At 39.9% G+C, this 461,373-nt stretch carries 386 protein-coding genes, 3 tRNA genes, 1 other RNA gene, 13 pseudogenes and 1 riboswitch (2 of these 404 only partly in view); of the genes and pseudogenes, 313 read left to right on the forward strand and 90 right to left on the reverse strand.

The window, feature by feature from the left end:
• From RRU92_RS04205 to RRU92_RS04225, 5 genes and pseudogenes are all read right to left on the reverse strand, one after another.
• Positions 1–1,025: the 5' portion of an ISL3 family transposase gene (locus RRU92_RS04205; RefSeq protein ID WP_315639098.1), read on the reverse strand. Its footprint begins 232 nt before the window's first position; only the first 1,025 of its 1,257 coding nucleotides appear in the window; it begins with the start codon at positions 1,023–1,025; its stop codon lies beyond the left edge, outside the window.
• A 174-nt stretch (positions 1,026–1,199) separates the two neighbouring features.
• Positions 1,200–2,300: pseudogene (locus RRU92_RS04210) on the reverse strand (IS110 family transposase); the annotation flags it as partial.
• 422 nt (positions 2,301–2,722) lie between these two features.
• Entirely contained in the window at positions 2,723–3,454 is a 732-nt protein-coding gene (locus RRU92_RS04215) for a hypothetical protein (RefSeq protein WP_281335606.1), read from the reverse strand.
• A gap of 15 nt (positions 3,455–3,469) precedes the next feature.
• Positions 3,470–4,165, reverse strand: coding sequence for an ABC transporter ATP-binding protein (locus RRU92_RS04220; RefSeq protein ID WP_060955244.1), 696 nt, complete (start codon positions 4,163–4,165; stop codon positions 3,470–3,472).
• A gap of 3 nt (positions 4,166–4,168) precedes the next feature.
• The gene (locus RRU92_RS04225) at positions 4,169–4,534 is read right to left on the reverse strand and encodes a GntR family transcriptional regulator (RefSeq protein WP_315640717.1); all 366 of its coding nucleotides are present in this window, start codon (positions 4,532–4,534) and stop codon (positions 4,169–4,171) included.
• Positions 4,535–4,673: 139 nt separating this feature from the next.
• Between RRU92_RS04225 and nrdR the strand changes: the two genes are divergently transcribed.
• The 12 genes from nrdR (at position 4,674) to glmS (ending at position 20,894) form a co-directional block, all read left to right on the forward strand.
• Positions 4,674–5,147, forward strand: coding sequence for a transcriptional regulator NrdR (gene nrdR / locus RRU92_RS04230; RefSeq protein ID WP_001203674.1), 474 nt, complete (start codon positions 4,674–4,676; stop codon positions 5,145–5,147).
• Positions 5,148–6,314 (forward strand): DnaD domain protein, encoded by a 1,167-nt coding sequence (locus tag RRU92_RS04235; RefSeq protein WP_315640721.1) that lies wholly within the window; start codon positions 5,148–5,150, stop codon positions 6,312–6,314.
• Positions 6,315–7,211: a primosomal protein DnaI gene (gene dnaI / locus RRU92_RS04240; RefSeq protein WP_315640724.1), complete on the forward strand. Its 897-nt coding sequence runs from the start codon at positions 6,315–6,317 to the stop codon at positions 7,209–7,211. It abuts the gene before it with no gap.
• The gene (locus tag RRU92_RS04245; RefSeq protein WP_153225244.1) at positions 7,208–7,921 is read left to right on the forward strand and encodes an NADPH-dependent oxidoreductase; all 714 of its coding nucleotides are present in this window, start codon (positions 7,208–7,210) and stop codon (positions 7,919–7,921) included. The genes dnaI and RRU92_RS04245 overlap by 4 nt, the downstream gene beginning before the upstream one ends.
• A 13-nt stretch (positions 7,922–7,934) precedes the next feature.
• Positions 7,935–9,245, forward strand: a complete 1,311-nt coding sequence (der, locus tag RRU92_RS04250; RefSeq protein ID WP_315640729.1) for a ribosome biogenesis GTPase Der — start codon at positions 7,935–7,937, stop codon at positions 9,243–9,245.
• Between the two features lie 644 nt (positions 9,246–9,889).
• Positions 9,890–12,403 (forward strand): preprotein translocase subunit SecA, encoded by a 2,514-nt coding sequence (gene secA, locus RRU92_RS04255; RefSeq protein WP_315640731.1) that lies wholly within the window; start codon positions 9,890–9,892, stop codon positions 12,401–12,403.
• 81 nt (positions 12,404–12,484) lie between these two features.
• Positions 12,485–13,516 (forward strand): 3-deoxy-7-phosphoheptulonate synthase, encoded by a 1,032-nt coding sequence (locus tag RRU92_RS04260; protein ID WP_315640733.1) that lies wholly within the window; start codon positions 12,485–12,487, stop codon positions 13,514–13,516.
• A gap of 1 nt (position 13,517) precedes the next feature.
• Positions 13,518–14,549, forward strand: coding sequence for a 3-deoxy-7-phosphoheptulonate synthase (locus tag RRU92_RS04265; protein WP_075228792.1), 1,032 nt, complete (start codon positions 13,518–13,520; stop codon positions 14,547–14,549).
• 45 nt (positions 14,550–14,594) lie between these two features.
• Entirely contained in the window at positions 14,595–14,957 is a 363-nt protein-coding gene (acpS, locus tag RRU92_RS04270; protein ID WP_315640904.1) for a holo-ACP synthase, read from the forward strand.
• The gene (alr, locus tag RRU92_RS04275; RefSeq protein ID WP_315640736.1) at positions 14,947–16,050 is read left to right on the forward strand and encodes an alanine racemase; all 1,104 of its coding nucleotides are present in this window, start codon (positions 14,947–14,949) and stop codon (positions 16,048–16,050) included. Before acpS ends, alr begins: the two co-directional genes overlap by 11 nt.
• Positions 16,051–16,074: 24 nt before the next feature.
• On the forward strand, positions 16,075–18,090 hold the full coding sequence (gene recG / locus RRU92_RS04280; protein WP_315640737.1) for an ATP-dependent DNA helicase RecG: 2,016 nt from the start codon (positions 16,075–16,077) through the stop codon (positions 18,088–18,090).
• A 995-nt stretch (positions 18,091–19,085) separates the two neighbouring features.
• Positions 19,086–20,894: a glutamine--fructose-6-phosphate transaminase (isomerizing) gene (glmS, locus tag RRU92_RS04285; protein ID WP_315640738.1), complete on the forward strand. Its 1,809-nt coding sequence runs from the start codon at positions 19,086–19,088 to the stop codon at positions 20,892–20,894.
• A 216-nt stretch (positions 20,895–21,110) separates the two neighbouring features.
• Here glmS and RRU92_RS04290 read toward each other — a convergent pair whose 3' ends face one another.
• Positions 21,111–21,386: a hypothetical protein gene (locus tag RRU92_RS04290; RefSeq protein ID WP_315640740.1), complete on the reverse strand. Its 276-nt coding sequence runs from the start codon at positions 21,384–21,386 to the stop codon at positions 21,111–21,113.
• Positions 21,387–21,565: 179 nt separating this feature from the next.
• Positions 21,566–23,050, reverse strand: coding sequence for a DUF1846 domain-containing protein (locus RRU92_RS04295; RefSeq protein WP_315640741.1), 1,485 nt, complete (start codon positions 23,048–23,050; stop codon positions 21,566–21,568).
• Between the two features lie 152 nt (positions 23,051–23,202).
• On the opposite strand from RRU92_RS04295, the gene RRU92_RS04300 reads away from it, so the two are divergent.
• The 34 genes and pseudogenes from RRU92_RS04300 (at position 23,203) to RRU92_RS04465 (ending at position 82,886) form a co-directional block, all read left to right on the forward strand.
• Entirely contained in the window at positions 23,203–24,813 is a 1,611-nt protein-coding gene (locus RRU92_RS04300; protein WP_315640742.1) for an alpha-glucosidase, read from the forward strand.
• A gap of 169 nt (positions 24,814–24,982) precedes the next feature.
• The gene (locus RRU92_RS04305; RefSeq protein ID WP_075227262.1) at positions 24,983–26,950 is read left to right on the forward strand and encodes a peptide ABC transporter substrate-binding protein; all 1,968 of its coding nucleotides are present in this window, start codon (positions 24,983–24,985) and stop codon (positions 26,948–26,950) included.
• A gap of 158 nt (positions 26,951–27,108) precedes the next feature.
• Positions 27,109–29,067, forward strand: a complete 1,959-nt coding sequence (locus RRU92_RS04310; protein WP_315640743.1) for a peptide ABC transporter substrate-binding protein — start codon at positions 27,109–27,111, stop codon at positions 29,065–29,067.
• A 490-nt stretch (positions 29,068–29,557) separates the two neighbouring features.
• The gene (locus tag RRU92_RS04315) at positions 29,558–31,003 is read left to right on the forward strand and encodes an LCP family protein (RefSeq protein ID WP_315640745.1); all 1,446 of its coding nucleotides are present in this window, start codon (positions 29,558–29,560) and stop codon (positions 31,001–31,003) included.
• Between the two features lies 1 nt (position 31,004).
• Entirely contained in the window at positions 31,005–31,736 is a 732-nt protein-coding gene (cps4B, locus tag RRU92_RS04320) for a capsular polysaccharide biosynthesis protein Cps4B (protein ID WP_315640746.1), read from the forward strand.
• Positions 31,737–31,744: 8 nt separating this feature from the next.
• Positions 31,745–32,437: a CspC family polysaccharide chain length determinant protein gene (locus RRU92_RS04325; protein ID WP_315640747.1), complete on the forward strand. Its 693-nt coding sequence runs from the start codon at positions 31,745–31,747 to the stop codon at positions 32,435–32,437.
• 10 nt (positions 32,438–32,447) lie between these two features.
• Positions 32,448–33,122: a tyrosine-protein kinase gene (locus tag RRU92_RS04330; RefSeq protein WP_075231280.1), complete on the forward strand. Its 675-nt coding sequence runs from the start codon at positions 32,448–32,450 to the stop codon at positions 33,120–33,122.
• Positions 33,123–33,143: 21 nt separating this feature from the next.
• Positions 33,144–34,514, forward strand: a complete 1,371-nt coding sequence (locus RRU92_RS04335) for a sugar transferase (protein WP_315640748.1) — start codon at positions 33,144–33,146, stop codon at positions 34,512–34,514.
• 3 nt (positions 34,515–34,517) lie between these two features.
• Positions 34,518–34,967 (forward strand): PssD/Cps14F family polysaccharide biosynthesis glycosyltransferase, encoded by a 450-nt coding sequence (pssD, locus tag RRU92_RS04340; protein ID WP_315640750.1) that lies wholly within the window; start codon positions 34,518–34,520, stop codon positions 34,965–34,967.
• Complete coding sequence (locus tag RRU92_RS04345) at positions 34,967–35,440, forward strand: glycosyltransferase (RefSeq protein WP_315640751.1); 474 nt, start codon at positions 34,967–34,969, stop codon at positions 35,438–35,440. Before pssD ends, RRU92_RS04345 begins: the two co-directional genes overlap by 1 nt.
• A complete protein-coding gene (locus RRU92_RS04350) occupies positions 35,440–36,579 on the forward strand; it encodes a CDP-glycerol glycerophosphotransferase family protein (protein WP_315640752.1) in 1,140 nt (379 codons plus the stop codon). Before RRU92_RS04345 ends, RRU92_RS04350 begins: the two co-directional genes overlap by 1 nt.
• A gap of 11 nt (positions 36,580–36,590) precedes the next feature.
• A complete protein-coding gene (locus RRU92_RS04355; RefSeq protein WP_049510368.1) occupies positions 36,591–37,313 on the forward strand; it encodes a 2-C-methyl-D-erythritol 4-phosphate cytidylyltransferase in 723 nt (240 codons plus the stop codon).
• A gap of 3 nt (positions 37,314–37,316) precedes the next feature.
• On the forward strand, positions 37,317–38,384 hold the full coding sequence (locus RRU92_RS04360) for an NAD-dependent epimerase/dehydratase family protein (protein ID WP_053092315.1): 1,068 nt from the start codon (positions 37,317–37,319) through the stop codon (positions 38,382–38,384).
• Positions 38,385–38,435: 51 nt separating this feature from the next.
• Positions 38,436–39,407, forward strand: a complete 972-nt coding sequence (locus tag RRU92_RS04365; protein ID WP_315640754.1) for a glycosyltransferase family 2 protein — start codon at positions 38,436–38,438, stop codon at positions 39,405–39,407.
• A gap of 26 nt (positions 39,408–39,433) precedes the next feature.
• Positions 39,434–40,423: a glycosyltransferase family 2 protein gene (locus tag RRU92_RS04370; protein WP_315640755.1), complete on the forward strand. Its 990-nt coding sequence runs from the start codon at positions 39,434–39,436 to the stop codon at positions 40,421–40,423.
• An 11-nt stretch (positions 40,424–40,434) separates the two neighbouring features.
• The gene (locus RRU92_RS04375) at positions 40,435–41,589 is read left to right on the forward strand and encodes a hypothetical protein (RefSeq protein ID WP_315640756.1); all 1,155 of its coding nucleotides are present in this window, start codon (positions 40,435–40,437) and stop codon (positions 41,587–41,589) included.
• 391 nt (positions 41,590–41,980) lie between these two features.
• On the forward strand, positions 41,981–43,396 hold the full coding sequence (locus tag RRU92_RS04380; RefSeq protein WP_315640757.1) for a flippase: 1,416 nt from the start codon (positions 41,981–41,983) through the stop codon (positions 43,394–43,396).
• Position 43,397: 1 nt separating this feature from the next.
• Positions 43,398–44,396: an acyltransferase gene (locus tag RRU92_RS04385; protein WP_315640758.1), complete on the forward strand. Its 999-nt coding sequence runs from the start codon at positions 43,398–43,400 to the stop codon at positions 44,394–44,396.
• 12 nt (positions 44,397–44,408) lie between these two features.
• Complete coding sequence (glf, locus tag RRU92_RS04390) at positions 44,409–45,509, forward strand: UDP-galactopyranose mutase (RefSeq protein WP_315640759.1); 1,101 nt, start codon at positions 44,409–44,411, stop codon at positions 45,507–45,509.
• Between the two features lie 56 nt (positions 45,510–45,565).
• Positions 45,566–45,691, forward strand: a pseudogene (locus RRU92_RS04395) (sugar phosphate nucleotidyltransferase); the annotation flags it as partial.
• A pseudogene (rfbD, locus tag RRU92_RS04400) lies at positions 45,685–46,455 on the forward strand (dTDP-4-dehydrorhamnose reductase); the annotation flags it as partial. The pseudogenes RRU92_RS04395 and rfbD, both read left to right, overlap by 7 nt.
• A gap of 527 nt (positions 46,456–46,982) precedes the next feature.
• Positions 46,983–48,356 (forward strand): cell division protein FtsA, encoded by a 1,374-nt coding sequence (gene ftsA, locus RRU92_RS04405; protein ID WP_315640761.1) that lies wholly within the window; start codon positions 46,983–46,985, stop codon positions 48,354–48,356.
• A 17-nt stretch (positions 48,357–48,373) separates the two neighbouring features.
• Entirely contained in the window at positions 48,374–49,630 is a 1,257-nt protein-coding gene (gene ftsZ, locus RRU92_RS04410) for a cell division protein FtsZ (protein ID WP_315640762.1), read from the forward strand.
• 5 nt (positions 49,631–49,635) lie between these two features.
• A complete protein-coding gene (locus RRU92_RS04415; protein WP_248035604.1) occupies positions 49,636–50,307 on the forward strand; it encodes a YggS family pyridoxal phosphate-dependent enzyme in 672 nt (223 codons plus the stop codon).
• Between the two features lie 9 nt (positions 50,308–50,316).
• A complete protein-coding gene (locus RRU92_RS04420) occupies positions 50,317–50,868 on the forward strand; it encodes a cell division protein SepF (protein WP_075231297.1) in 552 nt (183 codons plus the stop codon).
• The gene (locus RRU92_RS04425) at positions 50,868–51,131 is read left to right on the forward strand and encodes a YggT family protein (RefSeq protein ID WP_315640763.1); all 264 of its coding nucleotides are present in this window, start codon (positions 50,868–50,870) and stop codon (positions 51,129–51,131) included. Before RRU92_RS04420 ends, RRU92_RS04425 begins: the two co-directional genes overlap by 1 nt.
• The gene (locus RRU92_RS04430) at positions 51,128–51,913 is read left to right on the forward strand and encodes an RNA-binding protein (RefSeq protein ID WP_315640765.1); all 786 of its coding nucleotides are present in this window, start codon (positions 51,128–51,130) and stop codon (positions 51,911–51,913) included. The genes RRU92_RS04425 and RRU92_RS04430 overlap by 4 nt, the downstream gene beginning before the upstream one ends.
• Positions 51,914–51,922: 9 nt before the next feature.
• On the forward strand, positions 51,923–52,681 hold the full coding sequence (locus RRU92_RS04435; protein ID WP_311522915.1) for a DivIVA domain-containing protein: 759 nt from the start codon (positions 51,923–51,925) through the stop codon (positions 52,679–52,681).
• Positions 52,682–52,955: 274 nt separating this feature from the next.
• Positions 52,956–55,748, forward strand: a complete 2,793-nt coding sequence (gene ileS, locus RRU92_RS04440) for an isoleucine--tRNA ligase (RefSeq protein WP_315640766.1) — start codon at positions 52,956–52,958, stop codon at positions 55,746–55,748.
• A 270-nt stretch (positions 55,749–56,018) separates the two neighbouring features.
• Positions 56,019–56,405, forward strand: a pseudogene (gene tnpA / locus RRU92_RS04445) (IS200/IS605 family transposase); the annotation flags it as partial.
• Between the two features lie 884 nt (positions 56,406–57,289).
• Positions 57,290–73,135 (forward strand): Ig-like domain-containing protein, encoded by a 15,846-nt coding sequence (locus RRU92_RS04450; protein WP_315640767.1) that lies wholly within the window; start codon positions 57,290–57,292, stop codon positions 73,133–73,135.
• Between the two features lie 339 nt (positions 73,136–73,474).
• On the forward strand, positions 73,475–81,487 hold the full coding sequence (locus tag RRU92_RS04455) for an SIALI-17 repeat-containing surface protein (RefSeq protein WP_315640768.1): 8,013 nt from the start codon (positions 73,475–73,477) through the stop codon (positions 81,485–81,487).
• Positions 81,488–81,692: 205 nt separating this feature from the next.
• Positions 81,693–82,061, forward strand: a complete 369-nt coding sequence (locus RRU92_RS04460) for a hypothetical protein (RefSeq protein WP_315640769.1) — start codon at positions 81,693–81,695, stop codon at positions 82,059–82,061.
• 132 nt (positions 82,062–82,193) lie between these two features.
• Complete coding sequence (locus tag RRU92_RS04465) at positions 82,194–82,886, forward strand: phosphoglycerate mutase (RefSeq protein WP_070458655.1); 693 nt, start codon at positions 82,194–82,196, stop codon at positions 82,884–82,886.
• 152 nt (positions 82,887–83,038) lie between these two features.
• On the opposite strand, the gene RRU92_RS04470 is transcribed toward RRU92_RS04465, so the two are convergent.
• Entirely contained in the window at positions 83,039–83,188 is a 150-nt protein-coding gene (locus RRU92_RS04470; protein WP_315640770.1) for a hypothetical protein, read from the reverse strand.
• A 691-nt stretch (positions 83,189–83,879) separates the two neighbouring features.
• Between RRU92_RS04470 and RRU92_RS04475 the strand changes: the two genes are divergently transcribed.
• From RRU92_RS04475 to dnaJ, 19 genes are all read left to right on the forward strand, one after another.
• Positions 83,880–85,541 (forward strand): ribonuclease J, encoded by a 1,662-nt coding sequence (locus RRU92_RS04475; RefSeq protein WP_315640771.1) that lies wholly within the window; start codon positions 83,880–83,882, stop codon positions 85,539–85,541.
• Between the two features lie 65 nt (positions 85,542–85,606).
• A complete protein-coding gene (locus tag RRU92_RS04480; RefSeq protein ID WP_075231552.1) occupies positions 85,607–86,386 on the forward strand; it encodes an alpha/beta hydrolase in 780 nt (259 codons plus the stop codon).
• Positions 86,387–86,493: 107 nt separating this feature from the next.
• Entirely contained in the window at positions 86,494–87,195 is a 702-nt protein-coding gene (locus RRU92_RS04485) for a M57 family metalloprotease (protein ID WP_248034730.1), read from the forward strand.
• A 70-nt stretch (positions 87,196–87,265) separates the two neighbouring features.
• Positions 87,266–89,089, forward strand: a complete 1,824-nt coding sequence (uvrC, locus tag RRU92_RS04490; protein ID WP_315640773.1) for an excinuclease ABC subunit UvrC — start codon at positions 87,266–87,268, stop codon at positions 89,087–89,089.
• A 71-nt stretch (positions 89,090–89,160) separates the two neighbouring features.
• Positions 89,161–90,111: a 16S rRNA (cytosine(1402)-N(4))-methyltransferase RsmH gene (gene rsmH / locus RRU92_RS04495; RefSeq protein ID WP_315640775.1), complete on the forward strand. Its 951-nt coding sequence runs from the start codon at positions 89,161–89,163 to the stop codon at positions 90,109–90,111.
• A 9-nt stretch (positions 90,112–90,120) separates the two neighbouring features.
• Positions 90,121–90,438 (forward strand): cell division protein FtsL, encoded by a 318-nt coding sequence (gene ftsL, locus RRU92_RS04500; protein ID WP_075231548.1) that lies wholly within the window; start codon positions 90,121–90,123, stop codon positions 90,436–90,438.
• A 3-nt stretch (positions 90,439–90,441) separates the two neighbouring features.
• Positions 90,442–92,697, forward strand: a complete 2,256-nt coding sequence (pbp2X, locus tag RRU92_RS04505; protein ID WP_315640777.1) for a penicillin-binding protein PBP2X — start codon at positions 90,442–90,444, stop codon at positions 92,695–92,697.
• A 1-nt stretch (position 92,698) separates the two neighbouring features.
• On the forward strand, positions 92,699–93,679 hold the full coding sequence (mraY, locus tag RRU92_RS04510) for a phospho-N-acetylmuramoyl-pentapeptide-transferase (RefSeq protein ID WP_153225694.1): 981 nt from the start codon (positions 92,699–92,701) through the stop codon (positions 93,677–93,679).
• Positions 93,680–93,808: 129 nt separating this feature from the next.
• Positions 93,809–94,336 (forward strand): FUSC family protein, encoded by a 528-nt coding sequence (locus tag RRU92_RS04515; RefSeq protein WP_153225695.1) that lies wholly within the window; start codon positions 93,809–93,811, stop codon positions 94,334–94,336.
• Between the two features lie 75 nt (positions 94,337–94,411).
• Positions 94,412–94,768 (forward strand): transcriptional repressor GlnR, encoded by a 357-nt coding sequence (gene glnR, locus RRU92_RS04520; RefSeq protein ID WP_000659543.1) that lies wholly within the window; start codon positions 94,412–94,414, stop codon positions 94,766–94,768.
• 35 nt (positions 94,769–94,803) lie between these two features.
• Positions 94,804–96,150, forward strand: a complete 1,347-nt coding sequence (gene glnA, locus RRU92_RS04525) for a type I glutamate--ammonia ligase (protein WP_045763630.1) — start codon at positions 94,804–94,806, stop codon at positions 96,148–96,150.
• A 119-nt stretch (positions 96,151–96,269) separates the two neighbouring features.
• Positions 96,270–96,590: a PadR family transcriptional regulator gene (locus RRU92_RS04530; RefSeq protein WP_049508281.1), complete on the forward strand. Its 321-nt coding sequence runs from the start codon at positions 96,270–96,272 to the stop codon at positions 96,588–96,590.
• Positions 96,590–97,165, forward strand: a complete 576-nt coding sequence (locus tag RRU92_RS04535) for a DUF2812 domain-containing protein (RefSeq protein WP_153225696.1) — start codon at positions 96,590–96,592, stop codon at positions 97,163–97,165. The genes RRU92_RS04530 and RRU92_RS04535 overlap by 1 nt, the downstream gene beginning before the upstream one ends.
• A 34-nt stretch (positions 97,166–97,199) precedes the next feature.
• The gene (locus RRU92_RS04540; RefSeq protein ID WP_153225697.1) at positions 97,200–97,712 is read left to right on the forward strand and encodes a DUF2812 domain-containing protein; all 513 of its coding nucleotides are present in this window, start codon (positions 97,200–97,202) and stop codon (positions 97,710–97,712) included.
• A gap of 161 nt (positions 97,713–97,873) precedes the next feature.
• On the forward strand, positions 97,874–98,908 hold the full coding sequence (gene hrcA / locus RRU92_RS04545; RefSeq protein WP_153225698.1) for a heat-inducible transcriptional repressor HrcA: 1,035 nt from the start codon (positions 97,874–97,876) through the stop codon (positions 98,906–98,908).
• Between the two features lie 26 nt (positions 98,909–98,934).
• Complete coding sequence (gene grpE, locus RRU92_RS04550) at positions 98,935–99,450, forward strand: nucleotide exchange factor GrpE (RefSeq protein ID WP_153225699.1); 516 nt, start codon at positions 98,935–98,937, stop codon at positions 99,448–99,450.
• A gap of 369 nt (positions 99,451–99,819) precedes the next feature.
• The gene (gene dnaK, locus RRU92_RS04555) at positions 99,820–101,643 is read left to right on the forward strand and encodes a molecular chaperone DnaK (protein WP_315640781.1); all 1,824 of its coding nucleotides are present in this window, start codon (positions 99,820–99,822) and stop codon (positions 101,641–101,643) included.
• Between the two features lie 198 nt (positions 101,644–101,841).
• Positions 101,842–102,474, forward strand: a complete 633-nt coding sequence (locus RRU92_RS04560) for a DJ-1/PfpI family protein (RefSeq protein ID WP_315640782.1) — start codon at positions 101,842–101,844, stop codon at positions 102,472–102,474.
• Between the two features lie 154 nt (positions 102,475–102,628).
• The gene (gene dnaJ, locus RRU92_RS04565; protein WP_049530135.1) at positions 102,629–103,765 is read left to right on the forward strand and encodes a molecular chaperone DnaJ; all 1,137 of its coding nucleotides are present in this window, start codon (positions 102,629–102,631) and stop codon (positions 103,763–103,765) included.
• Positions 103,766–103,850: 85 nt separating this feature from the next.
• Here the strand turns inward: dnaJ and RRU92_RS04570 are convergent, their stop codons facing one another.
• The 3 genes from RRU92_RS04570 to RRU92_RS04580 form a co-directional block, all read right to left on the reverse strand.
• Entirely contained in the window at positions 103,851–104,504 is a 654-nt protein-coding gene (locus RRU92_RS04570) for a hypothetical protein (RefSeq protein WP_315640785.1), read from the reverse strand.
• Between the two features lie 85 nt (positions 104,505–104,589).
• Complete coding sequence (locus tag RRU92_RS04575; protein WP_315640786.1) at positions 104,590–104,877, reverse strand: hypothetical protein; 288 nt, start codon at positions 104,875–104,877, stop codon at positions 104,590–104,592.
• Between the two features lie 9 nt (positions 104,878–104,886).
• Positions 104,887–105,297: an HIT family protein gene (locus RRU92_RS04580; protein WP_315640788.1), complete on the reverse strand. Its 411-nt coding sequence runs from the start codon at positions 105,295–105,297 to the stop codon at positions 104,887–104,889.
• A gap of 67 nt (positions 105,298–105,364) precedes the next feature.
• Here RRU92_RS04580 and RRU92_RS04585 point away from each other — a divergent pair, with 67 nt between their 5' ends.
• Both RRU92_RS04585 and RRU92_RS04590 read left to right on the forward strand, forming a co-directional pair.
• The gene (locus tag RRU92_RS04585; RefSeq protein ID WP_315640790.1) at positions 105,365–106,096 is read left to right on the forward strand and encodes an ABC transporter ATP-binding protein; all 732 of its coding nucleotides are present in this window, start codon (positions 105,365–105,367) and stop codon (positions 106,094–106,096) included.
• A complete protein-coding gene (locus RRU92_RS04590; RefSeq protein WP_315640792.1) occupies positions 106,093–107,142 on the forward strand; it encodes an ABC transporter permease in 1,050 nt (349 codons plus the stop codon). The genes RRU92_RS04585 and RRU92_RS04590 overlap by 4 nt, the downstream gene beginning before the upstream one ends.
• Before the next feature lie 307 nt (positions 107,143–107,449).
• On the opposite strand, the gene RRU92_RS04595 is transcribed toward RRU92_RS04590, so the two are convergent.
• On the reverse strand, positions 107,450–107,779 hold the full coding sequence (locus RRU92_RS04595) for a helicase BlpT (protein ID WP_315640793.1): 330 nt from the start codon (positions 107,777–107,779) through the stop codon (positions 107,450–107,452).
• 276 nt (positions 107,780–108,055) lie between these two features.
• On the opposite strand from RRU92_RS04595, the gene RRU92_RS04600 reads away from it, so the two are divergent.
• The 3 genes from RRU92_RS04600 to RRU92_RS04610 are packed head-to-tail and all read left to right on the forward strand — an operon-like array spanning position 108,056 to position 110,490.
• Positions 108,056–108,394, forward strand: a complete 339-nt coding sequence (locus RRU92_RS04600) for a LytTR family DNA-binding domain-containing protein (RefSeq protein WP_248034717.1) — start codon at positions 108,056–108,058, stop codon at positions 108,392–108,394.
• A 4-nt stretch (positions 108,395–108,398) separates the two neighbouring features.
• Complete coding sequence (locus tag RRU92_RS04605) at positions 108,399–109,136, forward strand: LytTR family DNA-binding domain-containing protein (protein WP_315640794.1); 738 nt, start codon at positions 108,399–108,401, stop codon at positions 109,134–109,136.
• 13 nt (positions 109,137–109,149) lie between these two features.
• Positions 109,150–110,490, forward strand: a complete 1,341-nt coding sequence (locus tag RRU92_RS04610; protein ID WP_315640795.1) for a sensor histidine kinase — start codon at positions 109,150–109,152, stop codon at positions 110,488–110,490.
• A gap of 279 nt (positions 110,491–110,769) precedes the next feature.
• Here the strand turns inward: RRU92_RS04610 and blpC are convergent, their stop codons facing one another.
• The 3 genes from blpC to blpA are packed head-to-tail and all read right to left on the reverse strand — an operon-like array spanning position 110,770 to position 114,510.
• The gene (blpC, locus tag RRU92_RS04615; protein ID WP_248034714.1) at positions 110,770–110,928 is read right to left on the reverse strand and encodes a quorum-sensing system pheromone BlpC; all 159 of its coding nucleotides are present in this window, start codon (positions 110,926–110,928) and stop codon (positions 110,770–110,772) included.
• Between the two features lie 56 nt (positions 110,929–110,984).
• Complete coding sequence (locus RRU92_RS04620; protein ID WP_315640798.1) at positions 110,985–112,346, reverse strand: bacteriocin secretion accessory protein; 1,362 nt, start codon at positions 112,344–112,346, stop codon at positions 110,985–110,987.
• 10 nt (positions 112,347–112,356) lie between these two features.
• Positions 112,357–114,510, reverse strand: a complete 2,154-nt coding sequence (gene blpA, locus RRU92_RS04625) for a peptide cleavage/export ABC transporter BlpA (protein ID WP_315640800.1) — start codon at positions 114,508–114,510, stop codon at positions 112,357–112,359.
• Between the two features lie 522 nt (positions 114,511–115,032).
• Between blpA and RRU92_RS04630 the strand changes: the two genes are divergently transcribed.
• Both RRU92_RS04630 and RRU92_RS04635 read left to right on the forward strand, forming a co-directional pair.
• The gene (locus RRU92_RS04630) at positions 115,033–115,245 is read left to right on the forward strand and encodes a hypothetical protein (protein ID WP_315640802.1); all 213 of its coding nucleotides are present in this window, start codon (positions 115,033–115,035) and stop codon (positions 115,243–115,245) included.
• A 10-nt stretch (positions 115,246–115,255) separates the two neighbouring features.
• Entirely contained in the window at positions 115,256–115,450 is a 195-nt protein-coding gene (locus tag RRU92_RS04635; protein ID WP_061862669.1) for a hypothetical protein, read from the forward strand.
• A gap of 242 nt (positions 115,451–115,692) precedes the next feature.
• Here the strand turns inward: RRU92_RS04635 and RRU92_RS04640 are convergent, their stop codons facing one another.
• The gene (locus RRU92_RS04640) at positions 115,693–116,949 is read right to left on the reverse strand and encodes an ISL3 family transposase (RefSeq protein ID WP_315640803.1); all 1,257 of its coding nucleotides are present in this window, start codon (positions 116,947–116,949) and stop codon (positions 115,693–115,695) included.
• 229 nt (positions 116,950–117,178) lie between these two features.
• Here RRU92_RS04640 and tnpA (RRU92_RS04645) point away from each other — a divergent pair.
• The 6 genes and pseudogenes from tnpA (RRU92_RS04645) (at position 117,179) to RRU92_RS04670 (ending at position 120,169) form a co-directional block, all read left to right on the forward strand.
• Positions 117,179–117,648, forward strand: a pseudogene (gene tnpA, locus RRU92_RS04645) (IS200/IS605 family transposase).
• A 327-nt stretch (positions 117,649–117,975) separates the two neighbouring features.
• Entirely contained in the window at positions 117,976–118,197 is a 222-nt protein-coding gene (locus tag RRU92_RS04650) for a leucocin A/sakacin P family class II bacteriocin (RefSeq protein ID WP_248034707.1), read from the forward strand.
• Positions 118,197–118,493: a bacteriocin immunity protein gene (locus RRU92_RS04655; protein WP_248034706.1), complete on the forward strand. Its 297-nt coding sequence runs from the start codon at positions 118,197–118,199 to the stop codon at positions 118,491–118,493. Before RRU92_RS04650 ends, RRU92_RS04655 begins: the two co-directional genes overlap by 1 nt.
• Before the next feature lie 685 nt (positions 118,494–119,178).
• Positions 119,179–119,418, forward strand: a complete 240-nt coding sequence (locus RRU92_RS04660) for a ComC/BlpC family peptide pheromone/bacteriocin (protein WP_315640804.1) — start codon at positions 119,179–119,181, stop codon at positions 119,416–119,418.
• Complete coding sequence (locus RRU92_RS04665; protein ID WP_315640806.1) at positions 119,415–119,735, forward strand: role in replication; 321 nt, start codon at positions 119,415–119,417, stop codon at positions 119,733–119,735. Before RRU92_RS04660 ends, RRU92_RS04665 begins: the two co-directional genes overlap by 4 nt.
• Positions 119,736–119,764: 29 nt before the next feature.
• A complete protein-coding gene (locus tag RRU92_RS04670) occupies positions 119,765–120,169 on the forward strand; it encodes an immunity protein (protein WP_315640807.1) in 405 nt (134 codons plus the stop codon).
• Positions 120,170–120,317: 148 nt separating this feature from the next.
• Here RRU92_RS04670 and tnpA (RRU92_RS04675) read toward each other — a convergent pair.
• Positions 120,318–120,832, reverse strand: a pseudogene (tnpA, locus tag RRU92_RS04675) (IS200/IS605 family transposase).
• A 328-nt stretch (positions 120,833–121,160) separates the two neighbouring features.
• Between tnpA (RRU92_RS04675) and RRU92_RS04680 the strand changes: the two are divergent.
• From RRU92_RS04680 to groL, 33 genes and pseudogenes are all read left to right on the forward strand, one after another.
• On the forward strand, positions 121,161–121,397 hold the full coding sequence (locus tag RRU92_RS04680) for a Blp family class II bacteriocin (protein WP_206284146.1): 237 nt from the start codon (positions 121,161–121,163) through the stop codon (positions 121,395–121,397).
• Positions 121,398–121,416: 19 nt separating this feature from the next.
• Positions 121,417–121,821: an immunity protein gene (locus RRU92_RS04685; protein WP_206284145.1), complete on the forward strand. Its 405-nt coding sequence runs from the start codon at positions 121,417–121,419 to the stop codon at positions 121,819–121,821.
• Positions 121,822–121,980: 159 nt separating this feature from the next.
• Positions 121,981–122,949, forward strand: coding sequence for a thioredoxin domain-containing protein (locus tag RRU92_RS04690; RefSeq protein WP_248034702.1), 969 nt, complete (start codon positions 121,981–121,983; stop codon positions 122,947–122,949).
• Between the two features lie 52 nt (positions 122,950–123,001).
• Positions 123,002–123,600, forward strand: a pseudogene (locus tag RRU92_RS04695) (CPBP family intramembrane glutamic endopeptidase).
• A 161-nt stretch (positions 123,601–123,761) separates the two neighbouring features.
• The gene (gene ccrZ / locus RRU92_RS04700; protein WP_060955302.1) at positions 123,762–124,556 is read left to right on the forward strand and encodes a cell cycle regulator CcrZ; all 795 of its coding nucleotides are present in this window, start codon (positions 123,762–123,764) and stop codon (positions 124,554–124,556) included.
• Complete coding sequence (gene trmB / locus RRU92_RS04705) at positions 124,553–125,188, forward strand: tRNA (guanosine(46)-N7)-methyltransferase TrmB (protein ID WP_070460207.1); 636 nt, start codon at positions 124,553–124,555, stop codon at positions 125,186–125,188. The genes ccrZ and trmB overlap by 4 nt, the downstream gene beginning before the upstream one ends.
• Before the next feature lie 126 nt (positions 125,189–125,314).
• Complete coding sequence (rimP, locus tag RRU92_RS04710; protein WP_410530774.1) at positions 125,315–125,794, forward strand: ribosome maturation factor RimP; 480 nt, start codon at positions 125,315–125,317, stop codon at positions 125,792–125,794.
• A gap of 42 nt (positions 125,795–125,836) precedes the next feature.
• Complete coding sequence (gene nusA / locus RRU92_RS04715) at positions 125,837–126,973, forward strand: transcription termination factor NusA (RefSeq protein WP_315640808.1); 1,137 nt, start codon at positions 125,837–125,839, stop codon at positions 126,971–126,973.
• Between the two features lie 22 nt (positions 126,974–126,995).
• Entirely contained in the window at positions 126,996–127,289 is a 294-nt protein-coding gene (rnpM, locus tag RRU92_RS04720; protein WP_315640809.1) for an RNase P modulator RnpM, read from the forward strand.
• Positions 127,282–127,581 (forward strand): YlxQ-related RNA-binding protein, encoded by a 300-nt coding sequence (locus RRU92_RS04725; protein ID WP_049504276.1) that lies wholly within the window; start codon positions 127,282–127,284, stop codon positions 127,579–127,581. The genes rnpM and RRU92_RS04725 overlap by 8 nt, the downstream gene beginning before the upstream one ends.
• A 16-nt stretch (positions 127,582–127,597) precedes the next feature.
• The gene (gene infB / locus RRU92_RS04730) at positions 127,598–130,351 is read left to right on the forward strand and encodes a translation initiation factor IF-2 (protein ID WP_315640810.1); all 2,754 of its coding nucleotides are present in this window, start codon (positions 127,598–127,600) and stop codon (positions 130,349–130,351) included.
• A gap of 251 nt (positions 130,352–130,602) precedes the next feature.
• Positions 130,603–130,953, forward strand: coding sequence for a 30S ribosome-binding factor RbfA (gene rbfA / locus RRU92_RS04735; RefSeq protein ID WP_315640811.1), 351 nt, complete (start codon positions 130,603–130,605; stop codon positions 130,951–130,953).
• Between the two features lie 159 nt (positions 130,954–131,112).
• The gene (locus tag RRU92_RS04740; RefSeq protein ID WP_315640812.1) at positions 131,113–131,892 is read left to right on the forward strand and encodes a hypothetical protein; all 780 of its coding nucleotides are present in this window, start codon (positions 131,113–131,115) and stop codon (positions 131,890–131,892) included.
• Position 131,893: 1 nt separating this feature from the next.
• Complete coding sequence (locus tag RRU92_RS04745; protein ID WP_315640813.1) at positions 131,894–132,076, forward strand: hypothetical protein; 183 nt, start codon at positions 131,894–131,896, stop codon at positions 132,074–132,076.
• 327 nt (positions 132,077–132,403) lie between these two features.
• A complete protein-coding gene (locus RRU92_RS04750; protein WP_000368732.1) occupies positions 132,404–132,637 on the forward strand; it encodes a DUF1858 domain-containing protein in 234 nt (77 codons plus the stop codon).
• Complete coding sequence (locus tag RRU92_RS04755) at positions 132,637–133,971, forward strand: DUF438 domain-containing protein (protein WP_315640814.1); 1,335 nt, start codon at positions 132,637–132,639, stop codon at positions 133,969–133,971. The genes RRU92_RS04750 and RRU92_RS04755 overlap by 1 nt, the downstream gene beginning before the upstream one ends.
• Before the next feature lie 9 nt (positions 133,972–133,980).
• Positions 133,981–134,235, forward strand: a complete 255-nt coding sequence (locus RRU92_RS04760) for a DUF1912 family protein (RefSeq protein ID WP_060955310.1) — start codon at positions 133,981–133,983, stop codon at positions 134,233–134,235.
• A 76-nt stretch (positions 134,236–134,311) separates the two neighbouring features.
• On the forward strand, positions 134,312–134,602 hold the full coding sequence (locus tag RRU92_RS04765) for a DUF4651 domain-containing protein (protein WP_024053819.1): 291 nt from the start codon (positions 134,312–134,314) through the stop codon (positions 134,600–134,602).
• Positions 134,599–134,916 carry a thioredoxin family protein gene (locus RRU92_RS04770; RefSeq protein ID WP_315640815.1) on the forward strand — a complete coding sequence of 106 codons (318 nt, stop codon included), beginning with the start codon at positions 134,599–134,601 and terminating at the stop codon, positions 134,914–134,916. Before RRU92_RS04765 ends, RRU92_RS04770 begins: the two co-directional genes overlap by 4 nt.
• 9 nt (positions 134,917–134,925) lie before the next feature.
• Positions 134,926–135,552 carry a YtpR family tRNA-binding protein gene (ytpR, locus tag RRU92_RS04775; protein WP_315640816.1) on the forward strand — a complete coding sequence of 209 codons (627 nt, stop codon included), beginning with the start codon at positions 134,926–134,928 and terminating at the stop codon, positions 135,550–135,552.
• Between the two features lie 41 nt (positions 135,553–135,593).
• Positions 135,594–136,355: an SDR family NAD(P)-dependent oxidoreductase gene (locus tag RRU92_RS04780; RefSeq protein ID WP_315640817.1), complete on the forward strand. Its 762-nt coding sequence runs from the start codon at positions 135,594–135,596 to the stop codon at positions 136,353–136,355.
• A 74-nt stretch (positions 136,356–136,429) separates the two neighbouring features.
• Positions 136,430–136,825 carry a single-stranded DNA-binding protein gene (locus RRU92_RS04785; RefSeq protein ID WP_000282453.1) on the forward strand — a complete coding sequence of 132 codons (396 nt, stop codon included), beginning with the start codon at positions 136,430–136,432 and terminating at the stop codon, positions 136,823–136,825.
• 188 nt (positions 136,826–137,013) lie between these two features.
• Positions 137,014–137,997 (forward strand): substrate-binding domain-containing protein, encoded by a 984-nt coding sequence (locus RRU92_RS04790; RefSeq protein ID WP_248034687.1) that lies wholly within the window; start codon positions 137,014–137,016, stop codon positions 137,995–137,997.
• The gene (locus RRU92_RS04795; RefSeq protein ID WP_001224944.1) at positions 137,997–139,313 is read left to right on the forward strand and encodes a sensor histidine kinase; all 1,317 of its coding nucleotides are present in this window, start codon (positions 137,997–137,999) and stop codon (positions 139,311–139,313) included. The genes RRU92_RS04790 and RRU92_RS04795 overlap by 1 nt, the downstream gene beginning before the upstream one ends.
• A 6-nt stretch (positions 139,314–139,319) precedes the next feature.
• Positions 139,320–140,003: a response regulator transcription factor gene (locus RRU92_RS04800; protein WP_006147185.1), complete on the forward strand. Its 684-nt coding sequence runs from the start codon at positions 139,320–139,322 to the stop codon at positions 140,001–140,003.
• Positions 140,000–141,298 carry an extracellular solute-binding protein gene (locus tag RRU92_RS04805; RefSeq protein ID WP_248034686.1) on the forward strand — a complete coding sequence of 433 codons (1,299 nt, stop codon included), beginning with the start codon at positions 140,000–140,002 and terminating at the stop codon, positions 141,296–141,298. The genes RRU92_RS04800 and RRU92_RS04805 overlap by 4 nt, the downstream gene beginning before the upstream one ends.
• Positions 141,299–141,438: 140 nt before the next feature.
• Positions 141,439–141,876, forward strand: coding sequence for a PTS sugar transporter subunit IIA (locus RRU92_RS04810; RefSeq protein ID WP_214262372.1), 438 nt, complete (start codon positions 141,439–141,441; stop codon positions 141,874–141,876).
• Between the two features lie 14 nt (positions 141,877–141,890).
• Positions 141,891–142,385, forward strand: a complete 495-nt coding sequence (locus RRU92_RS04815; RefSeq protein WP_070460178.1) for a PTS system mannose/fructose/N-acetylgalactosamine-transporter subunit IIB — start codon at positions 141,891–141,893, stop codon at positions 142,383–142,385.
• 56 nt (positions 142,386–142,441) lie between these two features.
• Positions 142,442–143,284 (forward strand): PTS sugar transporter subunit IIC, encoded by an 843-nt coding sequence (locus RRU92_RS04820; protein ID WP_315640819.1) that lies wholly within the window; start codon positions 142,442–142,444, stop codon positions 143,282–143,284.
• Position 143,285: 1 nt separating this feature from the next.
• Entirely contained in the window at positions 143,286–144,122 is an 837-nt protein-coding gene (locus RRU92_RS04825; protein WP_000775055.1) for a PTS system mannose/fructose/sorbose family transporter subunit IID, read from the forward strand.
• Positions 144,123–144,224: 102 nt separating this feature from the next.
• A complete protein-coding gene (locus RRU92_RS04830; RefSeq protein ID WP_315640821.1) occupies positions 144,225–144,518 on the forward strand; it encodes a DUF202 domain-containing protein in 294 nt (97 codons plus the stop codon).
• A gap of 136 nt (positions 144,519–144,654) precedes the next feature.
• Positions 144,655–144,939: a co-chaperone GroES gene (groES, locus tag RRU92_RS04835; RefSeq protein ID WP_049527054.1), complete on the forward strand. Its 285-nt coding sequence runs from the start codon at positions 144,655–144,657 to the stop codon at positions 144,937–144,939.
• Positions 144,940–144,954: 15 nt separating this feature from the next.
• A complete protein-coding gene (gene groL / locus RRU92_RS04840; RefSeq protein WP_315640824.1) occupies positions 144,955–146,574 on the forward strand; it encodes a chaperonin GroEL in 1,620 nt (539 codons plus the stop codon).
• 98 nt (positions 146,575–146,672) lie between these two features.
• Here the strand turns inward: groL and serS are convergent, their stop codons facing one another.
• From serS to RRU92_RS04855, 3 genes are all read right to left on the reverse strand, one after another.
• Positions 146,673–147,947: a serine--tRNA ligase gene (gene serS / locus RRU92_RS04845; protein ID WP_000884217.1), complete on the reverse strand. Its 1,275-nt coding sequence runs from the start codon at positions 147,945–147,947 to the stop codon at positions 146,673–146,675.
• Positions 147,948–148,160: 213 nt separating this feature from the next.
• Positions 148,161–148,532 carry a DUF956 family protein gene (locus RRU92_RS04850; RefSeq protein ID WP_070460172.1) on the reverse strand — a complete coding sequence of 124 codons (372 nt, stop codon included), beginning with the start codon at positions 148,530–148,532 and terminating at the stop codon, positions 148,161–148,163.
• A 2-nt stretch (positions 148,533–148,534) separates the two neighbouring features.
• Positions 148,535–149,899 carry an aspartate kinase gene (locus RRU92_RS04855; protein ID WP_315640827.1) on the reverse strand — a complete coding sequence of 455 codons (1,365 nt, stop codon included), beginning with the start codon at positions 149,897–149,899 and terminating at the stop codon, positions 148,535–148,537.
• A 158-nt stretch (positions 149,900–150,057) separates the two neighbouring features.
• Here RRU92_RS04855 and RRU92_RS04860 point away from each other — a divergent pair, with 158 nt between their 5' ends.
• The 15 genes and pseudogenes from RRU92_RS04860 to RRU92_RS04930 all read left to right on the forward strand — a co-directional run bounded on the left by RRU92_RS04860 (position 150,058) and on the right by RRU92_RS04930 (position 162,432).
• Complete coding sequence (locus RRU92_RS04860; RefSeq protein WP_315640828.1) at positions 150,058–150,615, forward strand: hypothetical protein; 558 nt, start codon at positions 150,058–150,060, stop codon at positions 150,613–150,615.
• A 110-nt stretch (positions 150,616–150,725) separates the two neighbouring features.
• A complete protein-coding gene (locus tag RRU92_RS04865) occupies positions 150,726–151,511 on the forward strand; it encodes an enoyl-CoA hydratase (RefSeq protein ID WP_315640829.1) in 786 nt (261 codons plus the stop codon).
• 91 nt (positions 151,512–151,602) lie between these two features.
• Positions 151,603–152,037 carry a MarR family transcriptional regulator gene (locus RRU92_RS04870; protein ID WP_315640830.1) on the forward strand — a complete coding sequence of 145 codons (435 nt, stop codon included), beginning with the start codon at positions 151,603–151,605 and terminating at the stop codon, positions 152,035–152,037.
• Positions 152,037–153,011, forward strand: coding sequence for a beta-ketoacyl-ACP synthase III (locus tag RRU92_RS04875; protein WP_315640831.1), 975 nt, complete (start codon positions 152,037–152,039; stop codon positions 153,009–153,011). Before RRU92_RS04870 ends, RRU92_RS04875 begins: the two co-directional genes overlap by 1 nt.
• A 56-nt stretch (positions 153,012–153,067) precedes the next feature.
• Positions 153,068–153,292 (forward strand): acyl carrier protein, encoded by a 225-nt coding sequence (locus RRU92_RS04880; protein WP_000257838.1) that lies wholly within the window; start codon positions 153,068–153,070, stop codon positions 153,290–153,292.
• 221 nt (positions 153,293–153,513) lie between these two features.
• A complete protein-coding gene (gene fabK / locus RRU92_RS04885) occupies positions 153,514–154,488 on the forward strand; it encodes an enoyl-[acyl-carrier-protein] reductase FabK (RefSeq protein WP_315640832.1) in 975 nt (324 codons plus the stop codon).
• A complete protein-coding gene (gene fabD, locus RRU92_RS04890) occupies positions 154,481–155,401 on the forward strand; it encodes an ACP S-malonyltransferase (RefSeq protein WP_315640833.1) in 921 nt (306 codons plus the stop codon). The genes fabK and fabD overlap by 8 nt, the downstream gene beginning before the upstream one ends.
• Positions 155,402–155,433: 32 nt before the next feature.
• Positions 155,434–156,168, forward strand: a complete 735-nt coding sequence (fabG, locus tag RRU92_RS04895; RefSeq protein WP_315640834.1) for a 3-oxoacyl-[acyl-carrier-protein] reductase — start codon at positions 155,434–155,436, stop codon at positions 156,166–156,168.
• 22 nt (positions 156,169–156,190) lie between these two features.
• Positions 156,191–157,426, forward strand: a complete 1,236-nt coding sequence (gene fabF, locus RRU92_RS04900) for a beta-ketoacyl-ACP synthase II (protein ID WP_315640835.1) — start codon at positions 156,191–156,193, stop codon at positions 157,424–157,426.
• Positions 157,427–157,428: 2 nt separating this feature from the next.
• Entirely contained in the window at positions 157,429–157,869 is a 441-nt protein-coding gene (gene accB, locus RRU92_RS04905) for an acetyl-CoA carboxylase biotin carboxyl carrier protein (RefSeq protein ID WP_315640836.1), read from the forward strand.
• Positions 157,866–158,288: a 3-hydroxyacyl-ACP dehydratase FabZ gene (gene fabZ, locus RRU92_RS04910; RefSeq protein ID WP_315640837.1), complete on the forward strand. Its 423-nt coding sequence runs from the start codon at positions 157,866–157,868 to the stop codon at positions 158,286–158,288. Before accB ends, fabZ begins: the two co-directional genes overlap by 4 nt.
• An 11-nt stretch (positions 158,289–158,299) precedes the next feature.
• Positions 158,300–159,667: an acetyl-CoA carboxylase biotin carboxylase subunit gene (accC, locus tag RRU92_RS04915; protein WP_315640838.1), complete on the forward strand. Its 1,368-nt coding sequence runs from the start codon at positions 158,300–158,302 to the stop codon at positions 159,665–159,667.
• Between the two features lie 34 nt (positions 159,668–159,701).
• Positions 159,702–160,565: an acetyl-CoA carboxylase, carboxyltransferase subunit beta gene (accD, locus tag RRU92_RS04920; protein WP_153225078.1), complete on the forward strand. Its 864-nt coding sequence runs from the start codon at positions 159,702–159,704 to the stop codon at positions 160,563–160,565.
• On the forward strand, positions 160,565–161,332 hold the full coding sequence (locus tag RRU92_RS04925) for an acetyl-CoA carboxylase carboxyl transferase subunit alpha (protein ID WP_153225077.1): 768 nt from the start codon (positions 160,565–160,567) through the stop codon (positions 161,330–161,332). Before accD ends, RRU92_RS04925 begins: the two co-directional genes overlap by 1 nt.
• A 384-nt stretch (positions 161,333–161,716) precedes the next feature.
• A pseudogene (locus RRU92_RS04930) lies at positions 161,717–162,432 on the forward strand (CPBP family intramembrane glutamic endopeptidase).
• Between the two features lie 54 nt (positions 162,433–162,486).
• Here RRU92_RS04930 and nusB read toward each other — a convergent pair.
• From nusB to gatC, 6 genes are all read right to left on the reverse strand, one after another.
• Positions 162,487–162,909 (reverse strand): transcription antitermination factor NusB, encoded by a 423-nt coding sequence (gene nusB / locus RRU92_RS04935; RefSeq protein WP_000203647.1) that lies wholly within the window; start codon positions 162,907–162,909, stop codon positions 162,487–162,489.
• On the reverse strand, positions 162,902–163,291 hold the full coding sequence (locus RRU92_RS04940) for an Asp23/Gls24 family envelope stress response protein (protein ID WP_000510582.1): 390 nt from the start codon (positions 163,289–163,291) through the stop codon (positions 162,902–162,904). The genes nusB and RRU92_RS04940 overlap by 8 nt, the downstream gene beginning before the upstream one ends.
• Positions 163,292–163,319: 28 nt before the next feature.
• The gene (efp, locus tag RRU92_RS04945; RefSeq protein ID WP_000568646.1) at positions 163,320–163,880 is read right to left on the reverse strand and encodes an elongation factor P; all 561 of its coding nucleotides are present in this window, start codon (positions 163,878–163,880) and stop codon (positions 163,320–163,322) included.
• Positions 163,881–164,006: 126 nt separating this feature from the next.
• Complete coding sequence (gene gatB / locus RRU92_RS04950) at positions 164,007–165,449, reverse strand: Asp-tRNA(Asn)/Glu-tRNA(Gln) amidotransferase subunit GatB (protein ID WP_248034668.1); 1,443 nt, start codon at positions 165,447–165,449, stop codon at positions 164,007–164,009.
• A complete protein-coding gene (gene gatA, locus RRU92_RS04955; protein ID WP_315640841.1) occupies positions 165,449–166,915 on the reverse strand; it encodes an Asp-tRNA(Asn)/Glu-tRNA(Gln) amidotransferase subunit GatA in 1,467 nt (488 codons plus the stop codon). The genes gatB and gatA overlap by 1 nt, the downstream gene beginning before the upstream one ends.
• Positions 166,915–167,217: an Asp-tRNA(Asn)/Glu-tRNA(Gln) amidotransferase subunit GatC gene (gene gatC / locus RRU92_RS04960; protein WP_049548997.1), complete on the reverse strand. Its 303-nt coding sequence runs from the start codon at positions 167,215–167,217 to the stop codon at positions 166,915–166,917. Before gatC ends, gatA begins: the two co-directional genes overlap by 1 nt.
• A 212-nt stretch (positions 167,218–167,429) precedes the next feature.
• Between gatC and RRU92_RS04965 the strand changes: the two genes are divergently transcribed.
• Positions 167,430–168,974, forward strand: coding sequence for a peptide chain release factor 3 (locus RRU92_RS04965; protein WP_153225074.1), 1,545 nt, complete (start codon positions 167,430–167,432; stop codon positions 168,972–168,974).
• Positions 168,975–170,093: 1,119 nt separating this feature from the next.
• Here the strand turns inward: RRU92_RS04965 and RRU92_RS04970 are convergent.
• From RRU92_RS04970 to trkA, 8 genes are all read right to left on the reverse strand, one after another.
• On the reverse strand, positions 170,094–171,422 hold the full coding sequence (locus RRU92_RS04970) for a dipeptidase (RefSeq protein WP_311522607.1): 1,329 nt from the start codon (positions 171,420–171,422) through the stop codon (positions 170,094–170,096).
• A 17-nt stretch (positions 171,423–171,439) separates the two neighbouring features.
• Complete coding sequence (locus tag RRU92_RS04975; protein ID WP_315640842.1) at positions 171,440–172,948, reverse strand: YfcC family protein; 1,509 nt, start codon at positions 172,946–172,948, stop codon at positions 171,440–171,442.
• A 93-nt stretch (positions 172,949–173,041) separates the two neighbouring features.
• Positions 173,042–173,989 carry a carbamate kinase gene (gene arcC, locus RRU92_RS04980; RefSeq protein WP_315640843.1) on the reverse strand — a complete coding sequence of 316 codons (948 nt, stop codon included), beginning with the start codon at positions 173,987–173,989 and terminating at the stop codon, positions 173,042–173,044.
• A 258-nt stretch (positions 173,990–174,247) separates the two neighbouring features.
• Entirely contained in the window at positions 174,248–175,261 is a 1,014-nt protein-coding gene (gene argF / locus RRU92_RS04985) for an ornithine carbamoyltransferase (protein WP_315640906.1), read from the reverse strand.
• Positions 175,262–175,328: 67 nt separating this feature from the next.
• A complete protein-coding gene (gene arcA / locus RRU92_RS04990; protein WP_315640844.1) occupies positions 175,329–176,558 on the reverse strand; it encodes an arginine deiminase in 1,230 nt (409 codons plus the stop codon).
• Between the two features lie 354 nt (positions 176,559–176,912).
• Positions 176,913–177,605 (reverse strand): CPBP family intramembrane glutamic endopeptidase, encoded by a 693-nt coding sequence (locus tag RRU92_RS04995; RefSeq protein WP_315640846.1) that lies wholly within the window; start codon positions 177,603–177,605, stop codon positions 176,913–176,915.
• 843 nt (positions 177,606–178,448) lie between these two features.
• Positions 178,449–179,888 (reverse strand): TrkH family potassium uptake protein, encoded by a 1,440-nt coding sequence (locus tag RRU92_RS05000; protein WP_315640848.1) that lies wholly within the window; start codon positions 179,886–179,888, stop codon positions 178,449–178,451.
• A gap of 3 nt (positions 179,889–179,891) precedes the next feature.
• Positions 179,892–181,241: a Trk system potassium transporter TrkA gene (gene trkA / locus RRU92_RS05005; RefSeq protein WP_315640849.1), complete on the reverse strand. Its 1,350-nt coding sequence runs from the start codon at positions 181,239–181,241 to the stop codon at positions 179,892–179,894.
• A gap of 393 nt (positions 181,242–181,634) precedes the next feature.
• Here trkA and RRU92_RS05010 point away from each other — a divergent pair, with 393 nt between their 5' ends.
• From RRU92_RS05010 to RRU92_RS05070, 13 genes are all read left to right on the forward strand, one after another.
• Positions 181,635–182,138, forward strand: coding sequence for a tRNA (cytidine(34)-2'-O)-methyltransferase (locus tag RRU92_RS05010; protein ID WP_045763706.1), 504 nt, complete (start codon positions 181,635–181,637; stop codon positions 182,136–182,138).
• Positions 182,139–182,186: 48 nt separating this feature from the next.
• Positions 182,187–182,405: riboswitch (FMN riboswitch) on the forward strand.
• A 158-nt stretch (positions 182,406–182,563) separates the two neighbouring features.
• Positions 182,564–183,127 (forward strand): ECF transporter S component, encoded by a 564-nt coding sequence (locus tag RRU92_RS05015; RefSeq protein ID WP_153225064.1) that lies wholly within the window; start codon positions 182,564–182,566, stop codon positions 183,125–183,127.
• Complete coding sequence (locus RRU92_RS05020) at positions 183,117–183,767, forward strand: phosphatase PAP2 family protein (RefSeq protein WP_311522599.1); 651 nt, start codon at positions 183,117–183,119, stop codon at positions 183,765–183,767. Before RRU92_RS05015 ends, RRU92_RS05020 begins: the two co-directional genes overlap by 11 nt.
• A 27-nt stretch (positions 183,768–183,794) precedes the next feature.
• Positions 183,795–184,214, forward strand: a complete 420-nt coding sequence (locus RRU92_RS05025) for a chromosome partitioning protein ParB (protein ID WP_311522598.1) — start codon at positions 183,795–183,797, stop codon at positions 184,212–184,214.
• Positions 184,189–184,671 carry a GNAT family N-acetyltransferase gene (locus RRU92_RS05030; protein ID WP_315640908.1) on the forward strand — a complete coding sequence of 161 codons (483 nt, stop codon included), beginning with the start codon at positions 184,189–184,191 and terminating at the stop codon, positions 184,669–184,671. Before RRU92_RS05025 ends, RRU92_RS05030 begins: the two co-directional genes overlap by 26 nt.
• A 193-nt stretch (positions 184,672–184,864) precedes the next feature.
• On the forward strand, positions 184,865–185,290 hold the full coding sequence (rplK, locus tag RRU92_RS05035) for a 50S ribosomal protein L11 (protein WP_001085808.1): 426 nt from the start codon (positions 184,865–184,867) through the stop codon (positions 185,288–185,290).
• 96 nt (positions 185,291–185,386) lie between these two features.
• Positions 185,387–186,076, forward strand: coding sequence for a 50S ribosomal protein L1 (gene rplA / locus RRU92_RS05040; protein ID WP_001085672.1), 690 nt, complete (start codon positions 185,387–185,389; stop codon positions 186,074–186,076).
• 212 nt (positions 186,077–186,288) lie between these two features.
• The gene (locus RRU92_RS05045; protein WP_315640852.1) at positions 186,289–187,989 is read left to right on the forward strand and encodes an acetolactate synthase large subunit; all 1,701 of its coding nucleotides are present in this window, start codon (positions 186,289–186,291) and stop codon (positions 187,987–187,989) included.
• Entirely contained in the window at positions 187,982–188,458 is a 477-nt protein-coding gene (ilvN, locus tag RRU92_RS05050) for an acetolactate synthase small subunit (protein ID WP_001253809.1), read from the forward strand. The genes RRU92_RS05045 and ilvN overlap by 8 nt, the downstream gene beginning before the upstream one ends.
• A gap of 65 nt (positions 188,459–188,523) precedes the next feature.
• Positions 188,524–189,546 (forward strand): ketol-acid reductoisomerase, encoded by a 1,023-nt coding sequence (ilvC, locus tag RRU92_RS05055; protein WP_045763621.1) that lies wholly within the window; start codon positions 188,524–188,526, stop codon positions 189,544–189,546.
• Between the two features lie 80 nt (positions 189,547–189,626).
• A complete protein-coding gene (gene ilvA, locus RRU92_RS05060; protein WP_315640854.1) occupies positions 189,627–190,877 on the forward strand; it encodes a threonine ammonia-lyase IlvA in 1,251 nt (416 codons plus the stop codon).
• A gap of 82 nt (positions 190,878–190,959) precedes the next feature.
• Entirely contained in the window at positions 190,960–191,856 is an 897-nt protein-coding gene (locus tag RRU92_RS05065) for an SPFH domain-containing protein (protein ID WP_000243418.1), read from the forward strand.
• Between the two features lie 105 nt (positions 191,857–191,961).
• Positions 191,962–192,177 carry a hypothetical protein gene (locus RRU92_RS05070; RefSeq protein WP_001140700.1) on the forward strand — a complete coding sequence of 72 codons (216 nt, stop codon included), beginning with the start codon at positions 191,962–191,964 and terminating at the stop codon, positions 192,175–192,177.
• Positions 192,178–192,635: 458 nt separating this feature from the next.
• Here the strand turns inward: RRU92_RS05070 and RRU92_RS05075 are convergent, their stop codons facing one another.
• Together RRU92_RS05075 and RRU92_RS05080 are read right to left on the reverse strand one after the other, a co-directional pair.
• Positions 192,636–193,376 (reverse strand): amino acid ABC transporter ATP-binding protein, encoded by a 741-nt coding sequence (locus RRU92_RS05075; protein ID WP_000081949.1) that lies wholly within the window; start codon positions 193,374–193,376, stop codon positions 192,636–192,638.
• Positions 193,376–194,941, reverse strand: coding sequence for an ABC transporter substrate-binding protein/permease (locus tag RRU92_RS05080; RefSeq protein ID WP_315640855.1), 1,566 nt, complete (start codon positions 194,939–194,941; stop codon positions 193,376–193,378). The genes RRU92_RS05075 and RRU92_RS05080 overlap by 1 nt, the downstream gene beginning before the upstream one ends.
• Positions 194,942–195,071: 130 nt before the next feature.
• Here RRU92_RS05080 and RRU92_RS05085 point away from each other — a divergent pair, with 130 nt between their 5' ends.
• Together RRU92_RS05085 and RRU92_RS05090 are read left to right on the forward strand one after the other, a co-directional pair.
• Positions 195,072–196,964, forward strand: a complete 1,893-nt coding sequence (locus RRU92_RS05085) for a DUF2207 domain-containing protein (protein WP_315640856.1) — start codon at positions 195,072–195,074, stop codon at positions 196,962–196,964.
• 61 nt (positions 196,965–197,025) lie between these two features.
• Positions 197,026–197,871: an undecaprenyl-diphosphate phosphatase gene (locus RRU92_RS05090; RefSeq protein ID WP_315640857.1), complete on the forward strand. Its 846-nt coding sequence runs from the start codon at positions 197,026–197,028 to the stop codon at positions 197,869–197,871.
• A 34-nt stretch (positions 197,872–197,905) separates the two neighbouring features.
• Here RRU92_RS05090 and dinB read toward each other — a convergent pair whose 3' ends face one another.
• Positions 197,906–198,967: a DNA polymerase IV gene (dinB, locus tag RRU92_RS05095; RefSeq protein WP_315640858.1), complete on the reverse strand. Its 1,062-nt coding sequence runs from the start codon at positions 198,965–198,967 to the stop codon at positions 197,906–197,908.
• Positions 198,968–199,203: 236 nt separating this feature from the next.
• Between dinB and pflB the strand changes: the two genes are divergently transcribed.
• Positions 199,204–201,519 (forward strand): formate C-acetyltransferase, encoded by a 2,316-nt coding sequence (pflB, locus tag RRU92_RS05100; RefSeq protein WP_315640860.1) that lies wholly within the window; start codon positions 199,204–199,206, stop codon positions 201,517–201,519.
• Between the two features lie 81 nt (positions 201,520–201,600).
• On the opposite strand, the gene RRU92_RS05105 is transcribed toward pflB, so the two are convergent.
• Positions 201,601–202,857 (reverse strand): ISL3 family transposase, encoded by a 1,257-nt coding sequence (locus tag RRU92_RS05105; RefSeq protein WP_315640861.1) that lies wholly within the window; start codon positions 202,855–202,857, stop codon positions 201,601–201,603.
• Positions 202,858–203,342: 485 nt separating this feature from the next.
• On the opposite strand from RRU92_RS05105, the gene RRU92_RS05110 reads away from it, so the two are divergent.
• Entirely contained in the window at positions 203,343–205,445 is a 2,103-nt protein-coding gene (locus tag RRU92_RS05110) for an ATP-dependent Clp protease ATP-binding subunit (protein ID WP_315640862.1), read from the forward strand.
• A 58-nt stretch (positions 205,446–205,503) separates the two neighbouring features.
• Here RRU92_RS05110 and RRU92_RS05115 read toward each other — a convergent pair whose 3' ends face one another.
• Complete coding sequence (locus tag RRU92_RS05115; protein WP_006151868.1) at positions 205,504–205,986, reverse strand: S-ribosylhomocysteine lyase; 483 nt, start codon at positions 205,984–205,986, stop codon at positions 205,504–205,506.
• A gap of 204 nt (positions 205,987–206,190) precedes the next feature.
• On the opposite strand from RRU92_RS05115, the gene RRU92_RS05120 reads away from it, so the two are divergent.
• The gene (locus RRU92_RS05120; RefSeq protein ID WP_311522591.1) at positions 206,191–208,173 is read left to right on the forward strand and encodes a peptide ABC transporter substrate-binding protein; all 1,983 of its coding nucleotides are present in this window, start codon (positions 206,191–206,193) and stop codon (positions 208,171–208,173) included.
• A 354-nt stretch (positions 208,174–208,527) separates the two neighbouring features.
• Here the strand turns inward: RRU92_RS05120 and pbp1a are convergent, their stop codons facing one another.
• Together pbp1a and recU are read right to left on the reverse strand one after the other, a co-directional pair.
• Complete coding sequence (gene pbp1a / locus RRU92_RS05125; protein ID WP_315640865.1) at positions 208,528–210,690, reverse strand: penicillin-binding protein PBP1A; 2,163 nt, start codon at positions 210,688–210,690, stop codon at positions 208,528–208,530.
• Complete coding sequence (recU, locus tag RRU92_RS05130) at positions 210,687–211,283, reverse strand: Holliday junction resolvase RecU (RefSeq protein WP_248034645.1); 597 nt, start codon at positions 211,281–211,283, stop codon at positions 210,687–210,689. The genes pbp1a and recU overlap by 4 nt, the downstream gene beginning before the upstream one ends.
• Positions 211,284–211,350: 67 nt before the next feature.
• Here recU and RRU92_RS05135 point away from each other — a divergent pair, with 67 nt between their 5' ends.
• From RRU92_RS05135 to RRU92_RS05205, 15 genes are all read left to right on the forward strand, one after another.
• On the forward strand, positions 211,351–211,878 hold the full coding sequence (locus RRU92_RS05135; RefSeq protein ID WP_315640867.1) for a DUF1273 domain-containing protein: 528 nt from the start codon (positions 211,351–211,353) through the stop codon (positions 211,876–211,878).
• A 69-nt stretch (positions 211,879–211,947) separates the two neighbouring features.
• Positions 211,948–212,277 carry a cell division regulator GpsB gene (gene gpsB / locus RRU92_RS05140; protein ID WP_315640868.1) on the forward strand — a complete coding sequence of 110 codons (330 nt, stop codon included), beginning with the start codon at positions 211,948–211,950 and terminating at the stop codon, positions 212,275–212,277.
• A gap of 18 nt (positions 212,278–212,295) precedes the next feature.
• Positions 212,296–212,676: RNase P RNA component class B (gene rnpB, locus RRU92_RS05145), an RNA gene on the forward strand.
• An 81-nt stretch (positions 212,677–212,757) separates the two neighbouring features.
• Complete coding sequence (locus RRU92_RS05150; protein ID WP_315640871.1) at positions 212,758–213,915, forward strand: class I SAM-dependent RNA methyltransferase; 1,158 nt, start codon at positions 212,758–212,760, stop codon at positions 213,913–213,915.
• Between the two features lie 12 nt (positions 213,916–213,927).
• Entirely contained in the window at positions 213,928–215,391 is a 1,464-nt protein-coding gene (locus RRU92_RS05155) for a cell division site-positioning protein MapZ family protein (RefSeq protein WP_315640873.1), read from the forward strand.
• Positions 215,392–215,467: 76 nt separating this feature from the next.
• On the forward strand, positions 215,468–216,892 hold the full coding sequence (gene gndA, locus RRU92_RS05160) for an NADP-dependent phosphogluconate dehydrogenase (protein ID WP_315640874.1): 1,425 nt from the start codon (positions 215,468–215,470) through the stop codon (positions 216,890–216,892).
• Between the two features lie 11 nt (positions 216,893–216,903).
• Positions 216,904–217,593 (forward strand): DNA-binding response regulator, encoded by a 690-nt coding sequence (locus RRU92_RS05165; RefSeq protein ID WP_049510160.1) that lies wholly within the window; start codon positions 216,904–216,906, stop codon positions 217,591–217,593.
• Between the two features lie 206 nt (positions 217,594–217,799).
• Complete coding sequence (gene mvk, locus RRU92_RS05170; RefSeq protein WP_315640876.1) at positions 217,800–218,678, forward strand: mevalonate kinase; 879 nt, start codon at positions 217,800–217,802, stop codon at positions 218,676–218,678.
• Positions 218,660–219,613, forward strand: a complete 954-nt coding sequence (mvaD, locus tag RRU92_RS05175) for a diphosphomevalonate decarboxylase (RefSeq protein WP_315640877.1) — start codon at positions 218,660–218,662, stop codon at positions 219,611–219,613. Before mvk ends, mvaD begins: the two co-directional genes overlap by 19 nt.
• Positions 219,600–220,613, forward strand: coding sequence for a phosphomevalonate kinase (locus RRU92_RS05180; protein WP_315640878.1), 1,014 nt, complete (start codon positions 219,600–219,602; stop codon positions 220,611–220,613). Before mvaD ends, RRU92_RS05180 begins: the two co-directional genes overlap by 14 nt.
• Positions 220,591–221,592 carry a type 2 isopentenyl-diphosphate Delta-isomerase gene (fni, locus tag RRU92_RS05185; RefSeq protein WP_315640879.1) on the forward strand — a complete coding sequence of 334 codons (1,002 nt, stop codon included), beginning with the start codon at positions 220,591–220,593 and terminating at the stop codon, positions 221,590–221,592. Before RRU92_RS05180 ends, fni begins: the two co-directional genes overlap by 23 nt.
• Before the next feature lie 94 nt (positions 221,593–221,686).
• Positions 221,687–222,385: a cell wall-active antibiotics response protein LiaF gene (gene liaF / locus RRU92_RS05190; RefSeq protein WP_315640880.1), complete on the forward strand. Its 699-nt coding sequence runs from the start codon at positions 221,687–221,689 to the stop codon at positions 222,383–222,385.
• Entirely contained in the window at positions 222,382–223,371 is a 990-nt protein-coding gene (locus tag RRU92_RS05195) for a sensor histidine kinase (RefSeq protein ID WP_315640881.1), read from the forward strand. Before liaF ends, RRU92_RS05195 begins: the two co-directional genes overlap by 4 nt.
• Before the next feature lie 18 nt (positions 223,372–223,389).
• Positions 223,390–224,022, forward strand: a complete 633-nt coding sequence (locus RRU92_RS05200; protein ID WP_315640882.1) for a response regulator transcription factor — start codon at positions 223,390–223,392, stop codon at positions 224,020–224,022.
• A 290-nt stretch (positions 224,023–224,312) separates the two neighbouring features.
• Positions 224,313–224,543, forward strand: coding sequence for a hypothetical protein (locus RRU92_RS05205; protein WP_315640884.1), 231 nt, complete (start codon positions 224,313–224,315; stop codon positions 224,541–224,543).
• 322 nt (positions 224,544–224,865) lie between these two features.
• On the opposite strand, the gene RRU92_RS05210 is transcribed toward RRU92_RS05205, so the two are convergent.
• Complete coding sequence (locus RRU92_RS05210) at positions 224,866–226,068, reverse strand: IS110 family transposase (protein ID WP_315640891.1); 1,203 nt, start codon at positions 226,066–226,068, stop codon at positions 224,866–224,868.
• A 960-nt stretch (positions 226,069–227,028) separates the two neighbouring features.
• Here RRU92_RS05210 and RRU92_RS05215 point away from each other — a divergent pair.
• The 3 genes from RRU92_RS05215 (at position 227,029) to tig (ending at position 253,112) form a co-directional block, all read left to right on the forward strand.
• Positions 227,029–237,813 carry an Ig-like domain-containing protein gene (locus RRU92_RS05215; protein WP_315640885.1) on the forward strand — a complete coding sequence of 3,595 codons (10,785 nt, stop codon included), beginning with the start codon at positions 227,029–227,031 and terminating at the stop codon, positions 237,811–237,813.
• A gap of 614 nt (positions 237,814–238,427) precedes the next feature.
• Positions 238,428–251,588: a mucin-binding protein gene (locus RRU92_RS05220; RefSeq protein ID WP_315640886.1), complete on the forward strand. Its 13,161-nt coding sequence runs from the start codon at positions 238,428–238,430 to the stop codon at positions 251,586–251,588.
• Positions 251,589–251,828: 240 nt separating this feature from the next.
• Positions 251,829–253,112, forward strand: coding sequence for a trigger factor (tig, locus tag RRU92_RS05225; protein WP_315640887.1), 1,284 nt, complete (start codon positions 251,829–251,831; stop codon positions 253,110–253,112).
• A 46-nt stretch (positions 253,113–253,158) separates the two neighbouring features.
• Here the strand turns inward: tig and RRU92_RS05230 are convergent, their stop codons facing one another.
• The 3 genes from RRU92_RS05230 to rnhC form a co-directional block, all read right to left on the reverse strand.
• Positions 253,159–255,525: an ATP-dependent RecD-like DNA helicase gene (locus RRU92_RS05230; RefSeq protein WP_315640888.1), complete on the reverse strand. Its 2,367-nt coding sequence runs from the start codon at positions 255,523–255,525 to the stop codon at positions 253,159–253,161.
• 100 nt (positions 255,526–255,625) lie between these two features.
• Positions 255,626–256,240, reverse strand: coding sequence for a signal peptidase I (lepB, locus tag RRU92_RS05235; protein ID WP_315638816.1), 615 nt, complete (start codon positions 256,238–256,240; stop codon positions 255,626–255,628).
• Positions 256,241–256,243: 3 nt separating this feature from the next.
• Positions 256,244–257,125 (reverse strand): ribonuclease HIII, encoded by an 882-nt coding sequence (gene rnhC, locus RRU92_RS05240; RefSeq protein ID WP_315638817.1) that lies wholly within the window; start codon positions 257,123–257,125, stop codon positions 256,244–256,246.
• Between the two features lie 87 nt (positions 257,126–257,212).
• Here rnhC and zapA point away from each other — a divergent pair, with 87 nt between their 5' ends.
• The 3 genes from zapA to RRU92_RS05255 all read left to right on the forward strand — a co-directional run bounded on the left by zapA (position 257,213) and on the right by RRU92_RS05255 (position 260,661).
• A complete protein-coding gene (zapA, locus tag RRU92_RS05245) occupies positions 257,213–257,515 on the forward strand; it encodes a cell division protein ZapA (protein WP_315638818.1) in 303 nt (100 codons plus the stop codon).
• Positions 257,512–258,060, forward strand: coding sequence for a CvpA family protein (locus RRU92_RS05250; RefSeq protein ID WP_315638819.1), 549 nt, complete (start codon positions 257,512–257,514; stop codon positions 258,058–258,060). Before zapA ends, RRU92_RS05250 begins: the two co-directional genes overlap by 4 nt.
• 264 nt (positions 258,061–258,324) lie before the next feature.
• Entirely contained in the window at positions 258,325–260,661 is a 2,337-nt protein-coding gene (locus tag RRU92_RS05255; protein ID WP_315638820.1) for an endonuclease MutS2, read from the forward strand.
• Here RRU92_RS05255 and RRU92_RS05260 read toward each other — a convergent pair.
• Complete coding sequence (locus RRU92_RS05260; RefSeq protein ID WP_410530119.1) at positions 260,604–260,939, reverse strand: transposase; 336 nt, start codon at positions 260,937–260,939, stop codon at positions 260,604–260,606. The genes RRU92_RS05255 and RRU92_RS05260 overlap by 58 nt on opposite strands.
• A gap of 103 nt (positions 260,940–261,042) precedes the next feature.
• Positions 261,043–261,149 (reverse strand): annotated as a pseudogene (locus RRU92_RS05265) (IS630 family transposase); the annotation flags it as partial.
• Here RRU92_RS05265 and RRU92_RS05270 point away from each other — a divergent pair.
• Together RRU92_RS05270 and RRU92_RS05275 are read left to right on the forward strand one after the other, a co-directional pair.
• Positions 261,137–261,307, forward strand: a complete 171-nt coding sequence (locus RRU92_RS05270; RefSeq protein WP_193388990.1) for a hypothetical protein — start codon at positions 261,137–261,139, stop codon at positions 261,305–261,307. The pseudogene RRU92_RS05265 and the gene RRU92_RS05270 sit on opposite strands and share 13 nt — an antisense overlap.
• A 376-nt stretch (positions 261,308–261,683) precedes the next feature.
• Positions 261,684–262,478 (forward strand): hypothetical protein, encoded by a 795-nt coding sequence (locus RRU92_RS05275; RefSeq protein ID WP_101782261.1) that lies wholly within the window; start codon positions 261,684–261,686, stop codon positions 262,476–262,478.
• Positions 262,479–262,627: 149 nt separating this feature from the next.
• Here the strand turns inward: RRU92_RS05275 and RRU92_RS05280 are convergent, their stop codons facing one another.
• A complete protein-coding gene (locus RRU92_RS05280) occupies positions 262,628–262,966 on the reverse strand; it encodes a helix-turn-helix domain-containing protein (RefSeq protein ID WP_101782310.1) in 339 nt (112 codons plus the stop codon).
• Between the two features lie 132 nt (positions 262,967–263,098).
• On the opposite strand from RRU92_RS05280, the gene RRU92_RS05285 reads away from it, so the two are divergent.
• Positions 263,099–265,711, forward strand: coding sequence for an SEC10/PgrA surface exclusion domain-containing protein (locus tag RRU92_RS05285; RefSeq protein ID WP_315638822.1), 2,613 nt, complete (start codon positions 263,099–263,101; stop codon positions 265,709–265,711).
• 157 nt (positions 265,712–265,868) lie between these two features.
• Here the strand turns inward: RRU92_RS05285 and RRU92_RS05290 are convergent, their stop codons facing one another.
• Positions 265,869–267,230: a hypothetical protein gene (locus tag RRU92_RS05290; RefSeq protein ID WP_101782259.1), complete on the reverse strand. Its 1,362-nt coding sequence runs from the start codon at positions 267,228–267,230 to the stop codon at positions 265,869–265,871.
• Between the two features lie 307 nt (positions 267,231–267,537).
• Between RRU92_RS05290 and RRU92_RS05295 the strand changes: the two genes are divergently transcribed.
• From RRU92_RS05295 to RRU92_RS05330, 9 genes and pseudogenes are all read left to right on the forward strand, one after another.
• On the forward strand, positions 267,538–267,969 hold the full coding sequence (locus RRU92_RS05295) for a hypothetical protein (RefSeq protein ID WP_101782258.1): 432 nt from the start codon (positions 267,538–267,540) through the stop codon (positions 267,967–267,969).
• 131 nt (positions 267,970–268,100) lie between these two features.
• Positions 268,101–268,415: a hypothetical protein gene (locus RRU92_RS05300; protein WP_101782309.1), complete on the forward strand. Its 315-nt coding sequence runs from the start codon at positions 268,101–268,103 to the stop codon at positions 268,413–268,415.
• Positions 268,415–269,491, forward strand: a complete 1,077-nt coding sequence (locus tag RRU92_RS05305; RefSeq protein WP_315638824.1) for a cell division protein FtsK — start codon at positions 268,415–268,417, stop codon at positions 269,489–269,491. The genes RRU92_RS05300 and RRU92_RS05305 overlap by 1 nt, the downstream gene beginning before the upstream one ends.
• Entirely contained in the window at positions 269,488–270,111 is a 624-nt protein-coding gene (locus tag RRU92_RS05310) for a hypothetical protein (RefSeq protein ID WP_315638825.1), read from the forward strand. Before RRU92_RS05305 ends, RRU92_RS05310 begins: the two co-directional genes overlap by 4 nt.
• A gap of 164 nt (positions 270,112–270,275) precedes the next feature.
• Complete coding sequence (locus RRU92_RS05315) at positions 270,276–270,857, forward strand: replication protein (protein ID WP_101782255.1); 582 nt, start codon at positions 270,276–270,278, stop codon at positions 270,855–270,857.
• Positions 270,854–271,114 (forward strand): helix-turn-helix transcriptional regulator, encoded by a 261-nt coding sequence (locus RRU92_RS05320; RefSeq protein ID WP_101782254.1) that lies wholly within the window; start codon positions 270,854–270,856, stop codon positions 271,112–271,114. The genes RRU92_RS05315 and RRU92_RS05320 overlap by 4 nt, the downstream gene beginning before the upstream one ends.
• A gap of 93 nt (positions 271,115–271,207) precedes the next feature.
• On the forward strand, positions 271,208–272,473 hold the full coding sequence (locus RRU92_RS05325; RefSeq protein WP_315638826.1) for a tyrosine-type recombinase/integrase: 1,266 nt from the start codon (positions 271,208–271,210) through the stop codon (positions 272,471–272,473).
• A 228-nt stretch (positions 272,474–272,701) separates the two neighbouring features.
• Positions 272,702–272,798, forward strand: a pseudogene (locus RRU92_RS10335) (cell wall anchor protein); the annotation flags it as partial.
• 182 nt (positions 272,799–272,980) lie between these two features.
• Positions 272,981–273,286 carry a hypothetical protein gene (locus RRU92_RS05330; RefSeq protein ID WP_315638827.1) on the forward strand — a complete coding sequence of 102 codons (306 nt, stop codon included), beginning with the start codon at positions 272,981–272,983 and terminating at the stop codon, positions 273,284–273,286.
• 45 nt (positions 273,287–273,331) lie between these two features.
• Here RRU92_RS05330 and RRU92_RS05335 read toward each other — a convergent pair whose 3' ends face one another.
• Both RRU92_RS05335 and RRU92_RS05340 read right to left on the reverse strand, forming a co-directional pair.
• A complete protein-coding gene (locus RRU92_RS05335; protein ID WP_315638828.1) occupies positions 273,332–275,170 on the reverse strand; it encodes an N-acetylmuramoyl-L-alanine amidase in 1,839 nt (612 codons plus the stop codon).
• Positions 275,171–275,280: 110 nt separating this feature from the next.
• Positions 275,281–275,634 carry a DUF3397 domain-containing protein gene (locus RRU92_RS05340; protein ID WP_065427051.1) on the reverse strand — a complete coding sequence of 118 codons (354 nt, stop codon included), beginning with the start codon at positions 275,632–275,634 and terminating at the stop codon, positions 275,281–275,283.
• A 251-nt stretch (positions 275,635–275,885) separates the two neighbouring features.
• Between RRU92_RS05340 and RRU92_RS05345 the strand changes: the two genes are divergently transcribed.
• Complete coding sequence (locus RRU92_RS05345; RefSeq protein WP_315638829.1) at positions 275,886–277,136, forward strand: dicarboxylate/amino acid:cation symporter; 1,251 nt, start codon at positions 275,886–275,888, stop codon at positions 277,134–277,136.
• Positions 277,137–277,150: 14 nt separating this feature from the next.
• A complete protein-coding gene (locus tag RRU92_RS05350) occupies positions 277,151–278,092 on the forward strand; it encodes an alpha-L-glutamate ligase (protein WP_315638830.1) in 942 nt (313 codons plus the stop codon).
• Between the two features lie 83 nt (positions 278,093–278,175).
• Here RRU92_RS05350 and RRU92_RS05355 read toward each other — a convergent pair whose 3' ends face one another.
• The 6 genes from RRU92_RS05355 to RRU92_RS05380 are packed head-to-tail and all read right to left on the reverse strand — an operon-like array spanning position 278,176 to position 283,027.
• On the reverse strand, positions 278,176–278,298 hold the full coding sequence (locus RRU92_RS05355) for a hypothetical protein (RefSeq protein ID WP_315640934.1): 123 nt from the start codon (positions 278,296–278,298) through the stop codon (positions 278,176–278,178).
• A gap of 21 nt (positions 278,299–278,319) precedes the next feature.
• Positions 278,320–279,183 (reverse strand): YihY/virulence factor BrkB family protein, encoded by an 864-nt coding sequence (locus RRU92_RS05360; RefSeq protein ID WP_315638832.1) that lies wholly within the window; start codon positions 279,181–279,183, stop codon positions 278,320–278,322.
• Positions 279,184–279,225: 42 nt separating this feature from the next.
• Complete coding sequence (locus RRU92_RS05365; RefSeq protein WP_315638833.1) at positions 279,226–281,280, reverse strand: sodium:proton antiporter; 2,055 nt, start codon at positions 281,278–281,280, stop codon at positions 279,226–279,228.
• 11 nt (positions 281,281–281,291) lie between these two features.
• Positions 281,292–281,546 (reverse strand): hypothetical protein, encoded by a 255-nt coding sequence (locus RRU92_RS05370; RefSeq protein ID WP_075231833.1) that lies wholly within the window; start codon positions 281,544–281,546, stop codon positions 281,292–281,294.
• Entirely contained in the window at positions 281,539–282,096 is a 558-nt protein-coding gene (locus RRU92_RS05375) for a tRNA (mnm(5)s(2)U34)-methyltransferase (RefSeq protein WP_315638835.1), read from the reverse strand. The genes RRU92_RS05370 and RRU92_RS05375 overlap by 8 nt, the downstream gene beginning before the upstream one ends.
• Complete coding sequence (locus RRU92_RS05380; RefSeq protein WP_410530120.1) at positions 282,080–283,027, reverse strand: TIGR01212 family radical SAM protein; 948 nt, start codon at positions 283,025–283,027, stop codon at positions 282,080–282,082. Before RRU92_RS05380 ends, RRU92_RS05375 begins: the two co-directional genes overlap by 17 nt.
• Positions 283,028–283,229: 202 nt before the next feature.
• Here RRU92_RS05380 and RRU92_RS05385 point away from each other — a divergent pair, with 202 nt between their 5' ends.
• The 6 genes and pseudogenes from RRU92_RS05385 to RRU92_RS05410 all read left to right on the forward strand — a co-directional run bounded on the left by RRU92_RS05385 (position 283,230) and on the right by RRU92_RS05410 (position 289,877).
• Positions 283,230–285,416: a PTS transporter subunit IIBC gene (locus tag RRU92_RS05385; RefSeq protein ID WP_315638836.1), complete on the forward strand. Its 2,187-nt coding sequence runs from the start codon at positions 283,230–283,232 to the stop codon at positions 285,414–285,416.
• 51 nt (positions 285,417–285,467) lie between these two features.
• A complete protein-coding gene (locus tag RRU92_RS05390; RefSeq protein WP_315638837.1) occupies positions 285,468–286,277 on the forward strand; it encodes an endonuclease/exonuclease/phosphatase family protein in 810 nt (269 codons plus the stop codon).
• Positions 286,278–286,435: 158 nt separating this feature from the next.
• Positions 286,436–287,161: a CppA N-terminal domain-containing protein gene (locus tag RRU92_RS05395; RefSeq protein WP_315638838.1), complete on the forward strand. Its 726-nt coding sequence runs from the start codon at positions 286,436–286,438 to the stop codon at positions 287,159–287,161.
• Positions 287,158–288,090, forward strand: coding sequence for a serine hydrolase domain-containing protein (locus RRU92_RS05400; protein ID WP_315638839.1), 933 nt, complete (start codon positions 287,158–287,160; stop codon positions 288,088–288,090). Before RRU92_RS05395 ends, RRU92_RS05400 begins: the two co-directional genes overlap by 4 nt.
• Before the next feature lie 9 nt (positions 288,091–288,099).
• Positions 288,100–289,011, forward strand: coding sequence for a DMT family transporter (locus RRU92_RS05405; protein WP_315638840.1), 912 nt, complete (start codon positions 288,100–288,102; stop codon positions 289,009–289,011).
• 167 nt (positions 289,012–289,178) lie between these two features.
• Positions 289,179–289,877: pseudogene (locus tag RRU92_RS05410) on the forward strand (CPBP family intramembrane glutamic endopeptidase).
• 110 nt (positions 289,878–289,987) lie between these two features.
• On the opposite strand, the gene RRU92_RS05415 reads toward RRU92_RS05410, so the two are convergent.
• Positions 289,988–291,271: a uracil-xanthine permease family protein gene (locus RRU92_RS05415; RefSeq protein ID WP_315638841.1), complete on the reverse strand. Its 1,284-nt coding sequence runs from the start codon at positions 291,269–291,271 to the stop codon at positions 289,988–289,990.
• A 309-nt stretch (positions 291,272–291,580) separates the two neighbouring features.
• On the reverse strand, positions 291,581–292,294 hold the full coding sequence (gene rsmG, locus RRU92_RS05420; protein ID WP_315638842.1) for a 16S rRNA (guanine(527)-N(7))-methyltransferase RsmG: 714 nt from the start codon (positions 292,292–292,294) through the stop codon (positions 291,581–291,583).
• Positions 292,295–292,388: 94 nt separating this feature from the next.
• Here rsmG and RRU92_RS05425 point away from each other — a divergent pair, with 94 nt between their 5' ends.
• From RRU92_RS05425 to RRU92_RS05435, 3 genes are all read left to right on the forward strand, one after another.
• On the forward strand, positions 292,389–292,949 hold the full coding sequence (locus RRU92_RS05425) for a LemA family protein (RefSeq protein WP_049549071.1): 561 nt from the start codon (positions 292,389–292,391) through the stop codon (positions 292,947–292,949).
• Between the two features lies 1 nt (position 292,950).
• A complete protein-coding gene (gene htpX / locus RRU92_RS05430) occupies positions 292,951–293,850 on the forward strand; it encodes a zinc metalloprotease HtpX (protein WP_315638843.1) in 900 nt (299 codons plus the stop codon).
• Positions 293,851–293,961: 111 nt separating this feature from the next.
• The gene (locus RRU92_RS05435; RefSeq protein ID WP_315638844.1) at positions 293,962–294,558 is read left to right on the forward strand and encodes a CPBP family intramembrane glutamic endopeptidase; all 597 of its coding nucleotides are present in this window, start codon (positions 293,962–293,964) and stop codon (positions 294,556–294,558) included.
• Positions 294,559–294,779: 221 nt separating this feature from the next.
• On the opposite strand, the gene RRU92_RS05440 is transcribed toward RRU92_RS05435, so the two are convergent.
• Together RRU92_RS05440 and RRU92_RS05445 are read right to left on the reverse strand one after the other, a co-directional pair.
• A complete protein-coding gene (locus RRU92_RS05440) occupies positions 294,780–296,339 on the reverse strand; it encodes an ATP-binding cassette domain-containing protein (RefSeq protein ID WP_315638845.1) in 1,560 nt (519 codons plus the stop codon).
• A gap of 240 nt (positions 296,340–296,579) precedes the next feature.
• Entirely contained in the window at positions 296,580–296,909 is a 330-nt protein-coding gene (locus RRU92_RS05445) for a helicase BlpT (RefSeq protein ID WP_248035385.1), read from the reverse strand.
• A gap of 646 nt (positions 296,910–297,555) precedes the next feature.
• Here RRU92_RS05445 and RRU92_RS05450 point away from each other — a divergent pair.
• The 7 genes from RRU92_RS05450 (at position 297,556) to RRU92_RS05480 (ending at position 306,961) form a co-directional block, all read left to right on the forward strand.
• Positions 297,556–298,098, forward strand: a complete 543-nt coding sequence (locus tag RRU92_RS05450; RefSeq protein WP_315638847.1) for a DUF177 domain-containing protein — start codon at positions 297,556–297,558, stop codon at positions 298,096–298,098.
• Positions 298,099–298,728 carry an endonuclease III gene (gene nth / locus RRU92_RS05455; RefSeq protein ID WP_315638848.1) on the forward strand — a complete coding sequence of 210 codons (630 nt, stop codon included), beginning with the start codon at positions 298,099–298,101 and terminating at the stop codon, positions 298,726–298,728.
• A gap of 208 nt (positions 298,729–298,936) precedes the next feature.
• Positions 298,937–299,458, forward strand: coding sequence for a bifunctional pyr operon transcriptional regulator/uracil phosphoribosyltransferase PyrR (gene pyrR, locus RRU92_RS05460; RefSeq protein ID WP_049549150.1), 522 nt, complete (start codon positions 298,937–298,939; stop codon positions 299,456–299,458).
• A gap of 20 nt (positions 299,459–299,478) precedes the next feature.
• Positions 299,479–300,402: an aspartate carbamoyltransferase catalytic subunit gene (locus tag RRU92_RS05465; protein ID WP_315638849.1), complete on the forward strand. Its 924-nt coding sequence runs from the start codon at positions 299,479–299,481 to the stop codon at positions 300,400–300,402.
• A 49-nt stretch (positions 300,403–300,451) separates the two neighbouring features.
• Positions 300,452–301,531, forward strand: coding sequence for a carbamoyl phosphate synthase small subunit (locus tag RRU92_RS05470; protein ID WP_000166838.1), 1,080 nt, complete (start codon positions 300,452–300,454; stop codon positions 301,529–301,531).
• Positions 301,532–301,979: 448 nt separating this feature from the next.
• The gene (gene carB / locus RRU92_RS05475) at positions 301,980–305,156 is read left to right on the forward strand and encodes a carbamoyl-phosphate synthase large subunit (RefSeq protein ID WP_315638850.1); all 3,177 of its coding nucleotides are present in this window, start codon (positions 301,980–301,982) and stop codon (positions 305,154–305,156) included.
• Positions 305,157–305,626: 470 nt separating this feature from the next.
• Entirely contained in the window at positions 305,627–306,961 is a 1,335-nt protein-coding gene (locus RRU92_RS05480; RefSeq protein WP_004260041.1) for an Nramp family divalent metal transporter, read from the forward strand.
• Positions 306,962–307,120: 159 nt separating this feature from the next.
• Here RRU92_RS05480 and RRU92_RS05485 read toward each other — a convergent pair.
• A tRNA-Ser gene (locus tag RRU92_RS05485) sits at positions 307,121–307,208 on the reverse strand.
• 162 nt (positions 307,209–307,370) lie between these two features.
• On the opposite strand from RRU92_RS05485, the gene RRU92_RS05490 reads away from it, so the two are divergent.
• From RRU92_RS05490 to RRU92_RS05525, 8 genes are all read left to right on the forward strand, one after another.
• Positions 307,371–308,111: a DeoR/GlpR family DNA-binding transcription regulator gene (locus RRU92_RS05490; protein ID WP_315638851.1), complete on the forward strand. Its 741-nt coding sequence runs from the start codon at positions 307,371–307,373 to the stop codon at positions 308,109–308,111.
• Positions 308,108–309,019, forward strand: coding sequence for a 1-phosphofructokinase (gene pfkB, locus RRU92_RS05495; RefSeq protein WP_315638852.1), 912 nt, complete (start codon positions 308,108–308,110; stop codon positions 309,017–309,019). The genes RRU92_RS05490 and pfkB overlap by 4 nt, the downstream gene beginning before the upstream one ends.
• On the forward strand, positions 309,016–310,971 hold the full coding sequence (locus tag RRU92_RS05500) for a fructose-specific PTS transporter subunit EIIC (protein WP_315638854.1): 1,956 nt from the start codon (positions 309,016–309,018) through the stop codon (positions 310,969–310,971). Before pfkB ends, RRU92_RS05500 begins: the two co-directional genes overlap by 4 nt.
• 90 nt (positions 310,972–311,061) lie before the next feature.
• Positions 311,062–313,392, forward strand: coding sequence for a DNA translocase FtsK (locus RRU92_RS05505; RefSeq protein ID WP_315638855.1), 2,331 nt, complete (start codon positions 311,062–311,064; stop codon positions 313,390–313,392).
• Between the two features lie 330 nt (positions 313,393–313,722).
• Positions 313,723–320,679, forward strand: a complete 6,957-nt coding sequence (locus RRU92_RS05510; RefSeq protein WP_315638856.1) for a SpGH101 family endo-alpha-N-acetylgalactosaminidase — start codon at positions 313,723–313,725, stop codon at positions 320,677–320,679.
• 156 nt (positions 320,680–320,835) lie between these two features.
• Entirely contained in the window at positions 320,836–329,511 is an 8,676-nt protein-coding gene (locus RRU92_RS05515; protein WP_315638857.1) for an SIALI-17 repeat-containing surface protein, read from the forward strand.
• A gap of 797 nt (positions 329,512–330,308) precedes the next feature.
• Positions 330,309–330,473: a hypothetical protein gene (locus tag RRU92_RS05520; protein WP_193750817.1), complete on the forward strand. Its 165-nt coding sequence runs from the start codon at positions 330,309–330,311 to the stop codon at positions 330,471–330,473.
• 51 nt (positions 330,474–330,524) lie between these two features.
• A complete protein-coding gene (locus RRU92_RS05525; RefSeq protein ID WP_315638858.1) occupies positions 330,525–331,226 on the forward strand; it encodes a type II CAAX endopeptidase family protein in 702 nt (233 codons plus the stop codon).
• A gap of 281 nt (positions 331,227–331,507) precedes the next feature.
• On the opposite strand, the gene RRU92_RS05530 is transcribed toward RRU92_RS05525, so the two are convergent.
• Positions 331,508–331,918 carry a DUF6556 family protein gene (locus RRU92_RS05530; protein WP_315638859.1) on the reverse strand — a complete coding sequence of 137 codons (411 nt, stop codon included), beginning with the start codon at positions 331,916–331,918 and terminating at the stop codon, positions 331,508–331,510.
• 136 nt (positions 331,919–332,054) lie between these two features.
• Between RRU92_RS05530 and RRU92_RS05535 the strand changes: the two genes are divergently transcribed.
• The 10 genes from RRU92_RS05535 to abc-f all read left to right on the forward strand — a co-directional run bounded on the left by RRU92_RS05535 (position 332,055) and on the right by abc-f (position 342,165).
• Positions 332,055–333,197: a cysteine desulfurase family protein gene (locus tag RRU92_RS05535; protein ID WP_315638860.1), complete on the forward strand. Its 1,143-nt coding sequence runs from the start codon at positions 332,055–332,057 to the stop codon at positions 333,195–333,197.
• 8 nt (positions 333,198–333,205) lie between these two features.
• Entirely contained in the window at positions 333,206–334,420 is a 1,215-nt protein-coding gene (gene thiI / locus RRU92_RS05540; RefSeq protein ID WP_006150037.1) for a tRNA uracil 4-sulfurtransferase ThiI, read from the forward strand.
• A gap of 135 nt (positions 334,421–334,555) precedes the next feature.
• On the forward strand, positions 334,556–335,380 hold the full coding sequence (locus tag RRU92_RS05545; protein ID WP_315638861.1) for an alpha/beta hydrolase: 825 nt from the start codon (positions 334,556–334,558) through the stop codon (positions 335,378–335,380).
• A 21-nt stretch (positions 335,381–335,401) separates the two neighbouring features.
• The gene (locus tag RRU92_RS05550; protein ID WP_049503006.1) at positions 335,402–336,142 is read left to right on the forward strand and encodes an esterase family protein; all 741 of its coding nucleotides are present in this window, start codon (positions 335,402–335,404) and stop codon (positions 336,140–336,142) included.
• Positions 336,143–336,154: 12 nt separating this feature from the next.
• A complete protein-coding gene (locus RRU92_RS05555; RefSeq protein WP_315638863.1) occupies positions 336,155–337,321 on the forward strand; it encodes an acetyl-CoA carboxylase biotin carboxylase subunit family protein in 1,167 nt (388 codons plus the stop codon).
• Between the two features lie 158 nt (positions 337,322–337,479).
• Entirely contained in the window at positions 337,480–338,349 is an 870-nt protein-coding gene (gene gla, locus RRU92_RS05560; protein ID WP_281335100.1) for an aquaglyceroporin Gla, read from the forward strand.
• 162 nt (positions 338,350–338,511) lie between these two features.
• Positions 338,512–339,045 (forward strand): YutD family protein, encoded by a 534-nt coding sequence (locus RRU92_RS05565; protein ID WP_315638864.1) that lies wholly within the window; start codon positions 338,512–338,514, stop codon positions 339,043–339,045.
• Positions 339,046–339,061: 16 nt separating this feature from the next.
• Positions 339,062–340,147, forward strand: coding sequence for a 23S rRNA (adenine(2503)-C(2))-methyltransferase RlmN (gene rlmN / locus RRU92_RS05570; protein ID WP_045763788.1), 1,086 nt, complete (start codon positions 339,062–339,064; stop codon positions 340,145–340,147).
• Between the two features lies 1 nt (position 340,148).
• Complete coding sequence (locus tag RRU92_RS05575) at positions 340,149–340,643, forward strand: VanZ family protein (RefSeq protein WP_315638866.1); 495 nt, start codon at positions 340,149–340,151, stop codon at positions 340,641–340,643.
• The gene (gene abc-f, locus RRU92_RS05580; RefSeq protein WP_315638868.1) at positions 340,624–342,165 is read left to right on the forward strand and encodes a ribosomal protection-like ABC-F family protein; all 1,542 of its coding nucleotides are present in this window, start codon (positions 340,624–340,626) and stop codon (positions 342,163–342,165) included. The genes RRU92_RS05575 and abc-f overlap by 20 nt, the downstream gene beginning before the upstream one ends.
• 53 nt (positions 342,166–342,218) lie before the next feature.
• Here abc-f and RRU92_RS05585 read toward each other — a convergent pair whose 3' ends face one another.
• Together RRU92_RS05585 and RRU92_RS05590 are read right to left on the reverse strand one after the other, a co-directional pair.
• Positions 342,219–343,022 (reverse strand): peptidylprolyl isomerase, encoded by an 804-nt coding sequence (locus RRU92_RS05585; protein ID WP_315638870.1) that lies wholly within the window; start codon positions 343,020–343,022, stop codon positions 342,219–342,221.
• Positions 343,023–343,124: 102 nt separating this feature from the next.
• Entirely contained in the window at positions 343,125–343,658 is a 534-nt protein-coding gene (locus tag RRU92_RS05590) for a hypothetical protein (RefSeq protein WP_315638871.1), read from the reverse strand.
• A 179-nt stretch (positions 343,659–343,837) separates the two neighbouring features.
• Here RRU92_RS05590 and rpsP point away from each other — a divergent pair, with 179 nt between their 5' ends.
• From rpsP to RRU92_RS05620, 6 genes are all read left to right on the forward strand, one after another.
• A complete protein-coding gene (gene rpsP / locus RRU92_RS05595; protein ID WP_000268760.1) occupies positions 343,838–344,110 on the forward strand; it encodes a 30S ribosomal protein S16 in 273 nt (90 codons plus the stop codon).
• A 19-nt stretch (positions 344,111–344,129) separates the two neighbouring features.
• Positions 344,130–344,369, forward strand: a complete 240-nt coding sequence (gene kphA / locus RRU92_RS05600) for an RNA-binding protein KphA (RefSeq protein WP_000379617.1) — start codon at positions 344,130–344,132, stop codon at positions 344,367–344,369.
• A gap of 45 nt (positions 344,370–344,414) precedes the next feature.
• A complete protein-coding gene (locus tag RRU92_RS05605; protein ID WP_049502993.1) occupies positions 344,415–344,750 on the forward strand; it encodes a MazG nucleotide pyrophosphohydrolase domain-containing protein in 336 nt (111 codons plus the stop codon).
• 71 nt (positions 344,751–344,821) lie between these two features.
• A complete protein-coding gene (rimM, locus tag RRU92_RS05610; protein ID WP_315638873.1) occupies positions 344,822–345,340 on the forward strand; it encodes a ribosome maturation factor RimM in 519 nt (172 codons plus the stop codon).
• Positions 345,330–346,049, forward strand: coding sequence for a tRNA (guanosine(37)-N1)-methyltransferase TrmD (trmD, locus tag RRU92_RS05615; RefSeq protein ID WP_315638874.1), 720 nt, complete (start codon positions 345,330–345,332; stop codon positions 346,047–346,049). Before rimM ends, trmD begins: the two co-directional genes overlap by 11 nt.
• 12 nt (positions 346,050–346,061) lie before the next feature.
• Complete coding sequence (locus tag RRU92_RS05620; protein ID WP_001196044.1) at positions 346,062–346,400, forward strand: ATP cone domain-containing protein; 339 nt, start codon at positions 346,062–346,064, stop codon at positions 346,398–346,400.
• A gap of 30 nt (positions 346,401–346,430) precedes the next feature.
• Here RRU92_RS05620 and RRU92_RS05625 read toward each other — a convergent pair whose 3' ends face one another.
• On the reverse strand, positions 346,431–346,751 hold the full coding sequence (locus RRU92_RS05625; RefSeq protein WP_315638875.1) for a hypothetical protein: 321 nt from the start codon (positions 346,749–346,751) through the stop codon (positions 346,431–346,433).
• 95 nt (positions 346,752–346,846) lie between these two features.
• Between RRU92_RS05625 and RRU92_RS05630 the strand changes: the two genes are divergently transcribed.
• The gene (locus RRU92_RS05630) at positions 346,847–347,062 is read left to right on the forward strand and encodes a YdbC family protein (RefSeq protein WP_000807425.1); all 216 of its coding nucleotides are present in this window, start codon (positions 346,847–346,849) and stop codon (positions 347,060–347,062) included.
• 65 nt (positions 347,063–347,127) lie between these two features.
• Here RRU92_RS05630 and RRU92_RS05635 read toward each other — a convergent pair whose 3' ends face one another.
• Positions 347,128–347,667: a biotin transporter BioY gene (locus RRU92_RS05635; protein ID WP_315638876.1), complete on the reverse strand. Its 540-nt coding sequence runs from the start codon at positions 347,665–347,667 to the stop codon at positions 347,128–347,130.
• A gap of 327 nt (positions 347,668–347,994) precedes the next feature.
• Positions 347,995–349,341 (reverse strand): glutathione-disulfide reductase, encoded by a 1,347-nt coding sequence (gene gor, locus RRU92_RS05640; RefSeq protein ID WP_315638877.1) that lies wholly within the window; start codon positions 349,339–349,341, stop codon positions 347,995–347,997.
• 241 nt (positions 349,342–349,582) lie between these two features.
• On the opposite strand from gor, the gene RRU92_RS05645 reads away from it, so the two are divergent.
• From RRU92_RS05645 to RRU92_RS05665, 5 genes are all read left to right on the forward strand, one after another.
• Positions 349,583–350,770, forward strand: a complete 1,188-nt coding sequence (locus RRU92_RS05645) for an efflux RND transporter periplasmic adaptor subunit (RefSeq protein WP_315638878.1) — start codon at positions 349,583–349,585, stop codon at positions 350,768–350,770.
• On the forward strand, positions 350,754–351,455 hold the full coding sequence (locus tag RRU92_RS05650) for an ABC transporter ATP-binding protein (RefSeq protein WP_315638879.1): 702 nt from the start codon (positions 350,754–350,756) through the stop codon (positions 351,453–351,455). Before RRU92_RS05645 ends, RRU92_RS05650 begins: the two co-directional genes overlap by 17 nt.
• Position 351,456: 1 nt before the next feature.
• Entirely contained in the window at positions 351,457–352,716 is a 1,260-nt protein-coding gene (locus RRU92_RS05655; RefSeq protein WP_315638881.1) for an ABC transporter permease, read from the forward strand.
• 134 nt (positions 352,717–352,850) lie between these two features.
• Positions 352,851–354,848 (forward strand): methionine--tRNA ligase, encoded by a 1,998-nt coding sequence (gene metG, locus RRU92_RS05660; protein WP_315638883.1) that lies wholly within the window; start codon positions 352,851–352,853, stop codon positions 354,846–354,848.
• Between the two features lie 102 nt (positions 354,849–354,950).
• Positions 354,951–355,877, forward strand: coding sequence for an aldo/keto reductase family oxidoreductase (locus RRU92_RS05665; protein ID WP_315638884.1), 927 nt, complete (start codon positions 354,951–354,953; stop codon positions 355,875–355,877).
• A gap of 568 nt (positions 355,878–356,445) precedes the next feature.
• Here the strand turns inward: RRU92_RS05665 and RRU92_RS05670 are convergent.
• The 14 genes from RRU92_RS05670 to RRU92_RS05735 form a co-directional block, all read right to left on the reverse strand.
• Positions 356,446–356,655 (reverse strand): BOW99_gp33 family protein, encoded by a 210-nt coding sequence (locus RRU92_RS05670; RefSeq protein ID WP_315638885.1) that lies wholly within the window; start codon positions 356,653–356,655, stop codon positions 356,446–356,448.
• 116 nt (positions 356,656–356,771) lie between these two features.
• On the reverse strand, positions 356,772–357,224 hold the full coding sequence (locus RRU92_RS05675) for a type II toxin-antitoxin system HicB family antitoxin (protein WP_261050117.1): 453 nt from the start codon (positions 357,222–357,224) through the stop codon (positions 356,772–356,774).
• 43 nt (positions 357,225–357,267) lie between these two features.
• Positions 357,268–357,447: a type II toxin-antitoxin system HicA family toxin gene (locus RRU92_RS05680; protein ID WP_001132280.1), complete on the reverse strand. Its 180-nt coding sequence runs from the start codon at positions 357,445–357,447 to the stop codon at positions 357,268–357,270.
• Positions 357,448–357,668: 221 nt separating this feature from the next.
• Positions 357,669–358,088: a DUF1492 domain-containing protein gene (locus tag RRU92_RS05685; RefSeq protein ID WP_315638886.1), complete on the reverse strand. Its 420-nt coding sequence runs from the start codon at positions 358,086–358,088 to the stop codon at positions 357,669–357,671.
• Between the two features lie 366 nt (positions 358,089–358,454).
• Entirely contained in the window at positions 358,455–358,964 is a 510-nt protein-coding gene (locus RRU92_RS05690; protein ID WP_315640912.1) for a hypothetical protein, read from the reverse strand.
• Positions 358,965–359,053: 89 nt separating this feature from the next.
• Positions 359,054–359,578 (reverse strand): hypothetical protein, encoded by a 525-nt coding sequence (locus tag RRU92_RS05695; RefSeq protein ID WP_315638887.1) that lies wholly within the window; start codon positions 359,576–359,578, stop codon positions 359,054–359,056.
• Between the two features lie 364 nt (positions 359,579–359,942).
• The gene (locus RRU92_RS05700) at positions 359,943–361,385 is read right to left on the reverse strand and encodes a phage/plasmid primase, P4 family (RefSeq protein WP_315638889.1); all 1,443 of its coding nucleotides are present in this window, start codon (positions 361,383–361,385) and stop codon (positions 359,943–359,945) included.
• A 79-nt stretch (positions 361,386–361,464) separates the two neighbouring features.
• Complete coding sequence (locus tag RRU92_RS05705) at positions 361,465–362,325, reverse strand: primase alpha helix C-terminal domain-containing protein (protein WP_315638890.1); 861 nt, start codon at positions 362,323–362,325, stop codon at positions 361,465–361,467.
• Positions 362,322–362,594 carry a MerR family transcriptional regulator gene (locus RRU92_RS05710; RefSeq protein WP_315638891.1) on the reverse strand — a complete coding sequence of 91 codons (273 nt, stop codon included), beginning with the start codon at positions 362,592–362,594 and terminating at the stop codon, positions 362,322–362,324. Before RRU92_RS05710 ends, RRU92_RS05705 begins: the two co-directional genes overlap by 4 nt.
• Positions 362,582–362,929: a DNA-binding protein gene (locus RRU92_RS05715; protein ID WP_315638892.1), complete on the reverse strand. Its 348-nt coding sequence runs from the start codon at positions 362,927–362,929 to the stop codon at positions 362,582–362,584. The genes RRU92_RS05710 and RRU92_RS05715 overlap by 13 nt, the downstream gene beginning before the upstream one ends.
• Complete coding sequence (locus RRU92_RS05720; RefSeq protein ID WP_315638893.1) at positions 362,926–363,141, reverse strand: hypothetical protein; 216 nt, start codon at positions 363,139–363,141, stop codon at positions 362,926–362,928. The genes RRU92_RS05715 and RRU92_RS05720 overlap by 4 nt, the downstream gene beginning before the upstream one ends.
• Complete coding sequence (locus RRU92_RS05725; RefSeq protein ID WP_315638894.1) at positions 363,138–363,590, reverse strand: hypothetical protein; 453 nt, start codon at positions 363,588–363,590, stop codon at positions 363,138–363,140. The genes RRU92_RS05720 and RRU92_RS05725 overlap by 4 nt, the downstream gene beginning before the upstream one ends.
• Positions 363,591–363,964: 374 nt before the next feature.
• Positions 363,965–364,591 carry a Rha family transcriptional regulator gene (locus RRU92_RS05730; RefSeq protein ID WP_315638895.1) on the reverse strand — a complete coding sequence of 209 codons (627 nt, stop codon included), beginning with the start codon at positions 364,589–364,591 and terminating at the stop codon, positions 363,965–363,967.
• 15 nt (positions 364,592–364,606) lie between these two features.
• A complete protein-coding gene (locus tag RRU92_RS05735; protein ID WP_000090006.1) occupies positions 364,607–364,837 on the reverse strand; it encodes a helix-turn-helix domain-containing protein in 231 nt (76 codons plus the stop codon).
• A gap of 152 nt (positions 364,838–364,989) precedes the next feature.
• On the opposite strand from RRU92_RS05735, the gene RRU92_RS05740 reads away from it, so the two are divergent.
• The 13 genes and pseudogenes from RRU92_RS05740 to RRU92_RS05800 all read left to right on the forward strand — a co-directional run bounded on the left by RRU92_RS05740 (position 364,990) and on the right by RRU92_RS05800 (position 376,602).
• Positions 364,990–365,703, forward strand: a complete 714-nt coding sequence (locus RRU92_RS05740) for a helix-turn-helix domain-containing protein (protein ID WP_315638896.1) — start codon at positions 364,990–364,992, stop codon at positions 365,701–365,703.
• 652 nt (positions 365,704–366,355) lie between these two features.
• Complete coding sequence (locus tag RRU92_RS05745) at positions 366,356–367,501, forward strand: site-specific integrase (RefSeq protein WP_315638898.1); 1,146 nt, start codon at positions 366,356–366,358, stop codon at positions 367,499–367,501.
• Positions 367,502–367,597: 96 nt separating this feature from the next.
• A complete protein-coding gene (locus tag RRU92_RS05750) occupies positions 367,598–367,834 on the forward strand; it encodes a DUF2829 domain-containing protein (protein ID WP_042768384.1) in 237 nt (78 codons plus the stop codon).
• Positions 367,827–368,525, forward strand: coding sequence for a 3-oxoacyl-ACP reductase (locus tag RRU92_RS05755; RefSeq protein ID WP_315638900.1), 699 nt, complete (start codon positions 367,827–367,829; stop codon positions 368,523–368,525). The genes RRU92_RS05750 and RRU92_RS05755 overlap by 8 nt, the downstream gene beginning before the upstream one ends.
• A 212-nt stretch (positions 368,526–368,737) precedes the next feature.
• On the forward strand, positions 368,738–368,926 hold the full coding sequence (locus tag RRU92_RS10340) for a hypothetical protein (protein WP_410530779.1): 189 nt from the start codon (positions 368,738–368,740) through the stop codon (positions 368,924–368,926).
• Between the two features lie 61 nt (positions 368,927–368,987).
• The gene (locus RRU92_RS05765; protein WP_281335112.1) at positions 368,988–369,359 is read left to right on the forward strand and encodes an Imm51 family immunity protein; all 372 of its coding nucleotides are present in this window, start codon (positions 368,988–368,990) and stop codon (positions 369,357–369,359) included.
• A 48-nt stretch (positions 369,360–369,407) separates the two neighbouring features.
• On the forward strand, positions 369,408–370,013 hold the full coding sequence (locus tag RRU92_RS05770; protein WP_315638901.1) for a DUF6707 family protein: 606 nt from the start codon (positions 369,408–369,410) through the stop codon (positions 370,011–370,013).
• A gap of 39 nt (positions 370,014–370,052) precedes the next feature.
• A pseudogene (locus RRU92_RS05775) lies at positions 370,053–370,562 on the forward strand (NUDIX hydrolase).
• Positions 370,534–371,382, forward strand: coding sequence for a putative PEP-binding protein (locus RRU92_RS05780; RefSeq protein WP_315638902.1), 849 nt, complete (start codon positions 370,534–370,536; stop codon positions 371,380–371,382). The pseudogene RRU92_RS05775 and the gene RRU92_RS05780 overlap by 29 nt, the downstream one beginning before the upstream one ends.
• Positions 371,379–371,819 (forward strand): ASCH domain-containing protein, encoded by a 441-nt coding sequence (locus tag RRU92_RS05785; RefSeq protein WP_315638903.1) that lies wholly within the window; start codon positions 371,379–371,381, stop codon positions 371,817–371,819. Before RRU92_RS05780 ends, RRU92_RS05785 begins: the two co-directional genes overlap by 4 nt.
• Before the next feature lie 122 nt (positions 371,820–371,941).
• Positions 371,942–374,488 carry a M1 family metallopeptidase gene (locus RRU92_RS05790; protein ID WP_315640913.1) on the forward strand — a complete coding sequence of 849 codons (2,547 nt, stop codon included), beginning with the start codon at positions 371,942–371,944 and terminating at the stop codon, positions 374,486–374,488.
• Between the two features lie 115 nt (positions 374,489–374,603).
• Positions 374,604–375,275 carry a response regulator transcription factor gene (locus RRU92_RS05795; protein ID WP_075229131.1) on the forward strand — a complete coding sequence of 224 codons (672 nt, stop codon included), beginning with the start codon at positions 374,604–374,606 and terminating at the stop codon, positions 375,273–375,275.
• Positions 375,268–376,602, forward strand: coding sequence for a HAMP domain-containing sensor histidine kinase (locus RRU92_RS05800; protein ID WP_315638905.1), 1,335 nt, complete (start codon positions 375,268–375,270; stop codon positions 376,600–376,602). Before RRU92_RS05795 ends, RRU92_RS05800 begins: the two co-directional genes overlap by 8 nt.
• Before the next feature lie 107 nt (positions 376,603–376,709).
• On the opposite strand, the gene RRU92_RS05805 is transcribed toward RRU92_RS05800, so the two are convergent.
• Positions 376,710–376,985, reverse strand: coding sequence for a DUF3270 family protein (locus tag RRU92_RS05805; protein ID WP_070460932.1), 276 nt, complete (start codon positions 376,983–376,985; stop codon positions 376,710–376,712).
• Between the two features lie 138 nt (positions 376,986–377,123).
• On the opposite strand from RRU92_RS05805, the gene RRU92_RS05810 reads away from it, so the two are divergent.
• The 9 genes from RRU92_RS05810 to RRU92_RS05850 all read left to right on the forward strand — a co-directional run bounded on the left by RRU92_RS05810 (position 377,124) and on the right by RRU92_RS05850 (position 385,490).
• Positions 377,124–378,053, forward strand: a complete 930-nt coding sequence (locus RRU92_RS05810) for a peptidase U32 family protein (protein ID WP_315638907.1) — start codon at positions 377,124–377,126, stop codon at positions 378,051–378,053.
• A 105-nt stretch (positions 378,054–378,158) separates the two neighbouring features.
• Positions 378,159–378,842, forward strand: coding sequence for a ribose-5-phosphate isomerase RpiA (rpiA, locus tag RRU92_RS05815; RefSeq protein WP_315638909.1), 684 nt, complete (start codon positions 378,159–378,161; stop codon positions 378,840–378,842).
• Positions 378,843–378,870: 28 nt separating this feature from the next.
• Positions 378,871–380,082: a phosphopentomutase gene (locus RRU92_RS05820; RefSeq protein WP_315638911.1), complete on the forward strand. Its 1,212-nt coding sequence runs from the start codon at positions 378,871–378,873 to the stop codon at positions 380,080–380,082.
• A 1-nt stretch (position 380,083) separates the two neighbouring features.
• Positions 380,084–380,644, forward strand: coding sequence for a DUF1697 domain-containing protein (locus tag RRU92_RS05825; RefSeq protein WP_315638913.1), 561 nt, complete (start codon positions 380,084–380,086; stop codon positions 380,642–380,644).
• Positions 380,641–381,450: a purine-nucleoside phosphorylase gene (locus RRU92_RS05830; RefSeq protein ID WP_315638914.1), complete on the forward strand. Its 810-nt coding sequence runs from the start codon at positions 380,641–380,643 to the stop codon at positions 381,448–381,450. The genes RRU92_RS05825 and RRU92_RS05830 overlap by 4 nt, the downstream gene beginning before the upstream one ends.
• 4 nt (positions 381,451–381,454) lie before the next feature.
• Positions 381,455–382,690, forward strand: coding sequence for a chloride channel protein (locus RRU92_RS05835; RefSeq protein ID WP_315638915.1), 1,236 nt, complete (start codon positions 381,455–381,457; stop codon positions 382,688–382,690).
• Positions 382,687–383,397 (forward strand): type 1 glutamine amidotransferase, encoded by a 711-nt coding sequence (locus tag RRU92_RS05840; protein ID WP_315638916.1) that lies wholly within the window; start codon positions 382,687–382,689, stop codon positions 383,395–383,397. Before RRU92_RS05835 ends, RRU92_RS05840 begins: the two co-directional genes overlap by 4 nt.
• A 421-nt stretch (positions 383,398–383,818) precedes the next feature.
• Complete coding sequence (gene deoD / locus RRU92_RS05845) at positions 383,819–384,529, forward strand: purine-nucleoside phosphorylase (RefSeq protein WP_125448263.1); 711 nt, start codon at positions 383,819–383,821, stop codon at positions 384,527–384,529.
• Positions 384,530–384,758: 229 nt separating this feature from the next.
• The gene (locus tag RRU92_RS05850) at positions 384,759–385,490 is read left to right on the forward strand and encodes an NAD-dependent protein deacylase (protein WP_315638917.1); all 732 of its coding nucleotides are present in this window, start codon (positions 384,759–384,761) and stop codon (positions 385,488–385,490) included.
• Positions 385,491–385,861: 371 nt separating this feature from the next.
• On the opposite strand, the gene RRU92_RS05855 is transcribed toward RRU92_RS05850, so the two are convergent.
• From RRU92_RS05855 to coaA, 3 genes are all read right to left on the reverse strand, one after another.
• On the reverse strand, positions 385,862–386,374 hold the full coding sequence (locus RRU92_RS05855) for a DNA topology modulation protein (protein WP_315638918.1): 513 nt from the start codon (positions 386,372–386,374) through the stop codon (positions 385,862–385,864).
• A 64-nt stretch (positions 386,375–386,438) separates the two neighbouring features.
• The gene (gene rpsT / locus RRU92_RS05860) at positions 386,439–386,687 is read right to left on the reverse strand and encodes a 30S ribosomal protein S20 (RefSeq protein ID WP_029689628.1); all 249 of its coding nucleotides are present in this window, start codon (positions 386,685–386,687) and stop codon (positions 386,439–386,441) included.
• A gap of 52 nt (positions 386,688–386,739) precedes the next feature.
• Positions 386,740–387,660: a type I pantothenate kinase gene (gene coaA / locus RRU92_RS05865; protein ID WP_315638919.1), complete on the reverse strand. Its 921-nt coding sequence runs from the start codon at positions 387,658–387,660 to the stop codon at positions 386,740–386,742.
• Between the two features lie 201 nt (positions 387,661–387,861).
• Between coaA and RRU92_RS05870 the strand changes: the two genes are divergently transcribed.
• The 10 genes from RRU92_RS05870 to RRU92_RS05915 all read left to right on the forward strand — a co-directional run bounded on the left by RRU92_RS05870 (position 387,862) and on the right by RRU92_RS05915 (position 396,583).
• Positions 387,862–388,266 (forward strand): hypothetical protein, encoded by a 405-nt coding sequence (locus RRU92_RS05870; RefSeq protein WP_315638920.1) that lies wholly within the window; start codon positions 387,862–387,864, stop codon positions 388,264–388,266.
• Positions 388,267–388,436: 170 nt separating this feature from the next.
• Positions 388,437–388,715, forward strand: a complete 279-nt coding sequence (locus RRU92_RS05875) for a 1,4-dihydroxy-2-naphthoate prenyltransferase (RefSeq protein WP_315638921.1) — start codon at positions 388,437–388,439, stop codon at positions 388,713–388,715.
• 107 nt (positions 388,716–388,822) lie between these two features.
• A complete protein-coding gene (locus RRU92_RS05880; protein WP_315638922.1) occupies positions 388,823–389,413 on the forward strand; it encodes a class I SAM-dependent methyltransferase in 591 nt (196 codons plus the stop codon).
• The gene (locus RRU92_RS05885; protein WP_315638923.1) at positions 389,410–390,693 is read left to right on the forward strand and encodes a pyrimidine-nucleoside phosphorylase; all 1,284 of its coding nucleotides are present in this window, start codon (positions 389,410–389,412) and stop codon (positions 390,691–390,693) included. The genes RRU92_RS05880 and RRU92_RS05885 overlap by 4 nt, the downstream gene beginning before the upstream one ends.
• A gap of 17 nt (positions 390,694–390,710) precedes the next feature.
• Positions 390,711–391,373: a deoxyribose-phosphate aldolase gene (deoC, locus tag RRU92_RS05890; protein WP_315638924.1), complete on the forward strand. Its 663-nt coding sequence runs from the start codon at positions 390,711–390,713 to the stop codon at positions 391,371–391,373.
• Complete coding sequence (locus RRU92_RS05895) at positions 391,360–391,749, forward strand: cytidine deaminase (RefSeq protein WP_315638925.1); 390 nt, start codon at positions 391,360–391,362, stop codon at positions 391,747–391,749. Before deoC ends, RRU92_RS05895 begins: the two co-directional genes overlap by 14 nt.
• Positions 391,750–391,839: 90 nt before the next feature.
• The gene (locus RRU92_RS05900; RefSeq protein WP_315638926.1) at positions 391,840–392,895 is read left to right on the forward strand and encodes a BMP family protein; all 1,056 of its coding nucleotides are present in this window, start codon (positions 391,840–391,842) and stop codon (positions 392,893–392,895) included.
• Between the two features lie 141 nt (positions 392,896–393,036).
• The gene (locus RRU92_RS05905) at positions 393,037–394,566 is read left to right on the forward strand and encodes an ABC transporter ATP-binding protein (protein WP_315638927.1); all 1,530 of its coding nucleotides are present in this window, start codon (positions 393,037–393,039) and stop codon (positions 394,564–394,566) included.
• On the forward strand, positions 394,566–395,624 hold the full coding sequence (locus tag RRU92_RS05910; RefSeq protein WP_315638928.1) for an ABC transporter permease: 1,059 nt from the start codon (positions 394,566–394,568) through the stop codon (positions 395,622–395,624). Before RRU92_RS05905 ends, RRU92_RS05910 begins: the two co-directional genes overlap by 1 nt.
• Before the next feature lie 2 nt (positions 395,625–395,626).
• A complete protein-coding gene (locus tag RRU92_RS05915) occupies positions 395,627–396,583 on the forward strand; it encodes an ABC transporter permease (RefSeq protein WP_315638929.1) in 957 nt (318 codons plus the stop codon).
• A gap of 94 nt (positions 396,584–396,677) precedes the next feature.
• Here RRU92_RS05915 and plsY read toward each other — a convergent pair whose 3' ends face one another.
• A complete protein-coding gene (plsY, locus tag RRU92_RS05920) occupies positions 396,678–397,319 on the reverse strand; it encodes a glycerol-3-phosphate 1-O-acyltransferase PlsY (RefSeq protein WP_315638930.1) in 642 nt (213 codons plus the stop codon).
• A 215-nt stretch (positions 397,320–397,534) separates the two neighbouring features.
• Between plsY and RRU92_RS05925 the strand changes: the two genes are divergently transcribed.
• The 26 genes from RRU92_RS05925 to RRU92_RS06050 all read left to right on the forward strand — a co-directional run bounded on the left by RRU92_RS05925 (position 397,535) and on the right by RRU92_RS06050 (position 425,431).
• Positions 397,535–398,176, forward strand: a complete 642-nt coding sequence (locus RRU92_RS05925; protein WP_315638931.1) for an amino acid ABC transporter permease — start codon at positions 397,535–397,537, stop codon at positions 398,174–398,176.
• A 10-nt stretch (positions 398,177–398,186) separates the two neighbouring features.
• Positions 398,187–398,816: an amino acid ABC transporter ATP-binding protein gene (locus RRU92_RS05930; protein WP_315638932.1), complete on the forward strand. Its 630-nt coding sequence runs from the start codon at positions 398,187–398,189 to the stop codon at positions 398,814–398,816.
• A gap of 9 nt (positions 398,817–398,825) precedes the next feature.
• On the forward strand, positions 398,826–399,668 hold the full coding sequence (locus RRU92_RS05935) for an amino acid ABC transporter substrate-binding protein (protein ID WP_315638933.1): 843 nt from the start codon (positions 398,826–398,828) through the stop codon (positions 399,666–399,668).
• Positions 399,669–399,816: 148 nt separating this feature from the next.
• Complete coding sequence (gene parE / locus RRU92_RS05940; protein WP_315638934.1) at positions 399,817–401,760, forward strand: DNA topoisomerase IV subunit B; 1,944 nt, start codon at positions 399,817–399,819, stop codon at positions 401,758–401,760.
• Positions 401,760–402,551, forward strand: a complete 792-nt coding sequence (locus RRU92_RS05945; protein WP_315638935.1) for a hypothetical protein — start codon at positions 401,760–401,762, stop codon at positions 402,549–402,551. Before parE ends, RRU92_RS05945 begins: the two co-directional genes overlap by 1 nt.
• A gap of 87 nt (positions 402,552–402,638) precedes the next feature.
• Entirely contained in the window at positions 402,639–403,457 is an 819-nt protein-coding gene (locus tag RRU92_RS05950; RefSeq protein ID WP_315638937.1) for an aminoglycoside 6-adenylyltransferase, read from the forward strand.
• Positions 403,458–403,644: 187 nt separating this feature from the next.
• Positions 403,645–406,125: a DNA topoisomerase IV subunit A gene (gene parC, locus RRU92_RS05955; RefSeq protein ID WP_315638939.1), complete on the forward strand. Its 2,481-nt coding sequence runs from the start codon at positions 403,645–403,647 to the stop codon at positions 406,123–406,125.
• Positions 406,126–406,453: 328 nt separating this feature from the next.
• Positions 406,454–408,541: a thiol-activated cytolysin family protein gene (locus RRU92_RS05960; protein ID WP_315638940.1), complete on the forward strand. Its 2,088-nt coding sequence runs from the start codon at positions 406,454–406,456 to the stop codon at positions 408,539–408,541.
• A gap of 142 nt (positions 408,542–408,683) precedes the next feature.
• Positions 408,684–409,706 (forward strand): branched-chain amino acid aminotransferase, encoded by a 1,023-nt coding sequence (locus RRU92_RS05965; RefSeq protein WP_315638941.1) that lies wholly within the window; start codon positions 408,684–408,686, stop codon positions 409,704–409,706.
• A gap of 21 nt (positions 409,707–409,727) precedes the next feature.
• Positions 409,728–411,695, forward strand: a complete 1,968-nt coding sequence (locus RRU92_RS05970; RefSeq protein WP_315638942.1) for a peptide ABC transporter substrate-binding protein — start codon at positions 409,728–409,730, stop codon at positions 411,693–411,695.
• A gap of 34 nt (positions 411,696–411,729) precedes the next feature.
• Positions 411,730–412,419 (forward strand): DUF969 domain-containing protein, encoded by a 690-nt coding sequence (locus RRU92_RS05975; RefSeq protein WP_315638944.1) that lies wholly within the window; start codon positions 411,730–411,732, stop codon positions 412,417–412,419.
• On the forward strand, positions 412,416–413,339 hold the full coding sequence (locus RRU92_RS05980) for a DUF979 domain-containing protein (protein WP_248034923.1): 924 nt from the start codon (positions 412,416–412,418) through the stop codon (positions 413,337–413,339). The genes RRU92_RS05975 and RRU92_RS05980 overlap by 4 nt, the downstream gene beginning before the upstream one ends.
• Before the next feature lie 13 nt (positions 413,340–413,352).
• Positions 413,353–413,997 carry a pyroglutamyl-peptidase I gene (gene pcp / locus RRU92_RS05985; RefSeq protein ID WP_248034921.1) on the forward strand — a complete coding sequence of 215 codons (645 nt, stop codon included), beginning with the start codon at positions 413,353–413,355 and terminating at the stop codon, positions 413,995–413,997.
• A gap of 135 nt (positions 413,998–414,132) precedes the next feature.
• Positions 414,133–414,363: a DUF2969 domain-containing protein gene (locus RRU92_RS05990; protein WP_000037108.1), complete on the forward strand. Its 231-nt coding sequence runs from the start codon at positions 414,133–414,135 to the stop codon at positions 414,361–414,363.
• Between the two features lie 49 nt (positions 414,364–414,412).
• A tRNA-Tyr gene (locus RRU92_RS05995) sits at positions 414,413–414,493 on the forward strand.
• 9 nt (positions 414,494–414,502) lie between these two features.
• Positions 414,503–414,574 (forward strand) — tRNA-Gln (locus RRU92_RS06000).
• Between the two features lie 161 nt (positions 414,575–414,735).
• Positions 414,736–415,938, forward strand: coding sequence for a 30S ribosomal protein S1 (gene rpsA, locus RRU92_RS06005; RefSeq protein WP_001001618.1), 1,203 nt, complete (start codon positions 414,736–414,738; stop codon positions 415,936–415,938).
• An 85-nt stretch (positions 415,939–416,023) separates the two neighbouring features.
• On the forward strand, positions 416,024–416,521 hold the full coding sequence (locus RRU92_RS06010; RefSeq protein ID WP_248034918.1) for a GAF domain-containing protein: 498 nt from the start codon (positions 416,024–416,026) through the stop codon (positions 416,519–416,521).
• Positions 416,521–418,185 (forward strand): DNA polymerase III subunit gamma/tau, encoded by a 1,665-nt coding sequence (gene dnaX, locus RRU92_RS06015; protein ID WP_315638947.1) that lies wholly within the window; start codon positions 416,521–416,523, stop codon positions 418,183–418,185. Before RRU92_RS06010 ends, dnaX begins: the two co-directional genes overlap by 1 nt.
• A 22-nt stretch (positions 418,186–418,207) precedes the next feature.
• Entirely contained in the window at positions 418,208–418,402 is a 195-nt protein-coding gene (locus tag RRU92_RS06020; RefSeq protein ID WP_281335445.1) for a DUF3272 family protein, read from the forward strand.
• Positions 418,403–418,555: 153 nt separating this feature from the next.
• Complete coding sequence (gene sufC / locus RRU92_RS06025; RefSeq protein WP_000114489.1) at positions 418,556–419,326, forward strand: Fe-S cluster assembly ATPase SufC; 771 nt, start codon at positions 418,556–418,558, stop codon at positions 419,324–419,326.
• A 27-nt stretch (positions 419,327–419,353) separates the two neighbouring features.
• Positions 419,354–420,616 carry a Fe-S cluster assembly protein SufD gene (sufD, locus tag RRU92_RS06030; RefSeq protein ID WP_315638948.1) on the forward strand — a complete coding sequence of 421 codons (1,263 nt, stop codon included), beginning with the start codon at positions 419,354–419,356 and terminating at the stop codon, positions 420,614–420,616.
• 10 nt (positions 420,617–420,626) lie between these two features.
• Positions 420,627–421,853, forward strand: coding sequence for a cysteine desulfurase (locus tag RRU92_RS06035; RefSeq protein WP_315638949.1), 1,227 nt, complete (start codon positions 420,627–420,629; stop codon positions 421,851–421,853).
• Complete coding sequence (sufU, locus tag RRU92_RS06040) at positions 421,840–422,280, forward strand: Fe-S cluster assembly sulfur transfer protein SufU (protein ID WP_315638951.1); 441 nt, start codon at positions 421,840–421,842, stop codon at positions 422,278–422,280. Before RRU92_RS06035 ends, sufU begins: the two co-directional genes overlap by 14 nt.
• Positions 422,281–422,337: 57 nt before the next feature.
• A complete protein-coding gene (gene sufB / locus RRU92_RS06045) occupies positions 422,338–423,750 on the forward strand; it encodes a Fe-S cluster assembly protein SufB (protein ID WP_000797051.1) in 1,413 nt (470 codons plus the stop codon).
• Between the two features lie 283 nt (positions 423,751–424,033).
• Positions 424,034–425,431 carry an APC family permease gene (locus RRU92_RS06050; protein WP_315638952.1) on the forward strand — a complete coding sequence of 466 codons (1,398 nt, stop codon included), beginning with the start codon at positions 424,034–424,036 and terminating at the stop codon, positions 425,429–425,431.
• Positions 425,432–425,467: 36 nt separating this feature from the next.
• Here the strand turns inward: RRU92_RS06050 and pbp3 are convergent, their stop codons facing one another.
• Complete coding sequence (gene pbp3 / locus RRU92_RS06055) at positions 425,468–426,709, reverse strand: D-alanyl-D-alanine carboxypeptidase PBP3 (RefSeq protein WP_315638953.1); 1,242 nt, start codon at positions 426,707–426,709, stop codon at positions 425,468–425,470.
• A gap of 105 nt (positions 426,710–426,814) precedes the next feature.
• On the opposite strand from pbp3, the gene RRU92_RS06060 reads away from it, so the two are divergent.
• The 15 genes from RRU92_RS06060 to RRU92_RS06130 all read left to right on the forward strand — a co-directional run bounded on the left by RRU92_RS06060 (position 426,815) and on the right by RRU92_RS06130 (position 440,984).
• Positions 426,815–427,924 carry an AI-2E family transporter gene (locus RRU92_RS06060; RefSeq protein ID WP_315638954.1) on the forward strand — a complete coding sequence of 370 codons (1,110 nt, stop codon included), beginning with the start codon at positions 426,815–426,817 and terminating at the stop codon, positions 427,922–427,924.
• A 412-nt stretch (positions 427,925–428,336) separates the two neighbouring features.
• Positions 428,337–429,533 (forward strand): elongation factor Tu, encoded by a 1,197-nt coding sequence (gene tuf, locus RRU92_RS06065; protein ID WP_001040718.1) that lies wholly within the window; start codon positions 428,337–428,339, stop codon positions 429,531–429,533.
• Between the two features lie 157 nt (positions 429,534–429,690).
• Positions 429,691–430,800 carry a glutamate 5-kinase gene (gene proB, locus RRU92_RS06070; protein WP_315638955.1) on the forward strand — a complete coding sequence of 370 codons (1,110 nt, stop codon included), beginning with the start codon at positions 429,691–429,693 and terminating at the stop codon, positions 430,798–430,800.
• Positions 430,801–430,809: 9 nt separating this feature from the next.
• Positions 430,810–432,072 (forward strand): glutamate-5-semialdehyde dehydrogenase, encoded by a 1,263-nt coding sequence (locus RRU92_RS06075; protein WP_315638957.1) that lies wholly within the window; start codon positions 430,810–430,812, stop codon positions 432,070–432,072.
• A 4-nt stretch (positions 432,073–432,076) separates the two neighbouring features.
• On the forward strand, positions 432,077–432,874 hold the full coding sequence (gene proC, locus RRU92_RS06080) for a pyrroline-5-carboxylate reductase (RefSeq protein ID WP_315638959.1): 798 nt from the start codon (positions 432,077–432,079) through the stop codon (positions 432,872–432,874).
• A gap of 118 nt (positions 432,875–432,992) precedes the next feature.
• On the forward strand, positions 432,993–433,631 hold the full coding sequence (gene tmk / locus RRU92_RS06085; protein ID WP_315638961.1) for a dTMP kinase: 639 nt from the start codon (positions 432,993–432,995) through the stop codon (positions 433,629–433,631).
• Positions 433,628–434,518 (forward strand): DNA polymerase III subunit delta', encoded by an 891-nt coding sequence (locus RRU92_RS06090; protein ID WP_315638962.1) that lies wholly within the window; start codon positions 433,628–433,630, stop codon positions 434,516–434,518. The genes tmk and RRU92_RS06090 overlap by 4 nt, the downstream gene beginning before the upstream one ends.
• Positions 434,519–434,547: 29 nt before the next feature.
• The gene (gene yabA, locus RRU92_RS06095; protein ID WP_001034369.1) at positions 434,548–434,865 is read left to right on the forward strand and encodes a DNA replication initiation control protein YabA; all 318 of its coding nucleotides are present in this window, start codon (positions 434,548–434,550) and stop codon (positions 434,863–434,865) included.
• A 2-nt stretch (positions 434,866–434,867) separates the two neighbouring features.
• Positions 434,868–435,746 (forward strand): 16S rRNA (cytidine(1402)-2'-O)-methyltransferase, encoded by an 879-nt coding sequence (rsmI, locus tag RRU92_RS06100; RefSeq protein WP_315638963.1) that lies wholly within the window; start codon positions 434,868–434,870, stop codon positions 435,744–435,746.
• A 237-nt stretch (positions 435,747–435,983) separates the two neighbouring features.
• The gene (trmFO, locus tag RRU92_RS06105; RefSeq protein WP_315638964.1) at positions 435,984–437,318 is read left to right on the forward strand and encodes a methylenetetrahydrofolate--tRNA-(uracil(54)-C(5))-methyltransferase (FADH(2)-oxidizing) TrmFO; all 1,335 of its coding nucleotides are present in this window, start codon (positions 435,984–435,986) and stop codon (positions 437,316–437,318) included.
• Between the two features lie 83 nt (positions 437,319–437,401).
• Positions 437,402–438,139 (forward strand): UMP kinase, encoded by a 738-nt coding sequence (gene pyrH / locus RRU92_RS06110; RefSeq protein WP_000002996.1) that lies wholly within the window; start codon positions 437,402–437,404, stop codon positions 438,137–438,139.
• An 8-nt stretch (positions 438,140–438,147) separates the two neighbouring features.
• On the forward strand, positions 438,148–438,705 hold the full coding sequence (gene frr / locus RRU92_RS06115; protein WP_315638968.1) for a ribosome recycling factor: 558 nt from the start codon (positions 438,148–438,150) through the stop codon (positions 438,703–438,705).
• A gap of 59 nt (positions 438,706–438,764) precedes the next feature.
• Positions 438,765–439,619 (forward strand): RNA-binding virulence regulatory protein CvfB, encoded by an 855-nt coding sequence (gene cvfB / locus RRU92_RS06120; RefSeq protein ID WP_315638970.1) that lies wholly within the window; start codon positions 438,765–438,767, stop codon positions 439,617–439,619.
• Between the two features lie 8 nt (positions 439,620–439,627).
• Positions 439,628–439,843, forward strand: coding sequence for a YozE family protein (locus tag RRU92_RS06125; RefSeq protein ID WP_315638972.1), 216 nt, complete (start codon positions 439,628–439,630; stop codon positions 439,841–439,843).
• Positions 439,844–439,997: 154 nt separating this feature from the next.
• Positions 439,998–440,984, forward strand: a complete 987-nt coding sequence (locus tag RRU92_RS06130) for a PhoH family protein (protein ID WP_281335434.1) — start codon at positions 439,998–440,000, stop codon at positions 440,982–440,984.
• Here RRU92_RS06130 and RRU92_RS06135 read toward each other — a convergent pair.
• Positions 440,950–441,928, reverse strand: a pseudogene (locus RRU92_RS06135) (transposase). The gene RRU92_RS06130 and the pseudogene RRU92_RS06135 sit on opposite strands and share 35 nt — an antisense overlap.
• A gap of 272 nt (positions 441,929–442,200) precedes the next feature.
• Here RRU92_RS06135 and RRU92_RS06140 point away from each other — a divergent pair.
• Positions 442,201–448,620 carry a S8 family peptidase gene (locus RRU92_RS06140; RefSeq protein WP_315638975.1) on the forward strand — a complete coding sequence of 2,140 codons (6,420 nt, stop codon included), beginning with the start codon at positions 442,201–442,203 and terminating at the stop codon, positions 448,618–448,620.
• Between the two features lie 353 nt (positions 448,621–448,973).
• Here RRU92_RS06140 and ald read toward each other — a convergent pair whose 3' ends face one another.
• On the reverse strand, positions 448,974–450,086 hold the full coding sequence (ald, locus tag RRU92_RS06145) for an alanine dehydrogenase (RefSeq protein WP_315638976.1): 1,113 nt from the start codon (positions 450,084–450,086) through the stop codon (positions 448,974–448,976).
• Between the two features lie 179 nt (positions 450,087–450,265).
• On the opposite strand from ald, the gene RRU92_RS06150 reads away from it, so the two are divergent.
• The 13 genes from RRU92_RS06150 to atpD all read left to right on the forward strand — a co-directional run.
• Positions 450,266–450,880, forward strand: coding sequence for a hypothetical protein (locus tag RRU92_RS06150; protein ID WP_315638977.1), 615 nt, complete (start codon positions 450,266–450,268; stop codon positions 450,878–450,880).
• A gap of 162 nt (positions 450,881–451,042) precedes the next feature.
• A complete protein-coding gene (locus RRU92_RS06155) occupies positions 451,043–451,612 on the forward strand; it encodes a GNAT family N-acetyltransferase (RefSeq protein ID WP_049549323.1) in 570 nt (189 codons plus the stop codon).
• 65 nt (positions 451,613–451,677) lie between these two features.
• Complete coding sequence (locus tag RRU92_RS06160; RefSeq protein ID WP_049549324.1) at positions 451,678–452,319, forward strand: helix-hairpin-helix domain-containing protein; 642 nt, start codon at positions 451,678–451,680, stop codon at positions 452,317–452,319.
• Positions 452,303–454,513: a ComEC/Rec2 family competence protein gene (locus RRU92_RS06165; RefSeq protein ID WP_315638978.1), complete on the forward strand. Its 2,211-nt coding sequence runs from the start codon at positions 452,303–452,305 to the stop codon at positions 454,511–454,513. The genes RRU92_RS06160 and RRU92_RS06165 overlap by 17 nt, the downstream gene beginning before the upstream one ends.
• Before the next feature lie 125 nt (positions 454,514–454,638).
• A complete protein-coding gene (locus tag RRU92_RS06170; protein ID WP_000169115.1) occupies positions 454,639–455,925 on the forward strand; it encodes a peptidase U32 family protein in 1,287 nt (428 codons plus the stop codon).
• 13 nt (positions 455,926–455,938) lie between these two features.
• Positions 455,939–456,250 (forward strand): CHY zinc finger protein, encoded by a 312-nt coding sequence (locus tag RRU92_RS06175; protein ID WP_315638979.1) that lies wholly within the window; start codon positions 455,939–455,941, stop codon positions 456,248–456,250.
• A 228-nt stretch (positions 456,251–456,478) separates the two neighbouring features.
• A complete protein-coding gene (locus RRU92_RS06180; RefSeq protein ID WP_001054552.1) occupies positions 456,479–456,679 on the forward strand; it encodes a F0F1 ATP synthase subunit C in 201 nt (66 codons plus the stop codon).
• Between the two features lie 34 nt (positions 456,680–456,713).
• Positions 456,714–457,427, forward strand: coding sequence for a F0F1 ATP synthase subunit A (gene atpB, locus RRU92_RS06185; protein WP_000392856.1), 714 nt, complete (start codon positions 456,714–456,716; stop codon positions 457,425–457,427).
• 13 nt (positions 457,428–457,440) lie between these two features.
• A complete protein-coding gene (gene atpF / locus RRU92_RS06190; protein ID WP_315638980.1) occupies positions 457,441–457,935 on the forward strand; it encodes a F0F1 ATP synthase subunit B in 495 nt (164 codons plus the stop codon).
• Positions 457,935–458,471 (forward strand): F0F1 ATP synthase subunit delta, encoded by a 537-nt coding sequence (locus RRU92_RS06195; RefSeq protein ID WP_311518313.1) that lies wholly within the window; start codon positions 457,935–457,937, stop codon positions 458,469–458,471. Before atpF ends, RRU92_RS06195 begins: the two co-directional genes overlap by 1 nt.
• Before the next feature lie 14 nt (positions 458,472–458,485).
• Positions 458,486–459,991, forward strand: a complete 1,506-nt coding sequence (atpA, locus tag RRU92_RS06200; RefSeq protein WP_049503616.1) for a F0F1 ATP synthase subunit alpha — start codon at positions 458,486–458,488, stop codon at positions 459,989–459,991.
• Between the two features lie 15 nt (positions 459,992–460,006).
• Entirely contained in the window at positions 460,007–460,885 is an 879-nt protein-coding gene (locus RRU92_RS06205; protein ID WP_045763457.1) for a F0F1 ATP synthase subunit gamma, read from the forward strand.
• An 81-nt stretch (positions 460,886–460,966) separates the two neighbouring features.
• Positions 460,967–461,373: the beginning of a F0F1 ATP synthase subunit beta gene (gene atpD / locus RRU92_RS06210; protein WP_000094353.1), read on the forward strand. The gene runs 1,000 nt beyond the window's last position; only the first 407 of its 1,407 coding nucleotides appear in the window; the start codon lies at positions 460,967–460,969; its stop codon lies beyond the right edge, outside the window.

Consider the following 461,373-nt stretch of genomic DNA (forward strand, 5'->3'; position numbering starts at 1 on the left):
ACCTGTTTAAGATTGTCCTCAATGAGTCCGAAAAATTTGTCTGGCTCCTTGTTCTGAAAGTGAAAAAGCAAGAGCTGATAGAGATTATAGTGGTGTCTCAAGTCTTCTGAATAGCTCAAAAGCTTGTCTAGAATCTCCTTATTTGTTAAGTGCATGCGAAAAGTAGGGCGATAAAAACGTTTATCACTTAGTTTACGACTATCCTGTTGAATGAGCTTCCAGTAGCGCTTGATAGCTTTGTATTCATGGGATTTTCTATCAAATTGATTCATGATTTGAACACGGACACGACTCATAGCACGGCTAAGATGTTGCACAATGTGAAAACGATCTAGAACGATTTTAGCATAAGGAAAAAGCTGTTTAGCCAAGTTATAGTAAGGACTAAACATATCCATAGTAATGATTTTCACCTGACAGCGAACCGCTCTATCGTAGCGAAGAAAGTGATTGCGGATGATAGCTTGTGTTCTGCCTTCAAGAACAGTGATGATGTTGAGATTATCAAAATCTTGTGCAATGAAACTCATTTTTCCCTTAGTGAAGGCATACTCGTCCCAGGACATAATCTCAGGAAGACGAGAAAAATCATGCTTAAAGTGGAAATCATTGAGCTTTCGAATGACAGTTGAAGTTGAAATGGATAGCTGATGGGCAATATCAGTCATAGAAGTCTTTTCAATTAACTTTTGCGCAATTTTTTGGTTGATAATACGAGGAATTTGATGATTCTTCTTGACGATAGAAGTCTCAGCGACCATCATTTTCGAGCAATGATAGCACTTGAATCGACGCTTTCTAAGGAGGATTCTAGTAGGCATACCAGTTGTTTCAAGATAAGGAATTTTCGACGGTTTTTGAAAGTCATATTTTTTCATTTGACTTCCACAATCAGGACAAGATAGAGCATCGTAGTCCAGTTTGGCGATGATTTCCTTGTGTGTATCCATATTGATGATATCTACAATCTTGATGTTTGGGTCTTTAATATCAAGGAGTTTTGTGATAAAATGTAATTGTTCCATATGAATCTTTCTAATGAGTTGTTTTGTCGCTTTTCATTATAGGTCATATGGGACTTTTTTTCTACAACAAAATAGGCTCCATAATATCTATAGGGGATTTACCCACTACAAATATTATAGAGCCTATTTTTACCACTTATTGATCCATAAAAGGGCACGCTAAAAAACACCTCATGTTGAAGCTATTGTCGATTGTCTTTTTCGTTTCTCATAAAAGTCGGCGATATGGCAGGGATTGGTATGACTAGCTGAAGCGATGTTATGAATGCACTTGAACAAGATTTTTCTGGCATAGGGATTACCTCGCTTAGTAATGTGTTCCTTGGCGAGAAAGTTCCCAGATTCATAGTGTCTCAGGTCAATGCCAATAAAAGCGTTGATTTGATTGGTAGACTGAAAGCGACGAATATCTCCCAATTCGCCAATGATAGATGTCGCTGTGGTTTCTGCGATGCCAGGAATTGATCGTAAGATGTCATACTGTGGTAAAGGCTGAGCTAGAGCTACCATGTCGTCTAAGACAACCTGTCTGTACTCAGAAAGACGAAGCAATTCTTGAGCATAGTAACGAACCTCTTCAAGCATTGGGGAGATTTTCTTGACAGCACAAAAAGATTGTTTAGCGAGTTTTATGAGTTTGTCAGTCAGGTAAGCAATACGCTTTTTAGAGATTCGTTTGGAGGTAGATTGACGGAGAATCTTAAACAATTCATTTTGAGATAGGTTTAATACAAACTCTTTGCATGGAAAAGCCATCACTAAATTCCAATATTGCTCTCCAGTTGGTGTGGATAAGACACTTTCCAATTCAGGAAAGGTGACTTGTAAGACCTTGTGTAGACGGTTTTTAGTTCTAACAATGTCTTCTGTAAGATTTTGATAGAAACGGCTTAAATCACGCAGGTGTTGATAAACTTCTTCCTGCGCATAAGTTGGTTTACGATTGAGTATAAACTGAGAATGAGCCAACTTTTCAGCGTCAATTTTGTCTGTTTTACGAACCCGCAGACTGTCCAGTTGCTTCTTAGCTTCCAGAGGATTCAGCTGTGTATAAGCGTAGCCGTATTCCTCAAGAAAGGCTCGAAGACGCCGAGAATAGATACCAGTAGCTTCAAATATAATCTCAGGGTTATGAACAGTTTTCAAGTCATTCAAAAGCCGATTGAAGCCAATGGCATCATTGAGCATAGTGTATCCATGAATCTTTTCATCGTTGACTAAAATTGCCACCTCAGAACTTGCCTTACTCACATCAATCCCAAATACTGTACGCATGATATTACCTCTTTTGTCTTGAATAATTCCGTGTTTTAGTGATTTTATTTTCAATACGCGACGTCTAGCGCCAAAGAGCCCTACGACTTTACAAGACACCTCTACTTTAACATAAAGAAAAAGTAGTGAGTACTCTCTCCCGTCGGAGATTTTCTCACTACTAATCTTAGTATGTTTTCTACACAAAAATAGGCTCCATAACATCCATAGGGGATTTACCCACTACAAATATTATAGAGCCGATAATATGCGTTTTATCATAGACAGATCTATTTCATTTTCTACTATAGTTGATTGAAATAAGATATGAACAAATAGGTTAGAAAAGTCAAATTAATTTTTAAAAATGTTTTAGAATCCATGACGTGCTACTCTAAGTTAAATCCACTATAAAATTAAGTTTTTGACCATCCTCTGAATGATTACTGAAGATTAACCTTGTTTTTCAAGATGTAGTAGGTTCCGAGATAGAAGACTGCGATAAGGATTAGGTCTTTGAAGATTTCATAAGTAAGCATCATATTGTAATGGGTACCAAAGTTTAAGAAGAGATCACTGAATCCAAGGACAACATGAATGACAATATAGGCTAAAACTGCAAGAGCTGTACGGTATTCATTAAAGAGTTGTCCGATTGAGATTGCCAAGTAGATGCATAGTATGCCTGCTACAGTGCTGAGGATGAATGAAATCAGAGATAAGCTGATACTGTCTAGGTACTGTTGGAACAAGTCTTTAAAAGCAAGGAAATCAACAGAATTAGGCTCAATTATCACAAGAATGATATAAATGCTCAGAACCAAGACTGCTGAACTGATCAGAGACCAAATGAAGGCCCCCAAGAGTTTAGCTAAGATAATCTGGTGTTCGGAAACTGGCAAGGTCAAAGTGAGATAACCTTGTCGGTCATAGACACTACCCTTGAAGCGACGGATGATCAAAATCAAGGTTGAAATCCCAAGCGTAATCATCAAGCCACCAAATACGAGTGCTAGAAAAACAAGTAGAATAGGTTGACTTTCTTTGATGGGTAGATTGTTATAGGTCTTTGCTTGAATTCCGATAAGACCAGAAAGTGCTAACACAGCACCATAGAGGGCTAAATACCATTTGTTAACATTTTTAAATTCATAACGAACTAAATTCCAAAACATAATAATCTCCTTTATCTAGGCTTTGAATTCATGACGGAAGAGCTGGTCGATAGACTCTCCAGACTCATAGCGAATATCATCAACATTTCCTTGACGGACGACTTTTCCATCCTTGAGGAAGATAATCTCATCCAAGATTGGTTCGATATCTGAAATCAAGTGAGTTGAAATCAAGACAGTCGAAGTTGGAGAGTAGTTGTTAATGATGGTGTTCAAGATATAGTCACGAGCTGCTGGGTCGACACCACCGATTGGTTCATCAAGAACATATAGACGAGCATCACGACTCATGACAAGGATCAACTGAACCTTTTCTTTGTTCCCTTTTGAGAGTTTCTTGAAACGGCTATTTTCATCAATACCAAGGTCACGAAGAAGACCTTGAGCACGTTCCAGATTGAAATCTTGGTAGAAGGTCTTGAAATAAGTGAGAGCTTCCTTGACCTTCATCTGCTCGTTGAGGTAGGTCGTATCAGGGAGATAAGAAACAATCGCTTTAGTTGCTGGACTTGGCTCCATGCCATTGATGAGGATACGCCCTTCCTCTGGCTGTAGTAAGCCGTTGATTAGTTTAATCAAGGTTGTCTTTCCAGAACCGTTTGGGCCAAGGAGGCCAACGATTTTTCCAGCTGGAATTTCAAGGGAAACATTTGTAAGAGCAGGGCTTGCTCCATAGGATTTTGACACATTTTCTAATGCTAACAAGGTCATAGTTTAAACTCCTTCAATATAATCTCTCACAACAGTCGGTAGTTCTTCTTTTTCATAGCCAAATTCTACCATGCCTGTTACAAACTGTTGTAACTGTTCTTCTGACAGTTGCTTACGGGATTGGAGGATCAAGTCCAAATCCTCTGTGACAAAGCGTCCTGACGTCCGCTTGGTATAAACGAAGCCTTCTCTCTCCAAGTCCGATAGGGCACGCTGGATGGTGTTGGGGTTGACCCCTGCCTCGCTAGCTAATTCTCTAACGGTTGGAAGCTGTTGATTGGGCTCGAGTTTATGGGAAATAATCTGCAATTTGATTTTCTCCATAATCTGCAAATAAATGGGTTTATTGTTATCAAATGTCCAAGACATCACGATCTCCTTTCTAATTACCTTTGTGTTAATTCAATAATACAACAAAACAAAAAACTTGTCAAGCCAAAAGGAGAATTATTTTGGGAATCTCTTAAAAAATGGTATAATGAAAAGAAAACGACAAGGAGGGAAAGGCATGCGTTGTCCAAAATGTGGCGCTACAAAATCAAGTGTGATCGATAGTCGCCAGGCTGAAGAAGGAAATACAATCAGAAGAAGACGTGAGTGTGAAGAGTGCCAGCATCGTTTTACAACCTATGAACGTGTTGAAGAGAGAACACTAGTTGTGGTCAAAAAAGATGGTACACGGGAACAATTTTCAAGAGATAAGATCTTTAACGGGATTATTCGTTCAGCCCAGAAACGTCCAGTGTCCAGTGATGAAATTGGCATGGTGGTCAATCGCATCGAACAAAAACTCCGTAGTCGCAATGAAAATGAAATTCAGAGTGAGGTTATTGGCTCTTTGGTTATGGAAGAGTTGGCAGAGTTAGATGAGATTACTTATGTACGTTTTGCCAGTGTTTACCGTAGCTTTAAGGATGTGAGTGAGCTTGAAAGCCTACTCCAGCAGATCACACAATCCTCTAAAAAGAAAAAGGAAAAATAAATGAAGCCAAATGACCGTTTTTCTTTTGTAAAGAATAATCGGGTGTCGCAAGATACCTCATCAATGGTGCAGTGCTACCTCCCGATTATCGGTCAGGAGGCGCTGAGCCTCTATCTTTATGCTGTGACTTTTTGGGATGGTGGTCAAAAGGAACATATCTTTGCAGCTATGCTCAACCATCTGAATTTTGGGATGGATACCCTTTTAAAGGCTTTTAAAACTCTAACAGCTATGAAATTGGTGACCCTCTATCAGCAGGGGGAGGCCTATAACTTGTTACTCCATTCTCCCTTATCAACTCAAGAATTTTTACAACATACAGTTTATCGGACCTTATTAGAAAAAATGATTGGGGATAGTGCGGTTGCAGCCATGAGACAGGAAAGTGTTGAAGGGGAACCTATCACGGTGGCCTTAAGTCAAATTTTCCCTCAGTTATCCGAGTCTGCGAGTCAAGAAACCTCTAGCAGTCAGCCAGCAGCAGATGATTTTGATTTGGAGCATTTCCGTCAGCTCATGGCCCGTGATGGTCTTCGTTTTCAAGATGAGACTTCGGATGTTTTGACCTTGTTTGCAATAGCAGACGAGCAGAAGTGGACCTGGTTTGAAACTTATCAAGTAGCCAAAGCGACAGCAGTGTCGCAAGTGATTTCTGTCAAACGCATCCGTGAAAAGATAGCGCAAAAGCCTGTGACTTCTGACTTTAGTCCCAAGGAGGCAACCATTATCCGAGAGGCTAAGAAAAAGACAGCCTTGCAGTTCCTTGCTGAAATCAAGCAGACTCGCAAGGGAAGTATTACCCAGACTGAACGAGACCTGCTCCAGCAGATGGCGGCCTTGGGCTTGCTGGATGAAGTAATCAATGTTATCTTGCTCCTGACCTTTAATAAGGTCGATTCGGCCAATATCAATGAAAAATACGCCATGAAGGTGGCTAATGACTACGCCTATCAAAATATCCGTAGTGCAGAGGAGGCAGTTCTCCGTATTCGTGAACGTGGCCAAAAAGCAAAAACGCAAAAGCAGACTCAGACTGCCCCAGCAAAAACCAATGTGCCTAAATGGAGCAATCCTGAATATAAGAATGAAACTAGCGAAGAAACTCGCTTAGAACTAGAACGTAAGAAAAAAGAAATGTTAGCTCGATTAGAAAAAGGAGGAGACTAGATGGAAAGTGTCGGAGACGTACTCAAGCGTCAACCAAGCCGATTTCAGTATCAAGATTTGGTCCAGCAAATTGTGAAGGACCCTGATGTTGCAGCCTTTATCCAGAAAGAATCTCTCAGTCAGGAGGAGTTAAACCGTAGTATTTCCAAGTTTAACCAATACATCACTGAGAGAGATAAGTTCCTCCGAGGAGATACAGACTATATCGCGCGTGGCTACAAGCCTATCCTAGTCATGAACCATGGCTATGCAGATGTTTCCTATGAAGAGACTCCGGAACTAATCGCAGCAGAAAAAGAAGTGGCGATTAAAAACCGTCTCAAGTTAATCAATCTTCCAGCTAGTCTTAAAAAAGCTAGCCTAGCTCAAGTAGACTTGGATGATTTGGGGCGCCTGCCAGTTTTTGAAAAGCTCCTAGCCTTTGTGGAGCAATATCCAGCTATTCGAAAAGGTCTCTACTTATATGGAGACTTTGGTGTGGGTAAAAGTTTCATGGTGGCTGCTCTAGCCCATGATTTGTCTGAAAAACGTGGTGTTTCATCAACGCTCCTCCACTATCCTAGCTTTGTCATCGATGTCAAAAATGCCATTGGTGATGGCAATGTCAAGACCTTGGTGGATGAGATTAAGCTGGCTGAAGTCTTGATTTTAGATGATATTGGTGCCGAGCAATCAACAGCTTGGGTGCGTGACGAGATCTTGCAGGTCATTCTCCAATATCGCATGCAGGAAGATTTACCGACCTTTTTCACCTCCAACTTCAATTTTGAAGATTTGGAGAAGCATTTTGCTAAAGGGAAAAATGGAAATGACGAAACCTGGGAAGCTAGACGCGTCATGGAACGCATTCGTTATTTAGCAGAGGAAACCAGACTTGAAGGAGAAAACCGCCGATGACAGAAACAATCAAATTAATGAAGGCTCATACTTCAGTGCGTAGATTTAAGGAGCAAGAGATTCCCCAAGAAGATTTAAATACCATTTTGTCTGCAGGACAAATGGCTTCTTCTTGGAAAAATTTCCAATCCTATTCTGTGATTGTAGTCAGAAGTCAAGAAAAGAAGGATGCCTTATTTGAGTTAGTTCCTCAAGAAGCGATTCGCCAGTCTGCAGCCTTTCTCCTCTTTGTTGGGGACCTAAATCGTGCAGAAAAAGGGGCCCGTCTTCATACGGATATTTTCCAACCTCAAGGGGTGGAAGGACTCCTCATCACTTCAGTAGATGCAGCTCTAGCTGGACAAAATGCCTTGCTTGCGGCAGAAAGCTTAGGCTATGGTGGAGTGATTATCGGTTTAGTGCGTTACAAGTCTGTTGAGTTAGCAGAATTGTTCAAGCTTCCTGACTATACCTATCCAGTCTTTGGGATTGCACTCGGTGTGCCAAATGAGGAACATGAAGTCAAACCTCGCTTGCCATTGAATCAGGTGGTGTTTGAGGAAGAATACCAAGAACAGTCAACTGAGGCAATTGAAGCCTATGACCGTGTACAGACTGAATATGCAGGTGCGCGTGCGACTACAACTTGGAGTCAACGTTTGGCAGAGCAATTCGGCAATCCAGAACCAAGCTCGACTCGAGAAAATCTTGAGCAGAAGAAGTTATTGTAGAAAGTGAGAAAACATGGCCTTACCAACTGTTGCCATTGTGGGACGTCCCAATGTTGGGAAATCAACCCTATTTAACCGTATCGCGGGAGAACGCATCTCAATCGTAGAAGATGTTGAAGGTGTAACGCGAGATCGTATCTATGCCACAGGTGAGTGGCTCAATCGTTCTTTCAGTATGATTGATACTGGAGGGATCGATGATGTCGATGCGCCTTTCATGGAACAAATCAAGCACCAGGCAGAAATTGCCATGGAAGAAGCAGATGTTATCGTCTTTGTCGTGTCTGGTAAAGAAGGAATTACAGATGCGGACGAATACGTTGCCCGTAAACTTTATAAAACTCATAAACCAGTCATCTTAGCCGTTAACAAGGTTGACAATCCAGAGATGCGAAATGATATCTATGATTTCTATGCTCTTGGATTGGGCGAACCTCTACCAATCTCATCTGTTCACGGTATCGGGACAGGGGATGTGCTGGATGCTATTGTGGAAAACCTCCCACATGAAGTTGAAGAAGAAAATCCAGATGTCATTAAATTCAGCTTGATTGGTCGTCCAAATGTCGGAAAATCTAGCTTGATCAATGCCATTTTGGGAGAAGATCGCGTCATTGCCAGCCCTGTCGCTGGTACCACTCGTGACGCCATTGACACTCATTTTACAGATGCTGACGGTCAAGAGTTTACCATGATTGATACTGCTGGTATGCGTAAATCTGGTAAAGTCTATGAAAATACTGAGAAATACTCTGTCATGCGTGCCATGCGTGCTATTGACCGTTCAGATGTAGTTTTGATGGTCCTCAATGCCGAAGAAGGTATTCGTGAGTATGACAAGCGTATCGCTGGATTTGCCCATGAAGCTGGTAAAGGGATGATTATCGTGGTCAATAAGTGGGATACGCTTGAAAAAGATAACCGCACCATGAAAAACTGGGAGGAAGATATCCGTGAGCAGTTCCAATACCTGCCTTACGCACCGATTATCTTTGTATCAGCTTTGACCAAGCAACGTCTCCACAAGTTGCCTGAGATGATCAAGCAAATCAGCGAGAGTCAAAATACCCGTATCCCATCAGCTGTCTTGAATGATGTGATTATGGATGCTATCGCCATCAATCCAACACCGACAGACAAAGGGAAACGCCTCAAGATTTTCTATGCGACTCAAGTGGCAACCAAACCACCAACCTTTGTTATCTTTGTGAATGAAGAAGAACTCATGCACTTCTCTTACCTACGTTTCTTGGAAAATCAAATCCGCAAGGCCTTTGTCTTTGAAGGAACACCGATTCATCTGATCGCAAGAAAACGGAAATAAAAAAAGCAGAATCTGGAAGGATATTTCCAGATTTTTTGCTATAATAAAATAAGGAACGCGTTGGAGAGGTAAGGAGATGGAAAAACTATTAAAATTCTTGATTTTGGCACCCTACTTCTACTTTTTTCGTTGGCAAGGGAAGGTACAGCCAGGAAGTAAGTACTTTTCTGTCTTTTACTATTTTTATTGGTTTTATATGCCTCTAGCAGCCTTGTTTAGTCTAGTTTTCACTCTTTTTTCGCTAGTCTTATTTAACTTTATTTTACAAGAACCAAGGGATCTTGCTAGATGGATGATATGGCTACTTTTAGTCCTTTTATCCTTAGTCAATGACTGGAAAATCTATGCTTGTCTAAAATTTATGAATAAGCTACGATTGGAAAAGAAAAAATCCAGTCTTCCTTGAAAGAAATAGGCAAACTTGTATCTGATAGAAAATGATGGTCAATTTTTCATGGAAAAACTAGCTAGAAGCATTAATGAAGAAAACTAGCCTCGGAATAGGAATTTTAAGGGAACTAATCACCTTGGTTAGCCCTTTTTTCGTCCTAAGGGAAAACGGAATATTTCTTGAAAAAATTGGGCAAATATGCTACAATAAAAAGAACATTCTAAAATATTCAGAATTTAAAGTAAGGAAAAAAATGGCAAATTTACTAAAAACAATCATCGAAAATGATAAAGGAGAAATTCGTCGTCTGGAGAAGATGGCTGACAAAGTCCTAAAATATGAAGATGAAATGGCTGTGTTAACAGACGAGCAATTGCAAGCAAAAACAGAAGAATTCAAACAACGCTACCAAAATGGTGAGACTCTTGACCAACTTTTGTATGAGGCGTTTGCTGTTGTACGCGAGGGAGCTAAGCGCGTTCTTGGTCTTTTCCCGTATAAGGTTCAGGTTATGGGGGGGATCGTTCTTCACCATGGTGACGTTCCTGAGATGCGTACTGGTGAGGGGAAAACCTTGACAGCGACTATGCCTGTATACCTCAATGCTCTTTCAGGTAAAGGGGTTCACGTAGTTACGGTCAATGAATACCTTTCTGAACGTGATGCGACTGAGATGGGTGAGTTGTACTCATGGCTTGGCTTATCAGTAGGGATTAACTTGGCGGCCAAATCTCCAATGGAGAAAAAAGAAGCCTATGAGTGTGATATCACTTACTCAACCAACTCAGAAATCGGATTTGACTACCTTCGTGATAACATGGTCGTTCGTGCGGAGAATATGGTTCAACGTCCGCTTAACTATGCCTTGGTCGATGAGGTGGACTCTATCTTGATTGACGAAGCTCGTACTCCTTTGATCGTTTCAGGAGCCAATGCAGTTGAAACCAGCCAACTCTACCATATGGCTGACCATTTTGTGAAGTCTTTGGGTAAGGATGACTATATCATTGATATTCAGTCTAAGACTATTGGTCTATCAGATTCAGGGATTGACAAGGCCGAAAGCTATTTCAATCTAAGCAACCTCTACGACATTGAAAATGTTGCTCTGACTCACTTTATCGATAATGCCCTTCGTGCCAACTACATCATGCTTCTCGATATTGACTATGTAGTCAGCGAAGAGCAGGAAATCTTGATTGTCGACCAATTTACCGGTCGTACCATGGAAGGTCGTCGTTATTCTGATGGCTTGCACCAAGCGATTGAAGCTAAAGAAGGTGTGCCAATCCAAGATGAAACCAAGACTTCAGCCTCTATTACCTACCAAAATCTCTTCCGTATGTACAAGAAATTGTCTGGTATGACAGGTACAGGTAAGACTGAGGAAGAAGAATTCCGCGAAATTTACAATATTCGTGTTATTCCTATCCCAACAAACCGTCCGGTTCAACGTATTGACCATCCAGACGTACTTTATGCTAGTCTTGAAGCTAAATTTAAGGCTGTTGTTGAAGATGTAAAAGCTCGCTACCAAAAAGGTCAACCAGTCTTGGTAGGTACTGTTGCAGTTGAAACTAGTGATTATATTTCTAAAAAATTGGTAGCTGCAGGTGTTCCTCACGAAGTCTTGAATGCTAAGAACCACTACAAAGAAGCTCAAATCATCATGAATGCTGGCCAACGTGGTGCAGTTACAATCGCGACCAACATGGCCGGTCGTGGTACTGATATTAAGCTTGGTGAAGGTGTTCGTGAACTTGGTGGACTTTGTGTCATTGGTACAGAACGCCATGAAAGTCGTCGTATCGATAACCAGCTTCGTGGACGTTCAGGACGTCAAGGGGATCCAGGGGAATCTCAATTCTACCTTTCTCTTGAAGATGATTTGATGAAACGTTTCGGTTCAGAGCGCTTGAAGGGTGTCTTTGAACGTCTCAATATGTCAGACGAAGCAATCAAATCTCGTATGTTGACACGTCAGGTTGAGGCAGCACAAAAACGTGTTGAAGGAAATAACTACGATACACGTAAACAAGTCCTTCAATACGATGATGTCATGCGTGAGCAACGTGAGATTATCTACTCACAACGTTACGATGTCATCACTGCTGATCGCGACTTGGCTCCTGAGATTCATGCAATGATTAAACGCACTATTAATCGTGTTGTTGATAATCATGCGCGTGCGAAACAAGATGAAAAACTAGAAGCTATCTTGAATTTTGCAAGATACAACTTGCTTCCAGAAGATTCAATTTCACTTTCAGACCTAGAAGGTTTGTCAGATCAAGCAATCAAAGATGAACTATACCAACGTGCCTTGAAAGTCTACGATAGCCAAGTTGCTAAGCTTCGTGATGAGGAAGCCGTCAAAGAATTCCAAAAAGTCTTGATCCTACGTGTTGTAGATAACAAGTGGACAGACCATATCGATGCTCTTGATCAGCTGCGTAATGCTGTTGGCCTCCGTGGTTATGCACAAAACAACCCTGTCGTTGAGTATCAAGCAGAAGGTTTCCGTATGTTTAATGATATGATTGGTTCCATTGAGTTTGATGTGACTCGTTTGATGATGAAAGCACAAATTCATGAACAAGAGCGTCCACAAGCAGAGCGTCATATCAGTACGACAGCAACTCGTAATATTGCTGCGCAACAGACTGAGCTTCCTGCAGATTTGGATCTTAGTCAAGTTAAGCGTAACGACTTGTGCCCATGTGGTTCTGGTAAGAAATTTAAAAACTGTCACGGTAAACGACATTAAGAATGACTAATTTTCAGGCGGATGCCTAGTGAAAAGTGAATTTTCGCTTGGCGTCCGTTTGCTTTATAAGGAGGATGAACCATGGTATTTACAGCCAAAAGCCCTAAAATTAATATTGAAGAAGTTCGTAGTTTGTCTAAATTAGAAGGACAAGCACTTGCCAATAAACAACAACGCGATCAAGAACTTGAAGCGATTATTCGTGGTGAAGATCAACGCATTTTGTTAGTGATTGGTCCGTGTTCGTCTGACAATGAAGAAGCAGTTCTTGAGTATGCCAAGCGTTTGGCAAAACTGCAAGAAGAAGTAAAAGACCGCGTCTTTATGGTGATGCGTGTCTACACTGCTAAACCACGTACTAATGGTGATGGTTATAAGGGCTTGATTCACCAACCAAATGCCAAAGAAGCACCTAGTCTCATCAATGGGATCAAGGCGGTTCGTCACCTGCATTACCGTGTTATTTCTGAAACAGGAATGACGACTGCGGATGAGATGTTGTACCCAGAAAACCTTCCTTTGGTAGATGACTTGATTTCTTACATGGCAGTTGGAGCTCGTTCGGTTGAAGACCAACAACACCGTTTTGTAGCTAGTGGAGCAGATTTTGCGACAGGTTTTAAAAATCCAACGTCTGGTAATCTCAATGTTATGTTCAACGGTATTTATGCAGCTCAAAACAAACAAAGTTTCCTTTTCCTAGGGAAAGAAGTTGAAACGACTGGAAATCCTCTATCGCATGCCATTCTCCGTGGTGCCCTCAATGAATACGGGAAAAATATTCCTAACTACTACTATGATAATTTGATGGATACCATTGCCCAGTATGAAAAGATGGGCCTTGAAAATCCATTTATCATCATTGATACCAACCATGATAACTCAGGCAAACAGTATATGGATCAGATTCGTATCGTACGTCAGACCTTGATTAACCGCGATTGGAATGAAAAGATTAAAAAATATGTCCGTGGTTTCATGATTGAGTCTTATCTAGAAGACGGTCGTCAAAATGAACCAGAGGTCTTTGGAAAATCTATCACCGATCCATGTCTAGGATGGGAAAATACTGAGACTCTTGTACGCGAAATCTACCAAAGACTAGGAGAATAATATGGCATTTATTGAAAAAGGTCAAGAAATCGATATTGAAGCGATTAAGGCGGAAACGCAATTATCTGCAGAAGCCTTGCAACATAAGGAAAGCCGAGACCAAGAACTGGCTGATATTCTATCTGGTAAGGATGACCGTATTCTTTTGGTCATTGGACCTTGTTCATCTGATAATGAAGAAGCAGTGCTTGAATATGCTCGTCGTTTGGCAGACTTGCAGAAAAAAGTTGCGGATAAGATTTTCATGGTCATGCGTGTTTACACAGCTAAGCCACGTACCAATGGAGATGGCTACAAGGGTTTGGTTCATCAGCCAGATACTTCTAAAGCACCAAGTTTGATTAATGGTTTGCAGGCTGTTCGTCAGCTTCATTATCGTGTTATTACAGAAACTGGACTAACCACAGCAGATGAAATGCTTTATCCATCCAATCTAGTCTTGGTTGACGACTTGGTGAGCTACCATGCAGTGGGTGCGCGTTCAGTAGAAGATCAGGAACACCGTTTTGTAGCTTCAGGGATTGATGCACCAGTGGGTATGAAAAATCCAACCTCTGGAAATCTGTCTGTTATGTTTAATGCCATCTATGCTGCACAAAACAAGCAAACATTTCTTTACCATGGACAAGAAGTTGAGACTTCAGGTAATCCCCTAGCTCACGTTATCCTTCGTGGAGCTATGAATGAATATGGGAAGAATGAACCAAACTTCTACTATGAAACTCTCTTAAATGCTATCGGGCGTTACGAGTCTATGGGGCTTGAAAATCCCTTTATCATGATTGATACCAACCATGATAATTCAGGGAAACAATATATGGAGCAAGTTCGAATTGTTCGCCAAGCACTGCTCAACCGTGACTGGAATGAAAAGATTAAGAAAACAGTTCGAGGTTTCATGATTGAATCCTACTTGGCAGATGGTCGCCAAAATCAACCAGAAATCTTTGGTTGCTCTATTACAGACCCATGTCTAGGATGGGAAAACACAGTTGCCTTGGTAGAAGAAATTTATACTACCTTAACAAAATAAGTGAAAAGGATGGAGTTGGGGGTATCTCAACTCCTTTTGACGAAAATGATAGTTGGACACGGAATTGATATCGAAGAATTAGCTTCCATACAAAATGCAGTTGAAAAAAGAAAATGTTTTGCCCAGCGTGTCTTGACAGACAAGGAAATGGAGCGCTTTTCCAGTCTCAAGGGTCGAAGACAGGTCGAGTATTTGGCTGGTCGTTGGTCAGCTAAAGAAGCCTTTTCAAAGGCTATGGGAACGGGAATTGGGAAATTAGGTTTTCAGGACTTGGAAGTCTTGAACAATGAGAGAGGAGCCCCCTACTTCAGTAAATCCCCGTTTTCAGGAAAAGTGTGGCTATCGATCAGCCATACAGATCAGTTTGTGACAGCTAGTGTTATTTTGGAGGAAGATTATGAAAACTAGTCCACATAGACCAACTAAGGCCCTCATCGATCTGGGTGCTATTCGCTACAATATCCAACAAATGGGTGCGCATATTCCCAAAGATACCCTAAAATGGGCGGTTGTGAAAGCCAATGCATACGGACACGGAGCGGTAGCTGTTGCTACGGCTATCCAGGATGATGTCAATGGTTTTTGCGTTTCTAATATCGATGAAGCCATCGAGCTTCGTCAGGCAGGAATTTCTAAGAAGATTCTCATTTTGGGAGTATCTGAGGTTGAATCTCTTTCATTGGCTAAGCAGTATGCGATTACCTTGACAGTGGCTGGATTGGAATGGATTGAGAATCTCCTTGCTACTGATTCAGATTTATCAGGCTTAACCGTTCACCTTAAAATTGACTCAGGTATGGGACGAATTGGTTTTAGAAGTGCAAGCGAGGCAGCACAAGCTCAAACTTTACTCAAGGGACATGGAGCAAATGTTGAGGGAATCTTTACGCACTTTGCAACTGCTGATGAAGAGTCGGATAGTTACTTTAATCAACAGTTAGAATGCTTTAAGGGAATCCTAGCTGACTTGCAAGAAGTACCAGAACTAGTCCATGCGAGTAACTCCGCAACGACTCTATGGCATGCAGAAACGATTTTCAATGCGGTTCGCATGGGAGATTCCATGTATGGTCTCAATCCAAGCGGACAAGTTTTAGAATTGCCTTATGAACTAAAACCAGCCTTAACTTTGGAAACAGCCATCGTTCATATCAAAACAGTAGAGGCTGGTGCTTGTATGGGTTACGGAGCAACTTATCAGGCAGACGGTGAGCAAGTCATTGCAACGCTACCAATCGGTTATGCTGATGGTTGGACAAGAGACATGCAGAATTTCTCAGTTCTGGTGGATGGACAATTGTGCCCTATCGTAGGGCGGGTATCTATGGACCAGATCACGGTTCGTTTGCATAAGCTGTATCCATTAGGTACCAAGGTAACTTTGATTGGTGCAGACGGTGATCAAGAAATTACTGCAACAGATGTAGCAGTCTACAGAGGAACTATCAATTATGAGGTGGTTTGCCTCCTCAGTGATCGAGTTCCGAGAGAATATCATTAAGAAACAGAAGGAAAGGAGAAGAGCATGAATTTACATCAACCCTTGCATGTCTTGCCTGGTGTGGGACCAAAGTCAGCCGAAAAATATGCCAAACTAGGAATCGAAAACCTGCAAGATCTCTTGCTCTACTTTCCTTTCCGTTATGAAGATTTTAAGACCAAGCAGGTGCTAGAGCTAGAAGACGGTGAAAAGGCTGTCCTATCTGGTCAGGTGGTGATGCCAGCTAGTGTTCAGTATTATGGTTTTAAGCGCAATCGTCTACGCTTTAGTCTCAAGCAGGGAGAGGTTGTGTTTGCAGTTAACTTCTTTAACCAACCCTACCTGGCTGACAAGATTGAGCTAGGAGCGACTCTGGCCGTTTTTGGTAAGTGGGATCGCGCCAAGGCTAGTCTAACAGGGATGAAGGTTTTAGCCCAAGTGGAGGACGATCTTCAACCTGTCTATCGTCTCGCACAAGGAGTTAGTCAAGCAAGCCTTGTTAAGGTCATTAAAACCGCCTTTGATCAGGGGCTAGATCTCTTGATAGAGGAAAATCTCCCTCAGTCCTTGCTAGATAAATACAAACTCATGTCTCGCTGTCAGGCTGTTCGTGCTATGCATTTTCCTAAGGACTTGGCAGAATACAAGCAGGCTCTCCGTCGAATCAAGTTTGAGGAACTTTTCTATTTCCAAATGCAATTACAGACCCTCAAGTCTGAAAATAAGGTTGATGGAAGTGGTCTGGTCCTGAATTGGTCCCAGGAAAAACTAACTGCAGTAAAAGAGAAATTGCCTTTTGCCTTAACCCAAGCCCAAGAAAAAAGCCTGCAAGAAATTCTAACAGATATGAAGTCGGACCATCACATGAATCGACTCTTACAAGGGGATGTTGGTAGTGGGAAGACAGTGGTTGCGGGGCTAGCGATGTACGCGGCTATAACGGCTGGTTATCAGGCAGCTCTAATGGTTCCGACAGAGATCCTTGCAGAGCAGCATTTTGAAAGTTTAGAGAGTCTCTTTCCAGATTTGAAACTAGCCCTCCTAACAGGTTCACTGAAAGCTGCAGAAAAACGCACGGTTTTGGAAACGATTGCTAAGGGCGAGGTTGATGTGATCGTCGGTACCCATGCTCTTATACAGGATGGGGTGGAATACGCTCGACTTGGTTTGATTATCATCGATGAACAACACCGATTTGGTGTGGGACAAAGACGTATTTTACGTGAAAAAGGAGAAAATCCAGATGTCCTCATGATGACGGCGACTCCGATTCCACGAACCTTAGCCATCACCGCCTTTGGAGATATGGATGTTTCCATTATTGACCAGATGCCTGCTGGGCGCAAACCAATCGTAACTCGCTGGATCAAGCATGAGCAATTACAACAGGTCCTGACTTGGTTGGAAGGAGAAATTCAAAAAGGTTCTCAAGCCTATGTTATTTCGCCCTTGATTGAAGAATCTGAAGCCCTAGATCTTAAAAATGCTATTGCTTTATCGGAAGAATTGACGGCTCATTTTGCAGGAAAAGCAAAAGTTGCTCTCTTACACGGTAAGATGAAGAGTGATGAAAAAGACCAGATTATGCAGGAGTTCAAAGATAGAAAGACTGATATTCTGGTCTCTACAACGGTTATCGAGGTTGGGGTAAATGTTCCAAATGCGACCGTCATGATTATCATGGATGCTGACCGTTTCGGACTTAGTCAGCTTCATCAGCTCAGAGGTCGTGTCGGTCGGGGAGACAAGCAGTCCTATGCGGTTCTTGTGGCCAATCCCAAGACTGATTCTGGAAAAGACCGTATGCGCATCATGACGGAGACAACAAATGGCTTTGTTCTTGCAGAGGAAGATTTAAAAATGCGTGGTTCTGGTGAAATCTTTGGAACCAGACAGTCGGGCTTACCAGAATTCCAAGTGGCTGATATTATAGAGGACTTCCCAATACTTGAGGAAGCACGTAAGGTAGCTAGTTATATCAGCTCCCTTCCTAACTGGCAGGAGGACCCAGAGTGGCATATGATTGCTCTAAATCTAGAAAAGAAAGAACATTTAGATTAATACTCTTCAAAAATCAAATTCAAACCACGTCAACGTCGCCTTGCCGTATATGTGTTACTGACTTCGTCAGTTCTATCCACAACCTCAAAACGGTGTTTTGAGCAGCCTGCGGCTAGTTTCCTAGTTTGCTCTTTGATTTTCATTGAGTATAAGCTTTCTCTAAGAAAATCTTAAGTTTGCTTTTAGGGTTATTGCCTATACTAGAGTCATCAAAAAGAAACGAGGACTCTCACATGACAATGACGATTAAAGTAAATTACCAAAAAACGTTTCAACAGGAGCAAGCACCTTCTCCTAAATACTAAGTAAAAGAGCGATAACGCTCTTTTTGTGTGGGGATTCGCAGCTAAGGGATTTAGAAAAATGCTTATGTTATAGTAGATTGAATCTAGAACAGTACACTACAACTGCTAAAAATATTTCTAGAAATTAGTTTGACTTTTCTAATCTTTCTGTTTATTTCAATCCACTATAATTTGATTTACGGAATATATAAACTTAAACATCACTTCAAACAACGTCTTAGTCTATCTGGTAAACTGAATGCAGTGCTTTGAGAAAGCTGTGACTAGCTTTCTAGTTTTCTCTTTCGTTTTCATTGAGTCACAAGTTACTTTTAGTTTTTTCTAAGGAAAATATAAGCTATGTTTTAGGAAGGGATTTTATACTAGGTTCATCAAAAAGAAACGAGGACTCTCACATGAAAATGACGATTAAAGTAAATTATCAAAAAACCTTTCAAGAAGTAGTAGAGGCAGACAAGCTTGCTACAAAATAGTAGTTATTAAGGGCGATAGAGCCCTTTTTAAATACTTGCTTTAGGTGAAATATGATAGACTTTTAGTATAAAGAATCAGTAGAATAACGCTATACCAATTTTTACTCTTGACAAGTAAAAGAAACAAGTATATACTGTTTTTGCTGATTCTATAAAAGAAGAATTAGACTATACCAATTTTAAGGAGAAAGCACAGCTTGCCTGTGTCGTATATACTATGTGTGGAATTGTTGGTGTTGTTGGAAACACAAATGCAACTGATATTTTGATTCAAGGGCTTGAAAAGCTTGAATACCGTGGCTATGATTCTGCGGGAATTTTTGTCCTAGGTGGTGCTGAAAATCACCTGGTTAAGGCGGTCGGTCGTATCGCAGAATTGTCTGCTAAGACAGCTGGTGTGGAGGGAACAACTGGTATCGGACATACTCGTTGGGCGACTCACGGAAAACCAACAGAAGATAACGCTCACCCACATCGCTCTGAGACAGGACGTTTTGTCTTGGTCCACAATGGGGTGATCGAAAACTATCTTGAAATCAAGGAAGAATACCTTGCAGGACACAACTTCAAGGGACAAACAGATACAGAAATCGCCGTTCACTTGATTGGAAAATTTGCGGAAGAAGATGGCTTGTCAGTTCTTGAAGCCTTCAAAAAAGCTCTTCACATCATCCGTGGTTCTTATGCCTTTGCCTTGATCGACTCTGAAAATCCAGATGTTATCTACGTGGCCAAGAACAAATCACCTCTCTTGATCGGTCTTGGAGATGGCTACAATATGGTCTGCTCAGATGCTATGGCTATGATTCGTGAGACCAACCAATACATGGAAATCCATGACCAAGAATTGGTTATCGTGAAAGCTGATAGCGTCCAAGTACAAGACTATGATGACAACAGTCGTGAGCGTGCTAGCTACACTGCGGAGCTTGACTTGTCAGATATCGGTAAGGGGACATATCCTTACTACATGCTCAAGGAAATCGATGAGCAGCCAACGGTGATGCGTAAGTTAATCCAAGCCTACACAGATGAGGCTGGTCAAGTTGTCGTAGATCCAGCTATCATCAAGGCTGTTCAAGACGCAGACCGCATCTATATCCTCGCAGCTGGAACATCTTACCACGCAGGATTTGCTTCTAAGAAGATGCTGGAAGAATTGACAGATACGCCAGTTGAACTTGGTATCTCCTCTGAGTGGGGATATGGTATGCCGCTTCTCAGCAAGAAACCACTCTTCATCTTTATCAGTCAATCTGGTGAAACAGCTGACAGCCGTCAGGTTTTGGTCAAGGCCAATGAAATGGGGATTCCAAGCTTGACAGTGACAAACGTTCCAGGATCAACTCTGTCACGTGAAGCCAACCATACTATGTTGCTTCATGCAGGCCCTGAAATTGCCGTAGCGTCAACTAAGGCCTATACAGCCCAAATCGCAGCCCTTGCCTTCCTTGCAAAAGCAGTCGGTGAAGCAAATGACAACGAAAAAGCCAAAGCCTTTGACCTGGTTCACGAGTTGTCTATCGTGGCTCAGTCTATCGAATCAACTCTTTCAGAGAAAGAAACGATCGACGCAAAAGTTCGTGATCTTCTTGAAACAACACGCAATGCCTTTTACATCGGACGCGGTCAAGATTACTACGTAGCCATGGAAGCCAGTCTCAAACTCAAAGAGATTTCTTACATTCAGTGTGAAGGCTTTGCGGCAGGAGAACTCAAGCACGGAACGATTGCCTTGATTGAAGAAGGAACACCTGTATTGGCCCTCTTGTCTGACCCAGTTCTTGCCAACCACACTCGTGGAAATATCCAAGAAGTGGCAGCTCGTGGTGCTAAGGTCCTTACTATTGCAGAAGAAAATGTTGCTAAAGATACCGATGATATTGTCCTTACGACCGTACACCCTTACCTCTCACCAATCTCAATGGTCGTACCAACACAATTGGTCGCTTACTTTGCAACCCTACACCGTGGACTTGATGTGGACAAGCCACGTAACCTTGCCAAGTCAGTAACGGTAGAATAAACCCAAAGTTTAAATCATAAGAAAAAGTGAACTAAATAGTTTTCTGGAAATCAGAATGCTATCTTGTTCACTTTTTTGTATACTTAATGAAAATCAATGACCAAACTAAGGTGTTTAGGTAGATATCTCACAGAATAGTTTTGAGGTTCTAGATAAGAGTGACGAAGTCAGTCTCATTACACCAATTTGATATTGTAGAGAAAACGGATCAAGACCTCAGTCAAGGTAGTTCAAGTCAAGATTGAAGAGGATTGATTCATACTCTTCGAAAATCTCTTCAAACCGTGTCAACGTCGCCTTGCCGTAGGTATGGTTACTGACTTCGTCAGTTCTATCCACAACTTCAAAACAGTGCTTTGAGCTGACTTCGTCAGTTCTATCCACAACTTCAAAACAGTGTTTTGAGCTGACTTCGTCAGTTTCATCTACAACCTCAAAGCAGTGCTTTGAGCAACCTGCGGCTAGTTTCCTAGTTTGCTCTTTGATTTTCATTGAGTATCACTCCTTTTAAGGATTCATTAGAAATAAATCTAAAATTAAGTGTTATCCCAGTTTCTATTAAAACTAGAATTCTTTTTGAAAGATATGCTTGTGAAAGGCTGGAAAGCTATAAAAAACCTCTAAGAGCTGGACGATAAGGATCCAACTCTTAGAGGAGTGAGTGTCGTATTTTACTTGCGATATAAACGATCGTATTGGTAGTAAGGATCAAAGGTTACATTGATTCCTAGTTTGCGAAGAACATTTTTATCTTCGTCTGTTAGGATAATCGTAGAGTGAGCTTCGCTTCCTTTGAGGTTTCCGAGTTCTTTCATGGCACGATCTGCATCAGGATTCTGCATAGCTGTGATTGCAAGTGCGATAAGGATTTCATTTGAGTGGAGTCGAGGGTTACGGCTACCCAAGTGATTGATTTTCAAACCTTGAATTGGTTTCACCACTTCTGGTTCAATTAATTTTGTTTCAGCATTGATGTTAGCTGATTTCTTGATTGCATTGATCAAAGCAGCGGCTGTTGGACCAAAGAGTTCTGAGTTCTTACCAGTAACGATTTCACCAGAAGGTAATTCAAGAGCTAGAGCAGGTCCGCCTGTTTCTTCTGCTTTTTGACGTGCGGCAACAGCAACCTTTCTATCAGCTGGTGTGATACCTAGGTCATTCATGAGAAGCTCAATCTTCTTCACAGCAGTTTCTCCAACCTTCTCAGCTTTGAAGTCAAGAACTGTCTGGTAATAGCGACGGATAATTTCCTGTTTAGATGCTTCAATGGCAGCGTCGTTATCAATGATTGCAAAACCAACCATATTTACACCCATGTCAGTTGGAGATGCATAAGGAGACTCACCTAAGATACGTTCCAGCATACGCTTAAGAACAGGGAAAATTTCAATGTCGCGGTTGTAGTTGACTGTGGTTTCTCCATAAGTTTGGAGATGGAATGGGTCAATCATGTTGACATCATCTAGGTCTGCTGTAGCAGCTTCATAAGCCAAGTTGACTGGGTGATGAAGTGGGAGATTCCAAACTGGGAAGGTTTCAAATTTGGCATAACCAGACTTGATACCATTGATTTGGTCGTGGTACATGTTAGACATACAAGTTGCCAACTTACCTGAACCAGGCCCAGGAGCAGTCACGACAATCAAGTTACGACTCGTTTTGATATAGTCGTTTTTCCCCATACCTTCAGGAGAAATGATGTGATCCATATCTGTCGGATACCCCTTGATAGGGTAGTGGAGATAAGAGTCGATACCATTTTTCTCTAATTGATTACGGAAAGCATCAGCTGCCGGTTGGCCTGCATATTGAGTAATGACAACTGAACCAACAAAGATACCGAGTTCATTGAATTTATCGATCAAACGAAGCACTTCTTGGTCATAAGAAATGCCCAAGTCTCCACGAGCTTTTGAGTGCTCGATATTGCTAGCGTTAATAGCGATAACAACCTCAACTTGCTCCTTCAATTCTTGTAAGAGTTTGATTTTGTTATCTGGTTCATATCCAGGAAGGACACGAGCAGCGTGGAAATCTTCTAACATTTTGCCACCAAACTCCAAGTAGAGTTTGCCGTCAAATTGGTTGATGCGCTCCAAGATATGGTCGCGTTGTAGATTCAAATATTGTTCAGAACTAAAAGCTTGTTTTTTCATTTTTTTACCTCTGAGCTCTATTATATAAAAAAAATGGAAGATTAGAAACTAGAGAGTCGCAAAAGTGAGAAAAAAAGATAAAGCAAACGCTTGCATAATTTTGATAAAAGGTCTATGATGGAGTAAAGTCAATTTTAAATAGAGGTACAAAGATGCAAGAAAAATGGTGGCACAATGCCGTTGTTTATCAGGTCTATCCAAAAAGTTTTAAGGATAGCAATGGAGATGGGATTGGTGATTTGCCTGGGATTACCAGTAAGCTAGACTATCTAGCTAAGTTAGGGATTACAGCGATCTGGCTTTCTCCAGTCTATGATAGCCCCATGGATGACAATGGTTATGATATTGCCAATTATCAAGATATCGCGGCTATCTTTGGAACCATGGAAGATATGGATGTGCTGATTGCTGAGGCTAAAAAACGAGATATCCGAATCATTATGGATTTGGTGGTCAATCATACATCAGATGAGCACGCTTGGTTTATCGAAGCTTGTGAAAATCCTGATAGTCCTGAGCGAGACTACTATATCTGGCGTGATGAACCTAACGAATTGGAGTCAATTTTCAGTGGATCTGCCTGGCAATATGATGAAAAGTCAGGTCAATATTACCTGCACTTTTTCAGCAAGAAGCAACCAGACCTTAACTGGGAAAATGAAGAACTACGCCAAAAAATCTATGAGATGATGAATTTCTGGATTGATAAAGGGATTGGTGGATTCCGTATGGACGTTATTGACATGATTGGGAAGATTCCTGATCAGAAAATTGTCAACAATGGTCCTATGCTTCATCCCTATCTCAAGGAAATGAATCAGGCTACTTTCGGCGACAAAGAGCTCTTGACAGTAGGGGAAACTTGGGGAGCAACACCAGAGATCGCTAAACTCTATTCAGATCCTAAAGGACAAGAATTGTCTATGGTTTTCCAGTTTGAACATATCTGTCTTCAGTATCAGGAAGGACAACCTAAGTGGCAGTACCAAAAAGAGCTAAATGTAGGGAAATTAAAAGAGATTTTTAACAAATGGCAGACAGAGTTGGGAGTTGAAGATGGCTGGAATTCACTTTTCTGGAACAACCATGACCTCCCTCGTATCGTCTCTATCTGGGGAAATGACCAAGACTACCGCGAAAAATCTGCCAAAGCGTATGCCATCTTGCTTCATCTCATGAGAGGAACTCCCTACATTTACCAAGGAGAAGAAATTGGGATGACCAATTTCCCGTTTGAAACGCTTGATCAAATAGAGGATATCGAATCCCTCAATTATGCGCGTGAAGCTCTTGAAAAAGGCGTTCCGATAGAAGAAATTATGGATAGTATCCGTGTGATTGGGCGTGATAATGCTCGTACCCCGATGCAGTGGGATGAGAGCAAAAATGCTGGTTTCTCAGATGGACAACCTTGGTTGGCTGTTAATCCAAACTACGAAGCAATCAACGTTCAGGAAGCACTGGCAAACCCAGATTCTATTTTCTATACTTATCAAAAATTGGTAAACATTCGTAAGGAAAATAGCTGGTTGGTGAGAGCTGATTTTGAACTCCTTGAAACGGCTGAAAAAGTCTTTGCTTACATCCGTAAAGATGGCGACCGTCGATTCTTAGTGGTAGTTAACCTCTCAAGTCAAGAACAAGAGTTTCACTTGGATGCAGTCCTTAAGTCAGTCTTGATTGCAAATACAGATGTCGAAGCTACCTTAGAACAATTAACATTAGCTCCCTGGGATGCCTTCTGTGTCGAATTAGTTGCTTAAAATTACCATCTCAAGTGTCGCATGGCGCTTGAGATTTTTACTAAAATAAGTGTAGAAATTTCTTTAATAAATATTAGTTTGAATTTTCTAAAAAATTACCTGCAAACCCTTGCTTTTATATAAAAATAGGGTATAATGGTGAAAAATAGTATTTTAAAGGAGAATACCGATGAAATCGAAAAAGTGGCTCGCAGTAGCAGGGATAACGATGAGCGCAGCTCTTCTTTTGGCGGCTTGTGGCAAGACTGAGAAAAAAGCAGATGCTCCAACAACATTTTCGTATGTTTATGCTATTGATCCAACAACTTTGGACTATAGCGTTACTAGTAAAAGTTCAACATCAGATGTCATCGCCAACCTGGTCGACGGACTCTTGGAGAATGACAAATATGGAAACTTGATTCCATCGCTTGCTGAAGACTGGTCTGTTTCACAGGACGGTTTGACTTACACATACAAGCTACGTAAAGGTGTCAAATGGTATACTTCTGAAGGAGAAGAGTATGCTGAAGTCAAGGCCCAAGACTTTGTGACTGGTTTGAAACATGCTGCTGATGGTAAGTCAGATGGTCTAACACTTATCCAAGACTCCATCAAAGGATTGGCAGAGTACGTTAGCGGTGAAACGAATGACTTCTCAACAGTCGGTGTCAAAGCAGTTGATGACTATACGGTTGAGTATACCTTGAACAAACCAGAAAGCTTCTGGAATTCTAAGGTAACAACAGCAACCATGCTCCCAGTTAATGAAGAATTCTTAAATTCTCAAGGGAAAGATTACGGTGCAGCAGCGCCTTCAGGTATTCTCTACAATGGTCCTTATATTTTGAAGAACTTCACTTCGAAATCCGTGATCGAGTACGAAAAGAACCCGAATTACTGGGACAAGGACAATGTTAAGATTGACCACGTCAAGCTTACTTTCTACGACGGCTCTGACCAAGAATCATTGATTCGTAGCTTTGCGTCAGGCTCATATACGACAGCTCGCCTCTTCCCAACTAGCTCAAGCTTTGATTCAACTAAGAAAGAATACGGCGATAAGATCGTTTATAGTCCACAAGAAGCCACTAGCTATTACTTTACTTTCAACGTAAATCGTCAGTCTTACAATAAAACAGCTAAGACAGATGATGCCCAAAAAACATCAACTAAAGAAGCGCTTCTTAATAAAAACTTCCGTCAAGCCATCAACTTCGCTCTTGACCGTCATGCTTACTCTGCACAGATGAATGGCGAAGAAGGTGCAGACAAGATTATCCGTACCAGCCTTGTGCCTTATGACTATGTTCAGGTTGGTGAAAAGACCTTCGGTGAATTGGCTCAAGAACAATTGGTAACATACGGAGACCAGTGGAAGGATGTGGCTTTGACAGATGGTAAAGATACCCTTTACAATCCAACAAAAGCAAAAGCTGCCTTTGAAAAAGCAAAATCAGAATTGCAGGCTAAAGGTGTAACCTTCCCAATCCATTTGGATATTCCAGTTGAGCAGACTGATGTCATTGCTGTACAGCAAACCAACTCTCTCAAACAGTCTGTCGAAGCAGCACTTGGAAGTGAGAATGTTGTCATCGATGTACTTCAAATGACTGACAATGAGAAAATGAGTATCACATCTCAAGCCAAAGTGCCTTCTCAAAAAGACTATGACTTGAACGGAACTGGATGGGGACCAGACTATCAAGACCCAGCAACCTACCTCAATATCTTAGATGCTAAGAAGGGTTCTGCTCTTAAACACTTGGGTATCACAAAAGGTAAAGATCCAGAAGTTATGGCTCAAGTTGGACTTGATGAGTACAAGAAACTCTTGGATGATGCAGCATCAGAAACAAGCGATCTTAACAAACGCTATGAAAAATATGCCAAAGCACAAGCTTGGGTTTCAGATAGTTCACTTCTTATCCCTGTAGCTTCTTCAGGTGGTTCTCCGACAGTTAGTCGTACAGTGCCATTCACAAAAGCTTACTCTCAAGTTGGTATCAAGGGAGATCCATTTGTATTTAAAGGTTTAGAATTACAAAACGATATTGTAACAGCTAAAGAATACGAAGAAGCTCTCAAGAAATGGCAAAAAGAGAAAATTGAAACGAATGCCAAATACCAAAAAGAACTAGCAAATCACGTTAAATAGTCTTTTGTAATGAATAAAGAAATCCTGTTTTGAAGCGGGATTTCTTTGTTTTTTGATTTTCAATGAGAGGTCAAATCAGTATATAACTTTACTTTTTGGACAAAATTTGTTAAAATATAACCATGTTATAAAACCTAACATATAAGGAGAAATAAAACATGAAACTTAAAAAACGTTTGATTGGAGCGGGGTTGACACTTGCTGCTGCGGTCCTATTGACAGCATGCGGCCAGTCAGCATCAGACGGCAAAACATACTCGTCTACCTTTGGTGCAGATCCAACAACCTTCAACTATCTCTTGGACTACGCTGGTGATAACACTGCTATTGTAACCAACTTGGTTGATGGTTTGCTTGAAAATGATAACTACGGAAACCTCATTCCTGCCCTTGCAGAGGATTGGAGTGTTTCTAAGGATGGTTTAACTTATACCTACAAACTTCGCCAAGATGCCAAGTGGTTTACAGCTGACGGTGAAGAATACGCTCCCCTTAAAGCACAAGACTTTGTAACTGGTATCAAGTACGCTGCTGACAACAAGGGACAAGCCTTGGACTTGATTCAGAACTCTATCAAGGGCTTAGATGATTATATAACAGGTGCAAATACTGACTTCTCAAATGTTGGTGTCAAAGCCTTAGATGACTATAATGTCCAATATACCTTGACACGACCAGAACCATTCTGGAACTCAAAAACAACCAACAGTATCTTATTCCCTGTAAACGAAGAATTCCTTGCTTCTAAAGGTAAAGACTTCGGAACCCTGAAACCAGATAGCATTCTTTATAGCGGACCATATTTGTTAAAAGATTTTACATCTAAGTCTTCTATCGAATATGTGAAAAACCCACATTACTATGACCAAGAAAAAGTAACGATTGAAAAGGTAAAATTGGCCTACTTTGATGGTTCAGACCAAGACTTGACAATTCGTAACTTTGAAAGTGGTGCTTACTCATCTGCAGGTGTTTATCCGAATAGCTCAAACTTCGCTAAGACAAAGGAAAAATACAAGGACAATATCGTTTATAGCTTGCAAGATGCAACATCTTGGTACTATAACTTTAACGTCAACCGTGGTGCTTATAACCATACTGCAAAAACAAGTGATGAGCAAAAACAAGCAACTCAAGCTGCAGTTTCGAATAAAAGCTTTCGTCAGGCAATTAACTTCGCCATTGATCGTACAGCATACTCAGCTCAATCAAACGGTGAAGAAGCAGCTAAGAACACTCTTCGTAACTCGCTTGTACCACCAACTTTCGTACAAGTTGGAGACAAGACTTTTGGTGAAACAGTTGCTTCCAAATTGGTCAACTATGGTACACAATGGTCAAATATGAATCTTGAAGATGCTCAAGATGGTTATTTCAACAAAGAAAAAGCGCAAGCTAAGTTTGCTGAAGCTAAAAAAGAATTAGAGGCCCAAGGTGTGAGCTTCCCAATTCATTTGGACTTGCCTGTAGACCAGGTTAACAAGACCTTGCTTTCTGGAACAAACTCAATCAAACAATCAATCGAATCAACGCTCGGTTCTGAAAATGTAGTGGTTGATGTTATCCAATTGTCGACAGATGATTATATAAATGCAACAGTTCAAGCACCAACTCCAGCTGATCATGACTATGATTTGAACTTGGATGGATGGTCAGCTGACTACCAAGATCCTTCAACTTACCTCAATCCTTTCAACGCTGAAGATGGATTCTATCTCAAGATTTTGGGACTTGATCCAAGCAAGGATGCTGATAAGATTACAAGTATAGGATTGGACCAATTTACTCAAAAATTAAAAACAGCAGATGCAGAAAATACAGACGTAGCGAAACGCTATGAAAACTACGCAGATGCACAAGCTTGGTTGATTGATAGTTCCCTTCTAATCCCAGTTGTGTCAAACGGTGGTGGGGCTTCGGTGACACGCGTGACACCATTTACACGTGCTTACTCACTAGTTGGTATCAAAGGAACTGGAAGCAACTACAAATACATGAGATTACAGACAGATGTTGTTACAAGCTCTCAATTTGCTGAAGCGAAGGCTAAATGGGAACAAGAACGTAAAAATTCTGTCGAAAAGAGTCAAAAAGACTTTGAAAGTCACGTGAAATAAGTTTAAGAAGATAGGTTGGGTAAAAACTCAATTTGAAAATGAAATTGAGTGAAGCTTTCAAGTATAAAATGCATAGTATAAAGTTTTTGAACACTTAATACTATGTGTTTTTTTATTTTGAAGACTTTTACCCTGCCTCTTGTTTTTTCTTAACGATAAATCTTTGCTGCGATAGTGGGTTGTTTTTGAGACTCTAAAAGGTTATTTTTGTAAAAATATGAGTTTCTCTAGCTAAAATCTTCCACTTTCTTGGTAATTATTGAAAGTTTTAGGGTGTGAGAGTATGGTATTGAGAACTTGTCAACCGATTTCTATCTCCTGGTATTTTTGTTGGCAGTCTTCTTTCAAAAAAAAGATATGAGGCATTTAATGATTGAAATATAATATTTTTGGTTTTGAGGTGAAATAAAACGGTTGCAATTCAGGTGTTGATAGCATCCGGTGTTAGTTTGTGATATAATAGAAATAAAATAATTAATAGAGGTGTAAGGTGGGGAGACGTTTAAAAGAAAATAAAACGAGCAAGTTTCAGCAAAGTTTCAATATTATTTTGTTGTTTCTATATATAGTGCTTACTTGTTTTTTGCTGTTTTTAATATTCAGATATCATATCTTAGCCGTCAGTTATATCAATCTTCTTCTAGCAGCTATTATGGTGTTCATTGCGCTAGTAGCTTTATTTTTAATATCAAATAGAAAAGCTAAGAAGTTTACTTTAATCATGCTCTTGCTATCTATTGTAGCTAGCTCACTAGCCTTGGTTGGAGTTCATCAGTTCGTTAGTTTGGCCAATCATTTAAATGCAACATCTAACTATTCTAGTTACTCCATCAGTGTTGCAGTTTTGGCGGATAGTGAGATTGGTAATGTGTCCCAACTATCCAGTGTGACAGCTCCGACAAAAACAGATGCGGAGAATATCAAAAAACTGCTCGATGATATTAAGACAAGTCAGAATAAAGACCTAAAGGTTGAGGATAGTTCTTCGTATCTTGCGGCTTATAAGAGTCTCTTAGCTGGCGAGACCAAGGCAATTGTTTTGAATAGTGTCTTTGAAAATCTGATTGAACAAGAGTATCCAGATCATGCCAAAAAGATCAAGAAGATTTATACCAAAGAACTAACCAAAACTGTTGAGGCACCTAAGTCTTCTCAAAACAAGGCTTTTAATATCTATATTAGTGGGATTGACACATACGGACCGATTAGCTCCGTTTCTCGTTCGGATGTCAATATCATCATGACGGTTAATCAAGAAACCAAGAAAATTCTCTTGACAACGACCCCTCGTGATGCTTATGTGCCCATAGCTGATGGAGGCAATAACCAAAATGATAAATTGACCCATGCAGGTATTTATGGTGTGGATGCTTCGATTCATACTTTGGAAAATCTTTATGGAATTGATCTAAATTACTATGCACGACTCAATTTCACTTCCTTCTTGAAATTAATTGATCTCTTAGGTGGTGTCGATGTTAATAATGACCAGGAATTCACCTCACTTCATGGCAATTACCATTTTCCTGTTGGCAATGTTCATCTAGACTCTGAGCGGGCCCTAGGCTTTGTACGCGAGCGTTATTCATTAGCAAACGGCGATGGAGACCGTGGGCGCAATCAACAGAAAGTCATTTCTGCAATTGTCCAGAAACTAACTTCGGCAGAAGCATTGAAAAATTTTGATGATATTATGCAAAGTTTACAGGATTCTGTCCAAACTAATATGCCACCTGAAACAATGGTTAGCTTAGTGAACGCCCAACTAGCAAGTGGAGGGAAATATACTGTCATCACTCGAGATCTAAAGGGAACTGGTCGTATGGATCTTCCTTCCTATGCCATGCCTGACAGCAGTCTTTATATGCTAGAGGTGGACCCAAATAGCTTAGAGACACTCAAAACAGAAATTAAAGATATCATGGAAGGAAAATAAGATGATTGATATCCATTCACACATAGTTTTTGATGTAGATGATGGTCCTAAGGATAAGGCAGAAAGTATAGCGCTTCTGAAGGAGGCCTATGCTCAAGGAATCCGTACCATCGTTTCGACTTCCCATCGTCGAAAGGGAATGTTTGAAACACCAGAAGAGGACATATTAAGAAATTTTAAAGTTGTCAAGGAGTTGGCTAAAGAGGTTGCTCCTGATTTAACCATCTTGTATGGAGCAGAGATTTATTACAGCAGTGATGCTTTAAACAAATTAGAGAATCAGCAGATTCCACAACTAAATGGCACCCGTTATGCCTTGATAGAATTCAGCATGAATACCCCTTATCGTGAAATCCATAGCGCATTGACCAATGTTTTGATGTTGGGAATAACCCCTGTTATTGCCCATATAGAACGTTATGATGCTTTGGAAAATAATGAAAAAAGAGTGCGAGACCTCATCAACATGGGATGTTATACACAGGTCAACAGTTCGAGTATCCTTAAAACAAAATTGTTTGGTGATACTTATAAATTCATGAAAAAACGGGCTCGCTATTTCTTAGAGAGGGATTTGGTTCATATAGTTGCTAGTGATATGCACAATCTAGATGGTCGCCCTCCTTATATGAAGGAAGCCTACGAAATAGTGAGTAAAAAGTATGGCCAAGATAAGGCTCGGGAACTCTTTATATTAAATCCCGAAAAAGTCATTAAAGATCAAATTATTTAGGAGTTATAATGAAAGAACAAGATATTATTGAAATTAACGTTATTCAATTGTTAAAAGGACTGTGGAAAAGAAAGTTATTGATTATATTAGTTGCAATTTTGACAGGAGCTGCAGCTTTTGCTTATAGTACTTTTCTTGTTACGCCTCAGTTTTCTAGTACCACGCGTATCTATGTGGTTAATCGTAAGCAAGATGATAAACCAGGATTGACAAATCAAGATTTACAAGCAGGAGCTTACCTGGTTAAGGACTACCGAGAGATCATCCTTTCTCAAGATGTCTTGGAAAAAACAGTTAAAGATCTTGAACTAACTATCAACTCGAAAGCATTGTCACAGAAGGTTCAGGTGACTGTTCCTGCGGATACGCGTATTGTATCCATTTCAGTTATCGACGATAAACCAGATGAAGCAAGTCGAATTGCGAATGCTCTTCGAGAAGTTGCGGCACAAAAGATTATTGCGGTCACCCGTGTTGCGGATGTGACTACGCTAGAAGATGCTCGCCCTGCCACTTCACCTTCCTCACCAAATATTCGTCGTAATACTATAATGGGAGTTGGAGTAGGTGCAGGATTAATGATTTTAGTGGTCTTGTTGCTTGAACTATTCGATGACCGTGTCAAACGTCCAGAAGATATCGAGGATGTTATGAAAATATCACTCCTTGGAGTCATTCCAGATCTTGATAAATTAAAGTAAGGGAGAACTTATGGCGAAGTTAGAATTAACAAAACAAAAACTTGATTCTGCCAAAAAAGCAGAAGAATATTACAATGCTTTACGTACCAATATACAGTTGAGTGGAGATAATTTAAAGGTTATAACGATTTCCTCTGTTGAACCAAGCGAAGGAAAATCGACAACTTCTACAAATATTGCCTTGGCTTTTGCGCGTGCAGGCTACAAGACACTCCTGATTGATGCTGATATCCGAAATTCAGTCATGTCTGGAGTATTCAAATCAAGAGAACGAATCACAGGTTTAACTGATTATCTTGCTGGAACGCAAGACTTATCTCATGGTCTTTGTGAAACAAACATTGATAACTTATTTATGATCCAATCAGGGTCACCTTCTCCAAATCCAACAGCTCTTCTTCAAAGTGCTAATTTTGAATTGATGATTGAAACACTACGGAAATATTTTGATTATATTATTGTTGATACAGCACCAATCGGAGTTGTAATTGATGCAGCAATTATTGTGCAAAAATGCGATGCATCGATTTTGGTTACAGAAGCTGGTGGAACAAAAAGAAGAGATGTTCAAAAAGCTAAGGTTCAGTTAGAACAAACAGGGATCCCATTTTTGGGTGTTGTTTTAAATAAATTTGATGTTAAACGAGAAAAATACGGATCTTACGGTTCTTATGGGAAAAGGTAAAAATAGGATAGGGAGTTCGATATGGAAGGAAGGGGTTTCTACAATGTAACTCTGGCATTCTTGCAGAGTATACTTGTTAGTTTATTAGCTTATGTACTGATTGCAATTTCAGAAACTGACATTGTTTTAAATACAGTATTTGTTCTGTTTTTTCTTCACTTTGGTGCCTTCTACATCAGTGGATACGGTAAGGATTTTTTTAAACGTGGTCAGTATGTGGAGTTAGTAGAAACAATTAAATATATTATCTTTTATGCTCTGCTGATCAGTTTTTCAAGTTTCTTCCTAAAAGAGAAATTTGTAATTTCTAGACGAGGAATGCTTTATCTGCTTTCCTTGTATGGTGTTTTGAATTATCTACTCAGTTTCTTTGTGAAGCGTTATTGGAAACCCTTTAACCATAATTTGAAGGGTAGTCGTAAGATTTTGTTGATCACAGCAACATCACGTACCGAAAAAGTATTGGATCGATTATTAACAGCTAATGATGTTCAAGGGAAATTGGTTGCAGTAAGCGTTTTAGACATGCCAGAGTTCACTCATGAAAAGGTGATTGTGGTACCAAAGGAGCAATTACTGAGTTATGCGACACATGAAGTGGTGGATGAAGTCTTTGTCAATCTTCCAAGTGAGGACTATGATATTGGAGCTGTTATTTCTCAGTTTGAAACAATGGGAATTGATGTAACAGTTAACTTAAATGCTTTCGATAAAAATTTAGGTCGAGATAAACAAGTCCATGAGATGGCGGGTTTGAACGTAGTGACATTTTCTACAAATTTTTACAAGATAAGCCACATAATTGCCAAACGAATCCTTGATATTTGTGGTGCCATTGTTGGGTTGATCCTTTGTGGAATTGCTAGTCTATTTTTAGTTCCCTTGATTCGTAAAGATGGAGGACCTGCAATCTTTTCTCAAACTCGTATCGGGAAAAATGGCCGTCACTTTACCTTTTATAAATTTCGCTCGATGAGAATCGATGCTGAAGCGATCAAGGAACAGTTGATGGATCAAAATACGATGCAAGGTGGAATGTTTAAGATTGATAACGATCCTCGAGTGACTAAGATCGGACAATTCATCCGAAAAACTAGTTTGGATGAATTGCCACAATTTTGGAATGTGTTGATTGGAGATATGAGTCTGGTCGGCACACGCCCACCAACTGTAGATGAGTACGAAAAGTACACACCTGAGCAAAAACGTCGTCTTAGCTTTAAACCTGGTATTACAGGCTTGTGGCAAATTAGTGGCCGAAGTAAAATAACCGATTTTGACGATGTTGTAAAACTAGATGTGGCTTATATTGATAATTGGACAATCTGGAAAGATATTGAAATTTTGTTAAAAACTGTAAAAGTTGTATTGATGAGAGATGGAGCGAAGTAAGGGATGAAAGTATGTCTAGTTGGATCTAGTGGAGGTCATTTAGCTCATTTGTATTTGTTAAAACCTTTTTGGCAAGATAAAGAAAGATTTTGGGTTACTTTTGATAAGGAGGATGCTAGGAGTGTGCTCTCTGAGGAAGTTTTATATCCTTGTTATTATCCAACCAACCGTAATATCAAAAATTTAATAAAAAATACTTTTCTTGCTTTTAAAATAATAAAAAAAGAGCGACCAGATGTAATTATTTCATCTGGTGCTGCTGTCGCTGTTCCTTTCTTTTATATTGGAAAATTGTTTGGATCAAAGACGGTCTATATAGAAGTATTTGATAGAATTGATGCTCCGACAATGACAGGGAAACTCGTTTATCCGGTAACTGACAGGTTCATTGTCCAATGGGAAGAAATGAAAAAAGTATACCCAAAAGCAATTAACCTAGGAGGGATATTCTAATGATTTTTGTGACTGTAGGTACACATGAACAACAATTTGATCGCTTGATCAAAGAAGTTGATCGTCTAAAAAAAGAAAATCTTATTCAAGATGAAGTATTTATTCAAACAGGATATTCCAATTATATTCCAAAATATTGTGAATGGGAAAAGATAATTTCTTATGAAAAAATGAATCAAATGATTGAGGAATCGGATATTATCATTACACATGGTGGACCAGCAACGTTTATGGGTGTTATTGCTAAAGGTAAAGTTCCTATAGTTGTTCCAAGACAAAAAAAATTTGGAGAACATGTGAATGACCATCAGTTAGAATTCTGTAATAAAGTAAAGCAGTATTATCCAATTATTGTAATTAATGATATAAAAAAACTACTTACAAATTTAAGAAACGATAAATCAGAAGTAACAATAAATAGTAATAATAAGGAGTTTTGTAGGAAATTGGAAGAAAGAATAGGTAGCTTGTGATGAATTTAAAGAAATCATTCCGTTTATTTGCTCAAAAAACAATATTTAAAGTATTTTCTGTTATTAATAAATATATAAAAAAAGAAAAACAAATACTTATATATTCCCCCAAAGAACTCTCTGATAATTCATTATCTCTATTTGAACACTTGATAGACAATGAATATTATACAAAGTATAAGATATACTGTTCTTGTACAGACTATCATAATTTAAATTTGAAATATAAGAATCTAAAAAATGTATATTTTATAAATGGAATTAATGGGATATTAAAATACTTTACAAGTAGCTTCGTATTTTACTCTTTTGGGAAAATTCCTATTATTCCTTTTAATCAACGTGTAGTCCAGATGTGGCATGGTATGTTTTTTAAAGATATTGATAAATACCAGAAAAAAATTGTAAAAAAAGAAAAATACTACACAGACGTAATTGTTACAAGCGAGATGTTTAAAGAACTAGCTACAAAAGTTCATTCTTGTGATATCGAAGTTGTTAAAATCTGTGGTCAAAGTAGAACAGATGTTTTTTTTAATGGAGAAAAAAAAGTTACTTCTAATTACATTGTCTGGTTGCCAACATTTAGGCAATCTGAGAAATTAGGATATAGTGATACAAATTCGGAAGAAATTTTGATAGGAGATTATTCGTTCGAAGAATTAAAAAAAGTGAATAATCTCCTAAAAGAAGACAATCTAAATATGATAGTGAAGCTTCACCCGCTTCAAACCCTTCCTGCTAAAATGCCTAGCTATAGTAATATTCAGATACTATCAGAAGAAAATAGTAGGAAAAAGAACATAAAATTATATGAATTATTAAGAGACAGTAAAGCATTAATAACAGATTATTCTTCAGTTTTTTACGATTATTATTTGTTAGATAAACCAATAGCTTTTTGTATAAGAGACTTTGATGATTACAATAAAAATAGAGGATTTATAGTAGAGAAACCTATGGACTACCTAAAGGGAAATAAAATAAAATCCTTAGATGATATGTGTAATTTCATAAATGAAATTACACATAATGTGGATAAATTTAAAGAAGAACGAAGGGAATTTAATGAAAAAGTAAATAAATATAGAGATGGAAATAATAGTAAAAGATTGTTAGAAAAAATTGGAATTAACTAAGGAGGGTTGTTATGAAAATCGCACTATTGACAGCGTCAGGAATAGGAAGCCGAATAAAACAAGATATACCGAAACAATTTATACATGTTGACAATAGGCCTCTCATTATTCATACGCTAGAAAAATTTCAAAATCATCCAAACATTGATGAAATATGTGTAGTAGTATTAAAAGGCTGGGAAGAAATGTTGAAAACATATGCTAGACAGTTTAATATTACGAAATTAAAGTATATAGTAAATGGTGGAGAAACTGGTCAGTTATCTATCTATAATGGTCTTAATGAAATAAAGAAAAATAATATAGATAGGCAAGTGACTGTTTTAATTCATGATGGTAATCGACCGATGGTAAGCAACGAAATTATTGATGATGCATTTTCAACTTATAGTAGGTATGGAAATGCAGTGGCTGCAATTCCTTGTGTTGAGGTTACTTTTGTATTAGACAACGAGACTGAAAATCATTCTATTAGCTCTTTAAAAAGAGAGTTATTGAGGAGAACGCAGACACCACATATTTATAATTTAGATGATATACTGGAACTTCATAACAGAGCTATAGAAAAAGGAATAACTGAGGTTGCAGCTTCCTGTGAATTAATGAAGATGTTCGGAAAAGAGACGTATTTTTCTATGGGGTCTGAAAAAAATTTAAAAATAACCACGTTAGATGATCTCGAAATTTTTAAAGCCCTTCTCAAATCTAAAAAAGAAAATTGGATTAAGGATTAAACTGTGAACTTATTTGACATAAGTCTATATAAGGATTATGTAGACAAATCTATAAAAAATATAGTTGGTGTTGAGACTTTAAAGGATAAATCAATTCTTATCACGGGATCAACAGGCCTTATTTGTTCGACTATTATTGATCAATTGATTATACTGAATAAGAATCACCAATTCGGAGTTAAAATTTATGCTTGTGCAAGGAATGAAGAAGGACTAAAAAAACGATTTGGAAATTATGTAGATAATGAAAATATTGTTTATGTTCCTTATGATGCTAATAAAGATATTGATTTTAATTTCTCTGTTGATTATATAATTCACGGAGCCAGTAATGCAAGTCCAGATTTATATATCAGTAATCCTGTAGATACAATGCTTAGTAATTTTTTAGGTATGAAAAATTTACTAGATTATGCCTTGAAAAAATCAGTAAAGTCTGTAGTTTATGTTTCATCTAGTGAAGTGTATGGAAAAAAAGAGAATCATACCCCATATCAAGAAGATGAGTATGGATATGTAAATATTTTAGATGTGAGAGCTTCCTATTCAAGTTCAAAACGAGCAACAGAGACATTATGTAAAAGTTATTCTGAACAATATGGCGTAGCTATAAAAATTGTTCGTCCAGGTCATATTTATGGTCCTAGCTTAAAAATAACAGATAAAAGGATTTCATCTGCTTTTATGTATGATGCAATCAGAGGACAAAACTTAGTAATGAAAAGCAAAGGAGAACAACTACGATCATATTGTCATAGTTTGGACTGTGCAAGTGCAATATTGACAGTTCTTTTGCAAGGCCAGTCTGGTGATGCATACAATATTTCAAATAAAAAATCCATTATTTCAATAAGAGAGATGGCATCAATAATAGCTGAAGTAGCTGGAGTAAAGTTGCTATTTGAATTACCAAATGAATTAGAAGAAAAACAAAAAAATCCTATGGATAATTCTAGCTTAGATAGTACAAAATTGGAAAAGTTAGGATGGGTAGGTATGTTTGAAGCTAAGGAAGGATTAGAGAGTACATATAAAATTTTAGATAGAAGTAAAATCAAAAGAACATCATAGAATATATACAATAACCTAATCATCTTAGTAGAAATATTAGCAGGAGGAGTAATGGAAAAAGTTTCAGTAATAGTTCCAGTATATAATGTTGAAAAATATTTAAAATATAGTATAGGGGGTATTCTAAAACAAAGCTATAAAAATTTAGAAATTATTCTAGTAAATGATGGCTCCGAAGATAATTCTCTTGCTATATGTGAAGAATATTCTAAGAAAGATAATAGAATTAAAATAATTTCAGTTGAGAATGGCGGACAAGGAAGAGCTAGGAATATTGGATTAAAACATTCAACTTCTGACTGGATTTTATTTTTAGATGCAGATGATTATTATGATAATAATGCAGTAGAATATCTTGTAGAATTAGCTGAACAATATGATTCAGATTTAGTAGTAACTCCATTAAGAGTTGTAAGAGATCACACTCAGGATAGCAATGTCTGTTCAATCAAGGATGAAAAAATAGTTTTCTTAAATAAAGAGAGATTGATAGAAGAAATGTATTACGGAAGACTCTTGGGGGCTACACCATGTGGAAAATTATATAGAAGGGAAATATTAGAAAAGTGGCCTTTCCCAGATCAACTTTTTGAAGATCTAGCTATAGCTTATAAGCATTTAATGGATGCTAAGAAGGTAGTTGTGTCGAATCAATATTATTATAATTATTATCAACGTATTGGAAGTACAACGAAGAGTAAATATACATCAAAATTAGAAGATTTTTACAGAGCTATAGAAAAAAATTATAGATATTTGGAAGAAGATTTTCCAGATAATAGAGAATTATCTATTGCTTTGAAAACAAGAATGTTTACTGGAGGTTTTCAAGTAGTAAACTCTATGATTGAATCTGCAATGTTTAAAGAAGTAAAAGCTAAATCTTTAGAATATAGAAAAGATTTACTCATGGTAATTTTTAATAGTAAAATCACAAAAAACCATAAAATAAAGCATATATTATTCAGTATCAGTCCTAAATTATATGCCTTTGTTCTAAAAAAATATCTAACCAACAAATAAATAATTAAAAAATAAGGAGGGGAGTAATGATTTTAAGTATTGTTGTTCCAACATATAATATAGAAAAATATATAGAGAGAAATATAGAGTCTTTTCTCAATGTAGAGGATAAGTTGAAGAGTTTGTTTGAAGTATTGATTATTAATGATGGAAGTACAGATAATACTCTACAAGTAGTAACAGAATTAATAGAAAAAATAGATTGTTTAAATATAAGAGTAATAAACAAGAGTAATGGTGGACATGGTTCAGCAGTAAATAAAGGCATAGAGGAAGCTAAAGGAAAGTATTTTAAGATAGTAGATGGAGATGATTGGGTAAAAAAATCAGATTTTGAAGAATACTTAAAAAGATTAGAAAAAACTGATGTAGATATGGTTGTTACGAATTTTAGCAAGCAATTTACTTATGAAAATAGAGTGGAATCAGAAAAGGTAATCAATGTTGAAGATTATTATAAAAATAATAAAATTCCCAAAATTTTTCCAATGCATAGTGTTACATATAAAACATGTATCCTAAAAGAAAATAATATCAAATTGACAGAAAAAATCTTTTATGTAGATATTCAGTATATAGTATTTCCTTTGAAATATATTAACGATTGGGAGTACTGGGATTTAGATGTATATCAGTATTTCTTAGGTAGACCTGATCAAAGTATGACTATAGAAAATAGAATGAAAAATATTGAACATAGTAGAAAAGTTACAGAAAGCATATTGGAATTCTATAGCACATTGGGAGATGTATATTTTAAAGATCTAGTTCACTCTCTTTTAAAAGGTTTACTGAACACGAGATATCTATTGGCGTTCTTGTCAGATGATAGAGAGCGATTATTAAAGGAAACTACAGATTATATTAGAAAATATAAACTAGAATACACCTATGATTCTCGTATGAAGACAAGCTACTTATTATATTTTAATGAAATACATAATAGAAGATATTCATTTATAATATATCCAATAGTTAGTTTTAAATTAAATAGGTTAAGCAAGTACGGGATATAGGAGCATCCAGCATGAGTATAAAAGTAAATATATATCAGTTACTTTTTTACATATCTTTTATTATTATAGTTGGTTCAAAATATCTAGGGCAAACGGCCTTTGTAAATGAATACCCTCTATTTAGTGAATTGATAAAAATTTTAATAATTCTAGCATGTATCTTTTTATTATTAAAATATATTTTAGAACCACATACTAAAAAGTTCATTATCTTTTCGATAGTTATTTCGATGATAGTAGTAGCAGTATCGTATAATTCAGATAGTTTTTTCATTTTAATGCCTATAGTAGCACTAATGTTAAATATGAATAATATAGATATAAATAAGGTTATAAAAATTTGGCTTATAGAGATTATAGCATTAATGATTTTTCTATCAATATGCTATAGACTAAATATAGTAGGGGAAGTTATAAATTCAGGAGTTAGAACAGGTGGGAAAATACGATATGCTCTAGGGTATACATATTCAACATTTAGCTCGAATTACTTTTTCCATGTGACAATTTTCTATTTATATTTAAGAAAACATATTATTAAATATGTAGAACTAATAGCTTTATTTCTCATAAATTTATATCTATATTCTTTAACTGATACGAGAGCAGTATTTTATTACTCTACAGCTGCTATTATTGTTTGTTTGTTTTTAAAGGTATTTAAGATAAAAACATATAGTCTTTTTTTGAATAAGTACAGTATGCTATTTTCAGCAATTATAGCTGGAGTTTTGTCATGGAGTTATAGGTATAGACTACCAATTTTGGAACAGCTAAATTTAATATTAACAGGTAGATTACGACTTGGAAGTGCTGCTTTCAATAACTTTGACATAACGTTTTTTGGACAAAAAATAAGATGGATTTTTGAACAAAATATGTTTTCAGAGTTAACATATAATTATGTAGATTCGTCATATCTAAATATTTTATTTAGATTTGGAACAATAATTTTACTTTTAATATTAGTTGGATATTATATTATTGGATCAAAGAATCTCAGTAGAAATACATATTATACAATGATGATTGTATTTTTGTCACTACATTCTATGTTTGACCCTCAATTAATAGATATAATGTATAATCCAGCGATTTTGTTTTTAGGATATGTTATATATAATGAAGATGAGATAAAAAAAGTCATTTCTATGGATTATAATTGAAAAAAATTATGTATATCAACAGTTTTAAAAACAATATATATTTTTTCTATATTCACTTATAAGGGATCAAAGAATATCTATTCTTGGCAGAGGTTGTATTATTAGATATTATTGAGGATACTTAAGTTGATTTTTCGTTGATTATCGCAAAAATTATAAGAGATTTTCATTTTTAAGTGTACCTGTTTTTGCATCAAGAATTTGGAACATGATGATTTTTCTAAACACCTCAAAATGTAAAAATTTAAAAGCCAAAAAATTCTTTTTTCTTTAGAAAAAAGAATTTTTAGAGACTACTTTAAAATATGTAGTTTGAAATTTCTAATGATCTATTTTTATTTTGTAAAATAGAATATATTTAATAAAAACGAAGTAGGAGTCTCTCTTTGAAATGAAAATCTTAAAAAATTACGCCTACAATCTTTCTTATCAATTGTTGGTGATTATTCTCCCGATTATTACGACTCCCTATGTAACACGGGTTTTTTCATCGGATGATCTAGGGACTTATGGTTATTTTAACTCCATTGTTACTTATTTTATCCTCTTAGCGACTTTAGGGGTTGCCAACTATGGGACCAAGGTCATTTCGGGGAATCGCAAGGAAATTGGAAAAAACTTTTGGGGAATCTATTCTCTGCAATTAGGTGCAACATTTCTTTCTTTATCATTGTATGTTGTTCTTTGTTTGACACTTCCCTTTATGCAAAATCCAGTTGCCTATATTCTAGGATTGAGTTTGGTTTCTAAAGGCTTAGATATTTCTTGGTTGTTTCAAGGTTTAGAGGATTTTCGAAAGATTACAGTTCGAAATATCACTGTTAAACTAGTTGGAGTCACCTCCATCTTCCTGTTTGTCAAGTCTGCAAATGATCTTTATCTCTATGTCTTTTTGCTAACCATTTTTGAACTCTTGGGGCAACTCAGTATGTGGTTACCAGCTCGAGAGTTTATAGGTAGACCTCATTTTGATATAGATTATGCTAGGCATCATTTGAAACCTATCATATTATTATTCCTTCCCCAAGTGGCTATTTCTTTGTACGTGACGCTAGATCGTACTATGCTTGGAGCATTGGCTTCTACAAAAGATGTAGGGATCTATGATCAGGCTTTAAAATTAGTAAATATTCTTCTGACCTTAGTAACATCTCTGGGAAGTGTTATGTTGCCACGTGTTTCGCATCTATTAGCGACAGGTGACAGCAAAGCAGTCAATAAGATGCATGAAATGTCCTTCCTCATTTATAATTTAGTCATTTTTCCAATAATGGCGGGGATGTTAATTGTAAATGATGATTTTGTTCAATTTTTCCTTGGTCAAGATTTTCAAGATGCACGTTATGCCATTGCTATTATGATCTTCCGTATGTTCTTCATCGGTTGGACTAATATAATGGGAATTCAGATACTGATACCTCATAACCAAAATAAAGAATTCATGATTTCAACAACGGCTCCCGCAATAATCAGTGTAGGCTTGAACTTGCTATTCCTTCCTAAACTTGGCTATATCGGAGCAGCTATTGTTTCTGTTTTAACAGAAGCGTTAGTGTGGGCAATTCAATTGTACTTTACCCGCGGACATCTAAAAGAAGTTCCTATTATTGGATCAATGGCAAAAATTGTACTCGCATCGGCTATCATGTATGGCCTTTTGTTAGGTTCAAAAACAGTTATTCATTTTTCACCAACCTTAAATGTTATAATATTTGCAGTTCTTGGTGGAATCATCTATCTTTTTGCAATTTTATCTCTGAAAGTGATAAATGTGAAAGAACTAAAACAACTTATTAGGAAAAACTAGAATGAGAAAAATTCGAAATATCAACCTAGATTTAATAAAAGTACTTGCCTGTGTTGGAGTTGTTTTACTTCATACAACAATGGGCGGATTTAAAGAGACTGGCTCATGGAATCTTTTGGCATATTTATATTATTTAGGTACCTACTCTATTCCCCTATTTTTAATGGTTAATGGTTATTTATTGTTAAGAAAGAGAGAGATAACTTATCCCTACATACTCCAGAAAGTAAAATGGATTCTAATAACAGTGTCATCATGGACATTTATCGTATGGTTTTTTAAGCGGGATTTCACAACTAATCCAATCAAAAAAGTTGTAGGTTCTTTGCTACAAAAAGGTTATTTCTTTCAGTTTTGGTTTTTCGGCGCACTAATACTTATCTATTTATGTTTGCCGATTTTGAAAAAATTTCTAAATTCAAAAAGAAGATATTTATACATTTTATCTTTATTGGTCGCTATTGGATTGATTTTTGAGTTATCAAATATTCTACTTCAAATGCCAATACAAACATATGTTGTACAAACTTTCAGATTATGGACCTGGTTTTTCTATTATATTTTAGGTGGTTTTATAGCGCAATTTAATGTGTGTAGTCTCAAATCAAAGTTTAAGAATTGGATGAAAATAATTAGCCTACTTTTGTTTTTGATTTCACCGATAATATTGTTTTTCCTAGCGAAAACTATTTATCATAATCTTTTTGCTGAATATTTTTATGATATTCTATTTGTAAAGATTGTAACTTTAGGTATCTTCTTGACAGTATTCACACTTGATTTGAATGGAGATAAGAGTAAATGGATTGTTTCTCTTTCTAATCAAACTATGGGGGTTTTCATAGTACACACTTATGTTATGAAGATGTGGGAAAAACTATTTGGTTTTAGTTTTGTAGGGGCATACTTACTATTTTCTATATTTACATTGTGTGTAAGTTTCATTGTTATTAGAATGTTAATGAAAGTTCCTTATCTTAATCGAATCATTAAATTATAAAAAGGAGAAAAAATGTACGATTATCTTATCGTTGGTGCAGGTTTGTCAGGGGCAATCTTTGCACACGAAGCCACAAAACGTGGCAAAAAAGTAAAAGTGATTGACAAGCGTGATCACATTGGTGGAAACATCTATTGTGAAAATGTTGAAGGTATCAACGTTCACAAGTACGGTGCTCACATTTTCCATACTTCAAACAAAAAAGTTTGGGACTATGTCAACCAGTTTGCTGAGTTTAATAACTATATCAACTCACCAGTAGCCAACTACAAGGACAGTCTATACAATCTTCCCTTTAATATGAATACATTCTACGCTATGTGGGGAACCAAGACTCCGCAAGAAGTTAAGGATAAGATTGCCGAGCAAACGGCTGACATGAAAGATGTTGAGCCTAAAAACCTTGAAGAACAAGCTATCAAGTTGATTGGTCCAGATATCTACGAAAAGTTGATCAAGGGATACACTGAAAAACAATGGGGCCGTTCTGCAACAGACCTTCCGCCATTTATCATCAAACGTCTTCCAGTTCGATTGACTTTTGATAATAACTACTTTAATGACCGTTACCAAGGAATTCCAATCGGTGGGTACAACGTCATCATTGAAAACATGCTAGGTGATGTAGAAGTAGAACTTGGTGTTGACTTCTTTGCTAATCGTGAAGAACTTGAAGCTTCAGCTGAAAAAGTTGTCTTTACAGGAATGATTGACCAGTACTTTGATTACAAACATGGTGAGTTGGAGTATCGCAGTCTTCGCTTTGAACATGAAGTCTTGGATGAGGAAAACCATCAAGGAAATGCAGTGGTCAACTACACAGAGCGTGAGATTCCTTTTACTCGTATCATTGAGCATAAGCACTTCGAGTATGGTACACAACCGAAGACAGTCATTACTCGCGAATACCCAGCAGATTGGAAACGTGGGGATGAGCCATACTATCCGATTAATGACGACAAAAATAATGCTATATTTGCTAAGTACCAAGAAGAAGCAGCCAAAAATGATAAGGTTATCTTTTGTGGGCGTCTAGCAGACTATAAATACTACGACATGCATGTGGTTATTGAACGTGCACTTAGTGTAGTAACGGATGAGTTTGGTTACTGAAACTTGCATTTTTAACAATTTAATTATTGTACAACAACAAATAAAGGTACTCTACTATGAAAGGAATTATTCTCGCGGGTGGTTCGGGGACACGTTTATATCCTTTGACTCGAGCTGCATCAAAACAACTGATACCGGTTTATGATAAACCGATGATTTACTATTCACTTTCAACATTGATGTGGCTGAGATGGATATTACCGATGCAGCAATGGTGGAGAAAGTTTTTGAAGAGGTGAAACCGACTTTAGTTTACCATTGTGCAGCCTACACAGCTGTTGATGCAGCTGAGGATGAAGGAAAAGAACTGGACTTTGCCATCAATGTTACGGGGACAGAAAATGTCGCCAAAGCATCCGAAAAGCATGGTGCAACTCTAGTCTACATCTCTACAGATTATGTATTTGACGGTAAGAAACCAGTTGGACAAGAGTGGGAAGTGGATGACAAACCAGATCCTCAAACGGAATATGGTCGTACTAAGCGTATGGGAGAGGAGCTTGTAGAAAAACACGTTTCAAACTTCTATATTATCCGTACTGCCTGGGTTTTTGGAAATTATGGCAAAAACTTCGTTTTTACCATGCAAAATCTTGCGAAAAATCATAAGACTTTAACAGTTGTAAATGACCAGCACGGTCGTCCGACTTGGACTCGTACCTTGGCTGAGTTCATGACCTACCTAGCTGAAAACCGCAAGGAATTTGGTTATTATCATTTGTCAAATGATGCGACGGAAGACACAACTTGGTACGACTTTGCAATTGAAATTTTGAAGGATACAGATGTCGAAGTCAAGCCAGTAGACTCAAGCCAATTCCCTGCCAAAGCTAAACGTCCGCTAAACTCAACAATGAGCCTTTCTAAAGCTAAAGCTACTGGATTTGTCATTCCAACTTGGCAAGATGCCTTGAAAGAATTTTATAAGCAAGACCTTAAAAAATAAATGCTGAAATATTGCTATAAAGTATATTTTGAACTAGAGCTATTTCAGGATTAGTGACTTATTACTCATGCTAAAGGATGAAATGGTTTTATTAGAGAATCCGAACTATGTGTGATAGACACTCGCACTAGGAAATAAATTTATAGAATTTTCTTTTGGACAGTCGCAGGAAATAGGACCAATTTTCCAGTGATTTTATAAAAAGGCGGAGGAGCTAAAAACTCAATTTGAAGATAAAATTGAGTAAATCTTTCCGTTATAAAACGCATAGTATCAAGTTTTTTGAACATCTGATATTATGCGTTTTCTTATTTTAAGGGGGCGTTTGCCCAGCCGTTTTCTTTTTATTTACCCACCGATGAAATCGTCGGATAATTATAAAAATTCAAGAAAAAGCTTGGTTAAATGTTAGAAAATTCGAGCACGAATGTATTTTTTGTGTTATAATATTCTGTGAGTAGTTATGCCTTGGTGTAGCTATTAAAAATAGAAGTGTGAAACTGGTAAGATAGAGAGGACGCAGTGTAATGACTAGGAATGGTTTTTTTACAGGCTTAGATATCGGAACTAGCTCTATTAAAGTGTTGGTTGCAGAGCTTGTAAATGGTGAAGTAAATGTAATTGGCGTAAGTAATGCCAAAAGTAAAGGTGTCAAAGATGGGATTATCGTTGACATCGAAGCAGCAGCGACTGCTATTAAGTCTGCAATTTCTCAAGCAGAAGAAAAAGCAGGAATTTCAATCAAGTCTGTAAACGTTGGTTTGCCAGCTAATTTGCTACAAGTTGAGCCAACTCAGGGCATGATTCCGGTGACATCAGATACAAGAGAAATTACAGATCAAGATGTTGAAAATGTAGTTAAATCAGCTTTGACTAAAAGTATGACTCCAGACCGTGAAGTTATCACCTTTATTCCAGAGGAATTTGTCGTAGATGGATTCCAAGGAATTCGTGATCCTCGCGGAATGATGGGTGTGCGTTTGGAAATGCGCGGTCTCTTGTACACTGGCCCACGTACGATTCTCCATAATCTTCGTAAAACTGTAGAGCGTGTAGGCATTCAAGTTGATAACGTGATTATTTCACCTCTTGCAATGGTTCACTCTGTCTTGAATGAAGGTGAACGTGAGTTTGGTGCGACTGTTATCGACATGGGTGGTGGCCAAACGACGGTTGCCACTATTCGCAATCAAGAACTTCAATATACAAATGTTAACCAAGAGGGTGGCGATTATGTCACAAAAGACATTTCAAAAGTTCTTAAGACTTCTAAGAAAATTGCAGAAGGTCTAAAATTGAACTATGGTGAAGCTTATCCACCGCTAGCAAGCAAAGAAACTTTCCAAGTTGAAGTGATCGGTGAAGTTGAACCAGTTGAAGTGACCGAAGAATACTTGGCTGAGATTATTTCGGCAAGACTTAAGCACATTTTTGAGCAAATTAAGCAAGATTTGGAAAGACGTCACCTATTAGACTTGCCAGGAGGTATTGCTTTGATTGGTGGAAATGCCCTCCTTCCAGGCGTCGTTGAATTGGCCCAAGAAGTATTTGGAGTCCGTGTTAAGTTATTCGTACCAAATCAAGTTGGGATTCGTAATCCTGCTTTTGCCCATGTCATTAGCTTGTCAGAATTCGCTGGAAGCCTTACTGAAGTGAATGTTCTAGCTCAGCGAGCAATTCGAGGGGAAAATGCTTTAAGCCACCAGCCACTTGACTTTAGAAGTTCAGCTCAACCTGTTTCACCTGTTTCTCCACGACCAGTATTTAATACAGTGACAACACCTGAGCCTGAAACAAACCAATCTGTTGAACCAGTAGCTCCTCTTCAATCGGAAGAAAAGAGCAAAGGTAAATTAACAGATCGTTTCCGTAGCTTGATTGGAAGCATGTTTGACGAATAAAATAGAGGAATATAAATATGACATTTTCATTTGATACAGCAGCAGCACAAGGTGCAGTAATTAAAGTAATCGGTGTCGGCGGTGGTGGTGGAAATGCCATCAACCGTATGGTTGACGAAGGCGTTTCTGGCGTTGAATTTATCGCAGCCAACACAGATGTACAAGCTTTGAGCAGTACAAAAGCTGAGACAGTTATCCAGCTCGGCCCTAAATTGACTCGTGGACTTGGTGCAGGAGGTCAACCTGAAGTTGGTCGTAAAGCTGCAGAAGAAAGCGAAGAAGTATTGACAGAAGCGATCAGCGGTGCTGATATGGTCTTCATCACTGCTGGTATGGGTGGTGGTTCTGGTACAGGTGCTGCACCAGTTATCGCTCGTATTGCAAAAAGTCTTGGTGCTTTAACAGTCGGTGTTGTTACTCGCCCATTTGGTTTTGAAGGAAGCAAACGTGGACAATTTGCTATCGAAGGGATTAACGAACTTCGTGAGCATGTTGATACACTCTTGATTATCTCAAACAACAACTTGCTAGAAATCGTTGACAAGAAGACTCCACTTCTTGAAGCATTGAGTGAAGCAGATAACGTTCTTCGTCAAGGTGTGCAAGGGATTACAGATTTGATTACAAATCCTGGCTTGATCAACTTGGACTTTGCAGACGTTAAAACTGTTATGGCCAATAAAGGTAATGCCCTTATGGGGATTGGTATCGGTAGCGGTGAAGAACGTGTTGTAGAAGCTGCTCGTAAAGCAATCTACTCACCACTTCTTGAAACAACTATCGATGGAGCTGAGGATGTTATTGTCAACGTAACTGGTGGTTTGGACTTGACTTTGATTGAAGCTGAAGAAGCATCAGAAATTGTTAACCAAGCAGCTGGTCATGGCGTTAACATCTGGCTTGGAACATCTATTGATGAGACAATGAAAGACGAAATCCGCGTGACGGTTGTTGCGACAGGAGTACGTCAGGATAAAGTTGAGAAAGTTGTAACTCCTCAACCGCGCCAAGCAACACACCGTGAACCTGCTCGAACTAGTCATGCGCAGACTTTTGATCGTAATTTTGATATGGCTGATACAGCAGAAATTCCAACTCCAAGTTATCGCCGTCAAGAAGCTCCAAAGACATCAGCTTTTGGTGACTGGGACTTGAGACGCGATGCCATCGTTCGTCAAGGAGAGCCAGTTGTTTCTCCAGTGGAACGTTTTGAAGTTCCAGCAGCTACGGATGAAGATGAGTTGGAAACACCACCATTCTTTAAAAATCATTAATGAAGATGAATTTAAAAGAAAATACGAACCTTGTTTTTCAACAGATATCGAATGCAGTTCAGGAAGCTGGTCGTGAAAACGACTCGGTTTCTGTGATTGCGGTGACCAAATATGTAGATGTTGAAACAGCCTCAGCTTTGGTTTCGCAAGGGGTGCAACACATTGGTGAGAACCGTGTTGATAAATTTCTTGACAAGTATCATGCTCTAAGTGATAAGAATCTTACCTGGCATTTGATTGGAACCTTACAGAGACGTAAAGTCAAGGAAGTGATTTCTTATGTGGATTATTTTCATGCCTTAGATTCCTTAAAGCTAGCTCAGGAAATTCAAAAACGAGCAGACCACAAGATTAAGTGCTTTTTGCAAGTAAATATTTCTAAGGAAGAGAGCAAGCACGGTTTTTCGAAAGAAGAATTGTTAGCCCTCTTACCAGAACTTTCAGAATTAGACCAGATTGAGTATGTGGGACTGATGACCATGGCTCCATTTGAAGCAACTAGTCAAGAGTTACTAGAGATATTTAAAGAAACGCAAGAATTGCAAAAAAACATTCAAGAAAAACATCTCCCCAATATGCCGATGACAGAACTCAGTATGGGTATGAGTCGAGACTTCAAAGAAGCGATTCAATGTGGTTCAACTTTCGTTCGAATCGGCACAGCATTTTTTAAGTAGGAAATAACCATGTCACTAAAAAATAAATTTGAAAAGTTTATAGATTATTTCACTGAAGATGGAGAAGAAGTGGCACCAAACGTTGCTGAATTAAAGCCTGAAAAAACGCTAACATCAGTTTCTGCCCCCATGGAAGAACTTCCACAAGCTCAACAACTTCCTCAGCCTTCACAAGTGAATTCAAAGGAAAAAAATATTACGCGCCTTCATGCTCGTCAGCAAGAATTAGCGATGAAGAGTCATCGTAGTACAGAAAAGGTAACCATTGATGTTCGTTATCCTCGTCGCTACGAAGATGCAACGGATATCGTTGATTTACTAGCAGGCAATGAAAGTATTTTAATCGATTTCCAATACATGACTGAAGTACAAGCGCGTCGTTGTCTAGACTATTTAGATGGAGCTCGTCATGTACTTGCTGGTGAATTAAGAAAGGTTGCAAATACCATGTACCTTTTGACACCAGTAGGAGTTGTGGTTAACATTGAAGATATTCGTTTACCTGAGGGAACTCATGGTGAAGAGTTTGATTTCGATATGAAGAGAAAACGAGTGAGATAATGATATTTCTAGTTCGCTTTATTCAAAACGCTACAGATATCTATTCTATGATACTTGTAGCGTTTGCTCTCTTATCCTGGTTTCCAACTGCCTATGAGACTAGAGCAGGTCGTTTGTTGACTAATTTAGTCAAACCGATTCTTCAACCCCTGAGACGTTTGCCACTAAGTATTGGTGGTTTAGATTTTTCAGTCTGGGTGGCTGTCATCTTGGTTCATCTTGTTGGAAACTATCTCATTCGTTTTCTTTATATACTAGCATGAGAAAAGATATCTATCAGCATTTTTCAGTCGAGGATATACCTTTTATTGATAAAGGTTTGGAGTGGCTCAGGCAGGTTGAGGAGCACTACGCTCCCATCTTAACTCCCTTTATCAACCCTCATCAGGTCTTTATTTTAAAGACATTGGGCAATCATCAAGGAATTAAAGTTTTTTCTAGCAATGATTTTATAGCTAGCGAGTATAGTCGTGTACTACTTGCACCAGATTATTTCATACCGACTTTGACGGATTTTGAAATGGACTTGCTTGAGATTGTTTATTCTAGCAAGTTTGACCAATTGACTCATTCCAAGATTTTAGGAACTGTTCTGAATCGTCTGGGAATCGATCGCAAGTTATTTGGTGATATATTGGTAACAGAAAATAGAGCTCAAATCATTGTGGACCAAAAATTCACTTCTCTCTTTCAAGATGGGATTCAAAAGATTGCTCGATTACCTGTCAAACTTGAAGTCAAATCCTTTGAAGAATTGGTAGAAGCCGAGAGTGATTATCAGGAAAAGGAAGTTTTAGTTCCGAGTATGCGCTTGGATGCTTTCTTGTCAAATGTTCTGAAATTGTCTCGCTCTCAGACAGCTGAGTTATTAGAAAGAAAATATGTTCAGGTAAATTACCATCTGGTTGAAAAATCTGATTATCAAGTTAAGATTGGTGATTTAGTAAGTGTCAGACGTTTTGGAAGAATTAGTGTTCTGAGAGAAAATGGTCAGACAAAAAGGGATAAGAAGAAATTGACAATACAATTATTATTAAGTAAGTGAGGGGAAAATATGCCAATTACATCGTTAGAGATTAAGGATAAAAGCTTTAGTACTAAGTTTAGAGGTTTTGATCCTGAAGAAGTTGATGAATTTCTCGATATTGTAGTTCGAGACTATGAAACATTGGTTCGAAGTAACCATGATAAAGAGCAACAAATTAGAAATTTAGAAGAGCGTTTGTCTTATTTTGATGAGATGAAAGATTCATTGAGTCAGTCTGTTTTAATTGCTCAAGATACTGCTGAGCGAGTTAAACAAGCAGCTACTGAACGCTCTCATAATATCATTCATCATGCTGAACAGGAATCACAACGTTTGCTTGATGAAGCTAAGTACAAGGCAAATGAAATTTTACGTCAAGCAACTGATAATGCTAAGAAGGTTGCGATTGAGACAGAAGAACTGAAGAATAAGAGTCGCGTCTTCCATCAACGCTTGAAATCTACAATTGAAAGTCAATTGGCCATCGTTGATTCATCTGATTGGGAAGAAATTTTACGTCCAACAGCAACTTATTTACAAACTAGTGATGAAGTCTTTAAAGAGGTGGTTAGAGAGGCTTTGGGGGAAAATATTTCAGCATTTCATGAGGAGGAATCCAATGATTTGACTCGTCAGTTTTCACCTGAAGAGGTTGCTGAGCTCCAAGCACGTATAGAAGCAACTAATCGTGAATTGATGGAAGCACAGGATGAATCAACTTTATCTGACTTATCTTCGTTAGTAAATAATGAAATGAGTTCTGAGTCTAAAGAGGATTCAGAATAACAATTTCTCAACATTTATAATTGTAAAATCTGAGAACAAGATCTAATCAAACATATTTCCAGCGAGTAGGAGATGGTGGAAGTCCTACAATCCCTGTTGATGAGATTATCCTCTCAAGTTATCAAGTCTGAAGTTAGTAGGATTTGACGTTGCCCACGTTACGGGAAAAGAGGGAGAAAGACTAGTTCTTTTTCCGAACAAAGGTGGTACCACGATTTTCGTCCTTTTTAGCGAATCGTGGTTTTTAATTTGTCTATATAAAAAAGGAGATATCATGAAACTCAAAGAAACTTTAAATCTTGGGAAAACTGACTTCCCAATGCGTGCAGGCCTTCCTACAAAAGAGCCAGTATGGCAAAAAGAGTGGGAAGAAGCAAAATTGTATCAACGTCGTCAAGAGTTGAATGAAGGGAAACCTCACTTCACTCTTCATGATGGACCTCCGTACGCTAACGGAAATATCCACGTTGGTCATGCTATGAACAAGATTTCAAAAGATATCATTGTTCGTTCTAAGTCTATGTCAGGATTCTACGCGCCATATATCCCAGGTTGGGATACACATGGTCTGCCAATCGAGCAAGTCTTGGCAAAACAAGGTGTTAAACGCAAAGAAATGGACTTGGTTGAGTACTTGAAACTTTGCCGTGAATACGCTCTTTCTCAAGTAGATAAACAACGCGAAGACTTCAAGCGCTTGGGTGTTTCTGGTGACTGGGAAAATCCATATGTGACTTTGACTCCTGACTATGAAGCGGCCCAAATCCGTGTCTTCGGTGAGATGGCTAACAAAGGTTATATCTATCGTGGTGCAAAACCAGTTTACTGGTCTTGGTCATCTGAGTCGGCTCTTGCTGAAGCGGAGATTGAATACCATGACTTGGTTTCAACTTCTCTTTACTATGCCAATAAGGTAAAAGATGGAAAAGGTGTCCTAGATACAGATACTTATATCGTTGTCTGGACAACTACTCCATTTACTATTACAGCTTCTCGTGGTTTGACTGTCGGAGCGGATATTGATTACGTCTTGGTTCAACCTGCAGGTGAAGCTCGTAAGTTTGTCGTTGCTGCAGAATTATTGACTAGCTTGTCTGAGAAATTTGGTTGGGCTGATGTTCAAGTCTTGGCAACATACCGTGGTTCAGAATTGAACCACATCGTGACAGAGCACCCATGGGATACTGCAGTAGATGAACTCGTTATCCTTGGTGACCACGTTACGACAGACTCTGGTACTGGTATCGTCCATACAGCCCCTGGTTTTGGTGAGGATGACTACAATGTCGGTGTTGCTAATGGCTTGGAAGTCTTTGTCACTGTTGATGAACGTGGACTTATGATGGAAAATGCAGGTCCTGATTTTGCAGGTCAGTTCTATGACAAGGTTGTTCCAACGGTTATCGAAAAACTTGGTGATTTACTTCTTGCTCAAGAAGAAATCTCTCACTCATACCCATTTGACTGGCGTACGAAAAAACCAATCATCTGGCGTGCGGTTCCACAATGGTTTGCTTCAGTATCAAAATTCCGTCAAGATATCTTGGATGAAATCGAAAAAGTGAAATTCCACTCAGAATGGGGTAAAGTCCGTCTTTACAACATGATCCGTGACCGTGGTGACTGGGTCATCTCTCGTCAACGTGCTTGGGGAGTTCCTCTTCCAATCTTCTACGCAGAAGACGGCACACCAATCATGACAGCTGAAACGATTGAACATGTAGCTCAACTTTTTGAAGAGCATGGTTCAATCATCTGGTGGGAACGTGATGCTAAAGACCTCTTGCCAGAAGGATTTACACATCCAGGTTCACCAAATGGCGAGTTCAAGAAAGAAACAGATATCATGGACGTTTGGTTCGACTCAGGTTCATCATGGAATGGGGTCGTGGTTAACCGTCCAGAACTCAAATACCCAGCCGACCTCTACCTTGAAGGTTCTGACCAATACCGTGGTTGGTTCAACTCATCACTCATCACATCTGTAGCTAACCATGGTGTAGCACCATACAAACAAATCTTGTCACAAGGTTTTGCCCTTGACGGTAAAGGTGAGAAGATGTCTAAATCTCTTGGAAATACCATTGCTCCAAGTGACGTTGAGAAACAATTTGGTGCGGAAATTTTGCGTCTCTGGGTAACAAGTGTTGACTCAAGCAATGACGTGCGTATCTCTATGGACATCTTGAGCCAAGTTTCTGAAACTTACCGTAAGATCCGTAACACTCTTCGTTTCTTGATTGCCAATACATCTGACTTTAATCCAGCTGAGGATACAGTTTCTTACGAAGAACTTCGTTCAGTTGATAAGTACATGACCATTCGTTTTAACCAGCTTGTGAAGACAATTCGTGATGCTTATGCTGACTTTGAATTCTTGACAATCTATAAAGCACTAGTGAACTTTATCAACGTTGACTTGTCAGCCTTCTACCTTGACTTTGCCAAAGACGTTGTCTACATCGAAGGTGCCAAATCATTGGAACGCCGTCAAATGCAGACTGTTTTCTATGATATCCTTGTGAAAATCACTAAACTCTTGACACCAATCCTTCCTCACACTGCGGAAGAAATCTGGTCATATCTTGAGTTTGAAGTCGAAGACTTTGTTCAATTGTCAGAATTGCCAGAAGCTCAAACATTTGCTAATCAAGAGGAAATCTTGGACACATGGGCAGCCTTCATGGACTTCCGTGGACAAGCTCAAAAAGCCTTGGAAGAAGCTCGTAATGAAAAAGTCATCGGTAAATCCCTTGAAGCTCACTTGACAGTTTATCCAAACGAAGTCGTGACAACTCTTCTTGGAGCTGTTGATAGCAATGTAGCTCAACTTTTGATCGTCTCAGAATTGACTATCGAAGAAGGTGCAGCTCCAGAAGGTGCAGTAGCCTTTGAAGATGTGGCCTTTACAGTTGAACGCGCTACAGGTGAAGTATGTGATCGTTGCCGTCGTATCGATCCAAGTACAGCAGAACGTAGCTATAACGCAACCATCTGTGACCACTGTGCAAGCATCGTAGAAGAAAACTTTGCGGACGCAGTTGCTGAAGGATTTGAAGTAAAATAAAAGTAAAAAATGGCGAGGGTAGTCCAAAGGTTAATTTGAAAAGAAAGGCTAATAGCACTCTCCAACATTAAACGCATAATATCAAGACTTTTTGCAAGTCTGGTATTATGCGTTTTTTTATTATGTGACTTTCAGTCCGTCTCGCTCCGTTAGGTGCGAGACAAATAAACCACCCGCTATGCGGGTGCGCGTCGAAGGTTATACCCAAAAAACTCCAAACGCGATACAATAAAGGTGTTCAAGCCAATTGTAAAGCGAAAGGAGAAAAATATGGCACAAAAGGCACATAGTTTATCACACACAAAGTGGATGTGTAAATATCACATTGTGTTCACCCCTAAGTATAGACGAAAAATCATTTATAATCAATATCGAAGTAGTTTGGGAGAAATATTCCACCGATTATGTAGTTATAAAGGTGTTGAGATTATCGAAGGACACTTAATGCCTGATCATGTACATATGTTAGTAAGTATTCCACCGAAGATAAGTGTTTCAAGTTTTATGGGATATTTAAAAGGTAAAAGTGCACTCATGATGTTTGACAAACACGCCAACCTCAAGTACAAGTTTGGGAATCGCCATTTCTGGGCGGAAGGTTATTATGTGAGTACAGTAGGGCTTAATGAAGCCACAGTAAGGAAATACATCCAAGATTAAAGAAATTATCCAGTGTATGATTTTTTCACGAGTATAAAAATTTGAGAGCGAGTACAGCATGATATAGCACTAGATAAATTAAGTGTAAAAGAATATGAGGATCCCTTTAAGGATAGTGGTAAGTAATACTAAAGCCTCTTTAAGAGGCAGGTGATGAGTCAGCTTGAACAAGGTAAAAGCCAGCGTCTTTAGGCGCTGGCTGGTAATTTGGGCTTATAGCCCTGGTACAAACCACCCGTTTGACGGGTGGTCATGATTGTAATGCTCTTTTTACCAAGTATCTTTTTTGTATAGTGGATTGAATCCATAATACAGTAGATTGAATCTAAAATCGTACACTACGACTGCTAAAAATATTTCTAGAAATTATTTTGACTTTCCTGACCTCTTTGTTCATATCTTATTTCAATCAAATATAGTATAGTACACTGTTGCTTTTAAAACATGGATAAAAATCACTCTGATTTCCCTAGTCAATTTGTTCAGATTTGATTTCATTACACTATAAAATAAAATTGCCCTTTTTTGTTAGCAGGCTGCTTAAGAAATATCTAAGTCCGTGTATAAATTTGGAATTCTAGCAGCTAATAATCAATGTATTCTAGGAAGCTAAGGAAGAGTTTCTAACAAAACATAAAATATATATGTTTGTGTGGTGAAAATTTCTGCTCTTTTTGATTTTAAAAGAACATCAAGTTTTTAAGAAAAAAATTAACAAAATAGAGAAAAACTATATTTAGATATTATAAAAACCTATATGTATACATTTGGAATATAATAAACTGAAAGAAATCGAAAGAATAAATTTGATTTATCTAAGTAAAAAGATTATAATAAAGTTGTATGTATAATACTACATAAACACAAAAGGAGAAATAAATATGTGTTTTAATCGTAAAAATGCAGAACAAAAGAATTGGCGTATGATCAAAAAAGGAAAACATTTCTTGTTTGGTTGTTCGCTAGTCTTTGCGGTTGGAGCTACACTAGCTACTCCAACGGTTCACGCTGACAGTGTAGAAGCTAAGACAGAAGCTACAAATTCAGCAACACAAAATGAACCTACTGCAGAGGCGACGACCTATGCGGCACCAGCTGCAACTAGCCCAGTTGCGACTGAAGCAGTAGAAGCAAATTCAGCAACAACTGTCGTTTCAGCTGACAAATCTCAACTAGAAGCTGTTTTGACACAAGCTAAAGCTAAAAACTTGGATGCTCAAGAAGCTTCAGTTAAAGCTGAAGTAGCATCTGCAATTGCAGAAGCTGAAGCATTAGTTGCGAACGGATCTGCAAGCCAAGAACAAGTAAACCAAAGTGTTGAACGTTTGACTCAAGCAGTGGCAAGTGTGAAGGAAGTTACTGAAGCAGCAATTGAGAAAACATCGGAAGCAACTACAGAATCTTCAGCAACTCCTAAAGTAAGAAGCAGACGTGCGACTACTGAAGGAACAACTCGTTCAATTGATGAAACTAACCTTGCTCGTGCTATCGTAACCAAGGAAAACTTTGAAAGTTTCTTCCAAGAAGGTGGAACTGCAAGTTATGAAAAATCTTCAGGAACTATTAAGTTGACAGAAGATGTATCAGGACAGGCTGGTAATGCCTACCTACGTTTTAAAATCGATCCTAGCCAAGATTTCTCTTTCACTGGTAAAGTAGATATTGGTAATAAATATGAAGGACACGAAGTGGATGGTCGTGCTGGTGGTGACGGAGTCGGTTTCGTCTTCCATACAGGTAAGCAAAGTCAACTAGGTCTTTCTGGTGCATCAATCGGTATGGGTGGAATTAATGCAGCTTTTGGTTTCAAACTTGACTCATGGTGGAATAAAGGTACTCCAAAACCTGAAATCAAATCAATGGCAGATCCTTCATACAACCGTGGAGATACGAATCATGCGTTCGGTGCGTTTTATTCATCAAACAATCAAGGAAGAGTAAATTCTATTACAGAGATGAAACCTTTAAATCCAGCACCAAATGGACAATGGGTTGATTTCAAGATTAACTATAACTATAATGGAACTAAAAAAGAATTCACGGTAACATACGGTAGCCAAACTTGGACAACAAAACTTGATAAATCTAGCCGTAGTATGACAAATGAAGCCAAGAATGCTTTGACTGCTAGAAATGCTACCTATGCCCTCTCATTTGTCGGAAGTACAGGTTCTGGTACAAACTTGCAACGTGTTCAGATTGAAAAATTTGAGTTTACAGCGCCACAAATCGTCCACATGAAATTTGTTGATGCAAAAGGTAATGAAATCGAAGCAAGTAGTGCGATTCCAGGTGATGAAAATGAGGTTATTAACCTTAGCACCCAAGACAGCAAAATTGCAGCAGTCGAAGCTAAAGGTTATAAATTAAAGAGAATCGATGCAAGCAAAGCACCTTCATATAACGAAGGAAACAATACCGTTACCCTAACTCCAGGTGGGCAGTTGTTGACTTATGTATTTGCACCAGCTGGACCTACTGTCACTCCAACATTACAAGTTGGCGGTGTTATGACAGAGCCAGGTATCAAGTCAACAGACAATACCATCTCAGGAATTGGTAAAAAAGGCGCAACAATCAAAATTGCTGTTGCTGGTAAGACAATTGTTGATAATGTGACTGTTGCTGAGGATGGTTCTTGGTCTGCAACTCTTCCAACTGGTGTAAACAGTAATATCACTGAGCAAGATCAGTTGGTTCCAAGAGATACATTGACAGTTACCCAAACGATCAATGGTGAAGAAAGTGCTGAAACAGAGGTTAAAGTTGGACTTGGTGAATCAGTTGTTCAACCGTCTGAAACTTCTTCTGATAAACAAAGTATTGTTGCAGAAACTACTACAGTTACTTTGAAAGTGCCACATGATGCGGGAATTGCTTACTTTGATTATCCTAAAGCTGGTAACGCTAGAAGTGTAGTAGCTATTAAACGCGATTCAATTCCAGGGGCATGGACTTCAAAAGACGAATCAAAAGCAGTTGTTAAGTCATACTCTACTGATGGTTTCTTTGATACTATTGTCCTTGAAATGAAAGAGCAAATCCAACCAGGTAAGGCTAAGGTAGTTTCAAACATTAAAGAAGATAAATACACAAGTCCTGTTGGTTGGAAAGAAATTAATGTAGAAGCAAAACCAGCAGATACAACACCACCAGCAGCACCAAAAGTAAACCCAGTGACAGCAGCCTCTACAGCAGTAACAGGTACAGCTGAGCCAGGCTCAACCGTAGAAGTAACCCTTCCAAATGGTTCTACAGTATCCGCAAAAGCTGACCAAGATGGAAACTTCAGCGTTCCAGTTAGCGGATTGGAAGAAGGTAAAACAGTATCTGTTACAGCAACAGATGCAGCAGGTAACAAGTCAGGTGCAACATCAGTTACAGTACCAGATACAACAGCGCCAGCAGCTCCAACTGTAAACCCAGTTAAGGCAGGCGCTACTGCCATTACAGGTACAGCAGAAGCAGGCTCAACTGTAGAAGTAACCCTTCCAAATGGACAAAAAGCCTCTGCAAAAGCAGGTGACAATGGTGAGTTTTCAATTCCAGTTCCAGCTTTGAATGCTGATGATAAAATTAGTGTTACAGCAACAGATGTAGCTAAAAACACATCAACTCCAACTAAAGTTACTGTAAAAGAGACAGTTCGTCCTGTAGTAAATATTCCGTATGATGATAAAGCTAACCAAATTATCTATGTATATTCAGGTGAAGAAAATAATATCGAACTAAAAATTACTGATAACTCAGGTAAAATTGCTAAAGCATATCTAGTATTTGCTCAAGATAATCGTACAGGTTTAGGAACAGAAGATGCTGGATATCTAAATGGTAAAACGAAGAGTGCTTTATACTTAAAAGCAAACAGATTTGGTTCAGAAACAACAGCTACTGAAACAAATCCGGCTATCATTAAATTAACAGCAAATATTCCAAATGGATCTTACACAGATGGTACAGGAATAACTCGTTATGTCTATGCTGAAGATTTAGCTGGAAATACAAATTATGATAACGTAGGAGCTGCTGGTGATACAGGTGCACCTGGCCGTATTCGTTTTGTTTGGAAACCACAAACATTCAAGTATACTGCAGTAGCTCCATCAACACCTATCACATCAAACACTGTTCCAGAAGCGAGTGCTATTGAAAAAGCTGTTAAAGATGCTAACCCAACTTTCAGCGATAAAATTGATAGTGTTACGTTAAATGGAACTAATGTAACTGTTACTTATAAAGATGGAAGTACAGATGTCATTCCAGCAAATTCAGTATTTACAATTGAACCAACTGCACCTACAGTTACACCAGTTAAAAATCCATCAAGCCTAACTCAACCAGAAAAAGATGCAGTTAAGAAAGCCGTAGAGACAGCGAACAAAACTGCAACTAAGGTTGAAGTAGGAAATGATGGTACTACAACATTAACCTACTCAAATGGTTCAACAGCGAAATTGACACCAGCACAAACTGTCAGTCAAGCAGATGTTACAGCTCCAGATGCACCAGTTGTGAACCCAGTTAAAGCTGGTGATAAAGCAGTTACAGGTACAGCCGAAGCAGGTTCAACAGTTGAAGTAACACTTCCAGATGGCACTAAAGCAACAGCAACAGCTGACAAAGATGGTAACTTCAGCGTTCCAGTTAGCGGATTGGAAGAAGGTCAAACAGTCTCTGTCACAGCGAAAGACGCTTCAAACAATACATCAACTCCAACTACAGCAACAGTAGCGAAAGCAGATGATAAGACAGCACCAGATGCGCCAGTTGTGAACCCAGTTAAAGCTGGAGATGAAGCCATCACAGGTAAAGCTGAGCCAGGTTCAACAGTCGAAGTCACTCTTCCAGGCGGAGCTAAGAAATCAGCCACAGCAGGTGAAGATGGAACCTTCAGCATTCCAGTATCTGGCTTGAATGAAAACGACGAAGTCTCAGTAACAGCAACAGACGCAGCTAAGAACACATCAACTCCAACTACAGCAACAGTAGCGAAAGCCGATGATAAGACAGCACCAGATGCGCCAGTTGTGAACCCAGTTAAAGCTGGAGATGAAGCCATCACAGGTAAAGCTGAGCCAGGTTCAACAGTCGAAGTCACTCTTCCAGGCGGAGCTAAGAAATCAGCCACAGCAGGTGAAGATGGAACCTTCAGCATTCCAGTATCTGGCTTGAATGAAAACGACGAAGTCTCAGTAACAGCAACAGACGCAGCTAAGAACACATCAACTCCAACTACAGCAACAGTAGCGAAAGCCGATGATAAGACAGCACCAGATGCGCCAGTTGTGAACCCAGTTAAAGCTGGAGATGAAGCCATCACAGGTAAAGCTGAGCCAGGTTCAACAGTCGAAGTCACTCTTCCAGGCGGAGCTAAGAAATCAGCCACAGCAGGTGAAGATGGAACCTTCAGCATTCCAGTATCTGGCTTGAATGAAAACGACGAAGTCTCAGTAACAGCAACAGACGCAGCTAAGAACACATCAACTCCAACTACAGCAACAGTAGCGAAAGCCGATGATAAGACAGCACCAGATGCGCCAGTTGTGAACCCAGTTAAAGCTGGAGATGAAGCCATCACAGGTAAAGCTGAGCCAGGTTCAACAGTCGAAGTCACTCTTCCAGGCGGAGCTAAGAAATCAGCCACAGCAGGTGAAGATGGAACCTTCAGCATTCCAGTATCTGGCTTGAATGAAAACGACGAAGTCTCAGTAACAGCAACAGACGCAGCTAAGAACACATCAACTCCAACTACAGCAACAGTAGCGAAAGCCGATGATAAGACAGCACCAGATGCGCCAGTTGTGAACCCAGTTAAAGCTGGAGATGAAGCCATCACAGGTAAAGCTGAGCCAGGTTCAACAGTCGAAGTCACTCTTCCAGGCGGAGCTAAGAAATCAGCCACAGCAGGTGAAGATGGAACCTTCAGCATTCCAGTATCTGGCTTGAATGAAAACGACGAAGTCTCAGTAACAGCAACAGACGCAGCTAAGAACACATCAACTCCAACTACAGCAACAGTAGCGAAAGCCGATGATAAGACAGCACCAGATGCGCCAGTTGTGAACCCAGTTAAAGCTGGAGATGAAGCCATCACAGGTAAAGCTGAGCCAGGTTCAACAGTCGAAGTCACTCTTCCAGGCGGAGCTAAGAAATCAGCCACAGCAGGTGAAGATGGAACCTTCAGCATTCCAGTATCTGGCTTGAATGAAAACGACGAAGTCTCAGTAACAGCAACAGACGCAGCTAAGAACACATCAACTCCAACTACAGCAACAGTAGCGAAAGCAGATGATAAGACAGCACCAGATGCGCCAGTTGTGAACCCAGTTAAAGCTGGAGATGAAGCCATCACAGGTAAAGCTGAGCCAGGTTCAACAGTCGAAGTTACTCTTCCAGGCGGAGCTAAGAAATCAGCCACAGCAGGTGAAGATGGAACCTTCAGCATTCCAGTATCTGGCTTGAATGAAAACGACGAAGTCTCAGTAACAGCAACAGACGCAGCTAAGAACACATCAACTCCAACTACAGCAACAGTAGCGAAAGCCGATGATAAGACAGCACCAGATGCGCCAGTTGTGAACCCAGTTAAAGCTGGAGATGAAGCCATCACAGGTAAAGCTGAGCCAGGTTCAACAGTCGAAGTCACTCTTCCAGGCGGAGCTAAGAAATCAGCCACAGCAGGTGAAGATGGAACCTTCAGCATTCCAGTATCTGGCTTGAATGAAAACGACGAAGTCTCTGTAACAGCAACAGACGCAGCTAAGAACACATCAACTCCAACTACAGCAACAGTAGCGAAAGCCGATGATAAGACAGCACCAGATGCGCCAGTTGTGAACCCAGTTAAAGCTGGAGATGAAGCCATCACAGGTAAAGCTGAGCCAGGTTCAACAGTCGAAGTCACTCTTCCAGGCGGAGCTAAGAAATCAGCCACAGCAGGTGAAGATGGAACCTTCAGCATTCCAGTATCTGGCTTGAATGAAAACGACGAAGTCTCAGTAACAGCAACAGACGCAGCTAAGAACACATCAACTCCAACTACAGCAACAGTAGCGAAAGCCGATGATAAGACAGCACCAGATGCGCCAGTTGTGAACCCAGTTAAAGCTGGAGATGAAGCCATCACAGGTAAAGCTGAGCCAGGTTCAACAGTCGAAGTCACTCTTCCAGGCGGAGCTAAGAAATCAGCCACAGCAGGTGAAGATGGAACCTTCAGCATTCCAGTATCTGGCTTGAATGAAAACGACGAAGTCTCAGTAACAGCAACAGACGCAGCTAAGAACACATCAACTCCAACTACAGCAACAGTAGCGAAAGCCGATGATAAGACAGCACCAGATGCGCCAGTTGTGAACCCAGTTAAAGCTGGAGATGAAGCCATCACAGGTAAAGCTGAGCCAGGTTCAACAGTCGAAGTCACTCTTCCAGGCGGAGCTAAGAAATCAGCCACAGCAGGTGAAGATGGAACCTTCAGCATTCCAGTATCTGGCTTGAATGAAAACGACGAAGTCTCAGTAACAGCAACAGACGCAGCTAAGAACACATCAACTCCAACTACAGCAACAGTAGCGAAAGCCGATGATAAGACAGCACCAGATGCGCCAGTTGTGAACCCAGTTAAAGCTGGAGATGAAGCCATCACAGGTAAAGCTGAGCCAGGTTCAACAGTCGAAGTCACTCTTCCAGGCGGAGCTAAGAAATCAGCCACAGCAGGTGAAGATGGAACCTTCAGCATTCCAGTATCTGGCTTGAATGAAAACGACGAAGTCTCAGTAACAGCAACAGACGCAGCTAAGAACACATCAACTCCAACTACAGCAACAGTAGCGAAAGCCGATGATAAGACAGCACCAGATGCGCCAGTTGTGAACCCAGTTAAAGCTGGAGATGAAGCCATCACAGGTAAAGCTGAGCCAGGTTCAACAGTCGAAGTCACTCTTCCAGGCGGAGCTAAGAAATCAGCCACAGCAGGTGAAGATGGAACCTTCAGCATTCCAGTATCTGGCTTGAATGAAAACGACGAAGTCTCAGTAACAGCAACAGACGCAGCTAAGAACACATCAACTCCAACTACAGCAACAGTAGCGAAAGCCGATGATAAGACAGCACCAGATGCGCCAGTTGTGAACCCAGTTAAAGCTGGAGATGAAGCCATCACAGGTAAAGCTGAGCCAGGTTCAACAGTCGAAGTCACTCTTCCAGGCGGAGCTAAGAAATCAGCCACAGCAGGTGAAGATGGAACCTTCAGCATTCCAGTATCTGGCTTGAATGAAAACGACGAAGTCTCAGTAACAGCAACAGACGCAGCTAAGAACACATCAACTCCAACTACAGCAACAGTAGCGAAAGCCGATGATAAGACAGCACCAGATGCGCCAGTTGTGAACCCAGTTAAAGCTGGAGATGAAGCCATCACAGGTAAAGCTGAGCCAGGTTCAACAGTCGAAGTCACTCTTCCAGGCGGAGCTAAGAAATCAGCCACAGCAGGTGAAGATGGAACCTTCAGCATTCCAGTATCTGGCTTGAATGAAAACGACGAAGTCTCAGTAACAGCAACAGACGCAGCTAAGAACACATCAACTCCAACTACAGCAACAGTAGCGAAAGCCGATGATAAGACAGCACCAGATGCGCCAGTTGTGAACCCAGTTAAAGCTGGAGATGAAGCCATCACAGGTAAAGCTGAGCCAGGTTCAACAGTCGAAGTCACTCTTCCAGGCGGAGCTAAGAAATCAGCCACAGCAGGTGAAGATGGAACCTTCAGCATTCCAGTATCTGGCTTGAATGAAAACGACGAAGTCTCTGTAACAGCAACAGACGCAGCTAAGAACACATCAACTCCAACTACAGCAACAGTAGCGAAAGCCGATGATAAGACAGCTCCAGATGCCCCAGTTGTGAACCCAGTTAAAGCTGGTGACACAGCAGTAACAGGTACAGCTGAAGCCGGTTCAACAGTCGAAGTAACCCTTCCAGATGGCACTAAAGCAACTGCAACAGCCGACCAAGATGGTAACTTCAGCGTTCCAGTAAGTGGCTTGGAAGAAGGCCAAACAGTCTCTGTTACAGCAACAGACGCAGCTAAGAACACATCAACTCCAACTACAGCAACAGTAGCGAAAGCCGATGATAAGACAGCTCCAGATGCCCCAGTTGTGAACCCAGTTAAAGCTGGTGACACAGCAGTAACAGGTACAGCTGAAGCCGGTTCAACAGTCGAAGTAACCCTTCCAGATGGCACTAAAGCAACTGCAACAGCCGACCAAGATGGTAACTTCAGCGTTCCAGTAAGTGGCTTGGAAGAAGGCCAAACAGTCTCAGTAACAGCAACAGACGCAGCTAAGAACACATCAACTCCAACTACAGCAACAGTAGCGAAAGCAGATGATAAGACAGCACCAGATGCGCCAGTTGTGAACCCAGTTAAAGCTGGAGATGAAGCCATCACAGGTAAAGCTGAGCCAGGTTCAACAGTCGAAGTCACTCTTCCAGGCGGAGCTAAGAAATCAGCCACAGCAGGTGAAGATGGAACCTTCAGCATTCCAGTATCTGGCTTGAATGAAAACGACGAAGTCTCAGTAACAGCAACAGACGCAGCTAAGAACACATCAACTCCAACTACAGCAACAGTAGCGAAAGCCGATGATAAGACAGCACCAGATGCGCCAGTTGTGAACCCAGTTAAAGCTGGAGATGAAGCCATCACAGGTAAAGCTGAGCCAGGTTCAACAGTCGAAGTCACTCTTCCAGGCGGAGCTAAGAAATCAGCCACAGCAGGTGAAGATGGAACCTTCAGCATTCCAGTATCTGGCTTGAATGAAAACGACGAAGTCTCAGTAACAGCAACAGACGCAGCTAAGAACACATCAACTCCAACTACAGCAACAGTAGCGAAAGCAGATGATAAGACAGCACCAGATGCGCCAGTTGTGAACCCAGTTAAAGCTGGAGATGAAGCCATCACAGGTAAAGCTGAGCCAGGTTCAACAGTCGAAGTCACTCTTCCAGGCGGAGCTAAGAAATCAGCCACAGCAGGTGAAGATGGAACCTTCAGCATTCCAGTATCTGGCTTGAATGAAAACGACGAAGTCTCAGTAACAGCAACAGACGCAGCTAAGAACACATCAACTCCAACTACAGCAACAGTAGCGAAAGCCGATGATAAGACAGCACCAGATGCGCCAGTTGTGAACCCAGTTAAAGCTGGAGATGAAGCCATCACAGGTAAAGCTGAGCCAGGTTCAACAGTCGAAGTCACTCTTCCAGGCGGAGCTAAGAAATCAGCCACAGCAGGTGAAGATGGAACCTTCAGCATTCCAGTATCTGGCTTGAATGAAAACGACGAAGTCTCAGTAACAGCAACAGACGCAGCTAAGAACACATCAACTCCAACTACAGCAACAGTAGCGAAAGCCGATGATAAGACAGCACCAGATGCGCCAGTTGTGAACCCAGTTAAAGCTGGAGATGAAGCCATCACAGGTAAAGCTGAGCCAGGTTCAACAGTCGAAGTCACTCTTCCAGGCGGAGCTAAGAAATCAGCCACAGCAGGTGAAGATGGAACCTTCAGCATTCCAGTATCTGGCTTGAATGAAAACGACGAAGTCTCAGTAACAGCAACAGACGCAGCTAAGAACACATCAACTCCAACTACAGCAACAGTAGCGAAAGCCGATGATAAGACAGCACCAGATGCGCCAGTTGTGAACCCAGTTAAAGCTGGAGATGAAGCCATCACAGGTAAAGCTGAGCCAGGTTCAACAGTCGAAGTCACTCTTCCAGGCGGAGCTAAGAAATCAGCCACAGCAGGTGAAGATGGAACCTTCAGCATTCCAGTATCTGGCTTGAATGAAAACGACGAAGTCTCAGTAACAGCAACAGACGCAGCTAAGAACACATCAACTCCAACTACAGCAACAGTAGCGAAAGCCGATGATAAGACAGCACCAGATGCGCCAGTTGTGAACCCAGTTAAAGCTGGAGATGAAGCCATCACAGGTAAAGCTGAGCCAGGTTCAACAGTCGAAGTCACTCTTCCAGGCGGAGCTAAGAAATCAGCCACAGCAGGTGAAGATGGAACCTTCAGCATTCCAGTATCTGGCTTGAATGAAAACGACGAAGTCTCAGTAACAGCAACAGACGCAGCTAAGAACACATCAACTCCAACTACAGCAACAGTAGCGAAAGCCGATGATAAGACAGCACCAGATGCGCCAGTTGTGAACCCAGTTAAAGCTGGAGATGAAGCCATCACAGGTAAAGCTGAGCCAGGTTCAACAGTCGAAGTCACTCTTCCAGGCGGAGCTAAGAAATCAGCCACAGCAGGTGAAGATGGAACCTTCAGCATTCCAGTATCTGGCTTGAATGAAAACGACGAAGTCTCAGTAACAGCAACAGACGCAGCTAAGAACACATCAACTCCAACTACAGCAACAGTAGCGAAAGCCGATGATAAGACAGCACCAGATGCGCCAGTTGTGAACCCAGTTAAAGCTGGAGATGAAGCCATCACAGGTAAAGCTGAGCCAGGTTCAACAGTCGAAGTCACTCTTCCAGGCGGAGCTAAGAAATCAGCCACAGCAGGTGAAGATGGAACCTTCAGCATTCCAGTATCTGGCTTGAATGAAAACGACGAAGTCTCTGTAACAGCAACAGACGCAGCTAAGAACACATCAACTCCAACTACAGCAACAGTAGCGAAAGCCGATGATAAGACAGCTCCAGATGCCCCAGTTGTGAACCCAGTTAAAGCTGGTGACACAGCAGTAACAGGTACAGCTGAAGCCGGTTCAACAGTCGAAGTAACCCTTCCAGATGGCACTAAAGCAACTGCAACAGCCGACCAAGATGGTAACTTCAGCGTTCCAGTAAGTGGCTTGGAAGAAGGCCAAACAGTCTCTGTTACAGCAACAGACGCAGCTAAGAACACATCAACTCCAACTACAGCAACAGTAGCGAAAGCCGATGATAAGACAGCTCCAGATGCCCCAGTTGTGAACCCAGTTAAAGCTGGTGACACAGCAGTAACAGGTACAGCTGAAGCCGGTTCAACAGTCGAAGTAACCCTTCCAGATGGCACTAAAGCAACTGCAACAGCCGACCAAGATGGTAACTTCAGCGTTCCAGTAAGTGGCTTGGAAGAAGGCCAAACAGTCTCAGTAACAGCAACAGACGCAGCTAAGAACACATCAACTCCAACTACAGCAACAGTAGCGAAAGCAGATGATAAGACAGCACCAGATGCGCCAGTTGTGAACCCAGTTAAAGCTGGAGATGAAGCCATCACAGGTAAAGCTGAGCCAGGTTCAACTGTCGAAGTCACTCTTCCAGGCGGAGCTAAGAAATCAGCAACAGCAGGTGAAGATGGAACCTTCAGCATTCCAGTATCTGGCTTGAATGAAAACGACGAAGTCTCAGTAACAGCAACAGACGCAGCTAAGAACACATCAACTCCAACTACAGCAACAGTAGCGAAAGCCGATGATAAGACAGCACCAGATGCGCCAGTTGTGAACCCAGTTAAAGCTGGAGATGAAGCCATCACAGGTAAAGCTGAGCCAGGTTCAACAGTCGAAGTCACTCTTCCAGGCGGAGCTAAGAAATCAGCCACAGCAGGTGAAGATGGAACCTTCAGCATTCCAGTATCTGGCTTGAATGAAAACGACGAAGTCTCAGTAACAGCAACAGACGCAGCTAAGAACACATCAACTCCAACTACAGCAACAGTAGCGAAAGCAGATGATAAGACAGCACCAGATGCGCCAGTTGTGAACCCAGTTAAAGCTGGAGATGAAGCCATCACAGGTAAAGCTGAGCCAGGTTCAACAGTCGAAGTTACTCTTCCAGGCGGAGCTAAGAAATCAGCCACAGCAGGTGAAGATGGAACCTTCAGCATTCCAGTATCTGGCTTGAATGAAAACGACGAAGTCTCAGTAACAGCAACAGACGCAGCTAAGAACACATCAACTCCAACTACAGCAACAGTAGCGAAAGCCGATGATAAGACAGCACCAGATGCGCCAGTTGTGAACCCAGTTAAAGCTGGAGATGAAGCCATCACAGGTAAAGCTGAGCCAGGTTCAACAGTCGAAGTCACTCTTCCAGGCGGAGCTAAGAAATCAGCCACAGCAGGTGAAGATGGAACCTTCAGCATTCCAGTATCTGGCTTGAATGAAAACGACGAAGTCTCTGTAACAGCAACAGACGCAGCTAAGAACACATCAACTCCAACTACAGCAACAGTAGCGAAAGCCGATGATAAGACAGCACCAGATGCGCCAGTTGTGAACCCAGTTAAAGCTGGAGATGAAGCCATCACAGGTAAAGCTGAGCCAGGTTCAACAGTCGAAGTCACTCTTCCAGGCGGAGCTAAGAAATCAGCCACAGCAGGTGAAGATGGAACCTTCAGCATTCCAGTATCTGGCTTGAATGAAAACGACGAAGTCTCAGTAACAGCAACAGACGCAGCTAAGAACACATCAACTCCAACTACAGCAACAGTAGCGAAAGCCGATGATAAGACAGCACCAGATGCGCCAGTTGTGAACCCAGTTAAAGCTGGAGATGAAGCCATCACAGGTAAAGCTGAGCCAGGTTCAACAGTCGAAGTCACTCTTCCAGGCGGAGCTAAGAAATCAGCCACAGCAGGTGAAGATGGAACCTTCAGCATTCCAGTATCTGGCTTGAATGAAAACGACGAAGTCTCAGTAACAGCAACAGACGCAGCTAAGAACACATCAACTCCAACTACAGCAACAGTAGCGAAAGCAGATGATAAGACAGCACCAGATGCGCCAGTTGTGAACCCAGTTAAAGCTGGAGATGAAGCCATCACAGGTAAAGCTGAGCCAGGTTCAACAGTCGAAGTCACTCTTCCAGGCGGAGCTAAGAAATCAGCCACAGCAGGTGAAGATGGAACCTTCAGCATTCCAGTATCTGGCTTGAATGAAAACGACGAAGTCTCAGTAACAGCAACAGACGCAGCTAAGAACACATCAACTCCAACTACAGCAACAGTAGCGAAAGCCGATGATAAGACAGCACCAGATGCGCCAGTTGTGAACCCAGTTAAAGCTGGAGATGAAGCCATCACAGGTAAAGCTGAGCCAGGTTCAACAGTCGAAGTCACTCTTCCAGGCGGAGCTAAGAAATCAGCCACAGCAGGTGAAGATGGAACCTTCAGCATTCCAGTATCTGGCTTGAATGAAAACGACGAAGTCTCAGTAACAGCAACAGACGCAGCTAAGAACACATCAACTCCAACTACAGCAACAGTAGCGAAAGCCGATGATAAGACAGCACCAGATGCGCCAGTTGTGAACCCAGTTAAAGCTGGAGATGAAGCCATCACAGGTAAAGCTGAGCCAGGTTCAACAGTCGAAGTCACTCTTCCAGGCGGAGCTAAGAAATCAGCCACAGCAGGTGAAGATGGAACCTTCAGCATTCCAGTATCTGGCTTGAATGAAAACGACGAAGTCTCAGTAACAGCAACAGACGCAGCTAAGAACACATCAACTCCAACTACAGCAACAGTAGCGAAAGCAGATGATAAGACAGCACCAGATGCGCCAGTTGTGAACCCAGTTAAAGCTGGAGATGAAGCCATCACAGGTAAAGCTGAGCCAGGTTCAACAGTCGAAGTCACTCTTCCAGGCGGAGCTAAGAAATCAGCCACAGCAGGTGAAGATGGAACCTTCAGCATTCCAGTATCTGGCTTGAATGAAAACGACGAAGTCTCAGTAACAGCAACAGACGCAGCTAAGAACACATCAACTCCAACTACAGCAACAGTAGCGAAAGCCGATGATAAGACAGCACCAGATGCGCCAGTTGTGAACCCAGTTAAAGCTGGAGATGAAGCCATCACAGGTAAAGCTGAGCCAGGTTCAACAGTCGAAGTCACTCTTCCAGGCGGAGCTAAGAAATCAGCCACAGCAGGTGAAGATGGAACCTTCAGCATTCCAGTATCTGGCTTGAATGAAAACGACGAAGTCTCAGTAACAGCAACAGACGCAGCTAAGAACACATCAACTCCAACTACAGCAACAGTAGCGAAAGCCGATGATAAGACAGCACCAGATGCGCCAGTTGTGAACCCAGTTAAAGCTGGAGATGAAGCCATCACAGGTAAAGCTGAGCCAGGTTCAACAGTCGAAGTCACTCTTCCAGGCGGAGCTAAGAAATCAGCCACAGCAGGTGAAGATGGAACCTTCAGCATTCCAGTATCTGGCTTGAATGAAAACGACGAAGTCTCTGTAACAGCAACAGACGCAGCTAAGAACACATCAACTCCAACTACAGCAACAGTAGCGAAAGCAGATGATAAGACAGCACCAGATGCGCCAGTTGTGAACCCAGTTAAAGCTGGTGACACAGCAGTAACAGGTACAGCTGAAGCCGGTTCAACAGTCGAAGTAACCCTTCCAGATGGCACTAAAGCAACTGCAACAGCCGACCAAGATGGTAACTTCAGCGTTCCAGTAAGTGGCTTGGAAGAAGGCCAAACAGTCTCTGTTACAGCAACAGACGCAGCTAAGAACACATCAACTCCAACTACAGCAACAGTAGCGAAAGCCGATGATAAGACAGCTCCAGATGCCCCAGTTGTGAACCCAGTTAAAGCTGGTGACACAGCAGTAACAGGTACAGCTGAAGCCGGTTCAACAGTCGAAGTAACCCTTCCAGATGGCACTAAAGCAACTGCAACAGCCGACCAAGATGGTAACTTCAGCGTTCCAGTAAGTGGCTTGGAAGAAGGCCAAACAGTCTCAGTAACAGCAACAGACGCAGCTAAGAACACATCAACTCCAACTACAGCAACAGTAGCGAAAGCCGATGATAAGACAGCTCCAGATGCCCCAGTTGTGAACCCAGTTAAAGCTGGTGACACAGCAGTAACAGGTACAGCTGAAGCCGGTTCAACAGTCGAAGTAACTCTTCCAGATGGCACTAAAGCAACTGCAACAGCCGACCAAGATGGTAACTTCAGTGTTCCAGTAAGTGGCTTGGAAGAAGGCCAAACAGTCTCTGTTACAGCAACAGACGCAGCTAAGAACACATCAACTCCAACTACAGCAACAGTAGCGAAAGCCGATGATAAGACAGCACCAGATGCGCCAGTTGTGAACCCAGTTAAAGCTGGAGATGAAGCCATCACAGGTAAAGCTGAGCCAGGTTCAACTGTCGAAGTCACTCTTCCAGGCGGAGCTAAGAAATCAGCAACAGCAGGTGAAGATGGAACCTTCAGCATTCCAGTATCTGGCTTGAAAGCTGGTGATAAAGTGACTGCCGTAGCAAAAGATGCATCAGGCAATACATCAACTCCAACAGAGAAAACAGTTGGTAAAGGTGATGGTAAGGATGCGGATAATGTTAAAGTACCAGCTCTTACTCCAGTAGTAGATCCTAACAACTTGACAGATGCCGAAAAAGCTAAGGTAGCTGACGAAGTTAAGAAAGCTAACCCAACAGCGACAGATGTTGAGGTTAACAACGATGGAACTGTGGTTGTAACATTTGCAGACGGTTCAGTAGCAGTACTTGCATCTGAAAAAGTCGTTAAAGAAGCAACTAAAGAGTCACCTGCTCAAGAACCATCTAAGAAAGCGGGAGCGAAAGAATTGCCAAACACTGGTACAAAACAATCTAGCGCTTCACTTGCTCTAGCACTTCTTGCAGCAGCGACAGGAGGACTCCTTATCTCTAAAAAACGTAAGGAAGAAGAGTAAACCATTACTCGGATAAAGCAAATCTTAGAATCTTGATTCTATGAGATTGCTAGAAAAGAAGCTGGGTAAAAACTCACTTCTAAATATCAAAACAACGAGCATTTCCATAGTTGGAGATGCTCGTTGTTTCTTATTATTTTCATAAAAACTCTTGTGTATGAAATTGAAAATAATAGGAAGTTGAGAATGCTTGATAAACAGTATCCACTGATAAGAATCTTGTTAACGGTATGTAGCGTAAAATAATTTCAAGAGGCAAACAAAATCCTTGTTTATTGGAGGGAAATTCGATAAAATAGAAAGGATTTAATATTTTATTATAAAGGAAAAAGTTAAGTGATGAAACATCAATTTTACGGAGAAAAGCGCCAGCGTTTTTCTTTTAGAAAGTTATCAGTAGGTCTGATATCAGCGACTATTGGAAGCTTCTTTTTGGGTTCTGTAGTTGGGACTAGTACACAGCCTGTTGAAGCAGCAGAGTTAGCAGCGAATCAAGCTGTTCAGATTCAGTATAAGTATGTTATAGAATCAGAATTGACAGATGCTGAAAATGCGATGGTTGTTAAGGAACTTCCAAAATTTGTAGAGGAAAGTACAGATGCATACTACTTGGTTTATCGTCCTAAAAAAGAAGGAAGATTGATAGGAAACTTACCAAGTACTGGCTACTCCGGTATATGGGAAGCAATCTTTGCAACAGCTGGTATTGTTCTTGCGGTCTTGGTAATTTCTAAGGGGAAAAACGGGAAAAGATATCTATCTTCGATTTTATTGGTGACTGGACTAGGATCCATTCTTCTTTCTCCTTCAATACTTGCAGTTACAAATATTGAGCTAGCTGCTTATAATCAGCTTTTAAATTTGGGACTAGGAGAGCAACTACCTCAGCCCTTGAACATTGAAAATTTTGAATACATTGGTTATCTGAAGAGTCAGGCTATTTTGAAAAATTCTTTGGAGCAAGGTGAAGAATCTAAGCATAAAGCTAATCAGACTGTGAATCAATCAGTGGACGGATCTGAAAATGACAAAGCGGTGGCAGTATCAAAAGCAGATAGTTCAGACAAGTCGACAGATGAAAAACTGGAGCTTGTCAATGGAGCAAACCGAGTGCCATCGGGAAGCTCAATTTCTGATCGCTCTGAGTTACAATTATCTAGTCAAGATGAAAGTCAAACGCAAGTGCTTCCTTATCAAACAGAATATCGCTATTCGGATAATCTTGTTAAGGGGCAAACAAAGACCATTCAGGTGGGTGTATCTGGGGAACGTACAGTGATTACTCGTCGCTACAGTGCTAATCAGAAGGTGATAAAATCTGAGTTGGTGTTTGATCAAGTGACAGTCCAACCTATTTCAGAGATTATTTTGGTGGGCACGGCAGAAAGTAATCAATTGCTTAAAGAATCTCCTGTTCACGACTTGCCAGAGTACCCAGCTCCTGTGGGTACAGCTGGCACAGACCCAGCTCCCGTTCATGAAGTTCCAGAATATACAGATTCAGTAGGGACGGTAGGTATAGAACCCGCCCTCGTTCACGAAGTCCCAGCCTACACAGAATCAGTAGGGACGGTAGGTACAGAACCTGTTCCGGTACATGACGTTCCCGAGTACACAGATTCAGTAGGTACATCTGGTGACGAACCAGCCCCTGTTCACGACGTTCCAGAATATACAGAATCAGTCGGCACAGCAGGCGACGCCCCAGCCCCCGTACATGACTTGCCGGAGTATACAGATCCAGTCGGCACATCTGGTGTAGAGCCTACCCCAGTTCATGAGGTTCCCGAGTACACAGAATTAGTCGGCACAGCAGGTGCAGATCCAGCCCCAGTTTACGAAATTCCCGAGTATACAGAATCAGTAGGAACATCTGGTGTAGAGCCTACCCCAGTTCATGAGGTTCCCGAGTACACAGAATCAGTCGGCACAACTGGCGAAGAACCAGCCCTAGTTCACGACGTTCCCGAGTATACAGAATTAATCGGTACATCTGGTTACGAACCCGCTCCAGTTCACGAAGTCCCTGAATATATAGAATCAGTCGGCACAGTAGGTGCAGATCCCGCCCTGGTTTATGAGGTTCCCGAGTACCCAGATCCAGTCGGCACAGCAGGTGCAGAGCCTACCCCAGTTCATGAATTACCAGAGTATACAGATCAAGTAAATACGGTAGGTTCAGAGCCCGTTCCGGTACATGAAGTTCCAGAGTACATAGATCCAGTAAGTACGGTAGGTTCAGAGTCCGCTCCGGTACATGAAGTCCTAGAGTATACAGATCCAGTCGGCACAGCAGATACAGAATCCGCTCCCGTTCACGAATTGCCGGAGTATACATCCCCTGTCGGCACAGCAGGCGACAATCCCGCCCCGGTTTATGACTTACCAGAGTATACAGAACCAGTCGGCACAACTGGCGAAGAACCCGCCCTAGTTCACGATGTTCCCGAGTATACAGAAACAGTCGGCACATCTGGTGACGCACCCGCCCCAGTTCATGAATTACCAGAGTATACAGAAACAGTCGGCACAGCAGGCGACGCCCCAGCTCCGGTTCATGAGGTTCCCGAGTATACAGATCCAGTCGGCACGGCAGGTACAGAACCCGCCCCCGTTTATGACTTGCCAGAGTACACAGAACCTGTTGGTACAGCAGGCGACGAACCCGCTCCAGTTCATGATATTCCAGAATATACAGATCCTGTAGGCACAGCTGGTGAAGACTCAGCTCTGGTTCACGAACTGCCAGAGTACACAGATTCAGTCGGCACAGCAGGCGACGAACCCGCTCTGGTTCACGAATTGCCAGAGTATACAGATTCGTTGGGCACAGCTGGTGACGATCCATCCCCAGTTCACGAATTCCCAGAATATACAGATCCAGTCGGCACAGCTGGTACAGATCCATCCCCCGTTCATGAATTACCAGAGTACCCAGAATCAGTCGGCACAGTTGGTGACGAACCTGCCCCCGTTCATGAAGTCCCAGAATATACAGACCCAGTCGGCACAGCAGGTGCTGAACCAGCTCTAGTTCACGAAATCCCAGAATATACAGATTCAGTCGGCACAGCAGGCGACGATCCAGCCCTGGTTCATGAATTACCAGAGTATACAGAACCAGTCGGCACAGTGGGTGACGCACCCGCTCCAGTTTACGAAATTCCCGAGTATACAGAACCAGTCGGCACATCTGGTGTAGAGCCTACACCAGTTCATGAGGTTCCCGAGTACACAGACCCAGTCGGCACAGCAGGTGACGAACCTGCTCCGGTTCATGACTTGCCAGAGTATACAGACCCAGTCGGCACAGCAGGTGACGAACCCGCTCCAGTTCACGACGTTCCAGGTTACACAGATTCAGTAGGCACAGCAGGCGACGATCCAGCCCCTGTTCATGAATTACCAGAGTATACAGAATCAGTAGGCACAGCAGGCGACGGTCCAGCCTCAGTTTATGAATTACCAGAGTATACAGACCCAGTCGGCACAGCTGGCACAGAGCCTACACCAAGTTTTGACCTTCCTGAGTTAGAGCTTAGCTATGTAGATGAAACGAGAGTTGAAAAAGTAGCCTTTAAGATTGAGGAGCAGTATACTGATGAGTTGGTCAAGGATTCACGTATTGTAAGTGTTCCTGGAGTGGAAGGTGAGCGTACAATCAAAACTAGGGTCTACTATTCAAATAATCAAGAATTGGATCGTCTAGAATTATCTAATGAAGAAACCTTGCCACCAGTGACTCAGATTGTTAAGATTGGAACAGCAAGTCCGTTTATGATTCCAAATGATGCTCCAAAGGTTGAAGCATTGGATGAATTTGATTTAATTCCTCTCTACAATCTATTGTCGGAAGCAGAGCAAGTTAAATCACAGGCACGTTATTTTAACGATATCTCAACTCGCCAAATTAGTTACGACTCGGCACTCCTTAAAGGTCAAGAATTATTGACGCAATCAGAAGCTAGCCAAGAGCAAGTCAACCAAGCAGTTGCAAGCATTGAGAATGCGAAAGAGCAATTACAGGGCCCAGATGTCACTAAGGTAGCTTTACAAACAGAATACCGAGAAAGTCAAGACATCCAGGATAGCTTCAAATACAAAAATGCTGACTCAGATAAAAAAACAAACTTTACAAGAGAATTTGCAAATGCAGAGACAGTTTTAGCAAATCGACTAGCTAGCCAAGTTCAAGTTGATCAAGCCTTGGCGAACTTGACAGCAGCCAGAACGGCTCTAAATGGAGTTGCAAAAGTTAGACCAAATCTAAGTATCCTCAGTCTTACAGAAAATCCAGAAGATCGTTCTGTTACGGTTCAGTACAACATGACTGATGAAACTCAATCATTACGGACAGCTACAGCAGAATTATATGAAGGTGACCAGCTTGTACGCTCACTTCCGATTACGAATTTTGCAGGCAGTCTCAAGATTGGTGATTTGGATCATTATACAAATTATACTTTGAAGACAAAATTGACCTATGAATTAGATCAAGGCCAGGTTACAGACTTTGAAAAGGACAGTCGTCAATTTGAACTCGAGTATAAGAAAATTTCTATCCGAAATGTAGAATCTGTTGAATTCTACAGCAAGGAAAATGAGCAGTATAAACGTTTGATTTCCATGAACGCAGTTCCAAGTGATTTGTCAAATTACTTTGTCAAAGTTAAGTCTGCCGAGTCGAAAGAAATGCTCCTGCCAGTTCAGAGTATTGCCGAAAGCACTAAAGATGGTAGGGAAGTTTATAAGGTCACTGTATCTCTGCCTGAGCTTGTGCAAGAAAGTGAAACAGGTTATAAACCAGGATATGACTTCTACATCAGCAAGTCTCATTCAAATCAGCAAGGTGTTTATACTAGTTTTGCAAGTCTGTTAGAAGCGATGAAGAGCAACATGGCAGGCAACTATGTGCTAGGAGCTGATTTAGATGCTAGTGAAGTAAGCTTGGCAGCAAGCGATTATGTTTATTTACGAAACAACTTTACAGGTAGCCTTACAGGTAGTCATAATGGTAAACAGTATGCTATTTACAACCTAGCCAAGCCTTTGTTTGAGAATCTCAAGAGTGGTGCAAGGATTACAAATATCGATTTGAAGGATGTCAATATTGTTGGGACTTATGATTCTGCAAGCTTGGCCCGTTCTGCAGAAAACGCTCACATTCAAGATGTCTCTGCTCAAGGACGAGTTGCCGTGGTAGGGAATGCAAGTCAAGTTGCGGGGCTAGTGGTTGTTGCAACTAACACACAAATCACAAATAGTTCCTTTACAGGTACTATTCAGACTAATGATAAGCAAAGCAAGGCCTATAATGTCGGAGGATTAGTCGCAAATCTGAAAGGAAATGCTTCCCTACTGACACAAAGTAGAGCAGATGTTACTATTTTAGCGAGTGCCAAGACTAATGAGCAACGCTTTGGTGGTTTAGTCGGAAGATTAGAAGCCAATGCTCGTATCACTAATTCCTATGCATCAGGGAAAATTCAGAACTCAACCAAGAATGGCCAAATTGGTGGAGTAGTTGGTTCAAATTACTACAATGGTTTGATTGACAACGTCTTGAGTAATGTCAGTGGATCAAGAGTTTATAGTATTTCTGGCGATCAAGGTTATAAAAATGACCGTATCACCAATGCCTATGCAGTCGAAGGAATTGAAACACTAGCAGAAGATCCATTTGCTAGCTCTAAGCTTAGTCTTGAACAAGCCCAAGACAAGCTAGGAGAGTTTGGAATCACGACAAGCCTGGACGACACCAATCTGAACCTCTATGCAGTAGATTATAGTAAGGCGAAGAAAGTAGACAGTAACCGTACTATAGCTTACTTAAATATGGAAAAACTTCTGCCATTCTATAATAAGGAAACAATCGTAGCTTATGCCAACAAGCTAGCGGAGGATCATAAGCTCAACACCAGCTATTTGCTCGATGTAGTTCCGATGAAAGATCAGCAGATCATCACGGATATTCATGGAAATAAGACAGGCATCAATCGTCTCATGCTTCATTACGAAGACAATACCATTCAGTATCTAGAAGTTACCTATAAGGGAGACTTTAAAAATAAGGCTATAGCAGAATATACCATCAAGGACTTGAATCTTCTCTATACTCCGGAAGCCTTCCTATCTGACTATAGCAAGATTCTCACCAAAGTTTTACCAGAGTTGAATAAGGTAGTTTTAGATTCAGCTGCTGTGAGAACGGTTTTAGGTATAAATGCAGAAACTTCTCTGGATGATCTTTATTTGGATAAAGCCTTTGATCAAGTCAAAGCTAACTTATCTGTGGAGTTACGAAAGGTTCTGGCTATGGACAAGTCCATCAATACTGAGGGAACTGTAGTAGCTGATTATATCGCTAAGAAAATCACCGATAATAAAGAAGCCTTCTTAGTTGGTTTAACCTACCTAAATCGTTGGTATAACATCAATTATGACACCATCAATGTCAAAGATTTATCTGCCTATAAGTTTGATTTCTTTGGTAATAACGATGCGTCGACACTAGACACGATCATTGCCTTAGGTCGCTCTGGTTTTGAAAATCTCAAGGCAAAAAATACTTATCAAACCTATGATACTTCCTTGTCTGAGGCAACTGGTAAGCGAGGTTTATTCAATTATCTTGAAAGTTATCGTAATCTCTTTTTGCCGTATAAGACCAATAATGAATGGCTCAAGGATAATACAAAAGCCTATATTATCGAGGCCAAGTCGGACATTGCAGAAGCTAAGGCGCTCCAAGACAATGCGAATGATAAGAGTAAGTACTCTGTCGGAGTTTATGATAAGATTACATCTGATAGTTGGGAACATAAGGGTATGTTGCTACCGCTTTTGACTATGACTGAAAAGGGTGTCTACATCATTTCCAATATGTCTACCATCTCTATGGGAGCTTATGATCGTTACCGAGATATTGTTGATGGGAAGGTCCGTACAGATGCTGAACTTGCTAGCTATGTTGAAGATCGAGTGAGAAAGTCAGCTGAATGGCAGAGAGACCATTACGATTTCTGGTACAAGATTTTAAGTGATGAAAGTAAAGATAAACTCTTCCGTTCGGTCTTGGTTTATGATGGTTTTGCTCTCAAAGATAAGAATGGTCAAAGATATTGGGCCCAACCACATGACAAGCAGTCCACTGCAATGCAGGAATTCTTTGGACCAGCTGGTAAGTGGTATCCAAGCAAGGGCTATAATGCTTACGCAACAGGAAGTATGACCCATTTTGACAATGCTCGTCTGCTAGAAGATTACGGAAACTCTGTTTATACACACGAGATGACACACAACTCTGATGGAGCCATTTATTTTGAAGGCTTTGGTCGTCGTGAAGGTCTAGGGGCAGAACTTTACGCTCGTGGTCTTTTACAATCTACACCAAGTCCAGATGAAGCGACAATCACCCTCAATACTCTATTCAAGGTTGATAAGGATTCTAAGACACGTCTCCATACTTATAACTTTAAAGAGCGCGTTCAGAATGAAGCAGACCTAAAAGGTTACGTTCATGGTATGTTTGATATGATCTATACGCTTGATTACCTAGAAGCAAGCTCTATCTTGAAGCAGACAGATGAAGCCAAGATGAAGTGGTTTAGAAAAATGGAAAACTACTACATTACTGATAAGTATGGCAAACAAACCCATGCTGGTAACCAGACACGGACCTTCACTGCTGAAGAGATTAAGAAACTAAAAACTTTTGAATCCTTGATTGACAATGATGTCATTACTCGTCGTGAAAACAAGGATAGTGGCAAGTATGCACGAAATGGTTATCTCAGTCTCAGTCTATTCTCTCCAATTTATTCAGCGCTTAGCAATCCAACTGGTGCGCCAGGTGATGTCATGTTCCGTCGTACAGCCTATGAGTTGCTGGCAGCTAAGGGCTATCATGAAGGATTTATCCCATATGTATCTGGTAAATTGTCAGAAGAAGCTCTGAAAGAGGGAAGCGCAACTTGGGATGGATGGCTCGGAAGAGATGTTGGTCTAGTGACAGACCAGAAGGTTCTAGAAAATGTATTCAAAGGTGAGTATGACTCTTGGGCAGCCTTTAAGAAGGCCATGTACCAAGAGCGGATTGACAAATTGACAAAATTGAAGCCGATCACCATTGAATATGAACTCAGAAACCCAAATAGTACGAAGCAAGTAACTATTCGATCTTATAAAGATATGCAAAGGCTAATGGATGAGGCGACAGCAGAGGATGTTCGTAATATTGACAATGCTACAAGTCGCGTCGAAGCTAGCTGGGTTAACTTACTGAAGAAAAAGATTTATAATGCTTATCTTCGTACAACGGATGACTTCCGTCAGTCTATCTTTACCAAATAAGCCGCAGTATTATTTTGGTAAGTAGCATTATCCCTAAGTCTAAAAAGGCTTAGGGATTTTTACTCTGGAAATTCATATAAAAAAAGAATATATGAGTAAAGGAAAATAAAGTGTCGCTGATGATATTGTGGTCTACTTGGAAGAGCTTTGAATTTAACCTAAAATATGGTAGAATAACAATTATTACAATTTGAAGGAGACATTTATGAAAACAAAAACACTAGCGCAAATTTCTGGAATTATTGGGACTATTGCAGGCTCGCTCTTGGCAATTTTGCCAGTCGTAATATTAATGGTTGCATCTATTTTTGCGAATGAAGATTTTGCAGGAGTAGTTTTAGCGATTATCTTCATTGTTTTTACCTTAGTAAAAATCGCAACTCTCATTCTTGGAATTCTCTCTCTAATCTACTATAAGGATGATAAGCGCATGTCAATGGCACCATCTGTTTTGTTAATCGTAGGTTCTGTAGTCGGATTGATTCCATTTTTAGGCTGGATTGGTGGCATTGTCATTGTCATCGGTGGTGCCCTATTCCTGACAAGCTTGAAACAATTTCAAGTTCAAGAATAGTTGTTTATTGAGAGAAGGGGAGGTCACCTCTTCTCTTTTAAATCGATTTTGACTAGCTTTTTTGTGAAAAATTGTGTAAAATAGAATAGATAAACGAGGGAAACCTCGGAAAATAAAAGGAGTATCCATCAAATGGTAAAATTGGTTTTTGCTCGCCACGGTGAGTCTGAATGGAACAAAGCTAACCTTTTCACTGGTTGGGCTGATGTTGATTTGTCTGAAAAAGGAACACAACAAGCGATTGACGCTGGTAAATTGATCAAAGAAGCTGGTATCGAATTTGACCAAGCTTACACTTCAGTATTGAAACGTGCGATCAAAACAACTAACTTGGCTCTTGAAGCATCTGACCAATTGTGGGTTCCAGTTGAAAAATCATGGCGCTTGAACGAACGTCACTACGGTGGTTTGACTGGTAAAAACAAAGCTGAAGCAGCTGAACAATTTGGTGATGAGCAAGTTCACATCTGGCGCCGTTCATACGATGTGTTGCCTCCTGCAATGCCTCGTGATGACGAATATTCAGCTCACACAGACCGTCGTTATGCTTCACTTGACGACTCAGTTATCCCAGATGCTGAAAACTTGAAAGTGACTTTGGAACGTGCTCTTCCATTCTGGGAAGATAAAATCGCTCCAGCTCTTAAAGATGGTAAAAACGTATTCGTAGGAGCACACGGTAACTCAATCCGTGCTCTTGTAAAACACATCAAACAATTGTCAGACGACGAAATCATGGATGTAGAAATCCCTAACTTCCCACCATTGGTATTCGAATTCGACGAAAAATTGAACGTAGTTTCTGAATACTACCTTGGAAAATAAAAAATTGTAAGTTTAGGATTGATTTATATCGATTTCAAAAAGTTACACAAATAATTCAAGCGAAGGATTTAGTTCTGTCTTGCACAGGGCTGAGTCCTTTTAGTTTGATTTTATACTCTTCGAAAATCTCTTCAAACCACGTCAGCGTCGCCTTACTGTATATGTAGGATACTGACTACGTCAGTTCCATCTACAACCTCAAAACAGTGTTTTGAGCTAACTTCGTCAGTTCTATCCACAACCTCAAAACGGTGTTTTGAGCAACCTGCGGCTAGCTTCCTAGTTTGCTCTTTGATTTTCATTGAGTATTTAAGTATAGTGGATTGAACCTAGAATAGTAGGCTACGGATTCTAAAACATTTATAGAAATTCATTTGACTTTCCTAATTTCTTTGTTCATATCTTATTTTAATCCACTATAATAATCAATATTGTTTACAATTTCATATCACATTTGGTTCAGGGCCTTAAACATTTTCCCATAGCCTTAGAACGAGATCCCATTTCCAAGCACTAAAGAAGAGAATCATCGTGTCCTTTTTATTTATAAGAATACTTGTTATTAAAAAATTGATGATAAAAATCAGGGTGTTATTCCCGTCCTTGGTAGCTATGAGAGATAGTATACTCGGATTGGTCAATTTTGAAAGCCTCTGCTAACATGCCGTTCACTTGTTTTTGATTTGCTGAAGTAGAAAGGGTATAAGTGCTCATTCATTATTAAAGTCATATAATGCTGACCAGCAGCCAAGAAAAATCTAACATTTAGGGTGCAGGTCATTCCTGTTTTTTACCAGCAAACTCTCCTCCAGTATCTGTAAGAATGATAGGAAAGAGATAGTTGAAGTACGATTATCTGTAAGATTCATTTTGAAAATTAGTAAAAAAATGGTATAATGAATGGAAAAGATTCGGCTGAAAGTGAATTGGACTTTCAGAAAAAGAGAGCTTTTAAAGCTCTACAAACAGTTGAAGTGACTATTCGGAGGAAAAATGAATACTATTAAATTAACAACACTTGGTGGTGTGCGTGAAAATGGTAAAAACATGTACATCGCAGAAATTAACGACTCGATTTTTGTATTAGATGCAGGTTTGAAATACCCTGAAAATGAACAGTTGGGTGTCGATGTCGTTATTCCCAACATGGACTATTTGTTTGAAAATAGTGACCGTATTGCTGGGGTCTTCCTAACACACGGGCATGCGGATGCGATTGGCGCCCTCCCTTATCTCTTGGCAGAAGCTAAGGTTCCTGTATTTGGCTCAGAGTTGACTATCGAACTGGCCAAACTCTTTGTTAAGGGAAATGACAGCGTCAAGAAATTTGATGATTTCCATGTCATTGATGAAAATACAGAGATTGATTTTGGTGGAACGGTAGTATCCTTCTTCCGTACAACCCACTCTATTCCAGAAAGTTTGGGTGTGGTCTTGAAAACATCTGAAGGAAACATCGTCTATACAGGGGATTTCAAGTTTGACCAAACGGCTAGTGAATCTTACGCCACTGACTTTGGGCGTTTGGCAGAGATTGGTCGCGAAGGGGTCTTGGCTTTGCTTAGTGACTCAGCAAATGCAGATAGCAATATCCAAGTAGCTAGTGAAAATGAAGTTGGTGTAGAAATCACGCAAACCATTTCTGACTGGGATAGACGTATCATCGTTGCTGCAGTTGCAAGTAACCTTTCTCGTATCCAGCAAGTTTTTGATGCAGCTGCGGAGACTGGACGCCGTGTTGTCTTGACAGGATTTGACATTGAAAATATCGTCCGTACAGCGATTCGCTTGAAAAAATTGTCTCTAGCAAGTGAAAATCTTTTGATTAAACCAAAAGATATGTCTCGTTTTGAAGATCACGAATTGATCATCCTTGAAACTGGACGTATGGGTGAACCCATTAACGGCCTACGCAAGATGTCTATCGGTCGTCACCGTTATGTTGAAATCAAAGAAGGTGACCTAGTTTATATCGTTACAACGCCATCAATCGCCAAGGAAGCGGTGATGGCACGTGTAGAAAATATGGTTTACCAAGCGGGTGGAGTTGTCAAGCCAATTACTCATAGCTTACGTGTCTCAGGCCATGGGAATGCGCGTGATTTGCAATTGATGATCAATCTCTTGCAACCTAAATATCTCTTCCCGATCCAAGGAGAATACCGTGAGTTGGATGCCCATGCTAAGGCGGCTATGGCAGTTGGTATGTTGCCGGAACGGATTTTCATCCCTAAAAAAGGAACAACCATGTCTTATGAGCATGGGGACTTTGTTCCATCTGGTGCAGTGACAGCAGGCGATGTCTTGATTGATGGGAATGCTATCGGGGATGTTGGGAATGTCGTCCTTCGTGACCGTAAGGTCTTGTCAGAAGATGGTATTTTCATCGTGGCTATCACTGTTAACCGTCGTGAGAAAAAAATCATTGCTAAAGCTCGAGTGCACACGCGTGGATTTGTCTATCTCAAGAAGAGTCGTGATATCTTGCGCGAAAGTACAGAGTTAGTCAATCAAACAGTAGAAGATTACCTCCAAGGTGAAGATTTTGATTGGGCTGAACTCAAAGGTAAGGTACGTGATCATTTGGCTAAGTTCCTCTTTGACCAAACCAAGCGTCGCCCAGCTATCTTACCAGTAGTCATGGAAGCAAAATAGGATCAAATAGCAAGAGAAAGTCGAGTTTCGGCTTTTTCTTATCTTAAACGAATAAGGAGCAAGTTATGGCAGTAATGAAGATTGAGTATTACTCAGAAGTTTTAGATATGGAGTGGGGAGTGAATGTTCTCTACCCAGATGCGTCTCGGGTTGAGGAGCCAGATTCTACAGATATTCCTGTCCTCTATCTCTTACATGGGATGTCAGGGAATCATAATAGCTGGCTCAAACGGACCAATGTAGAGCGCTTGGTGCGAGGGACCAATCTAATTGTTGTCATGCCAAATACAAGTAATGGCTGGTACACAGATACTCAGTATGGCTATAACTACTATACAGCTCTAGCAGAAGAACTGCCTAAAGTGCTCAAACGCTTCTTCCCTAATATGTCTAGCAAGCGTGAAAAGACTTTTATCGCTGGTCTATCAATGGGAGGCTACGGTTCCTTCAAATTGGCCCTATCAACTAACCGTTTCTCACATGCAGCTAGTCTTTCTGGTGCTCTCAGTTTCGAAGAGTTTTCTCCAGAAAGTCAAAATCTTGGGTCGCTTGCTTACTGGCGAGGTGTTTTTGGTAAGCTTGATAACTGGGAAACTAGTCCTTACTCACTTGAAACTCTTGCTAACAAATCAGACAAGAAGACCAAACTCTGGGCTTGGTGTGGTGAACAAGATTTCTTGTATGCTGCCAATAATCTAGCAGTGAAGAATCTCAAGAAACTTGGTTTTGATGTGACCTATAGCCACAGTGCAGGGACCCATGAGTGGTATTATTGGGAAAAACAATTGGAACGGTTTTTGGCTACCTTGCCAATTGATTTTGTTTTGGAAGAACGCTTGTCTTAGTTTTAGTTTTCTTTCAGCTTACTCAAGTAAAATAAGGAATCTATCTTTAGAATGGGAATCCATGGCTTAAAGATGGGTTCTTATTTTTTTTAGAAAGGCGGGAAATCATGTTCTGGATTATTCGTGTTCTATGTCGATTGTTACTAGGGATTTGGCGCATGTTCTGGCGCCTTGTGTGGACTCTTGTAGTCTTAATTCTCATTGCTTTAGGGATTCTCTGGTATGTGACGGGAGATTTATCTGGTATCTTCAATCAAGCGGGGCAACTTGTTCAAGTTGGTCAAGCAGGTTGGCATCAATGGCAAGAAACTGGTAAGTTGCAAGGCTTGTCTCAGACTGATCATCATCAAGATTCAGGAGTAAAATGGCCCCAAGCGCAGGCGACAATTTATATCGATCCCCAAATGGATGCAACCTTCCAAAAGGCCTACGCTGAGGCTATTACCAATTGGAATCAGACCGGTGCTTTTAATTTTGTAGTTGTGACAGAACCTGACCAAGCAACTATTTTTGCGACTGAAATGAATGATGGTTCCACATCTGTTGCCGGTGAGGCGGAGAGTCAGACAAATCTCCTTACTAAACAATTTACTTCGGTAACAGTTCGTTTGAATCATTATTATCTATCTAATCCAAGCTATGGCTATACCTATGATCGTATCTTGCATACAGCAGAGCATGAGTTAGGACATGCCATTGGCTTGGAACATACTAATGAAGTGTCAGTCATGCAGCCAGCAGGTTCTTATTATGGTATTCAGGCTCAAGATGTTCAAGCAGTTCAAGAACTATATGAGTCTGGAGAATAGGTGATTTTCAAACGAAAAATAGAGCTCCCTGATGTAAGCAATGAGGGGAGCTTTTTGCTATAATGGAACTATGAATAACTTGATTAAATCAAAACTGGAGCTCTTGCCGACCAGCCCTGGTTGTTACATTCACAAGGACAAAAACGGCACAATCATCTATGTTGGGAAGGCTAAAAATCTGCGCAATCGTGTGCGATCATATTTCCGTGGGAGCCATGATACCAAAACAGAAGCCTTGGTGTCTGAAATTGTAGATTTTGAGTTTATTGTCACGGAGTCTAATATTGAGGCTCTCCTTCTGGAAATCAACCTGATTAAGGAAAACAAGCCCAAGTACAATATTATGCTCAAGGACGATAAGTCCTATCCTTTCATCAAAATTACCAATGAGCGCTATCCTCGCCTGATTATCACTCGTCAGGTCAAAAAAGACGGAGGTCTTTATTTTGGACCCTATCCTGATGTGGGGGCGGCCAATGAAATCAAGCGACTTCTGGATCGGATTTTTCCTTTTCGTAAGTGTACTAATTCACCGTCTAAGGTCTGTTTTTATTACCATATCGGCCAGTGCGTGGCTCACACCATTTGTAAGAAAGACGAGGCTTTTTTCAAAGCCATGGCGCAAGAAGTCTCTGATTTTCTTAAGGGCCAGGATGACAAAATCATCGATGACCTCAAGGAAAAGATGAATGTGGCAGCTCAGAGTATGGAATTTGAACGCGCGGCGGAATATCGTGATTTGATTCAGGCCATTGGAACCCTTCGGACCAAGCAACGTGTTATGGCTAAGGACCTCCAAAATCGTGATGTCTTCGGCTACTATGTAGATAAGGGTTGGATGTGCGTTCAGGTATTCTTTGTCCGCCAAGGTAAGCTCATTGAGCGCGATGTCAACCTTTTTCCTTACTACAATGATCCAGATGAAGATTTTCTGACCTATGTTGGGCAGTTTTATCAAGAAAAATCTCATCTGGTTCCCAATGAAATTTTGATTCCTCAGGATATTGATGAAGAGGCCGTTAAGGCTTTGGTGGATACCAAAATTCTCAAGCCCCAACGTGGGGAGAAAAAACAACTGGTTAATCTGGCTATAAAGAATGCTCGAGTCAGTCTAGAGCAGAAGTTCAATTTGTTAGAAAAATCTGTCGAAAAGACTCAAGGGGCCATTGAAAACTTGGGACGACTCTTACAAATTCCAACTCCAGTCCGTATCGAGTCTTTTGACAATTCCAATATCATGGGGACTAGTCCTGTTTCTGCCATGGTTGTTTTTGTTAACGGGAAACCGAGCAAGAAGGATTACCGCAAGTATAAGATTAAGACAGTTGTTGGACCAGATGACTATGCAAGTATGCGAGAGGTTATCCGCAGACGCTATTGTCGAGTTCAACGTGATGGCTTGACCCCGCCAGATTTGATTGTCATTGATGGTGGCCAAGGTCAGGTTAATATTGCCAAGCAGGTCATTCAAGAAGAGTTAGGGTTAGATATTCCCATTGCAGGTCTGCAAAAGAATGACAAGCACCAAACCCATGAATTGCTCTTTGGCGATCCGCTTGAGGTGGTAGAGCTGTCTCGTAATTCTCAGGAGTTCTTTCTCCTGCAACGCATTCAGGATGAGGTACACCGTTTTGCCATCACCTTCCACCGTCAGCTTCGTTCTAAAAACTCCTTCTCGTCTCAGCTAGATGGTATTGAAGGATTGGGGCCTAAACGCAAGCAGAATTTAATGAAATATTTTAAATCTCTGACTAAAATCAAGGAAGCCAGCGTGGATGAGATTGTCGCAGTTGGTATACCAAGAGCAGTCGCAGAGGCTGTTCGCCAACACTTGAATCCTCAAGAGCGTATAGAACTAGCTCAGGTAGCAGAGTCGCCTGCTGAATACAAGTGATAAAGTAACAAGGAAAGGTTTTTGCTTTAGCGAGTGCAAGCTAGTCAGAATTGTGGTAAAATAGATAAGATATGACTAAAGAATTTCATCATGTAACGGTCATGCTCCATGAAACCATTGATATGCTTGATGTAAAACCTGATGGTGTTTACGTTGATGCAACCTTGGGTGGAGCAGGCCATAGCGAGTATTTATTAAGTAAATTAAGTGAAAAGGGGCATCTCTATGCCTTTGATCAGGACCAGAATGCCATTGACAATGCCCAAAAACGTCTGGCTCCTTACATCGAAAAAGGAATGGTTACCTTCATCAAGGACAACTTCCGTCATTTGCAAGCACGTTTGCAGGAAGCGGGTGTAGAAGAAATTGATGGCATTTGTTATGACTTGGGAGTTTCGAGCCCGCAATTGGATCAACGTGAGCGAGGTTTTTCTTATAAGAAGGATGCGCCACTGGATATGCGGATGAACCAGGAAGCTAGTCTGACAGCTTATGAGGTTGTCAATCATTATGACTATCATGACCTGGTGCGAATCTTTTTCAAGTATGGAGAAGACAAGTTTTCCAAACAGATCGCTCGGAAGATTGAACAGGCGCGTGAGGTGAAGCCGATTGAGACGACAACGGAATTGGCTGAGATTATCAAGTCTGCTAAGCCTGCCAAGGAACTCAAGAAAAAAGGTCATCCTGCCAAGCAAATTTTCCAAGCCATCCGTATTGAGGTTAATGATGAATTAGGAGCTGCAGATGAGTCCATCCAACAAGCTATGGAATTACTAGCAGTGGACGGAAGAATCTCAGTCATTACCTTTCATTCGCTGGAAGATCGCTTGACCAAGCAATTGTTCAAGGAAGCTTCGACTGTAGAGGTTCCAAAAGGCTTGCCATTCATTCCAGATGATCTTAAGCCTAAGATGGAATTAGTCTCTCGCAAACCGATTCTACCAAGCAAGGAGGAGTTGGAGGCCAATAATCGTTCCCACTCAGCCAAGTTACGAGTAGCTCGAAAAATTCATAAGTAAGGGGATAAAATGGTAGAAAAAAGAGAAACAACGAGCCAATTACTGCAAGCTCGTATCAAGAGATTTTCACGTGTTGAGAAGGCCTTTTACCTTTCGATTGCCATTACAGCCCTTGTCTTAGCCATCAGTGTGGTCTATATGCAAACCAAGCTCCTACAAGTTCAAAGTGATTTGACAACTGTCAACAGACAGATTGAGGAGAAAAAGACGGAGCTGGACGACGCTAAGCAAGAAGTCAATGAATTGATTCGCTCAGAACGTCTGGCGGGTGTCGCGGATTCGCAAGACTTGCAATTAAACAATGGAAATATCCGATCGGCGGAGTAATATATGAAAACATGGAAAGAAAAAATAGTACACTTTGCCATTAAGAATCGCAGAACTCCTCTAGAAAACCGCAGACGAGTTGGAAAAAGCCTTAGTCTCTTGGCTGTCATTCTCTTTGCTGTTTTTTTGGTTAACTTTGCGGTGATTATTGGTACGGGAAAGAAGTTTGGTGTTGACCTGGTCAAAGAAGCTTATAAGGTTCATCAAACAACTCGAACAGTCCCTGCTAAGAGGGGAACCATTTATGATCGTAATGGAACTCCGATTGCAGAAGATGCAACCTCCTACAATGTTTATGCGGTCATTGATAAGGATTATAAGTCTGCGAATGGAGATATTCTATATGTTGAGGAATCTCAGTACAATAAGGTAGCCGAAATTTTCCATAAGTATTTGGATATGGAGGAGACCTACGTCAAAGATCAACTCTCTCAACCCAATCTCAAACAGGTTTCCTTTGGTACTAAAGGAAATGGGATTACCTACGCAAATATGATGTCCATAAAAAAGGATCTAGAAGCTGCCAAGGTTGAGGGAGTGGATTTTACCACAAGCCCCAATCGAAGTTATCCAAATGGGAAATTTGCTTCATCCTTCATTGGTCTAGCCCAGCTTCATGAAAATGAAGATGGTTCAAAGAGCCTTATTGGAACATCTGGTATTGAAAGCTCCTTGAATAGATTGTTAGCAGGGACAGATGGTATTATTACCTATGAAAAGGATCGTTTGGGGAATATCGTTCCAGGTACGGAACAAGTCACTCAACAAACCGTAGATGGAAAAGATGTCTACACGACAATATCTAGTCCTTTGCAATCCTTTATGGAAAGCCAAATGGATGCCTTCCAGGAAAAAGTGAAAGGCAAGTACATGACTGCGACCTTGGTTAGCGCCAAGACAGGAGAAATTCTGGCCACGACTCAAAGGCCGACCTTTGATGCTGATACCAAAGAAGGGATTACAGAGGACTTTGTCTGGCGTGATATCCTTTACCAAAGTAACTATGAACCAGGTTCAACCATGAAGGTCATGACCTTAGCAGCAGCTATAGATAACAATACCTTCCCTGGAGGAGAATATTTCAACAGTAGTGAACTGAAGGTGGCGGATGCTACCATCAAAGACTGGGATGTCAATGAAGGTCTGACTAGTGGTGGAATGATGACCTTCTCGCAAGGTTTTGCTCACTCTAGTAACATCGGTATGACTCTCCTTGAGCAGAAAATGGGTGATGCTACTTGGTTAGACTATCTCAATCGTTTCAAATTTGGAGTTCCGACTCGGTTTGGGATGAGTGAAGAGTATGCTGGTCAACTCCCTGAAGATAATATCGTTAATATTGCCATGAGTTCCTTTGGTCAAGGGATTTCTGTTACGCAAACCCAGATGCTTCGTGCCTTTACGGCTATTGCCAATGATGGGGTTATGTTGGAGCCTAAATTTATCAGTGCCCTTTATGATCCAAATGATCAAACAGTACGTAAGTCACAAAAGGAAGTTGTGGGAAATCCTGTGTCCAAGGAAGCAGCTAGCCTGACTCGAGATCACATGGTGATGGTTGGTACAGATCCTACCTATGGTACAATGTACAATCATAGTACAGGAAAAGGGACAATCAACGTTCCTGGCTATAATGTGGCATTGAAATCAGGGACTGCCCAGATTGCGGATGAACAAAATGGAGGATATCTAAAAGGTTCAACCAACTATATTTTCTCAGTTGTCTCTATGCACCCAGCTGAAAATCCAGATTTCATCCTCTATGTGACCGTTCAACAGCCAGAACATTACTCAGGAATACAGTTAGGAGAATTTGCCAACCCTATTCTGGAAAGAGCTTCAGCAATGAAAGATACACTCAATCTTCAATCAACAGCCAAAAACTTGGATCAGGTAACATCTACAACTAGTTATGCCATGCCAGAAATGAAGGATTATAGCCCTGGAGATCTAGCTGAAGAACTCCGTCGTAACCTTGTACAACCAATTGTTATCGGTTCAGGAACAAAAATCAAAGAAAGCTCTGTAGCAGAAGGAACCAATCTAGACGCCAATCAGCAAATCTTACTCCTTTCAGATAAGGTAGAAGAGATGCCTGACTTATATGGATGGTCTAAGAAAAATGTTGAAACCTTTGCCAAATGGCTGAATATCCAAGTTGAGTTTGAAGGCACAGGAGAAACTGTTAAAAAGCAAAGTGTTCGTGCCAATACAGCTTTAAAAGATTTACAGAAAATAAAAATAACATTAGGAGATTAGAATGCTTATTTCTATCTTTGCTGGAGTGATTGCCTTTATTCTAACAGTCATAGGAATTCCAGCCTTTATCCGTTTTTACCATAAAGCACAGATTACCGGTCAACAGATGCATGAAGATGTCAAACAACACCAAGCAAAAGCCGGGACACCAACAATGGGGGGACTTGTCTTTCTCCTAGCAGGAGTTTTAGTTAGTCTGGTTCTTGCTCTCGTGACTAATCAATTAACCAATAATGTTGGAATGATCCTCTTCATCCTGGTCTTATATGGTTTGGTTGGTTTCTTGGATGATTTCCTCAAGGTTTTCCGCAAAATCAATGAAGGACTTAATCCTAAACAGAAGCTCTTGCTTCAGTTGGTCGGAGGAGTTATCTTCTATTTCTTCTATGAAAGAGGTGGAGATATCTTAAATGTATTTGGTTATCCCTTGCATTTAGGTGTTCTGTATATTCTCTTTGCCCTCTTCTGGTTAGTTGGTTTTTCAAACGCAGTTAACCTGACTGACGGAATCGATGGCTTGGCAAGTATTTCTGTGGTGATTAGCCTATCTGCCTATGGAGTGATTGCCTATGTGCAAAATCAGCTCGATATCTTACTAGTGATTGTAGCAATGATTGGTGGTCTTCTTGGCTTCTTTGTCTTTAACCACAAGCCTGCTAAAGTTTTCATGGGAGATGTAGGTAGCCTAGCCCTTGGAGGTATGTTGGCTGCTATTTCCATGGCACTGCACCAAGAATGGACCTTGCTCTTGATTGGGATTGTATATGTTTTTGAAACAACATCTGTTATGATGCAAGTCACCTACTTTAAGTTGACTGGAGGAAAACGTATCTTCCGTATGACACCAGTTCACCATCATTTTGAGTTGGGGGGCTTTTCTGGAAAAGGCCAATCTTGGAGTGAGTGGAAGGTCGACTTCTTCTTCTGGGGAGTGGGCTTATTCGCTAGTCTCTTGACTTTGGCTTTCATATATTTGTTCTAAAAAGAGAATGTGGAATCATCAGATAGAGAAGGATTAAGTTCCTTCTCTTTTCTATTTCCATCAGTTTATTGCATCCCCTTCTCAAAAATAGGTAAATTTATGGTAAAATGGAAATAGAAAGTTGAAATGATGAGTTATTTTAAAAAGTATAGATTTGACAAATCCAAGTTTAAGTTAGGGATGCGAACTTTCAAGACAGGAATCGCTGTTTTTTTGGTCCTCATGATTTTTGGTTTTTTTGGTTGGAAAGGACTGCAGATTGGGGCCTTGACTGCAGTTTTTAGTTTAAGAGAAGATTTTGATAAGAGTGTCCATTTTGGTACTTCTCGTATTCTCGGAAATAGTATCGGTGGTTTTTATGCCCTGATTTTCTTTCTCTTAAATAATCTTTTTCACGGCGCCTTCTGGGCAACCCTCCTTGTTGTTCCAATTTGCACCATGTTAACCATTATGACAAATGTTGCTATGAACAATAAAGCAGGTGTTATCGGTGGAGTTGCGGCTATGTTGATTATTACCTTATCAATTCCAAGCGGGGAGACAGTTTTGTACGTGTTTGCCCGAGTTTTTGAAACATTTATGGGTGTTTTTGTGGCAATTCTTGTAAATTACGATATTGATCGTTTACGAAGTATTTTAGAGAAAAAAGAAAAATAATGTTACAAGATATAACATTATTGATTGACGATTGAATTTTTTTAGACTATAATAGACAGAAAGAAGGAAGTGTACATGAAGGAAAAAGAATTTCGTCGCAATATGGCAGTTTTCCCTATTGGTAGTGTTATGAAGTTGACCGATCTTTCGGCGCGCCAGATTCGTTACTATGAAGACCAGGAGTTGATTAAGCCTGATCGTAACGAGGGCAATCGTCGTATGTATTCTTTGAATGACATGGATCGATTGCTTGAGATTAAAGATTATATCTCTGAAGGTCTGAATATTGCTGCCATCAAGAAAAAATATGCTGAACGTGAGGCGAAGTCTAAAAAACCAGTGAGTCAAACTGAAGTACGAAGAGCCCTTCGGAATGAAGTTCTCCAACAAAGTCGCTTTGCTTCTCAACAATCACCTTTTGGTCGCGGTTAGGCAACCGCAAGTCGTCATATATAAGGAGAAAAACCATGCCAATCACAGCTGCAGATATTCGTCGTGAAGTTAAGGAAAAAAATGTAACCTTTATCCGTCTCATGTTTTCAGATATTTTGGGAACTATGAAAAACGTCGAAATTCCTGCTACAGATGAACAACTAGACAAGGTCTTGTCAAACAAGGCTATGTTTGATGGATCTTCTATTGAAGGGTTTGTTCGTATCAACGAATCAGATATGTACCTATACCCTGACCTGGACACTTGGACAGTCTTTCCTTGGGGAGATGAGAACGGTAGTGTCGCAGGATTGATCTGTGATGTCTATACAACAGAAGGGGAACCATTTGCAGGAGATCCTCGTGGAAACCTCAAACGTGCTCTTCGTCACATGGAAGAAGTTGGATTCAAATCTTTCAACCTTGGACCAGAGCCAGAATTCTTCCTATTTAAGCTTGATGAAAATGGAGATCCAACTCTTGAGGTAAATGACAAGGGTGGTTACTTTGATTTGGCGCCTACAGACCTTGCTGACAACACTCGTCGTGAGATTGTTAACGTCTTGACCAAAATGGGATTTGAAGTTGAAGCAAGTCACCACGAAGTTGCTGTAGGCCAACATGAGATTGACTTTAAGTACGATGAAGTTCTTCGCGCTTGTGATAAGATTCAAATCTTTAAACTAGTTGTAAAAACAATTGCCCGTAAACATGGTCTCTATGCAACCTTTATGGCTAAACCAAAATTTGGTATCGCTGGTTCAGGTATGCACTGTAATATGTCCTTGTTTGATGCTGAAGGAAACAATGCCTTCTTTGATCCAAATGATCCAAAAGGAATGCAATTGTCAGAAACTGCTTACTACTTCCTTGGTGGTTTGATCAAACATGCCTACAACTATACAGCTATCATGAACCCAACCGTTAACTCATACAAACGTTTGGTTCCAGGCTACGAAGCCCCTGTTTACATCGCTTGGGCTGGCCGTAACCGTTCACCACTTGTCCGCGTACCAGCATCACGCGGAATGGGAACACGTTTGGAGTTGCGTTCAGTGGACCCAATGGCGAACCCATATATTGCTATGGCTGTTCTTTTAGAAGTTGGTTTGAACGGTATCGAAAACAAAATTGAAGCACCAGCACCAATCGAGGAAAACATCTACATCATGACTGCAGAAGAGCGTAAAGAGGCTGGCATTACTGACCTTCCATCAACTCTTCACAACGCTTTGAAGGCTTTGACAGAAGACGAAGTGGTTAAAGCAGCTCTAGGTGAACACATCTACACTAGCTTCCTTGAAGCTAAACGCATCGAGTGGGCGAGCTATGCAACCTTTGTCTCACAATGGGAAATTGATAACTACCTAGATCTATACTAATAATAAATCAGAAAGATTGTCCGTGAGGACGATCTTTTTTTCTTGTATTTTATATCGAGGTGTGATATATTTTATATAACGAAGTGCGATATATCGAACTAAATAGGAGGTCTGATTAAATGGAATTAACAGATAAGATTAGGCGGGTTTACCTTCCCATGACTGAAACGGGATTTTATATTCTGTTTTGTCTGCAAAAGGAGAACCATGGCTATGGTATTACGCAAAAGGTCAAAGAAATGACAGATTCACAGGTTTCGATTAGTCCTGGGACTATGTATGGAACCCTATCGAAGATGGAAAAGGATGGTTTGATTTCCTTTGTCCGAGAAGAGGAAAAACGTAAAATCTATCAGATAACAGACTTAGGAAGAAAAGTTTTAGAGATTGAGTTGAAACGTATTGAACGGCTCTATAGAAACAGTCGGGAGGAGCTTTGATGGAAAAGAAAGTTGTTTATAGGATTTGTACCATTGCGGATTATGATAGAGAGGCACTCTATCTCAGAGAAATGCATGCTCAGGGCTGGAAACTTAAGGAAGTAAGTTATTCTAACTTAGTAGTTGCGGTTAAGTATACATTTGAAAAGTGCCAACCGGAGCAGGTGGTTTATCAGTTGGACTTTTATCCTATGAAAAAATCAGAGAGAGCTTCCTATTTACAACTATTTAAAGATTGTGGGTGGGAGCATATTACAGACTTTAATGGTTTTTCCTATTTTAGAAAACCTTATTATCGAATTGAATCAGATGCCGAGTTTGAAATTTATAATGATGCGGCCGGGAAGTTAGCTATGGTCAAGCGCATTTTAATAATGCGGATGCTTCCTGTCTTGCTTCTCTTTTCAGCGCTACTACCGGTTTTCTCAAAGTTACTCAGTGGAAGAGGTTCTTTCAGTTGGGGAATGTTTTTGATTGTTAGCGTAGACTGTACTTTATTGATAGTTTTTTCGATTCAGATTTCTTATATTTGTTGGAGATTGTTTCAAAAATGGAAAGAATTATCCGATAAATAAAATCAAGCATGTTTTCTAATTTGGAGGTCAGACAATGAATAGCAAAGTACAATTTCGAATGTTTACCATTTTTGATTTGGATAAGGTAGAAGATTATTTGCATGAGATGCATTTGAAAGGTTGGAAATTTAAATCGAATCGTTTTGGCTTTTTCTATTTTGAACAATGCCGACCAGATGATGTAGTTTACCGTGTGTGGAATACTAGCTACCTTAGAAAAAATGAGGTGGATTTACAAAGTATTAAGGATAGAGGATGGGAATTTGTGGAAAATTGTTCTTATTCTGTTTTTCGAAAAGCAACTTGTGATGTAGATTCAAATGATCAATCTTTCATGGACAATCGTCTTCGATGGGCTGATGTGAAATCTAGACTTCGTACATCTACAGTTTCTATCTCTGGTGGTCTTGTTGTTTGTATGAGTCTGTTTCGCGAAAGTCTCTCTCAGTCTTTCTTCCTTATTTTTGCCCTTTATGCCCTCGTGATTTCTTACCTAATCTATAGTTTTTATAGACTTAAAAAGAAATATCTTGAGAATGTAAGATAATTTTCTAGGTCCTCAGACTGATTTTTAGCACTCTTGGTAAAAGAGTGCTAATTTTTTGAGTTTTTGTCTTGACATTCTTTTCTAAGGGTGTATAATAGAATCATAAGTTAGCACTTGGAGGTTACGAGTGCTAAAAAGATCTATCAGAGAGGAGTGACGAGATGGTTACGGAACGTCAGCAGAGTATTTTAAATCTGATTATTGACATCTTTACCAAAACGCACGAACCTGTTGGATCTAAGGCCTTGCAAGAGTCTATCAACTCTAGTAGTGCTACCATTCGAAATGACATGGCAGCTCTAGAAAAGCAAGGTTTGCTTGAAAAGGCACATACTTCCAGTGGTCGGATGCCGAGTGTGGCTGGATTTCAATACTATGTCAAACACTCCTTATCCTTCGACCGTTTAGCTGAAAATCAAGTTTATGAGATTGTAAAAGCATTTGATCAAGAATTCTTCAAGCTTGAGGATATTCTTCAAGAGGCAACGAGAATCTTGACAGACTTGAGTGGTTGTACGGTTGTAGCACTGGATGTAGAACCAAGTAGGCAGAAGCTAACAGCTTTTGACATCGTTGTTCTCGGACAACACACAGCTCTTGCTGTTTTTACGCTTGATGAGTCTAGAACAGTTACCAGTCAGTTTTTGATTCCGAGAAATTTCTTGCAGGAGGATTTGAACCGCCTCAAGACCATGATTCAAGAACGTTTCCTGGATCAGACTGTTTTGGATATTCACTACAAGATTCGGACAGAGATTCCGCAGATTATCCAACGTTACTTTACAACAACGGATAACGTCATGGACCTCGTTGAACATATCTTCAAAGAAATGTTCAATGAAAATATCGTGGTTTCTGGCAAAGTCAATCTTTTGAATTTCGCAAATCTAGCAGCTTATCAGTTTTTTGATCAGCCACAAAAAGTAGCTTTGGAAATTCGAGAGAATCTGATTGGCGACCAGATGCAAAGTGTCCGAGTTGCGGATAGCCAAGAATCTTGTCTTGCTGACCTAGCAGTGATTAGCAGTAAGTTCCTGATTCCCTATCGTGGATTTGGAATTCTTGCGATTATTGGTCCAGTCAATTTGAATTATCAACAATTGGTTAATCAACTCAATGTTGTCAATCGAGTTCTAACTATGAAGTTGACGGATTTTTACCGCTATCTCAGCAGCAATCACTATGAAGTGAATTAAGATTGAAATCATTAAAGGAGGCGAAAATGGCCCAAGATATTAAAAATGAAGAAGTAAAAGAAGAGGAAGTTGTGGAAACAGCTGAAGAAACAACTTCTGAGAAGTCTGAATTGGACTTGGCAAATGAACGTGCCGAAGAATTTGAAAACAAATATCTTCGAGCTCATGCAGAAATGCAAAACATTCAGCGCCGTGCCAATGAAGAACGTCAACTCTTGCAACGCTATCGCAGCCAAGATTTGGCAAAAGCAATCTTGCCATCACTGGATAACCTCGAACGTGCCCTTGCCGTTGAAGGATTGACAGATGATGTGAAGAAGGGCTTGGAAATGGTTCAAGAAAGTTTGGTACATGCTCTGAAAGAAGAAGGAATTGAAGAAATTCCAGCAGATGGTGAATTTGACCATAACTACCACATGGCCATTCAAACAGTCCCAGCGGATGACGAACATCCAGCAGACACCATCGCACAAGTCTTCCAAAAAGGCTACAAACTCCATGACCGTATCTTAAGACCGGCTATGGTAGTGGTTTATAACTAGGCAATTCTGACGGTAGCTAAAGCAACTCGTCAGAAAACGGCAATCGCTATGGCGTTTGCCTAGCCTCCTTACTAACTCGTCGTCGAAATAATATCGATTTCGACTCCTCGTGTCGTAACATTCATAATAAAAACCTTGTCCGAAATGACACTAAACTATGAAAGAAAGATAAAAATGGTTCAGCTTTGCCAATAGTGAGCGAAGCGAACCAAAGGCGATATTCTTCGCCGTGGCGGTATTTTCGCAAACTTTTAGACCTGAGGCTCAAAGTTTAGTCAAAGAGATTGACGAAGTCAAGCTCTGACGGCGTCGCCACTTAAGAAGAGCATCAAAAAGAAAAAAAGAAGATAAATTTAAGGAGAAAAACACATGTCTAAAATTATCGGTATTGACTTAGGTACAACAAACTCAGCAGTAGCAGTTCTTGAAGGAACTGAAAGCAAAATCATCGCAAACCCAGAAGGAAACCGCACAACTCCATCTGTAGTTTCATTCAAAAATGGTGAAATCATCGTTGGTGACGCAGCAAAACGTCAAGCAGTAACAAACCCAGATACAGTCATCTCTATCAAATCTAAGATGGGTACTTCTGAAAAAGTTTCTGCTAACGGTAAAGAATACACTCCACAAGAAATCTCAGCTATGATTCTTCAATACTTGAAAGGTTATGCTGAAGAATACCTTGGTGAAAAAGTAACTAAAGCAGTTATCACAGTTCCAGCTTACTTTAACGATGCTCAACGTCAAGCAACTAAAGACGCTGGTAAAATTGCTGGTCTTGAAGTAGAACGTATCGTCAACGAACCAACTGCAGCAGCCCTTGCATACGGTTTGGACAAGACTGACAAAGAAGAAAAAATCTTGGTATTCGACCTTGGTGGTGGTACATTCGACGTATCTATCCTTGAATTAGGTGATGGTGTCTTTGATGTATTGGCAACTGCAGGGGATAACAAACTCGGTGGTGACGACTTTGACCAAAAAATCATCGACCACTTGGTAGCAGAATTCAAGAAAGAAAACGGCATCGACTTGTCAACAGACAAGATGGCGCTTCAACGTTTGAAAGACGCAGCTGAAAAAGCGAAGAAAGACCTTTCTGGTGTGACTTCAACTCAAATCAGCTTGCCGTTCATCACTGCTGGTGAAGCTGGACCTCTTCACTTGGAAATGACCTTGACTCGTGCCAAATTTGACGATTTGACTCGTGACCTTGTAGAACGTACAAAAGTTCCAGTTCGTCAAGCTCTTTCAGATGCAGGTTTAAGTTTGTCAGAAATCGACGAAGTTATCCTTGTTGGTGGTTCAACTCGTATCCCAGCCGTTGTAGAAGCTGTTAAGGCTGAAACTGGTAAAGAACCAAACAAATCAGTTAACCCTGATGAAGTAGTTGCTATGGGTGCTGCCATCCAAGGTGGTGTCATCACTGGTGATGTCAAAGACGTTGTCCTTCTTGACGTAACACCATTGTCACTTGGTATCGAAACAATGGGTGGAGTATTTACAAAACTCATCGACCGCAACACTACTATTCCAACATCTAAATCACAAGTCTTCTCAACTGCAGCAGACAACCAACCAGCCGTTGATATCCACGTTCTTCAAGGTGAACGCCCAATGGCGGCAGATAACAAGACTCTTGGACGCTTCCAATTGACTGATATCCCAGCTGCACCTCGTGGTATCCCACAAATCGAAGTTACATTTGACATCGATAAGAACGGTATCGTATCTGTTAAGGCCAAAGATCTTGGAACTCAAAAAGAACAAACAATTGTTATCCAATCTAACTCAGGTTTGACAGACGAAGAAATCGACCGCATGATGAAAGATGCAGAAGCTAACGCTGAAGCAGATAAGAAACGTAAAGAAGAAGTTGATCTTCGTAACGAAGTAGACCAAGCTATCTTTGCGACTGAAAAGACAATCAAGGAAACTGAAGGTAAAGGCTTCGACGCAGAACGTGACGCTGCTCAAGCTGCTCTTGATGAGCTTAAGAAAGCTCAAGAAGACAACAACTTGGATGACATGAAAGCAAAACTTGAAGCATTGAACGAAAAAGCTCAAGGACTTGCTGTGAAACTCTACGAACAAGCCGCAGCAGCACAACAAGCTCAAGCAGGAGCAGAAGGCGCACAAGCAACAGGAAACGCAGGCGATGACGTCGTAGACGGAGAGTTTACGGAAAAATAAAATAGTCCAGTGGACTATTTTATCCCGAGCTTGAAAATCGGGGAGCGAGGCGTTAATAATGACTGTTCACTCTAATGATTGTCATTCTACGGCAATCGCTATGGCGCCTTGCCTAAACGCCTAACTAGCAAATGATAGGAAGAAATCCAGAGGTTGCAACCCAGCCTCTGTTTTTCGGTAAAATAGAGGATGTTACGTATGAAAAAAGTACTTTGTATCATTTATCCTAATTTTTCTCTCTATGAGATAACCGCTTTAACAAGTACTTTAGCTCTGTCTTTTGACGTCACGATTGATTATGTCGCTTCAGATCACTCGATGGTGGTCTCTGAGGATGGTTTGCCCTGTCAACCGACCAAAACACTGGATCAAATAAACCTAGAAGATTATTCTTGTATCATTTTGCCAGGAATGGTAAATATAGGTCCTGCTCTACGCGATGAGAAATTGATTTCGTTTTTGAGGGACCTTGGTGAGCAAGATATCCTCATTGCAGCCATTTCTTCAGCGCCCCTTTTATTGGCGAAAGCAGGCTTGTTGAAGGACACGAAATTTACAGGCGGAATTTGGCAAAACTTCTTTGACTATTTTGAATTTCTTCCACGTGAAAATTTCCAGCCAAAAGTTCTTGTGCGAGATAAACAAATCATTACGGCTATAGGCTTTGCGCACCAAGAGTTTGCAAGGAAAGTGATTCTAAGTTTAGGGTTGGCAGAGAATACGGACAACTATTTTAAAGAACAGAACGAATATGCTGAAGAGGATTTGATATTTACTCTATCGGACCAAGAGTTTGATCAAGTGAAGCAGAGTATAGAAAACAGCCTCTAAAGATTTACTTATAAATTATAGAAAGGAACAAAGAGCGTTCGGGGAATTGAACTCGAGCGGAAAGCTTGGAAATTAGATAAACCTCCTAAGAAATCAGGATTTCTTGTCGGTTTCCTAAATTTCAGTCGCTTTCTGTTCGCTCTTAGTATCTTGTATGAACAATACTGAATTTTACGACCGTTTGGGCGTTTCGAAAAATGCGTCTCAAGATGAGATCAAGAAAGCCTATCGGAAATTATCTAAAAAATATCATCCAGATATCAACAAGGATCCTGGAGCTGAGGACAAGTACAAGGAAGTTCAAGAAGCTTATGAAACTTTGAGCGATGAACAGAAACGTGCTGCCTATGACCAATACGGTGCTGCGGGTGCCAATGGTGGTTTTGGTGGTGCTGGCGGTTTCGGTGGCTTCGATGGAGCAGGTGGTTTTGGCGGATTTGAAGATATCTTCTCAAGCTTCTTTGGTGGTGGCGGTGCATCACGTAATCCAAACGCCCCTCGTCAAGGTGACGACCTCCAGTATCGCGTTCATTTGACTTTTGAAGAAGCTATTTTTGGTACAGAAAAGGAAGTCAAATACAATCGTGAAGCAAGCTGTCGTACTTGTAATGGGTCTGGTGCTAAACCTGGAACAAGTCCAGTTACTTGTGGACGCTGTCATGGTTCAGGTGTGATCAATGTGGACACCCAAACACCACTCGGTATGATGCGTCGCCAAGTAACCTGTGATGTCTGTCATGGCCGTGGTCAAGAAATCAAAGATCCATGTACAACCTGTCATGGAACTGGTCATGAAAAACAAGCCCATAGCGTACACGTAAAAATCCCTGCTGGTGTGGAAACAGGTCAACAGATTCGCCTAGCTGGTCAGGGTGAAGCAGGATTTAACGGTGGACCATACGGTGACTTGTACGTGGTGGTTTCAGTTGAAGCTAGTGATAAGTTTGAACGTGAAGGAACTACTATCTTCTACAATTTGAACCTCAATTTTGTTCAAGCAGCACTTGGTGATACAGTAGACATCCCTACAGTTCATGGTGATGTAGAATTAGTCATTCCAGAAGGAACTCAGACTGGTAAACGATTCCGCCTACGTGGTAAAGGTGCGCCTAGCCTTCGTGGAGGTGCCCTTGGTGACCAATACGTTACTGTCAATGTTGTTACCCCAACAGGTTTGAATGACCGCCAAAAAGCAGCCTTGAAAGAATTCGCAGCTGCAGGTGATTTAAAAGTAAATCCAAAGAAAAAAGGCTTCTTTGACCATATTAAGGATGCCTTTGAAGGAGAATAAAGCATAAAGTAAAAAGAGCCTTCGGGCTCTTTTTCGTGCAATCTTTAGTCTTTTAGCATGGGAGAAATAATCTCTGGTTGGTCTGCTATTCAGATCTTTGAGTGAGTAAGCCAGCCTCATCCATGTCCTGGATGAGTTGCCTGAATTCCGCTTCTTTTCCAGGTTTAAGGACGACGGTATCAATGTGATTAATCGCCGAATTATCCTGAATATCCACCAAGGTCAAAGCTTTTTCATAGAATGCGATTCCCTTTTTCATGCTTTCTGGATCCCTCCAAGAGAGAATAAAGTAAGAAGGATTTGATTTCTTTCCGATTTCTTGGAAATACTTCCTGCTTTCCTCCTCTAAAAATTGGAATAAACCATGATTGAATAAGTTGTCTTCTACTGAATAGTAGGAAATCTCTTCTGTGTTTAAGACATAAACTTTGAGTTGGTTTTTAGTGAGGTTTGGACTTTCTTTTAGGACTGGGTGGCTATTGACGACCTCGTCTGAGAAAGTCACATAAAAATCTAAGCCTCCACCCTCGAATTGATAGCTTCCATTTGATTCTACTTTCTCAGGAGGCATGTCAAGAGAAATAAAGATTTGTTTTAAGCTTTCATTCCCCTCTTGGATATCACTCGGTTCGGCCTTGAAAAGATTGGCCAGTATTAGAAATGCCAGAGCTGCAAGAAGGCAGAGGCCACCACAAATAATCAGGATGATCCGCGTCAAAACTTTAAAAAACTGTTTCATTTTCATGCCCTCCCTGGTCTGTTAGGATCTGCTGACCCAAAATGGCTTTAAAGGGGAATAAGGAAAGTTGGAGATTTTCTTTACATTAGTTTTCTTCAGTTTCCTGCAATTCTTTTAGTACAGCTAATCTTGTTTGAACGTCTTTTTCCAAGACCTTAAACTTGTAAGTCAGGTCTTCTTGGTATTCCTTGATGAGTTCTTTTTGCTGGTCGATGATTTGTAGGCTATTTTGGATAATATCCACATCGTCCTTGATAGCTTGAACGCGGTCAGTTGTATTCAAGACTTCATCTGTGATGGTTTGGCGATTTTTTGTGACCAGATAACTTCCGGCTGCAGCTCCTGCAAATAGCAGTAGATTGGATAATTTCATAGCAACTCCTTAGGCATTTTTGATGGTTTCAGCGATTTGAGCGAGTTTGTCAAAGTCTGGTTCGTGGGCGATAAAATCAATCTTGAGGTCATCGTCCGAACTGTAGCGAGGTACGAGGTGGACGTGGGTATGAAAGACGGTTTGCCCTGCGATTTCTTCACAGTTAGCAATGATATTCATACCAGTAGCCTTGGTAGCTTTCATGACTTTTTGAGCTACTGTTGGCACTTGGGCAAAGAGTTGGCTGGCGCTAGTAGCGTCCATTTCCAAAAGATTGCGATAGTGTTCTTTGGGTACGACCAAGGTATGTCCTGGTGTCACTTGAGAGATATCAAGAAAGGCAAGAACCTGCTCATCTTCATATACTTTTGAAGCAGGAATTTCCCCTGCGATGATTTTACAAAAAATGCAATCTGACATAAAATCTACCTCTACTGTATTGAATTTTGATATAATATAGCTACATTATACCAGATTTGGAGAAAATATGTTAGAAATTAAAAATCTGACAGGGGGCTATGTTCATGTCCCTGTCTTGAAAGATGTGTCCTTTACAGTCGAGAGTGGACAGTTGGTCGGTTTGATCGGTCTCAATGGTGCTGGAAAATCAACGACTATCAATGAAATTATTGGACTTTTGACACCTTATAGTGGAGAAATAAACATCGACGGGCTAACCTTAGGTGCCAATCCGCGAGAATATCGTCAGCAGATTGGTTACATTCCTGAAACTCCTAGTTTGTACGAAGAATTAACTCTCAGAGAACATATCGAGACGGTTGCTATGGCCTATGGTATTGAGCAAAATCTAGCTTTTGAACGTGTAGAACCTCTTTTAAAAATGTTTCGTTTGGATCAGAAATTAGACTGGTTCCCAGTTCATTTTTCAAAAGGGATGAAACAGAAGGTTATGATTATCTGTGCCTTTGTCGTGGATCCGAGTCTCTTTATCGTCGATGAACCCTTCCTTGGTCTTGATCCCTTGGCCATTTCAGACTTGATCCAGCTTTTGGACCTTGAAAAGAAAAAAGGCAAGTCTATCCTCATGAGTACCCACGTTCTTGACTCTGCTGAAAAAATGTGTGATTCTTTTGTTATTCTTCACAAAGGGCAAGTGAGAGCTAAAGGGGATCTTGAAGAACTGAGAGAAGCTTTTGCTATGCCTCAAGCAAGTCTAAACGATATTTACCTGGCTTTGACCAAAGAGGAGGACCGATGAAAGACTTGTTTCTAAAGCGAAAGCAGGCTTTTCGTAAAGAATGTGTCGGTTATCTGCGCTATGTGTTCAATGACCACTTTGTCCTGTTTTTACTGGTCTTGGTAGGTTTTCTAGCCTATCAGTATAGTCAACTGCTCCAGCATTTTCCTGAGAATCACTTACCAATCCTATGTTTAATTGGAATTGTCTCTGTTTTACTCTTGCTTTGGGGAGGGATAGCGACTTATGTGGAAGCTCCTGATAAGCTCTTTCTCTTAGTAGCTGAAGAAGAAGTGAGAGAACATATCCAAAAGCAAAACCTAGTTTCCTTCATCTTTTGGGTTAGTGTACAGACTCTCTTCTTGCTTCTTTTTGCCCCTCTATTTTTAGCCATGGGCTTGGGCTTAGTGGTTTTTGGTGTTTATGTTCTTCTTTTGGGAGTCGTGAAATATTTCCTATTTCAGAAAAAAGCTGGCAAGTTTTTTAGTGCAAATCATCTGGACTGGGACTATGTGATTGCCCAAGAAAGTAAACGAAAGCAGTTCTTGCTTCGCTTCTTTGCCCTCTTTACCCAAGTTAAGGGAATTTCAAACAGCGTCAAGCGACGAGCTTATCTAGATGTTATCCTAAAAGCAGTTCAGAAGGTACCGAGCAAGATTTGGCAGAACCTTTATCTTCGTTCTTATCTGCGAAATGGAGACCTCTTTGCCCTCAGTCTTCGTCTCCTCTTCCTATCTTTGCTGGCGTTGATCTTTATCGAGCAAGCTTGGATAGCGACAGCAGTAGTAGTTTTATTTAACTATCTCTTGCTCTTTCAGTTATTGGCCCTCTATCATGCTTTTGACTACCAATATTTGACCCAACTTTTCCCGCTAGACAAGGGGCAAAAGGAAAAAGGGTTACAGGCGGTTGTCCGAGGATTGACTGGTTTTGTTTTATTGGTTCAACTGGTAGTTGGGTTGATTACCCTCCAAGAAAAACTAGCCCTTCTAGCCCTCCTTGGAGCTGGACTGGTCTTGCAAATCTTGTATCTCCCATATCAGGTGAAACGTCAGATGCAGGATTAAATCTTATAAGATTAGAAAAGAAGTGAGGTTGGGACAAAAGATCCCGACCTCACTTTTTATTAGCAATCAAACTTTGACGAGGTAGCTGATTGAACTTTTTGTTCGTCTTTTAGACTCCAAAAAGCTCCTAATCATCCTCGCGGGGCTGGGATTACGAAATCGAGACTTTGTCTATCGATTTCTGTCCCACCGCCATTTTTATTTACGTAACCTCAATGAATACCAAGAAGCAAACCAGAAGATAGTCGCAGGTTACTCAAAACCTAGTTTTAAGGCTAACATGGTTTGAAAAGATTTTTTAAGACTATTACAAGATAAGGGTTGGCCCGTAGAGACTCAACTTGGTTTTGACTTGGTCAAAGTGGAAGCGGTCATAGGCTCTCCAAGCGGCACGGGTAGGGGCATCTGGATTGAGAGCACTGAGGCCCATGAGAAGACTGGAAGTTTGGTAAAATTTTTCCAGCTCAATCAAGAATCGATTATCCACTGTCTCAGCTTTAGAGAGAAAGCGGAGGATATTGTCCAGCTGCTCCTGGAAACGGACATCGTCAGTTGTTGCCTGTTTGCAGACTTGGTAGGCTTTGTTTAACTCAGTTATCAGTGTCTGAGCTCTTTTGATTGGGTCTGTTTCTGTCATGAGAATTCCTCCTTTGTGATGGTTTTAAAGTTGTTTTAAGCCTTTGTCTTTCTAATCATAGCCTATCACTTTTTACTCTTTTTTTATCTACAAATCTTTAATTGTCATTGAAATTTCCTGAATGGTAATAGCGGGATTTTATGATAAAATAGTTGTAAGGTTATCATGGTTATTTAGTAAAAAATTCAACACTTTAGGAATTTTTGAGGACCGTTTAGGATTTGGTGAAAATTAGTTGCTAGACTTATGATATCCTCTCTACAGGAGGTTTTATCCATGAACTATATCATCATCCAAAAAGAGAAAGAAATTTTTAAATTAAACATAAAGGATATCTACTATATCCAAACGCATCCAAGTAAAGCCCATACCGTGCAGATTTTTACTAAAGAAGCTAGCTTTGATCTGTTTCAAAATTTAAGCAAGCTTGAGAAACAATATGGGGAAACCTTAACGAGATGTCATCGAAATTGTCTGGTCAACCTTGAACGAGTAAAATCCATGGAACTCCAATCAAAGACTCTTTTTCTTGGAGAAGAAGGTCGATATGCTGTTCAGTATTCCAGACGTCGTTATAGAGAAATTCGCCAAAAATGGTTGAAAGAAGGAGAGTAAGAAGATGAGAATTTTTGTTTTAGAAGATGATTTTTCCCAACAAGCCAGAATTGAAAAGACGATTGAAAAACTTTTGAAAAAACAGAGTATCATTCCCAGTTCTTTTGAAGTTTTCGGGAAAACAGACCAACTGCTGGCAGAGGTGCATGAGAAGGGTGCGCATCAGCTTTTCTTTTTGGACATTGAGATTCGAAACGAAGAGATGAAGGGGCTAGAAGTGGCTAGAAAGATTCGAGATCGAGATCCTTATGCCCTAATCGTCTTTGTGACGACTCACTCAGAGTTTATGCCCCTGTCTTTTCGCTACCAAGTTTCAGCTTTGGACTACATTGATAAGGCCTTGTCGGCAGAGGAGTTTGAATCTCGCATCGAGACAGCCCTCCTCTATGCCAATAGTCAAGATAGTAAAAGTCTGGCGGACGATTGCTTTTACTTTAAATCAAAATTTGCTCAATTCCAGTATCCTTTTAAAGAGGTTTACTATCTCGAAACATCCCCAAGACCCCATCGTGTTATCCTCTATACCAAGACAGACAGGTTGGAATTTACGGCGAGTTTAGAGGAGGTTCTCAAGCAGGAGCCACGTCTCTTGCAGTGCCATCGCTCCTTCCTCATCAATCCAACCAATGTAGTTCGTTTGGATAAGAAAGAAAAACTCCTTTTCTTTCCCAATGGTGGAAGCTGTCTGATCGCGCGTTATAAGGTCAGGGAAGTGTCTGAGGTTATCAATAACTTACACTGAGTGAGGTGATGGAATGGAATTAGTTTGGAAGATAGTATATGCGTTTTTGATACCTGGATTGGAATTGTTTATATTTTTTAAGGTGGATGGAATTGTTCTAACTCTGGAGAGAGTTTTTAAGGCCTTTCTTTTTAAGATACTTTTGGCAGTTGTTTTTGTAATGATTAGCTATATAGTAGGAAATACTTACCTATCTTATTTTGTGGAACCCTTGTACGGCATCGGTTTATCTTTCTTGTTTTTAAGAGGGCTTCCTAAAAAACTCCTTCTCTTTTATGGTCTCTTTCCAATGATATTGGTGAATCTCTTTTATAGAGGAGTCTCCTATTTTGTGCTTCCATTTTTGGAGCAAGGGCAGGTGTATGATGACCACTCTTTTATTTGGTTATTTATAAAAATTTTTATTTGCTTTATTTCTCTAGCTTTTTTGAAATGGTTAGACTATGATTTCACTAGCTTGAGAAGGGAGATTCTAGATAAAGATTTTCAAAAGTCCCTGACTAAGATTAACTGGATAATGGGAGCTTACTATTTGGTGATGCAAAGTCTGTCTTATTTTGAATATGTACAAGGTGTTCAATCAACGACTATTCGCCATCTGATTCTGGTGTTTTACTTGCTCTTTTTTATGGGGGTTGTCAAGAGATTGGACACCTACTTGAAGGAAAAACTTCAGGGAAAACTGAACCAAGAGCAGGACTTGCGCTACAAAGATATGGAGCGGTATAGTCTGCATATAGAGGAGCTTTACAAGGAAATACGGAGCTTTCGTCATGATTATACCAATCTCTTGACTAGCTTACGTCTGGGCATTGAAGAGGAGGATATGGGACAGGTAAAAGAGGTCTACGACTCGGTCTTAAAGGACTCCGTTCAGAAATTGCGGGACAATAAATATGACCTGGGCAGATTGGTGAATATTCGTGACCGTGCCCTCAAAAGTCTTCTAGCTGGAAAATTTATAAAAGCAAGAGAAAGGGATATTGTCTTTAATGTCGAAGTTCCTGAGGAGATTCAAGTTGAGGGGATGAGCCTGCTTGATTTTTTAACCATCGTATCTATCCTTTGTGACAATGCCATTGAAGCCAGTGCAGAGGCTAGTCATCCTCAAGTTTCAATTGCCTTTTTTAAAAATGGAGCACAGGAGACCTTTATCATTGAAAACTCCATCAAAGAAGAGGGTATCGATATTTCTGAGATTTTCTCCTTTGGAGCAAGTTCTAAAGGGGAGGAGAGAGGAGTTGGTCTCTATACCGTCATGAAAATTGTGGAAAGCCATCCTAATACTAGTCTAAATACCACCTGCAAAAATCAAGTCTTTCGTCAGGTTTTGACAATGTTATCAATTGAATGATAACAAATAATAGAATGACTAAATAATAGAATAAATATAACAAAATTCTATAATATAAGTGTTTTGAAAGATTAATTATGAATTTTTATAATTTTTAAGTTTTTTCTACCATTTGTTAAGTCAATAAGGGAATTATGAAGAAACGAGACTAGACAGTAGCTATCCTGAGGTTACTGTCTTATTTTTTTACAACAAAATAGGCTTCATAATATCTATAGGAGATTTACCCACTACAAATATTATAGAGCCAAGTTTTTTATCCAATACCACCTTGTATGATTACATTTGTTGATGATTTCCATACCTATTGGCTTGGTTTGATGAATCAGATGTTAATATACTTAATATTGAATCGAACCACCATCCTCCACCTGTAATTTGGTTGAGTTCAGTAGTTGTTAGTTCTTGGAATGAAGTTAGGTTTTGATTCTTATCCATGTTATGATTCTCCTGTTTTATAAGATAATAAATAGTTATAGAGTGTTATCTGAAAATTAATCAGAATGTGTTAGAATTTTATCTTTGAAATAATCAAAATATGTTTTCTTTGCAGTTACACTAGTGACTCGACCTTGTAGGCCGTATTGGATGAGTTTACTGTCCTCATTAGATAGTTTTGCAAGAGCGGTTAATTTAAAGAGATTGCCTTGCTCTGTTCTGGTAGGAGTTTGATCAATGCTCTGAAGTTGGCCGATGATGGTAATGCCGTGATTTCCAATCTTCTCCAGTTTTAATCTTACAGTTTGTCCTTTATCTAGTAGAGGTAGATAGTTAGAAGATACGTAGTAAGTGATTAGTACTTCTCTTGTATCTGTGATGACAGGGAATATTTGAGCAATTTCTGTACCAGTTGGAATTCTATTTTTACCTTCAAATTCGCTGTTCAGATGAACGATACCTTTACTTGGAGCGGTTAAGGTATTATTTTCCAAGCGCTGTGTCGCTTGATCTAGTTGTACTTTTAATTCTGTTAATTGATTTTCCACGGTTAGTTGTTGCTGAGAAGCTGTTTGTAAAAACTGAGTGCGGAGTACTTCAATTTTGGTTGCTAAACTATTATCATAAGTTGCTACACTTCCGATACCAGCTTGCTGAATTTTGAGGCTTGCGATAGATGATTCAAGACCTGCAATACTTTGATTAATTTGAGATAAAAATGGCTCATCTGCCGTTCCTTGTGTTTGTCCTTGAGAGGCTACAAGATAACGATTCAAAATTGACTGATGTGGATTGCCAGTTGGTAAGCGAGCCCTTTTATTTACGATAGCATCTCTCAGCTCCTGGTATTCTCCAATTTGTTGTTGAACTTTTGTGATTTCTTGTTCAATAGCTGATGAACTGCTATTGGCAAGATTAGCTTGATTTGAGACTTCGGTGTTAGTCTTTGAGATACCTAGCTCAATATCATGAGCTTGTTTAGTAAAATTCATAAAGGTATTATGGTAGCCAAATTCATCCTCGCCAGAAAAAAGATCAGTCGCTTTTTCTAAGCTTTGTTTCAAAATTCCAAGTCCTTCTTTTTGCTTCTCAAGTCTTTGTAATTGAGTTTCTAAGGCAGTTTTCTGACTTTCTTCCATTGTTTCAGAGTATTTGATGAGTAAGTCACCTTTTTCAACTACTTGATTTGCCACTAAATGATTAGCTAAGATAGTATTATCACTGGTTGACTGAATGGATGCAATGACACTTGTAGGAGTGACTTCTCCTTGCGACGTAACAGTAATCTCTTTTGTAGCAACAAGGGAGAAAATCACGATGAAAGTAAACAGTAATGAAAGTGGTATGATTAATACTGTCGCATAATTATGGTAACGTCTCTGATAAAACTCGACGCTTCTAAATAGATTAGGATTCATGACATTCTCCTTATTTATTGAATAGATGATGGTAGAAACCTTGCGCCTGCATTAACTCTTGGTGACTACCAACTTCAATGATTTTCCCCTGGTCAAGAACAATGACACGGTTGGTTCGTTCGGCTATACTGAGACGATGGGCTACAAAGAGAATGGTTTTATCAGTTAGGGACATAAGATTATCTATAACTTTTTTCTCAGTCAAGACATCAAGACCGCTAGTAGCTTCATCTAGTATTAAAACAGGAGATTTAGTTAAAAGAGCACGAGCGAGGGCTATTCGTTGCTTTTGTCCTCCTGATAGACCAGCTCCATCAGAGAGCTGAGTTTGATAGCCCATAGGCATTCTTTCAATGTCTTGACGGATTTCAGCTAATTCACAAGCTTTTAGAATATCTTCTTGGCTAATCATATGATTACCACCCAAGGTTAAATTTTCCAAGATAGAGCCATTAAAGATATAGGCTTGTTGGGGTAGGTAATTAATATGACGGCGCAAGACTTTTTTATCAATGTTTTTAATATCCTGATGATTGATGGAAATATGTCCTTTGTAGGGTTCAAAGAAATTGACAATCATTTTAGCTAAAGTTGTTTTACCAGAACCACTAACTCCAACTAGGCTAACCTTATCTCCTTGTTTAATCGTGAGATTAATATCTGTTAAGGTATCTCGTCCAAAACCATACTTATAAGAAAGGTCATCAAATTCAATATCGCCCATCAAAAAATGTGAATGAACAGGGTTTTCTTGAACTTGAAATTCAGATTCGACTAAATAGACCTCGTTCAAGCGGTTATTAGCGACCTTCGCAGATTGGAGTTTGGTTTGGAGGTTGATAATATTTTCCATAGGAGTTGTAAAGTAAGAAAGAAGTGTGTTAAAGGTAATCAGCTGACCGATAGAAATTTTACTCGACATGACTAATTGAGCGCCAAACCATAGGATAAGGATATTCAGAACTAATTTTGTTCCCTGCTTTAAACTCGTTTGTAAAATAGAATATTTGCTGAGTTTAAAGGACTTTTCCAAATAATCTACAAATTCGCTGTCTATATTTTGGTAGCGATTTTCTTCACTTGTGAGTGACTTGATGGTTTCAATCCCGTTAATATCTTCGATGATGGCAGAACTAACCATAGAATTACTTTGCATGACATCGTGGTTCATTTTTTCAAAAGGCTTCATAAAAGAAAAGATGATGAACATGTATATAGGAATGGAAATAAGAGAAAGAAGGAAGAGACTAGGGTTTTGTGCAAGTAAGACGCCCCCTACAAGAATCAGAATGGAAACATCAAGAAAAAGAGAGAGAATGGTAGAAGCCAAGGCATCTATGATAGAGTTGGCATCTGTGAACCGTGAAATGATTTCCCCTGTACGACGTGTCGCAAAGAAAGACATAGGAAGTTCAAAAATATGGCGAATATAGGATAAAATCACATCAATACTTAATCTTTGACTCAGAACGGTTAGGAGATAATCTCTGGAGAAGCTCATGACTTGTTGGAGGATATAGGTTATAACCAGACCAACTGAGATGATTCCTAAAGTTGATTTCATCTGATTTGGAATGTATTCATCCAAGATTCCTTGAAGATAATAAGAACCACCGATATTGATAATCGTGACCAATAAGCTTGAGAGAACGATGTAAGCAATGAGAGATTTTTGCTTGAAAATCAGAGGAAGGAAGCTTAGTAGACCATTCTTTTTATCTTTATGGGGTTGATAGCTGGGTTTGGGAGCTAGAAAAATAGCTACTCCAGTCCATTCAGAGAAAAAGCGTTCTTTTGACATTTTGGTGATTTTTACAGAAGGGTCAGGATCACCAATAATCAGATAGTCTTTCTTTGTTTGATAGACAACATAGTAATGTTGGAGTTTTCCTTCTTTGTTAACGTGAACGATAAATGGATAGGGGACATCACTCATGTCAAAGAGAGTTTTATCTGCTTGAACAGGTCTTGTTTCAAAGCCCATTTCATCAGCGGCTTTTACAATGCCAAGAGCAGTCGTTCCTTCTTTATTGGTCTTTGCAAGTTCTCTCAAGTGAGCTAGAGAAAAATCTGAACCATAGAATTTAGCAATCGAGGCTAAGGCAGCAACACCGCAGTCTCTAGCATCTATTTGAGGAACAAATGTACGTTTATAAGAAGTCATTGGCAATTCCTTTCATATAGTAGATAGGTATATTATGCCATAATAATAAGTTCATATTTTATAAAATCTTGAATAGTCATTGAAACTTCCTGAATGGTAAAAAAGTGATTAGAAATTATCTTTTAAAAAAATTTTAGAGGTGGTTTTAAATAAAAAAGCTAATTTAAGACGTTTCGATGACAATTCAAGATTTGGATGAAAAAATTTAATAAACAGCGATATACTAAACTTGTCAAAGTTGCAACAAGACAAAAAAGAAATGTATCAATCTTACAGGTTTTACTCATAGTAAATACTTATAAAGTATATTGTATGAACCAGATTAGAGTGTATATCAATTTTGTAAAATGGGGGGCTTGATGAAATTTCAAAACTGTAGTTCACAATTTGGCCTATGTTTATTTGGTCTGTACTTAATTGTAGAACATCAGGATTTATTAAACTTTATTATTGGAGGTACGTTAATTATTACTTCCATTATATCGTATCATGTTAATTATAAGAAATACAAAAGGAGAAAAAATGATTGATTTAGCTATTAATGACTTAGAAAATGTTGTTGGCGGAGGGAATGCGTTGTCTTGTGCGACCGGAATTGGCATGAGTGGTGCCATTTTAGCAGCCGCTTCAGGTCCGATTGGCTGGGGAACTTTTGCACTGCTGGCGGTTGGAGCAGCGGCTACTGGATTTGGCACAGGATATTCTTGTGGTGCATGGTATTACACTGGTGATTAAGGAGATAATTATGAAAAATATTGATCAAACTACTCTAGAAGAAATTTCTGGAGGTGGGAACATTGCTGATTGTGCGTATGGTATTGGTGCCAGTGCGTTAGCAATTGCGGCAGGACCTGCTGGTTTGGCAGGTTTGCTTGTGGCAGGTGCAGCTGGTTTTAGATTAGGCTATGCATGTACTAGTTTATATCTTCACGGGGATTAATTTATTATTTTCATTGTTTAATTACTCTTAAACATTTTAAATATACAATATTGTGACTCAACTTGTGGTTTTGATACAGTTTTAATAGAGCCTGAGATAACACTCTCTCTGACTCATGCAAAAAGCAACGGCTTTAAAACCGTTGCTTTTTGCCTTGTTATGTGACTATTAGTCCGTCTCGCTCCGTGAGGTGCGAGACAAATAAACGGCTCTCTGTCAACTGTAGTGGGTTGAATAAAAAGCTAACATCTGGAGAGGACAATCGTTGTCCTCTCCATTTTTATATTCAGAGCGATGAAAATTCGTTTCTTAAAGTTGTCAAAGTTCCTAAAACCAAAAGCATTTCGTTTGATAAGTTTGATGAGATTATTGGTTGCTTCCAATTTGGCGTTGGAATAAGGTAATTGAAGGGCGTTGACAATTTTCTCTTTGTCCTTGAGAAATGTCTTAAAGACAGTCTGAAAAAGAGGATGAACCTTTTTTAGATTGTCTTCAATAAGTCCAAAAAATTTCTCGGGCTCTTTATTCTGAAAGTGAAAAAGCAAGAGCTGATAGAGATTATAGTGGTGTTTCAACTCTTCTGAATAGCTCAAAAGCTTGCCTAGAATTTCTTTATTCGTTAAGTGCATGCGAAAAGTAGGGCGATAAAATCGCTTATCGCTGAGTTTACGACTATCCTGTTGGATGAGTTTCCAGTAGCGCTTGATAGCCTTGTATTCATGGGATTTTCTATCGAATTGGTTCATAATTTGAACACGAACTCGACTTATAGCACGGCTTAAGTGCTGAACAATGTGGAAACGATCAAGTACAATTATTGCATTAGGAAAAAGCTGTTTAGCTAAGGTATAGTAAGGGCTAAACATATCCATAGTAATGATTTTCACCTGACAACGAACGGCTCGATTGTAGCGCAGAAAGTGATTTCGGATGATAGCTTGTGTTCTTCCCTCAAGAACAGTAATGATATTGAGCTGATCAAAATCTTGTGCGATAAAACTCATCTTTCCCTTGGTAAAGGCATACTCGTCCCAAGACATAATATCTGGAAGACGAGAAAAATCATGCTTAAAGTGGAAGTTGTTGAGCTTTCGAATGACAGTTGAAGTTGAAATGAAAAGCTGATGAGCAATATCAGTCATAGAAGTTTTTTCAACCAACTTTTGAGCAATTTTTTGGTTGATAATACGGGGAATTTGATGATTCTTCTTTACTAGAGGAGTCTCAGCGACCGCCATTTTCGAGCAATGATAGCATTTGAAACGGCGTTTTTTAAGAAGAATTCTGGTAGGCATACCAGTCGTCTCAAGGTAAGGAATTTTAGAAGGTTTTTGAAAATCATATTTCTTCATTTGACTTCCGCAATTGGGACAATGTGGAGCCCCATAGTCCAGTTTAGCGATGATTTCTTTGTGGGTATTCCTATTGATGACATCCATAAATTGGATATTAGGGTCTTTAATGTCTAGTAGTTTTGTGATAAAATGTAATTGTTCCATAGGATTCTTTCTAATGATGGTTTGGTCGCTTTTCATTATAGATCTTATGGGACTTTTTTTCTACACAAAATAGGCTCCATAATATCTATAGGGGATTTACCCACTACAAATATTATAGAGCCAAATAAACCACCCGCTATGCGGGTGCGCGTCGAAGGTTATACCAAAAAACTCCAAACGCGATACAATAAAGGTGTTCAAGCCAATTGTAAAGCGAAAGGAGAAAAATATGGCACAAAAGTCTTATAGTTTATCACACACAAAGTGGCACTGTAAGTATCACATTGTGTTCACCCCTAAGTATAGACGAAAAGTCATCTATAATCAATATCGGAGTAGTTTGGGAGAAATATTTCATCGCTTGTGTAGTTATGAAGGTATTGAGATTATCGAAGGTCATTTAATGCCTGATCATGTACATATGTTGGTAAGTATTCCACCGAGGATGAGTATTTCAAGTTTCATGGGGTATTTAAAAGGTAAAAGTGCACTCATGATGTTTGACAAACACGCCAACCTCAAGTATAAGTTTGGAAATCGGTATTTCTGGGCGGAAGGTTATTATGTGAGTACAGTAGGCTTAATGAAGCCACAATTAAGAAATATATTCAAGATTAAAGAAATTATCCAGTGGATGATTTCTTCACGAGTATGAAAATTTGAGAGCGAGTAAAGCATGATATAGCACTAGATAAATGAAGTGTGAAAGAATATGAGGATCCCTTTAGGGATAGTGGTAAGTAATACTCACGCCTCTTTAAGAGGCAAGTGACGAGTCAGCTTGAACAAGGTAAAAGCCAGCGTCTTTAGGCGCTGGCTGGTAATTGAGCTTATAACCCTGGTGCAAACCACCCGTTAGACGGGTGGTCATGATTAGTTGATTGGGAAGATGGTGCTCTTTGAGTAATTCAAGACGTTTCGATGACAATTCAAGATTTGGATGAAAAAATTTAATAAACAGTGATATACTAAACTTGTCAAAGTTGCAACAGGACAAAAATTAAAAATAAACAAGGAGTATTTACCATGAATACAAAAACGATGGAACAATTTGAGATTATGGATACTGAGATGCTTGCGAGTAAAGTAGGAGGAAAAACAATATATTACGGTAATGGTTTATATTGTGATAACTCTAAAGGTTGCTGGGTAAACTGGCCTGAAGCTATAAATAAAATTCTTACTAATTCTATTGTTAATGGATTTTCAGGTGGGAATGCAGGTTGGAATTCGGGTGGACCTCTATAATGAGAGGGTTAAAGTGGTTTTCTGGTGGGATTGAAAGACGCCGTGAAGCTATCATCATATTAGAAGAACTTATTCAAAATATAAAATGTGATTCTCAACTCCTCCCTTTGAAAGATATATTGATTTCTTACGAATGTGAATTAAAGAAAGGAAGTATATCGATTCCTTATACCCTTAGTCGAATGAACATTGAAATTTCAAATGTATTAATTGAAAATGCGCTACATTTATCTGAAATTCAGTCTAATCAGATAAAAAAATTAAGAGAATTATCTAATATTAGATATGGATACTAGGATATAGTATAGGTGATATGTTAATTATAGTTTATGTATTTCTAATATTTTTATTGTAACTCTGAATTTGAGTGAGAAAATTAAAACAGTGTTGTACTAAATTTATCATGGTTGCAACAGGAAAAAAATTAAAAATAAACAAGGAGTATTTATCATGAATACAAAAATGATGGAACAATTTGAGATTATGGATACTGAATAACTCGAATTTGTAAGATTATGATTCTTAAATATAGTATTATTATCGCTATTAATTTACTGTCTTATTTGCTTACTTACAAAATATCAAAGCTATCTAAGAATGATGAGAATAAGATAGTTAGCAAAATTTTGATTATATTATCAATAGTTTATATAATTGTTGATGTTTTGCTTAGTTGATGGATTTGTAGGAAATAAAAAAACTTAACTACAAACGATTAATTTACTAATATTTTTTCTGCAAGATAATAAATAATATAGTAAAACTTTTTATTGCAAGGAGAGCAGTGAAAATTAAGATATTTTAGATACTCAGGATTATTGAAATCTTAGACTTAAAAATAAGTACTGCTACTTTTAAGAAGATAGTAGACGTCTATACTTTGTTAAGAAAATCAAAAATATATTATTAAAAATAATTCTATTTGTTTATTGAATTTAAGACTTTGGTAAAAAATTGAAAATAAAAAAAGAAGTATTCATCATGAATACAAAAATGATGTTACAATTAGAGGTCATGGATACTGAAATGCTTGCGAAAGTTGAAGGAGGTTTCGGAGATATGCTTTCTGGTTTATTGGGTGGACTAGCACCGTCTCCAACTTTGGATCAATTAAATGGTAAGTGGCCTATTAGACATCCTTCGAAACCATGTAGTCCTTATGGTATAGGGGGAACTCCAAACTCATGTAATGGTATTTTAAAAAAAGGATTGAAGCTATGAAGGCAAAACATGGGAATCAGATTGTTGATGTTTGGGAAATTGGTCAAGCAACCCCTAAACCAAGTTGGGTAGAGGAAGCTTTTCAAAAAAATTATATGGTTTGGTTGGATAATCATGTGCGCATTCTTATGGCGGCTCTTAATACTTCTCTCACAACTAATATCAAGTTTGGTCTGGTTGGAACAGTTGGAGGAGGATTCGCTGGTTATGGTATGTATGTTCTTGGTTACCCAGGTGATTATCTAGATATCACCAATCATAGAGTTGTTTCTGCTAAAACATTTCACAAAAGTTATCGAATTTTAGAAAATGATTAGATATCATTTAATTATAATGGAGTTTAGGTATGAAAAAAATATTTGCTAAAAAACGCAACGTATTTCTAACGAGATTGTTTCTAGGTCAGTTGCCTTTGCTAATCTCTACTTATCTATTTCTCTCTCGTCAATTTTTAAATTTTTCCTTAGTTTACCAATTTATTTTAGTGGTTATCAACTTGACTTCTATTTTGGCTGTTGTTTATCTCACTAGGGAAATGAGAGTGAAAAAATTTGAAGATGATGATTTGGTAAGTCCTAGAACCAATCAACTAATGTTCGTAGGCTTGACATGTTTTATGACTATTATCTGTTTGTATAGAGGTATCACAGCAGTAGAATCCTATCAACAACTAATCGCCTATATTGGAGCTATTCTCTGCTTGATTATTATGCTTTTACTCATTTGGGGCTTGAAGTATTATAAAAAGTAGAGCTTAATCATAACCACCCGTTAAACGGGTGGTTTGTACCAGGGCTATAAGCCCAAATTACCAGCCAGCGCCTAAAGACGCTGGCTTTCACGTTGTTCAAGCCCTATTGCTCCTGACTCGTCACTTGCCTCTTAAAGAGGCTTAGGTATTACTTACCACTATCCCTAAAGGGATCCTCATATTCTTTTACACTCAATTTATCTAGTGCTATATCATGCTTTACTCGTTCTCAAATTTTCATACTCGTGAAGAAATCATTCACTGGATAATTTCTTTAATCTTGAATATATTTCTTAATTGTGGCTTCATTGAGTCCAACCGTACTCACATAATAACCTTCCGCCCAAAAATGACGATTCCCAAACTTGTACTTGAGATTAGCGTGTTTGTCATACATCATGAGTGCACTTTTATCTTTTAATACCCCATGAAACTTGAAACACTTATACTCGGTGGATTACTGACTAACATATGTACATGGTCTGGCATTAAGTGACCCTCGATAATCTCAACACCTTTATAATTACATAATCTATGGAATATTTCTCCCAAACTACTTCGATATTGATTATAGATCACTTTTCGTCTATACTTAGGGGTGAACACAATGTGATACTTACAGTGCCACTTTGTGTGTGATAAACTATGAGACTTTTGTACCATGGTTTTCTCCTTTCGCTTTACAATTGGCTTGAACACCTTTATTGTATCGCATTTGGAGTTTTTTGGGTATAACCTTCGACGCGCACCTACATAGCGGGTGTTTTTTTGTCTCGCTCCGTGAGGTGCGAGACAGACTGAAAGTCACATAATGAAGTATAAAGGGGTAAGTGTTTTCGAAATACTTACCCTTTTATAATGAAGTTTTTGCAATTCAAGATGTTTCGATGACAATTCAAGATTCGGGTGAAAAATTAAAAAAAACAATGTTATACTAAACTTGTCAAAGTTGCAACAAGACAAAAATTAAAAATAAAAAGGAGTATTTGTCATGAATACAAAAATGATGTCACAATTTGAGATTATGGATGCTGATATGCTTGCTTGCGTTGAAGGTGGAGATATTGATTGGGGAAGAACAATTAGCTGTGCAGCGGGGGTTGCATACGGTGCGATGGAAGGCTACGCTACAACTTATGGCTCAACATTTCTACTTGGGCCATACGCTATAGGAACAGGTGCAATTGGTGCTGTACTAGGTGGAATTGGCGGTGCGCTTACCTGTTAGCATGGGAAAGGAGATAGTAATGAAAAAAATATTTGCAACAAAACGCAATGTTTTCTTAGTGAGGTTGTTGTTCGGACAGATACCTTTGGTTGTTTCTACTTATCTATTTCTATCTCGTCAGTTTTTAAATTTTTCCGTAGTTTTCCAATTTCTTTTAGTAGTTATTAACTTGGCTTCTATTTTGGCTACTGTTTACCTCACTAGGGAAATGAGGATAAGAGAGTTTGAAGATGATGATTTGGTTAGTCCTAGAACCAATCAACTCATGTTCATCGGCTTGACAGGCTTTATGTCTATTATTTGTCTGTATAGAGGTATCACAGCAGCAGAAGCCTACCAACAAATAATCGCCTATATTGGTGTGGTTCTATGCTTGATTATCATGCTTTTGCTCATTTGGGGGTTGAAGTATTATAAAAAGTAGAGGTTAATAAAGTATAAAAGGGTAAGTGTTTTCAAAATGCTTACCTTTTTTAATGAAGTTTTTGCAATTCAAGATGTTTTGATGACCATTTAAGATTTAGATGAATTTGTAATCTTAAATAAGGTAAGATAAATATATCAAATGTAAAGGAGTATTCTTATGAAGAAACAAAAGATAAAATCACTATTACTTGTACCACTTGTATTTGCATCTATTACTACAGGTGTTGCATATGCAGAAGAACAGACTACTTCTTCCTCTATCCAGCCTAATGATAGTTCTGTTGTGGCACCAGATCTGCAATCGGGTACGGAAAATGTTGAGCATAAACCTTCCGTTGTAACTCCCGAAGAGTATGAGCAGAATGTTGCGGAATTTAAAAAGATAGATATTGAAGCCGTTCGTCAATCTTTTACAGAGGATCAATTGGAACATACTATATATTTTGGTAGAAAAACTTGTTCTCATTGTCGTCAATTTTCTCCTGAATTGAAAGAATTTAATAACTTAATTGAAAAGAAGTTAGAATATTATGATTTGGATGGTAAAGATTTTGACGGGGAAGCGAGAGAGTTTCTATTTAAAAAAGTCGGTATTCCAGGAACACCAACAATTTTGTATTTAAGAAACGGACGTCCGATATCTGGATGGGTTGGTGGCGGAGCAACTGCACAACAGGTTTATGATTATATGTACTCGAGAAACTCACCTAAGCAAACGGAAACAGTAGCATCTTCTGAGGATACAGTAACAGAAAGTGTCCGTGATGATAAAACAGGAGAGGTGGAGAATTCAAAGGAAAATTTAACTAATAATAGTGATAGTAGAGAACCATTGAAGAATAATATTCCTCCTTCTAACACTATAACTGTTCAGCCTGAAGATTTGGTAATGACAGATAAGAATAAGCGAGGAGATACATCTAAGACAATCTCTGAAAATACTGATAAGTTACAAACTTCTTTATCCGAAGTTAAGGGGAATGATTCTGCCTCCCAAACCATTCATTTGAGCAAACAATTACTGCCTAATACAGGAGAGGAAGAAAGTTACAATCTATTGCGTATAGCTGTTGCACTCTTAATTACTTCAGGTATGATCAAGTGGAAACAAAGAGTTCATAAATAAAAATTTTTGCCTCCTTATTTTGATCGACTTTTAAAGGAGAGAGGTTGTGCTTATGACTATTTTTAATAAATTTCATGCCTTTTGTTTTGGATTTTTAGTACTAATAATCGTAATTACAGTTCCTTATACGATTAACCATGGGGATTTTTTTCAAAATGAATCTGCATTGATTATTGTAAGTCTTCTTGTAACCGCGCTGAGTGTTTCTTATGCTAGAAAGTTTGAAATGATTTCTTTTGGGATGTTAAGCAAGAAACAACTTTTACTTTTCATTGCAATCTTTCTTCTAAGTGTGCTTGAGACGCTAGTTTATATTCATTTCTTCGCTGTTTCTTCTGGAGCAGGAGCTCAACACTTGGAGGAAGTCAGCAGAGGAATTTCTATGTCTTTGATTTTGACTACCTCAGTTTTTGGACCCATCCAGGAGGAACTCATTTTCAGGGGACTATATTTGAAAATTCTTGGTTAGGGCTTGTGCTAACTTCCTCTCTCTTTTCTTTCATGCATGGACCTTCTAATGTCCCTTCGTTTATTTTTTATCTACTTGGGGGCTTGTTACTGGGCTTTGCTTATAAAAAGAGCCAAAATCTATGGGTTTCTACTCTAGTCCATATGTTTTACAACAGTTGGCCACTCTTATTTTATTTATAAAAATCATGAAAGGTAAGTAGGAGATTGTGCTTACCTTTTTCTTTCTATAATGATAATCCAAACCACCCCAGAGGCTTTTATTTGAGAATCAGGTCGGGACTGGTTGACGAATAGCCTAAAAACTAGTAGAATAGTAAGGAAACTTTATACGGAGGAAAGAAATGGACTTGGGTGATATTGAGCTAACGCTGACCCCTATACCTGGGAAAAGCGGAAAAGCTTATATGGGAAGCTACCCTGATGGGAAGCGCGTCTTTATAAAAATGAACACCTCTCCAATCCTACCTGGTTTAGCCAAGGAACAAATCGCTCCTCAATTATTATGGACTCGCCGTTTATCGGATGGGCGTGATATGTGTGCCCAAGAATGGTTGAATGGTAAAATTTTGACCCCTTATGATATGAATCGCAAGCAGATTATCAATATTTTGAGCCGCTTGCATCGTTCGCGTCCTTTGATGACGCAATTGACTCGTTTGGGCTATTCTTTAGAAACACCTTTTGACTTGCTTCAGGCTTGGTTAAAAGATGCTCCAGAATCCTTGAAAAACAATCAATATCTAAGAATGGTAGTAGAGGATTTGCGAGGAAGCTTGCCAAACTTTAGGGAAGATTATGCAACGATCGTTCATGGAGATGTACGACATAGTAATTGGATTGAGACAGAGAGCGGTCTTATTTATTTAGTGGATTGGGATTCCGTTCGTTTAACGGATCGCATGTTTGATGTAGCGCATATGCTATGTCACTATATTCCAGACTATCAGTGGAAAGAGTGGTTGACTTATTACGGTTACAAATACAACCAGACAGTCATCAACAAACTATTTTGGTATGCTCAGTTATCCTTCTTGAGCCAGATTGCCAAATATTATACAAATGAAGATCTAGAAAATGTCAATCGGGAGATTTATGCCTTGCGTATCTTCCGTGACAAGTATGGAAAGAAGAGATGAGAGTTAGAAATCGTAAAGGGGCAACAGAATTACTAGAGGCTAATCCTCAATATGTTGTCTTAAATCCTTTAGAAGCCAAAGGGAAATGGCGAGATTTATTTGGAAATGACAATCCTATCCATGTTGAGGTTGGTAGTGGTAAGGGTGCTTTTGTGACAGGTATGGCCAAGCAAAACCCTGACATCAACTATATCGGGATTGATATTCAAAAGTCTGTTTTGAGTTATGCCTTGGACAAGGTCTTGGAAGTTGCTGTACCCAATATTAAGTTGTTGTGGGTTGATGGTTCTGATTTGACCGACTACTTTGAAGATGGTGAGATTGATCGCTTGTACCTAAACTTTTCAGATCCGTGGCCTAAAAAGCGCCATGAAAAGCGTCGTCTAACCTATAAGAGTTTCTTGGATACCTTCAAGCGTATCTTGCCTGAACACGGTGAGATTCATTTCAAGACAGATAACCGTGGCTTGTTTGAATATAGCCTAGTGAGTTTTTCTCAATATGGCATGAAGCTCAATGGAGTTTGGTTGGACTTGCATGCCAGCGACTTTGAAGGCAATGTCATGACAGAATATGAGCAAAAATTCTCAAGTAAGGGTCAAGTTATCTACCGAGTTGAGGCAGAATTTTAAGAAAAAGCTTAAAATCAAGCCTTCTGAGTGCTTATGCTTTACATAAGTAGTCAAAAGTGCTATACTGTAAGTAAGAATATGAGAAAGTGAGGCGGGGAAATATCTTCGCCTCTTGCTTATGAGGAGGTGGACGCAATCGCAACTATCGTAGAATTAGTCAGAGAAGTCGTAGAACCTGTCATTGAAGCTCCCTTTGAACTCGTGGATATCGAGTACGGAAAGATTGGCAGTGACATGATTCTTAGTATTTTTGTAGATAAACCAGAGGGAATTACCTTGAACGACACAGCGGACTTGACAGAAATCATCAGTCCTGTCCTAGATACTATCAAGCCAGATCCCTTCCCAGAACAATATTTCCTAGAAATCACCAGTCCAGGCTTGGAGCGTCCTTTGAAAACCAAGGAAGTAGTCGCTGGAGCAGTTGGGAAATACATCCATGTTGGACTTTACCAAGCCATCGATAAGCAAAAGGTCTTTGAAGGAACCTTGCTGGCCTTTGAAGAGGATGAGTTGACTATGGAATATATGGACAAGACACGTAAGAAAACAGTCCAAATCCCATACAGTTTGGTATCGAAAGCACGATTAGCAGTAAAATTATAGTAAAAGAAAGGAAGCTTTTGAAGATTCAAAAGTGAATAGAAGATGAGTAAAGAAATGCTAGAGGCCTTCCGCATTTTGGAAGAAGACAAGGGAATCAAAAAAGAAGACATCATTGATGCAGTGGTGGAATCACTTCGTTCAGCCTATCGCAGACGCTATGGGCAGTCTGACAGTGTAGCCATTGATTTCAACGAAAAGACAGGTGACTTTACAGTTTATACTGTTCGTGAAGTTGTTGATGAAGTATTTGATAGCCGTTTGGAAATCAGCTTGAAAGATGCTCTTGCCATTAACTCAGCTTACGAGCTTGGGGACAAGATTAAATTTGAAGAAGCACCAGGTGAGTTTGGTCGTGTAGCAGCCCAGTCTGCAAAACAAACCATCATGGAAAAAATGCGCAAGCAAACACGTGCTATCACCTACAACACCTATAAAGAGCATGAGCAAGAAATCATGTCAGGTACAGTGGAGCGCTTCGACAATCGCTTTATCTATGTCAACCTTGGCAGCATCGAAGCTCAATTGTCAAAACAAGACCAAATCCCTGGTGAAGTCTTTGCTTCTCACGATCGTATCGAAGTTTATGTCTACAAGGTTGAAGACAATCCTCGTGGAGTAAACGTCTTTGTGAGCCGTAGCCACCCTGAAATGATCAAACGCTTGATGGAACAAGAAATTCCTGAAGTTTATGACGGAACTGTTGAGATCATGAGCGTAGCTCGTGAAGCAGGTGACCGTACAAAGGTTGCTGTTCGTAGCCACAATCCAAACGTGGATGCGATCGGGACAATCGTCGGACGTGGTGGTGCTAACATCAAGAAAATTACTAGCAAATTCCACCCAGCTCGCTACGATGCCAAGAGCGACCGTATGGTTCCAATCGAAGAAAACATCGACGTTATCGAATGGGTAGCAGATCCAGCTGAATTTATCTACAACGCTATCGCTCCTGCAGAAGTTGACCAAGTTATCTTTGATGAAAACGACAGCAAACGTGCCTTGGTCGTTGTGCCAGATAACAAGCTTTCTCTTGCGATCGGTCGTCGTGGACAAAACGTTCGTTTGGCAGCTCACTTGACTGGCTACCGTATCGATATCAAGTCTGCAAGTGAGTTTGAAGCCATGGAAGCAGTAGAACAAGCTGACCAGATAGAAACAGACGAATTGGTCGAAGAATAAAAGCTGATCAGAGGAGGGAAGGATGAAAACTAGAAAAATCCCTTTGCGCAAGTCTGTTGTTTCCAACGAAGTGATTGATAAGCGAGATTTACTCCGTATTGTCAAGAACAAAGAAGGACAGGTCTTTATCGACCCGACAGGCAAGGCTAATGGTCGTGGCGCTTATATCAAGCTAGACAATGCAGAAGCCTTAGAGGCTAAAAAGAAAAAACTCTTTAACCGTAGCTTTAGTATGGAAGTTGAAGAAAGCTTTTATGACGAGTTGATTGCCTATGTCGATCATAAAGTGAAAAGAAGAGAGTTAGGACTTGAATAAGCAAAAAATTGCCAATCTCTTGGGACTTGCTCAACGAGCAGGGAAAATCATCTCGGGTGAAGAGATGGTCGTTAAGGCCATCCAAGACCAGAAAGTAAAGCTGGTATTTCTCGCTCATGATGCCGCCCCCAACCTGACCAAGAAGATTCAGGATAAAAGTCATTATTATCAAGTAGAAGTTATTACCGTGTTTTCAACACTGGAATTAAGCATAGCAGTCGGAAAATCAAGAAAAGTTTTGGCTGTGACAGATGCTGGATTTACAAAGAAAATGAGGTCTCTTATGGAATAGAAGAGGAGGACATGATTTGTCTAAGAAAAGATTGTACGAAATCGCAAAAGAACTTGGAAAAGAAAGTAAAGAAGTTGTAGCGCGTGCAAAAGAGTTGGGCTTGGATGTAAAAAGCCACTCATCAAGTGTGGAGGAAGCAGCTGCTTCAAAAATCGTAGCAAGTTTTAAAACTGCTCCTGCTCCAAAGGTAGAATCGAAACCTGTGGCTCCAAAGCCAGTTGTCACTAAGGAAGAGGCAAAACCAGCAGCAGCTGTTGCTCCTAAAGAAGAAAAAGTGGCACCAGCAAAACCGCAGAGTCGAAACTTTAAGGCTGAGCGTGAAGCACGTGCAAAAGAGCAGGCTGAACGACGCAAGCAAAATAAGGGTAATAACCGTGACCATCAACAAAATGGAAATCGTCAAAAAAATGATAACCGTAATGGTGGTAAACAAGGTCAAGGCAATCGTGACAACCGTCGATTCAATGATCAAGGTAAAAAACAACAAGGTCAGCAAAATCGTGGGAATGATCGTCGTCAGCAAGAGGACAAACGTCCAAATCAGGCTGGACCACGCATTGACTTTAAAGCCCGTGCAGCTGCTCTAAAAGCAGAGCAAAATGCAGAATATGCTCGTTCAAGTGAGGAACGCTTCAAGCAGTCTCAAGCTGCCAAAGAAGCCTTGGCTCAAGCAAACAAACGCAAGGAACCTGAGGAAATCTTTGAAGAAGCTGCTAAGTTAGCTGAACAAGCGCAGCCAGTTCAACCAGTGGTTGAAGTAGCTCCTGCAGCTAAAGAACCTGTAGTGGATACACGTCGTAAGAAACAAGCCCGACCAGACAAAGATCGTGATGATTACGATCACGAAGAAGATGGTCCTAGAAAACAACAAAAGAATCGAAGTAGTCAAAATCAAGTGAGAAATCAAAGAAATAGTAACTGGAACAATAACAAAAAGAATAAAAAAGGCAATAACAAAAATAACCGTAATCAGGCACCAAAACCTGTTACAGAGCGTAAGTTCCATGAATTGCCAACAGAATTTGAATATACAGATGGTATGACCGTTGCGGAAATCGCAAAACGTATCAAACGCGAACCAGCTGAGATTGTTAAGAAACTCTTCATGATGGGTGTGATGGCGACACAAAACCAGTCCTTGGACGGTGAAACAATCGAACTCCTCATGGTAGATTACGGTATTGAAGCTAAACAAAAGGTTGAAGTGGACAATGCTGATATCGAACGTTTCTTTGCTGAAGAGGGTTATCTCAATGAAGATGAACTCGTAGAGCGTCCACCAGTTGTAACGATCATGGGACACGTTGACCATGGTAAAACAACCCTTTTGGATACCCTTCGTAATTCTCGTGTTGCTACGGGAGAAGCTGGTGGTATCACTCAGCATATCGGTGCTTATCAGATCGAAGAAAATGGTAAGAAGATTACCTTCCTTGATACACCAGGACACGCGGCCTTTACTTCTATGCGTGCGCGTGGTGCTTCTGTTACCGATATTACCATCTTGGTCGTAGCGGCAGATGACGGGGTAATGCCTCAGACTATCGAAGCCATTAACCACTCAAAAGCGGCTAATGTTCCAATCATCGTGGCTATCAACAAAATCGATAAACCAGGTGCCAACCCAGAACGTGTGATCGGTGAATTGGCTGAACATGGTGTTATGTCAACAGCTTGGGGTGGAGATTCTGAGTTCGTAGAAATCTCAGCCAAGTTCAACCAAAATATCGATGAACTCTTGGAAACTGTTCTACTTGTGGCTGAAATTCAAGAGCTCAAAGCTGATCCAACAGTTCGTGCCATCGGTACTGTTATCGAAGCTCGTTTGGATAAAGGAAAAGGTGCAGTTGCAACCCTTCTTGTTCAACAAGGTACTTTGAATGTCCAAGATCCAATCGTTGTCGGAAATACTTTCGGACGTGTCCGTGCTATGACTAACGACCTTGGACGTCGTGTGAAGGTTGCAGGCCCATCAACACCAGTATCGATCACAGGTTTGAACGAAGCGCCAATGGCAGGTGACCACTTTGCCGTTTACGAAGATGAAAAATCTGCCCGTGCAGCTGGTGAAGAACGTGCTAAACGTGCTCTTATGAAGCAACGTCAAGCTACTCAACGTGTCAGCCTTGAAAACCTCTTTGATACCCTTAAAGCAGGAGAACTCAAGTCAGTTAACGTCATCATCAAGGCAGACGTACAAGGTTCTGTTGAAGCTCTCTCTGCATCACTTCAAAAGATTGATGTGGAAGGCGTTAAAGTAACTATTGTTCACTCAGCAGTAGGTGCTATCAATGAATCTGACGTGACTCTTGCCGAAGCTTCAAATGCCTTTATCGTTGGTTTCAACGTACGTCCTACACCACAAGCTCGTCAACAAGCAGAAGCTGACGATGTAGAAATCCGTCTCCACAGTATCATTTACAAGGTTATCGAAGAGATGGAAGAAGCCATGAAAGGGATGCTTGACCCAGAATTTAAAGAAAAAGTTATCGGTGAAGCGATCATTCGCGAAACCTTCAAGGTATCTAAAGTGGGAACAATCGGTGGATTTATGGTTACCAGCGGTAAAGTTACCCGTGACTCTAAAGTCCGTGTCATCCGTGACGGTGTCGTTATTTACGATGGTGCCCTAGCTAGCTTGAAACACTATAAAGATGACGTCAAAGAAGTTACAAACGGCCGTGAAGGTGGTCTCATGATTGACGGCTACAATGATATCAAGATGGATGATGTGATTGAGGCTTATATCATGGAAGAAATCAAGAGATAAGATTTTTGCTCCTTTCTTAGGTGGTGAGGGACGCAAGCAAACCGATGGTTTCATTGCTTATTTTTGAGCCTAGAGTCTCAAAAATCCCCAGTGATTGAACTGAATTATCAGTCCAATCACTTTCACCACGGCGAAAGAAGCAGATAAGTTCAAATTGAACTTCGTTTCAATTTGAATTGAAAATCAATAAGTTTAAAAATAGCTAGGTCTGCTGGCCTAGCTTTTGGTTCAATTGAGAGAAAGGAAAAAGCATGGCAAATCATTTCCGTACGGACCGTGTGGGCATGGAAATCAAGCGCGAAGTCAATGAGATTTTGCAAAAGAAAGTCCGTGATCCGCGTGTCCAAGGTGTGACTATCACTGATGTTCAGATGCTAGGTGACTTGTCTGTTGCTAAGGTCTACTACACTATTTTGAGTAACCTTGTTTCAGATAATCAAAAAGCTCAAGTCGGGCTTGAAAAAGCAACTGGCACCATCAAACGTGAACTTGGTCGCAATTTGAAATTGTACAAAATTCCAGACTTAACTTTCGTCAAAGATGAATCCATCGAATATGGAAACAAGATTGACGAAATGCTACGCAATCTGGATAAACATTAAGCAGAAAGAGGGGAAACCCTCTTTTTTGTGTGTCTATAAGTAGGTCATTGTCTAGTCAGATTAGATGAGTAGAAATCAAGAAAATAAATCTTGAAAATATCATTTATTCCATAAATATGATAAGATAAAGCTTGATACGAATGAAAAACGGAGATAGAGATGGCTAAAGAAGATGTGGCGATGCAAGTGTTGCAACAGGTAGTAAAACTTCCTGTCGTCAAAGTGAACCGGTCAAAATTTTTAATGGATAAATTCTCTAAGAAAGTGGCTTCAAAGGATATTCCTAGATTATTGGAAGAAGGGCCGACAGCTTTATTACCTCAGGAAACCTTAGATCAAGTGGCCAATGCCTGTATTAAAGATAATGTTTTACTGGCAAGTGGGACATCTGTTTTGGCAGGTTTTCCTGGAGGTATTGCCATGGCGGTTACAATTCCGACAGATGTAGCCCAGTTTTACGCATTTTCATTAAAACTAGCCCAGGAGCTAGGCTATATTTACGGCTATGATGATCTCTGGGCTTCGCGAAATGAGCTGAGCGAAGAAGCTAAAAATACCCTTTTGCTCTATCTGGGAGTGATGTTGGGAGTAAATAGTGCTGGAGCTCTCCTTCGATCTGGTGGAGTTTCAGTTGCTAAACACGTCATGAAGACAGTTCCCCAGAAGGCTTTAGCTAAGACTTTGTGGTATCCCATTTTAGAAAAAGTTTTGAAAATTTTTGGGGTAAATCTGACAAAGGGAGGTTTTGCTAAAGGGATGGGGAAAGCTATTCCTATCTTAGGTGGAGTCCTATCAGGTGGCTTAACCTTTGCGACCATGAAACCCATGGGAGAAAGATTGCAAAAAGAATTGTCCAAATTGATTAACTACGATGAAGCACAATATCAAAGAGATGTTGCCACTATCCAAAAAGAGGTTGAAATCATCGAAGGAGAATGACATGGGGATCATAACAATACTGGCCAAAACCTACGGTAATTATCTTCTTACAAGGCAAGCTTTAAAAGTTGCAGAAACCATAAAAAAAGATGAAAACACAGTCGTTAGTTTGGCGAAATTAGTTCTCGTAGATAAGCTTATGGATACAGCTACTTGGTTGATGAAGCCGGAGGATAAAGAATGAAATCTTTTTGGAAGCTCTTCACTCTTCTTTTTATAACACCAATTGTCGGTCTGATAAAAATTCTCTGGTTTTTAATCTCTTTCGCCTTCCAATTACTGTTCTATAAGATTCTTTTCAAGATCATAGACTGGTTTTTCAAACTTCTTTAATGATAATACTAAAGATACATTAAGACTTTGGGATATTTACTAGGAAGAGTCTATATAATTAGAAATAATGAAGTGATACGAAATAAACTAGCAAGTCTTCTACTGCTAGTTTTTTAATCTTTGCCCTTGTGGTATAATAAAAAAGAAAAAACTGTTAGAGAATATGATGGAGGTTATGATGGACAATATCATTGATGTATCTATTCCTGTTGCGGAAGTGGTGGACAAGCATCCAGAAGTTTTAGATATCCTAGTAGAACTCGGTTTTAAACCTCTTGCAAATCCCTTGATGCGAAATACAGTCGGACGAAAAGTATCGCTTAAACAGGGGTCTAAGCTGGAGGGAACTCCTATGGACAAGATTGTACGCACACTTGAAGCAAATGGTTACGAAGTGATTGGATTAGACTAATGACAGATGAACGAATTCATGTCCTACGGGATATTTTATTAGAATTGCATCATGGAGCCTCCCCTGAATCCGTTCAGGAACGCTTTGATGCAACCTTTACAGGTGTATCAGCTATCGAGATTTCCCTCATGGAGCACGAGTTGATGAACTCGGACTCAGGTGTGACCTTTGAAGACGTCATGGAGCTCTGTGATGTCCATGCCAATCTCTTTAAAAATGCTGTTAAGGGTGTCGAAGTTGAAGATACAGAGCATTCAGGTCATCCCGTGCGTGTCTTTAAGGATGAAAATCTAGCCCTTCGAGCTGCCTTGATTCGTGTTCGTAGATTGTTAGATACATATGAGTCTATGGAAGACGAGGAAATGCTTGCGGAGATGCGTAAGGGTTTGGTTCGGCAGATGGGACTTGTAGGTCAATTTGACCGTCACTACCAGCGGAAGGAAGAGCTCTTCTTTCCTATTATGGAGCGTTACGGACATGATTCGCCACCAAAAGTTATGTGGGGAGTGGATGACCAGATCAGGGAACTCTTTCAAACAGCTTTAGCGTCAACTAAGTCGCTCCCAGAAGTGCCAATTTCCGCCGTAAAGGAAGCTTTTGAAGCTTTTGCGACTGAATTTGAGAGTATGATTTTCAAGGAAGAGTCCATCCTCCTCATGATTCTGCTCGAATCCTTCACCCAGGATGACTGGATTCAGATTGCAGAGGAAAGTGATGCTTATGGCTATGCGATCATCCGTCCGTCTGAGAAATGGGTTCCTGAACGTCAAAGTTTTGTTGAGGAAAAAAGTGTAGAAGAACCAACTCAGCCAGAAACTGTAGATGGACAGGTTCAACAAGTGATTGATACGCCAGAGGGTCAGTTTACTATCACCTTTACACCTAAGGAAAAGGAAGCAGTGATGGACCGAAATAGTCAGCAGGCTTTTGGAAATGGCTATCTTTCAGTTGAACAAGCTAATCTTATCCTTAATCATTTGCCTATGGAGATTACCTTTGTTAATAAGGATGATATCTTCCAGTATTACAATGACAATACGCCAGCAGATGAGATGATTTTCAAGCGGACACCGTCTCAAGTCGGGCGCAATGTCGAACTATGTCATCCGCCCAAGTATTTGGATAAGGTAAAAACCATTATGCAAGGTCTTCGTGAAGGGAAAAAAGACAAGTACGAGATGTGGTTCAAGTCAGAATCACGGGGCAAGTTTGTTCATATCACTTATGCTGCTGTACACGATGAAAATGGAGAATTTCAAGGTGTATTGGAGTATGTTCAGGATATCCAGCCTTACCGTGAGATTGATACAGATTATTATCGAGGAATAGAATAAGGAGAAACAATGAGTTACGAACAAGAATTTATGAAGGAATTTGAAGCCTGGGTTAATACCCAAATCATGATTAATGATATGGCGCTCAAGGAAAGCCAAAAGGTCTATGAAGAAGATCAAGATGAGCGGGCTAAAGATGCCATGATTCGCTATGAAAGCCGCTTAGATGCCTACCAGTTCTTGCTAGGCAAGTTTGAAAATTTCAAGACAGGCAAGGGATTCCATGATTTACCAGAAGATTTATTTGGAGAGAGAAACTATTAAGTTTTCAATATTGGTAAAGGGGAGTGGGACTCCCTTTTTCATTGTTCCTTGAGCCTTTTTGTGTTACAATGTTAGCATGAAAACGAAAAATATTATTAAAACAGGTTTGGTTGTGGCAGGACTTGGAGCTCTTGCCTTTGGAGCTAAGAAAGTAGCTGATGATCACAAACTCATGAAGACGCAGGAAGAGTTGACTGCTATTGTGCGTGACTACTTTTCAGAAATGGGTGAGATTGGAACTCTCTATGTTCAAGTGTATGAAAGTAGTTTAGAACGTCTTGTTGGTGGTGTTATTTTTGAAGATGGTCGTCACTATACCTTTGTCTACGAAGATGAAGATCTCATCTATGAGGAGGAAGTTTTATGATTTCTCCGAACAGTTTAGAAGAATTAGCGAATTTAGTAGAACAGGATGGCAAGAAGGTCTTCCTTTTTGTTGCGGATTGGTGTGGTGATTGCCGCTATATCTACCCTGCCTTGCCAGAGATTGAAGAGAGCAATCCAGAGTTTACTTTTATACGGGTCGACCGAGATGAGTACATGGAACTTGCCAAACTTTGGGATGTATATGGGATTCCAAGTCTGGTTGTTTTAGACAAGGACAAGGAGATTGGGCGTTTTGTCAATCGTGACCGTAAAACCAAGGGGCAAATCAATGACTTTTTAGCAAGTTTGAAATAGGAGAAAAGAATGATTTTTACATATAATAAAGAACATGTCGGCGATGTCCTTATGGTCATCGTGAAAAACAGTGGAGATGCCAAACTAGATGTTGAGCGTAAAGGTAATGTAGCGCGTGTTTTCCTAAAAGAAACTGGTGAGACTGTCGCTTGGAACATTTTTGAAGTTTCTAGCATGTTTGAAATCTCTGAGCGCGGGCAAGTCTTTTTAACTGACGACCAAGTAGCTCGTTTGAACCAAGAATTGCAAGAAGAAGGGTTTGCTGAAGAAATCATCAATGACAAGGAACCAAAATTTGTTGTCGGTGAGATTGTAGAGATGGTTGCGCATCCAGATAGTGACCACCTCAATATCTGTCAGGTTGCTGTTGGGAAGGACAAAACAGTACAAATTGTTGCAGGTGCTCCCAATGCGCGTGTCGGTTTGAAAACCATTGTAGCTCTTCCTGGCGCTATGATGCCAAAAGGGAATCTCATTTTTCCAGGCGAACTTCGTGGGGAACAGAGTTTTGGCATGATGTGCAGCCCTCGTGAACTTGCCTTGCCAAATGCTCCCCAAAAACGTGGTGTCATTGAATTGTCAGACGACCAAGTTGTAGGAACACCCTTTGACCCAGCTAAGCACTGGACTGCTTAATTCATGAACCTTATCTATAATCATTGTTAGAGGGGAATAAGATGGCAAAAAATGTGGTCATTACAGGTGCAACATCAGGTATTGGTGAAGCAATTGCGCGTGCTTATCTAAAAGAAGGTGAGAATATCGTTCTTACAGGGCGTCGAACAGAAAGACTCGAAGTCCTAAAAAATGAGTTTTTAGAAGCCTTTCCAAATCAAAAAGTCTGGACCTTTCCGTTAGATGTTACAGATATGAGCATGGTAAAGACTGTTTGCTCAGAAATTTTAGCAATTGTAGGTCAGGTTGATATCCTGGTCAATAACGCCGGACTTGCTTTAGGCTTAGCTCCTTACCAGGGCTATGAAGAGTTGGATATGTTAACTATGCTGGATACCAATGTCAAGGGATTGATGGCAGTTACACGCTGTCTCTTGCCTTCCATGGTAGCAGCTAATCAAGGACATATCATCAATATGGGGTCTACTGCAGGTATATACGCATATGCTGGGGCAGCGGTCTATTCAGCAACCAAGGCTGCAGTCAAGACCTTTTCAGATGGGCTTCGAATTGACACCATTGCGACAGATATCAAGGTAACCACTATTCAACCAGGTATTGTTGAAACAGATTTTTCAAAAGTTCGTTTCCATGGAGATGAGGCACGGGCTGCGACGGTCTATCAGGGACTCGAAGCCTTGCAGGCACAAGATATCGCAGATGCTGTTGTCTATGTAACCAGTCAACCACGACGTGTACAAATCACAGATATGACCATCATGGCCAATCAACAAGCAACTGGATTTATGATTCACAGAGATTAACATTATTTAAAAAAGTTACAAATTTTGTAACTTTTTTCTTTTACCTTCGAATAGATAAGTAGGAGGATGAAAAAATGTATAATAAAGTTATTATGATCGGACGTTTGACGTCTACACCAGAGTTGCACAAAACCAACAATGATAAGTCTGTTGCACGAGCAACTATCGCAGTGAATCGCCGTTATAAAGATCAAAATGGGGAACGTGAAGCAGACTTCATCAATATTGTGGTCTGGGGAAAATTGGCTGAAACCTTGGCTAGTTATGGAAGCAAGGGTAGTCTCATTTCTGTGGATGGGGAACTTCGTACCCGTAAGTTTGAGAAGAATGGCCAGACCAACTATGTAACAGAAGTTCTCTGTACAGGTTTCCAACTCTTAGAAAGCCGTGCCCAACGTGCTATGCGTGAAAATAATGCAGGACAAGACTTAGCAGATTTGGTCTTGGAAGAAGAGGAACTTCCATTTTAATATCAATCAAATAGAAGAGCTGGTTCGCCTATAGACCAGCTTTTTCTATTGTTTTTGTGCTATTGTTCGGAAATTAATTCTTAAATAGGTCAAATAAATGCACTTGTACAATAAAATCAAGCACTTTTTTTGAAAAAGTAGTAGAATAAAGTAATATATATTCAAAATTTTCAGAAAAGGAATGAAATTTGACGAAAAATAAAGAGAAAATAGAATTGTTGAAATGGCTGATAAAGCGTCTATTACTGCTGATTCCAGTGGTCTGTGTTCTCTTATGGGTTTTCGGCCGTTGTCAAACAAGTGGCATCAAGGATCAGACTAAAATTGGTGTCACCTATATGACCATGAACAATGGGTTCTATAAAAGTATTCATTCGGAAATTAGTCGAATTGCCGATGAAAGAGGAGCTCTTGTTTATGTCCGAGATCCAGAATTGGACGAAGAAAGACAGAGCCAACAGATTGATGATTTTTGTGCTCAAAAAGTTGATATGATAGTGATCAATCCGGTCAAGGGGGATAGCCAGTCAATTTTAACTGCTCTTGAAAAAGCTAGAAAACAAGGAATTAAAATCATTGCGGTCGATACCCAACTGAAGAATTTTAAGCCGGATGCAAGTATTGTATCCGATAATTACCAAGCGGGAGTATTGATTGCTAAAGAGTTGATGAAACGTTCTTCTAGTGCTCGGGTCCTCCTTTTGGAACATAAGGGGACTGTTTCAGCAGATACGAGGATTCAGGGCTTTAAAGACACTATAGAGGGGCACAGTTCTTATCAGATTGTCTCGGAACTAGAAACCAAGGGGCAAACGGAAATCGCCATGCCGGCCGTCCAGAATTTTTTACAATCAGGGGTTGAAATTGATACCTTGGTTGCCTTAAATGACCGCTCAGCTATAGGAGCTCTGGCTGCAATTAAGGAGCAAGGAATAACTTACCCCATTGCGATTTATGGAATCGATGGTTCACCAGATATGAAATCTTTGTTGCACTCGACGGATGATGTTGTGGGAACCGTTGCTCAGTCTCCTTTGAAGATGGGAGATCGCGTGATGGAGATCATTCAAGATATTGCTGAAGGGAAGAGCTATACCAAAGAGGTGAGCATTCCAGTTGAAATGATGACAAAGGAAAACATTGATCAGTTTGATGTGAATGGGTGGCAGTAATGAGAAAGTTTAGAGGTGTCCGATACAGTTTGGCCATTCTTATGGTCGTCAATTTTATCGCTGTTATGCTAAACAGTATCATCTATCTTCAAGCAACCAACTATATCATTGCTCAACGCCAAGCTTCTCTATTATTAGAGCGCCTAGAGCGTATTCCCTTTGCTCCATCTACGACTTTTTGGTTGTCTGCAGTTTTGTTTGCTGGGATTGCTTTGATATCGATGAGTCGATATCTGCCTCAAACGAGTCGATGGTCTATTTTTGATAAGAGGAATATTCTGGAGATTCTCCTGATGCTGCTTCTGATGTGGGTTCAAAATGTAGCTTATAACGGGCTCATTCTCTTGGTTTTTGCGGATATCTTCTATGGTTCCAAAGAGTTGAATACCAAGAGAGATCGGAAGTATTGGTTTGCCTTTATCCTAGTGAGCTTTTTGATGCTCCTTGTGACAAATTCAGATGTCTTTTCACTTTTCTTCCCGATTCCGTCCTTAGATGTCTATATTCATTTTTATCCTGAATCTATCCGCATTTTGGCCTTTTTCTTAAAGAATTCCCTTTATGCCTCGAATATGGTACTCTTCATTATTTCACTTTTGTTTTATATTATGAACGTCCTTGCGGAAAACCACGAAGTAGAGGAAGAATTGGCTATGGTGTCCAAGGTTAATACGGAGTTGAACAATTATATGGCCTTGTCTGAGAAGATTGCAGAGGATCGGGAGCGTAAGCGGATTGCTCGTGAGATTCATGATACTCTGGGGCACGCACTAACAGGCATCTCAGCAGGTTTAGATGCTGTTGGGGTCTTGATCGATATCGATCCAAATCGGGCAAAAGAGCAGGTGAAAAACGTATCAGAAGTGGTCCGTGAAGGAATCCAAGATGTGAGAGGTTCTCTTAATCGTCTTCGTCCGGGAGCACTTGAGGGACGAACTCTCAAAGATGCTTTAGAAAAGACCATCCGCGAGTATCAAATTCTTTCCAACTTACAAGTTGATCTAAACTATGAATGGGTAGATGTCGATATGGATGTCATGATTGAAGATACGATCTTTCGTGTGATTCAAGAGTCTATGACCAATGCGGTTCGCCACGGTCACGCCAGCCAACTAAAACTCCATTTTTTTGAGGATAAAGAGAATTATTTGATCGCTTTGCAAGATAATGGAGTTGGGTTTGAAACCTTAACTTATGGTTATGGACTCAAACAGATGATGGAGCGTATTTCAATTCTAGGAGGCCAGCTTCAATTTGAAAGTCGCGATGGATTTTTCACACGTGTCAGTTTACCAAAATATAAAGAAGGGAGATAAGATATGGTGATAAAAGTAATGGTGGCAGATGACCAAGCCTTGATTCGAGAATCTTTGAAAATTATTTTGTCGGCTCACTCCGACATCGAAGTGGTAGCTACAGTGGAAGATGGGAATCATGTCTTGTCCAGCATTCCACAGACGCATCCGGATCTGATCCTGATGGATATTCGGATGCCAGGCATGGATGGGGTTTTGGCTACAAAAGAAGTAAAAGAACACTATCCGGATATCAAAATTATTATTTTAACAACTTTTGACGATGATGAATTTATCTATAGTGCACTCAAGTATGGTGCTTCAGGATATCTCTTAAAGGGAGCCTCGACAGAAGAGCTCTATGAGGCTATTAAGGTGGTGCATCAGGGTGGAGCTATGATCAATCCCAATATCGCAAGCAAGGTCTTTCAGATCTTCTCTCAAATGGCCAAATCGAATTTCTCTATTGCTGTGGATGAGGACAACGTCAAGGATTTGAGCACGACAGAATGGCGAATTATTCAAGAAGTCGGCTATGGCGAGTCAAACAAAGAAATTGCTGCCAAACTTTTCTTGTCAGAAGGAACTGTGCGCAATTACCTATCAACGATTTTGGCGAAATTAAACCTAAGAGATCGAACGCAATTAGCAATTTGGTCAGTTCAAACAGGAGTGACTAGACGCGATTTTTCAAAAGGAAATACGGAATGAAATTAAACCGAAAGCATCTTTGTTGGGGAATCGTTCTCCTTTTTGTGCTCTCTTTGAGTACTGGTTTTTATTGGTGGAAACAACAACCAATCGTGCTCCATATAGGCGTTTATGCAGGATCTAGTTGGGATGTACCGACCAGTCAACGCTCCCATGCTTTGGATCTTGCGATTCAAAAATTTGAAAAGTCCCATCCTAATGTCCGTGTGGAATATGAAAATGGGATTCCACAGTCGGATTATTCAGACTGGCTCTCAGAAAAAATTGTTTCAGGAAAGACGCCGGATGTGTTCATGGTCTCTGAGCAAGATCTGTCCTTATTGGCGGCACGTGGCGTTCTAGAAAAGTTAAATGGCTATATGAATCAAGAAGACCAAGCTGCTTTTTATCCTGTTGCATTTGAATCAGGTGTCTATCAGGGGCAATCCTATGCCTTACCTTATGAAAGTAATCCTATTTTGATGTGTGTCAATAAAGATTTGCTGGACAAAGAAGGCATTGAGGTTCCCAAGGAAGGTTGGAGTTTGGAAGAGTTCCATACAATTTGTAAAAAACTAACCAAAGATACCAATGGAGATGGTCAATTGGATCAGTTTGGGAGTACAGAATATACCTGGAAAGAAGCTTTGGCAGCAAATGGGGGTAGTCTCTTTCAAGGAGGGATGCTCAAACTTACGGCTCCAGAAGTCAAAGAGTCTTTGACTTTTTTACAAAAATTGGAAGAGTTGAATAAGAACTATAAGGTGAGTTCCAAAGATTTTGACCAGGGGAAAGTCGCTTTTTATCCCATGACTTTGGCTCAATATAGAACCTATAAACCTTATCCTTACCATGTTTCAAAATATTCAAACTTCACCTGGACCTGTATCCCTATGCCTGCTAAGTCAAAAACTACCAAGGCGACTTTGGTTACGACGACTTCTTTTGCCATGTCTGCTCGGACCCCTCATTCCAAGTTAGCTTGGGAATTGATGCAAGTGTTGACAGAAGATCCAGAAATTCAACAACTCCTCTTTGATCAATCTCAAGGGATTTCCGTTATGCCACAGGTGGTCCAAAGTCAGTCTAGTAAAGATCTTTTACAGGTAGATGATTTTGGCACGGATTCCTTGACCAATCAGACCTTGAATCGTATCATGGAACAAGCTGTTGAAAGTAGTCCCAAGAATGTCTCTAAAGAAATGTTGGAAAAGCTGGACTACTTGATTGGCAATGCTTTGCGCGATCAAGATGTCGAGAACCGCTTGCCTCAAATTCAGAGGGAAATTGAAAGTAGTCTTCAGGTAGGAGTTTAAAGAAAAATAAGATGACATTGTGTCAAGTGACAGATGTCATTTTTTTGTTACTAAATGTCATGTTTATCATGTGACATTTGACAATGTAAAAGCGCTTCCAAATGTTCTACAATAGAGTCAAATAAAGGAGGTGTAGAAAAATGAAATATCTCATTTTAGTCAGTCATGGTGGATTAGCAGAAGGACTAAAAACATCGCTAGCTATGTTTGCTGGTGACAAGATGAATCAGGTCATCGCAGTTGGACTTAAGGAAGGAAAATCGGTCGATGACTTTGCAGTTGATTTTAGAGAGAGCATTTCAGAATTGACAGCAGATGATTCTGTGCTGGTCTTGGCAGACATTGTAGGTGGTAGTCCATTAACCACGGCAGCTACTGTCCTAGAAGAAGCTGGAAAGCTAGATGGAGCTTTGATCCTTGGTGGGATGAACCTGACCATGGCCCTGACAGCAGTTGTGATGAAGGATGTGTTGGATGGAGACGATTTGTCAGCAACTATCTTATCAGAAGCACAATCTGCACTACAACCTTTTGAAGTTTCAGCCACTAGTGCTGAAGAAGATGATGACGATATTTAATAGGGAGGTACCTTATGGTAGTAACATTTGTACGGATTGATGACCGCATGATTCACGGTCAAACAGTCACACGCTGGGCAAAAGAAAAACCATGTGATGGTTTGATTGCCGTAAACGATGCAGCAGCATCAAACAAGGTTTTGATCCAAGCTTACAAAGGCGCATCAGACAAGAAAACCTTTGTATGGACAAAAGAAGCCTTTAAAGAAAAGTCAGCAAAAGTAACGGAATCTGACAGTCGGTACTTCTTGATTACCAAAAACCCAATCGATATGAAGGAAATTTTGGTGGATCAAGGTTTTGTCCCAGGTGATGTCAGAGAAATCATCGTTGGCCCTGCAAATGATAGACCTGGTGCAGTGAAATTGGGCAATAACCAATCCATCACCCAGGAAGAAGCAGAAGCCTTTCAGGCTATTCAAGCAGCAGGATATAAGGTGAAATTCCAGTTATTGCCTGATGTTTCGATTGGTTACTGGGATGATTTCAAATCTAAATTTGGTTTTTAAACCTAACAGTTTTATTAGTTAGATAAATAAATTTACAAACAAAAGGAGCGTTTGTTATGACAATTTCATGGATTCAAGCAATCTTGCTTGCTGTTTTCGCCAGCTTGTCTTCAATGCCTGGTATGGGAGGTTCCAGTATCGGGAACTATACACTCGGTCGTCCCTTGATCGGTGGGTTGATTTCAGGTTTAATTCTTGGAGATGTGACAACCGGTATTATGGTCGGGGTTGCCCTTCAAGTAGTTTATATCGCCTTGGTAACACCTGGTGGAACCGTATCTGCCGATGTTCGTGCCATCTCTTATATCGGTGTTCCCCTTGCTATCTTGTTTGTGCATGCAAATCACATCACAGACGAAGCTGGAATTGCCGCAGCTGCAGCCCCAATCGGTGCGGCCGTTGGGACAATCGGTACTGTTCTTTTCTACGGTACAGCTACAATGAACTTGCTTTGGCAACACATTGGTTGGAAAGCTGTTGAAGAAGGAAACTTCAAAAAACTCTACGCAGTTGACTGGGTTTATCCTTGGATTTCTCACTTCCTCTTCTCTTTCCTTCCAACTATGATTATCACCAAATATGGTGAAAATATGGTTGATTTGATGAAACTTTACCTGCCTATGGATGGTTTCTGGATGAAAGCCCTCTTTACAGTTGGAGCCCTTCTCCCATGTGTCGGTATTGCTATCTTGTTGAAACAAATTGTTACAAAAGCAACTGACTTCATTCCATTCTTTGTTGGATTTACCTTGGCTAAATCTCTCGGCTTGAACTTGGTAGCTAGTGCGGTTGTTTCATTGATCTTTGCAGTAATCTACTATGAACTTGAAGTGATTAAATCTATGAAAGCAGCTCCGGCTGGAGTGGTGTACGTAGATGATGAGGAGGAGGATATTTAAAATGGCTGATAGAAAGAAAATTTCAAAGAAAACATTAGCAAAAGCATTTCATCATTGGTATTATGGCCATTTGACTTGTTTCTCTCAAGAACACATGCAAACCTTCGGGTACTTGACTTCTATGCTTCCAATCGTAGAAGAAATGTATGATACAAAAGAAGAACAAAAAGATGCCATGCAAACCTATACTGCCTTCTTCAATACTGAACCACAACTTGGCTCTCTCGTTGTAGGGATTACGGCTGGTTTGGAAGAAGCGCGTGCAAATGGAGATGCAGTGGATGGTGAAACCATCAATGGTATGCGTGCCGGTTTGATGGGGCCAATCGCTGGTATCGGTGACTCTTTGGTCGTTGGGACCTTGATTCCAGTTCTTTTGGGGATTGCCCTCGGTCTCTCTAAAGGTGGTAACATCGCTGGTGCTATCTTCTACATCGTTGTATGGAACCTCTTAGTATACTTTGGTATGCGCTTTGCCTTCTTTAAAGGGTATCAATTAGGGGATAAAGCCGTTGAATTCCTAGTAGGACCAAAAGGACAAGCACTTCGTAAAGCAATCAGCGTTGTCGGCGGTATGGTTATCGGTGCGGTAGCAGCAACTTGGGTATCTGTTACAACAGCTCTTCAATTCGAGAATTCTGAAGGAAAAGTCTTCTTAAATATCCAAGAAAAGATTGATGGTGTTTATCCAGGTCTCTTGACAGCAACTTTCATCACTATTTGCTGGTGGTTAATGTCTAAGAAAAAAGTTTCACCAAACAAAGTAATGTTGCTTCTAGTTGTTGTCGCTTTGGTCGGTGTTGCTCTAGGTATCTTTGACCCACATCTTAATTACTAAGCTCAAGAAAAGCACATATTTACTAGTAGAAAATTTTGAGAATGAAGAAGACTAACCTCCTTCTCTTGCCCTTCATTCTCAATTTTTGTCAGGAGAATCCTCATGGTTACAAAACAAGAACTTGTTAATGGATATGAAACAGAAATTAAGTATCAACGTCATATGATTGAAAATCTTGGCCGTTGGTTTAGCTTACTCTTTATCATTGCCAGTATAGGTATAGTCTTAATTTATCTCTTTCATAAAAGCTTCCTCCCAATCTTAATTTTCGGAATTTTACTTGCCTTAGTTGGAATATTGGGAATGGTGGTTTTTGGATATGGTATCTATCGAGGACGGATCAATCTCCAAAAGGTTATCAATGATTTCAATCAAAAATTGACGATTCTCAATTAATATTAAAGGAACATCTCATTCGTTTTTGAGGTGTTTTTTTCTTGACTATTTCTGACTAAGTGATACAATAGAACTATGGTTTAGCACTCGTTCGTAAAGAGTGCTAACAATATGATTATGTTATGGAGGAAAACAGATGTTGAAACCATTAGGGGACCGTGTGGTCTTGAAAATTGAAGAGAAAGAACAAACAGTCGGAGGCTTTGTCCTCGCAAAATCAGCCCAAGAAGAAACGAAAACAGCTACAGTAGTGGCTACTGGACAAGGTGTTCGCACCTTGAGCGGTGAACTAGTCGCTCCAAGTGTAAAAGTTGGAGATCAAGTTTTAGTCGAAGCTCATGCAGGTATCGAGGTCAAAGATGGTGACGAAAAATATGTCATCGTGGGTGAAGCTAACATCTTAGCAATCGTGGAAGAATAAGAGGAGGAAATAAGTATGTCAAAAGAGATTAAATTTTCATCTGATGCGCGCTCAGCTATGGTCCGTGGTGTTGATATCCTAGCTGATACAGTTAAAGTAACCTTGGGGCCTAAAGGACGTAACGTAGTTCTTGAAAAATCATTCGGTTCACCATTGATTACCAATGATGGTGTAACAATCGCTAAAGAAATCGAACTAGAAGACCATTTTGAAAATATGGGTGCCAAATTGGTGTCAGAAGTGGCTTCTAAAACCAATGATATCGCTGGTGACGGGACAACTACTGCAACAGTTTTGACCCAAGCTATTGTTCGTGAAGGAATCAAAAACGTTACGGCTGGCGCAAACCCAATCGGTATCCGTCGTGGAATTGAAGCAGCGGTTGCTGCAGCAGTAGAAGCCTTGAAGAACAATGCTATTCCAGTTGCTAATAAAGAAGCAATCGCCCAAGTAGCTGCCGTATCCTCTCGCTCTGAAAAAGTTGGTGAATACATCTCTGAAGCCATGGAAAAAGTTGGTAAAGATGGAGTTATCACTATTGAAGAATCACGTGGAATGGAAACAGAGCTTGAAGTTGTAGAAGGAATGCAATTTGACCGTGGTTATCTATCACAGTACATGGTCACTGACAATGAAAAAATGGTTGCAGATCTTGAAAATCCATACATTTTGATTACAGATAAAAAGATTTCAAATATCCAAGAAATCTTGCCACTTCTAGAAAGCATTCTTCAAAGCAGTCGTCCCCTCTTGATCATTGCAGACGATGTTGACGGTGAAGCTCTTCCAACTCTTGTTTTGAACAAGATCCGTGGAACCTTCAACGTAGTTGCTGTTAAGGCACCAGGATTTGGTGACCGACGCAAGGCTATGTTGGAAGACATCGCAATTTTGACAGGCGGAACTGTTATCACAGAAGATCTTGGTCTTGAATTGAAAGATGCTACTATCGAAGCGCTTGGTCAAGCAGCTAAAGTGTCTGTTGATAAAGATAGTACAGTCATTGTAGAAGGTGCAGGTAATCCTGAAGCAATTGCTAACCGTGTCGCTGTCATCAAGTCTCAAATTGAAACAACAACATCAGAATTTGACCGTGAAAAACTCCAAGAACGCTTGGCTAAATTGTCAGGTGGGGTAGCAGTTATCAAGGTTGGTGCAGCAACTGAAACTGAGTTGAAAGAAATGAAACTCCGTATCGAAGATGCCCTCAATGCGACTCGCGCAGCTGTTGAGGAAGGTATCGTTGCAGGTGGTGGTACTGCCCTTGTCAATGTTATCTCTGCTGTTGTGGCCTTGGAGTTAGAAGGTGATGAAGCAACAGGACGCAACATTGTTCTTCGTGCCTTGGAAGAACCTGTACGTCAAATCGCTTACAATGCAGGTTATGAAGGTTCAATTGTTATTGATCGTTTGAAAAATGCAGAGCTTGGAACAGGCTTCAATGCTGCAACAGGTGAATGGGTCAACATGATTGAAGCAGGAATTATCGATCCTGTTAAGGTTAGCCGTTCAGCCCTTCAGAATGCAGCTTCAGTAGCAAGCTTGATTCTAACAACAGAAGCAGTCGTAGCTAACAAACCAGAACCAGCTGCACCAGCGCCAGCTATGGATCCATCAATGATGGGTGGATACTAAGAAATAAATAAAAACAGGTAGAATGAAAGATTTCTACCTGTTTCTTTTGAATTACTCAAAAAGAGGAAGCTCAGCCTCCTCTTTTTACATCTATTTAATTATGGTTTGATAACTTCAGCTCCACCCATGTATGGACGAAGAACTTCTGGAATGGTCACAGAACCATCTTCGTTTTGATAGTTTTCAAGGATAGCAGCGACTGTACGTCCGACAGCAAGTCCAGAACCATTCAAAGTATGAAGAAGTTTAACCTTACCATCGGCTTCATCACGGTAACGGATTTGGGCACGACGAGCTTGGAAATCTTCTGTATTTGAACAGCTTGAGATTTCACGATAAGTATTTTGCGCAGGAATCCATACTTCCAAGTCATAAGTCTTAGCAGCAGAGAAGCCCATATCTCCAGTAGAGAGAGCAACCACACGGTATGGAAGGTTGAGTTTTTGAAGGATGTTTTCAGCGTTGGCTGTCATCTTTTCTAGTTCTTCGTATGACTCTTCAGGTTTGGCAAATTTCACCATTTCAACCTTGTGGAATTGGTGTAAACGAATCAAACCGCGAGTATCGCGACCAGCTGAACCAGCTTCAGAACGGAATGATGGACTCATAGCAGTAAAGTAGATTGGTAAGTCTTTTCCATCAAGAATTTCATCACGGTAGTAGTTGGTCAGAGGAACTTCAGCTGTAGGAATGAGGACATAGTTCGTATCTTTCAATTCAAATGTATCTTCTTTGAATTTTGGATATTGACCAGTACCGAACATAGAATCATGGTTAACCATATAAGGTGTGATGACTTCAGTGTAACCTTCTTTTCCATGCTCATCCAACATGAAGTTGTAGATAGCACGTTCCAAACGAGCTCCAAGTCCTTTATAGAAGAGGAAGCGAGCCCCTGTTACCTTACCGCCGCGTTCCCAGTCAAGAATACCAAGGTCTTCACCTAGATCCCAGTGAGCTTTTGGTTCAAAGTCGAACTCGCGAGGAGTTCCCCAACGGCGAACTTCTACGTTATCATCTTCGTCTGCACCGATAGGCACGCTATCAGCTGGGATGTTTGGAAGAGTTGTGGTAAATTCTGTCAATTTAGCATCAATTTCTGCCAATTCAGCATCAAGAGCTTTGACCTCAGCAGATAGGGTTTGCATAGCTGCAATCTTGTCGTCTGCATTTTCCTTGTTACGTTTAGCTTGGGCAATCTCAGCAGAAACTGTGTTACGTTCAGCCTTGAGGGTTTCAACCTTAACCAAGATGTCACGTCGTTTGGCATCGATTTCTTTCATCTCGTTCAAGATAGCAGCATCTACACCACGTGTAGCTAGTTTTTCTGCGACAGCATCAAAGTCTGTACGAATACGTTTGATATCTAACATATAAACTCCTTTATGAAAAAAGCACACCTGACAAAGCGTTGGAGTGGCAGGGCCACGGTTCCATCCAACTTCACAGGTGTGCACTTGATTCTGTATTTGATTTAAAACAACGGTAGAATTTCAATTAAATCTTCTATCTGCTCGCAGCACCCGCAGACTTTCTGAAAGAAGGAAGTAACCTACTTATCCGTTTCTATGATTATACTAAACTTTCTATTTTTTTGCAAATAGATTTTTAATTTTTCGACCAATGATTTGGACTAAGGTAGGAAGTTTGACTACCTTGTCATTTCCCAATTTTTCACGAGCAATCTTAAGAATTTTTCCAGAGTCTTTTGAGGCGAAAAGGAATTTTCCTTGGTCTGTAAAGACTTCAAAATGCCGACTAACCTTGCGGCCTGAAACATTGGCTCCGATTTGGTTAACGCTGGACCATGGGATTTGAATATAGTCCTCGACATTACGGTCTGCGTAAAATTCTAGCGCATGATCTCCAACCAGAAATTTTCCAACCTTTCCTGTAATGGAGAGATAGGAAGTTCCAGTTGTTTGCAAGTCGACGACCTTGTTGAGGGATTGTGCCATACTTAGTCTTCCTTATTTTCACCGAAAAATGCTTGGTAGAGAGCTTTAAGGGCGGCTTTTTCTTGATCTTTATGGACAACAAACATGATAGAAACTTCACTAGAGCCTTGTGACATCATTTGGATGTTGATGTTGTTCTCAGATAAGGCACGAGTGGCTGTAGCAGTTACCCCGATATGACGCTTCATTTTTTCCCCAACAATCATAATGATAGAGAGGTCGTGTTCGATTTCAGCGTGGTCTACCTCTGCTTTTTGGACTAATTGACGAAGGATTTCTTCTTCCTTAATCGGAGTCAATTCTCGTGAACGTAAGATGATAGACAGGTCATCGATACCAGTTGGCATATGTTCCCAACCAATATTAAGGTCCTCAAGGATCTGAAGAACTTTACGACCAAAACCGATTTCGCGGTTCATCAGATATTTAGACATATTAATGCTGACAAAGCCAGAATCACCAGCGATCCCAACAACTGGGAATTTGTCGCTGCTATGTTGTAGCACAATGCGAGTACCTGGGTGGTCTGGATTGTTGGTATTTTTAATGACAAGAGGAATTTTCCCACGGTAGGCTGGTAGAAGTGCTTCATCGTGTAGTACAGAGAATCCAGCATAGGCTAATTCACGCATTTCACGGTAGGTCAATTCAGGGATAGAGTGTGGTTTATGGATAATACCAGGGTGGGCTGCAAAGATTCCATCTACATCCGTAAAGTTTTCATAGAGGTCAGCTTTGACACCAGCAGCAATGATAGAACCAGTGATATCTGAACCCCCACGTGAGAAGGTACAGATTTGATTTTCCTTGGTAACTCCAAAGAAACCAGGAATGACAAGGACTTCATTTGCATTTGTCAATTCTTCAATCTTGTCATAACTTGATGGAATGATGCGAGCGTTGCCAGGTTCACTTGTTACCACAATCCCAGCTTCTCTAGGGTGAACATAGCGTGCATCGATACCGTTTTGGTTAAAGTAGGCAGCAATCAATTTGGCATTGTTGTTTTCACCGGCTGCTAGGAAAGTATCGTAGAGAAATTCGTTTTCTTCTATAGGAAGAGTTGCAAGAGCACGGATGCTTTTTGAGATTTTTTCTAGAACTGTTGGTTTGAGTTTTAGCTCACTAACCATGGCAGCATAACGATCAATAATCCAGTTTTGACGTTTACTGATATCGTTACCAGCTACATAGTCGCGGTAGTATTTAATTAAGGCATCTGTCACCTTAGTATCCTCGGCGTCACGTTTGCCTGGAGCAGATACAACTACGAAACGACGTTCAGGGTCACTTTTTACAATGTTTAGAACTTTTTCTAACTGACTAGCAGAGGCAAGCGAGCTTCCACCAAATTTAACAACCTTCATAAGAACTCCTAAAGTAAGTATTTTATACGATTATAGCAGAAAGAGGGGCTTTTTTCAATCTGGAAAATGTCCTATATAATTGTTTGAATGTCTCATCAGGAAAGCTTATAATAAAGGTATAGGGGGAAAAACTCTTCTGATGAAAGGAGTTGGGAAAGATGATTAAAAGAGTGTTTTGTTTAATACTATTTCTTACCTTCGTGATGATTCCTACAAGTATCGGAGCAACTTCTCATCCTCTTTCCAGTGGTCGTTTGACTGGAGAAGAATTAGCGATTGAGTATGCTAAGGAAGGTCAGATATCAGTTGAGAGGGCTAAAATTATCTTATCTATCGGCTTGTCAGATAGTAAGTCAAGGACTTATCGAATTCTCTCTGAAAAGCTTATCGTCAATCCTAACTATGGAGCTAGAGTCAAGTTTTATTGTCGAACAGATGAAAGTGGACAATTTAGAGGAATCACGAAACTCTTAGCTGCAAGTCTGGTCAACAAGGACGGGGATAAGGAAGCTCCTTTTACAGGGAATCTTTTTGCCTACCTAGAAGATCCCAATCGTATTTTTTACATGGTTTCAGGAGAATTCTACCATAAAGGATTCAACAAAGAACAGCTCTATCAGAGAGAAGGAGGGCGGATGCTTGAAGTCATTTATGATTTCATGGATGATAGAAGTACTGGTTTTCCTTTATTTTTAGAGACCAAACTAAGTTTTTAAAATCGGCCGAGACATTTTCGGTCGATTTTTCTCTTGTTTAATAAATCAAAAAAAGATATAATTTGAAAATAAAATAATTTAATCTTCGTTGTAAATTTAAAGGAGTGGTTATGGATCATATTCTCTACCAAGTTCAAGACGATTTAGCGATGATAACTCTGAATCATCCCGAGGTGGCAAATGGTTTTCATATTCCTATGTGTCAAGAAATTCTAGAAGCATTGGAATTGGCTGAAAAAGATGCTTCGGTTTCGTTTGTTCTCATTAATGCTGCCGGCAAAGTCTTCTCTATTGGGGGCGATCTAGTAGAAATGAAACGTGCTGTTGAAGAGGATGATATTGCCTCCTTGGCTCAGATTGCAGAATTAGTCAATGCCATTTCTTATAAAATTAAGCAAATTCCTAAGCCTGTCATCATGGAAGTGGATGGAGCAGTTGCTGGGGCGGCGGCTAATATGGCCTTGGCAGTTGATTTCTGTATTGCTTCTGACAGAGCTAAATTCATCCAGGCCTTTGTAGGTGTGGGCTTAGCTCCAGACGCGGGAGGTTTATTCTTGCTGACACGATCACTTGGTGCAACGCGGGCTACGCAATTAGCTATGACGGGTGAAGCTTTCACAGCAGAAAAAGCACTTGAAGCTGGAGCAGTCTATCGTCTTTGTGCTAGTGATCAACTGGAAAAGACAAGAGAACAATTGTTGAAGAAGTTGAGAAGAGGCTCCTCTAACTCCTATGATGCTATTAAGAAGTTAGTCTGGGAGAGCGAGTTTAAGCAGTGGCACGAGTACGCACAGCTAGAATTGGAATTGCAAAAATCTCTATCTTATACGGAGGATTTCAAAGAAGGTGTTCGTGCACATTCTGAAAGAAGACGTCCAAAATTTTTGGGGAAATAATAAAATACTTGCGCAATTCTTTGAAGTTTGATATACTTTTTTTGTCAAATGTTTTGATAGTTAAACTTTTTTGATGAGGGAGGGAAGAAAATTGGACTACCAACGGATCAATGACTATTTAACATCTATTTTTAATAACGTCCTTGTGATTGAGGAAATGAGTTTGAGAGGTAGTCGTTTCAAGGATATCTCCATCAAGGAAATGCACACGATCGATGTGATTGGCAAGTTTCCAGATGTGACTCCAAGTCAAGTGTCCAAAGAGTTGATGGTAACTCTAGGAACCGTGACAACTAGCTTAAACAACTTGGAACGAAAAGGTTATATCGAGCGCTTGCGATCAGATCAGGATCGTCGTGTAGTACATCTGCATTTGACAAAGAAAGGTCGACTTGTACATCGTCTCCATAAACGTTTCCACAAGGCCATGGTCGAAAGAATTATCGAAGGCATGAGCCCAGAGGAAATGGATGTCATGAGTAAAGGTTTGACCAATCTTTATCAATTTTTGGAGGATTTGAAATAATGGCTTTTGCGAAAATAAGCCAGGTTGCTCATTATGTTCCAGAGCAGATTGTCACAAATGAAGATTTGGCTCAGGTTATGGATACGAGTGATGAATGGATTTCAAGTCGAACTGGAATTAAGGAACGTCGCATTTCTAAGACAGAATCAACAGGAGATTTGGCAACGGCAGTTGCAAAACAACTCCTAGAGAAGTCAGGGATTTCTGCTGAAGAGTTGGATTTTATCATCCTAGCTACGATGACACCTGACTCAATGATGCCTTCTACTGCAGCACGTGTACAGGCTCGTATTGGTGCTCGTAAGGCCTTTGCATTTGATCTAACTGCTGCTTGTAGTGGTTTCACCTTTGCCCTTTCAACTGCTGAGAAATTCATATCATCTGGACGATTTGGCAAGGGCTTGGTCATCGGTAGTGAAACTATGTCCAAAACCTTGGACTGGACAGATCGTTCAACAGCTGTCCTATTTGGAGATGGAGCTGGTGGCGTCTTGTTAGAAGCAAGCGATAATCAACATTTCCTAGCGGAGAGTCTCAATAGCGATGGTTCACGTAGTGAGTGCTTGACCTATGGGCAGACAGGCTTGACTTCCCCATTTTCAGTTCAAGAAAAGCCAGATGCTTTCTTGAAAATGGATGGACGAGCAGTTTTTGACTTTGCAATTCGAGATGTTGCTAAGTCTATCAAAGAGACCATAGAGATGAGTCCTGTATCTGCAGAAGAACTAGACTATCTCCTGCTTCATCAGGCCAATAACCGTATCTTGGATAAGATGGCTAGAAAAATCGGTGTAGATCGTGATAAGCTTCCCGCAAATATGACCAAGTATGGAAATACTAGTGCGGCAAGTATTCCGATTTTGCTTTCAGAGTGTGTAGAAGAAGGGCTAATCCATTTGGATGGTAGCCAAAAAATACTCTTATCAGGCTTCGGTGGAGGTTTGACATGGGGCACACTTGTTGTTACAATTTAGGTAATTATGTGGTGAACACATTGTTATAAAAACTATTTATTTTAAAGGAGTCTATCATGGCAGTATTTGAAAAAGTACAAGAAATTATCGTTGAAGAACTTGGAAAAGACGCATCAGAAGTAACGCTTGAATCTACTTTTGATGATTTGGATGCAGATTCATTGGACTTGTTCCAAGTAATCTCTGAAATCGAAGATGCTTTTGATATCCAAATCGAAGCAGAAGATGACTTGAAAACAGTTGGCGACTTGGTTGCTTATGTTGAAGAGCAAACAAAATAATTTATACTCTTCAAAAATCAAATTCAAACCACGTCAGCTTCGCCTTGCCGTACTCGAGTACAGCCTTCGGCTAGCTTCCTAGTTTGCTCTTTGATTTTCATTGAGTATTAAATAAACGGAGAAGGAGTAGGGAAACCCGCTCCCTCTTGTTCAGGTAATAGTTTGACAGTCAAAGTATAATGCGGTCGAACTATTACCTAAGCAAGACTCATGGAGGCACTATGAAAACACGTATTACAGAATTATTGAATATTAAATATCCTATCCTTCAGGGAGGAATGGCCTGGGTTGCTGATGGTGACCTAGCGGGTGCTGTTTCAAAGGCAGGTGGTTTGGGTATCATCGGTGGAGGAAATGCTCCCAAGGAAGTGGTTAAGGCCAATATCGATAAGATTAGATCTTTAACAGACAAGCCTTTTGGTGTCAACATTATGCTTCTGTCTCCATTTGTTGATGATATTGTTGACCTCGTTATTGAAGAAGGGGTTAAAGTAGTCACAACTGGCGCAGGAAACCCAAGTAAATACATGGAGCGATTCCATGAAGCGGGAATCACCGTTATTCCAGTAGTTCCTAGTGTTGCATTGGCGAAACGCATGGAAAAAATCGGTGCGGATGCCGTCATTGCAGAAGGTATGGAAGCAGGTGGACACATTGGTAAACTAACAACTATGACCTTGGTTCGTCAAGTTGCAGCTGCTGTTTCTATTCCTGTTATCGCTGCTGGCGGTATTGCAGACGGTGAGGGAGCTGCTGCTGGCTTTATGCTTGGTGCAGAGGCTGTGCAAGTAGGAACTCGTTTTGTAGTTGCTAAAGAATCAAATGCCCATCCAAACTATAAAGCTAAAATTTTAAAAGCACGTGATATTGATACAACGATTTCGGCACAACATTTTGGACACGCAGTTCGTGCCATTAAAAACAAATTGACTCGTGATTTCGAGCAAGCTGAAAAAGATGCCTTTAAACAAGAAAATCCAGATTTAGAAATTTTTGAGCAGATGGGCGCAGGAGCCTTAGCTAAAGCAGTTGTCCATGGGGATGTGGATGGCGGTTCAGTGATGGCCGGCCAGATTGCAGGTTTGGTATCTAAAGAAGAAACTGTTGAAGAAATCTTAAAAGATATTTACTACGGTGCAGCTGAAAAGATTCAAGCAGAAGCTGCTCGTTGGGCAGGAGTTACAAGAAATGACTAAAACAGCCTTTTTATTTGCAGGTCAGGGAGCCCAGTACCTAGGAATGGGTCGCGAGCTATACGACCAATATGCTATCGTCAAGGAAACAATCGACCAAGCTAGCCAAGTATTAGGCTATGACCTCCGTGACTTGATTGATAATGATGAAATGAACCTAAATCAGACTCGTTACACGCAACCAGCTATTTTGGCTACATCAGTTGCTATTTACCGACTACTAAAGGAGAAAGGTTACCAGCCTGATATGGTGGCAGGTTTGTCTCTTGGAGAATATTCTGCCCTTGTAGCTAGTGGTGCCTTGGATTTTGAAGATGCAGTAGCTCTAGTTGCTAAGCGTGGAGCTTTTATGGAAGAAGCGGCACCTGCGGGATCAGGAAAAATGGTGGCTGTCCTCAATACACCGGTTGAAGTGATCGAAAAAGCTTGTCAAGAAGCTTCTCAACTTGGTGTTGTAACTCCAGCCAACTACAATACGCCGAGTCAAATTGTTATTGGTGGGGAGGTAGCTGTAGTAGATCGTGCAGTTGAACTTTTGCAAGAAGCAGGAGCAAAACGCTTGATTCCGCTCAATGTTTCTGGACCTTTCCATACAGCTTTATTGGAACCCGCTAGTCAAAAATTAGCTCAAGTCCTTACAGAAGTTGAATTTTCTGACTTTGCTTGTCCACTTGTTGGTAATACAGAAGCAAAGGTTATGGAAAAAGAACGAATTGCAGAACTCTTGACTCGTCAAGTTAAGGAGCCTGTCCGTTTTTATGAAAGTATTGCAGTCATGCAAGAAGCTGGTGTGAATCGTTTTATCGAGATTGGTCCTGGGAAGATCTTGTCAGGATTTGTCAAAAAGATTGATAAAACTGCTCAACTGGCTAATGTGGAAGATCAAGCAAGTTTACAAGCACTCTTAGAAAATTAGACCAAAATGGTAGAAGTTTTGAAAGGAGAAACATGAAACTAGAACAGAAAAATGTCTTTATTACAGGCTCAAGTCGAGGAATTGGTCTTGCCATTGCCCATAAATTTGCCAGCTTGGGAGCCAATGTTGTTTTGAATAGTCGTGGTGAAATCTCCGAGGAACTTCTTGCCGAATTTAAACCATACGGGGTGAAGGTCCTTGCTATTTCTGGTGACGTTTCTGATTTTGCAGACGCTAAACGTATGGTTGATCAAGCTATTGCAGAGCTGGGTTCAGTAGATGTGTTGGTTAACAATGCAGGAATTACCCAAGATACCCTTATGCTCAAGATGACAGAAGCGGATTTTGAAAAAGTGCTTAAAGTGAATCTGACTGGTGCCTTTAACATGACACAATCAGTCTTGAAACCGATGATGAAAGCCAGAGAAGGTGCTATCATTAATATGTCTAGTGTTGTTGGTTTGATGGGAAATATTGGTCAAGCTAACTATGCAGCTTCTAAGGCTGGTTTAATTGGTTTTACAAAGTCTGTGGCGCGTGAAGTAGCCAATCGCAATATCAGGGTTAATGCTATTGCACCTGGAATGATTGAGTCCGATATGACAGCTGTTCTATCAGAAAAGGTAAAAGATGCCATGCTGGCGCAAATTCCTATGAGACAGTTTGGACAAGCAGAGCAGGTTGCTGATGTGACAGCTTTTCTCGCTAGCCAAGATTATCTAACAGGACAAGTCATTGCAATTGATGGTGGACTAACCATGCAATAAGAGTTAAAATAGAGGTAGAAGAATGAAACTGAATCGAGTAGTAGTGACAGGTTATGGAGTGACATCTCCAATCGGCAACACACCAGAAGAATTTTGGAACAGCTTAAAAACTGGTAAGATTGGAATTGGTGAAATCACCAAGTTTGATCATAGTGAATTTGCGGTGCATAATGCGGCAGAAATCCAGGATTTTCCTTTTGACAAATATTTTGTAAAAAAAGATACCAACCGTTTTGATGCTTATTCTTTATATGCACTATATGCAGCACAAGAAGCAGTGAACAATGCTAATCTTGATGTAGAGACTCTTGATAGAGACCGCTTTGGTGTCATCGTTGCTTCAGGTATCGGTGGAATCAAGGAAATCGAAGATCAAGTGCTTCGACTTCATGATAAGGGACCAAAACGTGTAAAACCATTGACACTTCCAAAAGCCTTGCCAAACATGGCATCAGGAAATGTTGCTATGCGTTTTGGAGCAAACGGTGTTTGTAAATCTATCAATACTGCTTGTGCTTCTTCAAATGATGCAATTGGGGATGCCTTTCGTTCCATCAAGTTTGGTTACCAAGATGTTATGCTAGTTGGTGGTTCTGAGGCTTCTATCACTCCATTTGCCATTGCAGGTTTCCAAGCCTTGACAGCTCTTTCAACAACAGAGGATCCAAGTCGTGCCTCTATTCCATTTGACAAAGACCGTAATGGATTTGTCATGGGTGAAGGATCAGGTATGTTGGTTCTTGAAAGTTTAGAGCATGCTGAAAAACGCGGTGCAACTATCCTAGCTGAAGTTGTTGGTTACGGAAATACTTGTGACGCCTACCATATGACTTCACCACATCCAGAAGGTCAAGGAGCTATTAAGGCCATCAAATTAGCCTTGGAAGAAGCTGAGATTTCTCCAGACCAAGTAGCCTATGTCAATGCTCATGGAACCTCGACTCCTGCCAATGAAAAAGGAGAAAGTGGTGCCATTGTATCTGTTCTAGGTAAGGATGTTCCAGTTTCTTCAACCAAATCCTTCACAGGTCATTTGCTGGGAGCAGCAGGGGCTGTTGAAGCCATTGCTACTATTGAAGCTATTCGTCATAGCTATGTTCCAATGACAGCCGGAACGAAAGAATTATCAGACTATATCGAAGCGAACGTTATCTATGGACAGGGATTGGAGTGTGGAATTCCATATGCTATCTCAAATACCTTTGGATTTGGTGGGCATAATGCAGTCCTTGTTTTCAAACGTTGGGAGAATAAGTAAAGATGAATTTAAATGAAATCAAAGACTTGATGGCGCAATTTGACCAGTCAAGCTTGAAAGAATTTTCTTATAAAAATGGAACGGACGAGTTGGTCTTCAGTAAGAATGAAGCGAAACTTGTTGCAGAAGCAAGTCCAGCACCTCAAGCTCAAACTACACCAGCTGTAGAAGTAGTTTCAGAATCAAGTGCTAGTGAATCTGTAGCTGAGGGGGACCTTGTAGAAAGTCCACTTGTCGGAGTTGCTTACTTGGCTGCCGGACCAGACAAACCTAATTTTGTTTCAGTCGGTGATACTGTTAAAAAAGGCCAAACCTTGGTCATCATCGAAGCCATGAAGATCATGAATGAAATTCCAGCACCTAAAGATGGTGTTGTAACAGAAATTTTAGTTGAAAATGAAGAAATGGTTGAGTTTGGGAAAGGCTTGGTACGTATCAAATGATTGATATTCAAGGAATTAAAGAAGCTTTGCCACACCGTTATCCCATGCTCTTAGTGGATCGTGTCTTAGAAGTTAGCGAAGATACCATTGTTGCTATTAAAAATGTGACGATTAACGAACCTTTCTTCAATGGACACTTTCCAGCTTACCCTGTGATGCCAGGTGTCTTGATCATGGAAGCTTTGGCACAAACAGCAGGTGTTTTGGAATTATCAAAACCTGAAAACAAAGGGAAGCTTGTCTTATATGCTGGTATGGACAAAGTTAAATTTAAGAAACAAGTTGTTCCTGGTGATCAGCTTGTCATGACAGCAACTTTTGTCAAACGTCGTGGCACAATCGCCGTAGTAGAAGCGAAGGCAGAAGTAGATGGAAAGCTTGCAGCAAGCGGTACTCTGACCTTTGCTATTGGAAACTAGGGAGGTTTTCCATGTTTCGTAAGATTTTAATTGCCAATCGTGGTGAAATCGCTGTTCGTATTATTCGTGCGGCACGAGAATTAGGAATTGCAACAGTCGCTGTCTATTCGACTGCTGACAAGGAAGCTCTCCACACGCTTTTGGCTGATGAGGCTATCTGTATCGGCCCTGGGAAGGCTACAGAATCTTATCTGAACATCAATGCCATCCTATCAGCTGCGGTCTTGACTGAAGCTGAGGCTATTCACCCTGGATTTGGATTTTTAAGTGAAAATTCTAAATTTGCAACCATGTGTGAAGAAGTCGGTATTAAATTTATCGGCCCGTCAGCTCGTGTCATGGATGTCATGGGTGATAAAATTAACGCCCGTGCTCAAATGATTAAGGCCAATGTGCCCGTCATTCCAGGGTCAGATGGAGAAGTCTATAATGCTGAAGAGGCTCTTGCTATTGCTGAAAAGATTGGTTATCCAGTCATGCTTAAGGCATCAGCTGGAGGTGGTGGTAAAGGGATTCGTAAGGTTGAAAAGGCAGAAGATCTTGTATCAGCCTTTGAAACAGCCTCTAGTGAAGCTAAGGCTAACTTTGGCAATGGGGCCATGTATCTTGAACGTGTCATTTATCCTGCCCGCCACATTGAAGTACAGATTCTTGCTGATCAAATGGGACATGTTATTCACCTAGGTGAACGTGACTGTTCGCTGCAGCGAAATAACCAAAAGGTTTTGGAAGAAAGTCCTTCTATTGCTATCGGGAAAACACTTCGGAATGAAATTGGTGCAGCGGCAGTTCGTGCAGCGGAATCTGTTGGTTACGAGAATGCTGGTACCATTGAATTCCTACTAGATGAAGCAAGTGGTAAATTCTACTTTATGGAGATGAATACGCGTGTCCAAGTAGAACATCCAGTCACAGAATTTGTTTCTGGTGTGGATATTGTCAAGGAACAAATCCGTATCGCAGCGGGTCAACCTTTGACCTTGAAACAAGAAGACATTGTTCTAAAAGGGCATGCTATTGAGTGTCGTATCAACGCAGAAAACCCAGCCTTTAATTTTGCACCAAGTCCAGGTAAGATTACCAATCTTTATCTACCAAGTGGTGGTGTGGGCTTGCGTGTGGATTCAGCAGTCTATCCAGGTTATACCATTCCGCCATACTATGATAGTATGATTGCTAAAATTATTGTTCATGGCGAAAATCGTTTTGATGCTCTCATGAAAATGCAACGAGCTCTTTATGAACTCGAAATTGAAGGGGTTGTCACCAATGCTGATTTTCAACTTGATCTAATTTCAGATCGTCGCGTGATAGCAGGGGACTACGATACTTCATTCTTGATGGAAACTTTCTTACCACACTATCAAGAAAAAGAATAATGTAAAAAGACTATGAGACCGAAAAGGGGGATATATGGCTCTATTTAGTAAAAAAGATAAATATATTCGAATCAATCCCAATCGTTCGACTGTAAATCAACCTCAGATCAAGCCAGAGGTTCCAGATGAGCTCTTCTCCCAATGTCCAGGTTGCAAATATACAATTTACCAAAAGGACTTGGGGAGTGAGCGGATATGCCCTCACTGTGGCTATACCTTCCGTATTTCAGCTCAAGAGCGTTTAGCTTTAACCATTGATATGGGGACGTTTTTGGAAATGTTTAAAGGGATTGAGACTCAGGATCCTTTGAATTTTCCAGGCTATCGTAAAAAGTTGACCTTGATGCGTGAAAAGACAGGTCTTGATGAGGCTGTTGTGACAGGAACAGCTTTGATTAAGGGAGAGAAGGTTGCCCTTGGCATCATGGATTCTAACTTTATCATGGCATCCATGGGGACAGTTGTTGGTGAAAAAATTACTCGCTTATTCGAATTTGCCACAGATGAGAAATTGCCAGTCGTCTTGTTTACGGCTTCTGGTGGTGCCCGTATGCAAGAAGGAATCATGAGTTTGATGCAGATGGCTAAAATCTCTGCAGCTGTTAAACGCCATTCCAATGCAGGTCTCTTTTATCTGACAATCCTTACGGATCCAACAACTGGAGGTGTTACAGCTTCCTTTGCTATGGAAGGGGATATCATCTTAGCGGAACCTCAAAGTCTTGTTGGTTTTGCTGGACGCCGTGTGATTGAAAATACGGTAAGGGAAGACTTACCAGAGGATTTCCAGAAGGCAGAGTTTCTTCTAGAGCATGGCTTTGTAGATGCAATTGTAAAACGGCGAGAATTGCCAGATATGATTGCTCGATTAGTAAGGTTGCATAAGGGGAATTGTTGATGAATATAGCGAAAATCGTTAGAGAAGCACGTGAACAAACTCGACTAACAGCCTTAGATTTTGCGACAGGAATATTTGATGACTTTATAGAGCTACATGGTGATCGCTCTTTCAGAGATGATGGTGCTGTGGTTGGTGGTATCGGATGGTTGGGAGACCAAGCAGTAACTGTAGTTGGAATCCAAAAAGGTAAAAGTTTACAAGATAATCTTAACCGCAACTTTGGTCAACCCCATCCAGAAGGTTATCGCAAAGCCCTTCGTTTGATGAAGCAAGCTGAAAAATTTGGCCGGCCAGTTGTAACTTTTATCAACACTGCGGGAGCCTATCCTGGTGTAGGAGCAGAAGAACGGGGTCAAGGTGAAGCTATTGCCCGTAACCTCTTTGAAATGAGTGATTTAAAAGTTCCCATCATTGCGATTATTATCGGTGAAGGTGGATCTGGTGGTGCCCTTGCCCTTGCTGTAGCAGACCGTGTTTGGATGCTTGAAAATTCCATCTATGCCGTACTGAGTCCTGAAGGATTTGCTTCTATCTTATGGAAAGATGGAACTCGTGCCATGGAAGCAGCTGAGTTGATGAAAATCACCTCGTATGAGTTGTTGGATATGCAAGTTGTAGATAAGGTCATTTCTGAAGTTGGTCTTTCAAGCAAAGATTTAATCAAGCAAGTGAAGGAACAACTCCAAGCAGAACTTGATGAACTTGGTAAACTTCCGCTAGATCAACTCATTGAAGAACGTTATCAACGCTTTAGAAAGTATTAAAAAGAAAGCTAGAACTAAAAACGGTTCTAGCTTTTTGGTTTCTCTCAAAAATTCATTTCAGGATTAATAATTGATAGTTGAGGAAATGGAACTGAGGGGCGTTTAAAAAAGATGTATATTTTATAATAAGGAATGATAATCTATAAGTGCTACAGAGAATAGATTAATACTCAATGAAAATCAAAGAGCAAACTAGGAAGCTAGCCGAAGGCTGTACTTGAGTACGGCAAGGTGAAGCTGACGTGGTTTGAATTTGATTTTCGAAGAGTATAAGTTTTTATAGATTTTATGCTGTGCTAGGTCAGTATATAACTGATAAACTGAATAGGGAGTTGTTAATTTTTCCCTCCATCAAGGTAATTTTAATTTTTTTAAGGAATGAGTATGAAAAAACTTTGGCATTTGGGAGTCTATATCTTACTGGTATTTCTATCGGTTTATCTACCAGAGTTAGGGATTATGCATCTAACTAAGTTTTTAGAATGGGGGATAGATGGCTATTATAGCATTTCAGCAGTTGGGGAAGTAACTCTTTTAGTTATGTTTGTTTGCTGGTTGAAAAAGAAAAAGATGCTCTATATTTTCGAAAAAAAGGGTTCAAAGAAGTCAAGATTCTTTTTCCTTGTAGCTGGTCTAGTGGCTACTTATTTTTATCGTCAATTAGTGGATGCTTTTCAATTACAGTTTCATCACTTAATTGATAACAAGTATATCTTTCAAGACCTTCTTTCGACTTTATACTCCAATGGGCAACCAACTTTTCTATCAACTGTTCTCAGTTTTAGTTTAATAGTAGTCGTCGCACCTATATTGGAGGAGATAGTTCTGAGAGGAATACCTTCTTTTCAAATTCCAAGTATTATCTGGATGTTATCTTATCAGCTCTTATCTTTGGGCTCAGTCACTTGGTATTATCGCATCGTGATCCTATCAGTTTGATGTTTTATAGTTTAGGCGGTCTCTTCTATGCCCTGATCTACCGTTGGACAAAGAATCTAAAGCTCACAATCCTTTGCCATAGTTTTTTCAACTTTCTCATTTATGCCAAGCCCATCTGGATATTTGTTTATAATTATGTCTATTACCACTTTTTTAGATAGTGGAAGGCAAAGAAAAAAGTGTTTGATCGGAGTCAAACACTTTTTCTATATTATTTAATCTTCTTCTGTCACAAATTGACTGAGGAGTCCATTGATGAAACGGGCTGACTTTTGATCTGAAAAGCTCTTAGCAAGTTCAATAGCTTCGTTAACAGCCACGAGCTGAGGAGTATCAAATGAAGTGATTTCAAAAACTCCTAGGCGTAGTAAATTCTTTTCTACCAAAGTCAGACGATCGATGGTCCAACCAGTTTTCAAATGTTGAGTGATTTGTTTGTCCAGATCATCCTTCTTAGCTTGGACACCAGAAACGAGCTCTACAAGGAAGTTAGGAAGTTGTACGTCTGTATCTTCGCGATCATGTGTGTAGGCAAAGCGACAAGCAGTTTCTAGATCTGAACCATATTCAAGACTCATCAAGGCTTGGAAAGCACACTTACGTAGTTCACGTCTAGATTCTAATAATGGACTAGTCATTGAGGAAGTCCTCGTCGAATAAGTCTTTCAATTCTGGTTTTGGTGTTTTATCTGGAACGATACCTGAAACGTGAATGTTGACAGCAGAGATTTCAACATCAGCCATGTTACGGACAGCATCCTTAACAGCTTTCTGGATAGCCATAGCAACCTTAGGAACTTTGACACCGTACTCTAGGTAGAGGTAGATATCAGCTGTGAGCTCATCGTTTGCTTCTTTTAGATATACGCCACGACCAAGAGAAAGTTTTGAAAGGGTGTCAGATACTGATTTGTTTGAAAAAGAGTGTACGCCTTCAACTTTCGCAGTTGCAATAGCAATGATTTTTTCTAGTACACGTGGGGCGATGACGATTTCGCCAAGTTGTTCTTCAATTCCCATAGAATGACCTCTTTCTAGTTTCTAGAGATTAGGCGCGAGAAACGTAAGTTCCTTCTGCAGTGTTGATAATCAATTTTTGACCTGCTTCGATGAAATCTGGAACGTTCACGACAAGACCAGTTTCCATTGTTGCTGGTTTACCAGAACCTGTAACAGTAGCACCTTTGATAGATGGTTGTGTTTCAGCAACTGTCAATTCAACAGTAGTTGGTACAGTTACACCGATTACTTCAGTTCCGTAGAATTGGATTTTTACATCTGAGTTTTCAAGGATGTAAAGCAATTCGTTTTCAACATTCACAACAGGAATTTCGTATTGGTCATAAGTTTCTGTGTTCATGAAGTAAGCTGTGTCGTCCATTTTATACAAGTATTGAGCTGGAACTGTTTCGATGATTGCTTGCTCAAATTTTTCTTCTGGGCGGTAGCTTGTTTCAAAAGTTGAACCAGTGCGGACATCACGCAATTTCATACGCATGATAGTGTTTCCTTTACCTGGTTTGTGGTGACTAGCTTCCAAAACGCGGATCAATTTTCCTTCAGCTGTTTCAAAAGTCATACCAGCCTTTAGTTTACTTGCTTCAATCATATTTTTACCTCTTTAATAAATATTATTACTCTTCATTCTACCATAAAATGGTCTGAAAATAAAGTCAAAATGGTTTTGAAAGATACCAGAAGGGTAACATTAACCTTCTGGCTGCTTTCCTTCCGCTTAATCTTCTTTTAACTTAGCCAATTCTTGGGCAAGTAGCTTGAGGGCGACTTGTGGGTTGGCTTGGCCTTTGGTCGCTTTCATGAGGAATCCTGTGAAGGCCTTGTCAGCGTTACGTTTTCCTGACTTGAAGTCGGCAACAGCGGCTTCGTTATCCGCAAAGACTTGATGAATAATTGGAATCAAAACATCAGGATCTGAGATTTGAACTAAACCAGCTTTTTCCACGTATTCACGCGCTCCACCACCATTTTTAGCTAGGTGAACAAAGACTTTCTTGGCAATCTTAGATGAAATCGTACCATCTTCGATGATAGCAATCATTTCAACCAAGTTTTCAGGTGTCAATTCGATTTGTTCCAGTGTCTTACCTTCGGCGTTCAAGAATTGAGCGACTTCACCTTGGAGCCAGTTAGAAACTTGTTTGGCATCACCACCGAGGGCGACAGCTTTTTCAAAGAAATCAGAAGTGACTTTATTTGCAGTTAACTGGCTAGCGTCATAGTCTGACAAGCTGAGGTCAGAGACGTAGCGCGCACGGCGTTCTTTTGGAAACTCTGGTAACTCCGTACGCATTTCTTCAATCCACTCGTCAGAAATTTCAAAGAGAGGTAGGTCTGGTTCTGGGAAGTAACGGTAGTCAGCAGCACCTTCTTTGACACGCATGAGGATGGTTGCCTTGTTAGCTTCATCGTAACGGCGTGTTTCTTGGCGAATTTGACCACCAGAGCGAAGGATTTCAGCTTGACGTTGAACTTCGTATTCGAGACCCTTGCGAACATTTGAGAAGGAGTTGAGGTTCTTCAATTCAGTCTTGGTACCGAATTTTTCTTGACCATAAGGACGAAGGGAGATGTTAGCATCTACACGCATTGAACCTTCTTCCATCTTGACGTCAGAAATACCAGCGTACTGGATGACTTCCTTGAGGGCAGTTAGGTAAGCATAGGCTTCCTCTGGTGAACGCATGTCTGCTTCAGATACGATTTCAATCAAAGGCACCCCTTGGCGGTTGAGGTCAACATAAGAGTAACCATCTGTACCATGGGTGTTTTTACCAGCGTCTTCTTCCAAGTGAGCACGTTCAATACCGATTTTCTTAGTCGTACCATCTTCTAGTTCCACTTCAATCCAACCGTTGTAACCGATTGGTTCATCAAACTGAGAAATTTGGTAGGCTTTAGGATTATCAGGGTAGAAGTAGTTCTTGCGGTCAAAGTGCATCTTCTTATGGATGTCCATGTTAAGAGCGAGTGCAGCCTTGATACCAGCATCGACAACACCCTTATTGAGAACTGGCAGAACTCCTGGGAAGGACCAGTCAATCACGTTAGTGTTGGCATTTTGGTCATTTCCAAAGTGGGCAGAAGTAGGTGAGAAGATTTTTGAATTGGTGTTGAGCTCTACGTGGACTTCAAGTCCAATGACTGTTTCAAAGTTCATTAGTTATCACCTCCAAAAATCACAGGTTGTTGTTTGTGGTAGTCTGTTGTTGCCTCAAAAGCAGCAGCAGCTTGGTAGATAGTTTCTTCAGAGTATTTAGGACCGATCAATTGGAGTCCTACTGGTAGACCTTGAACAAATCCAGCAGGAATAGAAATCCCTGGTAGACCAGCTAAGTTGACAGGAATTGTCAAGAGGTCAGCCAAGTACATAGCAACTGGATCATGGTTGAGCGAATCCAAGTCGTAGGCAACGCTAGGAGCAGTTGGTCCCAAAATCAAGTCATAATCCGCAAAGACTTTTTCGAAATCTTGAATGATAAGGGTACGAACCTGACCAGCCTTCTTGTAGTAAGCATCATAGTAACCTGATGAAAGGCTGAAAGTCCCTAGCATGATACGGCGTTTCACCTCTTCACCGAAACCTTGGCTACGGCTGTTTACATAGATTTCATCAAGATTAGTCGCATCCTCTGCACGATAGCCGTAACGGATACCGTCAAAGCGTTGCAAGTTTGATGAAGCTTCAGATGAAGCGATAATGTAGTAAACGGCAACACCGTATTTAGAGTGAGGAAGGCTGACTTCTTCAACGATGGCACCAAGTTTTTCAAAGTGTTTAGCGGCGTTCAGGATAGTTTCCTTAACTTCTGGGTCAATCCCTTCACCAAGGTATTCCTTAGGCAAAGCAATTTTCATGCCCTTGATGTCTTGACCGATTTTTGAAGTAAAGTCAGCGATGCGGACAGGAGCAGAAGTAGAGTCTTTGGCGTCTTCGCTGGCAATAGCGTTGAGCAAGAGAGCATTTTCCTTAACAGTTGGTGCGAAAGGTCCAATCTGGTCTAATGAGCTACCGAAGGCAATGAGACCGAAACGAGAAACCGTTCCGTAGGTCGGTTTGAGACCAACAATCCCGTTGAAGGCAGCAGGTTGGCGGATAGAACCACCAGTATCAGAACCAAGTGACAAGCGGACTTGTCCTGAAGCTACGGCTGCGGCAGAACCACTGGATGAACCACCAGGAACCTTTGTCTGGTCCCAAGCATTTTTAGTGGCACCATAGTGAGAAGTTTCACCTGATCCACCCATGGCAAATTCGTCCATGTTGGTTTTTCCAACGACAATCATGCCTTTCGCTTTTGCATTAGCAACAGCTGTTGCATCAAAGATAGGCTCATAGTTATAGAGCATTTTTGAGGCAGCAGTTGTCAGGATACCGTCTGTAGAGATATTATCCTTAACAGCAAGCGGAATTCCTGAAAGGACATTGTCAGCGTCAATTCCAGCTTCATCAATAGCTTTGGCTTGAGCAAGAGCTTGCTCTTCAGCGATGGTAACAAAAGCGTTGATAGCCTCTTCGCGCGCCTTGATATCTTCAAGCGTTGCTTGCGTTAGTTCGGTTGCAGAAATTTCCTTAGATACAAGGAGGTTGTGCAACTCTTCAATCGTTTTATTGTTAAAAGTCATTAGGCATCTCCTCCATCATCCAGAATAGCTGGTACCTTGATATAGTAGTTATCTTTTTCAGGTACATTTTTAAATAAGCGATCACGGTCAGTTCCTTCTTCGGCTACGTCTGGGCGAAGAACGGTCTTGCGATCTGCCATGGTAGTCGTTGCTTCAACACCAGTAGTGTCGACTTCGCCCAGCAATTCGACCATATCAACAATTTTTGAGAGTGTTGTCGCAAACTCAGCAGTTTCTTCTTCTGAGAATTTTAATTTTGAAAGATTGGCAACGTGAGTTACCTCTTCTTGCGTAATTTTCATCTGGTATCCTTTCGTGAAATGATGATTATTTATCTGTTCTATTTTACCATATTTTCCTATAAATAAGGGAGGCGGAACTGAAAAGAAATAGAAATTGAAAAAAATGCTAAAATCCGATATAATGGAGTGTTGAAAGGAATGGTAAAATCCAATGTAGAAATCATTCTTAGCCATTGAAACAAGAAAAATAGAGAATCAAAGAAAGAGAACTTATGAATATTCAAGAAGAAATTAAGAAACGTCGTACCTTTGCCATTATCTCTCACCCGGACGCGGGGAAAACAACCATCACTGAGCAATTGCTCTACTTTGGGGGCGAGATTCGTGAGGCTGGTACTGTAAAAGGAAAGAAAACAGGGACTTTTGCCAAGTCTGACTGGATGGATATCGAGAAACAACGTGGGATTTCGGTAACCTCATCTGTCATGCAGTTTGACTATGATGGCAAGCGTGTGAATATCCTAGACACGCCAGGGCACGAGGACTTCTCAGAAGATACCTATCGGACCTTGATGGCGGTGGATGCTGCGGTCATGGTAGTGGACTCTGCCAAGGGTATCGAGGCCCAAACCAAGAAATTATTTGAGGTTGTCAAACACCGCGGGATTCCAGTCTTTACCTTTATGAACAAGCTGGACCGTGACGGTCGTGAACCACTAGATCTCTTGCAAGAATTGGAAGAAGTCTTGGGCATAGCTAGCTACCCGATGAACTGGCCAATCGGGATGGGGAAAGCCTTTGAAGGTTTGTATGACCTTTATAACCAACGTTTAGAGCTCTATAAAGGGGATGAACGCTTTGCTAGTCTGGAAGATGGGGACAAGCTATTTGCTAGCAACCCATTCTACGAGCAAGTCAAGGATGACATCGAGCTCTTGCAAGAAGCTGGAAATGAATTCTCAGAAGAAGCCATCCTTGCGGGTGAATTAACACCAGTATTCTTTGGTTCAGCCCTCACTAACTTTGGGGTGCAGACCTTCCTTGAGACCTTCCTTAAGTTTGCTCCAGAACCACATGGACACAAGAAAACAGATGGCGAAATTGTGGATCCTTATGACAAGGATTTCTCAGGATTTGTCTTTAAAATCCAAGCCAACATGGACCCTCGTCACCGTGACCGTATTGCCTTTGTTCGAATCGTATCGGGTGAATTCGAGCGTGGTATGAGTGTTAATCTCCCTCGTACTGGTAAGGGAGCTAAGCTGTCAAATGTTACTCAGTTTATGGCGGAAAGTCGTGAAAATGTGACCAATGCCGTGGCAGGTGATATTATCGGAGTTTACGATACTGGTACTTATCAGGTGGGAGATACTTTGACAGTTGGGAAAAACAAATTTGAATTTGAACCACTGCCAACCTTTACTCCTGAGATTTTCATGAAAGTTTCTGCTAAGAACGTCATGAAACAAAAATCTTTCCACAAGGGGATTGAGCAATTGGTGCAAGAGGGAGCTATTCAGCTTTATAAGAATTACCAAACAGGCGAGTACATGCTAGGAGCTGTTGGTCAACTCCAGTTTGAAGTCTTTAAGCACCGTATGGAAGGCGAGTACAATGCTGAAGTAGTCATGAGCCCAATGGGTAAAAAGACTGTTCGTTGGATCAAGCCTGAGGACTTGGATGAACGGATGTCATCAAGCCGAAATATCTTGGCCAAAGACCGTTTTGACCAGCCAGTCTTCCTCTTTGAGAATGACTTTGCCCTCCGCTGGTTTGCGGACAAGTATCCAGATGTAGAGTTGGAGGAGAAGATGTAACTCAGTACCAACAATTGGAACTAAAGTTCCTAATTGTTGGACGCTAGTCGCTATTTGGCGAACTAGCTAACTGCCTTACTAACTGAGTTTTACAAATGGAATCGATTTGTAAAACTCAGTGTCGTAATCTAATAATCGGTAACTGCTATTGCTGTTTACCTAAACGCTTCATTAGGAAAAATCCGCGAATGGTTTTGATTCGTGGATTTTCCCGTCGTAAGGGGTAGTAAGTGGTCTAGCTACCTGCCTTACTAACTACGTTTGGCAAATAGAATCGATTTGCCAAACTCCGTGTCGTAATCTAATAAATGGTAACCGCTATGGCAGTTCACCTAAACGCTTCACTAGGCAAAGTCCACGAATGGTATCGATTCGTGGATTTTTCCGTCGTAATGGTAAGGAAGCGGTCTAGCTACCTGCCTTACTAACTGCGTTTGGCAAATGAAATTGATTTGCTAAACTCCGTGTCGTAGTTCAGTAAATTTATGTGGTTGTATAACAATCTAAGTAACTAACGCCAAGTTTCTATAGAACTTGGCTAGGCGCTCCACTAGTAAAGTTTTACGAATATTATCGATTCGTAAAACTTTACATCGTGATGGGTAGAAAGTGGCCTGATTGCCTTACTAACTCATCGACGAAAAATAATCGTTTTCTCCTCTTCGTGTCGTAATCTATCAATTGGTAACCGTTAAGGCGATTTGCCTAAACGCTTCACTAGGCAAAACCCGCGAATGGTTTTGATTCGTGGATTTTTCCGTCGTAATGGCAAGGAAGCAAAGTGTCTGCCTATCTCACTAACTTCGTTTGGCAAATATGATCGATTTGCTAAACTCCGTGTTGTAGTGTAACAATCGGTAACCGCTATGGCAGTTTGCCTAGTAACAGAAAGGAAGCGGTCTAGCTGCCTGCCTTTCTAACTGCGTTTGGCAAATAGAATTGATTTGTAAAACTGTGTGTCCTAATGAAAAAAGAGTGCCTGAGTTGGTAACTTACCTTAAAACTATTGCAAAAAGCCAAGAAAATCCCTTCCTTGGCTTTTGTTGTAGCTTGCTATTCAAAATTTTCCTAATTTTCCTAAAACTCCGTCCCGATTTGGGACGGAGTTTAGGAGGTCTTTTAGGTCGCTAATCGGTAAACAGCTTCAGCATAGATATCCATAGCATGATAGAGATCATCTAAGATAGCATATTCATTTGCTTGGTGTTCTGTTTGCTCTCTTCCTGGGAAGAGGGCACCAAAAGCGACACAGTTTGGCATGGTACGTGCAAAGGTTGCGCCGCCAGATGATAGAGCGGGACTATTGTCACCAGTTTTTTCTTCATAAACCTGCATGAGTGTAGTGACGAGCATACTATCTCTTGCCACGTAAAGTGGCGCTAGGTAGTCAAATTCTTGGTAGCTAAGTTGGTAAGCTTTTGCGCGCTCTTTCAGCTGATGAACAAGGGCATCCTTGTCTGCAAGGACTGGGATTCGGATATCAATTCGAATCTCAGAACTTTCGGGAGTAATGGTTAAGGCGGCCACATTAAAGGATAAATGTCCAGAAGGCTGGTCGCTGATATCACCAAAGATTCCTTTTCCTTGACCATCTTGACCAACTTCTTTGGCAAGAAATGTAAGTGCAGGATGGGATTGAATAGAATCAAGGATGGTGGCTAGACGAATGACTGCATTAATCCCTTGACTGGCATCCTTGGCATGCTTAGATAGTCCTAGAACAGTAAGGGACTGATCATTTTGTTGATAATCATAACAAGCAACTACTAGACCTTCTTGGAGTTGTTCCATAAGTGGTCCTTGATAAGTTGCCTTATCAGGTACGACATTAAAGGCTCCACCTATATCTAAGGAGAGTTGTTCTGACCCAGGTCCATGAAGTTTGACTTGAAGGAGCCCTTTTTCTGCATAGGTTAATGGGAATGATGAGTCAGGAGCAAATCCCATGCTGGCCTGTTCTTCAATGGCATTATATCTTGCCATACAACGCCAAAGGGTTTCTTCATCAGTACCAAATATGAAACGAACCCGTTTTTTGAATTGAATTCCTTGGTCAAGCAAGCTTTTGACTGCGTAAAGGGCTGCAAGAGAAGGTCCTTTATCATCCTGCGCACCCCGACCATAAATCCGTCCATCTCTGATACTAGCTTCAAATGGAGGAGTTTCCCAGTCTGTCAAATCGCCTGCAGGAACGACATCTAGGTGGCAGAGGATAGCAAGGAGATCCCCCTCACCAACTTCTGCATAACCATAATATCCTTGAGGATCCAGATAGGTTTTAAAACCAAGTTCTTGACACAAGTCCAGAGTTTTTTTCAGGACATCTTGAATGGCTTGACCAAAGGGAGTGCCATTTTCGCCTTCATTGAGAACAGAAGGATAAGAGATGATTGTTTTCAAACTTTGAAGAAAATCTTCTTTGATTGATTCTGTAATATAGGATTTCATCCGTATTTCCCTCTTTACTATAAGAATGGCACTAAGGTACCTAAGATGAGAAGTAGAATACTTGCAACGACAATGACGATGACGAGTTTTCCAACAAATTTCCACCAAGTTCCAAGGCTGACACGACCAAGAGCAAGAGCACCCATAACAATACCTGAAGTAGGAGTCACAAGGTTAAGGACACCAGATGCAGATTGGTAGGCAGTGACGATAAGACTTGCTTTAACATTGACGAACTCTCCAAGAGGAGCCATGATACCCATAGTTGCACTAGCAAGACCAGATGAAGAAGGAATAAGGAAGGACATAGGTAGGTAGAAGATATAGGTCAATACGATGAAGACTTGAGGAGAGAGACCTTGAAGGCCAACTTCACCCCAGTGTAGGATGGTTGCAGTAATCATACCATCGTTCATGATAACTTGGATACCACGAGCAACCGCACAAATCAAGGCAACTGAAAGTAAATCTGCAGCACCAGTTAGGAAGGTTGAGACAATCTTGCTTTCTTTGAGACCATAGACAACCCCGATCAAAATCCCCATAACGGCAAAGAGCATAGCGCCTTCTGGGAAGTACCAGCTACCAAATGGTAGAGCAGATGAACCGATAACTCCTCCAATTACAGGAAGGCCGATTAACCAATTCTTGAAGTCTTCAAATACAGTAACATGCAAATCAACCCAAGGGATGAAACTTGCAATCATAATGATAAAGGTTAATACAAATAAAGCGAGGACATGTTTTTGTTTCTTGCTCAAAGTAGATGGTGCATCATCATTTTCTGAAACATTGAAGTGTTTGATATCTTCTTCGCGTTGAGCGTAAACGAGTGATTTAGTCGGATTTTTCTGAATCTTTTCTGCATAACGATAGACAAAGTAAGTGCTGATACCTGTCATTACAAACCAGAAGATAACACGGAGAATAACCCCATCCATAGAAGAGATTCCTGCAGTATCAGAAGCGATAACAGTAGCAAATGGATTCAATGTAGATGCCAAACAACCAACTTGAGAACCTAGTAAGATGATGGCTACGGCAGTGATACTGTCAAAACCAACTGCCATCATTACAGGAATAAGAAGGGGATAGAAGGCCATGGTTTCTTCTCCCATACCATAGGTAGTTCCTCCAAGTGCGAAGAGGGGCATGAGGATGAGAATCAACATTTTTTCGCGGCCCTTGTATTTTTTAACGATGGAGGCAATCCCTACATCGAGTGTACCAGTAGCGTTTACGACACCAAGGAAACCTCCGACCATAAGGATAAAGAAGGCAACATCGATTGCTGCGCTAGTTGGTTCGTGACCGAGCATGGCACGAATTGGTGCCATAAAGACATCGTAAATCCCTTGAGGATTTGAGTCAACAGTTTGATAGGTACCTGCGATGAGGTTACCTGCTTCATTGGTATTATACTTACCTGCAGGAATGACCCAGGTCAAAAATGCCATAATGGCAATGATGATGATCAAAACAGTGTATGATGAGGGCATTTGAAACCTTTTTTTATTTTCACTCATTTGTTTTTCCTCCTAAACTATGTCACACAGTATAAAAACGAATGATGTGGCAAGAGTGCTGACTAAACTTTCTTGAAAGGTATGACTAAACTATTATTCTTTCACGATGATTGTTCCGCTATCAGATTCAATCAAGGCTCCCAAATTGCTGAGGGAAGTGATGACGGCTTTTCCTGCTGGACGATTGGTCACAAAATCAATGGCAGCTTGGATTTTTGGTAGCATACTACCAGGAGCAAATTGCCCCTCTTTGATGTATTCTTGAAGTTGGTTAACAGTTACCTGCTCCAATTTTTCTTGATTTGGTTTGTTATAGTTGATATAGGCATAATCGACGCCAGTTAAAATGATGAAGAGATCTGCTTCGACTAGCTCTGCCAAGCATTGCGATGCAAAATCCTTATCGATGACAGCTTCTACTCCTGAGAAGTAACCGTTTTCATTTTTGGTTACAGGAATACCTCCACCGCCTGCTGCGATGACAATTTGTCCCTTATCTAAGAGTGCGCGTATACTATCGATTTCTTTGATATGAACAGGTTTTGGAGAAGCCACTACCTTACGCCAGCCACGTCCTGCATCTTCTTTAAAGTTAGCCCCAGTTTTTTCGCTTTCTGCTTTAGCCTCTTCTTCTGAGTAGAATGGACCAATGGGTTTACTTGGATTGAGAAAGGCAGGATCATTCTTGTCCACGACAACTTGTGTGACAACAGAAACGACAGTTTTATCAAGATGAATATCCTGTAAAGCATTTTCCAGAGCATTCTGGAGCCAAAAACCGATGCTACCCTCAGTCATAGCAACAAGTGAATCGAGAGGAAAGGCAGGATTTTTTTCGGAATTCGCTGCTAGGTGTTGGAGGAGAAGGTTACCAACTTGCGGTCCATTGCCATGGGTGATAATCAATTCATCACCATTTTGGATGAGTTTCACCAGATGGTGTGCTGTTTCTGCCAGAGCAGCTTCTTGAGCTTGAGCAGATGGATCTGTGGAAAGAATGGCATTTCCTCCAAGAGCGACAACGATTTTACGATGAGACATGAGCGCTCCTTTCTTTTGGATGAACAAAAGCCAATTTTGGTTAAAGGCTTGGATTTGGAAGTTGAGAAGAAAGATTTTGTAGGGACGAGTTGAGTTGGAATTTCGAAATGCGAATAACTGGAAGGCAGTTACTTGTTATGAGGTTTTTGCTTGAATGGTGACTATTGGAGAATTTCAACTCAGAGCTCGTAACTATTACAAAAAGGGACTGGACTAAAACACTAGTCTCAGCCCCTAAGCTGTTTCTTATAGTTTGTATCACACTTTAGGAATGTAGAGATTTCCTAGTGTAGCAGCCATAACGGCTTTGATGGTGTGCATACGATTTTCTGCTTGATCAAACTGACGAGCATATTTGCTATGGAAGACCTCATCAGTTACTTCCATTTCTTTTACACCAAATTTCTCAGCTACTTGTCTGCCGTAGATTGTGTTCGTATCATGAAAGGCTGGTAAGCAGTGGAGGAAGATTAAGTTTTCATTGCCTGCTTTCTTAACAAGATCCATATTGACTTGGTAAGGTTTTAGCAAAGCGACGCGTTCTGCAAACTTATCTTCTTCGCCCATAGATACCCAAACATCAGTGTAAAGGACATCAGCCCCTTTTACAGCTTGATCAGCATCTTCTGTGATGAGGATGTGAGCCCCACTTTCTTTGGCATATCCCTCAGCCAGTGCAACAACTGCCTGATCTGGGAAGAGTTCTTTTGGTGAAAAGACATGAACGTTCACACCAAGGATCGCTCCTGTTACTAGAAGGCTATTGGCAACATTGTTACGACCGTCACCACAGTAAACCAATGTCAAACCTTCAAGATGTCCGAAATTTTCTAGTACTGTCAAGTAGTCTGCAAGCATTTGAGTTGGGTGCCATTTATCCGTCAAGCCATTCCAAACAGGAACACCAGAGAATTTAGCTAATTCTTCAACCATATCTTGACTAAAACCACGGAATTCAATACCATCAAACATACGTCCCAAAACTTTTGCGGTATCTTCCGTAGTTTCTTTTTTACCTAGTTGAATATCGTTTGCCCCCAGGTATTCTGGATGTGCACCAAGATCGATTGCAGCAGTTGTGAATGCTGCGCGTGTACGGGTAGAAGTTTTTTCGAATAAAAGAGCAATATTTTTACCAGCTAGATAGCGGTGTTCGATGTTTCGTTTTTTAAGATCCTTCAAGTGAGCTGAAAGTCCAATCAAATATTCGAGCTCTGCACGGGTAAAATCTTTTTCAGCTAGAAAACTTCTTCCTTGAAATACTGAATGTATCATTCTATATATCCTTTTCTAACAAGCATGATTCTGCTAGCAGATGCTAGGCAGAAATAGGAAGAATTTAAATGTCTTCGCGTTCAAACGGCATTGACATACAACGAGGTCCACCACGACCGCGTACCAACTCCCTGCCGCGAATCTTAATGAGACGAAGTCCATGTTCTTCAAGTTTCTTATTGGTCACAGTGTTGCGTTCATAAACAACTACGACACCTGGTGCGATAGCGAGTGTGTTAGAGCCATCATTCCATTGTTCACGAGCAGCTGCAACGATATTCCCATCACCACAAGGAATGAGTGTAACTTTTTCTAAACCAAGGTTTTGAGCAAGGAGCTCTGCCAAATCTCCTTTTTCTTCAACAATCTTGAGTTCTTCATTTTCGTAAGTGACGGAATAGACGCGAAGATTGCCTTGGATTTCTGGGTGGATTGTAAATTTGTCATAGTCTACCATGGTGAAGACAGTATCCAAGTGCATGAACTTACGGCTGTTTGAAAATTCAAAAGCCAAAACTTTCTTGAAGCCAACATTCTTTTTGAAGATATTAACCAAAAGTTTTTCGATAGAAGCGGCATCAGTCCGTTGAGAGATCCCAACTGCTAGGACATCTTTTGAAAGAACAAGTTCATCTCCACCTTCAATCCGAGTAGTTTCTTCACGGTTATAGATGAGCTCTACCTTACCACCATAGATTGGATGATACTTAAAGATGTACTTACCATAAAGTGTTTCACGATTGCGTGTATCGGCGTACATGTGATTAAGTGATACTGCATTTCCGATAGTCGCAAATGGGTCGCGAGTGAAGTAAAGGTTTGGCATTGGATCGATGGCAAACGGATAGTCAGATTCAACCAAGTCAGTTAATCCTTTGCCTTCTTCAGGGATGTCAGGCAATTCAACTTTTTGAACACCTGCCATTGTTTTCTTGATCAGTTCAAGATTGTCGTCAATATCATGAAGCAGTTTTCGGATGGCATTTTTAGTTTGTCGACCACGAATATTTGCTTCGTTGAGATATTCTTCGATGAACTGGTCGCGTATTTCTGGAGAAGTTAATGATTCAGCAGCCAATTGTTCAAGATAGAGCACTTCGATTCCTTCGTCACGGAGTGCTTGAGCAAAGGCGTCGTGTTCACTTTGGGCATCTGCTAAAAATGGGATGTCATCAAAGAGCAACCTCTCAAGGTGATCAGGCATCAAGTTTTCTAATTCTTGACCCGGACGGTGCAACATAACTTTTTTCAGTTTCCCAATTTCTGAGAAAACATGAATTGGATGTGAAGACATGTGTATCCTCCTTTTTTCTCGTGTGTACCAAATGATATTGGTATCGCTTACAAGCTAATAGTATCACAAATTAATATGCATTACAAGGGATATGATAAGGCCTAAAAGGCTTTAAAATGGCTATTTTAAAGGATTTCTTACATTTTTTTATAAGAATATTCACAAATATACATGTTAAGTTAACTTATTTTTATATTCTATAAAATTTATGCATAAAAATATTTTTAAAATTTTTTTAAAAAACTTTTGAGATAGTAAAAAAAGGTGGATTTTTTGAGGTGAAAAGTTTGTTGAAATAAAAAAATCCCTTAGACTAGGACGATTGATCTAGCCTAAGGGAAGAATAGTTGGGTATTAGATACCGAAATTTTTCATAAAAATTGTAAAGAGTGCCAGTAAGATGAAACTGATACTATTAAGTAGCATATGGACTGAGATAGACATTTCCAAACGTCTAGTACGATAAGCAGTCCAAGTGAGGACGGCTGACATCCAGCCATAAATCAAGAAGGAAGGGAGATTAGAAGGTCTGTGCGCAAGGAGGAAGATCAACCAACCAATAACATAGCCAAACTTTTCGTAGCCTTGGAAGAGTTTGGTAGGAATAATCCCGCGACAGATGATTTCTTCACAAATAGGTGCGATTAAAACGATGAGGAAGAAACTGCTAATCAGAGAGCTTTCGGAAATAAGGTTGTTAATTACTTGCTGATTAGAAGTTGTTGTTTGTTTTATGAGTTGTAACCAGATGCCACCTACAAGATTTCCAACAAAGATTGTCAAATAACTCAAAACAATACGAGGAAGATCATTAATCGTTAAGAGTTTAGGCTTAAATACTAGTAACTTGCTCTTATGGGCTCCGTATAAAAAGATAGCGATCACAAGAATCGAAATGAGGGACACAAGAATTGGTGACCAGATTGGATTAAACTGAATTTTAGTTAGTATAGATAGAGTTAGCATAGGAGTCTGAGATAGAAAGATAGCTACTAACAAAATCCCAAACCACGCGAGTCGTTTACGAAAATCTTTAAAAAAGTTCATTGATATGTCTCCTAAAATTTTTATCTAATTATAACACAATTGCTGAGAGGATTCTATTTGTTACCATAAGAGGAAAGTACAGACGACAAATAGAATATCCCGAATCAAATGACCGTAGAATGATACCTCCTGTCTCAAATTTTTTGGGAATAAAAAACTGAGAAATAGAGCACCAAGGCCAATATAAAAAGCAATCGATAAAATGGTGATTGGGTTACGTAGGAAGATTAAAATGGAAATGATGATGACGGAAAATCTCACTTCCTTGCTACTGGAATTTTTTTGTAACCTTCTCCATTTTTTCAAGGGGAGAAAGGTAACGAGATCAACTCCAAAGAGAAAAAAGAAGGAGGGAAGGATGAGTTCTACAGCTTCTTTTTGAAGTAAGTTAACAGTGACGATACTCTCTGACAGAACCAGTCCAACACCACAGAGGTTGACCACAATCATCATACTATACAATAAAAAGATAAAGCGACTCCTATCAATCAGTCTATCTCTTTTCAGGTTGTGACTAGATAAATAATGCATAAAGGCACAAGACCCAGATAAGCCCAATAAAGCCAGTAGAAAATAAAAACAGGATTGTTTGAGGGCCAGAGACGTTCCAGACCAAAAGATACAACTACAAAGTGCCAGTTGGATTAAGGCAAAGAACAAGAGTAGTCGAATTGATTTTATGACTTTTTCCATAAAGTATCCCCTATATTTTTTTCTTATTATAGCTAAAAGATAGGAGAGAAAAATCCTTAAATTCCCAATTGTCGATTTTTAGGGCTGTCTTGTCTTTTGAAACTAAAAAATCCCCCTTCAAGGGTTCCTTGAAGGGGGGAGATAGGTGTTCTAACGTTTAGACCAGGTGCGCTTCATAAAGAGCAGTATGATTGGATAGATTTCAAGACGTCCTGCAATCATAGCAAAGGATAGTAGAAGTTTTGAAAATGGACTAAAAATTGAGAAACTTGCAGTTGTCCCTAAAATAGGACCGATATTGTTAAAGCAACTGAAAACAGCACTCGTGACAACCATTAAATTATTGGTATCTAAACTGACGATGAAAATCAAACTGAGTAGAATCATGATATAAACCACAAAGTACTTCAGAATCTTGTGCTGGGTATCCTTATCAATAACCGTTTGATTAACCTGAAGGGTTAACACACGGTGAGGTGATATGGTAGACAAGACTTGATTTTTAGCAATTTTAGAGAGGATGACTCCGCGAATAACCTTGAGACCACCTGCAGTGGAGCCAGCAGAACCACCGATTGCCATCAGCATTAGCAAGATGTATTGAGAGAACAAAGGCCAGTTCGTGATATCTCCATATCCAAAACCGGTAGTGGTAATGATGTTAGATACTTGGAAGAAGGCCATCTCAAAGCTTTGTGAAACTCCGCTGTAGAGGTGGAGTGTGTTAAGCGTGATTAAGCCAGTTGATATGGCTACAATCAAGAGATAGGCTCGGAGTTCTTCATCAAAAAAGAATTCCTTGATACGACGGAGCATGAGGTAGTAGTAGAGGTTGAAATTGACACCAAACATCAAAACCCCGATACTTGTCAGATAGGTAATGAGAGAACTGTGATAGTGGGCAATTCCATCATTATAAACAGTAAAGCCACCTGTACCAGCAGTACCCATAGCGATGACAAAACTATCGTAGAGTGGCATCCCAGCAAGGTAATAAATAACCACAAAGAGGGCAAACATAGCCATGTAGAGGATATAAAGGATTTGAGCTGTATTTTTTAGCTTAGATACCACCTTACCAAATACTGGTCCAGGAACCTCTGCCTTCATAACCTCTAAGTGACTATTTTTAGCATTGTCCATAATAGCTAGAGCAAAAACCAGCACCCCCATCCCTCCGATAAGGTGAGTAAAACTCCTCCAAAATAGAAGAGAACGGCTTAAGACAGAAACATCATTTAAAATGGTTGCTCCCGTTGTTGTGAAGCCAGAACTAATCTCAAAGAAGGCGTCTATCATATTGGGAATTTGTCCTGAAAAGACAAAGGGAAGGGCACCAAAGAATGACCAGAGAATCCAACAGAGAGCAACAATTAAGACCCCTTCTTTTGCATAGATTCGCTGTTTTTTAGGCTTACTGATAATTCCCAGAAGACCTAGAACAACAAGGATTCCGATGGTAGAGAAAAGAGCTGTAAAAACTTGACTCGATTCTCGATAATAAAGAGCAATGCTAACTGGAACTAAGAGTAGACCAGCCTCGATCAAGAGTAGCTTTGCAAGAAGAAATCGTACCATACTTCTATTCATAGCTTACCTCTCTAACAGATCATAGATCTTGGTGATATTTGATAGTAGTGTGATGACAACTAACTTATCACCGACTTGAAGACTATCTTCACCAGTTGGGAAGATAGTTTTTCCATTGCGAATAATAGCAGCAATTAAAATATCTTTTTTGAGTTTCAGTTGAGACAAAGGTTTACCAGTCATCTTGTTAGCTTCCTTAATAAGGAATTGAAGAGTCTCAACCTGTCCATTTGCTAGGTGGTGCATCGCTTGAAGGTCTGAATACTGGGCATTGGCACGACCATGGATAAAGTGCATAATCGTATCAACAGCGATGGTTTTTGGTGTGATGATACTAGAAAACTCAGGTGCATGGATAATCTCTAGGAGACTGGTTCGATTGACCTTAGTGATGTTTTTCTGAACACCCACACTATCCAAGAACATAGATGTAATAATGTTTTCTTCGTCAACTCCAGTAAGGGTTGCGACTGCATCGTAGTGTTGGGCATTTTCTTCTAGGAGAATATCTTTTGCAGTTCCGTCCCCCTGTACAATATAGAGTTTCGGATATTTTTGACTGAAAAATGCTGCGCGATCTGGATTGAGTTCAATGACCTTGGTATCAATACGGCTATCTTTCAAAATACCAACAAGGTAGTAGGCGATTTTTCCGGCTCCGATAATGAGTAAACTCTTAACGACACGAGATTTGACATAGTTATGAAAAAGCATCATATCGACACGATGACCTGTTACAAAGATACGGTCTTTATCTTCTAAAATAAGGTCGCCACTAGGGATCATCAGTTTATGATTGCGCTCAATAGCACAGACAATCACATTACCAAACTTTTTCCGGAAGTCTGCGATAGACATCTGACAGATATTGCTATCCTTACGGACAACAAATTCCATCAAACTAACCAAGCCACCTACAAAACGCTCAACAGAAAGAGCATTTGGGAAGTCGATGATGTTAGCAATAGCACGAGCCGCTAGGAGTTCTGGATTGACAATGAGAGAAAATCCGAGAATATTTTTTTCTTTAAAGTAAGGGTTGGAATACTCAGGATTGCGGACACGGACGATGGTTTCTTTAGCCCCCATCTTTTTAGCTAAGACAGCAGAGACCATATTGACCTCGTCATATTGAGTCATAGCAATGAAAATATCGCAGTCTTGAACATTGGCAGCTTCTAGCATGGCAAAGTCAGCCCCATTACCTGCAATTCCAATAATATCAAAACGGCTTGTCATGTAATTAAGAACTGTTTCGTTCTGTTCAATTAAGACAACATCATGATTGTCAGCGACAAGTGAACGACAAAGGGCAGAACCAACTTTCCCCCCTCCGACAAGAATAATCTTCATGTTATATAACCTACTTTTTCAATATGTATCTATCATACTCTTTTTTAGAATAAAATGCACTCGGCAACCGACTCTTTTCATTATTGGGGTGGGAAATTGTCCTATTGATAATCTTACTTATTAAAAATTTAAGATATAAATCAGCTATTTTCGTCTAATTCTAATGAATACAGAAGCATTTTTAACTAATGTAAATATGTTTGTAAAAAAAATGAAAAAATCAAGTCATTTCTATTGACAATCAAGCTGAAAGTGATATACTAAAACAGTAGTTTCGCTGATTTACTTCAAACCTGTTGTGAGGTAAGTTAACGATGCCTTAACCACGCTGTTTGCTGAGCTTGACTCCGGGCAGTGTGGCTATTTTTTTGCACTAGTGAGAGGAAACAAGGCATGGCAAATCACATTGTATTATTTGAACCCCAAATTCCACAAAATACGGGTAATATTGCTCGTACTTGCGCAGCAACGAATGCGCCCCTTCATATTATTAAACCGATGGGCTTTCCTATCGATGACCGTAAGATGAAGCGAGCAGGTCTAGATTATTGGGACAAGCTTGAGATTCATTTTTATGATAGTTTGGCTGATTTTATGGAAAAAATGGATGGTCAGCTCTACTTGATTTCCAAGTTTGCAGAAAAAGTCTATTCAGATGCAGATTTTACGACAGAAGGAGATCATTATTTTCTTTTTGGGAGAGAAGATAAGGGATTGCCTGAGGAATTTATGCGTGAGCATCCAGAAAAAGCTCTCCGCATTCCTATGAATGATGAGCATGTTCGTAGTCTCAATGTTTCAAATACAGTTTGTATGATTGTTTATGAAGCACTTCGTCAACAAAACTTTGCGGGTCTCGAACTGGTTCACACTTACGAAACAGATAAGTTGAAATAAACACTTAGATAAAATGCTTGCGCTTGCAAGCTTTTTTTGTTATCATAAAGGGGTCTTCAGGGCAGGGTGAAATTCCCGACCGGCGGTAAATTTGACTAGCTATTTTAGCTTTCTCGTCGTTGTCTTGTCTCGATATACTTTAAGTATTATCTTCGACTACGACGCCTAGATAAATCTAAAATATCTTAGCCAAATAAGTCCGCGAGCGCAAGCTGATGTGGTGAGATTCCACAACCGACAGTATAGTCTGGATGGGAGAAGACGAAAGAATGGCTTTGTCTATTCTAATTGATTTTTTATAGGTAAATTGCAACCGCTTGCTAAAAAAAGAGTGAGGGGGAACTTTTGGAATATAAAAATAAAGGATAGATAGAGGAATCCTTTCCAACTTCTTCTGATTTTATAGAAAATTGGAGGAACCTGTTATGACAAACACACGTCGACTTTCGACCATTGCAATTCTATCAGCACTTTCATTTGTGTTGATGTACTTTGACTTTCCGCTTTTGCCAGCGGCATCCTTTTTGAGGATTGAGTTCAGTATTTTACCGGTCCTTGTGGGCTTGGTAGTCTTGGATTTACCAGCAGCTTTTGGAGTGCTTTTCCTTCGGTCCTTGTTGAAAATCCTTCTGAACAATCAAGGGGTTAGTACCTATATTGGTTTACCGATGAATATTGTTGCCTTGGGAGTCTTTGTACTTGCTTTTGGTTTGATTTGGGAAAAAGAGCGAACAACCATGCGTTTCGTCCTAGCTTCACTAGCTGGTACGCTTGGTTTAACTCTAGCTATGCTAGTTCTAAACTATGTTTATGCTGTTCCTTTGTACGCTAAGTTTGCTAATTTTAATATTGAGAAAATCTTAGGATTGAGCAACTACCTGATGACTATGGTTTTGCCTTTTAATCTGATTGAAGGTATTATCTTTGCCATCTCTTTCTGGTTGTTGTTTGTCCTTTTGAAACCAACTTTAAAATACTATGAAAGATAAACAAACATTTATGATGAAGGGCTCTTTTGCCCTTTTACTTTTTATGATTATTGGCTATATTGTCAAATTTTATCCAGAAATGCTGGTCGGTTTTGATCAGCCGATTCAGACTGCCATTAGAGGTGATTTACCTGAGACCTTAACGCTTCTTTTTCGGGCAATTACGCACTTAATTGATATCCCAGTCATTATTAGCTGGGTTTTAATTGTAGCTTTTATATTTTATCGTAAGCAATGGAAGATGGAAAGTTATCTCATGCTGGGGAATTTGACTTTAGCTGGAATCTTAATCGTAACTTTTAAAAATATCTACCAAAGACCACGGCCAGAAATTCTACACTTGGTAGAAGAAAAAGGTTTTTCTTTTCCAAGCGGACATTCTCTGGCAGTAACGATTATGGTTGGAACTTTGATTGTGATTTTGAGCCAACGGATTAAGAATACAGTCTGGAGAAAAATCGTTCAAATCTTGCTAAGTTTATACATCTTCAGTGTATTGGTATCAAGAATTTATCTGGGAGTTCACTACCCATCAGATGTGATTGCCAGCCTTTGTGTAGGCCTAGGAGTTTTGTTTATGGAGTTTCCTTTCTATGATAAACTGCGTTTTCAATGGCGCTTCAAAGGAAAGCAGAAGTAGGAATTGCCCCTTCTTGAGGAGATAAAAATGGAAGTCAACATAAAAGATCTTCATCCGACTCAACTATATTTATCAGAAAAGAAGTTACAAAATATCCAGATGCTTTATCAGTCGGTAGAATTAATCAATGTTGATCCAATTAGCGTTCTTGCATTTGGAGATTATTTGTTGATTACAGATGGGCATCACAGGGCTTATCAGGCTTTATTGATAGGCCAGAATACGATTTCTGCTGAGTGGGATAGAGATGGAGGTGATGAACTCTATCAACTCTATGCGCAAGCTTGTGAGAAAAGAAGGATATGCTCTGTTCTGGATTTAAAAAATCATATCTTACCTCAAGATGAGTATGAAGCAAAATGGTATAACTGGTGTGATGGGTTTAATCAAGCAGCGGAGCTAGTATTAGGATTAGAAAATGATGACAAAAATCATTCAGATAGATGATTCCTTGCGTCTAGTTCCCTATTTTTTAGCGGATCATCATGATGCAGCTTTGGCCTGGTATCAAGATGTGGATTTGGTGGAACTTGTAGACGGCATTAGAATACCCTATAGTTCAGAAAAATTAAATGCCATGTATTCTTATTTAGAAAGATACGGGGATTTGTTCTGGATTGAGTTTCGAGAAAAGGGAGAGTGGCTTCCAATTGGGGATGTAACCTTATCTCAGGAGAATCTTCCTATTGTGATTGGCAATCCGACTTATCAACATCAGGGACTTGGACGCAAGGTTTTGAAGGCTTTGATTGATCTAGCTCGTCAAAAGGGTTGGAAACAATTGAACGTTCAAGAAATCTACACTTTCAATCGTACCTCTATAAGATGTTTTGAGTCTCTTGGATTTGTGGAAAGAGGCGCTACTGAAAATGGAGTGAGGTTTGTATTGACTTTGAGCAAATGAATTCACTCCATCGTGGTAGAAGATTCTGAAGATTGATTTCACCAAAAAAGTGTAACAGAAAGAAATATCAAAAATAAAATTTTCTCTTGCATTTTTTTTAAAATAGTGTATAATAGATGGGTATGCGTAAAGCATACTTGTGGGAGGTAAAAATCTTTAAATTACCGCCAAAACCACAAAGGAGGATTTAAAAATGGCTAAAAAAGTCGAAAAACTTGTAAAATTGCAAATCCCTGCTGGTAAAGCTACACCAGCTCCACCGGTTGGACCTGCTCTTGGTCAAGCTGGTATCAACATCATGGGATTCACAAAAGAGTTCAACGCTCGTACTGCTGACCAAGCTGGTATGATCATTCCAGTTGTTATCTCAGTATACGAAGACAAATCATTTACTTTCGTTACAAAAACACCACCAGCTGCTGTTCTTTTGAAAAAAGCTGCAGGTGTTGAAAAAGGATCAGGTACACCTAACAAAACTAAGGTTGCTACAGTTACTCGTGCACAAGTACAAGAAATTGCAGAAACTAAAATGCCAGATTTGAACGCTGCAAACATTGAGTCTGCAATGCGTATGATCGAAGGTACTGCTCGTTCTATGGGATTCACTGTTGTTGACTAATCAATAACATCCCTATATAACCCGCAAGACTTCATCATTTCGAGAAGTGACGTGGGAGATGAAAATCGATTGAACCACTTACAAGGAGAATAGAAAATGGCTAAAAAAAGCAAACAACTTCGTGCTGCTCTTGAGAAGATCGACAGCACAAAAGCATACAGCGTAGAAGAAGCTGTAGCTCTTGCAAAAGAAACTAACTTTGCAAAATTTGATGCAACTGTAGAAGTTGCTTACAACTTGAACATTGACGTTAAAAAAGCTGACCAACAAATCCGTGGAGCAATGGTATTGCCAAACGGTACTGGTAAAACAGCTCGCGTTCTTGTATTTGCACGTGGTGCAAAAGCTGAAGAAGCAAAAGCTGCTGGTGCAGACTTCGTTGGTGAAGATGACCTTGTTGCTAAAATCAACGACGGTTGGTTGGACTTCGACGTAGTTATCGCTACACCTGACATGATGGCCCTTGTTGGACGTCTTGGACGTGTCCTTGGACCTCGTAACTTGATGCCAAACCCTAAAACTGGTACTGTAACAATGGATGTTGCTAAAGCAGTTGAAGAGTCTAAAGGTGGTAAAATCACTTACCGTGCAGACCGTGCAGGTATCGTACAAGCCATCATCGGTAAAGTTTCATTTGAAGCTGACAAGTTGGTTGAAAACTTCAAAGCATTCAACGAAACAATCCAAAAAGCTAAACCAGCTACTGCTAAAGGAACTTACGTAACAAGCTTGACAATCACAACTACTCAAGGTGTTGGTATCAAGGTTGACGTTAACTCACTTTAATTAGTAATGATTTAACATGAAAGGTTGAAGACAAGTTTGTCTCAACCTTTTTTCTATTCAAAAAATAAAAATACGTATAAACTTTCTAATCTATTTGATATTGTAAAGTATCTAGATAGAAAATTCAGAAAATTTGCTCTTTTCTCTTGAAAATTTTTGAAAAAATGGTATGATAGTAACAAGCTATTTTTAAGAGAAGAGAAAGGGGAACGATGGAGAAAATCATTTTAGACTCACCTAAGTCGGGATCGGATCTTGTATTGGAAACACTTCGTGACTTAGGAATCGATACGATTTTTGGTTATCCTGGTGGAGCGGTACTTCCTTTATATGATGCTATTTATAATTTTAAGGGAATCCGCCATATTCTAGGTCGCCATGAGCAGGGCTGTCTTCACGAAGCTGAAGGTTATGCTAAGTCAACAGGAAAACTGGGTGTAGCAGTCGTCACAAGCGGACCAGGAGCTACAAATGCCATTACAGGGATCGCAGATGCTATGAGCGATAGTGTTCCCCTTTTAGTCTTTACTGGCCAAGTAGCACGTGCTGGAATTGGGAAAGATGCTTTTCAAGAAGCTGATATCGTTGGTATCACCATGCCAATCACTAAGTATAATTATCAGGTTCGAGAAACTGCGGATATTCCACGGATTATTACAGAGGCGGTACATATTGCGACCACAGGTCGTCCGGGACCAGTCGTTATTGACCTACCAAAAGATGTTTCTGCGCTCGAGACAGACTTCATTTACTCTCCAGAGATAGATTTACCAAGTTATCAGCCAACACTTGAGCCAAATGATATGCAAATCAAGAAAATCTTGAAGCAATTGTCTAAGGCTAAAAAGCCAGTCTTGTTAGCTGGGGGTGGTATTAGTTACGCTGAGGCTGCAGCAGAGTTAAATGAATTTGCAGAGCGTTATCAAATTCCTGTTGTTACCAGTCTTTTGGGACAGGGAACAATCGCAACTAGCCATCCACTGTTTTTGGGAATGGGTGGAATGCACGGTTCCTTTGCGGCTAATATTGCCATGACAGAAGCAGATTTTATGATTTCTATTGGTTGTCGTTTTGATGACCGTTTGACAGGAAATCCTAAGACCTTTGCTAAGAATGCTAAAGTAGCGCATATAGATATCGATCCTGCAGAAATTGGTAAGATTATCGCAGTTGATATTCCAGTTGTTGGAGATGCGAAAAAAGCTTTGCAACAGTTACTAGCTGAGCCAATCGTTCGTAACAATACTGAAAAGTGGATTGAAAAAGTTACAAAAGATAAGAATCGTGTTCGTTCATATGATAAGAAAGAACGAGTTGTACAACCCCAAGCAGTTATTGAACGTATCGGTGAGTTGACCAATGGTGACGCCATTGTCGTAACAGACGTTGGGCAACACCAAATGTGGACGGCTCAATACTATCCTTACCAGAACGAGCGTCAATTGGTAACATCAGGTGGTCTAGGAACTATGGGATTCGGAGTCCCTGCAGCTATTGGTGCTAAGATTGCCAATCCAGATAAAGAAGTTGTTCTCTTTGTCGGAGATGGTGGTTTCCAGATGACCAATCAGGAACTAGCAATCTTAAACATTTACAAGATTCCAATAAAGGTCATCATGCTAAATAATCATTCACTTGGGATGGTCCGCCAGTGGCAAGAAGCCTTCTATGATGGTCGAACTTCAGAGTCGGTATTTGAAACCTTGCCAGACTTTCAATTGATGGCTCAAGCCTACGGGATTAAAAATTATAAGTTTGATAATCCTGAAACTCTTGAGAAGGATTTGGAAGTCATCATTGAAGATGTACCAATGTTTATTGAAGTAGACATTTCTCGTAAAGAACATGTTTTACCGATGGTACCAGCTGGTAAGAGTAATCATGAGATGTTGGGGGTGAAGTTTAATGCGTAGAATGTTAACAGCCAAACTTCAAAACCGTTCAGGTGTTCTCAATCGCTTCACAGGAGTCTTATCGAGACGTCAAGTCAATATCGAAAGCATTTCTGTTGGCGCAACGGAAAATCCTAATGTATCACGAATTACCATTATCATTGATGTTGCCTCACATGATGAAGTGGAGCAAATCATCAAACAACTTAATCGTCAGATTGATGTGATTCGCATTCGTGATATCACGGATCAACCCCACTTAGAACGAGAAGTGATTCTTATAAAGGTTTCAGCTCCTGCTGAAAAACGTGCAGAAATTTTGGCTATTATCCAACCTTTCCGTGCAACAGTAGTCGATGTAGCTCCAAGTTCCATTACCATTCAGATGACTGGGAATGCAGAAAAGAGTGAAGCCTTAATTCGAGTGATTCGACCATATGGTATTAAGAATATCGCTCGTACGGGTGCAACTGGATTTACCCGCGACTAAAAATCCAACCTCAATTTGTTAAACTAGCCTAATAGGCAATAAAAATAGAAAAGAGAGAAAAAACTATGGCAGTTCAAATGGAATACGAAAAAGATGTAAAAGTAGCAGCACTTGACGGTAAAAAAATCGCCGTTATCGGTTATGGTTCACAAGGTCATGCTCACGCTCAAAACTTGCGTGATTCAGGTCGTGATGTGATCATCGGTGTACGCCCAGGTAAATCTTTTGACAAAGCAAAAGAAGATGGTTTTGATACATATACAGTAGCAGAAGCAACTAAGTTGGCTGATGTTATCATGATCTTGGCTCCAGACGAAATCCAACAAGAATTGTACGAAGCAGAAATTGCACCAAACTTGGAAGCTGGAAATGCAGTTGGTTTTGCACATGGTTTCAACATCCACTTCGAATTCATCAAAGTTCCTGCAGATGTTGATGTCTTCATGTGTGCTCCTAAAGGACCAGGACACTTGGTACGTCGTACTTACGAAGAAGGATTTGGTGTTCCAGCGCTTTACGCTGTCTACCAAGATGCTACAGGAAATGCTAAAGACATCGCTATGGACTGGTGTAAAGGTGTTGGTGCAGCTCGTGTAGGTCTTCTTGAAACAACTTACAAAGAAGAAACTGAAGAAGATTTGTTTGGTGAACAAGCAGTACTTTGTGGTGGTTTGACTGCCCTTATTGAAGCTGGTTTTGAAGTCTTGACAGAAGCTGGTTATGCTCCAGAATTGGCTTACTTTGAAGTTCTTCACGAAATGAAATTGATCGTTGACTTGATCTACGAAGGTGGATTCAAGAAAATGCGTCAATCAATTTCAAACACTGCTGAATATGGTGACTATGTTTCAGGTCCACGTGTAATCACTGAACAAGTCAAAGAAAATATGAAAGCAGTTCTTGCGGACATCCAAAATGGTAAATTCGCCAACGACTTTGTAAACGACTACAAAGCTGGACGTCCAAAATTGACTGCCTACCGTGAACAAGCAGCTAACCTTGAAATTGAAAAAGTTGGTGCAGAATTGCGTAAAGCAATGCCATTTGTCGGTAAAAACGACGATGATGCATTCAAGATCTACAACTAATTTTTAAGAATATAAACAGAAGGCGAGTTGGGGGGAACCTAACTCGTTTTTTATCTTGAAAACTCATCTAGGAGGAGATTATGCTAAGTGCAAAAGATGTGGTGAAAGCCCACAAGATTTTGAGTGGTGTAGTAGCCAATACGCCACTTGACTACGATCATTATTTATCCGAAAAATACGGAGCGAAAATTTATCTTAAAAAGGAAAATGCTCAACGTGTCCGTTCTTTTAAAATTCGTGGGGCTTATTACGCAATTTCCCAATTGACAAAAGAGGAGCGTGAACGTGGTGTAGTGTGTGCTTCAGCGGGCAATCACGCTCAAGGAGTTGCCTACACATGTAATGAGATGAAGATTCCTGCAACAATCTTTATGCCAATTACGACACCTCAACAGAAAATTGGTCAGGTTCGTTTCTTTGGAGGAGATTTTGTTACGATCAAATTAGTAGGGGATACTTTTGATGCTTCAGCCAAGGCTGCTCAAGACTTTACCGTAGCTGAAAATCGTACTTTTATTGATCCCTTTGATGATCCCTATGTTCAAGCTGGTCAGGGTACGGTAGCCTATGAAATTTTAGAAGAAGCTCGTAAAGAATCTATTGAATTTGATACTGTCTTGGTACCTGTTGGAGGCGGAGGTCTCATTTCAGGTGTTTCTACTTATATTAAAGAAACAAATCCTCAGATTGAGGTCATTGGAGTAGAGGCAGAAGGTGCTCGTTCTATGAAGGCTGCCTTTGAAGCTGGAGGACCGGTTAAACTTAAAGAAATTGATAAGTTTGCGGATGGAATTGCTGTGCAAAAGGTAGGACAGTTGACCTATGAAGCAACACGCAAACATGTAGAAACTCTTATCGGTGTAGATGAAGGCTTGATTTCTGAGACCTTAATTGATCTTTATTCTAAACAAGGTATCGTAGCAGAACCTGCGGGTGCTGCTAGTGTTGCAGCTCTAGAAGTATTATCCGATTATATTAAAGGCAAGACTATTTGTTGTATCATTTCTGGAGGGAATAATGACATTAACCGTATGCCAGAGATGGAAGAACGTGCCTTGATTTATGATGGTATCAAGCATTACTTTGTAGTGAATTTCCCACAACGTCCGGGAGCACTTCGAGAGTTTGTAAATGATATCTTAGGACCTCATGATGATATTACTCGTTTTGAATATATCAAACGAGCTAGCAAGGGAACTGGTCCAGTACTAATAGGGATTGCACTTGCTGATAAACATGATTATGCGGGATTGATTCATCGAATGGAAAAATTTGACCCGTCTTATATTAACTTGAATGGGAATGAGACCCTATATAATATGCTTGTTTAATATGCTATGAAATTTTTATCATATTATTTGCCTAACCTATTTACGAGTGCTATAATGTAAGTGAAGAAAGGGGGAGATTCCCATGGTTTTAAAAGTTATACTTGTTCTAATTATTCTAATGCTTATTGTAGGAGCTATATTAATGAGCTCAATCTATGTTGTTCGCCAACAATCAGTAGCTATCATTGAACGATTTGGTAAGTATCAAAAATTGAGCAATAGTGGTATTCACCTAAGAGCACCATTTGGGATTGATAAAATTGCAGCTCGTGTACAACTGCGTCTCTTGCAAAGTGAGATCGTTGTGGAAACCAAGACTCAAGATAACGTATTTGTGACGATGAATGTTGCGACACAGTACCGAGTAAATGAACAAAATGTTACAGATGCTTACTATAAACTAATGAGACCTGAGGCTCAAATCAAATCTTATATTGAAGACGCATTGCGCTCATCAGTTCCTAAGTTAACTTTGGATGAATTGTTTGAGAAAAAGGATGAAATTGCATTAGAAGTTCAAAAACAAGTAGCGGAAGAAATGTCAACGTATGGGTACATTATCGTCAAAACGCTCATTACCAAAGTAGAGCCGGATGCGGAAGTCAAGCAATCAATGAATGAAATCAATGCTGCTCAACGTAAGAGAGTAGCAGCACAAGAATTGGCCGAAGCAGATAAAATTAAGATCGTAACAGCGGCCGAAGCAGAGGCAGAAAAGGATCGCCTACATGGTGTGGGGATCGCAGAGCAACGAAAAGCAATTGTTGATGGACTTGCTGATTCTATTAAAGAGTTAAAAGGAGCCAATGTTGAATTAACTGAAGAGCAAATCATGTCAATCTTGTTAACTAACCAGTATTTAGATACATTGAATAATTTTGCAGAAAAACAAGGTAATAATACAATTTTCTTACCAGCAAATCCTAACGGAGTTGAAGATATACGAACCCATATATTATCGGCTTTAAAAGCCAAGTAAACTAAATCTTAACGTCTTATTTGATTGGATATATGTTTTTTTATTGACAAATGCCATAAAAACGTATACAATTAAATATCGTAAAGAATAAAATAGGAGAAAAACATGGCTAAGACTAACTTTGAAAAAGTAGAATCAGTTGTTAGCTGGGTTCGTGATAAGAAGATCACTGGTTATCGTATTTCTAAAGAAACGAATGCACGTGAAATGTCTATCATTGCTCTAGCTCAAGGACGTGCAAAAGTTAAAAATATTTCCTTTGAAACAGCCCTTGGATTAATTGATTTCTATGAAAAAAATCATGAAAAATTTGAAGATTAATCTTTGGATACAAGCAGACTCTAATTAGGGTCTGCTTTTATTTATGGAACGGCGAAATAGTTATGCTATGACCTGCTCAACAAATCTATTTGTTAGGATGAGCTAGGTTGACAGGGAGCTGAGTGATCTCATACTCTTCGAAAATCAAATTCAAACCACGTCAGCTTCGCCTTGCCGTACTCAAGTACAGCCTGCGGCTCGCTTCCTAGTTTGCTCTTTGATTTTCATTGAGTATCACTCATGAAAATCAAATAAAAGATTAGGAATATAGCTATAAGCAATACTTGCTCAGGAAACAGAAGAAGGGATAAAGCTGATTTTTAAAGTATATAAAAAGAGGTCGGGATAAAAAACTCCGACCTTGATTTTTATGTTTATGAGCCTTTGACTCAATGTTGATTGGGGATTGAAAAGGAATATAACTCTTGGTTTAAGAGGTTTTTCCAACCGCTTTTGTCTTATCCCAAATAGCGTTGTAAAAATTCTCTTGTACGTTCCTCTTTAGGATTTGTAAATAAATCTTCAGGTTTGCCTTCTTCTGCAATAACACCTTTGTCCATAAAGATGACACGGTGTGATACGTCACGAGCAAATTCCATTTCGTGGGTTACAACGATCATTGTCAAGCCTTCTTGAGCTAGTTCTTGCATGATTTTTAGAACTTCACCGACCATTTCAGGGTCAAGGGCTGAAGTAGGCTCGTCAAAGAGAATGGCATCAGGATTCATAGAAAGCGCGCGAGCAATGGCTACACGTTGCTTTTGACCACCAGAAAGTTGTTTTGGTTTAGCTTGCCAGTAGCGCTCTCCCATTCCAACTTTTTCAAGGTTTTCTTTAGCAATTTTCTCTGCTTCTGATCGTTCACGTTTGAGAACGGTTGTCTGTGCAACAATTGTATTTTCAAGAACGTTGAGATTTTCAAAGAGGTTAAAGGATTGGAAAACCATGCCTAGTTTTTCACGATAGTGAGTGAGGTTATACCCTTTTTCAAGTACGTTTTCACCGTGATAAAGGATTTCACCTTCAGTTGGTGTTTCGAGAAGGTTGATAGAACGTAGGAAGGTTGATTTACCACTACCGGAACTACCGATGATAGAAATCACTTCTCCTTTATGAATAGTGAGAGAGATGTCTTTTAGGACCTCGTTTTGCCCGTAGGATTTTTTGAGGTGTTTGATTTCAAGGATTGGTTGACTCATTATTTCAAATCCTCCGTTTGCATTTGGTTAGCACCTGTCGTGTAGGTATCCATATCCATACGTTTTTCGATGAAGCGTAGGATACGCGTTACTGTGAAGGTGAGGATAAAGTAGATAACTGCGATGATGGTAAAGGTTTGGAAGTACTGGTAGGTTTGTGTTGCCACCGTGTTTCCTGAGAAGTAAAGTTCTACAACAGAGATAACGTTCAATACAGAAGTATCCTTGATGTTGATGACGAACTCATTACCAGTCGCTGGTAGAATATTTCGAACAACTTGAGGCAAAACAATCTTACGCATGGTCTGGTTATGAGTCATACCAAGTGCAGTTGCTGCTTCAAATTGTCCCTTATCAACAGCTAGGATACCACCACGGACGATTTCTGTCATGTAGGCACCAGTGTTGATCGAAACGATAAAGATAGCAGCTAGCGTACGGTCTAGATTGATCCCGAAAGCTTGAGCAGTTCCATAATAGATAACCATAGATTGTACAATCATAGGTGTTCCACGGAAAATTTCGATGTAGATATTGAGAATCCAACCGAATAGTTTTTGAATACTAAAGATAAATTGGTTTTCAGATAGAGGTGCTGTACGGAAGACACCGATAGCAAGACCGATAGCGAGACCAACTATGGTACCGATAATTGAAATGAGAAGGGTAATACCAGCACCACGCAAGAGTTGTTGCCAGTTTTCAGTCAGAATTTTAGCGACTTGGCCAAAGAAATTACTGTTGCTTTCTTCTGTCGTTGTTGATTCTGCTGGTTGTTCTTTGATCATACGATCCATGAGCGCAACTTGTTCATCTTTAGAAATGGTTTCAATACTGGCGTTGATTTGGCTAATACGGTCATCATTTTTACGAAGTCCAATAGCGATAGATGTATCTTCTTCACCAGTTTTAAAACCAGGTTCAGGCTGAATCATTTTGAACTTAGCGTTTGCTGATTCGGCAGTTAGGGCTTCAGGACGTTCAGAAACGTAGGCATCAATGACACCAGCTTCAAGAGCTTGACGCATTTGGGCGAAATCTCCCATGGCAGTTTCCTTCTGAGCGCCTGAGATTTGTGAAATCAAATCATAAAGGTAAACACCTTGTTGAGAAGTGATTTTTGCTCCGCTAAAGTCATCTAATGATTTGGCGTTAGCATAGGCAGAATCCTTTTTGACCAAAAGTACTGGTTCGCTAGTATAGTAGCTGCTTGAAAATGCAATTTCTTGTTTGCGTTCAGCAGTTGGGCTCATACCTGCAATGATCATATCAATCTTACCAGAAGTAAGGGCTGGAACAAGTCCTTCCCACTTGGTTTTAACAACCAAAGGCTCTTTGCCTAGGTCCTTAGCAATCTTTTTAGCTATTTGGACGTCGTAACCATTAGCATATTGGTTGGTTCCATCGATTTTGACAGCGCCGTTACTGTCGTCATCTTGAGTCCAGTTAAAGGGTGCGTAGGCTGCCTCCATACCGATGCGTAAATATTCATCGGCTTGGACCTGGCTAACTAGTCCTAAAGTAAGGGCCAGGCTAGCAAGGATAGTTAAGCATAATTTTTTCATGTTTTCTCCTATTTCTAGTCTAAAATTGCTTCTCTCTATTGTATCGAAAATTAGCAAGTTTTTCAATCCTAGTAAACCCTTACTTGGAAAAAAATGATATAATGAGAAAAAGGTCAAAAGAGGCTATATTATGAAAAAAAGATGGTTAATAGTACTTATGTTTACTTGTCTGATAATTGTTCCAAAATTGGTTTTTGCCGTGGATTTCAGCATTCCATCCTATAAAGGAGAACTGTATATTCATGCAGACAATACAGCGGAATTTAGGCAGAAGATAGTTTACCAGTTTGAGGATGATTTTAATGGCCAAATCGTGGGTCTTGGTCGTGCAGGCAAGATGCCTAGCGGATTTGAAATTGATCCTCATCCAAAGGTTGAGGCCTTTAAAAATGGTCATAAAATCGAAAATCTTACTAGCGAAGTGACAGAAGAAACGAATGGTTATACTGTTAAAGTTTATAATCCAGGTCAGGAAGGGGATAGGGTTGAAGTGGAACTTACCTGGCATTTGAAAAACCTTCTTTTCTTGTATAATGATATCGCTGAATTAAATTGGCAACCCTTAACAGATAGTTCAGAATCTATTGAAAAGTTTGAGTTTCATGTAAGGGGAGATAAGGGGACTGAAAAACTCTTTTTCCACACAGGGCAACTCTTTAGAGAGGGAAGGATTGAACAGAGTGGTCCTGACTATACGATTCGCTTAGACAATCTTCCGTCTAAGCGCGGAGTTGAGTTGCATGCCTACTGGCCTCGAACTGATTTTGCTAGCGCTATGGATCAGGGCTTAAAAGGGAATCGTTTAGAAGAGTTTAATAAGATAGAAGACTCGATTGTTAGAGAAAAAGAGCAGAGTAAACAACTCGTTACTTGGGTGTTTCCTTCAATACTTTCCATCTCCTTGTTATTGAGTACTTGCTTCTATTTTATCTATAGAAGAAAAACCACTCCTTCAGTCAAATATGCCAAAAATCATCGTCTCTATGAACCGCCGATGGAATTAGAGCCTATGGTTTTATCTGAAGCTGTTTACTCGACCTCCTTGGAGGAAGTAAGCCCTCTAATCAAAGGAGCAGGCAAATTCACCTTCAACCAGCTTATTCAGGCTACCTTACTAGATGTAATCGACCGTGGTAATGTCTCTATTATTTTAGAAGGAGATGCAGTTACTTTAAGGTTGGTAAAAGAAGATGGCTTGGCAAGCTTTGAGAGGACCTGTCTAAATCTGGTCTTTTCAGGTAAAAAAGACGTTGCTGTTTCCGATTTGTTTGCAGATTATAGGGTCTCTGAGAGCCTTTACCGTGGAGCGAAAGCTACTGATGAAAAACGGATTCAAACAAAAGGCCGTAAGCTCAAATATTCTTTTGAAAGAGCATTGAAAGAGATGCAAGAAGGGGTGAAGGACCGAGTCTCTTTCTTGGGGCTACCAGCTTATTATCGTCCCTTGACTAGCGGGGAAAAGGTCTTGCAAGTGAGTATGGGTGTTTCTACTATTTTCCCACTAATCATCGGATTTGGTTTGTTCTTGTACAGTTTGGACGTTCATGGCTATCTTTACCTCCCCTTGCCAATACTTGGCTCATTGGGTTTAATGTTGGCTGTTTTCTATTATTGGAAGCTTCGACTAGATAATCGTGATGGTGTCCTAAATGAAGCAGGAGCAGAGGTCTATTATCTTTGGACGAGTTTTGAAAATATGTTGCGGGAGATTGCACGATTGGATCAGGCTGAATTGGAAAGTATTGTAGTCTGGAATCGCCTACTGGTGTATGCAACCTTGTTTGGCTGTGCTGACAAGGTGAGCCATTTGATGAAGGTTCACCAGATCCAAGTTGAAAATCCAGATATCAATCTCTATGTAGCTTATGGCTGGCATAACATGTTTTATCATTCAACAGCGCAAATGAGCCATTATGCCAGTGTCGCAAATACGGCAAGTACTTACTCAGTATCTTCTAGTAGTGGAAGTTCTGGTGGTGGATTCTCTGGAGGCGGTGGCGGCGGCAGCATCGGTGCCTTTTAAAGAAAAGTCAACACAGCTTATAAAAGTATGATATAATGGAGGATAGAAAAAGGAGTTATCTATGTATCTTATTGAAATTTTAAAATCTATCTTTTTTGGTATTGTTGAAGGAATTACGGAATGGTTGCCAATTTCAAGTACTGGTCACTTGATTTTGGCAGAAGAATTTATCCAGTATAAAGACCAGAGTGAAGCCTTCATGTCTATGTTTAACGTAGTCATTCAACTGGGAGCTATTTTAGCGGTTATGGTTATCTACTTTAACAAGCTTAATCCCTTCAAACCAGGCAAGGATAAAGTGGAAATCCGTAGAACTTGGCAGTTATGGTCCAAAGTTTTTGTAGCGACTCTTCCTCTTCTTTTAGTCTTTAAGTTTGATGATTGGTTTGATACTCACTTCCATAATATGGTTTCAGTAGCCATTATGTTGATTGTTTATGGGGTTGCCTTTATTTATCTTGAAAAACGCAATAAGGCACAAGCAATTGAGCCAACAGTAACTGAGCTAGATAAGTTGCCTTATAAAACAGCCCTCTATATCGGTCTTTTCCAAGTCTTGGCTCTTTTACCTGGGACTAGCCGTTCAGGTGCGACTATCGTTGGTGGTTTGTTAAATGGAACTAGTCGTTCAGTAGTAACTGAGTTTACCTTCTACCTAGGAATTCCAGTTATGTTTGGAGCCAGTGCTTTGAAGATTTTTAAATTTATTAAAGCAGGAGAAGTATTGAGCTTTGGTCAATTTTTCTTACTTCTAGTTGCTATGGTAGTCGCTTTTGCAGTCAGCATGGTTGCCATTCGTTTCTTGACCAGCTATGTTAAAAAACACGACTTTACAGTCTTCGGTAAATACCGTATTGTCCTTGGTAGTGTCTTGCTACTTTATAGCTTTGTACGATTATTTGTATAAGAAAAAAACCTTGAGGGAAGATTCCTTCAAGGTTTTAAAATCCAGTCACAGTGACACCCAATAAGCGAACGTCTTTATCTTTATCCGTCAGAGATTCGTAAAGTTGGATAGCCATTTGTGAAATAGTTTCAGCATCTTGGATCTTTTGAGATAAGCTTTTCCGCTTAGTTATTGTAGAAAAGTCAGCATAGCGGATTTTTAAAATAACAATCTTTCCAGATTTTTCATGTTTTTGAAGACTTAGGGCAACTCTTTCCGAAAGGAGGGTTAGCTCTTTTTTGATATCCTCTTCTAGATTGAGAATCTTACTATAAGTTTTTTCTTTTCCGATAGACTTACGAATGCGATTGGATTTGACGGGAGAATTATCAATGCCACGAGCCTTGCGATACAGGTCAAAACCGAGTCTACCAAAACGGTCAATGAGACTAATTTCAGAAATTTTTAAAAGATCAGCTCCTGTGAATACGCCCATTTGATGCAATTTTTCAACTGTTTTCTTACCTACGCCGTGGAATTTAGCGATATCCATTTGTTTGAGAAAATCTTCAGCTTCATCAGGAAGAATAACTGTCAGGCCTCGAGGTTTTTGGTAATCGCTAGCGATTTTAGCTAAGAATTTATTATAAGACACACCAGCAGAAGCAGTCAGATGAAGTTCTTGCCAAATATCTTGTTGAATTAGTCGAGCAATTTTAACAGCGGACTTGATGCCGAGTTTGTTTTCAGTCACGTCTAGATAAGCTTCATCGATACTCATAGGCTCGATATTATCCGTATAACGTTTGAAAATAGCTCGAATCTGTTGACCAACAACTATATATTTTTCGTAGTTTCCAGATATGAAAACTGCTTGGGGGCAACGTTCATAGGCTTCTTTAGAACTCATGGCTGAGTGGATGCCAAATGCTCGTGCTTCATAGCTACAGGTAGAAACAACTCCGCGACCACCAGTTTTTCTAGGGTCACTACCAATCACAACTGGCTTCCCTTTAAGTTTGGGATTGTCTCGAATTTCAACAGCAGCAAAAAAGGCATCCATGTCAATATGGATGATTTTACGAGATAAATCATTCATTAGTGGAAAAATCAACATGGAGAAACCTCTCAGTGCTAGTTTGTTTATTTTTATTATACTCTTTTTCTGAAAAAATGAAAATCAAATAATTTCTTTCAAAAATATAATACAGTTTGTGGTATATTTCGAACTGTATTAGAAAAGAAAGTGTTTAAAAAGTGAGTTTTTAGTTGTTGAAATCGTTTACTGTGTGTTATACTGAATACATGAATGTAACAGATGACTGTTACTAGAAAGAAAAAAGAGGAATTAACATGGTTGTTAAGACAGTTGTTGAAGCACAGGACATTTTTGACAAAGCCTGGGAAGGCTTTAAAGGTGTTGACTGGAAAGAAAAAGCAAGTGTATCACGCTTTGTACAAGCTAACTACACACCTTATGATGGAGATGAAAGCTTCCTTGCAGGACCAACAGAGCGTTCACTTCACATCAAAAAAATCGTAGAAGAAACTAAAGCACACTACGAAGAAACTCGTTTCCCAATGGACACTCGTCCAACATCTATTGCTGATATTCCTGCTGGATTTATCGACAAAGAAAACGAATTGATTTATGGTATCCAAAACGATGAACTCTTCAAATTGAACTTCATGCCAAAAGGTGGTATCCGTATGGCTGAAACTACTTTGAAGGAAAATGGATACGAACCAGATCCAGCTGTTCACGAAATTTTCACTAAATACGTAACAACTGTTAACGATGGTATCTTCCGTGCTTACACTTCAAACATTCGTCGTGCTCGTCACGCTCACACTGTAACTGGTCTTCCAGATGCGTACTCACGTGGACGTATCATCGGTGTTTATGCACGTCTTGCTCTTTACGGTGCAGACTACTTGATGCAAGAAAAAGTAAACGACTGGAACGCAATCGAAGAAATCGATGAAGAAACAATCCGTCTTCGTGAAGAAATCAACCTTCAATATCAAGCATTGCAACAAGTTGTACGCTTGGGTGATCTTTACGGAGTTGATGTTCGTAAACCAGCGATGAACGTTAAAGAAGCTATCCAATGGGTAAACATTGCCTTCATGGCTGTCTGCCGTGTTATCAACGGTGCGGCTACATCTCTTGGACGTGTGCCAATCGTATTGGATATCTTTGCAGAACGTGACCTTGCTCGTGGTACATTTACTGAATCAGAAATCCAAGAATTTGTTGATGATTTCGTTATGAAACTTCGTACAGTTAAATTTGCTCGTACAAAAGCTTACGACCAATTGTACTCAGGTGACCCAACCTTCATCACAACTTCAATGGCTGGTATGGGTAACGACGGTCGTCACCGTGTTACTAAGATGGACTACCGTTTCTTGAACACTCTTGACAACATTGGTAACTCACCAGAACCAAACTTGACAGTTCTTTGGACTGACAAATTGCCATACAACTTCCGTCGCTACTGTATGCACATGAGCCACAAACACTCTTCTATCCAATACGAAGGCGTTACAACTATGGCTAAAGACGGATACGGTGAAATGAGCTGTATCTCATGTTGTGTATCTCCACTTGACCCAGAAAACGAAGAACAACGTCACAACATCCAGTACTTCGGTGCTCGCGTTAACGTTCTTAAAGCTCTTCTTACTGGTTTGAACGGTGGTTACGACGATGTTCACAAAGACTACAAAGTATTTGACATTGAACCAATCCGTGATGAAGTTCTTGAATTCGAATCAGTTAAAGCTAACTTTGAAAAATCTCTTGACTGGTTGACTGACACTTACGTAGATGCTTTGAACATCATCCACTACATGACTGACAAGTACAACTACGAAGCTGTTCAAATGGCCTTCTTGCCAACTAAACAACGTGCAAACATGGGATTCGGTATCTGTGGATTCGCTAACACTGTTGATACATTGTCAGCTATCAAATACGCTACAGTTAAACCAATCCGTGATGAAAATGGCTACATCTACGATTACGAAACAATCGGTGAATACCCACGTTGGGGTGAAGATGACCCACGTTCAAACGAATTGGCGGAATGGTTGATTGAAGCTTACACAACTCGTCTACGTAGCCACAAACTTTACAAAGACGCAGAAGCTACAGTATCACTATTGACAATCACATCTAACGTTGCTTACTCTAAACAAACTGGTAACTCACCAGTTCACAAAGGTGTATACCTCAACGAAGATGGTTCAGTGAACTTGTCTAAATTGGAATTCTTCTCACCAGGTGCTAACCCATCTAACAAAGCTAAAGGTGGATGGTTGCAAAACTTGAACTCACTTGCTAGCCTTGACTTTGGTTACGCAGCTGATGGTATCTCATTGACAACTCAAGTATCACCACGTGCTCTTGGTAAAACTCGTGACGAACAAGTTGATAACTTGGTAACAATCCTTGATGGTTACTTCGAAAACGGTGGACAACACGTTAACTTGAACGTTATGGACTTGAACGATGTTTACGAAAAGATCATGTCAGGTGAAGACGTAATCGTACGTATCTCAGGATACTGTGTAAATACTAAGTACCTCACTCCAGAACAAAAAACTGAATTGACACAACGTGTCTTCCACGAAGTTCTTTCAATGGATGACGCATTGAGCTAAGATTCATAAATAGTAAATAAAAACCAGTCATTTTGACTGGTTTTTTTGGCTCTCTGTCAACTGTAGTGGGTTGAATAAAAGCTAACATCTGGAGAGGACAATCGTTGTCCTCTCCATTTTTATATTCAGAGCGATGAAAATTCGTTTCTTAAAGTTATCAAAGTTCCGAAATCCAAAGGCATTTCGTTTGATGAGTTTAATGAGATTATTAGTCGCTTCCAACTTACCGTTGGAATAGGGTAATTGAAGGGCGTTGACAATTTTCTCTTTGTCCTTGAGAAATGTCTTAAAGACAGTCTGAAAAAGAGGATAAACCTTTTTTAGATTGTCCTCAATAAGTCCAAAAAATTTGTCTGACTCCTTATTCTGAAAGTGAAAAAGCAAGAGCTGATAGACATTGTAGTGGTGTTTCAAGTCTTCTGAATAGCTCAAAAGCTTGTCTAGAATCTCTTTATTCGTTAAGTGCATACGAAAAGTAGGACGATAAAATCGTTTATCGCTGAGTTTACGACTATCCTGTTGAATGAGCTTCCAGTAACGTTTGATGGCCTTGTATTCATGAGATTTTCTATCGAATTGGTTCATAATTTGGACACGAACCCGACTCATAGCTCGGCTAAGATGTTGAACAATGTGAAAACGATCCAAAACGATTTTAGCACACGGAAAAAGTTGTCTAGCTAAGTCATAGTAAGGGCTAAACATATCCATAGTAATGATTTTCACTCGACATCGGACTGCTCTATCGTAGCGAAGAAAGTGATTGCGGATGATAGCTTGTGTTCTTCCCTCAAGAACAGTAATGATATTGAGCTGATCAAAATCTTGTGCGATAAAACTCATCTTTCCCTTGGTAAAGGCATACTCGTCCCAAGACATAATCTCTGGAAGACGAGAAAAATCATGCTTAAAGTGAAAGTCATTGAGCTTACGAATGACAGTTGAAGTTGAAATGGATAGCTGATGTGCAATATCAGTCATAGAAGTCTTTTCAATCAACTTTTGAGCAATCTTTTGATTGATGATGCGAGGAATTTGATGATTCTTTTTGACGATAGAAGTCTCAGCGACCATCAATTTAGAGCAATGATAGCACTTAAAACGACGCTTTTTAAGAAGAATTCTGGTAGGCATACCAGTCGTTTCGAGGTAAGGAATTTTCGACGGTTTTTGAAAATCATATTTCTTCATTTGACATCCGCACTCAGGGCAAGACGGGGCGTCATAGTCCAGTTTAGCGACAATTTCCTGGTGTGTATCCCTATTGATGATATCTAGAATCTTGATATTTGTGTCTTTGATATCAAGCAGTTTTGTGATAAAATGTAATTGTTCCATATGAATCTTTCTAATGAGTTGTTTAGTCGCTTTTCATTATAGGTCATATGGGACTTTTTTTCTACACAAAAATAGGCTCCATAATATCCATAGGGGATTTACCCACTACAAATATTATAGAGCCGTTTTTTTGTAAAAAAAAATATTAAAAAATAGTCAAACTTGGTCAAACTTCTTGACTAAAACTGACCAAAGTGATATACTAAGAACATAAGGATAAGGAAAGTCCTTAGAAAACCTTGATTTTAAGATGATTGTATATACTATCTTAAGTTCAAAGTATGGGTAAAACCTAGAAAAGAGGTACAACCTATGGTTAACATTAGTATTTTTAGAAGTCCAATCGAAAAACCTGAATTGGATAAAGAAAAACCTGAAATTATACGTAGAGTAGCAAATAGCTAGTCTAAATTTTTTAAAACAAAGGTCAGAGAAAGTCAAATTATTTTGACTAAGTAAATTTGAAAACAAACGAGGTATGAAATATGAATAACAACTTTAATAACTTTAACAACATGGATGATTTATTTAACCAATTGATGGGTGGTATGCGTGGATACAGTTCAGAAAACCGTCGTTACTTGATTAACGGCCGTGAAGTAACGCCTGAAGAATTCGCTATTTACCGTCAAACTGGTCAACTTCCAAGCGAAGAAAGTGAACAAGCTCAGTACGTTCAAGGTAAAGGTATGAAACAAGATGGGATTCTTGCAAAACTTGGACGTAACTTAACAGCAGAAGCTCGTGAAGGGAAATTGGACCCAGTGATTGGACGTAACAAAGAAATCCAAGAAACTTCTGAAATTCTTTCTCGTCGCACAAAGAATAATCCAGTTCTCGTCGGAGATGCTGGTGTTGGTAAAACTGCAGTAGTAGAAGGATTGGCCCAAGCTATCGTGAACGGTGACGTTCCTGCAGCTATCAAGAATAAAGAGATCATCTCGATTGATATTTCTGGACTTGAAGCTGGTACTCAATACCGTGGTAGCTTTGAAGAAAACATTCAAAACTTGGTAAACGAAGTCAAAGAAGCTGGAAATATTATCCTTTTCTTCGACGAAATTCACCAAATCCTTGGTGCTGGTAGCACAGGTGATGGTCAAGGGTCTAAAGGTCTTGCTGATATCTTGAAACCAGCTCTTTCACGTGGTGAATTGACTGTGATTGGGGCAACAACTCAAGATGAATATCGTAATACTATCTTGAAAAACGCAGCCCTTGCTCGTCGTTTTAATGAAGTAAAAGTTAATGCTCCATCTGCTGAAGATACCTTCAAGATTCTTCAAGGTATTCGAGATCTTTATCAACAACACCACAATGTTATTTTGCCAGATGAAGTCTTGAAAGCTGCCGTTGATTACTCTGTTCAATATATTCCACAACGTAGCTTGCCGGATAAGGCTATTGACCTTGTGGATGTGACAGCTGCTCACTTGGCAGCACAACACCCAGTTACAGATGTACATGCAGTTGAGCACGAAATTCAAGCGGAAAAAACTAAACAAGAAGAAGCTGCGGCTAAAGAAGATTACGAAGCAGCTCTAAATGCAAAAGTCCGTATCGAAGAGCTTGAAAAGCAAATTGCTAATCATACAGAAGATCACAAGGTTACAGCCACTGTAAATGATGTAGCTGAGTCTGTCGAACGGATGACTGGAATCCCAGTATCACAAATGGGTGCAACCGATATTGAACGATTGAAAGATATGGGTCACCGTTTGCAAACGAAAGTTATTGGCCAAGACAAGGCTGTTGAAGCAGTAGCAAAAGCTATCCGTCGTAACCGTGCTGGTTTTGATGAAGGTAACCGTCCAATCGGTAGCTTCCTCTTTGTAGGACCTACTGGTGTTGGTAAAACTGAGTTGGCTAAACAATTGGCTCTTGATATGTTCGGTACTAAAGATGCCATTATCCGTTTGGACATGTCAGAATACAGCGACCGCACAGCCGTTTCTAAATTGATTGGTACAACTGCAGGTTATGTTGGTTACGATGACAACAACAATACCTTGACAGAACGCGTCCGTCGCAATCCATACTCAATCGTACTTTTGGATGAGATTGAAAAGGCTGACCCTCAAGTCATCACCCTTCTCCTCCAAGTTTTGGACGATGGTCGTTTGACAGATGGTCAAGGTAACACTGTCAACTTCAAGAATACGGTGATTATCGCAACTTCAAACGCAGGCTTTGGTTACGAAGCTAACTTGACAGAAGATGCTGATAAACCAGAACTTATGGATCGTTTGAAACCTTACTTCCGTCCAGAATTCCTTAACCGTTTCAATGCTGTCATCGAATTCTCACACTTGAGCAAAGAAGATCTTTCTAAGATTGTAGACCTTATGTTGGTTGAAGTTAACAAGACGCTTTCTAAGAAAGACATTGACTTGGTAGTGAGCGAAGCTGCTAAAGAATACATGACTGAAGAAGGTTACGATGAAGTCATGGGTGTTCGTCCACTCCGTCGTGTGATTGAACAACAAATCCGTGACAAAGTCACAGACTTCCACTTGGATAACCTTGATGCTAAACACCTAGAAGCTGACATGGAAGATGGTGTTTTGGTCATTCGTGAAAAAGCCTAAATCAAGATTTTGAAAATAAAAAAAGGAACCAGTTCAAAAGCTGGTTTCTTTTTTATTATTAGATGACATGGCGTTCAAAGGCATCGTCTGAGATTCCTTGTTGGAGAATCAATTTAGCCCATTCCTTAGCTGAAAATAGGCTGTGATCCTTGTAGTTTCCGCAAGATTCAATAGTTGTTCCTGGGACATCTTCCCAAGTTGTTGTTTCAGCGATTTCCTTCAGTGAATCCTTGATGACAGCAGCGATTTCTGCACTAGTATGACGTCCCCACATAATCATATGGAAACCTGTACGACAACCAAATGGTGAACAATCAATCATCCCGTCGATGCGAGTACGGATGAGCTTAGCCAATAGATGCTCAATAGTATGGAGGCCAGCAGTAGGGATAGAGTCTTCATTTGGTTGAACCAAGCGAATATCAAAGTTAGAAATGATATCTCCCTTAGGACCTGTTTCTTCCCCAATTAAACGGACATAAGGTGCTTTGACAATGGTGTGATCAAGTTCAAAACTTTCAACAATAACTTCTTTTGACATGGTATTTCCTTTCGTTTTTCTTCTTTCATTATATCATAAAGATTGATTTGATAATTGTCAAAAAAAGAACTTTGTATCAGATGTTTGTTGAAAAGTTAGAAATAGAAAAAATATTTTCAATTCAATTTGAAAAATTCTGAAAATTGTATTGACACTTGGCTGAAAAGGGATTATAATGTATAAAAAGTCATAAAGGAGTTTATTATGAAATTTTCAAAAGTAATGGCCCTAGCAGGGGTGACTCTGTTAGCGTCAGGTGTTTTGGCAGCTTGTTCAGGTTCAGGCTCTAGTGCAAAAGGTGAGAAAACTTTTTCTTACGTTTATGAAACAGATCCAGACAGCCTCAACTATCTGACAACAGGTAAGGCTGCGGTTGCGAATATCACAAGTAATGTCGTTGATGGTTTGATGGAGAATGACCGCTACGGTAACTTCGTGCCATCTTTGGCAGAAGATTGGTCAGTGTCTAAAGACGGGTTGACTTACACTTACACAATCCGTAAAGATGCTAAGTGGTACACTTCTGAAGGCGAAGAGTATGCACCAGTTAAAGCGCAAGACTTTGTAACAGGTCTTAAGTATGCGGCTGACAATAAGTCAGAAGCCCTTTATCTTGTTCAAGAATCCATTAAAGGTTTGGATGCTTATGTAAAAGGTGAAGTTAAAGACTTCTCAGAAGTTGGAATCAAGGCTGTAGATGATCAAACAGTTCAATACACTTTGAACAAACCAGAAAGCTTCTGGAACTCTAAGACAACCATGGGAATTCTTGCACCAGTCAATGAAGAATTCCTTACTTCTAAAGGAAGTGACTTTGCTAAAGCAACAGATCCAAGCAGTATCCTTTATAATGGTCCTTTCTTGTTGAAATCATTGGTAGCAAAATCTTCAGTAGAATTTGAAAAGAATCCAAACTACTGGGATAAGGACAATGTTCATATTGATAAAGTAAAACTTTCATTCTGGGATGGTCAAGACAATAACAAACTTGCAGAAACCTTTAAGGATGGCGGCTTCTCAATGGCCCTTCTCTTCCCAACAAGTGGAAGCTACTCTGAACTTGAAAAAGAGTTTAAGGATAACATCGTTTATACAACACAAGATTCTACAACTTTCTTAGTCGGTACGAATATTGACCGTCAGTCTTACAAATATACTTCTAAGACTACAGACGAGCAAAAGACTTCAACTAAGAAAGCTCTTCTTAACAAAGACTTCCGTCAAGCCATCGCCTTTGGTTTTGATAGAACAGCTTATGCTTCTCAAGTTAATGGAGCAAGTGGAGCAAGCAAACTCCTTCGTAACTTGTTCGTACCACCAACATTTGTTCAAGCAGATGGTAAAAACTTTGGTGACTTAGTTAAGGAAAAATTAGTGACCTATGGTGATGAGTGGAAAGATGTTAATCTAGAAGACGCTCAAGACGGTCTTTACAATCCTGAAAAAGCGAAAGCAGAATTTGCTAAAGCCAAGACAGCACTCCAAGCGGAAGGTGTTCAATTCCCAATCCACTTGGATATGCCAGTTGACCAAACTAATACTACAAAAGTTCAACGTGTTCAATCATTGAAACAATCACTTGAAGCAACGTTAGGAACTGACAATGTTGTCATTGACATTCAACAACTTCAAAAAGATGAAGTCCTCAATGTTACTTACTTTGCTGAGACGGCTGCCGGTGAAGATTGGGACCTTTCAGATAACGTTGGTTGGTCTCCAGACTACATCGACCCATCTACATACCTTGATATCATCAAACCATCAGTAGGTGAAAATACTAAGACTTATCTAGGATTTGATTCAGGTACAAATAACGCTGCTGCCAAACAAGTTGGTTTGGAAGATTACGAAAAGATGGTTGTTGAAGCTGGAAATGAAGACACTGACGTTTCAAAACGTTATGATAAATATGCTGCTGCCCAAGCTTGGTTGACAGATAGTGCATTGATTATTCCAACAACTTCTAAAACTGGACGTCCAATGTTGTCTAAGATGGTGCCATTCACACTTCCATTTGCTTACTCAGGTAACAAGGGAACAAGTGAAGCACTCTTGTACAAATACCTTGAACTTCAAGATAAACCAGTAACTGTTGATGAATATCAAAAAGCTCAAGATAAATGGAAGAAAGAAAAAGAAGAATCTAATAAAAAAGCGCAAGAAGATCTTGCAAATCATGTCAAATAAGAAAAAAGAGGCCGGACAAAAAGTCTGGCCTTTTGATATCATTCCTGAGACATCAGTTTGACATTTTGGTTATTAGTTCAAGCACTGCATTGAAGTAGTAGAACAGACATTCTAAGTCACGCTCCAGTATTACATAAAAGTAAGATATCTTTTATCTATAATTTTAAACAGCTTTCCCGACTATTTGATTTGTGTTGGGGATAAGGTTGCGATTGACATAACTTTGACAGTTTTTAATCTGTTAAGTTATTTCGCTTCCTATTTTAAAAAGTTTGGCTTTATAAAAATTAAGATTCCACTATAAAAAATTGCATACAAAAAACTGAGAATAAATCCTCAGTTTTTTAATATATTTTATTGTTGCCCTTGTGTATTTTGTGGGGCTGGATTTTGTTGTTGACTATTTGTAGTTGTGTTTGGTATTGATGCATTTGGATTGGTAGTGCCATTCGTATTATCATTCGAAGAGATTGGACTTTCAGTTGTTGAAGTTGTACTTGAACTTGAGCTCTCTGTTGTCGAACTTGCTTGAGTTGACTGTGGAATCCAGTTGTTACGAGCACCGTTCTTAAAGACGTATTCTCCGCTACGATACAAACCTTCAGGCATTGTCCAATCACCAGGATGATCATCCTCTGACAGATATCCCATCATTGAGCGGTAGATATTTGCAGCGACTCTAAATCCATCTCCTACGATTGGAGTAAGACGGTTTGAGTAACCAGTCCAAACGGCCATTGAATACTTACGAGTATATCCTACGAACATTTCGTCTGGAGCAACATACCCAGTGTTCTTAATGTAGTTCTCAATTTCATCGTCTGTATAGTTTGAAGTACCAGTTTTACCAGCTTGTGGAAGCCATGACATGTAGGCTCCACGACCAGTTCCGTAAGTTAATACGGTTTTCATCATTTCTGTCATCATGTAGGCGGTTGTTTCCTTCATGGCGCGAGTACCTTGGTCTGAAAACTCTTTTGAACTGCCATCACTAAAGACAACTTTATTGATATACATTGGTTTGTGATAGATACCGCCGTTAGCAAAGGCAGCATAGGCAGCAGCCATTTTTTCACTACTTGCTCCGTACTGTTTATGAGATTCAACTGTATTACTTGAGATAGCATTTGCGTATACCATTGATGGGTAATCAATTCCTAAACCATTCAAGAAGGTCTTGGCATGGTCTAATCCAACTTTTTCAAGTGTTTTAACGGCTGGTACGTTACGAGATTGTTGAATTGCGTACTGGAGAGTGATATTTCCAAAGTAGGCTTTATCCCAGTTATAGACAGGAATGTCTGTTCCAGGATAGTTATAAGGGGCATCATTAATCGTTGCTGCAGTAGAATCGAAGATTCCGTACTCAAGTGCAGGAGCGTAGTCTGTGATAGGTTTCATAGTAGAACCCCAGTCACGGTTTGTTTCGACGGCTTGGTTGATACCGAATGAAACATTACTTGATTGGTGTCTAGAACCAAGTTGAGCGATGACTTTACCATTTGTAACATCAACGATAGTAGAAGCAGCTTGAAGTTCATCATCTGGATAGTCAACGTATTCGTCTGTATTGTAAACATCCCAAAGGCGTTTTTGTACCTCTTGGTCGACGTTTGTATAGACTTCCATACCTGTTGTTAATAGATTATAACCTGTCTCTTGCTCTACTTGGTCAATAACTTCTTTAAGATAGTTATCCATGTACGGTGGATAGCTATTAACAGATTTTAGACTTTGAAGTCCATCTGTGATTGGGGTATTGATTGCTGTTTCATATTGCTCGGCTGTAAGGTAGCCTTGTTTTTGCATTTCTGACAAAACGAGGTTTCGTCTTTCAAGGGCTGCTTCAGGATGAGAATAGGGATCGTATTGGTTTGGAGCCTGTGGCATACCTGCTAAGAGTGCAAGTTGTGGGATGGACAAGTCTTTGAGGTCCTTACCATAATAGTTTTCCGCAGCTGTCTGCATACCATAGTTACCATTTGACATGTAGACCTTATTGACGTAATAGGTCAATATTTCTTGCTTAGTTGCAGTTCGCTCTAGCTGGATAGCCAACCAAGCCTCTTGAACTTTACGGGATAGGGTTTGATCAGCTGTTGATGTTGAGAAATAAGTCAGCTTAATCAACTGTTGGGTCAAGGTTGATCCCCCTTGAAGACCACCATTACTACTGAGGTTACGTAGGAAAGCTCCTGCTATTCGAATGCTATCAATTCCTCTGTGGTTAAAGAAGCGATGATCCTCGATAGAGACAATCGCATTGACAAGATCAGTAGGAATATCACTACTTTGAGCATTGACACGACGTTCAGCACCTAAATCTGCAATGAGTTCATTTTTGCTATCATAAATTTTACTTGATGTAGTTGCAACAAGTTTGCTTTCAGAGAGTTCAGGAGCCTTGTTTGCATAGTGAAGAAATACACCACCGCCAAGTAGGAAAGCTACGATAAATAAGCTAATCGTAACAATGCTGAGGTATTTAACGATGCGCAAGATAGTTTGTTTGTTCATATTGTTTTACCACCTAGTAAATGTTGTTTGACTGTATCAAGGTAAGGAATTTGTGGGAAAGCAGACTGCTCAATCACATAACCGAATTCTTTGATATAGTCAAGCGGCATTGACTTTTTCCCCATATCCTGATGATAAAAACGGATGAGGTCAAGTGCCGGCAATAAATACGTTTCTTGATAAGAAGAAAAATGAAGAAGGACAAAGCAAATCCCTTTTTGATCAAGGACTTGTTCCATATGCCGAATCTGATGAGGATGGAAGTTCTTCATCGGAATGGCATGTTTTTGCTTAGTTTCCTTAGCTTCGAAATCGATGTAAAACCCTTCATAAACTCCAGAATAATCGGTAGTCGATGCCTGTCTAAAATAAGCTTCAACAATCTTAGCCCGACTACGCTGCGGATAGTCTACGCGGACAATCTGAACAGGAGTTGGTTTCTTATGGATAACAGCTAAACCGTGTGTCAGATAATAATCGTTTGTAGCATTGATCATCTTTTCAAAGGTCATCCCACGATTTGCGAAATTTTTAGTTTGTGAGGTGACTTCTTGTTTTTTTTTCGATGAAAGTTTATGAGGATAGTTGACCATAATTCTCCTTATTGGTACAATAACATCACTCTATTATACCATAAAGGTGCACAGAAAGGGTGAAAAAATGCATACAGCCTTGGTTTTAGGCTATTCTAGCTTTGATTTAGGATTGTTTAATGAAAAAGATATTCGTTTAAAAATTATTAAAAAAGCCATTCGTAGAGATTTAGAAAAACTAGCAGATGAAGGGTTGAAATGGTTGGTGTTTACGGGAACTCTGGGATTTGAACACTGGGTTTTAGAGATAGCCAGAGATATGAAAGGTGACTTTGGTTTCCAACTTGCCACTATCTTTGATTTCGAAACTCATGGGGCAAACTGGAATGAGGGGAATCAGGTCAAACTGAGTGAATTTAAACAAGTTGATTTTGTTAAGTACGCCTATCCAAACTACGAGCACAAGGGTCAATTACGAGATTATCAACTTTTCTTACTTGAAAATACAGATGGAGCCTATCTTTTTTACGATGAAGAAAATGAAACAAAACTGAAGTATTTTTACGAACTGATGAAAAAGAAAGACAACTATATTACAAAAAGATTAACATTTGAGGAATTAAACGAAGTAGCTGAAAATTTTTCCGAAAATTGAGCCTTTGACCTTGCTTTTTGTTTGCCTTTTTTTATATAATAATACTAGCAACTGAGAATGGAGAGAGACATGGCAAGTATTATTTTTACAGCAAAAGATATTTTTGAACAGGATTTTGGAAGAGAAGTACGTGGATATAGTAAAGCAGAGGTTGATGGATTTTTGGATGATGTCATCAAGGATTATGAAACTTATGCAGTATTAGTGAAGTCACTCCGTTCAGAAATCGCGGAGCTTAAAGAGGAATTGGCTAAAAAACCTCAAGTGACACCAGCAACTTCTGAACCGGCAGATCATGGAAGTACGACTTCTATGACAAACTTTGATATTTTGAAACGTTTGAATCGTCTTGAAAAAGAAGTATTTGGCAAACAAATCTTGGATAATTCTGATTTCTAAGAATACTTCTGTTGTGCAATTTTTGGATAATCGCGTGGAGAGAATTTCTTTTCATGAGGAAAGTCCATGCTAGCACAGGCTGTGATGCCTGTAGTGTTTGTGCTAGGCGAAACCATAAGCCTAGGGACGAGAAATCGTTACGGCAGTTGAAATGGCTAAGTCTTTTGATAGGTCAGAGTAGGCTTGAAAGTGCCACAGTGACGGAGTCTCTCTGGAAACGGAGAGAGTGGAACGCGGTAAACCCCTCAAGCTAGCAACCCAAATTTTGGTCGGGGCATGGAGTGCGCGGAAACGAACGTAGTACTCTGACTGCTAGCAGCTAGAGCTGCTAGTGGTAGACAGATGATTATCGAAGGAAGTGGTCCTAGTCACTTCTGGAACAAAACATGGCTTATAGAAAATTGCATATAGGTTGGGGCTGAGATATATTCTCAACCTCATTTTTTAAAGTGAATAAAGAAAGGTCTATAAAAGACTGAAATGAAAACAACATTTAATTTAATTGCGACTGCTGCGGCGGGTTTGGAAGCTGTAGTTGGGCGTGAAGTAAGAGATTTGGGCTACGATTGTCAGGTTGAAAACGGTCGTGTCCGTTTTCAAGGTGATGTGAAAGCAATCATCCAAACAAACTTGTGGCTAAGAGCTGCGGATAGAATCAAAATCGTCGTGGGAACTTTTCCTGCAAAAACATTTGAAGAACTCTTTCAAGGTGTTTTTGCCTTAGATTGGGAGAACTATCTCCCGCTTGGAGCACGTTTCCCAATTACCAAGGCTAAGTGTGTCAAGTCAAAATTACACAATGAGCCAAGTGTGCAGGCGATTTCTAAGAAGGCAGTTGTTAAGAAATTACAAAAACATTATGCACGACCAGAGGGCGTTCCTCTCATGGAAAATGGTCCAGAGTTCAAGATTGAAGTTTCCATTTTGAAAGATGTAGCCACTCTTATGATTGATACAACTGGGTCAAGTCTCTTTAAACGTGGTTACCGTACTGAAAAAGGTGGAGCTCCGATCAAAGAAAATATGGCAGCTGCGATTTTGCAACTTTCTAACTGGTACCCTGATAAGCCTTTGATTGATCCAACCTGTGGTTCGGGAACTTTTTGTATTGAGGCGGCTATGATTGCGCGCAAGATGGCGCCTGGTTTGCGTCGTTCTTTTGCCTTTGAAGAATGGAACTGGGTTAGTGATCGCTTGATTCAAGAAGTCAGAACTGAAGCTAGTAAGCAGATAGATCGAGAGATTGAACTGGATATTATGGGATGTGATATTGATGGTCGTATGGTAGAAATTGCCAAGGCCAATGCCCAGGCAGCAGGAGTATCTGGAGATATTCTCTTTAAACAGATGCGTGTGCAGGATTTGCGTACGGATAAGATTAACGGAGTTATTATCTCTAACCCACCATATGGGGAACGTCTGTCAGATGATGCAGGAGTAACTAAACTTTATGCCGAAATGGGTGAGGTTTTTGAGCCTCTCAAGACGTGGAGTAAATTTATCCTGACTAGTGATGAAGCCTTTGAAAGCAAATATGGTAGTCAGGCGGACAAAAAACGAAAACTCTACAATGGTACTTTGAAAGTTGATTTATATCAATATTTTGGTCAACGTGTCAAAAGAAATTTGACAGATTAGAAAGGAGTTGCCATGGATCCAAAGGATAAAAAAGAAGAGTTGTTAGAACCTGAGAAAATATCTCAGGAACCTCAGTTTGATTTTGAGGAAGCTAAGGATCTGACAGTTGGACAAGTTATTCGAAAAAATGAAGAAATCGAAGCAGGAGTAACTCCTGATGATACGATTTTGGACAAATACATTAAACAACACCGTGAAGAAATCGAAGCTGATAAATTTACTAACATTCAGGCGAAGAAAGAGGAACTTCGAAGTCTAGATGATTTGCTTCAAGACGCCAAAGAAACAATTGATGAAGAGGTTGAACCAGTAGAAGAAGTCCCTGACTTAGAGATTGCTGCTGAAGAAGAGGGAGTAGCAACGGAAGAATTTCTCCTTCCGCCACTAGAGGAAACCTTGGTTATGGATAAAAACCCAGTGGAACCTGTAACTGAGCCCCTTGTTGCAGAGGATGAAGAAGCTTTGCAAGAGGAACATCAATCTTTATCTCGCTCTGCTCAAGCAGAAGATGAGCCACAAAACAAAAAACTGTGGGTCATCTTGTCAGCTCTTTTAGCGATTATTGTCTTGATTATTGGGGGTAGCTACTACGTTTATCGTCAAATTACGCGTTCTTCTCAAGAAATTCAGTCTCAGTCATCTGATACAGGTTTGGTAAGTAATCAAGCAATTCTCAATCAATTTAACAGTCTCTATGATACTTTTTATACTGATGAGAATAAAACTGCCCTAAAAAATAGTCAGTTTAGTCAGCTGAGTCAGCTCAAAGAACTTTTAGATAAACTTGAGGGAGCTAGTGAGCATACTCTTGCCAAATCAAAATACGATAGTCTTGAAACACAAATCAAAGCGGTACAAGATGTTAATGCTCAATTTGAAACACCAGCTATTACAGATGGTGTTCTAAATACCAATGCTAAAGTAAAGGCAGATGCCAAATTTACCGAAGTTAAGACTGGGAATACTGAGATTGATAAACTGCTAGATAAGGCTATCAGCCTTGGTAAGAGCCAACTTTCAGGTTCTACAAGCTCAAGCAGTAGTCAATCAAGTTCATCAAGCCAAACAGAGTCAAACTCAGCAACTGAAAGCAATGCTAGCAGCTCTGCTAATGCATCAACTTCAGCGGGTGAAACAGCCTCAGCAAATAATATCCTAAATAGTGGACTAGCAAGCAATGGTGTGAATCTACAAAGAAGTGTCAGTCGAGTACCGTACAATCAAGCCGCTGTAAGTGATAGTAGTGATCCTGCTTGGACTTTTGCAGATGGTGTCCTTGAACGCATTCTTGAGACTTCGCGTGCGCGTGGCTACATTACAGGCAACCAATATATTTTGGAACCTGTGAATATTGTTAATGGCAATGGCTACTATAATCTTTATAAACCAGATGGTACCTATCTCTTTACCCTTAACTGTAAGACAGGATACTTTGTAGGGAATGGTTCTGGACATGCGGATGATTTAGACTACTAGTCAAATTGTTACAAAATTCTTTCTTTTCACAGATAAACATGATAAAATAAAACATATTAAACAAGAGGAGTGTCACATGACAAAAGCTAACTTTGGTGTTGTTGGTATGGCCGTAATGGGTCGTAACCTTGCCCTTAATATTGAATCTCGTGGTTATACAGTTGCTATTTATAACCGTAGTAAAGAAAAAACTGAAGATGTGATTGCTTGCCACCCTGATAAAAATTTCGTGCCAAGCTATGACGTTGAAAGTTTTGTAAACTCAATCGAAAAACCACGTCGTATCATGCTGATGGTTCAAGCAGGACCTGGTACAGATGCGACGATTCAAGCCCTTCTTCCACACTTGGATAAAGGTGATATCTTGATTGATGGAGGGAATACTTTCTACAAAGATACCATCCGTCGTAATGAAGAATTGGCGAACTCAGGTATCAACTTTATCGGTACAGGTGTTTCTGGTGGTGAAAAAGGTGCCCTTGAAGGTCCTTCTATCATGCCTGGGGGACAAAAAGAAGCTTATGACTTGGTAGCAGATGTTCTTGAAGAAATCTCTGCAAAAGCTCCAGAAGATGGTAAACCATGTGTAACTTACATCGGTCCTGATGGAGCTGGTCACTATGTAAAAATGGTCCACAATGGGATCGAGTACGGTGATATGCAATTGATCGCAGAAAGCTACGATCTTATGCAACACTTGCTTGGCCTCTCTGCTGAAGACATGGCTGAAATCTTTACTGAGTGGAACAAGGGTGAATTGGACAGCTACTTGATTGAAATCACAGCTGATATTTTGGGCCGTAAAGATGACGAAGGTCAAGACGGACCAATCGTAGACTATATCTTGGATGCTGCAGGAAACAAAGGAACTGGTAAATGGACTAGTCAATCAGCTCTTGACCTTGGTGTGCCATTGTCACTCATTACTGAGTCAGTATTTGCCCGTTATATCTCAACTTACAAAGAAGAACGTGTACACGCTAGCAAGGTGCTTCCAAAACCAGCTGCTTTCAAATTTGAAGGCGACAAGGCTGAATTGATTGAAAAAATCCGTCAAGCCCTTTACTTCTCAAAAATCATCTCATACGCACAAGGTTTTGCGCAATTGCGTGTAGCTTCTAAAGAAAACAACTGGAACTTGCCATTTGCGGACATCGCATCTATCTGGCGTGATGGATGTATCATCCGTTCACGTTTCTTGCAAAAGATCACAGATGCTTACAACCGTGATGCAGATCTTGCTAACCTTCTTTTGGATGAGTATTTCTTGGACGTAACTGCTAAGTACCAACAATCTGTTCGTGATATCGTAGCTCTTGCTGTTCAAGCTGGTGTACCAGTACCAACATTCTCAGCAGCTATCACTTACTTTGACAGCTACCGTTCAGCTGACCTTCCAGCTAACTTGATCCAAGCACAACGTGACTACTTTGGTGCCCACACTTACCAACGTAAGGATAAAGAAGGAACATTCCACTACTCTTGGTATGACGAAAAATAAGTAGGTCAGCCATGGGGAAACGGATTTTATTACTTGAGAAAGAAAGAAATCTAGCTCATTTTTTAAGTCTGGAACTCCAAAAAGAGCAATACCGAGTTGATCAGGTAGAAGAGGGACAAAAAGCCCTCTCCATGGCTCTTCAGACAGACTATGACTTGATTTTACTGAATGCTCATCTAGGGGATATGACAGCCCAGGATTTTGCAGATAAGTTGAGTCGAACCAAGCCAGCTGCGGTGATCATGGTCTTGGACCATCGAGAAGAATTGCAAGACCAACTTGAAACAATCCAGCGTTTCGCTGTTTCATACATCTATAAACCAATCATTATCGATGATTTGGTCAGTCGTATTTCAGCTATCTTCCGAGGTCGAGATTTCATCGACCAACACTGTAGTCAGATGAAAGTTCCGACAGCCTATCGCAATCTGCGTATGGACGTAGAACATCATACCGTCTATCGTGGCGAGGAAATGATTGCCCTGACTCGGCGTGAATATGATCTTTTGGCTACCCTTATGGGAAGTAAGAAGGTTTTAACTCGAGAGCAATTGCTGGAAAGTGTTTGGAAGTATGAAAGTGCGACCGAAACCAATATTGTGGATGTTTATATCCGTTATCTACGTAGCAAACTTGACGTGAAAGGTCAAAAGAGCTACATTAAAACCGTGCGTGGTGTTGGTTATACCATGCAAGAATAGAAAAGCAGTTGCAGTTTTGTAACTGCTTTTTTAATATTTAAACAAGGACAATCATTTTTCTTAATTAAAATCATAAATATATCCCTTGCTTTGTGAAACTGAAAGGAAACAATCGCTTTTTTTGTGAAAATATAATAAAATAGAAAGGAATAAAGTTCTAAAATTTTATCTAGAAACAGACGATTTTCGTCTGATAGTAGGATTAAATGACAAAAGAAGTTGGTGTCGGTCAGGCACATAGTAAAATTATTTTAATAGGAGAGCACGCAGTCGTTTACGGCTATCCAGCCATCTCTTTGCCGCTTTTAGAGGTAGAGGTGACTTGTCGGGTTGTACCGACAGGGACACCATGGCGTCTGTTTGAAGAGGACACCTTGTCTATGGCAGTTTATGCTTCTCTCGAGTATCTGAATATCAGAGAAGCTTGCATTCGTTGTCAAATTGACTCGGCTATTCCGGAAAAGCGAGGGATGGGTTCTTCAGCAGCTATTAGCATTGCAGCCATTCGTGCAGTATTTGATTATTACCAAGCAGAACTTCCACGAGATGTTTTAGAGATTCTGGTTAATAGAGCCGAGATGATCGCCCATATGAATCCTAGCGGATTGGATGCTAAGACCTGTCTGAGTGACCAGCCTATTCGTTTTATCAAGAATGTAGGTTTTGAAGAACTAGCCATGGATTTATCTGCCTATCTGGTTATTGCTGATACGGGAGTCTATGGACATACTCGGGAAGCTATCCAAGTTGTAGAGAGTAAAGGCAAGGAAGCCTTACCTTTCTTGCATGCACTAGGAGAGTTGACCCAGCAAGCAGAAGTAGCTATTCACTCAAAAGATGCCGTGAAGCTGGGAGAGATTCTAACCAAAGCTCATGGAAATCTAAAGGAAATTGGAGTTAGTAGCCCTGAGGCAGATGCCTTGGTGGAAACTGCCCTCGAATATGGAGCCCAAGGAGCCAAGATGAGTGGTGGTGGCCTAGGTGGTTGTATCATTGCCTTAGTTGCTAATGTAAACCAAGCGCAAGAATTAGCAAAAAGATTAGAAGAGAAAGGAGCTGTTCAGACATGGATCGAAAGCCTGTAACAGTACGTTCCTATGCCAATATTGCTATTATCAAATATTGGGGTAAGAAAGCAGAAAAAGAGATGGTTCCTGCAACTAGCAGTATCTCTCTAACCTTAGAAAATATGTATACGGAGACGACACTTTCTCCGTTACCAGTAGATGCAACCGCTGATGTTTTTTACATCAATGGTCAGTTGCAAAATGAAGCTGAGCATGTCAAAATGAGTAAAATCATTGACCGCTACCGTCCTGAAGGAGCAGGGTTTGTTCGTATCGATACTAAGAACAATATGCCAACAGCAGCAGGTCTTTCTTCAAGTTCCAGTGGTTTGTCTGCCCTAGTCAAAGCCTGCAATGCTTACTTCCAATTAGGATTAAATCGTAAAGAATTGGCTTTGGAAGCTAAGTTTGCATCGGGTTCTTCATCTCGTAGTTTTTATGGCCCCTTAGCAGCTTGGGACAAGGATAGTGGAGAAATCTATCCTGTTGAAACTGACTTGAAGCTAGCTATGATTATGCTGGTCTTGGAAGACCAGAAAAAACCAATCTCTAGTCGAGATGGCATGAAACTCTGTGTGGAAACTTCGACGACTTTTGATGGGTGGATTCGTCAATCTGAACAAGACTACAAGGATATGTTAGTCTACCTCAAGGAAAATGACTTTAAGAAAGTTGGAGAATTGACAGAGAAGAATGCTCTAGCTATGCATGCGACGACAAAGACTGCAACTCCATCCTTCTCTTATCTGACAGATGCTAGTTATGAGGCTATGGATTTTGTCCGTCAGCTTAGAGAACAAGGAGAATCTTGCTACTTTACCATGGATGCGGGCCCGAATGTCAAGGTTCTTTGCTTGGAAGAGGACTTGGAACATTTGTCAGAACTTTTAGGTCAACGCTATCGCTTAATCGTTTCAAAAACAAAGGATTTGAGCCAAGATGACAATTGTTAAAACTTGTGGGAAGCTCTATTGGGCTGGAGAGTATGCCATTTTAGAACCAGGACAGTTGGCGCTAATAAAGGCTATTCCCATCTATATGACGGCTGAGATTAAAGCGTCTAATGATTATCGACTCTACTCAGATATGTTTTCCTATAGTGTAGACTTGCGACCGGATTCTTCTTATGCTTTGATTCAGGAAACAGTTGCTTTGGTGGAGAAATACATGACTGATCAAGGAATTGAACTACAGCCTTTTTCCATAGACATTCGTGGGAAAATGGAGCGTGAGGGCAAGAAATTCGGCCTGGGTTCTAGTGGCAGTGTGGTTGTTTTGGTCATCAAGGCCATGCTTGCTTTCTATGAAAGAGCCGCTGAAAGAGAACTCTTGTTTAAACTGGCTAGTGCAGTTCTTCTCAAACGTGGAGATAATGGCTCTATGGGTGACATTGCTTGTATCGTTTCAGAAGATTTAGTACTCTATCAGTCGTTTAATAGAGAAACAGTTGCACAATGGCTAGAAAAGGAAGACTTGAAAACTGTATTGGCACGTGATTGGGGCTTTTCTATTTCTAGTGTTGAACCAGCTTTGAAATTTGATTTTCTGGTTGGTTGGACCAAGGAAGTGGCTGTATCTAGTCACATGGTCAAGCAAATCAAGAATCATATGGATGCTAGCTTTTTGCAGGCTTCAAAAGAAACTGTAGCTAACTTGGTAAAGGCTTTGCAGGTAGGTCAAGAAGAAACCATTATTGACTTGCTGGAACAAGCCAGCCAACTTTTAGAAGGCTTGAGTTCAGATATTTACACACCTTCGCTCAGACAATTAAAAGATGCCAGTCGAGACTTAAAAGCTGTTGCAAAAAGTAGTGGTGCTGGTGGTGGAGATTGTGGAATTGCCCTCGGTTTTGACCAAGATTCGACCACATTACTGAAAAAACGCTGGGCTGATCTAGGAATTGAACTCTTATATCAAGAAAGGATGGGACATGACGAAAAATCGGAAGGATGAACACATCCGCTATGCCCTTGAACAAAAAAGTACTTATAATAGTTTTGATGAAGTTGAACTGATTCATTCTTCACTACCCTTATATGACATAGATGAGATTGATCTTTCGACAGAATTTGCAGGGCGCAAATGGGACTATCCTTTTTATATAAATGCCATGACAGGTGGTAGTGACAAGGGCAGAGAAATCAATCAAAAGTTGGCTCAGGTGGCTGAGGCCTGTGGAATTTTATTTGTGACGGGTTCTTACAGTGCGGCACTTAAGGATCCATCGGATGACTCTTTTTCAGTCAAAACTAGTTACCCTGACCTCCTTCTTGGAACCAACATTGGCTTAGACAAACCAGTTGAATTGGGTCTACAAACAGTAAAAGAGATGAATCCCCTTCTCTTGCAAGTTCATGTTAATGTCATGCAGGAACTACTCATGCCAGAAGGTGAACGTCAATTTAGATTGTGGCAAAGCAATCTGGCAGACTATGCTGAGCAAATTTCCGTGCCACTTGTTTTAAAAGAAGTCGGCTTTGGCATGGATGTGAAAACCATTGCTAAGGCTTATGAGATTGGAATACGAACCGTTGATTTGTCTGGGCGTGGGGGAACCAGCTTTGCCTATATCGAAAACCGTCGCAGTGGTCAACGGGACTACCTCAATGATTGGGGGCAATCGACCATGCAAACCCTTCTAAATGCCCAAGACTGGAAAGATAAGATGGAGCTTCTGGTAAGCGGAGGTGTTCGCAATCCACTAGACATCATCAAATGCTTGGTCTTTGGAGCCAAGGCGGTTGGACTCTCACGCACCATGTTAGAGTTAGTTGAAAACTACCCAGTGGATGTCGTTATTTCTATTGTTGAAGGCTGGAAGGAAGAACTACGTCTGATTATGTGTGCCCTTAATTGTGCAAGGATTAAGGATTTGCAGCAGGTCGACTATCTCCTGTATGGAAAATTAAAAGAAGCAAAAGATCAACTATAAGGAGGTCGGGATTTTGGTCCCGGTCTTTTTATCATTCCTCAGACTGATGTGACTTTTTGGTTTTGTGATACAATAAAATAGAGAGGACGGTTACATGCGAAAATTTCAAATTTTTCTATTTATTGAAGCTTGTTTATTAACAGGAGCTCTGATTATGATGGTATCAGAGCATTTTTCCCGTTTTCTGCTGATATTGCTCTTGTTTTTACTGCTGATTCGATACTATACTGGTAGACAGGGTAATAACCTCATATTAGTGGCAGTGAGCATCCTATTTTTCTTTATCATCATGCTCAATCCCTTTGTCATTATGGCTATCTTTGTGGCCTTGATATACAGCCTGTTCCTGCTTTATCCTATGATGAACCAGGAAAGAGAAGACACCAATCTGTTTTTTGAAGAAGTTGTGACGGTAAAGAGAGAGAAAAATCGCTGGTTTGGGAATCTCCACCACTTTTCAAGCTACCAGACTTGTAGTTTTGATGATATCAATCTTTTTCGTCTTATGGGGAAGGATACCATTCATCTAGAGCACGTGATTTTGAGCAATCATGATAATGTCATCATCTTGAGAAAACTAGTCGGTACGACTAGAATTATTGTACCAGTAGATGTAGAAGTCAGTCTCAGTGTTAATTCTCTGTACGGAGATTTAACCTTTTTTGACCAGCCTAAACGTGCTCTACGCAATGAGCAATTCCATCAAGAAACCAGGGATTATCTCAAAAGTCCAAAGAGTGTTAAGATTCTTTTGACAACTATGGTTGGAGATGTTGAGGTGGTGAGAGGATGAAAAAGCAACCCTATATTTTAATCGGTCTCACCTCATTTCTCTTTGTTGTCTTTCTCTTTCGAAGCATTTTTAAGGTTCTGGATTTAGAGTGGACTTCTCTCTTTCAAGATTTAGAAAAGACAGAAAAAGTCCTATTTTTGGCTTTAATGTTTAGTCTTGCCCTAGCCTTTTTATTAGTCCTATTCTGGACAATTGTTGATGAAATTTCAAAAAGAAGAATCCAAGCAAATCTCAAACGTCTGCTAGCTGGCAAAGAGATTGAAAGTCTGGGAGATGCTGACTTAGACGCAAGTTTTAGAAACTTGTCAGGAAAACTCGGTTTGTTAACAGAAGCTATTCAAAAAGCAGACAATCAGGCCTTGGTCAAAGAAGAAGTGATTATTGAAAAGGAACGCAAACGAATCGCGCGTGACTTGCATGATACAGTCAGTCAAGAAATTTTTGCTGCCCATATGATTTTATCAGGACTCAGTCAACAAGCTTCCAGATTAGACAAAGAGAAGATGCAGACACAACTCCAGAGTGTGACTGCTATTTTAGAAACAGCTCAAAGAGATTTGCGAATTCTGCTTTTGCATTTACGACCAATTGAACTGGAACAAAAAAGCTTGGTGGAGGGGATTCAGCTACTCCTCAAAGAGCTAGAAGAAAAAAGTGAGCTCAAAGTCAGCTTTAAATATCAGGTATACGAACTACCTAAAAAGATTGAGGAGCATGTCTTCCGAATTGTACAAGAATTGATTAGTAATACACTTCGTCATGCACAAGCTTCATGTCTAGATGTTTACCTTTATCAAACGGAAACGGAATTACAGTTGAAGGTCGCTGACAATGGGCGTGGTTTTCAGCTAGATGATGTTGATGAATTAAGCTATGGTTTACTCAATATTAAAGAACGAGTGGAAGATATGGCTGGGACTTTACAATTATTAACAGCTCCCAAGCAAGGTTTGGCAGTGGATATCCGCATTCCCTTGCTTGATTGACTAACAAAAGGAAATAAAATGAAACTATTATTGGTAGATGACCACCAAATGGTGCGTCTTGGTTTGAAAAGTTATTTTGAATTACAAGATGATGTAGAGGTTGTAGGAGAAGCAACCAATGGTGCGGAAGGAATTTCCATGGCCTTGGAGCTTCGTCCAGATGTGATTGTCATGGATATTGTCATGCCTGAAGTCAATGGGATTGACGCAACACTTGCTATTCTCAAAGAATGGCCAGAGGCTAAAATCTTGATTGTGACCTCTTACTTAGATAATGAAAAAATCATGCCGGTCTTGAATGCTGGGGCTAGAGGATATATGCTTAAGACTTCGAGCGCAGATGAATTGCTGCACGCTGTTCGTAAGGTGGCGGCTGGAGAGTTGGCTATTGAACAAGAGGTGAGTAAAAAGGTAGAATACAACCGCAATCATGTTGAACTTCACGAAGAATTAACTGCTCGTGAACGCGACGTCCTTCAACTAATCGCTAAGGGCTATGAAAATCAGCGTATCGCTGATGAATTGTTCATTTCCCTTAAGACTGTAAAAACTCATGTTTCAAACATCCTTGCTAAACTTCAGGTTAGCGACCGCACCCAGGCAGCGGTTTATGCTTTTCAACACCACTTAGTAGGCCATGAAGACTTCTAGATGCATCTTTTGGAGCCAAACTAAGGTTTATTCGGTAAATTGGATACTTTTAGCAAAAAACAGTAATTTAGAATTAACAAGTACCTCAAGCAGTCCTAAAAACTCGGTTCTAACCAGAAAAAACCATAATAGGTAGTAGCTAATAGAAGTTGTTAACAACTAGACAGTAGAGAGTATCATCTCGAGAAAGATGTCTGTCAAATGAGCCTAGCGCTGTTGTTCAGACTGCAAAAAGAGACAAATGATTTAGACCAAGGATTTAGTTCAGTATGCTAGAAGACTAATACTCAATGAAAATCAAAGAGCAAACTAGGAAGCTAGCCGCAGGTTGCTCAAAGCACTGCTTTGAGGTTGCAGATAGAACTGACGAAGTCAGCTCAAAACACTGTTTTGAGGTTGTGGATAGAACTGACGAAGTCAGTAACCATACCTACGGCAAGGTGAAGCTGACGTGGTTTGAAGAGATTTTCGAAGAGTATAAGTCCTTTTCTACCATTTGTCAAGTATATCAAGGTATTTGATGAAAAATAGTTTGATTTCCATAGTCAAACTAAGGAAATTGTCTTTTTCTGAACTAAAGTTTAGTGAAAAAAGTGTACACTAAATCAACACCTTATCTGGTGATTTTTTTGATAAGGCGTTACAATAATATGGCATAAACAATTTTCTACCATTTGTCAAGTATATCAAGGTATTTGATGAAAAATAGTTTGATTTCCATAGTCAAACTAAGGAAATTGTCTTTTTCTGAACTAAAGTTTAGTGAAAAAAGTGTACACTAAATCAACACCTTATCTGGTGATTTTTTTGATAAGGCGTTATAATAATATGGCATAAACAATTTTACCGATTTTGGGTAGAAGTATAATCATAAAGTTTGTTATGCGTTATGAGGTAATACATTGTTCTAATGAGACGATGTATAGAGGCAATCGTGTGTGGTTTAGTTGAAGTCACTTGCGATTGTCTTTTCCGTTTCTCATAGAAGTCTGCGATATGACAAGGATTGGTGTGGCTAGCTGAAGCTATGTTATGAATGCACTTAAAAAGAATCTTTCTGGCATAGGGATTCCCACGTTTAGTGATATGTTCCTTAGCTAGAAAATTTCCAGATTCATAGTGTCTGAGGTCAATGCCTATAAAAGCATTGATTTGATTGGCAGAGTGAAATCGACGAATGTCACCAAGTTCGCCAATAATACTTGTCGCTGTGGTTTCGGCTATTCCAGGAATAGAGAGAAGAATCTCGTATTCTGGCAAAGATTGAGCTAATGTTACCATCTCCTCTAAAACACCTTGTCTGTGTTCCGAAAGCCTAAGTAACTCCCCTGCATAGTATTTGACCTCTTCTATCACTGGAGAGGTTTTCTTAACCGCACAATAAGACTGATTAGCTAGTTTTGTAAGCTTATCTACTAAGTAAGTCACACGTTTTTCAGAGATGCGTTTTGCCGTAGACTGACGGATGATAGCTGTTAATGTGGCGTCATCTGACTCCAGTACAAAACTATTACATGGAAAAGTCATGACCAAGTTCCAATATTGTTCCCCAGTTGGTGCCGACAAGATGTTTTCCAATTCAGGAAAAGTGACCTGTAAAACCTTGTGCAGACGGTTTTTAGCGCAGACGATATCCTCAGTAAGATTCTGATAGAAACGGCTGAGATCGCGTAATTCTTGATAAAGCGCTTCTTGGACATAGCTTGGTTTACGATTGAGGATGAACTGAGACGCAGCTAGTTTTTCAGCGTCAATCTTATCGGTTTTACGTACTCGTAAGCTATCTAGTTGTTTTTTGGATTCTAAGGGATTGAGCCGTGTATAAGCGTAACTATTATCCTCAAAGAAGGCCTGAAGACGACGAGAATAGACACCAGTCGCCTCGAAGATAATCTCTGGCTCGTGAACAGTCTTCAAGTCCCCAAGTAGTCGATTAAATCCGATGGCATCATTGGGAATGGTATAGCCATGTACTTTTTCTCCATTGACCAAGATGGCCACTTCTGAGCTTGCTTTACTCACGTCAATCCCAAAAACTACTCGCATGATATTACCTCTTTGTCTTGAATGATTCCTTGCTTTAGTGATGTCATTTTCAATACTCGACGTTTTTCGTCCCACATACTTTGATAACATTCTTCCTAAAACAGGTGTCTTGTCAGTTTTAGTTACGACGTCTAGCGCCAAAGGACTTATCGACTTAACAAGACACCACTACTTTAACATAACGAAAAAGTAGTGAGTACTTTCTCCCGTCGGAGATTTCCTCACTACTAATCTTAGTATGTTTTATAGTGGATTGAATCTGGAATAGTACACTATGACTGCTAAAAATATTTCTAGAAATTACTTTGACTTTTCTAATCTCTTTGTTCATATCTTATTTCAATCTACTATATTTGACTCTCACAGGTGTAATCGATGGCATCCCTCGGTGCTATCTCATAATTTTTAAAAGAAAACACCATTTTAAGCCTATAAAATCAAAAAAAGCAAAAATTTTTAGTGTGCGATCACCTATAGTATGGGATTCATTAAAAACTCTTTCCTTACCCTCCTAGAACATAAGAAGGTCTATCGATTGTCTTGTTAAAAATATATACTTGGACTAGCATCTTTCTTAAGTGGTCTGTCAATAAAAAGTGTAGGTTGATTTTTCTTGAGTAGTAAAAGATTCAAGAATATTTAGGGTTACTCATGTTCTTTGATAAAAACTCCATTCATATATTTTTTCTTTCATTCTGAAAACTTAATGTAAATTTTCTGTTTTTTTGAAATTTTGTGTCTTAAAAGGTCCAGTGAAGAAAACTGTGTGTGTAGAATCCTGTTTTACTTAATTTTTAGATAACTATATTAAGTGATAAAAGGCAGTGTATATGTAGTTTTGGGTTTATAAAATACTTGAAAGTTCAAAAATTGTTTTAATTGACTATTTTCTAGAAGAGATGTATAATTGAATTGTATGTAAAAGACATGCAGTTATTTTTAAACAAAGGAGATAATGTGATGTATTTTAATCGTAAAAATGCAGAGCAGAAGAACTGGCGTATGATTAAAAAAGGAAAACATTTCCTTTTTGGTTGTTCGCTTGTCTTTGCAGTTGGTGCAGCCTTGGTAGCTCCAACGGTTAAGGCCGACACAGCTGATACTGGGGAGGTAGAGACTAAAACTGCCAACTCAGCTGCTGAAGCAAGCTCTAGTGACGAAGTAGGAACGTATAAAGCACCAGCAGTGGAGGTATCAACAACTTCACCAGTGGTTGCCGAACATCCTACAAGTTCAGAAGCTACCTCAGCAAAAACAGCTAAGGAAGCAGATGGAGTTCAGCTTCCTTCATTGACAGTGGTAGCAGATTCTTCAGCTTTGACAGATGAAGAAAAAGCAAATGTAGTGGCAGCTGTTAAGGGTGTGAATCCTACTGCGACTGATGTTCAAGTCCAAGCAGATGGATCAGTAGTTGTTACTTTTGCAGATGGTTCAACTGCAAACTTGACAGCAAGTCAAACTGTTAAAGTGGCAGCTCCAGCAGAAACTTCAGCCACTCAACCTAAGTCAAGAAGCCGTCGAGCAGCAGGACAAGAACGTGCTCAAGATCGCTCTTCGGAAGAGAAAGACATCAAGTACGTTTATAAAGACAGAACTGCTACAGTAAACGATGGAGATCCAACTCAACGTGCTAAGATCGAGTACAGACAGCTGGGAGACTATGAGGTAGTCGATGGAAAAACAGTGGCTACAGACCCATCTGGTCAAGGTCGTCCAGTCTTGGAGTGGACGGTAACCTTTAACGAGGCTCAGTACGATAAGATGGGAGGATACTACTACTTTACAATCCCTAAAAATGTATCTGATCCTTATAAAGTTGTGACAGAATATAACAACGGCGCTTACGGCCCCCGCGATGGCTGGGTGGATGGAAATGTTACACCAGGTGGTTCGCCGTCTGCAGAAGGTCAGCAGTTTATCGATGCTGGTAATAAACTTGAGTGGCGTGTCAAGAATACCGTTGGGGGAGACTACAACAACGTAAATGGTCTTAGCGGTGTCATGAACAACACTAAAAAGGTTTATGTCCTTAGTTATGGTAACAACACTAAGGCGCGCATGGTTACTATTAAGTACCGTACTGTAGTTGAAGACCCATCACAGACCATTTCTTATATTGCTGGAGTTGAATCTAAAACAGGCTTACCACGAAACAACTGGTATGCTATCTCAGGTAAATATGATAAGCAACTGGTTAGTCAGGTTGCTGCACCAAGTGTGACTCCAAACTTGACCAACACCTCTGTCAACGTTCCTGTTCAAACTGTAGCTTCAACTTCAAGCACTCTTTCAGGAACAGGGGTTCCAGGTGCAACTATTAAGATTTATATCGATGGTCAAGAGCAAAACATCGGCAATGTCACTGTTGACAGTAGCGGTAACTGGACTACAGGTGAGCTTCCAACAGCCTTGAACAACAACCAAGGTGATGGTACAACTATCAAACCACGTCAAACAGTAGAGGTAAGCCAAGTAGTTAACGGTGAAGAAAGTAGCCGTCGTACTGTACCAGTATCTGTTGGTGTAACAACTGTTGAACCTTCAAGCTTGACTACTAACCAAGCTGCAGTTGTAGCAGGACAAAAAGAGGTTACTCTTAAGGTTCCTCATGATGCAGGAATTGCCTACATGCGCTATACAAATACTGCTGGAGAGACTGTTGAGATTCCAGTCAAACGTGATAATGCCTCATCTGCATGGACATCACAAAAATCAGATAAGGCAACTGTCAAATCAGTTGAGCACGGTAAGTTCCAAGATACGATCGTTCTTACCATGGCTGACAAGATTGCAGGTACAGAAGTAGCAGCAATCTCAAACGTGGTAGAGGGTGGCTTCTCAAGTGTGGCTGACTGGCAACCACGCTCAGTAGAAAACCAAGCTCCAACTATTGCATCAGCAGTTGAAGGAAACAAAAAAACTGTTGCTCAAGGTGCTCAACTTGACCTTGCATCTCTTGTGACAGTAGCAGATAAAGAAGATGATGCCCAAGCAACCCTAGGTGATAAGGTCCATGCTGAAGTTGTTTCAGTAAATGGCGACACAGCAACCAAGACAGTTGATACAAATACCCAAGGCACTTACACAGTTAAGTATAAAGCTGTTGATAGCCAAGGTAAAGAGTCAAACGAGATTGAAGTTACTGTAGTTGTAAACCCTGCACGTGACAACGTAGCTCCAACAGTAGAGATTCCATATTCAGATCCAGCTCCAAACAAAAAAGAAGTTTATCTTTATACTGGTGAAGATGCAGACGTTGATATCACATTTAGCGACGATTCTGGAAAAATTAAATCAGCTTCACTTAAAAAAGGTGGAAATATTGCCTTAAATAATATTGATGGTAATCCAGATAAACAAGATAATGAATATGGATATACTGTGACAGCAATTAATTCTGAAACTGCTACACCTGCAAAAATTAAAGTAACAGGTCGAGTTTCAGGTTTAGAAGATAGACTTCCAAAAACAGAAAACGACTCTTTAGAGCTTGTAACACGTTATGCAACAGCAACAGATACAGATGGTGCAGAGATTTCTAATAATGCAACCAAAACTAAGAAAAATGGAGAGGTTGTTGGTTCTTACTTAACTGATCCAGGTGCAGTAACTTTCGTATTAAAAGCACAAACTAAGAAATATGATATCAAAACTCCAGCATCGGCTGATAAAGTAACCGTATCAGATGCTAGCAATGTTACTGATAAAGAGTTTGAAAAAATTAAAGAGAAAGTTAAAGTTGAATATTCTCAAAACAATCCAGATGCACGTTTAGCTGACAAAAAAGGTCAAGAAGTAGAAGATGCTTCAAAAGTTGTTGATAAAGTAGAAAAAGAAGGAAACAATCTTGTTGTAACCTATAAAGATGGTTCTAAAGATACAAAACCATTGACTGATTTTGCACGTACGAATGTTGCACCAACAGTAGAGATTCCATACTCAGATCCAGCTCCAAACAAAAAAGAAGTTTATCTTTATACTGGAGAAGAAGCTGACGTTGATATTACCTTTAATGATGATTCTGGAAAAATTAAATCAGCTTCACTTAAAAAAGGTGGAAATATTGCCCTAAATAATATTGATGGGAATCCAGATAAACAAGATAATGAATATGGATACACTGTAACAGCAATTAATTCTGAAACAGCTACGCCTGCGAAAATTAAAGTAACAGGACAAGTTTCTGGCATATCGGCAGAAAAATTACCGAAAACAGAAAACGATTCTTTAGATCTTGTAACGCGTTTTGCAACTGCAACTGATACAGATGGTGCAGAGATTTCTAATAATGCAACCAAAACTAAAAATAATGGAGAAGTAGTGGGTACCTACCTTACTGACCCAGGTGCAGTAACTTTCGTATTAAAAGCACAAACTAAGAAATATGATATCAAAACTCCATCAGAAGCAGATAAAGTAACCGTATCAGATGCTAACAATGTTACTGATAAAGAGTTTGAAAAAATTAAAGAGAAAGTTAAAGTTGAATATTCTCAAAACAATCCAGATGCACGTTTAGCTGACAAAAAAGGTCAAGAAGTAGAAGATGCTTCAAAAGTTGTTGATAAAGTAGAAAAAGATGGCAACAAAGTTGTTGTAACCTATAAAGATGGTTCTAAAGATACAAAACCATTGTCAGAATTTGTAAACGTAGCTCCAAAAGTAGAAGTTCCATACTCAAATGAAGCTAAGAAAGAAATCTATGTTTATACAGGTGAAAACACTGATTTAACATTCAAAGCATCAGACAACACTGCTGTTAAAGATATGTATGTACGTGGTCCTGGTGGTATTGGAAAAGATAATACGGCAGATTACGGTTTCACAACTGGAAAAATCGAGAATTCAGCAGTCACTCATGGTGATGGTACTGTATCAGGTCCTACAGCTACTATTAAGATGACAGGTGTTACAACACTTAAAGCTCCAAACCATTGGACAAGTTTTGTTGTTGCTAATGACAATGATAATGCACCATCAAATACAGATTTTAATGCATTAGATAAAAATCCGAATGCAACTCAGACTCCAGGATATGTTCACTTTATCGTTAAATCTCAAACAGATAAGTACGATATTGCAACTCCAGCCCCAGCTGATAAAGTTGAAGTAGCAGATCCAACAAAAGTGACAGACGCTGAGTTAGATAAAATCAAAGAAAAACTTAAACTTGAGTACAACAAGAACAATGACGATGCGAATATCGCAAAAAATACTCCAGTTGATAAAGATGGTAAGATTAAATCAGTCACAAACGATGGCAAAGGAAATCTTGTCGTAACATATACAGATGGTTCAACAGATACAAAACCATTGTCAGAATTTGTAACTCAAAAACCATCAACACCAGATACACCAGATACAACAGCGCCAGCGAAACCAGTTATCGATACAGACCTTACAGGTAAAGCCGGAACTAAGACACCAGTTGAAGTGACAGCAGAACCAGGATCTAAGGTTGAGTTGTTCGACAAAGACGGTAAGAAGATTGGTGAAGGCGTAGCGGACGACAAAGGTAAAGCTACAATCACACCAACAACTGAGATTCCAGAAGGTGGCGTAACAGCTAAAGCAACTGATAAAGCAGGTAATGTATCAGAACCAAGTGATGCTGCGAAAGCAACAACACCATCAACACCAGATACACCAGATACAACAGCGCCAGCGAAACCAGTTATCGATACAGACCTTACAGGTAAAGCCGGAACTAAGACACCAGTTGAAGTGACAGCAGAACCAGGATCTAAGGTTGAGTTGTTCGACAAAGACGGTAAGAAGATTGGTGAAGGCGTAGCGGACGACAAAGGTAAAGCTACAATCACACCAACAACTGAGATTCCAGAAGGTGGCGTAACAGCTAAAGCAACTGATAAAGCAGGTAATGTATCAGAACCAAGTGATGCTGCGAAAGCAACAACACCATCAACACCAGATACACCAGATACAACAGCGCCAGCGAAACCAGTTATCGATACAGACCTTACAGGTAAAGCCGGAACTAAGACACCAGTTGAAGTGACAGCAGAACCAGGATCTAAGGTTGAGTTGTTCGACAAAGACGGCAAGAAGATTGGTGAAGGCGTAGCGGACGACAAAGGTAAAGCTACAATCACACCAACAACTGAGATTCCAGAAGGTGGCGTAACAGCTAAAGCAACTGATAAAGCAGGTAATGTATCAGAACCAAGTGAACCAGCTAAAGCAACAACAGCATCAACACCAGATACAACAGATACAACAGCGCCAGCTAAACCAGTTATCGATACAGACCTTACAGGTAAAGCCGGAACTAAGACACCAGTTGAAGTGACAGCAGAACCAGGATCAACAGTTGAGTTGTTCGACAAAGACGGCAAGAAGATTGGTGAAGGCGTAGCGGACGACAAAGGTAAAGCTACAATCACACCAACAACTGAGATTCCAGAAGGTGGCGTAACAGCTAAAGCAACTGATAAAGCAGGTAATGTATCAGAACCAAGTGAACCAGCTAAAGCAACAACAGCATCAACACCAGATACACCAGATACAGAAGCCCCAGCTAAACCAGTTATCGATACAGACCTTACAGGTAAAGCCGGAACTAAGACACCAGTTGAAGTGACAGCAGAACCAGGATCAACAGTTGAGTTGTTCGACAAAGACGGCAAGAAGATTGGTGAAGGCGTAGCGGACGACAAAGGTAAAGCTACAATCACACCAACAACTGAGATTCCAGAAGGTGGCGTAACAGCTAAAGCAACTGATAAAGCAGGTAATGTATCAGAACCAAGTGAACCAGCTAAAGCAACAACAGCATCAACACCAGATACACCAGATACAGAAGCCCCAGCTAAACCAGTTATCGATACAGACCTTACAGGTAAAGCCGGAACTAAGACACCAGTTGAAGTGACAGCAGAACCAGGATCAACAGTTGAGTTGTTCGACAAAGACGGCAAGAAGATTGGTGAAGGCGTAGCGGACGACAAAGGTAAAGCTACAATCACACCAACAACTGAGATTCCAGAAGGTGGCGTAACAGCTAAAGCAACTGATAAAGCAGGTAATGTATCAGAACCAAGTGAACCAGCTAAAGCAACAACAGCATCAACACCAGATACACCAGATACAGAAGCCCCAGCTAAACCAGTTATCGATACAGACCTTACAGGTAAAGCCGGAACTAAGACACCAGTTGAAGTGACAGCAGAACCAGGATCAACAGTTGAGTTGTTCGACAAAGACGGCAAGAAGATTGGTGAAGGCGTAGCGGACGACAAAGGTAAAGCTACAATCACACCAACAACTGAGATTCCAGAAGGTGGCGTAACAGCTAAAGCAACTGATAAAGCAGGTAATGTATCAGAACCAAGTGATGCTGCGAAAGCAACAACACCATCAACACCAGATACACCAGATACAACAGCGCCAGCTAAACCAGTTATCGATACAGACCTTACAGGTAAAGCCGGAACTAAGACACCAGTTGAAGTGACAGCAGAACCAGGATCAACAGTTGAGTTGTTCGACAAAGACGGCAAGAAGATTGGTGAAGGCGTAGCGGACGACAAAGGTAAAGCTACAATCACACCAACAACTGAGATTCCAGAAGGTGGCGTAACAGCTAAAGCAACTGATAAAGCAGGTAATGTATCAGAACCAAGTGATGCTGCGAAAGCAACAACACCATCAACACCAGATACACCAGATACAACAGCGCCAGCTAAACCAGTTATCGATACAGACCTTACAGGTAAAGCCGGAACTAAGACACCAGTTGAAGTGACAGCAGAACCAGGATCAACAGTTGAGTTGTTCGACAAAGACGGCAAGAAGATTGGTGAAGGCGTAGCGGACGACAAAGGTAAAGCTACAATCACACCAACAACTGAGATTCCAGAAGGTGGCGTAACAGCTAAAGCAACTGATAAAGCAGGTAATGTATCAGAACCAAGTGATGTTGCGAAAGCAACAACACCATCTAAGGATGCAGATGGCGTTAAAGATCCAGCTAAGACACCAGTTAAAGATCCAGCTAACTTAACAGATGCAGAAAAAGCTAAAGTAGCAGACGAAGTTAAGAAAGCTAACCCAACAGCGAAAGATGTTGAAGTAGGTAAAGATGGAACAGCAACTGTAACCTTCCCAGATGGATCAACAGCAGAAATCCCAGCAGCTAAGGCAGTTGAGAAAGCTAAAGATGCAACACCTGCTAAGGATGCAGATGGCGTTAAAGATCCAGCTAAGACACCAGTTAAAGATCCAGCTAACTTAACAGATGCAGAAAAAGCTAAAGTAGCAGACGAAGTTAAGAAAGCTAACCCAACAGCGAAAGATGTTGAAGTAGGTAAAGATGGAACAGCAACTGTAACCTTCCCAGATGGATCAACAGCAGAAATCCCAGCAGCTAAGGCAGTTGAGAAATCAGCTGATAAAGCAGTTAAGGATCCATCAGTAACACCAGTTACAGATCCAAGCAACTTGACTGATGCAGAAAAAGCTAAGGTAGCCGATGAAGTTAAGAAATCTAACCCAACAGCGAAAGATGTTGAAGTAGGCAAAGATGGCACAACAACTGTTACATACCCAGATGGTACAACAGCGGTTATCCCAGCAGATAAGACAGTTAAGAAATCAGCTGATAAAGCAGTTAAGGATCCATCAGTAACTCCGGTTACAGATCCAAGCAACTTGACTGATGCAGAAAAAGCTAAGGTAGCCGACGAAGTTAAGAAATCAAACCCAACCGTAACTGATGTTAAAGTTGGCAAAGATGGCACAACAACTGTTACATACCCAGATGGTACAACAGCGGTTATCCCAGCAGATAAGACAGTTAAGAAATCAGCTGATAAAGCAGTTAAGGATCCATCAGTAACTCCGGTTACAGATCCAAGCAACTTGACTGATGCAGAAAAAGCTAAGGTAGCCGACGAAGTTAAGAAATCAAACCCAACCGTAACTGATGTTAAAGTTGGCAAAGATGGCACAACAACTGTTACATACCCAGATGGTACAACAGCGGTTATCCCAGCAGATAAGACAGTTAAGAAATCAGATGATAAAGCAGTTAAGGATCCATCAGTAACACCAGTTACAGATCCAAGCAACTTGACTGATGCAGAAAAAGCTAAGGTAGCCGACGAAGTTAAGAAATCTAACCCAACAGTAACAGATGTTAAAGTTGGCAAAGATGGCACAACAACTGTTACATACCCAGATGGCAGCACAGCCGTTATTCCATCAGGTGATACAGTTAAGAAATCATCAGATAACGCAGTTAAGGATCCATCAGTAACACCAGTTACAGATCCAAGCAACTTGACTGATGCAGAAAAAGCTAAGGTGGCCGACGAAGTTAAGAAATCAAACCCAACCGTAACTGATGTTAAAGTTGGCAAAGATGGCACAACAACTGTTACATACCCAGATGGTACAACAGCGGTTATCCCAGCAGATAAGGCAGTTAAGAAATCAGATGATAAAGCAGTTAAGGATCCATCAGTAACTCCTGTTACAGATCCAAGCAACTTGACTGATGCAGAAAAAGCTAAGGTAGCCGACGAAGTTAAGAAATCTAACCCAACCGTAACTGACGTTAAAGTTGGCAAAGATGGCACAACAACTGTTACATACCCAGATGGTACAACAGCGGTTATCCCAGCAGATAAGGCAGTTAAGAAATCAGATGATAAAGCAGTTAAGGATCCATCAGTAACTCCTGTTACAGATCCAAGCAACTTGACTGATGCAGAAAAAGCTAAGGTAGCCGACGAAGTTAAGAAATCTAACCCAACCGTAACTGACGTTAAAGTTGGCAAAGATGGCACAACAACTGTTACATACCCAGATGGTACAACAGCGGTTATCCCAGCAGATAAGGCAGTTAAGAAATCAGATGATAAAGCAGTTAAGGATCCATCAGTAACTCCGGTTACAGATCCAAGCAACTTGACTGATGCAGAAAAAGCTAAAGTAGCCGACGAAGTTAAGAAATCAAACCCAACCGTAACTGATGTTAAAGTTGGCAAAGATGGCACAACAACTGTTACATACCCAGATGGCACAACAGCGGTTATCCCAGCAGATAAGGCAGTTAAGAAATCATCCGATGAAGGTACGAAGGATCCATCAGTAACACCAGTTACAGATCCAAGCAACTTGACTGATGCAGAAAAAGCTAAGGTAGCCGACGAAGTTAAGAAATCAAACCCAACCGTAACTGATGTTAAAGTTGGCAAAGATGGCACAACAACTGTTACATACCCAGATGGTACAACAGCGGTTATCCCAGCAGATAAGGCAGTTAAGAAATCAGCTGATAAAGCAGTTAAGGATCCATCAGTAACACCAGTTACAGATCCAAGCAACTTGACTGATGCAGAAAAAGCTAAGGTAGCCGATGAAGTTAAGAAATCAAACCCAACCGTAACTGATGTTAAAGTTGGCAAAGATGGCACAACAACTGTAACTTACCCAGATGGTACAACAGCGGTTATCCCAGCAGATAAGACAGCTAAGAAATCAGCTGATAAAGCAGTTAAGGATCCATCAGTAACACCAGTTACAGATCCAAGCAACTTGACTGATGCAGAAAAAGCTAAGGTAGCCGACGAAGTTAAGAAATCTAACCCAACCGTAACTGATGTTAAAGTTGGCAAAGATGGTACAACAACTGTTACATACCCAGATGGTACAACAGCGGTTATCCCAGCAGATAAGGCAGTTAAGAAATCAGCTGATAAAGTCGTTAAGGATCCATCAGTAACACCAGTTACAGATCCAAGCAACTTGACTGATGCAGAAAAAGCTAAGATAGCCGACGAAGTTAAGAAATCAAACCCAACCGTAACTGATGTTAAAGTTGGCAAAGATGGTACAACAACTGTTACATACCCAGATGGTACAACAGCGGTTATCCCAGCAGATAAGACAGTTAAGAAATCAGCTGATAAAGAAGTTAAGGATCCATCAGTAACACCAGTTACAGATCCAAGCAACTTGACTGATGCAGAAAAAGGTAAGGTAGCAGATGAAGTTAAGAAATCTAACCCAACTGCGAAAGATATCAAGGTTAACAAAGACGGATCAGTAATTGTAACCTTTGAAGATGGCACCACAGCCTTTATCCCAGCAGATAAGACAGTTAAGAAATCAGCTGATAAAGTCGTTAAGGATCCATCAGTAACACCAGTTACAGATCCAAGCAACTTGACTGATGCAGAAAAAGCTAAGATAGCCGACGAAGTTAAGAAATCTAACCCAACCGTAACTGATGTTAAAGTTGGCAAAGATGGTACAACAACTGTTACATACCCAGATGGTACAACAGCGGTTATCCCAGCAGATAAGACAGTTAAGAAATCAGCTGATAAAGTCGTTAAGGATCCATCAGTAACACCAGTTACAGATCCAAGCAACTTGACTGATGCAGAAAAAGGTAAGGTAGCAGATGAAGTTAAGAAATCTAACCCAACTGCGAAAGATATCAAGGTTAACAAAGACGGATCAGTAATTGTAACCTTTGAAGATGGCACCACAGCCTTTATCCCAGCAGATAAGACAGTTAAGAAATCAGATGGTTCAGTAGCAGGTAATCCAGCTGCTAACCAAGATTCACCTGCTCAAGCACCAGCTAAGAAAGCAGGAGCGAAAGAATTGCCAAATACTGGTACAGAACAATCTAGCGCTTCACTTGCTTTAGCACTTCTTGCAGCAGCGACAGGCGGACTCCTCTTCGCTAAAAAACGTGAGGAAGAAGAGTAAGAAATTACTCAAATAAAGCAAAACTGAGAATCTCAATTCTATGAATTTGCTAGAAAAACCGTAAGAAGAAATTCTTACGGTTTTTTTGATGGATAATGAGGATCTTTGTCAACTATAGTGTTGAAACAAAGCTATAGTAGAATGAATCTAGAATAGTACACTAAGACTGCTAAAAATATTTCTAGAAATTAGTTTGATTTTCCTAATCGATTTGTTCATACCTTATTTCAATCTACTATAACATCTGGAGAGGACAGTCGTTGTTCTCTCCATTTTTATATCCAGAGATAGAAGGCTTTGTTGAAAAACTAAAAGATAAAACTATAAATCTCAGTAAAAAATATTTACTAAAATTTTTTAATACTGTTAAATAAGTTGTATGAATATAAAAATGGATAAATCTCTCATAGCAGGGCTGAAATACATCACTAGATGGATGTTTGTTCCTTTAATTCTATTTCTTAAAGAATTACTAAGCTTGCGATAAGAGATGTAAAAAAATAATAAATTTAGTTCGTGTAATACGTTTTTTAGTAAAAAGTAACCGCTAACACTTGATTTTTATAAATATAGTGATATACTAAATTTGTGTAAAAAAATTAAAGGAGATAAACATGAAGTTTCATTTTAATGAGCGTCAACGCTTTTCTTTACGTAAGTATAGTTTTGGTTTAGCCTCTGTTCTTTTAGGAACTGCCTTCTTTTTGAGTGGACAAGTTGCTAGTGCTGATGAGGTAAATGTTTCAGAAACATTGCTCACCTCCGTAGTATCTGTTAGTCCAGAAAGTTCAACAAGTACATCGGAATCTTCAGTACCAAGAACTTCTGAATCAAAACCAACAGTAGCAGATAAGTCTGCTCTATCACCAGAAACTGCCGATTCAAAACCAACAGTAGCTGATAAAGCTGTTGTAACACCAGAAACAACTGAAGTTTCTTCAGATTCTGAAAAAGTTGCAACAGAAAGTCCAAAATCTGAGAAATCAGAAGTATCAGCTAAAGAATCAAGTGAAGATACGGCAAAAACAACTGAAGGTAAAGCTGAAGTTGCTGAAAAAGATGATAAGTCTACTGATAAAGCTCCAGCTGAAGCACGCCGTTCAACACGTACACGTCGAGCTACTTCAGAAAATAAACGTGAAGTATCAAATTGGAGTGAGTTTGTTTCAGCCTTAGAGGATGGAAATGTCAGAGAAATCACTGTAAATGGTGATGTCGTAGCTCAAGGTGATAATGGTAATACCGACAATGGACGTTCAGGATCTGTTGACCGTAAGACTACTATTCATGCACAATCTCGCCCAGTTACGATCCAAGGTAAGGATGGCAATGCTCGTCTTGAACTTTTGTCACACACTTTGGAGTTGACAGGAGCTAGCTGGGAACTAAATCTTAAAAACCTTAAAATAGCGACTGCTAATTCTAAAGGTCCAATTGATTTATCAAGAACTAGCGGTTCAAATACTGTTACCTTTGAAAATGTAACTAGTGTTGGTTCATCACTTTATGGTGGTGGTGGTAACACCCATGTTGTTATCAAAGGAACTACAACTTCAACAGTTAGTGACAGTTATCCAGCTGCAAATGGTCAAACTCAACACGTACAACGGAATGTTGGCGCTGCTGGCCATTCAGACCAACGTCGTGAGTCAAATATCCACGATGCCAAATCTGTAACAGTTTCTGAGGGAGCTAGCTTAACGCTTAACCGTTCTTCTCAAGGGGATGCTATTACTCTTGAAAGTGGAGCTAAGGTCAGTGTAAAAGATAAAGGTAGCCTTACTATTAACATGAACACTGACAATCGATCTGAAAATGCTCGCTACCATAATGCTGGTATTTTCATGGCTGATAGTGGGACCGTGGAAACTGGTAAGGATTCTAAGTTAGTCTTGAATACTAGTATCGGACAAGGGATTTCAATTGGTGTAAATCGTCCAGCTGATGGTATCACTGATAAGGATCGTTACGGTGGATATGTTGCAGGTAACCACGGTAGAAAAAATGGACCGAGTCGAGTTCTTATTGGCGATGGTGGAACTTTTGAATTTCATGGCCGTGATGGGATTATGATGGGAAATCACTCAGAACTTGTCACAGGTCAAAATGCCAAAGTTCGCTTTGAAAATAAAGGTCGTGGTGTTGCCCTTGATTTCGGAAATGATTCAAGAGTAGTCTTTGGAAAACATTCAAACAATACCTTCCATTCTGTAGGCAAAGGGCCTAAGAGCGGCGGTGGTCCGTCTGGAAGTTATGACGGATATAACTATATCGGTCTAAATGAGAACGGTAAGATTCTTGTAGATGACTTTGCTACTTTCCGTGTGCAAATGGACAATCGTGGAGATAATGCCTGGGATGATGTGATTTCCCTTGATTCTAGGAATGGTCGCAAGAGTGAACCAGTTTTTCAAGCGAATAAGGGTTCTATTGTAGATATTCGAGATGATAATACTAACTACTATGCTGAGTTGATCTCAGTAGCATTGGGAGCTAGTACAAACACTTATTTCCAGTTTAATAATCCGCTATATGTTTCCTTTATGAGATACACAAAATCAGATGGTACATCAGCAGGTGAAATTACCGGGAAACTACCAATAACTATTCCTCAAGGGAACAATCCACAGGATATTGGCCACGGAAATATTCTTTATATCTCAAATAAATTAGAAGCTTCAGGGAACCGAATCGAATTTAATGGTCCAACAAATAATGCAGGTGTTGGGACCTATACGGTTTATTCCATGAACAAGGATGGTAGGGATGCACAAAGTCATAATAAACAGAGTTCTGTTTGGATGAATATCCAGGGCGGATCTATGTCTATTGCTGGTTTCCAAAATAATAGAGCACACATAGAACCTGCTAATGCCACATCTGTACCAACAGGTTCTTCTACTGGGGGAGTTGTTGCCACAGATAGGACTTATGGTATTGACCCGGTAGGTGATAACCGTCAAAATATTTGGGTATCAAATGGATCAAAAATCAACCCGACTGGTGTTCATAAAAATGTCATCAAATATGTCTACGAAGATGGAACTCCAGTTAAAAAAGATGTTATCCAGTCATCAGAATGGAAGCGTACTTTGGATGTCTCTATTGACCAAGAAGGCTTTAAAAAGATTTTAAAAAATTCAAGTGTCAGCAATGGTGATGAGTTCTTAGCCGCCTATAGTAAGGCTAAGTATCACATTTCTGATATCGATGGAGATAACATCGCTGATACAGGTTGGAAAGTTGATGGAACAAATTCAGGTACCTATAATTATGGAACTATTGCTTCACCAAAAGTCGATGGCTATAAAGCAGAAATCAAGTCAACTAATGTTCCAGGATTAGAAGTTGGGGCTCAAGCTGATTCAGTTTCTGTTTCATATGATTCAAGCAATGCACCAGAAACGCTTATTGATGCTCAAGCAGGTAAACGTACCGTTTCAGAAACTTATTGGCGCAATATTGTAGCCAAATCTGATTTGGGTGTCTATGAAACAGTTGTTGTCTATAAAAAAGTAAAACAAAAAGCTATTGTCAAATACATTGATACAACTGCTAATAATAAGGAATTAGCAAAAGATGAAGTTGAAGGTACATCTGGTGAAGCTATTAACTACTCAACTGCAGCTAAGATTGCTGATTTTGTTAATAAAGGTTACAAACTTGTAGAAGATGGTTTCACAAACTCAACTGCAGATCAAAAGAAATTTGATGATGATGAAAACATTGATCAAGAATTCGTAGTTAGATTAGAACACGGTGAAACTCCAGTTGGACCAAATAACCCACATAAACCAACAGAGCCAATCAATCCAAATGATCCAAACAGTCCAAGATATCCTGCGGAAAATCAATGGAAGAAAGATGTAACATCAACAGTTCATTATGTGGTATCAGACGGTAATGCAACTGCCCCAGCTGATAAGGTTCAAAATGCACAATGGACACGTACCTTAAAACTTGATAAGGTGACAGGTAAAGTTCTTAACTCTGATGAACCATGGACAGCGAATAAGGATAACTATGATGCAGTTCCAACACCAGGATTGACAGGTTACTACGCTGATAAAGCAAGTGTTGCTTCTAAGACAGTCACTCAAGAAAATCTTGAAGAAACTGTTACTTACAACCCACTTGGAAAATTGGTTCCAAAACCAGAGACACCAAACGATCCAAACTTCCCACGAACACCAGAAGTGAAGTATCCAAATGATCCAACAGATCCAACCAAACCAGGTAAGCCAGTTGTTCCAGATGTTCCAGGCTACAAACCATACTTGCCAAATCCAAACAATCCAACGAAACCAGGTAAACCAGTAACTCCAGGAACACCAATCACTCCTGAAAATCCAGGAAAAGATACACCAATTATCTACCGTAAGGCAGATCAAAAAGCTATTATCAAGTATGTAGACCAAAATACTAGTAGAACACTTGAAAGTGATCAAGTTTCTGGTAAATCAGGTGAAGCCATTAACTATTCAACTGCAGCTAAGATTAAGTACTATAAAGATCGTGGTTACGTTCTTGTAAGCGATGGATTCCCAGCAGGAGCTACTTATGACAAGAATGAGTCAGTTGATCAAGAATTCGTAGTTACCTTGAAACATGGTGAAACTCCAGTTGGACCAAATAACCCACATAATCCAAATGAACCAATAAATCCAGATGATCCAAACAGTCCAAAATACCCTGCGGAAGATCAATGGAAGAAAGATGTAACGTCAACTGTTAAGTATGTGGTGTCAGACGGTAATGCAACTGCCCCAGCTGACAATGTTCAAAATGCACAATGGACACGTACCTTGAAACTTGATAAGGTGACAGGTAAAGTTCTTAACCCTGATGAACAATGGGCATCTAATAAGGCTAACTATGATGCAGTTCCAACACCAGGATTGACAGGTTACTACGCTGATAAAGGAAGTGTTGCGTCTAAGACAGTTACTCAAGAAAATCTTGAAGAAACTGTTACTTACAACCCACTTGGAAAATTGATTCCAAAACCAGAGACACCAAACGATCCAAACTTCCCACGAACACCAGAAGTGAAGTATCCAAATGATCCAAACGATCCAACCAAACCAGGTCAACCAGTTGTGCCTAATGTACCAGGCTACAAACCATACTTGCCAGATCCAAACGATCCAACGAAACCAGGTCAACCAGTAGAACCAGGAACACCTGTAACACCGGATAAACCAGGTGAAGATACGCCGATTATCTACCGCAAGGCAGATCAAAAAGCTACTATCAAGTATGTAGACCAAAATACTGGTGCAACACTTGAAAGTGATCAAGTAGGTGGTAAATCAGGTGAAGCTATTGCCTACTCAACTGCAGCTAAGATTCAGAAATACCAAGATCGTGGCTATGTTCTTGTAAGTGATGGATTCCCAGCAGGAGCTACCTATGACAAGGATGAGTCAGTTGATCAAGAATTCGTAGTTACCTTGAAACATGGTGAAACTCCAGTTGGACCAAATAACCCACATAAACCAACAGAGCCAATCAATCCAAATGATCCAAAGAGTCCTAAATACCCTGCGGAAGATCAATGGAAGAAAGATGTAACGTCAACTGTTCATTATGTGGTATCAGACGGTAATGCAACTGCCCCAGCTGATAAGGTTCAAAATGCACAATGGACACGTACCTTAAAACTTGATAAGGTGACAGGTGAAGTTCTCTCATCTACTCCATGGGCATCGAATAAGGCTAACTATGATGCAGTTCCAACACCAGGATTGACAGGTTACTACGCTGATAAAGGAAGTGTTGCTTCTAAGACAGTTACTCAAGAAAATCTTGAAGAAACTGTTACTTACAAGCCACTTGGAAAATTGGTTCCAAAACCAGAGACACCAAAAGATCCAAACTTCCCATCAACACCAGAAGTGAAGTATCCAAATGATCCAAACGATCCAACAAAACCAGGTAAACCAGTTGTGCCTAATGTACCAGGCTACAAACCATACTTGCCAGATCCAAACGATCCAAGTAAACCAGGTCAACCAGTAGAACCAGGAAAACCAATCACCCCTGAAAATCCAGGAAAAGATACGCCGATTATCTATGTACCAAAAACTAATGATGTGACGCAACCAACAAAACAAACTGTTAAGTACACAAGTACAGATGGTAAAGCTCAGGTACCTTCAGATAAGATTCAAAATGACTATACTTTCACAGGTAAGAAGAATCAAGCTGATGGTACAACAACATGGACTGAAAACAGTCATACTTACGGTAGGGAAAGTGTTCCAGTAGTTTCTGGTTACTACGCTGACAAGTCTGAAGCAGGTAGTAAAACAGTCACTCCAACCAATCCTAATGCTGAAGATGTTGTAACTTATAAACCACTTGGTAAGATTATTCAAGTAGATGAATCAGGAAATGTTATTCCAGGTTCAGTATCTAAGACTTATGAAAATAACCCATTGAATCCTAAAGAAGCAGCAGAAACTAAAATTCCAGATGCACCAACAGGATATGTGATTAAGGAGGAACAACCACAAGCATGGGGTTACAATATTGTTGATAAAACTATTGAACCAAATGATGAAAGTGATCCAGATCGAATTTCACAAGATACGAAGATTGTTTATGTTAAGGCAGACCAAAAAGCAGTGATCAAGTACGTTGATCAAACAACTGGTCAAACCCTTGCCAATGATCAAGTCGGTGGTAAATCAGGTGAGGCAATCAACTACTCAACTGCGGACAAGATCAAGTACTATGAAGATCGTGGCTATGTTCTTGTAAGCGATGAATTCCCAGCAGGAGTTCACTTCGATACCGATGCATCAGTAGATCAAACCTGGACAGTAACCTTGAAACACGGTGAAACTCCAGTTGGACCAAACGATCCACATAATCCAACAGATCCAATCAATCCAAATGATCCAAACAGTCCTAAATACCCAGCGACAGATCAATGGAAGAAAGATGTCACATCTACTGTTAAGTATGTGGTATCAGATGGTAAGGTAGCAGCCCCAGCAGATCATGTTGAAAACGCGACATGGACACGTACCCTTACCTTGGATAAAGTCACAGGTAAAGAACTTTCAGCGACACCATGGGCATCAGATAAGACAGCCTACGCTGCAGTTCCAACACCAGGTTTGACAGGATACTACGCTGATAAAGCAAGTGTTGCTTCTAAGGCAGTTACTCAAGAAAACCTTGAAGAAACTGTTACTTACAAACCACTTGGAAACTTGGTTCCAAAACCAGAGAAACCAAACGATCCAAACTTCCCATCAACACCAGGTGTTAAATATCCGAACGATCCAACAGATCCAACGAAACCAGGTCAACCAGTCGTTCCTGATGTACCAGGTTATGAACCACACCTTCCAGATCCAAACGATCCAACGAAACCAGGTCAACCAATCCAACCAGGAACACCTGTAACACCTGATAAACCAGGGGAAGATACGCCAATCATCTATGTACCAAAAACAAATGATGTGACGCAACCAACTAAACAAACGGTAACGTTTGAAGGAGCAGGAACAGCTACTCCAGCTGATAAGGTTCAAGATAACTTCACCTTTACTGGTAAACAAAAAAATGGTACGACAACATGGGATCAACCTAATCACACTTATGGTAAAGAAACAGTTCCAGTAGTTAAAGGTTACTACGCTGATAAGAAGGAAGCTGGATCTAAGACAGTTACTCCAGATCAACCAGAAGTTACGGATAAGGTTACTTATAAACCACTTGGTAAGATCATTCCAGTTGATCCAGAAGGAAACCCAATTCCTAAAGCACCAACTCCACAGTACAACAATGATCCACAAGATCCAACTAAGGGTGGCGAGACTCCAACTCCAGTTATCCCAGGTTATGTGACAGATACACCAAGTGTAACACCTAATGACCCAGGATCTGATACACCTGTTGTCTACCGTAAGGCGGAACAAAAAGCTATTATCAAGTACGTTGACCAAACAACAGGTCAAACCCTTGCCAATGATCAAGTCGGTGGTAAATCAGGTGAGGCAATCAACTACTCAACTGCGGACAAGATCAAGTATTATGAAGATCGTGGCTATGTTCTTGTAAGCGATGAATTCCCAGCAGGAGTTCACTTCGATACCGATGCATCAGTAGATCAAACCTGGACAGTAACCTTGAAACATGGTGAAACTCCAGTTGGACCAAACGATCCACATAATCCAACAGATCCAATCAATCCAAATGATCCAAACAGTCCTAAATACCCAGCGACAGATCAATGGAAGAAAGATGTAATGTCAACTGTTCATTATGTAGGTGCAGGTAGTCAAACACCAGCAGACAATGTTCAAAATGCACAATGGACACGTACCTTAAAACTTGATAAAGTTACAGGTAAAGTTCTTAACCCTGATGAAGCATGGACAACTAATAAGACTAACTATGATGCAGTTCCAACGCCAAGTGTTACTGGATACTATGCGGATAAAGCAAGTGTTGCTTCTAAGACAGTCACTCAAGAAAATCTCGAAGAAACTGTAACTTACAAACCACTTGGAAACTTGGTTCCAAAACCAGAGACACCAAACGATCCAAACTTCCCATCAACACCAGAAGTGAAGTATCCAAATGATCCAACGGATCCAACGAAACCAGGTCAACCAGTTGTTCCTAATGTACCAGGCTACAAACCATACTTGCCAGATCCAAAAGATCCAAGCAAACCAGGTAAACCAGTAGAACCAGGAAAACCAATCACTCCTGAAAACCCAGGTGACGACACACCAATTATCTACGTACCAATCGTAAATGATGTGAAGAAACCAACTAAACAAACAGTTAAGTTTGAAGGAGCAGGCGATAAGACTCCAGCCGACAACGTCCAAGACGACTTCACATTCACTGGTAAAGTAAACAAAGCTGATGGAAGTACAACATGGACTGAGAAGAGCCATACTTACGGTAAGGTATCTGTACCAGTAATTCCAGGTTACTACGCTGATAAGACAGAAGCTGGTGGTAAGACAGTTACTCCAGAAAATCCTGAAGCAACAGATACAGTAACCTACAAACCACTTGGAAACTTGGTTCCAAAACCAGGAACACCAGATGATCCAAACTTCCCATCAACACCAAAAGTGAAGTATCCAAATGATCCAACAGATCCAGGTAAACCAGGTAAACCAGTTGTTCCAGACGTACCAGGCTACAAACCATACTTGCCAGATCCAAAAGATCCAAGCAAACCAGGTAAACCAGTAGAACCAGGAAAACCAATCACTCCTGAAAACCCAGGTGACGACACACCAATTATCTACGTACCAATCGTAAATGATGTGAAGAAACCAACTAAACAAACAGTTAAGTTTGAAGGAGCAGGCGATAAGACTCCAGCCGACAACGTCCAAGACGACTTCACATTCACTGGTAAAGTAAACAAAGCTGATGGAAGTACAACATGGACTGAGAAGAGCCATACTTACGGTAAGGTATCTGTACCAGTAATTCCAGGTTACTACGCTGATAAGACAGAAGCTGGTGGTAAGACAGTTACTCCAGAAAATCCTGAAGCAACAGATACAGTAACCTACAAACCACTTGGAAACTTGGTTCCAAAACCAGGAACACCAGATGATCCAAACTTCCCATCAACACCAAAAGTGAAGTATCCAAATGATCCAACAGATCCAGGTAAACCAGGTAAACCAGTTGTTCCAGACGTACCAGGCTACAAACCATACTTGCCAGATCCAAAAGATCCAAGCAAACCAGGTAAACCAGTAGAACCAGGAAAACCAATCACTCCTGAAAACCCAGGTGACGACACACCAATTATCTACGTACCAATCGTAAATGATGTGAAGAAACCAACTAAACAAACAGTTAAGTTTGAAGGAGCAGGCGATAAGACTCCAGGAGACAATGTCCAAGATGACTTTACATTTACTGGTAAAGAAAACAAAGCTTCTGGAACTACAACATGGACTGAGAAGAGCCATACTTACGGTAAGGTATCTGTACCAGTAATTCCAGGTTACTACGCTGATAAGACAGAAGCTGGTGGTAAGACAGTTACTCCAGAAAATCCTGAAGCAACAGATACAGTAACCTACAAACCACTTGGAAACTTGGTTCCAAAACCAGGAACACCAGATGATCCAAACTTCCCATCAACACCAAAAGTGAAGTATCCAAATGATCCAACAGATCCAGGTAAACCAGGTAAACCAGTTGTTCCAGACGTACCAGGCTACAAACCATACTTGCCAGATCCAAAAGATCCAAGCAAACCAGGTAAACCAGTAGAACCAGGAAAACCAATCACTCCTGAAAACCCAGGTGACGACACACCAATTATCTACGTACCAATCGTAAATGATGTGAAGAAACCAACTAAACAAACAGTTAAGTTTGAAGGAGCAGGCGATAAGACTCCAGGAGACAATGTCCAAGATGACTTTACATTTACTGGTAAAGTAAACAAAGCTTCTGGAACTACAACATGGACTGAGAAGAGCCATACTTACGGTAAGGTATCTGTACCAGTAATTCCAGGTTACTACGCTGATAAGACAGAAGCTGGTGGTAAGACAGTTACTCCAGAAAATCCTGAAGCAACAGATACAGTAACCTACAAACCACTTGGAAACTTGGTTCCAAAACCAGGAACACCAGACGATCCAAACTTCCCATCAACACCAAAAGTGAAGTATCCAAATGATCCAACAGATCCAGGTAAACCAGGAAAACCAGTTGTTCCAGACGTACCAGGCTACAAACCATACTTGCCAGATCCAAAAGATCCAAGCAAACCAGGTAAACCAGTAGAACCAGGAAAACCAATCACTCCTGAAAACCCAGGTGACGACACACCAATTATCTACGTACCAATCGTAAATGATGTGAAGAAACCAACTAAACAAACAGTTAAGTTTGAAGGAGCAGGCGATAAGACTCCAGGAGACAATGTCCAAGATGACTTTACATTTACTGGTAAAGTAAACAAAGCTTCTGGAACTACAACATGGACTGAGAAGAGCCATACTTACGGTAAGGTATCTGTACCAGTAATTCCAGGTTACTACGCTGATAAGACAGAAGCTGGTGGTAAGACAGTTACTCCAGAAAATCCTGAAGCAACAGATACAGTAACCTACAAACCACTTGGAAACTTGGTTCCAAAACCAGGAACACCAGATGATCCAAACTTCCCATCAACACCAAAAGTGAAGTATCCAAATGATCCAACAGATCCAGGTAAACCAGGTAAACCAGTTGTTCCAGACGTACCAGGCTACAAACCATACTTGCCAGATCCAAAAGATCCAAGCAAACCAGGTAAACCAGTAGAACCAGGAAAACCAATCACTCCTGAAAACCCAGGTGACGACACACCAATTATCTACGTACCAATCGTAAATGATGTGAAGAAACCAACTAAACAAACAGTTAAGTTTGAAGGAGCAGGCGATAAGACTCCAGGAGACAATGTCCAAGATGACTTTACATTTACTGGTAAAGTAAACAAAGCTTCTGGAACTACAACATGGACTGAGAAGAGCCATACTTACGGTAAGGTATCTGTACCAGTAATTCCAGGTTACTACGCTGATAAGACAGAAGCTGGTGGTAAGACAGTTACTCCAGAAAATCCTGAAGCAACAGATACAGTAACCTACAAACCACTTGGAAACTTGGTTCCAAAACCAGGAACACCAGATGATCCAAACTTCCCATCAACACCAAAAGTGAAGTATCCAAATGATCCAACAGATCCAGGTAAACCAGGAAAACCAGTTGTTCCAGACGTACCAGGCTACAAACCATACTTGCCAGATCCAAAAGATCCAAGCAAACCAGGTAAACCAGTAGAACCAGGAAAACCAATCACTCCTGAAAACCCAGGTGACGACACACCAATTATCTACGTACCAATCGTAAATGATGTGAAGAAACCAACTAAACAAACAGTTAAGTTTGAAGGAGCAGGCGATAAGACTCCAGGAGACAATGTCCAAGATGACTTTACATTTACTGGTAAAGTAAACAAAGCTTCTGGAACTACAACATGGACTGAGAAGAGCCATACTTACGGTAAGGTATCTGTACCAGTAATTCCAGGTTACTACGCTGATAAGACAGAAGCTGGTGGTAAGACAGTTACTCCAGAAAATCCTGAAGCAACAGATACAGTAACCTACAAACCACTTGGAAACTTGGTTCCAAAACCAGGAACACCAGATGATCCAAACTTCCCATCAACACCAAAAGTGAAGTATCCAAATGATCCAACAGATCCAGGTAAACCAGGTAAACCAGTTGTTCCAGACGTACCAGGCTACAAACCATACTTGCCAGATCCAAAAGATCCAAGCAAACCAGGTAAACCAGTCGAACCAGGAAAACCAATCACTCCTGAAAACCCAGGTGACGACACACCAATTATCTACGTACCAATCGTAAATGATGTGAAGAAACCAACTAAACAAACAGTTAAGTTTGAAGGAGCAGGCGATAAGACTCCAGGAGACAATGTCCAAGATGACTTTACATTTACTGGTAAAGAAAACAAAGCTTCTGGAACTACAACATGGACTGAGAAGAGCCATACTTATGGTAAGGTATCTGTACCAGTAATTCCAGGTTACTACGCTGATAAGACAGAAGCAGGTGGTAAGACAGTTACTCCAGAAAATCCTGAAGCAACAGATACAGTAACCTACAAACCACTTGGAAACTTGGTTCCAAAACCAGAGAAACCAAACGATCCAAACTTCCCATCAACACCAAAAGTGAAGTATCCAAATGATCCAAACGATCCAGGTAAACCAGGTAAGCCAGTGGTTCCAGACGTACCAGGCTACAAACCATACTTGCCAGATCCAAAAGATCCAAGCAAACCAGGTCAACCAGTAGAACCAGGTAAGGAGCTACCAAACCTTCCAACAAACCCAGGTGAAGACACCCCAATCATCTACGTTCCAATCGTAAATGATGTGAAGAAACCAACTAAACAAACAGTTAAGTTTGAAGGAGCAGGCGATAAGACTCCAGCCGACAATGTCCAAGATGACTTTACGTTTACTGGTAAAGAAAACAAAGCTTCTGGAACTACAACATGGAATGAGAAGAGCTATACTTACGGTAAGGTATCTGTTCCAGTAATTCCAGGTTACTACGCGGATAAGACAGAAGCAGGTGGTAAGACAGTTACTCCAGAAAATCCTGAAGTAGTAGAGATTGTTACCTATAAACCACTTGGAAGCTTGGTTCCAAAATCTGATGATCCTAAATTCCCATCAACACCAGATGTGAAATATCCAAATGATCCAACAGATCCAACAAAACCAGGTAAACCAGTTGTTCCAGACGTACCAGGCTACAAACCATACTTGCCAGATCCAAAAGATCCAAGCAAACCAGGTCAACCAGTAGAACCAGGTAAGGAACTTCCAAACCTTCCAACAAACCCAGGTGATGACACACCAATCATCTACGTTCCAATTGTACCAGTAACTCCAGAGAAACCAGTGACTCCAGAGAAACCAGTAACTCCAGAGAAACCAGTAACTCCAGAGAAACCAGTGACTCCAGAGAAACCAGTAACTCCAGAGAAACCAGTAACTCCAGAGAAACCAGTAACTCCAGAGAAACCAGTAGCTCCAGAGAAACCAACCTCTGCTAAAGAAAATACTCCTCAGTTGCCAAATACTGGTACTGAAGATCATACTAGCTTAGCAGCACTTGGACTTCTTGGAGTAATGAGTGGATTTGGACTTGTAGTTCGTAAGAAAAAAGAAGATTAGAATAAATATTTAATCCTATTGAAATTACTTTGGACTAGATGATCGAGTCTATAGCATTAAGAGGGCAAACATTTTAAGAATGTTTGTCTTCTTTTTATATAATGGATTGAACCTAGAATAGTACGCGCCAAATCACCCAAAATGTGTTTTAGCCAGATTTGTCTGCATTAGTCTAGCTTTTATCAATGGAAAATGTTATAATAGACTGTATTTAAAAAAATTTTAAGGAGAAATGACAGAATGTCTGTATCATTTGAAAACAAAGAAACAAACCGTGGTGTCTTGACTTTCACTATCTCTCAAGACCAAATCAAACCAGAATTGGACCGTGTGTTTAACTCAGTAAAGAAATCTCTTAACGTTCCTGGTTTCCGTAAAGGGCATCTTCCACGTCCTATCTTCGACCAAAAATTTGGTGAAGAGTCACTTTACCAAGACGTTATGAACGCTCTTTTGCCAAACGCTTATGAAGCAGCTGTAAAAGAAGCTGGTCTTGAAGTCGTTGCACAACCAAAAATTGACGTAACTTCAATGGAAAAAGGTCAAGATTGGGTTATCACTGCTGAAGTTGTTACAAAACCTGAAGTTAAATTGGGCGACTACAAAAACCTTGAAGTATCAGTTGATGTAGAAAAAGAAGTAACTGACGCTGACGTTGAAGAGCGTATCGAACGTGAACGCAACAACTTGGCTGAATTGGTGATCAAAGATGGTGCTGCTGAAGACGGCGACACTGTTGTTATCGACTTCGTTGGTTCAATCGACGGTGTTGAATTTGATGGCGGAAAAGGTGAAAACTTCTCACTTGGACTTGGTTCAGGTCAATTCATCCCTGGTTTCGAAGACCAATTGGTAGGTCACTCAGCTGGTGAAACTGTTGATGTTATCGTAACATTCCCAGAAGACTACCAAGCTGAAGACCTTGCCGGTAAAGAAGCTAAATTCGTGACAACTATCCACGAAGTAAAAGCTAAAGAAGTTCCAGCTCTTGACGATGAACTTGCAAAAGACATCGACGAAGAAGTTGAAACACTTGCTGAATTGAAAGAAAAATACCGCAAGGAATTGGCTGCTGCTAAAGAAGAAGCTTACAAAGATGCAGTTGAAGGTGCAGCAATTGATAAAGCTGTAGAAAACGCTGAAATCGTAGAACTTCCAGAAGAAATGATCCACGAAGAAGTTCACCGTTCAGTAAACGAATTCCTTGGAAACTTGCAACGTCAAGGTATCAACCCTGACATGTACTTCCAAATCACTGGAACTACTCAAGAAGACCTTCACAAACAATACGAAGCAGAAGCTGAGTCACGTACTAAGACTAACCTTGTTATCGAAGCAGTTGCGAAAGCTGAAGGATTTGACGCTTCAGAAGAAGAAATCCAAAAAGAAATCGAGCAATTGGCTGCAGATTACAACATGGAAGTTGCACAAGTACAAAGCTTGCTTTCAGCTGAAATGTTGAAACACGATATCGCAGTGAAGAAAGCTGTTGAATTGATCACAAGCACTGCAACAGTTAAATAATCTTTATAAGATAAAAGCCCACCGATTCGGTGGGTTTTCTTATACTTTATTTTCCGAAAATCTCCTTCAGGTCTTCTTCAGTAATCCCAATCATAGCTGGGATACTAGACCAGTTATCTTCGGTTAAGATGTAGGATTGTTCAGTGTCTGTAACTGGTGTAGCTTCAGTAGCTGATTTACTAGTTCCATCAGTTGATTCTATTAAGTCAGCGAAACGTTCAATTAGATAGGTCTTACGAGCTGTTCCGATATGTTGAGTTGCATAGTCAAAGGCCTGTAATTCGCCTAGTAGGATGAGCTTGCTTTTGGCACGAGTGATAGCAGTGTAGATGAGATTGCGTTCTAACATCCGCTTACTTGCACTGGTGATTGGTAAAATAACGACGGGAAACTCGCTCCCCTGAGATTTATGGATGCTCATGGCATAGGCTAAGCGAATCTTGTACCATTCATTTCGAGGATAGGAGACCTCATTGCCGTCAAAATCAATCATAATTTCATCCTGCTTGGATTCAGTGTATTTTCCAGGAATCAAGTCTGTGATATAGCCTAAGTCTCCGTTAAAGACATTGACCTCTGCATCGTTGACTAGGTGGATGACCTTATCTCCTGTTCGATAGTGACACTGAGGAGCTTCAAAGCTAAGCTGGTCTTTTTGTGGAGGATTGAGTAGGTCTTGCATGAGTTGGTTGATCGCATCAATACCAGCAGTTCCACGGTACATAGGGGCAAGAACCTGAATATCACGAGCAGGGATGCCACTTCTGATAGCAGCACCTAGGATTTTTTCAATGCTAGCAGGGATATGGTTACTAGCGATTTCAAAGTAGGAGCGATCTGCTTTTTTCTGGGTAAAATCTGCAGGCAATATTCCCTGACGAATCTGACTTGCAAGAGTGACGATGGTTGATTCTTCGCTCTGACGGTAGATTCTTTCCAAACGTGTTTGAGGTATGGTTGGTATCTGGAGTAAATCTGCTAGGACTTGACCAGGACTGACAGAAGGTAACTGATCGCTATCACCAACGATAAGGATTTTACTGGTAGAGGAGATATTGGAGAAGAGCTGGTTGGCTAACCAAGTATCTACCATAGAAAACTCGTCAACAATGATAAAGTCAGCATCCAGATAATCTTCCAGATGGCTGGTATCGTCGTCTCCAGTCATACCCAAGTGGCGGTGAATAGTTGCACTTGGTAGTCCTGTCAGCTCATTCATACGACGGGCTGCGCGACCGGTGGGAGCGGCTAGGAGAATGGGCAGATTGCTCTTTTTCTTGAGATCTAGTCCTTCTAAGAGAGCATAGACAGCGATAATGCCGTTGATAACAGTAGTCTTACCTGTACCAGGTCCACCTGTAAGGATAAAGACCTTGTTCTGGATAGCATCGCAGATAGCCTGTTTTTGAATACTATCATACTCAATCCCCAGTTCTTCCTCAACAGTTGCGATATGTTCTTGAATGGTTTCTAGATCCTGTTTTTTACTCTGCCCTTTTTCGAGGATTCTGATGAGATGACTGCGAATCCCTTCTTCTGCAAAAAAGAGGCTATTATCAAAGATTTTGGTATCAATCTGCTGGACCTTATCTTCTTCAATCAGATAAGCAAGTTCTTGGGCAACTTGACTCGGATCTAGTTCGACTGGACGGGAGGATTCCAGAAGGTAGAGGGTTTGCTCTAACAAGTCTCTAGCTTCCATATAGGTATCTCCCGTCTCCATGCAACCTTGAAAGAGACTATGGACAAGACCCGCACGGAAACGCTCGGGAGCCTGGCTTTCAATTCCCAGTTCTTGGGCCAGTTGGTCAGCAATGGTAAATCCCAAGCCCTTGATATCCTCGACCAGTTGATAGGGATAGTTCTCGACAATCTCTAGTGTTTCTTCCTTGTAAAAGTCTTGGATCTGAAAGGCTAGCTTATTTGGGATGCCGTAATTAGCCAGTTTGGCTAAGACCATCTCTGTTCCGTAATTAAGACGAAGGGTTGAGACAAAGGTTTCACGATTTTTAGCAGAGAGGCCAGAGATAGACTGGAGCTTGTCTGGATTTTCTAAGATTTTGTCAATAGTGTTTTCACCGTAAATATCCACGATTTTCTGAGCTGTTTTGAGTCCAATTCCCTTAAAATGACTGCTGGAGAAATACTTGACCAAGCCCTTACTAGTCGGCTTGGCTCTCTCATAGCGAATCATTTGTAGTTGTTCACCATATTTGGAGTGTTGGACGATTTGTCCCCAAAAGGTGTATTCCTCTCCTTCAATGATATCAGCCATAGTACCTGTGACGATGATTTCATAATCATCAAAGCCCTCAGCATTGGTATCCTCAATATCTAGGAGTAAAATACGGAAAAAATTGCTGACATTTTCAAAAATAATGCGCTCAATGGTGCCTGAAAAATAAACTTCCATAAAATTCCTTACAATAATTTCTGAGAAAATGTATCCCAGATTTAGTCAAAATAGAATGAGAAGAGGCTGAGATGGGAAATTCTCGGCCTCTTCCTAGTTTTTAAAATGTTCCGATACGTTTGAGTGGCCAGAAGCGGAATTTGGCTTCTCCAGTGATATCTTTTGCCTTAAAGGTACCAACATGTCGACTGTCGCTAGATACCAGACGGTCATCACCTAGGAGGAGGTATTCTCCTTCTGGAACAGTGAAGGTAAAGCTAGTATTGTAATTAACATCTAGGGTAAAGGCCTGAGCCTTTTGAGCTAAAGTTCTAAAGTATTCGCCTTTTTTACCAACCCAACCACTTCCAGTATAGGTGCTTTGGAGCTTGTCTTCCTTGAAGCGCTTGAGGTATTCTGCTAAATAGGGTTCATCAGTTTCTTGACCGTTAATATAGAGTTTATCGTTGTCATAATGAATGGTATCTCCTGGCATACCGATAACTCGCTTGATGATATCCTTGTTTCCATCCTCTTCATGGGCAACCACGATATCAAAGCGATCAATAGGAAGATGTTTGACAACGAAGAGAACTTCTCCATCGGCTAGGGTAGGATCCATAGAGTGTCCTTCTACACGGACATTTCTCCAAAGAAACATCCAACTAAGAGCAACAAGAGTAATGAAGAGGATAAAACTCCCCCACTCTTTTAAAAATGATTTAAAATATTTCATAATTTACCTTTCTAGCAGTTTTTTTGCTTTTTCAGTGTTTTTGAAGTGTAGTTTGGCGCAGAAGTTGAGTCCCTGCATACCATAAGCTTGGAGGATTTGGCTAGCTACCTTATCAGAAGTTGCTACAGCTCCGCTTGGAAGTTGGTAACCAAGTTCTCTACCCAGATTTTCGAGATTCTCTAGAAAGAGATCACGCGCAATGATAGAGCTTACTGCGACAGCCAAGTATTTACCTTCAGCTTTTTCCTCCAGACTAACTGGATTGGAAAAATGATTGGCTTCATTTTTCAAGTACTTTTCATAGTTTTGAGCACTAGTAAAAGCATCGATAACAATCTTTTCAGGCTGGACTCCTTTTTGGAGAAGGAGAAAAATTGCTTGATTGTGTAAGGCTACCTTAACAGAAACGGCGTTGTAGCGCTCACCGATGACTTCGTTATACTTACTTGGAGAAAGCAGTAGAGCTTGGTGCTGGATTCTCTCTTTAAGGAGAGGGGCAAGCTGACGAATCTTTTGGTCTGTCAGAGTCTTAGAGTCCCCAACACCTAGTTTTCGCAGAAAGTCATGCTGGTCAGGCGTAACAAAGGATGCTACTACAGCTAGACCACCAAAGTAGGAACCATTTCCTACTTCGTCAGTTCCAATCATCGGAAAGTTTTGTCCACTAGCTACTGGCCTGACCTGATAACCAAAAAAGCTGGCGTAACGTTCAGCAGCTTCTCCTTGCAAGAGCACTTTTCCTGATGTATAGATGGAAACACTTGCCTGCGGAAGTTTCAAAAAGTAGCGAATATAAGGATTTTTACTAGGAGTCAGTGCTTGTTCATATTGCTGAACAAAGGTTTGGATTTCCTTTTCACTCGGGGTTAATGTAATACTTGCCATAGTTCTTATTGTACCATAAAAGCCGTAGAATTGGTAAAAACTGACAAACTTAGTGAAATTTGGTATAATATCGTGAGGTGAATTTTTATGGCAAATTTAAATCGATACAAGTTTACATTCGGAAAAAAAACATTGACCCTTACAACTGAGCATGATAACCTCTTTATGGAGGAAATTGCCAAGGTCGCAACAGAAAAATATGAAGCAATCAAAGAGCAAATGCCTGGAGCGGATGATGAGACAATCGCTATTTTATTAGCAGTCAATAGCTTGTCAACCCAACTCAGCCGTGAGATTGAATTTGAAGATAAGGAACAAAAATTAGACGCCCTCCGTCATCAAGTTGTAGGGACCAAACAAAAGCAGAGCAAGATTGAGGACTCCCTATGATTTCCATCTTTCTTTTATTGGTTCTGGCTTGGAGTTTTTATATCGGTTATCGTAGAGGATTAGTTCTCCAGATTTACTATTTTATAGCAACTGTGATTTCAGCTCTTCTTGCAGGAAATTTTTATCAATCTTTAGGGAAACAATTTGATTTGTTGATCCCATATGCAAGTCCACAGCAAGGGCAGGGTACCTTCTTTTTCCCGTCAAATCAACTTTTCCAACTGGACAAAGTCTTTTATGCAGGTCTTGGTTACCTCTTAGCCTTTACTATATTTTATTGTATTGGTCGTTTGCTGGGTCTCTTTCTTAATCTTCTACCGACTAAAAAGCTAGCGGGTCAATATTTCCGTATAGGTGCAGGAGTTTTATCAGTGGCTGTGACCTTATTTGTCCTCCAGATGATACTGACTATTCTTGCGACTGTTCCTTTACAAATTGTTCAAAATTCACTTGAAAACAGTTTTGTAGCTAAACACATTATCCAGAGTGTTCCAATCACTAGTCATATGATTAAACAACTCTGGGTAACCAAAATAATCGGATAAAAAGGGCGGGAACTATTCCTAGCCTTTTGTTTACAATTTCATACTCTTCGAAAATCAAATTCAAACCACGTCAGCTTCGCCTTGGATTATATATGTGACTGACTTCGTCAGTCTTATCTACAACCTCAAAGCAGTGCTTTGAGCAACCTATGGCTAGCTTCCTAGTTTGCTCTCTGATTTTCATTGAGTATCAATAGTTTAGGAGCCTTTTTGAAAAGAGTGAGAATTTGAAAAATTCGTTCGCTCATTACGAAGGAAAAGAAAATGAATAAAAAAATACTAGAAACATTAGAATTTAATAAGGTCAAGGCTTTATTTGAGCCCCATCTTTTGACTGAGCAAGGACTAGAACAGTTGAAAGAACTTGCTCCGACTGATAAAGGAGACAAGATTAAGCAAGCTTTTGCAGAGATGAAGGAAATGCAAGAACTCTTTGTCGAGCATCCTCATTTCAGCATTTCTGCAACAAAAGATATTGCTGCAACTAGCAAACGTTTGGAGATGGGTGCTGACCTCAACATCGAGGAATTTCTCCTTCTCAAGCGTGTCATCTTTGCCAGTCGTGAATTGCAGAATTTTTATGACAATCTTGAAAATGTACGTTTAGAACACCTAGCTAACTGGTTTGAGAAACTTCATGATTTTCCACATTTACAGGGAAATCTACAAGCTATCAACGAAGCTGGATTTATTGAGAACTTTGCTAGTGAGGATTTGGCACGAATCCGTCGAAAAATCCATGACAGTGAGAGCCAAGTCCGTGATGTCTTGCAAGATCTTCTAAAACAAAAGGCCCAGATGTTGACTGAAGGTATCATCGCAAGTAGAAATGGTCGCCAAGTTCTTCCAGTCAAAAATACTTATCGTAACAAGATTGCTGGTGTAGTACATGATATCTCTGCCAGTGGGAACACTGTCTATATCGAACCGCGTGAAGTAGTCAAGCTGAGTGAGGAGATTGCAAGTCTACGTGCAGATGAACGCTATGAGATGATACGTATCCTCCAAGAACTCTCTGAGCGAGTAAGACCGCACGCGGCAGAAATCGCAAATGATGCCTGGATTATTGGACATTTAGACTTGATTCGGGCTAAGGTTCGCTTTATCCAAGAGACGGAGGCAGTAGTACCTCAAGTATCTGAGGGACAGGAGATTCAACTCCTTCACGTTCGTCATCCCTTGGTGAAGAATGCCATCGCAAATGATGTGCACTTCGGCAAAGAATTAACAGCTATCGTCATCACTGGTCCCAATACTGGTGGTAAGACTATCATGCTGAAGACCTTAGGTTTGACGCAATTGATGGCCCAGTCTGGACTGCCAATTCTAGCCGATAAGGGCAGTCGTGTAGGGATTTTCGAGGAGATTTTCGCAGATATCGGAGACGAACAGTCCATCGAACAAAGTCTCTCAACCTTCTCTAGTCATATGACTAACATCGTCGATATTCTTGGTAAAGTTAACCAAAACTCGCTCTTGTTACTAGATGAGCTTGGTGCTGGTACAGATCCTCAAGAAGGAGCAGCCCTTGCTATGTCTATCTTAGAAGACTTGCGTCTGCGTCAGGTCAAGACTATGGCAACTACGCACTATCCTGAACTAAAGGCCTACGGGATTGAAACGGCCTATGTTCAAAATGCTAGTATGGAGTTTGATACAGCTAGCCTGCGCCCAACTTATCGCTTTATGCAGGGTGTACCTGGTCGAAGTAATGCTTTTGAGATTGCTAAACGTCTAGGATTGTCAGATGTCATCGTAGGCGATGCCAGCAAGCAGATTAACCAAGACAATGATGTCAATCGGATCATTGAGCAATTGGAAGAACAAACACTTGAAAGCCGGAAACGTCTTGAAAATATCCGCCAAGTCGAGCAAGAAAACCTCAAGATGAACCGTGCCCTTAAAAAACTTTATAACGAGCTCAATCGTGAGAAAGAAACTGAACTCAATAAGGCACGTGAGCAAGCTACTGAGATTGTTGACTTGGCTCTAGCTGAGAGCGATGATATTCTTAAAAATCTCCATAGCAAATCACAACTAAAACCACATGAGATAATTGAAGCCAAGGCTAAGCTCAAAAAATTAACCCCTGAAAAAGTAGATCTTTCTAAAAACAAGGTCCTACAAAAGGCCAAGAAAAAACGAGCTCCAAAGGTTGGGGATGATATTATCGTTTTAAGCTATGGTCAACGTGGTACCTTGACCAATCAACTCAAGGATGGCCGTTGGGAAGCACAGGTTGGCTTGATTAAGATGACACTTGAAGAGAAAGAATTTGACTTGGTTCAAGCCCAGAAAGAAGCGCCAGTCAAGAAGAAACAAGTCAACGTCGTCAAACGTGCAGCAGGCAAAGGTCCACAGGCTCGACTAGATCTTCGTGGCAAACGCTACGAGGAAGCTATGGAAGCCTTGGATGCCTTTATTGACCAAGCCCTGCTCAACAATATGGCCCAAGTCGACATCATCCATGGTATCGGTACAGGTGTCATCCGTGAAGGGGTGACTAAGTATCTGCAAAGAAACAAACAAGTCAAGAGCTTTGGCTATGCACCACAAAATGCAGGTGGATCTGGCGCAACCATTGTAACCTTTAAGGGATAAAGTGAAACGAATGAAAATTTGATCCTAGATAAACTACCTCTACCTGCAAGATAATCTGTTACAGTCTTTTCTTTTAACTCTGAACTATATTTCTTCCAGCTATGACGCTCCTTGAGCCCTTCGACACCCTCTGTTTGATACTTACGAATCCAATTTCTGATTGTGTCACCATTTACTCCAAATGCTTTGGTCAAAATAGATATTGACTTCCCTTGTTTAAGGTAAAGATGAACAACTTCTAACTTCTCCTCCACTGATTTCGGACCTCTTTTTGACATACGAAAACTCCCCCTGTAGTTTCTAGTGAAATTTTGTTTTTTCACTGTCCACTATAAGGGGAGTATATCAAACTTTAGTAGTAAGCAAAAGGGGGCAAAAATATTATAGCCAATTGAAACAAGAACAAGACAAGAGAGCCTCAAAAAAGTATTGCAAGTTGGTAATACCTTTTTGAGGTGCTTTTTGATATGAGCCCATGTTTTCTCAATTGACTATAGAAGCAGATTCTAATTTTGAAGTCGAGTATGAAGGTAATTTAGAAGTTTATTTTTATAAAAAAGGTGGTGGAGTGTTTAGTGATAATTCTGAAAATGAATTAGATATTTATTGCAATAATGAACTCTTTGTGACTGTAATTTTAGAATAATAAAGTGAGTATAGCAAGCTATTATTAGTAGACTGTATAAATTTATGAGTAATAGGAAGTTGTGCAAGAACGTTGTTTTTACAGAAGTTAAATAGTGGGTCATTACGTTTCAGTAGAAACGAAAAAGCCTTGATTTAACGCGATTCTTGAATTTTCAAATTTCAATGTATTGCAATAAAAATCAACCGAATGACTACATTTTTGACTACATTTTTTGTGAAATAAATTAGATGTTCGGATATATAGAAAACGCTCTAGTCATATTGTCTAGAGCGTTTTTGTGTTGTTTAAGAAAATTAGATGTTGCTTTTAGAAAACTACACATTTCAGATTTTTTTAAACAAAATTTAATTGTTGATAACTAGAAAGGATTATTATGTTTACAAAAAATAAATTTCAATACTGTATATACGATCATGAGAGACTAGAACTTCATGAGCTACAAAAGGAATATCAAAATGATAAAGCTGGGACAAAACTTAAGTATGAAAACCAATTATTTTGTCCTGGTTGTTGCAAAGTGGATTTAGTGATAAACGAGAAAAAAGGGAAAATCTATTTATCAAGCCATCCTAAATCACCTCATGGTGACGGATGTGAATATGCTTTGGAATCTGCTTCGAAACTGGAACTGAAAGATTACTATGAGAAAATTGATGCAGACTTAGCTGAGCAACTCTTAAATCGTATTTTAGAAGAGAAGACTACTAGAGCAGTCCAGCCAGTTAACGCCAACTCTCCGAAAGATAAGAACGAAATTTCCGATGTAAAATTTGTTTTAGAGAATAAGGTAGGCGTCAGAAAATATTTACCTCGCAGATCCCTTCTCCTAAATGAATTAGAAGTATCTGACCATCTGACTATGTACTATGGAGAGTGTAAGGCATTTTTAGGAAAGACTGATAAAAAGTACTATCTACGAATGTTTCAAAACAATGATCATGCAAAGTACATCTGCAATTTAGTAATTCCTGAAAGAGTGTATAGATATTTGGAAGATGAATTAAGATTTATCCCACAATCAGAAGATTTAAGTTTTAAACATTCAAGAGCCAATGCAGTTCCTGTAAAGTTAGCCTTTGTCTCTACCATGAACAAAAAACAAGAATATTATAATGGATACTTGAGCTTTTCAAAATTACTTAGAGTAAAAGGCATTAAAAAATATTAATTTAACGAGATTGATCCGCACCCTCTAAATCGTATGTAAAAATAAAAGGTAGAACAAAAGTAGAAAATTTTTAATGAATTTTTGAAGAAATTTGTTAAAATAAGAAAGACTGTAAAATAAAACCCAACCAAAATTTATTTTGGCTGGGTTTATTTGATATTCTTTACAATCTCATTAAATGAAGATATAATTTTTCCTTGCTTATCTTTGGGTAATTTTGTTAAGTTTTCAAAAAGTACTTCTGAAGAATCTTCTCGATCTGATTCAAATGATTGTAGGTTGAAGAACTCCTCGACCGTTAGATTTAGGGCTTTGATTACGGATTCAAGAGTTTTTATCTTAAAATCATACTTCATGTTCTCTATATTTTGAATCGCTTTAACACCTAGGCCAGCGATTTCAGATAATTTTTCTTGACTTAATCCCTGTGCTTTTCTACACTCACGTATGCGAAAAGCGATATGCTTTTGTAATTTATTATATTTCATGTTATCTACCATTTTACTATCTGTTTTCTCTAAAAATAAGTATAATAAACTATCCAAAAACGATAAAAGTATGGTAAAATAGTACTATAGTTTAATAAAATGCATAGGGCATTGTACAAAAGGAGTTTATAAATGTCAAAAGCTACGGAAAATAGTCATAGTACTGCTACAAAATTGTATACGGGTACGGTTATTTCTGCCATCGCAGCAACTGCAAGTCTTGTCGGCACAATCGGAACTGCTCACGCAGATACAGTAGAGGTTCCATTGCCTACAACTGCTCAAACCGAACCAGCTTTGGTAGAGAAAGAAGCGCCTAAGAAAACTGAAGTGAAAGTTCCTACTAAGGAAGTCACTAAAGAACAAGTTGACGTGGCTAAGGATAAACTTGATAAATCTACCCAAGCAGTAGAAGATGCACAAGCCAAGAAAAGCCAAGCGCAGACTGAAAAAGACCAAGCGCAGACTGAAGTAGGTAATACTCAATCTGAAGTAGATAATGCTCAACAAGCCAAGGATAAAGCGACTCCAGAAAACATTGAAAAGCAAAATCAAGAAGTTACTGGTGCTGAAAAAGGTAAAACTGACGCAGAAAACCAAGAGAAGAATGCTGAAAAAGACCTTAACAAAGCAAAAGAAGTTGTCGCAGACCAAGAACATGTAGTTCATAAGTCTGAGAAAAAAGTAGCGGATGCTTTAAATGAGGTTAAAGATGCTCAGAATGATGTAGATAATGCCCAAGCTATTTTGGACGGTACAGGTCAAGCGAAAGTTGTCGAAGAAAAGGAAAATGCTGAGGCTTTCCAAAAACAAGCACAGGCACAGTTGACGAATGCAGAGGAGGTCTTGGAACAAGCTAAGTCAGACGACAAGAATCTTGCAGATGCAATTTCAAGCGTCCAAAACGAGTTGACAGAAGCTAGTAAGGTAGTAGTAAGCACAGAATCTAAGTTGACTGATGCTACTAATAAAGCTGACCAGACACAAACTGCTCTTGAAAAAGCACAGGATACCTTTACTGTGGCTGAAGCTAGCTATAAGTCTATTAACACTTTCCAAGTTACTGATGAATATGTTAACGCCTTGAAATCCTATGTAAATAATCCTCATGACATTTTGAATGAACGTGATAAGTGGAAAGAACATAGAGAGAAAGTAGAGTCTATCTTAAAATCGGTCAACCAAGAAAATTTGGATTTGAATAAATTCAAAGGAAATGTCACTGATAAAGCTATCAGTGTTGATGCTAATAACTTGACAACCGAACAAATGACAGAACTTTCTCTATTTGCGAGCGATCTACTTAACCAAATCCGTGAGCGTTTTGGAACACCTAAGACTGTTGTAACAAAAGGTATGGTTCAAGTTGCTGACGAAGTGACTGACGGTTACGTAGCTGATGATTGGGGATTCGGAAAAGGTCACGATAACAAAGCAGTAAACAACGTGGCTCGTAAATATGGATTGCCTACTTATGAGGATGATACTCAACAATACCTTGAAAACTTAAACAGTGTCAATAGTGGTGATGAAATTCATACCATGTATGATGCTAAAAAATGGGTTTATGAAAGTATTTCTGACTTGCTATTTAATGGTTGGGAGTGGATGCACGCTCAAAACCTAACAGGTGTATCTTCTGTTCGAGGTGCTACTAAAGAATATTTTGCTTTAGATATTTCTAAGAGTCTAGGACGTACAAGCGCACACTTCATATCAGTTTTTGATAATCAAGTTACTGGAAACAAGTTGGATAAGACTGAAGTACCTAACAATAATACAGCAGAAAGTATTGTAAAAGCCTATAATGTTGCAAATTCTGCCTTATTAAATGCTCAGACTGTAAACTCTCAGGCACAACGTGAAAAAACAAGTGCTTCGCTTGCGAATATCAAGGCTAAAGGGGAGCAGGAGACAATTCAAAAACGATTGGATTCTCTTAAAGCTACACCTTTGAAAACACCAACTGCTCAAAGCAATCTTGAAAAAGCGCAAGATATCTTTGCTAATGCTAATACGCGCCTTAAAAACGCTAAAAAGGCACTAGATGCTCTAACTGCTGATGTGAAACTGAAACAAGATAATCTTGCTAAAGCTAAGGAAGTCCTTGCTCAAAAAGAGCGTAATCTTACTAATGCTAAGAACAACCTAGCAACTGAACAAGATAAATTGCTTAAACTTAAACAACTAGTACAGATTGCTGAAAACAATCTTGAACTTGCTAAAGAAAAAGTAGCACTAGCTAATAAGACGCTTGAACAAGCCAAGGCTGACCTTGAAAACTTGCTCAATGCAGAACCTAACTTAGCTAAAGCTAAGGAAGTCCTTGCTCAAAAAGAAACTACTCTTAAAGAGAAAGTGACTGCTTTGAAAGAGGCAGAAGCGAACCTTGACAAGTTGTTGAAAGAACAGAAAATCGACCAAGAGGCTTATGATAAACTCTTCGCCTTATATAGCGCGCAGGTAGAAGCTAAGCGTTTAGCTGACCTTGAAGCGCAAAAGAAAGCGATCCTTGAATCAGGTAACACACCTATTGAAGTCTATGATGAAACTGGAAAACTTGTATCTTACCAAGTTAAACCTAAGACTGTTTCTCAATCACCTGCGTCCTATAATGGTGCATTAAATAAGAAACAGGATAAATCATTGCCAAATACAGGTGAAAAATCAAGTGTTCTTGGATTGATTGGAGTTTCAATTATTAGTGTATTAGGTTTATCAGTAAATAAGCGAAAAAATAAATAAAAATAGTAAAGTAGTTCTAATCGTAAAATCGGTAAAACTCAGATATGTCATTTTAGCATTTCGTAAAATTAAAGTGGACGCCTGTCCACTTTTTTTTGCACCCTAAATAATTTCGATAGTCTGTGATGAAAAAATAAATAATAGGTTTGACTTAATATTATTTCTTATTTCTTGCTCGACTTTTTTCAATTTTTTCCCATAATTTCCTTTCTCTTATCGCAGCCCAGCTATTTGGATGCTTTTTTATATACATCTTTTCATTTAGGATTTGAAACTCAGAATTAAATTTAATTCTTTCCTCAATTAGTGACCTTAAACCATCAAGATCTCCATTTTGAAAATAATCAAGTATTTCCTTTCCTTTTTGATATTTTTTAATATATCCAAGAGCATTTCCACCCCAGTGATCATCATTCTCATGTCTACACTGATATACTATTAATTCTTCTAAAAGGTCATCTATCTTATTTATTACTCTAGTTGTATGAAGTAATTCTGTCTGTTCATCATGAAATTCATCTTTTTTATTTTTATCTTCAAGTGTTGACAAAAAATTATCTTCCCACGGGAAAGCTCGAAGCTTCAAATCTTCCAACACTCCACCATCAATCATATTTTTCTGCTCTTCTTGCATTGTTTTTTTTATAAATATAATTGATTCTAAGTTCTGATATTCAAAACTTTTGTGTTCATTTACAAACTGTTTGAATTTTTCTTTTAACACTTTGTTATAAAATTCTGTTAATGCGCATTCTATTTTAATAAGTCGATTCTGTCCTTCAAATTCAACAGGGAAGTTCTCGTTATAAAATTCTATAAAATGCTTGATTTCTAGCGAAAAGGACTTATAATTTTCCCAGTCTATTGCCCAGTCGCCTGTTCCAAAATATAAGCGTTCAGTTGCTCTAAAAATTCCAGTCATTAGAAGTTCCCAATTATCTCTAATGAGGATTTGGTAAATTTTTTTCACATCGTTTATATTCATTTTCATTCTTTCAAATAGTATATTCAATGGTATGTATCCTAAAACTATTCTCCATAAATTTTCATCGTATTCTTCGTAAAGAATATCTAAAATTAAAGCCGTTGGAAAAAATGTTTGCAGAATATTTTGTTCGCTATAATTGCCAAAAAAAATTTCATCATATGATTTATACATCATATTTCTTGCTCGAAATTTAATCGTTTCATCATTATTTAATCCTTCAGCAGAGTCGTAGGGGCTAAATTTACAATTATTGTAAATATCTATAAGTGTAGTAGGAGTAAATAGATGAGGATTTTTTTTATTTATTTTTCCCTTTCGAATTTGTCCTATTAGTGGGGGGTTGCTAGGGCAAATTTCTCTATTAGATAACATATGATATTTTGGTTTTGTCTTAATTTTATTATTGCCATATTTCCAATAATGTTCGTTGTTGCCATATTCTTTGCGTTCGTTGTTAATTGCATGGATTTTACAATCAAGTCTTATCGATGCTAATTCTATTAAAAATTTTTTTGTATTTTTGAATTCCATTTTTTCTCCAAAAAACGTGGTATTTTTCAAGCAAAATCTGTTGCATTTAACCATAATTATACCATGATTTTATATATATAATATTGATTAGAAGTTATTAAACTTCAAAAAACTTACAGTCCTATCTGATGCGCATCAAATAGACGGATTGAAACAAATATGACGATATGATGATAACGATCATATCTTGCATAAAATTGTTTTTACCGTTTGTTTGGTGTGCTTTTTACCATATTTCGATACTCAATTTATGCTCATATATGTTTCTTTCAACCTATTCCATTGGGCTGTTAGAAGAGAGGCATGTATGTCTAAAGTGGAACAACGTCGTAGTCGTAAACTTATTGAAGCTGTTGAAAATAATAACTGGGAAACAGTAACACGCTTATTAGCACAACCATTTAATAACCTCGAACGTAAAGAACGTTATTATGGAGTAATAAGTCTCAATCTAACTATTTCGAATGAGGGAAGAAAAACGGAAATCTTAGATTTATATTCAGATAATACATATAATCCAATTGAACTATTGCTTATCAAAGAACGTAATGAACTTCTTATGAATGCACTATCTAAACTATCAAAAGATGATCTCCATATCTTATTGGAAATGACACTCAATGGGACTTCTGCGTTGCAATTGACAAAAGAAACTTCTTTCAAAAGTCATAAAACAATTAAAAAGCGCTATGAGAATATTTTAAAATTTTTAAAGGAGGAATTAGAAAAATATTTTTAAAAAAATTAGCAGGAATTACCAATTTCCTGTTTTTTTCTCCTTATAGATAAGGAGGTGGTTCCTATGATTGTTTAATGCAAGAAATCGAAGAATACAACTGGAGTACGATAAATAAGAAAGAGGTAAATCACATGAAAACAAAAAATCGTAAGAACGGCTATTCAGCCAATACAGCTAAACAATATGTTGATCAGAAGCAAGCTATTCATTGCTTGAGTACTGAATTCGAAGCGCAAATTAAGTTTGAAGATGGTCAGCCAACTGGTGAGATTATTGGCCACAAAGCTTGGTTCTCTCAAAAAGGTTTGCCACCATTTCAAGTGAAGTTTGAATCTGAAGTTGCTCTACCAGCATATTTAGCGATGGTTGATTTTGATGGATTAGAAGCCTGTGAAGTTGGCTATAATGTCTATTTCCGTGCCAATAACATCAAAGAGGTTAAATAATGACGGATAAAGAGCTTGCTCAATACTTGCTCCAAGCCCTAAATATGGGGCTTGGCAATATTATGCAGGGAGAAACTAGCTACACAAATAGTTTTGATATTAAAATTTTGCAAGATGGTTTTCTATTTATCCCACGATTACCAGCTGGGTACATCATTGATGATAATCTTTATCAGAAGATTTTTCTGATTGCTAATGCAGCTCTCTTTCCAAGGTATACGGTATTGAAACAGAACTCTGCTTACTTTCTTGCTCTTGAAACGGATGATATACATGTGCAACGAGGCTTGTTTTTTCCCTGGAAAGAAGGAATTTCTGAAAGACTTGTAATTTCAGATTTAGATCGATTTGCGTTGGAACGAGAAAAAAATATTATTCCGATCATGAAAAATTTAACTCTGGATTTTAATAAAGTAACTTCTGTAGCTATCGCAGGAAATAGTGGGTCTGGAAAATCTTATGCTTTGACGTACTTTTTAAGCTTGCTGAAGATTTTTTCGGATTTAATTATTGTGGATCCAAAATTTGATACACCTTCCAGGTGGGCACGTGAAAATGGTATTTCAGTTATCCACCCTAAACGTAATCGTTCAAAGTCTGATTTTGTTTCAGAGATAAATGAAAATCTAAGCTCATGTTTGAATCTTATCCAAGTACGTCAAGAAATTCTCTATGACAATCCTAATCAAGAGTTTAAGCATTTAACTATTGTAATAGACGAAGTTCTCGCGCTTTCAGAAGGTGTCAATAAAACGATAAAAGAGTCTTTCTTTTCACTCTTATCACAAGTTGCACTTCTCGGGCGAGCGACCAGAGTGCATCTTTTATTAGTTAGTCAGCGTTTTGATCACAATACAATCCCTATTTCTGTTCGAGAACAACTGAATGTACTTATTCAAATTGGGAACATTAATAAGAAGACAACACAATTTCTGTTCCCAGATTTGGATCCAGAGGGGATAGTCATTCCAATTGGAAAGGGTACAGGCTTGATCCAAATCATTGATAATGAGCATCCTTATCAAGTTCTTCCCTTGTTATGTCCAACTTATTACACTAAGAAAGGTATTTTATGAATGACAAAAAGAATTTCTTTCAGAGAACTTTTAATTTTACAGTAACGTTACTTATATATGGTTTGTTTTTCTTTTGTTTGACAATTGGTCTCAGATTGCTACAGAATTTAATGGCAAATGCTCAAAGTACATACTTATCTCATCTGTTTGAGATGATGAATCAATGGGCTAGTAAAGGTGAATACTATACAAAAACCCTAGCAATTTTATTGCCGTTAATCGCCTTATTTTTAATCATAATTGAGTTGGTTCTACGCGCTATTTATGACAAGCCGGCTAATTATTTTAGATCCGCTTATCAAACGATTCGCCTCATTCAGTTTTTGAGACAAGATGAGAATTCTCAACTAGCATTTTCAATTGATAACTCTTCTACTGTGACAAGATTCAATCCTATTTTAAGGAAATTTAATAGAGCAACATCTAAGTGTGTTGTTGATGTAAGAAATGATTCTGTGACGATTTTGATTAAGTATCCGAAAACCCAGCAGTCTCAGAAATTACTAAGAGAAATGGAAAACTATATCAAAGAAGAAATTTCTAGTCGCAATCCAGAATATTATTTTTCTGCACCAAACCGGCGAGGTAATAAGCTTTGGTTTAAATCTACAAAAAGATAATAAATTGGCAGTGCTTGGTTCACGTAGTGAAGACCAGAAGTACTGCCTTGTCATGAAATCTAATTGGCAGATACACTGGGGCTACTACGACCCCCAGTGTATCAATAATCAATAATCACATGAATTGCAAACAATTTGAAAATGCTAGTTGAAGGGAGGTAGTCATGGCTAAAGATAAACGTTCGAATAAGTGGGCATTCCTGATTTATCAAGAAAGCGCGCCGGAAAACTATCTTGATATTCTAGAGGGGATGCATATTCCATTTGTATTAAGTCCATGGCACGACAAAGATGTTAACAAAGAAACTGGAGAATTTAAAAAAGCGCATAAGCACGGAGTCCTATTTTTCGAATCACTTAAAAGCTATACGCAGGTTTCAGAGTTACTAACTGAAAAACTACATACACCTTCTCATGTAGAGGTAGTCATGTCACCAAAGGGAATGTATGATTATTTCATACACGCAGAGAATCCTGACAAAACACTTTACAATATGGATGAGATTGAATCTGGTTGTGGTTTTGAATTGGAGCAATTTCTAATCACTAACAATAACGATCAATTTCTTTCAACTGTGATTGATATTATCGAAGAACACAACTTTACTGAGTTTAACAATCTTGTTAGATATGCACGAGTTGAGAATCCGTCACTTTTGAATCTCATTATTGATAAGACGTACTTTTTCGCAAAATATCTGGATTCTCGTAGACACTCAAGTCATAGAAAGGAGAGTGAAAAATGACGAATAATGAGCTCATAAAATTGAATCAAATTGAACAGATTTTGAATTGTTTACTTGCTTTGATGCAGAAACAAGAAAATACTCAAAAGCATGTAAGTATACTTACTCAGAAAGAGCTGCTTTCGATACTTAAGATTTCACCAAACACCTTGAAGTCTTGGGAGAATACAGGGCTTAAACGATTGGAACCACCCATCGAGGGAACTCGAACTGTTTACTATAGAATGGAGGATGTGCTGACCTATTTAACTCCTTGATTCTGAAAAATGTGCTAAAATAGTAATATCACATAGAATAATGTGAGGTTGTTATTTTAGCCTTTTATATATATCCGAACGTGAAAGGCTACTATGCAGAAAGAAACTATCATTCACAACAATCGAAAAGTCATTAAAACTACCAAGAGTAACGGGTCTATTAGCTATACGCAACGTGGGGTATATATTGGTGTAGATGTTAAAACTGGTAAAAAAGTTACATCATCTATAACTGCTAAAACTCTAAAAAGTCTTGATAGGAAAATCATTCAAGCTCGACTTGAATTTGAAGCGAAGGGTTCAACTTTAAAAGAGACTTTGTTGATTAATAACTTCGAGGAGTTAGCTGAAGCCTGGTTTGTCAGTTTTGTAACTTGGGTCACTTCTCAGAATACTATCAATCGGGTTCGAAGCTATCTTGATACCTACATTATCCCTAAGTTTGGAGAATATAGGCCTGAAGAAATAAAATCTGCAGATATTCAGATTTGGGTTAATAAATTAGCTCAACAATCTAAAAAGTCTGTTGAATCAGGTGTTAAAAAATCCAAAAAGGGACACGCAAAAGATTTCGGTGCAGTTATCTATAAACTCAGTGATATTTTCGATTATGGGATTACAAATTTCGAACTTTCTCATAATCCAGCTCGGACAGTAAAAATCCCTCCAAAACCAAAGGTGGTAAAGGAGAGAATTATGGTATTGCACGGAGAGGATTTGGGCACTTGGCTGAACTATCTTGATACTCTTCCTGACACACGAGCTAATCGAAGATTTAAAGTTATCTGCGATACGCTGTTAGCTTCTGCGCTTCGAATCAATGAACTTCTTGCTTTATCAATCCATGATCTCGATTTTGATTCCAATGAGATCATCGTTAACAAGACGCTAATGTGGAAAGTTGGAAATAAGAAACTTGGGATCAAGGGTGAGATTGTTTGTAAGAACAGTGCCAAAACTGATTCTGGTAACAGAAGAGTTGCAGTCCCGAGACAAATCTTAGATGACTTGAAAGCTTTTCATGCTGAGATGAGTGATTACTTTGTGAGTCATGATTTACCAACTGTGGATCTAATTTTCCCGACAATTTACGGAAACTATATGTGTGACAGAAATGAACGTGCAACGCTTAAAAAGCGTTTGACTGAGTTGGGACTACCAAACTATGGTTTCCACCTTTTCCGTCATACACATGCTTCTTTGATGCTGAATGCTGGTGCAAACTGGAAAGAGATCCAGATAAGAATGGGTCATAAGTCGATCAAAACGACAATGGACACTTATGCTGAATTGGCACCGAAAAAGAAAGCAGAAGCAGTTGAAATCTACCTCAAAGAAATTGCAAAATTGACGGCTTAGCAAAATGACTATATTTATGACTACATTTTCTAAAGAACAATCTAAAAACGTTGATATGACGACGTTTAAAGGATGCTAAAATAACATTCACAACCTTATTAGAAAATAAAGTAAATCTTTTTAGTAGAGGATAAGAAACTTCCAGATGGAGATGCAGAGCAAGTCTACAAAAAGATTTCAACACCGGTAACTCCAGAGAAAGCAAACTATGCTAAAGAAAATACTCCTCAGTTGCCAAATACTGCTACTGAAGATAGCAGCACTTGGACTTCTTGGAGTAATGTATGGATTTGGTCTTGTAGCTCATAAGAAAAAAGAAGGCTAATATTCTGATTAAAAAAGATTAGCTATTTGTCAACTATAGTGGTGAAGAAAAATTCTGACCACATAGTCTATCATGTCTGCCACATAGACAAAAGCTATTGTTTGCGATTTTTATTTCTGTTATAGTTGTAATTGTTAAAGGGAGATAAAACTTCTTAACAAAATAAAAATTGAGGTCGTATCATGAAAAAAGTATTAGGTATTGGATTTTTAGTTGTTGCAGTAGTAGTCTTGTATTTTGGCTTTGTTGGATGGCCGAGTTTGGATGTTAACATCTGGGCACTATTTCCAGTAGGTTTATTTCTGTTTTTTACTCTTGAAAATCTGGTAAAAAAAGATTATAAGGCCAGTATTATGTGCTTGATTATTGCTTTTATCATCGCTAATGCTATTCTTGATCTCTTGCCACTTTCAAGTGGTGTAGTTATCGGTGCTGGAGTGCTGGCTTGTGTGGGGATTGGTTTTCTCTTTCCTGAAGCCAACAAGTAAGAAGAATAATACAAAAAATCTCGAGATTTTCTCGAGACTTTTTCTTTATTGACCTGCGTAATATTTTTGAATCCCCTTAACGATACCTGCAACCAATCTATTTTGGTAGGCATCACTGCGGACTTGTTGATTCTCATTGAAATTGTCAATATAGCCCAATTCCAATAGAACAGCTGGTTTATCAGTTTCTCGAAGGACAGCAAAACTACTTTGTAGGAGTCCTGCATCCTTAGCACCAGTTTCAGCTAATAGTGAAGAGTGAATATCTGCAGCAAGGCGATTGCTTTCGCTGATTCGATCAGGATGGTTATGCCAGTACGGATTGATCTTAGCACGATAGCCACTGTCTTCTTCGTAAGAGTAAGTTTGAATACCAGATCTCCCTGAAGCAGGATTTCCGCTTGCATTGAAGTGAATACTGATGAACATGTCTGAGTCCGTTTTGTTAACCATTTTTGAACGTTCAGTGACAAAGTCGACATAGACATCACTATCTCTCGAAGAAAGAACGGTATAACCAAGACCCTGGAGTTCCTTACGTAGTTTTTGATAAATTTGCATGGTTAGGTCTTTTTCCTGAGTGTTATAATAAACAGCACCAGGGTCTTTTCCACCGTGACCTGGATCTAAGAAAACAGTTTTTGTGTATTTCCCTTTTTCAAATCCACGACTTTCTGGAATTTCAGCAATCCATTTTCCGTTACTCTGGAATAAATGAGTTTGACCGTTTATTTTCTGAGTTCCAGTAACGTAGACGCCATTTTCTTTCAGGTAATACCAAGCATTATAGTAGTTATCAAATATCCATTCACTTTTTGCCATGTAACCACCTGACTTGAGGTAGTAAGAGCCAATCCATTCACGCGCTGCATAAGCTCCACCAGATTTCAAGTAGAACCAGCTATTATAGTTTTTATCGAAAATCCATTCTTTTTCGGCCATAGCTCCACTATCTTTGAGATAGTAGCTACCAATCCATTGGTTATTGGCCATAATACCATCTTTGTTAAAATAGTACCACGCGCTACCGACTTTTTCCCATTTCTCTTGAGTTGGACGACCAGATGTTTGGGCAAAGTACCATTTTCCTTCTAAATAAACCCAGGACCTTTCAGCCATAGCTCCACTATTAGAGAGAAGGTATCCGTTAAAAATTGTATTACTTAGCATGATACCATCTTTGTCAAAGTAGTACCAAGAGCCGCCAATTTTCTCCCAATTATTTTTGATTAATTTCCCAGAAGCCAGGGCATAGTACCATTGTCCATCTTGTTTTACCCAAGCACTCTCAGCCATGGCTCCACTATTCGTTATCAGATAGCCGTCAAAAATTGTGTTGCTGAGCATGACACCGTCTTTGTCAAAGTAATACCAGACACCACCGATTTTTTCCCATTTTTGTTGAGAAATTTTTCCATAAGCGTTAGCGTAATACCATTTATCTTGGAGTTTACTCCAACCAGAATCGACCATAGCCCCGCTACTAGTCAGGATATATCCATCAAAAATAGTATCGTTCAACATGATTCCATCTTTGTTGAAGTAGTACCATTTCCCGTGGATTTTTTTCCAGTTTAGAACAGGGGCATTATTTTCATAGAAGCGCCAGATATTTTCCTCGAATACCCAACCATCTTTTTGGACTTCAGGAGCCTTGTCTTCTTCTTTCTTAGCTGGATTTGTTGTTTGATTGGCATTTGCCTCAGTTGAAGGTTCAGTTTCCTTGGCTGGGAGACTGTTTTTCTCCACTTTGTCAGTAGAGGTTTCACTGTGTGTTGTTTCTACTGGGGTAGACTGTGCTTGGTTTTCCTCAGCATAGCTAAGGTTGCTTGTTAGACCAAATACTGAAAGCGTAATGGCACTTGCCAAGAGCGTTTTTTTCACTTGATTTATCTCCTATTTTAACTTTTTTATAATTTTATCAGAAAAGTGCCTCAGATGGAACATTTAGTGGCCAAGATCGAGGTGCTGGTGGGCTATATTGTAATAGTTGACTATTTCATCACGAAAATTTGAACAATCATGATGATATAGATGAGCAGTGTTAGTAAAAATCCAGCTCGCCAAAAGAATTTAATAAATTTTGGATAATAAAAGCTACGTCTTTTGTTTAAGAAGAAAAAGACTAACACAATTGCTAGTATTGATAAGGCTATTCCCAATACGGGAAGTTGATTGTGTGTAAACATCTTAGCCGTAATCAAATAATATTCAAATATTAGAAAAGGAAAAGCTAAATCAGCAGCATTGATGCCCCTTTTCTTTAACTTAAAGAGTCTGCTTAAAATAATCGCCAGAGCTAAGGTTAGTACCAAAAGCAAGATGGAAGCAAGTTTCATTAAAATCATACCATTATTGTATCATAAAATTTTGAGAATAGAAAAGTAAATTCCGTGATTTATCACTGTTTTAGCAAAAAATCATTGGTAAGAAACAGGTTTTATAATTCCTGCTTGAACAGAATGAATCATGTGTTTGCTACGATGATAGTTTGAACTCTCAATATAAATCTTTTTTATGGTGACCATAGAAAAGATATATTAGTCAGAAAGAAAGAATAGTAGTAGAATGAGTGGCAAATAAAACAAAGGAGTTTCTTATGAAATTAGTTACGTTATGGTCAAAACTCTCACTTGGTATCCAATTATTGGTGGCTTTGGTCTTGGGTGTGATTGCTGCAGTCATCTGGCCACAATTTGCAGGCTTTTATCAATTTTTAGGTCAAGCCTTTATTAAATTGATCAATATGGTTATCATTCCTTTAATCTTCCCAACTATCGTTGTTGCGGTAGCTGGTGTTATCGGGAAAAAATCTTTTGGGAAAATCTTGACCAAGAGTTTGGTTTACTTTTTCGTAGTAACAACTGCTATTACTCTTTTGTTTGTATTTGCTAGTTACTATTTAGGATTTGGTCAAGGAGTGAATATCGGTCAAACTGGTGGTAACCTTGATGGAATTGCCAATAATGTAAAATTTAGCGAATTTTTGCTTGGTTTTATTCCATCAAATATCGTCAAGTCTCTTTCAGAAGGTGCCCTCTTGCCAATTATCGTGTTTGCCATCTTTCTTGGTTACGGAATTGGTAATCTTAAATCAGAGAAATCTCAGAAAATTATCCAAGGTTTCCAAATCTGGATTGAGGCCATCTACAAGATTGTTACAGTGATCGTCAAACTTTCACCGATTGGAATTTTTGGATTTATCGCCAAAGATGTTGCAACTACTGGCCTTGATAAATTGATTGGGCTTGGTCAATTTGTAATCGGAACTTACTTGGCTTATGCTGTATTGGTTCTCCTAATTTTCCCTTTGATTGCTCTATTCTTTAAAGTACCATATTTGTCAGCCTTTCGTGAAAATTGGAGTCTCTTGACTCTGGCCTTTGTTACTGGTAGTTCTAGTGTTGTCTTGCCATCACTTCTTAAAGATTTGAAAAAACAGGGGCATGACGAGCACACGATTGATTTAGTTGTTCCTTTAGGATATACTTTTAACTTAGAAGGAGCAGCAGTTTATTTCTCAGTAGCGACAATTTTTATTGCTCATGCCTACGGTATTCAATTTTCTTTATCAAGTCTCTTGTTTACTGTTTTATTGTTGACTTTGATTGGAAAAACTGCGGCAACCGTACCATCAGGAGCTATCGTGGTTCTACTAGCTGCAGCACCTCAGTTAGGCTTGCCAGTTGAAGGAGTAGCCTTGATCTTTGCAGTTGATTTCTTTGTCAATGCTGGCCGTACTATGATCAATGTTTTGGGTCAAATCTTAACAGTCAGCGTGATTGAAAAAACTGAAGGATATATTTTAGAAGAAGAAAAGGAAAGCCAACTTTCAGTCAGCTTTTCTTAAGGAGTATATGAGTAATGAGTGAAGCAAAAGTTTATGTAATTCATGAGAATCTTGAATGGACCCAGCATTTGGTCAAATGGTTGGAAGAACTAGAAGTCCCTTATGAACTGTGGGATTTGTCTAGTGGAATTTTGGATCTGCAAAGTCCACCGCCACAGGGTATCTTTTACAATCGTATGTCTGCGTCTTCTCACACCAGAGGACATCGCTATGCGCCAGAATTTACAGAGCAGGTGATTACTTGGTTAGAAGCCCACGGACGCAAGGTTGTGAATGGAACAGGTGCTATCAACCTTGAAATCAGTAAAATCAAACAATATTTGAAGTTAAACGAGTCAGGCATTGAGACTCCTGCGACAGTTGCAGTTCTGGGCCAAGAAAATATCATTGAAGCAGCCAGAAAATTGAACATCTATCCATTGATTACCAAGCACAATCGAGCAGGTAAGGGGTTAGGCGTTCAACTCTTCCAAAATGAAGAAGAACTTGAAGCTTATGTCAATAGTCCTCTCTTTGAACCATCAGTGGACGGGATCACCTTGTTACAAGCCTATATCAAACCAAGTGATGGACGCATCCGTCGTTCAGAGTTTATCAACCAAAAGTTCCTTTATACTGTTTCAATCGATTCTTCAGATGGTTTCCAACTGTGCCCAGCAGATGGTTGCCAAATCGGCAAGAGACCAGAGCAACTGGAAACGTCTGAGAAATTCCAGATTACAGAACCTTTACCAGATTCTCGAAGAGAAGCTTATGAGAACTTCCTTAAGAATGCTCAGATTGAAGTTGCTGCTATTGAATGGGTTCAGTCAGAGAGTGGTGATATTTATGTTTATGATGTAAATACCAACACAAACTACAATCCTACCGCAGAAAAAAATGCCAATATTTTTGCTCACCAACATTTGGCTCACTATCTAAAAACAGAATTGCAAGCCCTAACGAGTGGACAATAAAGTAGGAAATTCAAAAATCCCCCAGTATTAAATGACTGGGGGATTGATTTGTTTATACTCTTCGAAAATCTCTTCAAACCAAGTCAGCTTCCATCTGCAACCTCAAAATAGTATTTTGAGCTGCCTTCGTCAGTTCTATCCACAACCTCAAAACGGTGTTTTGAGCAACCTGTGGCTCGCTTCCTAGTTTGTTCTTTGATTTTCATTGAGTATTAATCGATAAAAAATTATTGCTTTGCTTTAAAGTTTGGGTCTTTTAGGCTTTGGACACTCGCATTGATCACTGCACCGATAATCAATATTTTGGCAATAATAATGAACCAGAACATCATGACAACAACGATGATGGAACTGAAAAATCGAACGTCGACTAGATAGTTGACATAGTTATTGAAATAAGCTGAAAAGATCGTTAATAGAGATATGAGAGTAAGAAGTACGAACAGACTTCCAGGAAGGACATAACGAATACGACCGACTTTCACATTTGGAAGGAAATAATAGAGCATGATCAAAATTGCAAAAAGTAAGGCATAAATCAGCGGTCCTGTAAAATCCTGTAAATATGCAAATAGAGAACTTTCGGATTTCCAGTAGTTTTTTAACAAATCCAATAACATATGACCAAACATACTTAGGAATAGGGCTATAGCAAAGAGAATTTGAAGTCCCAAACTAACTAGGAGACTCATCAGTTGGTGTGAGATAATTCCTCTATTTTTTGCAATTCCATAAGCTTTATTAAAAGATTTTTGGAGGAAATTCATGGATTTTGAAAAGGTCCAAAGAGCTGATATTACCGCAAAACTCAAGAGTCCAGCAGATGGTTGTGTCAGCACTTCACGAGCAATCTTTGCTACTACATCATAGATCGTATCTGGTAAAAATTCCTTTAGTGTGATCAAGAAATCAGAGATCGGAATTTGAAAATAAGGCAAGATATTGACGGCTATCATAAGTAAAGGAAAGATTGAAATCAACCAATAATAAGCCACAGCTACACTGGTTAATTCACTATCTGAGACTTGATAGTAATGCAAAAAAGCTTTTAACAGAGGTTTATCTGTTATTTTTCTCCATAGCTTTATCATTTATCAATCCTCCATTTTTTAATTGTTTATGTTATATAGCCATTAATTTCTGCGAACTAATTCCATCATATCATAAGGTAATGTGTTGGCTGATTCTTTTAGAGAATAGGTTTCTAGGTTGTTTACATTTTGTCGTAGTTTTTTAGCATACTGGGCTGAGATGAGTTTTTGTTTCTCGTACTCAAAGATGCATTTACGTTCTAGATAATAACCTCTCAACATTTCGTCGATATTATTGGGTTTAATACGATTGATAACCCGCTCCACAAAGGCACCACTGGTAATATGACTGGTTTCACGGAGACGCGATTCCTGCATGAAGCTGATCAGAGAACTCTTATAAATCCCTTTGAGGTTTTCCAAACTTTCGATGATGATTTCAGTGTTGGCTAGATAGAGCTCTGCAATCTGGTCATAATCGATGGCAAGAAGTCTTTGATTTTCCTTGTCTCTCCAAGAACGAAAGGTTTTGCCAAATGTGAGCAACTCATGAAGGAGAAAACGCACAATCCGTATAGAAACAAGGAAGTAGTAGGTTAGTCGAGAAGCAAAGTTTCGCTTAATATTTTTCTCCATGCTTTTCAGGTAACGTTGGTAGACACGATATCCTCTTTCGCCGATTTTGCCTTCTTCATAGGCCTGTTCCAAACCATCGTTCTCGATACTGAGAATCAAGAGTTTCAGAGCTTCCCAGTCTTCTTGGATTTCTTTATTTTCTTGGCTTAGAATGAGATTTTCAATCCGTCCATGATAGTTATCAATCGCAGCATAGAGGGGAACCTTGTTTTTAGTATGGTCCAAATCTCTCTCTAACTCCATGGCAACATCGTTTAGGATAGCGATATGCATGAGATGATCCTTAGATGGCTCTTGCTCTTCCGAAAGGTGTGGCAAGACCAGTAATCCAGTAAGAAAACTGACAAGGGTTACACCTGCGACGAGGAAGAGAAGAAGAGGATATTCTTGTTCCAGATTAGTAGGTATCAAGAGGATGGTGGCGATAGACACTGTTCCTTTAACTCCAGAAAATGTCAAGAGAAGCATATCTTTGACATACTTGTGGAGGCTTTTTTGAAGTTTCTTTATTCGAAACGCGTAAAAACCGTAAATCATTACAAAGCGGATAGCAAAGAGTAAGAAAGTTAAAAGGAAGACAGTGATGAGAAGGAGCACATTGTTATAAAAAGCACTCTTAAGAATCGGCTCCGCAATCATTTCCAGTTCCATTCCTAACAGTACGAAGACAGAACCATTGAGCATAAAGGTTACAGTGTGCCAAACGGTCTCGGTCACTGTATCCACTTGAGCTTCTAGAAGATTGATCTTTTTAAAACGACTGGCTTTTAAAATACCAGCGACAACGACTGCGATAATTCCAGAAACGTGAATCTCTTCAGCGATGAAGAAGGTTAGAAGTGGTAAACTGAGATCTAATAGAAGTTCACTGGCTATATCAGTAGCTCGAACACTGAGTAGAAAAGTATGGAGGAAACGATTGATTAAGGCTGTTATGAAGCCGACTGCAAACCCTCCAACGATGGAAATAGCTAGGGAAATTCCTGCTTGAGCGATTGAAAAGGTTCCCGTTGTCCATGCGATGAGAGCTACACGAAAGGCAATTAGCCCAGAAGCGTCATTTAACAAGCCTTCCCCTTTTAAGATATTTGAAATTCGTTTTGGAAAGGTAAATCGTTCAGAAAGGGAAGCAAAAGCAACCAGGTCAGTAGGACCAAGTGCAGCCCCTACGGCTAGGCAGGCTGCTAATGGTAAGCTCGCCCAAAGAACATGGGCAAGTCCTCCCATACTTAGAGTAGATATAAAGATGACAGGGAAAATTAGATAGAGAACGATTCTCCAGTGCTTTAGGATAGAGGTTACATCTGCTTCTTGAGCTTCACGAAAGAGTAGTGGACCAATGACTAAAGCTAGAAACAACTCAGTATCTAAGTGATATTGGTTGTTGGGTAAGCAAAGACCAAGTCCGATTCCCAGAAGAATCTGAATCAGGGGCATGGGTAAAAAGGGAAGCAGCTTATTGGTCGTACTAGAAACAATGAGAACAAGCAAAAATATCAAGAGATAAAAAAGTAAATCCATCTTCTACCTCCTTATTTTTGTTTTCGACAAGCTTCAAAAAGTTCCTTTTGTTCTTGGATTTTTTGATCAATTTTCGAGCAGTCCTTGTGCTCGATTTTCTTCTGACAACGCTCCATTTCAAGTGTTATCATTTTTTTCTTGATTTTCAGCATCTTCTTGCTCATATGAGCTTCATCTAACATACCAACTGCCCGTTCATGTTGGGTTGATTCTACAAAGTTGTGGCGAAGAGCTTCTATTTTATCTCGTAGGTATTGTTTATCCATGTCGATACCTTTCTAATTTTTCAATCATGACTAAAAACGGTGGATTGTTGATTTGGTTGAGGGTACGATAGATTGTAGCAGTGTATTCTTGTTGTGGCAACTGGCTGACAAAATCCATGACTGCATCCCGTTCGATATCTCCGCCTTCATGCCCGTAATAAATCATGATGGCTATTCGTCCACCTTTAACTAGCATTTGGCAAAGTTTATCCAGTGCTTCAATAGTTGTTTGAGGTTGGGTGATAATGCTTTTATCAGCTGAAGGAAGATAACCAAGATTAAAGATGGCAGCTTTCACCTTAGTTACAAACTGATCCACGGTTTCATGACCTTGTAGGATTAATTCTGCATTGGTCAAACCAGCTTCTTGCAGGCGTTGGCTTGTTTTTTCTATAGCTTGTTCCTGTATATCGAAAGCATAGACTTGTTTAGCTAACTTAGCTAGAAAAAGGGTATCATGGCCATTTCCCATGGTCGCATCAACGACAATATCCTCTTGGGTGATGACTTGGGCAAGAAAATCATGCGCCATTTCAAGTGGTCTTTTCATTCATAAACTCCTGTTTTACAGCCTTGCATCCTTGGACGCTACCGCGTCGTCTCATTTCAGCCTCAATGCTATTTAGAACTTCCCATTTATTGAGACTCCACATAGGACCAATCAACATATCCCTAGGCGCATCACCTGTAATCCGATGGATAACGATATGTTTGGGAATAATTTCTAGTTGGTCACAGATAACCTTGACATATTCATCCTGACTCATGAGCTGCAAACGACCTTCATGATAATCCCTTTGCATCCGAGTATTGATCATGAGATGAAGTAGGTGAAGTTTAATCCCTTGGATATCATTGTCCCTTACACAACGCCGAACGTTTTCCACCATCATGTCATGAGTTTCACCTGGCAAACCATTGATCAAATGGGCAACAATCTCAATCTTCGGATACTTTCGAAGTCGTTTGACTGTCTCTACGTAGAGTTCATAGGAATGGGCGCGGTTAATCAATTCTGAAGTTTCTTCATAAGTAGTTTGTAAGCCTAGTTCTACAGTAACATGCATTCGCTCTGATAATTCTGCCAAGTATTTAATTGTTTCATCAGGAAGGCAATCTGGTCGAGTTCCAATATTGATGCCAACTACACCTGGTTCGTTGATAGCTTGTTCATAGCGCTCGCGAATCACTTCCAGCTTTTCATGTGTATTGGTAAAATTTTGGAAGTAAACCAAATACTTTTTAACATCTGGCCACTTACGGTGCATAAAGTCAATTTCCTTATAGAATTGCTCGCGAATAGGAGCATCAGGAGCAACGATTGCATCTCCAGAACCAGAAACCGTACAAAAAGTACAGCCCCCATGTGCTACAGTTCCATCGCGATTGGGACAATCAAAGCCAGCATCAATAGGGACTTTAAAAGTCTTTTCTCCAAATAAATTTCGATAGTAATCATTTAAGGTATTATAGGATTTCATAGCTAATATTATATCAGAAAAGACCCGCAAACTCAAAAAAGGTCAGTAAGAGAGAGCATGCCTAGAAAGTGAAACGAAAGAAAAAGTCAAATTTTTTTTTATAAAAGCCTTTACAAAAAAATAAAAAGTGGTAAAATTAAAACATAAACATGCGCAAACGTTTTCGTAAAACGTTTGCCGAATAAATATAAAGGAGATTTGAATGATGAAAGATACATTCAAAAATGTCTTGTCTTTCGAATTTTGGCAGAAATTCGGTAAGGCTCTAATGGTGGTTATCGCTGTTATGCCGGCGGCTGGATTGATGATTTCAATCGGTAAGTCACTTGCAATGATTGACCCAAACCTTGCTCCCCTAGTTATTACTGGTGGCGTACTAGAGCAAATTGGTTGGGGAGTTATCGGTAACCTTCATATTTTGTTTGCCCTTGCTATTGGAGGAAGCTGGGCTAAGGAACGTGCTGGTGGTGCTTTTGCGGCAGGTCTTGCATTTATCCTTATTAACCGTATCACTGGTACAATCTTCGGTGTATCAGGGGATATGTTGAAAGATCCTAACGCTATGGTTTCAACAATCTTTGGTGGATCTATCAAGGTTGCTGATTACTTCATTAGCGTACTTGAGGCACCAGCTCTTAACATGGGGGTATTTGTAGGGATTATCTCAGGTTTTGTTGGAGCGACTGCTTTTAACAAATACTACAACTTCCGTAAACTTCCTGATGCCCTTTCATTCTTTAACGGGAAACGTTTTGTACCATTTGTAGTTATTCTTCGCTCAGCAATCGCTGCAATTCTTCTTTCAGCTTTCTGGCCACTTATTCAGACAGGTATCAACAACTTCGGTATCTGGATTGCCAATTCACAAGAAACAGCACCAGTTCTTGCACCATTCTTGTATGGTACTTTGGAACGCTTGCTCTTGCCATTTGGTCTTCACCATATGTTGACTATCCCAATGAACTATACAGCTCTTGGTGGTACTTACGATATTTTAACTGGTGCAGCAAAAGGCACTCAAGTATTTGGACAAGATCCACTTTGGCTTGCATGGGTAACAGACCTTGTTAACCTTAAAGGTACTGATGCTAGCCAATACCAAACATTGCTAGATACAGTTCATCCAGCTCGTTTCAAAGTTGGACAAATGATTGGTTCATTCGGTATTTTGATGGGTGTGGCTGCTGCTATTTACCGTAATGTTGAAGCAGACAAGAAACACCAATACAAAGGAATGATGATTGCGACAGCTCTTGCAACATTCTTGACTGGTGTTACTGAACCAATTGAATATATGTTCATGTTCGTTGCAACACCTATGTATCTTGTTTATTCAGTAGTTCAAGGTGCTGCCTTTGCTATGGCTGACGTGGTTAACCTACGTATGCACTCATTCGGTTCTATTGAATTCTTGACTCGTACACCAATGGCGATTAATGCGGGTCTTGGTATGGATATTATTAACTTTATCTGGGTAACAGCGCTATTTGCAGTTATCATGTACTTCATCGCCAACTTCATGATTCAAAAATTCAACTATGCTACTCCAGGACGTAACGGAAACTACGAAACTGCTGAAGGTTCATCAGAATCTGCTGCTTCTGGTGAGTCAAAAGTTGCAGAAGCTTCTCAAGCTGTTAACATCATCAACCTTCTTGGTGGACGTGCTAACATCGTTGACGTTGACGCATGTATGACTCGTCTTCGTGTTACTGTAAAAGACGCTGAAAAAGTCGGAACAGAAGAACAATGGAAAGCTGAAGGAGCTATGGGACTTGTCATGAAAGGGCAAGGTGTCCAAGCTATCTATGGACCTAAAGCTGATGTTTTGAAATCAGATATTCAAGACCTTCTTGACTCAGGTGAAGTGATTCCTGAAACTCTTCCAAGTCAAATGGCATCATCTTCTAAAAATGCTGTTGTATATAAAGGTGTAACTGAAGAAGTTTATTCAGTTGCTGACGGTCAAGTGGTTGCCTTGGAACAAGTAAAAGACCCAGTATTTGCTCAAAAAATGATGGGTGATGGATTTGCGGTGGAACCAGCAAACGGAAACATTGTATCTCCAGTTTCAGGTACTGTATCAAGCATCTTCCCAACTAAACACGCTCTTGGTCTTGTGACTGAAGCAGGTCTTGAAGTGCTTGTTCACATTGGTTTGGACACAGTAAGTCTTGAAGGTAAACCATTTACAGTTCATGTTGCTGAAGGACAAAAAGTTGCGGCAGGTGATCTTCTTGTCACAGCTGACTTGGATGCTATCCGTGCAGCAGGACGTGAAACCACAACTGTGGTTGTCTTCACAAATGGTGATGCGATCAAATCAGTTAAATTAGAAAAAACAGGTTCTCTTGCTGCTAAAACAGCAGTTGCAAAAGTAGAATTGTAATATTTAGGAGGTTGGAAGCTGTTTCCAACCTCTTGTTTATAGGAGAAAAGCATGAAGTTTTTAACACTCAATACCCATAGTTGGATGGAAAAAGATCCTGAACAAAAGTTCCAACTTTTACTTCAAGATATACTTAAAAACAGTTATGATTTGATTTGTTTTCAGGAAATCAACCAGGAAATCACCTCAGCGCAAGTAGAAGCTGGTGCACTTTATCAGCCATTACCATCGGCTGAGCCGATTCATCAAGACCACTATGTGCGACTTTTGGTAGAGAAGTTGGCTGAGCAAGGTCAAAACTATTATTGGACTTGGGCCTACAACCATATCGGTTATGATCGCTATCATGAGGGTGTGGCAATCCTATCTAAAACACCAATTGAAGCTCGTGAAATTTTGGTTTCAGATGTCGATGATCCGACAGATTACCACACTCGTCGAGTTGCTCTAGCAGAAACAGTAGTTGAAGGTAAAGCACTTGCAGTTGCCAGTGTCCATCTTTCTTGGTGGGATAAAGGCTTCCAAGAGGAATGGGCGCGCTTTGAAGCAGTTCTGAAAGAATTGAACAAGCCACTCTTGCTAGCAGGTGATTTTAATAATCCTGCAGGCCAAGAGGGTTACCAAGCTATTTTAGCTAGTCCATTAAACTTACAAGATGCATTTGAAGTTGCAAAAGAAAGAAGTGGTAGTTACACTGTTCCGCCTGAAATTGATGGTTGGAAGGGGAACAGCGAACCTCTTCGAATCGATTATATCTTTACAACAAAGGATGTGCAGGTAGAAAAACTTCACGTGGTCTTTGATGGTAAAAACAGTCCACAGGTGAGCGACCATTATGGTCTCCAAGCAGAATTAGCTTGAAAAGACTAAATAAGGTATTTTAGTAAAAACAAACCAGTCCCCCTTCTACTAGCAGAAGGGGTTGATTTATTTAAGGAGTTAATATAGTTAAAGTTTTTTATTGAATAACTTGTAAAAAAAGATAAAATCCTTTAAAATAAAAAGTGTTGGAGGAATTTATGATTGTAAATCAAATAAAGCGTATGATCCCGACGCTAAAGGTAAATAATAGAAATCTAAATGAATCATTTTATATTGAGACTTTGGGGATGAAACCTTTGCTTGAAGAGTCAGCCTTCTTATCACTAGGAGACCAGTCAGGCATTGAAAAGTTAGTTTTAGAAGAGTCACCAAGTATGAGGAGCCGTAAGGTTGAAGGGATTAAAAAATTAGCTAAATTACTTGTAAAGGTAGAGAAGCCATCTGAGATTGAAGCACTACTAGCTAGAATGGAAGAAATCCCTCAACTCTATAAGGGAGCTAAGGGATATGCTTTTGAGCTTCTTTCTCCAGAAGGGGATTGTATTCTTATTCATGCCGAAGATAATATCAAGGATTTGAAAAAAGTTGAGGAAGAAGTCACTTTTTCAAAAGATGAGGAACTGAGATATTTAACAGCCTTTGAAATATCGGTGGAAATTAACTTACCAGATAAGACATCAAGCCTACTTGAAAAAGAAGAAATCGAAAATCGACTAGCTTTTAATCAAGCTCAAGGGAGCGATTTACTGGTTGAAAATAATGTAACTTGGGACTTGTCCATGTTAAAATTTCAAGTAGAGAATTTAGATTTGCCGGTATTGCGTCAGAGATTTGAAGAAGCCGGTTACTTTATTCCAAAATCGGAGAAGTTTTTCCTCACTAAGGATACAAACAATATTGAATTGTGGTTTGAAGCAGTATGAAACAAAAAATCATTCAAAAAATAAAGCAACAAATTGAGGCAGGGATTTATCCTGGTGCCTCTTTTGCATATTATCAGGATGGCGTTTGGTCTGACTGGTATCTAGGAGAAGCAAATCCAGAAATTGGTGAGCAGACTCGTGAGGACTTGGTCTATGATTTGGCAAGTGTCAGCAAGGTTGTTGGAGTAGGAACGGTCTTAACCTTCTTGTGGAAGGAAGGTAAGATTGAGCTTGATAACTCCATAAGAGACTATCTTCCAGAAGTAGATTATCCAGACATCACTGTTCGTCAACTCCTAACGCATGCGACAGATTTGGATCCTTTTATCCCAAATAGGGATCAGCTTTCAGAAGACCAGTTGAGGAATGCCATGTATCATTTGAATCGCCGAGAGAAGAGAGCCTTTCTCTACTCGGATGTGCACTTTCTCTTGCTAGGTTTTCTCTTGGAAAACTATTTTGAAAAGGACTTGGATCAGATTTTACAAGAGAAAGTTTTGGAACCTTGGGGAATGAAGGAAACTCAGTTTGGTCCAGTTAGCCGTGCTGTTCCAACGGTCCGTGGACAGAAAGCAGGAGTGGTCCATGATCCTAAGGCTCGTTTGCTTGGAAAGCATGCAGGTAGTGCAGGCTTGTTTTCGACAGTTCATGATTTAAAAATCTTTCTAGAGCATTATTTGCAGGATGATTTTGCTGAAGGATTGAGTCAGAATTTTTCGGATCTGAGTGATAAAGAACGTTCATTAGCATGGAATATAGAAGATGAATGGTTGGACCATACAGGCTATACTGGGACCTTTATCATGTGGAATCGTAAGAAACAAGAGGCAGCAATTTTTCTATCTAACCGAACCTATGAAAAAGATGAGCGTGCCCAGTGGATTTTGGATCGTAATCAGGTCATGGACTTGATTCGAGAGTCAGACTAGGGAGGAAGTATGTCAAAAGCTTTAAAAGGAACTCTTTATACAGTCATTGCAGGTATTGCCTGGGGCTTGTCTGGAACCAGTGGTCAGTACTTGATGGTTCACGGGATTTCAGCCCTCGTTCTGACCAATATCCGTTTGATAATCGCTGGTTTACTCCTGATTCTTCTTGCCTATACTAAATCGAGGGATAAATTTATGGCTTTTCTGAAGGATAAATCAAGCCTGTTTTCTCTCTTGTTATTTTCTTTATTTGGTCTTTTTCTAAATCAATTAGCCTATCTATCAGCTATTCAGGAGACAAATGCTGGGACAGCGACAGTTCTCCAGTATGTCTGTCCAGTTGGAATCCTTGCTTACACTTGTATCAAGGATAAGGTGGCTCCGACGCTTTCAGAAATCATCTCTATGTTTTTAGCTATAGGTGGGACTTTTCTCATTGCAACCCATGGGCAATTGGATCAACTCTCGATGACTCCAGCTGGTCTATTCTGGGGCTTGTTCTCGGCCCTAACCTATGCTCTTTATATCATTTTACCCATAAAATTGATTCAAAAACGGGGGAGCATATTGGTTATTGGTGTTGGAATGACCATCTCTGGTATACTAGCAGTGCCTTTTACAGGGCTTATCGGGGCTAGCATTCCCTTATCTTTTGATACCATTCTAGCTTTTGCCGGCATCATTCTGATTGGAACGGTCTTTGCCTATACAGCCTTCCTCAAGGGAGCTAGTATGATAGGACCAGTCAAGTCTAGCCTTTTGGCTTCGATTGAGCCTATCTCGGCAGTATTTTTTGCCTTCATGATTATGGGAGATATTTTCTATCCGATAGATTTTATTGGAATGGCTATGATTTTATTAGCTGTAACAATTATTTCATTGAAGGATTTAATGTTGGAAAAAAAACATCACTCCGTTTAATGGATTAAAACAGTCTTTGATAAGTCTGTTTTTTTTTAATCTTTCAGCAAGTTGGTTCATATAATTTTTTTATAATCAATCCATATTATTAAAGATAAGGAGGGAATATGAAGTTTCTACAAAGTATTTATCTTGCTAGACCTTGAAAATACTTAAAATAGTTTGATATCTTAATCGTTACTGTTCTAATGTTTGGAGAGTTTATCATTCGTTCTACCCAATAATTTATGGAGAGTTTATCGACTTCAACTCTTGCTAGTGTCGCAGAGACTACGACAAATCTAGCAAGTGATGGGGCAGCTTATTCTAGTAATTTCAATTTTCAATTGATGATGTTAGGGATTACCTTCCTTTATCTTGTGATTCGAAATTATGATTTTAAACAGCTTCCTATACGTTGGAGCTGGTCTGTTTTAATTTGGGTTCCCCTTATCTTTGCTGTAGTTGGGATATTCGGTGATATCATTACAACCCTCAGTGGCGAGTATAATTATTTCAATCCTCAACTAATTCCTTTTATAGACCCTATAGAAATCATTCGAAAATTTATGGCTTTAACGCCGATGGCGATTTGCTATGCTTTACTAAATGGTTTTTATGAAGAATTTTTCTTCTTAGGCTTACTGACTTCAGTCAAAGAAAAACATAAGTGGTTAGTTCTAATTTATTCCGTAATTATCAGGATTTCTTTCCATACCTATCAAGGATTGCTTTGGGCCTTGGTGATTGGGCTTGTTTATGGTCTGTTCTATTATTTCTTGTACAAGTATGTAGTCAAGAATTTACTGCCATTCTTTCTCATGCATGCTCTTGCTGATATGTTTGGTTCCAGTCTCTTGTATCTCTTGATTGCTTGGGGAAATTAAGAAATCAAACTTTTTGACAACAGTCCAATGAGTCACTGTATCAAAGGCTTCTTGTTCATAAAAACGAGGTCGGGATTTTTGGTCCCGACCTCTTGTTGATTCTATATGGATTAGTCTTTGTTTTCGTATGGCAAGATCAAGTTTAGGATGATACCTGTCATAGCTGATAGGGCAGTACCTGAAAGGGTAACTGGACCAAGTTTAAGGATAGCTCCACCAAGTCCAAGCACCAACATAGCACTTGCGATGATAAGGTTGCGCATTTGACCGAAGTCAACACGTTCTTTGATCAAGACTTTCAAACCGTTACTTGCGATAACCCCGTAAAGAAGGATAGACATACCACCAAGTACAGCGTTTGGAATTGTTGAAATCAAGGCAGTAAATTTCCCAAGGAAGCTAAGGGCAATTGCGATAAAGGCAGCGTTACGGATAACTGAGACAGAAGCGATACGAGTCATACCGATAACCCCTGTATTTTCACCGTAAGTTGTATTTGCTGGTCCACCGAGGAAGGCAGAAACAGATGTTGCGATACCATCACCAAGAAGAGTACGGTGTAGACCTGGTTCCTTCAAGAATTGGCGTCCACAGATTTGACCTAAAACGGTGTGGTCTCCGATATGTTCAGAAATCGTTACGATTGCGATTGGTAAGATGGCAATTGTTTCAGGACCGAAGTAAAGGTTGTATTGTTTGAAGGCACCACCTGTATTGAATGGTAGGTAGAAACCAGGGATTTCAAACCAGTTAGCTTCAAGAACAGGAGTGAAGTCAACCAATCCAAGTGCTAGAGCAAAGAGGTAACCACCGATAATGGCAAATAGGAATGGGATAATTCGTAGGAAGCCTTTTCCTTTTGTATTGATAAAGGCAGCAATCAAGAAAGTAACAACGGCTACAAGAGCGTTTTTCCAGTTTCCGTCAGCTACAAGACCAGCGTTGGTAACAGCTGAACTAGCAAGTCCAAGACCGATAACGATGATCATAGGACCGATAATGATTGGAGGTAAGAGTTTGTCGATCCATTTTGTACCTGCAAAGCGAACACTTGCAGCAACAAGGACATAAACAAAACCAGTCAGGATAACCCCTGTCTGAGCAGCAGATACATCGCCCCCCATTTCTTTCATGGCAAGTGACATAGCTGTGATAAAGGCAAAAGAAGAACCCAGATAAACTGGAACTTTAAAGCCAGTAGAGATCATGTAAATGAGTGTTCCTACACCTGATGCAAAAAGGGCAACCGATACAGGCATTCCCAAGATCAAAGGTACCAAGATGGTTGCACCAAACATGGCAAATACGTGCTGGAAGCTAAGAAGAATTCCCTTTCCAGCTGAAGGACGTTGGTCAACGTCTAATAACAAATCAACAGTTGATTCCTGTTTCATATTAACCTCACTTTTGGGCATCAAAAAAGAGCCCATTATTTTATAGCAATAGGCTCCCAGAGTAAGACCTCTCTAAAACAAGACTCCTTTATCAAGTTTTAAAGAGTTTTATATAGATCTGCGCCTTCGTCACCTCACGGGATGACATTAAAAACCTTTGCTTAGGATAGTATAGCAGAAAAAAATGATTTTGTAAATCATTTTTTCCCAAGCTTTGAAATAAGAAAGCGAGGTATGATTTTGTAAATCATTTTTTCCCGAGCGTTGAAATAAGAAAGCGAGGTGTGAGTTTGCAGATTTTTAATCTTTCTAAAGCGGACGTTTGTTAGGCATGCCAGCCTTTCTTGGGTATTTATTTGGAGTTTCTTTTTTCTTCTCGACAATAGTAATGTAGCGAGGGTCTCCGTTAGGAAGTGTGTAGCTAAGATTATCTTCGACCTTGCTGAAGAGGAGGTTGAGGGCATTTTTAGCTTCAGTTAATTCCTCTGGTGCGCTGCTAGCCTTCAGTGCTAGCAATGTTCCTCCGACTTTCAGGTAGGGGATAGTCAACTCAGATAATATCTGCATACGGGCAACAGCACGAGCCGTAACAATATCAAACTGAGCACGGAAATTCTTATCTTGGGCAAAATCTTCGGCACGTCCATGATAGAAGTGAACATTTTCTAAACCTAGTTCTTGTGCTAATAGATTAAGAAAGTTGATTCGTTTATTGAGGGAATCAATAATAGTTACATCTAGCTGAGGATAGAGGATCTTCATCGGAAGGCTAGGAAAACCTGCTCCAGCACCGATGTCTAAGAGTTTAATAGGCTGGTTTTCAATCAATCCCTGTAAAATAGGAGCAATAGAATCATAGAAATGTTTGAGATAGACTTCTTCCTTTTCAGTAATAGCAGTCAGGTTGATTTTTTCGTTCCACTCGACTAAGAGTTCAAAATAACGCTCAAATTGAACTTTTTGCTGGTCAGAAAGAATAATATTTTGTTCAGCTAGCAAGTTATAAAATGTTTCTGGTTTCATAGTAGTTTCCTTCTTTAGTATCATCTTATTTTACCACAAAAAGATAGAAATTTGATATACTGGTACTAATCTAAAAACAGAAAGGAGATATCAGATGAATTGGATTATTCTTGGAGTTCTTGCTCTTATTGGTATCTTTGTGATTATTACCTATAATGGATTGGTTAAAAATCGCATGCAAACTAAAGAGGCATGGAGTCAGATTGATGTTCAGTTGAAACGTCGTAACGATCTCTTGCCAAACTTGATTGAGACCGTGAAAGGATATGCAAAGTATGAAGGTTCAACGCTTGAAAAAGTTGCAGAACTTCGTAATCAAGTAGCAGCAGCAACTTCACCAGCAGAAGCTATGAAGGCTAGTGATGCTCTTACACGTCAGGTTTCAGGAATTTTTGCTGTTGCAGAAAATTATCCAGACCTAAAAGCGAGTGGCAACTTTGCACAATTGCAAGAAGAGCTGACCAATACTGAAAATAAAATTTCTTACTCTCGCCAACTCTACAATAGTGTTGTTAGCAACTATAATGTTAAATTGGAGACTTTCCCAAGTAACCTAGTTGCTGGACTCTTTGGTTTTAAAGTGGCTGATTTCCTTCAGACTCCTGAAGAAGAAAAGGCAGTACCTAAAGTCGATTTTAGTGGTTTAGGTGACTAGGATGTTGTATGATCAAATCGCTAGTAATAAGCGAAGAACTTGGATTTTACTACTAGTATTCTTTTTACTTTTGGCTTTGGTTGGATATGCAGTTGGTTACCTCTTTATGCGGTCTGGTCTTGGTGGCTTAGTTATCGCTTTGATTATCGGCTTTATCTATGCCTTATCCATGATTTTTCAATCAACAGAGATAGTCATGAGCATGAATGGTGCGCGTGAGGTGAATGAGCAGACTGCACCAACCCTCTATCATGTTGTGGAAGATATGGCTATGGTGGCGCAAATCCCCATGCCACGAGTCTTCATCATCGATGATGCCAGCTTAAATGCCTTTGCTACGGGTTCAAATCCCCAAAATGCAGCGGTAGCAGCAACGTCAGGACTCCTTGCAATTATGAATCGTGAAGAGTTAGAGGCGGTTATTGGTCATGAAGTCAGTCACATTCGTAACTATGATATTCGGATTTCTACGATCGCGGTTGCCCTTGCTAGTGCTATCACCATGCTTTCTAGTATGGCAGGTCGTATGATGTGGTGGGGTGGTGCAGGCCGTGGTCGTAGAAGTGATGACCGAGATAGTGGTGGACTTGAAATTATTATGCTAGTTGTTTCTCTTCTAGCAATTATTTTGGCTCCCCTAGCAGCAACCTTGGTACAACTAGCCATCTCTCGTCAGCGAGAATTTTTAGCAGATGCTTCAAGTGTAGAGTTGACTCGTAATCCTCAAGGGATGATCAATGCCCTTCGTAAGCTGGACCATAGTCAGCCTATGAGTCGTCATGTGGATGATGCTAGCAGTGCACTTTACATCAACGATCCTCAAAAACGAGGTGGCTTGCAAAAACTCTTCTATACCCATCCGCCAATCTCAGAACGTATTGAGCGTTTGAAACATATGTAAAAACATCCAGAGATTTTCCTCTGGATTTTTGCATCAATCACCTCACTTGTGACTTGTCCTCTCACAAAAAAGTAGTATAATATATGTAATTAAATACTAGTGAGGTGAATCATGTATAAGCGTTGGATGACCTTTTTCTTGATTTTGATTTTCACGCCAATACATTTGAGTATTGCTGACAAAGTCATGAGGACAAATTCATTAGTCCTATCAATCATTTTTACACTTGTTGAGCTTGCAATATTTTTTTATGTAGGAAAAAAGTATGACCTGTTTCACGTTCGAAAAATCTGCCTAAAAGACATTCTGAAATGGCTTCTCTCCTACGCCTTGCTCTTCCTGTTTTATATCTTGGTCAATTTTTTAGGCCCTACCCAATCAGATACAACTCAAGCGGTGAAAAGTTTATCACTTTCATTGCCTGTGCTCTTTCTAGATCTCTGTATTTTAGCACCCGTTACGGAAGAAATTTTTATGCGAGGACTGTTACAAGGGACAGTACTTAAGAATACATATATTGGCTTGGTTGCCACATCGGTTCTCTTTGCTTATCTACATGGACCCTATACGATTCCTAGTTTTATCACCTATTTAGGTATGGGTGTGGCATTTGGTATAAGGTATAAGACTTCCGACAATCTTTGGAATTCTATTCTTTTACATTTTCTCAATAATCTAGTTGCATTTTGCTTTATGTATTTGATATAATCTCCAAATTAGAATGCTCTAAGTTTTAAATATAGGTAAAAACTATTTTTATCTTATACAACCGAAATAATAGTCAGTCATGAGCTGGCTTGTAGAGTATGTAGCAGAACCTTCTAAAGCAAGGCTCCTCAAAAACTCTTCTATCCTAACCCCTTATGAACGTTTGAAACATATGTAAAAAACATCCAGAGATTTTTCTTTGGATGTTTTATTTCTAAAAGTTAAAGATCTTGTAAATCAACGACTTCCAAACTATGTTCTGTCAAACGATAGATATTCGTACAGACTTCTTTTAAGAAACGTCGATCATGCGAAACAGTAACCAGACCACCGGGATAATTGGCAAAGAGTTTTCTGATTTCTGGTTGAGAAGTTGGAGAAAAGTTTCGTGTGGGTTCATCCAGAAGGAGAAAGTTTGGTTTTCGCAGAACTAAATTCAAAAGAAGGAGTTTACCCTGTTGACCTCCAGATAAGGAGTGGATTTGGTGGTGCATCTCTGGATAGCTGAAGTTGAGACTGGCTAAGTGAGATTGAATTTTCTGTAATTCCTCTTTGTGTCCAGTTTGGTTGAGAAATTCTACTGGAGATAGATCCAAATTCAATGTTTCTTGGTAATCTTGTGGCATAAATCCAAGCGAAATCTCTCTTTTGCCGCTTAGTAGTTGATGTAACTTTGCTAAAAGAGTGGATTTGCAAACGCCATTGGGACCGATAATGCCGATTTTATCTTGACCACGGACAGTTAATTGTAACTCCTGAGCCAAAACACGCTCACCAATGGACAAAGTCTCATTTTCCAGTCGAACTAAGACTTTTGAAGTGGCTAATGGCTCTATATCTGAGAAGAAAAGTTGAATTTGCTCTTCTTCAAGTGGCTTTTGGGCCATGGACTGAGCTGCTTTTTCGTAACGTTTTTCTTGAGAAAGAACATTTTTCATCTTTTTAGCCAATAGTCTCCCGGCAGTACTATCTTTAGTGTTTCGCAAGGCAGTTTCTACTCTTTGCTTGACTTGGCGATGTTTTTCCATGGTTTTATCATAGGAACGTTGATCGTTGGCAGCTTGCTGGCTTTGTCTGGCAAAATTAACCCTTCTCTGTTCACTATAGCGATCATAGTCTAAATGTTCGACCAGGGTTTCAGCTTCCTTTCGATGCTTGACCAGTCGTAAGTGGATTATGGTATCTGCCGTTTGAGAGAGAAAGTCTTCATCATGGGAAATGAAAATAACAGTTTGCCTGGTCTTTTGAATCTGACCTTTTAGCCAATCAACCGTCTCAAGGTCTAGGTCATTTGAAGGTTCATCTAAAAATAGAATCTCAAAAGGTTTTGCTAACTCATGGATGAGCTGAATTTTCAAAGCTTCGCCCCCCGAGAGACTCCCAATTTCTTGGTTGCTAGCAAAACGGTCGCTATCAAAATGCAATTCCTCAGCCAAGCGATAGAGAATGCTGAAGTCCAAATCAGCAGACTCTAAAAAGAAGTAGTCCTGTAGAGATTTTTTCTTCAATTCTTCAGGGAGATGTTGGGGGATGTAGGCCAGTGACTGAAGGTCAGACTGGATTTCTCCCCTGATAGAAAAATCAGCTAATCTTTCTCCCATTAAAGCTCGTAGTAAGGTTGATTTGCCATTTCCTTCTTCTCCAATAATAGCTACCTTTTCTCCGTCTTGGATAGTCATATTTAAATCGGAAATAAGGTCTCGTAAATCTTTGTTTTGTGTGATGGTTAGATGATTGATTTTTATCATATTGTTGGCCTTTCTAGAATATCCATAGTGCATAACAAAAGCTCTACTTTATCTAGTAGAGCCCAAAGTCTATGTCAAAAAACTCTTTTAAAAGGGCTGAAAATCCAGCAGAAAAAAGAGCACACAAAAAGAGACAGAAACAAGATCTACTAAATAAAGGTTCTTTATTTGATAGACTTAGTTGTTCATGTCTCCCTTACCTCCGAAAATTATTATGTTTATTTTATACCTTTTGGAACACTTTGTCAAAAGAAATGAGAAATTCAAATCTTTCTAGAAACCAAAAACAGGTCCATAGAGTGTCAAAACGTGTTTGACTTGATCGTAGTGGAATTTGTCATAGTTTCGCCAAGCTGTGCGAGCTTCTTCATTGAGTTTAAGGGTGCCAAGTCCAATCAAGAGACTGGTATGTTGGTAAAATTTCTCAAGATCAACTAAGATAGAGTTATCTAGTTTCTTTGTCTTTTTAAGTTGTCTGAGTAGCTCGTCAATATTTTGCTGCAAGCACAGATCATCAGGCAATCCTTGTTTGCAAGTCTGGTAAGCTTTGTTTAACTCGGAAATGAGTTGATAAGCTTCTAAGATTAGTTCTTTGTCTTCCATATGAGCGTCCTCCTTTGCTCATGTATTGATGTCTATAGTATAGCACAAAAAGAAAAATTGTAATAATAAATATATCAAAAAATCAATAATATAAAACAAAAAGGATTTAGCTCTATCAATAACAGAACTAAACCCTTAGAAGCAATAGATTTTTAAGGATTTGAATTTCGATTGTCAATCAGCAATCAGTTTTTTTATTTCCAGATGCTGAATCAAAATGAAATGGTAAGGAGTATTAGGAAAATAAGGAAAGTGGTGCCATCGACCAAACTATTATTCATGCCACACAATCCTTTCGCTAGATAGGGAACTAGGGGGTATAAGACACACTGTATAAGGGTGACTGTTATCCTTACTGCCGAGCTGGTTACAGTATACTCCTTTCTACTTTATCATTCCTGTCTTTTTTATAGTCTTTTGAATATCGGAATTCAATTATTTATAGCTAAAAGTAGAGTTAGGAAGTTCATATTCCTACTAGTTCTCCGAATCATTTTTAAATTTTCTATCTACCAATTTTGTTTCTATTATAGAAGAACACCGACATTCGGAATGGAAAACTCTGACTTTTAAATTCAAAGTTTGGAAGGCTTACTTCTAGCATTTTCATGGTATAATCAAGTGAGTAAATCTTTATGGAGGAAGTATGAAATTAAATATTCAAGAAATTCGTAAGCAGCCTGAAGGTTTGCACTTTGAGCAAACTTTAGACTTAGCAGTTGACTTGCGTTCCCGTAATCAAGAAATTTTAGATGTAAAAGATATTGTCGCAGTAGGAAAAGTCCAGTACGAAGACCGTATGTTTTTCTTGGACTATCTCTTATCTTATACAATCGTTCTAGCTTCTAGCCGTAGTATGGAACCGGTAGAATTAAAAGAATCTTATCCAGTTACAGAAGTCTTTATGGAAGGAGCTTCTAATCAATTGGACCAAGAAGTTTTAGATGATGACTTGGTCTTGCCTATCGAAAATGGGGAAATCGACCTGGCTGAAAGTGTCTCAGATAATATCTTGCTCAATATTCCTATCAAAGTCCTAACAGCTGAGGAAGAAGCTGGTCAGGGATTTGTTTCTGGAAATGACTGGCAAATCATGTCTGAGGAAGAGTATCAAGCTCAACAGGCAGTCAAAAAAGAAGAAAATAGTCCATTTGCAGGTTTGCAAGGACTGTTTGACGGAGACGAATAGATGGTTTTATCCAAGAAACGTGCCCGTCATGTCATTGAGGAAATCATCGCTCTTTTTCCAGATGCGAAACCAAGTCTAGATTTTCGCAATCATTTTGAGCTCTTGGTTGCTGTAATGCTGTCAGCTCAGACGACAGATGCGGCAGTCAACAAGGCTACACCTGTCCTTTTTGCAGCCTTTCCAACCCCACAAGCCATGGCAGATGCAAGTGAGAGTGAGATTGCCTCGTATATTTCTCGCCTAGGACTTTATCGCAATAAGGCTAAATTCCTCAAAAAATGTGCCCAACAACTCCTGGATGATTTTGACGGTCAAGTCCCTCAGACTAGGGAAGAATTAGAGAGTTTGGCAGGAGTTGGCCGAAAAACAGCTAACGTAGTTTTGAGCGTGGGATTCGGTATTCCAGCTTTTGCAGTAGATACTCACGTAGAGCGAATCTGTAAACACCACGATATTGTTAAAAAATCAGCTACACCCCTTGAGGTCGAAAAACGTGTCATGGATGTTTTGCCACCAGAAGAATGGCTTGCAGCCCATCAGGCTATGATTTACTTTGGTCGTGCTATCTGTCATCCGAAAAATCCAGAATGCGATCACTATCCACAGTTGTACGATTTTAGTTCGTTATAAAATTGATTTCTTGTGTTTTTTCTTGCATCGATTCCTGGTTTGTGTTATAGTAGTACCAATCAAATATTCCTTTAATCCTGTCCCGTGAGGCAGGCAAGGAGCTGAATCAAGTAGAAGGGTGGAGTCTCTGCTGTTTTGGTAGGGCTGGCTTAACTATACATTCTCAAGTCTCCTTGTTTAAGGAGACTTTTCTTTTTGGAGGTTTGTCATGAAGACAAAAGAAGTTGTAGACGAATTGACCGTCAAGCGAGCGATTACTCGAATTACCTATGAGATTATCGAGCGAAATAAAGATTTGAACAAGATTGTACTGGCTGGGATAAAAACACGCGGTGTCTTCATTGCCCACCGTATCCAAGAGCGATTGGAACAGTTGGAATCTATCTCAGTGCCAGTCGTTGAGTTAGACACCAAACCATTCCGTGACGATGTCAAAAGCGGTGAAGATACTTCTATAATCTCTGTTGATGTGACAGAACGTGAGGTCATCTTGGTGGACGATGTGCTTTACACAGGTCGGACCATCCGAGCAGCTATTGACAACATCGTAAGCCATGGTCGTCCTTCTCGTGTGAGTTTAGCTGTTCTAGTTGACCGCGGGCATAGAGAATTACCGATTCGTCCAGACTACGTTGGTAAAAATATCCCAACCAGTCGTTCAGAAGAAATCATCGTAGAGATGACTGAACTTGATGGACAAGATCGTGTTCTTATTACTGAAGAAGCCTAGATAGCAAAAAGGAGTTAGCCATGTCAGAAAATCAACAAGCCATTCAACACGTAGTTTCTATGGAAGACCTTACTGTAGAACAAGTCATGAAATTGATTAAACGAGGAATTGAGTTTAAAAATGGAGCAAAAGCGTCTTACGTGGACCAACACATTGTCTCTAATCTCTTCTTTGAGAGTTCGACTCGTACCCACAAATCTTTTGAAGTAGCAGAGATTAAACTGGGACTTCACCTACTGGACTTCGATGTGAAGACAAGTTCAGTCAACAAGGGTGAAACACTCTACGATACAATTTTAACCTTGTCAGCCTTGGGAGTAGATGCCTGTGTCATCCGACACCCAGAGGTGGATTACTACAGAGAGTTGATCGATAGTCCGACGATTACGACTTCGATTATCAATGGTGGGGATGGTTCGGGCCAACACCCAAGCCAAAGCTTGCTTGATTTGATGACCATTTATGAAGAATTTGGACACTTCGAAGGACTCAAGGTAGCCATTGCTGGTGACCTTGACCATTCGCGTGTGGCTAAATCCAATATGCAAATCTTAAAACGCTTAGGAGCAGAACTCTACTTTGCTGGACCTGAGGAATGGAGAAGTCAAGAGTTTGCAGACTATGGACAGTTTGTAAGCATTGATGAAATCATTGACCAAGTTGATGTGATGATGTTTCTCCGTGTTCAGCATGAGCGTCATGAAAGTGGAACAGTCTTTTCAAAAGAGGGCTATCATGCTCAGCATGGTTTGACTCAGGAACGTTACGAACGCTTGAAAGATAAAGCTATTCTGATGCATCCTGCTCCTGTAAATCGCGATGTTGAAATTGCTGATCACTTGGTCGAAGCACCAAAATCACGTATTGTTCAACAAATGACCAATGGTGTCTTTGTCAGAATGGCAATTTTAGAATCTGTATTGACTTACAGAAACGGAAAATAAGACACAAAACGTTAAAAGATGCCTGAGAGCATCCACGAGAGGTGAATTTATGACTAAACGACTTCTAGTTTTAGAAGATGGAACAATTTTTGAAGGAAAAGCCTTTGGGGCTGACATCGATGTAACTGGTGAAATTGTCTTTAATACCGGGATGACTGGTTATCAAGAATCCATTACGGATCAGTCTTACAATGGGCAAATCCTAACCTTTACCTATCCCTTGGTTGGAAATTATGGGATTAATCGTGATGACTACGAGTCTATCAGTCCAACCTGTAAAGGTGTAGTAGTATTTGAAGAAGCTCGTAGAGCCAGCAACTGGCGCAACCAGATGACACTGGATGAATTTTTGAAGTCTAAGAAAATCCCTGGTATTTCAGGTATTGATACACGTGCTTTGACAAAAATCATTCGCAAACATGGAACTATGAGAGCGACTCTGACACATGTTGGAGATAGTATCGATCACATCACAGATCAGCTTCAAGCAACTGTTCTACCAATTGATAATATCAAACAGGTTTCTACAAAAACTGCTTACCCAGCTCCAGGAGTAGGTTTAAGTGTGGTACTTGTAGACTTTGGTCTCAAGCATTCAATCTTAAGAGAGTTGTCTAAGAGAGATTGTAATGTAACGGTCGTTCCTTATACTACAACAGCAGAGGAAATCCTTCACTTGAATCCAGACGGAGTTATGTTGTCAAATGGACCGGGAAATCCAGAAGATGTACCAGAAGCACTTGATATGATTCGTGGTATTCTTGGCAAGATTCCAATCTTTGGTATTTGTATGGGGCATCAACTCTTTGCAATGGCAAATGGTGCCAAGACCTATAAGATGAAATTTGGTCACCGTGGATTTAACCACGCTGTACGTGAAATTGCAACAGGGCGCGTGGACTTTACTAGTCAAAACCATGGATATGCAGTGAGTCGTGAAGATTTTCCAGACCATTTGATGATTACTCATGAAGAAATCAATGACAAGTCAGTTGAAGGTGTACGTCACAGATACCAACCAGGTTTCTCCGTGCAATTCCACCCAGATGCTGCACCAGGTCCGCACGATGCAAGTTATCTATTTGACGAGTTCATCGAGATGATGGAAGCCTTCAAACAAGCAAACTAAAGACGAGTGTGAAATCGTCGGATACTTTATGCAACTGAACACGGACGGAAAGCTCGGAATTTAGAGGACCCAACTCGGATTGTCAATCCTTCCTTGGTTTCCTAAAATTCAATCACTTTCTATTCGTCCTTTGTATCTTATTTAATGTCGCCCTGTGAGGCGACGAATAGAAAGGCAGGTCGTTTCTTTTAGTCGCTATTAGGCGAACTAAAAACTCCCTGCACTAGATTTTTTATCGAAAAAAATCGTTTCGCTAAAAAATCGTCGGAGAATTTATTTAATGGCAACCTGAGAGTTGCCGAATAGAAAGGAGAAGGGTGAGCCGTATTTGCTGAACTGAATACGGGCTACGGACGGTGCTAAAAAGATAGTTATTCCTAGAACTGACAGTTCTTCGTCGTAACTCCTATTTTAGCTTTGTCCGCTTGACGCCCTTAATATCTTATAAATGCCTAAACGTACTGATATTCAAAAAATTATGGTGATTGGTTCTGGTCCGATTATTATTGGTCAGGCTGCTGAGTTTGACTATGCTGGGACTCAGGCTTGCTTGTCTTTGAAAGAGGAAGGTTATGAGGTTGTCTTGGTGAACTCAAACCCTGCAACTATCATGACTGATAAGGAAATTGCAGACAAGGTTTACATTGAGCCAATCACACTTGAGTTTGTAACTCGTATTCTCCGTAAAGAACGTCCAGATGCCTTGCTTCCAACTCTTGGTGGGCAAACAGGGCTTAACATGGCCATGGAATTGTCTAAAAATGGAATTCTTGATGAATTGGGAGTAGAACTTCTAGGGACTAAATTGTCTGCCATCGATCAAGCAGAGGACCGCGATCTTTTTAAACAATTGATGGAAGAGCTGAACCAACCAATTCCTGAATCAGAAATTGTTAACACAGTGGAAGAAGCCGTAGCCTTCGCAGCAACAATTGGTTACCCAGTAATCGTCCGTCCAGCCTTTACACTTGGTGGTACTGGTGGTGGTATGTGTGCCAACGAGGAAGAATTACGTGAAATTGCTGAAAATGGTTTGAAGTTGTCACCTGTTACCCAATGTTTGATTGAACGTTCTATTGCAGGTTTCAAGGAAATTGAGTATGAGGTCATGCGTGACTCAGCTGACAATGCTCTTGTTGTATGTAACATGGAAAACTTTGACCCAGTCGGGATTCATACAGGGGATTCCATCGTATTTGCCCCAGCGCAAACTATGTCAGATTATGAAAACCAAATGCTTCGTGATGCAAGTTTGAGCATTATCCGCGCTCTCAAGATTGAAGGTGGATGTAACGTTCAGTTGGCTCTCGATCCTCACAGCTTTAAGTACTATGTCATCGAAGTAAATCCTCGTGTATCGCGTTCGTCAGCCCTTGCTTCTAAGGCGACAGGTTACCCAATCGCTAAATTGGCTGCTAAGATTGCAGTCGGTTTGACCTTAGATGAGGTCATCAACCCAGTTACAGGTTCAACTTATGCCATGTTTGAACCAGCCCTTGATTACGTCGTTGCCAAGATTCCACGTTTCCCATTTGATAAGTTTGAAAAGGGTGAGCGCCGTCTTGGTACTCAGATGAAGGCGACTGGAGAAGTTATGGCTATCGGTCGTAACATCGAAGAGTCACTTCTTAAAGCTTGTCGTTCACTTGAAATTGGGGTGCATCACAATGAAATGCCTGAACTTGCAGATGTTTCAGATGATGCCTTGATTGAAAAAGTTGTCAAAGCACAGGATGACCGTCTCTTCTATGTATCAGAAGCCATTCGCCGTGGTTACACACCAGAAGAAATTGCTGAGCTTACAAAAATCGATATCTTTTATCTGGATAAACTCTTGCATATCTTTGAAATTGAGCAAGAATTGGGTTCACATCCACAAGATCTTGAAGTTTTGAAAACTGCAAAATTGAATGGATTTTCAGACCGTAAGATTGCTGAACTCTGGAATACTACAGCTGATCAAGTTCGCCAACTTCGTTTGGAAAACAAGATTGTTCCAGTTTACAAGATGGTTGATACTTGTGCGGCAGAGTTTGAATCAGAAACTCCATACTTCTATTCAACCTATGGTTGGGAAAACGAATCCATCAAGTCTGAAAAGGAATCTGTACTGGTCCTAGGTTCTGGTCCAATCCGTATTGGTCAAGGGGTTGAGTTTGACTACGCAACAGTTCACTCTGTTAAGGCGATTCAAGCTGCTGGCTACGAAGCCATCATTATGAACTCAAACCCAGAGACAGTTTCAACAGACTTCTCTGTATCAGATAAACTTTACTTTGAACCATTGACATTTGAAGATGTCATGAATGTCATCGATTTGGAGCAACCAAAAGGTGTTATCGTTCAATTTGGTGGTCAAACAGCTATCAACCTTGCTGAGCCATTGGCTAAGGCAGGTGTGACTATCCTTGGTACGCAGGTTGCTGATCTAGACCGTGCCGAAGACCGTGACCTCTTCGAACAAGCCCTCAAAGACTTGGATATTCCACAGCCTCCTGGACAGACTGCAACAAACGAAGAAGAAGCAGTACTTGCAGCCCGCAAGATTGGTTTCCCAGTCCTTGTTCGTCCTTCTTATGTCTTGGGTGGACGTGCTATGGAAATTGTAGAAAACGAAGAAGATCTCCGTTCTTACATGCGCACAGCCGTTAAGGCAAGTCCAGATCATCCAGTTCTTGTAGACTCTTATATCGTTGGACAAGAATGTGAAGTAGATGCTATCTCAGATGGACAAAATGTCCTCATCCCAGGTATCATGGAACATATCGAACGTGCCGGTGTCCACTCAGGTGACTCCATGGCTGTTTACCCTCCACAAACCTTGTCTCAAAAGGTTCAAGAAACAATCGCAGACTACACAAAACGTCTAGCAATCGGCCTTAACTGTCTTGGTATGATGAACATTCAGTTTGTCATCAAGGATGAGAAAGTTTACGTTATTGAGGTGAATCCACGTGCCAGTCGTACCGTACCGTTCCTATCAAAAGTAACCAATATCCCTATGGCTCAGGTAGCAACCAAGCTCATTCTTGGTCAAAGTCTTGAAGAACTTGGTTATCAAGATGGGCTTTACCCAGAAAGTAGTCGTGTTCATATTAAGGCACCAGTCTTCTCCTTTACCAAGCTTGCTAAGGTAGACAGCCTCCTCGGTCCTGAAATGAAGTCAACAGGGGAAGTTATGGGTTCTGATACGACTCTAGAAAAAGCACTATACAAGGCTTTTGAAGCTTCTTATCTTCACTTGCCAACCTTTGGGAATGTTGTCTTTACTATCGCTGATGATGCCAAGGAAGAAGCTTTGGATTTGGCTCGTCGTTTCCAAAATATTGGTTATGGTATCCTTGCGACTCAAGGAACAGCAGCTTTCTTTGAAAGTCATGGCTTGAAGGCTCAACTCGTTGGTAAGATTGGTGATGATGAACATGATATCCCAAGCTATGTTCGTAAAGGGAAAATCCAAGCTATCATCAACACAGTTGGTACTAAGCGAACTGCTGATGAAGATGGTGAACAAATCCGCCGTTCAGCTATTGAACACGGAGTTCCTCTCTTTACAGCTTTGGATACAGCGGATGCTATGCTTAAGGTACTTGAAAGCCGTAGCTTCGTTACAGAAGCAATTTAGTTTCTTGTTAAATGATCTAAGTAGCTTTTATCCAGCGTCAAAAGACGCTGGTTTTTCCTCTTTTATAGAGAAATCGAGTTAGAAATAATAGTTACAGTTCACTATTAAATGTCAAAGTTTATCAATAGATTTATCATTATCGTTAATGAGTAGACTTATTCTGACTTTCCCTAAAATTTTGTTGAATTTTCTTAAGTTTTTATCATATTTTTTATAATTAAGGTGCCTTAAGAAAAATAATGAAAAAACTAAATGTTTTTCATATAGTTTTCATTTTTTGTGTTATAATTAAGGTGCCTTAAGAAAAATATTAAGGTGCCTTAAGAAAAATATTAAGGTGCCTTAAGAAAAATAATGAAAAAACTAAATGTTTTTCATATAGTTTTCATTGTTTTAATAGTTTAAAGTCAATCTTATTTTTCTCTAATAGAAAATAATGAAAAAGTAGGTTTAGAAAGAGGTAAGTATCTATGTCTTCTCATAAAAAAGTGTCACTCTCTGAGATTAATCAATCTATCGATACTCCAAATAACAATCATTTCTGGCAAAATTTAAAGGCCTTTTTAGGTCCGGGTGCTCTTGTCGCAGTTGGTTATATGGATCCAGGAAACTGGATTACCAGTGTAGTCGGTGGTGCTTCCTATAAGTATAGTCTCTTGTTTGTTATCTTGATTTCATCTCTCATTGCCATGCAACTTCAGCAGATGGCAGGAAAGCTTGGGATTGTAACCCAGATGGACCTGGCTCAAGCAACGGCTCATCATTCACCTAAATGGCTTCGTTATAGTCTATGGGTGATTTTAGAATTAGCCTTGATGGCGACAGATCTGGCAGAAGTTCTAGGTTCAGCGATTGCTCTCAATCTTCTCTTTAAGATTCCGATTATGATAGCAATTCTCTTGACCGTGTTGGATGTTTTTCTCTTATTGCTTCTGATGAAATTTGGCTTTAAGAAGATTGAAGCTATTGTGACAACACTGATTTTAACCATTCTAGCAATTTTTACCTATCTGGTAGCTTTGTCACATCCAAGCTTCCAAGGAATCGTTGAGGGTTATCTACCGAATGCAACCTTATTTGAAAGTCCCTTGCCAGGGCATGAAAGTCAATTAACCTTGGCACTAGGGATCGTGGGAGCAACGGTTATGCCCCATAACCTCTATTTGCATTCTTCCTTGTCTCAAACTCGGAAAATCAATCATAAGGACAAGAATGATGTTCGAAAAGCCGTGCGCTTTATGACCTGGGATTCTAATCTCCAGTTATCCTTGGCCTTTGTGGTTAACTCCCTTCTTTTGATCTTAGGGGCGGCTCTCTTCTTCGGACATGCATCTGAGATTTCTGCTTTCTCTCAAATGTATAATGCCTTGCAGGATTCAACTATTGCGGGAGCTATAGCCAGCTCAACCCTATCAACCTTGTTTGCCTTGGCCCTATTAGCAAGTGGTCAGAATTCGACTATCACAGGTACCTTGACAGGGCAAATCGTTATGGAAGGTTTCTTACATATGCGATTGCCTCAGTGGTTCATTCGTTTGGCGACTCGTCTCTTTGCCTTACTACCTGTCATGATAGTAGCAGTTTTGTTTGGTCATCAGGAAAAAACCTTGGATCAGTTATTGGTCTATTCACAGGTCTTTCTTTCTATCGCTCTTCCATTTTCAATCTTCCCCTTGATTTATCTTACTTCAAAAAAATCACTGATGGGAGAATTTACCAATGCCAAATGGAATACCATCCTTGGTTATATCGTTTCCATTATCTTGACCATCCTCAATGTGAAATTGCTGTTTGATATTTTTTAAGAGCATCTGAGATGAAGTAGAAAAAATATCATTTTGATGATTAAAATTGAAGAAAAAAATCACCCAAGAGTTGAATCTTGGGTGATTTTTTGGAATTCTCATCTTAGATGAAAAACACATTATAAAAAGCTGCATCAAGATGCAGCCACACTATAGCTACGGAAGACATGGGATTCGAACCCACGCACGCTTTCACACGCCTACCGCGTTTCCAACACGGCCTCTTAAGCCTCTTGAGTAATCTTCCAATACTTACTAAAATAGTTTATCATAAAGGCAAGTATCTTGCAAATAAAATTCAAACAATTGGCAAAATGATAGAAAATGAAAGAAAATGATAAAAAAGTGCTTGACTTTGATTTTTTTTGTGATAGAATGATTATTGTAATCGTTAACAGGAGGTGAGTAAGTGCTAAAAACTGAGAGAAAAAAGTTGATTTTAGAGGAGCTGGGCAAACATAAAGTCGTTACTTTAGAGAAATTAGTAGGTTTGTTAGATACGTCAGAATCAACGGTTAGACGAGATTTAGATGAATTGGAATCGGAAAATAAACTTCGCCGAGTTCATGGAGGAGCAGAGTTGCCACACTCCTTGCAAGAAGAAGAAACCATTCAAGAAAAATCTGTCAAAAACCTTCAAGAGAAAAAATTGATTGCGCAAAAGGCAGCTTCCCTCATCAAAGAAAAAGATGTTATCTTTGTGGATGCAGGAAGTACAACAGCCTTTCTCATTAAGGAATTGGAGCGAAAAGACATTACTGTTGTGACTAACTCCATTCACCATGCGGTTCAATTAGTGGATAAGCAAATCCCGACAGTTATTATTGGCGGTGGGGTTAAGATGACGACTGATGCCAGCATCGGTGGTGTCGCGCTTAATCAGATTAACCAATTACACTTTGACCGTGCCTTTATCGGAATGAATGGTGTGGACGAAGGTTATTATACAACTCCAGATATGGAGGAGGGAGCTGTCAAGCGTGCTATCTTAGAAAATGCCAAACAAACTTATATTTTGGCGGATTCGTCTAAGGTTGGTCAGTCTTGTTTCGCTAAGGTCGCGCCTATAAAACGAGCAATTGTTATTACAAGCAAGGGTCACGAACTCTTGCCAGCTATCAAAGAAAAAACGGAGGTTATCGAAGTATGATTTATACAGTCACGCTAAATCCATCTATTGACTATATTGTCCGTCTGGATAAAGTGGAAGTTGGTAGTGTTAATCGTATGGATAGTGATGATAAGTTTGCTGGTGGTAAGGGAATCAATGTTAGCCGTGTCTTGAAACGCTTGGATATTCCAAATACAGCGACTGGATTTATCGGAGGTTTTACTGGTAAATTTATCACAGATACTTTAGCTGAAGAACAAATTGAAACGCGATTTGTTCAAGTAGCAGAAGATACGCGTATCAACGTCAAGATTAAAGCGGATCAAGAAACTGAAATCAACGGAACTGGTCCTACTGTTGAGCCAGAACAGCTTGAAGAATTAAAAGCTATTCTTTCAAGTCTAACAGCAGAAGATACAGTGGTATTTGCTGGTTCAAGCGCTAAAAACTTAGGCAATGTCATCTATAAGGATTTGATTGCCTTGACTCGTCAAACGGGTGCTCAAGTGGTCTGTGACTTTGAAGGTCAGACCTTGATTGATAGTTTGGATTATCAACCACTTTTGGTCAAACCAAACAATCATGAACTCGGAGCTATCTTTGGAGTCAAGCTCGAAAGTTTAGATGAGATTGAAAAATACGCTCGAGAATTGTTGGCTAAAGGTGCTCAAAACGTTATTATCTCTATGGCTGGAGATGGAGCCCTTCTGGTAACATCAGAGGGAACCTACTTTGCTAAGCCAATCAAGGGAACAGTGAAAAACTCAGTTGGTGCTGGTGACTCTATGGTTGCTGGATTTACTGGTGAGTTTGTCAAATCAAAAGACGCAGTAGAAGCCTTCAAATGGGGGGTGGCTTGTGGAACAGCAACTACCTTCTCTGATGACTTGGCAACTGCAGCATTTATTAAAGAAACTTATGAAAAAGTTGAGGTAGAAAAAAGATGAAAATTCAGGATTTATTGAGAAAAGATGTCATGTTGCTTGATTTGCAAGCAACTGAAAAAACAGCAGCTATTGAAGAAATGATTCATAGCTTGGTAGAACACGGATACGTGACAGATTTTGAAACTTTTAAAGAAGGAATCTTGGCGCGTGAAGCTTTGACTTCTACAGGTTTGGGTGATGGTATCGCAATGCCTCACAGCAAGAACGCTGCAGTTAAAGAAGCAACTGTTCTCTTTGCTAAGTCAAATAAGGGTGTTGACTACGAAAGTTTAGATGGACAACCAACTGACCTCTTCTTTATGATTGCCGCTCCAGAAGGTGCCAATGATACTCACTTGGCTGCCTTGGCAGAATTATCTCAATACTTAATGAAAGACGGTTTTGCTGATAAACTTCGTCAAGTAACATCAGCTGATCAAGTCATCGAACTCTTTGATCAAGCTTCAGAAAAAGCTGAGGAACCAGCTCAAGCTCCTGCAAATGACTCTGATGATTTCATCGTAGCAGTTACAGCTTGTACAACAGGGATTGCCCACACTTACATGGCTCAAGAAGCTCTTCAAAAAGTGGCTGCTGAAATGGGTGTTGGTATCAAGGTTGAAACTAATGGTGCCAGCGGTGTTGGCAACAAATTGACAGCAGAAGATATCCGCAAGGCTAAAGCTGTAATTATCGCTGCAGATAAAGCAGTTGAAATGGATCGTTTCGATGGCAAACCATTGGTAAATCGTCCAGTTGCAGACGGTATCCGTAAGACAGAAGAGTTGATCAAATTGGCTCTATCTGGAGATGCTGAAGTTTACCGTGCTGCAAACGGAGCCAAAACTGCAACAGCAAGCAACGAAAAACAAAGCCTTGGTGGGGCCTTCTACAAACACTTGATGAGTGGTGTATCTCAAATGTTGCCATTCGTTATCGGTGGGGGTATCATGATTGCCCTTGCCTTCTTGATTGACGGTGCTTTGGGTGTGCCAAATGAAAACCTTGGCAATCTTGGTTCTTACCATGAGCTAGCTTCTATGTTCATGAAAATCGGTGGTGCAGCCTTTGGTTTGATGCTTCCAGTCTTTGCAGGTTATGTAGCCTACTCTATCGCTGAAAAACCAGGTTTGGTAGCAGGTTTCGTGGCTGGTGCTATTGCCAAAGAAGGTTTTGCCTTTGGAAAAATCCCTTATGCTGCAGGTGGTGAAGCAACTTCAACTCTTGCAGGTGTCTCATCTGGTTTCCTAGGTGCCCTTGTTGGTGGATTTATCGCGGGAGCTTTGGTTCTTGCTATCAAGAAATACGTCAAAGTTCCTCGTTCACTTGAAGGTGCTAAATCAATCCTTCTCTTGCCACTTCTTGGAACAATCTTGACAGGATTTGTCATGCTGGCTGTTAACATCCCGATGGCAGCAATCAATACTGGTATGAATGACTTCCTAGGCGGTCTTGGAGGAGGTTCAGCTGTCCTTCTTGGTATCGTCCTTGGTGGAATGATGGCTGTTGACATGGGTGGACCAGTTAACAAAGCAGCTTATGTATTTGGTACAGGTACGCTTGCAGCGACTGTTTCTTCAGGTGGTTCTGTAGCCATGGCAGCAGTTATGGCTGGAGGAATGGTGCCACCACTTGCCATCTTTGTCGCAACCCTTCTTTTCAAAGATAAATTTACTAAAGAAGAACGCAACTCTGGTTTGACAAACATCGTTATGGGCTTGTCATTCATCACTGAAGGTGCGATTCCATTTGGTGCAGCTGACCCAGCTCGTGCTATCCCAAGCTTTATCCTTGGTTCAGCAGTAGCAGGTGGACTTGTTGGTCTTGCAGGTATCAAACTGATGGCACCTCACGGAGGAATCTTCGTTATCGCCCTTACAACAAATGCCCTTCTATACCTTGTCTTTGTATTGGTGGGAGCACTTGTTAGTGGTGTGGTTTATGGTTACCTTCGTAAACCTTTAGAAAAATAATCACAAAGAGATTCAAATGACTGAACACGAAAGTGGGCAGTCATTTTTTTGATTTCTCTAGATGTTTCTGAAATATGGTATAATAGAAGAATGGCAAACAAAAATACAAGTAAAACAAGACGGAGACCGTCAAAAGCTGAATTAGAAAGAAAGCAAGCTATCCAACGGATGTTAATTTCCTTAGTCATAGCTTTTTGCTTAATGTTCGCTGCTCTGAAATTAGGAGCAGTTGGACTCACGCTTTATAACCTTATTCGATTACTAGTAGGAAGTCTAGCCTATCTGGTCATCTTTGTCGTTCTAGTCTACCTTTTTTTCTTCAAATGGATTCGGAAGCAAGAAGGTCTAATCTCAGGTTTTCTGTGCATTTTTTCAGGCTTATTGCTGATTTTTGAAGCTTATCTTGTATGGAAATATGGCTTAGAACAGGCTGTCTTAAAGGGGACTTTAGCCCAAGTTTTGACAGATTTGACAGGCTTTCGTGTGACTAGTTTTGCTGGAGGAGGGCTTCTAGGTGTTGCCCTTTATATTCCAGTCGCCTTTCTCTTTTCAAATATTGGTACTTACTTTATCGGAGCTATCTTAATCTTGATCGGTGCTCTTCTAGTTAGTCCCTGGTCTGTCTATGATGTTGCTGATTTTCTTGGAGCACGTTTTGCCCTTTGGATGGAGCGACGTGAGCAGAAGAAACAGGAACGTTTTATCAAACGAGAAGAAGAAAAAGCTCGTAAGGAAGCAGAGGAACAGGAAAGACTAGAAAAAGAACAAGCAGAGCAAGCCTTGTTGGATATACCTCCTGTTGATATGGAAACTGGCGAGATTTTAGAAGCTACCCCTGTTCACTTTGATGATTTACCACCCCTTCCAGAGGAAGAATGGGTAGAACCTGAAATTATTCTCCCTCAAGCAGATTATGAAGTTCCTAGCGAAGTTGATATTCCAGAGGAAGATGAGTTCTTAGAGGATGAGGATGTTGAGGTAGATTTTTCTGCTAAAAAAGCTTTAGAGTACAAACTTCCAAGCTTGCAACTTTTTGCACCCGATAAGCCCAAAGACCAGTCCAAGGAAAAGAAAATCGTTCGCGAAAATATCAAGATTTTGGAAGAAACCTTTGCGAGTTTCGGTATTAAGGTAACGGTTGAACGTGCTGAAATCGGTCCATCGGTTACCAAGTACGAAGTCAAGCCAGCCGTTGGTGTTCGGGTCAATCGCATTTCCAATCTAGCAGATGACTTGGCTCTGGCCTTGGCTGCAAAAGATGTCCGTATCGAAGCTCCAATTCCTGGGAAATCCTTAGTCGGGATTGAAGTGCCTAACTCAGAGATAGCGACAGTCTCCTTCCGAGAGCTCTGGGAACAATCGCAAACTAAACCTGAAAATCTGCTAGAAATTCCCCTTGGCAAAGCTGTCAATGGTACAGCTCGTAGTTTTGACCTAGCTAAAATGCCTCACTTGCTAGTGGCTGGTTCGACAGGTTCTGGTAAATCTGTTGCAGTCAATGGTATTATTGCAAGTATTCTCATGAAGGCGCGTCCAGACCAAGTTAAGTTTATGATGGTGGATCCGAAGATGGTTGAGTTGTCAGTCTATAATGATATTCCTCATCTTTTGATTCCAGTTGTGACGAATCCACGTAAGGCCAGCAAGGCCCTTCAAAAAGTTGTGGATGAGATGGAAAATCGTTATGAACTCTTTGCCAAAATTGGCGTTCGTAATATTGCTGGTTTCAATGCTAAGGTGGAGGAATTCAACGCTCAATCTGAGTATAAACAAGTACCTCTTCCTTTGATTGTCGTGATTGTCGATGAGTTAGCTGACCTCATGATGGTAGCCAGCAAGGAAGTAGAAGATGCTATTATCCGTCTTGGACAGAAGGCGCGTGCAGCTGGTATTCATATGATTCTTGCGACGCAGCGTCCTTCAGTGGATGTTATCTCTGGTCTGATTAAGGCCAATGTGCCGTCTCGTGTAGCTTTTGCTGTATCTTCTGGAACGGATTCTCGAACTATCTTAGATGAAAATGGTGCTGAGAAACTCCTGGGTCGAGGCGATATGCTCTTCAAGCCAATCGATGAAAACCATCCTGTTCGTCTGCAAGGTTCTTTTATCTCGGATGATGATGTGGAGCGTATTGTTAGCTTTATCAAGGCTCAAGCAGATGCTGACTATGATGAAAGCTTTGATCCTGGAGAGGTTTCTGAGACAGAAGGTGAGTCTGGCACAGGAGATGAAGGTGGAGATCCGCTATTTGAAGAAGCCAAGGCTTTGGTTATTGAAACTCAAAAAGCGAGCGCATCCATGATTCAACGTCGATTATCAGTTGGTTTTAACCGAGCAACTCGCTTGATGGAAGAATTAGAGATGGCTGGAGTTATCGGACCTGCAGAAGGAACGAAGCCGCGAAAGGTTTTACAACAATAAAAAACGTAAAAAAAGTATAAAAATGCATGGAAACTTTATTAAAAAGTTGGTCAAAATTGGTCTAACTTTTTAGATAGAGTTTCCTTTTTTATAGCGATTTCTTTAGAAATAAGGCCATCTGAAAATCGTTTCAGACTTGCCCAATAATTGGATTTTACTTTTACTAGTTTTACCTATTAAACTATTGATTTTTCAAACTGTTTTTGATATATTAAATTGGTATAGAAAAAATTATATGTTTATCCAGAAGTGTTTAAAAATTGAGGAGGATATTTTTTTAAAACAAAATGCAAACGCTTACTTGATAAACTGAAAGGAACAAAAAAACCGATGGATAAAGGATTATTTGAAAAACGTTGCAAATATAGTATTCGGAAATTTTCATTAGGGGTTGCTTCTGTCATGATTGGTGCAGCTTTCTTTGGAACTAGCACTGTTCTCGCAGATTCTGGACAAACAGGTTCAACAGCGAATATGCCAGCTGATTTGGCGGCAGCTCTTGCCAATGCTAAAGAGGATGATGGGCATGACTTTGAAGCGCCAAAACCTGGTGAAGATCAGGGTTCTCCTGAAGTAACTGAAGGACCAAAAACTGAAGAAGAATTGCTGGCAAAAGAAAAAGAAACTGCAACTGCAACAAGCTCAGCAGCTTCAGATACTCTTCCTGAAGAACTACGTGGAAAACTTGATAAGGCTGAAGAAAATGGCCGCACTGCCTCAAAAGAAGAACTAGAAAAAGAAGATAAAAGCTTAGTCCCAGAAGATGTTGCTAAAACAAAAAATGGGGTATTAAACTACGGTGCGACTGTCGAAATTAAAAGTGCTGCAGGGCTTGGTAGTGGTATCGTTATCGGGGAAAATCTCGTTTTGTCTGTTTCTCATAACTTTATCAAAGATGTTCCAGATGGCAATAATCGTAAAGTAGCTGATAATGTTGAAAGTGATGACGATGTTTATACAGTTTCTTACAAAGGGGCACCGGACGTCAAATTCAGTAAGAATGATGTGAAACACTGGGATCGTGAAGGTTTCCTAAAAGGTTATAAAAATGACTTAGCCATTGTCAAACTTCGCAGTCCACTTGCAAATGCTCCAGTTGAAGTTTTGGATAAACCATCTACAATTAAGGTGGGAGATAAGGTGCATGTTTTTGGTTATCCAAAAGGCGAGCTCGATCCGATTTTGAATACCACTGTTGAAGCTATTAACAATCACGGAGAAGGTGTTCGTGGCATTAGCTATCAAGGAAGTGAACCTGGTGCCAGCGGTGGTGGAATTTTCGATGAAAATGGGAAATTGATTGGTATTCATCAAAATGGTGTATCTGGTAAACGTAGTGGAGGTATTCTCTTCTCACCTGCTCAGCTAGAGTGGATTCAAAACTACATCAAGGGTATTGAAACAACGAAACCAGCTGGTCTAGATGCTTTGGATAAGCAAGTAGAAGATAAAGAAGAAAAACCAAAAGAGGATAAACCTAAGGAAGATAAGCCAAAAGAAGAAACACCAGCAGAAAATAAACCTGCTGAAAACAAGCCAGCTGAAAATAAACCAGCTGAGAATAAACCGACTGAATCAAAAGAAGTTACTCCAGAATGGAAAACAGTTGAAAATAAAGACCAACAGGGAACAGTAACAATCCGTGAAGAAAACGGAGTTCGTTACAACCAACTAGCTTCAACTGCTCAAAATGACAATGGTAAGAAACCAGCCTTGTTTGAAAAAGATGGGTTGACAGTCGATGCTAATGGGAATGCCACAGTTGATTTGACCTTTAAAGAAGAATCTGAAACAGGTAAATCTCGCTTTGGTGTCTTTATGAAATTTAAAGATACCGATAATAACGTTTTTGTAGGGTACGACCAAGGTGGATGGTTCTGGGAATACAAGTCAAATGGAAGTGGACTTTGGTACCAAGGTGGACGTGTTGCAGCTCCAGTAAATGGTTCTGTCAACCACTTGACCATCAGCCTTAAATCAGATGGACAGCTCAATGCAACTAACAACGATGTCAAACTTTTTGACACACTTACCTTACCATCAGCAGTTAATGAAAAACTCAAAGATGAGAAGAAAATCGTTCTTAAAGCTGGAACCTATAACAGCAGCGAACGAACCATTGTTAATGTCAAGACTGATGACCAAGAAGGTGTGAAAAACGATCAAGAAGCCGCTGAAAAAGAAAAGGGCGACACAGTAGATGATAGCAATGTCAAGTACGACACTATCGAATCTACAGTATTGAAAGCAGTCATCGACCAAGCCTTCCCACGTATTAAAGAGTACGTCCTCAATGGCAACAAACTTCCAGGTCAAGTGCAACCGATTAATCAAGTTGTGATTAACAAGCACGCTGTGACTCCTGAAGTTACTTATAAGAAGATTAATGCAACGACTGCCGAGTATGAAATGAAACTCCGTGATGAGGAAAACCTCATCAATGCAGATATGACCGTTCGTTTGCAAGTGGTGGACAACCAACTTCACTTTGATGTGACTAAGATTGTCAACCATAACCAAGTTACACCAGGACAAAAGATTGATGACGAACGTAAATTACTTTCTTCAATCAGCTTCCTAGGAAATGCCTTGGTATCTGTTTCAAGCGACCAAGCAGGGGCTAAGTTTGATGGGGCAACCATGTCAAACAATACTCACGTCAGTGGTGATGACCATATCGAAGTAACAAATCCAATGAAAGAATTAGCCAAAGGCTATATGTACGGATTTGTTTCAACAGATAAACTCGCTGCTGGTGTATGGAGTAACTCACAAAATAGCTACGGTGGTGGTTCTTACGACTGGACACGTTTGACAGCTTATAAGAATACGATTGGCAATGCTAACTACGTGGAAATTCATAGCTCTGAATGGCAATGGGAAAAAGCCCACAATGGAGTTGTCTTCCCAGCATACACTCAAGAACTTCCAAGTGCAAAAGTAGTCATCACTGAAGATGCCAATGCTGACCATAAGGTTGACTGGCAAGATGGTGCGATTGCTTACCGTAGTATCATGAACAACCCTCAAGGTTGGGAAAAAGTTAAAGACATTACTGCTTACCGTATCGCTATGAACTTTGGTTCACAAGCGCAAAACCCATTCCTCATGACCTTGGATGGTATCAAGAAGATCAACCTCCATACAGATGGTCTTGGTCAAGGTGTACTGCTTAAGGGATACGGAAGTGAAGGACATGACTCTGGACACTTGAACTATGCGGACATCGGTAAACGTATCGGTGGTGTTGAAGACTTTAAGACTCTTATTGAGAAAGCTAAGAAATATGGTGCCCACCTCGGTATTCACGTTAATGCTTCAGAAACCTATCCAGAGTCTAAATACTTTAATGAAGATATTCTTCGTAAAAATGCAGATGGTAGCTATAGCTACGGTTGGAACTGGCTTGACCAAGGTATCAATATTGATGCTGGTTATGACCTCGCTCATGGGCGTCTAGCTCGTTGGGAAGAGTTGAAAAACAAACTTGGTGAAGGTCTCGACTTTATCTATGTCGACGTTTGGGGTAACGGCCAATCAGGTGACAACGGTGCTTGGGCAACTCACGTTCTTGCAAAAGAAATCAACAAACAGGGTTGGCGTTTTGCAATTGAGTGGGGCCATGGTGGTGAGTATGATTCTACCTTCCAACACTGGGCAGCTGACTTAACCTACGGTGGCTATACAAATAAAGGTATTAATAGTGCCATTACTCGCTTTATCCGTAACCACCAAAAAGATTCTTGGGTTGGTGACTACAGAAGTTATGGTGGTGCAGCTGACTACCCACTTCTAGGCGGTTATAGCATGAAGGACTTCGAAGGATGGCAAGGACGTAGTGATTATAACGGTTATGTAACAAACTTGTTTGCTCATGACGTTATGACTAAGTACTTCCAACACTTCACAGTAAGCAAATGGGAAGATGGCAAACCAGTAACCATGACTGACAATGGTAGTACCTATAAATGGACTCCAGAAATGAAAGTCGAATTGGTTGATGCTGCAAATAACAAGGTTGTGGTAACTCGTAAATCCAATGATGTCAACAGTCCACAATATCGTGAACGTACAGTAACGCTCAACGGACGTGTCATCCAAGACGGTTCAGCTTACTTGACTCCTTGGAACTGGGATGCAAATGGTAACAAGCTTGAAAGTGACAAGGAAAAAATGTACTACTTCAATACTGAAGCAGGTGCAACAACTTGGACACTTCCTAGCGACTGGGCAAATGGTAAGGTTTACCTTTATAAACTAACTGACCAAGGTAAGACTGAGGAAAAAGAAGTTGCCGTGAAAGACGGTAAGATTACCCTTGATCTGACTGCAAATCAGCCATATGTTCTCTATCGTTCTAAACAAACAAATCCAGAAATGTCATGGAGTGAAGGAATGCACATCTATGACCAAGGATTTAACAGTGAATCTTTGGATCATTGGAAGATTTCAGGAGATGCTTCTAAGGCTGAAATCGTGAAGTCTCAAGGTGCAAACCAAATGCTCCGTATCCAAGGCAATAAAGAAAAAGTTAGTCTCACTCAAAAATTGACTGGCTTGAAGCCAAATACTAAATACGCAGTGTATGTCGGTGTCGACAACCGTAGTAATGCTAAAGCAAGTATTACTGTTAATACTGGTGAAAAAGAAGTAACCAACTACACTAACAAGTCACTAGCACTTAACTATGTAAAAGCCTATGCTCACAATACTCGTCGAAGCAATGCAACGGTTGATAACACAAGTTACTTCCAAAATATGTATGCTTTCTTCACAACAGGTTCAGATGTATCAAATGTCACCTTGACCTTGAGTCGTGAAGCAGGCGATGAAGCAACTTACTTCGATGAAATTCGTACCTTTGAAAATGAATCAAATATGTACGGTGACGGTCACGACACTGCAACAGGCGTTTTCAAACAAGACTTTGAAAATGTCGGTCAAGGTATCTTCCCATTTGTTATCGGTGGTATCGAAGGTGTTGAAGATAACCGTACTCACTTGTCTGAAAAACATGGACCATACACACAACGTGATTGGAATGGCAAGAAAGTTGATGATGTTATCGAAGGAAATTGGTCACTCAAGACAAATGGTCTCGTAAGTCGTCGTAACTTGGTTTACCAAACAATTCCACAAAACTTCCGCTTTGAAGCAGGCAAGACCTATCGTATTACATTTGACTATGAAGCTGGATCTGACAATACTTACGCCTTTGTAGTCGGTAAGGGAGAATTCCAATATGGTCAAACGAGCAATATGGAAGTGCATGAATTGCCAAATACTTGGACAGATTCTAAGAAAGCGAAACGTGCAACCTTCCTAGTAACAGGTGCAGAAACTGGCGATACATGGGTAGGTATCTACTCTGCAGGTAATGCAAGTAACACTCGCGGAGACTCTGGTGGTAATGCTAACTTCCGTGGCTACAATGACTTCATCATGGACAGACTTCAAATCGAAGAAATTGTCTTGACTGGTAAGATGATGACAGAAAATGCTGTCAAGAACTATCTTCCAACTGTTGCTATGACCAACTACACCAAAGAAACAATGGATGCTTTGAAAGAAGCAGTCTTCAACCTCAGCCAAGCAGACGATGATATCAGTGTAGAAGAAGCTAAGTCTGAAATTGCTAAGGTCAATGCTCTTAAAGACGCTTTAGTGATGAAGAAAACAGCTCTTGTAGCAGATGACTTTGCAAGTCTTACAGCTCCTGCTCAGGCTCAAGAAGGTCTTGAAAATGCCTTTGATGGCAACGTGTCAAGTTTATGGCATACATCATGGAGCGGAGGAGATGTTGGCAAACCAGCAACCATGGTCTTGAAGGAACCAACTGAAATCACAGGCTTCCGTTATGTTCCACGTGGTTCAGGTTCAAATGGTAACTTGAGAGATGTTACTCTTGTAGTAACGGATGAAACAGGTAAGGAACATACCTTCAATGCAACCAATTGGGCTGATAACAATAAGCCAAAAGATATCGATTTTGGCAAGACTATCAAAGCTAAGAAGATTGTCCTAACAGGAACAAGAACTTACGGAGATGGTGGCAATAGATATCAATCTGCTGCAGAATTGATTTTCGCTCGTCCACAAGTTGCTGAAACTGGTCTTGATACTACAGCTTATGAAGCAGCCTTGGCTAAAGCTCAAAAATTGACTGATAAGAGCAATCAAGAGGAAGTAGCAAGTGTTGTTGCCAGCATGAAATTTGCAACAGATAATCATCTTTTGACAAATAGAATCCTTGAATTCTTTGCAGATTATCTCGACCAATTGAAAGACCAAACACCTACCCCAACTCCAGATCCAGAACCTAAACCTGAAACTCCAACTTCAAGCAAGGGAGATGAATCAGCCCCAGTTGTTGACCTTCCAGAATTCACAGGTGGTGTAAATGGTGTTGAAGCCGCAATCCATGAAGTTCCAGAGTACACAGAACCAATCGGTACAGCAGGTGATGAATCAGCCCCAGTTGTAGAGGTTCCGGAATACACTGGTGTTCTTGGTACAGCAGGTGATGAATCAGCCCCAGTTGTAGAGCTTCCAGAATACACTGGCGTTCTTGGCACAGCAGGCGATGAAGCAGCCCCAGTTGTAGAGGTTCCAGAATACACTGGAGTTCTTGGCACAGCAGGCGATGAAGCAGCCCCAGTTGTAGAGGTTCCAGAATACACTGGCGTTCTTGGCACAGCGGGCGATGAAGCAGCCCCAGTTGTAGAGGTTCCAGAATACACTGGCGTTCTTGGCACAGCGGGCGATGAAGCAGCCCCAGTTGTAGAGGTTCCAGAATACACTGGAGTTCTTGGCACAGCAGGCGATGAAGCAGCGCCAGTTGTAGAACTTCCAGAGTATACAGGAGTAGTTGGAACGGCAGGAGAAGAAGTAGCTGTAAATGAAGTTCCAGAATTCAAGGGTGGAGTTAACGCAGCAGAAGCAGCTGTGAGCCAAGCACCAGAATTCACAGGTGGTGTAAATGGTACCGAATCCGCAATTCATGAAGTACCAGAGTTTACCGGAGGTGTGAATGGAAGTGATGGCGCAATCCATGAAATTCCAGAATACAAAGGCCAAATTGGTACAGTAGGTAACCAACCTGCCCCTGTAGTGGAAAAACCAGAGTATCGAGAAGATTTAGTAGAGAATAAAGATACATCTAAAGAGTCACATTCAAATGTTCTTCCAAATACGGGTGAATATAATTCTGAAACAGCTCTCTTCATCGCTAGTGTCAGCATGGCAGTTTCAGCAGCACTCTTAGCTGTCAAAAGAAAAGAAGATTAAAATACAAAAAAGTTTTCAATAAAAGAGAGCTTAGACTCCACAATCATTGTCGTGGAGAAAAAGAAAACCCAGAGAGGACCCTCTAGGTCCTCTCTTTTTCTAAAGAGGAATGAGAACGCTTACCACTTGTGAGCGTATGAAAGGAAATAGGAAAAAATGGGAAAACATTTTTTTGAGAAACGGTGTCATTACAGTATACGTAAATTTACAATCGGCGCAGCTTCTGTTATGATTGGTGCCAGTATCTTTGGAGCTGGTATGGTTCAGGCTGCTGAAACAGAAGGACCTGCTGAGACAGAAGGAACAATAACACAGGCTCAGCCTCTGGATAAACTGCCAGCAGATATAGCAGCAGCTATTGAAAAAGCAGAAGCAAGTGCTGGAACTGTAGATGAACAACCTGCAGCGTCAGAAACTGGAGCAACTGCAGCTGAAACAACTACTCCAAAACCAACTGAAACTCCTGCTCCTAAGGAAGAAGTAGCTTCAAAACCAGCTACAAATCCTAAAGAGGAAGCAGCTTCTGAGGCGAAACTAGTTGCAAGTCCTGCGACTAAAGATGTAGTAGATACACCAGATGTCAATCATCTAGAAAAGGCGACTGCAACAGCTTCAAACCATGAAGCCAACACACCATTTACAGCAGAAAAGGCAATTGATGGCAAACCTGATACTCGTTGGGCTACTGACCAAAATGTTGAGAAACCAACAATCGAATTCACACTTGAGAAGACAACTGTAATTAAGCATGTGGAAATTGATTGGGATCGCCGTCTTCGTGGTCAACAAAACGATCCAAATATCAAATCTTGGAATCTCTACTACGCTGGCCAGGATGATGTAAATGGTTCAGGTAACAAAGAATGGAAGTTGGCTCATCAAAGAACAGGAACACCTGTACTTGATGAAAAGGTTGACTTGAAAGAAGCTATCCAAGCTAAATACCTCAAACTTGAAATTACAGACTATCAAGCTGGTACAATGAATTGGAAAAATGTTGGGATTCAAGAAATTCGTGCCTACTCAAACATTCCAGACGCTAGCAAACCAACAGATATTCGCCAAGTCACAGAATTAGCGGTTGCTGAAGATGGGAAATCACTTGTTTTACCTAAATTACCAGGTCAAGTCAGCTTGATTGGTAGCAACAAACAGGGGGTTGTTGACCTAAATAACAAAATCTATAAACCCTTAACAGACCAAACTGTTAAGGTCATGGTCCAACAAGTCAAGGATACTCATACCTTCACAAAAGAATTTGAAGTCCTTATTAAAGGGTTACATGCAGACGAAGGTGTTGGAACCAAACCAGCAGTTGCTCCAGCAGTTCAACAATGGTATGGAACTGAAGGCAAAACTTCTATTACAGCTGATACCGTGATTTCAGTTGGCGATTCTGGATTTGGTCAAGAAGCAAAATTCTATCAGACTGACCTTGAAAGTCGTGGGCTAGAAATCGCTACAGGTGATCAAACAGCTCAAAAACGGATCGAATTTAAGAAAGTTGTAGATAAAGGCTATGGCAAAGAAGGCTATGGTATCACCATTAAAGATGGAGTTATCACAGTAGAAGCGGCGACCAACGCAGGAGCCTTTTACGCAACTCGTACTCTCCTTCAGATGGGAGAAAAGGATTTGCAAAACGGAGAAATCCGTGACTTCCCAAGCTTCAGTCACCGTGGCTTTATGCTAGATACAGGTCGTAAGTTTATTCCTTATGATACGCTTGTAGACATCATGCTCAACATGGCCTACTACAAGATGAACGATCTTCAGTTGCATTTGAATGACAACTATATCTTCTTAAAAGATCATTTAGCAGGGAAAAATCTTACTCCTCAAGAGGAACTGGATTATGTTCTTAAAAATGCTAAGACAGGTTTCCGTGTAGAGACTGATGTTGTCGGTGAAAATGGTGAAAAATTAACATCTGACGAGCATTACACTAAGGAAGAAATGCAAGAAATTATCAAGTTGGCAAAAGCTTTGCATATCAACCTTGTTCCTGAAATTGACACACCAGGTCACGCTCTTTCATTTGTTAAGGTTAGACCTGATCTTATGTATAAAGGCAGTCTTAGTGACTATAGAGGTAAACACAATGTAGAACGTGTGGCTATGTTGGACTTGGACAACAAGTACGAAGAAACGCTTGCTTTTGTTAAATCAGTCTATGATAAATTGTTGGATGGAGAGGATGCACCACTTCATGGTGTCTCAACAGTTCATATCGGAACCGATGAGTACTACGGTAGTCGCGAAAGCTATCGTCGCTATGTCAATGATATGATTCAGTACATCAAAGGCAAAGGCTATACACCACGTATTTGGGGTTCACTTAGTGCAAAACCTGGTACAACGCCAGTTGATTGGAAAGATGTAGAAGTTGATATCTGGAGTCTCGGATGGCAACGCCCAGCTGATGCTATTGCTCAAGGCGCTAAGATTATCAATATTACAGATATTCCAACCTATAGTGTTCCAAGTGGAAGCAATAGTCAAGGTGGTTACGGAGACTATGCAAGTTATGAGCGCCAATACAATAGTTGGACTCCAAATGACTTTACAACAGGTGGAGGACCACGCCTAGAAGCATCTAATCCAAATATCATCGGTGGTGGTCACGCTGTTTGGAATGACAACATCGACCTTCATGAAACTGGACTCACTTCTTACGATATCTTTAAACGCTTCTTCAAGAGTATGCAAACAACTGCAGAACGTACTTGGGGATCTGATCGTGCAGGTAAGACTTTTGCAGAGCGTACCTTGCCAACAAGTGTTTATGCACCGCAATCTAACCCTGATAAAACAGTAGAAGAAAGCGACTTGTTCAAGATCAATCCAGAAACTATCAAAGATTATCTTGCTAAGAAAGTACAGAAGACTGAAGCAGGTTTGAACTTCGAAAAAGATAGTACTATCGAAGGCCTAGTTGGTGATGCTGGACCAAGTCATGTCTTGAAATTAGATGTTACTGTAACTGGTGATGGTGAACAAACCTTCTCAACTAGTGGAGACAACCAACTTTATCTTGCGGATAAGGATGGCTACTTAGCTTATACTTTTGAACAATTCCATATTCAATTCAACAAGAAACTTGAAAAGAATAAACGTTATCAAATTTCTGTTGTAACCAAACCACAAGTAACAGAAGTTTATGTAGATGGTGAAAAGGTTGAGCGTATTGCAAATCCAGCTTACCCTCGCTTTGCGCATAATAGTTTAGTTCTACCTCTTGAAACAATCGGTGGCTTCAAAGGAATCTTGCATAGCGCTGAGTTGTCAAATCAACCATTCGTAAATCCACGCTTGATTCCAAATGATCATTTTACAGTTTCTGCAACTAGTCAAGAGTTACCAGGTACCAATGCAGAAGGTCCAGTAGAAAAAGCCTTTGACAATGATCCAAATACTTTCTGGCATTCAAAATGGTCTGGTCATCAAGCTCCATTCACTGTTGCAATGAACTTGAAAGCAGCAGAAAAAGTCAATGGTTTGACCTATCTTCCACGTCCAGGTGGTGGCAACGGAGTCGTGACTTCTTACGAAATCTATGCTCAAAAAGATGGTCAGATGGTTAAAGTTGCTTCAGGAACTTGGGAAAACAATTCCAAAGAAAAAACAGTTAACTTTGATGCAGTTGAAACGGATAAGGTAGAATTTAAGATCTTATCAGGTGTCGGTGGATTTGGTAGTGCAGCAGAGATTCAACTTCTTAAGCCACTTTCTGATAGCAAACCAGAAGAGCCAGTTACTCCTGAAAAACCAGTTACTCCTGAAAAACCTATCACTCCAGAGCAACCTAAAGTTGAAGAAGTAAGTGATGGTACAACTGAACTTGCTGATAGTTTTGTAGCTAAAAAGCCAGCTAGTGATGATGCGATTGCTGCAGCAGCCCAAAGTCAAGACTATCTCAAGAAAGAATACAAGGTCTTCCCAACACCACAAAAAGTAACTTATGGTGAAGGTGTTACAAAACTCCATAAACAAGTGAATCTTGTGATGGGTGACCAATTAGATATTTATACTCGTAACCGCTTGAAGAGCGTTTTGCAAGATCACCAAATCTCTTACACAAGCAGTAAAACAGCAGTGGCTGGTGTTACAAATATTTATCTTGGTGTTCATGGTCAAAATTCACAGGCTGAAAAAGAAACATCTGGTATTTCTCAAGGACTCTTTGATAAGATTGATGCCTATGCTTTGTCAATTAAGAACAATACAATCTCTATCGTCGGTAAAGATACAGATGCTGTTTTCTATGGATTGACTACTCTTAAACACATGCTTAATGAAAGTGAAGCTCCTGTTTTACGTAATGTAACAGTTGAAGACTTTGCTGAAATTAAGAACCGTGGATTTATTGAAGGCTACTATGGAAATCCATGGAGCAATGCTGATCGTGCTGAATTGATGCGCTACGGTGGTGACTTGAAGTTGACTCAATACTTCTTTGCACCAAAAGACGATCCATACCACAACAAGAAATGGCGTGAACTTTATCCAGAAGAAAAATTAGCTGAAATTCGTGAATTGGCACGTGTCGGGAACCAAAACAAGACTCGTTATGTTTGGACCATCCACCCATTCATGAACAACCGTATTCGTTTTGGCAACGATGCTGACTACCAAAAAGACCTTGAAACCATTAAGGCTAAGTTCACTCAATTGATGGATGTCGGTGTCCGTGAGTTCGGTATTCTAGCCGATGATGCTCCAAGTCCAGTTGGTGGCTACAATAGCTATAACCGCTTAATGAAGGACATGACAGATTGGTTGACTGAAAAACAAGCAACTTATGTTGGTCTTCGTAAGGAAATGATTTTCGTTCCAGGTCAATATTGGGGTAATGGACGTGAAGATGAGTTGAAATCTCTAAATGAAAACCTTCCAACTTCAACTTCTATGACCCTTACTGGTGGTAAGATTTGGGGTGAAGTGTCTGAAAGATTCCTCTCTAACCTTAAGAATAACCTGACTGCAGGAGGTAAGACCTACCGACCAGTTTCTCTATGGGTAAACTGGCCTGTTACAGATAACTCTAAACAACACTTGATCTTGGGTGGTGGTGAGAAATTCCTTCATCCGAATGTAGACCCTAGTCTCCTATCAGGTATCATGTTGAACCCAATGCAACAATCTGAACCTTCTAAGATTGCCCTCTTCTCTGCAGCTCAATATGCATGGAAACAATGGAAGTCAGAAGAAGAAGCTAAGAGAGTGAATGATATCGCCTTCAACTTTGTTGAAAACGGTAAGTTTACAGATAGCGAAGCATCTCTTGCCTTCCGTGAACTTGGTAAACACATGATTAACCAAAACATGGATGGTCGTGTTGTGAAATTGGAAGAGTCTGTTGAACTTGCACCAAAATTGGCGGCCTTCATGGCTAAGTTGAAAGCTGGTCAAGATGTTAGTGCAGAGCGTCAAGAATTGCGTGCAGAATTTGCTAAACTGAAAGCTGCAGCTCAACTATATAAAGCATCTGGTGATGAAAAGATGCGTGCTCAAATCCACTATTGGTTGGATAATACTATTGACCAAATGGACGCCTTGAGTGCTCTCCTTGATGGTACAGAAGCTATCGAAAAGAACGATTCTGCAAAACTTTGGGATAGTTACTATAAGGGCTTGAAACTCTATGAACAGTCTCAAACCTATACCTTCCACTATGTAGACCATGATGAAAGAGCTGAGTTGGGTGTTCAACATATCCGTCCATTCTTGCTTGGCCTTCGTGAAATCCTTGCAACAGAAGTCCAAAAAGCCTTGCATCCTGACCAAGTCATTAGTACCTTTATCACTAACCGTACAGGTGTAGAAGGTGGACTTGCTGAAGTGACTGATGGAGATCTAGGAACTCATGCATTGATCAAATCGCCAAACAGTATCAAGACTGGTGACTACATTGGCTTGAAATTTAACAAAGCTGTTCCAATCCAAAACTTGACATTTGCAATGGGAACTCAAGCAAATCCTCGTGATACCTTCAACAACGCTAAGGTTGAATATCTCAATGAAAATGATGAGTGGGTAACACTTTCAGAACCAAGCTACACTGGTAATGAACCACTGCTTAAATTTGAAAACCTCAACATCAACGCCAAAGCTGTTCGTATGATTGCGACTTCAGATCGTGATAATACTTGGTTTGCGGTAAGAGAAATTGCTGTGAACCGTCCTGTGGAAGTTACTCGTGCTAAACAGTCAGCTACTGTGACTATCAGTCCAAATCTTATGTACAAGTACAACACAACAGTTGGTCAGATTACAGACGGACGTGATAATACTGAAGCCATGCTTGCAAATGCTGATAGAACAGACACAACTCCAGTCAATGGTTGGGTACAACTTGACTTGGGTGAAGTTAAACCTGTGACCAAGGTTCGTTTGGTTCAAGGATCAGGAGATAAATTGGCAGAAGGTGTTCTTGAATATTCTGCAGATGGTAGCTCATGGCAAGAGTTGGATCGCTTGACTGGTGAACAAACAAAAGAAATCGAAACTCCAATTTCAGCTCGCTACGTTCGTGTTCGCAATACTAAGAACATCAACCTATGGTGGCGTATCGCTGATTTCTCAGTTGAAACACGTGCAGGCAATAGCGAATTGACTGATACAAATGTTGAAAGCTTGAAGTCAACTCCAGTTTATGACAGCCTAGGTCGTTATGACCTGAAAATTCCAAGCGGAACTAAGCTTCCAGCTAATAGCTACTTGGGTATGAAACTTGATCGTCTTCACCAAGCTGAAAGCATTCAAGCACTTGGTACAGAAAATCCATCTCTCAACTTGGAATACTCTCCAAATGCTCAAGAATGGTATCCAGCTGATCAAGTGACTGATAAGTCCTTGGTACGTTATGTTCGTCTAGTTAATAAGACTGATCAAGAACAAGCAGTGACAGCAACATCTCTACTTGTTAAGACAAAAGAAGTTCAACCAACAACACTTGATTCTACATCAATGGGAATCCACCCAACATACGGTCGAAATGACGTTCGTAAGATCAAGAACTTGGATCAGTTGTTTGACGGTGTCTACAATAACTTTGTAGAGTTCTCAGACTATGCTCGTAAAGACGGTCATATTACCTTGAAACTTGGTAGCGAACGTGATATTAAGAAGATTAGAGCTTACATCCAAGACGGCACTCAAAACTATCTCCGTGATGGTAAGATTCAAGTCAGTCAAGATGGCAAGACTTGGACGGATGTTGTGACAGTTGGTGACGGCCTTGCTAATGAAACACGTGATGACTCCTTGACAGATGGCTGGACACATGATTCTAAGATGCCAGGAAATCGCTATATCGAGGGTGAACTTTCAAGCCCAGTTAAAGCCAACTATCTCCGTGTTCTATTTACAGCAGACTATGATGCTCGTTTTGTAGGTTTCACTGAGTTGGTGATCAATGATGGTGAATTCGTGAAACCAATCAATGACCCAACTGTTGAAGGAAACAGCGGTGAAAGCCAAGGAAACCTATACACAAACCTTGTGGATGGCAAAGTATTGACAAGCTACAAGGCTGAGAAAGAACAAGGTGAGCTTGTCTACCACTTGTCAGAACCGACAGATTCTAACCATATCCGACTTGTTTCAAGTCTTCCTCAAGGAGTGAAAGCTCGTGTGCTTGCTCGTACTCTGAAAGAGGATAAAGCAGATGCTTGGTCAGAACTAGGTGAGATTACCTCAAGCTTCCAAACATTTGCTGTTAGAGATAAGTCTCCATTATTGGATGTCAAACTTGTTTGGGAAGGTGGCAAACCAGAGTTCTACGAAATGACGACCTTCCACCAAGAACTGCCAGAAGAACCAGAGAAACCAGCTCCAACTACAAGTAAGGGTGATGAGCCAGCACCAGTAGTAGAAGTCCCAGAATTTACTGGTGGCGTAAATGGTGTTGAAGCAGCTGTTCAAGAAGTTCCAGAATACACTGAAGCTATTGGCACAGCAGGTGATGAGGCAGCACCGGTAGTAGAAGTCCCAGAATTTACTGGTGGCGTAAATGGTGTTGAAGCAGCTGTTCAAGAAGTTCCAGAATACACTGAAGCTATTGGCACAGCAGGCGATGAAGTAGCACCAGTAGTAGAAGTCCCAGAATTCACAGGCGGCGTTAACGCAGTCGAAGCAGCTGTTCAAGAAGTTCCAGAATACACTGAAGCTATTGGCACAGCAGGCGATGAAGTAGCACCAGTAGTAGAAGTCCCAGAATTCACAGGTGGCGTTAACGCAGTCGAAGCAGCTGTTCAAGAAGTTCCAGAATACACAGGAGCTATTGGCACAGCAGGCGATGAACCAGCACCAGTAGTAGAAGTCCCAGAATTCACAGGTGGCGTAAATGGTGTCGAAGCAGCTATTCATGAAGTTCCAGAGTATACTGAAGCTACGGTAGAAGCAGACAAGATTCCAGCACCAGTAGTAGAAGTTCCAGAATACACAGGCGGTGTCAATGGAGCAGAAGCAGCTGTCCATGAAGTCCCAGAATATACTGGTGGGGTGAATGGTGTTGAAGCAGCTGTCCATGAAGTCCCAGAGTTCACTGGTCACGTAAATGGATCAGAAGGAACTACTCACGAAGTTCCAGAATTTACTGGAAGTGTGAATGGTTCAGCCCCAACTACACATGAAACTCCAGCATACAGAGATGAGCAGTCTCTTGTAGCTCTTGCTATGTCACAAGATAAGACCTACCAAGCACCTGCAAGTCATCCATACAAGCTCCCAGAAACAGGTACTAAAGAAAATGCTGGCCTTGCAGCCGTTGGTGTTGTAGGTGCACTTCTTGCTATGTTTGCTATGGGAAAGAAAAAAGACGACGAATAAGATGATGTAAAAGCATCTAATACTCAATGAAAATCAAAGAGCAAACTAGGAAACTAGCCGAAGGTTGCTCAAAGCACTGCTTTGAGGTTGTAGATAAGACTGACGAAGTCAGCTAAAAACACTGTTTTGAGGTTGTGAATAGAACTGACGAAGTCAGTAACATATACCTACGGCAAGGCGACGTTGACGCGGTTTGAATTTGATTTTCGAAGAGTATAAGTCATAGAGATTGAATCAAGAGACTAATCTCGATTATAAAAAGCGGACAAAACTAGTTTTCTGATAAACAGAAGCTGGTCTTGTTCGCTTTTTCTTAAAGTGAGGAAGCTGATGGTCATTGAAGTTCTTTGAATAAAACATTCCTAACTCCTGACGAAGTCCTTATACTCAATGAAAATCAAAGAGCAAACTAGGAAACTAGCCGCAGGCTGTACTTGAGTACGGCAAAGCGACGTTGACGCGGTTTGAATTTGATTTTCGAAGAGTATTAGATTGGGTTAAGCCGCAAGCCAATTACTACCATTTAGGATGTTTTGATGACAATTTAAGAAAGAGCAATCTTTTCCTAGAAATAAATGCTAAACTATGGTTGTTCCTAAACATGATTTAGTAGATCGGTGGTTTGGTTCAAACCTAAAAGAATAGAGCTGATCTTACAAGTTAATCTGAAGAGTATTATTGGATTGGATTTAGAGATAGCTAGTAGAAAAAAGTAAATCTGAAATTTGATGTTCTCTTGTGAGCAAGACTAAGAAGTTATTCTATTCATTTATTGGTAGAAAGCTTTGGGGGTATCTATGAAATTTAATAAATATGCCTATCCCTTAGCGCAAGCCTGCTTGGGTTTGTATTTATTCGCTGATGGAGGTAGTTTGATCAATTTAGATATTGGGGTTATCCTTGTCTTACTATCCTTGATTAAGGGAGTAGAAATCTATAAAGAAGAAAGAAAACATAGGTGAGCATCGTTAGTAACTAGAGATGCTGGAGTTCAGGAAAGAAGAGGTAGTGGTTTGCAAAAGTTGAAAAATAGTTTAAAATTTGTAGGAATGATCTTACTGATTATAAATGTAAATACATTTCCCATGAGAATGCTGGCTCTCGAAGATTCTAGTTCTCTATCCTTAAAGTGGACGACTAGTATTGGGTATTTGGTACTGGCTACTTTCTTGCTAGTTGCTGTTTGGCGACAATATAAAAAGAAAATTCCGAATCAGCAGAAGGCTTTCAAGTTTACCTGGAAGGATTTTGGAATAGCCCTTTTATTTTATGTGGCTACTCGACTAGTAGCGATTGTAGGTACTCTCCTAATCCAAGTGGTTACTGGAAATCCAACTTCCGCTAACGATGCTGCCTTGCTGGCCACAAGTGAGCAGGTTACTCGTGTTTTTCCTCTATTTTTCATCGCCTTTCATTTTGCAATTGGTATATTTGCTCCAATCATGGAAGAATTAGTATTTAGAGGATTCTTCAGCCACTATTTTTTTAAAGAAGATCAAAAGTGGTTGAAATTGCTAATAAGTTCTGCGATTTTTGGCTATCTGCATATGTTTTATCCGATAGAGTTTGTAACTTATTTTTTACTGGGAGTGATATTTTACTTAGCCTATGCTCGTAGAGGGAATATTCTTGATTCTATAGCTGTTCATTTGCTAAATAACGGAGTGCTGGTACTGGTATCTATCCTAAACTATCTATTTTTAGTTTTTAGCTAATACTCTTCGAAAATCTCTTCAAACCACGTCAGCGTCGCCTTGCCGTATATTTGTTACTGACTTCGTCAGTTCTATCCACAACCTCAAAACAGTGTTTTGAGCAACCTGTGGTTAGCTTCCTAGTTTGCTCTTTGATTTTCATTGAGTATAAAATATATTCAAAAAATGATTGGTTTAAAGGCTGATCATTTTTCTGTTGCAAAGATCAACTTTTGCTGATAAATGCTGAAGATAGCAATAAAAAAACCAGCGATTCAATCACTGGCTGTTAGATCGTTCTTTTAGGAAGCTCCATTAGTAGTAGACGTTTTGGTATCTGTTGTTTGAGTGCTAGAAGAAGGAACAGTCGGTTGTTCTTGTTTACTGCTAGTATCTTCTTTCTTGCTTTCTGCACTGCTACTAGATTGGGTTGTTGTTTCTTCTTGTGTGTTTTCTTTTGTAGAAGTATTGTCCTTGTTTGGAGTAGTATTCTCTTGAGGGGATTCCTTTTGAATCTCTTTTATGACTGTTGTCTGGGTTGTCGTAGTTTCTTTTTTAGAGTTATTATTATTATTCATAGCATTCATGATGGTGATACTTGCAGTAATCAGCCCCAGAATACTACCGATAGTAGCTATCGTCTTTTGAAAAACAGTAAATCCTTTTTTGATGTGTTCTGTTTTGGGTTTTGATGTTCTACGATAATTAGACATAATATCTCTCCTTTACTAAAATTCATTATACCGAAAATCTTTAAAAAAAACTTAAATGAACCTGAATTGCCTTTCTTGTCGCCTGAACTGTTTCGTGATACAATAGAAGGAGTGATTTTAGAAAGCGTGAGAAACCATGATTTACTTTGATAATTCGGCAACGACTAAGCCTTATCCAGAAGCACTTGAAACCTATATGCAAGTGTCTGCAAAAATTATTGGAAATCCTTCAAGTCTCCATCGTTTGGGAGACCAATCTACCAGAATTTTAGAAGCTTCCCGTCAGCAGATTGCAGAATTGATTGGCAAGAAAAGCGAGGAAATCTTCTTTACCTCTGGTGGTACTGAAGGTGATAACTGGGTTATCAAAGGTGTAGCTTTTGAAAAAGCGCAATTTGGTAAACACATTATTGTGTCAGCTATTGAGCACCCAGCAGTCAAGGAGTCAGCTCTTTGGCTCAAGACTCAAGGTTTTGAAGTGGATTTTGCACCAGTTGATGAAAAAGGATTTGTAGATGTAACTGCTTTAGAAAATCTACTTCGTCCTGATACAACGCTAGTCTCTGTTATGGCAGTCAACAATGAAATCGGCTCAATCCAGCCTATTGAAGCTATTTCAGAACTTTTAGCGGATAAACCAACCATTTCTTTTCATGTAGATGCTGTTCAGGCCTTGGCTAAGATTCCGACAGAAAAGTATCTGACTGATCGAGTAGATTTCGCAACCTTCTCCAGTCATAAATTCCATGGAGTTCGTGGTGTTGGCTTTGTCTATATCAAGTCTGGTAAGAAGATTACACCGCTTTTAACTGGTGGTGGCCAAGAGCGTGACTATCGTTCCACAACTGAGAATGTAGCAGGGATTGCAGCGACAGCCAAGGCCCTACGTTTGTCTATGGAAAGACTGGACTTGTTTTCTAGCAAAACGAGTCAGATGAAGGAAGTCATCCGTCAGGCTCTTCTTGACTATCCAGATATTTTTGTCTTTTCAGGTGAGGAAGACTTTGCTCCTCATATTCTGACCTTTGGGATTAAGGGAGTTCGTGGGGAAGTCATTGTTCATGCCTTTGAAGACTATGATATTTTCATCTCTACAACCTCTGCTTGCTCGTCCAAGGCTGGGAAACCTGCTGGTACCCTGATTGCCATGGGCATTGAAAAAGATAAAGCCCAGTCAGCAGTTCGTTTCAGTCTAGACCTAGAAAATGACATGAGTCAAGTTGAACAATTTTTGACTAAATTAAAATTAATCTACAATCAAACTAAAAAAGTAAGATAGGAGCATTCATGCAGTATTCAGAAATTATGATTCGCTATGGAGAGTTGTCAACCAAGGGTAAAAACCGTATGCGTTTCATCAATAAACTACGTAATAATATCTCAGACGTTTTGTCCATCTATCCTCAAGTTAAAGTGACAGCAGACCGCGATCGTGCCCATGCTTATCTCAATGGGGCAGATTATGAACCAGTGGCAGAATCTCTCAAACAAGTTTTTGGAATACAAAACTTTTCTCCAGTATATAAGGTTGAAAAATCCGTAGAAGTTCTGAAATCTGCTGTCCAAGAGATTATGAAGGACATCTACAAGGAAGGAATGACCTTTAAAATCTCAAGCAAGCGTAGTGACCACAACTTTGAGCTAGATAGTCGTGAACTCAACCAAACTCTTGGTGGTGCAGTCTTTGAAGCCATTCCCAATGTACAAGCACAAATGAAAAATCCTGACATCAATCTTCAGGTGGAGATTCGTGAAGAGGCGGCCTACCTTTCTTATGAAACCATTCGAGGAGCTGGTGGTTTACCGGTTGGAACTTCAGGGAAAGGCATGCTCATGTTGTCAGGTGGGATTGACTCACCAGTAGCTGGTTATCTAGCTCTAAAACGTGGAGTGGATATCGAGGCTGTCCACTTTGCTAGTCCACCATATACAAGTCCAGGTGCCCTCAAAAAAGCGCAGGATTTGACTCGTAAATTGACTAAGTTCGGTGGTAATATTCAGTTTATTGAAGTGCCTTTCACTGAGATTCAAGAAGAGATTAAGGCTAAGGCTCCAGAAGCTTATCTCATGACTCTGACTCGCCGCTTTATGATGCGCATTACGGACCGTATCCGAGAAGTGAGAAATGGTTTGGTCATCATCAATGGTGAAAGTCTTGGTCAGGTGGCAAGCCAAACCCTGGAGAGTATGCAGGCTATCAATGCGGTGACTAATACACCGATTATCCGACCAGTTGTGACCATGGATAAGTTGGAAATCATAGATATCGCTCAGGAAATTGACACCTTTGAAATTTCTATCCAGCCCTTTGAAGACTGTTGTACGATTTTTGCACCCGATCGTCCGAAGACAAATCCAAAGATTAAGAATGCAGAGCAGTATGAAACACGTATGGATGTCGAAGGTCTGGTTGAACGTGCAGTAGCAGGAATCATGATTACTGAAATTACGCCTCAAGCTGAGAAGGATGCAGTTGATGAGCTAATTGACGATCTCCTCTAATTAGAAAATCCAGAAGAATAGAGAAAATAAGTAGAAAAAGTTAGTTTTTTGTTCTAAATTTAGACGGAAACTGACTTTTTTTCTATTTTTGTGCTATAATAAGATAAAATTTTGAATATAGAGAGTTTTCTGACAATGAATCAATCCTACTTTTACCTGAAAATGCGAGAGCATAAATTAGTGGTTCCCTACACAGGTAAGGAGCGTCGCGTACGTGTTCTCCTCCCCAAAAACTATGATAAAGATACGGATAGAAGCTACCCAGTTGTGTATTTTCACGATGGACAAAATGTCTTTTATAGTAAGGAATCTTACGTTGGACATTCCTGGAAGATTATCCCAGCCATCAAGCGAAATCCAGATATCAGCCGTATGATTGTTGTGGCTATTGACAATGATGGTCTTGGTCGAATGAACGAGTATGCGGCATGGAAATTCCAAGAGTCCAACATTCCTGGCCAACAATTTGGTGGTAAGGGAGTCGAGTACGCTGAGTTTGTCATGGAAGTGGTCAAACCCTTTATCGACGAAAACTATCGTACAAAGTCTGACCGCAAGCACACTGCTATGGTTGGATCTTCTCTAGGTGGCAATATTACCCAGTTTATTGGCTTGGAGTATCAGGATCAAATTGGATGTTTGGGAGTTTTCTCATCAGCTAACTGGCTTCACCAAGAGGCCTTTGATCGCTATATCGAGCGAAAAAAACTACTGTCTGACCAGCGTGTCTTTATCTATGTTGGTACGGAAGAAGCAGACGACACAGACAAGACTCTCATGGCTGGCAATATTAAGCAGGCCTATATCGACTCTTCCCTTCGCTATTATCATGATTTGATAGCGGGAGGAGTTGAGTTGGAGAATCTTTCACTTAAGGTTCAGGCTGGAGCCATTCACCATGAAGTGCCATGGTCAGAAAATCTCCCAGCTTGCCTACGCTTTTTTGCAGAAAATTGGTAATTAGTATAAAGGAGACAGGATATGAATATTGAACATCTTAGCCACTGGAGTGGTCATCTTAACCGTGAAATGTATGTTAATCGTTACGGACACGCAGGTATTCCAGTGGTTGTCTTTGCTTCCTCAGGTGGGAGCCACAATGAATACTATGATTTTGGCATGATTGATGCATGTGCATCCTTTATCGAGGAAGGTCGAGTGCAATTCTTTACCCTTTCAAGTGTCGATAGTGAGAGTTGGCTAGCAACATGGAAAAATGGTCATGACCAAGCTGAAATGCACCGTACCTATGAACGATATGTGATTGAAGAAGCCATTCCTTTTATCAAGCACAAGACGGGCTGGTTCGACGGCATGATGACGACAGGCTGCTCTATGGGAGCTTACCATGCACTCAACTTCTTCCTTCAGCATCCAGATGTCTTTACCAAGGTTATCGCCCTCAGTGGTGTCTATGATGCGCGTTTCTTTGTAGGTGACTACTACAATGATGATGCTATCTATCAAAATTCACCAGTAGACTATATCTGGAATCAAAATGACGGTTGGTTTATCGATCGTTACCGTCAAGCTGAAATTGTGGTTTGTACGGGACTAGGTGCTTGGGAACATGATGGCCTACCTTCTTACTACAAGCTCAAAGAAGCCTTCGATCAAAAACAAATTCCTGCCTGGTTTGCAGAATGGGGACACGATGTTGCCCACGATTGGGAATGGTGGCGCAAACAAATGCCTTATTTCCTCGGTCACATGAGTCTATAAAAGGAGTCGCTTATGAATTATCTTGTAATTTCACCCTATTACCCACAAAATTTCCAACAGTTTAGTATTGAGTTAGCTAATAAAGGAATCACCGTTCTAGGGATTGGGCAAGAACCCTATGAACAACTAGATGAACCATTGCGAAATAGCTTGACTGAGTATTTCCGAGTTGATAATCTTGAAAATATTGATGAAGTGAAACGTGCAGTTGCCTTTCTTTTCTATAAACATGGACCAATTGACCGCATTGAATCACACAATGAATACTGGCTAGAGTTAGACGCTGCCCTTCGTGAACAATTTAATGTCTTTGGTGCCAAACCAGAAGACCTTAAGAAGACCAAGTTCAAGTCCGAAATGAAGAAACTCTTCAAGAAAGCTGGAGTTCCCGTTGTGCCAGGTACTGTTATTGAAACAGAGGCAGATGTTGATAAAGCTGTGAAAGAGATCGGTCTTCCCATGATTGCAAAACCTGATAATGGAGTGGGAGCAGCCGCAACCTTCAAACTTGAAACAGAAGATGATGTCAATCACTTTAAGGCTGAATGGGATCACTCAACCGTTTATTTCTTTGAAAAATTTGTCACCTCTAGTGAGATCTGTACTTTCGACGGTTTGGTAGATAGAGATGGGAATATCGTCTTTTCTACGACCTTTGACTACGCACACACCCCCCTCGATCTCATGATTTATAAGATGGACAATTCTTATTACGTTCTCAAAGAGATGGATCCAAAATTGCGTAAATATGGTGAGGCAATTGTCAAAGAATTTGGCATGAAGGAACGATTCTTCCATATCGAGTTCTTCCGTGAGGGTGATGATTATATTGCTATCGAGTACAATAACCGTCCAGCAGGTGGCTTCACCATTGATGTCTATAACTATGCCCATTCTTTTGATTTGTATAAGGGCTATGCAGCGATCGTTGCAGGTGAACCATTCCCAGCTTCTCAATTCGAGCCTCTATACTGCTTGGCAACATCTCGTCGCGCTAATGCCAACTATGTTTATTCAGAAGAAGACTTGCTCGCCAAATATGATCACCAGTTCAAGGTCAAGAAAATCATGCCTGCAGCCTTTGCTGAATTGCAAGGAGACTTTCTCTATATGCTAACGACATCAAGTCGTGAAGAAATGGATCAGATGATTAAGGACTTTGGTCAGCGTCAAGAATAATCAAAATTTTGACTTAACAAACTCTCTTTGTTAGGTCTTTTTTGAAGAACTGAAATAAAAGCGTTTTCCCATAGGATTCTTTTAGAAAATCTGTTGCTAAAAGGCTTAAAAATTGATAGAATAGGGATTGTCTAAAAAATATTAAGGAGAATCTATCAATGGATTTCGCATGGGCAGTCAAATATGCCACAGAATTTTTGGGAACAGCCATCTTGATCATCTTGGGGAATGGTGCAGTTGCCAACGTTGAACTTAAAGGTACGAAAGGTCACCAAAGTGGCTGGCTCGTTATCGCTGTTGGTTACGGTATGGGGGTTATGATCCCTGCCTTGATGTTTGGTAATGTTTCTGGTAACCACATCAACCCAGCCTTCACTCTTGGTCTAGCAGTTAGCGGACTTTTCCCTTGGGCACAAGTAGCACCATACATCGTTGCACAAGTCTTGGGAGCAATCTTCGGACAAGCCTTGGTTGTTGCAACTCACCGTCCTTACTACTTGCAAACTGAAAAAGCAAACAATATCTTGGGAACTTTCTCAACAATTTCAAGTTTGGACCACGGTACAAAAGAATCACGCTTCGCAGCAACAGTTAACGGTTTTATCAACGAGTTCGTTGGTTCATTCGTTCTCTTCTTTGCAGCACTTGGTTTGACAAAGAACTTCTTTGGAGCTGAAGTTCTCCAATACATGAAACAAATGGCAACTCAAGCTGGTCAAAATGTTGACTTCTCTGATTTGGCAATTAAAGCTCAAGTAGCGCCTCATACAGCTTCAGGACTTTCTGTTGCTCACTTGGCACTTGGTTTCCTAGTAATGGCCTTGGTAACTTCTCTTGGTGGGCCTACAGGACCTGGTTTGAACCCAGCTCGTGACTTTGGACCACGTCTCCTTCATGCCTTCCTTCCAAAATCAATCCTTGGTCAACACAAGGGTGATTCAAAATGGTGGTATGCTTGGGTACCAGTAGTTGCACCGATTGCAGCAGCTATTGCAGCAGTAGCGCTCTTCAAATTACTTTACCTATAATCACTCAAAACTGGGGAATCCCAGTTTTTTTTGTCTAGGAAAGTCGAGTTTTTAAATAGAGATTCTTAAATCGTCAGACTTTTTTCATTTTAATGCTAAAAGTGAAAATGTGGCGAAAATATGGTAAAATAGAGTACTAAGTAAACGTTAAAAAGGAATATTATGCGTAAAGAGATTGCACCCGAATTATATAATTACAATAAATTCCCTGGTCCTGAATTTCATCTATCTGGAGATAAAGTCGAAGCTGAAGGGTTTACCTTTACTTTGGTTGAAAATAGTAAGGATGCTTTTGATGCAACGGCATTTACTCAACGCTTTTCTGAAGTTTTAAGTAAGTTCGATTATATTGTTGGAGACTGGAGTAATGAGCAGTTGCGCTTACGTGGTTTCTACAAGAATGAGCGAGCAGAAGAGTCTCTTGAGAAAATCAGTCGTTTACAAGATTACCTACTTGAGTATTGTAGCTATGGTTGTGCCTATTTTGTTTTAGAAAATGAAGTTCCTAAACGAGCACCGTTTGACCAAAAGATGCGCAAAAAAGAGGAAGAAAAGGATTCTCGCAAAGGGAAAAAGACTTCCCAAAGTAAGAAAAAAAATCATACGGACAAGAGAAATAGACGCCGTTCAAAAGAACAGAAATCTCAGAAAGAAGACAAGGGGCAACGTCATTTCGTCATCCGTAAGAAAGATTAGAGAATAAGGAGAAAAGATGAAACCGTCTATTTATAGTTTAACACGTCAAGGCATGCAAGAATGGGTCTTGGAGCAGGGAGAAAAGAAATTCCGTGCCGACCAAATCTGGGAGTGGCTTTACCGTAAACGTGTCCAGTCATTCGAAGAAATGACCAACTTGTCTAAGGATTTGATTGCCAAACTCAATGATCAATTTGTAGTCAATCCTTTGAAACAACGCATCGTGCAAGAATCAGCTGATGGTACTGTAAAGTATCTCTTTGAGTTGCCAGATGGGATGTTGATTGAGACAGTGCTGATGCGTCAACACTACGGTTTGTCAGTCTGTGTAACGACTCAGGTAGGATGCAATATCGGTTGTACCTTCTGTGCATCAGGCTTGATCAAGAAGCAACGTGACCTCAATAACGGTGAAATCGTTGCGCAGATTATGTTAGTCCAAAAATATTTTGACGAACGTGGACAGGACGAACGTGTTAGTCATATCGTTGTCATGGGTATTGGAGAACCTTTTGATAACTACAATAATGTCTTGAACTTTATCCGTACCATCAATGATGATAAGGGAATGGCAATCGGTGCTCGTCATATCACCGTATCAACTTCTGGCTTGGCTCACAAGATTCGTGAGTTTGCCAATGAAGGCGTACAGGTTAACCTTGCTGTTTCTCTTCATGCTCCAAACAATGAACTGCGTTCAAGCATTATGAAGATTAACCGTGCCTTTCCGATTGAAAAACTCTTTGCAGCTATCGAGTACTACATCGAAACAACCAACCGCCGTGTAACTTTTGAGTATATCATGCTAAATGAAGTCAATGACGGAGTCGAACAAGCACTTGAGTTGGCTGAATTACTTAAAAACATCAAGAAATTGTCTTATGTCAATTTGATTCCTTACAACCCAGTTAGTGAGCATGACCAGTATAGCCGAAGCCCTAAAGAGCGCGTAATGGCTTTCTATGACACGCTCAAGAAAAAAGGTGTCAACTGTGTTGTTCGTCAGGAACATGGTACTGATATCGATGCCGCTTGTGGACAATTGCGTTCAAATACCATGAAGCGTGATCGTCAAAAAGCAGTAGCAGAAGTAAATCCATAAGATGAGTCGAAAAACATTACTAAGCTTAGGAGTGATTCTATACAGTCTTTGTATTGTCTGTTTTTGTTTTACTCCCCAGCCTCAACTTCCTACAGGAGTGGAAACTCCAGGTATTCAAACTTTTGGACGCCTGGTTTTTCTTTTGACGCCTTTTAACTCCCTTTGGAAACTGGGTGACGTAACAAGTCTTTTTCAGTTATTTTGGATATTTTTACAAAATGCCTTAAATATCCTCTTGCTCTTCCCACTGATTTTCCAACTTCTCTTTCTCATGCCTGGTCTAAGAAAAACGAAGAAAGTGATTTTGTTTAGCTTTTTATTGAGCTTGGGAATTGAATGCACGCAACTAGTTTTAGACTTTTTCTTGGACTTTAATCGGGTCTTTGAGATTGATGATTTGTGGACCAATACTCTAGGTGGCTACCTGGCTTGGCTCCTCTATAAATTACTACATAAAAACAAGATAAGGAATTTAAATGAGTATCTTAGAAGTTAAAAATTTGAGTCACGGTTTTGGTGACCGTGCGATTTTTGAAGATGTATCTTTCCGTCTCCTCAAAGGTGAACACATCGGATTAGTTGGTGCTAACGGTGAAGGAAAATCAACCTTCATGAGCATCGTAACTGGTAAAATGTTACCTGATGAAGGTAAGGTGGAATGGTCTAAATATGTGACAGCAGGCTACCTTGACCAGCACGCTGTGTTAAAAGAAGGCCAAACCGTGCGTGATGTCCTTCGTACTGCTTTTGATGAGTTATTTAAGGCAGAAGCACGTATCAATGAACTCTACATGGAAATGGCAGAAGAGGGAGCTGATATTGATGCATTGATGGAAGAAGTTGGCGAACTCCAAGACCGTTTGGAAAGTCGTGATTTCTATACATTAGATGCTAAGATTGACGAAGTAGCGCGGGCCCTTGGTGTCATGGATTATGGTATGGATACAGACGTAACAGCCTTGTCAGGTGGACAAAGAACCAAGGTGCTTTTGGCCAAACTTCTTCTTGAAAAGCCAGATATCTTGTTGCTTGACGAGCCAACTAACTATTTGGATGCTGAGCATATCGACTGGCTTAAGCGCTATCTGCAGAACTATGAAAATGCATTTGTTCTTATCTCTCACGATATTCCATTCCTCAACGATGTGATCAATATTGTCTATCATGTAGAGAATCAACAGTTGACACGCTACTCTGGCGATTACTACCAGTTCCAAGAAGTCTATGCAATGAAGAAATCGCAGCTAGAGGCAGCCTATGAACGTCAACAGAAGGAAATTGCTGACCTCAAGGATTTCGTAGCCCGTAATAAGGCGCGTGTTGCAACACGAAACATGGCCATGTCCCGCCAGAAGAAATTGGATAAGATGGATATCATCGAGCTTCAAAGTGAGAAGCCAAAGCCTTCCTTTGATTTTAAACCAGCTCGTACACCTGGACGCTTTATCTTCCAAGCTAAGGACTTGCAGATTGGTTACGACCGCCCACTTACAAAACCATTAAATCTTACCTTTGAGCGTAATCAAAAGGTTGCCATCATCGGTGCCAATGGTATCGGGAAAACAACCCTCTTGAAGAGTCTTTTAGGAATTATCCCACCCATTGCTGGGGAAGTTGAACGTGGAGATTACCTGGAACTTGGCTACTTTGAACAAGAAGTGGAAGGAGGCAATCGTCAAACACCACTCGAAGCTGTCTGGAACGCCTTTCCAGCGCTCAACCAAGCAGAAGTCCGTGCAGCCCTTGCCCGTTGTGGTTTGACCACCAAGCATATTGAAAGCCAAATTCAGGTCTTGTCAGGTGGGGAACAAGCCAAGGTTCGTTTCTGTCTCTTGATGAATCGTGAAAACAACGTTTTAGTGCTGGACGAACCTACCAACCACTTGGATGTGGATGCTAAGGGTGAGCTCAAACGAGCTCTAAAAGAGTATAAGGGATCTATCCTTATGGTTTGCCACGAACCAGACTTCTATGAAGGCTGGATGGATCAAATCTGGGATTTTAACAACTTAACTTAAAATGAGAGTAAAAGAAATACAGTACCTAACGAGGATACTGTATTTTTTGGTTTTTAAGATTTAAAATCGTAGTCCTTAACAATTTCGATACTGTCGATAGTGATAGCAGTAGTTGGTTTGTCTTTTTCGTCTTTTTCAGCCTTGGCAATCTTGTCAACAACATCCATACCGTCGATGACTTGACCAAAGACAGGATGTTTTCCGTCTAGACTAGGGTTCCCACCTTCTTTGTAGGCTTCGATAATTTTCTTTGGATAGCTACTTGTAGGAAGTTTGGCAGAAATGTCTGTTGTATTTTGGTTGATGAAGAACTGGCTACCATTGGAATTTGGTTGGCCAGTATTAGCCATGGAGAGAGAACCACGGATGTTATAGAGATATGGAGAGATTTCGCTCTTGAAACCAGTTCCATGGTCTTTAGTCTTGTCCTTATCGTGCCAGATGGATTCGCCACCTGTACCATCTCCTTTTGGATCACCAGTCTGAACCATAAAGCCATCAATCACTCGGTGGAAGGTAACGCCATTGTAGTAGCCTTCCTTAGCGTGAGTTAGGAAATTTTCAACCGCAAGAGGGGCTAGCTTTGGAAAGAGTTTGATGCGGATATCTCCTTGACTTGTATGGAGAATGACTTCAGCCTCGTCTTCAGCAACTTCTTTAGATAGTTGTGGGAAATTGGCATTTTCATTTGTCAAGGCGTCTTTAAGATCCTTGGCAGATTGGGCAGCTGCTTTGGAACTTTCTTCGACAGCCAAGCTAGAATCTACATAGTCATCCCCTCGCAGACTACGTTGGATACTGCTACATCCAGCAAGGGCAAAAGTTGAGATTAATAGAAGTGTTACTATTTTTTTCATGGGAATCCTTTCAAAAATCATTTCTACCATTGTACCCTAATTGAAAGTGGATTTCAAATATTAGTGACAGGGTGATTTTACAGAAAATCGACCAGAAATTGCCTAAAGATTCTTCTTTGGATGGCGTTCAATGATTGCTTGATGGTCTTTGAGTGCCTGTTCTCCTTTTGTACTTAGTTTATAGCCGCGAATCGAAAAGAGACTAGCCAGTTCCTCTTCTGAAAAATGGTCATGAAGTGCTTGATCCAGGTCGGCAGCCTTCATTTTGGAAAGGCCAGTAACTCCCTTCTTCTTAAGGATATTCTTTTTCATGGTGCTATTTAGATGGCCAAGTGAGTCAAAAGCAGTTTCGACAAGAGCATAGCCTTTTTCAACAAGTGTATCTAAATGTTTCGGGGCATCAATGCCATAAGTGTACTCGAAGTATTTAGGAAACCAGGTTTCTGTGGTAAAAGTACCAAAGTTGATTCTCCATAGGAGGATAATATCTCCTGCCAGGAGATTGTCTTCAAGTAATTCCATATTTCGTTTTGGCACAGGCTTGGGATTTAGGAGCCAAGCATCTAAATCACGTTCAGGAGAGATAAAGGGTTTGACTTGATGGTCTTTGTAAATCTTCTCTATAGTAGTATTCATAAAGTTTCTCTTTCTAATTTATCCCTATTAGTCTAACAAATTTCAAAAAAAATTTAAAAATTTTAAAGTCTGTCAAGTTTTTTTCTTGACACCTCTTAGAAATCTGATATAATAGAACATGTGCTAAATAGCTCAGCTATTTCACCGAACTAAAAAATAAAAGAAAAGAGATATTAAAAATGGCAGTTAAAATCCGTTTGACTCGTATGGGTTCTAAGAAAAAACCTTTCTACCGTATTAACGTAGCAGATTCACGTTCACCACGTGACGGACGTTTCATCGAAACAGTTGGAACTTACAATCCACTTGTTGCTGAAAACCAAGTAACTTTGAAAGAAGACCGCGTTCTTGCATGGTTGGCTGATGGAGCTCAACCTTCAGATACAGTACGTAACATCCTTTCAAAAGAAGGCGTATTGAAGAAATTCCACGATTCTAAATTCTCTAAATAATTCTAAAGTAGGTTGACAGATGGATACGATTGAAAATCTCATTATTGCAATTGTGAAACCTTTGATTTCACAACCAGATGCCTTAACTATCAAGATTGAAGATACACCAGAATTTTTGGAGTATCATTTGGATCTTGACCAAAGCGATGTGGGTCGTGTGATTGGTCGTAAGGGTCGCACTATCTCTGCGATAAGAACGATTGTCTACTCTGTCCCAACTGAAGACAAAAAAGTAAGAATCGTTATTGACGAAAAATAAGAAAAGCGGGACGGATTGTCTCGCTTTTTTTGCAAGGAGCAGGATATGAAGGATTTAACGTTTAGACAATTACAAGACTACTTACTCGAACATTACCAGCAGTCTCGGACTGAGGAAGGTCTTTTTATCAAATTGGTAGAAGAAGTTGGTGAAGTAGCTGAAGTTTTAAATGGACGCTCTGGTCGAAAAGAGGGTGTTCAAGACTCGAACGAGGAACTTGCTAAAGAACTTGCTGATATCATTCACTACACCGTCGCAATTGCAGCCATCAACGACATTGATCTAACCAAGACCATTTTTGAAAAAGATAAAAAGGCAGCTATCAAATATCAGCATGAACGAGATTTGGAAGGATATTTAGAAGCCGAAGGTCAGAACTAGCTTTTTCCTCCAACTTGTGAAAATCCCTGGAACGTGATAAAATAAAGGAAGAAACATACACAGGAGATCAAATGAACTATTTTAACGTTGGAAAAATCGTCAATACACAAGGTTTACAAGGTGAGATGAGAGTCTTATCTGTGACGGATTTTTCGGAAGAACGCTTTAAAAAAGGTGCAGAGCTGGCCTTATTTGATGAGAAGGATCAATTTGTTAAAACAGTGACTATCGCAAGTCACCGTAAGCATAAAAACTTTGATATCATCAAATTTAAGGATATGTACCATATCAATGCTATTGAAAAGTACAAGGGATACAGTCTTAAGGTTGCTGAGGAAAATTTGAATGACCTAGACGATGGTGAATTTTATTATCACGAGATTATCGGTTTGGAAGTCTATGAGGGTGATAACTTGATTGGAACCATCAAAGAAATCCTGCAACCAGGTGCTAACGATGTCTGGGTGGTCAAGAGAAAAGGCAAGCGTGATTTGTTATTGCCTTATATCCCACCAGTTGTCCTCAATGTTGATATTCCAAATAATCGTGTGGATGTAGAACTCTTGGAAGGGTTAGACGATGAAGATTGATATTTTAACCCTCTTTCCAGAGATGTTCTCGCCTCTAGAACATTCCATCGTTGGGAAAGCTCGTGAGAAGGGACTTCTTGACATCCAGTATCACAATTTTCGTGAATATGCTGAAAAGGCCCGTCATGTGGATGATGAGCCATATGGCGGGGGTCAAGGGATGTTGCTACGTGCGCAGCCAATCTTTGATGCCTTTGATGCCATTGAAAAGCAGAATCCGCGCGTGATTCTTTTGGATCCTGCTGGTAAGCAGTTTGATCAAGCCTATGCTGAAGATTTAGCCCAAGAAGAAGAACTCATCTTTATCTGTGGTCACTACGAGGGCTATGATGAACGCATTAAGACCTTGGTAACAGATGAGATTTCTCTTGGTGATTATGTTCTAACTGGTGGAGAACTGGCAGCAATGACCATGATTGATGCGACGGTTCGCTTGATACCAGAAGTAATTGGGAAGGAAACCAGTCACCAAGATGATAGCTTCTCATCTGGGCTCCTCGAATATCCTCAGTACACACGTCCTTATGACTATCGTGGCATGGTGGTTCCAGAAGTGCTTATGAGTGGGCATCATGAGAAGATTCGTCAATGGCGTCTCTATGAAAGTCTCAAAAAAACTTATGAGCGTAGACCAGATTTGTTGGAACATTACGAATTAACAGCAGAAGAAGCCAAAATGTTAGCAGACATTAAAGAAAATACAAACTAAAAGGAGAAGCCTATGCAAGTCATTAAACGTGATGGACAAGTTGCCGACTTTGATCCAGATAAAATCTATCAAGCCATTCTCAAAGCTGCTCAAACAGTTTATGTTTTGACAGATGATTTACGTCAAAATCTAGCTCAAGTAACTAAAAAGGTTGTCTTGGATCTAGAAGAAGCAAAAGTGGAGCGTGCGACAATCAGCATGATTCAATCAATGGTTGAGCATCGCTTGCTTGGCGCAGGCTACATTACCATTGCTGAACACTATATCTCTTACCGTTTGCAACGTGATTTAGAGAGAAGTGGTTACGGAGAACACATTGCTGTTCACCTTCATTTTGAACAAATCCGTTAATAGAAAAGAGTGAGATGAAGAAAACTCATCTCACTCTTTCTTAAATCGATTTTTTTGGGCAGTTTGGACAGTTGAGGGAACAAAACTTATTTTTTGAATATCTGGGATTCGAATAATGCGGGTCACATTTTTTGCAAAATTTTTAACGATAATTTGCTGGCGATCCGTATCATATTTGATGATATCCCCTGTAAAACTCGTATCTGAAAAAATAATGTGGACAGCAGTTTTTTTTAGGAGTGCCTCTTTAATGGCACTTGTCAGGGAGTCGGCTTTTGAATGATCTGGTTCTTCTCGTCCGTTGAGAAAGCCTTGGAATTTTTGTTGAATGTAGTTAAATAAATCTTTCATCGGAGCCTCCCTTCTTTTTACCATTATATACAATTTTAAAAAAATCTACAAGATTTTACGAATAATCAAGTGAAGACAATCAAAAGGAGAATACAATGGCAGAATTTACATTTGAAATCGAGGAACACTTACTTACGCTCTCAGAGAATGAAAAAGGTTGGACTAAGGAAATCAATCGTGTCAGCTTTAACGGAGCACCAGCAAAGTTTGACATTCGTGCTTGGAGTCCAGACCACACTAAGATGGGGAAAGGAATCACCCTCTCAAACGAAGAGTTTCAAGTGATGGTCGATGCCTTCAAAAATCAATAAGCAATCATAAAAAAACAGACGAAAGGAGGTTGGGAGAAAATTCCCGACCTCCTTTCTTTCTTTCTTTATTTATGTGAAAAGTAGGGTTGACTACTAAGTCGTTGAAGGAGTGGTCGTCCGATAAAACTAATAGCAATAATTTTTGCAAGATCAGGAATGATAAAGGGAATGACACCGACAGCGAGAGCCTTGTCAATAGGCATACCAGCAAGGAAGTGGAGGCTGAGAATACCACCGACAAAGACAAGGGAATCCCCTAAGAGATTGGCTAGGAAAATACGTACAACACTGCTATTCGTATGAGTCAGATAGGAAGCAAGCCCAGCATAGACAAGGTCAAACCATAGATAACCAGCACTTGGTCCTACTAAAACGTGGAAACCAGCTCCGCCGCTAGCAAAGACAGGAAGTCCAATGGCACCCAGTAAGAGATAGAGTCCAACAGAGAGAACAGCTTCCCTTGGTCGAAAAACAGTAGCAATGAGACCGATAGCAAAGTTTTGCAGAGTAAATGGTACAGGTCCAATTGGGATACTAATTTGGGCTAATACTGCAATCAGAGCAGCCCCGATAGCTGGAATAGCGTAAATATGTGCTTTTTTCATAATAGTTAACCTCTTTTATAATTTATAGTAACTATTATACTTTAAGAAACATAATTGTCAACCTATTTTAAAAACAAAGGTTACAAATTTGTAACGGCCGATTTAGACAAAAAAGTCGGCTAGGATTTTTTTCAGAACACAGATAATCTTATCCGTAATAAAAAATACCCTTATGGAGCTTGGCTACCATATGGTGAATAAACCTTAGGAATCCTGATGGAAAAGAGTTCTCTAATTTGCTCTAGTAAAAGAAAAAGATTGAAGAAAATGGTCCAAAATAGACTTTTTCTTCAATCTGAATGACCGAGATGATCTCATTTAAAATTATTAACGCATAGTCACAAACTCTTCTGAGCCAGTTGGATGGATAGCGACTGTCGCATCAAAGTCAGCTTTTGTAGCTCCCATCTTGATTGCTACTGCAAAACCTTGAATCATTTCATCAACGCCGTAGCCGATGCCATGAAGGCCAACGACCTTTTCATCTGCACCTGCTGTAACGAGCTTGAAGCGAGCTTCTTGACGGTGGCTGGTAACTGCTGAATACATAGAAGCAAATTTTGAAGTATAGACTTTAATGTTTTCTTGTCCATACTCTTTGATAGCTTCTTCCTCAGTCAGACCGACAGTTCCGATAGCTGGGTGTGAGAAGACAACAGTTGGAATAGTAGTGTAGTCCATTTTGGCATTGGTTTTACCGTTGAAAAGTCTTTCGGATAGGGTACGTCCAGCCTTGATAGCAACAGGAGTCAGTTCTTTTTCACCTGTCACATCGCCAAGAGCGTAGATACCATCAACGACTGTGTTTTGGTATTCGTCAACTTGGATGAAACCACGTTCATTGAGAGTAACGCCTGCCTTTTCTAGCTGGAGTCCTTCAACGTTTGGACGGCGGCCAGTTGCCCAGATAACTTGACTGGCAGTATGAGTACTACCATCTTCGAAATGAATGGTAATGCCTTGTTCAGTTTCTTCAAGTTTAGCAGGAACCTTATGGGTGTGGAGGTTTAATCCAGTATTTTCCATTTCTTGAACCAAGCTCTCAACAATATAGCTATCAAATCCACGAAGTGGACGCTCGCGACGGACGAATAAATCAGTCTGTACATCAAGAGTATGGAGCACGCCAGCTAATTCGACAGCAATGTAACCTGCCCCAAGAATGGCTACAGATTCAGGCAACTCTTCCCAAGCAAAGACATCATCAGAACTACCACCTAGTTCCGCACCAGGAATGGCAGGAATATGAGGATGGGCCCCAGTTGCAATGACGATGTGCTTAGCACGGATCAAATCACCATTGACACTGACTGTATGAGCGTCAACGAACTCGGCGCGTCCTTCAATCAAATCAACTCCGTTACGCTTAAAGCTTCCACCATAAGAAGAACGAGCACGGTCAATATAGGCTTCACGATTCTTACGAAGCCTTGCGTAATCAAATTCATTCCCAGTGCTCGTGAAACCATAGTCAGGTCCATATTTGTGGATACTCTCTGCAATTTGTGCTCCATACCACATGATTTTCTTGGGAACACAGCCCAAATTTACACAAGTTCCACCTAATTTCTTTTCCTCAATGACTGCAGCTTTTGCCCCGTGTTCACCAGCACGATTCATGGTAGCAATTCCCCCGCTACCTCCACCGATAGCGATAATATCATATTCTCTCATAGAAAGCTCCTTTACTTGTTTTCTAGTCATATTCTATCTTTTTTTGGGAGTCAATGCAAAAATCTGCTACGCTTAAAATTTTTAAGAAAATGCTTGCAAAAATAAAAAAGAAAGTGTATTATGTAACTAATACAACAATAAAAGATTTTAGCAAATGTTTTTGGATAATGAGAAATCAATTGTCCATTTTTAGGATGTGTGCTATAATCTTAACATATATATTTATAAAAGGGGTATTGCTATGAAAAGAAAGTCAAAAGCTAAGAAATGGCCTTTATTTACTGCTATTGGAGTTGCATCAGTACTTGTAGTGGGAGCAGCAGCTGTTCTTCTACTGAGACAACCAAATCAAGCTGCAACAAAAGATGAAACTGCTAAGATTGTCCTTGCCAAAGAGGGGTCTGTGGCATCTTCAGTTCTTTTATCTGGTACCGTAACAGCTCAGAATGAACAATACATCTATTATGATGCCAGCAAGGGTGACTTGGATGAGGTCTTGGTTTCTGTTGGTGATCAGGTCAGCGAAGGACAGGCTCTCGTTAAGTATAGTAGCACAGAAGCCCAGGCTGCCTATGATGCTGCCAGTCGTGCTGTTGCTAAAGCTGATCGTCATATCAATGAACTGAATGAGTCTCGAAATACCGCTGCAGCAACACCTAGCCTTCCGCAAGCAGGTCTAGAAGGAGCAACTGGACAAGCGCCAGCTCAGTCATCCGGTTCTGCTACAGCTGCTATTGATTCTCAAATCAGCGATGCTCGTGATGTGCGTGCAGATGCAGAAGCGCAACTCGAAAAAGCTCAAGCCCAGTTGAATGCAGCTACGGTTTTGAGTACGGTAGAAGGAACAGTTGTAGAAGTAAATCGTAATGTTTCAAAATCTCCAACAGGAAATAGTCAAGTTTTGATTCATATCGTAAGTAACGATAACTTGCAGGTCAAGGGAGAGCTTTCTGAGTACAACCTTGCCAATCTATCTGTAGGCCAAGAAGTCACTTTCACTTCCAAGGTTTACCCAGATAAAACTTGGAATGGTAAGATTAGCTATATTTCAAATTATCCAAAAAATAACAGTGAAGCAAGCAGTAGCTTAGCTGGTTCAAACACAGGTTCTAAATATCCATATACCGTCGATGTAACAAGTGAAATTGGTGATTTGAAACAGGGATTTACAGTCAGTGTTGAAGTGAAAAGCACTAGCAAAGCACTAATTGTTCCGATCACCAGCGTAGTCATGGAAGAAGATAAAAACTATGTTTGGATTCTTGATGAAAATCAAAAGGCCAAAAAAGTTGAAGTTGGTTTGGGCAATGCAGATGCAGAAAATCAAGAAATCACATCTGGTCTGACAGATGGAGCAAAAGTCATCAGTAATCCGACAGCTTCCTTGCAAGAAGGAAAAGAGGTGAAGACTGATGAAGCAACTAATTAGCCTCAAAAATATCTGTCGTAGCTATCGCAATGGTGATCAAGAACTACTAGTCCTCAAGAATATTAACCTAGAAGTTCATGAGGGAGAATTTGTAGCAATCATGGGACCATCTGGTTCTGGGAAATCTACCCTTATGAATACCATTGGGATGTTAGATACCCCTACAAGTGGTCAGTATTTTCTAGATGGCAAAGAAGTAGCTGGTTTGGGTGAAAAACAATTAGCCAAGGTTCGAAATCAGGAAATCGGCTTCGTCTTTCAACAATTCTTTCTCTTGTCCAAGCTCAATGCACTTCAAAATGTAGAACTTCCCTTGATTTATGCAGGAGTTGCTGCATCAAAACGTCGCAAATTAGCAGAAGAGTATCTGGAAAAGGTTGAACTGACCGAGCGTAGCCATCATTTACCTTCGGAGTTGTCAGGTGGTCAGAAGCAAAGGGTTGCCATTGCGCGTGCATTGGTCAACAATCCTTCAATCATCTTGGCAGATGAGCCTACTGGAGCTTTGGATACTAAAACTGGAAATCAGATCATGCAACTCTTAGTTGAATTAAACAAAGAAGGAAAAACCATCATTATGGTTACGCATGAGCCTGAAATCGCTGCTTACGCCAAGCGTCAGATTGTCATTCGTGATGGCGTCATTTCATCTGATAGTGGTCTCGTAGAAAAGGAGGAAAACTAAGATGCAGAATCTGAAATTTGCCTTTTCATCCATTATGGCCCACAAGATGCGTTCTTTCCTGACCATGATTGGTATTATCATCGGTGTTTCCTCAGTTGTTGTGATCATGGCCTTAGGTGACTCTATGTCTCGTCAGGTCAATAAAAATATGACCAAGTCCCAGAAAGATATCCATGTCTTTTTCTCACCTACAAAGAGTAAGGACGGTTCCTTTACACAAAGACAATCTGCATTGACCTTGTCTGGTGGTCGAGAAGAAGATTTTGTTGAACCACCAAAACCTCAAGAAGCATGGGTCAAGGAAGCTGCTAAGCTCAAGGGAGTGGATAGCTACTATGTGACCAACTCAGCCAATGTGACCTTGACTTATAAGGATAAAAAGGTCGAACACGCTAACATGACGGGTGGGAATGTCACCTATATGGATGCGGTTGAAAATAAAATCATTGCAGGTCGTGGCCTTAGAGCGCAAGATTATAAGGATTTCGCAAGTGTGATCATCCTAGATGAAGAACTAGCCAATAGCCTTTTTGGTTCATCACAAGAAGCTCTCAACCAAATTGTTGAAGTAAATGAAATCAGTTACCGTGTTATTGGTGTTTATGCAAGTAAAGAGGCTAAGGCTGCGAAAACATTTGGAGTCGGAGGACTACCAATCACGACCAATATTTCCTTAGCAGCTAATTTTAACACAGATGAGATTTCAAATATTGTCTTCCGTGTCAATGATACTAGCTTAACCCAGACTTTAGGACCAGAGTTGGCAAGAAGAATGACAGAGATTGCAGGTCTTCAACAAGGGGAATATCAAGTTGCAGATGCGTCTGCTGCCTTCCAAGAAGTTCAACAACTCTTTGGCTTCATAACAACGATTATTAGTGCTATTGCTGGGATTTCCCTCTTTGTTGGTGGTACCGGTGTTATGAACATTATGCTTGTTTCGGTGACAGAGCGTACCCGTGAGATTGGTCTACGTAAAGCACTAGGAGCAACACGGGCTAATATACTGGTTCAATTCTTGATTGAATCCATGATTTTAACCTTATTAGGTGGGGTCATCGGTCTTCTGCTTGCTGCAGGGGTGACCATGCTTGCAGGAGTTCTTCTTCAAAATATGATTGCAGGAATCGAAGTTGGCGTATCCATCCCAATCGCTCTCTTTAGTTTAGCGGTCTCAGCTGGCATCGGTATGATTTTCGGAGTTCTACCAGCCAATAAAGCTTCTAAGCTAGATCCGATTGAAGCTCTTCGCTATGAATAAGATAATCAACAGGAAAAACAAGATGGACATCAGTCTGTCTTGTTTTTGTATGGATTTCCTTATCGAAAATCATCAAAATATGATATAATGAAGTGTTAGAAAAACAGGTTTCATTAGCCTGGAAAGGAAATATTATGTCTGAAAAGAATTTTTATATAACAACACCGATTTACTATCCATCTGGTAAACTTCATATCGGTTCTGCCTACACTACCATCGCTTGTGATGTCTTAGCTCGCTACAAACGCCTTATGGGCTACGATGTCTTTTATTTGACAGGTTTGGATGAGCATGGTCAAAAGATTCAACAAAAAGCAGAAGAAGCTGGCATCACACCACAAGCCTATGTTGATGGTATGGCAGTTGGAGTTAAAGAACTCTGGAAATTATTGGATATCTCATACGATAAATTTATCCGTACAACTGATGACTACCATGAAAAAGTAGTAGCTCAAGTCTTTGAACGCTTGCTTGCTCAAGATGATATTTACTTGGGTGAATACTCTGGTTGGTATTCAGTTTCAGATGAGGAATTCTTTACAGAAAGTCAACTTGCGGAAGTTTTCCGTGACGAAGCTGGAAATGTGACGGGCGGTATCGCTCCATCAGGCCACGAAGTGGAATGGGTATCTGAAGAGTCTTACTTCCTTCGCCTCAGCAAATACCAAGACCGTTTGGTTGAATTTTTCAAATCGCACCCTGACTTCATCACTCCAGATGGTCGCCTTAATGAAATGCTACGTAACTTCATTGAGCCAGGTTTGGAAGACTTAGCAGTATCTCGTACAACCTTTACCTGGGGTGTACCTGTCCCGTCAAATCCAAAACACGTTGTCTATGTTTGGATCGATGCCCTTCTCAACTATGCGACTGCTCTTGGTTATGGTCAAGACGATCATGCTAACTTTGACAAGTTCTGGAATGGAACAGTCTTCCATATGGTTGGGAAAGACATCCTTCGTTTCCACTCAATCTACTGGCCAATCCTTCTGATGATGTTGGATATCAAATTGCCTGACCGTTTGATTGCCCACGGTTGGTTTGTCATGAAAGACGGCAAGATGTCCAAGTCTAAAGGGAATGTCGTTTACCCTGAAATGTTAGTAGAGCGTTATGGTCTCGATCCACTTCGTTACTACCTCATGCGTAGCCTTCCAGTTGGTTCAGACGGAACCTTTACTCCAGAGGACTATGTAGGTCGTATCAACTATGAATTGGCAAATGACCTCGGAAACCTCCTCAACCGTACGGTTTCTATGATCAACAAGTACTTTGATGGACAAATCCCTGCCTACGTAGAAGGTGTAACAGACTTTGATAATGCACTTGCTGACGTTGCAGAACAATCAATCGCTGACTACCATACCTACATGGAAGCAGTTGACTATCCACGTGCCCTTGAAGCAGTCTGGACTCTTATCTCACGTACTAATAAATACATCGACGAGACAGCTCCTTGGGTACTGGCTAAGGACGAAGCGCACCGTGACCAATTGGCAAGTGTTATGAGTCACTTGGCAGCTAGTCTTCGTGTCGTAGCTCACTTGATTGAGCCATTTATGATGGAAACCAGTCGTGCAGTTTTGACTCAACTTGGACTTGCAGAAGTTTCTAGTCTTGAAAACTTGAGCTTGGCTGATTTACCTGCAGGTGTAACGGTAGTTGCCAAAGGAACACCAATCTTCCCACGTCTCGATATGGAAGAAGAAATCGCCTATATCAAGGAACAAATGGAAGGTAACAAGCCAGCCGTCGAAAAAGAATGGAATCCAGATGAAGTTGAACTCAAACTCAACAAGGATGAAATCAAATTTGAAGACTTCGATAAGGTTGAAATCCGTGTTGCTGAAGTGAAAGAAGTTTCTAAAGTAGAAGGTTCTGACAAGTTGCTTCAATTCCGCTTGGATGCTGGTGACGGTGAAGACCGTCAAATCCTTTCTGGTATTGCGAAATTCTATCCAAACGAACAAGAATTGGTCGGCAAGAAAGTCCAAATCGTTGCCAACCTTAAACCACGTAAAATGATGAAAAAATATGTCAGCCAAGGTATGATCCTCTCAGCTGAACATGATGGCAAATTAACCCTTCTCACAGTTGATCCGTCTGTACCAAACGGAAGTGTGATTGGATAAGATTTAAAAGGACCAGTTTAAGCTGGTTCTTTTCTTTTGTGAGATAGCAGTTGATAAAAGTGTCATTCTGCTTTATAATGAAGAAAAACGGAGGAAGTTGCCATGAAATACATTCCATTTGGTCAAGAGAAAAGAGAACTATCCGAAATCGTTCTAGGAATGATGCGAATCAGTGACAAGTCGGTCAAAGAAGTTGAGGAGCTGGTTGAAACAGCCTTATCTGTCGGAATCAATGCCTTTGATTTGGCAGATATCTACGGTGGAGGTCGATGTGAAGAATTACTAGGTCAAGTGTTGAACAATCGTCCTGACCTACGAGAAAAGATGTGGATCCAGTCCAAGTGTGGCATTCGCATAGAAGAATTTACCTATTTTGATTTTTCTAAAGATTATATTTTAGAGTCAGTTGATGGGATTCTAAAACGATTGCAGGTTGATTATCTAGATAGCTTGCTTCTCCATCGCCCAGATGCCTTAATGGAAGCTGATCAAGTAGCAGAGGCCTTTGATATCCTTCACAAATCAGGTAAGGTTCGAGATTTTGGTGTATCCAACCAAAATCCTATGATGATGGAATTGCTGAAGAAAGAAGTCAAACAGCCCCTATCGATCAATCAATTACAGCTAAGCGCAGCTTTCACGCCAGGATTTGAATCAGGTTTCCATGTCAATATGGAAGGTGACAAGGCTGTTGTACGTGATGGAAGCATCTTTGAATACTGCAAACTAAACGATATAGTCATTCAGGCTTGGTCAGTCTTGCAGTTTGGCTATTTTAAGGGCAATTTTGTTGGTAATGAGCAGTTTCAAGCTTTGAATCAAGTTTTAAACCGTCTTGCGCAAAAATATGGTGTAAGCCCATCAGCTATTGCTATCGCTTGGGTGTTACGCTATCCAGCTAAGATGCAAGCGGTGGTAGGGACAACTAACCCTAAACATTTGCTAGAAGCCAGTCAAGCAAGTAACCTGACTCTAACTCGAAAAGAATGGTATGAGATTTACCTAGCAGCAGGGAATGATTTGCCTTAGGAAAAAATGCATTTTAAGAAATCACAGTCAAAAAGCCGTTGGAAAACGGTTTTTTGTTATAATTAAATTAAGATTTATAGATAACAAAGGAGAAAAACATGACATTTGAAGAAATTCTGAAAAGCGTCTAGGAATGGCTTCAAATAGGAGTTTATAGGCTTTATTTTTGTGGACTTTTTGAAAAAACATAGTCACAAATGACCTTTAATATTCTCCCAAAGTCCACAAAAAGGGGAGTAAAAAAAGACCTAAAATAGGTCAATAATTTACGAGTTCAGCAGGCAAGAACTAGCGTAGTCACCAGCTACGCTTTTTTAGTTGTTTTTGCTTATCTGATAGGTTTATTATACCCAAAAAGGGAGTGTGTGACCTCTCGGTCTAACTCTCCCTTTTTGGGTAGACTATGCAAGCCTCAAGCTGTGAAAATATTATAACATGTTTATCACGCGCATTGGTTATTTATCTATCGAAAAGATAAGATACCTAAAATCGCGTGGTTGCTAATTTTGTTGCCTTTTACAATACTGTTTTACGCGAATATCAAGTGGAAATATACTGTGTCTTTATGTTATAACTCTCCTTTTTCTATCTTCTCTCTGATAATGCCAGCTAAAATATTATAAACAGGGTGTCCTGCTGGAATAACAGGGGGATTTTTAGCAAATTCTTCTTGTGTTAAGGTGGTTTCTTTGTCTAATATTGTACCGTCTGCTAGTTTAGTACCTTTAGGGACAATATGGGTTATTGTTGGATTCCATTTTTCTTTAACTTTTGCCATGTTAAATACTCCTTTATGGTAAAAACAGAACCGTCCCACCTCCTACTGCAGAATGAACTGTTTCAAGGGGAGATGGAAAAGCCCTGTTTATAAGTCAATTATATCATAGTTAATTATTAAGCATGGATTTTTTTATCAGCAATAGCGTCTGTTAGGGTCTGTGAGAAGTTTAACCCTAGGTCACGCCCTAATGTATCCGCCCAACGTGGAATGGTTAGGGTTTTTTTAACAGGTTCTTGACTGCCTAGATATTCTGCAACGTCAACCATAACCATAGAGATAAAAGATTTACTAGGATCATAGACTAGATCTATGTCCTCATCATCCTGGAAAGGGTTGTTAGAAGCCAAAGATAAAGCGTTAATAGGAGTAGGGGTAGGAATTTCTCGCCCATTCTCGATATAATCAGCTAGGTTAATACCGAGCCAATCGCTGGCCATTGCCATAGCGTCTGCCATATCCTCCCCTTGAGTTGCTGAATGTTCAAAATCTGGGAAAGTTACAAAGTAAGGGGCGTTAGCTCCGTCTGTATCGTCATAATAAAATAAAGCTGGATAAGTGACAAGCATAGTTTACCTCCAAAATCAAAGACAAGCAGGGGGACTGCCTTTATTACAGTCCTGCTTGCTTTCTTATCCCTCTTTCAGTGTACTTATTCAGTTCACCATGAGGGACTGTGATAGGTCTTTCCCCTTCCTTCTCCATTTTAACATGGGAGCCTTTACCGCCTTTGGTTTTTATCCAACCATGAGCCGTAAGGAGTTTGACCATCTCTTTTTGTGTCATAGGCATAGCGCTTTTACCTCCTGACAGTATTATTATAACACGTACTACACGTATTGTAAAGGGATAATACTTGTTATCTCTCAAATAGCAAAAGCCCCCAGATTCGTTTCTAAGGGCTTGTAGTTTATCCATGGTGTTTTAGTCGTCCAGTCCAAAACAAAGTGAAATAGGGGCAAATATGGGGCTTAGAGCTCCCCATACGCTCCTAATTCTGTGGTAAGGTTAAATCAATCCACATTTATCATACCTGCCAAATGTTCTATAGCTTCCTGCATTACTCGATATATCGAAGATTTAGACTTCCCTATTTCCTCAGCAACCTCCCAAGCGTCGAGATCATTCAAGTAAAAAAGCCTTAGAACAGAACGCTCAAACGGATTGGCCAGCTTATCGATTAGCCCAGATATTGCCATTCTTTCCTCAGTGAGACGCTCAATTCTCTGGAGCGTATCCTCTTTTAGCTTCAGAACACTTATAAGGTTATTTTCTGCTGTATTTACCCTGCTTGTTTGTACTCTTGTAGTGCTCAGTTCTTGCTTTTGGATAATACCACCTTCCAGGACTTCCAATTCCAAATATAAGCCTTTGATCTCCTTGTTTATCCACTTGACGCCCTCTAGTTTTTCTTTTACCTGCTCTGGTGTCATGCCTTGGCCTCCTGTATGGTATAATTTTATTGTGTTAATTATAGCTGAGGCGGAGCGCCTTGGCTTTTTTTGCTATTTCTCTATGTTCTCTCTAGCTTCAAGCTATGTAATCTTCTCTGTTCGTTCTCTGTTCAAGAGCTATTTTCTCGGCGTTCGCTCGGAGTTCAACACCATATTATCCCTTATTTTTAAGGCGTTTTTTTGGCCACTACCTAACCAAAACCTCACCCTTTTTGGAACGTTTACCGCACCCTTTTTTGGAACGCTCGAATCCGTCAAAAGTCTTGATATAGCTGACTTATTTCAAAGTTTTAACCGTCTAATATGTAGTATTTATTTGTTTTGTAAATTGCACCCTACTACAAATTATCTCAGGGATCCCAAACCATTCAGCCAAAAGCTATCCCCTTTTCTGGTGTAGTTAACAAACTTTTGATAATGCTTATAATATTTGGCACGTTTCATATACTTTGGTCTTTCAGGAAAACCATCGAACATATATCCGCCACGTTTGGGACTCCACCCTGGTTCTACCTTTCTAGCTTCCCTAAGCGCAAGCTCCCAATAGTATTGGCAATCTGTCTTATTTCGGTTCAGTGTTGACTTGTGTATTTTCTGGCATGATCCACAACCATATTGAAACAGTCTCTTATAGAGTTTTCTGCATCGATTACCACAAATAGGACAGAGAAAGAAGTAGCGATTACCTCCCTTAGTTCCTGGTATACTTGCTAAATCAAAATGATTACTTCCAAAGGTGATGTACAGACTATCTAGGTCTATTTCCAGTTTTCTACCGTTCAACTCAGCTATACCGTGACTGATATTCTGGTTTTTCATTGGCTTTATAAATGTCTCTATGGTTATTGATTTTATAACTTCCATTCGTTCAAAAATACTCCTATATGGAAAAACCCAAATCTATTGCCTAAATGTCAAAAGGGGATTGCTCCACCTCCTATGTTTTATTGACCTGAATAACCAGCAAGGCCTTTATATTCGCCTTCTACGTCCAACTTTTGGAGTAGGCTAATACTTTCATCGCCCAGCATTTCCAACGTACCAAAAGCGGTCATAGAGTCCATAGGGATAGGCTTATCAGAAAGCAAGCGATCAGCATAGTCTAATAGTTCTAGCTCGTAGTCTGTAACCTTATTGAGCAAACTCTCAAAATCCTCTGACTCTTTGAGTTGAAGCACGCGCTCCCGTTTGTAACATTCTTCAAACGCTGCAGCCTCTCCTGGTTGTTTGTGGTAGTCTTTAAAGCTGTCACAAATACGCTTGAAAGTCTTGTTTAGCTTGTAATCTTCCACATACTCAGCGACAAGCGTGCCTTTATCCTTGTAGGTCAATGAGATTACAGGCTGGCAATATGTCCCAGTCATGTATCCCAGTAGCGCGTGACCTGCTACTTGAGCAGTCGCCTGATCACAAAAATAGTAAGTGAAAGTGAATGTTTTTGCTTTGTCTGAAATTGATTTTAATGTCATGTTGTTTTTCTCCGTTTCTTAGTTTAAGGTAAATTATGTAATATTTTTCGTGTTATGTGACATTCTGTGACCTTCTGTGACAAAGAACGTCACACGCTCAAACCCTTGGGGCTCTATGGGTTAGGCCACTCCTGTGACCCTGTGACGTTCTTTTGTTTTATCGTTCCTATATATATAAATACTGTATTTTTTCTATATATAAGAGTTGGAAAGAATGTCACAACGTCACACCTATTCCCCTAAAGCTAGATATATCAAGGCTTCAAGGGGTGTGACCTTCTTTTTTGAGAACGTCACACAACGTCACACTTTTTTCAAGAAAATCAGTATTATCAAGGATTTCAGCGAAAAAAGAACGTCACACTTATTCTTGCTTAGTGATAGAGTGTTGAGGTGTCCGCATTTTTATCTTGTCAGCGTCCCATGCCTCTAGTTTCTCAAAATCTTCTGAAGGAACTCTTTTCTTTCTTAGAGAATACCGATAGGGCGTCAACTGTTGTAAGTGCCTGATAGTTTCTTTACCTGCTCCGTAAACATTGGGCTTGGGTATTCCCATGTCCTCAGCATAATGCTTCAGTGATCTTGTAACGATAAAAACAGGTACTACGTCCAGCTCATGCCAACCTTTTTCCATGTATTCGTGTTTAACCCATGAAAGCAAGTAGTCGTTATCTTCCTGATATTCTTCTAGAAGGCCTTTAACTGCTTTGGGTTCGATAAAGTGAGTAAATGGCTCTTGATTGATAGCTTTGTATAGGGCATATTCTAGGACTTCCTTATTTGCTAAAAACTCATTTTTTATCCAAGGTTTTTCCTTTTCCCCGTTAAAGTCAGCATTGAAAGGTACGATCATAATTCTACGATACCAGCCTTTTGTCTTGTTCCCACCACTGGGGATATAATTTCCTGAAAAGATATTGAATAGCTTAAAAGTAGCTTCAAAAGCTGGCCGACCTTTTGGATTGACTAGAACAGTGTCCCCGCTAGTGATACTCATTAAATCAGACGGATTTTTTAAGTATTCATTAGGTGCTTCATCCCCAATATTACAAACTTTTCCTACCAAGGTTTCTAAGTTATGTTTTTCAGCAAACTGTGCTGGCTTTAATGCTGATATACTGCTTTCTCCTATCAGATTGATAAGGAAGCGCTGAAATGTCCCTTTACCGTTGTTACCGTCCCCGTAGAAGATAGCAAACTTATTTCGGGTGTGGTTAGGGTTTATAGCTTCAAGGATAATCTGCCAAAACAGTGTTACCAGTTCGCTGTCATTACATGCGATTGAGTTTAGCCAAGCGTCAAAAGTTTTGCCCTCTCGATCTGTTGGGACTCGTTTAGGCGCGTGGTAAGCCGTGCTGATCTTGCTTGTAATTACATACTTAGGACTAAAAGGGAGTAGTTCCTTTGTTTTTAGGTTAATAATTCCATTTTTTACAGGGATAAGGTCAGCACTTTCTAAAGGTTTTTGTATCTTGGTCAATGTCCTAACCATTAACTTAATCTGTGGCCACTCTCTGGGTTTAATTCTCACGTCAAAAGTCTTACACAAAAGATTGAAAAGATCATTACTAGCGGTATAGATACCCTCGTCTAAATCATAGATATAGAGTAGGCTATAATCAGGAACATTGCTCTTGCTGATAAAAGTAAATGTGACAATCTCGCTCAGTATTTTAGCTACTGTGAATGTTTGGGGCATCGCAACCTTTTCGGTAACGTCCCCTGTGGACTCATTTACCTTTGTTTCGGTATGTTCTGCCCGCCATTCTTCACCAGCTTTAAAGATACGATTTTCAAGCTCCTTCATCGTTCTAGGAGGTTGTTCTTGCTCTCTCACCTCCAAGATTTCACTTTTTAGGTTTTCTAATTCTTCTAGTTCTATGGCTTTACCCTCTCTTTCTATATTCTGCCCGTGCTATGCTACTGAATGTACGATCTAGTTCCTCGATTGGTAAAGGTTCAGCAGTCACGCTATTGGCTATCTTTGTAAGCTCGTATGCAGTCTCTAGGTCACAATCAACCCATTTATTAAAGAGTAAACCTACAAAGCGTGTCAGTGCTACGTTACGCCCTCCCTCGTCTCCAAAACCATGAAATAGAGTGTCAATAATTCTCATGGTCATTGATCTCTGGCCACTCGTTCTGGGTGTGAATTTTTCAGTAGTTTCTAGCTTCGCTCTTGGTTCAACTTTGGGGGCTGGATAATCTAGGCCATGCTCGACAATTTTTTGATAACTTGCTGGGTCTCCTGTTGTGATTGGTAGCCCCTGGAGTTGTGACCAGGTTAGACTGGCCATGTCAAAGGGTAGTCCTATCTTGTCAGCAATCTCCTTTACTACCTGCTTATAGGTTACCTCATTCATCACGTTGTCAGGCTTCACCACAAGGCGAAAACGGGGCTTTTCTGGGCTATGTTTGATAGTCGGGTACAAGATGTAGGAGTAGCCAAACAAGGCGCTAGAAACGGCTTCTATGAAGTCCTCAGACGTTCCCTGTATATCGTCATAATCAAGAAAAATCAAATCCCGATAGATTAGACTGGAGTTGTTTCGCTTGTAACTGCCATTCTTTTCTGGTGTCACTTTCCCACTGATATAGTAAGGCGCTTGTGTACGCTTAAATTCTTCAATGTTTGCCCCTTCAGGGACTACCAAAGGCTTAAAGCGTTCAATATACTGGAATGGCTCAATCTTATCAAATGGATAGACAAGATTACCCTGAAAGCCTCTAGCCTCGTAAATTGTCATCTTTCAGCTCCTAGAAATATTAGAATATCATCGATTCTATAAAAGACTTTGCGTGTATCCTCGATAGGAGGAGTGAACCTTTTTAGCCCTGCGCGTTCCCAACGTTTTAAGGTGTTGTAATCTATCTCTAACTCTTCCTTGAGTTGTTTAGGTGTCATTAGTCCTGTTATACGTTGTTTAGGCTTTAAATAGTCTTTTAGAAAGTTTTCTACCAGTTTTAAGATGCCACGTTTTAGACTGTTTTCACTTTCTTTGCTTAAACTGAACATTGTTCATCAGCTCCCTTCAGCAGTTGCTTGTAACTCTCTAAATCGGCATTTAAAAGGACGGTTAGGCGCTTCTGTTCCTCTTGTACCTGGTTATAGAATGCCTTTGCTCCGTCCAGTAACTCCTCTTTGTTAGCTGGGATAAAGTAGCCTCTGAAAGCTCCGTGACGTACCCCGATGATAGGAACACCGTAGCGCGTGATCAGGCGACTGATAATGTCCTGTACGGTTCTTTCTGCTAGCTTAGTGAGTAAGCTGATTTCTGCCCCTGTTATGGAGTTCTCAGCCCCTACCTTAATTAGTCTTAATACTCGCTTGTCATTCATTGTTAGACTCATTCAATTCCTCCCCATACGTCTCCCCCTGCAAGCTGGATATATCGCCCATATTCAGGGTTTAAATCCTCGCTAGGTATTTCTATCGTCTGTTTGCTTTCTCGCTCAATTTGAGCGCTTTTTTTGCGGTCTCGGTGGTTTAGATAAAGTAGTAAGCCAATCAGTACCACGGAAAAGATAACCGCCTGTGTATTGGTTAAATCTAGCTCATTCATTTCATCGCCTCCTCAAACTGCTCTATAAGATGATCTTTACTTACTTTCCGATTAGCATTTTTAGAATTAAAAAGAATATCTTTTAAGGTTATAGTAGCCTCTAAATACTCCTTTTCAGCATGCTCTATATACGCCTGTTGCTCTGCTTCGTTGTCAAAAAAGTGCTTGGCTTGGCGTTTAAAGAAAGCTAGTCGCATAGCGTCCATTTCAAAAATACCAGGGTGGAAAAACATTCCAGTAGTGCTTTTAGAAACAGCTTCGATTTTATGACTTTCATTCAATTCAGAAAGTTCAATCCAAAGTAAGCGGTGTAAATTTTCTTTGATGGATTTTGTCTGACTTGCCAATAACGAAAGTCTATTAAGCCCATTTTTTTCGCCAATTTCTCGCATCTCTGCGCTAATTCTGTCTATACGTCTAGTTAAATTCTCGTATGTTGTTTCTGTCATGGTGTTTACTCCTTTTTCTATGTTTGTGTAATTGCCCTGATGGCCTTTTAATTGTCGTTTACTATACATGATTTCCTCACACTCTCCTCGACCAAAATTTGAGCGCGGGGATTTTTAATGGTTGTTTCTTATACATTGTTTCTTGTAATTCATAGCCTCACGCTCAGAGTCGCCAATATTTGAAAGCGTGAGAAAGTACCAGTTTTAAGAGTTGGCTCTCTCCGTATGGTCAAAATGTCCTAGATATGCTATAATCTAGTTATAAATCTTTACTAAAACCTCTTTGATAATAGCTTGCCTGCTTTGTTAAATTCGTTTTAGTGTTAGTGTGAAAGGCTTTGCTGATTGGTCTCGGTAAGCCTTTTTTGTTACAATCACGCGCATTTAGTGCGTGGTTTTTTATTTCTGAATACCAGGGACTTAATTTCCTGATAACTCATATTCAAGCAAATCATGGCTATTACCATATCCTCAAATGCCTGGTATTGCTCTAGCTCGTCACTGGTCAAGCTATCGATGCCATTATAGCCCCCACGTTCTTCCCTTAACTGCTTAGCGTTCCTGTCGGTCACTGCCTTCAGTATCAGGTTGTTCATGGTGCTATGCGCGTGCTTGGGTGCTTGTTCCCAGTTCTCAATACTGTCATGCAAGGTTTTTCTTTTTGGCTTTTCTAGCGCCCTCTGCATACGGAACTTAGAAAGTTCATCACGCATTTCAAAGAAAGCTTTGACTAGGTTCTTCTTAAACTCTTTTACAGGTTCTGTATTTCGTAAGTAAGTGATCAGCAAGGTTGCTTGTTGCTCATTCAAAATATAGTCCCGTACATTTTGCCCACTCTCTGAAGGTGAAATTTTAAATTGCACCTTTCCGAAGCTCTCAAAGTCCTCTCGATGCTTATTCAGCAAAATCTTCAAATGTCTGTGCTTAACTTCTGCACACTCTGCTACGATACTACTCAGTGTATACGGTTCTTTCTTGCCGTCCATGTAGACTAGTTCCATTGGTTCACTCCTTTCTTAGATTTCCTTTTGATTTAGTTCTATTTTTTTCGTACTATCTCCTAAAAAAATATCGTCCAGTTTTACCTGATACAATTCCGATAACTCTTTAAGTAGCTCAAAAGGGATTAGCGTACTATCTTTTTCGTACTTTGAGATAGTCTGAAAATTCTTGTTGACCTTCTTAGCCACTTGGCGCAAAGTAAAACCTGCATTTACTCGACACGCTCTTAGCGTCCATTGTGCCATATTCTTATAGCTCCTTTCAAGATTGATAAAATCATGGTACTATTTTTTTCGTACTTTGTCAACGCTGTTGTTGAAAAATTTTATTTTTTTCGTACTTTGTCTTTTTTGTGTTATAATCAGGTTGTAGAATTAAAGTAAGGGAGTTTTTAACAATGGCAAAAAATAGCCCTCAGGATTTAAAGAATAGAGAATATTTCTCTAATAATCTTAACCGTGTTATGAAAGAAAAAGGTATCAGACAGATAGACCTGCATAATGCTTTAGAAATTCCTAAAAGTACAATAACTGGTTATGTAAAAGGTAGATCAATGCCAACATCTGGCAATCTTCAAAAACTTGCTGATTATTTGGGAGTGAAAAAATCTGATCTTGACCCTCGCTTTTCTGACAAAGATGTTTACAAAGAATTTTTATATATGTTAGATAAACAATTAGACGAAGAAAAATACCTCGTAAAAAATGTTTCAAAAGATAAAATTTTTCAGAAAGTAAAAGAGAGAGAGAAAAGGGACAAGGAAATAATTGAACTAGCAAAGAGTAAAAATTTCCCAATCAGTCCTGAAGAGTTTCTCACTACTATCACTGAATCATTAAATGAATACAATCCCAAAGACAACTATGAAGTTTTAAATGCCCTTGCGCTAAAGACAAGTAATATCCTATTCTGGCTAGATATTGTATTTCAAAAAACAAGTAGTGAATTCTACATAGTTTTTGAAGATAAGGAATTCAACCAAGAATATTACAACAAATTATATAAAAAGTTTGAAAATCTATTTGAAGAAATTAAGTCTTTAGCTCTTCAAGAAGCTGAGAAAGATAAAGAAAATCTAGATGATTTTGCGTTACTTTGGGGTATAGACTAACCCACGCGCCACAATATCCAACAATCCTGAAGCACGTACTTTCTCGTACTTCAGCAAGTCCGCTGACCTTGTCTAAACCTTGCCACTTTTTAGGGTGTTAGAAATGTTAGTTTTCCAACTATTAAGAACTAATAGAAACGGGTTTGGAATTGTTTACCCCATCGCTTTTTAGGGACTCAGAAAATGAAGAAAATTGTTTTTTTCCAGTATTCTTGAAAATCCGACTTTTTTCCAACATTTACCCGTATAAGCTCTATATCTACCAATTTTACGGAGTAAAATCTTGGTACGCCAGAGAATTACAAACCATTCTAGAATATATGGAGTGGCGTAACTTTAACCAAGTTATAGACAAAGCAAAATAGCCTGTGAAGACTCCGGAAAAACCGTGGTTGCCAATTTTGTTGATGTCAACAAAACCCAAAAGATAAACTCAGATTTTGAAAAAACTTTAAATACAGGCCTGTTTACTATAAACAAGCCCATAATAGCCCCATATCCGCCTTATTTCCTACTCTGGTATTATTTACCGCCTGACTCTTTAAAATCGAATGTGGGGCAATCTGTGAAGCCCTAGCATGATTTAAACCACAATCTAAAACCTTTTTAATAATAGCTTGCCTGCTGATGTATTTTAGAAAGGTTTATCATCATGAAAATAACTGAAGTTATAAAAAAAGACGGTAGTAAAGTCTATCGTACTAATGTATATCTAGGAATTGACCAGGTAACAGGAAAGAAAGCCAAAACAAGTGTAACGGGTAGGACAAGGAAAGAGGTCAAGCAGAAAGCAAAGCACGCGCAAGATGATTTTATATCGAACGGTTGTACTGTGACAAAAGTAGTACCTGTAAAGAATTATCAGGAGTTAGCTGATCTATGGCTAGATAGTTATCAGCTAACAGTAAAGCCTCAGACTTTTGTAGCAACTAAGCAAATGCTCTATAATCACCTTATACCTGTCTTTGGTAGTCTGAGACTGGCCAAGTTATCTGTTAGCTATATACAAAGCTTTATCAACGATTTATCTACTCAGATAGTCCATTATGCAGTGGTTCATTCAATAAATAGGCGTGTCTTACAGTATGGGGTATCTCTCCAGCTCTTGCCATTTAATCCAGCTAGAGACATTATTCTTCCTAAACAGCCTAAACGTGAGAATACAGCAATCAAGTTCATAGCTTCAGACGATTTAAAGGCTCTGTTGCTCCACATGGAAAAACTAGCGTTTAAGAAATACAGTTATTATCTTGATTTTGTTCTGTATAGTGTCTTACTTGCTACTGGGTGCCGTTTCGGAGAAGTAGTAGCCCTGGAATGGTCTGATATTGACTTAGAGAATGGAACCGTCAGCATAAGCAAGAACTACAATAGATTTTTAAAGCTAATAGGTACACCAAAAAGCAAAGCAGGAGTTAGGACAATCAGCATAGACAAGAAAACAGTCAACATGCTACGTCTATACAAGAATAGGCAACGCCAATTATATTTGCAGTCTGGGGCGCGTGCTTCGTCTGTGGTGTTTGCAACACCTACGAGAGAGTACCAGAACCTGGCAACCAGACAAGAGGCTTTAGATCGACGGTGTGCCGAGATTTCTATTCCTCGCTTTACTTTCCACGCTTTCCGCCATACTCACGCTAGTTTATTGCTAAATGCTGGTATCAGCTATAAAGAATTACAATACCGTTTAGGTCATGCTACTTTAGCTATGACCATGGATATATACAGCCACCTATCTGCAGATAAAGAAAAAGAGGCGGTTTCATATTTTGAAAAAGCCATGAATAGCTTGTAAGTCCACAAAAAGGTGAACAAATTTATATTTTTAAAACTCATAGGCTGACTAAAAAGCCTATTAAATCAACGTTTATAGACAAAAAAGGAGAAAAACATGACATTTGAAGAAATTTTACCAGGACTAAAGACAAAAAAGAAATACGTACGTACTGGCTGGGGTGGAGCTGAAAACTATGTCCAACTTTTTGACACTATCGAGCAAAACGGGGTCGCTCTTGAAGTGACACCCTATTTCCTCATCAACGTGTCTGGTGAAGGGGAAGGTTTTTCCATGTGGAGTCCGACACCATGTGATGTCCTAGCAACAGACTGGGTAGAAGTGCATGACTAGACGTGTATTGATTACGGGAGTAAGTTCAGGGATTGGTCTGGCTCAAGCTCGACTCTTTTTAGAAAAAGGTTATCAGGTTTTCGGAGTGGATCAGGGTGAAAAGCCTGCCTTACAAGGTGACTTTCACTTTCTACAACGTGATTTAACGCTTGACTTGGAACTAATTTTTGACTGGTGCCCTCAGGTGGATATTTTATGTAATACGGCAGGTGTATTGGATGACTACAAGCCCTTACTAGAACAATCCGCCCAAGAAATCCAAGAGATTTTTGAAATCAATTACGTAACTCCAGTAGAGTTGACCCGCTATTATTTAACAAAAATGCTGGAACATAAACATGGAATCATCATCAATATGTGCTCCATTGCTTCAAGTTTAGCTGGTGGAGGAGGCAACGCCTATACCTCATCCAAGCATGCATTGGCAGGATTTACCAAACAGTTGGCTTTGGACTATGCAGAAGCAGGTATCCAGGTCTTTGGAATCGCACCAGGTGCAGTCAAGACGGGCATGACGGCAGCTGACTTTGAACCAGGTGGATTGGCAGACTGGGTAGCAAGTGAAACACCCATCAAACGCTGGATTGAGCCAGAGGAAATAGCAGATGTTACACTTTTTCTAGCAAGTGGGAATGCATCTGCCATGCAGGGACAAATCCTGACTATTGATGGTGGTTGGTCTTTGAAGTAATATAGTTGATACTCAGTTGATATGTGGAGGTATACTATGAAAAGAGATGAGTTTGGATTTGTCTTGCCCAATCTCTACTATCAGTTTTTATCAGAGTGGGAAGAGATTGCCCCCTATGAAATTGGAGATTCAGGCATCTGTTTGTACGCTAAGGAGGATCTTCAAGAGCGTAATGAGACTTATCAGATTGAGTATCAGAGTATCCGGATGTCGTGGAAGACAGTGATGTCTATCCTGCTGATGCATCGGAGCAAAATCTCCAGCTAGTCTACTATGGAGAGCAGTTGATTGACGTTCTTGCAGTCGCACTTGAAGAAAAACCAGATGCAAGTCTCCAAGACTTGGTCGAAGCTTTGAATTATTATAATCGGTACGATAGCTTTATGAACTTTGAAAGCTAGTAAGCATACTAGATTTATGCAGTTTCATTGATAATTAACAAATACAATAAGGAGTTAAGAAATGATAGATTACGAAAACATAAATGAAAAAATTGCCCCTTTTAGCCTGCTTGTATATGATGAGGATCCTAAAAATGTTCGAGGGTCACTCATTTATTACCCTGATGGAGAATACAGACAGGAAGTGTTTGATACTCGAGAAGACGAAGGAGCCGAAGGAAATGGCTACGATTGGGAATCGCTAGCTTTGGTATTTTTGGAGGAAAAAATGCCTGAATTAAGCGATGCTATCGACTTTGATCCTGAAGGAAGTATGTTTTGTGCCTATTCTTCCAAGGTGGACGCCTTGGCTAAATTCTCTTTAGAATTTAAAGAATTTTGCGATGATATCGAAGCTATGAAAGACTTGTTCAGTCGAGCAGAGTTGGATTAGTTGACTAAAATCTCTTTAAATTTAAAAAAAGAATAGAAAGGATTTCAAATGAAGCCACCAGAAGTAGTTGAACAACTGGAAAAACATCCAGACCTACATCTCTATTTAGATAAAATTTTAAAAAAGAATAAGAAAACCCAAGCTAGCTATCTCGAATCGCTGAATCATCTGGCCTATCTACTTTATCTAGATGGTCAAGAAGAAATTGCTAAGAAATTATTGGAGAGTGTCATACAAGTCCCATTTGAAGGGAATTATAACACTTGGACCTTTGTTGATAGCTCTTTGGTTTTATTGGCCTATCTGGAAAAAGAGGCAGAAAATAAGCTATCCGCCTATAAAAAAAACCTTTTATCCCCATTAAAACAAGGGGAGGAATCCACTCAAAAAATAAGAAGGAAAGTTCATCAGAGATTTTTAAATGGTGATAGCTTGGAGCAAAAGCTTGCAAAAATTAGGCAAGCTTCAAGTCCGGAATCAGAAATGGAACGTCGTCTGCTATACTTGACAGATTTATTAAAAATTCACCTCTTTATTACTGAGTCAACTTGTGAAGAGACAGATATCCAAGCAAAAATCGAAGAGAATATGGAGATATTAAAGAAGTATATCAAGGAGCATGAAATCTATAGCCTCTTTCCTTTTAAGGGATAAGGTAAGTTATTGATCTTGGATTTTTAGAAAGAGTAGAATATGGAAATCAAAAAACACTTTGGTGTCTATGGCATTTGCTATGAGAAAGGAAAATTACTCTGCATTGAGAAAACGAGAGGACCTTATTAACATCGTTTTGATTTACCTGGTGGTAGTCAGGAAGCAGGTGAAGGGTTGACAGAAACCCTCAAGAGAGAAGTTTTGGAAGAGACAGGCTATACTCTTAGCAGTTCTTCAAATCCTAGGATTTATGATGTGATGGTTCAAGAAGAGGGGCAAGACTTCGCAGTACACCATATCATGGCCTTTTATGATATAGTACTTGATTTAGAACGTTCTCAAAAATCCCTTCCTCATGAAGTTCTTGATGGAAGTAACGATTCAGCAAATGCAATTTGGTTTCCTCTTGAGCATATTACTGAAGAAAATGCCTCACCCTTAGTATTGAAGGTGAAGGCAGAGTTACGAGGATTTCCAGAATTGGACATGATAAGCTATAAGAATTGGAAGGTGAATGGATATGCAAAATCAACTAGCTCTGAGTGGTGAAAAAATTCTTGGAAAAGTTTATCCTCAACTATTGCACCACGTCGGTATGATTAGAGGCGAATATTTGTTGAGAGAGCTCAACCAAAACATCCTGTTACCAAGTTGTCAGCAATTTGTAAAAGATTATCTAGGCACTATTTGCTCCTTGTACTCGGATGAAGATGTCTGGTATCGTTTTTCAGAATTAACGAATACAGAAGCTAATTGTTTAGAGGGGACTAAAGAGTATTTTGATGAAAATCATCCCCTATTTGGATATAGAGGAACTAGGCGTTTATTGGCGTGTCTGGATGAATTTCAGGCTGAAGCAAATGTTGTTACAGAAGTTTATCAAACCAATCCCAATTTGTCTGTTATTTTTCCTTTTGTCAATGATGCTGAACAGTTAAAACAAGCTATTAGAGTGTTGCGCCAGCATGGTTTTAATGGAAAAGTTGGAACAATGATTGAATTACCGTCAGCTTATTTTGACTTGGACAGGATACTGGAAACTGGTATTTCAAAGATTGTAGTGGGAATGAATGATTTGACTTCTTTTGTTTTTGCGACTGTGAGGAACAGTCAATGGCATGATATGGAAAGTCCCATTATGTTAGAAATGCTGAGACAGATGCAGGATAAAGCAAGGACGAAAAAGATAGATTTCGCCGTAGCAGGATATCTGAATGCTTTTTTCATACAAAAAATGAATCAAATGGATATCAAGTGCATGATCCACTATAGTTCTATTCCAGAGATTTTTGATTTAAAAATTGACCATCCAGACCATCTCAAACGTGTAAAAGAAGAAAGTAAAAAAATACAAAGGAGCAACCTATGACACCTCAAGAAATGTGGAATGCCTACAAGCAAATAAACCCCTCTATCGGAGATGAGATAGATGCCTGGGCTTTTGGAGTGGAACCAGACCTTTTAGCGGATCTGGTCTTTAAAGGCGAAAAAACAGCAACAGCCTCTGCCTACGACCTCTATGCAGTAGAGGACGAACCCCTTCCCCAAGAAGGGACCTTTGATGTTATTTTAGATAGTAAGGATCAAGCTGTCTGCATTGTCGAAATTACAAAGGTTTCCGTTCAGCCTTTCCATCAGGTTTCAGCCGACCATGCCTACCAGGAAGGCGAAGGAGACAAATCTTTAGCCTATTGGCGTCAGGTTCATGAGGACTTTTTCACGGAGTGGCTTGAGGAAGCAGGTCTGACGTTTACACCTTATAGTAAGGTTGTTTTGGAAGAATTTCGCAAGGTCTACCCTCTCTAGACTACTAGAAGGAAGAAAGTTTTGGGAATCACCGTCCAAAGCTTTTTTCTGACTAAAAATATGATAAAATAGGTATGTTTGAACTAGAGCATTCGCTCAGAAATTTAGAATAGGAGAATATGATGCAAGCAGTAGAACATTATATTGAAACATTTGTTCCTGAACATTATGATTTGTTTTTAGACTTGAGTCGTGAGACCAAGACTTTTTCAGGAAAAGTAACCATTACTGGTCAAGCTAAAAGCGACCGTATTTCCCTTCACCAAAAAGATTTGGAGATTTCTTCAGTTGAAGTAGCAGGACAAGCTCGTCCATTTACAGTTGATAACGAAAACGAAGCCCTTCATATCGAGCTTGCAGAAGCAGGTTTAGTTGAATTGGTTATCGCTTTTTCAGGTAAAATCACAGACAACATGACAGGAATCTACCCATCATACTACACAGTTGATGGTGTTAAGAAGGAAGTTTTGTCGACTCAGTTTGAGAGTCACTTTGCTCGCGAAGCCTTCCCATGTGTGGATGAGCCAGAAGCAAAAGCAACCTTTGACCTCGCTCTTCGTTTTGACCAAGCAGAAGGTGAACTTGCCTTATCAAACATGCCGGAAATCGATGTTGAAAACCGCAAAGAAACTGGCATCTGGAAATTTGAAACAACTCCACGTATGTCTTCGTACTTGCTGGCTTTCGTTGCTGGTGATTTGCAAGGGGTAACTGCTAAAACTAAAAATGGTACTTTGGTAGGTGTATACTCAACCAAGGCACATCCACTTTCAAACCTTGATTTCTCACTAGACATCGCTGTCCGTTCTATCGAATTTTACGAAGACTACTACGGAGTCAAGTATCCAATCCCTCAATCTCTTCACATCGCCCTTCCTGACTTCTCAGCTGGTGCTATGGAAAACTGGGGACTTGTGACATACCGTGAAGTTTACTTGGTTGTTGATGAAAACTCAACCTTTGCTAGCCGTCAACAGGTAGCACTCGTCATTGCCCACGAACTTGCTCACCAATGGTTTGGTAACCTTGTGACTATGAAGTGGTGGGATGACCTCTGGCTCAATGAAAGCTTCGCGAACATGATGGAATACGTCTGTGTGGATGCCATCGAGCCAAGTTGGAATATCTTTGAAGATTTCCAAACAGGTGGAGTACCTCTTGCTCTTGAACGCGATGCGACGGATGGCGTTCAATCTGTTCACGTTGAAGTCAAACATCCAGATGAAATCAATACGCTCTTTGATGGTGCTATCGTTTATGCCAAAGGTAGCCGTCTCATGCACATGCTTCGTCGTTGGCTAGGAGATGCTGATTTTGCTAAAGGCTTGCATGCTTACTTTGAAAAACACCAATACGGAAATACCATTGGTCGTGACCTTTGGAATGCTCTCGGACAAGCATCTGGTCGTGATGTAGCAGCCTTCATGGATTCTTGGTTGGAGCAACCTGGTTATCCAGTCCTTACTGCCACAGTTGAAAATGATGTATTGAAGATTTCGCAAAAACAATTCTTTATCGGTGAACACGAAGATAAGAACCGACTTTGGGTAGTGCCACTGAACAGCAACTGGAAAGGAGTACCAGATACTCTCGAAACTGAAAGTATCGAAATCCCTGGCTATGCAGCACTTCTTGCTGAAAACAAGACAGCCCTTCGTTTTAACACTGAAAATACAGCCCACTACATTACTGACTATCAAGGTCAATTACTTGATGCTGTGCTTGCAGACCTAGTAGAACTTGATAACACAAGTAAACTTCAAATCGTCCAAGAACGTCGTTTGCTAGCTGAAGCAGGACACATTTCTTATGCAGACTTGCTTCCAGTAGTGGATCAATTAGCACAAGAAGAATCTTATCTCGTTGTTTCAGCAGTTTCACAAGTTATCGGAGCGCTTGATCGCTTTATCGATGAAGGAACTGAGACAGAAAAAGCCTTTAAAGCCCTTATTGCTAAACTGGCTCGTTACAACTATGACCGTCTTGGCTTTGAAGCTAAAGAGGGTGAATCTGATGAAGATGAATTGGTTCGTCAATTGACAATTTCCATGATGATTCGTTCAAATGACGAGGAAGCCAGTCAAGTTGCTAGCCAAATTTTCGAAGCCCACAAGGATAATCTTTCAGGACTTCCAGCAGCTATTCGTTCACAAGTTCTCATCAATGAAATGAAACACCATGAGACTAAGGAATTGGTGGCGACTTATCTGGATCTATACACTCATGCAACAGATGCCGCCTTTAAACGCCAATTAGCAGCTGCGCTTGCATACAGTACAGATGCAGAAAACATCCAAACTCTTCTTGAAACTTGGAAGGACAAATTTGTGGTAAAACCTCAAGATTTGTCTGCATGGTATTATCAGTTCTTAGGTCATAAGGAAACTCAGGAACCAGTTTGGGCTTGGGCGCGTGAAAACTGGGATTGGATTAAGGCTGCTCTTGGTGGAGATATGAGCTTTGATAGCTTTGTTATTCTTCCTGCCCATGTATTTAAGACAGAGCAACGCTTGACAGAATACAAGGCCTTCTTTGAGCCGCAACTTTCTGACCTTGCACTTAGCCGTAACATCGGTATGGGAATTAAGGAAATCGCAGCACGCGTTGAATTGATCAAGCGTGAAAAAGCAGCAGTTGAAGCAGCTGTTGCTCAATATAGCAAAGCTTAAAAGATTCTAGTCTAACTAGATTACAAAAACTCAACTTTCTCTTGGAAAAACAAGGGAAGTTGAGTTTTTTTTAAGATATTTTTGCTATAATAGGTGTAATAAGGAGGAATTTTTGATGATCAAAATTCTATTAGTGGAAGATGACCTAGGCCTGTCAAATTCAGTCTTTGATTTTTTGGATGATTTTGCGGATGTCATGCAGGTTTTTGATGGAGAAGAAGGTCTTTATGAGGCTGAAAGTGGCGTTTATGATTTGATTCTGCTTGATTTGATGTTGCCTGAAAAAAATGGTTTCCAAGTCTTGAAAGAATTACGTGAAAAAGGCGTTTCGACACCAGTTCTTATCATGACAGCAAAGGAAAGTCTCGATGACAAAGGTCATGGATTTGAGCTTGGGGCAGATGATTATCTAACAAAACCATTCTACCTAGAAGAACTCAAGATGCGTATTCAGGCGCTGCTCAAACGTTCTGGTAAGTTCAACGAAAATACTCTTTCTTATGGTGATTTGACTGTCAATCTATCTACCAATGAGGTTAAAGTCAATGATACTGTTGTGGAATTATTGGGTAAAGAATTTGATCTTTTGGTTTATTTCCTCCAAAATCAAAATGTTATCTTACCAAAAACACAAATTTTTGACCGTTTGTGGGGATTTGACAGTGACACAACCATCTCCGTGGTAGAAGTCTATGTATCAAAAGTTCGTAAGAAATTAAAGGGCTCAGTCTTTGCTGAAAACCTCCAAACCTTGCGTAGTGTTGGGTATATTTTAAAACATGTTTAATAAATTTAAAAAGAATTGGTATGCGGAGGATTTCAGTTATTTTATCCGTAACTTTGGAGTATTTACTCTGATTTTCTCTGCTATGACCTTGATTATCTTACAGGTTATGCACTCCAGTCTCTACACATCGGTGGATGAAAAACTCTTATCACTGAGCAAAAATCCTCAGGACGTCATTCAATTGGCGGTCAATCGTGCAACTGAGGACGTTAAGGATTTAGGTAGTGCCAATGTTGCTCCAGCTTCTGATAAAAAACCAACGGTTAGTTCCAATACGGAAGTGATATTGCTAGATTCAAATTTGAATCAATTAGTGACTGGCAACCGCTTTTTAGGTCTTGATAAGATTACTTTTAATAAAAAGGATTTGAATCATATTCGACAACTTCATGTTCAGAATAGTTATGGTCAGGATGAGATTTACCGAGTGATTCTATCTGAAATAAATATCGATTCTGTCTCGACCAATATTAAGTATGCAGCGGTTTTGATAAATACCAGTCAGATAGAGCAAATTAGTCAAAATCATGAGCAATTAATCGTGGTAGTCATGGCTAGCTTCTGGATTTTATCCATTATTGCCAGCCTTTATCTTGCGCGTGTCAGTGTTAAACCTTTACTTGAAAGCATGCAAAAGCAACAGAGTTTTGTGGAAAATGCCAGTCATGAGCTACGAACTCCATTAGCTGTTCTGCAAAATCGTCTAGAAACTCTTTTTCGAAAGCCGGAAGCTACTATTATGGAATCTAGCGAGAGTATTGCTTCTAGTTTAGAAGAAGTTCGAAACATGCGCTTTTTAACAACCAATCTCCTAAATTTAGCCCGTCGTGATGATGGTATCAATCCTGAACTAGGAGAGGTACAGCCAGACTTCTTTAACACAACCTTTACCAACTATGAAATGATTGCGTCTGAAAATAACCGCGTTTTTCATTTTGAAAATCGCATCCATCGGACCATCATAACAGATAAGCTTCTTCTTAAACAACTGATGACTATCTTGTTTGACAATGCTGTCAAGTACACAGAAGAAGAAGGAGATATCCATTTTGTCATTGCTACGACGGAGCGTAATCTCTATTTGTCAGTAGCTGATGATGGAATTGGTATTTCTGCAGTAGATAAAAAGAAAATTTTTGATCGCTTTTACAGGGTTGATAAGGCTCGTACTCGGCAAAAAGGTGGTTTTGGGTTAGGCTTATCCTTAGCCAAACAGATTGTCGATGCTCTTAAAGGAACCATCAGTGTCAAAGATAACAAACCTCATGGTACGATTTTTGAAGTAAAAATCGCTATCCAAACACCATCCAAGCGTAAAAATAAATAAAAAAAGCTGTGACTTAGAGAGCGGAAGAGCAAGTATCGCTTTTCTAGTCGCAGCCCTTTAGTTATCTTATAAAAAATAGGTCAGGACAAAATCCCGACCTTTTGAATCTAATATAATTTCTTCTTAATTATCGAACGTTGAATGTTTGATGCTGCTAAACTCAAGGCAATTGCTAGGCTAAAAGCCAGAACTGTATTAAACTTGAGGGCTAAAAAGATAAAGCTAAACAAGGCTAAAAAGACGCAAAAACAAGCAATGTTTACAAAGAAAAGAACTTCCTTCAAACTAGCAACGGAAGTGGTTTCTGGAACATAGTCTTGGTATAGCGTTGTTTGAGTTTCCTCTTCTTCAAACTCATACGATTGATATTTTCTTACGGGCATGATTCTCTCCTTAACAGTACTCTTTCATTTTACCATTTTTCAAGAAAAAAATTATTACAGTAAGGTTACAAAAATAATAAGTAAATTTATCATTTTAGGGAATAGCTGATTTTTCAGAAATGTGGTATAATTTTTCTTATGGAAAAGATTATTATTACAGCAACTGCTGAAAGCATTGAACAAGTAAAAGAATTACTAGAGGCGGGAGTTGACCGCATCTATGTCGGTGAGAAAGATTTTGGGCTTCGTCTACCAAAGACTTTTTCTTATGATGAACTGAGAACCATCGCTGGTCTGGTTCATGATGCAGGTAAGGAATTGATCGTAGCGGTCAATGCTCTTATGCATCAGGATATGATGGATCGTATCAAACCCTTTCTTGATTTCTTGGAAGAAATTAAAACAGACTACATTACTGTTGGGGATGCGGGTGTCTTTTATGTTGTCAATCGCGATGGTTATTCTTTTAAAACCATCTATGATGCCTCAACGATGGTAACTAGCAGCCGTCAGATCAATTTCTGGGGACAAAAGGCTGGCGCTTCTGAGGCAGTATTGGCTCGTGAAATTCCATCAGCTGAACTCTTTAAAATGCCTGAAATTTTGGAAATTCCTGCTGAAATTTTGGTCTATGGAGCAAGTGTTATCCACCACTCTAAGCGTCCACTCTTGCAGAATTACTATAATTTTACTCAGATTGATGATGAAAAAACACGTCAACGCGATCTCTTCTTAGCAGAGCCTAGTGATCCAGATAGCCATTACTCTATTTTTGAAGACAATCATGGAACTCACATTTTTGCCAATAACGACCTCGATTTGATGACCAAATTGCCAGAGTTGGTGGAGAATGGTTTCACTCATTGGAAACTAGAAGGACTTTATACTCCAGGGCAAGATTTTGTTGAGATTGCAAAACTCTTCATCCAAGCCCGTAGCTTGATTCAAGAGGGAAGCTTTACGCATGACCAAGCCTTCTTGTTGGATGAGCAAGTCCGTAAACTCCATCCCAAAAATCGTTTCCTTGACACAGGATTTTATGACTACGATCCTGACATGGTTAAATAAGAATCAGAAACCCGAAATAAAATGTTCGGGTTTTTCTAGTGCAAGGATGAATTTGAAGCGTATTCATGTTATAATAAAAGTAGCTTTTTGTTTGGAGGTGTTTAAGTGGAAAATCTGAAAAAAATAGCAGGCATCAAGGCTGCTGAGTTCGTAACCGACGGAATGGTTGTAGGACTTGGAACAGGCTCGACTGCCTATTATTTCGTAGAGGAGATCGGACGTAGAATTAAAGAAGAAGGACTTCAAATTACAGCCGTAACGACCTCGAGTGTAACGACAAAACAGGCACAAGGATTGAATATCCCACTTAAGTCGATTGACGAGGTGGATGAGGTTGATGTGACTGTTGATGGAGCCGATGAGGTAGATCGCCAGTTTAATGGTATCAAAGGAGGCGGTGGTGCGCTTCTAATGGAAAAAGTAGTTGCGACATCAACCAAACAGTATATCTGGGTGGTAGATGAGAGCAAAATGGTTGAGAAACTGGGCGCTTTCAAACTACCTGTCGAAGTTGTCCAATACGGAGCAGAACAGGTTTTCCGTCGTTTTGAAAAAGCTGGTTATAAGCCAAGTTTTCGTGAAAAAGATGGCCAACGCTTTGTGACGGATATGAAAAATTTCATTATTGATCTTGATTTAGGTGTCATTGAAGATCCGATTGCTTTTGGTCATCAACTGGATCTTCAGGTCGGTATTGTTGAGCACGGTTTATTTAATCAAATGGTTGATAAAGTGATTGTTGCAGGGCAAGCTGGCGTTCAGGTTTTAACTTCAACAAAAGGGAAATAATCAAAATAATCAAAAAAGGAGACACACTATGCCAAAATTTAATCGTATTCACTTGGTGGTACTCGATTCTGTAGGAATCGGTGCAGCACCAGATGCTAATAACTTTGTCAATGCAGGGGTTCCAGATGGAGCTTCTGATACACTAGGCCATATTTCAAAATCAGTTGGTTTGAATGTTCCTAACATGGCTAAGATTGGTCTTGGGAATATTGAACGTGAAACAGCCCTTAAAACGGTTCCCGCAGAGGCAAATCCTAGTGGTTACTACACTAAACTTGAGGAAGTGTCATTAGGGAAAGACACCATGACAGGTCACTGGGAAATCATGGGCCTCAACATCACTGAACCGTTTGATACTTTCTGGAATGGATTCCCAGAAGAAATACTTACAAAGATTGAAGAATTCTCAGGTCGTAAAGTAATCCGTGAAGCAAATAAACCATACTCAGGAACTGCTGTTATCGATGATTTTGGACCACGTCAAATGGAAACAGGCGAGTTGATTATCTATACGTCAGCTGACCCAGTTCTTCAAATCGCGGCCCACGAAGACATTATTCCTTTGGATGAACTCTATCGTATTTGTGAGTACGCTCGTTCGATTACATTGGAACGTCCAGCTCTTCTAGGTCGTATCATTGCACGTCCTTATGTTGGTGAGCCTGGAAACTTCACACGTACTGCAAATCGTCGTGACTTGGCTGTATCCCCATTTGCTCCAACCGTTTTGGACAAACTCAACGAAGCAGGCATTGATACTTACTCAGTAGGTAAGATTAGTGATATCTTTAATGGTGCTGGGGTGAACCATGATATGGGCCACAATAAGTCTAATAGCCATGGAATTGATACGCTTTTGACAACAATGGGCCTTGCTGAGTTTGAAAAAGGATTCTCATTCACTAACTTGGTCGACTTTGATGCACTTTACGGTCACCGCCGTGATCCACATGGTTACCGCGATTGCTTGCATGAGTTTGATCAACGTTTGCCTGAGCTTATCGCTGCTATGAGAGAAGATGATCTACTCATGATTACTGCAGATCATGGTAATGACCCTACTTATGCAGGTACAGACCATACTCGTGAATACATTCCACTTTTGGTCTGTAGCCCATCACTAAAAGGAAATGGACACCTACCAATCGGTCATTTTGCAGATATTTCTGCGACAATCGCTGATAACTTTGGCGTAGATAAGGCTATGATTGGTGAAAGCTTCTTAGATAAATTGGTTTAAGATGACTCGCTTGGCATTACTGGTTAGAGGGATCAATGTCGGTGGGAAACATAAGGTGGTCATGGCCCAGCTTCGTCAAGAATTGACAGAGTTGGGATTAGAAAATGTTGAAACCTACATCAATAGTGGCAATATTTTCTTTGATACTAGCATGCCTAGAACTCAGTTGGTTGAGAGGCTACAGGATTTCTTTAAAGAACATTATCCATTTATTCAACATTTTTCCTTGTTAAGTCAAGAAGATTACGAAGAGGAGCTTAGAACTCTTCCGGAATGGTGGTTCCAAGAAATAGCTCGAAAGGATGTTCTCTTTTATACTGAGGGACTGGATATCAAGCAAGTTATCGAGAAAGTCGAAAGTATGGAACTGGTAGATGAAGTGCTTCATTTCGGGAAACTGGGAATCTTCTGGGGCAAATTCTCAGAAGAAACCTATAGCAAAACAGCCTATCACAAGTACCTGCTTAAGATGCCTTTCTATCGTAATATTACTATTCGAAATGCAAAAACCTTTGACAAAATCGGTCAATTTTTAAAAGATTATGAAGGAGACAGACAATGACATTATTAGCAAAAATCAATGAAACAGCTGCTTTCTTAAAAGAAAAGGGAGTAAAAGCACCAGAGTTTGGCTTGATTCTTGGATCAGGACTTGGAGAACTTGCTGAAGAAATCGAAAATCCAGTTGTGGTAGACTATGCTGAGATTCCAAACTGGGGACGTTCGACTGTTGTTGGACACGCTGGCAAATTGGTGTACGGTGAGCTTGCTGGACGTAAAGTCTTGGCCCTTCAAGGACGCTTCCATTTCTATGAAGGAAATCCGCTTGAAGTCGTGACTTTCCCAGTTCGTGTCATGAAAGTTTTGGGCTGTGAAGGTGTGATTGTTACCAATGCTGCTGGTGGTATCGGCTTTGGTCCTGGTACTTTGATGGCTATCACTGACCACATCAATATGACAGGCCAAAACCCTCTAATCGGTGGAAACCTGGATGACTTCGGTCCACGTTTCCCAGACATGTCAAAAGCCTACACTCCAGAATACCGTGCTACAGCTCATGCAGTTGCTGAAAAGCTTGGTGTTAAACTTGATGACGGTGTTTATATCGGTGTAACTGGTCCAACTTATGAAACTCCAGCTGAAATCCGTGCATATAAGGTACTTGGTGCTGATGCTGTCGGAATGTCAACTGTTCCAGAAGTTATCGTTGCAGCTCACTCTGGCTTGAAGGTTCTTGGTATTTCATGTATTACCAACTTTGCGGCTGGTTTCCAAGAAGAACTTAACCACGAAGAAGTTGTAGAAGTGACCGAACGTGTCAAAGGCGACTTTAAAGGCTTGCTGAAAGCGATTCTTGCTGAATTGTAAGACTATGAGAGTACGACTCCAAAGTATTCCCTATGGACTGAGAGTGCTTCTAGCCACCTTATCATTAGGAATAGGGACGGGTCTGGTCGGAATTGCCTGTCATTATCTACTAGAAGGGGGGCAAGGGCTGGCTTTTGGCCAAGATGAGTCGGATTTACTCCAGCAATTTCAAGAAGCTGGAGGTCTCCGTAGATTCCTCGTCTTGTGTGTGACAGGATGCTTGGCAGCTGGCTTCTGGTATACCCTGCAAAGGCGTCATAGGATCCTGTCTATTCGCCAGCAAATCGACTTAGTTGGAAATACAGATCCAGTTCCTTTGGCTCACCTACTTCATGCAGTCATGCAGATTGTGATTGTCGGAGCGGGTGCTTCGGTCGGAAAAGAAGCCGCTCCACGCGAGGTTGGCGCTCTTATAGGAGGTCGCTTGGCGAAAGGTTTTTCTCTAGCCCTCAAAGAGCGAAAAGTCTTGATTGCCTGTGGTGCTGGAGCTGGTTTAGCTGCGGTCTATCAAGTTCCCTTTGCCAGTAGCTTGTTCGTCTTTGAGACCTTAGGACTCGCCTACAGTTGGCAGAACCTTCTACTGGTTTTGACCAGCACTTATCTAGCCACCTGGGTCGCTCAGTCCATCATTGGTCAGGAGGCTATTTATCACCTGTCCGCAGTCTCATGGTCGGCTAGCAGTTTCTTCCAGGCTATTGTGATTGCTTTCTTGGTTACTCCCTTGGCTCTGGTCTTTGCTTTCCTCGCCAAGCGGGCTAGTCACAAACGGCGGAAGGCTGGGACGATTCTTTGGGCTCTTCCTCTAGCCTTTCTAGTGCTGGGGAGCCTAGTAGCCTTTTTCCCTATCTTTATGGGGAATGGCCAGGTACTAGCGCAAGTCCTCTTGTCTAGTCAGTCGATTCCTTATCTTCCACTGGCTCTTGCAGTGAAGGGGCTTCTGGTTTATCTCCTCTTGCGCAATGGTGCGTATGGGGGAACTTTGACACCATCATTTGCCTTAGGGATTGGATCTGGCTATCTAGTGACCTTGCTTTTGACTGTAGTTGGTATTCATCTGGATCCTGCTTTAGGGATGTTACTAGGAGCGACCGTCTTTTTAGGGACGACCTTAAAAGCTCCTCTGGCAGCTATTGCCCTGAGCCTTGGATTTACAGGCCAAACTTGGAGTTTGACAATTCCGCTTGTACTTGCAGCTAGTCTGTCTTACGTGATTCGAAAGAGATGGGAGAAGAAACGATGAAGGTACATTTTGTACTGCATGAAACCTTTGAAGTGCCGGGCGCTTATCTAAAATGGGCGCAGGAGCGTGGCCATCAAGTGACCACGACCAAAGTCTATGAGAATGAAGCCTTACCAGAGACAGTGGATGAGATCGACTTTTTGATCGTAATGGGAGGACCTCAATCGCCAGATGAAGATCGGGAAACTTTTCCATACTACGGTCCTCAGGAAGAGATTGAGCTGATTCAAAAGGCTATGAAGGCAGATCGTTATATTGTTGGTGTCTGTCTTGGTGCTCAACTCTTGTCTGTTGCTTATGGCGCAGAGTATGAACATAGTCCAGAGCGTGAGATTGGTGTTTTTCCAATAACGCTAACTGAAGCTGGATTAAAAGACAATTATGTCAAAATTTTTGGACAAACTTTAAATACTGGTCACTGGCATGGAGATATGCCGGGATTAACAGAGGATGCTATCGTCCTTGCGACCAGTCAAGGTTGTCCACGTCAGATTATTCGCTTTAGTCCTAAACACTATGCCTTCCAAGCTCATTTGGAATTTGATCCAGAAGCAGTAGAGCTCTTAATTGCTGCGGATGGTGAAGAAGTTTTGGAAGAACAAAGTCAAAAATTGACTTACGTTCAAAAGCCTGAAGTTATTCGTGCATATGATTATCAAGAAATGAATGCAAAACTCTATGCATTTTTGGATTCATTAACAAATTAAAAACAACAGAAAGGTAGAGCGTGTGTTCAGATTGGAACACGAGCGGAAAGCTTTTCTAATTACTCAATTAAAAAAAAGATGGGTTAACCGTATTAGCTGAACTGAATACGGGTGGAGAACTGTGTAAAAAAGATAAACTGTCTAGCATTTACAATGCGTCGCCAGTTTCCTATTTTTACTTTGTTCTCTGTCGCCTGTCTTGTATATCAAAAAAGAAAGGTAGAGCATGTGTTCAGATTTGAACACGAGCGGAAAGCTCTCCTAATTACTCAATAAAAAAAGAAAGGATGGGCAGTTCGGGTTTGAAATTGAACCCGGGCTAGAGGCTGTGTAAAAAAGATAAATCCTCCTAGATGCGAGGCATCTTTGTCGGATTTCCTATTTTTACTTTGCCTCTTTTACGCCCTTGGTATCTTATATTATGTCTATCCATATTGCTGCTAAGCAGGGTGAAATTGCTGATAAAATTCTTCTTCCTGGGGATCCTCTTCGTGCTAAGTTTATTGCGGAGAATTTTCTTGAAGATGCTGTTTGTTTTAACGAAGTTCGTAACATGTTTGGTTACACTGGTACTTACAAGGGTCACCGTGTATCTGTCATGGGAACAGGGATGGGAATGCCATCAATCTCCATCTATGCGCGTGAATTGATTGTCGATTACGGTGTGAAAAAATTAATCCGTGTGGGAACTGCTGGTTCTTTGAATGAGGATGTTCATGTCCGTGAATTGGTCTTGGCGCAAGCAGCTGCTACCAATTCAAATATCATTCGCAATGACTGGCCTCAATATGATTTTCCACAAATCGCTAGCTTTGATTTGCTTGATAAGGCCTACCATATTGCTAAAGAACTCGGTATGACAACCCACGTTGGGAACGTTTTATCATCTGATGTCTTTTACTCAAACTACTTTGAAAAGAACATCGAGCTTGGTAAATGGGGAGTCAAGGCTGTGGAAATGGAAGCAGCAGCTCTTTACTATCTTGCTGCTCAACACCATGTTGATGCTTTAGCTATTATGACTATTTCAGATAGTTTGGTTAATCCAGATGAAGATACAACTGCAGAAGAACGTCAAAACACCTTCACTGATATGATGAAGGTTGGTTTGGAAACATTGATTGCTGACTAAAGGTAGATTCCATTCATGTGATTTCTCTTGTTCTCAAAATGATAAGCATGTTCATTGCTTCAATCCTATAATAGATGAGAATAAGGACTTTGAAGAACGTCAAATTGTGTCAAAGGATCAAAAATAGTCAGTTTAATATCTAAATCATAAGCAAATAAAGTTGGAAGCCTGATTGACAATAGCTAAAGGTTTTCAACTTTTTTAGAACAAAAACTAAAGGAGGGGTAAAATGGATAAGATTGAACAATTACAGGAACTGATAGATCAAAGTCAAAGAATTGTCTTTTTCGGTGGGGCTGGGGTTTCTACAGAGTCTAATATTCCAGATTTTCGAAGTTCCGATGGTGTTTATAGTCTTAAGTTGGGGCGTCATTTTACTGCCGAGCAACTGGTTTCACGCACCATGTTTGAACGCTATCCAGAGGATTTTTTTGATTTCTACAAAAAGTATCTGGTCTATCCTGATGCCAAGCCGAATTTAGCACATAATTATCTAGCGTCGTTAGAAAAAACAGGTAAATTAAAGGCGATTGTGACGCAAAATATTGATAGCTTGCATGAAATGGCGGGTTCTGAAAATGTTTTGAAACTGCATGGTAGTGCAGATCGAAATTATTGTTTGGGCTGTCATCGCTTTTATGATTTGACTGCCTTTTTGGCACTTGAAGGTCCAGTTCCCCACTGCTTAGATTGTGGTAAGGTGGTCAAACCTGACGTAACCCTTTATGAGGAAGAGCTAGATATTGATGTATTTAGTCGCGCAGCCCAAGTCATTCAGCAAGCAGATTTGTTGATTATTGGTGGAACTTCCTTAGTTGTTTACCCTGCAGCTAGCCTAATCAATTATTTTTCAGGGTCAAATCTTGTCGTTATCAACAAGTCCAGCACTCCTCAAGACAGCCAAGCTGATTTAGTTATCGAAGGTAAGATTGGAGAAGTTTTTTCTAAATTGAGACAATAAAAAACTGAAAGAAGTAGGACTATACTTCCTTCAGTTTTTTTGTATCACGAACTCAGAAACTATGAACAAGATTCGCTCCATTCCTCAGGGGATCTCATATTTGATTGATAAATTGATTGAGTTCTTCTTGATTGTTGAATAAAATTAAACAGAAAAGAGGCTGGGACAAAAGTCCTAGCCTCTCAATTGTCGAGCAAGACGCAGTGGTTGAGTGGGCTCTACTACGCTGATTTCATCAGCTTTTACAGCCCTACTCAACTGTGCGGAGGTGGGATGACGAAATCGAATTCTAACGAATTACCGATTTCTGTCCCACTCTCTTTTTTAGTCATTCAGTACATGCTGATTTTAATGAAATGCTACTATATTGTTTACTTTTTTAAAGATCGCAAAAAACAATCAATCTCTGCTTGAGAATGGAGAATGCTCATCTTTTCTGGGTAAGTATTGTTTAAGTATTGGTATCTTTCCTTAGCATTTTTTGTTCGACCATCCCAGAGAATCCAACGAATAAATTCCCAGTTGAATTGCTCGGGGCATCCCTTAGCCATACTTTCTCTCACTTTTCCTCTGTATTTTAAATAGCGCTTAAAGGCTCTTAGCAAACAAGTCCAAGCCGAAAAATTTAAAAAGATAATCTGGTCAGCTTGCTCCATTCTTTCCTCATAGCAACACCAAGAGTAGTTGCCATCAATGACCCAATTTTTGTTTTTGGATAAAAAGTCCTTCATTTCCTTAAGCATCCAGTCACGGTCGCTGTCCTGCCAACCAGGTTGAAATTGGAGAGTATCCATATGAAGTTTGGGGATGGAGTAGTGCTTAGCCAGTTTTTCTGCAAGAGTAGATTTACCTGATCCTGAATATCCGATGATAGCTATTTTCATAATAACCTCCAGAAAATGTGCACAAAAAAAGCTCCGAAGAGCTCATTTTGTATGCAGTTAAAGATTAACCAAGTTTAGCTGCAAGACGTGCTTTATCACGGCTAGCTTTGTTTTTGTGGATCAAACCTTTAGTTTCTGCTTTATCGATAGCTGAGCTGGCAGCACGGTAAAGTTCTTCAGATGGGTTTGCTTCAAAAGCTTTGATAGCAGTACGCATAGCTGATTTTTGAGCTGAGTTCTTTTCGTTTTGTTTAACGTTCAATTCAGCGCGTTTGATAGCTGATTTAATGTTTGCCAATGTTCTTACCTCCATTTTTACTAACTATACCATTATATCTGAAAACTTACGTTTTGACAAGGGAAAATTATTTTTTTAAGTAAATTTCATCAATTTCGTGATTTTTAGATTTATGGAGAATGACCTCGGCACGATTTCGTGTCGGTTCAATGTAATTTTGGAGATTGGTGAGGTTGATACTGGTCCAAACTTGGTGAGCAAAATCCTTGACTTCACTAAGAGGAAGTTGAGTGAAACGATAGTAATAGTTGCCTGGATCATCTTGAGCAAAGCTAAGGAGTTTTAAGAAACGATCCAAATACCAACTTTCAATATCTTCGACAGCGGCATCTACATAGATTGAAAAATCAAAGAAATCAGTAATATAGAGACGATCATTATGAGGGTTTTGGAAAACATTGATTCCCTCAACAATGACAAAATCAGCAGCTTGAACTCGTTGTTTTTGACCTGGGACGATATCATAGATTTCATGGGAATAAACAGGAATATCAACATCCTGCCCATTTTTAAGTTGGTCTAGGAAATTAAGCAAAGCTTCCATGTCGTAGCTCTCAGGAAAACCTTTACGATTAAGGATATCTTGCTCAATTAAGACACTATTTGAGTATAAAAAACCATCTGTAGTAACTAGTTCAACACTTGCTCCAGGAACGATACGAGACAGCAAAATTTGCAAGAGCCGACTAGTAGTTGATTTACCGACAGCAACACTCCCAGAAACTCCGATAATAAAGGGCTGTTTTTTGCTCTCTCTTTGAAGGAAAATACCTTTTGAAAAGGCAAGGTCTTCTTTGGAACGCTTATAAATCTGAATCAAATGTGCCAGTGGCAGATAGATATCTGTAACATCTTGTAGGCTAATCTGATCATTGAAACTCTTAATAGAATCTAACTCTTCCTCGGTCAAGGGAGGAGTTGTTTTGCGATGCAAGGATTGCCAAGTTTCGCGGTTTATCTTTTCAAAATGTAAAAAATCGTTGGTCATTTGTTTTCCCCTAGATATTTTGTTTATCATACCATAAAAAGCTAAAAAAATAAAGCGGTTCCTTGAATGTGATAAGTCAGTAGTATATACTATAAGTAGATAGAGAATGAACAATTTATTGATGAAGTAGGAGCTGATTTCTCCTGATTTTATCAGCTAATAAAGGGGGCTTTTTAGTTCATAACTCATAGGAGGTGTACTATGAAAATCTTAAAAAAATACATATTGGAACTCTGTTTTATTTTAAGTTTTGCTTTACCTTTTATAAAAGGAGTCAATGTGGATAATGGTAGACGATTTGTGGAAATTTATTACGGTTTTACATTTTTAATGGATTATGCCATTGTAACAACTATTTTCATTTGTTCACTCCTCCTTGCATGGCTGTTAAGGAAAGGTTGGACAAAATTCCTTGCTGCTGGTAGTTATCTATTTTTGATTTTGTGGATTGCTACAGAGGGTTATTTATTCCGCATGTCAATAGAAGATTTGATACGACTGTGGACAAGTTTGGAAATCCTGACACAAACTTATCAGTTGGGCTTTTATCTAAACATTTTGTTGGGAATCCTGTTGATAATTAAGTATTTGAAGGTAAAGCAATAGTAATCAAAATGTATCTGATTATAGACAATAAATTTGTTGTTTTATCCTGACTGTGATACCTTGTAGCTCCCAATGACTTGTCATTCGTTTCCAATAATTGATAGAGATTGAAGGAAAGCGCTTTCTTTGTTAAAATATAAGGGGGGAAAACCTATAAAGGAGATGTTAAGATGAAAGCTAGATTAAGAGAAAAAGAGCTGTTTTTTATCAGTCTATTTGTAGTTGTTTTATGGTTATCACCAAACTGGGTGAATTTCTCCTTTACGATAGGAACTCAGAGCCATAACTGGACCACTTTTGTTCTGTTTATCTTATTGCCCCTCATAGGTCTTGGCTACCTTGTGCTAGCTTTCTTTAAAAGAAAGTGCTGGCTCTTCTTTTTTGGTCTTGCTTGCATTTTTGCTTTTCCGATTACCATGGCAGTAGCTAGCTTTTTACTAGGTCCCTAATGTTAATCCGAATTTATATTATTTTTGAGAAAATACAATGTTATTTAAGGGCTTGATACCATTGTAAACGATTTACAAATAACTTATTTTTATGGTAAAATAGTGTCATGAGTAAAATGTATTATGCAGAAAATCCAGATGCAGCCCATGATGTTCATGAGCTTAGAGTTGAGCTACTTGGGCAAAAGATGACCTTTTTGACAGATGCTGGTGTCTTTAGTAAAAAAATGATTGACTTTGGAAGTCAGTTGTTGTTAAGATGTCTTGATATTGAAAAAGGTGAAAAAATTCTTGATGTTGGTTGTGGCTACGGTCCAATAGGTTTGTCTTTGGTTAAAGCTTATGGTGTTCAGGCAACTATGGTGGATATCAATAATCGCGCCCTGGATTTAGCCCAGCAAAATGCAGTAAAAAACAAGGTTCAAGCGACTATCTTCCAGTCTAATATTTATGAGCAGGTAGAGGGACAATTTGACCATGTCATTTCGAATCCTCCTATTCGCGCTGGCAAGCAAGTAGTCCACGAAATCATCGAGAAAAGTATAGACTTTTTAGTAGATGGTGGAGATTTGACGATCGTCATCCAGAAAAAACAAGGAGCTCCTAGTGCCAAAAGTAAGATGGAAGAAGTTTTTGGCAATTGTGAGGTTGTAAAGAAAGATAAGGGATATTATATCCTTAGAAGTGTGAAAGAATGAGAGCAGTAGATCTAATCCAGAAAAAAAGAGACGGCCAAGAACTAAGCTCCAGTGAGATTCAATGGTTGATTGAAGGTTATGTATCTGGAATCGTCCCTGATTACCAGATGGCAGCTTTTGCTATGGCAGTATATTTTCAGGGAATGACTATCGATGAGATTTCTGACTTGACTATGAACATGGTTAAGACAGGTCAGGAATTTGATTTATCGCCAATTGAAGGCATTAAGGTAGACAAGCACTCTACTGGTGGAGTTGGTGATAAGGTAACTTTAATCCTAGCACCTTTGGTAGCTAGTTTTGGTGTTCCAGTTGCTAAGATGAGTGGTAGAGGTCTGGGTCATACCGGCGGTACTATCGATAAATTAGAATCCATCAAAGGTTTTCAGATTGAACGAAATCAGGATGAATTTATCAAACAAGTTCAAGATATTGGTGTTTCAGTCATTGGCCAGTCCGATCAACTGGTTAAGGCTGATAAGTTGCTTTATGCCCTCCGTGATGTGACGGCAACGGTTGATACTATTCCCTTGATTGCTAGTTCGGTCATGAGTAAAAAGATTGCTGCTGGAGCTGACGCTATCTTACTGGACGTTACTGTTGGTGAAGGCGCCTTCATGAAAACAGTGGACGAGGCCCGTGAATTGGCTCAAACTATGGTAAATCTTGGTAAGGCTGTAGGTCGCAAGACAGTAGCAGTCATTACGGACATGAGTCAACCATTGGGACGTGCCATTGGAAACCGCTTGGAAATCCTAGAAGCACTAGAAATTCTTCAAGGAAAGGGACGTGAAGATATTAGTCATTTTATCTGCGAGTTAGCCCAGATTATGCTATCTTTAGCAAATGTTGAAAAAACAGTCGAGGAAGTAAGGGAACATCTTGAAAATGGTAAGGCACTCCAGAAATTCGAAGAAATGGTTGTAGCTCAGGGTGGAGATTTAGAAGACCTCTATCGTCCAGTAAAAGTTGACCATATAGTTGATATTCCTGCTCAGGAGGATGGTATTATCGCAGAACTTCCAGCCATGGAGTTTGGTCTTTTTGCCATGAGATTGGGTGCTGGTCGTGCAGTGAAAACAGACGCCCTTGACTATGAGACGGGGATTGTTTTTGAGAAGAAAGTTGGAGACTTTGTCAGAAAGGGTGAAATTGTTGCAAAAGTATATACAAATGGCAAAATTTCTCCGGAACTAGTTACAGATTTCCAAAAATATGTTAAAATTAAGATAAGTGATGAAGCGATAAAAACGCGTGAAATCATTGAAATTATCTCCTAATTTAAGGAAAAAACGAAATGAAACTAAATAAATACATTGATCATACGCTTTTAAAGCAAGATGCGACAGAAGAACAAATTAATCGTTTGTTATCTGAAGCCAAAGACTATGATTTTGCCAGTGTTTGTGTCAATCCGTGCTGGGTTGCTCATGCCAAATCTGGTCTTGCAGATACAGATGTGAAGGTTTGTACAGTAGTAGGCTTCCCTCTTGGAGCCACAACATCCACTGTTAAAGCCTTCGAAACCAAAGAAGCTATCCAAAATGGTGCTGATGAGATTGATATGGTTATCAATGTTGGAGCACTCAAGTCTGGGAATGCTGATTTAGTTGAGTCAGATATTCGAGCTGTTGTTGAAGCAAGTGGAGACAAACTGGTTAAGGTTATTATCGAGGCTTGTTTGTTGACTGATGAAGAAAAAGTTCTAGCTTGTCAGCTAGCTCAGAAAGCAGGAGCAGACTTTGTCAAGACTTCTACTGGTTTCTCAACAGGTGGTGCAACCTTACCAGATGTGAAGTTAATGCGTCAGACTGTTGGTCCAGACATGGGAGTCAAAGCAGCAGGAGGAGCTCGTTCTTATGCAGATGCTGTAGCTTTTGTTGAAGCTGGAGCTACTCGTATCGGAACATCTGCTGGTGTAGCAATCTTAAAAGGAGAGTTAGCAGATGGCGACTACTGAGTTGATTGAATTAGCGATTGAAACTAGTAAAAAAGCTTATGTTCCCTATTCACATTTTCCGATTGGCGCTGTTTTGGTAGCCAAGGACGGAAGTATCTATACAGGGGTTAACATTGAAAATGCTAGCTACCCCTTGACCAACTGTGGCGAAAGAACTGCAATCTTTAAGGCGGTTTCTGAAGGACAACGAGACTTTTCAGAATTGATTGTCTATGGTCAAACTGAGAAACCTATTTCTCCATGTGGAGCTTGTCGCCAAGTTATGGTCGAATTTTTTGAACAAGATCTAAAGGTGACTCTAGTTGCCAAAGATAAATCGACGGTCGAGATGACGGTCGGGGAATTACTTCCATACTCATTTACAGACTTACATTAGTCTGCGTCACTCCCTGAGTGACAAGGGTCCTTGTGACCAATCAATCCATACTTGCAACTTCGTTGCGCATCTTATTTAGGAGGTTCAGTAATGAACAAGAAACAATGGCTAGGCCTTGGTCTAGTTGCAGTAGCAGCATTTGGACTTGCTGCATGTGGTAATCGCTCTTCTCGTAACGCAGCATCTTCATCTTCTGATTTGAAGACTAAAGCAGCTATCGTTACAGATACTGGTGGTGTTGATGATAAATCATTCAACCAATCAGCTTGGGAAGGTCTTCAAGCTTGGGGTAAAGAACACAACCTTTCAAAAGACAATGGTTACACTTACTTCCAATCAACAAGTGAAGCTGACTACGCTAACAACTTGAACCAAGCAGCTGGAAGCTACAACTTGATCTTCGGTATTGGTTTTGCACTTAAAAATGCAGTTGCTGATGCTGCCAATGAACATACAGATAAAAACTATGTTTTGATTGACGATGTAATTAAAGATCAAAAGAACGTTGCAAGTGCTACTTTTGCTGATAATGAAGCAGCTTACCTTGCAGGTGTCGCAGCAGCTAAAACTACTAAAACAAAACAAGTTGGTTTTGTAGGTGGTATGGAATCTGAAGTTATCTCACGTTTTGAAGCTGGTTTCAAAGCAGGTGTTGCCTCTGTCGATTCATCAATCAAAGTACAAGTAGACTATGCTGGCTCATTTGGTGATGCTGCTAAAGGTAAAACAATCGCTGCAGCTCAATACGCAGCTGGTGCTGACGTAGTTTACCAAGTAGCTGGTGGTACTGGTGCAGGTGTTTTCTCAGAAGCTAAATCTTTGAATGAAAGCAAAAATGAAAGCGAAAAAGTTTGGGTTCTTGGTGTAGACCGTGACCAAGCAGAAGAAGGTAAATACACTTCTAAAGATGGTAAAGAATCAAACTTCGTACTTGCTTCTACTTTGAAACAAGTTGGAACAACAGTTCAAGACCTTGCAAATAAAGCAGAAAAAGGTGAATTCCCTGGTGGTCAAGTGATCGTTTACTCATTGAAGGATAAAGGGGTTGATCTAGTAACAACTAACCTTTCTGAAGAAGGTAAAAAAGCTGTTGAAGATGCAAAAGCTAAAATCCTAGATGGCAGCATCAAAGTTCCTGAAAAATAATAGATAAAAGTCATTTCTTAGGGGAGCGGCCTGTGGCCGCTTCTTTAAGAATTGAGACAAATTGTTTTGTCTCAATAGAGCTTGCTAAATCTCTTTAGCAGGTTTTATTGAAATAAAATAAAACTCTGAAAGGAAGAGCACATGGCACACGAAAATGTCATTGAGATGCGTGAAATTACCAAAGTTTTCGGTGAATTTGTCGCTAACGACAAGATTAACCTTGAACTTCGTAAAGGTGAAATTCATGCACTTTTAGGAGAAAATGGAGCTGGGAAGTCCACTCTTATGAACATGCTAGCAGGGCTTCTAGAACCAACTAGTGGTGAAATTGTGGTCAACGGTCAAGTTGTAAAATTAGACTCGCCATCAAAAGCAGCTAGCTTAGGAATTGGGATGGTTCACCAGCACTTTATGTTGGTTGAAGCTTTCACAGTTGCTGAAAATATCATTTTGGGAAGCGAATTAACTAAAAATGGTGTCCTAGATATTGCTCAAGCAAGTCGAGAAATTCTTGAATTATCAGAGCGTTATGGACTAGCTGTAGATCCTTCTGCCAAAGTAGCAGATATCTCTGTTGGGGCTCAACAACGTGTTGAAATTTTGAAGACACTTTATCGTGGTGCCGATATTCTTATCTTTGACGAACCGACTGCTGTTTTAACGCCATCAGAAATCGATGAGTTGATGGCAATCATGAAGAACTTGGTCAAAGAAGGTAAATCAATTATCTTGATTACCCACAAGTTGGATGAAATTCGTGCGGTTTCTGACCGCGTTACAGTTATCCGTCGTGGTAAATCAATCGAAACAGTTGAGATTGCTGGTGCAACTAATGCTGACTTGGCAGAAATGATGGTAGGGCGTTCAGTTTCCTTCAAAACTATGAAGCAGGCACCTCAACCAAAAGAAGTTGTACTGTCCATTAAAGACTTGGTTGTTAATGAAAACCGTGGCGTTCCTGCTGTTAAAAATCTCTCACTCGATGTTCGAGCTGGTGAGATTGTCGGAATTGCCGGTATTGATGGGAATGGTCAGTCTGAATTGATTCAAGCTATCACAGGACTTCGTAAGATTGAATCTGGTAGTGTGGAATTGAAAGGCCAGTCCATTGTAGGATTGCATCCACGTCAAATTACCGAACTGAGCGTTGGTCACGTTCCAGAAGACCGTCACCGTGATGGTTTGGTCTTGGAAATGCTGATTTCTGAAAATATCGCTCTTCAAACCTACTATAAAGAACCTCTTAGCAAAAAGGGAATTTTAAATTATACGAATATCATTGACTATGCAAAAAAATTGATGCAAGAGTTTGATGTTCGCGCTGCTAGCGAGATTGTTCCAGCTTCAGCCCTTTCTGGAGGAAATCAACAAAAAGCAATTATCGCTCGTGAGATTGATCGAAATCCGGATCTCCTCATCGTCAGCCAACCAACTCGTGGTTTGGACGTCGGTGCCATTGAGTACATTCACAAACGCTTGATTCAAGAACGTGATAATGGGAAAGCTGTCCTTGTAGTCAGCTTTGAACTAGACGAGATTCTAAATGTCTCAGATAGAATCGCTGTTATTCATGATGGTAAGATTCAAGGGATCGTAACACCAGAAACAACCAACAAGCAAGAACTTGGTGTCTTGATGGCTGGTGGTGAATTGGAAAAAGGAGAAGAGTGATGTCTAAAAAATTACAACAAATTTCGGTTCCCTTGATTTCTGTTATCCTTGGAATCTTGCTTGGAGCCATCGTCATGTGGATTTTTGGCTATGATGCTATTTGGGGTTATGAAGAGTTGTTCTACACAGCCTTTGGTAGTGTTCGTGGAATCGGTGAAATTTTCCGTGCCATGGGACCATTAGTCTTGATTGCTCTAGGATTTGCAGTTGCGAGTCGTGCTGGCTTCTTTAACGTTGGTCTTCCAGGACAAGCACTCGCTGGATGGGTTATGAGTGGCTGGTTTGCTCTTTTGAATCCAGATTTGCCACGTCCATTGTTGATTCTTGTGACAGTAGTCATTGCGCTGGTGGCTGGAGGAATCGTTGGTGCCATTCCTGGTATTTTAAGAGCTTATCTTGGAACATCTGAAGTCATCGTAACCATCATGATGAACTACATTGTTCTTTATGTGGGAAATGCCTTTATCCACCACTTCCCTAAAGAAATCATGCAAAGTACAGACTCATCTATCCGAGTAAGTGCAAATGCAACTTATCAAACACCATGGCTTGCTGAGTTAACAGGAAACTCTCGTATGAATATTGGGATTTTCTTTGCCATCATTGCAGTTGCAGTTATCTGGTTCTTGCTTAAGAAGACAACTCTCGGTTTTGAAATCCGTGCAGTTGGTCTAAATCCAAATGCTTCTGAATACGCTGGTATTTCAGCGAAACGTACCATTATTTTATCAATGATTATTTCTGGTGCCCTTGCAGGACTTGGTGGAGCGGTAGAAGGTCTTGGTACCTTCCAGAACGTTTATGTCCAAGGTTCATCATTGGCAATCGGATTTAATGGTATGGCGGTCAGTCTACTTGCTGCAAACTCACCAATTGGAATTCTTTTTGCAGCCTTCTTGTTCGGAGTGCTTCAAGTTGGAGCCCCTGGTATGAATGCTGCTCAAGTACCATCTGAGCTTGTAAGTATCGTTACAGCCTCAATTATCTTCTTTGTCAGCGTTCACTACATCATCGAACGCTTTGTCAAACCAAGAAAACAACTTAAAGGAGGTAAATAAGGATGTCGATTACAACAATGCTAACCCTTATGGTTTCTTCAATGTTGATTTACTCAGCACCACTTATTTTCACAAGTATCGGAGGCGTTTTCTCTGAACGTGGTGGAGTTGTTAACGTTGGACTTGAAGGAATCATGGTCATGGGTGCCTTCTCTGGAGTTGTTTTTAACCTTGAATTTGCACAAGATTTGGGAGCATTAACTCCTTGGTTGGCTCTTCTAGTTGGTGGATTAGTCGGAGCTATCTTCTCACTGATTCACGCAGTAGCTACAGTTCATTTTCGTGCTGACCATGTTGTCAGTGGTACCGTACTTAACTTGATGGCGCCAGCCTTGGCAGTCTTCTTGGTGAAGGTGCTTTATAACAAGGGACAAACGGATAACTTAACGCAAACTTTTGGACGTTTTGATTTTCCTCTTTTGGCTAATATCCCAGTTATCGGAGATATCTTCTTCAAGTCAACAAGTTTACTTGGTTACCTAGCAATTGCCTTCTCATTCTTAGCATGGTTTATCCTCTTTAAGACTCGCTTTGGACTTCGCCTCCGTTCAGTAGGTGAACATCCACAAGCAGCAGATACTTTGGGGATTAATGTCTACAAGATGAGATATTTAGGGGTTATTATTTCAGGTTTCCTAGGTGGAATTGGCGGAGCAATTTATGCTCAATCCATCTCAGTCAACTTCTCAGTGACAACTATTGTTGGACCTGGATTTATCGCTCTTGCTGCTATGATTTTCGGGAAGTGGAATCCTGTCGGAGCTATGCTTTCAAGTCTCTTCTTCGGATTATCACAGAGTTTGGCAGTTATTGGTTCACAACTTCCTTTCTTACAAGGAGTTCCAACTGTTTACTTGCAGATTGCACCATATCTCTTGACCATCGTCGTCCTAGCAGCCTTCTTTGGAAAAGCTGTTGCGCCGAAGGCGGATGGTATCAACTATATCAAATCTAAATAAACACAAACGAGGCTGGGAAAAATCCCGACCTCGTTTTTTAGTATTTGAAATGAAAATCTGGCGAAAACTTCATTTTTATATCCCATCCTCTTCTCTATTTTTTAGAGTTTTGATGGGTGAGATTTAGTCCCCAAGGAACTAGGTTCTCGGTTTTGTTTTGAATACGATTGATATTATCCTTATGACGTATGATTACAATTCCCGCGAGTGCTATGATAATAAGAGTGAAGAGGAGATCGTAATTACTTAAGATAAAGCCGAAGAGTGGAAAAATTAGAGCTCCCAAAACAGCAGCGAGAGCAGCAGTAACACTAGAGAGAGAAATCATGCTTCCTAGATATAGAGTTCCAAAGAAGACAACTGCTAGATAGAGGCAAAATAGAGGAGCAAATCCGAAAATGACTCCAGCACTAGTTGCGACAGCCTTACCTCCCTTAAATCCTGCAAAAATTGGGAAAGTATGCCCGATTACGGCTAAGAGACCAAAAATTAGAGGAGAGATTCCTTGTACATGGAAGATAAGGGGAAGTAGAGTTGCGATGGTTCCTTTGAAAAAGTCAATCACGAAGGTTGCCATACCCGCTTTCTTACCTAGGATTCGAAAGGTATTGGTCGTTCCAGTATTACCAGAACCATGTTCTCTTAGATTGATCTTAAAGAAGATTTGCCCAATCCACAGTCCTGAAGGGATAGAACCCAATAAATAAGCTAAAATTAATAATACTATTGTCATCATGCTTCTATTATACCATGAAATAGGAGAGAAACGGAAAGGAATCTTTTCTCAAATTGTGACATCTGATACTTTATGTAAGTAGAAAATTTTTATTAGGAACACTATTGTTCGGAAATTAAGGCTAAAGTTTTAAAAATGCATGGAAATTTCAGAAAATCCTTGATTTTGTGTTTATTTATGCTATAATGAGAACAATTATTTTTAGGAGGTGGAACATGTCTTACTTATTTGAGATATTACCAAGTTTATTGAGCGGTGCGACAATGACTTTACAAGTTTTTGCACTGGTCTTGCTTTTTTCAATCCCTTTAGGCATTTTGGTTGCCTTTTGCTTACAGGTCCATTGGAAACCCCTCCATTACATGATTGATGTTTATATCTGGGTGATGCGCGGGACACCCTTGCTCTTGCAACTAATTTTTATTTATTATGTCCTACCAAGTATCGGAATTCGACTCGACCGTGTGCCTGCAGCGATTATTGCCTTCACGCTTAATTATGCAGCCTACTTTGCTGAAATTTTCCGTGGAGGGATTGCAACCATTCCTCAGGGCCAATACGAAGCAGCTAAGGTTTTGAAATTCAATCCTTTCGATACCGTTCGCTATATCATTTTGCCACAGGTAACCAAAATTGTCTTACCAAGTGTATTTAACGAGGTTATGAGTTTGGTTAAGGATACTTCTCTGGTCTATGCGCTCGGTATTTCAGATTTAATCCTAGCTAGTCGTACTGCAGCCAATCGTGATGCTAGTTTGATTCCAATGTTTCTAGCAGGCGCTATCTATCTTCTTATGATTGGTATCGTTACGATTTTAGCTAAGAAACTTGAGAAGAAGTTCAGCTACTATAGATAGGAGGTTATCCATGTTAGAGTTAAGAAATATCAGCAAAAAATTTGGAAAAAAAGAAATTTTATCCAATTTCAGTTTAACAATTCCTGAAAAGCAAATTTTGGCCATCGTTGGACCTTCTGGTGGTGGGAAGACTACCTTGCTTAGAATGTTAGCTGGACTAGAAACCATTGATTCAGGAGAGATTTTTTATAATGGAGAATCCCTACCTTTGGATGAACTTGAAAAGCGTCACTTGTTAGGTTTTGTCTTTCAAGATTTTCAGCTTTTTCCTCACTTATCCGTTATGGAGAACTTGATTTTGTCACCTATCAAGACTATGGGGATGTCTGAAGCAGATGCTAAGAAGAAGGCAATCGACTTACTAACTCGTCTTGGGCTTGAAGCCCATGTGGATGCCTATCCTTATTCCTTGTCTGGTGGTCAAAAGCAACGGGTTGCCTTAGCACGTGCAATGATGATAGATCCAGAAGTGATTGGGTATGACGAACCAACTTCTGCTCTTGATCCAGAGTTGCGTCTCGAAGTTGAAAAACTGATTTTACAAAATCGAGACTTAGGTATGACTCAAATTGTCGTAACCCACGATCTCCAGTTTGCAGAGAATATCGCTGACCAGATTCTCAAAGTAGAGCCTAAGTAGGAGGTGTCTATGAATCGAAAGAAAATCAGCCTTGTTTTGGTATTCTTTCTTGCTTTTTTCCTGGTAGGATGCACGCAAAAAGCTAGCAATCCTAAAGTAGATAATTGGGAAAAATACCAACAACAGGGAACAATTACTATCGGATTTGACAATACTTTTGTTCCTATGGGATTTGAAGAAAAGAATGGGCAATATGTTGGATTTGATATTGATTTAGCCCAAGCTGTTTCTAAGAAACTTGGCTTTAAGGTCCAGTTTCAACCCATTGATTGGGATATGAAGGAAACAGAACTTCAAAACGGCACTATTGATGCAATTTGGAACGGCTATTCCGCAACAGATGAACGCCGTGAGAAGGTAGCCTTTACTATTCCTTATATGGAGAATCAGCAGGTTCTAGTCTCAAAAAAATCGCAAAATATTCAATCAGTGTCTAATATGGCAGGTAAGATTTTGGGAGCCCAAGCAGGTTCTTCTGGTTATCTAGACTTTGAAGCTCAGCCAGAACTCTTGAAAAACATTGTAAAAGACCAAAAGGCTAATCAGTATCAAAGTTTTAATGAAGCCTTGATTGACTTGCAAAATGATCGGATTGATGCTCTTTTAATTGACCGTGTTTACGCTAATTATTATCTTAAAACGGAAGGGATTTTAGACCAGTATGAGATTTTCCCAGCTGGTTTTGAGAGTGAGTCTTTTGCAGTTGGAGTAAGACCAGCAGATAAGACCTTGTTAGCAAATTTGAATCAAGCTTTTGTAGAACTCTATCAAGAAGGTAAATTCCAAGAAATTAGCCAAAAATGGTTTGGTGAAGATATAGCAACAAGCCAAGTTAAAGGAAAAGAAAACTGAGACTCGCGTCTTGGTTTCTTTTTTTAGGGTGGAAATGAGTGCTTTTTTTACTAAAAAGTACTTGTGAATAGGCTTTTTAACTTGAAAATTTTGCAAAATCCCTAGAAAACCTGTAAAATAGTAAAGATGAACAAATAGGAGGTTCCTTGTGTCAAAAAAGGAAATCAATATTAACAATTATAATGATGATGCCATTCAGGTGCTAGAAGGGTTGGATGCGGTTCGGAAACGTCCAGGTATGTATATCGGATCGACTGACGGTGCTGGACTACATCACCTTGTTTGGGAAATTGTCGATAATGCGGTCGATGAAGCCCTGTCTGGTTTTGGCGATCGTATTGATGTAACCATTAATAAAGACGGAAGTTTAACGGTTCAAGACCACGGACGTGGAATGCCGACTGGAATGCACGCTATGGGAATTCCAACGGTTGAGGTTATCTTTACCATCCTTCACGCCGGAGGGAAATTCGGTCAGGGTGGTTATAAGACATCAGGAGGTCTCCACGGGGTTGGATCTTCTGTCGTCAATGCCCTCTCTAGTTGGCTCGAAGTAGAAATTACACGTGATGGGGCTGTTTACAAACAACGCTTTGAAAATGGTGGGAAGCCAGTAACAACTCTTGAAAAGGTTGGAACGGCACCTAAGTCTAAAACAGGTACCAAAGTGACCTTCATGCCGGATGCTAGTATCTTTTCCACGACAGACTTTAAGTACCATACCATTTCAGAGCGTCTCAATGAGTCAGCTTTTCTCTTGAAGAATGTAACCTTGTCATTAACGGATAAGCGAACAGATGAAGCAATTGAATTCCATTATGAGAACGGTGTGCAGGATTTTGTTTCTTACCTCAATGAAGACAAGGAAACCTTGACGCCTGTCCTATACTTTGAAGGGGAAGATAATGGTTTTCAAGTAGAAGTAGCCCTCCAGTATAATGATGGATTTTCAGATAACATCTTGTCCTTTGTTAATAACGTTCGTACCAAAGACGGTGGAACGCATGAGACAGGACTAAAGTCTGCTATTACCAAAGTCATGAATGACTATGCGCGAAAAACTGGCCTTCTCAAAGAAAAAGATAAAAACCTAGAAGGTTCAGATTACCGTGAAGGATTAGCGGCAGTTCTTTCCATCTTGGTTCCTGAAGAACATCTTCAGTTTGAAGGACAGACCAAGGATAAATTGGGAAGTCCCCTTGCTCGTCCCGTTGTAGATGGGATTGTAGCTGATAAGTTGACCTTCTTCCTCATGGAAAATGGGGAGTTGGCTTCTAATCTGATTCGTAAGGCTATCAAGGCGCGTGATGCCCGTGAAGCAGCACGTAAAGCGCGTGATGAGAGCCGTAATGGTAAGAAAAATAAGAAAGACAAGGGCTTGCTTTCAGGTAAATTAACCCCAGCCCAGTCTAAAAATCCTGCTAAGAACGAACTCTATTTGGTCGAGGGGGATTCTGCCGGTGGTTCTGCTAAGCAAGGACGTGACCGCAAGTTCCAGGCTATCTTGCCTCTTCGTGGTAAGGTCATTAATACAGCCAAGGCCAAGATGGCAGATATCCTCAAAAATGAGGAAATCAACACCATGATTTATACCATTGGTGCTGGTGTAGGAGCAGACTTTTCCCTTGAAGATGCTAACTATGATAAGATCATTATCATGACCGATGCGGACACCGATGGTGCCCACATTCAAACCCTTCTCTTAACCTTCTTTTATCGCTACATGCGTCCACTAGTCGAGGCAGGACATGTCTATATCGCCCTTCCGCCTCTTTACAAGATGTCCAAAGGTAAAGGAAAGAAAGAAGAAGTGGCCTACGCTTGGACGGATGGCGAGCTAGAAGAACTTCGCAAGCAGTTCGGTAAAGGTGCTACCCTTCAACGCTACAAGGGTCTTGGTGAAATGAATGCAGACCAGCTCTGGGAAACAACCATGAACCCAGAAACTCGTACCCTCATTCGTGTCACGATTGAAGACTTAGCACGCGCAGAACGTCGTGTCAATGTCCTCATGGGTGATAAGGTTGAACCACGCCGTAAGTGGATCGAAGACAATGTCAAGTTTACGCTGGAGGAGAGTACTGTTTTCTGATGGTTAGAAAAAATTATTTTGAAATCTTAGATGGTATGAATTTTAACCCGAGCACGGAATTTGATAATCTCTGTATTTTGTTATCGAATGGATTGTTAGAGGAACTAAATCATAAATTTCTTAATTATCAAAATCGTAGAACTTTTATAGATTTTGATGAGTTCTTAAAGTTTTGCTTATCTCAAGCGGATAATGAATTAGAAAAAATTTTTATTTTTGCTGAGCTTTTAAATGATATGTTGTCGATTATAAACCCGAGTCATCCCTTTTTAAGGAATGATGTGTATGCTGTTAGAGAAAATATCAACAGAGTTCTAGAATTATCGAATCATGAGTTTCTTACTTTAGGAAGTGGTCGTCAAATCATCGTTGAAAAGAATGTTTATGCCTCAGAAGTTTCTCAGATTGTATCTGAAACGAGTATTCAAGATGCGATAAAGGTTTTAGAATATAATCATTTTGCAAATAAAGGAAATGTTCAGCGTAAGAAAGAAATACTTATTTCTTTAGCGAACTACCTTGAGCCATTAAGAAAAGAACTGAATAATTCTGAGGAATTAAAGGAGGTGTTCAAGGTTAATAATCAAAAGATTATTGCGTTTGAAAAGCTTTTTGAAATGTATAATAATTTTGGGCTAAGACATAACAATGCTAAACAATATCATCTTGATATGACTAATGAGAAACTAGAACAATGGTACGATAATATCTACACTTCATCCTTGTTTGTTATTCTGGGCTTGGATGAAGCTAGAATTTTGTCGAAATTAAAAACTTTGAGAGAAGGATAGCTAAATCTTTTATAATTGATTAACTATTTTAACTTGAGAAATAGTATGCTAATATACAGGATTATCAAATGAAAAACAGGTATCCCCATGAGAACTGAACCCCAAATGCTTGATTTAATTTTTCAAACCGCAAAAGTGCTCCAAGTCAACGCTGTCGCCATGTCTGGTTCACGGACAAATCCAAAAGCACCAAAAGATGAGTTTCAGGATTACGACGTGATCTATGTCGTGGACGACTTAGATAATCTGACGAGTGACCTTTCTTGGTTAGACCAGTTTGGCACTCGTATCATTGAGCAGCATAATGTCCTAGGCAACCGTCGCCTCTATCTCATGCTCTTTGAAGATGGCAATCGGATTGATTTGACCCTCTGTCCTACGGAGTACATTCAAGAGTGGGTGGATAGTGAAGCTGATTATACAGTTTTGAAAGATGAGAAAGGCTTGTTTGTGCCCTATTCTCCAAATCCTCAACGTTACTGGACAAGCTCAGCTAGTGCGATAGAGTTTGACAAAGCCTGCAATGAATTTTGGTGGGTGTCAGCTTACGTGGTCAAGGGAATCTGTCGCAAGCAAGTCTTCTATGCGACTGACCATTTCTACGGTATTTGTCAACAAGAACTCCTAAAGATCTCGGCTTGGCAGGTAGCAAGTGATAGGGGGGCTGTCGACATCGGCAAGAACTACAAGTATCTCTTTAACTATTTGTCTGCTGAGAAGGAGAAGGAATTCTCTGCTCTTCTTGATTTCTCAAGTTTAGACAAAATCACTCAGTCTTTATTAGCAACCATGGAATTTTTCCACCAAGAAGCTCAATATCTTGCTAACAAGATGGGCTTTGAATACGATAGGGAAGTAGCTGAGAAGATGGTTAAGTATGCTGAGGAAAAGCTTCCTGATTACTAAGAAAATAAAGAACTCTATTTAACAATTTAAACTACAGAAAGGATAGTTTAGTTATATAAAGTAACTGAACACGGGACTAATTTCTTATGAAAAAAGATAAATCGTCTTGGGTTCATCGAACCCTGCATCGATTTCCTATTTTTCTACAGAAATTTTCGACAGGCCGAATCGTCCCTTTGTATCTTATATGAGTAATATCCAAAATATGTCCTTGGAGGACATCATGGGAGAGCGCTTTGGTCGCTACTCCAAATACATCATTCAAGACCGGGCTTTGCCAGACATTCGGGATGGATTGAAGCCGGTTCAACGCCGTATTCTTTATTCGATGAATAAGGATGGCAATACTTTTGATAAGAGCTACCGTAAGTCTGCTAAGTCTGTTGGTAACATCATGGGGAATTTCCATCCACACGGGGATTCTTCTATCTATGATGCTATGGTTCGTATGTCTCAGGACTGGAAAAATCGTGAGATTCTAGTTGAAATGCATGGGAATAACGGTTCTATGGACGGAGATCCGCCTGCGGCTATGCGTTATACTGAAGCACGTTTGTCAGAGATTGCAGGCTATCTCCTTCAGGATATCGAGAAAAAGACAGTTCCTTTTGCTTGGAACTTTGACGATACGGAGAAAGAACCAACTGTCTTACCAGCAGCCTTTCCAAACCTCTTAGTCAATGGTTCGACTGGGATTTCGGCTGGATATGCCACAGATATTCCACCGCATAATTTGGCTGAAGTTATCGATGCGACAGTCTACATGATTGATCACCCAACTGCCAAGGTTGATAAGTTGATGGAATTCTTGCCTGGACCAGATTTCCCGACAGGAGCTATCATCCAAGGCCGAGACGAAATCAAAAAGGCCTATGAAACTGGTAAAGGGCGCGTGGTTGTTCGTTCCAAGACTGAAATTGAGAAGCTAAAAGGTGGTAAGGAACAAATCGTTATCACTGAGATTCCTTATGAGATTAATAAGGCTAACTTGGTCAAGAAAATTGATGAAGTTCGTGTCAATAACAAGGTAGCAGGTATCGCTGAGGTTCGTGATGAGTCCGACCGTGACGGTCTTCGCATTGCTATCGAACTCAAGAAAGATGCGAACACTGAGCTTGTTCTTAACTATCTTTTCAAGTATACTGACTTGCAAATCAATTACAACTTCAACATGGTTGCGATTGATAATTTTACGCCTCGTCAGGTTGGAATTGTGCCAATCTTGTCTAGCTATATTGCTCACCGTCGTGAAGTGATCTTGGCGCGTTCTCGCTTTGACAAGGAAAAGGCTGAAAAACGTCTCCATATCGTGGAAGGTTTGATTCGCGTCATCTCTATCTTGGACGAAGTCATTGCCCTTATCCGTGCTTCTGAGAACAAGGCTGATGCCAAGGAAAACCTCAAGGTCAGCTATGATTTTACAGAAGAACAGGCTGAGGCCATTGTTACCTTGCAATTGTATCGTTTGACCAATACAGACGTGGTTGTCTTGCAAGAAGAAGAAGCTGAACTACGTGAAAAGATTGCTATGCTGGCGGCTATCATCGGTGACGAACGAACCATGTACAATCTCATGAAGAAAGAACTCCGTGAAGTCAAGAAGAAATTTGCGACTCCACGTTTGAGTACTTTAGAAGATACAGCTAAAGTCATTGAGATTGATACAGCTAGTCTTATCGCTGAAGAAGATACTTACGTCAGCGTGACTAAGGCTGGCTATATCAAGCGTACTAGCCCTCGTTCTTTCTCAGCTTCAACGTTAGAGGAAATTGGTAAACGGGATGACGATCGATTACTCTTTGTTCAATCTGTCAAAACTACTCAGCACCTCTTAATCTTTACAACGCTTGGAAATGTCATTTACAGACCAGTCCATGAGTTAGCAGATATACGTTGGAAGGATATCGGAGAGCATTTGAGCCAGTCTATTACAAACTTTGAAACCAATGAAGAAGTGATCTATGTAGAAGTTGTGGATCAGTTTGATGATGCGACGACCTACTTTGCAGCGACTCGCCTTGGTCAAATCAAACGTGTTGAACGCAAAGAATTCTCTCCATGGAGAACCTATCGCTCTAAGTCTGTCAAATATGCTAAGTTGAAAGATGATACTGACCAGATTGTAGCAGTAGCTCCGATTAAATTGGATGATGTTCTGTTGATTAGTCGAAACGGTTATGCCCTCCGCTTTAACATAGAAGAGGTTCCAGTCATCGGTGCCAAAGCTGCAGGTGTCAGAGCCATGAATCTCAAAGCAGATGATGTGATACAAGCAGCCTTTATCTGCAACACCTCATCCTTCTATCTTTTGACGCATCGTGGCAGTCTTAAGCGTGTTTCGATCGAGGAAATTCCAGCAACCAGCCGTGCCAATCGCGGTCTTCAAGTTCTTAGAGAATTGAAGAGTAAACCACATCGCGTCTTTTCGGCTGGAGCGGTCTCAGAACAAGGATTTGTTGGAGATCTCTTTAGTACAGAAGTAGAAGACGGAGAACAAACTCTAGTTGTTCAGTCAAATAAGGGAACCATTTACGAATCAATCCTCCAAGATTTGAATCTATCGGAGCGCACTAGCAATGGAAGCTTCATTTCAGATAGCATTTCTGATGAAGAAGTTTTTGATACTTATCTTCAGGAAGCTTATACAGAACTTGAATCTAAGAAATGATAAAAAACAATGAAAAGCTTTTCATTAAGAAATTTCTTAAGCTATAGATTTAAGAGTTGAATTTGATTATATATACAAAAACGAACAGTGATGATTCCCAACTGATAGGGACTTAATCCTGTTCGTTTTCTTATTTTCATTGGTATAGACCACCTGTTGTTTAATTGTGAAATTATTAATATGTGGTCAATTATTCAAGCTAGATTAATAAAAAAATAATATTTTTTAAGAAAACGATTGCATCACATCTGTTTTTATGTTATACTAATATCGTTTCAAGAAAGCGCGTTCAAGAAATGTAGTTTGATTAATCTAAAAGGAGTTTTGTATGTCTCAAAATAAACAAGATAAAGGATTTCGTTATTCTATTCGTAAACGTAGCGTTGGAGTATGTGGTGTTGCCATTGCAACATTTTTGTTAGGTTCTGGCCTTGTATTTCAAACAAATGTAGTAAAAGCAACAGAGCCAAGCGTTGCTGCAGTTGCTGGTGAAAATATTGCTGCTCATAAGTCTGCAAGTCAGAGTTCGACTGCTTATGGTGCAGATGCTTCTAGAGCGGTTGACGGCAATCGAGATAATGACTACGGCAATCGCTCAGTTACTCATACAGATTTTCAAGATCATTCTTGGTGGAAAGTTGATCTAGCAAAAGAAGAAGGTGTGGGAACTGTTCGTATTTACAATCGTGGAGACAGTAATGTAGGGGATCGTTTATCTAATTTTGATGTTATTTTGTTAGATAAAGATGGAAATGAAGTGGCTCGTCAACATGTAGATAGCTTAAACAATCAACCAACAGTTGATGTTCAATTCTCAGGAGTTGATGCACGATATGTAAAAATTGAATTAAATAAATCTAAAACTCCTCTTAGTTTGGCAGAAGTTGAAGTATATCGTTCTGTAAAAGAAGAAAAAGGAGTAGCAGATAAGAAAACAGAAAACAAAGTTAAAACAGAAAACGAAGCTAAAACAGAAAACGAAGCTAAAACAGAAAACGAAGCTAAAACAGATTATACTGCAGAGCTAAATAACTATTTATTTGGTTTAAATTATGATAAATTAAATATTTTGACTAGAAAAGGAGAAGCATTAGAAAATTACACTAATACAAGCACAAAACAACAAGGAAGTGAATTTGTGGTCGTAGAAAAAGTGAAGAAAAGCCTTTCTAATGGTTCGGCTGATGTTGCCATTAATGGTAACGGAGATATTTTCCTAGGTGCATTGTTTAAAGCAAATCAAGACCTTCTAGAAAATAAACCACAACAAATTAGTTTAGATCGTAGCAAAGGTAGAATTAGTGTTGATTTACCAGGAATGGTAGGCGGAGATAGCTATGTAGATGCTAATCCAACTGCAAGTGGTATGCAGGAAGGTGTGAATACCTTGTTAAACCGTTGGCATGAAAAATATGCTGCGAAAAATCCTGCTCCAGCACGTATGCAGTACGAATCAACTTCTGCTTACAGCATGAATCAATTGAAAGCAAAATTCGGAAGCGACTTTGAAAAAGTTGGAGTTAATTTAAAAATTGACTTTGAAGCTGTCAATAAAGGTGAAAAACAAATTGAGGTAGTTGATTTTAAACAAGTTTACTATACAGCTAACTTTGATGCTCCAAAAAATCCATCAGATGTATTTGCCTCAGGAGTAACAGTTGATCAATTGAAAGCACGTGGAATTGATGAAAATACTCCTCCTGTATATGTATCAAGCGTGTCATACGGACGTCAAATGTATGTTAAGTTTGAAACAACAAGCAAGAGTACCGAGTTGAAAGCAGCAATCAATGCTGTAATCAAAGGAGTGCCTATTAAACCAGAATCTGAATGGGCACGTGTCTTGAAGAATACAACTGTAACCGTTTCCATCGTAGGTGGAAATGCTGATGGCGCTGCACGTGTTGTGACAGGTACAGTAGAAGATTTGAAGAAATTAATCCAAGAAGGAGCTACTTTCAGTACGCAAAACCCTGCTGTTCCAATTTCTTATAAGACTGCATTCTTGAAAGATAATCAAGTGGCCACAATTCAAAGCAATACAGACTACATTGAAACTAAAGTGACTTCATATAAAAATGGTTACCTCAATTTACATCATAAGGGAGCTTACATTGCTCGCTACTATGTTTCCTGGGATGAAGTAACTTATGATAAGGATGGAGTTGAAAGCATTCGTACGCGTCAATGGGAAGACAATGGTAAAAACAGAACAGCTGGATTCCGTACTGAGATTCAATTTAAAGGAAATGTTCGTAACCTACGCGTGAAGATTCAGGAAAAAACAGGTCTTGCTTGGGAACCATGGCGTACTGTTTACAATCGTACAGACCTTCCTCTAGTCCAAAAACGTACCATTATTAATTCAGGTACAACAATCAGACCAAAATACGATGAAAAAGTTGAAAACAACTAATTTTCACTTGTGAAAGTAACCAGTTCTATGAGCTGGTTCTTTTTATAAGTAAAATTTTCAGAAAATTACAAATAATACTTGAATTTTTAGGAGAATAGTGTAGAATAGAACACAAAGCTTGATTAGAATAAAGGAGATTATCATGACAGTAACAATTGATTGGGAAAATCTCGGTTTTTCCTATATGAAACTACCTTATCGTTATATCGCTTATTTTAAAGATGGACAATGGGCTCAAGGAGAATTAACAGAAGATGCAACCTTGCATATTTCAGAATCATCTCCAAGCCTTCACTATGGACAACAAGCATTTGAAGGATTGAAAGCCTATCGTACAAAGGATGGCAGTATTCAACTCTTCCGTCCAGATGAAAATGCTAAACGTCTGCAACGTACCTGTGATCGTCTCTTGATGCCACAAGTTCCAACAGAAATGTTTGTAGAGGCTTGTAAAGCCGTTGTTCGTGCTAATGAGGAATACGTACCACCTTATGGAACTGGTGGAACCCTCTACCTCCGTCCACTCTTGATTGGTGTTGGAGATATCATTGGGGTAAAACCAGCTGAGGAGTATATTTTTACCATCTTTGCTATGCCAGTTGGAAATTACTTTAAGGGTGGATTGGTTCCAACAAACTTCTTGATTCAAGATGAGTATGACCGTGCTGCACCAAATGGAACAGGGGCTGCCAAGGTCGGTGGGAACTATGCAGCTAGTCTTTTGCCAGGAAAAATGGCTAAATCTCGTCATTTCTCAGATGTTATTTATCTTGACCCATCAACACACACTAAGATTGAAGAAGTTGGTTCAGCAAACTTCTTTGGAATTACAGCTGATAATGAGTTTGTAACCCCACTGAGTCCATCAATCTTGCCATCGATTACCAAGTACTCATTACTTTATTTGGCAGAGCATCGTTTGGGCTTGAAGCCTGTTGAGGGAGATGTACCAATTGATAGTCTGGATCGATTTGTAGAAGCAGGTGCCTGCGGTACTGCGGCAGTTATCTCACCAATTGGAGGAATCCAACATGGTGATGACTTCCACGTTTTCTACAGTGAGACAGAGGTTGGTCCAGTGACTCGTAAACTATACGATGAATTGACAGGTATTCAATTTGGTGACATTGAAGCACCAGAAGGTTGGATTGTAAAAGTAGATTAAAAATTATTAAAGGAGTTCTTTATGAAAACGAAAAAGTGGATGTTAACAGCAGGAGTGGTCCTGAGTACAGCAGTTCTTCTTGTGGCTTGTGGGAAAGCTGACAAGGAAGCAGATGCGCCTACAACTTTCTCTTATGTCTATGGAGTAGACCCATCATCTTTGGACTACAGTATCGCAACTCGTACTTCAACAACTGATATCATCGGTAACGTCGTTGATGGTTTGTTGGAAAACGATGAATATGGGAATTTGATTCCTTCCCTTGCTGAGGATTGGAGTGTCTCACAAGACGGTTTGACTTATACTTATAAACTTCGTAAAGGGGTTAAATGGTATACTTCAGAAGGTGAAGAATACGCTGAAGTAACTGCGCATGACTTTGTTACAGGGTTGAAACACGTAGCAGATGGCAAATCAGACGGTGTCACTCTTATTCAAAACTCAATCAAGGGCTTGAATGAATATATGACTGGTGAGACTAATGATTTCTCAACAGTTGGGGTTAAGGCAGTAGATGACTATACTGTTGAGTACACTCTAAATGCACCTGAAACTTTCTGGAATTCCAAAGTAACTTCAGCAACTATGTTGCCAGTAAATGAAGAATTCCTCAAAGCTTCTGGTAAAAATTATGGAACGGTCAGTCCAGCTGGTATTCTTTATAACGGTCCATATATTTTGAAGACATTGACTTCAAAATCTTTAATCGAATATGAAAAGAACCCAAATTATTGGGATAAAGAGAAGGTTAAAATCGAGAAAGTTAAATTAACTTACTATGATGGATCAGACCAAGAATCCTTGATCCGTAGCTTCTCTTCGGGTGTTTACACAACAGCTCGCCTCTTCCCAAGTAGCTCAAACTTTGCTTCTACTTTGGAACAATACGGGGATAAAATTACATATAGTCCACAGGATTCAACTAGTTACTACTTTACCTTTAATGTAAACCGTCAATCTTTCAATAAGACAGCGAAAACAAGTGAAGAACAGAAAACTTCTACAAAAGAAGCAATGTTGAACAAGGACTTCCGTCAAGCCATCAACTTTGCCTTCAACCGTCATTCTTATGCTGCCCAGCTCAATGGTGAAGATGGTGCGGACAAGATTATTCGTAATAGCTTAGTACCAGATAACTTTGTACAATCTGGTGGTAAAAACTTTGGTGATATTGCTCAAAAAGAATTGATCAACTATGGAGACCAATGGAAAGGTGTTGAGCTTGTAGACGGAAAAGATACCATCTACAATCCTGACAAAGCCAAGGCTTCATTTGAAAAAGCTAAGAAAGAATTGGAATCAAAAGGTGTAACCTTCCCAATTCACTTGGATGTCCCAGTTGAACAGACAAATACAATTGCTGTTCAGCAAAGCAATTCCTTCAAGCAATCAATCGAATCAACTCTTGGTTCTGAAAATGTCGTAATCGATGTTCTTCAAATGACTGACAATGAAAAGGAAAGTATTACATCACAAGCGCGTGTACCTGCTCAAAAAGACTATGATTTGAACAGTACTGGATGGGCTCCAAGTTATCAAGATCCGGCAAGTTATCTCAATATCATGGATCCTAAGACCGGTTCTGCTATGAAACACCTTGGTATTACTAAAGGAAAAGATAAGGAAGTAGTAGCTCAACTTGGTTTGGACCAATATAAGAAACTCTTAGATGATGCAGTTTCTGAGACAAACGACTTGAACAAGAGATATGAAAAATATGCTAAAGCCCAAGCTTGGCTCACAGATAGTTCTCTCTTGATACCGACAGCTTCATCAGGTGGTTCACCTGTTGTTAGCAACATCGTTCCTTTCTCAAAACCATACTCACAAGTAGGTATTAAGGGGGATCCATACATCTTCAAGGGAATGAAATTGCAAAAAGAGATTGTATCTGCTAAAGAATACCAAGCAGCTCTTGAAAAATGGCAAAAAGAAAAATTGGAATCAAACAATAAATACCAAAAAGAATTAGAGAGTCATGTCAAATAAAACAGACTAGTACTTTTGGAATAAAGGGGCCTATATGGAATGGATTAAACTAATAGGGATAGTTATCATTGTGATTGGTTTTGTCTATAAGTTAGATACCATTGCAACGGTAGTCTTAGCTAGTTTAGTTACCGCTCTAGTTTCTGGAGTTTCTCTTGTTGAGTTCTTGGAAATTTTGGGAAAAGAATTTAGTAATCAACGAGTTCTGACGATTTTTATGGTAACCTTGCCACTGGTAGGTTTATCTGAAACTTTTGGCCTCAAGCAACGTTCGATTGACTTGATTCAAAAGATAAAGGGACTAACAGTTGGAAGTTTTTATACAGTGTATTTCTTTTTTCGGGAACTCGATGGTTTCTTTGCCATTCGTCTTGGAGGACATCCGCAGTTTGTAAGGCCTTTGGTTCAACCCATGGGACAAGCAGCAGCAGAGTCTCAATTAGGTAGAAAAATAACGGAGCAGGAGAGTGAAGCGCTAAAAGCGCGTGCAGCAGCAAATGATAATTTTGCAAATTTCTTTGCTCAAAACACTTTCGTTGGTGCAGGCGGTGTCCTCTTGATAGGGGGCACACTGGACCAATTAGGTTACGAAAGTAATTATGCAGGAATTGCTTCAGCTTCGCTTATAGTTGCAGGAATTGCCCTATTTATAGTTGGGATTTACAATTACCTGTTTGATAGAAAACTGCTAGCAAATAAGGTTAGTAAAGGAAAACAAGAATGACCAATCTAGCAAGACAGTTATTAGAGTTGACCTATATTGTGATTGGTTGTCAATTCCTTCATACAGCTTATTGTAGCTATAAAGATAAAACAAACCCAGTTCGCTTTGGAACGGCTGGGTTTTGGGCTTTATTGGGCATCAGTTTTATCGGTGGTTCCTATCTACCTTCTGTCTGTATTGGAGTTATCGTAGTGCTATTAGCCCTGCTAACTCTCTTTAAACAGGTTCGTATCGGCACCTTACCGTCTCTGGATGAAGTCAAGGCAAATATTGAAGCTAAACGACTAAAGAATAAAATTTTTATTCCAGTCATGTTAATGGCTTTGATTGCTTTGGTATTAGCAAAAATGATCCCTGAGTTTAGTAAGATTGCTATCAGCCTTGCTGCATTTTTCGCAACCATCTCTCTTTTATTGATTACTAAGAGTTCTCCCAGAAGTTTGTTAGCAGAAAACAATCGCATGGTGCAACAAGTTTCAACCAGTGGGATTGTGCCTCAACTTTTAGGTGCTTTAGGGGCAATATTTACCGTAGCAGGAGTTGGAGACCTGATTTCTCACTTGATAAGTGGTTTAGTTCCATCCGGCAGTCGTTTTATGGGTGTGGTAGCTTATGTCCTTGGGATGGTTCTATTCTCCATGATAATGGGTAATGCCTTTGCTGCCTTTACTGTTATTACTGCTGGAATTGGAGTTCCCTTTGTATTTGCCTTGGGAGCTGATCCAATCGTGGCTGCAGCTCTAGCAATGACGGCAGGTTGCTGTGGAACCTTATTGACTCCAATGGCGGCTAACTTTAATGCTTTACCGGCAGCTCTCCTGGATATGAAAGATCCAAATGGGGTTATCAAAGCGCAAGTAGGAGTAGCTGTTATCATGATTATCCTACATATATTTTTGATGTACTTTTTGGCATTTTAACAAAGGAAATAAAATGAAAATATTAGTAACAGGTTTTGATCCTTTTGGTGGTGAAAAGGTTAATCCAGCTCTGGAAGCTGTTAAATCATTACCATCTGAGATTCATGGAGCTGAAATTCATTGGGTAGAAATCCCAACGGTCTTTTATCGATCAGCAGAGGTTTTAGAAGCAGAAATCGTCCGCTTTCAGCCAGATGCGGTGCTTTGCATCGGACAAGCAGGAGGAAGAGCTAGTCTAACTCCTGAGCGTGTTGCCATCAACCAAGATGATGCTAGAATTCCTGATAACCAAGGAAATCAGCAGATTGACACTCCTATACGCCTGGACGGTCAAGCTGCCTATTTTAGCACACTACCTATTAAGGCAATGGTTCAAGCGATTAAAGAGGAAGGGTTGCCAGCTACAGTGTCCAATACAGCAGGAACCTTTGTTTGTAATCATTTGATGTACCAGGCTCTCTATTTAGCGGATAAAAAGTTTCCACATATGAGAGCAGGCTTTATGCATATTCCCTATATGACAGAACAGGTGATCAATAAACCTAATACAGCATCTATGAATTTAACTGAAATCGTCAGAGGTATCGAAGCTGCGATTGGTGCTATCGTAGATTATAAAGATAAGGACATAAAATTAGTGGGTGGTACAACCCACTAACAATGAGTCTTTCCTAGATTAAAAAATTAGATTTTGTCACAAAAACTCTTTATCAAGATTAGCTTGGTAAAGAGTTTTTTTCTTGCCAGTTTTTTAAATTTCTTGTACAATAGGAAGAGTGAAAAGAGGTATCGTATGAGTAAAAAAGATAAAAAAATTGAAATTCAATTAACAGACGCAACTGTTTTAGTTGGTAAGGAAAAGTATGAAGGGTATACTTTAACGATCGGTAAAAAGGTTATTGGTGAAATTGCTGAACTAGATAATCAATTTGCGATCATAAAGAATGGAAATGTCGATAGTTTTTATAAAAAACTTGAAAAAGCTGTGGAAATTTTGATTGAAAACTATAATTTAGCAAAATAAAGCTTGTTTTTTGTAAATTTTCATGATATAATTGTTTTTGTTGAACATTGGAGAGATAGCGAAGAGGCTAAACGCGGCGGACTGTAAATCCGCTCCTTCGGGTTCGGGGGTTCGAATCCCTCTCTCTCCATTTCACTTTTGGGGTATAGCCAAGCGGTAAGGCAAGGGACTTTGACTCCCTCATGCGTTGGTTCGAATCCAGCTACCCCAGTTCTTAGGTAATATATTCAAGATAAAAAGAAAAATATCTTAGGGTATTTTATTTTTATAATTGAAGGACGTGAACGATATAACATGTCTTTGCGGGTGCTTAGGAAAAAATTATAAGTATGTCAAGTTTAAGAAAAACTTGATTGTTGGAGGATTTTTTAGATGAACGAATTTGAAGATTTGCTAAATAGCGTTAGCCAAGTTGAGCCAGGTGATGTTGTTAGTGCTGAAGTATTGACAGTTGATGCTACTCAAGCTAACGTTGCAATCTCTGGAACTGGTGTTGAAGGTGTCTTGACTCTTCGCGAATTGACAAACGATCGCGATGCAGATATCAATGACTTTGTAAAAGTAGGTGAAGTATTGGATGTTCTTGTACTTCGTCAAGTAGTTGGTAAAGATACTGATACAGTAACATACCTTGTATCTAAAAAACGCCTTGAAGCTCGCAAAGCATGGGACAAACTTGTAGGACGCGAAGAAGAAGTTGTTACAGTTAAAGGAACTCGCGCTGTTAAGGGTGGACTTTCAGTTGAATTTGAAGGTGTACGTGGATTTATCCCAGCTTCAATGTTGGATACTCGTTTTGTACGTAACACTGAGCGTTTTGTAGGTCAAGAGTTTGATGCTAAAATCAAAGAAGTTGATCCTAAAGAAAACCGCTTCATCCTTTCACGTCGTGAAGTTGTAGAAGCAGCTACAGCAGCAGCTCGTGCTGAAGTATTTGGTAAATTGGCTGTTGGTGATGTTGTAACTGGTAAAGTTGCACGTATCACAAGCTTCGGTGCTTTCATCGACCTTGGTGGTGTTGACGGATTGGTTCACTTGACTGAATTGTCACACGAACGTAACGTTTCACCAAAATCAGTTGTAACTGTTGGTGAAGAAGTTGAAGTGAAAATCCTTGATCTTAACGAAGAAGAAGGACGTGTATCACTTTCACTTAAAGCTACAACACCTGGACCATGGGATGGCGTTGAGCAAAAATTGGCTAAAGGTGATGTTGTAGAAGGTACAGTTAAACGTTTGACTGACTTCGGTGCATTTGTTGAAGTATTGCCAGGTATCGATGGACTTGTTCACGTATCACAAATTTCACACAAACGTATTGAAAATCCAAAAGAAGCTCTTAAAGTTGGTCAAGAAGTTACTGTTAAAGTTCTTGAAGTTAACGCTGATGCAGAACGCGTTTCACTTTCTATCAAAGCTCTTGAAGAACGTCCTGCTCAAGAAGAAGGACAAAAAGAAGAAAAACGCGCTCCACGTCCACGTCGTCCAAAACGTCAAGAAAAACGTGATTTTGAACTTCCTGAAACTCAAACAGGATTCTCAATGGCTGACTTGTTCGGAGACATCGAACTTTAATCCATTCGAATTTTAATAAAATCCTTTGTTTTTAAAACAAGGGATTTTTCTTTTTTCTACTAGCATTTTTTGATATAATGGTTTTATGTTATATTCAGAAAAAGAATTACTTTATCAAACAATAAATGAACAGCTCTCTTATCTTTTAGAAGGAGAGCCCAATGTGTTGGCTAATCTTTCTAATGCTAGTGCTTTGCTAAAAACAAGCTTTCCCAATACTGTTTTTGCAGGTTTCTATCTATTTGATGGGAATGAACTGATCTTGGGACCCTTTCAAGGTGGAGTTTCATGTGTACGAATCGCTCTTGGAAAAGGTGTTTGTGGCGAATCAGCAGTTAGTCGTCAAACAGTGATTGTTGGTGATGTAAAAACCTATCCAAACTATATTTCTTGCGATAGTAGTGCTCGTAGTGAAATTGTTGTGCCGATGGTTAAAGAGGGACGTCTTTTGGGCGTTCTAGATTTAGATTCATCTCTTGTTGATGATTATGATGAGTTGGATCAGAAATATCTAGAAGAGTTTGTTGCTATTTTGTTAGAGAAAACCGAATGGAATTTTTCAATGTTTGAGGAGAAAGCGTAATGTATCAGGCCCTTTATCGAAAATATAGAAGTCAAACATTTTCACAGTTAGTAGGCCAGGAAATTGTTGCAAAAACTCTGAAACAAGCTGTAGAGCAGGAAAAGATCAGCCATGCCTATCTATTTTCAGGGCCTCGTGGAACTGGAAAAACCAGTGTAGCCAAAATTTTTGCCAAGGCTATGAACTGCCCTAATCAAGAGGGAGGAGAACCTTGCAATAACTGTTATATCTGTCAAGCTGTAACAGACGGTAGCTTGGAAGACGTTATCGAAATGGACGCAGCCTCTAACAATGGGGTGGATGAAATTCGTGATATCCGTGATAAATCAACCTATGCTCCAAGTATAGCTCAGTATAAGGTCTATATCATTGATGAGGTTCATATGCTTTCAACAGGAGCCTTCAATGCCCTTTTAAAAACTCTTGAAGAACCAACTCCTAATGTTGTTTTTATCCTAGCAACGACAGAGCTTCATAAGATTCCTGCAACCATTTTGTCTCGTGTTCAACGCTTTGAGTTTAAATCTATTAGAACTCAGGATATTCGAGATCATATCTTCCATATTTTAGAAAAGGAAGGAATTGCTTATGAAACTGAAGCTGTTGAGATTATCGCTCGTAGAGCAGAAGGTGGTATGCGGGATGCTTTGTCCATTTTAGACCAAGCATTGAGCTTGACTCAAGATGCTAGATTAACAACAGCTGTTTCTGAGGAAATTACGGGGACTATTAGTCTAAGTGCTTTGGATAATTATGTGGCTGCCTTGGCACAAAAAGATGTGACTCGTGCTTTGGAAAATCTTAATTTGATTTTTGATAACGGAAAAAGTATGACACGATTTGTAACGGATTTGTTGCAGTATCTACGGGATATTTTGATTGTCCAAACTGGTGGGGAGAATACTCACCATAGTGATCTCTTTAAGGATAACCTAGGTATTTCACAGGTTGTTTTGTTCGAGATGATTGGAATTGCAACAAGTAGTTTAGCTGATATCAAGGCTAGCCTCCAACCAAAGATTTACGCAGAAATGATGACCATTCGTCTAGCTGAGCTTGAAGTTAAGCCTGAAATAACAGGTCAAGTCGCTGGTGAATTGGCATCACTAAGAGAAGAAGTTGCGCGATTGAAACAGGCCCTAGCAAATGTTAATACAAGTCCCAAGCAGGCCACACCAGCACCAAGTCGCCCAGTAAACAGCAAGTCAGTTTATCGAGTAGACCGCAATAAGGTGCAGTCTATTCTTCAAGAAGCTGTTGAAAATCCTGATTTAGCCCGTCAAAATCTAATTCGTCTCCAAAATGCTTGGGGAGAAGTTATTGAAAGTTTGTCAGGACCTGATAAAGCACTTTTAGTTGGCTCTCAACCTGTTGCGGCCAATGAACATCATGCCATTCTTGCTTTTGAATCTAACTTCAATGCTGGCCAGACCATGAAACGTGATAATCTCAACACTATGTTTGGTAATATCCTCAGTCAAGCAGCGGGATTCTCTCCAGAGATTCTTGCTATATCTATGGACGAGTGGAAAGAAGTCAGAGCAGATTTCTCAGCTAAGGCTAAATCGTCTCAAGGAAACTCTGTTAAGGAAGAGGTTGAAGAATCTGTCCTTCCTCAAGGATTTGAATTCCTAGCGGATAAAGTAACCATAGCAGAAGATTAAAAGGATATTGTGACATAATACGATGAACAGACAACAATTTATAATCATGGCCTTCTTTACTGCTGCCGAGACTTATTATTTCAATGAGTCTATCATGGCACAACGGTATATTATGGCCTTGCTCTGGGCTATTTTAATCCTGAGAAATTTTCGAGTAAGCTATATCATGGGGAAAATTGTCAATGCTATAGATGACCATTTTAAAGGAAAGAAGTAACCCTCAGCTTCTAGACAAAATTAAAGCCTTTTAGGCTTTTTTTTGTTATACTATTAAAGTATATTTATTGACATTTTATCGTTTTTTACTAGAAAAATAAGGACAATTTTCTAGCAAAAATGGTAAAACGGATTGAAAAAGAAAGGAACTATCATGTCAGTATTAGAGATCAAAGATCTTCACGTTGAGATTGAAGGAAAAGAAATTTTAAAAGGGGTTAATCTGACTCTTAAAACAGGAGAAATTGCAGCTATCATGGGACCAAATGGTACCGGTAAGTCTACTCTTTCAGCTGCTATTATGGGGAACCCAAACTATGAAGTCACTAAAGGTGAAGTCTTGTTTGACGGTGTGAACATCCTTGAATTGGAAGTGGATGAGCGTGCGCGTATGGGACTTTTCCTAGCTATGCAATACCCATCAGAAATTCCTGGAATTACCAACGCTGAGTTTCTTCGTGCAGCTATGAATGCTGGTAAAGAAGACGATGAGAAGATTTCAGTTCGTGAGTTTATCACTAAATTGGATGAGAAGATGGAATTGCTCAACATGAAAGAAGAAATGGCAGAGCGTTACCTCAACGAAGGTTTCTCTGGTGGTGAGAAAAAACGTAATGAAATTCTTCAACTCTTGATGTTGGAACCAACTTTTGCCCTTTTGGATGAGATTGACTCTGGTCTCGATATTGACGCTCTTAAGGTTGTGTCTAAAGGTGTCAATGCCATGCGTGGTGAAGGTTTTGGTGCTATGATTATCACTCACTACCAACGTCTTTTGAACTACATCACACCTGATGTGGTACACGTGATGATGGAAGGTCGTGTTGTCCTTTCAGGTGGTCCAGAATTGGCTGCGCGTTTGGAACGTGAAGGATACGCAAAACTAGCTGAAGAACTTGGCTACGACTACAAGGAAGAATTGTAATTCCCTCGTATCTTTTAGGAGAAGTAAATGACTAAAGAAAATATTAAACTTTTTTCAGAAATGCACGCTGAACCAAGCTGGTTGGCTGATCTCCGTCAAAAAGCTTTTGACAAGATTGAGACTTTGGAATTACCAGTTATTGAGCGTGTCAAATTCCACCGTTGGAATCTGGGTGACGGAACGATTACAGAAAGTGAGCCATCAGCAAATGTTCCAGATTTCACTGCACTAGATAACCACTTGAAGTTGGTGCAAGTAGGAACTCAAACTGTTTTTGAGCAAATTCCAGTTGAGTTGGCTGAACAGGGTGTTGTCTTTACAGACTTCCATTCAGCTTTAGAAGAAATTCCAGAACTTGTAGAAGAATTCTTCATGTCATCTGTCAAGTATGACGATGACAAGTTGGCAGCCTACCATACAGCTTATTTCAATAGTGGTGCTGTTCTCTATATTCCTGATAACGTTGAAATTAAAGAGCCAATCGAAGGAATTTTCTATCAAGACAGCGATAGCGATGTGCCGTTTAACAAACATATTCTTATCATCGCTGGTAAAAACTCTAAGATTAGTTATCTAGAACGTTTAGAGTCACGCGGTGAAGGAAGTGCCAAAGCAACTGCTAATATCACAGTAGAAGTAATTGCACGTTCTGGTGCTCAAGTGAAGTTTGCTGCGATTGACCGTCTAGGTGAAAACGTCACTGCTTACATTAGCCGTCGTGGTAAATTAGGCAACGATGCAAGTATTGACTGGGCTATCGGTGTCATGAACGAAGGGAACGTCGTTGCGGACTTTGATAGCGATTTGATTGGTAATGGTAGCCATGCCGACCTTAAAGTCGTAGCTCTTTCAAGTGGCCGTCAAGTGCAAGGAATTGATACTCGTGTAACCAACTATGGTTGCAACTCAATCGGAAATATCCTACAACATGGGGTTATTCTTGAAAAAGCAACTTTGACCTTCAATGGTATTGGCCACATTATCAAGGGTGCTAAGGGAGCAGATGCGCAACAAGAAAGTCGTGTTCTCATGCTTTCAGACCAAGCGCGTTCAGATGCTAACCCAATTCTTTTAATTGATGAAAATGACGTTACTGCAGGTCACGCGGCTTCTATCGGTCAGGTAGATCCAGAAGATATGTACTACCTCATGAGCCGTGGCTTGGATAAGGCAACTGCAGAACGCTTGGTTGTCCGTGGTTTCCTTGGTTCAGTTATCGTTGAGATTCCAGTCAAGGAAGTTCGTGATGAAATGATTGCAACTATCGAAGAAAAATTGTCAAAACGCTAAGGGGTAGCCTATGTTAGATGTAGAAGTGATTCGCAAGGATTTTCCAATTTTAGATCAGATTGTTAATGACGAACCTCTGGTTTATTTGGATAATGCTGCGACGACACAAAAACCACTAGCTGTTCTGGAAGCCATTAACCGCTACTATGAGCAGGATAATGCCAATGTTCACCGTGGGGTTCATACTTTGGCTGAAAGGGCGACGGCATCTTATGAAGCTGCTCGTGAAACCATTCGTAAATTCATCAATGCTAAGTCGACAAAGGAAGTACTCTTCACTAGAGGAACGACAACCAGTCTCAACTGGGTTGCACGTTTCGCTGAGGAAGTCTTGACTGAGGGCGACCAAGTCTTGATTTCTGTCATGGAGCACCACTCCAATATTATTCCATGGCAGGAAGCTTGTCGAAAGACCGGAGCTGAGCTTGTTTATGTCTATCTCAAGAACGGAGCTCTGGATATGGATGACCTGCGGGCTAAATTGACGGACAAGGTTAAGTTTGTCTCGTTAGCTCATGCTTCCAATGTTCTTGGAGTAGTAAACCCTATCAAAGAAATCACTCAAATGGCTCATGAAGTTGGAGCTATTATGGTGGTGGATGGTGCTCAGTCTACACCGCATATGAAGATTGATGTCCAGGACTTGGATGTAGATTTCTTTGCTTTCTCAGGTCACAAGATGGCTGGTCCGACAGGCATCGGTGTTCTTTATGGCAAAGAAAAGTATCTGGAACAAATGTCACCGGTGGAGTTTGGTGGCGAGATGATTGATTTTGTTTATGAACAATCTGCAAGCTGGAAGGAATTGCCTTGGAAATTTGAGGCTGGAACTCCCAATATGGCTGGAGCGATTGGACTTGCTGCTGCAGTGGATTATCTTGAAAATATTGGTATGGATGCTATTGAAGCCCATGAACAAGAACTGATCGCATATGTCTATCCAAAATTACAGGCAATTGAAGGACTGACCATTTACGGTTCGCAAGATTTGGCTCAACGTTCAGGTGTCATTGCCTTTAACCTAGGAGACCTTCATCCTCATGACCTTGCGACTGCTCTGGATTATGAAGGAGTAGCAGTTCGAGCGGGTCATCATTGTGCTCAACCTTTGCTCCAGTATTTGGATGTTCCAGCAACAGCTCGTGCAAGTTTTTATATCTACAATACCAAGGCAGATTGTGATAAGTTAGTAGATGCCTTACTAAAGACAAAGGAGTTTTTCAATGGCACTTTCTAAACTAGATAGCCTCTATATGGCGGTGGTAGCGGACCATTCGAAAAATCCCCATCACCAGGGAAAGTTGGAAGATGCAGAGCAAGTTAGTCTCAACAATCCTACCTGTGGTGATGTCATCAATCTATCGGTCAAGTTTAACGCAGAAGACCGCTTGGAAGATATTGCTTTTCTAAACTCTGGTTGTACGATTTCAACTGCCTCTGCTAGTATGATGACAGATGCAGTCTTAGGAAAGACCAAGCAAGAAATCCTAGAGCTTGCAACCATCTTTTCTGAAATGGTTCAAGGTCAAAAGGATGAGCGTCAAGATCAACTTGGAGATGCTGCTTTCTTGTCAGGTGTTGCCAAATTCCCTCAACGGATCAAGTGTGCAACCTTGGCTTGGAATGCCCTCAAGAAAACAATTGAAAATCAAGAAAATAAGTAAGACGAGTTTCTTTTGTCTTATGAATTAGTAGAAATAAAGAATGAAAGAAAGGATATTATGGCTGAAGAAAGAGTAGAACCAAAACCAATTGACCTTGGTGAATATAAATTTGGTTTCCATGATGATGTAGAGCCTGTCCTATCGACAGGAAAAGGATTGAACGAAGATGTCATTCGTGAACTATCAGCTGCTAAGGGAGAACCTGAGTGGATGTTAGAATTCCGTTTGAAGTCTTATGAAACCTTCAAAAAAATGCCCATGCAAACTTGGGGAGCAGACTTGTCAGAGATTGACTTTGATGACTTGATCTACTACCAAAAACCATCGGATAAACCAGCCCGTTCTTGGGATGAAGTTCCTGAAAAAATCAAAGAAACCTTTGAACGTATCGGGATTCCTGAAGCTGAGCGTGCCTATCTAGCAGGTGCTTCTGCCCAGTATGAGTCAGAAGTGGTTTACCATAACATGAAAGAAGAATTTGAGAAGTTAGGAATTATCTTTACAGATACAGATTCTGCCCTCAAGGAATACCCAGACTTGTTTAAACAATACTTTGCGAAGTTGGTACCGCCGACTGATAACAAGTTGGCTGCCCTCAACTCAGCAGTATGGTCTGGTGGAACCTTTATCTATGTACCAAAAGGTGTGAAAGTGGATATTCCGCTTCAAACCTACTTCCGTATCAACAACGAAAATACTGGTCAGTTTGAACGTACCTTGATTATCGTTGATGAGGGTGCAAGTGTCCACTACGTAGAAGGATGTACAGCGCCAACTTATTCAAGCAATAGCTTGCACGCAGCTATTGTAGAAATCTTTGCTTTGGATGGAGCTTACATGCGTTATACAACCATCCAAAACTGGTCTGATAACGTTTATAACTTGGTAACCAAACGTGCTAAGGCTCAAAAGGATGCCACTGTTGAGTGGATTGATGGAAACTTGGGTGCTAAAACAACCATGAAATATCCATCTGTTTACCTAGATGGAGAAGGAGCGCGTGGTACCATGCTTTCTATCGCCTTTGCTAATGCAGGGCAACACCAAGATACGGGTGCCAAGATGATCCACAATGCACCACATACAAGTTCATCAATCGTGTCTAAATCCATCGCCAAAGGCGGAGGGAAGGTTGACTATCGTGGACAAGTAACCTTTAACAAGAACTCTAAGAAATCTGTCTCACACATCGAGTGTGACACCATTATCATGGATGACTTGTCAGCATCAGATACCATTCCATTTAATGAAATTCACAACTCACAAGTTGCTTTGGAACACGAAGCTAAGGTATCTAAGATTTCAGAAGAGCAACTCTATTACCTTATGAGTCGTGGCTTGTCAGAATCTGAGGCAACTGAGATGATTGTTATGGGATTTGTAGAACCCTTCACTAAAGAACTTCCAATGGAATACGCAGTTGAACTCAACCGCTTGATTAGCTATGAAATGGAAGGATCTGTCGGATAAACTTTATGAACAGAAACTGAGGCTGGGACAAAAGTCCTAGCCTCTCAATTGTCTTTGGATTGTCGAGTAAGACGCAGTGGTTGAGTGGGCTCTACTACGCTGATTTCATCAGCTTTTACAGCCCTACTCAACTGTGCGGAGGTGAGACGGACGAAATCGTATTCTAACGAATTACCGATTTCTGTCCCACTCTCAGTTTTTTTGACGAAAAATACTTATAAATATTCACAAAAAGTCTTTTGTATGGTAAAATAATACAATCACATAAAGTGGGGGATGAAATATGAATATTTTTAGAACCAAAGATGTTAGTCTAGGTAAGACAGAAATGCATCGCCATTTAAAATTATGGGACTTAATTCTCTTGGGAATTGGTGCTATGGTGGGAACAGGTATTTTTACCATTACAGGAACAGCAGCAGCAACACTAGCAGGACCTGCCCTTGTGGTATCAATTGTAATTTCTGCTATCTGTGTGTCCTTATCTGCTCTCTTTTTTGCAGAATTTGCTTCTCGTGTTCCTGCAACGGGTGGAGCATATAGTTATTTATATGCAATTTTGGGAGAATTTCCAGCCTGGATAGCTGGTTGGTTAACCATTATGGAATTTATGACAGCAGTTTCAGGTGTTGCTTCTGGTTGGGCGGCCTATTTTAAGGGATTACTTAGCCATTATGGAATTTCCTTGCCACAAGTCTTGAATGGAACTTTTAATCCTGAACATGGTACTTATATCGATTTTTTACCAATTTTAGTAATTCTACTTGTTACAGGTGTTGTACTTTTAAATTCGAAAGCAGCTCTTCGTTTTAATTCTATTCTTGTTGTTTTAAAATTTTCTGCTCTTGCTTTATTTATCCTAGTTGGAATTTGGTACATTAAACCTGAAAATTGGTCAGATTTTGCACCATTTGGTTTTGGTCAAATTTACGGTGGAAGCACTGGAATTATGGCAGGTGCTTCACTCATGTTCTTTGGATTCTTAGGGTTTGAATCCATTTCAATGGCAGTTGACGAAATTCAAAGCCCCCAGAAGAATGTACCGCGTGGAATTGTTTTATCTTTGACTATCGTAACCATTCTTTATGCCTTAGTTACCTTGGTGTTGACGGGGATTGTTCACTATAGCAAGCTCAATGTTGATGATGCAGTGGCTTTTGCTCTGAGAAGTATCGGTATTGGTTGGGCAGCTAATTATGTTTCACTCGTTGCAATTTTTACTTTAATTACGGTATGTATTTCCATGACTTACGCCTTGTCTCGAATGATTTATAGTTTGGCACGTGATGGGCTCATGCCTCAGAGTTTCAAACAAGTGACTAAGACCAGTCGTGTTCCTAAGAATGCGACCATTTTAACAGGTGTTGTTTCAGCGATTGCAGCGGGAATTTTCCCACTGGCAAGTATCGCAGCCTTTCTCAATATCTGCACCTTAGCCTATCTTATTCTCCTAGCCTATGGGATCATCAAATTGAGAAAAGATAAGGGTATGCCCAAAGAGGGAGAATTTAAAACACCCCTGGTACCTTTTTTACCAATCTTGTCTATTCTTATCTGCCTCTCATTCATGCTTCAATATACTCTTGAAACATGGATGGCATTTGGACTAGCTTTATTAATAGGCGTTATTATTTACTTTGTTTATGGATATAACCATTCGACTGTAGCTGAAAATGAATAAAGAAAAAAATCGCGAAATTCGCGATTTTTCGATTTTTTATAACTTCTCGTTAACAAAACGAACGAAGCGATTCCACCAAACTTTTAAGAAGAAGGCTTTTTCGACATTTTTTTCTGCGACCATCTCAAAACTAGGTTTGTCAGTTGTAATGTATCCTTGACCAACTAGATCCTTGTCTTCATAAGTCAAATGTCCAACGACAGTTCCTGCCTCTAGTGGAGCAGTGTGTTCAGTCGTGTCCGCTGTGTAAGTAATAGTTGATTGTGTACGACTACCCAGACGTTGTACGATTTTGATATCTTCTTTGGCGACAGCTGTAACTGTATCTTCCTTCCCATCTAATACAGGCGATTTACTATCTTCATAACTTTCCCCTTGTTTGACGATTGTCTGAAGAGCAAAGTTTGATGAGATGTAATCTAAAATAGAAGAAGTAGCTGTAAAGCGTGCATATGGATTGGTATCTTGGTTGTCAGCGTTTAAGACAACTGTGATGATGCGCATTCCTTTTTCTACAGTCGTACCAACAAAAGAAGCACCTGCTTTATCAGTTGTTCCAGTCTTAAGACCATCAATACCACCACGATAAGCAGGCATTCCCTCCAACATATAGTTGGTAGAATGAATGGTCATCCCTGCAAAAGTAGAAGAAGGTTTCTTTGTGATTTCTAAGACTTGAGGATACTTGAGGATGAGATTGCGAGCAACGACAGCAACATCATAAGCGCTCAATTTGTTTTCATCATCTTTTTTAGAACCTGGATAGATATTATTTCCAAGAGTTTCATTGTTGAGCCCGGTTGTGTTGACGAGTGTAGCGTCTTGAATCCCCCATTCTTGTAGTTTGGCCTTCATCATATCTACAAAGTCCTTCTCAGAACCGGCAATTTTTTCAGCTAGGGCAATGGCTGCACTGTTAGCACTGGATACCAGAGTAGCTTCTAGCAATTCCTCAACTGTGTAGTTACGAGCTTCCATAGGAACGTTACTCGCTTCAGAATTGGTAGTGAGCTGGTAGGGATAATCTGAGATTTCTACAGGAGTAGAAAGGGTGATTTTCCCTTGTTCCAAGGCTTCATAGACTAGATAAACAGTGAGGATTTTACTGATAGAAGCTATTTCAACAGGTTGAGTAGCATCTTTTTCATATAAAATCTTTCCACTGTTAGCCTCAACAGCAATAGCATGTTTTGCAGCTACATCAAAATCCTGGGCCGAAACAGTTGTAGCCGAACCGAATAAAAATAATGTGATTAAGGTTAAAAATAATTTCTTCATAGTAACTTTATTCTATCACAAAGACAAAAAATATTCTTGATTTTTTGATGAAGGTTATCAATCTTTTTTGAAATATGGTAAAATAGGGAAAAGAGGAGGTGTCTTATGTTTCGAAGAAACAAATTGTTCTTCTGGACAACTGAAATCCTATTAATAACCCTAATTTTTTATCTCTGGAGAGAAATGGGTGCTATTATCACACCCTTTGTAAGTGTGCTGAATACAATTATGATTCCTTTTTTATTGGGAGGATTTTTGTATTATCTAACTAACCCAATTGTTATCTTTTTAGAGAAGGAATGCAAAATCAATCGCATCATTGGGATTTTGTTAACCCTTTGTGCCTTAATTTGTGCAATCGTACTTAGTTTTGTCTATCTGCTACCGATTTTGATTAATCAGTTGAGTAGTCTAATCTACTCGAGTCAAAACATTTATGGTCGTCTTCAAGATTTAGTCATTGAGTTATCAAAACATCCAGCCCTGCAAAATCTAGATATTCAACAAACTATTCAACAATTAAATCTCTCATATGTTGATATTTTGCAAAATATCTTGAACAGTGTGACAAATAGTGTTGGAAGTGTTCTATCTGCGCTCGTAAGCACTGTATTGATTATCATCATGACACCAGTCTTCTTGATTTACTTCCTACTTGATGGGCATAAATTTTTACCCATGCTAGAAAGAACTATATTAAAACGAGATAAATTGAACATATCTGGTTTATTGACAAACCTAAATACAACTATTTCTCGTTACATTAGTGGAGTGTCAATAGATGCAGTTATTATTGGATGTTTAGCTTTTATCGGTTATAGTGTAATTGGTCTAAGATATGCCTTGGTCTTCGCCATTTTTTCTGGATTGGCTAATTTGATTCCGTATGTAGGACCAAGCATTGGCTTGATTCCAATGATTATCTCAAATCTCTTCACCGATCCTCATAAAATGATTATTGCTGTCATTTATATGTTGATTATTCAGCAAGTTGATGGAAATATTTTATATCCACGTATCGTGGGTGGAGTTATGAAGGTTCACCCGATTACTATTTTAGTCTTGCTTTTATTATCAAGTAATATTTACGGTGTGATTGGAATGATTGTTGCTGTTCCAACCTATTCCATTTTAAAAGAGATTGCTAAATTCTTAGCGCGACTGTATGAAAATCATAAGGAAGCACAAGAAGTTGAAAAACATTTATCAGAATAAAGATGTCGGGATAAAAGCTCCCGACCTTTTTTTGATCATTGTATCTTTGGCGATGTAGTTGATCAAACTTTTTATTGGCTTTCAACTCTCTAATCTCTTATGATGAAACTTTAATTTTTTCAATACACAACTTTTTACAAACAACTGAATGATTGAAGTCTTTCGGGGCTGGAAATAGGAAATTCAGACTTGGATTATCGATTTATGGTCTATCGCCTTTTGCTAAAATAAGCCTATTTATAGATATTTTAAATAAATTGGTAGAGGAAGTAGAGTGAGAATAAGAATAATTCACAAAAACTTTGTAAAACACTTGCAATTTAGCTGAAATTTGATAAAATAGTAAGGAAAGTTAGACTGTATTGCCTACTGTCTATCTATAAAATATATTTTATTGGAGGCTTTTACTCAAATGGCAAAAGAAAAATACGATCGTAGTAAACCACACGTTAACATTGGTACTATCGGACACGTTGACCACGGTAAAACTACCCTAACTGCAGCTATCACAACTGTTTTGGCACGTCGCTTGCCTTCAGCAGTTAACCAACCTAAAGACTATGCGTCTATCGATGCTGCTCCAGAAGAACGCGAACGCGGTATCACAATCAACACTGCGCACGTTGAGTACGAAACTGAAAAACGTCACTACGCTCACATCGACGCTCCAGGACACGCGGACTACGTTAAAAACATGATCACTGGTGCCGCTCAAATGGACGGAGCTATCCTTGTAGTAGCTTCAACTGACGGACCAATGCCACAAACTCGTGAGCACATCCTTCTTTCACGTCAGGTTGGTGTTAAACACCTTATCGTCTTCATGAACAAGATCGACTTGGTTGACGACGAAGAATTGCTTGAATTGGTTGAAATGGAAATCCGTGACCTTCTTTCAGAATACGACTTCCCAGGTGACGATCTTCCAGTTATCCAAGGTTCAGCTCTTAAAGCTCTTGAAGGTGACTCTAAATACGAAGACATCATCATGGAATTGATGAACACTGTTGATGAGTACATTCCAGAACCAGAACGTGACACTGACAAACCATTGCTTCTTCCAGTCGAAGACGTATTCTCAATCACTGGACGTGGTACAGTTGCTTCAGGACGTATCGACCGTGGTACTGTTCGTGTCAACGACGAAATCGAAATCGTTGGTATCAAAGAAGAAACTAAAAAAGCAGTTGTTACTGGTGTTGAAATGTTCCGTAAACAACTTGACGAAGGTCTTGCAGGAGACAACGTAGGTGTCCTTCTTCGTGGTGTTCAACGTGACGAAATCGAACGTGGACAAGTTATCGCTAAACCAGGTTCAATCAACCCACACACTAAATTCAAAGGTGAAGTTTACATCCTTACTAAAGAAGAAGGTGGACGTCACACTCCATTCTTCAACAACTACCGTCCACAATTCTACTTCCGTACTACTGACGTTACAGGTTCAATCGAACTTCCAGCAGGTACTGAAATGGTAATGCCAGGTGATAACGTGACAATCGACGTTGAGTTGATCCACCCAATCGCCGTAGAACAAGGTACTACATTCTCTATCCGTGAGGGTGGACGTACTGTTGGTTCAGGTATGGTTACAGAAATCGAAGCTTAATTCGATTTAGTTCCCAGAAGAACAATTATTTAAGTCAGACACTAAAAGAATCTTGCTATGCAAGGTTCTTTTTTTGCGATCAAAAGTGAGAGAGTTACTTTTTTACAATTTCATAAAATCATGGTAAAATGGTTAAATATTAAATTTGGAGAAAAATATGAAGTATAAGCGTATCGTATTTAAAGTGGGAACTTCATCCCTGACACATAAAGATGGAAGTTTATCTCGCAGTAAAGTAAAAGCTATCACACAACAGCTTGCAATGCTGCATGAAGCAGGTCATGAGCTTATTTTGGTGTCTTCTGGGGCTGTTGCAGCAGGTTTCGGAGCCTTAGGATTTAAAAAACGACCAACAAAGATTGCGGATAAGCAAGCTTCAGCGGCGGTTGGTCAAGGATTGCTTCTGGAAGAATATACAACCAATTTGCTCTTAAGACAGATTGTTTCAGCGCAAATCTTGCTAACTCAGGATGATTTTGTCGATAAGCGACGTTATAAAAATGCCCATCAAGCTTTATCTGTTCTTCTCAATCGTGGCGCGATTCCGATTATCAATGAAAATGACAGTGTCGTTATTGATGAGCTCAAGGTCGGGGATAATGATACGCTCAGTGCTCAGGTAGCTGCAATGGTGCAGGCAGATCTTTTGGTCCTCTTAACAGATGTAGACGGTCTTTATACTGGTAATCCTAACTCGGATCTAAGAGCTAAACGTCTGGAGAGAATTGAGACCATCAATCGAGAAATCATAGATATGGCTGGTGGTGCTGGATCTTCAAATGGAACAGGTGGTATGTTGACGAAAATAAAAGCTGCTACCATTGCAACTGAGTCAGGTGTTCCCGTATATATCTGTTCTTCCTTGAAACCTGATGCTTTAATTGAAGCAGCTGAAGAAACTCTTGATGGTTCTTTCTTTTTTGCACAGGAAAAGGGACTTCGTACCCAGAAACAGTGGCTAGCCTTTTATGCCAAAAGTCAGGGAGCAATTTGGGTTGATAAAGGGGCGGCAGAAGCCCTCTCTCAACATGGAAAGAGTCTCCTTTTATCTGGTATTGTTGAAGCAGAAGGAGCCTTTTCTTACGGTGATATCGTGACAGTATTTGACAAGGAAACTGGAAAATCACTTGGGAAAGGACGCGTGCAATTTGGGGCATCTGCTTTGGAGGATATGTTACGTTCTCAAAAAGCTAAGGGGGTCTTGATTCACCGTGATGACTGGATTTCCATTACGCCTGAAATCCAACTACTCTTTACAGAATTTTAGAGGTAAACTATGGTAAGTACACAAGAACAATTTGAACTGGTACAGGCAGTTAAAAAAACCATCAATACTGCTAGTGAAACAGTAAAAAACCAAGCCTTGCTAGCTATGGCCGATCACTTATTGACAGCTACTGAAGAGATTTTATCAGCTAATGTTCGTGATATGGAAGCGGCTAAGGGGAAAATCTCAGATGTTATGCTCGATCGTCTTTATTTGGATGCAAGTCGTATCCAAGCGATGGCAACTGGGATTCGTGAAGTGGTTGCTTTACCAGATCCTATTGGTGAAGTCCTAGAAAGAAGTCAGCTTGAAAATGGTTTGGCCATTACTAAGAAGCGTGTGGCTATGGGTGTTATTGGCATTATCTATGAAAGTCGTCCAAATGTGACTTCTGATGCAGCTGCCCTTGCTCTCAAGAGTGGAAATGCGGTTGTTCTTCGTAGCGGTAAGGATGCCTACCAAACAGCTCATGCTATTGTTACAGCCTTGAAGAAGGGCTTGGAGACTACCACCATTCATCCAGACGTCATTCAATTAGTAGAAGATACCAGTCGTGAAAGTAGTTATGCCATGATGAAGGCTAAGGGTTATCTAGATCTTCTCATTCCTCGTGGGGGGGCTGGTTTGATCAATGCTGTCGTTGAGAATGCTATTGTGCCAGTTATCGAAACAGGTACAGGGATTGTTCATATCTACGTTGACAAGGATGCGGATGAAGACAAGGCACTGTCTATTATCAATAACGCTAAAACTAGTCGTCCCTCAGTCTGCAATGCCATGGAAGTGCTGCTTGTTCATGAAGACAAGGCAGCAAACTTCCTTCCTCGTTTGGAGCAAGTTCTGGTTGCCGATCGAAAGGAAGCTGGACTGGAACCGATTCAATTGCGTCTAGATGAGAAAGCTAGTCAATTTATTTCTGGGATAGCAGCGGAGCCACAAGATTTTGACACTGAGTTTTTAGACTATGTCCTAGCTGTAAAAGTAGTTTCTAGTCTTGAGGAAGCTGTAGAGCATATCGAATCTCACAGCACCCATCATTCAGATGCGATTGTGACTGAAAATGCTGGTGCTGCTGAGTACTTTACAAATCAAGTGGACTCGGCAGCGGTTTATGTCAATGCTTCGACTCGTTTCACAGATGGTGGACAATTTGGTCTTGGTTGTGAAATGGGGATTTCTACTCAGAAATTACATGCGCGTGGTCCAATGGGCTTGAAGGAATTGACTAGCTACAAATATGTGGTTACTGGTGATGGACAGATAAGGGAGTAAAGAGATGAAGATTGGATTTATCGGCTTGGGGAATATGGGAGCTAGTTTGGCTAATGCTGTCTTGCAGGCAAAAATGAGTCATCAGATTCTCCTTGCTAATCGTAGTCAAGCTAAGGTGGATGCTTTTATTGCCAATTATGGTGGTCAGGCTTCTAGCAATGACGAAATCTTTGCAGAAGCTGATGTGATTTTTCTAGGAGTAAAGCCAGCTCAATTCTCTGAACTGATTACTCAATATCAGTCAATCCTTGAGAAACGAGAAAGTCTTCTTTTGATTTCCATGGCAGCTGGTTTGACCTTGGAAAAACTTGCTAGTCTTCTTCCAAGTCACCATAGGATTATTCGTATTATGCCTAATACACCTGTTGCTATTGGGCAAGGAGTGATTAGTTATGCCTTGTCTGAAAATTGTCATCCAGAAGACAGTGAACTTTTTTGTCAACTTTTAGCTAATGCAGGGCAGTTGGTTGAAATAAGTGATGGTTTAATAGATGCAGCAACAGGACTTGCAGGCTGTGGACCAGCTTTTGTCTATCTCTTTATCGAGGCCTTAGCAGATGCTGGAGTTCAGACGGGATTGCCACGAGAAACGGCCTTGAAAATGGCTGCTCAAACTGTGGTAGGAGCTGGACAATTGGTCCTAGAAAGCCAAGAGCATCCTGGGGTCTTGAAAGACCAAGTTTGTAGCCCAGGTGGTTCGACCATTGCTGGTGTAGCAAGTCTAGAAGAGCATGCTTTCAGAGGAACTGTTATGGATGCCGTCAACCAAGCCTACAAAAGAACTCAAGAATTAGGCAAATAAGAGGTGAGCGTTTAAACTCACGCTCTTTTTTCTTACAAAGAACAAAATAAAAAAAGCTTTTCACAAATACCCATTTTTTTGATAGAATAGAAGAGAGAAAAATAGAAATGAGTCAGACATGTCAAAAGGATTTTTAGTCTCTCTTGAGGGACCAGAGGGAGCAGGAAAAACAAGCGTTCTTGAAGCCTTAATCCCTATATTAGAGGATAGGGGAGTGAAAGTTTTAACAACCCGTGAACCAGGTGGGGTCTTAATTGGAGAAAAAATTCGCGAAGTTATCCTAGATCCTAGTCATACTGAAATGGATCCTAAGACTGAGCTTCTCCTCTATATTGCTAGTCGTCGACAACACTTGGTGGAAAAGGTCTTACCAGCACTTGCAGCTGGAAAACTGGTTATCATGGATCGCTTTATCGATAGTTCTGTTGCTTATCAGGGCTTTGGGCGTGGTTTAGATATCGATGCTATTGATTGGCTTAATGAGTTTGCAACAGATGGACTGAAACCTGATTTGACTCTTTATTTTGATATTGAGGTGGAAGAGGGACTGGCACGTATTGCTGCCAACAGTAATCGGGAAGTCAATCGTTTGGACATGGAAGGTCTGGATCTACACCGAAAAGTTCGTCAAGGTTACCTTTCTCTTCTTGAAAGAGAAGGAAATCGCATCGAAAAAATCGATGCTAGCCTACCACTTGATCAAGTGATTGAAAATACGCAACAGCTACTTTTTGATAGGATGGGATTAAGGAGATGAAGCAAGAGCAATTAAGAGCTTGTCAACCTCTACAATTTGAACGTTTTGTCCATATCTTGGAGCAAGGGCAGCTCAATCACGCCTATCTCTTTTCAGGTAATTTTGGAAGTTTAGAGATGGCCCTTTTTTTGTCTAAAAGTCTCTTTTGTAGTGAGAAAACTGGTATTTTTCCTTGTGAAAAATGTCGGAATTGTAAATTGATTGAGCAGGAAGAGTTTCCTGATGTGACCATAATTAAACCTCTGAATCAAGTCATTAAGACGGAGCGTATTCGAGAATTAGTTGGTCAATTTTCCCAGTCTGGTATTGAAAATCAACGTCAGGTCTTTATTATCGAACAAGCAGAAAAAATGCATGTGAATGCTGCAAATTCTCTTTTAAAGGTTATTGAAGAACCACAGAGCGAAATCTACATTTTCTTTTTGACTGATGATGAGGAACAGATGTTACCAACGATTCGAAGTCGGACACAGATTTTCCAATTTAAGAAACAAGTCTCTACTTTAATGTCACAGCTTGAAGAGGCTGGTTTAGTAAAAAATAAAGCTAAACTATTGGCCCAATTCAGTCAGTCTCAGACCGAGGCTGATAAGCTTGTGCATCAAGCAGGATTTTGGGCACTGGTAGATGAAAGTGAACGCCTCTTTTCTTGGCTTTTAGCCCCAAAAAAGGAATCTTACTTGCAAGTTGCAAAATTAACGAGTTTGGCTGATGATAAAGAAAAGCAAGATCATGTGCTCAGGATTTTAGAGGTATTAGCTGGCCAGGAGGTTCTCAATGTTTCTGCGCGGAACATCTTGAAACATCTCGTCCAAGCTCGGAAAATGTGGCGGGCCAATGTTAGCTTTCAAAACGCTTTGGAATACCTGGTTTTACAAAAAAATTAAAGTGAAGATAGATTATAGAAAGGGCTGTAATGAATAAAAAAGAATTATTTGATGCTTTAGATGACTTTTCACAGCAATTGTTGGTAACCTTGGCAGACGTCGAAGCTATCAAGAAAAATCTCAAGAGTTTGGTAGAGGAAAATACAGCTCTTCGATTAGAAAATGATAAACTGAGAGAACGTTTGGGAGAGGTTGAGGAGACTGCTCCAGCCAAAACGAAACATGTAAGGGAAAATGTCCGTCGCATTTATGAGGACGGTTTTCATGTTTGCCGTGACTTTTATGGTCAACGTCGAGAGCAAGATGCAGAATGTATGTTTTGTGATGAGTTGTTATTTAGGGAGTAAGTATGCAGATTCAAAAGAGTTTTAAGGGACAATCTCCCTATGGCAAGCTTTATCTAGTCGCAACGCCGATTGGTAATCTAGAAGATATGACTTTCCGTGCCATTCAGACCTTGAAAGAGGTCGACTGGATCGCGGCAGAAGATACTCGTAATACTGGACTTTTGCTCAAGCATTTTGAGATTTCAACCAAGCAAATCAGTTTTCACGAACATAATGCCAAGGAAAAAATACCTGATTTGATTGAGTTGTTGAAGCAAGGTCAAAATCTTGCCCAAGTATCTGATGCAGGGATGCCTAGTATTTCTGACCCTGGCCATGATTTGGTTAAGGCTGCTATCGAAGAAGATATCGCAGTTGTCACGGTTCCAGGAGCTAGTGCAGGAATTTCTGCCTTGATTGCCAGTGGCTTGGCACCTCAACCTCACATTTTTTATGGTTTCTTACCACGAAAGTCAGGCCAACAAAAGCAGTTTTTCGAAGCGAAAAAAGCTTATCCAGAGACCCAGATTTTCTATGAATCACCTCACCGTGTGGCGGATACGCTAGAAAATATGCTAGAAGTCTACGGTGATCGCTCGGTGGTTTTGGTCAGAGAATTGACTAAAATCTTTGAAGAATATCAGCGTGGAACTATTACTGAATTATTAGAAAGTATTTCTGAAACACCACTTAAGGGCGAGTGTCTTCTGATTGTGGAAGGTGCCAGTCAAGAAGTAGAGGATAAGGATGAAGAGGATTTATTTTCTGAGATACAGGACCGCATTCATCAAGGTATGAAGAAAAATCAGGCCATTAAGGAAGTTGCAAAGATTTACCAATGGAACAAAAGCCAGCTCTACGCAGCTTATCACGAATGGGAAGACAATCAAGAAAACAACTAGACAGGGAAGTTTGCCTTCTTCCCTTTTTTTGTTATACTAGAAGAAGAAAAAAATAGAAAGATTTGTGGGAGTGAAAAAGTCCGAGGGACTTTTTCAGCCTGAGCCTGAAAACTCGAAAGCGAAGTAAGTCCGGGGGACTTTTTCAGCCTGAGCCAAAAAATTCGAAAGTGAAGCAAGTTCGTTGAACTTTTTTAACCCGATTCAGGAAATTCACACTCCCAAAGAGGTATTAGTGTCGTGTCTCAATCTTATATCAATGTTATCGGTGCTGGTTTGGCGGGTTCTGAAGCAGCCTACCAAATCGCAGAGCGTGGTATTCCAGTTAAACTTTATGAAATGCGTGGTGTCAAGTCAACACCGCAACACAAAACTGACAATTTTGCAGAATTAGTGTGTTCTAATTCCTTGCGTGGAGATGCTCTTACAAATGCTGTCGGCCTCCTCAAGGAAGAAATGCGTCGCCTAGGTTCTCTTATCTTGGAATCTGCTGAAGCAACCCGTGTTCCTGCAGGTGGTGCCCTTGCGGTTGACCGCGATGGTTTCTCTCAAATGGTTACTGAAAAGATTGCCAACCATCCCTTGATTGAAGTGGTACGTGACGAAATTACAGAATTGCCAACGGATGCTATTACAGTTGTTGCGACTGGTCCTTTGACTAGTGATGCTCTTGCTGAGAAAATTCATGCTCTTAATGGCGGTGACGGTTTTTATTTCTACGATGCTGCAGCGCCTATTGTGGATGTCAACACCATTGATATGAGCAAGGTTTATCTCAAATCTCGTTATGATAAGGGAGAAGCAGCCTATCTCAATGCTCCGATGACCAAGCAAGAGTTTATGGATTTCCATGAAGCTTTGGTTAATGCAGAAGAAGCACCTCTTAACTCTTTTGAAAAAGAAAAATACTTTGAAGGCTGTATGCCAATCGAAGTCATGGCTAAACGAGGCATCAAAACCATGCTCTATGGACCCATGAAGCCAGTTGGTTTGGAGTATCCAGACGATTACACAGGTCCTCGTGATGGAGAATTTAAAACTCCTTATGCGGTCGTTCAGCTTCGTCAGGACAATGCTGCAGGTAGTCTTTATAACATCGTTGGTTTCCAAACTCACCTTAAATGGGGAGAACAAAAGCGTGTCTTCCAAATGATTCCAGGTCTTGAAAATGCGGAGTTTGTTCGTTATGGGGTCATGCACCGCAATTCTTATATGGATTCACCAAATCTTCTTGAACAGACCTACCGTTCTAAGAAACAACCAAACCTCTTCTTTGCTGGTCAAATGACGGGTGTGGAAGGCTATGTTGAATCAGCAGCATCAGGCTTAGTTGCTGGGGTTAACGCTGCTCGTCTTTTCAAGGGTGAAAGTGAAGCTATCTTCCCAGAGACCACAGCGATTGGAAGTCTGGCTCATTATATCACTCACGCTGATAGCAAACATTTTCAACCAATGAATGTCAATTTTGGGATTATCAAAGAGTTGGAAGGCGAGCGTATCCGTGATAAGAAGGCTCGTTATGAAAAAATTGCAGAGCGTGCCCTTAACGATTTAGAGGAATTTTTAACGGTCTAATTTTTTTGAAAGAATTGCTCATGATACTATAAAAATCTTAGAAATTGTGATAAAATAGGTAGGATAAAAAAAGGAGAGTGAAAATGGCGAATCCCAAGTATAAACGTATTTTAATTAAGTTATCAGGTGAAGCCCTTGCCGGTGAACGTGGCGTAGGGATTGATATCCAAACAGTTCAAACAATCGCAAAAGAGATTCAAGAAGTTCATAGCTTAGGTATCGAAATTGCCCTTGTTATCGGTGGAGGAAATCTCTGGCGTGGAGAACCTGCTGCAGAAGCAGGTATGGACCGTGTTCAGGCAGATTACACTGGAATGCTTGGGACTGTTATGAATGCTCTTGTGATGGCAGATTCATTGCAACAAGTCGGTGTTGATACACGTGTACAAACAGCTATTGCTATGCAACAAGTAGCAGAGCCTTATGTACGTGGACGTGCCCTTCGTCACCTTGAAAAAGGTCGTATCGTTATCTTTGGTGCTGGAATTGGTTCACCATACTTCTCAACAGATACAACAGCGGCTCTTCGTGCAGCTGAAATCGAAGCAGATGCCATCCTCATGGCTAAAAATGGTGTCGACGGTGTTTACAATGCCGATCCTAAGAAAGACAAGACAGCCGTTAAGTTTGAAGAATTGACTCACCGTGACGTTATCAACAAAGGACTTCGTATCATGGACTCAACAGCTTCAACCCTCTCAATGGACAACGACATTGACTTGGTTGTCTTCAATATGAACCAACCAGGCAACATCAAACGTGTCGTATTTGGGGAAAATATCGGAACAACAGTTTCAAATAATATCGAAGAAAAGGAATAAGAAAGATTATGGCTAACGCAATTATTGAAAAAGCTAAAGAGAGAATGACCCAGTCTCACCAATCACTTGCTCGTGAATTTGGTGGTATCCGTGCCGGTCGTGCCAATGCAAGCTTGCTCGACCGTGTACATGTAGAGTACTATGGAGTAGAAACTCCTCTTAACCAAATCGCTTCAATTACGATTCCAGAAGCGCGTGTTTTGTTGGTAACACCATTTGACAAATCTTCATTGAAAGATATCGAACGTGCCTTGAACGTTTCTGATCTTGGTATTACACCAGCTAACGATGGTTCGGTTATCCGTTTGGTTATCCCGGCTCTTACAGAAGAAACTCGTCGTGACCTTGCTAAAGAAGTGAAGAAGGTCGGTGAGAATGCTAAAGTGGCTGTCCGCAATATCCGTCGTGATGCTATGGACGAAGCTAAGAAACAAGAAAAAGCAAAAGAAATCACTGAAGACGAATTGAAGACTCTTGAAAAAGACATTCAAAAAGTAACAGACGATGCTGTTAAACACATCGACGACATGACTGCCAACAAAGAAAAAGAACTCTTGGAAGTCTAAAAATAAACATAAAAACTCAGTTGGCATTGCTGGCTGAGTTTTATTCGAAAGAAGGAAATATGAATACAAATCTTGCAAGTTTTATCGTTGGACTCATCATCGATGAAAATGACCGTTTTTACTTTGTGCAAAAGGATGGCCAGACCTATGCGCTTGCCAAGGAAGAAGGTCAACATACAGTAGGTGATACGGTTAAAGGTTTTGCTTATACAGATATGAAGCAAAAACTCCGCTTGACGACTCTAGAAGTGACTGCTACTCAGGACCAATTTGGTTGGGGCCGTGTCACAGAAGTTCGTAAGGACTTGGGTGTCTTTGTGGATACAGGCCTACCTGATAAGGAAATCGTAGTGTCACTGGATATCCTACCTGAACTTAAAGAGCTCTGGCCAAAGAAGGGCGATAGGCTCTATATTCGTCTAGAGGTAGATAAGAAGGATCGTATCTGGGGACTCTTAGCCTACCAAGAGGACTTCCAACGACTAGCACGTCCTGCCTACAACAACATGCAAAATCAGAACTGGCCTGCAATCGTTTATCGTCTTAAGTTATCAGGAACTTTTGTCTATCTACCAGAAAACAACATGCTTGGATTTATCCACCCAAGTGAGCGTTACGCAGAGCCACGTTTGGGGCAAGTGTTAGATGTACGTGTTATTGGCTTCCGTGAAGTTGATCGCACACTCAATCTTTCACTAAAACCACGTTCTTTTGAGATGTTGGAAAATGATGCCCAGATGATTTTAACTTACTTGGAAAGCAATGGTGGCTTCATGACCCTGAATGACAAGTCAGCGCCAGATGATATCAAGGCAACCTTTGGTATCTCTAAAGGTCAATTTAAAAAAGCGCTCGGTGGTTTGATGAAAGCTGGCAAAATTAAACAAGACCAGTTTGGTACTGAATTAATTTAGGGAGGCTTATGAGAAAATCATTTTATACTTGGCTCATGACCGAACGCAATCCTAAAAGCAATAGTCCCAAAGCAATTTTAGCGGATTTGGCTTTTGAGGAGTCTACCTTCCCAAAGCATACAGATGATTTCGATAAAGTGAGTCGTTTTTTAGAGGAACATGCTAGTTTTTCTTTTAATATGGGTGACTTCGATCGAATTTGGCAAGAATATCTAGAACATTAAGGCTACTAGATGGGGTTGGGAATAGTAATTTCTCAGCCTCTTTGCTATAATATAGTCATTCAGTTTAACTTTTACTAGGTCCTAATCGACTTTTTAACTACTAAAAGCAAACGAAACATTATATAAAATTAAAAGAGTTAGAGAGGTTCTTTATTTGAAGGAACATTCAATTGACATTCAACTGAGTCATCCAGATGACCTGTTTCATCTTTTTGGTTCCAATGAGCGCCATCTTCGTTTGATGGAAGAAGAGCTCGATGTGGTGATTCATGCTCGTACGGAGATTGTGCAGGTTTTGGGTGAAGAGCCTGCTTGTGAGGAAGCCCGCCAAGTTATCCAAGCCTTGATGGTCTTGGTCAATCGTGGAATGACTGTTGGAACTCCGGATGTGGTGACAGCCATTACAATGGTTAAGAATAATGAAATCGATAAGTTTGTCGCCCTTTATGAAGAAGAAATTATCAAGGATAATACAGGTAAGCCCATCCGTGTTAAGACCCTGGGTCAAAAGCTTTATGTGGATAGTGTCAAGCAACACGATGTGACCTTTGGTATTGGGCCGGCAGGAACAGGTAAGACCTTCTTAGCAGTGACTTTGGCCGTAACAGCCCTCAAGCGTGGACAAGTCAAGCGAATCATACTGACACGTCCAGCAGTAGAAGCAGGAGAGAGCCTAGGATTTCTACCTGGTGATTTGAAAGAAAAGGTAGATCCTTATCTTCGTCCAGTTTATGATGCCTTGTACCAGATTCTTGGGAAGGATCAAACAACCCGTCTCATGGAACGTGAAATTATTGAGATTGCACCCCTTGCTTACATGCGTGGACGAACCTTGGATGATGCCTTTGTCATTCTCGATGAGGCGCAAAATACGACCATCATGCAGATGAAGATGTTCTTGACACGCCTTGGATTTAATTCTAAGATGATTGTCAATGGGGATATTAGTCAGATTGACCTACCGCGTAATGTAAAGTCTGGTTTGATTGATGCCCAAGAAAAACTCAAGAACATTCATCAGATTGACTTTGTTCATTTCTCAGCCAAGGATGTGGTTCGCCATCCAGTCGTTGCTCAGATTATTAGAGCCTATGAACCTCTACCTGTCAAAGCTGAAGAAAGTGAAGAAGAAACAGAATAAAGAGAAAGGTTGGGCAAAAACTAGCTCTCCAATAAAACCACACAGTGATTTCAGTCTTGAATACAATCAAGCTGAAAGAAACACTGTGTGGTTTTTGAATAGGTGGACGTTTTAGATGCTAGATGCTTTGCTAATTTGGTGTGATTCATGCTCATGAAGATGAATGCTATCTCTATTGAGACGGCTTGTTTGCCTCTGACATGCACTCTGCGCACGCCGAAAACTACCAAAAACGGGTTCAACATCAATTTTCCGTTTGGCGTAAATTTGAGAGCCTTCTTCACTATGTAATGTTTGCGTAAGGAGTTCCTTAAAGCAATTCCAAGTTGGATTATAATGGATTTGTTTCTGATTCCCACTATCTGTTTTAGCCAACTGTTCTAACTCAGGAGTGTCTTGAACTTTATCCGCCTCATAAATCTTGAAATCACGTTGAAAATCATACTTATCGGTTTGACTAGAGTAGTTCTTAAAGGAATAAACTAGGTCGTCGGGATTTATAAACTGGTCCGTGTCCTCAAGATATTCCCAGTTCATTGGCGTATCTGTGCTCGTTTAGTACTTTTTAGTCAATTTTGATTAGGTTGTTGGCATGTTTACTGGAGCGGAAGTTATTAATCGTTTTATAGCTAACATAGGTATCTTGGCTCAACCATTTCATGGGAATGACTTCTTCGTTCATTTGAACGATTTTACGTCCAAAGAACACTTGACGACCATAAGCGAATATGGTCATCTTCATGAGCATGGTTGGATGAAAGGCAGGGCGGCCAGTGTGAGAGGTCTATTTCAGTAATACTTGACTAAGGGATATTGTCAACAAATGGGCTAATCATTCTCGCTTCGTGAGTTGATGGAATATCGTAGGCAAGATTCACTTCCAAACTTAACTGAGTTTTTGGTGGTTTTAGTAGTGGTTCAACTTGATTGCTACTACTTTTGATGGTGTGAATGTATTTATAATGTATTCCAGTTAACCACGAAAGCTTTGGGTTCTATAAAATTAACACATGTTAATAAAAAAATTAATGTATGTTAATTTTTTCTTGACTTAAATTTTTTTAATTGATATACTATTTTTCAGAGAGCTAACAATTATATATAAATGTACTACTCTATTTCCTAGATAATACTTCATAAAACTTTTTATAACAAAGGCTAGCAAAGTTAAAGTTTTCTATCTATCGGAAGTTAAATAAATATGTAAGGAATTAAAATGAAAAAAAGTACAGTATTGTCACTAACCACAGCTGCAGTTATTTTAGCAGCATATGTCCCTAATGAGGTAGTTTTAGCAGACATATCTAGCTCTGAAGATGCTTTAAATATCTCTGATACAGAAAAAGTTGTAGTAGATAAGGAAGCAGAAAATAAAGAAAAACATGGAAATATTCATAATGCTATAGAAACTTCAAAGGATACTGAAGAGAAGAAAACAACAGTTATTGAGGCAAAAGAAGTTGTTAGTAAAAATCCTGAGATTGATAATAAAACTAGCAATGAAGAAGCAACAATCAAAGAAGATTCCAATCAATCCCAAGGAGATAAAGCGGACTCGTCTGCAAGTAAAGACCCAGAAAGTCCCAAAAAAGAGGATAAACTTGTCTATATTGCTGAATTTAAAGATAAAGAATCTGGAGAAAAAGCAATCAAGGAATTATCCAATCTTAAGGATACAAACGTTTTATATACTTATGATACGGTTTTTAATGGTGTTGCAATAGAAACAACTCCAGATAATCTGGACAAAATTAAACTAATAGAAGGTATCTCATCGGTTGAACGATCACAAAAAGTCCAGCCAATGATGAATCATGCTAGGAAGGAAATTGGAGTTGAAGAGGCAATTGATTACCTAAAGTCTATCAATGCTCCATTTGGTAAAAATTTTGATGGTAGAGGTATGGTCATTTCAAATATCGATACCGGGACAGATTATAGGCATAAGGCCATGAGGATTGATGATGATGCTAAAGGCTCAATGAGATTTAAAAAAGAAGACTTAAAAGGTACTGATAAAAATTTCTGGTTGAGTGATAAAATCCCTCATGCGTTCAATTATTATAATGGTGGTAAAATTACTGTAGAAAAAGCTGATGATGGAAGCGATTATTTTGATCCACATGGAATGCATATTGCAGGGATTCTTGCGGGAAATGATACTGAAAAAGATATTAAAAACTTTAACGGCATAGATGGAATTGCTCCTAATGCACAGATCTTCTCTTATAAAATGTACTCTGACGCAGGATCTGGCTTCGCAGGAGATGAAACAATGTTTCATGCTATTGAAGATTCGATCAAACACAATGTCGATGTTGTTTCGGTATCATCTGGCTTTACAGGAACAGGTCTTGTAGGTGAGAAATATTGGGAAGCTATTAGAGCGTTAAGAAAAGCAGGCATTCCAATGGTTGTAGCTACGGGTAACTATGCGACTTCTGCTTCAAGTTCTTCATGGGATTTAGTGGCAAATAATAATCTGAAAATGACAGATACTGGAAATGTAACGCGAACTGCAGCACATGAAGATGCGATAGCGGTCGCTTCTGCTAAAAATCAGACAGTTGAGTTTGATAAAGTCAATATAGGTGGAGAAAATTTTAAATACAGAAATATAGGGGCCTTTTTCGATAAGAATAAAATCACAACAAATGAAGACGGTTCAAAAGCTCCTGATAAATTGAAATTTGTATATATAGGCAAGGGTCAAGACCAAGATTTGATAGGATTGGATCTTAGAGGCAAAATTGCAGTAATGGATAGAATTTATACCAAGGATTTAAAAGATGCTTTTAAACGAGCTACGGATAAGGGCGCACGTGGCATTATGGTTGTAAATACTGTAAATTACTACAATAGAGATAATTGGACAGAGCTTCCAGCTATGGGATATGAGGAGGATGAAGGAACTACTAGTCAAGTATTTTCAATTTCAGGAGATGATGGTGTAAAGCTATGGAACATGATTAATCCTGATAAAAAAACTGAGATAAAAAGAAATAGTAAGGAAGATTTCAAAGATAAATTGGAGCAATACTATCCAATTGATATGGCCAGCTATAATTCTAATAAACCGAATGTAGGTGACGAAAAAGAGATTGACTTTAAGTTTGCACCTGACACAGACAAAGAATTGTATAAAGAAGATATCATCGTTCCAGCAGGATCCACATCTTGGGGACCGAGAACAGATTTACTTTTAAAGCCTGATGTCTCAGCACCAGGTAAAAATATTAAATCCACTCTCAATGTCATTAATGGGAAATCAACTTATGGTTATATGTCAGGGACTAGTATGGCAACTCCAATCGTGGCAGCTTCTACTGTTTTGATTAGACCAAAGTTAAAGGAAATGCTTGAAAGACCTGCCTTGAAAAATCTTAAGGGAGATGACAAAATAGACCTTACAAGTCTTACAAAAATAGCCCTACAAAATACTGCACGGCCTATGATGGATGCGACTTCTTGGAAAGAAAAAAGTCAATACTTTGCATCACCTAGACAACAGGGAGCAGGTCTAATTAATGTTGCCAATGCTTTGAGAAATGAAGTTGTAGCGACTTTCAAAAACACGGATTCTAAAGGTTTGGTAAACTCTTATGGTTCTATTTCTCTTAAAGAAATAAAAGGAGATAAAAAATACTTTACAATTAAGCTTCACAATACATCAAACAGACCTTTGACCTTTAAAGTTTCAGCATCAGCGATAACTACAGATGCTCTAACTGATAGACTAAAACTGGATGAAACATACAAAGATGAAAAATCTCCAGATGGGAAGCAAATTGTTCCAGAAATTCATCCAGAGAAAGTAAAAGATGCAAATATTACATTTGAGCATGACACTTTCACTATAGCCCCAAATTCTAGTTTTGATTTAAATGCGGTTATAAATGTTGGGGAGGCTAAAAATAAAAATAAATTTGTAGAATCATTTATTCATTTTGAGTCAGTGGAAGAAATGGAAGCTCTAAACTCCAATGGTAAGAAAACAAATTTCCAACCTTCTTTATCGATGCCTCTAATGGGATTTGCTGGGGATTGGAACCACGAACCAATCCTTGATAAATGGGCCTGGGAAGAAGGTTCAAAATCAAAAACAATGGAAGGTTATGATGATGATGGTAAACCAAAAATTCCAGGAACCTTAAATAAGGGAATTGGTGGAGAACATGGTATAGATAAATTTAATCCAGCAGGAGTTATACAAAATAGAAAAGATAAAAATACAACATCCCTAGATCAAAATCCAGAATTGTTTGCTTTCAATAACGAAGGGATCAACGCACCATCATCAAGTGGTTCTAATATTGCTAAAATTTATCCTTTAGATTCAAATGGAAATCCTCAAGATGCTCAACTTGAGAGAGGATTAACACCTTCTCCACTTGTATTAAGAAGTGCAGAAGAAGGCATGATTTCAATAGTAAATACAAATAAAGAGGGAGACAATCAAAGAGACTTAAAAGTTATTTCGAGAGAACACTTTATTAAAGGAATTTTGAACTCTAAAAGAAATGATGCAAAGGGAATCAAATCTTCTAAGCTAAAAGTTTGGGGCGACTTGAAATGGGATGGACTCATCTATAACCCTAGAGGTAGGGAAGAAAATGCACCAGAGAGCAAGGATAACCAAGATCCAGCTACTAGGATAAGAGGTCAATTTGAACCGATTGCGGAAGGTCAATATTTCTATAAATTTAAATATAGATTAACTAAAGATTACCCATGGCAGGTTTCCTATATTCCTGTAAAAATTGATAACACAGCCCCTAAGATTGTTTCGATTGATTTTTCAAATCCTGAAAAAATTAAGCTGATTACAAAGGATACTTATCACAAGGTAAAAGATCAATACAAGAATGAAACTCTATTTGCGAGAGATCAAAAAGAACATCCTGAAAAATTTGACGAGATTGCCAACGAAGTTTGGTATGCAGGCGCCGCTCTGGTTAATGAAGATGGAGAAGTTGAGAAAAATCTTGAAGTAACTTACGCAGGTGAGGGTCAAGGAAGAAATAGGAAACTTGACAAAGACGGAAATACCATTTATGAAATTAATGGTGCAGGAGATTTAAGAGGAAAAATCATTGAAGTCATTGCATTAGATGGCTCTAGCAATTTCACAAAGATTCATAGAATTAAATTTGCTGATCATGCTGATGAAAAGGGGATGATTTCCTATTATCTAGTAGATCCTGATCAGGATTCATCTAAATACCAAAAGCTTGGAGAGATTGCCGAATCTAAATTTAAAAATTTAGAAAATAGAAAAGAGGATAGTCTTAAAAAAGATACAACTGAGATAGAAAATCATCAAGAAAATGAAGAGGCTACCGAAGAAAAATCTAGCTTTACTATTCATAAAACTATTTCAACAATTAGAGCTTTTGAAATCAAAGACTTAAAGAAACTTATTAAAAAGAAATTTAGAGAAGTTGATGACTTTACAAGTGAAACTGGTAAGAGGACAGAAGAATACGATTATAAATACGATGATAAGGGAAATATCATTGCTTATGACGATGGTAGCGCCTTAGAATATGAAACTGAAAAACTTGACGAAATCAAATCAAAAATTTATGGTGTTTTAAGTCCGTCTAAAGATGGACACTTTGAAATTCTTGGAAAGATCAGTAATGTTTCTAAAAATGCCAAGGTATACTATGGAAATAACTATAAATCGATAGAAATCAAAACTACCAAGTATGATTCCCACTCAAAAACGATGACATTTGATTTATACGCTAATATTAATGATATTGTGGATGGATTAGCTTTTTCAGGAGATATGAGATTCTTTGTGAAAGATGATGATCAGATAAAAGCTGAAACGAAGATTAGAATGCCTGAAAAAAATAAGGAAACTAAAACAGAATATCCCTATGCATCAAGTTATGGGAATGTAATAGAATTAGGAGAAGGAGATCTTTCAAAAAACAAGCCAAACAATTTAACGGACATGGAATCTGGTAAAATCTATTCTGATTCAGAAAAACAACAATATCTGTTAAAAGATAACGTCATTCTAAGAAAAGGCTATGCACTAAAAGTGACTACCTATAATCCTGGAAAAACGGATATGTTAGAAGGAAATGGAGTCTATAGCAAGGAAGATATAGCAAAAATACAAAAGGCCAATCCTAATCTAAGAGTCCTATCAGAAAAAATAATTTATGCTGATAGTAGAAATGTTGAAGATGGAAGAAGTACTCAATCAGTATTAATGTCGGCTTTGGACGGCTTTAACATTGTAAAATATCAAGTGTTTACCTTTAAAATGAACGATAAAGGGGAGGCAATCGATAAAGATGGAAATCTGGTGACAGATCCTTCTAAACTTGTATTATTTGGTAAGGATGGTAAAGAGTACACAGGAGAGGATAAGTCCAATGTAGAAGCTATAAAAGAAGATGGCTCTACGTTATTTATTGATGCAAAACCAGTAAATCTTTCAATGGACAAGAACTACTTTAATCCATCTAAATCTAATAAAATTTATGTACGAAATCCAGAATTTTATTTAAGAGGTAAGATTTCTGATAAGGGTGGTTTTAACTGGGAGTTGAGAGTTAATGAATCTGTTGTAGATAATTATTTAATCTACGGAGATTTACACATTGATAACACTAGAGATTTTAACATTAAGCTTAATGTTAAAGACGGTGACATCATGGACTGGGGAATGAAAGACTATAAAGCAAACGGATTCCCAGATAAGGTAACAGATATGGATGGAAATGTTTATCTTCAAACTGGCTATAGCGATTTGAATGCGAAAGCGGTTGGAGTACACTATCAATTTTTATATGATAATATTAAACCAGAAGTAAACATTGATCCTAAGGGAAATACTAGTATTGAATATGCTGAAGGAAAATCTGTAGTCTTTAATATCAATGATAAAAGAAATAATGGATTCGATGGTGAAATTCAAGACAAACATATTTATGTAAATGGAAAAGAATATAAATCATTTGATGATATTAAACAAATAACAGATAAGACACTAAACATTAAGATTGTTGTAAAAGATTTTGCAAGAAATACAACCGTAAAAGAATTCATTTTAAACAAAGATACGGGAGAGGTGAGCGAACTAAAACCTCAGATGGTAACTGTGACCATTCAAAATGGAAAAGAAATGAGTTCAACGATAGTGGCGGAAGAAGATTTTATTTTACCTGTCTATAAGGGTGAATTAGAAAAAGGATATCAATTTGATGGCTGGGAAATTTCTGGTGTCGAAGGGAAAAAAGATGCTGGTTATGTTATTAATGTGTCAAAAGATACCCTTATAAAACCTGTATTCAAGAGAATAGAGGAGAAAAAGGAGGAGGAAAATAAACCTACTTTTGATGTATCGAAAAAGAAAGAAAAAACACAATCTGATTCAACTAATGATGTAAGCAGTATTGTTCCTGATAAAAACTTTGAAAATAAGAAGGAAGTTTATCTTAATGAACAAGAGAGCATAGCTAATAAACATACCAATATTGATAGTAAATCAACTACTAATAATGATAGGTTGCCAAAAACCGGAACAGTTAGCGAAGTCTTCACGTCATTGGTTGCCGGAATAATGTTTACCTTAGGTGCATTTCTTGGATTAAAGAAAAAAGATCAAGATTAAGACAAAACCTATAGATAAAAAAATGGTTTATGTACTGAGATTAGCTAGTGTGATAATGAAACAGTTTTGTGAAAATAGCCATTTTTAACTCAATTAGTTAGTTTACTTTACTATTGATACCCTTTTTGGATTTATGAATGGACTTAGTTTAGATAACTAATGAATTGATTGAAAGGATTAATATTGACAAATAGTGATCACATTGATTAGAAACTAGAGTCTATCAAAATTTAAATTATAAACCATGACATCAGAAAACGAGCATCTCCAAGAACGGAAATGCTCGTTTTTGAGATTTAGAAGCTAGTTTTTACGTAGCATTCTATTTTTGTAGTTTAAATTTATAGATCATTTTAGACAAGTTCACTGATTGAAGTGAAGTCACGATCCAAGCCTTCTGCAACTGGTTGGCTGGTGAGGTATCCTTGATAGGTTGTTACACCTTCAAGCAAGCCTGCGTCTTCAAGGATAGCTTTCTTAAATCCTTTACCTGCCAAGGCTTCGATATAAGGAAGAGTCACATTTGTAAGGGCAATCGTAGATGTGCGAGCAACTGCTCCAGGAATGTTAGCAACCGCATAATGAAGAACACCGTGTTTTTCATAGACTGGTTCATCGTGAGTTGTGACTCGGTCAGCTGTCGCTATAACACCACCTTGGTCAACAGCAACGTCAACAATGACAGAACCAGGACGCATTTGTTTGACCATTTCATCTGTTACCAATTTTGGAGCTTTGGCACCAGGAATCAAGACAGCACCGATCACAACATCTGCTTCACGAACACTTGCTTCGATATTAAATGGGTTAGACATCAGAGTTTGGATTTGGTGACCAAAGACGTCTTCTAGGACTGCTAGGCGTTTGGCGCTGATATCAAGAATAGTTACTTGAGCTCCCAAACCAAGAGCGATACGAGCTGCGTGAGTACCAACCACACCACCACCGATGATGGTTACTTTTCCTTTAGGAACACCAGGAACACCACCGAGTAGAACTCCTGAACCACCAGCTTGTTTAGTCAAAAAGTGGGCTCCAATTTGGACAGCCATACGACCTGCAACCTCACTCATTGGAACGAGAAGTGGAAGTTGTCCTTGAGTATCACGGACAGTCTCATAAGCAACACCAGTTGTTTTAGCTGCAAGCATAGCATCAGCCAATTCTGGAGCAGCTGCCATGTGTAAGTAGGTGAAGAGAAGTAAATCCTCACGCAAGAACTGGTACTCACTAGCAAGCGGTTCCTTGACTTTAACAACTAATTCTGCAGCCCAGGCTTCAGCAGCAGTTGCGACAATTTCAGCTCCTTGCTTGTCATAGTCAGCATCAGTAAAACCAGATCCAAGTCCAGCATTCGTTTCGATGAGGACATGGTGGCCACGACCAACGAGACTTTGTACACCAGCAGGTGTCAGAGCAACACGATTTTCATTATTTTTAATTTCCTTTGGAATTCCAATTAACATAGGATAACTCACTTTCTATTAAGCTGTTTCAATTTTTGTATCACATCATTCTTTAGAGTTTTTGTGATGACTTTATTGTATATGAAACCGCTTTAAAAGGCAAGGGAAATTATTGATTTGTATTGTATTTTTTGTTAAGCTTTTAGAAAATAAACTTAATTTAGAGAGGGACAAGCTGCGTGATTATTTATGAAGATGCCAATATAGATTCTTCTCTTCTTCACTTTACATCTGCATTTAATATCTATGCGGGACGTTGGGAGATTATTGGTGACTATAGAAGAAGGGAGGAGTATTTACAGTATTTGATTTCGCAATTATATGATTATTCAACTAAAAATAAATTTAATCTATATTTAGTATTAGGAGATGATTGCTTTAATGATAATACTAGAATATCCCAATATTATAAACTTTGGAAATTGCTAAAAAAGCAACACCTAGAAGTTAGAAATTCAATTTATTCTGATGAGATTATGATTACGAAAAATCATAAAGTGAAATTTTTTGGTGGAATTCAAATATTAGGTAGAGAGTCTGTTCCAGATATTGTTTCAATCTTGCTAGCAAAACAAACGGCTCATTTATTATTGTTGCCAGAGGGACTTAAAGTTACAACTTTTTTACAGTCAGGTTTTTCAAATATAATAGCTGAAAATAGTGAGTATATCGAGAATATGGTTGGTAGTGGTGGAATAGTTTTATTTCGTGAAGGTTATTTTGACGATAGGAACACAGGCTTTATAGTTTTTGGAAGATTACCCTTAATTATTAAAGATTTATTTGGAAAATAGGTAACAATAATTGGAAGTTTATGAGTGAAACTATGAGAGTAACATTTTTATAATTAGAAAATATTTTTGAAAGAAGTGTTTTTTTCATTATTCACAAGAAAAACTTGTAAACCTATTTCTTTTATGTTATTCTTTTAGCAACCTATTTTGGGAGGGGCAATCATGGAATCACTATTTATCAAACTAGCGAAGCATCCAATAATCGAAACAGAACGATTAGTACTTAGACCAGTAACACTTGATGATGCAGAAGCAATGTTTGAATATGCTTCAAACCAGGAAAATACACGCTATACTTTTCCAACCAATCAAAGTTTAGAGGAAACCAAGAATAATATTGCCCAATTTTATCTAGCTAATCCCTTGGGCCGATGGGGTATTGAACTAAAAAATAGTGGAGAGTTTATCGGAACTATTGACCTGCACAAGGTTGATACTGTTCTTAAAAAGGCAGCCATTGGTTACATTATCCATCAAAAATATTGGAATCAAGGTTTGACAACTGAAGCCAATCGTGCCGTCATTGAACTGGCCTTTGAAGAAATCGGAATGAATAAGTTGACAGCCCTTCACGATAAGGATAATCCTGCGTCAGGAAAGGTCATGGAGAAATCAGGCATGCGCTTTTCTCACGAAGAACCCTATGCCAGAATGGATAATAAAGAACCGGGACGAATTGTAACACGTGTACATTATGTTTTGACCAAGGAAGACTATTTTGCAAATAAGTAAGCAGTTGAAAAGATTTTTCAGCTGTTTTTTCTTTCTCTTACGAATAAAGTAAGAGAGGAGAAAATATGGAAGAACTTATTGAGAAAATCCAAGAATATAAAATCATTGTTATCTGTGCTGGTTTGGGCTTGGTCTTAGGCGGATTTTTCCTGCTAAAGCCAGTCGCTCAAGCACCTGCTAAGGAAACAAAGGTGCAGACTGAAGTTACAGCTGTTCCAAAGGATTCGACGGATGAAAAGGAAGATGGAAATCAGAAGGAAGAAGTGGTGGGGCAAGATCTGATTACTGTCGATGTCAAAGGTGCTGTCAAATCACCTGGAATTTATGATTTACCAGTTGGAAGTCGTATCAATGATGCTGTTCAAAAAGCTGGTGGATTGACAGATAATGCTGATAGTAAGTCTATCAATCTTGCTCAGAGAATTAGTGATGAAGCACTTGTTTATGTCCCGACTAAGGAAGAAGCTACAAGCCAAGAGGCATATTCAAATGCTTCCAACACCAAAGAAAATAAGAAAGTCAACCTTAATAAAGCCAGTATAGAGGAACTGAAGCAAGTCAAAGGTTTAGGTGTTAAACGTGCTCAAGATATTATCGACCATCGTGATTCCAACGGTAAGTTTAAGTCAGTTGATGAGCTCAAAAAGGTTTCTGGTATTGGTGCAAAAACGATAGAAAAGTTAAAAGAGTATGTTACAGTGGATTAGTCGCTTTCCAATTCCAAAAATCTATCTCAGTTTTCTTTTGCTCTGGTTCTACTATGCAATTTTTTCAGCAAGTGTCTTAGCACTTTTGGGCTTTGTCTTTTTACTAGTCTGCCTCTTTTTCCAATTTCCATGGAAAACTGTGACTAAGGTCCTCTTGATTTGCAGCATATTTGGGAGTTGGTTTATTTTTCAAAAATGGCAGCAAGAAGAAGCCAATCGGAATCTTGTAGACACGGTTGATACAGTGCGAATATTACCGGATACCATCAAAGTAAATGGTGATAGCTTATCTTTTCGTGGCAAGGCTGAGGGCAGACTCTTTCAGGTCTATTATAAACTCCAGTCAGAATCTGAAAAGAAAAAATTTCAAGACTTATCTGAACTACCTGAAATAGTTTTGAAAGGCAAGTTAGCTAGTCCTCAAGGAGCCAGTAATTTTGCTGGATTTGATTATCGAAACTATCTAAAAACACAGGGGATTTATCAGACCTTAACTATATCGGAAATTGTCGAATTAAAGCAAATTTCTAGTTGGGATATAGGAGAAAATCTATCCAGTTTGCGAAGAAAAGCAGTTGTCTGGATAAAAAGGAATTTTCCTGACCCCATGCGCAATTATATGACGGGACTCTTATTAGGGCACTTGGACACAGATTTTGAGGAAATGAATGAACTCTATTCTAGCCTCGGAATTATTCACCTATTTGCTTTGTCAGGAATGCAAGTAGGATTCTTTATGAATGCTTTTAAAAAATCACTCTTACGTTTGGGCTTGACTCAAGAGAAGTTCAAATGGCTTGCCTATCCCTTTTCTTTGTTCTATGCAGGCATGACAGGTTTTTCAGCATCTGTGATTAGAAGTCTTTTACAAAAGATCTTGGCTCAGCATGGCTTTAAGTCACTGGATAATTTTGCTTTGACAATTCTTATTCTATTTTTAATCATGCCGAACTTTTTCTTAACAGCTGGAGGGGTTCTTTCCTGTGCTTATGCCTTTATCCTGACAATGACTGGTGAGGAAGTAGCAGGGATAAAAGGACTGGTTAGGGAGAGTTGTATTATTTCCTTGGGAATTCTGCCAATTTTATCTTTTTATTTTTCAGAATTTCAACCGTGGTCTATTCTCCTAACTTTTGCCTTTTCTTTCTTATTTGATATGGTCTTGTTGCCACTTTTATCGATTCTCTTCTGTCTGTCATTTGTATATCCCATCACCCAGTTCAACTTTCTCTTTGAATGGCTAGAAAATATCATACGCTATATTTCTCAGCTATCTACTAGGCCCCTTGTTTTCGGCCAACCGAGTCTTTGGATTTTAATCCTTCTTTTGATTACTTTAGCTCTCATCTATGACTATCGAAAGAATTTGAAAAAACTATCTATGCTTGTCATAGTTGCCATCTCATTCTTTTTAGTAACCAAACATCCACTAGAGAATGAAATCACAGTCCTAGATATGGAACAGGGACGAAGCATTTTCCTAAGAGACATGACAGGGAAGACCATACTACTGGATGTTGGTGAAAAGCTAGCAGTTGAAAAGAAAGAAGTCTGGCAGGAGAAAGCTATTACCAGCAATGCCAAACGTAGTTTAATTCCTTATCTGAAAAGTCGAGGAGTGGCCAAGATTGATCAGCTGGTTCTAACGACTAGTGATACTAAACAGTTAGATCATGTGTTAGAAATCAGTAAAGCCGTCGAGCTTGGAGAGATTCTAGTAACTGAAGAAACTTTATCTAAGAGAGAATTTATGGATAAGCTGAAGGAGAGCAAAGTCAAGGTAGGTGCTATCAAAACAGGACAGCAGTTACCTATTTTTGGGAATAGTTTAGAAGTTATCGCTACCCAAAATAAGGATAAAAATGATTCAATTACAATGTATGGAAAGTTACTAAACCAAACCTTTCTAGTTACTGGAAATATAGAGGAGAAGTTTTTAACGAGTCATTATCCAAAACTCCAAGCAGATGTAGTGATAACTCATCAGCAAGCATCGAAGAAAAAGACAGATAACGAAATCTTCAAAAATGTACACCCTAAAATCACGGTCATTTCGGTAGACAAGAAGAAAAAATTCAAAGAAAAAAATGGGGAAAGTAACCAAGAACTTGGGAATTCGATATACCAAACGAATCAAAAGGGCGCCATTCGTTTCAAGGGATGGACTACTTGGAATGTTGAAACTGTTCAATAACGTTTTCAGAGAAAACTAAACATTAAAATTGTCTAAACAATCATTCAAGGCTTGATTTTGAATCCTGTTTACTATAAAATAGTTAAGATTGGTGTCAAACTTTTATATTGCAAATAGGAGAAAAAATGACAAAAACTTTGAAACGTCCTGAGGTTCTATCACCTGCAGGAACACTAGAAAAACTAAAAGTAGCTGTTCAATACGGAGCAGATGCTGTCTTTATCGGTGGTCAGGCCTATGGTCTACGTAGCCGTGCGGGAAACTTCACTTTCGAACAAATGGAAGAAGGAGTTCAGTTCGCGGCTAAGTATGGCGCTAAAGTTTATGTGGCTGCTAATATGGTTATGCACGAAGGAAATGAAGAAGGTGCAGGAGAATGGTTCCGTAAATTGCGTGATATCGGAATTGCAGCGGTCATCGTATCAGACCCAGCCTTGATTATGATTGCGGCAACTGAAGCACCAGGTCTTGAAATCCACCTTTCTACACAAGCTAGTGCGACTAACTATGAAACACTAGAATTCTGGAAAGAACTTGGATTGACGCGTGTCGTTTTGGCGCGTGAGGTTTCTATGGAAGAATTGGCAGAAATTCGCAAACGTACAGACGTAGAGATTGAAGCCTTCGTACATGGTGCGATGTGTATTTCATACTCTGGTCGTTGTACCCTTTCTAACCATATGAGTATGCGTGACGCCAACCGTGGTGGATGTTCACAATCTTGCCGTTGGAAATATGACCTTTACGATATGCCATTTGGTAAAGAACGTAAGAGTCTCAAGGGAGAAATTCCTGAAGAATTTTCAATGTCAGCTGTTGATATGTCTATGATTGACCATATCCCAGATATGATTGAAAATGGTGTGGATAGTTTGAAGATTGAAGGTCGTATGAAGTCTATCCACTATGTTTCAACGGTGACAAACTGCTACAAGGCTGCGGTTGATGCCTACCTTGAAAGTCCTGAAAAGTTTGAAGCTATCAAGCAAGACTTGATTGATGAAATGTGGAAGGTTGCCCAACGTGAATTGGCTACAGGTTTCTACTACGGGACACCATCTGAAAATGAACAATTGTTTGGTGCTCGTCGTAAGATTCCAGAATACAAGTTTGTTGCTGAAGTAGTAGCTTATGATGATGCAACACAAACAGCAACTATTCGCCAACGTAACGTTATCAACGAAGGAGACCAAGTTGAGTTTTATGGCCCAGGTTTCCGCCATTTTGAAACTTATATCGAAGACCTTCACGATGCCAAAGGTAATAAGATTGACCGTGCACCAAATCCAATGGAACTTTTAACCATCAAGGTTCCACAACCAGTACAAGCAGGTGATATGGTCCGTGCTTTGAAAGAAGGCTTGATCAATCTTTACAAAGAAGATGGAACAAGCGTCACAGTTCGTGCATAGATAAGAAAAGTCAATGGTTCAAGCTCATGGATTACTAGTAGATAATGAAAGCAGATGTGTTCATTACCATAGTGATAAAGATATCGTAGCGCTCCAGTGTTATGAGTGTCAGAAATACTATGCCTGTTATCAGTGTCACAATGAACTAGAGTCGCACACATTTTCTCCTTATCCTTTAAATCTAAAACAGGATAAACCTATCTTATGTGGTTCCTGTAAGAAGAACCTAACTTATGAGGAGTATAGAGAAAAGGGGAGCTGTCCTTATTGTGCAGCACTCTTTAATCCAGCTTGTCAGAGTCACCATTCCTATTATTTTAAATAAGGATAAAAAATCCAGGTTGTAAAACCTGGATTTTTGCTTTCAGAAAAATGGGAAAGAAAGGGAAAACAATATGAAAAGACATTAAAATTTTCTATATAGTTGTCTTGAAAATCGTAAAAATAGAAATAAATGATTAGAAACGCTTTCAATGCTAGTAAAAAGTTGACAAAAGCAAATTTTAGGACTAAACTAGGGAAGTAAATTTAATTTAAAAAAGGAGAATTCGTCATGAATTTAACATTTTTCGGTCTATGTCTTGCCTGTATGGGTGTATCTCTTGCAGAAGGATTTTTGATGAACGGTTTGTTCAAATCTGCAGCACGCCAACCAGATATCATTCCTCAATTGCGTAGTTTGATGATCATGGGGATTGCCTTTATCGAAGGAACATTCTTTGTAACTCTCGTATTTTCATTTATCATCAAATAAAGAGAAGTATAAAATGGAAAAGGGAGGATTCTAGATGGAAGAAAGTATCAATCCAACCATCAATATTGGTCCTGTTACCTTTGATTTAACCTTGACAGCATTGACTTTGTTGTCTGTGGCACTTATTTTTGGCTTTATCTATTGGGCAAGTCGCAATATGACAGTAAAACCCAAAGGAAAGCAAAATGTACTCGAGTATCTCTATGACTTTGTAGTCGGATTTACGGAACCTAACGTAGGTTCACGGTACATGAAAGATTACTCACTCTTTTACTTGTGTTTATTTCTTTTTATGGTTATCGCAAATAATCTTGGTTTGATGGCGAAACTTCAAACTACAGATGGGACAAACCTTTGGACATCGCCAACAGCAAATCTCCAGTTTGACTTGGCCTTGTCATTCGGAATTATCCTGATGACCCATATTGAAGGAATTCGTCGTCGCGGTGTTAAAAAATATCTAAAAGGTTTTGTAACCCCAGGTTTCATGACACCGATGAATCTCCTTGAAGAAGTCACGAATTTCCTATCACTTGCTTTGCGGGTGTTCGGGAATATCTTTGCCGGAGAAGTGATGGCAAGCTTGCTGATTACTCTCTCTCATCAGGCACTTTATTGGTATCCAGTCGCATTTGTTACCAATCTTGTCTGGACGGCATTTTCTGTGTTTATTTCCTGTGTTCAGGCCTATGTATTCACAGTCTTGTCTTCTATGTATCTAGGAAATAAAATTAATGATGAAGAGTAGAAAGGAGTAAATGATGCACGTAACAGTAGGTGAATTGATTGGTAACTTTATTTTAATTGCTGGCTCTTTTATCCTTTTGATCGTCTTAGTCAAAAAATTCGCATGGTCAAACTTGACAAGTGTCTTCGAAGAACGCGCAGAAAAGATTGCTGCTGATATTGATGGTGCTGAACAAGCTCGTCAAAAAGCAGAAACTCTTGCTCAAAAGCGAGAAGATGAATTAGCAGGTAGCCGAAGCGAAGCTAAAACTATCATCGAGAATGCTAAGGAGACAGCTGAAAAGAGCAAATCAGATATTCTGGCTGAAGCTAAGCTAGAAGCTGGTCGCTTGAAAGAAAAAGCTAACCAAGAAATTGCGCAAAACAAAGCTGAGGCTTTACAAAGCGTTAAAGGTGAGGTAGCAGATTTGACAGTTAGTCTAGCTGGGAAAATCATCTCACAAAACCTTGACGGTCATGCCCATAAAGAACTCATTGATCAGTATATTGATCAGCTAGGAGAAGCTTAATGGACAAAAAGACAGTAAAGGTAATTGAAAAATACAGCATGCCTTTTGTCCAATTGGTGATTGAAAAAGGAGAAGAAGATTCTATCTTCTCAGACTTGACCCAGATTAAGCAAGTCGCTGAAGAAACAGACTTGCCTTCTTTTTTGGCTCAGGTAGATGTTGATGAGTCTGACAAGGAAAAAACAGTAAGTTTCTTCCAAGATTCAGCATCACCATTATTACAAAACTTCATTCAAGTTCTGTTGTACAATCATCGTTCAAATCTTTTTTATGATGTGATTGTAGATTGTTTAAACCGTCTTGAGAGAGAAACGAATCGTTTTGAAGTAACGATTATGTCTGCTCATCCTCTGACTGATGAACAGAAAGACCGTTTGCTTCCAATTATCGAGAAAAAGATGTCTTTAAAAGTGCGTAGCATTAAAGAAGAAATTGACGATAGTTTAATCGGTGGTTTTGTTATTATCGCCAATCACAAGACAATTGATGTTAGTATTAAACAACAACTTAAAGTTGTTAAGGAAAATTTGAAATAGAAAGTGGTGTTCTTTTGGCAATTAACGCACAAGAAATCAGCGCTTTAATTAAGCAACAAATTGAAAATTTCAAACCCAATTTTGATGTGACTGAAACTGGTGTTGTAACCTACATCGGTGACGGAATTGCGCGTGCTCATGGCCTAGAAAATGCCATGAGTGGAGAGTTGTTGATTTTTGAAAACGGCTCTTATGGTATGGCGCAAAACTTAGAATCAACTGATGTTGGTATTATCATCCTTGGAGACTTTACAGATATCCGCGAAGGCGATACCATTCGTCGTACAGGAAAAATCATGGAAGTTCCAGTTGGTGATAGCTTGATTGGTCGTGTTGTGGATCCACTTGGTCGTCCAGTAGATGGGCTTGGTCCAATCGACACAAACAAAACTCGTCCAGTTGAAGCGCCAGCTCCTGGGGTTATGCAACGTAAATCAGTATCACAACCATTGCAAACTGGTTTGAAAGCTATTGATGCCCTTGTTCCAATCGGTCGTGGTCAACGTGAGTTGATTATCGGTGACCGTCAAACAGGGAAAACTACCATCGCTATCGATGCAATCTTGAACCAAAAAGGTCAAGATATGATCTGTATCTATGTAGCGATTGGTCAAAAAGAATCAACAGTTCGTACACAAGTAGAAACACTTCGCCAGTACGGAGCCTTGGATTACACAATTGTCGTGACAGCGTCAGCTTCACAACCTTCACCATTGCTTTTCCTTGCACCTTATGCAGGGGTTGCTATGGCGGAAGAATTTATGTACCAAGGTAAGCACGTATTGATTGTTTATGATGACTTATCTAAACAAGCGGTAGCTTATCGTGAACTTTCTCTCTTGCTCCGTCGTCCACCAGGTCGTGAAGCCTTCCCAGGGGATGTCTTCTACCTTCACAGTCGTCTGCTTGAACGTTCTGCTAAAGTTTCTGATGAACTTGGTGGTGGATCTATCACAGCTCTTCCATTTATCGAAACACAAGCAGGAGATATCTCAGCCTATATCGCTACAAACGTAATCTCTATTACAGATGGACAAATCTTCTTAAGCGATAGTCTCTTTAATGCTGGTATCCGTCCGGCTATTGATGCAGGTTCTTCTGTGTCTCGTGTTGGTGGTTCTGCTCAGATTAAGGCCATGAAGAAAGTTGCTGGTACACTCCGTATCGACCTTGCTTCATACCGTGAGTTGGAAGCCTTCACTAAATTTGGTTCTGACTTGGATGCGGCTACTCAGGCTAAATTGAACCGTGGCCGTCGTACTGTAGAAGTATTGAAACAACCTGTTCACAAACCATTACCTGTTGAGAAACAAGTTACTATTCTCTATGCTTTGACCCATGGTTTCTTGGATACAATTCCTGTAGACGATATCGTTCGTTTCGAAGAAGAGTTCCATATGTTCTTTGATGCTCAACATCCTGAAATTTTGGAAACCATTCGTGAAACAAAAGACTTGCCAGATGAAGCAGTCTTGGATGCTGCGATTACTGAGTTTCTCAATCAATCAAGCTTCCAATAAGAATAGAGGTGTCAGATGGCAGTATCTCTAAATGATATTAAAACAAAAATCGCCTCAACAAAAAATACTAGTCAAATTACTAACGCTATGCAGATGGTTTCTGCAGCTAAGTTAGGTCGTTCTGAAGAAGCAGCTCGTAACTTCCAAGTGTATGCACAAAAAGTGCGTAAACTAGTTACAGACATCCTCCACGGAGATGGTGCAGGCGGATCAACTAACCCTATGTTGATCAGTCGCCCCGTCAAAAAAACAGGCTATATCGTCATTACATCTGACCGTGGTCTTGTTGGAGGATATAATTCTTCAATCTTAAAAGCTGTCATGGAAATTCAGCAAGAATACCATCCTTCAGGTGATGATTTTGAAGTCATCTGTATTGGTGGTATGGGAGCCGATTTCTTCAAATCACGCGGTATTCAACCAATCTATGAATTGCGTGGACTTGCAAGCCAACCAAGCTTTGATGAAGTTCGTAAGATTATTACAAAAACGATTGAAATGTATCAAAACGAACTTTTTGATGAGCTTTATGTTTGCTACAACCACCACGTGAATACACTGACAAGTCAAATGCGTGTGGAGCAGATGCTTCCAATCGTGGACTTGGATCCAAATGAAGCAGATGATAACTATAGCTTGACATTTGACCTTGAAACAAGTCGTGAAGAAATCTTGGATCAATTGCTACCACAGTTTGCAGAAAGTATGATTTATGGTGCTATTATTGATGCCAAGACAGCTGAAAATGCTGCCGGTATGACAGCCATGCAAACAGCGACTGATAATGCAAAAAAAGTGATTAATGATTTGACAATCCAGTATAACCGTGCCAGACAGGCGGCGATTACACAAGAAATCACAGAAATCGTGGCAGGAGCTAGCGCTTTAGAATAAAGCCATCCTGCTCATATCAATGAACTTAGGACCTAGCAAAACTAGGAACCGACAGTATCTTATATAGAATAGGAGAAGGAGATGAGTTCAGGTAAAATTGCTCAGGTTATCGGACCCGTTGTAGACGTTTTGTTTGCAGCAGGTGAAAAACTACCTGAGATTAACAATGCACTTGTCGTCTACAAAAATGACGAAAAGAAAACAAAAATCGTCCTTGAAGTAGCCTTAGAGTTGGGAGATGGTATGATTCGTACCATCGCCATGGAATCAACAGATGGTTTAACTCGTGGAATGGAAGTATTGGACACTGGTCGTCCAATCTCTGTACCAGTAGGTAAAGAAACCTTGGGACGTGTCTTCAACGTTTTGGGAGATACCATTGACTTGGAAGCTCCTTTTGGAGAAGACGCAGAGCGCCAGCCAATTCATAAAAAAGCACCTACTTTTGATGAGTTGTCTACCTCTTCAGAAATCCTCGAAACAGGGAT

The organism is Streptococcus sp. DTU_2020_1001019_1_SI_AUS_MUR_006 (genome assembly GCF_032340315.1).
Taxonomy (GTDB): Bacteria; Bacillota; Bacilli; order Lactobacillales; family Streptococcaceae; genus Streptococcus.

Excerpts from the sequence above, each read along its gene's own strand:
- RRU92_RS05800 (WP_315638905.1), top strand. The coding sequence starts at position 375,268 with ATGTTTAATAAATTTAAAAAGAATTGGTATGCGGAGGATTTCAGTTAT.
- RRU92_RS05465 (WP_315638849.1), top strand. The coding sequence starts at position 299,479 with ATGTCAGAAAATCAACAAGCCATTCAACACGTAGTTTCTATGGAAGAC.
- RRU92_RS04560 (WP_315640782.1), top strand. The coding sequence starts at position 101,842 with ATGAAAAAAGTACTTTGTATCATTTATCCTAATTTTTCTCTCTATGAG.
- recU (WP_248034645.1), bottom strand. The coding sequence starts at position 211,283 with ATGGTCAACTATCCTCATAAACTTTCATCGAAAAAAAAACAAGAAGTC.
- RRU92_RS05950 (WP_315638937.1), top strand. The coding sequence starts at position 402,639 with ATGAGAACTGAACCCCAAATGCTTGATTTAATTTTTCAAACCGCAAAA.
- RRU92_RS05090 (WP_315640857.1), top strand. The coding sequence starts at position 197,026 with ATGTATCTTATTGAAATTTTAAAATCTATCTTTTTTGGTATTGTTGAA.
- RRU92_RS06035 (WP_315638949.1), top strand. The coding sequence starts at position 420,627 with ATGTTAGATGTAGAAGTGATTCGCAAGGATTTTCCAATTTTAGATCAG.
- fabF (WP_315640835.1), top strand. The coding sequence starts at position 156,191 with ATGAAACTGAATCGAGTAGTAGTGACAGGTTATGGAGTGACATCTCCA.
- RRU92_RS04430 (WP_315640765.1), top strand. The coding sequence starts at position 51,128 with ATGAGAAAAGATATCTATCAGCATTTTTCAGTCGAGGATATACCTTTT.
- RRU92_RS04435 (WP_311522915.1), top strand. The coding sequence starts at position 51,923 with ATGCCAATTACATCGTTAGAGATTAAGGATAAAAGCTTTAGTACTAAG.
- RRU92_RS04815 (WP_070460178.1), top strand. The coding sequence starts at position 141,891 with ATGGTAGTAACATTTGTACGGATTGATGACCGCATGATTCACGGTCAA.
- RRU92_RS05740 (WP_315638896.1), top strand. The coding sequence starts at position 364,990 with ATGGCAAAAAATAGCCCTCAGGATTTAAAGAATAGAGAATATTTCTCT.
- RRU92_RS05645 (WP_315638878.1), top strand. The coding sequence starts at position 349,583 with ATGAAAAGAAAGTCAAAAGCTAAGAAATGGCCTTTATTTACTGCTATT.
- RRU92_RS06020 (WP_281335445.1), top strand. The coding sequence starts at position 418,208 with ATGAACAGACAACAATTTATAATCATGGCCTTCTTTACTGCTGCCGAG.
- RRU92_RS04345 (WP_315640751.1), top strand. The coding sequence starts at position 34,967 with ATGATTTTTGTGACTGTAGGTACACATGAACAACAATTTGATCGCTTG.
- RRU92_RS04620 (WP_315640798.1), bottom strand. The coding sequence starts at position 112,346 with ATGAATCCTAATCTATTTAGAAGCGTCGAGTTTTATCAGAGACGTTAC.
- glnA (WP_045763630.1), top strand. The coding sequence starts at position 94,804 with ATGCCAATCACAGCTGCAGATATTCGTCGTGAAGTTAAGGAAAAAAAT.
- RRU92_RS05825 (WP_315638913.1), top strand. The coding sequence starts at position 380,084 with ATGACTCGCTTGGCATTACTGGTTAGAGGGATCAATGTCGGTGGGAAA.
- plsY (WP_315638930.1), bottom strand. The coding sequence starts at position 397,319 with ATGATGACAATAGTATTATTAATTTTAGCTTATTTATTGGGTTCTATC.
- rplA (WP_001085672.1), top strand. The coding sequence starts at position 185,387 with ATGGCTAAAAAAAGCAAACAACTTCGTGCTGCTCTTGAGAAGATCGAC.
- RRU92_RS05025 (WP_311522598.1), top strand. The coding sequence starts at position 183,795 with ATGGAAGTCAACATAAAAGATCTTCATCCGACTCAACTATATTTATCA.
- grpE (WP_153225699.1), top strand. The coding sequence starts at position 98,935 with ATGGCCCAAGATATTAAAAATGAAGAAGTAAAAGAAGAGGAAGTTGTG.
- RRU92_RS04850 (WP_070460172.1), bottom strand. The coding sequence starts at position 148,532 with ATGGCACAATCCCTCAACAAGGTCGTCGACTTGCAAACAACTGGAACT.
- RRU92_RS04215 (WP_281335606.1), bottom strand. The coding sequence starts at position 3,454 with ATGTTTTGGAATTTAGTTCGTTATGAATTTAAAAATGTTAACAAATGG.
- dnaJ (WP_049530135.1), top strand. The coding sequence starts at position 102,629 with ATGAACAATACTGAATTTTACGACCGTTTGGGCGTTTCGAAAAATGCG.
- RRU92_RS05755 (WP_315638900.1), top strand. The coding sequence starts at position 367,827 with ATGACTAGACGTGTATTGATTACGGGAGTAAGTTCAGGGATTGGTCTG.
- RRU92_RS05515 (WP_315638857.1), top strand. The coding sequence starts at position 320,836 with ATGGGAAAACATTTTTTTGAGAAACGGTGTCATTACAGTATACGTAAA.
- RRU92_RS04795 (WP_001224944.1), top strand. The coding sequence starts at position 137,997 with ATGAGAAAGTTTAGAGGTGTCCGATACAGTTTGGCCATTCTTATGGTC.
- rsmG (WP_315638842.1), bottom strand. The coding sequence starts at position 292,294 with ATGAAACCAGAAACATTTTATAACTTGCTAGCTGAACAAAATATTATT.
- RRU92_RS05135 (WP_315640867.1), top strand. The coding sequence starts at position 211,351 with ATGCATACAGCCTTGGTTTTAGGCTATTCTAGCTTTGATTTAGGATTG.
- RRU92_RS04855 (WP_315640827.1), bottom strand. The coding sequence starts at position 149,899 with ATGAAGGTTGTTAAATTTGGTGGAAGCTCGCTTGCCTCTGCTAGTCAG.
- RRU92_RS06165 (WP_315638978.1), top strand. The coding sequence starts at position 452,303 with ATGTTACAGTGGATTAGTCGCTTTCCAATTCCAAAAATCTATCTCAGT.
- RRU92_RS04825 (WP_000775055.1), top strand. The coding sequence starts at position 143,286 with ATGGCTGATAGAAAGAAAATTTCAAAGAAAACATTAGCAAAAGCATTT.
- RRU92_RS04755 (WP_315640814.1), top strand. The coding sequence starts at position 132,637 with ATGACAGATGAACGAATTCATGTCCTACGGGATATTTTATTAGAATTG.
- RRU92_RS05480 (WP_004260041.1), top strand. The coding sequence starts at position 305,627 with ATGTCTTCTCATAAAAAAGTGTCACTCTCTGAGATTAATCAATCTATC.
- abc-f (WP_315638868.1), top strand. The coding sequence starts at position 340,624 with ATGAGTATCTTAGAAGTTAAAAATTTGAGTCACGGTTTTGGTGACCGT.
- RRU92_RS04880 (WP_000257838.1), top strand. The coding sequence starts at position 153,068 with ATGGCAGTATTTGAAAAAGTACAAGAAATTATCGTTGAAGAACTTGGA.
- RRU92_RS05575 (WP_315638866.1), top strand. The coding sequence starts at position 340,149 with ATGAGTCGAAAAACATTACTAAGCTTAGGAGTGATTCTATACAGTCTT.
- RRU92_RS04975 (WP_315640842.1), bottom strand. The coding sequence starts at position 172,948 with ATGAGTGAAAATAAAAAAAGGTTTCAAATGCCCTCATCATACACTGTT.
- RRU92_RS05770 (WP_315638901.1), top strand. The coding sequence starts at position 369,408 with ATGAAGCCACCAGAAGTAGTTGAACAACTGGAAAAACATCCAGACCTA.
- RRU92_RS04515 (WP_153225695.1), top strand. The coding sequence starts at position 93,809 with ATGAGTTATTTTAAAAAGTATAGATTTGACAAATCCAAGTTTAAGTTA.
- RRU92_RS05875 (WP_315638921.1), top strand. The coding sequence starts at position 388,437 with ATGAAAGCTAGATTAAGAGAAAAAGAGCTGTTTTTTATCAGTCTATTT.
- trmD (WP_315638874.1), top strand. The coding sequence starts at position 345,330 with ATGAAGATTGATATTTTAACCCTCTTTCCAGAGATGTTCTCGCCTCTA.
- kphA (WP_000379617.1), top strand. The coding sequence starts at position 344,130 with ATGGATACGATTGAAAATCTCATTATTGCAATTGTGAAACCTTTGATT.
- RRU92_RS04485 (WP_248034730.1), top strand. The coding sequence starts at position 86,494 with ATGTTCTGGATTATTCGTGTTCTATGTCGATTGTTACTAGGGATTTGG.
- liaF (WP_315640880.1), top strand. The coding sequence starts at position 221,687 with ATGCGAAAATTTCAAATTTTTCTATTTATTGAAGCTTGTTTATTAACA.
- RRU92_RS04455 (WP_315640768.1), top strand. The coding sequence starts at position 73,475 with ATGAAACATCAATTTTACGGAGAAAAGCGCCAGCGTTTTTCTTTTAGA.
- RRU92_RS05045 (WP_315640852.1), top strand. The coding sequence starts at position 186,289 with ATGGAGAAAATCATTTTAGACTCACCTAAGTCGGGATCGGATCTTGTA.
- fni (WP_315640879.1), top strand. The coding sequence starts at position 220,591 with ATGACGAAAAATCGGAAGGATGAACACATCCGCTATGCCCTTGAACAA.
- RRU92_RS05685 (WP_315638886.1), bottom strand. The coding sequence starts at position 358,088 with ATGACACCAGAGCAGGTAAAAGAAAAACTAGAGGGCGTCAAGTGGATA.
- atpF (WP_315638980.1), top strand. The coding sequence starts at position 457,441 with ATGCACGTAACAGTAGGTGAATTGATTGGTAACTTTATTTTAATTGCT.
- mvaD (WP_315640877.1), top strand. The coding sequence starts at position 218,660 with ATGGATCGAAAGCCTGTAACAGTACGTTCCTATGCCAATATTGCTATT.
- RRU92_RS04970 (WP_311522607.1), bottom strand. The coding sequence starts at position 171,422 with ATGAAATCCTATATTACAGAATCAATCAAAGAAGATTTTCTTCAAAGT.
- recG (WP_315640737.1), top strand. The coding sequence starts at position 16,075 with ATGAATTTACATCAACCCTTGCATGTCTTGCCTGGTGTGGGACCAAAG.
- RRU92_RS05550 (WP_049503006.1), top strand. The coding sequence starts at position 335,402 with ATGAATATTGAACATCTTAGCCACTGGAGTGGTCATCTTAACCGTGAA.
- RRU92_RS05070 (WP_001140700.1), top strand. The coding sequence starts at position 191,962 with ATGGCTAAGACTAACTTTGAAAAAGTAGAATCAGTTGTTAGCTGGGTT.
- gatC (WP_049548997.1), bottom strand. The coding sequence starts at position 167,217 with ATGAAAATTACGCAAGAAGAGGTAACTCACGTTGCCAATCTTTCAAAA.
- dinB (WP_315640858.1), bottom strand. The coding sequence starts at position 198,967 with ATGTTGATTTTTCCACTAATGAATGATTTATCTCGTAAAATCATCCAT.
- RRU92_RS05450 (WP_315638847.1), top strand. The coding sequence starts at position 297,556 with ATGAAATTAAATATTCAAGAAATTCGTAAGCAGCCTGAAGGTTTGCAC.
- RRU92_RS04685 (WP_206284145.1), top strand. The coding sequence starts at position 121,417 with ATGAAAAAAATATTTGCAACAAAACGCAATGTTTTCTTAGTGAGGTTG.
- RRU92_RS06075 (WP_315638957.1), top strand. The coding sequence starts at position 430,810 with ATGGTAAGTACACAAGAACAATTTGAACTGGTACAGGCAGTTAAAAAA.
- RRU92_RS05665 (WP_315638884.1), top strand. The coding sequence starts at position 354,951 with ATGAAATACATTCCATTTGGTCAAGAGAAAAGAGAACTATCCGAAATC.
- pbp2X (WP_315640777.1), top strand. The coding sequence starts at position 90,442 with ATGAAAACATGGAAAGAAAAAATAGTACACTTTGCCATTAAGAATCGC.
- RRU92_RS04305 (WP_075227262.1), top strand. The coding sequence starts at position 24,983 with ATGAAATCGAAAAAGTGGCTCGCAGTAGCAGGGATAACGATGAGCGCA.
- RRU92_RS05315 (WP_101782255.1), top strand. The coding sequence starts at position 270,276 with ATGGCTAAAGATAAACGTTCGAATAAGTGGGCATTCCTGATTTATCAA.
- RRU92_RS05355 (WP_315640934.1), bottom strand. The coding sequence starts at position 278,298 with ATGAAAATCAAAGAACAAACTAGGAAGCGAGCCACAGGTTGCTCAAAA.
- RRU92_RS05830 (WP_315638914.1), top strand. The coding sequence starts at position 380,641 with ATGACATTATTAGCAAAAATCAATGAAACAGCTGCTTTCTTAAAAGAA.
- RRU92_RS04670 (WP_315640807.1), top strand. The coding sequence starts at position 119,765 with ATGAAAAAAATATTTGCTAAAAAACGCAACGTATTTCTAACGAGATTG.
- RRU92_RS05165 (WP_049510160.1), top strand. The coding sequence starts at position 216,904 with ATGGGGAAACGGATTTTATTACTTGAGAAAGAAAGAAATCTAGCTCAT.
- RRU92_RS04655 (WP_248034706.1), top strand. The coding sequence starts at position 118,197 with ATGAGAGGGTTAAAGTGGTTTTCTGGTGGGATTGAAAGACGCCGTGAA.
- RRU92_RS05415 (WP_315638841.1), bottom strand. The coding sequence starts at position 291,271 with ATGAAACAGGAATCAACTGTTGATTTGTTATTAGACGTTGACCAACGT.
- RRU92_RS04380 (WP_315640757.1), top strand. The coding sequence starts at position 41,981 with ATGAAAATCTTAAAAAATTACGCCTACAATCTTTCTTATCAATTGTTG.
- RRU92_RS05280 (WP_101782310.1), bottom strand. The coding sequence starts at position 262,966 with ATGAAATATAATAAATTACAAAAGCATATCGCTTTTCGCATACGTGAG.
- rpsT (WP_029689628.1), bottom strand. The coding sequence starts at position 386,687 with ATGGAGGTAAGAACATTGGCAAACATTAAATCAGCTATCAAACGCGCT.
- RRU92_RS04300 (WP_315640742.1), top strand. The coding sequence starts at position 23,203 with ATGCAAGAAAAATGGTGGCACAATGCCGTTGTTTATCAGGTCTATCCA.
- RRU92_RS04425 (WP_315640763.1), top strand. The coding sequence starts at position 50,868 with ATGATATTTCTAGTTCGCTTTATTCAAAACGCTACAGATATCTATTCT.
- RRU92_RS05675 (WP_261050117.1), bottom strand. The coding sequence starts at position 357,224 with ATGCTTGTCACTTATCCAGCTTTATTTTATTATGACGATACAGACGGA.
- RRU92_RS04375 (WP_315640756.1), top strand. The coding sequence starts at position 40,435 with ATGAGTATAAAAGTAAATATATATCAGTTACTTTTTTACATATCTTTT.
- deoC (WP_315638924.1), top strand. The coding sequence starts at position 390,711 with ATGAAACTAAATAAATACATTGATCATACGCTTTTAAAGCAAGATGCG.
- RRU92_RS04220 (WP_060955244.1), bottom strand. The coding sequence starts at position 4,165 with ATGACCTTGTTAGCATTAGAAAATGTGTCAAAATCCTATGGAGCAAGC.
- RRU92_RS04805 (WP_248034686.1), top strand. The coding sequence starts at position 140,000 with ATGAAATTAAACCGAAAGCATCTTTGTTGGGGAATCGTTCTCCTTTTT.
- RRU92_RS04235 (WP_315640721.1), top strand. The coding sequence starts at position 5,148 with ATGAAGCCAAATGACCGTTTTTCTTTTGTAAAGAATAATCGGGTGTCG.
- RRU92_RS04650 (WP_248034707.1), top strand. The coding sequence starts at position 117,976 with ATGAATACAAAAACGATGGAACAATTTGAGATTATGGATACTGAGATG.
- tmk (WP_315638961.1), top strand. The coding sequence starts at position 432,993 with ATGTCAAAAGGATTTTTAGTCTCTCTTGAGGGACCAGAGGGAGCAGGA.
- RRU92_RS05030 (WP_315640908.1), top strand. The coding sequence starts at position 184,189 with ATGACAAAAATCATTCAGATAGATGATTCCTTGCGTCTAGTTCCCTAT.
- RRU92_RS05585 (WP_315638870.1), bottom strand. The coding sequence starts at position 343,022 with ATGAAAAAAATAGTAACACTTCTATTAATCTCAACTTTTGCCCTTGCT.
- sufC (WP_000114489.1), top strand. The coding sequence starts at position 418,556 with ATGTCAGTATTAGAGATCAAAGATCTTCACGTTGAGATTGAAGGAAAA.
- metG (WP_315638883.1), top strand. The coding sequence starts at position 352,851 with ATGTCTGAAAAGAATTTTTATATAACAACACCGATTTACTATCCATCT.
- zapA (WP_315638818.1), top strand. The coding sequence starts at position 257,213 with ATGGCAAATTTAAATCGATACAAGTTTACATTCGGAAAAAAAACATTG.
- atpB (WP_000392856.1), top strand. The coding sequence starts at position 456,714 with ATGGAAGAAAGTATCAATCCAACCATCAATATTGGTCCTGTTACCTTT.
- arcC (WP_315640843.1), bottom strand. The coding sequence starts at position 173,989 with ATGTCTCATCGTAAAATCGTTGTCGCTCTTGGAGGAAATGCCATTCTT.
- RRU92_RS04590 (WP_315640792.1), top strand. The coding sequence starts at position 106,093 with ATGAAAGACTTGTTTCTAAAGCGAAAGCAGGCTTTTCGTAAAGAATGT.
- RRU92_RS05895 (WP_315638925.1), top strand. The coding sequence starts at position 391,360 with ATGGCGACTACTGAGTTGATTGAATTAGCGATTGAAACTAGTAAAAAA.
- gndA (WP_315640874.1), top strand. The coding sequence starts at position 215,468 with ATGACAAAAGCTAACTTTGGTGTTGTTGGTATGGCCGTAATGGGTCGT.
- RRU92_RS05370 (WP_075231833.1), bottom strand. The coding sequence starts at position 281,546 with ATGGATAAACAATACCTACGAGATAAAATAGAAGCTCTTCGCCACAAC.
- cvfB (WP_315638970.1), top strand. The coding sequence starts at position 438,765 with ATGAATACAAATCTTGCAAGTTTTATCGTTGGACTCATCATCGATGAA.
- RRU92_RS05425 (WP_049549071.1), top strand. The coding sequence starts at position 292,389 with ATGAATTGGATTATTCTTGGAGTTCTTGCTCTTATTGGTATCTTTGTG.
- rsmI (WP_315638963.1), top strand. The coding sequence starts at position 434,868 with ATGCAGATTCAAAAGAGTTTTAAGGGACAATCTCCCTATGGCAAGCTT.
- rpsP (WP_000268760.1), top strand. The coding sequence starts at position 343,838 with ATGGCAGTTAAAATCCGTTTGACTCGTATGGGTTCTAAGAAAAAACCT.
- hrcA (WP_153225698.1), top strand. The coding sequence starts at position 97,874 with ATGGTTACGGAACGTCAGCAGAGTATTTTAAATCTGATTATTGACATC.
- RRU92_RS05715 (WP_315638892.1), bottom strand. The coding sequence starts at position 362,929 with ATGAGTCTAACAATGAATGACAAGCGAGTATTAAGACTAATTAAGGTA.
- RRU92_RS04605 (WP_315640794.1), top strand. The coding sequence starts at position 108,399 with ATGAGAATTTTTGTTTTAGAAGATGATTTTTCCCAACAAGCCAGAATT.
- RRU92_RS05340 (WP_065427051.1), bottom strand. The coding sequence starts at position 275,634 with ATGATTTTAATGAAACTTGCTTCCATCTTGCTTTTGGTACTAACCTTA.
- mvk (WP_315640876.1), top strand. The coding sequence starts at position 217,800 with ATGACAAAAGAAGTTGGTGTCGGTCAGGCACATAGTAAAATTATTTTA.
- groL (WP_315640824.1), top strand. The coding sequence starts at position 144,955 with ATGTCAAAAGAGATTAAATTTTCATCTGATGCGCGCTCAGCTATGGTC.
- yabA (WP_001034369.1), top strand. The coding sequence starts at position 434,548 with ATGAATAAAAAAGAATTATTTGATGCTTTAGATGACTTTTCACAGCAA.
- RRU92_RS05810 (WP_315638907.1), top strand. The coding sequence starts at position 377,124 with ATGGAAAAGATTATTATTACAGCAACTGCTGAAAGCATTGAACAAGTA.
- RRU92_RS05855 (WP_315638918.1), bottom strand. The coding sequence starts at position 386,374 with ATGAAAATAGCTATCATCGGATATTCAGGATCAGGTAAATCTACTCTT.
- der (WP_315640729.1), top strand. The coding sequence starts at position 7,935 with ATGGCCTTACCAACTGTTGCCATTGTGGGACGTCCCAATGTTGGGAAA.
- RRU92_RS04595 (WP_315640793.1), bottom strand. The coding sequence starts at position 107,779 with ATGACAGAAACAGACCCAATCAAAAGAGCTCAGACACTGATAACTGAG.
- nth (WP_315638848.1), top strand. The coding sequence starts at position 298,099 with ATGGTTTTATCCAAGAAACGTGCCCGTCATGTCATTGAGGAAATCATC.
- RRU92_RS05150 (WP_315640871.1), top strand. The coding sequence starts at position 212,758 with ATGAAAACAACATTTAATTTAATTGCGACTGCTGCGGCGGGTTTGGAA.
- RRU92_RS04665 (WP_315640806.1), top strand. The coding sequence starts at position 119,415 with ATGAAGGCAAAACATGGGAATCAGATTGTTGATGTTTGGGAAATTGGT.
- gatB (WP_248034668.1), bottom strand. The coding sequence starts at position 165,449 with ATGAACTTTGAAACAGTCATTGGACTTGAAGTCCACGTAGAGCTCAAC.
- accC (WP_315640838.1), top strand. The coding sequence starts at position 158,300 with ATGTTTCGTAAGATTTTAATTGCCAATCGTGGTGAAATCGCTGTTCGT.
- pyrH (WP_000002996.1), top strand. The coding sequence starts at position 437,402 with ATGGCGAATCCCAAGTATAAACGTATTTTAATTAAGTTATCAGGTGAA.
- RRU92_RS05835 (WP_315638915.1), top strand. The coding sequence starts at position 381,455 with ATGAGAGTACGACTCCAAAGTATTCCCTATGGACTGAGAGTGCTTCTA.
- RRU92_RS05000 (WP_315640848.1), bottom strand. The coding sequence starts at position 179,888 with ATGAATAGAAGTATGGTACGATTTCTTCTTGCAAAGCTACTCTTGATC.
- RRU92_RS06160 (WP_049549324.1), top strand. The coding sequence starts at position 451,678 with ATGGAAGAACTTATTGAGAAAATCCAAGAATATAAAATCATTGTTATC.
- RRU92_RS05195 (WP_315640881.1), top strand. The coding sequence starts at position 222,382 with ATGAAAAAGCAACCCTATATTTTAATCGGTCTCACCTCATTTCTCTTT.
- RRU92_RS05065 (WP_000243418.1), top strand. The coding sequence starts at position 190,960 with ATGGTTTTAAAAGTTATACTTGTTCTAATTATTCTAATGCTTATTGTA.
- cps4B (WP_315640746.1), top strand. The coding sequence starts at position 31,005 with ATGATTGATATCCATTCACACATAGTTTTTGATGTAGATGATGGTCCT.
- RRU92_RS04470 (WP_315640770.1), bottom strand. The coding sequence starts at position 83,188 with ATGAAAATCAAAGAGCAAACTAGGAAGCTAGCCGCAGGTTGCTCAAAA.
- RRU92_RS05605 (WP_049502993.1), top strand. The coding sequence starts at position 344,415 with ATGAAGGATTTAACGTTTAGACAATTACAAGACTACTTACTCGAACAT.
- parC (WP_315638939.1), top strand. The coding sequence starts at position 403,645 with ATGAGTAATATCCAAAATATGTCCTTGGAGGACATCATGGGAGAGCGC.
- RRU92_RS04225 (WP_315640717.1), bottom strand. The coding sequence starts at position 4,534 with ATGTCTTGGACATTTGATAACAATAAACCCATTTATTTGCAGATTATG.
- RRU92_RS06205 (WP_045763457.1), top strand. The coding sequence starts at position 460,007 with ATGGCAGTATCTCTAAATGATATTAAAACAAAAATCGCCTCAACAAAA.
- RRU92_RS04785 (WP_000282453.1), top strand. The coding sequence starts at position 136,430 with ATGTATAATAAAGTTATTATGATCGGACGTTTGACGTCTACACCAGAG.
- RRU92_RS05625 (WP_315638875.1), bottom strand. The coding sequence starts at position 346,751 with ATGAAAGATTTATTTAACTACATTCAACAAAAATTCCAAGGCTTTCTC.
- RRU92_RS05695 (WP_315638887.1), bottom strand. The coding sequence starts at position 359,578 with ATGACATTAAAATCAATTTCAGACAAAGCAAAAACATTCACTTTCACT.
- RRU92_RS04965 (WP_153225074.1), top strand. The coding sequence starts at position 167,430 with ATGAATATTCAAGAAGAAATTAAGAAACGTCGTACCTTTGCCATTATC.
- htpX (WP_315638843.1), top strand. The coding sequence starts at position 292,951 with ATGTTGTATGATCAAATCGCTAGTAATAAGCGAAGAACTTGGATTTTA.
- RRU92_RS04350 (WP_315640752.1), top strand. The coding sequence starts at position 35,440 with ATGAATTTAAAGAAATCATTCCGTTTATTTGCTCAAAAAACAATATTT.
- RRU92_RS05725 (WP_315638894.1), bottom strand. The coding sequence starts at position 363,590 with ATGACAGAAACAACATACGAGAATTTAACTAGACGTATAGACAGAATT.
- RRU92_RS04265 (WP_075228792.1), top strand. The coding sequence starts at position 13,518 with ATGGCATTTATTGAAAAAGGTCAAGAAATCGATATTGAAGCGATTAAG.
- RRU92_RS05270 (WP_193388990.1), top strand. The coding sequence starts at position 261,137 with ATGTTTTCTCAATTGACTATAGAAGCAGATTCTAATTTTGAAGTCGAG.
- pssD (WP_315640750.1), top strand. The coding sequence starts at position 34,518 with ATGAAAGTATGTCTAGTTGGATCTAGTGGAGGTCATTTAGCTCATTTG.
- RRU92_RS04760 (WP_060955310.1), top strand. The coding sequence starts at position 133,981 with ATGAGTTACGAACAAGAATTTATGAAGGAATTTGAAGCCTGGGTTAAT.
- RRU92_RS04365 (WP_315640754.1), top strand. The coding sequence starts at position 38,436 with ATGGAAAAAGTTTCAGTAATAGTTCCAGTATATAATGTTGAAAAATAT.
- RRU92_RS05210 (WP_315640891.1), bottom strand. The coding sequence starts at position 226,068 with ATGCGAGTAGTTTTTGGGATTGACGTGAGTAAAGCAAGCTCAGAAGTG.
- RRU92_RS05990 (WP_000037108.1), top strand. The coding sequence starts at position 414,133 with ATGAGTAAAAAAGATAAAAAAATTGAAATTCAATTAACAGACGCAACT.
- RRU92_RS04575 (WP_315640786.1), bottom strand. The coding sequence starts at position 104,877 with ATGAAATTATCCAATCTACTGCTATTTGCAGGAGCTGCAGCCGGAAGT.
- RRU92_RS05870 (WP_315638920.1), top strand. The coding sequence starts at position 387,862 with ATGAAAATCTTAAAAAAATACATATTGGAACTCTGTTTTATTTTAAGT.
- RRU92_RS05500 (WP_315638854.1), top strand. The coding sequence starts at position 309,016 with ATGAAAATTCAGGATTTATTGAGAAAAGATGTCATGTTGCTTGATTTG.
- RRU92_RS05795 (WP_075229131.1), top strand. The coding sequence starts at position 374,604 with ATGATCAAAATTCTATTAGTGGAAGATGACCTAGGCCTGTCAAATTCA.
- RRU92_RS05155 (WP_315640873.1), top strand. The coding sequence starts at position 213,928 with ATGGATCCAAAGGATAAAAAAGAAGAGTTGTTAGAACCTGAGAAAATA.
- fabK (WP_315640832.1), top strand. The coding sequence starts at position 153,514 with ATGAAAACACGTATTACAGAATTATTGAATATTAAATATCCTATCCTT.
- RRU92_RS06050 (WP_315638952.1), top strand. The coding sequence starts at position 424,034 with ATGAATATTTTTAGAACCAAAGATGTTAGTCTAGGTAAGACAGAAATG.
- RRU92_RS04995 (WP_315640846.1), bottom strand. The coding sequence starts at position 177,605 with ATGAACTTTTTTAAAGATTTTCGTAAACGACTCGCGTGGTTTGGGATT.
- RRU92_RS04385 (WP_315640758.1), top strand. The coding sequence starts at position 43,398 with ATGAGAAAAATTCGAAATATCAACCTAGATTTAATAAAAGTACTTGCC.
- RRU92_RS04290 (WP_315640740.1), bottom strand. The coding sequence starts at position 21,386 with ATGAAAATCAAAGAGCAAACTAGGAAACTAGCCGCAGGTTGCTCAAAG.
- proC (WP_315638959.1), top strand. The coding sequence starts at position 432,077 with ATGAAGATTGGATTTATCGGCTTGGGGAATATGGGAGCTAGTTTGGCT.
- sufU (WP_315638951.1), top strand. The coding sequence starts at position 421,840 with ATGGCACTTTCTAAACTAGATAGCCTCTATATGGCGGTGGTAGCGGAC.
- RRU92_RS04680 (WP_206284146.1), top strand. The coding sequence starts at position 121,161 with ATGAATACAAAAATGATGTCACAATTTGAGATTATGGATGCTGATATG.
- sufD (WP_315638948.1), top strand. The coding sequence starts at position 419,354 with ATGACTAAAGAAAATATTAAACTTTTTTCAGAAATGCACGCTGAACCA.
- RRU92_RS04480 (WP_075231552.1), top strand. The coding sequence starts at position 85,607 with ATGGCAGTAATGAAGATTGAGTATTACTCAGAAGTTTTAGATATGGAG.
- nusB (WP_000203647.1), bottom strand. The coding sequence starts at position 162,909 with ATGACTAGTCCATTATTAGAATCTAGACGTGAACTACGTAAGTGTGCT.
- RRU92_RS04540 (WP_153225697.1), top strand. The coding sequence starts at position 97,200 with ATGAATAGCAAAGTACAATTTCGAATGTTTACCATTTTTGATTTGGAT.
- RRU92_RS05445 (WP_248035385.1), bottom strand. The coding sequence starts at position 296,909 with ATGGAAGACAAAGAACTAATCTTAGAAGCTTATCAACTCATTTCCGAG.
- deoD (WP_125448263.1), top strand. The coding sequence starts at position 383,819 with ATGTCTATCCATATTGCTGCTAAGCAGGGTGAAATTGCTGATAAAATT.
- RRU92_RS05590 (WP_315638871.1), bottom strand. The coding sequence starts at position 343,658 with ATGAATACTACTATAGAGAAGATTTACAAAGACCATCAAGTCAAACCC.
- RRU92_RS05230 (WP_315640888.1), bottom strand. The coding sequence starts at position 255,525 with ATGGAAGTTTATTTTTCAGGCACCATTGAGCGCATTATTTTTGAAAAT.
- RRU92_RS04860 (WP_315640828.1), top strand. The coding sequence starts at position 150,058 with ATGATTAAAAGAGTGTTTTGTTTAATACTATTTCTTACCTTCGTGATG.
- RRU92_RS05650 (WP_315638879.1), top strand. The coding sequence starts at position 350,754 with ATGAAGCAACTAATTAGCCTCAAAAATATCTGTCGTAGCTATCGCAAT.
- fabZ (WP_315640837.1), top strand. The coding sequence starts at position 157,866 with ATGATTGATATTCAAGGAATTAAAGAAGCTTTGCCACACCGTTATCCC.
- pcp (WP_248034921.1), top strand. The coding sequence starts at position 413,353 with ATGAAAATATTAGTAACAGGTTTTGATCCTTTTGGTGGTGAAAAGGTT.
- rlmN (WP_045763788.1), top strand. The coding sequence starts at position 339,062 with ATGAAACCGTCTATTTATAGTTTAACACGTCAAGGCATGCAAGAATGG.
- frr (WP_315638968.1), top strand. The coding sequence starts at position 438,148 with ATGGCTAACGCAATTATTGAAAAAGCTAAAGAGAGAATGACCCAGTCT.
- RRU92_RS05510 (WP_315638856.1), top strand. The coding sequence starts at position 313,723 with ATGGATAAAGGATTATTTGAAAAACGTTGCAAATATAGTATTCGGAAA.
- tig (WP_315640887.1), top strand. The coding sequence starts at position 251,829 with ATGTCTGTATCATTTGAAAACAAAGAAACAAACCGTGGTGTCTTGACT.
- tuf (WP_001040718.1), top strand. The coding sequence starts at position 428,337 with ATGGCAAAAGAAAAATACGATCGTAGTAAACCACACGTTAACATTGGT.
- RRU92_RS05365 (WP_315638833.1), bottom strand. The coding sequence starts at position 281,280 with ATGGATTTACTTTTTTATCTCTTGATATTTTTGCTTGTTCTCATTGTT.
- ccrZ (WP_060955302.1), top strand. The coding sequence starts at position 123,762 with ATGGACTTGGGTGATATTGAGCTAACGCTGACCCCTATACCTGGGAAA.
- uvrC (WP_315640773.1), top strand. The coding sequence starts at position 87,266 with ATGAATAACTTGATTAAATCAAAACTGGAGCTCTTGCCGACCAGCCCT.
- dnaK (WP_315640781.1), top strand. The coding sequence starts at position 99,820 with ATGTCTAAAATTATCGGTATTGACTTAGGTACAACAAACTCAGCAGTA.
- RRU92_RS05975 (WP_315638944.1), top strand. The coding sequence starts at position 411,730 with ATGGAATGGATTAAACTAATAGGGATAGTTATCATTGTGATTGGTTTT.
- RRU92_RS04865 (WP_315640829.1), top strand. The coding sequence starts at position 150,726 with ATGGATCATATTCTCTACCAAGTTCAAGACGATTTAGCGATGATAACT.
- RRU92_RS05620 (WP_001196044.1), top strand. The coding sequence starts at position 346,062 with ATGCAAGTCATTAAACGTGATGGACAAGTTGCCGACTTTGATCCAGAT.
- RRU92_RS05400 (WP_315638839.1), top strand. The coding sequence starts at position 287,158 with ATGAAACAAAAAATCATTCAAAAAATAAAGCAACAAATTGAGGCAGGG.
- RRU92_RS04295 (WP_315640741.1), bottom strand. The coding sequence starts at position 23,050 with ATGAAAAAACAAGCTTTTAGTTCTGAACAATATTTGAATCTACAACGC.
- RRU92_RS04535 (WP_153225696.1), top strand. The coding sequence starts at position 96,590 with ATGGAAAAGAAAGTTGTTTATAGGATTTGTACCATTGCGGATTATGAT.
- blpA (WP_315640800.1), bottom strand. The coding sequence starts at position 114,510 with ATGACTTCTTATAAACGTACATTTGTTCCTCAAATAGATGCTAGAGAC.
- RRU92_RS05325 (WP_315638826.1), top strand. The coding sequence starts at position 271,208 with ATGCAGAAAGAAACTATCATTCACAACAATCGAAAAGTCATTAAAACT.
- trkA (WP_315640849.1), bottom strand. The coding sequence starts at position 181,241 with ATGAAGATTATTCTTGTCGGAGGGGGGAAAGTTGGTTCTGCCCTTTGT.
- RRU92_RS05260 (WP_410530119.1), bottom strand. The coding sequence starts at position 260,939 with ATGTCAAAAAGAGGTCCGAAATCAGTGGAGGAGAAGTTAGAAGTTGTT.
- RRU92_RS04770 (WP_315640815.1), top strand. The coding sequence starts at position 134,599 with ATGATTTCTCCGAACAGTTTAGAAGAATTAGCGAATTTAGTAGAACAG.
- rbfA (WP_315640811.1), top strand. The coding sequence starts at position 130,603 with ATGGCAAATCATTTCCGTACGGACCGTGTGGGCATGGAAATCAAGCGC.
- RRU92_RS04245 (WP_153225244.1), top strand. The coding sequence starts at position 7,208 with ATGACAGAAACAATCAAATTAATGAAGGCTCATACTTCAGTGCGTAGA.
- RRU92_RS05295 (WP_101782258.1), top strand. The coding sequence starts at position 267,538 with ATGTCTAAAGTGGAACAACGTCGTAGTCGTAAACTTATTGAAGCTGTT.
- RRU92_RS05505 (WP_315638855.1), top strand. The coding sequence starts at position 311,062 with ATGGCAAACAAAAATACAAGTAAAACAAGACGGAGACCGTCAAAAGCT.
- pbp1a (WP_315640865.1), bottom strand. The coding sequence starts at position 210,690 with ATGAACAAACAAACTATCTTGCGCATCGTTAAATACCTCAGCATTGTT.
- RRU92_RS04585 (WP_315640790.1), top strand. The coding sequence starts at position 105,365 with ATGTTAGAAATTAAAAATCTGACAGGGGGCTATGTTCATGTCCCTGTC.
- RRU92_RS04740 (WP_315640812.1), top strand. The coding sequence starts at position 131,113 with ATGGCTAAAGAAGATGTGGCGATGCAAGTGTTGCAACAGGTAGTAAAA.
- RRU92_RS05220 (WP_315640886.1), top strand. The coding sequence starts at position 238,428 with ATGAAGTTTCATTTTAATGAGCGTCAACGCTTTTCTTTACGTAAGTAT.
- RRU92_RS04640 (WP_315640803.1), bottom strand. The coding sequence starts at position 116,949 with ATGGAACAATTACATTTTATCACAAAACTACTAGACATTAAAGACCCT.
- trmB (WP_070460207.1), top strand. The coding sequence starts at position 124,553 with ATGAGAGTTAGAAATCGTAAAGGGGCAACAGAATTACTAGAGGCTAAT.
- RRU92_RS05905 (WP_315638927.1), top strand. The coding sequence starts at position 393,037 with ATGGCACACGAAAATGTCATTGAGATGCGTGAAATTACCAAAGTTTTC.
- RRU92_RS06090 (WP_315638962.1), top strand. The coding sequence starts at position 433,628 with ATGAAGCAAGAGCAATTAAGAGCTTGTCAACCTCTACAATTTGAACGT.
- RRU92_RS05275 (WP_101782261.1), top strand. The coding sequence starts at position 261,684 with ATGTTTACAAAAAATAAATTTCAATACTGTATATACGATCATGAGAGA.
- groES (WP_049527054.1), top strand. The coding sequence starts at position 144,655 with ATGTTGAAACCATTAGGGGACCGTGTGGTCTTGAAAATTGAAGAGAAA.
- RRU92_RS06010 (WP_248034918.1), top strand. The coding sequence starts at position 416,024 with ATGTTATATTCAGAAAAAGAATTACTTTATCAAACAATAAATGAACAG.
- RRU92_RS05900 (WP_315638926.1), top strand. The coding sequence starts at position 391,840 with ATGAACAAGAAACAATGGCTAGGCCTTGGTCTAGTTGCAGTAGCAGCA.
- RRU92_RS04750 (WP_000368732.1), top strand. The coding sequence starts at position 132,404 with ATGGACAATATCATTGATGTATCTATTCCTGTTGCGGAAGTGGTGGAC.
- RRU92_RS05205 (WP_315640884.1), top strand. The coding sequence starts at position 224,313 with ATGAAAATCAAAGAGCAAACTAGGAAGCTAGCCGCAGGTTGCTCAAAG.
- RRU92_RS04875 (WP_315640831.1), top strand. The coding sequence starts at position 152,037 with ATGGCTTTTGCGAAAATAAGCCAGGTTGCTCATTATGTTCCAGAGCAG.
- RRU92_RS05710 (WP_315638891.1), bottom strand. The coding sequence starts at position 362,594 with ATGTTCAGTTTAAGCAAAGAAAGTGAAAACAGTCTAAAACGTGGCATC.
- RRU92_RS05350 (WP_315638830.1), top strand. The coding sequence starts at position 277,151 with ATGAGTGAAGCAAAAGTTTATGTAATTCATGAGAATCTTGAATGGACC.
- RRU92_RS05680 (WP_001132280.1), bottom strand. The coding sequence starts at position 357,447 with ATGCCTATGACACAAAAAGAGATGGTCAAACTCCTTACGGCTCATGGT.
- RRU92_RS05970 (WP_315638942.1), top strand. The coding sequence starts at position 409,728 with ATGAAAACGAAAAAGTGGATGTTAACAGCAGGAGTGGTCCTGAGTACA.
- RRU92_RS05655 (WP_315638881.1), top strand. The coding sequence starts at position 351,457 with ATGCAGAATCTGAAATTTGCCTTTTCATCCATTATGGCCCACAAGATG.
- RRU92_RS05380 (WP_410530120.1), bottom strand. The coding sequence starts at position 283,027 with ATGAAATCCTATAATACCTTAAATGATTACTATCGAAATTTATTTGGA.
- RRU92_RS05385 (WP_315638836.1), top strand. The coding sequence starts at position 283,230 with ATGATGAAAGATACATTCAAAAATGTCTTGTCTTTCGAATTTTGGCAG.
- RRU92_RS05705 (WP_315638890.1), bottom strand. The coding sequence starts at position 362,325 with ATGACAATTTACGAGGCTAGAGGCTTTCAGGGTAATCTTGTCTATCCA.
- RRU92_RS05730 (WP_315638895.1), bottom strand. The coding sequence starts at position 364,591 with ATGGAACTAGTCTACATGGACGGCAAGAAAGAACCGTATACACTGAGT.
- RRU92_RS05700 (WP_315638889.1), bottom strand. The coding sequence starts at position 361,385 with ATGAAGGAGCTTGAAAATCGTATCTTTAAAGCTGGTGAAGAATGGCGG.
- gor (WP_315638877.1), bottom strand. The coding sequence starts at position 349,341 with ATGAGAGAATATGATATTATCGCTATCGGTGGAGGTAGCGGGGGAATT.
- RRU92_RS04610 (WP_315640795.1), top strand. The coding sequence starts at position 109,150 with ATGGAATTAGTTTGGAAGATAGTATATGCGTTTTTGATACCTGGATTG.
- RRU92_RS06060 (WP_315638954.1), top strand. The coding sequence starts at position 426,815 with ATGTTTCGAAGAAACAAATTGTTCTTCTGGACAACTGAAATCCTATTA.
- RRU92_RS05375 (WP_315638835.1), bottom strand. The coding sequence starts at position 282,096 with ATGAAAAGACCACTTGAAATGGCGCATGATTTTCTTGCCCAAGTCATC.
- RRU92_RS05930 (WP_315638932.1), top strand. The coding sequence starts at position 398,187 with ATGTTAGAGTTAAGAAATATCAGCAAAAAATTTGGAAAAAAAGAAATT.
- glmS (WP_315640738.1), top strand. The coding sequence starts at position 19,086 with ATGTGTGGAATTGTTGGTGTTGTTGGAAACACAAATGCAACTGATATT.
- mraY (WP_153225694.1), top strand. The coding sequence starts at position 92,699 with ATGCTTATTTCTATCTTTGCTGGAGTGATTGCCTTTATTCTAACAGTC.
- RRU92_RS06180 (WP_001054552.1), top strand. The coding sequence starts at position 456,479 with ATGAATTTAACATTTTTCGGTCTATGTCTTGCCTGTATGGGTGTATCT.
- RRU92_RS04415 (WP_248035604.1), top strand. The coding sequence starts at position 49,636 with ATGAATTTAAAAGAAAATACGAACCTTGTTTTTCAACAGATATCGAAT.
- RRU92_RS04335 (WP_315640748.1), top strand. The coding sequence starts at position 33,144 with ATGGAAGGAAGGGGTTTCTACAATGTAACTCTGGCATTCTTGCAGAGT.
- RRU92_RS05785 (WP_315638903.1), top strand. The coding sequence starts at position 371,379 with ATGACACCTCAAGAAATGTGGAATGCCTACAAGCAAATAAACCCCTCT.
- coaA (WP_315638919.1), bottom strand. The coding sequence starts at position 387,660 with ATGACCAACGATTTTTTACATTTTGAAAAGATAAACCGCGAAACTTGG.
- RRU92_RS04355 (WP_049510368.1), top strand. The coding sequence starts at position 36,591 with ATGAAAATCGCACTATTGACAGCGTCAGGAATAGGAAGCCGAATAAAA.
- RRU92_RS05290 (WP_101782259.1), bottom strand. The coding sequence starts at position 267,230 with ATGGAATTCAAAAATACAAAAAAATTTTTAATAGAATTAGCATCGATA.
- ytpR (WP_315640816.1), top strand. The coding sequence starts at position 134,926 with ATGATTTTTACATATAATAAAGAACATGTCGGCGATGTCCTTATGGTC.
- RRU92_RS05555 (WP_315638863.1), top strand. The coding sequence starts at position 336,155 with ATGAATTATCTTGTAATTTCACCCTATTACCCACAAAATTTCCAACAG.
- alr (WP_315640736.1), top strand. The coding sequence starts at position 14,947 with ATGAAAACTAGTCCACATAGACCAACTAAGGCCCTCATCGATCTGGGT.
- efp (WP_000568646.1), bottom strand. The coding sequence starts at position 163,880 with ATGATTGAAGCAAGTAAACTAAAGGCTGGTATGACTTTTGAAACAGCT.
- glnR (WP_000659543.1), top strand. The coding sequence starts at position 94,412 with ATGAAGGAAAAAGAATTTCGTCGCAATATGGCAGTTTTCCCTATTGGT.
- RRU92_RS04690 (WP_248034702.1), top strand. The coding sequence starts at position 121,981 with ATGAAGAAACAAAAGATAAAATCACTATTACTTGTACCACTTGTATTT.
- RRU92_RS04570 (WP_315640785.1), bottom strand. The coding sequence starts at position 104,504 with ATGAAACAGTTTTTTAAAGTTTTGACGCGGATCATCCTGATTATTTGT.
- RRU92_RS04460 (WP_315640769.1), top strand. The coding sequence starts at position 81,693 with ATGAAAACAAAAACACTAGCGCAAATTTCTGGAATTATTGGGACTATT.
- dnaI (WP_315640724.1), top strand. The coding sequence starts at position 6,315 with ATGGAAAGTGTCGGAGACGTACTCAAGCGTCAACCAAGCCGATTTCAG.
- RRU92_RS04450 (WP_315640767.1), top strand. The coding sequence starts at position 57,290 with ATGTGTTTTAATCGTAAAAATGCAGAACAAAAGAATTGGCGTATGATC.
- rsmH (WP_315640775.1), top strand. The coding sequence starts at position 89,161 with ATGACTAAAGAATTTCATCATGTAACGGTCATGCTCCATGAAACCATT.
- ilvC (WP_045763621.1), top strand. The coding sequence starts at position 188,524 with ATGGCAGTTCAAATGGAATACGAAAAAGATGTAAAAGTAGCAGCACTT.
- RRU92_RS05780 (WP_315638902.1), top strand. The coding sequence starts at position 370,534 with ATGCAAAATCAACTAGCTCTGAGTGGTGAAAAAATTCTTGGAAAAGTT.
- blpC (WP_248034714.1), bottom strand. The coding sequence starts at position 110,928 with ATGGATAAGAATCAAAACCTAACTTCATTCCAAGAACTAACAACTACT.
- arcA (WP_315640844.1), bottom strand. The coding sequence starts at position 176,558 with ATGTCTTCACATCCAATTCATGTTTTCTCAGAAATTGGGAAACTGAAA.
- pbp3 (WP_315638953.1), bottom strand. The coding sequence starts at position 426,709 with ATGAAGAAATTATTTTTAACCTTAATCACATTATTTTTATTCGGTTCG.
- RRU92_RS04310 (WP_315640743.1), top strand. The coding sequence starts at position 27,109 with ATGAAACTTAAAAAACGTTTGATTGGAGCGGGGTTGACACTTGCTGCT.
- RRU92_RS05440 (WP_315638845.1), bottom strand. The coding sequence starts at position 296,339 with ATGCACTATGGATATTCTAGAAAGGCCAACAATATGATAAAAATCAAT.
- ftsA (WP_315640761.1), top strand. The coding sequence starts at position 46,983 with ATGACTAGGAATGGTTTTTTTACAGGCTTAGATATCGGAACTAGCTCT.
- RRU92_RS05885 (WP_315638923.1), top strand. The coding sequence starts at position 389,410 with ATGAGAGCAGTAGATCTAATCCAGAAAAAAAGAGACGGCCAAGAACTA.
- nusA (WP_315640808.1), top strand. The coding sequence starts at position 125,837 with ATGAGTAAAGAAATGCTAGAGGCCTTCCGCATTTTGGAAGAAGACAAG.
- RRU92_RS05745 (WP_315638898.1), top strand. The coding sequence starts at position 366,356 with ATGAAAATAACTGAAGTTATAAAAAAAGACGGTAGTAAAGTCTATCGT.
- RRU92_RS05750 (WP_042768384.1), top strand. The coding sequence starts at position 367,598 with ATGACATTTGAAGAAATTTTACCAGGACTAAAGACAAAAAAGAAATAC.
- RRU92_RS05395 (WP_315638838.1), top strand. The coding sequence starts at position 286,436 with ATGATTGTAAATCAAATAAAGCGTATGATCCCGACGCTAAAGGTAAAT.
- serS (WP_000884217.1), bottom strand. The coding sequence starts at position 147,947 with ATGTTAGATATCAAACGTATTCGTACAGACTTTGATGCTGTCGCAGAA.
- RRU92_RS05545 (WP_315638861.1), top strand. The coding sequence starts at position 334,556 with ATGAATCAATCCTACTTTTACCTGAAAATGCGAGAGCATAAATTAGTG.
- RRU92_RS05565 (WP_315638864.1), top strand. The coding sequence starts at position 338,512 with ATGCGTAAAGAGATTGCACCCGAATTATATAATTACAATAAATTCCCT.
- pflB (WP_315640860.1), top strand. The coding sequence starts at position 199,204 with ATGGTTGTTAAGACAGTTGTTGAAGCACAGGACATTTTTGACAAAGCC.
- RRU92_RS06170 (WP_000169115.1), top strand. The coding sequence starts at position 454,639 with ATGACAAAAACTTTGAAACGTCCTGAGGTTCTATCACCTGCAGGAACA.
- RRU92_RS05285 (WP_315638822.1), top strand. The coding sequence starts at position 263,099 with ATGTCAAAAGCTACGGAAAATAGTCATAGTACTGCTACAAAATTGTAT.
- RRU92_RS05215 (WP_315640885.1), top strand. The coding sequence starts at position 227,029 with ATGTATTTTAATCGTAAAAATGCAGAGCAGAAGAACTGGCGTATGATT.
- thiI (WP_006150037.1), top strand. The coding sequence starts at position 333,206 with ATGCAGTATTCAGAAATTATGATTCGCTATGGAGAGTTGTCAACCAAG.
- gatA (WP_315640841.1), bottom strand. The coding sequence starts at position 166,915 with ATGACTTTTAACAATAAAACGATTGAAGAGTTGCACAACCTCCTTGTA.
- RRU92_RS06125 (WP_315638972.1), top strand. The coding sequence starts at position 439,628 with ATGAGAAAATCATTTTATACTTGGCTCATGACCGAACGCAATCCTAAA.
- RRU92_RS06195 (WP_311518313.1), top strand. The coding sequence starts at position 457,935 with ATGGACAAAAAGACAGTAAAGGTAATTGAAAAATACAGCATGCCTTTT.
- RRU92_RS05960 (WP_315638940.1), top strand. The coding sequence starts at position 406,454 with ATGTCTCAAAATAAACAAGATAAAGGATTTCGTTATTCTATTCGTAAA.
- carB (WP_315638850.1), top strand. The coding sequence starts at position 301,980 with ATGCCTAAACGTACTGATATTCAAAAAATTATGGTGATTGGTTCTGGT.
- RRU92_RS05345 (WP_315638829.1), top strand. The coding sequence starts at position 275,886 with ATGAAATTAGTTACGTTATGGTCAAAACTCTCACTTGGTATCCAATTA.
- RRU92_RS05360 (WP_315638832.1), bottom strand. The coding sequence starts at position 279,183 with ATGATAAAGCTATGGAGAAAAATAACAGATAAACCTCTGTTAAAAGCT.
- RRU92_RS05635 (WP_315638876.1), bottom strand. The coding sequence starts at position 347,667 with ATGAAAAAAGCACATATTTACGCTATTCCAGCTATCGGGGCTGCTCTG.
- rnhC (WP_315638817.1), bottom strand. The coding sequence starts at position 257,125 with ATGGCAAGTATTACATTAACCCCGAGTGAAAAGGAAATCCAAACCTTT.
- RRU92_RS04530 (WP_049508281.1), top strand. The coding sequence starts at position 96,270 with ATGGAATTAACAGATAAGATTAGGCGGGTTTACCTTCCCATGACTGAA.
- rplK (WP_001085808.1), top strand. The coding sequence starts at position 184,865 with ATGGCTAAAAAAGTCGAAAAACTTGTAAAATTGCAAATCCCTGCTGGT.
- RRU92_RS04765 (WP_024053819.1), top strand. The coding sequence starts at position 134,312 with ATGAAAACGAAAAATATTATTAAAACAGGTTTGGTTGTGGCAGGACTT.
- ileS (WP_315640766.1), top strand. The coding sequence starts at position 52,956 with ATGAAACTCAAAGAAACTTTAAATCTTGGGAAAACTGACTTCCCAATG.
- RRU92_RS04830 (WP_315640821.1), top strand. The coding sequence starts at position 144,225 with ATGGTTACAAAACAAGAACTTGTTAATGGATATGAAACAGAAATTAAG.
- RRU92_RS06175 (WP_315638979.1), top strand. The coding sequence starts at position 455,939 with ATGGTTCAAGCTCATGGATTACTAGTAGATAATGAAAGCAGATGTGTT.
- nrdR (WP_001203674.1), top strand. The coding sequence starts at position 4,674 with ATGCGTTGTCCAAAATGTGGCGCTACAAAATCAAGTGTGATCGATAGT.
- ftsZ (WP_315640762.1), top strand. The coding sequence starts at position 48,374 with ATGACATTTTCATTTGATACAGCAGCAGCACAAGGTGCAGTAATTAAA.
- RRU92_RS05820 (WP_315638911.1), top strand. The coding sequence starts at position 378,871 with ATGCCAAAATTTAATCGTATTCACTTGGTGGTACTCGATTCTGTAGGA.
- RRU92_RS05670 (WP_315638885.1), bottom strand. The coding sequence starts at position 356,655 with ATGGCAAAAGTTAAAGAAAAATGGAATCCAACAATAACCCATATTGTC.
- RRU92_RS05330 (WP_315638827.1), top strand. The coding sequence starts at position 272,981 with ATGAAAAAAGTATTAGGTATTGGATTTTTAGTTGTTGCAGTAGTAGTC.
- RRU92_RS05880 (WP_315638922.1), top strand. The coding sequence starts at position 388,823 with ATGAGTAAAATGTATTATGCAGAAAATCCAGATGCAGCCCATGATGTT.
- fabG (WP_315640834.1), top strand. The coding sequence starts at position 155,434 with ATGAAACTAGAACAGAAAAATGTCTTTATTACAGGCTCAAGTCGAGGA.
- RRU92_RS05120 (WP_311522591.1), top strand. The coding sequence starts at position 206,191 with ATGAAATTTTCAAAAGTAATGGCCCTAGCAGGGGTGACTCTGTTAGCG.
- RRU92_RS05110 (WP_315640862.1), top strand. The coding sequence starts at position 203,343 with ATGAATAACAACTTTAATAACTTTAACAACATGGATGATTTATTTAAC.
- RRU92_RS05910 (WP_315638928.1), top strand. The coding sequence starts at position 394,566 with ATGTCTAAAAAATTACAACAAATTTCGGTTCCCTTGATTTCTGTTATC.
- pfkB (WP_315638852.1), top strand. The coding sequence starts at position 308,108 with ATGATTTATACAGTCACGCTAAATCCATCTATTGACTATATTGTCCGT.
- RRU92_RS04940 (WP_000510582.1), bottom strand. The coding sequence starts at position 163,291 with ATGGGAATTGAAGAACAACTTGGCGAAATCGTCATCGCCCCACGTGTA.
- RRU92_RS05435 (WP_315638844.1), top strand. The coding sequence starts at position 293,962 with ATGTATAAGCGTTGGATGACCTTTTTCTTGATTTTGATTTTCACGCCA.
- RRU92_RS04635 (WP_061862669.1), top strand. The coding sequence starts at position 115,256 with ATGAAAAATATTGATCAAACTACTCTAGAAGAAATTTCTGGAGGTGGG.
- RRU92_RS05935 (WP_315638933.1), top strand. The coding sequence starts at position 398,826 with ATGAATCGAAAGAAAATCAGCCTTGTTTTGGTATTCTTTCTTGCTTTT.
- RRU92_RS04660 (WP_315640804.1), top strand. The coding sequence starts at position 119,179 with ATGAATACAAAAATGATGTTACAATTAGAGGTCATGGATACTGAAATG.
- RRU92_RS05915 (WP_315638929.1), top strand. The coding sequence starts at position 395,627 with ATGTCGATTACAACAATGCTAACCCTTATGGTTTCTTCAATGTTGATT.
- RRU92_RS05390 (WP_315638837.1), top strand. The coding sequence starts at position 285,468 with ATGAAGTTTTTAACACTCAATACCCATAGTTGGATGGAAAAAGATCCT.
- RRU92_RS04630 (WP_315640802.1), top strand. The coding sequence starts at position 115,033 with ATGATTGATTTAGCTATTAATGACTTAGAAAATGTTGTTGGCGGAGGG.
- RRU92_RS05305 (WP_315638824.1), top strand. The coding sequence starts at position 268,415 with ATGACGGATAAAGAGCTTGCTCAATACTTGCTCCAAGCCCTAAATATG.
- RRU92_RS05470 (WP_000166838.1), top strand. The coding sequence starts at position 300,452 with ATGACTAAACGACTTCTAGTTTTAGAAGATGGAACAATTTTTGAAGGA.
- RRU92_RS04420 (WP_075231297.1), top strand. The coding sequence starts at position 50,317 with ATGTCACTAAAAAATAAATTTGAAAAGTTTATAGATTATTTCACTGAA.
- gla (WP_281335100.1), top strand. The coding sequence starts at position 337,480 with ATGGATTTCGCATGGGCAGTCAAATATGCCACAGAATTTTTGGGAACA.
- RRU92_RS05180 (WP_315640878.1), top strand. The coding sequence starts at position 219,600 with ATGACAATTGTTAAAACTTGTGGGAAGCTCTATTGGGCTGGAGAGTAT.
- accB (WP_315640836.1), top strand. The coding sequence starts at position 157,429 with ATGAATTTAAATGAAATCAAAGACTTGATGGCGCAATTTGACCAGTCA.
- RRU92_RS04925 (WP_153225077.1), top strand. The coding sequence starts at position 160,565 with ATGAATATAGCGAAAATCGTTAGAGAAGCACGTGAACAAACTCGACTA.
- pyrR (WP_049549150.1), top strand. The coding sequence starts at position 298,937 with ATGAAGACAAAAGAAGTTGTAGACGAATTGACCGTCAAGCGAGCGATT.
- RRU92_RS05310 (WP_315638825.1), top strand. The coding sequence starts at position 269,488 with ATGAATGACAAAAAGAATTTCTTTCAGAGAACTTTTAATTTTACAGTA.
- RRU92_RS04580 (WP_315640788.1), bottom strand. The coding sequence starts at position 105,297 with ATGTCAGATTGCATTTTTTGTAAAATCATCGCAGGGGAAATTCCTGCT.
- acpS (WP_315640904.1), top strand. The coding sequence starts at position 14,595 with ATGATAGTTGGACACGGAATTGATATCGAAGAATTAGCTTCCATACAA.
- RRU92_RS04465 (WP_070458655.1), top strand. The coding sequence starts at position 82,194 with ATGGTAAAATTGGTTTTTGCTCGCCACGGTGAGTCTGAATGGAACAAA.
- RRU92_RS05520 (WP_193750817.1), top strand. The coding sequence starts at position 330,309 with ATGAAATTTAATAAATATGCCTATCCCTTAGCGCAAGCCTGCTTGGGT.
- RRU92_RS05765 (WP_281335112.1), top strand. The coding sequence starts at position 368,988 with ATGATAGATTACGAAAACATAAATGAAAAAATTGCCCCTTTTAGCCTG.
- ftsL (WP_075231548.1), top strand. The coding sequence starts at position 90,121 with ATGGTAGAAAAAAGAGAAACAACGAGCCAATTACTGCAAGCTCGTATC.
- RRU92_RS04330 (WP_075231280.1), top strand. The coding sequence starts at position 32,448 with ATGGCGAAGTTAGAATTAACAAAACAAAAACTTGATTCTGCCAAAAAA.
- RRU92_RS05850 (WP_315638917.1), top strand. The coding sequence starts at position 384,759 with ATGGATAAGATTGAACAATTACAGGAACTGATAGATCAAAGTCAAAGA.
- RRU92_RS05300 (WP_101782309.1), top strand. The coding sequence starts at position 268,101 with ATGAAAACAAAAAATCGTAAGAACGGCTATTCAGCCAATACAGCTAAA.
- RRU92_RS05945 (WP_315638935.1), top strand. The coding sequence starts at position 401,760 with ATGGTTAGAAAAAATTATTTTGAAATCTTAGATGGTATGAATTTTAAC.
- RRU92_RS05250 (WP_315638819.1), top strand. The coding sequence starts at position 257,512 with ATGATTTCCATCTTTCTTTTATTGGTTCTGGCTTGGAGTTTTTATATC.
- glf (WP_315640759.1), top strand. The coding sequence starts at position 44,409 with ATGTACGATTATCTTATCGTTGGTGCAGGTTTGTCAGGGGCAATCTTT.
- RRU92_RS05840 (WP_315638916.1), top strand. The coding sequence starts at position 382,687 with ATGAAGGTACATTTTGTACTGCATGAAACCTTTGAAGTGCCGGGCGCT.
- RRU92_RS05010 (WP_045763706.1), top strand. The coding sequence starts at position 181,635 with ATGGCAAATCACATTGTATTATTTGAACCCCAAATTCCACAAAATACG.
- RRU92_RS05630 (WP_000807425.1), top strand. The coding sequence starts at position 346,847 with ATGGCAGAATTTACATTTGAAATCGAGGAACACTTACTTACGCTCTCA.
- rimM (WP_315638873.1), top strand. The coding sequence starts at position 344,822 with ATGAACTATTTTAACGTTGGAAAAATCGTCAATACACAAGGTTTACAA.
- RRU92_RS04370 (WP_315640755.1), top strand. The coding sequence starts at position 39,434 with ATGATTTTAAGTATTGTTGTTCCAACATATAATATAGAAAAATATATA.
- rnpM (WP_315640809.1), top strand. The coding sequence starts at position 126,996 with ATGAAAACTAGAAAAATCCCTTTGCGCAAGTCTGTTGTTTCCAACGAA.
- RRU92_RS04260 (WP_315640733.1), top strand. The coding sequence starts at position 12,485 with ATGGTATTTACAGCCAAAAGCCCTAAAATTAATATTGAAGAAGTTCGT.
- RRU92_RS04820 (WP_315640819.1), top strand. The coding sequence starts at position 142,442 with ATGACAATTTCATGGATTCAAGCAATCTTGCTTGCTGTTTTCGCCAGC.
- dnaX (WP_315638947.1), top strand. The coding sequence starts at position 416,521 with ATGTATCAGGCCCTTTATCGAAAATATAGAAGTCAAACATTTTCACAG.
- RRU92_RS05115 (WP_006151868.1), bottom strand. The coding sequence starts at position 205,986 with ATGTCAAAAGAAGTTATTGTTGAAAGTTTTGAACTTGATCACACCATT.
- RRU92_RS05805 (WP_070460932.1), bottom strand. The coding sequence starts at position 376,985 with ATGCCCGTAAGAAAATATCAATCGTATGAGTTTGAAGAAGAGGAAACT.
- RRU92_RS05075 (WP_000081949.1), bottom strand. The coding sequence starts at position 193,376 with ATGAGTCAACCAATCCTTGAAATCAAACACCTCAAAAAATCCTACGGG.
- RRU92_RS05535 (WP_315638860.1), top strand. The coding sequence starts at position 332,055 with ATGATTTACTTTGATAATTCGGCAACGACTAAGCCTTATCCAGAAGCA.
- RRU92_RS06155 (WP_049549323.1), top strand. The coding sequence starts at position 451,043 with ATGGAATCACTATTTATCAAACTAGCGAAGCATCCAATAATCGAAACA.
- RRU92_RS05965 (WP_315638941.1), top strand. The coding sequence starts at position 408,684 with ATGACAGTAACAATTGATTGGGAAAATCTCGGTTTTTCCTATATGAAA.
- RRU92_RS05405 (WP_315638840.1), top strand. The coding sequence starts at position 288,100 with ATGTCAAAAGCTTTAAAAGGAACTCTTTATACAGTCATTGCAGGTATT.
- RRU92_RS06140 (WP_315638975.1), top strand. The coding sequence starts at position 442,201 with ATGAAAAAAAGTACAGTATTGTCACTAACCACAGCTGCAGTTATTTTA.
- RRU92_RS05720 (WP_315638893.1), bottom strand. The coding sequence starts at position 363,141 with ATGAATGAGCTAGATTTAACCAATACACAGGCGGTTATCTTTTCCGTG.
- RRU92_RS05980 (WP_248034923.1), top strand. The coding sequence starts at position 412,416 with ATGACCAATCTAGCAAGACAGTTATTAGAGTTGACCTATATTGTGATT.
- gpsB (WP_315640868.1), top strand. The coding sequence starts at position 211,948 with ATGGCAAGTATTATTTTTACAGCAAAAGATATTTTTGAACAGGATTTT.
- RRU92_RS05200 (WP_315640882.1), top strand. The coding sequence starts at position 223,390 with ATGAAACTATTATTGGTAGATGACCACCAAATGGTGCGTCTTGGTTTG.
- RRU92_RS05530 (WP_315638859.1), bottom strand. The coding sequence starts at position 331,918 with ATGTCTAATTATCGTAGAACATCAAAACCCAAAACAGAACACATCAAA.
- accD (WP_153225078.1), top strand. The coding sequence starts at position 159,702 with ATGGCTCTATTTAGTAAAAAAGATAAATATATTCGAATCAATCCCAAT.
- RRU92_RS05015 (WP_153225064.1), top strand. The coding sequence starts at position 182,564 with ATGACAAACACACGTCGACTTTCGACCATTGCAATTCTATCAGCACTT.
- ald (WP_315638976.1), bottom strand. The coding sequence starts at position 450,086 with ATGTTAATTGGAATTCCAAAGGAAATTAAAAATAATGAAAATCGTGTT.
- RRU92_RS04600 (WP_248034717.1), top strand. The coding sequence starts at position 108,056 with ATGAACTATATCATCATCCAAAAAGAGAAAGAAATTTTTAAATTAAAC.
- RRU92_RS05085 (WP_315640856.1), top strand. The coding sequence starts at position 195,072 with ATGAAAAAAAGATGGTTAATAGTACTTATGTTTACTTGTCTGATAATT.
- RRU92_RS05320 (WP_101782254.1), top strand. The coding sequence starts at position 270,854 with ATGACGAATAATGAGCTCATAAAATTGAATCAAATTGAACAGATTTTG.
- fabD (WP_315640833.1), top strand. The coding sequence starts at position 154,481 with ATGACTAAAACAGCCTTTTTATTTGCAGGTCAGGGAGCCCAGTACCTA.
- RRU92_RS04325 (WP_315640747.1), top strand. The coding sequence starts at position 31,745 with ATGAAAGAACAAGATATTATTGAAATTAACGTTATTCAATTGTTAAAA.
- RRU92_RS04780 (WP_315640817.1), top strand. The coding sequence starts at position 135,594 with ATGGCAAAAAATGTGGTCATTACAGGTGCAACATCAGGTATTGGTGAA.
- sufB (WP_000797051.1), top strand. The coding sequence starts at position 422,338 with ATGGCTGAAGAAAGAGTAGAACCAAAACCAATTGACCTTGGTGAATAT.
- RRU92_RS04810 (WP_214262372.1), top strand. The coding sequence starts at position 141,439 with ATGAAATATCTCATTTTAGTCAGTCATGGTGGATTAGCAGAAGGACTA.
- RRU92_RS05735 (WP_000090006.1), bottom strand. The coding sequence starts at position 364,837 with ATGGCACAATGGACGCTAAGAGCGTGTCGAGTAAATGCAGGTTTTACT.
- rpsA (WP_001001618.1), top strand. The coding sequence starts at position 414,736 with ATGAACGAATTTGAAGATTTGCTAAATAGCGTTAGCCAAGTTGAGCCA.
- RRU92_RS04745 (WP_315640813.1), top strand. The coding sequence starts at position 131,894 with ATGGGGATCATAACAATACTGGCCAAAACCTACGGTAATTATCTTCTT.
- proB (WP_315638955.1), top strand. The coding sequence starts at position 429,691 with ATGAAGTATAAGCGTATCGTATTTAAAGTGGGAACTTCATCCCTGACA.
- RRU92_RS04475 (WP_315640771.1), top strand. The coding sequence starts at position 83,880 with ATGAATACTATTAAATTAACAACACTTGGTGGTGTGCGTGAAAATGGT.
- ilvN (WP_001253809.1), top strand. The coding sequence starts at position 187,982 with ATGCGTAGAATGTTAACAGCCAAACTTCAAAACCGTTCAGGTGTTCTC.
- ilvA (WP_315640854.1), top strand. The coding sequence starts at position 189,627 with ATGCTAAGTGCAAAAGATGTGGTGAAAGCCCACAAGATTTTGAGTGGT.
- RRU92_RS05925 (WP_315638931.1), top strand. The coding sequence starts at position 397,535 with ATGTCTTACTTATTTGAGATATTACCAAGTTTATTGAGCGGTGCGACA.
- RRU92_RS05105 (WP_315640861.1), bottom strand. The coding sequence starts at position 202,857 with ATGGAACAATTACATTTTATCACAAAACTGCTTGATATCAAAGACACA.
- RRU92_RS05255 (WP_315638820.1), top strand. The coding sequence starts at position 258,325 with ATGAATAAAAAAATACTAGAAACATTAGAATTTAATAAGGTCAAGGCT.
- RRU92_RS05020 (WP_311522599.1), top strand. The coding sequence starts at position 183,117 with ATGAAAGATAAACAAACATTTATGATGAAGGGCTCTTTTGCCCTTTTA.
- lepB (WP_315638816.1), bottom strand. The coding sequence starts at position 256,240 with ATGAAATATTTTAAATCATTTTTAAAAGAGTGGGGGAGTTTTATCCTC.
- RRU92_RS05080 (WP_315640855.1), bottom strand. The coding sequence starts at position 194,941 with ATGAAAAAATTATGCTTAACTATCCTTGCTAGCCTGGCCCTTACTTTA.
- RRU92_RS05790 (WP_315640913.1), top strand. The coding sequence starts at position 371,942 with ATGCAAGCAGTAGAACATTATATTGAAACATTTGTTCCTGAACATTAT.
- secA (WP_315640731.1), top strand. The coding sequence starts at position 9,890 with ATGGCAAATTTACTAAAAACAATCATCGAAAATGATAAAGGAGAAATT.